General features: G+C 57.2%; 320 protein-coding genes, 3 tRNA genes, 1 other RNA gene, 1 pseudogene and 1 riboswitch (2 of these 326 running past the window's edge). Of the genes and pseudogenes, 207 read left to right on the plus strand and 118 right to left on the minus strand.

Features of this window, described 5'->3' with window-relative positions; all coding sequences use genetic code 11:
• Positions 1-61, minus strand: the 5' portion of a protein-coding gene (locus P4G45_RS00220) for a hypothetical protein (protein WP_348267686.1). The gene continues 659 nt to the left of window position 1, outside the view; 61 of the gene's 720 nt are visible here — the first part of the coding sequence; the start codon lies at positions 59-61; the stop codon falls past the left edge of the window.
• Between the two features lie 567 nt (positions 62-628).
• Here P4G45_RS00220 and P4G45_RS00225 point away from each other — a divergent pair.
• The 19 genes from P4G45_RS00225 to purK all read left to right on the plus strand — a co-directional run bounded on the left by P4G45_RS00225 (position 629) and on the right by purK (position 21,060).
• Positions 629-1,258, plus strand: coding sequence for a hypothetical protein (locus tag P4G45_RS00225; RefSeq protein ID WP_348267687.1), 630 nt, complete (start codon positions 629-631; stop codon positions 1,256-1,258).
• 144 nt (positions 1,259-1,402) lie between these two features.
• Positions 1,403-1,630 (plus strand): hypothetical protein, encoded by a 228-nt coding sequence (locus P4G45_RS00230; RefSeq protein WP_348267688.1) that lies wholly within the window; start codon positions 1,403-1,405, stop codon positions 1,628-1,630.
• 123 nt (positions 1,631-1,753) lie between these two features.
• The gene (locus P4G45_RS00235) at positions 1,754-2,359 is read left to right on the plus strand and encodes a hypothetical protein (RefSeq protein WP_348267689.1); all 606 of its coding nucleotides are present in this window, start codon (positions 1,754-1,756) and stop codon (positions 2,357-2,359) included.
• Positions 2,360-2,432: 73 nt separating this feature from the next.
• Positions 2,433-2,819 carry a hypothetical protein gene (locus P4G45_RS00240; RefSeq protein WP_348267690.1) on the plus strand — a complete coding sequence of 129 codons (387 nt, stop codon included), beginning with the start codon at positions 2,433-2,435 and terminating at the stop codon, positions 2,817-2,819.
• A 141-nt stretch (positions 2,820-2,960) separates the two neighbouring features.
• Positions 2,961-3,368: a hypothetical protein gene (locus P4G45_RS00245; RefSeq protein ID WP_348267691.1), complete on the plus strand. Its 408-nt coding sequence runs from the start codon at positions 2,961-2,963 to the stop codon at positions 3,366-3,368.
• Positions 3,369-3,465: 97 nt separating this feature from the next.
• Positions 3,466-4,437 carry a hypothetical protein gene (locus tag P4G45_RS00250; protein WP_348267692.1) on the plus strand — a complete coding sequence of 324 codons (972 nt, stop codon included), beginning with the start codon at positions 3,466-3,468 and terminating at the stop codon, positions 4,435-4,437.
• Positions 4,438-4,520: 83 nt separating this feature from the next.
• Complete coding sequence (locus P4G45_RS00255; protein WP_348267693.1) at positions 4,521-5,144, plus strand: hypothetical protein; 624 nt, start codon at positions 4,521-4,523, stop codon at positions 5,142-5,144.
• Between the two features lie 4 nt (positions 5,145-5,148).
• Complete coding sequence (locus P4G45_RS00260) at positions 5,149-5,580, plus strand: hypothetical protein (RefSeq protein WP_348267694.1); 432 nt, start codon at positions 5,149-5,151, stop codon at positions 5,578-5,580.
• A gap of 39 nt (positions 5,581-5,619) precedes the next feature.
• Complete coding sequence (locus P4G45_RS00265; RefSeq protein ID WP_348267695.1) at positions 5,620-6,114, plus strand: hypothetical protein; 495 nt, start codon at positions 5,620-5,622, stop codon at positions 6,112-6,114.
• On the plus strand, positions 6,111-7,076 hold the full coding sequence (locus P4G45_RS00270) for a hypothetical protein (RefSeq protein WP_348267696.1): 966 nt from the start codon (positions 6,111-6,113) through the stop codon (positions 7,074-7,076). Before P4G45_RS00265 ends, P4G45_RS00270 begins: the two co-directional genes overlap by 4 nt.
• A 162-nt stretch (positions 7,077-7,238) precedes the next feature.
• A complete protein-coding gene (locus P4G45_RS00275; protein ID WP_348267697.1) occupies positions 7,239-11,780 on the plus strand; it encodes an SGNH/GDSL hydrolase family protein in 4,542 nt (1,513 codons plus the stop codon).
• A 71-nt stretch (positions 11,781-11,851) separates the two neighbouring features.
• Positions 11,852-13,330 (plus strand): terminase, encoded by a 1,479-nt coding sequence (locus tag P4G45_RS00280; protein WP_348267698.1) that lies wholly within the window; start codon positions 11,852-11,854, stop codon positions 13,328-13,330.
• A 223-nt stretch (positions 13,331-13,553) separates the two neighbouring features.
• Complete coding sequence (locus P4G45_RS00285) at positions 13,554-14,420, plus strand: HipA family kinase (protein WP_348267699.1); 867 nt, start codon at positions 13,554-13,556, stop codon at positions 14,418-14,420.
• A 44-nt stretch (positions 14,421-14,464) separates the two neighbouring features.
• Entirely contained in the window at positions 14,465-15,313 is an 849-nt protein-coding gene (locus P4G45_RS00290; protein ID WP_348267700.1) for a DUF3037 domain-containing protein, read from the plus strand.
• Positions 15,314-15,416: 103 nt separating this feature from the next.
• A complete protein-coding gene (locus P4G45_RS00295; protein ID WP_348267701.1) occupies positions 15,417-16,655 on the plus strand; it encodes a phage portal protein in 1,239 nt (412 codons plus the stop codon).
• On the plus strand, positions 16,652-18,970 hold the full coding sequence (locus tag P4G45_RS00300) for a hypothetical protein (protein WP_348267702.1): 2,319 nt from the start codon (positions 16,652-16,654) through the stop codon (positions 18,968-18,970). Before P4G45_RS00295 ends, P4G45_RS00300 begins: the two co-directional genes overlap by 4 nt.
• A 6-nt stretch (positions 18,971-18,976) precedes the next feature.
• A complete protein-coding gene (locus tag P4G45_RS00305) occupies positions 18,977-19,195 on the plus strand; it encodes a hypothetical protein (RefSeq protein ID WP_348267703.1) in 219 nt (72 codons plus the stop codon).
• A gap of 165 nt (positions 19,196-19,360) precedes the next feature.
• Positions 19,361-19,867: a 5-(carboxyamino)imidazole ribonucleotide mutase gene (gene purE, locus P4G45_RS00310; protein WP_348267704.1), complete on the plus strand. Its 507-nt coding sequence runs from the start codon at positions 19,361-19,363 to the stop codon at positions 19,865-19,867.
• A complete protein-coding gene (purK, locus tag P4G45_RS00315) occupies positions 19,864-21,060 on the plus strand; it encodes a 5-(carboxyamino)imidazole ribonucleotide synthase (RefSeq protein ID WP_348267705.1) in 1,197 nt (398 codons plus the stop codon). Before purE ends, purK begins: the two co-directional genes overlap by 4 nt.
• 80 nt (positions 21,061-21,140) lie before the next feature.
• Here purK and P4G45_RS00320 read toward each other — a convergent pair whose 3' ends face one another.
• The 7 genes from P4G45_RS00320 to hemB all read right to left on the minus strand — a co-directional run bounded on the left by P4G45_RS00320 (position 21,141) and on the right by hemB (position 28,780).
• Positions 21,141-21,521, minus strand: coding sequence for a hypothetical protein (locus P4G45_RS00320; RefSeq protein WP_348267706.1), 381 nt, complete (start codon positions 21,519-21,521; stop codon positions 21,141-21,143).
• Positions 21,522-21,655: 134 nt separating this feature from the next.
• Complete coding sequence (gene sucB, locus P4G45_RS00325) at positions 21,656-23,281, minus strand: 2-oxoglutarate dehydrogenase, E2 component, dihydrolipoamide succinyltransferase (RefSeq protein ID WP_348267707.1); 1,626 nt, start codon at positions 23,279-23,281, stop codon at positions 21,656-21,658.
• Between the two features lie 170 nt (positions 23,282-23,451).
• Positions 23,452-24,453 (minus strand): alpha/beta hydrolase, encoded by a 1,002-nt coding sequence (locus P4G45_RS00330; protein ID WP_348267708.1) that lies wholly within the window; start codon positions 24,451-24,453, stop codon positions 23,452-23,454.
• 79 nt (positions 24,454-24,532) lie between these two features.
• Positions 24,533-25,279, minus strand: coding sequence for a lipoyl(octanoyl) transferase LipB (lipB, locus tag P4G45_RS00335; protein ID WP_348267709.1), 747 nt, complete (start codon positions 25,277-25,279; stop codon positions 24,533-24,535).
• 74 nt (positions 25,280-25,353) lie between these two features.
• Positions 25,354-26,772, minus strand: coding sequence for a dihydrolipoyl dehydrogenase (lpdA, locus tag P4G45_RS00340; protein WP_348267710.1), 1,419 nt, complete (start codon positions 26,770-26,772; stop codon positions 25,354-25,356).
• 200 nt (positions 26,773-26,972) lie between these two features.
• On the minus strand, positions 26,973-27,473 hold the full coding sequence (locus P4G45_RS00345) for a lysozyme (RefSeq protein WP_348267711.1): 501 nt from the start codon (positions 27,471-27,473) through the stop codon (positions 26,973-26,975).
• Between the two features lie 317 nt (positions 27,474-27,790).
• Complete coding sequence (hemB, locus tag P4G45_RS00350; RefSeq protein WP_348267712.1) at positions 27,791-28,780, minus strand: porphobilinogen synthase; 990 nt, start codon at positions 28,778-28,780, stop codon at positions 27,791-27,793.
• A gap of 137 nt (positions 28,781-28,917) precedes the next feature.
• Between hemB and P4G45_RS00355 the strand changes: the two genes are divergently transcribed.
• Both P4G45_RS00355 and P4G45_RS00360 read left to right on the plus strand, forming a co-directional pair.
• On the plus strand, positions 28,918-29,397 hold the full coding sequence (locus P4G45_RS00355) for a rhodanese-like domain-containing protein (RefSeq protein WP_348267713.1): 480 nt from the start codon (positions 28,918-28,920) through the stop codon (positions 29,395-29,397).
• Between the two features lie 2 nt (positions 29,398-29,399).
• Entirely contained in the window at positions 29,400-29,939 is a 540-nt protein-coding gene (locus P4G45_RS00360; protein WP_348267714.1) for a TlpA disulfide reductase family protein, read from the plus strand.
• 17 nt (positions 29,940-29,956) lie between these two features.
• On the opposite strand, the gene P4G45_RS00365 is transcribed toward P4G45_RS00360, so the two are convergent.
• Positions 29,957-30,511: a zinc ribbon domain-containing protein gene (locus tag P4G45_RS00365; RefSeq protein WP_348267715.1), complete on the minus strand. Its 555-nt coding sequence runs from the start codon at positions 30,509-30,511 to the stop codon at positions 29,957-29,959.
• A 140-nt stretch (positions 30,512-30,651) separates the two neighbouring features.
• Between P4G45_RS00365 and P4G45_RS00370 the strand changes: the two genes are divergently transcribed.
• From P4G45_RS00370 to P4G45_RS00380, 3 genes are all read left to right on the plus strand, one after another.
• On the plus strand, positions 30,652-33,123 hold the full coding sequence (locus tag P4G45_RS00370; protein WP_348269282.1) for an endonuclease MutS2: 2,472 nt from the start codon (positions 30,652-30,654) through the stop codon (positions 33,121-33,123).
• Positions 33,124-33,214: 91 nt separating this feature from the next.
• Entirely contained in the window at positions 33,215-33,736 is a 522-nt protein-coding gene (locus P4G45_RS00375; protein WP_348267716.1) for a DUF4126 family protein, read from the plus strand.
• Between the two features lie 196 nt (positions 33,737-33,932).
• Positions 33,933-34,130, plus strand: coding sequence for a Thivi_2564 family membrane protein (locus P4G45_RS00380; RefSeq protein ID WP_348267717.1), 198 nt, complete (start codon positions 33,933-33,935; stop codon positions 34,128-34,130).
• A 23-nt stretch (positions 34,131-34,153) separates the two neighbouring features.
• Here the strand turns inward: P4G45_RS00380 and P4G45_RS00385 are convergent, their stop codons facing one another.
• The 3 genes from P4G45_RS00385 to panB all read right to left on the minus strand — a co-directional run bounded on the left by P4G45_RS00385 (position 34,154) and on the right by panB (position 37,588).
• Positions 34,154-35,476: a GGDEF domain-containing protein gene (locus P4G45_RS00385; protein ID WP_348267718.1), complete on the minus strand. Its 1,323-nt coding sequence runs from the start codon at positions 35,474-35,476 to the stop codon at positions 34,154-34,156.
• 369 nt (positions 35,477-35,845) lie between these two features.
• A complete protein-coding gene (panC, locus tag P4G45_RS00390) occupies positions 35,846-36,679 on the minus strand; it encodes a pantoate--beta-alanine ligase (protein ID WP_348267719.1) in 834 nt (277 codons plus the stop codon).
• Between the two features lie 6 nt (positions 36,680-36,685).
• Positions 36,686-37,588: a 3-methyl-2-oxobutanoate hydroxymethyltransferase gene (panB, locus tag P4G45_RS00395; RefSeq protein ID WP_348267720.1), complete on the minus strand. Its 903-nt coding sequence runs from the start codon at positions 37,586-37,588 to the stop codon at positions 36,686-36,688.
• A gap of 170 nt (positions 37,589-37,758) precedes the next feature.
• Here panB and P4G45_RS00400 point away from each other — a divergent pair, with 170 nt between their 5' ends.
• Entirely contained in the window at positions 37,759-38,307 is a 549-nt protein-coding gene (locus P4G45_RS00400; RefSeq protein ID WP_348267721.1) for an isoprenylcysteine carboxylmethyltransferase family protein, read from the plus strand.
• On the opposite strand, the gene coaBC is transcribed toward P4G45_RS00400, so the two are convergent.
• Positions 38,297-39,544 carry a bifunctional phosphopantothenoylcysteine decarboxylase/phosphopantothenate--cysteine ligase CoaBC gene (coaBC, locus tag P4G45_RS00405; RefSeq protein ID WP_348267722.1) on the minus strand — a complete coding sequence of 416 codons (1,248 nt, stop codon included), beginning with the start codon at positions 39,542-39,544 and terminating at the stop codon, positions 38,297-38,299. The two genes, P4G45_RS00400 and coaBC, sit on opposite strands and share 11 nt — an antisense overlap.
• 237 nt (positions 39,545-39,781) lie before the next feature.
• Here coaBC and P4G45_RS00410 point away from each other — a divergent pair, with 237 nt between their 5' ends.
• Both P4G45_RS00410 and P4G45_RS00415 read left to right on the plus strand, forming a co-directional pair.
• Positions 39,782-42,202, plus strand: coding sequence for a TonB-dependent receptor (locus P4G45_RS00410; RefSeq protein WP_348267723.1), 2,421 nt, complete (start codon positions 39,782-39,784; stop codon positions 42,200-42,202).
• Between the two features lie 269 nt (positions 42,203-42,471).
• A complete protein-coding gene (locus tag P4G45_RS00415) occupies positions 42,472-45,846 on the plus strand; it encodes a carboxypeptidase-like regulatory domain-containing protein (RefSeq protein ID WP_348267724.1) in 3,375 nt (1,124 codons plus the stop codon).
• 172 nt (positions 45,847-46,018) lie between these two features.
• Here P4G45_RS00415 and P4G45_RS00420 read toward each other — a convergent pair whose 3' ends face one another.
• Together P4G45_RS00420 and P4G45_RS00425 are read right to left on the minus strand one after the other, a co-directional pair.
• Positions 46,019-47,293, minus strand: coding sequence for a carboxymuconolactone decarboxylase family protein (locus P4G45_RS00420; RefSeq protein WP_348267725.1), 1,275 nt, complete (start codon positions 47,291-47,293; stop codon positions 46,019-46,021).
• Between the two features lie 12 nt (positions 47,294-47,305).
• Positions 47,306-48,073, minus strand: coding sequence for a glucose 1-dehydrogenase (locus P4G45_RS00425; protein WP_348267726.1), 768 nt, complete (start codon positions 48,071-48,073; stop codon positions 47,306-47,308).
• Positions 48,074-48,197: 124 nt separating this feature from the next.
• On the opposite strand from P4G45_RS00425, the gene P4G45_RS00430 reads away from it, so the two are divergent.
• The gene (locus tag P4G45_RS00430; RefSeq protein ID WP_348267727.1) at positions 48,198-49,085 is read left to right on the plus strand and encodes a LysR family transcriptional regulator; all 888 of its coding nucleotides are present in this window, start codon (positions 48,198-48,200) and stop codon (positions 49,083-49,085) included.
• A gap of 120 nt (positions 49,086-49,205) precedes the next feature.
• Positions 49,206-49,802: a Holliday junction branch migration protein RuvA gene (gene ruvA, locus P4G45_RS00435; RefSeq protein WP_348267728.1), complete on the plus strand. Its 597-nt coding sequence runs from the start codon at positions 49,206-49,208 to the stop codon at positions 49,800-49,802.
• Between the two features lie 44 nt (positions 49,803-49,846).
• On the opposite strand, the gene P4G45_RS00440 is transcribed toward ruvA, so the two are convergent.
• Together P4G45_RS00440 and rnpB are read right to left on the minus strand one after the other, a co-directional pair.
• Positions 49,847-50,638: a hypothetical protein gene (locus tag P4G45_RS00440; protein ID WP_348267729.1), complete on the minus strand. Its 792-nt coding sequence runs from the start codon at positions 50,636-50,638 to the stop codon at positions 49,847-49,849.
• Between the two features lie 193 nt (positions 50,639-50,831).
• Positions 50,832-51,270, minus strand: an RNA gene (gene rnpB / locus P4G45_RS00445) — RNase P RNA component class A.
• 124 nt (positions 51,271-51,394) lie between these two features.
• Here rnpB and P4G45_RS00450 point away from each other — a divergent pair.
• The 3 genes from P4G45_RS00450 to hpnI are packed head-to-tail and all read left to right on the plus strand — an operon-like array spanning position 51,395 to position 55,114.
• A complete protein-coding gene (locus P4G45_RS00450) occupies positions 51,395-52,618 on the plus strand; it encodes an ABC transporter permease (RefSeq protein WP_348267730.1) in 1,224 nt (407 codons plus the stop codon).
• A 40-nt stretch (positions 52,619-52,658) separates the two neighbouring features.
• Positions 52,659-53,912, plus strand: coding sequence for an ABC transporter permease (locus P4G45_RS00455; protein WP_348267731.1), 1,254 nt, complete (start codon positions 52,659-52,661; stop codon positions 53,910-53,912).
• 41 nt (positions 53,913-53,953) lie between these two features.
• On the plus strand, positions 53,954-55,114 hold the full coding sequence (gene hpnI / locus P4G45_RS00460; RefSeq protein WP_348267732.1) for a bacteriohopanetetrol glucosamine biosynthesis glycosyltransferase HpnI: 1,161 nt from the start codon (positions 53,954-53,956) through the stop codon (positions 55,112-55,114).
• Here hpnI and P4G45_RS00465 read toward each other — a convergent pair.
• A complete protein-coding gene (locus tag P4G45_RS00465; RefSeq protein ID WP_348267733.1) occupies positions 55,111-57,033 on the minus strand; it encodes a phospholipid carrier-dependent glycosyltransferase in 1,923 nt (640 codons plus the stop codon). The two genes, hpnI and P4G45_RS00465, sit on opposite strands and share 4 nt — an antisense overlap.
• Positions 57,034-57,129: 96 nt before the next feature.
• On the opposite strand from P4G45_RS00465, the gene P4G45_RS00470 reads away from it, so the two are divergent.
• Entirely contained in the window at positions 57,130-58,215 is a 1,086-nt protein-coding gene (locus P4G45_RS00470; protein WP_348267734.1) for a Rieske 2Fe-2S domain-containing protein, read from the plus strand.
• A gap of 34 nt (positions 58,216-58,249) precedes the next feature.
• On the opposite strand, the gene P4G45_RS00475 is transcribed toward P4G45_RS00470, so the two are convergent.
• From P4G45_RS00475 to P4G45_RS00485, 3 genes are all read right to left on the minus strand, one after another.
• Positions 58,250-59,566 (minus strand): hypothetical protein, encoded by a 1,317-nt coding sequence (locus tag P4G45_RS00475; protein ID WP_348267735.1) that lies wholly within the window; start codon positions 59,564-59,566, stop codon positions 58,250-58,252.
• Positions 59,567-59,583: 17 nt separating this feature from the next.
• Positions 59,584-62,130 carry a DUF3536 domain-containing protein gene (locus tag P4G45_RS00480; protein WP_348267736.1) on the minus strand — a complete coding sequence of 849 codons (2,547 nt, stop codon included), beginning with the start codon at positions 62,128-62,130 and terminating at the stop codon, positions 59,584-59,586.
• A gap of 79 nt (positions 62,131-62,209) precedes the next feature.
• Positions 62,210-62,920, minus strand: a complete 711-nt coding sequence (locus tag P4G45_RS00485; RefSeq protein WP_348269196.1) for a DNA-3-methyladenine glycosylase — start codon at positions 62,918-62,920, stop codon at positions 62,210-62,212.
• A gap of 460 nt (positions 62,921-63,380) precedes the next feature.
• Here P4G45_RS00485 and P4G45_RS00490 point away from each other — a divergent pair, with 460 nt between their 5' ends.
• The 15 genes from P4G45_RS00490 (at position 63,381) to P4G45_RS00560 (ending at position 84,044) form a co-directional block, all read left to right on the plus strand.
• Positions 63,381-64,304: a cytochrome c3 family protein gene (locus P4G45_RS00490; RefSeq protein ID WP_348267737.1), complete on the plus strand. Its 924-nt coding sequence runs from the start codon at positions 63,381-63,383 to the stop codon at positions 64,302-64,304.
• A gap of 44 nt (positions 64,305-64,348) precedes the next feature.
• Complete coding sequence (locus tag P4G45_RS00495; RefSeq protein WP_348267738.1) at positions 64,349-67,522, plus strand: TAT-variant-translocated molybdopterin oxidoreductase; 3,174 nt, start codon at positions 64,349-64,351, stop codon at positions 67,520-67,522.
• Between the two features lie 2 nt (positions 67,523-67,524).
• The gene (gene nrfD, locus P4G45_RS00500) at positions 67,525-68,979 is read left to right on the plus strand and encodes an NrfD/PsrC family molybdoenzyme membrane anchor subunit (RefSeq protein ID WP_348267739.1); all 1,455 of its coding nucleotides are present in this window, start codon (positions 67,525-67,527) and stop codon (positions 68,977-68,979) included.
• On the plus strand, positions 68,979-69,521 hold the full coding sequence (locus tag P4G45_RS00505; RefSeq protein WP_348267740.1) for a DUF3341 domain-containing protein: 543 nt from the start codon (positions 68,979-68,981) through the stop codon (positions 69,519-69,521). The genes nrfD and P4G45_RS00505 overlap by 1 nt, the downstream gene beginning before the upstream one ends.
• Positions 69,522-69,564: 43 nt before the next feature.
• A complete protein-coding gene (locus P4G45_RS00510) occupies positions 69,565-70,326 on the plus strand; it encodes a cytochrome c (protein WP_348267741.1) in 762 nt (253 codons plus the stop codon).
• 33 nt (positions 70,327-70,359) lie between these two features.
• A complete protein-coding gene (locus tag P4G45_RS00515; RefSeq protein WP_348267742.1) occupies positions 70,360-71,706 on the plus strand; it encodes a hypothetical protein in 1,347 nt (448 codons plus the stop codon).
• Positions 71,696-72,379, plus strand: coding sequence for a hypothetical protein (locus P4G45_RS00520; RefSeq protein ID WP_348267743.1), 684 nt, complete (start codon positions 71,696-71,698; stop codon positions 72,377-72,379). The genes P4G45_RS00515 and P4G45_RS00520 overlap by 11 nt, the downstream gene beginning before the upstream one ends.
• Positions 72,380-72,434: 55 nt before the next feature.
• The gene (locus tag P4G45_RS00525) at positions 72,435-73,337 is read left to right on the plus strand and encodes an SCO family protein (protein WP_348267744.1); all 903 of its coding nucleotides are present in this window, start codon (positions 72,435-72,437) and stop codon (positions 73,335-73,337) included.
• Positions 73,338-73,346: 9 nt separating this feature from the next.
• Positions 73,347-74,390 (plus strand): cytochrome c oxidase subunit II, encoded by a 1,044-nt coding sequence (gene coxB / locus P4G45_RS00530; RefSeq protein ID WP_348267745.1) that lies wholly within the window; start codon positions 73,347-73,349, stop codon positions 74,388-74,390.
• Positions 74,387-76,060, plus strand: a complete 1,674-nt coding sequence (locus tag P4G45_RS00535) for a cbb3-type cytochrome c oxidase subunit I (RefSeq protein WP_348267746.1) — start codon at positions 74,387-74,389, stop codon at positions 76,058-76,060. The genes coxB and P4G45_RS00535 overlap by 4 nt, the downstream gene beginning before the upstream one ends.
• A 1-nt stretch (position 76,061) precedes the next feature.
• A complete protein-coding gene (locus tag P4G45_RS00540; RefSeq protein ID WP_373694171.1) occupies positions 76,062-76,814 on the plus strand; it encodes a cytochrome c oxidase subunit 3 family protein in 753 nt (250 codons plus the stop codon).
• Positions 76,815-76,869: 55 nt separating this feature from the next.
• On the plus strand, positions 76,870-77,205 hold the full coding sequence (locus P4G45_RS00545; RefSeq protein WP_348267748.1) for a cytochrome C oxidase subunit IV family protein: 336 nt from the start codon (positions 76,870-76,872) through the stop codon (positions 77,203-77,205).
• An 88-nt stretch (positions 77,206-77,293) separates the two neighbouring features.
• Positions 77,294-78,736 (plus strand): deoxyribodipyrimidine photo-lyase, encoded by a 1,443-nt coding sequence (locus P4G45_RS00550; protein ID WP_348267749.1) that lies wholly within the window; start codon positions 77,294-77,296, stop codon positions 78,734-78,736.
• A gap of 173 nt (positions 78,737-78,909) precedes the next feature.
• Positions 78,910-83,478 (plus strand): choice-of-anchor D domain-containing protein, encoded by a 4,569-nt coding sequence (locus P4G45_RS00555; RefSeq protein WP_348267750.1) that lies wholly within the window; start codon positions 78,910-78,912, stop codon positions 83,476-83,478.
• 92 nt (positions 83,479-83,570) lie between these two features.
• Positions 83,571-84,044, plus strand: coding sequence for a c-type cytochrome (locus P4G45_RS00560; RefSeq protein WP_348267751.1), 474 nt, complete (start codon positions 83,571-83,573; stop codon positions 84,042-84,044).
• A 99-nt stretch (positions 84,045-84,143) separates the two neighbouring features.
• Here the strand turns inward: P4G45_RS00560 and P4G45_RS00565 are convergent, their stop codons facing one another.
• Positions 84,144-85,319 carry an NAD(P)/FAD-dependent oxidoreductase gene (locus P4G45_RS00565; protein ID WP_348267752.1) on the minus strand — a complete coding sequence of 392 codons (1,176 nt, stop codon included), beginning with the start codon at positions 85,317-85,319 and terminating at the stop codon, positions 84,144-84,146.
• A 124-nt stretch (positions 85,320-85,443) separates the two neighbouring features.
• On the opposite strand from P4G45_RS00565, the gene P4G45_RS00570 reads away from it, so the two are divergent.
• Both P4G45_RS00570 and P4G45_RS00575 read left to right on the plus strand, forming a co-directional pair.
• A complete protein-coding gene (locus P4G45_RS00570; protein WP_348267753.1) occupies positions 85,444-86,727 on the plus strand; it encodes a class I SAM-dependent rRNA methyltransferase in 1,284 nt (427 codons plus the stop codon).
• An 81-nt stretch (positions 86,728-86,808) separates the two neighbouring features.
• On the plus strand, positions 86,809-87,357 hold the full coding sequence (locus tag P4G45_RS00575; RefSeq protein ID WP_348267754.1) for a DUF6580 family putative transport protein: 549 nt from the start codon (positions 86,809-86,811) through the stop codon (positions 87,355-87,357).
• Between the two features lie 92 nt (positions 87,358-87,449).
• On the opposite strand, the gene P4G45_RS00580 is transcribed toward P4G45_RS00575, so the two are convergent.
• Together P4G45_RS00580 and P4G45_RS00585 are read right to left on the minus strand one after the other, a co-directional pair.
• Positions 87,450-88,106: a VTT domain-containing protein gene (locus P4G45_RS00580; protein WP_348267755.1), complete on the minus strand. Its 657-nt coding sequence runs from the start codon at positions 88,104-88,106 to the stop codon at positions 87,450-87,452.
• 39 nt (positions 88,107-88,145) lie between these two features.
• On the minus strand, positions 88,146-88,658 hold the full coding sequence (locus P4G45_RS00585) for a MogA/MoaB family molybdenum cofactor biosynthesis protein (protein WP_348267756.1): 513 nt from the start codon (positions 88,656-88,658) through the stop codon (positions 88,146-88,148).
• 155 nt (positions 88,659-88,813) lie between these two features.
• Between P4G45_RS00585 and P4G45_RS00590 the strand changes: the two genes are divergently transcribed.
• The 4 genes from P4G45_RS00590 (at position 88,814) to agaR (ending at position 93,952) form a co-directional block, all read left to right on the plus strand.
• A complete protein-coding gene (locus P4G45_RS00590; protein WP_348267757.1) occupies positions 88,814-89,827 on the plus strand; it encodes a TonB C-terminal domain-containing protein in 1,014 nt (337 codons plus the stop codon).
• A 161-nt stretch (positions 89,828-89,988) separates the two neighbouring features.
• Positions 89,989-90,933 (plus strand): tRNA (adenosine(37)-N6)-dimethylallyltransferase MiaA, encoded by a 945-nt coding sequence (miaA, locus tag P4G45_RS00595; protein WP_348267758.1) that lies wholly within the window; start codon positions 89,989-89,991, stop codon positions 90,931-90,933.
• 191 nt (positions 90,934-91,124) lie between these two features.
• Positions 91,125-92,954 (plus strand): MFS transporter, encoded by a 1,830-nt coding sequence (locus P4G45_RS00600; RefSeq protein ID WP_348267759.1) that lies wholly within the window; start codon positions 91,125-91,127, stop codon positions 92,952-92,954.
• 176 nt (positions 92,955-93,130) lie between these two features.
• Positions 93,131-93,952 (plus strand): transcriptional repressor AgaR, encoded by an 822-nt coding sequence (gene agaR, locus P4G45_RS00605; RefSeq protein WP_348267760.1) that lies wholly within the window; start codon positions 93,131-93,133, stop codon positions 93,950-93,952.
• Between the two features lie 14 nt (positions 93,953-93,966).
• Here agaR and P4G45_RS00610 read toward each other — a convergent pair whose 3' ends face one another.
• Positions 93,967-95,736: a chloride channel protein gene (locus P4G45_RS00610; RefSeq protein WP_348267761.1), complete on the minus strand. Its 1,770-nt coding sequence runs from the start codon at positions 95,734-95,736 to the stop codon at positions 93,967-93,969.
• 6 nt (positions 95,737-95,742) lie between these two features.
• Entirely contained in the window at positions 95,743-96,921 is a 1,179-nt protein-coding gene (locus P4G45_RS00615) for a tetratricopeptide repeat protein (protein WP_348267762.1), read from the minus strand.
• A gap of 664 nt (positions 96,922-97,585) precedes the next feature.
• On the opposite strand from P4G45_RS00615, the gene P4G45_RS00620 reads away from it, so the two are divergent.
• From P4G45_RS00620 to P4G45_RS00650, 7 genes are all read left to right on the plus strand, one after another.
• On the plus strand, positions 97,586-99,256 hold the full coding sequence (locus P4G45_RS00620; RefSeq protein ID WP_348267763.1) for a hypothetical protein: 1,671 nt from the start codon (positions 97,586-97,588) through the stop codon (positions 99,254-99,256).
• Positions 99,257-99,329: 73 nt separating this feature from the next.
• Positions 99,330-99,743 carry a hypothetical protein gene (locus P4G45_RS00625; protein WP_348267764.1) on the plus strand — a complete coding sequence of 138 codons (414 nt, stop codon included), beginning with the start codon at positions 99,330-99,332 and terminating at the stop codon, positions 99,741-99,743.
• The gene (locus P4G45_RS00630) at positions 99,743-100,435 is read left to right on the plus strand and encodes a cysteine peptidase family C39 domain-containing protein (protein WP_348267765.1); all 693 of its coding nucleotides are present in this window, start codon (positions 99,743-99,745) and stop codon (positions 100,433-100,435) included. The genes P4G45_RS00625 and P4G45_RS00630 overlap by 1 nt, the downstream gene beginning before the upstream one ends.
• A 12-nt stretch (positions 100,436-100,447) precedes the next feature.
• Positions 100,448-101,734, plus strand: a complete 1,287-nt coding sequence (locus tag P4G45_RS00635; protein ID WP_348267766.1) for a transporter — start codon at positions 100,448-100,450, stop codon at positions 101,732-101,734.
• Positions 101,735-102,060: 326 nt separating this feature from the next.
• Entirely contained in the window at positions 102,061-103,887 is a 1,827-nt protein-coding gene (locus tag P4G45_RS00640) for an ABC transporter ATP-binding protein (RefSeq protein WP_348267767.1), read from the plus strand.
• A gap of 89 nt (positions 103,888-103,976) precedes the next feature.
• Positions 103,977-108,470 (plus strand): glucoamylase family protein, encoded by a 4,494-nt coding sequence (locus P4G45_RS00645; RefSeq protein ID WP_348267768.1) that lies wholly within the window; start codon positions 103,977-103,979, stop codon positions 108,468-108,470.
• Between the two features lie 82 nt (positions 108,471-108,552).
• Positions 108,553-109,854 carry a DUF2264 domain-containing protein gene (locus P4G45_RS00650; RefSeq protein WP_348267769.1) on the plus strand — a complete coding sequence of 434 codons (1,302 nt, stop codon included), beginning with the start codon at positions 108,553-108,555 and terminating at the stop codon, positions 109,852-109,854.
• A gap of 7 nt (positions 109,855-109,861) precedes the next feature.
• Here P4G45_RS00650 and tdh read toward each other — a convergent pair whose 3' ends face one another.
• Both tdh and P4G45_RS00660 read right to left on the minus strand, forming a co-directional pair.
• A complete protein-coding gene (tdh, locus tag P4G45_RS00655) occupies positions 109,862-110,899 on the minus strand; it encodes an L-threonine 3-dehydrogenase (protein ID WP_348267770.1) in 1,038 nt (345 codons plus the stop codon).
• Between the two features lie 92 nt (positions 110,900-110,991).
• Positions 110,992-112,164, minus strand: a complete 1,173-nt coding sequence (locus tag P4G45_RS00660; protein ID WP_348267771.1) for a hypothetical protein — start codon at positions 112,162-112,164, stop codon at positions 110,992-110,994.
• Positions 112,165-112,650: 486 nt separating this feature from the next.
• A riboswitch (cobalamin riboswitch) is annotated at positions 112,651-112,853 on the plus strand.
• Between the two features lie 99 nt (positions 112,854-112,952).
• Between P4G45_RS00660 and P4G45_RS00665 the strand changes: the two genes are divergently transcribed.
• Positions 112,953-115,346: a ribonucleoside-diphosphate reductase subunit alpha gene (locus P4G45_RS00665; RefSeq protein WP_348267772.1), complete on the plus strand. Its 2,394-nt coding sequence runs from the start codon at positions 112,953-112,955 to the stop codon at positions 115,344-115,346.
• 15 nt (positions 115,347-115,361) lie between these two features.
• Complete coding sequence (locus P4G45_RS00670) at positions 115,362-116,381, plus strand: ribonucleotide-diphosphate reductase subunit beta (RefSeq protein WP_348267773.1); 1,020 nt, start codon at positions 115,362-115,364, stop codon at positions 116,379-116,381.
• A gap of 16 nt (positions 116,382-116,397) precedes the next feature.
• Here P4G45_RS00670 and P4G45_RS00675 read toward each other — a convergent pair whose 3' ends face one another.
• The 5 genes from P4G45_RS00675 to P4G45_RS00695 form a co-directional block, all read right to left on the minus strand.
• Positions 116,398-117,930: an efflux transporter outer membrane subunit gene (locus tag P4G45_RS00675; RefSeq protein WP_348267774.1), complete on the minus strand. Its 1,533-nt coding sequence runs from the start codon at positions 117,928-117,930 to the stop codon at positions 116,398-116,400.
• A 23-nt stretch (positions 117,931-117,953) separates the two neighbouring features.
• Complete coding sequence (locus P4G45_RS00680) at positions 117,954-121,073, minus strand: efflux RND transporter permease subunit (RefSeq protein WP_348267775.1); 3,120 nt, start codon at positions 121,071-121,073, stop codon at positions 117,954-117,956.
• A complete protein-coding gene (locus tag P4G45_RS00685; protein ID WP_348267776.1) occupies positions 121,070-124,387 on the minus strand; it encodes an efflux RND transporter permease subunit in 3,318 nt (1,105 codons plus the stop codon). Before P4G45_RS00685 ends, P4G45_RS00680 begins: the two co-directional genes overlap by 4 nt.
• Entirely contained in the window at positions 124,384-125,649 is a 1,266-nt protein-coding gene (locus P4G45_RS00690; RefSeq protein WP_348267777.1) for an efflux RND transporter periplasmic adaptor subunit, read from the minus strand. Before P4G45_RS00690 ends, P4G45_RS00685 begins: the two co-directional genes overlap by 4 nt.
• 259 nt (positions 125,650-125,908) lie before the next feature.
• Positions 125,909-128,080 (minus strand): elongation factor G, encoded by a 2,172-nt coding sequence (locus P4G45_RS00695; protein ID WP_348267778.1) that lies wholly within the window; start codon positions 128,078-128,080, stop codon positions 125,909-125,911.
• Positions 128,081-128,630: 550 nt separating this feature from the next.
• Between P4G45_RS00695 and P4G45_RS00700 the strand changes: the two genes are divergently transcribed.
• The 3 genes from P4G45_RS00700 (at position 128,631) to P4G45_RS00710 (ending at position 137,595) form a co-directional block, all read left to right on the plus strand.
• Complete coding sequence (locus tag P4G45_RS00700) at positions 128,631-131,969, plus strand: glycoside hydrolase family 38 C-terminal domain-containing protein (protein ID WP_348267779.1); 3,339 nt, start codon at positions 128,631-128,633, stop codon at positions 131,967-131,969.
• 381 nt (positions 131,970-132,350) lie between these two features.
• Complete coding sequence (locus P4G45_RS00705) at positions 132,351-135,902, plus strand: TonB-dependent receptor domain-containing protein (RefSeq protein ID WP_348267780.1); 3,552 nt, start codon at positions 132,351-132,353, stop codon at positions 135,900-135,902.
• A gap of 64 nt (positions 135,903-135,966) precedes the next feature.
• Positions 135,967-137,595 (plus strand): glycosyl hydrolase family 39, encoded by a 1,629-nt coding sequence (locus P4G45_RS00710; protein ID WP_348267781.1) that lies wholly within the window; start codon positions 135,967-135,969, stop codon positions 137,593-137,595.
• Positions 137,596-137,625: 30 nt separating this feature from the next.
• Here the strand turns inward: P4G45_RS00710 and P4G45_RS00715 are convergent, their stop codons facing one another.
• The 4 genes from P4G45_RS00715 to P4G45_RS00730 form a co-directional block, all read right to left on the minus strand.
• Entirely contained in the window at positions 137,626-138,774 is a 1,149-nt protein-coding gene (locus tag P4G45_RS00715) for a VWA domain-containing protein (protein ID WP_348267782.1), read from the minus strand.
• 138 nt (positions 138,775-138,912) lie between these two features.
• Positions 138,913-141,021 carry an NAD-dependent DNA ligase LigA gene (gene ligA, locus P4G45_RS00720; protein ID WP_348269197.1) on the minus strand — a complete coding sequence of 703 codons (2,109 nt, stop codon included), beginning with the start codon at positions 141,019-141,021 and terminating at the stop codon, positions 138,913-138,915.
• Positions 141,022-141,091: 70 nt separating this feature from the next.
• Positions 141,092-141,895, minus strand: coding sequence for a hypothetical protein (locus tag P4G45_RS00725; protein WP_348267783.1), 804 nt, complete (start codon positions 141,893-141,895; stop codon positions 141,092-141,094).
• A gap of 150 nt (positions 141,896-142,045) precedes the next feature.
• Positions 142,046-143,263: a glycine C-acetyltransferase gene (locus P4G45_RS00730; RefSeq protein WP_348267784.1), complete on the minus strand. Its 1,218-nt coding sequence runs from the start codon at positions 143,261-143,263 to the stop codon at positions 142,046-142,048.
• A gap of 134 nt (positions 143,264-143,397) precedes the next feature.
• On the opposite strand from P4G45_RS00730, the gene P4G45_RS00735 reads away from it, so the two are divergent.
• The 3 genes from P4G45_RS00735 to P4G45_RS00745 all read left to right on the plus strand — a co-directional run bounded on the left by P4G45_RS00735 (position 143,398) and on the right by P4G45_RS00745 (position 146,616).
• Positions 143,398-144,300 (plus strand): hypothetical protein, encoded by a 903-nt coding sequence (locus P4G45_RS00735; protein WP_348267785.1) that lies wholly within the window; start codon positions 143,398-143,400, stop codon positions 144,298-144,300.
• Between the two features lie 173 nt (positions 144,301-144,473).
• A complete protein-coding gene (locus P4G45_RS00740; RefSeq protein WP_348267786.1) occupies positions 144,474-145,268 on the plus strand; it encodes a hypothetical protein in 795 nt (264 codons plus the stop codon).
• Positions 145,261-146,616 (plus strand): hypothetical protein, encoded by a 1,356-nt coding sequence (locus tag P4G45_RS00745; RefSeq protein ID WP_348267787.1) that lies wholly within the window; start codon positions 145,261-145,263, stop codon positions 146,614-146,616. Before P4G45_RS00740 ends, P4G45_RS00745 begins: the two co-directional genes overlap by 8 nt.
• Here P4G45_RS00745 and P4G45_RS00750 read toward each other — a convergent pair.
• Entirely contained in the window at positions 146,610-150,026 is a 3,417-nt protein-coding gene (locus tag P4G45_RS00750; RefSeq protein ID WP_348267788.1) for a TonB-dependent receptor, read from the minus strand. The genes P4G45_RS00745 and P4G45_RS00750 overlap by 7 nt on opposite strands.
• A gap of 239 nt (positions 150,027-150,265) precedes the next feature.
• On the opposite strand from P4G45_RS00750, the gene P4G45_RS00755 reads away from it, so the two are divergent.
• A complete protein-coding gene (locus P4G45_RS00755; RefSeq protein WP_348267789.1) occupies positions 150,266-152,008 on the plus strand; it encodes a tetratricopeptide repeat protein in 1,743 nt (580 codons plus the stop codon).
• 21 nt (positions 152,009-152,029) lie between these two features.
• On the opposite strand, the gene P4G45_RS00760 is transcribed toward P4G45_RS00755, so the two are convergent.
• From P4G45_RS00760 to P4G45_RS00770, 3 genes are all read right to left on the minus strand, one after another.
• Positions 152,030-153,811 (minus strand): CRTAC1 family protein, encoded by a 1,782-nt coding sequence (locus tag P4G45_RS00760; protein WP_348267790.1) that lies wholly within the window; start codon positions 153,809-153,811, stop codon positions 152,030-152,032.
• Positions 153,812-153,901: 90 nt separating this feature from the next.
• The gene (locus P4G45_RS00765; RefSeq protein ID WP_348267791.1) at positions 153,902-155,929 is read right to left on the minus strand and encodes a tetratricopeptide repeat protein; all 2,028 of its coding nucleotides are present in this window, start codon (positions 155,927-155,929) and stop codon (positions 153,902-153,904) included.
• A 153-nt stretch (positions 155,930-156,082) separates the two neighbouring features.
• Positions 156,083-159,715, minus strand: a complete 3,633-nt coding sequence (locus tag P4G45_RS00770; protein ID WP_348267792.1) for an FG-GAP-like repeat-containing protein — start codon at positions 159,713-159,715, stop codon at positions 156,083-156,085.
• Between the two features lie 524 nt (positions 159,716-160,239).
• On the opposite strand from P4G45_RS00770, the gene P4G45_RS00775 reads away from it, so the two are divergent.
• The 4 genes from P4G45_RS00775 to P4G45_RS00790 all read left to right on the plus strand — a co-directional run bounded on the left by P4G45_RS00775 (position 160,240) and on the right by P4G45_RS00790 (position 168,062).
• Positions 160,240-164,043, plus strand: a complete 3,804-nt coding sequence (locus P4G45_RS00775) for a carboxypeptidase-like regulatory domain-containing protein (protein ID WP_348267793.1) — start codon at positions 160,240-160,242, stop codon at positions 164,041-164,043.
• Between the two features lie 104 nt (positions 164,044-164,147).
• Entirely contained in the window at positions 164,148-165,563 is a 1,416-nt protein-coding gene (locus P4G45_RS00780; protein WP_348267794.1) for a tetratricopeptide repeat protein, read from the plus strand.
• 232 nt (positions 165,564-165,795) lie between these two features.
• Positions 165,796-166,851, plus strand: coding sequence for a hypothetical protein (locus P4G45_RS00785; RefSeq protein WP_348267795.1), 1,056 nt, complete (start codon positions 165,796-165,798; stop codon positions 166,849-166,851).
• A gap of 2 nt (positions 166,852-166,853) precedes the next feature.
• Positions 166,854-168,062 carry a hypothetical protein gene (locus tag P4G45_RS00790; protein ID WP_348267796.1) on the plus strand — a complete coding sequence of 403 codons (1,209 nt, stop codon included), beginning with the start codon at positions 166,854-166,856 and terminating at the stop codon, positions 168,060-168,062.
• Between the two features lie 44 nt (positions 168,063-168,106).
• On the opposite strand, the gene P4G45_RS00795 is transcribed toward P4G45_RS00790, so the two are convergent.
• Positions 168,107-168,838 (minus strand): SDR family oxidoreductase, encoded by a 732-nt coding sequence (locus P4G45_RS00795; protein WP_348267797.1) that lies wholly within the window; start codon positions 168,836-168,838, stop codon positions 168,107-168,109.
• Between the two features lie 41 nt (positions 168,839-168,879).
• Here P4G45_RS00795 and P4G45_RS00800 point away from each other — a divergent pair, with 41 nt between their 5' ends.
• The gene (locus tag P4G45_RS00800) at positions 168,880-169,683 is read left to right on the plus strand and encodes an ATP-binding cassette domain-containing protein (RefSeq protein ID WP_348267798.1); all 804 of its coding nucleotides are present in this window, start codon (positions 168,880-168,882) and stop codon (positions 169,681-169,683) included.
• A 93-nt stretch (positions 169,684-169,776) separates the two neighbouring features.
• Entirely contained in the window at positions 169,777-170,166 is a 390-nt protein-coding gene (locus P4G45_RS00805; RefSeq protein WP_348267799.1) for a hypothetical protein, read from the plus strand.
• Between the two features lie 121 nt (positions 170,167-170,287).
• Here P4G45_RS00805 and P4G45_RS00810 read toward each other — a convergent pair whose 3' ends face one another.
• Positions 170,288-171,202: a hypothetical protein gene (locus tag P4G45_RS00810; RefSeq protein WP_348267800.1), complete on the minus strand. Its 915-nt coding sequence runs from the start codon at positions 171,200-171,202 to the stop codon at positions 170,288-170,290.
• Between the two features lie 170 nt (positions 171,203-171,372).
• Here P4G45_RS00810 and P4G45_RS00815 point away from each other — a divergent pair, with 170 nt between their 5' ends.
• The 6 genes from P4G45_RS00815 to P4G45_RS00840 all read left to right on the plus strand — a co-directional run bounded on the left by P4G45_RS00815 (position 171,373) and on the right by P4G45_RS00840 (position 182,768).
• Positions 171,373-172,647, plus strand: a complete 1,275-nt coding sequence (locus tag P4G45_RS00815) for a HAMP domain-containing sensor histidine kinase (RefSeq protein ID WP_348267801.1) — start codon at positions 171,373-171,375, stop codon at positions 172,645-172,647.
• A gap of 118 nt (positions 172,648-172,765) precedes the next feature.
• Positions 172,766-175,012 carry a S9 family peptidase gene (locus tag P4G45_RS00820; RefSeq protein ID WP_348267802.1) on the plus strand — a complete coding sequence of 749 codons (2,247 nt, stop codon included), beginning with the start codon at positions 172,766-172,768 and terminating at the stop codon, positions 175,010-175,012.
• A 656-nt stretch (positions 175,013-175,668) separates the two neighbouring features.
• A complete protein-coding gene (locus P4G45_RS00825) occupies positions 175,669-177,096 on the plus strand; it encodes an ATPase domain-containing protein (RefSeq protein ID WP_373694130.1) in 1,428 nt (475 codons plus the stop codon).
• A gap of 15 nt (positions 177,097-177,111) precedes the next feature.
• Positions 177,112-178,674, plus strand: a complete 1,563-nt coding sequence (locus P4G45_RS00830) for an ATP-binding protein (RefSeq protein ID WP_348267804.1) — start codon at positions 177,112-177,114, stop codon at positions 178,672-178,674.
• Between the two features lie 124 nt (positions 178,675-178,798).
• Positions 178,799-180,016, plus strand: a complete 1,218-nt coding sequence (gene glgA, locus P4G45_RS00835; RefSeq protein WP_348267805.1) for a glycogen synthase — start codon at positions 178,799-178,801, stop codon at positions 180,014-180,016.
• A 190-nt stretch (positions 180,017-180,206) separates the two neighbouring features.
• Entirely contained in the window at positions 180,207-182,768 is a 2,562-nt protein-coding gene (locus tag P4G45_RS00840) for a glycoside hydrolase family 2 TIM barrel-domain containing protein (RefSeq protein ID WP_348267806.1), read from the plus strand.
• Between the two features lie 98 nt (positions 182,769-182,866).
• Here the strand turns inward: P4G45_RS00840 and P4G45_RS00845 are convergent, their stop codons facing one another.
• On the minus strand, positions 182,867-183,811 hold the full coding sequence (locus tag P4G45_RS00845; RefSeq protein ID WP_373694132.1) for a LacI family DNA-binding transcriptional regulator: 945 nt from the start codon (positions 183,809-183,811) through the stop codon (positions 182,867-182,869).
• Positions 183,812-184,262: 451 nt separating this feature from the next.
• Here P4G45_RS00845 and P4G45_RS00850 point away from each other — a divergent pair, with 451 nt between their 5' ends.
• Positions 184,263-187,763 carry a carboxypeptidase regulatory-like domain-containing protein gene (locus tag P4G45_RS00850; RefSeq protein ID WP_348267808.1) on the plus strand — a complete coding sequence of 1,167 codons (3,501 nt, stop codon included), beginning with the start codon at positions 184,263-184,265 and terminating at the stop codon, positions 187,761-187,763.
• 108 nt (positions 187,764-187,871) lie between these two features.
• Positions 187,872-189,383, plus strand: a complete 1,512-nt coding sequence (locus P4G45_RS00855) for a glycosyl hydrolase family 39 (RefSeq protein WP_348267809.1) — start codon at positions 187,872-187,874, stop codon at positions 189,381-189,383.
• A 64-nt stretch (positions 189,384-189,447) separates the two neighbouring features.
• Here P4G45_RS00855 and P4G45_RS00860 read toward each other — a convergent pair whose 3' ends face one another.
• From P4G45_RS00860 to P4G45_RS00870, 3 genes are all read right to left on the minus strand, one after another.
• Positions 189,448-189,831 (minus strand): hypothetical protein, encoded by a 384-nt coding sequence (locus P4G45_RS00860; RefSeq protein WP_348267810.1) that lies wholly within the window; start codon positions 189,829-189,831, stop codon positions 189,448-189,450.
• A gap of 274 nt (positions 189,832-190,105) precedes the next feature.
• Positions 190,106-190,381: a glycosyltransferase gene (locus P4G45_RS00865; protein ID WP_348267811.1), complete on the minus strand. Its 276-nt coding sequence runs from the start codon at positions 190,379-190,381 to the stop codon at positions 190,106-190,108.
• Positions 190,382-190,896: 515 nt separating this feature from the next.
• The gene (locus P4G45_RS00870) at positions 190,897-192,504 is read right to left on the minus strand and encodes an alpha-amylase family glycosyl hydrolase (RefSeq protein ID WP_348267812.1); all 1,608 of its coding nucleotides are present in this window, start codon (positions 192,502-192,504) and stop codon (positions 190,897-190,899) included.
• A 49-nt stretch (positions 192,505-192,553) separates the two neighbouring features.
• On the opposite strand from P4G45_RS00870, the gene P4G45_RS00875 reads away from it, so the two are divergent.
• On the plus strand, positions 192,554-194,224 hold the full coding sequence (locus tag P4G45_RS00875) for an alpha-amylase family protein (protein WP_348267813.1): 1,671 nt from the start codon (positions 192,554-192,556) through the stop codon (positions 194,222-194,224).
• A 311-nt stretch (positions 194,225-194,535) separates the two neighbouring features.
• Here P4G45_RS00875 and P4G45_RS00880 read toward each other — a convergent pair whose 3' ends face one another.
• Positions 194,536-195,600, minus strand: a complete 1,065-nt coding sequence (locus tag P4G45_RS00880) for an aldose epimerase family protein (RefSeq protein ID WP_348267814.1) — start codon at positions 195,598-195,600, stop codon at positions 194,536-194,538.
• A 589-nt stretch (positions 195,601-196,189) separates the two neighbouring features.
• Here P4G45_RS00880 and P4G45_RS00885 point away from each other — a divergent pair.
• The 4 genes from P4G45_RS00885 to P4G45_RS00900 all read left to right on the plus strand — a co-directional run bounded on the left by P4G45_RS00885 (position 196,190) and on the right by P4G45_RS00900 (position 206,777).
• Positions 196,190-199,618, plus strand: coding sequence for a carboxypeptidase regulatory-like domain-containing protein (locus tag P4G45_RS00885; RefSeq protein ID WP_348267815.1), 3,429 nt, complete (start codon positions 196,190-196,192; stop codon positions 199,616-199,618).
• 169 nt (positions 199,619-199,787) lie between these two features.
• Positions 199,788-203,186, plus strand: a complete 3,399-nt coding sequence (locus P4G45_RS00890; RefSeq protein ID WP_348267816.1) for a DUF5107 domain-containing protein — start codon at positions 199,788-199,790, stop codon at positions 203,184-203,186.
• Positions 203,187-203,188: 2 nt separating this feature from the next.
• Positions 203,189-204,625, plus strand: coding sequence for a sugar porter family MFS transporter (locus P4G45_RS00895; RefSeq protein ID WP_348267817.1), 1,437 nt, complete (start codon positions 203,189-203,191; stop codon positions 204,623-204,625).
• A gap of 139 nt (positions 204,626-204,764) precedes the next feature.
• Positions 204,765-206,777, plus strand: coding sequence for a glycoside hydrolase family 97 protein (locus P4G45_RS00900; protein WP_348267818.1), 2,013 nt, complete (start codon positions 204,765-204,767; stop codon positions 206,775-206,777).
• A 21-nt stretch (positions 206,778-206,798) separates the two neighbouring features.
• Here the strand turns inward: P4G45_RS00900 and P4G45_RS00905 are convergent, their stop codons facing one another.
• The gene (locus tag P4G45_RS00905) at positions 206,799-207,902 is read right to left on the minus strand and encodes a LacI family DNA-binding transcriptional regulator (protein ID WP_348267819.1); all 1,104 of its coding nucleotides are present in this window, start codon (positions 207,900-207,902) and stop codon (positions 206,799-206,801) included.
• Positions 207,903-208,222: 320 nt separating this feature from the next.
• Between P4G45_RS00905 and P4G45_RS00910 the strand changes: the two genes are divergently transcribed.
• The gene (locus P4G45_RS00910; RefSeq protein WP_348267820.1) at positions 208,223-209,788 is read left to right on the plus strand and encodes a putative Ig domain-containing protein; all 1,566 of its coding nucleotides are present in this window, start codon (positions 208,223-208,225) and stop codon (positions 209,786-209,788) included.
• Between the two features lie 308 nt (positions 209,789-210,096).
• Here P4G45_RS00910 and P4G45_RS00915 read toward each other — a convergent pair whose 3' ends face one another.
• Both P4G45_RS00915 and P4G45_RS00920 read right to left on the minus strand, forming a co-directional pair.
• On the minus strand, positions 210,097-212,007 hold the full coding sequence (locus P4G45_RS00915) for a beta-galactosidase (protein WP_373694134.1): 1,911 nt from the start codon (positions 212,005-212,007) through the stop codon (positions 210,097-210,099).
• A gap of 305 nt (positions 212,008-212,312) precedes the next feature.
• Complete coding sequence (locus P4G45_RS00920) at positions 212,313-212,753, minus strand: sulfatase/phosphatase domain-containing protein (protein ID WP_348267822.1); 441 nt, start codon at positions 212,751-212,753, stop codon at positions 212,313-212,315.
• Positions 212,754-212,869: 116 nt separating this feature from the next.
• Between P4G45_RS00920 and P4G45_RS00925 the strand changes: the two genes are divergently transcribed.
• On the plus strand, positions 212,870-213,358 hold the full coding sequence (locus P4G45_RS00925; RefSeq protein WP_348267823.1) for a CDP-archaeol synthase: 489 nt from the start codon (positions 212,870-212,872) through the stop codon (positions 213,356-213,358).
• Here P4G45_RS00925 and P4G45_RS00930 read toward each other — a convergent pair.
• The 3 genes from P4G45_RS00930 to P4G45_RS00940 all read right to left on the minus strand — a co-directional run bounded on the left by P4G45_RS00930 (position 213,355) and on the right by P4G45_RS00940 (position 216,210).
• On the minus strand, positions 213,355-214,305 hold the full coding sequence (locus P4G45_RS00930) for a metallophosphoesterase (protein WP_348267824.1): 951 nt from the start codon (positions 214,303-214,305) through the stop codon (positions 213,355-213,357). The genes P4G45_RS00925 and P4G45_RS00930 overlap by 4 nt on opposite strands.
• A 179-nt stretch (positions 214,306-214,484) precedes the next feature.
• Entirely contained in the window at positions 214,485-215,237 is a 753-nt protein-coding gene (locus tag P4G45_RS00935) for an FkbM family methyltransferase (RefSeq protein ID WP_348267825.1), read from the minus strand.
• A gap of 220 nt (positions 215,238-215,457) precedes the next feature.
• Entirely contained in the window at positions 215,458-216,210 is a 753-nt protein-coding gene (locus P4G45_RS00940) for an FkbM family methyltransferase (RefSeq protein ID WP_348267826.1), read from the minus strand.
• Positions 216,211-216,527: 317 nt separating this feature from the next.
• Here P4G45_RS00940 and P4G45_RS00945 point away from each other — a divergent pair, with 317 nt between their 5' ends.
• Genes P4G45_RS00945 through P4G45_RS00955 form a run of 3 tightly spaced genes read left to right on the plus strand, consistent with a single transcriptional unit; the run spans position 216,528 to position 229,531 of the window.
• Positions 216,528-218,288 (plus strand): carbamoyltransferase C-terminal domain-containing protein, encoded by a 1,761-nt coding sequence (locus P4G45_RS00945; protein WP_348267827.1) that lies wholly within the window; start codon positions 216,528-216,530, stop codon positions 218,286-218,288.
• Positions 218,266-220,140 (plus strand): non-ribosomal peptide synthetase, encoded by a 1,875-nt coding sequence (locus P4G45_RS00950; protein WP_348267828.1) that lies wholly within the window; start codon positions 218,266-218,268, stop codon positions 220,138-220,140. The genes P4G45_RS00945 and P4G45_RS00950 overlap by 23 nt, the downstream gene beginning before the upstream one ends.
• 7 nt (positions 220,141-220,147) lie before the next feature.
• Positions 220,148-229,531 (plus strand): non-ribosomal peptide synthetase/type I polyketide synthase, encoded by a 9,384-nt coding sequence (locus P4G45_RS00955; protein WP_348267829.1) that lies wholly within the window; start codon positions 220,148-220,150, stop codon positions 229,529-229,531.
• Here the strand turns inward: P4G45_RS00955 and P4G45_RS00960 are convergent.
• Positions 229,437-230,240: a 4'-phosphopantetheinyl transferase superfamily protein gene (locus P4G45_RS00960; RefSeq protein WP_348267830.1), complete on the minus strand. Its 804-nt coding sequence runs from the start codon at positions 230,238-230,240 to the stop codon at positions 229,437-229,439. The two genes, P4G45_RS00955 and P4G45_RS00960, sit on opposite strands and share 95 nt — an antisense overlap.
• 120 nt (positions 230,241-230,360) lie before the next feature.
• Between P4G45_RS00960 and P4G45_RS16905 the strand changes: the two genes are divergently transcribed.
• From P4G45_RS16905 to P4G45_RS00980, 5 genes are all read left to right on the plus strand, one after another.
• Positions 230,361-230,468, plus strand: coding sequence for a terminase small subunit (locus P4G45_RS16905; protein WP_373694135.1), 108 nt, complete (start codon positions 230,361-230,363; stop codon positions 230,466-230,468).
• Positions 230,469-230,733: 265 nt separating this feature from the next.
• A complete protein-coding gene (locus tag P4G45_RS00965) occupies positions 230,734-231,075 on the plus strand; it encodes a CU044_2847 family protein (protein ID WP_348267831.1) in 342 nt (113 codons plus the stop codon).
• Between the two features lie 448 nt (positions 231,076-231,523).
• On the plus strand, positions 231,524-233,500 hold the full coding sequence (locus P4G45_RS00970; protein ID WP_348267832.1) for a CHAT domain-containing protein: 1,977 nt from the start codon (positions 231,524-231,526) through the stop codon (positions 233,498-233,500).
• Positions 233,497-234,267 (plus strand): N-acetylmuramoyl-L-alanine amidase, encoded by a 771-nt coding sequence (locus tag P4G45_RS00975; protein WP_348267833.1) that lies wholly within the window; start codon positions 233,497-233,499, stop codon positions 234,265-234,267. Before P4G45_RS00970 ends, P4G45_RS00975 begins: the two co-directional genes overlap by 4 nt.
• A 241-nt stretch (positions 234,268-234,508) precedes the next feature.
• On the plus strand, positions 234,509-235,747 hold the full coding sequence (locus tag P4G45_RS00980; RefSeq protein WP_348267834.1) for a hypothetical protein: 1,239 nt from the start codon (positions 234,509-234,511) through the stop codon (positions 235,745-235,747).
• 289 nt (positions 235,748-236,036) lie between these two features.
• Here the strand turns inward: P4G45_RS00980 and P4G45_RS00985 are convergent, their stop codons facing one another.
• Positions 236,037-237,026, minus strand: coding sequence for a hypothetical protein (locus P4G45_RS00985; RefSeq protein WP_348267835.1), 990 nt, complete (start codon positions 237,024-237,026; stop codon positions 236,037-236,039).
• 336 nt (positions 237,027-237,362) lie between these two features.
• Between P4G45_RS00985 and P4G45_RS00990 the strand changes: the two genes are divergently transcribed.
• The 8 genes from P4G45_RS00990 (at position 237,363) to P4G45_RS01025 (ending at position 253,024) form a co-directional block, all read left to right on the plus strand.
• Positions 237,363-238,367 carry a LacI family DNA-binding transcriptional regulator gene (locus P4G45_RS00990; protein WP_348267836.1) on the plus strand — a complete coding sequence of 335 codons (1,005 nt, stop codon included), beginning with the start codon at positions 237,363-237,365 and terminating at the stop codon, positions 238,365-238,367.
• Positions 238,368-238,528: 161 nt separating this feature from the next.
• The gene (locus P4G45_RS00995) at positions 238,529-239,485 is read left to right on the plus strand and encodes a carbohydrate kinase family protein (protein ID WP_348267837.1); all 957 of its coding nucleotides are present in this window, start codon (positions 238,529-238,531) and stop codon (positions 239,483-239,485) included.
• A gap of 407 nt (positions 239,486-239,892) precedes the next feature.
• On the plus strand, positions 239,893-243,177 hold the full coding sequence (locus P4G45_RS01000; RefSeq protein ID WP_348267838.1) for a TonB-dependent receptor domain-containing protein: 3,285 nt from the start codon (positions 239,893-239,895) through the stop codon (positions 243,175-243,177).
• Positions 243,178-243,247: 70 nt separating this feature from the next.
• Positions 243,248-246,061: a PIG-L family deacetylase gene (locus tag P4G45_RS01005; RefSeq protein ID WP_348267839.1), complete on the plus strand. Its 2,814-nt coding sequence runs from the start codon at positions 243,248-243,250 to the stop codon at positions 246,059-246,061.
• A 106-nt stretch (positions 246,062-246,167) separates the two neighbouring features.
• Positions 246,168-247,535, plus strand: a complete 1,368-nt coding sequence (locus P4G45_RS01010) for an APC family permease (protein WP_348267840.1) — start codon at positions 246,168-246,170, stop codon at positions 247,533-247,535.
• Positions 247,516-248,448: a carbohydrate kinase family protein gene (locus P4G45_RS01015; protein ID WP_348267841.1), complete on the plus strand. Its 933-nt coding sequence runs from the start codon at positions 247,516-247,518 to the stop codon at positions 248,446-248,448. The genes P4G45_RS01010 and P4G45_RS01015 overlap by 20 nt, the downstream gene beginning before the upstream one ends.
• On the plus strand, positions 248,426-249,793 hold the full coding sequence (locus P4G45_RS01020) for a hypothetical protein (protein WP_348267842.1): 1,368 nt from the start codon (positions 248,426-248,428) through the stop codon (positions 249,791-249,793). Before P4G45_RS01015 ends, P4G45_RS01020 begins: the two co-directional genes overlap by 23 nt.
• Before the next feature lie 402 nt (positions 249,794-250,195).
• The gene (locus tag P4G45_RS01025) at positions 250,196-253,024 is read left to right on the plus strand and encodes a PIG-L family deacetylase (RefSeq protein WP_348267843.1); all 2,829 of its coding nucleotides are present in this window, start codon (positions 250,196-250,198) and stop codon (positions 253,022-253,024) included.
• Between the two features lie 233 nt (positions 253,025-253,257).
• Here P4G45_RS01025 and P4G45_RS01030 read toward each other — a convergent pair whose 3' ends face one another.
• Positions 253,258-256,554: a TonB-dependent receptor gene (locus P4G45_RS01030; protein WP_348267844.1), complete on the minus strand. Its 3,297-nt coding sequence runs from the start codon at positions 256,552-256,554 to the stop codon at positions 253,258-253,260.
• Between the two features lie 868 nt (positions 256,555-257,422).
• Here P4G45_RS01030 and P4G45_RS16910 point away from each other — a divergent pair.
• The 6 genes and pseudogenes from P4G45_RS16910 to P4G45_RS16915 form a co-directional block, all read left to right on the plus strand.
• Positions 257,423-257,977 (plus strand): annotated as a pseudogene (locus P4G45_RS16910) (alpha-amylase family glycosyl hydrolase); the annotation flags it as partial.
• Positions 257,978-258,065: 88 nt separating this feature from the next.
• Entirely contained in the window at positions 258,066-259,160 is a 1,095-nt protein-coding gene (locus tag P4G45_RS01040; protein WP_348267846.1) for an alpha-amylase family glycosyl hydrolase, read from the plus strand.
• A 563-nt stretch (positions 259,161-259,723) separates the two neighbouring features.
• Positions 259,724-260,806 carry a LacI family DNA-binding transcriptional regulator gene (locus P4G45_RS01045; protein ID WP_348267847.1) on the plus strand — a complete coding sequence of 361 codons (1,083 nt, stop codon included), beginning with the start codon at positions 259,724-259,726 and terminating at the stop codon, positions 260,804-260,806.
• Between the two features lie 309 nt (positions 260,807-261,115).
• On the plus strand, positions 261,116-264,604 hold the full coding sequence (locus P4G45_RS01050) for a TonB-dependent receptor (RefSeq protein WP_348267848.1): 3,489 nt from the start codon (positions 261,116-261,118) through the stop codon (positions 264,602-264,604).
• Positions 264,605-264,665: 61 nt separating this feature from the next.
• Positions 264,666-266,144, plus strand: coding sequence for a sulfatase-like hydrolase/transferase (locus tag P4G45_RS01055; RefSeq protein WP_348267849.1), 1,479 nt, complete (start codon positions 264,666-264,668; stop codon positions 266,142-266,144).
• A 190-nt stretch (positions 266,145-266,334) separates the two neighbouring features.
• Positions 266,335-266,511 (plus strand): tyrosine-type recombinase/integrase, encoded by a 177-nt coding sequence (locus P4G45_RS16915; protein ID WP_373694173.1) that lies wholly within the window; start codon positions 266,335-266,337, stop codon positions 266,509-266,511.
• A gap of 134 nt (positions 266,512-266,645) precedes the next feature.
• Here P4G45_RS16915 and P4G45_RS01065 read toward each other — a convergent pair.
• Positions 266,646-266,720, minus strand: a tRNA-Phe gene (locus P4G45_RS01065).
• A gap of 208 nt (positions 266,721-266,928) precedes the next feature.
• On the opposite strand from P4G45_RS01065, the gene P4G45_RS01070 reads away from it, so the two are divergent.
• On the plus strand, positions 266,929-268,599 hold the full coding sequence (locus tag P4G45_RS01070; RefSeq protein WP_348267851.1) for an adenosine deaminase: 1,671 nt from the start codon (positions 266,929-266,931) through the stop codon (positions 268,597-268,599).
• 3 nt (positions 268,600-268,602) lie between these two features.
• On the opposite strand, the gene P4G45_RS01075 is transcribed toward P4G45_RS01070, so the two are convergent.
• On the minus strand, positions 268,603-270,963 hold the full coding sequence (locus tag P4G45_RS01075; RefSeq protein ID WP_348267852.1) for a TIM-barrel domain-containing protein: 2,361 nt from the start codon (positions 270,961-270,963) through the stop codon (positions 268,603-268,605).
• 239 nt (positions 270,964-271,202) lie between these two features.
• Between P4G45_RS01075 and P4G45_RS01080 the strand changes: the two genes are divergently transcribed.
• From P4G45_RS01080 to P4G45_RS01100, 5 genes are all read left to right on the plus strand, one after another.
• On the plus strand, positions 271,203-272,114 hold the full coding sequence (locus tag P4G45_RS01080; protein WP_348267853.1) for an alpha/beta hydrolase: 912 nt from the start codon (positions 271,203-271,205) through the stop codon (positions 272,112-272,114).
• 111 nt (positions 272,115-272,225) lie between these two features.
• Positions 272,226-272,519 carry a hypothetical protein gene (locus P4G45_RS01085; RefSeq protein ID WP_348267854.1) on the plus strand — a complete coding sequence of 98 codons (294 nt, stop codon included), beginning with the start codon at positions 272,226-272,228 and terminating at the stop codon, positions 272,517-272,519.
• A gap of 3 nt (positions 272,520-272,522) precedes the next feature.
• A complete protein-coding gene (locus tag P4G45_RS01090) occupies positions 272,523-273,905 on the plus strand; it encodes an aminotransferase class I/II-fold pyridoxal phosphate-dependent enzyme (protein ID WP_348267855.1) in 1,383 nt (460 codons plus the stop codon).
• 172 nt (positions 273,906-274,077) lie between these two features.
• Complete coding sequence (gene glgP, locus P4G45_RS01095; RefSeq protein ID WP_348267856.1) at positions 274,078-275,880, plus strand: alpha-glucan family phosphorylase; 1,803 nt, start codon at positions 274,078-274,080, stop codon at positions 275,878-275,880.
• Between the two features lie 349 nt (positions 275,881-276,229).
• Positions 276,230-279,799, plus strand: a complete 3,570-nt coding sequence (locus P4G45_RS01100) for a carboxypeptidase-like regulatory domain-containing protein (protein ID WP_348267857.1) — start codon at positions 276,230-276,232, stop codon at positions 279,797-279,799.
• A gap of 65 nt (positions 279,800-279,864) precedes the next feature.
• Here the strand turns inward: P4G45_RS01100 and P4G45_RS01105 are convergent, their stop codons facing one another.
• Entirely contained in the window at positions 279,865-281,034 is a 1,170-nt protein-coding gene (locus P4G45_RS01105; protein WP_348267858.1) for an ROK family protein, read from the minus strand.
• Positions 281,035-281,344: 310 nt separating this feature from the next.
• Between P4G45_RS01105 and P4G45_RS01110 the strand changes: the two genes are divergently transcribed.
• The 3 genes from P4G45_RS01110 (at position 281,345) to P4G45_RS01120 (ending at position 287,168) form a co-directional block, all read left to right on the plus strand.
• Complete coding sequence (locus tag P4G45_RS01110) at positions 281,345-284,611, plus strand: TonB-dependent receptor (protein WP_348267859.1); 3,267 nt, start codon at positions 281,345-281,347, stop codon at positions 284,609-284,611.
• A 227-nt stretch (positions 284,612-284,838) separates the two neighbouring features.
• Entirely contained in the window at positions 284,839-286,323 is a 1,485-nt protein-coding gene (locus P4G45_RS01115; RefSeq protein WP_348267860.1) for a UbiA family prenyltransferase, read from the plus strand.
• A complete protein-coding gene (locus P4G45_RS01120; RefSeq protein WP_348267861.1) occupies positions 286,320-287,168 on the plus strand; it encodes a hypothetical protein in 849 nt (282 codons plus the stop codon). Before P4G45_RS01115 ends, P4G45_RS01120 begins: the two co-directional genes overlap by 4 nt.
• A 1-nt stretch (position 287,169) precedes the next feature.
• Here the strand turns inward: P4G45_RS01120 and P4G45_RS01125 are convergent, their stop codons facing one another.
• Both P4G45_RS01125 and hscA read right to left on the minus strand, forming a co-directional pair.
• Positions 287,170-287,607: a 2Fe-2S iron-sulfur cluster-binding protein gene (locus P4G45_RS01125; RefSeq protein ID WP_348267862.1), complete on the minus strand. Its 438-nt coding sequence runs from the start codon at positions 287,605-287,607 to the stop codon at positions 287,170-287,172.
• A 2-nt stretch (positions 287,608-287,609) separates the two neighbouring features.
• Complete coding sequence (gene hscA, locus P4G45_RS01130; protein ID WP_348267863.1) at positions 287,610-289,631, minus strand: Fe-S protein assembly chaperone HscA; 2,022 nt, start codon at positions 289,629-289,631, stop codon at positions 287,610-287,612.
• 144 nt (positions 289,632-289,775) lie between these two features.
• On the opposite strand from hscA, the gene P4G45_RS01135 reads away from it, so the two are divergent.
• Positions 289,776-290,255, plus strand: a complete 480-nt coding sequence (locus P4G45_RS01135) for a DinB family protein (protein WP_348267864.1) — start codon at positions 289,776-289,778, stop codon at positions 290,253-290,255.
• Here P4G45_RS01135 and hscB read toward each other — a convergent pair.
• The gene (gene hscB / locus P4G45_RS01140) at positions 290,252-290,872 is read right to left on the minus strand and encodes a Fe-S protein assembly co-chaperone HscB (RefSeq protein WP_348267865.1); all 621 of its coding nucleotides are present in this window, start codon (positions 290,870-290,872) and stop codon (positions 290,252-290,254) included. The genes P4G45_RS01135 and hscB overlap by 4 nt on opposite strands.
• A gap of 50 nt (positions 290,873-290,922) precedes the next feature.
• On the opposite strand from hscB, the gene P4G45_RS01145 reads away from it, so the two are divergent.
• Positions 290,923-291,657 carry a DUF6624 domain-containing protein gene (locus P4G45_RS01145; RefSeq protein WP_348267866.1) on the plus strand — a complete coding sequence of 245 codons (735 nt, stop codon included), beginning with the start codon at positions 290,923-290,925 and terminating at the stop codon, positions 291,655-291,657.
• Here P4G45_RS01145 and P4G45_RS01150 read toward each other — a convergent pair.
• From P4G45_RS01150 to P4G45_RS01165, 4 genes are all read right to left on the minus strand, one after another.
• Complete coding sequence (locus P4G45_RS01150; protein WP_348269198.1) at positions 291,654-292,148, minus strand: iron-sulfur cluster assembly accessory protein; 495 nt, start codon at positions 292,146-292,148, stop codon at positions 291,654-291,656. The two genes, P4G45_RS01145 and P4G45_RS01150, sit on opposite strands and share 4 nt — an antisense overlap.
• Positions 292,149-292,270: 122 nt before the next feature.
• Positions 292,271-292,690: a Fe-S cluster assembly scaffold IscU gene (gene iscU / locus P4G45_RS01155; RefSeq protein WP_348267867.1), complete on the minus strand. Its 420-nt coding sequence runs from the start codon at positions 292,688-292,690 to the stop codon at positions 292,271-292,273.
• 61 nt (positions 292,691-292,751) lie between these two features.
• Complete coding sequence (locus P4G45_RS01160) at positions 292,752-294,005, minus strand: IscS subfamily cysteine desulfurase (RefSeq protein ID WP_348269199.1); 1,254 nt, start codon at positions 294,003-294,005, stop codon at positions 292,752-292,754.
• Between the two features lie 82 nt (positions 294,006-294,087).
• Positions 294,088-294,555, minus strand: a complete 468-nt coding sequence (locus P4G45_RS01165) for an Rrf2 family transcriptional regulator (RefSeq protein WP_348267868.1) — start codon at positions 294,553-294,555, stop codon at positions 294,088-294,090.
• A 196-nt stretch (positions 294,556-294,751) separates the two neighbouring features.
• Between P4G45_RS01165 and P4G45_RS01170 the strand changes: the two genes are divergently transcribed.
• Complete coding sequence (locus P4G45_RS01170; RefSeq protein WP_348267869.1) at positions 294,752-294,916, plus strand: hypothetical protein; 165 nt, start codon at positions 294,752-294,754, stop codon at positions 294,914-294,916.
• On the opposite strand, the gene P4G45_RS01175 is transcribed toward P4G45_RS01170, so the two are convergent.
• The 5 genes from P4G45_RS01175 to P4G45_RS01195 all read right to left on the minus strand — a co-directional run bounded on the left by P4G45_RS01175 (position 294,913) and on the right by P4G45_RS01195 (position 301,708).
• Positions 294,913-295,485, minus strand: a complete 573-nt coding sequence (locus P4G45_RS01175; protein WP_348267870.1) for a CDP-alcohol phosphatidyltransferase family protein — start codon at positions 295,483-295,485, stop codon at positions 294,913-294,915. The genes P4G45_RS01170 and P4G45_RS01175 overlap by 4 nt on opposite strands.
• Before the next feature lie 193 nt (positions 295,486-295,678).
• Positions 295,679-297,727, minus strand: coding sequence for a beta-L-arabinofuranosidase domain-containing protein (locus tag P4G45_RS01180; RefSeq protein ID WP_348267871.1), 2,049 nt, complete (start codon positions 297,725-297,727; stop codon positions 295,679-295,681).
• A gap of 159 nt (positions 297,728-297,886) precedes the next feature.
• Complete coding sequence (locus P4G45_RS01185) at positions 297,887-298,537, minus strand: response regulator transcription factor (protein WP_348267872.1); 651 nt, start codon at positions 298,535-298,537, stop codon at positions 297,887-297,889.
• Positions 298,509-300,698, minus strand: a complete 2,190-nt coding sequence (locus P4G45_RS01190; protein WP_348267873.1) for a sensor histidine kinase — start codon at positions 300,696-300,698, stop codon at positions 298,509-298,511. The genes P4G45_RS01185 and P4G45_RS01190 overlap by 29 nt, the downstream gene beginning before the upstream one ends.
• A complete protein-coding gene (locus P4G45_RS01195) occupies positions 300,695-301,708 on the minus strand; it encodes a substrate-binding domain-containing protein (protein WP_348267874.1) in 1,014 nt (337 codons plus the stop codon). The genes P4G45_RS01190 and P4G45_RS01195 overlap by 4 nt, the downstream gene beginning before the upstream one ends.
• 587 nt (positions 301,709-302,295) lie before the next feature.
• Between P4G45_RS01195 and P4G45_RS01200 the strand changes: the two genes are divergently transcribed.
• From P4G45_RS01200 to P4G45_RS01215, 4 genes are all read left to right on the plus strand, one after another.
• Entirely contained in the window at positions 302,296-305,535 is a 3,240-nt protein-coding gene (locus P4G45_RS01200; RefSeq protein WP_373695289.1) for a carboxypeptidase regulatory-like domain-containing protein, read from the plus strand.
• A 498-nt stretch (positions 305,536-306,033) separates the two neighbouring features.
• Positions 306,034-308,583: a hypothetical protein gene (locus P4G45_RS01205; protein ID WP_348267875.1), complete on the plus strand. Its 2,550-nt coding sequence runs from the start codon at positions 306,034-306,036 to the stop codon at positions 308,581-308,583.
• A 1,059-nt stretch (positions 308,584-309,642) separates the two neighbouring features.
• Positions 309,643-314,718, plus strand: coding sequence for an Ig-like domain repeat protein (locus tag P4G45_RS01210; protein WP_348267876.1), 5,076 nt, complete (start codon positions 309,643-309,645; stop codon positions 314,716-314,718).
• A gap of 192 nt (positions 314,719-314,910) precedes the next feature.
• Positions 314,911-315,495 carry a hypothetical protein gene (locus tag P4G45_RS01215; RefSeq protein ID WP_348267877.1) on the plus strand — a complete coding sequence of 195 codons (585 nt, stop codon included), beginning with the start codon at positions 314,911-314,913 and terminating at the stop codon, positions 315,493-315,495.
• 43 nt (positions 315,496-315,538) lie between these two features.
• Here P4G45_RS01215 and P4G45_RS01220 read toward each other — a convergent pair whose 3' ends face one another.
• The 3 genes from P4G45_RS01220 to P4G45_RS01230 form a co-directional block, all read right to left on the minus strand.
• Entirely contained in the window at positions 315,539-317,836 is a 2,298-nt protein-coding gene (locus tag P4G45_RS01220) for a tetratricopeptide repeat protein (RefSeq protein WP_348267878.1), read from the minus strand.
• 112 nt (positions 317,837-317,948) lie between these two features.
• Positions 317,949-318,626, minus strand: coding sequence for an exosortase C-terminal domain/associated protein EpsI (locus P4G45_RS01225; RefSeq protein WP_348267879.1), 678 nt, complete (start codon positions 318,624-318,626; stop codon positions 317,949-317,951).
• Entirely contained in the window at positions 318,623-319,576 is a 954-nt protein-coding gene (locus P4G45_RS01230; protein WP_348267880.1) for an exosortase/archaeosortase family protein, read from the minus strand. The genes P4G45_RS01225 and P4G45_RS01230 overlap by 4 nt, the downstream gene beginning before the upstream one ends.
• A 323-nt stretch (positions 319,577-319,899) precedes the next feature.
• Here P4G45_RS01230 and P4G45_RS01235 point away from each other — a divergent pair, with 323 nt between their 5' ends.
• From P4G45_RS01235 to P4G45_RS01260, 6 genes are all read left to right on the plus strand, one after another.
• Positions 319,900-320,790, plus strand: a complete 891-nt coding sequence (locus P4G45_RS01235; protein WP_348267881.1) for a polysaccharide biosynthesis/export family protein — start codon at positions 319,900-319,902, stop codon at positions 320,788-320,790.
• A 38-nt stretch (positions 320,791-320,828) separates the two neighbouring features.
• Positions 320,829-322,142 (plus strand): hypothetical protein, encoded by a 1,314-nt coding sequence (locus P4G45_RS01240; protein ID WP_348267882.1) that lies wholly within the window; start codon positions 320,829-320,831, stop codon positions 322,140-322,142.
• Between the two features lie 9 nt (positions 322,143-322,151).
• A complete protein-coding gene (locus P4G45_RS01245) occupies positions 322,152-323,681 on the plus strand; it encodes a Wzz/FepE/Etk N-terminal domain-containing protein (RefSeq protein ID WP_348267883.1) in 1,530 nt (509 codons plus the stop codon).
• Between the two features lie 2 nt (positions 323,682-323,683).
• Positions 323,684-324,619, plus strand: coding sequence for an AAA family ATPase (locus P4G45_RS01250; protein WP_348267884.1), 936 nt, complete (start codon positions 323,684-323,686; stop codon positions 324,617-324,619).
• Entirely contained in the window at positions 324,616-325,584 is a 969-nt protein-coding gene (locus tag P4G45_RS01255) for a CpsD/CapB family tyrosine-protein kinase (RefSeq protein ID WP_348267885.1), read from the plus strand. Before P4G45_RS01250 ends, P4G45_RS01255 begins: the two co-directional genes overlap by 4 nt.
• A gap of 245 nt (positions 325,585-325,829) precedes the next feature.
• The gene (locus tag P4G45_RS01260) at positions 325,830-327,206 is read left to right on the plus strand and encodes a TIGR03013 family XrtA/PEP-CTERM system glycosyltransferase (RefSeq protein WP_348267886.1); all 1,377 of its coding nucleotides are present in this window, start codon (positions 325,830-325,832) and stop codon (positions 327,204-327,206) included.
• A gap of 48 nt (positions 327,207-327,254) precedes the next feature.
• Here P4G45_RS01260 and P4G45_RS01265 read toward each other — a convergent pair whose 3' ends face one another.
• Positions 327,255-328,346: a sigma-54 dependent transcriptional regulator gene (locus P4G45_RS01265; protein WP_348267887.1), complete on the minus strand. Its 1,092-nt coding sequence runs from the start codon at positions 328,344-328,346 to the stop codon at positions 327,255-327,257.
• Positions 328,347-328,856: 510 nt separating this feature from the next.
• Here P4G45_RS01265 and P4G45_RS01270 point away from each other — a divergent pair.
• From P4G45_RS01270 to P4G45_RS01280, 3 genes are read left to right on the plus strand one after another with little or no spacing between them, the layout of a single operon-like run.
• Entirely contained in the window at positions 328,857-330,284 is a 1,428-nt protein-coding gene (locus tag P4G45_RS01270) for a sigma-54 dependent transcriptional regulator (protein WP_348267888.1), read from the plus strand.
• On the plus strand, positions 330,284-330,784 hold the full coding sequence (locus tag P4G45_RS01275) for a hypothetical protein (protein ID WP_348267889.1): 501 nt from the start codon (positions 330,284-330,286) through the stop codon (positions 330,782-330,784). The genes P4G45_RS01270 and P4G45_RS01275 overlap by 1 nt, the downstream gene beginning before the upstream one ends.
• Before the next feature lie 58 nt (positions 330,785-330,842).
• A complete protein-coding gene (locus P4G45_RS01280) occupies positions 330,843-331,670 on the plus strand; it encodes a VCBS repeat-containing protein (RefSeq protein WP_348267890.1) in 828 nt (275 codons plus the stop codon).
• Here the strand turns inward: P4G45_RS01280 and P4G45_RS01285 are convergent.
• Positions 331,667-332,950 (minus strand): glycoside hydrolase family 99-like domain-containing protein, encoded by a 1,284-nt coding sequence (locus tag P4G45_RS01285; protein WP_348267891.1) that lies wholly within the window; start codon positions 332,948-332,950, stop codon positions 331,667-331,669. The genes P4G45_RS01280 and P4G45_RS01285 overlap by 4 nt on opposite strands.
• Positions 332,951-333,279: 329 nt before the next feature.
• Here P4G45_RS01285 and P4G45_RS01290 point away from each other — a divergent pair, with 329 nt between their 5' ends.
• From P4G45_RS01290 to P4G45_RS01325, 8 genes are all read left to right on the plus strand, one after another.
• On the plus strand, positions 333,280-336,174 hold the full coding sequence (locus P4G45_RS01290; RefSeq protein ID WP_348267892.1) for a glycoside hydrolase family 38 C-terminal domain-containing protein: 2,895 nt from the start codon (positions 333,280-333,282) through the stop codon (positions 336,172-336,174).
• A 59-nt stretch (positions 336,175-336,233) separates the two neighbouring features.
• Entirely contained in the window at positions 336,234-338,333 is a 2,100-nt protein-coding gene (locus P4G45_RS01295; protein ID WP_348267893.1) for a DUF5054 domain-containing protein, read from the plus strand.
• 236 nt (positions 338,334-338,569) lie between these two features.
• On the plus strand, positions 338,570-339,481 hold the full coding sequence (locus tag P4G45_RS01300; protein ID WP_348267894.1) for a tetratricopeptide repeat protein: 912 nt from the start codon (positions 338,570-338,572) through the stop codon (positions 339,479-339,481).
• 73 nt (positions 339,482-339,554) lie between these two features.
• Positions 339,555-340,715, plus strand: a complete 1,161-nt coding sequence (locus P4G45_RS01305; protein ID WP_348267895.1) for an acyl-CoA dehydrogenase — start codon at positions 339,555-339,557, stop codon at positions 340,713-340,715.
• Between the two features lie 69 nt (positions 340,716-340,784).
• A complete protein-coding gene (locus P4G45_RS01310) occupies positions 340,785-342,026 on the plus strand; it encodes an MFS transporter (RefSeq protein WP_348267896.1) in 1,242 nt (413 codons plus the stop codon).
• Between the two features lie 109 nt (positions 342,027-342,135).
• The gene (locus tag P4G45_RS01315; protein WP_348267897.1) at positions 342,136-343,656 is read left to right on the plus strand and encodes a sialate O-acetylesterase; all 1,521 of its coding nucleotides are present in this window, start codon (positions 342,136-342,138) and stop codon (positions 343,654-343,656) included.
• Between the two features lie 260 nt (positions 343,657-343,916).
• A complete protein-coding gene (locus P4G45_RS01320; protein ID WP_348267898.1) occupies positions 343,917-347,444 on the plus strand; it encodes a carboxypeptidase regulatory-like domain-containing protein in 3,528 nt (1,175 codons plus the stop codon).
• Positions 347,445-347,694: 250 nt separating this feature from the next.
• Positions 347,695-348,033, plus strand: a complete 339-nt coding sequence (locus P4G45_RS01325; RefSeq protein ID WP_373695305.1) for an alkaline phosphatase family protein — start codon at positions 347,695-347,697, stop codon at positions 348,031-348,033.
• Between the two features lie 90 nt (positions 348,034-348,123).
• Here the strand turns inward: P4G45_RS01325 and P4G45_RS01330 are convergent, their stop codons facing one another.
• The 3 genes from P4G45_RS01330 to P4G45_RS01340 form a co-directional block, all read right to left on the minus strand.
• Positions 348,124-348,915 (minus strand): c-type cytochrome, encoded by a 792-nt coding sequence (locus P4G45_RS01330; protein WP_348267899.1) that lies wholly within the window; start codon positions 348,913-348,915, stop codon positions 348,124-348,126.
• Positions 348,916-349,086: 171 nt separating this feature from the next.
• Positions 349,087-350,313 (minus strand): PQQ-dependent sugar dehydrogenase, encoded by a 1,227-nt coding sequence (locus P4G45_RS01335; protein ID WP_348267900.1) that lies wholly within the window; start codon positions 350,311-350,313, stop codon positions 349,087-349,089.
• A 219-nt stretch (positions 350,314-350,532) separates the two neighbouring features.
• On the minus strand, positions 350,533-351,315 hold the full coding sequence (locus P4G45_RS01340) for an AraC family transcriptional regulator (RefSeq protein WP_348267901.1): 783 nt from the start codon (positions 351,313-351,315) through the stop codon (positions 350,533-350,535).
• 406 nt (positions 351,316-351,721) lie between these two features.
• Between P4G45_RS01340 and P4G45_RS01345 the strand changes: the two genes are divergently transcribed.
• The 5 genes from P4G45_RS01345 (at position 351,722) to P4G45_RS01360 (ending at position 358,238) form a co-directional block, all read left to right on the plus strand.
• Complete coding sequence (locus P4G45_RS01345; protein WP_348267902.1) at positions 351,722-353,026, plus strand: TolC family protein; 1,305 nt, start codon at positions 351,722-351,724, stop codon at positions 353,024-353,026.
• Positions 353,027-353,106: 80 nt separating this feature from the next.
• Positions 353,107-353,328 carry a YtcA family lipoprotein gene (locus tag P4G45_RS16920; protein WP_373694175.1) on the plus strand — a complete coding sequence of 74 codons (222 nt, stop codon included), beginning with the start codon at positions 353,107-353,109 and terminating at the stop codon, positions 353,326-353,328.
• 14 nt (positions 353,329-353,342) lie between these two features.
• Complete coding sequence (locus P4G45_RS01350) at positions 353,343-354,581, plus strand: biotin/lipoyl-binding protein (RefSeq protein WP_348267903.1); 1,239 nt, start codon at positions 353,343-353,345, stop codon at positions 354,579-354,581.
• Positions 354,559-356,706, plus strand: coding sequence for an FUSC family protein (locus tag P4G45_RS01355; protein ID WP_348267904.1), 2,148 nt, complete (start codon positions 354,559-354,561; stop codon positions 356,704-356,706). The genes P4G45_RS01350 and P4G45_RS01355 overlap by 23 nt, the downstream gene beginning before the upstream one ends.
• A 338-nt stretch (positions 356,707-357,044) precedes the next feature.
• Complete coding sequence (locus P4G45_RS01360; protein WP_348267905.1) at positions 357,045-358,238, plus strand: tyrosine-type recombinase/integrase; 1,194 nt, start codon at positions 357,045-357,047, stop codon at positions 358,236-358,238.
• On the opposite strand, the gene P4G45_RS01365 is transcribed toward P4G45_RS01360, so the two are convergent.
• The 4 genes from P4G45_RS01365 to P4G45_RS01375 all read right to left on the minus strand — a co-directional run bounded on the left by P4G45_RS01365 (position 358,231) and on the right by P4G45_RS01375 (position 360,038).
• Complete coding sequence (locus P4G45_RS01365) at positions 358,231-358,521, minus strand: helix-turn-helix domain-containing protein (protein ID WP_348267906.1); 291 nt, start codon at positions 358,519-358,521, stop codon at positions 358,231-358,233. The two genes, P4G45_RS01360 and P4G45_RS01365, sit on opposite strands and share 8 nt — an antisense overlap.
• A gap of 22 nt (positions 358,522-358,543) precedes the next feature.
• On the minus strand, positions 358,544-359,242 hold the full coding sequence (locus P4G45_RS16925; protein ID WP_373695290.1) for a protein rep: 699 nt from the start codon (positions 359,240-359,242) through the stop codon (positions 358,544-358,546).
• A 176-nt stretch (positions 359,243-359,418) separates the two neighbouring features.
• A complete protein-coding gene (locus tag P4G45_RS16930) occupies positions 359,419-359,607 on the minus strand; it encodes an excisionase family DNA-binding protein (RefSeq protein WP_373695291.1) in 189 nt (62 codons plus the stop codon).
• Between the two features lie 290 nt (positions 359,608-359,897).
• Positions 359,898-360,038: a hypothetical protein gene (locus P4G45_RS01375; protein ID WP_348267908.1), complete on the minus strand. Its 141-nt coding sequence runs from the start codon at positions 360,036-360,038 to the stop codon at positions 359,898-359,900.
• A 488-nt stretch (positions 360,039-360,526) separates the two neighbouring features.
• Here P4G45_RS01375 and P4G45_RS01380 point away from each other — a divergent pair, with 488 nt between their 5' ends.
• Positions 360,527-361,093 carry a recombinase family protein gene (locus tag P4G45_RS01380; RefSeq protein WP_348267909.1) on the plus strand — a complete coding sequence of 189 codons (567 nt, stop codon included), beginning with the start codon at positions 360,527-360,529 and terminating at the stop codon, positions 361,091-361,093.
• 73 nt (positions 361,094-361,166) lie between these two features.
• Here the strand turns inward: P4G45_RS01380 and P4G45_RS01385 are convergent, their stop codons facing one another.
• From P4G45_RS01385 to P4G45_RS01400, 4 genes are all read right to left on the minus strand, one after another.
• Positions 361,167-361,688, minus strand: a complete 522-nt coding sequence (locus tag P4G45_RS01385) for a hypothetical protein (RefSeq protein ID WP_348267910.1) — start codon at positions 361,686-361,688, stop codon at positions 361,167-361,169.
• The gene (locus P4G45_RS01390) at positions 361,689-362,078 is read right to left on the minus strand and encodes a hypothetical protein (RefSeq protein WP_348267911.1); all 390 of its coding nucleotides are present in this window, start codon (positions 362,076-362,078) and stop codon (positions 361,689-361,691) included. It lies immediately after the preceding gene.
• A 667-nt stretch (positions 362,079-362,745) separates the two neighbouring features.
• Positions 362,746-364,281, minus strand: coding sequence for a P-loop ATPase, Sll1717 family (locus P4G45_RS01395; protein WP_348267912.1), 1,536 nt, complete (start codon positions 364,279-364,281; stop codon positions 362,746-362,748).
• A 316-nt stretch (positions 364,282-364,597) separates the two neighbouring features.
• Positions 364,598-364,690 (minus strand) — tRNA-Ser (locus tag P4G45_RS01400).
• Between the two features lie 302 nt (positions 364,691-364,992).
• Here P4G45_RS01400 and P4G45_RS01405 point away from each other — a divergent pair.
• The gene (locus tag P4G45_RS01405) at positions 364,993-366,180 is read left to right on the plus strand and encodes a glycoside hydrolase family 27 protein (RefSeq protein ID WP_348267913.1); all 1,188 of its coding nucleotides are present in this window, start codon (positions 364,993-364,995) and stop codon (positions 366,178-366,180) included.
• A gap of 159 nt (positions 366,181-366,339) precedes the next feature.
• On the opposite strand, the gene P4G45_RS01410 is transcribed toward P4G45_RS01405, so the two are convergent.
• Positions 366,340-367,200: a sugar phosphate isomerase/epimerase gene (locus P4G45_RS01410; RefSeq protein ID WP_348267914.1), complete on the minus strand. Its 861-nt coding sequence runs from the start codon at positions 367,198-367,200 to the stop codon at positions 366,340-366,342.
• Between the two features lie 185 nt (positions 367,201-367,385).
• Here P4G45_RS01410 and P4G45_RS01415 point away from each other — a divergent pair, with 185 nt between their 5' ends.
• The 4 genes from P4G45_RS01415 to P4G45_RS01430 all read left to right on the plus strand — a co-directional run bounded on the left by P4G45_RS01415 (position 367,386) and on the right by P4G45_RS01430 (position 374,097).
• Complete coding sequence (locus P4G45_RS01415) at positions 367,386-370,700, plus strand: carboxypeptidase regulatory-like domain-containing protein (RefSeq protein ID WP_348267915.1); 3,315 nt, start codon at positions 367,386-367,388, stop codon at positions 370,698-370,700.
• Positions 370,701-370,845: 145 nt separating this feature from the next.
• On the plus strand, positions 370,846-371,811 hold the full coding sequence (locus P4G45_RS01420; protein ID WP_348267916.1) for a sugar phosphate isomerase/epimerase family protein: 966 nt from the start codon (positions 370,846-370,848) through the stop codon (positions 371,809-371,811).
• A 267-nt stretch (positions 371,812-372,078) separates the two neighbouring features.
• Positions 372,079-373,233 carry an ROK family transcriptional regulator gene (locus tag P4G45_RS01425; protein ID WP_348267917.1) on the plus strand — a complete coding sequence of 385 codons (1,155 nt, stop codon included), beginning with the start codon at positions 372,079-372,081 and terminating at the stop codon, positions 373,231-373,233.
• Positions 373,234-373,290: 57 nt separating this feature from the next.
• Positions 373,291-374,097, plus strand: coding sequence for an MIP/aquaporin family protein (locus tag P4G45_RS01430; protein ID WP_348267918.1), 807 nt, complete (start codon positions 373,291-373,293; stop codon positions 374,095-374,097).
• A 45-nt stretch (positions 374,098-374,142) separates the two neighbouring features.
• Here the strand turns inward: P4G45_RS01430 and P4G45_RS01435 are convergent, their stop codons facing one another.
• The 4 genes from P4G45_RS01435 to P4G45_RS01450 all read right to left on the minus strand — a co-directional run bounded on the left by P4G45_RS01435 (position 374,143) and on the right by P4G45_RS01450 (position 381,590).
• Positions 374,143-375,711 (minus strand): glycerol-3-phosphate dehydrogenase/oxidase, encoded by a 1,569-nt coding sequence (locus P4G45_RS01435; protein ID WP_348267919.1) that lies wholly within the window; start codon positions 375,709-375,711, stop codon positions 374,143-374,145.
• Positions 375,708-377,207: a glycerol kinase GlpK gene (gene glpK / locus P4G45_RS01440; RefSeq protein ID WP_348267920.1), complete on the minus strand. Its 1,500-nt coding sequence runs from the start codon at positions 377,205-377,207 to the stop codon at positions 375,708-375,710. The genes P4G45_RS01435 and glpK overlap by 4 nt, the downstream gene beginning before the upstream one ends.
• Positions 377,208-377,431: 224 nt before the next feature.
• Entirely contained in the window at positions 377,432-380,083 is a 2,652-nt protein-coding gene (locus P4G45_RS01445; protein WP_348267921.1) for a glycoside hydrolase family 3 C-terminal domain-containing protein, read from the minus strand.
• 94 nt (positions 380,084-380,177) lie between these two features.
• Positions 380,178-381,590, minus strand: coding sequence for an APC family permease (locus P4G45_RS01450; RefSeq protein ID WP_348267922.1), 1,413 nt, complete (start codon positions 381,588-381,590; stop codon positions 380,178-380,180).
• A 54-nt stretch (positions 381,591-381,644) separates the two neighbouring features.
• On the opposite strand from P4G45_RS01450, the gene P4G45_RS01455 reads away from it, so the two are divergent.
• Both P4G45_RS01455 and P4G45_RS01460 read left to right on the plus strand, forming a co-directional pair.
• On the plus strand, positions 381,645-382,772 hold the full coding sequence (locus tag P4G45_RS01455; RefSeq protein ID WP_348267923.1) for an SIS domain-containing protein: 1,128 nt from the start codon (positions 381,645-381,647) through the stop codon (positions 382,770-382,772).
• 544 nt (positions 382,773-383,316) lie between these two features.
• Positions 383,317-384,597: a glycoside hydrolase family 28 protein gene (locus P4G45_RS01460; RefSeq protein WP_348267924.1), complete on the plus strand. Its 1,281-nt coding sequence runs from the start codon at positions 383,317-383,319 to the stop codon at positions 384,595-384,597.
• Here the strand turns inward: P4G45_RS01460 and P4G45_RS01465 are convergent, their stop codons facing one another.
• From P4G45_RS01465 to trxB, 3 genes are read right to left on the minus strand one after another with little or no spacing between them, the layout of a single operon-like run.
• The gene (locus tag P4G45_RS01465) at positions 384,598-384,912 is read right to left on the minus strand and encodes a DUF167 domain-containing protein (protein ID WP_348267925.1); all 315 of its coding nucleotides are present in this window, start codon (positions 384,910-384,912) and stop codon (positions 384,598-384,600) included.
• Positions 384,909-385,601 (minus strand): YggS family pyridoxal phosphate-dependent enzyme, encoded by a 693-nt coding sequence (locus P4G45_RS01470; RefSeq protein WP_348267926.1) that lies wholly within the window; start codon positions 385,599-385,601, stop codon positions 384,909-384,911. The genes P4G45_RS01465 and P4G45_RS01470 overlap by 4 nt, the downstream gene beginning before the upstream one ends.
• 9 nt (positions 385,602-385,610) lie before the next feature.
• Positions 385,611-386,564 (minus strand): thioredoxin-disulfide reductase, encoded by a 954-nt coding sequence (trxB, locus tag P4G45_RS01475; protein ID WP_348267927.1) that lies wholly within the window; start codon positions 386,562-386,564, stop codon positions 385,611-385,613.
• Positions 386,565-386,636: 72 nt separating this feature from the next.
• On the opposite strand from trxB, the gene P4G45_RS01480 reads away from it, so the two are divergent.
• The 4 genes from P4G45_RS01480 (at position 386,637) to P4G45_RS01495 (ending at position 392,119) form a co-directional block, all read left to right on the plus strand.
• Positions 386,637-386,837: an allantoinase gene (locus P4G45_RS01480; RefSeq protein WP_348267928.1), complete on the plus strand. Its 201-nt coding sequence runs from the start codon at positions 386,637-386,639 to the stop codon at positions 386,835-386,837.
• Between the two features lie 173 nt (positions 386,838-387,010).
• Complete coding sequence (locus tag P4G45_RS01485; RefSeq protein WP_348267929.1) at positions 387,011-387,745, plus strand: hypothetical protein; 735 nt, start codon at positions 387,011-387,013, stop codon at positions 387,743-387,745.
• Positions 387,735-390,650, plus strand: a complete 2,916-nt coding sequence (locus P4G45_RS01490) for an IPT/TIG domain-containing protein (protein WP_348267930.1) — start codon at positions 387,735-387,737, stop codon at positions 390,648-390,650. The genes P4G45_RS01485 and P4G45_RS01490 overlap by 11 nt, the downstream gene beginning before the upstream one ends.
• A gap of 86 nt (positions 390,651-390,736) precedes the next feature.
• Positions 390,737-392,119, plus strand: coding sequence for an NAD(P)/FAD-dependent oxidoreductase (locus tag P4G45_RS01495; RefSeq protein ID WP_348267931.1), 1,383 nt, complete (start codon positions 390,737-390,739; stop codon positions 392,117-392,119).
• Between the two features lie 19 nt (positions 392,120-392,138).
• Here P4G45_RS01495 and P4G45_RS01500 read toward each other — a convergent pair whose 3' ends face one another.
• Complete coding sequence (locus P4G45_RS01500) at positions 392,139-393,056, minus strand: MBL fold metallo-hydrolase (protein WP_348267932.1); 918 nt, start codon at positions 393,054-393,056, stop codon at positions 392,139-392,141.
• Between the two features lie 217 nt (positions 393,057-393,273).
• On the opposite strand from P4G45_RS01500, the gene P4G45_RS01505 reads away from it, so the two are divergent.
• The 3 genes from P4G45_RS01505 to P4G45_RS01515 all read left to right on the plus strand — a co-directional run bounded on the left by P4G45_RS01505 (position 393,274) and on the right by P4G45_RS01515 (position 396,199).
• Positions 393,274-394,248 carry a YihY/virulence factor BrkB family protein gene (locus P4G45_RS01505; protein WP_348267933.1) on the plus strand — a complete coding sequence of 325 codons (975 nt, stop codon included), beginning with the start codon at positions 393,274-393,276 and terminating at the stop codon, positions 394,246-394,248.
• A 69-nt stretch (positions 394,249-394,317) separates the two neighbouring features.
• Complete coding sequence (locus P4G45_RS01510; RefSeq protein WP_348267934.1) at positions 394,318-395,766, plus strand: sodium:solute symporter family protein; 1,449 nt, start codon at positions 394,318-394,320, stop codon at positions 395,764-395,766.
• Between the two features lie 97 nt (positions 395,767-395,863).
• Positions 395,864-396,199, plus strand: a complete 336-nt coding sequence (locus P4G45_RS01515) for a hypothetical protein (RefSeq protein WP_348267935.1) — start codon at positions 395,864-395,866, stop codon at positions 396,197-396,199.
• 140 nt (positions 396,200-396,339) lie between these two features.
• Here P4G45_RS01515 and P4G45_RS01520 read toward each other — a convergent pair whose 3' ends face one another.
• The 3 genes from P4G45_RS01520 to P4G45_RS01530 all read right to left on the minus strand — a co-directional run bounded on the left by P4G45_RS01520 (position 396,340) and on the right by P4G45_RS01530 (position 400,303).
• The gene (locus P4G45_RS01520; protein ID WP_348267936.1) at positions 396,340-397,311 is read right to left on the minus strand and encodes a 2-hydroxyacid dehydrogenase; all 972 of its coding nucleotides are present in this window, start codon (positions 397,309-397,311) and stop codon (positions 396,340-396,342) included.
• 130 nt (positions 397,312-397,441) lie between these two features.
• A complete protein-coding gene (locus P4G45_RS01525) occupies positions 397,442-399,121 on the minus strand; it encodes an alpha-L-fucosidase (RefSeq protein ID WP_348267937.1) in 1,680 nt (559 codons plus the stop codon).
• 54 nt (positions 399,122-399,175) lie between these two features.
• A complete protein-coding gene (locus P4G45_RS01530) occupies positions 399,176-400,303 on the minus strand; it encodes a hypothetical protein (RefSeq protein WP_348267938.1) in 1,128 nt (375 codons plus the stop codon).
• Between the two features lie 386 nt (positions 400,304-400,689).
• On the opposite strand from P4G45_RS01530, the gene P4G45_RS01535 reads away from it, so the two are divergent.
• The gene (locus tag P4G45_RS01535) at positions 400,690-404,073 is read left to right on the plus strand and encodes a carboxypeptidase regulatory-like domain-containing protein (RefSeq protein WP_348267939.1); all 3,384 of its coding nucleotides are present in this window, start codon (positions 400,690-400,692) and stop codon (positions 404,071-404,073) included.
• Positions 404,074-404,225: 152 nt separating this feature from the next.
• Here the strand turns inward: P4G45_RS01535 and P4G45_RS01540 are convergent.
• Positions 404,226-404,301 (minus strand) — tRNA-Ala (locus P4G45_RS01540).
• Between the two features lie 170 nt (positions 404,302-404,471).
• On the opposite strand from P4G45_RS01540, the gene P4G45_RS01545 reads away from it, so the two are divergent.
• The 5 genes from P4G45_RS01545 (at position 404,472) to lepB (ending at position 409,694) form a co-directional block, all read left to right on the plus strand.
• Positions 404,472-405,173 carry a sigma-70 family RNA polymerase sigma factor gene (locus P4G45_RS01545; RefSeq protein WP_348267940.1) on the plus strand — a complete coding sequence of 234 codons (702 nt, stop codon included), beginning with the start codon at positions 404,472-404,474 and terminating at the stop codon, positions 405,171-405,173.
• Positions 405,170-405,850, plus strand: coding sequence for an anti-sigma factor (locus P4G45_RS01550; RefSeq protein ID WP_348267941.1), 681 nt, complete (start codon positions 405,170-405,172; stop codon positions 405,848-405,850). The genes P4G45_RS01545 and P4G45_RS01550 overlap by 4 nt, the downstream gene beginning before the upstream one ends.
• A gap of 153 nt (positions 405,851-406,003) precedes the next feature.
• Positions 406,004-407,758 carry a hypothetical protein gene (locus P4G45_RS01555; RefSeq protein WP_348267942.1) on the plus strand — a complete coding sequence of 585 codons (1,755 nt, stop codon included), beginning with the start codon at positions 406,004-406,006 and terminating at the stop codon, positions 407,756-407,758.
• Between the two features lie 269 nt (positions 407,759-408,027).
• Positions 408,028-408,864: a ribonuclease III gene (gene rnc / locus P4G45_RS01560; protein WP_348267943.1), complete on the plus strand. Its 837-nt coding sequence runs from the start codon at positions 408,028-408,030 to the stop codon at positions 408,862-408,864.
• Positions 408,861-409,694, plus strand: a complete 834-nt coding sequence (gene lepB / locus P4G45_RS01565) for a signal peptidase I (RefSeq protein ID WP_348267944.1) — start codon at positions 408,861-408,863, stop codon at positions 409,692-409,694. The genes rnc and lepB overlap by 4 nt, the downstream gene beginning before the upstream one ends.
• 140 nt (positions 409,695-409,834) lie before the next feature.
• Here lepB and P4G45_RS01570 read toward each other — a convergent pair whose 3' ends face one another.
• A complete protein-coding gene (locus tag P4G45_RS01570; RefSeq protein WP_348267945.1) occupies positions 409,835-410,566 on the minus strand; it encodes a DUF5995 family protein in 732 nt (243 codons plus the stop codon).
• A 229-nt stretch (positions 410,567-410,795) separates the two neighbouring features.
• Between P4G45_RS01570 and P4G45_RS01575 the strand changes: the two genes are divergently transcribed.
• Both P4G45_RS01575 and P4G45_RS01580 read left to right on the plus strand, forming a co-directional pair.
• Positions 410,796-412,067, plus strand: a complete 1,272-nt coding sequence (locus tag P4G45_RS01575) for an alpha-amylase family glycosyl hydrolase (RefSeq protein WP_348267946.1) — start codon at positions 410,796-410,798, stop codon at positions 412,065-412,067.
• 204 nt (positions 412,068-412,271) lie between these two features.
• A complete protein-coding gene (locus P4G45_RS01580) occupies positions 412,272-412,931 on the plus strand; it encodes a hypothetical protein (RefSeq protein ID WP_348267947.1) in 660 nt (219 codons plus the stop codon).
• Positions 412,932-412,949: 18 nt separating this feature from the next.
• Here P4G45_RS01580 and P4G45_RS01585 read toward each other — a convergent pair whose 3' ends face one another.
• Positions 412,950-414,020: a glycoside hydrolase family 43 protein gene (locus P4G45_RS01585; RefSeq protein ID WP_348267948.1), complete on the minus strand. Its 1,071-nt coding sequence runs from the start codon at positions 414,018-414,020 to the stop codon at positions 412,950-412,952.
• 113 nt (positions 414,021-414,133) lie between these two features.
• Here P4G45_RS01585 and P4G45_RS01590 point away from each other — a divergent pair, with 113 nt between their 5' ends.
• Positions 414,134-416,584, plus strand: a complete 2,451-nt coding sequence (locus tag P4G45_RS01590; RefSeq protein WP_348267949.1) for a bifunctional (p)ppGpp synthetase/guanosine-3',5'-bis(diphosphate) 3'-pyrophosphohydrolase — start codon at positions 414,134-414,136, stop codon at positions 416,582-416,584.
• Positions 416,585-416,602: 18 nt separating this feature from the next.
• Here P4G45_RS01590 and P4G45_RS01595 read toward each other — a convergent pair whose 3' ends face one another.
• Together P4G45_RS01595 and P4G45_RS01600 are read right to left on the minus strand one after the other, a co-directional pair.
• A complete protein-coding gene (locus tag P4G45_RS01595; RefSeq protein WP_348267950.1) occupies positions 416,603-416,941 on the minus strand; it encodes a hypothetical protein in 339 nt (112 codons plus the stop codon).
• Positions 416,942-417,048: 107 nt separating this feature from the next.
• Complete coding sequence (locus tag P4G45_RS01600) at positions 417,049-419,574, minus strand: glycoside hydrolase family 95 protein (RefSeq protein WP_348267951.1); 2,526 nt, start codon at positions 419,572-419,574, stop codon at positions 417,049-417,051.
• Between the two features lie 372 nt (positions 419,575-419,946).
• Between P4G45_RS01600 and trpB the strand changes: the two genes are divergently transcribed.
• From trpB to P4G45_RS01630, 6 genes are all read left to right on the plus strand, one after another.
• Positions 419,947-421,194: a tryptophan synthase subunit beta gene (trpB, locus tag P4G45_RS01605; protein WP_348267952.1), complete on the plus strand. Its 1,248-nt coding sequence runs from the start codon at positions 419,947-419,949 to the stop codon at positions 421,192-421,194.
• Entirely contained in the window at positions 421,178-421,939 is a 762-nt protein-coding gene (trpA, locus tag P4G45_RS01610) for a tryptophan synthase subunit alpha (protein ID WP_348267953.1), read from the plus strand. Before trpB ends, trpA begins: the two co-directional genes overlap by 17 nt.
• A gap of 130 nt (positions 421,940-422,069) precedes the next feature.
• On the plus strand, positions 422,070-422,333 hold the full coding sequence (pheA, locus tag P4G45_RS01615) for a chorismate mutase (RefSeq protein WP_348267954.1): 264 nt from the start codon (positions 422,070-422,072) through the stop codon (positions 422,331-422,333).
• 73 nt (positions 422,334-422,406) lie between these two features.
• Positions 422,407-423,426, plus strand: a complete 1,020-nt coding sequence (gene aroF / locus P4G45_RS01620; RefSeq protein WP_348267955.1) for a 3-deoxy-7-phosphoheptulonate synthase — start codon at positions 422,407-422,409, stop codon at positions 423,424-423,426.
• Positions 423,427-423,428: 2 nt separating this feature from the next.
• Positions 423,429-424,298 carry a prephenate dehydrogenase/arogenate dehydrogenase family protein gene (locus P4G45_RS01625; RefSeq protein WP_348267956.1) on the plus strand — a complete coding sequence of 290 codons (870 nt, stop codon included), beginning with the start codon at positions 423,429-423,431 and terminating at the stop codon, positions 424,296-424,298.
• Positions 424,299-424,349: 51 nt separating this feature from the next.
• Positions 424,350-425,582, plus strand: coding sequence for a threonine ammonia-lyase (locus P4G45_RS01630; protein WP_348267957.1), 1,233 nt, complete (start codon positions 424,350-424,352; stop codon positions 425,580-425,582).
• Between the two features lie 130 nt (positions 425,583-425,712).
• Here the strand turns inward: P4G45_RS01630 and P4G45_RS01635 are convergent, their stop codons facing one another.
• Positions 425,713-427,035, minus strand: a complete 1,323-nt coding sequence (locus P4G45_RS01635) for a divalent metal cation transporter (protein WP_348269202.1) — start codon at positions 427,033-427,035, stop codon at positions 425,713-425,715.
• 140 nt (positions 427,036-427,175) lie between these two features.
• On the opposite strand from P4G45_RS01635, the gene P4G45_RS01640 reads away from it, so the two are divergent.
• Positions 427,176-427,985, plus strand: a complete 810-nt coding sequence (locus P4G45_RS01640) for a CHAD domain-containing protein (protein WP_348267959.1) — start codon at positions 427,176-427,178, stop codon at positions 427,983-427,985.
• Between the two features lie 114 nt (positions 427,986-428,099).
• Here P4G45_RS01640 and P4G45_RS01645 read toward each other — a convergent pair whose 3' ends face one another.
• Positions 428,100-428,519, minus strand: a complete 420-nt coding sequence (locus P4G45_RS01645) for a c-type cytochrome domain-containing protein (protein WP_348267960.1) — start codon at positions 428,517-428,519, stop codon at positions 428,100-428,102.
• 117 nt (positions 428,520-428,636) lie between these two features.
• On the opposite strand from P4G45_RS01645, the gene P4G45_RS01650 reads away from it, so the two are divergent.
• On the plus strand, positions 428,637-429,779 hold the full coding sequence (locus P4G45_RS01650; RefSeq protein WP_348267961.1) for a DUF5715 family protein: 1,143 nt from the start codon (positions 428,637-428,639) through the stop codon (positions 429,777-429,779).
• A gap of 96 nt (positions 429,780-429,875) precedes the next feature.
• Here P4G45_RS01650 and P4G45_RS01655 read toward each other — a convergent pair whose 3' ends face one another.
• The 4 genes from P4G45_RS01655 to P4G45_RS01670 all read right to left on the minus strand — a co-directional run bounded on the left by P4G45_RS01655 (position 429,876) and on the right by P4G45_RS01670 (position 435,508).
• Complete coding sequence (locus P4G45_RS01655; RefSeq protein ID WP_348267962.1) at positions 429,876-430,877, minus strand: Gfo/Idh/MocA family oxidoreductase; 1,002 nt, start codon at positions 430,875-430,877, stop codon at positions 429,876-429,878.
• Positions 430,878-430,886: 9 nt separating this feature from the next.
• Positions 430,887-431,984 (minus strand): SurA N-terminal domain-containing protein, encoded by a 1,098-nt coding sequence (locus tag P4G45_RS01660; RefSeq protein ID WP_348267963.1) that lies wholly within the window; start codon positions 431,982-431,984, stop codon positions 430,887-430,889.
• 23 nt (positions 431,985-432,007) lie between these two features.
• On the minus strand, positions 432,008-432,988 hold the full coding sequence (locus P4G45_RS01665) for a thioredoxin domain-containing protein (RefSeq protein ID WP_348267964.1): 981 nt from the start codon (positions 432,986-432,988) through the stop codon (positions 432,008-432,010).
• Positions 432,989-433,057: 69 nt separating this feature from the next.
• A complete protein-coding gene (locus P4G45_RS01670; protein WP_348267965.1) occupies positions 433,058-435,508 on the minus strand; it encodes an LPS assembly protein LptD in 2,451 nt (816 codons plus the stop codon).
• A 216-nt stretch (positions 435,509-435,724) separates the two neighbouring features.
• On the opposite strand from P4G45_RS01670, the gene P4G45_RS01675 reads away from it, so the two are divergent.
• The 4 genes from P4G45_RS01675 to rpmA all read left to right on the plus strand — a co-directional run bounded on the left by P4G45_RS01675 (position 435,725) and on the right by rpmA (position 439,209).
• The gene (locus P4G45_RS01675) at positions 435,725-437,080 is read left to right on the plus strand and encodes an RDD family protein (protein ID WP_348267966.1); all 1,356 of its coding nucleotides are present in this window, start codon (positions 435,725-435,727) and stop codon (positions 437,078-437,080) included.
• 117 nt (positions 437,081-437,197) lie between these two features.
• Positions 437,198-438,076, plus strand: coding sequence for a TIM barrel protein (locus tag P4G45_RS01680; RefSeq protein ID WP_348267967.1), 879 nt, complete (start codon positions 437,198-437,200; stop codon positions 438,074-438,076).
• Positions 438,077-438,536: 460 nt separating this feature from the next.
• On the plus strand, positions 438,537-438,869 hold the full coding sequence (gene rplU / locus P4G45_RS01685) for a 50S ribosomal protein L21 (RefSeq protein WP_348267968.1): 333 nt from the start codon (positions 438,537-438,539) through the stop codon (positions 438,867-438,869).
• A 73-nt stretch (positions 438,870-438,942) separates the two neighbouring features.
• Positions 438,943-439,209, plus strand: a complete 267-nt coding sequence (gene rpmA, locus P4G45_RS01690; protein WP_121470553.1) for a 50S ribosomal protein L27 — start codon at positions 438,943-438,945, stop codon at positions 439,207-439,209.
• Positions 439,210-439,267: 58 nt separating this feature from the next.
• Here the strand turns inward: rpmA and P4G45_RS01695 are convergent, their stop codons facing one another.
• The 3 genes from P4G45_RS01695 to rpsU all read right to left on the minus strand — a co-directional run bounded on the left by P4G45_RS01695 (position 439,268) and on the right by rpsU (position 441,068).
• Positions 439,268-440,140 (minus strand): MBL fold metallo-hydrolase, encoded by an 873-nt coding sequence (locus P4G45_RS01695; RefSeq protein ID WP_348267969.1) that lies wholly within the window; start codon positions 440,138-440,140, stop codon positions 439,268-439,270.
• 46 nt (positions 440,141-440,186) lie between these two features.
• A complete protein-coding gene (locus tag P4G45_RS01700; RefSeq protein ID WP_348267970.1) occupies positions 440,187-440,582 on the minus strand; it encodes a zinc-ribbon domain containing protein in 396 nt (131 codons plus the stop codon).
• A 288-nt stretch (positions 440,583-440,870) separates the two neighbouring features.
• Positions 440,871-441,068: a 30S ribosomal protein S21 gene (gene rpsU, locus P4G45_RS01705; RefSeq protein ID WP_014267628.1), complete on the minus strand. Its 198-nt coding sequence runs from the start codon at positions 441,066-441,068 to the stop codon at positions 440,871-440,873.
• A 192-nt stretch (positions 441,069-441,260) separates the two neighbouring features.
• On the opposite strand from rpsU, the gene iscX reads away from it, so the two are divergent.
• From iscX to P4G45_RS01720, 3 genes are read left to right on the plus strand one after another with little or no spacing between them, the layout of a single operon-like run.
• Positions 441,261-441,476 (plus strand): Fe-S cluster assembly protein IscX, encoded by a 216-nt coding sequence (gene iscX / locus P4G45_RS01710; protein WP_348267971.1) that lies wholly within the window; start codon positions 441,261-441,263, stop codon positions 441,474-441,476.
• A gap of 14 nt (positions 441,477-441,490) precedes the next feature.
• On the plus strand, positions 441,491-442,411 hold the full coding sequence (gene lipA, locus P4G45_RS01715) for a lipoyl synthase (RefSeq protein WP_348267972.1): 921 nt from the start codon (positions 441,491-441,493) through the stop codon (positions 442,409-442,411).
• A gap of 40 nt (positions 442,412-442,451) precedes the next feature.
• Positions 442,452-442,730 (plus strand): hypothetical protein, encoded by a 279-nt coding sequence (locus P4G45_RS01720; protein ID WP_348267973.1) that lies wholly within the window; start codon positions 442,452-442,454, stop codon positions 442,728-442,730.
• Positions 442,731-442,763: 33 nt separating this feature from the next.
• Here P4G45_RS01720 and P4G45_RS01725 read toward each other — a convergent pair whose 3' ends face one another.
• A complete protein-coding gene (locus P4G45_RS01725) occupies positions 442,764-444,962 on the minus strand; it encodes a glycosyl hydrolase (RefSeq protein WP_348267974.1) in 2,199 nt (732 codons plus the stop codon).
• 249 nt (positions 444,963-445,211) lie between these two features.
• Between P4G45_RS01725 and P4G45_RS01730 the strand changes: the two genes are divergently transcribed.
• On the plus strand, positions 445,212-445,889 hold the full coding sequence (locus P4G45_RS01730; RefSeq protein ID WP_348267975.1) for a DUF4339 domain-containing protein: 678 nt from the start codon (positions 445,212-445,214) through the stop codon (positions 445,887-445,889).
• Positions 445,886-446,287 carry a DUF2752 domain-containing protein gene (locus P4G45_RS01735; protein ID WP_348267976.1) on the plus strand — a complete coding sequence of 134 codons (402 nt, stop codon included), beginning with the start codon at positions 445,886-445,888 and terminating at the stop codon, positions 446,285-446,287. Before P4G45_RS01730 ends, P4G45_RS01735 begins: the two co-directional genes overlap by 4 nt.
• A gap of 66 nt (positions 446,288-446,353) precedes the next feature.
• Here the strand turns inward: P4G45_RS01735 and P4G45_RS01740 are convergent, their stop codons facing one another.
• On the minus strand, positions 446,354-446,896 hold the full coding sequence (locus tag P4G45_RS01740) for a polymer-forming cytoskeletal protein (protein ID WP_348267977.1): 543 nt from the start codon (positions 446,894-446,896) through the stop codon (positions 446,354-446,356).
• Between the two features lie 300 nt (positions 446,897-447,196).
• Here P4G45_RS01740 and P4G45_RS01745 point away from each other — a divergent pair, with 300 nt between their 5' ends.
• The 3 genes from P4G45_RS01745 (at position 447,197) to P4G45_RS01755 (ending at position 448,935) form a co-directional block, all read left to right on the plus strand.
• Positions 447,197-447,943 (plus strand): hypothetical protein, encoded by a 747-nt coding sequence (locus tag P4G45_RS01745; protein ID WP_348267978.1) that lies wholly within the window; start codon positions 447,197-447,199, stop codon positions 447,941-447,943.
• 101 nt (positions 447,944-448,044) lie between these two features.
• Positions 448,045-448,239 (plus strand): YqaE/Pmp3 family membrane protein, encoded by a 195-nt coding sequence (locus P4G45_RS01750; RefSeq protein WP_348267979.1) that lies wholly within the window; start codon positions 448,045-448,047, stop codon positions 448,237-448,239.
• Between the two features lie 24 nt (positions 448,240-448,263).
• Complete coding sequence (locus P4G45_RS01755; RefSeq protein WP_348267980.1) at positions 448,264-448,935, plus strand: YdeI/OmpD-associated family protein; 672 nt, start codon at positions 448,264-448,266, stop codon at positions 448,933-448,935.
• A 19-nt stretch (positions 448,936-448,954) separates the two neighbouring features.
• Here the strand turns inward: P4G45_RS01755 and P4G45_RS01760 are convergent, their stop codons facing one another.
• On the minus strand, positions 448,955-449,395 hold the full coding sequence (locus tag P4G45_RS01760; RefSeq protein ID WP_348267981.1) for a CBS domain-containing protein: 441 nt from the start codon (positions 449,393-449,395) through the stop codon (positions 448,955-448,957).
• A 105-nt stretch (positions 449,396-449,500) separates the two neighbouring features.
• On the opposite strand from P4G45_RS01760, the gene P4G45_RS01765 reads away from it, so the two are divergent.
• The 5 genes from P4G45_RS01765 to typA all read left to right on the plus strand — a co-directional run bounded on the left by P4G45_RS01765 (position 449,501) and on the right by typA (position 453,478).
• On the plus strand, positions 449,501-450,088 hold the full coding sequence (locus P4G45_RS01765; RefSeq protein WP_348267982.1) for a formylmethanofuran dehydrogenase subunit E family protein: 588 nt from the start codon (positions 449,501-449,503) through the stop codon (positions 450,086-450,088).
• A gap of 84 nt (positions 450,089-450,172) precedes the next feature.
• A complete protein-coding gene (locus P4G45_RS01770; RefSeq protein WP_348267983.1) occupies positions 450,173-450,727 on the plus strand; it encodes an inorganic diphosphatase in 555 nt (184 codons plus the stop codon).
• A gap of 24 nt (positions 450,728-450,751) precedes the next feature.
• The gene (locus P4G45_RS01775; protein ID WP_348267984.1) at positions 450,752-451,093 is read left to right on the plus strand and encodes a hypothetical protein; all 342 of its coding nucleotides are present in this window, start codon (positions 450,752-450,754) and stop codon (positions 451,091-451,093) included.
• A gap of 9 nt (positions 451,094-451,102) precedes the next feature.
• Positions 451,103-451,522 carry a DUF3147 family protein gene (locus tag P4G45_RS01780; RefSeq protein ID WP_348267985.1) on the plus strand — a complete coding sequence of 140 codons (420 nt, stop codon included), beginning with the start codon at positions 451,103-451,105 and terminating at the stop codon, positions 451,520-451,522.
• 123 nt (positions 451,523-451,645) lie between these two features.
• Positions 451,646-453,478 (plus strand): translational GTPase TypA, encoded by a 1,833-nt coding sequence (typA, locus tag P4G45_RS01785; RefSeq protein WP_348267986.1) that lies wholly within the window; start codon positions 451,646-451,648, stop codon positions 453,476-453,478.
• Positions 453,479-453,547: 69 nt separating this feature from the next.
• Here typA and P4G45_RS01790 read toward each other — a convergent pair whose 3' ends face one another.
• A complete protein-coding gene (locus P4G45_RS01790; RefSeq protein WP_348267987.1) occupies positions 453,548-454,162 on the minus strand; it encodes a superoxide dismutase in 615 nt (204 codons plus the stop codon).
• A gap of 197 nt (positions 454,163-454,359) precedes the next feature.
• Here P4G45_RS01790 and P4G45_RS01795 point away from each other — a divergent pair, with 197 nt between their 5' ends.
• The 7 genes from P4G45_RS01795 to gnd all read left to right on the plus strand — a co-directional run.
• Positions 454,360-456,828, plus strand: coding sequence for a glycoside hydrolase family 15 protein (locus P4G45_RS01795; RefSeq protein ID WP_348267988.1), 2,469 nt, complete (start codon positions 454,360-454,362; stop codon positions 456,826-456,828).
• Between the two features lie 112 nt (positions 456,829-456,940).
• Positions 456,941-458,944 (plus strand): transketolase, encoded by a 2,004-nt coding sequence (tkt, locus tag P4G45_RS01800; RefSeq protein ID WP_348267989.1) that lies wholly within the window; start codon positions 456,941-456,943, stop codon positions 458,942-458,944.
• 71 nt (positions 458,945-459,015) lie between these two features.
• A complete protein-coding gene (locus P4G45_RS01805) occupies positions 459,016-459,147 on the plus strand; it encodes a hypothetical protein (protein ID WP_348267990.1) in 132 nt (43 codons plus the stop codon).
• A gap of 110 nt (positions 459,148-459,257) precedes the next feature.
• Positions 459,258-459,740, plus strand: a complete 483-nt coding sequence (gene rpiB / locus P4G45_RS01810) for a ribose 5-phosphate isomerase B (RefSeq protein WP_348267991.1) — start codon at positions 459,258-459,260, stop codon at positions 459,738-459,740.
• Between the two features lie 79 nt (positions 459,741-459,819).
• On the plus strand, positions 459,820-460,674 hold the full coding sequence (locus tag P4G45_RS01815; RefSeq protein WP_348267992.1) for an oxidoreductase: 855 nt from the start codon (positions 459,820-459,822) through the stop codon (positions 460,672-460,674).
• Positions 460,671-461,297, plus strand: a complete 627-nt coding sequence (locus tag P4G45_RS01820; protein ID WP_348267993.1) for an HAD family phosphatase — start codon at positions 460,671-460,673, stop codon at positions 461,295-461,297. The genes P4G45_RS01815 and P4G45_RS01820 overlap by 4 nt, the downstream gene beginning before the upstream one ends.
• An 18-nt stretch (positions 461,298-461,315) precedes the next feature.
• Positions 461,316-461,373, plus strand: the 5' portion of a protein-coding gene (gene gnd, locus P4G45_RS01825; RefSeq protein WP_348267994.1) for a phosphogluconate dehydrogenase (NAD(+)-dependent, decarboxylating). Its footprint extends 848 nt past the window's final position; only the first 58 of its 906 coding nucleotides appear in the window; the start codon lies at positions 461,316-461,318; its stop codon lies off the right edge, out of view.

A 461,373-nucleotide genomic window follows, 5' to 3' on the forward strand; every position in this document is an offset into this window, starting at 1 on the left:
CGCGTTCGATGCGGCGTTGAAGTTCGATGCGGAGGAGTTCGTGCAAATCTTGAAAATTCATAAAGGTAAGGACTCCTCGATCTCTGCTTTATATCTTTTAGCATGACGAAGATTAGGCGAAAACTTCGTTTTATGCAATACGTTTGAAACATAAACTGCTACTTTCATGGGATTTCCCAGCTTGAAAATATGAGGAAATATTTCGATTGACAGAGTGTTTGTCTAAAGCTATAAACTTGAAACTTTCCAAATTGAAGTTGCAAGGATACCCCGGATGCCTGGTCAAAACAGGCTGAAGACGGTGTCTGCATTTGGGCCGAAGGGTGGACGAACATGTGAGGGTGCGTTTTGATTTTTTCCAAGGTACTACACCGCGGAAGACCAAGGACAGATAAGCGTTTCAGCCTGATTTAGCGGGGCCATCAGAGCTTCGCGAACTGGCGGCAACCGCTTCATAGCAGCTCGAGTGGGCCCTTTCGACCATTGAAAAACAGAAGGCCCGCCGGGGGAGAACCACGCTTCGAAAGGGAAACAAAATGAAAGACTTGCGCTTGGTTATCAAAGTATGTGAGGGCTGGGGGGGGCTTTGGCTTCGCACGGAATCATCGGATGGTGTCTATTGTGAGGGATGCGTACGCCACCTCTCCCGGTTTCCACCGCCGCGGGGAAGACACGCGGGCGGAAGAAAGCCGCGATTGGCACGGGTTTCGCGCTGCTCCGCAACAGCGGCAGCAGGCACCAATGGAGGTGCCCGATGAGCGCGGCCCTGGTAGTGCTCCCGATGGTCTGGGCGACGGCCCAGGTCGATGAAGCGGCCAAGAAGGGGATGGAGCGGAAGGCGGTGACCCGATCGCTGGCGTTCTATCGAAAGTACACCGAGGCCCTGCTGCGGCGGTACGCACATATGGCGATGGAAACGGGTAGGGTGCCGTCCCTCCTGGGAAGGGAGCTGTTTCGCGGCAAGGTAACCAACTACGTCGTCCGCGGCTTCGATGACGTCGTAATCTTCGTCCACGACGTGGAGCAATGCCTCCAGCGACTGGACGACGAAGAGCAGCAAATGATCGAGCGGATCGCCGTGCAGGAGTACACACTGGAGGAGGCGGCAGGCTTGATGTGCCTTCCTCTCTGGACCGTGAACCGGAGATATGGTGACGCTCTGGATATAGTGACGAGGATGTTCCTGGACCGGAAGATGCTTGAACCCGCGATTTGCTGTCAAGAGGCGCAAACCGTGGATATCTCGCTATATAACTGATTCAATTGTAGATAATAATTTTCCCAAAACTGCAAAACAGTTTCACCGCACTTGCTATTCTGGATAGGTAAGTGAGAACTGTGACGGGAGAGCGCCTGAGGGCTGCTCTCCCGTTTTGTTTTGGGGGGAACTTTGGGGGACAAGATGGAGCGGAAGAGAGTGGCTGGACGGTTTGTGGCGGAAGACAAAGGTGGAGTTGCCAGGAAGCGAGCGGCAACTCCTCGGGCAAAGGAAGGGAGCGTTCAGCAGGAGACAGTTTTGGTTAAGCCGGAGGGGCTCGGCCCCAAGAACGCTTCGCAGGCCCCGAAGCAGCGAAACAAAGGCCTGCTCGGCTCGCTGCTCGAGCGACTGAAGAAGTCACCGAAGACCTAAGGGCTGGGCTGGAGGTGCGGCGATTAGGAATTGGTTTTGCGTAAGGGCACGGCTTCAGCCGTGCCATAACTGTCTGGTCGTTCGTGGGGCTTTAGCCCCGAGGGCAGGTTTGGAGGAGGTGGCATGGAAGATGGGTTGGGACTTCATCGGAAGAGTACCGGCATTGCTTGCAGAACTGGCCTGACGCAGGGTTCGGCGGGAATGGAACTGCGAGCGATGGCGGTGGAGTTTCCGGTGGTGCATGGGCATCCGAACCGGCTGCCGTTTGAAGGCGTGCTGACGCTGGTGGACGTGGCCAGCGACAAGGCGCCCAGTGGAGCACGTGGGCATCGCGTGATCTTGACGCGAGCGGCGGCGGAGGCAGCCTTGCCCAGTCTGCTCGGCATGGCGGTCGACTACAAAGCCGGTTGGGATGGGCACGATGCGCGGCAGAAGTGCGGCATTATTACTGCCGCCGAGGTGGATGGCAAACGGCTGACCGTTGCGGGTTATCTGTTTGCCAGGGATTTTCCGGAGATGGAATCGAAGATCCAGATCGAGGGAACGATGGGAATGAGTTATGAACTTGCGGATGCGCATGTAGCAGATATGCGGTCGCAGGTCTGGACTTTGACTCGCGCCACCTTTACCGGGGCGGCGATTCTGCTGCGGGAGAAGGCCGCTTACCGGAGCACAAGTTTCCGCGTGAAGCGGCCAGTCGTTGCGCGGCGAGCGGGGTTGGCTCGTTAGTTGGGGGCCGGGGTGCCCACGTTCGATGTTGCGGACGTGGGGCACCCTGATTTTGTTTGAAAAAGGAGATGCGATGAGTTTTTTGGCTGTGCTCGAAGAGGTTGGCAAGGACTTTGAGAAGGGATTGATCTGGGCCGTAAAGTATGCGGTCCCGGTGGAGAAGCTGGTGGGCCTTCTGTTTCCACAGGCTGCTCCGGCAGTGGCTGCGGTTGCCGATGCAACCACATTGATACAAGGCGCAGTGCTGCTGGTCGAACAGAAGTATGCCGCCAGCGGTGCTCAGCACGGAACGGGAGCGCAGAAGCTGGCCGAGGTCATGGCACTGGCTGGATCAGCGGTAACGTCGCTGTTGCAGCAGGCCGGCATCCTGGCGACCACCGGATATGTGGAGAGCCTGGTCTCGGCCGTGGTCGGCGTGTTGAACGTCCAGGCTATGCCGGCGGCCAAGACTGCCGCTTGATGCTTTACACCGATCTGCGCGATTTACACCGACCAAAACAGGTGGTGGAAAAATCGATCTTCCAATGTTCATTGGCGTAATCGGTGTTAAGTAGTTCCTGCCTTACTCGTAACACAACTAAAGATTGAGGAGCGTATGGAGATGGAATTGAAAGACGAGTTGGGAGTGACCGTGGAGCGGCTCGCCGCTGCGGCTGGTTTGCTGGAGCAGGCGGTGGAGCGATTGGCGCAGCGCCAGAGCGACTCCGAGGAATCGATTGGACGCATCGTCGCCACAGTCGAGGCCCAGCGCGAGACAGAGCTTGAGGCGAAGCTCGCGGCTGCCGAGGCCGAGATCGCCGAGCTGCGGGCCGCGGCCGCTTCTGCAACTCATACAGTTACAAATGGACGGAAGACCCTGCCCATTGCCATGGCGAACCTGCTGGCAAAACAGGGCGTGACTGTCGATTCGATGGAGGCTGGCGCACTGGATGCTGCCCTTGTCAGTTTGAGCATGGAACAGCGCATCGCGGTGAAAGCTCAATTGATGCGGGCTGGCCTGCTGGGCTAGAGCAAAGACTTCGCCCGCAAATTTCGTGCGACGAACATCGATAGAACAACGGCGCGGCTTCGGCTGCGCCGTTCTTATTTGAAAGGGAGATTTGAGAATGAACGCAAAGTTTACTGAGATTCATGCAGCAGCCGACTACCTTGGACCTGGCGCGATTGAAGTTCCGATGTATCAGTCGGAGATCACCGACCTGGTGCAGCGACGCGGCGTCTTCGGTCGAAGGATCAAGCAGGTTCCTGCTACCGGACATCCATCGCGGTTCTTTGAAGAGACGTCGATTCCCTCGCCCACGGCGGCTTCAGGATTTGTCGACCCTCGCAACATTGTCGCGCCGCTGGTTAATCCCACGCGGCTTGAGCGCAGCGTTCCGCTGAAGGCCCTTGTCGCGCAGATCAACTACAACTTGTTCGACATCGAGCTTGGCCAGCAGCAGAGCCAGTTTGCCTATCTGCAAGCCAAGGACCTCGCCGATACCGTCGACGGCGTTCTTCGCACGCATGATGTCGCGCTGTGGAACGGCAACGATACGAGCCTGAGTGCGCCTACGACTGCGCAGTATTTCGGCGCGGCTGCGCAGATCGCCGCCGGCGGCAATACCACTACCATCGGCACGTCGCAGAGCATCGTCGATGGCTTCAAGTCCACGATCGCGCAGATGGTTTCGAACAGCTCCTACGGTGTTCGGCCGACCGCCATCTATGCCAATCCGGTGCTGCTCGACCTCATCGATCGCGAGATGAAGTCCGAGTTCAACGTTGTCCTCAATACGAAGGAGATCGCTGCCGGACTTTCCGTCAAGACTCTCTCGACACAGGCCGGCGACATTCCACTCATTCCCGAGTGGACGTTGAGCTACACCGGCACTCCTGGTAGCGGATCGGCTGTGCTGCCTGCTTACATCGTTACGGAAGACCTCATCGAGTATCACTGGCTGAGCGATCCCAATCCGCGCATCTTCCAGCTCGGCGTTCCGGGCTCGCTGGCCTCGCAGTATGTCGTTGTGAAGTTCGGCGGCCTTGTAGTGAAGGGCGCGAACTACGCCCACTATCAGGTGCTGGTCGACCGCTAGGACAGAAATCAGGGACTCGCAGGTAACTTGCAGGGGCCGGTGCATTTGTGTCGGTCCCTGTTTCTTTTTCGAGGGAGGTGGATGTGGGTTATTTATTGCCGGCGGAGTATGTGCAGTACGGGTTGACGGCGGAGACGACGGACAATTGGGTGACGATGGCGTCTGCGCTGATGGAAGCGTATTGCCGCCGTCCTAGCCTGATGGTGACGCAGTATGTGGAGCGGGTGCGGCTGACGGCAGGTGCGCAGACGGCGCGCCTGAGCTATCGTCCACTGGCTGCGGCGGCGGGTGCAACTTCGGCGCTGGTAGGCGTTAACGTGCGCTACGGACGGCCCCGACGAGGTGAGTTGCCGGATCCCTATCGCGAGCAGATTGCCTGGGCGTTCAGCGTGCCGGGAAGTTGGAATGCGTTAGACGTGGCCAGCGTGGATGTGAACGAGACGACGGCGGAGTTGACGTTCCCGATTAACTTTCTTGGGCTGAACTACAACGAAGTCGAGGTGACGTATACGTCGGGGCTCGTGACCATTCCGGATGCGGTGAAGGTGGCCTGCGTGCAGATTGTGAAGAATGCACAGGCGACTCCGGCGATGAATGTGAAGTCAAGCCGGATAGACACGATGCAGATGCAGTACTTCAGTGGGTCGTTGATCGATGCCCAGGTGCAGTTACTGCTGCGGCCTTATGTAGCCGAAAGGCTCGGGTGACGCGATGGCTGATCTGATAAGCAACCCGGATGCGGCGCTGCGGTTTGCGGAGACGTTGCTTCGCGGAGTGGGCGGCCGGTCTGTCGTGCTTCGCATGCCGGCTACGGCAAGCGCGGGTGATGTGACCGAGCAGTTGGGGCTGGCGGTGCCCCAGTTTCAGGATGTGGAACTTGCTCCCGTAGTCTTCCGTTCAGCGCGGGCGCGTGTCGTGGAGGGCAAGGCCGCGAGATGGGAGTTGCTGGTCTCTGGCTGCGCGGTGCAGGCGCTGACAGGGTCGTTGGGATTTGGCGCGGCGGAGTCGATGTTTGCTGCGGCGTTTGGCGTGTTGATCGATGGCGTGCTGATGACGGTGGAATCGGCCACGGCGGCGGAGGTAGAAGGCGCGGCTTATCTGTACCGGCTCGTATTGCACGCTCCCGTTGCGCAGGCGGTTTAGTCCGATTGACGAAATTGTATCGAGAAAGGTTACAGATTAATGCAGAACGCAAAAGATACGTTTTATACCACGCTGCGCGACCGGCTGGCGGCGGTAAACCCGGCGCGCACGATAGTCGTGAGAGGCGTGACCCGGCCGGCGGTGCTGGTCGAGGAGAACGAGCTGCCTTCTGATGCTGTGCCGGTCGATGCGTTTCGGCTGCGCTGGGTGGGGCTGAAAGCAGATCCGAATGGCGCGCAGCCGCTGGTGACGATGAGCTGCGAGATCCGCTACGCGACCGATGGGAACTCTGGCAATGGCGGCATGGATCGCGGGCGTCTGTTGGCTGGGATGGATGCGGAGCTCGCCTCGGCCGTGAGCGAACATCCTCGAAGTGCGGTGAAGATGAGTTATTCCGCTGCGCCGCCTGTGGCCATGGGTACGAATGTGTTCTGGGGTGACGTCGCATTCAGCGCGGCTGCAACGACAGGTGAGCGGCTGGAGCGGGTGGCTACGGTGGAAGTTTTTTGCTACCAGGAAGCGGGTGAGCTGTGAGTGGATTGGTTGATGCAGTAGCTCCGGTGACGCGGAGGGTAAGGGCATATTTTGCTCCGGTGAACCGCGCAGCAGGCGTGCCCGCGATCTTTGACGCGGCGCAGATGGGCAGCTTTGAACTGGACGTTCCAACAGCTCCGTGGGTGGATCTGGGATGGTGTTCGGGGTTCGCTCGGAAGTGCGCAACCAAGGTTGCGCCGCTGCGAACAGGCGCTCCGGCGGTGGTTCAGACACAGGTCCGGACAGAGCTCGAGGCCACCGTTTCGCTCGAGTTTGAGAGCTGGGGGAAGTTGCAGATGGCTCTCGCCGCTGGGTCGCAGCAGATGAATCTATTGGTGACGGCGGCAGGCGCGGCGGCCAATGGAAGTGGTGGCACCGCTGCTGCTCCGGTCCCGCTCGTTGCCGGATCTACAGCGGCTTCGCTGAATGTCGGCACGGCGTCTGGTTCTTTTAACGTCGGTGATTTGGTAGTTGTCGATGTGGACTATGCGGGGCAGGTTGGCTTTGTGGGCAGCGGAGTGAGCGCGGCATATGTCGCTTCGGCAACTGCGGTTAATGGAGATGTGAATTATGTGCGGCGCGTTTCGCTGAATGTTGCGCGAGTGATCGCGATTGCGAGCGGTGCGTTGCAGCTTGGCACGCCGCTGCTGGCGGGGGCTCCGGCAGCGGGTATGCAGGTGAGCAAGCTGGTTGGGTTTGTCGATCGCGAGGGCGGCGGATGGTTTCAGGAGTGGTCTGCGCTGTTTGTCCTGGAGGGAGAGCAGGGCGACCGGGTGATCTATCACTATCCGCGGTTGCAGGCGATGCAGGGATCTGCGGAGTCCATGGTGGCATTGGCAGCGCCGCTGGAGCGAGTAAGGCTGGCGGGGGCATTTCGCGCGCTGCCGGTGAAGGATGCTAACGACGGCGAGACGGTGGTTTGTTTCCGGAGCTATCTGCCGGGAGCGATGCGAGCGGTTTAGACAAAGGATTAGTATCGATCAAAAACGAGAGCCGATCGCGATGGGCACGGCGAAGCGCGGATCAGGAACAGACAACGGCACGAACGAATTACAGAGGTCTCTCGACAGCGCCCTTTGGGCCTTCGTCGAGATGACGTGTCTGTCAGGATGAGGAGGACGGGGATGGTTTGGAAGCTTAGACGATGGACGTTGGTGGGGATGCTGCTGGCGGTGATGACTGTGAGTGCAGCCGCGCAGATTGCTACCACTTCGGTTACAGATACAGTTTACCGTGCGGATGGAACGGCGGCCACAGGCACAGTGCTTGTGAGTTGGCAGGCGTTTACGACTGCGTTGGGACAATCGGTGCCGAGTGGAAGCGCGTCTGCGACGATTGCAAGCGGTGGTGTGATGAGCATTGCGCTGGTTCCCAATGCCGGAGCTACGCCGATGGGGAGTTACTACACGGCGGTGTATCACCTGGATGACGGGACGGTGAGCCGTGAGTTCTGGGTGGTTCCGGCTAGCCAGACGCCGGTGCAGGTCAGCGCGATCAAAAATTCCGTGTTGCCGACTTCGGTGGCGATGCAGACCGTGAGCAAGAGCTACGTGGACACGGCGATTGCAACTGCGGTAGCGGGACATCCGCTGGATAGCACCAATCCGTATGTTTTGAAGAGCGGAGATACGATGGCGGGTCCGCTGGTGCTGCCCGGCGATCCCGTAACGGCTACGCAGGCCGCCGACAAGCATTATGTGGATGCGAGTATCGCCGGAGTTGCAGGTGGACTGGGGCAGAAGGTCTCGGAGTTGCCAGCCGGGTCGCAGATCATCTCTCAGCCCGTCGGCACAAATCTGGATGTTAACAAACTGAATGGCGTGGTCTATGCCAGCCAGTATGTGAACGGACAGGGAAACAACGGCATCGCAAATTCGCTGGCCAGTTCGGACTGTGCGAACGGCTGCGATATCAATATCGAACCGAGCTATGCTTCCACTGAAAACTACACGCCTTCAACATGGAACAGCAGTATCGGTGGCGGGACACATATTGGGGACCAAAGGAACGGTGCGCGACGAGATAGCTATTTCAATCCGGTAAACATGTTGGGGCCTGGCCTCGATGCGGGGCAGGTGCTGGATGTTCAATCGACACGGAGCGCGGCAAGCGTCTTTCAAAACGAACGAGCTGAAGAGCCCAGCTCCTTTGGACTGATGATTTCCCACGAGGGCCTTACTGGCGGGTCGAACCTGTTTCCAGCATCGATTGAGAGCACACCCTATTTCAAGAGCAATTACGCGGCACTGTCGGTGACGGGAACATACAACACGATGGGGCAGCATGTTCTTGCGCCGAAGCAGATCAACTGTTTCGGCGTTGGAGATTGCCTGATCGGCTCGCAATTTATTTTGGCTTCGGGCGGCTTTCGCGATGAGGCGGATGAGGGAGCGCACCCGATGGACCTGCAGATACAGGAAGATACGCGGGTGTTTCAGGGCACATGCAGCTCGGGTTGCACGACGGGATCGACGACGGTTGCGGTGGCAGTGACCTCTTCGCCGGGCACGCAGGGAGAAGGACGATACCTGATCGACAAGAATCCGGCGGATGTCATGACGGCGGGATCTCTGACGAGCGGAACTCCGACAGTGGCGGGGACGCCGGGAGCCACGGCGAGCTTTAGCGGAACGAACTTTCCGGTGAGCGTCTTCTTTGAGACGGCGCAAATGATTCCATCGCAGGCGAACAACGTCGCTCCGGGAACGGTGACCGTAACGCTGGCGACGAGCGGCGTAGTTGCGGGTTTTGCGACGAATACGTCGGTGGCCCCCAGTCAGAGCGGCGTGGCCTGTGTCGTGGACCAGCCGTTCAGCACCGCTCCCCACAACTACGAGATGGGGAACTACACGGTGATCGATGGCACACATCTGCAGATGACACTGAACAAACCGCACCGCGCCGGGGCGACGATTGCGATGGGCGGGCTATGCGGCTATGGGCTGGAGCAGACGGTGGATACGGCCAATGGTATTCGACAGGTGTTCCCTGTGATTGGGTCCTACTCGCCGACTGGCCTCTATTATGCCGGTGGGTTGACGACGATTGTAGGCATCAGCGGCCTCACCAGCGGTTTTTTGAATCTGAGCGCCTCGATTGCCTCGATCACGCGCAACAACAATGTAGTAACGGTAACGACGGCGGGAAATCTGCCGGTCGATGTGAATAAGCTGACGCTGACGGTCTCCGGAGTGGCGGACTCGAGCTACAACGGCAGTTTCCCGGTGACAACGACCGGAGCGAACACGTTGACCTATGCCAATGCAGGCGCAAACAGCACCAGCACCGGAGGCACGGTGGCTATACTGACTGGCGGCTATGCCCTCTATCCCATGGCGGAGGTGCTGGGCGTATTCGATGCAGCGACCAAGACGATAGACGGACAACTGACATTGGCGCCGAACACGGTGCCCTGGGCGGTGAACGATCCGGTAGAAGAGCCGCATTACTACCAGGAGAAGGTAGCTGCCGACGCTACCTATGTGGGGCAGACGATGCCGCGACCGCTACTCAGTCAGGAAGCCGGGATTCAATATCAGTTGGGGGCCGGGCCCGGATTGTCGGGTTGGTCGATCAGCAATATGGTGCCGGTCTCGAACTACCTGGGCAACGGAGGAACCCATACGATGCCTTTTGCGGCCTATCTAGCGAAGGGCATCTGGCAGACGACCATGGATGCACAGGCTGGGGACAGCAGCGTATTCGCAATCCACTGCAACTCGCATGGCTGCGGAAGGTGGAACTCGATCTACAACCTGTTTCAACTGGACAGCGCTGCCAGCGTCGACACCATCAGCTTTCAGCCGTTGACCAGCGCGTTGACGATGACGCTGCGCGGGACGAGCTATGGATTCACGCCACAGGCATTGACCGCGGGAACCGTGAATGCGACGACCGTGAATGCAACGACGCTGAATGGAACCGTAAATGCGATGCAGGTAAGCGGAACCCTCGGTGCTTCACAGTTGCCGGTATTCGGAGCCTCCGGTAGCGGGCACGCGGCGGGCGCGGTGCCTGACCCTGGCGCTGCGGCAGGGTCGACGCGCTATCTGCGGGAGGATGGAACCTGGGCGGCTGTGAGCGGGGCCAACAGCGGCATGGCTGGCCAGCTCTCGGCCAATCTGCTCGCGCGCTATGCGCTGACCGATGGCAGCGGAGCGCCACAGGATACAAGTGGCAACGGCAACAACGCAACGCTTCCGGGCGGAACGGCGAACCCGGCGTGGACGTCGCAGGGAATCTCCTGCAATGGCACTTCGCAGTACTTCGGCGCGACTGGCACCAAGACAGCAAGGACGTTCGTATGGGCATCGACGTTGACTCCGCAGCTCAATGCGGCTCTCCCGGCAGGGGCGCAGTTTGTCTCGGCGTTTGGTGTGCCGGACCTGAGTGTTGTGTTTGGCGGCAGCTACTATGGGCATCATCCGGCAGTAGCCCATGCCGGAACCTACGGCGATATGAGTAACGACACGCTGCAGGGCACGCACACCTTTGCCCTGACGTTGGGAACGAATAGTTCTACGGACCCCAATGTGTTCTATATCGACGGCATGCCGACTACTTATATCTCCTCTCGTGCGGCGGCTGCGGCACTGGCCACCGCAGACTACCAGGTATGCGGAATGAATTCCGGGTACTCCACTTATTTCGGCGGAAATTTTTATTACTTTGAAGCGTTCTCCGACGAGAAGACACCAACGCAGATTCAGCAGGAGACCGCCGCGGTGACGCAGGTGGTCAAGAGTCGCGGGGTTGCGTACAACACCGTTCCCAGCGCCGCGACCAAGGATCTGTATATCGCCGTGGGCGATTCGCTGACGAACGGTGAAGGGGTCAATCCTTCAAGCCAGTACATCGCGCCAACGGACTCGTTCGACGTGCTGAACTATGGGCTGGGTAACTCCGATAGCGATGACCTGTTCGAGCTGTTCGATGCCCGGGAGGCGCCGCTGTACCGGCACAACGCGGGCAGGAACGTGATCCGGCTGTGGGTGGGAACCAACGATGTGAGTACGCGAGGCAGAACGCCGCAACAGGCGCTCGACGGCATTCGCGCGTATTGCAGAAAGGCGAAGGCAGTAGGATTTCAGACCATCGTCTCGGACATGATTAGCCGGACGGGTAACGACAACAATATGCTGGCGCTGGATACATTGCTGACAACGCAGGATACAGGATGCGACCTGATGCTCGACCTGGCATCGGATGCACGCATTGGAGCGGTGGGCGCGAATACAAACGCGTCTTACTTCCAGAGCGATAACACTCATCTGAACCAGGCTGGCCAACAGAACATCGTTGCACCGGCGGAGACGCGGGCAATCAACCTGCTGTCCCATCTGAAGGGAACGCAGACCAGCCCAACGGTGACGGCGGCAATCTACACGATGGCGGACTATGACCTGTATCTTCCGGTAAGTCCTGCGGCGAACTCTGTCGCGGTAACGCTGCCGGACTGCAACTACTTTACCGGCATGACGCACTCGATCAAGAACGTACAGACGACGGGCGCTAATGCGGTTACGGTGGTTCCGGCAGTAGGCCAGTTGGTCGACGGGTCAGGATCTGCCGTGGCAATTGCGAACGGAGCGACGCTGGTTCTGCGGCCGGTGGTGCTGAATCGTACGACTGCGGGGTGCAGTTGGCTGAAGGTCAGCAATAACTAAGTTACGAGACGCGGCTTCATGCGAGGCCGCGTCTCGCTTTGTCTGGGGGGACAAATGTGGAGATGGGTGGGATGACCGAGGAGCAGTGGAGCGTAGAGGATTTGCTGAAGTATGGCAGGGAGATGAACGAGCAGCCTGAGAAGATATTTGAAATCGCGGGGAAGCTACTGAAGGTGCGGGACCGGGAGGGGGTGGAGCGGCCGCTGTTGCCGAATGCAGTGCAGGAGGAGTTTGAGCGCAATCGTGGGCAGCGGAATATCGTGTTGAAGGCGCGGCAGATGGGCATCACAACCTGGGTGGCGGCGCGCTTCTTTTTGAAGACGATCACTACTCGCGGCGTGATGACGGTACAGGTGGCGCATACCCAGGGAGCGGCGGAGGGGATCTTCCGCATGGTGCAGCGTTTCTGGGAGTGTCTGCCGGAGAAGCTGCGCGAGGGGCCGCTGAAGCGCAGCAGGGCGAACTCGGGGCAGATGCGCTTTGCCGCGCTGGACAGCGAGTTTCGCGTGTTGAGCGCGGGCGATGAGGGCGCGGGGCGCGGCCTGACCATGCAGAACCTGCATTGCAGCGAGGTGAGCCGATGGCCCCGCGCGGCAGGGGAGACGCTGGCGGGGCTGCGCGCGGCGCTCGCTCCGGGCGGCGAGCTGGTGATGGAGTCCACGCCCAACGGAGCTTATGGCTGCTTCTATGAAGAGTGGGGGCGGGCGGGTTCGAACGGCGTGGTGCGGCATTTCTTTCCCTGGTGGCTGGAGAAGGATTATGTATCTTCTGCGGTTACAGAATTTACCGAGGAAGAGCAGGCGCTGATGCTGGCGCATGAGTTGACGCCGGAGCAGATCGGCTTTCGGCGCGGACTGGAGGCGAACTATCACGGACTGCGTTCGCAGGAGTTCGCGGAAGATTCAGAGACCTGCTTCAAGGCCACGGGCGATTGCTGCTTTGAGGCTCCGGCGGTGGAGGCGCGGCTGGCCCAGCTGGACGAGCCGACGGAGATGCGACACAACGGAGCGTTGCAGGTGTGGCTGCCTGCAATACCGGGCAGGAAATATCTGGTGGCGGCCGATCCGGCGGGGGGCGGCATGGACGGTGACTTCGCCGTGGTGCAGGTCATCGATATGGAGTCGGGCATGCAGTGCGCAGAGTTGCAGCAGCGGCTGGCTCCGCTGGACCTGGCAAAGGCAGCAGCCAAGCTGGCCCGGGAGTACAACGGTGCGATGATCGCGGTGGAGCGCAACAATCATGGCCATGCAGTGCTCGCCTTTCTAAGTACGGTAGAGCACTATGCCTATGTGTATGGCCAGGGTGGCGACGCGGGATGGCTTACCTCGGCGGGCAGCAAGCCGGGCATGGTCAGCCGGATGGGTGCGCTGCTGGTGGAGTCGCCGTTGATGTTCTCCAGCAGGAGATTGCTGGCGGAGTGTCGTACCTATATCTCGCTGCCCGGAGGCGGGACCGGCGCAGCCAACGGAGCGCATGACGATTGCGTGATGGCGATGGCGATCGCGCAGGCGGTACGCGCTGAAATGATTGTGAAGATGAAGAAGAGATAGTGTCCTGCCGGACGGGCCTCCTGCGCGGAGGGCGGTCACTTCGTGACTTGTATACCTTTTCTGGGCGAGGAAAAGGTACGGGGCCTCCCGTTGGTCGGCAACGATACTTGATCCCGACCAACGGGAGGGCCACCCGAAGGCGTACACGAGTCACGAAGTGACCGCGCAGCGGGCCCTGTCCGGCAGGACACGGGGTTTATCCTGTTGCCCAGGGGTAAACGGCTTGGCGGTTCTGGCGGTGCAGGCGATTCGAAGGATGCGGGGCGGGGCGCAGAGCCAGTTGATGCTGGGGGCCGACGGCAAGCTGTGGGTGGTGAAGTTTCAGAACAATCCGCAGCACCTGCGCGTGCTGGCGAATGAGCTGATTGCTACTCGTCTGGCGGCGGCGGTGGGCCTGACCGTCCCTGTGAGTGATGTCGTTGAAGTAACGGAATGGCTGGTGGCGAACACGCTCGACATGCAGGTGGAGCTGGGACACAGCGTCCGCTATAAATATGTTGCCGGGTTGCAGTTTGGGTCGCAGTTCGTGGGCGGCCTGATGCCGGGGCAGGTGGTGGACTATCTGCCCGAGCAGCAGTTGGATGAGGTGAGGAACCTGGCGGAGTTTGCCGGAATGCTCTGCATCGATAAGTGGGCGGGCAACTGCAATGGGCGGCAGGCAGTGTTTGAACGCAAGCCGCGAGAACGGAAGTATCGAGCAACGTTTATCGATCAGGGCTTCTGCTTCAACGCGGGCGAGTGGACGTTTCCCGATTCACCGCTGCGTGGCGTCTATCAGCGCAACAAGGTGTATGCGCGGGTGACCGGCTGGGAGAGCTTTGAGCCGTGGCTGAGCTGTGTGGAGGCGATGGACGCAGGCGTGCTGTGGGAGATTGCGGAGGCGGTTCCTCCGGAGTGGTACGGCGGAGATACGGCTGTGATCGAGCGGTTGATGGAGCAGATGCTGACGCGGCGGTCGCGGGTGCGAGAGTTGATTGCGTCATTTCGGGATTCGAATCGGGAGCCGTTCCCAATGTGGGATACAGGGAAGCGGATTGTTGTGCCGAGGCAGTTCGCGGAGATGAGTGGAGCGGGTAAGTTTGTGATGTAGTGGATTGGTTGATGGATTGCTAATGGTTTAAAGAGGAGACGGTCTTGAAGGAACGGTTGCCGTGCGAGTTCTTCCTGATCCGGTATGTGCCGGATGTGGTGAAGGGCGAGTTTACGAACATCGGGGTTGTGCTGCGAGAGGCCGGAGACGTTGCGTCCGATGCAGCGAAGCCCGAGCACGCGGTGGTACGTTTTACGCGGGACTGGAGCCGCGTGCGGTGCATGGATGCGGATGCCGACATCGGCCTGCTGGAGGCGTTGGAGGGTGAGATCGCGGAGCGGTTGCGAATGAGCGCAACCGATCCGAAGCCGGTGCTGGCTTTGCTGGAAGACACGCTTTCGAATTCGGTGCAGATCTCGCCGCCGCGGGCTTCGCTGGCCGAGAGTATGGCAGCGGAGATGGAACAGTTGATGCGCATGTATGTCGAGCCGCTGAAGATTAAGGTTGAGCGTCGTCGAACGGGGCGCGCAGCCATCGCCGGAGCGATGCGGACGGAGTTTGAGCGCGCCAGGGTTTGGGCCCTGATGCGGAAGCGAATTGCGGCTTCGCTCTATACGCGGCCCGGCGATCCGATGAAGATCGACTGCGGCTATCGACCGAATGGTGTGATTCGAATGTTTCAGGCTGTGTCGCTCGAAGGCGATGTGGAGGCGGCCAAGGGGTTGGCTTATTCGGCTCCGCAGTTGCGCGAGGGCGTGCTTCGGGTGGAGAGCGCAAAGCTGGAGTTGACGGCGGTGGTCGAGCCTTTGCGGTCGGTGTCGGATATTGAGGACGAGGCGATGGAGCGGTACCGGTTCGGCGTCGAGGCGATGGAGCGACAGGAGATTCGCGTGGTGACGGTAAGCGATCTGGCGCGGGTGGCGGAGACGGCGCGGGTGGAGTTGCGGGTTTGAGTTTAGAGGAGAGTTAGAAGTTAAGCGCTGAGTTTTGATTTGAGGCATGGCCCCTGGGCTGTGCCTTTTCTTTTTGCACGGATACGAAAGAGAGAGGTGAGGCATGGGAGTTCGGACGATGGTGAAGGATGTGTGGCAGAAGCTGGCGGGCGTTGAAGCAGCAACAGGCACGGCGGTTGGGGAACGGAAGACGACGATGCTGCCTTCGATCTTTACGCCCTACAACCAGGCCGGGCGGACGGGGCAGAGTGCGTTGCCGAAGCCTACACCGGCGAACCTGCGGAAGTTTGCCGAGACGCCGGTGGTGCGGCGGGCGATCAACGTGGTGAAGGACAAGATCGCCAGCATGGACTGGCAGATTCGCGTGCGCAGGGGCTATGACGCTGCGAGCGTAGCGGACGCAAGCGCGCGACTGAATGCGCTGCGGCTCTGTCTCGAGGAGCCGAATGCTTCGGACAGTTTTCGCGTGTTGTGGGAGCAGGTGCTGGAGGACCTGCTGGTCGGCGGATTTGGCGCGGTGGAGATGGAGGCTACGGGCGATGCGCTGCGGCCATTTCATCTCTGGGCGGTGGATGGGGCGACGATCCAGATCGACAGCAAGTGGGATGGCGATCCCGCAAAGCCGCGATACGCGCAGGCGACGGGGCAGTTGGGACGCGAGGGGTTGGTCCCTCTGCTGGATGATGAGCTGATGTACGTGCGGCTGAATCCGCGCACGCATACTCCGTTTGGGCTGGGGCGGCTGGAGGTCGCATTCGAGACGGTGAATCAGTTCCTGAGCGCGAACCGTTATGCGGGGCGACTCGCGTCGAACTCTGTCGTGCAGTATGCGCTGTGGCTCAATGAGGCTACGCCCGAGCAGCATGACCGCCTGATTCGCTGGTGGCAGGACGAGATCGAAGGTACGGGCCGCGTGCCTTTGCTGAGTTGCGAGCAGAAGCCCGAGGTGCTGCGGTTTGCCGGTGGAACCGATGCCGACCTGCGGCTGGCATGGCAGGAGATGCTGATTCGGCTGATTGCGAATGCGTTCGAGATACCTCCGATGCTGTTGGGATTGCAGGAGGGCCTCAACCGCTCGACTGCTGGCGAGCTGGCGGACGAGGCGTTCCAGAGCGCGATTGTGCCGGTGGCGAAGCTGCTGGCCGAGCACATCACACGCGACATCTTTGCGAAGAAGCTGGGCTGGCGCGAGTTCGAGTTCTGCTTCAACGATCTCGAGAGCAGGGACGAGACCGAAGAGCTGCAGATACAGACGGCACTGCTGCATGCGGGTGTGCTGACGGTGGATGAGGTGCGGCAGATGCGCGGACTGGCTCCGCTTACAACCGGGGAGGCGCAGTGAAGATCACGATCGATAATCTCGATGGCATGGGCGCGGTGGATTACAGCGGCACCGTGTGTGCGGACAGCCCGCTGAAGATCGAGCGCGTGCTGAACGCCCCTTCGCGGTGCAGCGGGATGCTCGATATCAGCGCCGAGGCGCTGGCTGCACCTGCACGACGCGGGCGCGTGGTGGTGACGTCGGATAACGGAACGATTCTGTTTACGGGCTATGTGGCGACGGAACCGGAACGCGTCTATGCCGGCGTGGCGACGATAGGGCCGGTGTATCGCTATGCGTTCAGCGCGATCAGCGACGAGTGGCTGCTGGACAAGCAGGCGACTCCGTTGAGCGGAGCCGGATTTGCGCTGCCGGGAGGGCAGGTGCTGACCACGCTAACCAACCGTGTCGACTGCGGCTTGTTCACGACCTCAGGTGTAGAGGGCGGCGCAAAGGTTGGCGTCTTTGAGCCGATGCAGACCGAGACCTGGTCGGGGAATGCAGGCCGCGTTGCGGACGCGATCTATGCGGCGTATCGCGTGCTGAATGGCGCGGTGACGATGCAGCCTGCGGGCGCGGTGACTCATGCTTTGAGCGATGGCGATGGGACATTGCAGATTGCAGCTTTGAAGACATCGGCAGTGAAGGAGCTGGCCAATGACGTGACCGTGAGCGGCGAGATGGAGCCCGCGGCGTACATCACCGAGGCCTTCGCGGGAGACGGCGCGACGACTGTGTTTCAGTTGGCGCAGACGCCGTTTCGTCCAAAGAAATCGGCCAACTCTTCGCGGCTGTTATCGGACAGCTTCAACGAAGGCGCATTTAATTCGCGAGTGTGGCAGCTCACCGATCCGGGCGCACACCTTGGATTTGGCGCATCGGGGCTGGCGATGACGGGAGGCAACGGATTCGATGGGCAGACGACCCTGACCGCTATCGACGGGGTGGAGATGGGCGGATCGCTGGTGATTGAGGCAGGAAATCTGCAACTTGGTGGGGCCAGCACCGGCGTGGTGTGCGGGCTTTACGGTGGCGCGACGCTGAGCGCGAACTGCCTCGCGGGTTACAACGTGAGACAGAGCGACGGCGCAACGGTCGTCGTGCCGTTGGTGAATGGGGCAGAGGCGGGTACGGTGTTTACGCTGCTGAGCGGACACACCTATACGCTGCGCATTCGGTTGCATTGTGTCGAGGCACAGCGGGTCTTGCAGGCGTACTACGCAATGGTGGATGGCGCGGTGCAGCAGTTCGGCGGCGGCGTGGTCGCGGCTCCCATGAGTGTTGTGTTTGAGCTGCAGGACCTGGGCGCGTCTTCGAATACACCAGCGACGTTGTTGTACGACGGTGCAGTGGCGACTTCGACGGCGAGTTGCAGCTTTGTTGCGGTGAACAGCGTGCAATTGTTTGGGTCCATGGGCTACTGCAGAGTGACGCAGACGGGATCGGCGTGGGTGACGAGCACGCTTCCCAGTGGAACAAGAGTGACCCGGTTGATTGGCGTGGCGGGGGAGGGTGTGGATTGCACGGTATCTGCAACTGGCAAAGTTACATTTATGGCGGGTCGCATTCCGGTTGCAGGAGAAATTGTAACTGTAACGTATCGTGGACAGCAGAGAGCAGTGGCGCGGCTGGAGAATGCTGCGAGCATTGCGGCGGAGGCGGCGGGCGGAGCGCCAGGTACGGCGCAGTGGCTTGGTAAAGTTACCTCGCCGGCGGCGCGCAGCTCGATGGACTGCGAGAACGCCGCGCTGGCGGTGCTTAGCTTTTCGGCCAGCCGCGCTGCGGCGATTGCGGGAACGTATGAGGCGGGGAATCCTGCGGATATCTGGCCGGGTGACGTTCTCGCCATTGCGAGCGGTGGCGAAACCATGAATGTCATCGTCCGCCGTGTGGAGGTCGCTAATGAATCCGCGTGGCCGGAGATGTTGACCTATCGCATCGCCTTTGCGAATGACTGGGCCGAGGGGCTGGGGCTGAAACTGTCGGAGGCGATTGCGGCGGATGCTCTGCTGCCGCAGACGGCGCTGACTACTGTCGGCAACGTGCTTGCGAACCTGCAACAGTTACAAATTGTGAGTGCTACCGGCACCACGCTGCAGTTGGATGCTGGCATGGCTCCTCCTGCGGGCGGTGGCTTGGAGGTACGACGGCGCGACTGGGACTTTGGGCCAGGCGTCGATCAGGATCTGGTGCTGCGCAGTCCGGTGCGGAATTTTTCGATTCCGCGCGAGGCACAGATAGAGCGGTACTACGTGCGGATGTACGACGGTTCGACGCCGCCGCTATATTCGCGATTTTCGAGTGCAGTGTTTACGGATTTACCGGTGGGATCATAAGGGGGCATGATGACAGAGTTTGAAGGACAGGTGCTGGCCGACCTGAGTGTTTTGAAGAGCCAGATGCAGCAGGTGATGGGGATAGGCCAACCGGGACGCTTGACGCAACTGGAAGAACGCGTGGAGCGGCATGAACGCAGCATGCAGAGGATGAAGGGTTTGTTTACCGCTGCCGGTGGCCTGGTGACGATGGTTCAGGTCGCGGTGGATTATTTTCGTCGCTGAGAAAGGTTTAACAACCGACCACGGATTACACGGATAAAGACGGATTTTAAATACTGAAAGAGAAAATCGGTGTTAAGTTTTTGATCCGTGTAGGTCCGCGAAATCCGTGGTCGGTTGTTTTGACCTGTCGGTGTTAAGTCGTTCGAAAACGTATAATCGTGGTCTATGAATGCCGAGCCGCTGATAGGAATTGTGATGGGGAGCCGCAATGATTATGCGGTGATGAAGGGCGCCGTCGAGGTGCTGAAGGAGTTCGGCGTGCCGCACGAGGTGCGTGTGGTTTCGGCGCATCGCACGCCGGAGCTGCTGTTTGAATACGCCGATGCGGCGATGGGACGCGGTCTGCGGGCGATCATCGCGGGCGCGGGTGGCGCGGCGCACCTGCCGGGAATGCTGGCGGCAAAGACCGTGGTTCCCGTGCTGGGCGTGCCGATTGCCGCGACGGCGTTGCAGGGGATGGACTCGCTATTGAGCATCGTTCAGATGCCGAAGGGAGTTCCCGTGGCGACGCTGGCGATTGGAGCGGCGGGCGCGGCAAATGCAGGACTTCTGGCGATTGCCATGCTGGCTACAACCGATCCGACGTTACGGTTGAAGTTGGTGGAGTGGCGTGCGGCACGACGAGACGAGGTACTGGGGCAGGTGGTTGGGGAAGATGAGGCCGGCGCGTGAGCTTGTCTAAATCCAAAAACAAAATACAGACAGCAAAGCCGATTCTTCCTGGCGCGACGATTGGGATCTTTGGTGGCGGGCAACTTGGGCGCATGACGGCCATGGCGGCGCGCGCGATGGGATATCGCATTCTTGTGCTCGATCCGGACCCGGCTTGTCCGGCACGGTTTGTGGTGGATGGATGCATCGAGGCGGGGTGGGACGATTCGCGCGAGGCGGCGAACCTGGCTCGTGGATGCGATGTGGTGACGCTCGAGATTGAACAGATTGCGGCGGCAAGCATGGAGGCTGCGGCAAACTTTGCTCCGGTACGTCCGAGCGGCGCGATGCTGGCGATCATTCAGAACAGGATTGAGCAGAAGGACTGGCTGCGGCGCAACGGGTTTCCCCTGGGAGAGTATCGCGCGGTGCAGTCGATCGATGAGTTGCGCAGCGCGATTGCCGAGCTTGGCGGCAGATGTTTTTGCAAGAGCGCGACTGGCGGCTACGATGGGCGCGGACAGGGCAAGGTTGGGTTTGCCGCGGGAGCTTCGTTTGAAGATGAAGTACGCGGCGCGTGGGCGGCTTTGGGAGAAGGCCCGGGCGTGGCGGAGAAGGCGATTGAATTGGATCGCGAGATCTCGGTGATGGTGGCGCGTGCTCCCAATGGCGAGGTGAAGGTCTTTTCGCCGGCGTTGAACCACCACGAGGATCAGATACTTGCGTGGAGCGTGATGCCTGCTCCGCTACCCGAGGCGATGGAGACCGAGGCGCGCAAGATCGCCGAAGAGATCGCGGACACGTTTCAGCTTGAGGGCGTGCTGGCGGTCGAGATGTTCTGCACGAAGGACGGGCGGCTGCTGGTGAATGAGCTGGCTCCGCGACCGCATAACAGCTACCACGCCAGCGAGCGGGCCTGTGTGACCAGCCAGTTCGAACAACTGGTGCGTGCGGTCTGCGATTTGCCGCTGGGCGATGTGGAGATCGTGCAGCCTGCCGCGATTGTGAACCTGCTGGGCGAGGTCTGGCTGAACGAGGATGGTACGGCGCGGGAGCCGAAGTTTGATGAGGCGCTGGCGGTGCCGGGGGTAAGGCTGCATCTGTATGAGAAACATCGTCCGCGCAAGGGGCGGAAGATGGGGCACCTTTCGGCTGTGGGCATGACGGCGGAAGAGGCGGTGGAACTGGTGTTGAAGGCTAAGGCGCTGCTGTAGCAACCAACGCATTTACAACTAATCTTCAACCCGACTCTAAACCGGAACAAACAGTAGCCGGTCTTACGTTGCTGAGAGCATCAGCCAAAATAGAGAAGACCACTTGTGACCACGTGATACGCGAAAAGACAGAATGCTAATACGCCAGCTAGGCACAGAACGGTGTTGACTTGTGCAGCCGGATTTTCCTTTGCTTTGATCAGAAAGGAGATAAAGGTGAAGGCCAGAACAATGGTCGAGAAGAAGAGCCAGACTAAATCTGCCCTAAAGCCGCACAGTCGAAGCCAACCAAAAAGCCGATCAGCTACACCGATCTTCTGCTCGCTTCCTTCGAACAAGATGACCAACTTAGAGCCACGAGTAATAGATTGAACGTCACCGTGAGGCGAAGCAGTACATCCATCTTTTTGGTAAAGCTCGAATATGATTGCCTTTGATGCTCGCTCATGGCCATGGGGCATAGTTTGCTACGTTGTCGTTGTGAAATCGGATAGTCCCATTGGCCATTCCGGCTAATCGAGCACCCGAATATTTGTAGTTCCATAAACAAGGCAGGCTCTCTGATGAGAGCCTGCCTTGTTTTGCTTATTTTTCTTTACCCGATGTCTTCGGACCAGTTTTCGAGGTAGGCCTTGAAGTCGGACATGAATTTGCCGGCGTCGGCTCCGTCGACGATGCGGTGGTCGAAGCCCAGCGTGAAGCGCTGGATCGAGCGGATGGCGATGACGTCGTTGCCGTCCTTGTCGGTGAGCACTTCGGCTTCCTTGTTCAAGCCGCCGATGCCGAGGATGGCGCTCTGCGGTTGGTTGATGATCGGCGTGCCGAACTGTTCTCCGAAGATGCCGGAGTTGGTCAGCGTGAAGGTGCCGCCGGAGATCTCGTCCGGGGCGAGCTTCTTGTTGCGTGCGCGATCGGCCACATCGACGATGCCACGAGCGATGCCGAGGAAGTTCTTCTCCTCAGTCTGCTTGAGGACGGGGACGATGAGACCCCAGTCCAGCGCGACCGCGATGCCGATGTTGATGTTCTTGTTGTAGAGGATGGCGTCGCCCTGGAGGAACGCATTGACGACGGGGTGCTTACGCAGCGCCACGATGGCAGCGCGGGTGATGAAGGGCATGTAGGTCAGCTTGACGCCGTTGCGCTGCTCGTACTTGCTCTTTTCCTTCTCACGCAGCTTGACGATGCGGGTCATGTCCACCTTGAAGACGGTGTGGACGTGCGGGCTGGTGCGTTTGGATTCGACCATGCGCTGGGCGATGATGGAGCGCATCTTCGACATGGGGACGAGTTCGCCGGGCTGCGGTGTTGGAGCAGCCGGTTTGGCTGCAGCGGCCGGTGCAGGTGCTGCAGGTGCAGCGGCGGCGGGCTTCGCGCCTCCCTCGAGGTGGCCGAGGATGTCGGTCTTGGTGATGCGGCCTTCAGAGCCGGTGCCCGGAATCTGCCTGAGATCAACGTTGTTGTCCTTGGCGATCTTGCGCACTAGCGGTGAGGAGCGGACACGCTCGCCTTCGGCGGCCGAGGGCGCGGGAGCTGCGGCAGGCGCGGCTTTTGTCGCAGCGGGAGCAGCAGCGGCGGGTGCCGCAGCCGGTGCCGCCTTGCCGGCAGCCCCGCCGATGACGGCGACGACGGTGTTGATGGTGACGGTCTTGCCTTCCTCGACCTTGATCTCGGAGAGGGTTCCGGCGACGGGCGAGGGAATCTCGGCGTCTACCTTGTCGGTGGAGATTTCGAAGATGGGCTCGTCGCGCTGGACGGTGTCGCCGACCTTCTTGAGCCACTTGGTGATGGTGCCCTCGGTGATGGACTCGCCCATCTGCGGCATCAGGACTTCGGTGCCCGGCCCGGCGGCAGACTCAGCAGCAGCGGCTGGCGGATTGCCCTGGGTTGCCGCAGGAGTTTCGGCGGCGGCGGGGGTAACAGTGTCCGCGGCGGGAGCGGCGGCGGTTTCGGCCTTTGCTGGCGCAGCGGCAGATGCGGAGCCATTCTCCGTGATGGTGGCGACGATGGTGTTGATGGTGACGGTCTTACCTTCCTCGACTTTGATCTCGGAGAGGGTTCCGGCGACGGGCGAGGGGATCTCGGCGTCGACCTTATCGGTTGAAATTTCAAAGAGCGGCTCGTCGCGCTGGATGGTGTCGCCGGGCTTCTTGAGCCACTTGGTGATGGTGCCTTCGGTGATGGATTCGCCCATCTGGGGCATAACTACGTCAGTCGGCATGAAGGATCCTTATGGTGATACCTGGCGCTGGTTATATTGCCGCGCAACTTTGGATTATAAGACGGTGTGTTGGAAACTGGCATGTTTAGCCGATAATCGGTGCCGGTGCGGTCACAAAGTGCAGGGCTGTTTTCCAAGGTGCTGTCTCAAACTCCAGTCCTCTCGGAGCACTACTCCGGAATCATCCCGATCGTTCCCAGCCATGTCTCCACCAACTCGGGCCATCTTGTCGCTGGAAGCTTCGTGCGCCGCAGGCCGAAGGCGTGGCCGCCGTGCGCGTAGAGATGCATCTCCACGGGGACCCTGGCATTTTTCAGCGCAATGTAGTAACTCAGCGAGTCGTCTACGTTGTCCACGTGGTCGTCCTCGTTCTGCAGCAGGAACGTAGGCGGCGTCTGGCTGGTGACAGGAATCTCCGGATTCAGCGAGAGATCTTTATCCGCGTTCGGAGGATGAGGAACGATAAACTTTTTGGTGCCTTGCGTGGCATCCCACTCAGCCGCGGAGAGCGACAGATGGCCCGGATAGATAGGGACGGCAAAGTCTGGGCGGCAGCTTTCTTTGTCGGCAGCATCGACAACGGGGTACAAACGCTTCGCGTAGTGCGTGCTGATCGCTGCCGCCAGATGGCCTCCCGCCGAAAAACCGAGCACACCAATCTTGTGCGGATCGATATGCCACTCCGCGGCGTGAAAGCGCACCAGCCCCAACGTTCTCTGCGCATCTTCGAGCGCCATCGGCGATTCCGGATACGGCCCCGATTTCGGATACTCGCCCACATCCGTCACGCGGTACTTCAGCAGCACGCACGTGATTCCCCTGGGAGTCAGCCAGTCGCAGATCTCCGAGCCTTCAAGGTCGATGGCGAGGATCTGATAGCCGCCGCCGGGAAATACGACCACCGCGGCGCCGGTATTCTTTCCCGTTGGCGAGTAGACGGTCATCGTAGGCTGCGAGACATTTTCGACCGCAAGCCACGGCCTGCCGGCGACCAGCTCCTTCGTGGCCAGCTCTGTAGTCTCGGGCCCCTTGGCTGGCTGCGCATCAGGCGGCGTTCCCGGCCAGATCGGTATTTGTACATGGCCCGGCGTGGGCTGCCAGGTGGTGGTCTGCGCGTTCAGAGCGGCGAACGGGAACATCATGCAAAGGGAAAGGAGAAGAGGCTTCGTCACAGTCTCCACAGAGTAATGGTGACGTTGGCTGTGAATTGGGAGTATCTGCAGGGAGTACATGCAACGGCAATGGCAGTTTTTAAACAGATTCGCGTGCGGTCGCACCTGCTGAATGAAGCAGCTCGTCGAGCGATTCGCACCAGAGCATCTGCCGCTCGAAGATACGGCCAAAGTTGCGGGCGGTGGAGTTGAGCGCGCTCTCCATGGTTGGCTGATGGTTGCTGTCGGCTTCCAGTTCGAGGCTGGTGACCTGGCGGTCGGTGATGCCGCAGGGGACGATCCACTCGAAGTCGCGGAGGTCGGTGGTGACGTTGAGCGCGAAGCCGTGCGAGGTGACGCCCTGCGAGACGTGGACGCCGATGGCGGCGATCTTCTTCTCCTGAATGCTGCCGCCTGCGATCGTCCAGACGCCGGTGCGTTTGGGGATGCGCTGTGTCATGACGCCGAAGTCGCCGCAGGTGCGGATGAGGACTTCTTCTAACAGGCGGACGTAGTCGACAGGGCCGAGATGCGGGCCCTTCTTGCCGGGGAGGTCGCCGCGCAGGTCGATGATGGGGTAGCCGACGAGTTGGCCGGGGCCGTGGTAGGTGACGTCGCCGCCGCGGTTGATCTCGTGCAGCTCGATGCCGCGCTGAACCAGGAACTCGTCGGAGGCGAGGATGTTGGAGCGGCTGGCATTGCGCCCTAAGGTGAGGACGGGAGGGTGTTCGAGCAGGAGAAGCGTGTCGCCGATAAGGTTCTGCTTGCGGGCGGCGATGACCTGCTGCTGGAGGGCTAGGCCGTCAGCATAGGGAATGCGGCCGAGATGGAGGAGGTGGATGAACATTGAAACAATACTGCGAGTTAGAAGACACAGCCCGATCTCGCGACCGGGCTGGTGTCTCCTTTATTTTGCGCGATCTAAACGTTGATGGCCATGCCCTCGACGCTGCTGAAAGCATCGAGCAGGCTTTCGGACAGCGTTGGGTGGGCGTGGATGGTGAACATCATCTCTTCGACCGTGGCTTCAAGCTCGAGCGCGGTGACGCACTCGGCGATCAGCTCCGTGGCGTTGGGCCCGATGATGTGGACGCCGAGGATCTCGCCGTACTTCGCATCGGAGACGACCTTGATGAAGCCATCGTGCGAGTCGAGGATCGTCGCCTTGGAGTTGCCGACGAAGGGGAACTTGCCGACCTTGACCTGGTAGCCCGCTTCCTTCGCCTTCGCCTCGGTGAGGCCGACGCTGCCGATCTGCGGGTCGCAGTAGGTGCAGCCGGGGACGCGGGCGCGGTTGACGGCGCGAGCGTATCTGCCCGCCAGCTTTGCCGCGACGACGAGGCCAGCCATCGCGCCGACGTGCGCGAGCTGAGGCAGACCGGCGACGATGTCGCCGATGGCGTAGACGCCGGGCTCGGTCGTCTCCATCCACTCGTTGGTGAGGATGAAGCCTCGGTCGGGGGTGATTTTGGTCTTGTCGAGGCCGACGTCAGAGGTGCGCGGTGCACGGCCTACGGCTACGAGCACCTTCTCCGCCTGCTTGGACTGGGCCTTGCCGTTTGCATCGGTCCACGAGATCAGAGCGCCATCCTTGTTCTTCTCGATCTTGGTGTCTTTCACCGACACGTGCATATCGATGCCGCGTTTCTTGAAGAGGCGCAGAAGCTCCTTGCTTACGTCTTCATCTTCCGCCGGGACCACTCGCGGCAGCATCTCGAGGACGGTGACATCCGTGCCGAAGCTCTTGAAGATGGAGGCGAACTCGACGCCGACCGCGCCTGAGCCGATGACGACGAGCGACTTCGGCAGCTTATCGATGGAGAGGACTTCGATGTTGGTCAGAATGGTCGAGTCGGCCTTGTAGCCGGGCAGCATACGGGCGTCGGAGCCGGTGGCGAGCACGACCTTCTTTGCCTTGACCGTCTCTTTTTTGCCAGCCTTGTCGACTTCGATGGAGAACACGCCCTCTTTTGCGGGGCCGGTGAGACGACCGTAGCCATTAACGACGGTGATCTTGTTCTTCTTCATCAGGAAGTCGAGGCCCTTGGTGTGTTTGGTGATGATCTCGTTCTTGCGCGCGAGCAGGTTCTTCCAGTTGAGCTTGGGCTGGCTTACGCCGTCGATGCCGTACTGCTCGGCGTGCTTCAGGTGGTCCCAGACCTCGGCGGAGAAGAGCATCGCCTTGGTGGGGATGCAGCCGACGTGCAGGCAGGTCCCGCCAAGCTTGTCGGTCGACTCAACCACGGCGGCCTTCAATCCATACTGCGCGGCGCGGATGGCGCAGGTATAGCCTGCCGGTCCGCCGCCAATCACTACCAGGTCATAAATCGTCTCTGCCAAGGGTTTTGCTCCATTTCCTGTTCTTTGCCAAACAATTTATCTTACCTCTGCCCCTTGCTGTGGCACGTCAATCGAGCCATTTTGCGGGCGAATATCGCAATCAGTGGGGGATCAGGCAAGACTCACAGGAATTAGATGCTGCACGGAAACGGTGGACTCGAGCGGCGGCAAACAGGGCTGCCTTTAGCTTCAGCGATCCTTTAGGCTGACAGGAAGATCGCCATCTCAGCTTGTCGCCGGACGAGAAGACCGGGCACAACCGCTGCGCCCGCGTGGTCCCACAACAGGAACTGCTGCGCCGCCAGTTCGAACTCGCCTGCGTTGACGTGGCGAAGCAGCGTTGAATCGATCAGCCTGCTGCAACCGAGGTTGAAGACGAAATCGACGAGTGCGTCGAAGTGGCACTGGCGGATGTCGGTGGTCACGGCACGATGGACGCAGGCTGCGGCGCGGGTAATATCGCTCCGCAGCAGGGTATCGGCCTGGGCGATGGTGATGGTGAGGCCTTGGTGGACATCTGGCCCGGTGTGACCGTAGCCGATGGTCCAGATGCCGGACTGGTCCTGATAGGCGGCGAGGCGCAGACCTTCGAATTGTTTGGTGAGCGCGTAACCTTTGTCGCCATAGCTGAATGCAGAAGCTGGCGCTTCGCCGGATCGAGGGTGAATGGTGGGCTCTAATTCGGATTGTTGTGGCTGCATTGATGCTCCTTTCAGGTATTCCCCGTGGTATCCGTGTGTAAAACGCATGTTTTCAATAAGATGAGGGGGTATTTGCGGATAAAGTATTCAGACAACCGGGATTTATAAATTCTTTGTCTTAACGAGTCAGGCCCAGCGTCTCCGCTGGGCCTGTGATTTTTCTCTAACTGTTCTCTAGTTTAAAGAATTGGGTATAACTAATTTGCAGTTTTTCGGAAAATATTTTTGGCGGTAAAGCCGTTTATTTTGTTCAGCTTGGATGTTTGAGGCGCGTGGAGAGGGGCTTGACAGCCGAAATGCTCCTGAACATGGCGGGGTCAGCCCAGAAGGCGGGCGACGTCCTTGGCGAAGTAGGTGACGATGAAGTCGGCCCCGGCGCGGCGGATGGAGAGCAGCGACTCCATCATGGCGCGTTCGGGTTCGAGCCATCCGCGCTGGAACGCCGCCTGCATCATGGAGTATTCGCCGGAGACCTGGTAGGCGCCCAGGGGCAGGTCGCAGCGTTCGCGGGCTGCTCGGATTACATCGAGGTAGGGCATGGCGGGCTTCATCAGCAGCATGTCCGCGCCTTCGGCGATGTCCTGATCGATCTCGCGCATGGCCTCGCGCAGGTTGGCTCCGTCCATCTGGTAGCTGCGCCGGTCGCCGAACTGGGGAGCGGAGTCGGCAGCCTCGCGGAAGGGGCCGTAGAAGGCCGAGGCAAACTTCGAGGCGTAGCTGAGGACGGGCGTCTGCTGGTGGCCGCTCGTATCGAGGGCCTTGCGGATGGCGGCGACGCGTCCGTCCATCATGTCGCTGGGGGCGACGATGTCGGCACCGGCGTCGGCCAGCGAGGCTGCTGTTTTGGCGATGAGGGTTACGCTGGAGTCGTTCTCGATCTCATAGTGCTCGCCGTCGCGGGCGATGATGCCGCAGTGGCCGTGCGACATGTACTCGCAGAGGCAGACGTCGGCGATCTGGAGCAGCGAATCGAGTTTGCGGTTCGATTTGAAGGCGCGCAGCGCGGTCTGGACGATGCCGTTGGCGACCCATGCTCCGGTTGCCTGCTCATCCTTCTGTTCCGGCAGGCCGAAGAGCAGGAGGCCGCCGATGCCGAGCGCGGCGCAGGTCTCCGCCTCTTTGATTGCCTCGTCGATGGAGAGGTTGAAGCAGCCGGGCATGGAACTGATCTCTTTGCGGACGCCCTCGCCGGGGCAGAGGAAGAGCGGATAGATGAGCGCGGCGGGATGGAGATGGGTCTCGCGGACGAGCGACCGGATCGCTTCGGTGCGGCGCAGGCGGCGCAGACGCGTGGCGGGGAAATTCATATGAATAGTTTACGGCGAGTGCTGTTCGGCGCAGGAGGGCCGTTTGCTGAAGTGTGCGCGGAGATGAAAGGATTGCGGAGCCGACGCTCGTCTCTCGTCGACCGCCGACTAGTCAGAAGAGAAGAAGGGGATGTTCCATGAGGATTCGTTCGAATCGATTTGCAACTGCTTTGTGCGTGGCGATTTTACTTTGCTCGGCGTCGTGGGTGGCCTACGCGCAGTCCGGCAGGGCGTCTGGGATTCCGGCGGCGGATCTTATACAGCCTTCGGAACTTGCGCAGACGCTGAAGTCTCCGACCGAAGAGAAGCCTCTTGTTCTGCAGGTAGGCTCCCACATTTTGTTTGCGGAGGCACATATTCCGGGAGCGGAGTATGCGGGCGCTGCCGCGCAGGAAGAGGGGCTGCGGGCTCTGAAGGATCGGGCGAGCAAGCTGGACCGAGCCAGGTTCGTGGTGATCTATTGCGGATGCTGCCCCTGGAGCAAGTGCCCGAACATCTGGCCGGCTTACCAGCAGATGAAGGCTCTCGGCTTCACTCACCTGAAGGTCTTGTACGTGGCCGATAACTTTGGAACCGATTGGGTAGACAAGGGTTACCCGGTCGCAAAGGGACGATAGGCATGGCTGCTGCTGATTTGGGTATGACCTGCCGGAGATGGATCGCGGGTTGTCTTGTATTGACGGGCGTCCTTGCAGGCGCGGCGCGATTGTCGCCGGTGGAGGCGCAAGCGCAGGCTCTGACGGCACAGAAGGCTGCGCCTTCCTTTATACGCACGGATTTGAATGGAGAGAGAGTCGAGCTTTCTGCGTATCGGGGTAAGGTGGTGCTGCTGAACTTCTGGGCAACGTGGTGTGCGCCGTGTCTGGCTGAGATGCCGGTCTTCGCCGCTTGGCAGAGGCAGTACGGCGGCCGAGGTTTGCAGGTGATTGGGGTGTCGATGGATGACGATGCTGCACCCGTGCGCAGGCTCTACCAGAAGTACAGGTTGAACTACCCGGTGGTGATGGGAGATGAGAACTTGGGGGAGCTTTACGGCGGCGTTCTCGGTTTGCCGGTGTCGTACCTGATCGACAGTAAGGGAAAGATCGTTAAAAGGTACGAGGGGAGCGTCGATTTGAAGCAGTTCGAGGGTAGGCTTCAGCGACTCTTACCAAAATAGAGGATCGCCAACAGATTTCAGGTACGGTCGGCGATGGCTTCGTACTCCATTCCCGACTCTGCCGGGGCCAGCACCCAGAGTGTGTAGATGCCCAGCGCCGTGCCGATGGGGAACTTCAACAGGGCAAGGATGGCGACGACGATTCCGAGTACACGTCCCCAGGGCTTGCGCCGGAGCAGGCTGAAGCCGACGAGGAAGGCCAGGAACGCGGTCACGACCGAAACCACGGCGATGAGCGGTAATAGAGCGACCATCCAGGGAGCACCGTGGAAGGGGCCGCCCCAACCCCAGTCGCCAAAGCTTCGGAATGTTATGACTCGCATAATGAAGATCCCGATCAGCCCGGTGATGATCCGGTAGCCTCCGAAGGCGCACCACAGAATGCCGAGCATCTGCAGGTTTCGCTGGACACGCGGCGCGCGCGTTGCATACACAGGGGGATACGGCGGGGGATAGGCCGGGGGAATGGGCGGCGGCGGGACCGGAGCAGCAGCAACTACGACTGGAGCGCCGCATTGGGGGCAGAAGCGGACCTCCGCCGTGACCTGGTTACCACATGTCTGACAGATCATTCGACACCTCCGGGTGGAGTCCGCGATCTTCTACAACATCTGGTACGCGCGCCGGACCATGCCGGTTCCATGCGCGGCTACGATACTCCTTTTTGAAAATAGATACGATAGTAAATGTGACCGTTTTTCCTCTGCTGACCATGCCCCTGCTTCCCAATGTTCCCTCGCCACTGCCTGAGTCGAGCGCCGCCGCGCTGGAGTGGCCGCGTCTGCGCGACGCCGTTGCGGGCCGAACATTTTCGGCGCTGGGGCGGGCGTGGGTGCTGGCGCTCGAGCCTTCCGCCGATCTTAGCTGGATCGACCGGCAACAGCAGCGGACAGAAGAGATGCGGAAGATGCTCTCGGGCGGTGGCAGCTTCGACTTCCATGGGCTATTCGACCCTACGGGGCTGCTCGACCAGGCGCGCATCGAGGGGGCAGCGCTGGAGGCGATGGAGATCAGCAGCCTGCTCAACGTCGTCGAACGGGTTGCGGCATGGCGTAATGTGATCGATCCGCCAGCCAGTGGCGCGCGGTACAACTGGCCGGGGATCGTCGCGCTCTCGGAGCCGCTGCTGGGTTATGACTTCGCGCCGCTGCTGCGGTTGCTGCGCGGCAAGATCGAGCCTGACGGCTCGTTGAGTGATGATGCGTCGCCGGAGCTGCGCCGGATTCGCCGGGCCATGGAGCGGCAGCATCGCGCCATCGAAGAGAGCCTGCGCCGGTCGCTGCGCTCGCTGACCGAGGGCGGAAGCACGCAGGACGACCTCATCACCATTCGCGGCGACCGCTTCGTGATTCCAGTAAAGGCAGAGTTCAAGCGCAAGGTGCCGGGCGTGGTGCATGGGTCGTCTTCGTCGGGGCAGACGGTGTTTGTGGAGCCGCTGGAGACGATCGAGCAGAACAATGAACTTGTCCGTCTGCTCGATGAAGAACAGGCGGAGATTCACCGCATCCTGGTTGCGATGACAAGGGCGCTTGGCGAGAATGCCGCCGCGATTCATACGGGCACGTGCATCCTTGCCGAGGTGGAGGCGCATGTTGCGCGGGCGCGGTTCGCCATTGACCTCAACTGCGTTCGGCCTGTGTTTACAGAGGAGTTGTCGCTTACCGCTGCGCGACATCCCTTGCTCGAGCTGCGCATGAAGGCCGCTGCGCGGGAAGAGGGAAGTGAGGCGGATAGTCCTGTGCCGCTGACGATTATCCTTCCCCCGGCGACGAAGCAACTCATCATCAGCGGCCCGAACACCGGCGGCAAGACGGTCTCGCTGAAGACGCTGGGATTGCTGGCGCTGATGGCGCAGGCCGGGATTCCGGTCCCGGCGGAGGAGGCGAAGCTGCCGCTGTTCACCAGTGTCTATGCGGACATTGGCGATGCGCAGTCGATCGAGCGCAATCTTTCGAGCTTCTCCGCGCACGTCGTCAATCTCGACCGCATCTCGCGCGAGGCGACGGCGTCGTCGCTGGTTCTGCTCGATGAACTGGGTTCGGCCACTGATCCGGAAGAGGGAGCGGCGCTGGCCGTGGCTGTGGCCTCGCATTTTCTCGCGGCGAATGTCTGGTGCTGTATCACTACGCACCTTACGTCGCTGAAGGTCTACGCAGCCAACCATGCGGGAGTGCTCAACGCGGCGGTGGGCTTCGACCAGGAGACACTGACGCCGACGTATGAGCTTCGGCTGGGGGTGCCGGGGGCGTCTGCCGGTCTGAATATCGCTGCGCGGCTTGGGCTTTCGCCGGAGATTATCACAGCGGCGCGGGCGCAGATGACCACGCAGACCGCGGATATTGGAGCGTTTCTCGACCAGCTTCACGACCAGCTCACCGCGGCTATCGCTGAGCGCGAGACGCTTCGCCAGAGGGAGCGCGAGCTGTCCCGCGAGAAGGCGCGCGTGGAGGTGGAGGGGCGGGTCGAGCAGAAGGCGCGTACGAAGGAGCTTGAAGTAAAGCTCAATTCGCTGATCGAGGATTTTGCCTATCAGCTCCGCGAGACGGTCAAGGCCATCGACGACAAGACCGTCGCGCAGAAGATTGCGCGTGACTCCGCGGCTCGAATTGCGCGCTTGCGCCGCGAGTTTTCTGAGCAGTTCAACTCGACTGTCGTCGCTCACAATACCGGGGCGGACAAGAACGATCCCGCCGCGCAGCCGCATTTGCCGAAAGGCATCAAGGTCGGGGATCTGGTCAAGCTAAAGTCGTTGGGCAGGCAGGCGCGAGTCGATCGGGTGGTTGATGCGAAGACGTTTGAGGTCTCCATTGGCCCGATGAAGATGCGGGCCGGTATCGACGACATCGCCGGAGTGGAATCGGTGAAGGTCGTCACGCCGCTCGAAGCTGCGCGCAAGAGGGGCAACATCACTGTCTCCACCAATAGCGATCCGGACTATATGTCATCGGAGATTAATGTGATTGGCCGCACCGCCGACGAGGCGCATGATGAGGTTGAGCGCTTTCTCGATCGCGCCTTCCTGGCTGGGCTGCCGCGCATTCGTATCGTCCACGGAACCGGCATGGGGGTCCTGCGCCGCACGCTGCGAGAGTATCTGCGCGGCCATCCCCATGTCACTACTGTCACCGAACCCGCGCAGAATGAGGGAGGTCAGGGCGCGACTGTAGTGGAGCTGAGGCAGTAATGATTCTGCAGCCGGCATAAACTGCAACTGGGCTATTTCAGATACCTTCGAGTCTTGATTCTCCGGTGAGAGGGAGAACGTTGTACTCTTGGTGTCGCAAGGCGCGACGGGCGAGGGGACAGCGATGGCGATGGCGGTGATGGCGTGGATTTTGGCGATCCCTATGCTTGGGGCGGCGACGGGGATGCGGACGTTCACTCCGATGGCGGTGATCTGCTGGTTTGCCTATGCCGGGAATCTGCCCGTGGACGAGACATGGGCGTCCTGGGTCGCGAAGCTGGTGACCGCGATTGTGTTTACCGTGCTTGCAGTAGGCGAGCTGGTGGGCGATAAGCTGCCGCAGACACCGGACCGAACCTCGATGTTGCCGCTACTGGCGAGACTGATCTTTGGCGGACTGGTGGGCGCGATTATCGCAGGGAGCTTGAATGGACCGGCGACGGAAGGAGCGATTCTGGGGATCGGTGGAGCGCTGGTGGGCGCGTTTGGGGGGTATCTTGTTCGCCGTGCCATTGTGGAGTGGTCAGGCGGCAAGGATTGGCCGGTTGCGGTCGCCGAGGACTTTGTTGCGGTGGGATTCGCCGTGATTGCGCTGGGGATTGTGACCGGGTGAGGTAGGATGACAGCGTAAGGTGACACTTGTAAGTGCGCAAACGAACGTTGCGTTTTGGCGGTGTCCCATGTCCCAGAATCGGGACATGAGGCAGCCGGGTTCGGATGTTTTTGAATTTATTGGTACATCCGGAGTACGGCCTGTATATTTCTGGCATCTCAGATCGAGAAGATATTTAGAAAGAGGACGAAGCCCTATGTTTACGCCCACGCTTATCAGCATTATTGTGACCCTGATTGTGATTGGTCTGCTGTTGTATTTGATCGGGTTGATTCCGATGGATGGAACCATTAAGCAGATCATCCGCGTGGTTGTGATCATCGCCGTGATTGTGTGGTTGCTGCAATCGTTTGGGCTGCTTGGGCCGATCGGGCACGGGCACTTGATGCGGTAGTTTCGCGGCGGCTATCCGGCTGTTTATCCCCAGAGAACCTTGCGTGCCGTGGCGCGAAGGGTCGATTCGCTTTGAGCTCCAATTCTGCTTCCTACGAGTTCTTCGTGCTTTCGACTGCCGTCGGATCGGCTGACCTCGCCCGCGCAGACGCGGTTGCGGCCAGTTCGCTTGGCCTCATAGAGGGCCTTGTCGGCCGCTTCGAGCAGATCTTCGATGCAGAACGGGTCGCCGGGCAGACAGGTTGCGACGCCGCAGCTTACGGTGGTGGGGAGCACGGTGGATGAGTCGGCGGATTCGACGGCGGGCGAACCTGCGACCTCGACGAGCTTGCGGATGCGCTCGGCGACGATCAGCGCCGAACGCTGTGAGGTCTGGGGGAGCAGGACGACAAACTCTTCCCCGCCAAAGCGGGCCGCGAAGTCGTCCTTGCCGCGCAAGGACTGCTGCAGGAGCGATGCGACGCGAGTCAGCACTTTGTCGCCGTAGAGGTGGCCGCGAAGGTCGTTGACCGCCTTGAAGCGGTCGATATCGATGACGATGGCGGAGAGCAGGGTGCCGTCGGCCATGGTCTGCTGCCAGAGGGTCCCGCAATAGAGCTCGAACGAGTGACGATTGGCGAGGCCGGTGAGATTGTCGCGGTTGGAGATGCGATGCAGTTCGGCGTTGACGTAGGCAAGCTCTTCACTCTGCATCTCATTGCGCAGCAGCATGAGATAAACCAGGCGAAGATGCCGGCCGAAGCTGAAGTTCGCAACCAGGGAGATGGTGACGGAGAAACCGGTCAGCATGATACCCAGCGTCTGCTCCACCGGGCTGAGGAAACGATCGAAATGGATAAAGATGAGGTCGGCGCCGAACATTACTGCCGAGGTGGAGAGCGCATAGGTAAACGGCAGGCGCATCACCAGGTTTGCAAACAGGATGACAATGATCAGGGCGGCCTGCGCATAGGCTGAGGAGGCCGGGCTCTTGTCCATCGCTATATAGAGCTGGGAGAGCCCGGCGAGGCCGATCACCGCTGCGACGCTGGCTTCGCGGTAAACTTTTCCCGGATTCCACCGCATACTGGCGTTGACCAGAAGCGCCAGCGGGGTGATGATGCCCGCCCGCAGAATGATCGCACTCCATGAGTTGCCGTCGCCGATGCAATAGTCGATGACGGCAAAGAGATCGAACAACACGATGGCGATGAGGCCCTGATACCAGAGGTGGGTGGCGCGCTGCCCGGCGATGTTCTGTTCGAAGCGCTCTTCGAGCAGGGGCGGCAGCTTCGGCCACTTCAATTTCACGCCAGAGAGCCGCTCGATTTCCTGGGTGACCTGGTTGTGAATTGAATTGGACTCCATAAAATCGCTGTCCTTCACGCTGTAGAACCGAGCTGGGTACGTGCCGCAGCCTCTTCTGTCATCCTGTTGAACTAAATGGGTTGATTACCGGTTATAGTTTCATTGCAATAGCCTGATAAGTCTGTCACAGTCGGAGAACGAAATTATTTCAGTCTTCTGCAACTTTAGGGCTATTTCTTTCAAATTGCTACCTAATAAGATGCCTGAGAAAAGAAAACCAACCTCCCGAAAAGCCGCTATCGATTTTATATGTAAAAACATGAAGCGAGCTTGAGTTCCCGCCATAGGCAAACGATTGTGTTGGGGTTCCGATGTACTCTTCCCCTTCGGGGCGCTCCGAGGCGGGATGACATCGGTGAAGTGCCTCCGTCAGCCCGCGAGAAAATTATCGATCAGGCGGGTTTGGCCGACCCAGGCAGCGATGGCGACCAGGGTTCCCGGTTCCACGATATCGACCGGGAGAAGCGTCTGCGCATCGACGGCTGCGAGATAGTCGACCTTTACGGTGGCCAATTCCTGGGTTGCCTGCCGTATCAGTTCCTCACTCCGGCGTTGGCCGGTGGCAATAATTTGCTGGATATGGCGCAGGGCACGGGGCAGGGCGAGGGCTTGGACCCGTTCGGCGGGGCTGAGATAGCGATTGCGGCTGCTCAGGGCGAGGCCGTCGGCGTCGCGGACGATGGGACAGCCGATCACTTCGATGTCGAAGTTCAGGTCGCGGACCATCTGCCGCAGCACGGCGAGTTGAGCGGCATCCTTCTGGCCGAAGTAGGCGCGGTGAGGCTGGGCGATATGGAACAATTTGGCGACGACGGTGGCTACGCCGGTGAAGTGACCGGGGCGCGAGGCTCCGTCGAGGCGGTCGCCGATGCCGTCTACGGTGATTTTGGTGACTGCACCGGGGGGGTACATCTCCGCGGCGGTGGGGGCAAAGAGCAAGGCGACTCCCTCAGCGGCGAGCTGTCGGCAGTCGTCGTCGAAGGTGCGAGGATACTTTGCAAGATCTTCATTGGGTCCGAACTGGAGGGGGTTGACGAAGATGGAAGCGGCGACCGCGGCGCACTCCGACCGTGCCCGGCGGACGAGCGAAAGGTGTCCTTCGTGAAGCGCGCCCATCGTTGGCACAAAGCCCAGCGGGGCGTTATCTGTGCGCAGGCTGCGGCATAGCTGCTGCATTTCACTTGCGGTTTGGACAATCTTCATGGGTTGTCAGCCAGCCTTCTCGGTTAGGGCTGCCATGCGATCGCGCATCTCCTGGGAGAGATGGTAGCTCTCCGCGTCGGAGGGAAACTGGTGGGTTTCGACGTCGCGCTTGTAGTTGCCGAGGGCCTCGCGCATTATGCCGGAGACGTCGGCGTAGCGGCGGACGAATTTGGCGGGGGCAGAGAAGGTCATGGTCATCATGTCGTGAAGGACGAGGACCTGACCGTCGCAGTCGGGGCCGGCACCAATGCCGATGGTGGGGACGTGCAGCTCGTCGGTGACGATCTTGGCCAGCTCGCGGGGAACGCCTTCGAGCACGATGGCGAAGCATCCGGCATCTTCAAGCGCAAGCGCGTCGGCGCGCATCTCCTCGATGGCGGCCAGGGTTTTGCCCTGCACTTTATAGCCGCCCATGCGGTGGACGCTTTGCGGCGTGAGGCCGATATGGCCCATGACCGGGACCTGAGCGCCGACGATGCGGCGCACCAGATCGACCCGCTCGCGTCCGCCTTCGATCTTTACGGCTTCTGCTCCGGCCTCTTTGACGAAGCGCAGAGCGTTGGCAACGCCCTCGCTTTCGTCGATCTGGTAGCTGCCGAAGGGCATATCGGCGACTAAAAGGGCGCGGCGGACGGCACGGCGAACGCCGCGAGTGTAGAGCAGCATCTCGTCCATGGTGATGGCCAGCGTGTTCTCGTGGCCTTGCATGACCATGGCGAGCGAGTCGCCGACGAGGATGACGTCGAGGCCGACTTCGTCGACGAGGCGAGCGCTGGCGTAGTCGTAGGCTGTGACGACGGTGATGGGCTCGTGGGCCAGCTTTTTATCGAGAAGAGAGGGAACTGTGACTTTTGCGGCGGGGTTGCCGGGGCGGTCTGCGCTCGCGGCGCGAAACGTTGTCAAACTCATTGCAAATCTCCAGTGCAGCTCCGCCGCGTGCTGCATAATTGCAGCTTTGGCTGGATACCGCCTGTCGCCAGCTAATCTCTGGCAGCACTTTAAGCCTACGCGTCACGGACTTCCACTGGCAAGCCGCCCCGCAAGCGGCCCAGCTAGTTTTCCAGGCCTACAATCGTGCCATGCCGATCTACGGATATCTCATCGTTGCCGTCGGATGGCTGGTGTGGTTCATCCCGTTTCCGCTGAATGGGTGGAACCGAAACCCTCCGCAGAGAAGGGATCGACGTGCGCGCTGGGGTGTTCTGCTTCAGGTGTTGTCCTACCTGCTTCTATCGCTGGGGCATTTCTGGACGAGATCACCTGCTATGTGGCAGAGTGGGCTCGCAATTGTCCTGTTCGGGTTTGCGGCTCTCTTGTCGTGGACCAGCACACGCGCATTGGGGCGGCATCTGCGTTTTGAGGCCGCGCTCAGTCCGGACCATGTACTGGTGCGTTCTGGTCCTTATCGTCTGCTTCGACACCCCATCTATACGTCGATGTTCTGTTTGCTGCTGGGAACCGGTTTCATGGTTGGGTCGCCGCTTCTTCTCGGCCTCGCAATCGTGATCTTCCTGATCGGCACGGAGATTCGTGTGCACGTCGAAGACAGTCTGCTGGCGTCCCGCTTCGGTGACCAGTTTCGCAACTATCAGCACGGCGTTTCGGCTTACATTCCCCTCATCCGATAGCTGTGGGCTTTAAAGCCCAACTGCGCAGCCGCCGGACCTCGTCGAGAATTTGCCCGGCCATCTCGCTCTTGCTCATCGCGGGGATCTCTACCGCTCTCTCTCGCGTCAGAAAGGTCCCTGCGTTTCTTGAGGAATCAAATCCCAACGCGCTTGACGAGACGTCGTTGACCACCACGGCGTCCACGCCTTTGCGCTCGAGCTTCGCGCGGCCATTTGCGAGGATGTCGCTGGTTTCGGCGGCGAAGCCGATGACCAGTGTTGCAGGATTTCTCTGCGCCGCTATTTCGCGCAGGATGTCCTGCGTTGGCTCCAGTTCGATTGTGCGGGGGCCTTCGCGCTTTAATTTTTGCGTGGCGGCCTGCTTCACGGTGTAGTCGCTGACCGCTGCGGCCATGATCACAATGGTGGCCTCATTCAGCCGCTCCAGTACCGCCGCTCGCATCTCTGCGGCAGAGGATACGCAGACAACCTCGCAGCCTGCCGGGACGGGAATGGTGGTTGACGCGCAGATAAGGATGACGCGTGCGCCGCGTCGTTGTGCGGCCTCGGCGATGGCAAAGCCCATGCGTCCGCTGGAGCGGTTGCCGATGAAGCGTACGGGGTCGATGGCCTCGCGGGTTCCACCTGCGGTAATCAGAACCGTCTCGCTGGTGAAGTCGGTGCCCGAAGCCAGAGTTTGTTGTACGGCTGCGAGGATGGTTGCGCCGTCGGCCAGGCGGCCGCCGCCGACCATGCCGCAGGCGAGATAGCCGCTACCGGGTTCGACGATTTTTACGCCGCGAGCGCGGAGCGTCTCTATATTGGCGCGGGTCGCGGGGTGGTTCCACATGTTGACGTTCATGGCTGGCGCGACGATGACCGGGGCCTCCGTCGCCAGATACATGGTCGAGAGAAAATCGTCGGCGAGGCCGTGGGCGAATTTGGCCAGAACGTGCGCTGTCGCCGGAGCGACGATCAAGGCGCGGGTCGTCTGCGCTTCGTTGATGTGCTCGATGCCGGACGCGGCTTCTTCGTCTTCCGCGCCGATAACAGCGTCCTCACTCCAGAGGCTGGTGATGACTTTGTGGCCGGTGATGGCGCTAAAGGTCAGCGGGCGGATGAACTCCTCGGCGGAGCGGGTCATGACGACGTGAGGATCGAAGGCTGCGTCCTGAAGAAGCCGGACCAGTTCGACGGACTTATAAGCGGCGATCCCTCCGCAGACGGCTACCGTAACCTTCAGGCGCTCGGCACACATATGCATTCACTCCAAAAGCCGATGGTCTCACAATCGCGGCAGCGCGTGCATACCGCTTAAGAAAGTAACGCGGCGGCAACACCACGTTCACTCTCTCGTCATGTGCTGCTTTGACACTCGAACCTGTTCATCGCTCCCGTTGCCACTTCTCCACTGTTCGCACAGTCTGTATCCAATGCGAGCACGATTACCGGGACCATTCTTGATCCTCGGGGCAATGTCCTTCCCAACGCTACGGTGTTGGCAAAGAGTGATTCGAGCAGCTTGACGCGCAAGGCCAGCGCGGACTCCACCGGTCATTTTTCCATCAGCGGCCTGCCTGCCGGTGCCTACACGGTTTCGGTGTCAGCTCCCGGATTCTCCGTCGCGGTCCAGCAGGGGGTTCAACTCGCTGCCGGTCAGCCGAAGAACCTCTCGTTTTCGCTGAGTCTGGGCAATTTTTCGCAGCAGGTTACGGTCGATGCTGGCGGCTCCGCCTCGATCGCGGCGCAACGGGCTCCTATGGATGCGCCGCTCGATGAGCGCTCGGCGCGCACTGAAGTGAACACCACGTTCATCCAGAACTACACGGCCCCAACCGCCGACTACGGCGAACTCGTCGCTCTGGTGCCGGGCACAGAGACCACCAACTCGAACGGTGTTGGCCTTGGCCAGAGCACTACCACGTTCCGTGGCTTCACCGACGGCAGCTATGATATCGACTTCGATGGCATTCCCTTCTACGACACGAACACTCCGAGCCATCACTCCTGGGCATTCTTCCCCTCACAGTGGATCGGCGGCGTGGACTTCGACCGCAGCCCGGGTACGGCTTCGACGATCGGACCCACGCCATTCGGCGGTTCGATTCATCTTCTGTCTAACCAGATGCCTTCGGAACGCAACCTCCGCGGCGGTTTTTCCTACGGCTCCTTCAACACCGTTCTCTTCGACGGCAGCTTCAACTCGGGAGACTTTGGCGGGGAGAGCAATAAGTCGAACCTCTTCGTCGATGTTCATCACATGTCTTCCGATGGCTACCAGACCTTCAACTATCAGACGCGCAACGCCGGATCGTTGAAGTATCAGTACAAGCTCTCCGACAAGACTGTCCTTACCGGCTTTACCGGCGTCATCTGGCTGGACGCCAACTCGCCGAACCTCTCTTCTACGCGCGCGCAGATTCTTGCCAAGGGCGATAACTATCTGCTGCAAAATACGGACAACACGCAGGCGACCTTCTACAAGTACAACCGCTACCATGTGCCTACTGATTTCGAGTATGTCGGCGTCAACTCGCAACTGGGCCGAAGCTGGAGCCTCGACTTCAAGCCTTATACGTACAACTACGACAACTCCCAGTTCTATGCGAAGCAGCCCAAGGGCGGCGCTCCGATCAACCCAACCGTCTGCGGCACGCCGGTGAAGAAGATCAGCCCCTGTGCGGTTGATAAGTACAACAGCTATCGCAAGTATGGCGAGACGCTTGCCCTGAGCCAGACCTCCAGCCGCGGCATCTTCCGCACCGGCCTCTGGTATGAGCGGGCGGCGACCAACCGCCACCAGTTTCCTTCGAACCCCTTTACTTTGAAGGACGACACGCTGCCTAATTTCAGCGAGAAGTTCCGGACGAACTCCTACCAGCCTTATGCCGAATATCAGTTGATGGCCACCCACAAGCTGAGTATCACGGCCGGCCTCAAGTTCGCCTTCTACACCATGGCCCTCGACCAGTTCGCCGACAATGGCGGCAAGATCGGCAGCGTCAACCCAATTACGGGCAAGCCCTTTACCGTCGTCAGCAACTCGGTCAACTATCACTCCTGGCTGCCGTCGCTCGACGCCAACTACCGGTTGAAGCCCAACTGGTCGGTGTACGCGCAGGCATCGACGGGAAGCGTCGTTCCGCCGAGCAGCGTCTACGATACGGCGGGCGCGCTGGTCGGTACACCACCCAAGCCACAGACCTCAACGACCTACCAGACGGGTACGGTGCTGAAGCTCAAGCGCGTCACGTTTGATGCGGACTTCTATCACACACGTTTTCAGAACGGCTACTCCTCCGCGACCAATAACGACCCCAACTCGCCGCTGTTCGGCGAATCCATCCAGTACATCTCGCCCAGTTCGATCACGTTGGGCGGTGAGTTCGAGAGCAGCATCTACCTCGGCAGCGGACTCAGCTTGTATCTGAATGCGACACGGGGCAAGGCGACTTATGTCGGCACGCTCACCGCTTACAGTCCTAATGGGAGCAGCAGCAATCCGCTTGTGGTCAAGGCGCCGTCGGACCTTTGGGTGGCGGAAGCGCCGACCGATACGGAGGCAGAGGGTCTTACTTATCAGGAGAGGGGATGGAACGTCGGTGTCTTCAACAAGCGCATCGGCTCCAAGTGGGAGGACAACGGCGCGTATCACAATCAACTCCGCGACGATCCTTACAACGTCTCCAATGCCTTCATCAACTACACCATTCGGGGCGGCTCGCACTTCGATCAGACCAAGATCAGGCTGAGCATCAACAACCTGATGGGCTCTCACAACGTTACGAGCGTCAGTCCGGGAGGAGCACTGGTGGCTGCGCCGCTGGTCGTAAATGGACTGACCTATGCGAATCCATTCATCGGAGCGACGACGTCATCGCCTGGATTTACCGGGGGGCGAAACCTTTGCCGATAATCCCAATCTGCTTCCGGGGCGCAGCATTATGCTTTCGGTGACGTTTGGACTTTCGCCGGGCCGCTAGAGACTACTTTGTACAATCCGCATACCGGCCCACCCTTCGCAGTTCATCGCGAAGGGTGGGCTTTCGCACGTGGACTTGTAAGTTCTTCCGTAGGTGGACTACCTTCCGGTCTGACCACCTCATTGACTTTCCAAAACGGGGTCCTGTAAGGTTATTTGCACGAAAGAAACTATTCATCCATTGGAATAGCCCTGAGGCACTCATGTCACTTCGTCGCCGCTCCTTCTCCTCTTTCCTCGTTCTTTCTTTTCTTGCATTCTCTTGCGCGTTCAGCCCGCTCCTGAAGGCCCAGCTCTCCACCACGGCCACTATTACTGGCACCGTTACCGATGAGACTGGCGCAGTTATTCCGGACGCTACGGTTACCATCACCGATCTCGGCACCAAGGCCGTCACGGTGCGCCAATCGAACAGCGATGGAAACTTCACGGTTCCGGGGTTGCCCGTCAGCAACTATTCGGTCTCCATCGTGAAAGACGGCTTCCAGACGTATTCGGTCACCGGGATTGCCTTGCACCCGGCGGTCACTGCAACGATTAACGGCATCCTGAAGACTGGTACGACCAGTACGTCGGTCACGGTTTCTGCGGATGCCGTCCAGGTGGAGACGGCTACTATCGACCACTCAGCTTCGGTGGATGCTGCTCAGGTGAACACGCTGCCGCTCAATGGCCGCAACTATCAGAGCCTCTCGAGCCTGATGCCCGGGGTGCAGAATACCTCGGCCGGCTCCGCCCTTACTACCGGGGGCCGCTCCACCAGCAATACGCTGTCCGTCAACGGCCTCGCCCAGTCCCGCACTTTCTATGCGCTCGACGGTGTGTGGAACGAGAACACGGGCAACATGGCACAGACCTCCGTCGTGCCCAACCCCGATTCGCTCGATGAAGTCCGCGTGCTTCAGAACAACTACAGCGCCAAATATTCACTAATGGGTTCGTCGGTAGTGCTACTGCAGACCAAGAGCGGCACCAGCAGTTTCCACGGGACAGCCTGGGAATTTCTTCGCAATGATGCCCTCAACTCGAAGCCCTACTTCGCCAAATCTGTGTTGCCTTATAAGCAGAACATCTTCGGCTACACGATCGGCGGCCCTCTGTTCATTCCGAAGATCTACAACACCAACAAGCAGAAGACATTTTTCTTCTGGAGCCAGCAGTTCGTCATCCTTCATCAGGTTCCATCGAACCTGACAGGAACGACTCCAACGGCCAACCAGCGCGCGGGCATCTTCAATTCGCCTATCGTCGACCCAAACACAGGCCTGCTCGTCCCCAAGAACGGACACGGTCAGTATGTGATTCCATCCTCGGAGATCAACGGGAACTCCACTGCATTCCTCAATGCGCTTTATCCGCTGCCCAACTTCTCCAACGGCACCAGCACCAACTACATCAATCCCAAGGGACAGATCACCAATCAGCGTGACGACGAGATCAAGATCAACCATAATTTCAACTCCCGGTTCCAACTGCTTGGCGAGTACTTCGACGAGTACCAGTCCTTTGCCCAGAACTCACTAAGCGGTTCCAACGGAACCTCTGTCTTCGATACGAACTCCGAGACCGACCTTACCCACAACAAGCTTGCTCAGGTCTCTCTCACCTCCATCATTACGCCCAACATGGTGAACACGACCAGCATCGCCATGAACATCTTCGATCTCGACCTGAACCTCGAAGGCACGGCGTATACCAACCAGGTCCCGGGCTTCCAGACCACGCTTCCTTACAGTGGCTTCCTCTCCAACCGTCTCCCGCTGGTCAGCTTCAGCGGTGGTATTGGTTCTGAAGGCATCGCCGCCTCCCGGCCCCTCACCCACGCGGCGGGGCTCGACGATACCGTCGGTGACGACTGGAGCTATCTGCACGGTCGCCATTATCTCCAGGCCGGCTTCACCCTCGTCTTCAATACCAAGCGTCAGAACGTCGGCAGCGCCACTAATGGCCAGTTCACCTTCTCGGGTAACTTCACCAAACCCGGGTCTGGAGCGGTCACACAGGACGATGCTCTCGCCGACTTCCTTTTTGGCCGCGCTACGACCTTCACCCAGACGAGCAACCAGCCTCGGCTGGCCATCCACGGCGCGGAATTCTCTCCTTACTTCGAAGACCGCTTCAAGATGACCAAGGACCTCACCCTAACCGCCGGCGTCCGCGTCTACCACGCGCCGCTGCCCTATGGGCCGCCGCAGTCTGAGACCAACTTCGTTCCCTCGGTCTTCGATCCCATCAAGGCGCCGATCGTCAACAGCAATGGCACCATCACTCCGACCACGAACTATAGCGCCCTCAACGGTCTTGTCCTCAATGGCGCGAACGGCATTCCGAACAACTTCTCCAACCAGCATGTCTGGTACGTTGGGCCGGTCGCGGGTTTCGCCTGGGATGTCTTCGGCAATGGCAAGACCTCCATTCGCGGCGGCTACGGCATCACCTATACCCGCATCTTTACCAATCAGGACTGCTCCTTCGCCTGCGGAACCAATCCCCCCGCTATTACCTCTGCCAACCTGCAAAATCCGCAGTTTCCAAATCCTGTGGGCACCGGCAGCGCGAAGGCTGCGACGATCGCTTCGCTGAGTGCGGCCAACCAGAACGTCCAGTCGACCTCGGTGCAAAGCTTCAGCCTCTCGCTCGAACACGAGATTGCGCACAACTGGATCGGCTCGGCCACCTACGCGGGCAGCATCGCCCGCCACCTTGTGGGGCAGTCGAATATCAACCTTGCACCGGCCTATAGCGACGCGACCGGCAACTACGACTTCAATCCAGCGATCAATACTGGTGCTGCTTCGGCGTATGCTCCTCAGACAAACGGCACGGCACTGACCAACAGCCCCTTTCAGGGCTACGCGGCCATCAACTCTTACGAGACGCAGCAGAGTCAGAACTGGAACGCGCTTGAGTTGAGCGTGCGCCACCCGGTTACAACGAATCTTTTCCTGACGGTGGCTTACACCTACTCCAAGGACCTGACCGATCAGAGCAGCCAGCCCGGCAGCGCCCTGACTACGGTCGATCCGTACCACCCGTCGCGCTACTACGGCAATGCGGAGGGTCTCAACTTTCCTCACTCGCTGGCCATCACGGCTATCTACAACCTGCCCTGGTTGCAGGACTCCAAGGGGGTCAAGCGGTTTGCATTTGCCGGATGGAAGCTGTCCGATATCACGACGCTGCGCAGCGGGACCTCGGCTACGCCCTTCTTGAGCATCTCGAAGCAGGGCAATGGCCTTCGTCCGGACCGTGTTCCCGGAGTCTCCATTCATGGACCGAAGACACAGAAGGAGTGGTTCAATACCGCGGCCTTTGTGGCACCTAAGGCCGGCTTTTACGGAAACGCCGCCACCGGTTCCATTCAGGGGCCCGGCCTGATCGACTTCGATATGGCGCTGTACAAGGACTTCCACATCAACGAATCGAACTTCTTCGAGTTCCGTGGAGAGGCCTTCAACGTCTTGAACCACACCAACTTCACCACGATCAACACCACCTATGGCAACGCGAGCTATGGCAATGCGACTGCTGCCGCCGATCCTCGCATCCTCGAGGTTGCCCTCCGCTACCACTTCTAACCGCGCAACATCCAAACCTGAGGCTCCCATGTTCCCGCTTCCGGGACATGGGAGCCTGTCACGAAACTCAGATTTTCCGGTTTTCTGGGCGCGTGGCTGATCAGTGACGATAAGCCGACTTATGAGGAGCGTCACGGGCGCGAGCGATTCCGGGACTCGCCCCGCGCAAAGTTCACCTTGCGTACTGCTCCTCAGACACAGCCTCGAGCCAGTCCACAGGCTTGCCATCTACGGTTTCGGTAATCGCGATATGCGTCATGCCCACCTGGACGGACGCTCCATGCCAATGCTTTTCACCGGGTTCGAAAAAGACAACGTCTCCCGGCCGGACTTCCTGAATCGACTCTCCATCCTTCTGAACCCAGCCCAGCCCTTGCGTGATCACGATGGTCTGACCTGCCGGATGCGTGTGCCAACGAGTGCGTGCGCCCGGCTCGAACGTCACGACACCGCCATTGGAGTGCCGTCCACCATCCGCCGGAAAAAGCGAATCGACGCGAACGTTACCTGTGAACCAGTCCTTCGGTCCAGCCATGGAAGGGATGGTGCCTGCCCGAGTAATCTTCATTGTGCTGTCTCCCGACTGCTTTGTTGTATGTCCGTCGCCCGCCTTAGCGACCTCTGGCACGTTGTTCTTTCGCTTCTCGAAAACATCTTTCGCTACGGGCAGGGCAGACATCGCACAGGGCCAGCCCGCATAGAAGACGATGTGATGCATCACTTCTGACGCCTCCGCCTCCGTCAAGCCATTGTCCATTGCCCGATTGAGATGAAACGGCATCTGTGCCGTCTGCCCATTCGCAATCAGCGCACTCACCGTGACGAGACTGCGGTCTCGAGGCGCCAGAGCAGGACGCAGCCAGAGGTCGCGAAACAGCACATCCGTCGTCGCCTGTACAAGCCCGGGAGAAACCGTGCCAAAGTTGCCAGCAACCTGTGTCGCTCTCTGCTTCTCCGTCTCTTCATTGATCGGCAGTAGGTTACCCTTGGCCGCTGGAAGTTCCTCCGTTCCAATGCCACGCTCGCGGAAGATGTCTTTGGCTACCGCAACGGCTGCCATCGCATTCCCCCATCCAGCATAGAAAGCCAGATGGGTGATGATCTCAGACAGCTCTGCCGGTTGAACACCGTTCTCCAGCGCCAGCCCAAAGTGAAACCTGAACTCCATCGACTGGATGCGGGCAATAAGCGCTGCTACCGTGACCACGCTTCGGTCCCGCCGCGAAAGTCCCGGACGCATCCACAGTCCACCGAGCAGTGTCACCTTCGTGTAGTGCTCCAGCGCGGGAGACACTGCGCGCACATCGAAGTACGTCAACGCTCCCGTCGCCGCATCCGGCTTCTTCGATTCCTTCATATCCTTCTCCTCTGCCGGGGCGTGTACTCCTCGCAGGCATGTCGCCGCCAGAGCAGCCGAACCCGTATGGATGAAAGTCCGTCGTTCCATCGGAGACCTCGACTAGCGCATCACGTATCCACCATCAACAGAGATGGACTGTCCCGTCACATAGCTCGCCATATCGCTGCACAACCAGAGAACAGCGTCGGCAATCTCCTCAGCGCGTCCCAGCCGCTTCATTGGCACAAACGTTTGCAGCATCTTGTCCAGCTCCGGTCCTTGCCCCTCGGCAATCATCTTGTCCGACATGGGCGTCTGGATCATGCCCGGGCAAACGTCGTTCACACGAATGCCGCGCGTCGCGTACTCGAGAGCCGCGCTCTTCGTGAATCCAATTACTCCGTGCTTGGCTGCATGATACGTGCCACGCTGATTTCCACCAATGAGTCCGCCAAGAGAAGAGCAGTTCACGATCGCACCGCTGCCTTGCTCGCGCATAACCTGCAGTTCAAACTTCATGCAGCTCCACACGCCCCGCAGATTCACGCTCATCACGCGGTCATAGTCGTCGCGCGGTGAATCTGCCGTCTCTGCCAGCACGTTCTGGATACCCGCGTTGTTGTAGGCCGCGTCCAACCGCCCAAATTCGGCGACCGTCTTCTTCACCATGGCCTCTACCTGCGCGTCGTCCGAAACGTCGCACGTAACGGCGAGGGTCTTGTAGCCTTCATCCGAAAGGCCGTTGGCCGCTGCCTGAACTTCCTTCTCGTTCCAGTCCGCCAGCACCACCGCAGCCCCGGCCTTTGCAAAAGCGCTGGCGGTAGCCAGTCCCAGTCCGGAAGCGGCTCCCGTAACGAGCGCCACCTTGTTCTCAAACGAAATCTGCATAATTTTTCACCTCTTCGTGAGCTTGAACGCTCATGGAACAATTCATGTGCTACAAAAAGTATGATGAGCGCGACTCTTCGAAAATGCATTTGCGGTGGCAAACCGTTATGCATATGATTCATGAATGGCCAAAAACGATTTGGCGGAGTTATCTGCCTTCGCTACCGTCGCAGAAGAGAGAAGCTTCACGCGGGCTGCGGCGAAGCTCGGTCTGTCTCAATCGGCACTTAGCCACGCCATCGGCAGCCTTGAGAAGCGAATGGGCGTTCAGCTGCTCGCGCGAACCACGCGGAGCGTTTCAGCCACGGCTGCGGGAGCAGCCCTCCTCAGGGAACTTGCTCCCGCCCTCGAACGCATCGGCTCTGCCGTCGCGGAAACCATGCAGCAGAGGGATCGTCCGGCAGGCCGCATTCGCCTCATCCTTCCCAGGACGGCGATTGAGATGGTGCTGCTGCCTAAGCTCGCGAGTTTCGCCCGTACCTATCCGGAGATCGTCCTCGAAGTAACGTCCTCAAACGACCCCGTCGATATCATCGCCGGAGGCTTCGACGCTGGAGTGCAGCTAGGTGAGTTCATCCAGCGAGACATGATTGCCGTACCAGTCACAGGAGAGATGCGGCTCGCCGTCGTCGGCTCGCCCGCTTACTTCGAGTCAAACCCCATCCCAAGAACGCCACAGGATCTCAGGGATCACTCCTGCATCGGCTTTCGTTTCAGCAACGGTTTGTATCGGTGGGAATTTGAGAAAGGACGCAAGGCGCTCACGGTAAGCCCCGATGGTCCGGCATCGTTTGACGATCCTGATCTGGTGATCCGAACCGTACTCGACGGTGTAGGTATCGGTACGGCCATGGAAAGCACGCTCGAACGTTTGCTTGCGCGCGGCAAACTGATTCAAGTGCTCAAGGACTGGTGTCCTTCCTTTCCGGGATATTTCCTCTACTACCCCAGCCGAAGAAACCAGCCGGCCGCCCTCGCGGCGCTAATTGGAGCGTTTCGGGTTTCTGGCTGAGATCGATGGCGTGATGGATTGGCTAACGAGGATTAGTAACGAGAAACGCCGATATCGGTAGTAGTAATACAGCTCCCCCAGCCAGCCCTCAGAACCCCCACCAGATACAATCAGCGAAGCATGATTGCCCATCTCCGAGGCCGCCTCCTCTTCAAGACTCCCAACCAGGCCGTCATCGACTGTGCCGGTGTAGGCTACGAAGTCACGATCTCCGTTGCCACCTTTACGAGCCTTCCCGCGGACGGTGCGGAGGCCTCGCTGCACATCTATACTCATGTGCGCGAAGACCAGATTGCGCTCTTCGGCTTTGCGGAGACGCAGGAGAAGCGGCTGTTCGAGAAGCTGCTGACGATCAGCGGGATTGGGCCGAAGCTGGCGATTACTGTCCTGAGTGGGATTGCTTCGGACCGCCTGGTTGCGGCTATTCGCTCCGGCGACTATGCCACGCTGACACGCATTCCCGGAATAGGCAAGAAGACCGCGGAGCGGGTTGTTCTCGAATTGAAGGACAAGCTCGACGACATGGCGGTGCCGGTGGCTTCGTCTACAGGCACACACCACGGCCCGGTCGGCGACGATGCTCTTTCGGCGCTGGTGAATCTCGGTTATCCGCGGCCTATTGCGCAAAGGGCGATCGAGACCGCGATAGCGAAGGACGCTGCCGCAGGGCAGGAGTTTGAGACGCTCTTCCGCGCTGCGATGGCGGCGATTCGGTAAGGCTTATGGTTTCGGCTATGACCGCGTGCTATTACCAGTTCGAGCTAACTACGATTCCTTTCGTAGACATTTCGGAGGAATGGCTTAAAACTGACAATAAGGTCATCCACAAGATTGATCAGGTCATGCAAGCTTGGGAGTAACGCGTTCGCGTTAGTAACCTGCGGCTGGCTGAGCGCTTCCTTAATTTCGAGTTGGACATCCTTCTCCACCTGTGTTTCGACTCCGGCGAAGAGTGGATTGTCGGCTTTCACCAGATAGGCGCCGTCGAACCAGTCTCCAGTGAACAAGAAGTCGTGTGCCAAGGTAAAAAGGGTACGGTGCTTGTCGATATTGTCGAGTTCATGGATTCGCCAGAGCTCATCATTTCCACCTTTGTATGGTTTGCACCGATCAATCGCCTCGACCGCTTCCGGAAGCATTCCCTTTACTCTTTTAGGCTTGTCGGCTTCGTATTGCTTGAGAGTCTCTGCGATAGGAAACGCGATTTGACGCATCTCTGCGTCCGTGAGCGGAAGCACCGGGGCACATTCCATGCCAACAGCAACGAGGTGATATGCGAGGTGATCAAGCGCAGTCCGAAGGTTGTGGACGACATCTCCAGCCATTGTGACAATATTGAATGGCAATTTAGGAACTGATTGAATTTTGTTGGGATGCAGGAGAGCTATGGGGTGGGGCGCGATACCCGTGTCCGGATCGGGAGTGAGAATTGCTACGTGATCGAGGGCGAGAATATCGGTTGCGAGATTACGCAAATGCTTTTTGGCTCCTTCAACCTTAACCTGAACCAAGATAAGGCGGTCAGTGGACTCTAGTTTGTCGGAGCTGCTCACGCCTCCAAACGTAGCACCATCTTTGACGAGAGGGGATAATTACCGTTCTGGTGGTCAAAGGAAAGGAAAATACAGGGGGCTCTCTCCCCTGCGCTCGGGATGACGTGAGTTTGGGTGGAGAATGAACCGATGATGTTTATCAAGTCATAGAGTGGATTGGCCCCGGCGTCGTTTGGACGGCCGGGGCCATGAGGTTTGCAGGCGGCCCGTAAGCCGAATTTTGTTTTAGACGATCATTCCTCTACGCGACGCATTACTGCGGCGCTTTAGCAACCTACCCGCAAGTTTCGGCTCCGGCTCTCGCCGGTCTCTCCGCCTGGGCGCATCGGGCCGATACGCTCTCGCCGCCTGAAGAGGAGCGGCGAAATCCCTGCCTATTTGGTCTTGCTCCGTGTGGGGTTTACCCTGCCGCGTCCATTACTGGCCACGCGGTGCGCTCTTACCGCACCTTTTCACCCTTACCTTCCCCGCTTTCGCGAGGCGGGCGGTATGTTCTCTGTTGCACTTGCCGTCCAGCCGCCTTGAAGCGGCCGTCCCGGACGTTATCCGGCACACTGCCCTGCGGAGTTCGGACTTTCCTCCCCCGCTCAACGCCTTGCGGCCCGAGCGGCAGCGATCATCCAGCCGCCTGCTCCCCAAGTGTATCGCAGTAGCGGCGAACCAACTGCTATTTCACTGCGTATAAGACCCTACGTACGCTCTCGCTTTGCTCCCGCCGGGCTGGTAGTCTCAATCGAAGCCTGGGAACTGAAATCGATGGAATTTAAAGAGGCCGTTAAAATCGCGTTGCAGTCACTGTGGGCGAACAAGCTCCGGTCGATCCTGACGCTGCTGGGCGTCGTCATCGGCGTAGCCAGCGTTATCGCCGTGGTCACGCTGGTCAACGGCGCGAACACCTATGTCACCACCAAGTTTGCAAGTTATGGGGCGGACGTCTTCACGGTGTCGAAGATGCCGCAGATCATTACCAGTTCCGAGGATTACGAGCGTTATCAGCGGCGAAAGAACGTCCTTTACTCGGACTTTGTCTACGTGAAGGAGAACTGCAAACGCTGCGTTGGCATTGGCGCACAACAAGCGTCCACAGGCACGATCGTGCGAGGCACGCAGTCAGTGACGGACACGCAGATCCGCGGCTATACCTGGCAGATGCCCCAGTTGCAGAACCTCAATATCGAGCAGGGCCGGGGCTTCACCGAAGCGGACGAAGAGCACGCCTCCCACGTTGCCATCATTGGGACGGATATTCAGGACCATCTTTTTGCCGGCGTTGACCCGCTCGGGCAGGAGCTGCGCGTGGACGGGACGCCGTACACCATCATCGGCATCACCGAGAAGCAGGGCAGCACCTTCGGACAAAGCCAGGACAACTTCGTCGGGGTGCCGCTGACGGCGTATCAGAGGAATTATGGCACCCAGAAAACGCTCACCATCTATATCAAGGCAGGGTCGGCGGGTCCCATACTTGATGACGCTGCTGACGAGGTACGCGTGCTGATGCGGTCGCAGCGGCACGATCTGCCGGGAGCTCCGGATTCGTTCGAGCTGGATACGAATAACACTCTGGTCGGATTTTTCAGCACGATTACAAAATCATTCGGCGCTGTTGCCGGAGGCATCGCACTGATCTCGCTGGTGGTTGGCGGTATCGTGATTATGAACATCATGCTGGTGAGCGTCACCGAGCGGACGCGCGAGATCGGCATACGGAAGGCATTGGGTGCGCGGCCGAAGGACATACTGATGCAGTTTCTGATCGAGTCCGGAACGATGGCGCTGGTTGGCGGCGCCTTCGGGGTCCTCGGCGGCATTATTGTGGCGCAGGTGATTACGATCGTGGCTGGATTCCCTTCCACCGTGGCGTTCTGGAGCGTGCTTGCGGGCTTGTTTATGGCGACATCGACGGGCATCTTCTTCGGCGTGTATCCGGCGCGGAAGGCGGCGCAACTGGATCCGATTGTGGCTTTGCGGGCAGATTAGGGAGCTTTGGGACCAGGGGAAATAGGAAGGCAGCGGCTTTATGCAGATTGGTGATGTTAAAGAGACGGTCGTAATGGCGCTGGATACGCTGCGAACGAACAAGCTGCGCAGCGGGTTAACGATTCTTGGAATCGTGATCGGCGTGATGACGGTGATTATCATCTCCTCGGTTGTGAATGGGCTGAACAGCAGGGTCGAAGACCTGGTGAAGTCGCTGGGGTCAAACGTTCTGTTTGTCTTTCGCTTTCCCGTATTCGGCCAGCGGCCCACGACTGAGATGCTGACGCGCAAACAGTTGACGTACGACGACGCGATGGCGATGCGCGATCTGCCGCATGTCGTTGCGGTCTCGCCTGCGTTGCAGTACACCGACAACACGGCGCCGGGACGCGCCGGAGTCACGGCGATCAAGGGCGGCGGCAAGAGTATGCAGGGCACCATTCTCGAAGGCGATACCCCAGCGCAGAAGGACGTGAGCGAACTGGATCTGCGCGAGGGACGGTTCTTCAACGAAGGTGACCAGGAGCGCGCCGCCGAGGTGACCGTGCTGGGCAGCGATACGGCGGACGGACTTTTTCCCGGCCAGAGCGCTGTAGGAAAAGAGATCCAGGCCGCCGGAATGGTCTTCACCGTCGTCGGCGTTCTGGAGAAGCAGAAGCAGGCCTTTGGTGGAGGAAAGAACCCGCAGGACAACCATGCCTACTTCCCGATTACGACGTTCCACTACATGCATCCGGAGCAGCTGGATTACTGGATCACGCTGAAGTACGACGACCCGAAGTACCGCTCGCTGGTGGAAGATGAACTGACCGAACTTCTGCGGCGGCGGCGGAAAGTCGCCAACGCTGCGCCGGACAACTTCGCAATTTTCGGCACCGACTCGCTGACGCGGCTGTGGAACAACATTACGAGCGGCCTTTTCCTGCTGCTGGTTGCGCTCTCGAGCGTGGCGCTGCTGGTGGGTGGCGTGGGCGTGATGAACATCATGCTGGTGAGCGTGACCGAGCGGACGCGCGAGATTGGCATACGCAAGGCAATTGGAGCGACGAAGCAAACCATCCTGACGCAGTTCACGCTGGAAGCGATGACGCTGTGCGCGGTTGGCGGCATTATCGGTCTCTGCGCCGGGAGCGCCGTCGCGGTGGGAGTGTCCTTTCTGTTTCCGGCGGCGCTGTCGAGCCTGTGGATGGTGGTGGCATTTTTGAGTTCCTGCGGGATCGGATTGGTGTTCGGCATCTATCCGGCATGGAAGGCCGCGAACCTCAATCCAATTGAAGCGCTGCGGTATGAGTAGACTGCTCCCTTAGCCCTGTACCGGTTGGTTAGACTAACAGGATGGCCTTAGCGATTGAAGCGATCACTGCGCTTTTGACTTTGTGTGGATTGGCGTATCTGCTGCTGGCATTGTGGGGAACGCGAGACTTCGCGCACTACTGGAGGCGGCGTCTGAAGGACACGGGCTTTGCTCCCGATGTCAGCATCCTCAAACCAGTGAAGGGCATCGATCCGCATATGTATGACGGGCTGGTGAGCCATTGCCGCCAGCAGTATGCAGGCAACTTCGAAATTTTATTCGGCGTCGGCAGCATGGACGATCCTGCCATGGGCGAGATCGAGCGCTTGCAGAGGGCGTTTCCTGACTGCATCATCCGCGTGGTGGAGTGCCGCGAGCGGCTGGGGACCTCCGGCAAGGTAAGCAATCTGGTGCAGATGCTGCGCGAGGCTCGGTATGAGCACGTGTTGATTAATGACAGCGACATTTATGTCTCTCCGTTGTATCTCGCCCGCGTGATGGCTTGTTTCGCGGATGCTTCGGTTGGCCTGGTGACGGCACCGTACATTGGCCGCACGGAGAGCGGCGGTGGGCGAACGCTGTGGTCGCGGTTGGAGGCGCTGGGCATCTCAACCGATTTTTTGCCCGGCGTACTGACGGCGCGCAAGCTGGAGCATGGCATCCGCTTCGGTCTGGGCTCGACGCTGGCTACAAGTAAGAGTGTGCTGGCGAAGGCTGGAGGGCTGGAGCCGCTGACTGAATATCTCGCCGACGACTACGAGATGGGCGCACGCATCGCCGCCGCAGGCTATCGTGTGGAGCTGTGCGCTGAGGTGGTGGAGACGACAGTCCCGGCGTATCGCTTTCGCGGCTTCTGCGATCATCAGCTGCGCTGGGCGCGGTCGACGCGCGACTCGCGCAAGCTGGGATACGTCGGGTTGGGGATTACCTTCGCGTTGCCGTGGGCGGTAATGACGTGCATTGCGAGCGGATTCGCGCTTTGGAGCTTTTCGCTGCTCAGCGTGGTGGTGCTGGCGCGGGTTGCGGTCGCGCTTTCCGTCGGCGTCGGAATTCTGCGCGATGGACAGGTGCTGCGTGATCTATGGCTGCTGCCCCTGCGGGATTTCTTCGGCCTCGGCTTCTGGGCGTGGAGCTTTGCGGGAGATACGGTCGTGTGGCGAGGCGAGCGGTTCCATCTGCGTGATGGGCGGATTGCGCGCTAAAAAGGATTCGGCTGATTACTCAGGATCTCTTTTCCACCGCTCTGCGCGATGAAGAACGCTTTGCCGGGGAGCTTAGGTACGGGTTGGTCTAGATCCTGCCACAGAAAGATGCGGCGGACGCCAAGCCATTTGAGGCTAAGCGAGGCGTCGGTCTCAAAGATATGCGGAGCATCAGGGAAGAAGGAGCCGTACCAGAGGTTGGAGCTGCGGCCATTGAGGATGTGGATGGGCTGGGCATCGGCGGCCGGGCGGTGGAGGTAGAAGCCGAGGGTGCTGCCGCTCTCGTACTCGCCGTCGATGACGATGAGATCATCGGGCTTCAACTCCGGCGCGATAGCCATCGCCAGTTTGTAGGAGGTCAGCACTGGAGAGAATATTTGCAGACCAAGATGTGCTGCTAATAGAAAACCGAAGGCACCGCCAGCCAGCCAGAGGTTCGCGGCGTGGGGCTTGTAGTTGCGGCGAAGCAGCCAGTTGAGGAGTGTTCCTGCAAAGAGCGCGATGGCAGTGATGATCAGCGGTGTGCGGAAGGCTCCCATCGCTCGCGTGTCGAGATCGAGGAAGTGCCCGAAGGAAAGCGCGTAGTCGCCTGGGTTCTGTTTCAGCATGGCAGCGAGGTCGGTATTGGGGGCGGGTGGCTGCGAGTGCAGGATAAAGAACCCCGCCGCCAGTGCGGCAATTGAGCCCAGCACGAGAAGGACGATGGAGATGCGCTGTCCCGCAACGACGAGACGGTTGGGGACGGTGAAGGCCTCTGCCTCATCTGCTTCATCCGCCAGCCATGCGGCGATCAGCAGCGCAAGCGCGGGCAGCGCGGGCAGCACATAGTACTCCTGCCGAGTGGAGAAGCTGAAAAAGACCATGGGAACCGCCGCCCAGATTCCCAGAAGCAGGCGCGTACTCTGCGCTGCATCGAGCAGTTGGCGGCGCAGAGATTTCAGCCAGGGAACAGTGGCGACGGCCTTGAAGAGGTAGGCGCTCCACGGCATCAGCCATACGAGCAGCAGTCCCCAGAACAGCGCCAGCGGAACCGTGTCGTAGTCGCGCGGGACGCGGAGGTTGAGATAGCGCAGCACCTGTTCGTTGACGAAGTAGAACCACAGCCAGCCGTGGACGTTGCCCTCGGTTGGGCCGGGAACGGACCAGTGGCCATGAACGAAGGCGAGGTGGCCGGGATGGCCCTGCGTAGGATTCGCGAGGGCTATGAGGATGTGCCATGGCGCGGCGATGACGAGGAAGACGATGAGGCTGGAGGCGGGAAAGAACTGGCGGAGGCGGAGGAGCGTTCCGCGGAGGCCGCGGGTGAGCAGCAGGTGCGCGAGGACGATGAGAAGGGGGAAGACGATACCGATCAGTCCCTTGGTCAGGACGTTGAGCGCGCAGCAGGCTGCGAAGCTCCAGCATAAGAGTCGGCTGGGACGTTCTTGTGCTTCGGTCTTCCAGTAGCAGAGCATCGCGAGTGTCAGCCACAGGCACACTGCGACGTCGGGGATGGTGATGCGCGTGAAGATGAAGATGCCGAAGCTGGAGAGCAGGATGAGGGCGGCGTACAACCCGGCGCGGGTCGAGCCAAAGGCACGCCGTCCAAACGCCTCCATCGCCAGCACGAGTGCCAGCACGGTAAAGGCCAGCGGCAGGCGCGCCGTTGCGGTGTGCACGCCGAAGACCTTGAAGCTTGCGGCGATGCTCCAGTAGAGCAGCGGAGCTTTTTCCAGATAGCGGATGCCGTTGGCGTAGAGCGTGACCCAATCGTGGCGGACGAGCATCTCGCGGGCTACTTCGGAGTGGACCGAGTCGGCATCGTCGAGCAGGGGAGGGGTGAGCAGGGTGAAGCTGGCGTAGAAGAAGAACCAGAGCGCGACCAGGATAAGTCGATTGCGGCGTGGAGAGGCTGAGGCTGGCGCAGTGTCGGTGAGCACGTAATTAGTGTATTTGCTCTGGCGAGCGAAGGGCTTAACGTCAATTCGAACCGATAGTTGAATTGAACTGATTTGTCGTAGACTCAGGCTGACTGCATGATGAATGATCTGGTTCAACCTGGGAGCATGGTGTCGCCGCCGACCGAGCTTATCTTCGGCGACTGGTATCCCGCGCTGCGCGCTACTGAATTGCGCAAGGGCGGGAAGAAGACCGCGATTCTGCTGGGCATCCCTCTGCTGCTGGGCCGCAAGAACGATGGCAGCATCTTTGCCATGCGCGACCTGTGTCCGCATCGCGGGATTCCGCTTTCAGCGGGGTGGTTCGACGGCGAGACTGTGCAATGCAAATATCATGGCTGGCGTTTCGAGCCATGCAGCGGGCAGTGCGCGGAGATTCCGTCGCTGACCGGGCACGACACGCTGGATGCGACGAAGATCTTTGCCAGTTCCTTTCCCTGCACAGAGCGCGACGGATACGCGTGGGTTTATATCCCGCAGGCAGGAACAGGGCGCGTCGGCGATGCGCTGCCCGCTGTACCCGAGGTGCCGAAGTTTTCCGAGCAGTATCGCAGTGCTCACCTGACGGCCGATCTGCCATGCAATGTCGATCACGGCATCATCGGGCTGATGGACCCGGCGCACGGGCCATTTGTGCATCAGGCGTGGTGGTGGCGCAGCCGGGCGAGCATTCACGAAAAAGAGAAACACTTCGAACCGATTCCACAAGGGTTTCGGATGTCGGCCCATGCTCCGTCTGGCAACAGCGCGCCCTACAAGCTGCTGGGGGTGTACGGAGAGCCGATTACGACGACGATCGATTTCGTGCTGCCGAATCGGCGGTACGAGACGATCCGCTGCGGTGACAAATGGTTCTCCAGCTTGACCACGGTGACGCCGGTGACGGCTTCGACATGCAGGATTGACGTGGCTGCGGCGTGGAATATTTTTTACAACATTCCATTTGTAACTTCCATCGCTACGTTCTTTGGAGCGCGCTTTGTGCGGCAGGATCAGGAGACGATGATTCAGCAGGCCGAGGGACTGCGCTTCAATCCGGCGTTGATGCTGATCGACGATGCCGATAAGCCGGCGAAGTGGTACTTCGCTTTGAAGCAGGCGCGGTTGAAAGGTACGGGGGAGCATCCTCTCGCTGGGCCGGTCACGCTGCGCTGGAGAAGTTAGGCGTGTCTATGCGAACTTGCCTAGCTGCTCGCGACTAGCTCTTCGGATGAATGGAATAGATCACTCCATTGACGTCGTCGGTCACTAAGAAGGAATCGGGACCGGTTTGAAAGATGCCGCAGGGGCGGCCCGTTACCTTCCCTTTGACGAGGAAGCCGAGCAGGAAATTTTCCGGATGGCGCGATGCGGGTGTGAAGCGAACGACGCGGTAGCCGGTGCCGATGTGCGGTTTTCCAGCGCCGTGCAGGGCTACGAGAAAAGTATTGTTCAGGAGGCGGTTGGAATCATCGAAGAACGCCAGTCCCAACGGGCTGGAGTGGGCGATGAAGGTGGTGTAGGCAGCGGGAACGTGAGTGCAGTCGAATTGCGGCGGCGTTGGGCCGACCGGTGGAAAGACATTCTTATTCAAATCGGGGTGCGAGACGACCGGGTCTTCGTGAACGATGCCGTGTTCGAAGTAGCAGGTGGGCCAGCCGTAGTTGCTGTTAGCTGGCACGGGATGACGATTCGAATCAAGCTCGAAGAACGTGTCTTCAGGCGCTTGATCGCCTAGATGGTCGTCACCCATGTTGGTGGCGAAGAGAGCGCCATCGTCGATAGAAGGCACAAAGGCCATGTCGACGGCGTTGCGCAATCCCTGCGCAATAATCTGCTGGTTCCTGCCATCAGGGTCCATGACCGAGAGTGAAGCGCGAATCGGCTCCTTCTCGCGGCACGCATTGCAACTGCTGCCGACGGTGACGTACAGCCGAGTCTGCCCATGCAGTCTGGCGAATGCGACCGTGCGTGTGAGATGCCATCCACCGTACTTATAGTTGAGACCGTAGTCGGGATAGTGCGCGAGCACTTCCGGCGGCCCTGTGGGAGCGTTGTCGCCAGCCTTGTATTTATAGCGAAGCAGGCGGTCCGTCAGCGCGGTATAAAGCCACGATTGACCGGATGGATCGGTATAGAAGGCAACGTTATTTGGGTTGCGAAGATCCTTCAGGTAGGTGATGCGCGTCGAAAAGGTGTGGGTCGTGGGATTCAAGCCGCCAAGGATGTAAATGGTTCCCTGGGTGTTGTCGGCCAGCGAGTACATGTCGGTCGCGAAGACACGGTTGTCGGGAGACTTCGCCATGAAGCGGACGCGGCGCATGCCCTGTGCGGCGACGCCGATATCGAAGGCAGCAGGCAGCGAGAGGGTCATGTTCTTGCCGCTCGCGAGGTGAAGCGTGTGCGGCTTTAGGGCGGTCTGCGCATTAGCTGCGAGGCTTGTGGCTAACGCGACTAGAAAAAACGTGCGGAGTTTCGACATGTGGTGATCGTAGCGGATGGAGCGTACCTGCAAAAACGTGCTGTTCGCACTCATTCTCAACCTCAACGCAGCTAGAAGGCGCTCACGCCGGCTTCGACGACAAGTTGATCGACGCAGATGTTCATGGCTTCGCCGAGCTGCTTGAACCCCTCTTTCCATTCTTCAGTCCAGTAGGTCTTGTCGCTGCGGCGGAGGAGGTCGTTCCAGATGTTTTGCGCCTGCCAGAAGTTCACCTCGAACGGCAGCTTGCGCAGGGAGTTTGCGATGGCGACGGCGTTGGAGATGGCGCCCGTGGCTGAGAAGTTGCCGAAGGCTTCGGCCTCAAGCCGGATCATGGCTCGCTTCATCCGCTGTCCTGCGGCGAAGCCGAGCAGATGGGGATCAAGGTCGATCTGGTCGGTCTCGGCGCGATTGAGCAGGCGCTCGATCTCGATGGGGTCGAAGGGTTCGGCTTCGATGGCACGGCGCAAGCTGGCATTGATGGCAAAGCTCGAGGCGAGTGCAAGCGCGGGAGGCGCGGCAATGCCGGCCTCGGTGAGAAAGTGCAACAGGGAAGCGTGATCCTCGTAGATCTTGCGCAGCGAATCTTCCATCTCGGAGAGGGTGCGATTGAGGATGGTGTTGAGGATGCGGTGCTGCTCGTCGGCAAATAGAGAGGTGAGCGAATATGAGGTGTTGCCAAAGAAATGGTCGATGAGGCGGATGACCTCGGGAAGATTGGCGCGGCGCATGGCGTTGCCGATCTCCGACGAGAAGGTGGTGAAAGCGTCCAGTTGATCGGGCTCCTCGGGAGCGTAAGGCTTGATGGCGGCGGAGAGGTTCTGATCGCCGAGATGGAGGACGGCGAAGCAGATGTTCTCGTTCTCTTCGGTGATGCGGGAGCGGACCCGGGCGCGGCCGAGCGCGACGCGGCCGCGCCCCGAATTGAAGATCTCGTGGCTGTTGCGATGCACATCGAAACAAAAGAGTTCGCCGTCCTCGGGATAGGAGCGAAAGATGGAGCTGATCGCGTAGTGCGCGCCGACCTCTTCGAGACCGATGCGCATGTCGGTGACGTAGCGGCGATAGACCTCGGCGCCGTTTTGCATCTCCGGGACATTGCTCTTTGCCTTCTCCAGAATGTTGAGAAATCCGGCTTCGAGGGCAACGCCGGCCTTTCCGAAGAGCTTGGCGGCGAGTTGGAGGACGCGGCCTGCGTAGGCGATGATCTGCACCGTCTCGATGCCGGAGATCTCGTCGAAAAACCAACCGCAGCTGGTGTACATGAGCTGGGTGTGGCGCTCGAGCTCGAGCAACTCAAGCACATCAATGCGCTCGGCGGAGGAAAGTTCACGTGCAGCTTGGGCGAAGAAAAAGTTGGCCGTCGAAGCCCGCGATCGATCGTTGATGACGTGGATGTAAGCGTCGCGTGCGGCCCAGAGATCCTTGAGCAGAGGCCGAGCAAATTCTTCAGCGAGAGGAGCGACGGCATCGCGCAGGTAGTCGAGCGCCTCACGTAGCGGGGCGCGCCACTCCTGGTTCCAGCCGGGCTTGCCGCCGTTGCAGCCGCAGTTGGAACGCCAGCGCTCGACGCCGTGAATACAGCTCCAGGAGGTGTTCTCCTCGACTTCCGCCTCCCACGTGGGAGGGAATTTTTCGAGGAACTCACCATAATTGGTCAGCTTGGCCTGCTTTTCGTCCTCGATCCAGTGCATGGCGTAGGAGAGCGCCATCTCGCCGTGTTTGTGGTGATGGCCGTAGCTTTCGCCATCGGTGGCGATGTGCGAGAGTTGGGCAACTTCAATGTCGGGGGAGCCGGGACGAAACTCTTCCATCAGCCGTCGTCCAAAGTCTTCGCCGCTGTTGAGGATGCCTTCAAAGGCGACAGCGCGGGAGTTGGGGCCGTCGTAGAAGAAGACGGCGATGCTCCGGCCTTCGTCGAGCTTGACGGTGTAGGGATGGCGGGGGTCGACGGTGGCATCTGGCGTTCGCAGCCAGGAGTCGCCGTTGTCTACATCGACGTGACGGCGCACCCGGGCGCATTGGTGCGGCGCGAGGATGGTGAACTTGATACCCTCCTGTGCCATCAGGTCGAGCACGCTGCGGTTGACGGCGGTTTCAGCCAGCCACATGCCTTCGGGCCTGCGCCCAAAGCGCTTGGCGAAGTCGGCAATGCCCCAGCGGATCTGCGTGAGCGCGTCGCGCCGATTGGCCAGCGGCATAATCATGTGGTTGTAGACCTGCGCGAGGGCGGAGCCGTGTCCGCTGTAGCGAATGGCGCTGGTTCGGTCCGCATCGAGAATCATGCGGTAGGTGCGCGGCGCGCTGTCCTGCAGCCAACTGAGCAAGGTGGGGCCGAAGTTGAAGCTCATCCGCGCATAGTTGTTCATGATGCGGATGATCTCGTTCTGCTTATTGGTGATGCGTGATGCACCGTTGGGCGCGTAGCACTCTGAGGTGATGCGATCGTTCCAGTCGTGATACGGAGCGGCAGAGTCCTGGACCTCGATGCTCTCCAGCCAGGGATTTTCGCGCGGCGGCTGATAGAAGTGTCCGTGAACACAGACGAAACGGGTGCCGACCTCGGCCACAGGCGGTGCGGGGAGAGCGGCTTTGATTAATGTTCTGGACTTGGCCATAGATGATTTGATGATAGGCAGAGCTGTCGGAATATGAAAATCTTGAAAGCCTGTGCGATGGGGCCGATGCGGGTAGGATTCACGGAAGCGGCGTGAGTTTGCCTGCTGCCAGATCGCAGGCCCGCCACAGATACCAACTGGCCACCGAGGACCAAGGCTTCCAGCGCTCGCCGCGGCGGCGCATTACGTCGGCTTTGGGGAGATCGGCAGGCGTGACTTTGTCGGCTGGCTTGAGCCCCTGAAAGGTAAGCGCGAAGCCCTTGCGTACCCCATAGTCGTCAACCGGCAAAACATCAGGACGGCCAAGGCGGAAGATCAGCAGCATTTCGACTGTCCAGCGGCCAATCCCGCGAACCTGGGTGAGGTGCTCGATGATGGCTTCGTCGGACATGCGGCGGATGCGCGCGAGCGTGGGCACGGTGCCGTCGATCGTCTTTGCGGCGAGATCGCGCAGGGCGAGGCTCTTGTTGTGCGAGAGGCCGGCCGCGCGCAGTTGTTCGTTGGGGCAGTCGAGCAGATGCTCGGCGGCGGGATGCTCCACACCGCAGACGGGCCCGAAGCTTTCGAGCAGACGGCGATGGATGGTCGCGGCGGCTTTGCCATGCAACTGCTGGTAGATGATGCTCTCGACCAACGCCTCAAAAGGGGACTGCGTGCTGGACAAGCGCAGCGTGAACGGGCCTGCGCGTTCGATGAGGCGGCCCAGTTTGGGATCGGCGGCAGCGAGTTCTTTGCAGGCGAGTGCGGAGTCGTAACGAGGCGGGCGCGGACGATTGAGTGGACGCGGCATACGTTGACGGTATCGCAGGCGTCGCAGAAAGTCTCGGGACGCCATTCGGACCGGCTTCTCAATCTCGGACTCATTTGGTTGGAATTTACAAGGACAACACCGTTCCGGCAGGGTAGATATTGTGGTTCGACGGGTCGATGCGACTGTCATGCACGAGATGTTGTGCAGAGTCTCTGCGAAGTTATTTATGTGATATTTCGATAATCGGATTTCGCGTGTAAAAAAAAGTCTGAGAGCGCCGGGGAGTGGTTCCAAGAAGTGTTTTCGCGCTGGTATACTCGGGTTTCTTAACTAAAGCATTTTTTTTGGGGACTCTACTCATCGCGGAAGCCCCAGCCGCCGACCCTGTATGGCCATCGGCAAAATCGCATTCAGTAATAGCAGGCAGTAGCAGGTAAGGAATCGAGGGGCAACCTCTCGACCTCGAATCAGGTAAAGCAAAGGAAGCAGGAACGCACTCATGGCGCAAGTTTTTGACCGCAGTTCGAACGCGCTGGCTCGTTTGAGCCTGGTGTTGACGGGCATTATTGTCATCGCGCTCGGCGTCACTCTGAACGAGCTGCAGCGCTCGCCGTGGGTGACGCGGCAGGGTCAGCGGCCGGACCAGCCGATACCGTTCAGCCACAAGCACCACGTCGAGGGCCTTGGGCTCCAGTGTCAGTACTGTCATACGTCGGTGGAGAAGTCGAGCTACGCCGGAATCCCCCCGACCAAGACCTGTATTAACTGCCACTCCGAGATCTGGACCAATGCGGAACTGCTCGAGCCAGTGCGGCAGAGCTGGGCGACGGGCGCTTCGATCCAGTGGATTCGCGTGCACGATCTTCCTGACTACGTTTATTTCAACCATGAAGTTCATGTAAATAAAGGTATTGGCTGCGCGAGTTGCCATGGCCGCGTCGATGAAATGCCTTTGATGTATCAGCAAAATACGTTGCAGATGGAGTGGTGTCTGAACTGCCATCGCAACCCGGCCAGCAATCTGCGGCCTACCAGCGAGATCTACAACATGGCGTGGGCTGGCCCATCGACGGACAAGCCGGTGTGGTGCACCAGTACGGTAAAAGACGGCCCAACGTCCCAGGATGTGAGCTGCACGACGACCGATCCGAGCAACAATGGCAATCCTGAGCTTGCGATGATGCAGCTAGAGCCAGTGCATCCAGCGGGACAAGCCAGGCCGCAATCCGGAACCAACCTGCAGCCGCATCCGGTACAGGGTGGCGAAGGTCAGACGGTGGGCAGTCCGCTTCCGTTGCAACTGGCGATGCCGGCAAGCTATCAGAAGTTCACCAGCCAGATGGAGCTGGGCAAATATCTAACCGCTCAGTACCACATCCGCGCGCCTGAACAACTCTCGAGCTGCGAGACGTGCCACCGATGAAGACGACCGGGATCAAAACGACTGGGATTGGAACAGAGCAGACGATGGCTGAGACAAAAGCACCTGTAGGAGCACAACCCGTAGTAGTCACCCAGATTGCGCCGGCGAAGCTGACGCTCGCCGAGGTCCACGCCAAGCTGGACGGCAAGACCGGGCGGCGTTTCTGGAAGAATCTCGACGAACTAGCGGAGACCCCGGCGTTTCATGAGTTAATGGCGGAGGAGTTTCCCCGTCAGTCCGGAGCTGCCGAGTGGGTGGATGCTGTCAGCCGCCGCGGCTTCCTCAAAGTCATGGGCGCGTCGCTGGCGCTGGCCGGACTCGCCGGTTGCACCAAACAGCCCGACGAGCCTATCTATCCTTACGTCAAGCAGCCGGAAGACCTTGTTCTCGGCAAGCCGATGTACTTTGCCACCGCGCACCCCTTTCCTACGGGCGCGATTCCTGTACTGATCAAGTCCGATGCCTTCCGGCCCATCAAGGTGGATGGCAACCCGGAACACCCGATGTCGAAGGGCAAGTCGGATGCGTTTACGCAGGCGACGCTGCTCGACCTCTACGATCCGGACCGCTCGCAGCATGTTCTCAATCGCGGCCAGAACTCTTCCTGGGGCAGCTTTCAGCAAGCATTTTCCTCTGGGATCAAGAAGACCAGCGGCGGCCAGGGCGTCTACTTTCTGAGTGAGACCATCACTTCGCCGACACTGGCGACGCAGTGGAAACAGGTTCAGCAGGCCTATCCCTCCGCAAAATTGGTCCAGTGGGAGCCGGTAAACTCCGATGCTTCACGCGCGGCCTCGAAGGCAGCCTTCGGCAGCTATACCGATGCGCAGTACAAGCTCGAAGAGGCGGACCTCATCCTCTCGCTTGATGCGGACTTCCTCGGTGGCATCGCTCATCCGGGCTTCCTGCCAATGGCGGCGGCTTACGCCGAGCGGCACCGCTACGAAGCGGGCAAGCCGATGAACCGGATGTACGTCGTCGAGACCATGCCGACGGTTACCGGCTTCAAGGCTGAGCACAGATTGGCGCTGAAGCCCAGCGATATCGCGGCTTTCGCGCAGGGCCTGGTGCATGGGGCAGCTCCGCAGGGTCTGAACCCCGATCAGCAGAAGTTCTTTACCGCGCTGTTGGCTGACCTGCAAAAGAGCAGCGGCAAGTGCGTCGTCATTCCGGGTGAGCAGGCGGCCCCGGCGGTTCACGCCGCAGCGTACGCGCTCAACGCTTCACTGGGCGCCGTGGGTAAGACTGTCGTCTACACCGAGACGGTGAATCCGATTCCGTCCGAGCAGGTTGCCGACCTCAAGGCGCTGGTCGCCGATATGAACGCGGGCAAGGTCCAGTGGCTGGTCATGCTGGGCGTCAATCCTGTCTACTCGGCCCCGGCAGACCTCAACTTCCTCGACGCCTTCAATAAGGTGCCGAATACGGTGCATCTTGGCAATCACGTGGACGAGACCGGCGCGATTTCGGTCTGGCACATCAACAAGTCGCATTATCTTGAGAGCTGGTCGGATGCGCGGGCATATGACGGAACTATCTCAATCATTCAGCCAATGATCGCTCCGATGTACGGCGGCAGGTCGGCGCATGATGTGTTCCAGACTGTGCTGGCCGATCCGCAGTTGTCGGCTTATGACGTAGTCGCAGCCAACGCGAAGACCTACATCAAGGGCGACTTCGCTACGAGCTGGCGCAAGGCGCTCCACGATGGCTGGGTCGAAGGAACTGCATTTACGCCGAAGTCAGGTAGCCCGGCAGGGAACGCTCTCGCATTTGCGCCTGCACCGGCATCTGCGAGCGGCTACGAGATCTCCTTCCGGCCTGATCCGTCGCTCTATGACGGGCGCTATGCCAACGTTGGCTGGCTACAGGAGCTTCCCAAGCAGGTCACGAACCTGAGCTGGGACAACGCTGCGCTTATGAGCATGGGTACGATGGCAGATCTCAAGGTCGAAGAGACTGACCTGATTGAAATTGATCTGAACGGCCGTAAAGTCACCGCGCCGGTACTGATGGCCCCGGGTCATCCCGACAGCGCGATCACAGTCCACCTTGGATTTGGACGCCGCGCCGAGGCCGGCCGCGTCGGAGCGGGCGTCGGGTTCGATGCCTATCAGCTTCGCGTCGCCGATGCTCCTTACTATCAGGGCGGCGGAACGGCGAAGAAGGTGGGCAGCGACTACGATCTTTGCGTCACCAAGGTCCACAACATCGAGCATCGCGGCAGCTTTGCGCAGCACGATCTCGACAAGAAGATCTTCGATACCGAAGGAACCTACTCGCTGGCCGGGCACGAAGCGATGGAACGCTCCATCATCCGCTACGCCACGGTCGCCGAAGTGGAAAAGAATCCCGATTTTGCGCATGACGAGATGGGCAGGGACTCGAGCGGCACGCTGATCGGCAAGGTCGGATACTCGCCGCAGGGCGAAAAGCCGGGCCGGGACGAGACCTTCTTCCCGGACACCTGGCACTACGACAAGAAGGATCCTGCGACCCTGAAGGTGCAAAACGCGTGGGGCATGGCTATCGATCTGAATAGCTGTATCGGCTGCAATGCCTGCATCGTCAGTTGCTATGCCGAAAACAATATCGCCGTTGTGGGCCGCGAGCAGGTAAAGATCGGCCGCAACATGCAGTGGCTGCGCATCGATACCTACTTCGAAGGCGACCTGCATGCACCCAAGGCACACTTTCAGCCGATGGCCTGCCAGCACTGCGAGAACGCCGGTTGCGAACAGGTTTGCCCGGTGGGAGCGACGGTCCACACGCCGGAAGGCCTCAACACCATGGTCTACAACCGTTGCGTGGGCACCCGCTACTGCTCGAACAACTGCGCGTACAAGGTTCGCCGCTTCAACTTCCTGCTTTACTCGGATTACGACACCGAGAGCCTGAAGTTCATGCGCAATCCTGATGTCACGGTTCGTTCGCGCGGCGTCATGGAAAAGTGCAGCTACTGCATCCAGCGCATTGAGGCAGCCAAGATCAAGGCCGATATTGAAAATCGCGAGATCGCCGACGGCGACATCGTAACGGCGTGCCAGCAGGCCTGCCCGACCGATGCCATCGTCTTCGGCAATATCAACGACAAGGCCAGCAAAGTAGCGAAGCGCAAGGCTGAAGAGCGCGATTACCAGGTCCTTGCAGACTTGAATTACCGTCCACGCACAACCTATACGGCTGGCGTCATTAACCCGAATCCGGAGCTTGCATAGCGATGGCAACCAAAGGACCAATCTACGATCCGACCCGGGACCCAGTTGTTGACCCGATGATCGACCCGCGTACCGGCGAGTACGCGGTCATCGCACCGGGCCACAACTTCAAGTCGGTCACGCAGAAGATCGCGGACATCGTACTGACCTCGAACACGCCGCTGGGCTGGTTCTTCGGCCTCGTGGTGGCTGGTGGTATCGCGACCGGCGTTGTGATCGGCATTACCTGGCTCTTCCTGAAGGGCGTCGGCATCTGGGGCGTCACCATTCCAGGCGCCTGGGGCTTCGCCATCATCAACTTCGTCTGGTGGATCGGTATCGGGCACGCCGGTACGTTGATCTCGGCGATTCTGCTGCTCTTCAAGCAGACCTGGCGCAACTCGATCAACCGGTTCGCCGAGGCGATGACCATCTTCGCCGTCTGCTGCGCGGGTATCTTCCCGCTCATCCACGTTGGTCGTCCATGGCTGGCGTACTGGCTGTTCCCTTATCCCAACACGATGAATGTCTGGCCGCAGTTCCGTTCGCCGCTGGCCTGGGACGTCTTCGCGGTTTCGACCTACGCGACCATCTCCATCGTCTTCTGGTACGTCGGCATGATCCCTGACTTTGGTACCCTTCGGGATCGCGCGACTATGCCCTTTGCCAAGTACATGTACGGCATGTTGTCGCTGGGCTGGCGCGGTTCGACCCGCCACTGGATTCGCTATGAGTCGGCATCGCTGCTGCTTGCGGGCCTTTCAACGCCGCTCGTGCTCTCGGTGCACACGGTCATCAGCTTCGACTTCGCGGTCGCGGCCTTGGCTGGCTGGCACACGACGATCTTCCCACCCTACTTCGTCGCCGGCGCCATCTACTCCGGCTTCGCCATGGTCATCACGCTGGCGATTCCGATCCGCAAGTTCTACCACCTAGAAGATCTGGTGACGCTGCGCCATCTCGACAATATGGCGAAGGTCATGCTGGGGACGGGCGGCATCGTTGCCTACGGCTACGCCATGGAAGTCTTCATGTCGTGGTACTCGGCCAGCCACTGGGAGTTCTTCATGATGTGGAACCGTATGTTCGGGCCGATGGGCTGGGCATACTGGATCCTGATCCTGACCAACATCGCCATTCCCCTGACGACCCTGTGGTCGCGCAAGCTGCGGGTGAATGTGACGTATCTGTTCATCCTGTCCTTTGTCGTCAACATCGGCATGTGGTTCGAGCGCTTCGTCATCGTTGTGACCAGCCTCTACCGCGAATATCTCCCGTCCAGCTGGGGAACCTACAAAGCGACCTTCTGGGACTACATCATCTTCATCGGAACCTGGGGAATGTTCACCTTCCTCTTCCTTGGATTCGTACGCTTCCTGCCGATGATTCCGATGTCCGAGATCCGGATGATGCTTCCGCAGACCAAGGTGCGCCGCGGCGGGGCCGATGCTGAGACCGTAGTGGAGGAGTCACTCTAATGCCACCCAGAGAAGGAATTTACGGCTTGCTCGCCGAGTTCAACACCCCGAGTGAACTGGTGCATGCGACGGAGCAGGCTCGCAAGGCGGGCTATCGCCGGATGGAGTGCTACACGCCCTATCCCGTCGAAGAAGCAGCGGTCGCGCTGCACTTCCACAAGACCCGTGTTCCCCTGGTCTGCCTGCTTGGCGGCATCATGGGCGTTACCACAGCGTTTCTGATGGAGACATGGATCGCGGTCTGGGCCTATCCGCTCAATATCGCAGGCCGCCCGCTCTTCTCGTGGCCGGCGTTCATCATTCCAGCCTACGAGTGGACGATCCTGTTCTCTGGTCTGTCAGCCGCGTTTGGCATGGTAATGCTGAACGGCATGCCGCAGCTCTATCATCCTGTCTTCAACGCCCCGAACTTCCGGAATGGCGCCACGACAGACAAGTTCTTCTTATGCCTTGAGGCTGCGGACCCGAAGTTCTCGATCACCGAGACCCGGACCTTCCTTGAGCAGTTCCCCGCGATCTCCGTGGTGGAGGTGGACCATTAATACCCGAATCACAAGCTTTCCCCGCCTAGCTCCCCGGTTTGCCATGGCTGCCGCGACGTCGCTCCTGTTGATCTCCGGGCTCGGCTGCCGCCAGGACATGCACGACGAACCGAAGTTCTTCCCTCAGCGGGGCACTGACTTTTACGCCGACGGCCGCTCTGTGCGTCCGCAGGTGGCCAACACGGTAGCTCGCAACCAGCTCCACGCCGACACCTACTTCTACACCGGCTTCATCAATGGCAAGGAGGGCGACGGTATGCCCTTTCCCGTCACGATGAAGGTGCTCGAGCGCGGACAGGAGCGTTACAACGTCTATTGCACTCCCTGCCATTCGCGCGTTGGCAACGGCATGGGCATGATCGTCGATCGCGGCTACGCCCATGCAGGTGACTACCACACCGCGCGCCTTGAAACCGCGCCGCTGGGCCACTTCTTCAACGTCATGACCAACGGCTACGGTGCGATGCCGGACTATTCGGCGCAGATCACACCAATCGATCGCTGGGCCATCGTGGCTTACATCAAGGCGCTCCAGTTGAGCCAGAAGGCGACCCAGGCAGACGTGCCCGCAGGGGCTCAGGTCCAGCCGCTATCGAGCATTGCGGAGAAAGAGGGCCTACCCGCGAATTTTGCCGACCAATGGACTCTGCCGCCGACGGCAGTTCGCGGTACGCCGGACGACCAGCCCTACGTTCTTCCCGCGACACCGCCCAATGCAGCATCGGGTTCAGGAGCGCCTGTGGCGTCCCATACTCCAAAATCACCGGCTGCCGCGCCTGCCGGAAAAACCGCAGCAAAGCAGTAACCTCGGAAGCTTCCGAACGAAGGCTTGAAACGCATGTCATTTGGACACGAACATAACGGAGAAGCCGGCGGGCACGACGCCCTCGCTCATCATCACGGCCCGCGTCCGCTTCCTGAATCGTTTGTCACACCGGAGATTGTCACCGTGTGGCGGACCCGTCTGCTGATCGTCGCTGTGGTCGCAACGCTGGTCTCCGTGCTCTTTGCCTTCACGCACGAAGGCCGCAACCACCTGCTGCGCGCGTACCTGATGGGCTTCATGACCTGCTTCGGCTTCGCCGGCGGCGGCCTGGTTGTGCTGATGCTGCAGCATGTGACCGGTGGCAAGTGGGGACTTTTGCTGCGCCGTCCGCTCGAGGCCATGAGCCGAACGCTCTGGCTGGTCGCGCTGATGTTCGTGCCTATCGCTATCTTCATGAAGCACCTGTACCAGTGGGCGGCGTATCCCAATCCTGCTGCCGTGGCGAACGCCCTGGCGAACCACTGGGTCACGCTCGAACAGGCGATGACCATCAATGACAAGCACGCCATGCTGAACCCGGTGAGCGTGATTGTCCAGACCATCATCATCTTTGGCGTCCTTCTGCTGCTCACCTACTTCATCAATAAATGGTCGCTGCAGTGCGATGCCGATCCTATGCGCGGCACTCAGGCCAGCTACGATCGCTGGCGGACCAAGTTTGAAAACCTCTGCGGCATCGGCATCTTCATCTACGTTGTCCTGCTGACCTGTGGTTCCATCGACTGGATCAAGTCGCTGGACGTCACCTGGTACTCCTCGATCTACGGCCTGCAATTCCTCGTCGGCCAGGGGTATGCGGTTCTCGCGCTGGGCGTGCTGACCGTGATTCTGCTCTCGAAGTTCCAGCCGATGAAGACCCTGCTGCGGATGACCGAACAGCACGATCTGGGCAAGCTCATGCTCGCCTTCGTCATGCTGAACATCTATCTCTGCTTCGCCGAGTTCCTCATCATCTGGTCCGGCAACATCCCGGACGAGATTCCCTGGTACCTGCATCGCATCAACGGCGGCTGGTGGACCATCTGCACGCTCGACTTTGTTGCCCACTGGCTGATTCCGTTCTGCCTGCTGCTGTCGCGTGACCTGAAGCGCAACAAGCGGAAGATGATCTGGCTCGCCTCCTGGATGATCTTTGCCCGTTGCGTCGACATGTTCTGGCTGATTGAACCAAACTTCAAGGATGCCGCCGGTAATCTGCACATCGTTGGAAACATTGGAATTCTGGCTTACATTACGGTGCCGATCGCGGTCCTGGCAGTCTGGGGAGCCTATTACCTGACTGAGCTGAAAGCCCGTCCCATCATGAACCTGAACGATCCGCATCTGGAAGAGCTGTTGGAGCCCGAACATGCCCACTAACGAACACGATCTGAAGCAACACGGCGAACCGGACCAGAAGGGGCGCAGCACCGAGTCCCCCGGCTATGAGACGACCGACGTCAACGTCAATGGCGTTGTGGTCTTCTTGGCCGGCCTTGGCGGCTTCCTCGTCGTCTTCTTTGTCTTCTGTTTTGTCATGGGCAAAGTCATCAACAGCGCCATCCAGAAGGCGGATGGTCCCACGACCAAGTGGAACCACACGTCGGACTTCGCCGGTGCGGCCTTGAATGGCGGCAAGCGGGAGGACCTGGCCAGCGACCCTGAGATGGAGCAGAAGCAGCTCCAGCAGTTGACGGCGACCTTTCCGTCTCCTCGCCTCGATATTGACGATGGGGAGCAATCCACCGCCGACCTTCACGCACGCGAGGATTTGTTGCTCGACTATTACAGCACGGTTCCCGGAGAGGGCAGCAACATTCGGATTCCCATCACTCGCGCCATGGAGTTGATCGCCCAACGGGGGCTTCCGGTCAATACGCAGACGGCAGCTACAACCACCCTGATGGCGGGGGATGACAAGCCGGAGATCCAGGCGCCTCTGACCACCGGGTTCGCCCGTACGGGTTACGAACTTGACACCATTGAAGCTCGCGCCGAAAAGATGAGCTATGGCAAGGCCGAAAGCGAAGCCAAGGCCGAGCACGCCCACTAACCAAGATCGAAGATCGAACGATAACCGAACCGGGAATACCATAGAAGAAGACGGCATGATGAACAGGCGGACAATACGAGGCGGTTGGCAGGCGGCGGTTCTTGGCTGCGTCCTGCTGCTCTGTGCGCCTCTGTTCAGTCAGGTCTCTGGCTACGGCGATAAGCAGGAGGGTCAGAACGTCGGCGATGAGTTGCCGCAGGTGCTCCAGAAGGTCGGCATCGCCCAGCATCTGAACCAGCCGCTTCCGCTCGACGCGCAGTTCGTCGACGATACGGGCAAGACCGTCCGGCTCGGCGATTACTTCGGCAAGAAGCCCGCGATTCTTTCGCTCGTCTACTACAACTGCCCGATGCTCTGCTCGGAAGAGCTCGACGGACTGACCAGCGCGCTGATGATGGTGCATCTGACGCCCGGCAAAGACTTCAACGTTGTGGTCATCAGCATCGATCCCAGCGAAACGCCACAGATCGCAGCGAAAAAGAAGGCCCTCTACGTCAAGCGCTATGGACGCCCGGGCACAGCAGATGGATGGCACTTCCTCACCGGCGAGCGGCCTGCAATTGACGAAGTAAGCAAGGCTGTCGGCTTCGGCTACGTTCGCGTTCCCGGGCCGGATGGAAAGCTCACCCAGTTTGCCCATGCCAGCTCCATCCAGATCGTCACGACCGACGGCAAGCTCGCCCAATACTATCTTGGCGTCGAGTATTCGCCCAAGGACATCCTCCTGGGGCTGGTCGAGGCCTCCGGCAACAAAATTGGTTCGCCTGTCGCGAACATCCTGACCTACTGCTATCACTACGACCCGGAACGCAACAAGCATTCGCTTATCGTCGCCCGCGTGGTGCAATTGGGCGGCATGGTCACGGTGGCATGGCTGGGTGGTTTCATGTTCTTGATGTTCCGCAGAGATTTGCGGCTTTCGCGCGACCACGACCTGACTAAGAAAGAGAATGGATAAAGGGTAACGATGCATATCAGTCCAGTCCTGTGGCAATTTCTGGTGAAGTGGCTCAACGCTTCCGCGCTCTTCCCGCGCGAGGCATCGACCATCGCGCCCTACGCCGACGCGCTCTACTTCTTCCTGCTGCTGATTACAGTGGTCGGCCTTACCTTGGTCGGTACGCTCATCTTTGGCTTTGCCATCCGCTACCGCAAGGAAAAGCATCCCGTGGCCATCCAGGTTGAGGGCTCGACTTTGCTCGAAGCGACGTGGACCATCATTCCGCTCGCGCTGTTTCTCATCTGCTTCGTTTGGGGAGCGCTGCTCTACTTCCGTATCTACAATCCACCAACCAACTCCATGAATATCTATGTTGTCGGCAAGCAATGGATGTGGAAAGCGGAACACGAGGGCGGTCAGCACGAGATCAATGCGCTGCACGTTCCCGTAGGCAAGCCCGTCCAGTTGACGATGATTTCGCAGGACGTATTCCACAGCTTCTCCGTTCCCGACTTCCGCATCAAGCGCGAAGTCATCCCGGGCCGCTACTCGACGGTATGGTTTCAGGCGACCACTCCCGGCAGCTATCACATCTTCTGCACGCAGTACTGCGGCACCAACCACTCCCAGATGATCGGCGAAGTCACCGCGATGACTCCCGATGACTATCAGAAGTGGCTGCAAGCATCTACCAGCGGCATGTCCCTTGCGCAGAATGGCGAACGGCTCTTTGCCAGCATGGGCTGCAATGCCTGCCACACCGGCGCCGCCGCCGCGCGCGGGCCGAATCTCGCAGGGGTCTATGGATCGAAGCTCCAACTCACCAACGGTTCCGAGGTGTTGGTCAACGACGCCTACCTGCGCGATGCCATCCTCAATCCGTCGGAGCACGTCACTGCCGGATACGCGCCGATCATGCCCACCTATCAGGGCCAGGTCAGCGAGGACGGCCTGATCGATCTCGTCGAATACATCAAGGGACTACAAAGTAACTACAGAATCCAGCAAACCCTGGTCACGACGGAGTCTGACCAGGCGGCGCCGACAACGCCAGCAGGGGTGAAACCATGAGCGCAACCAGTTCGACAATTGTTAACCTGCCCGATCAGAAGACGGCAACTCTACCGAAGCGGAACTACCTTAATAATGAGGATGGTTTGCTGAGCTGGTTGTTCACCGGCGACCATAAGCGTATCGCGATTCTTTATCTGATCTCGATCACGTTCTTCTTCTTCATCGGCGGAGCATTCGCCGGCCTCATCCGCCTGGAACTTCTGACGCCACAGCCCGATCTTGTCGCCTCCGACACCTATAACAAGTTCTTCTCGATGCATGGCATCATCATGGTCTTCCTTTTCCTGGTACCTTCCGTGCCGGCGACCCTGGGGAACTTCCTGATGCCCATCATGATCGGAGCCAAGGATCTCGCCTTTCCCAAGGTCAACCTGTTGAGCTGGTATCTCTACTGGGTCGGCGGCCTCTTCACCTTGGCGGCACTTGTCCTTGGCGGCGTCGACACCGGCTGGACTTTCACCACCCCGCTCTCGACTCACTATCTGAACACGCACGTCGTCACTGCGGCGGTCGGCATCTTCATCATCGGGTTCTCGTCGATCTTTACCGGGCTTAATTTCATCGTCACCATCCACCGTATGCGCGCTCCGGGCATGACGTGGTTCCGCTTGCCGCTCTTCGTCTGGTCGAACTATGCCGCCTCGCTGCTCATGGTGCTCGGCACGCCGGTTCTCGCCATTACGCTGGTTCTCGTTGCCCTCGAGCGTACCATCGGCATCGGCGTCTTTGATCCCACCAAGGGTGGCGATCCGTTGCTCTTCCAGCATCTCTTCTGGTTCTACTCGCACCCTGCCGTCTACATCATGATTCTTCCCGGCATGGGGGTTATTTCTGAGGTCATCAGCACCTTCAGCAGAAAACGTGTGTTCGGATACACCGCGGTCGCCTTCTCATCCGTGGCTATCGCGCTCTTCGGCTTCTTCGTCTGGGCGCACCACATGTTCATCATGGGTGTCTCCAACTACTCCGCGCTGGTCTTCTCACTTTTGACCATGCTGGTGGCCGTCCCTTCCGCCATCAAGATCTTCAACTGGGCCTTCACCTTGCAGAAGGGGTCGATCACCTTTGAGACGCCGATGCTCTACGCCTTCGGCTTCATGGGGCTGTTTACCATCGGCGGTATGACCGGCGTCTTCCTCGGCGCGCTGGGCATGGACATCCATCTCACCGAGACCTACTTCATCGTGGCGCACTTCCACTTCGTCATGGTCGGCGGAATGCTCATGGCCTTCCTCTCCGGCATCCACTTCTGGTGGCCGAAGATGACCGGCCGCATGTATCCCGAGTCGCTCTCGAAGCTCGCCGCGGTTACTACCTTTATCGGCTTCAACCTTACCTTCCTTCCGCAGTTCATCCTTGGATACCTCGGGATGCCGCGTCGCTATCATGCTTATCCGCCGGAGTTCCAGGTGCTCAATGTCCTGTCGACCGCGGGTGCTACCGTACTCGGCGTCGGCTATATGCTCCCTCTGCTGTATCTCGGATGGTCGCTGAAGTACGGTGCGATCGCCGGCAATAACCCCTGGCAGGCGACTGGCCTCGAATGGCAGATTCAATCCCCGCCGCTGACCGAAAACTTTATCGAGGTTCCTGTCGTCGATCATGAGGCCTATGATTACGAGTGGCTCGCCCACAAGACGGAACAAGAGGTGACTACCGTTGGATAATGTGATCGTAGCTACGCGTCCCCACACCCACGAGACGGCCCAGCCGGAGGAGCACGCCCACGTCGCTCTGCCCCAGCACCGCCATCACTTCGAGACGCAGGAGCAACAGCGCGAAGCAGCAACCTTCGGCATGTGGCTCTTCCTGCTGACCGAAATCATGTTCTTCGGCGGCCTCTTCTTCTCCTATCTGCTCTACCGCAACTGGTACTACGATGCGTTCGTCGCCGCGTCGAATCAGTTGAGCGTCCCGCTCGGAGGCACCAACACCGCGGTCCTCATCACCTCGGGTTTCTGTATGGCGATTGCCGTATGGGCGGCCGAGGTCAAAAAGAAGGGCCTGCTCGTTGTCACATTGATTCTCACCATGCTCTTCGGGTGCATCTTCATCGGCATCAAGTACGACGAGTACCACGAGAAGTGGGAGAAGCACCACATACCCGGTGAGCACTTCGACGTCGCCGAATTCGTCAATCCCCACGCTTACGGCCTCAAGGAAGCACCCCTCGCTCCGGACGCCGCAAAGAAGACGCAGATCTTCTTTTCGCTCTACTTTGCCATGACCGGCCTGCACGCGCTGCACATGATCATCGGCCTTGGCATACTTGTCTGGCTCACGCTTCGAGCCCATCGAGGTGACTTCACGGCGGGGTATGTGGCTCCCATAGAAAATTTTGCCTTATATTGGCACTTCGTCGACATAGTATGGCTGTTCCTGTTCCCCTTGCTCTATCTCATTAACCGACACCCCGTTTAAACGGAAGCCCCGCAGCCATCTTCGCTGACTGGCAAACGACTGGCAGGAGATAAGAATGACCGAGTTTCATGACGCATCCAATGTAACCAATCCGGAACACGCCGATCACCATATCGTTTCGCCGTTGACGTACACCATCGTGTTCGTCACGCTGCTGATCTTCACCGGCCTCACCGTGCTGGCGGCATATATCGATCTCGGCATCTTCAACCCTGTCGTCGCGCTGGCCATCGCAACCATCAAGGCGGTCATCGTCATTCTGTTCTTCATGCACGTCAAATACCAGTCGAAGCTCATCAAGATGACGGTTGCAGCTGGATTCTTCACCTTTTTTGCGCTCATCACCATGACCATGAGCGACTACATCAGCCGTGCCTGGGGCCTCTGGTAACCAAAACTGCTTTCATGAAAGTGCGGCCTCCGGGCCGCATTTTTTATTCCCATGAATTTGTTCCGCAGGCTCCGGCTACACTTCACCTATGGCATTCAGTCGCTCCACTCTTGCCGCAGAGCTTCACGCTCTGGCAGCAGATCCTCGCGTGACCGTAAGGCACGAGGGCATCCCCGACCCAAAGGGAAAGTGCGTCGTCTACTGGATGCAGCGCGCACAACGCGGCATCGACAATCACGCCGTAGATATCGCGGCGCAAGCAGCAAACCTGCTTGGACTGCCGCTGGTGGTCTACTTCGCCGCCATCGCCAACTTCCCTCATGCCAACCTGCGTCACTATACGTTCCTCAATCAGGGCCTGCCCGATATTGAAGCAGACCTCGCCTCGCGCAACATCGCCTTCGTCCTGCGCTGCGCGCCGCACGAATCCCACGAGCAATTCCTCGCTGATGTTAACGCCGCTCTACTTATCGGAGATGAGAACCCAATGCGCGAGCCTGAGCGTTGGCGCAAACACCTCGCCGCTCGTATCAGCATTCCTTTCTGGACCGTCGACAGCGATGTCATCGTTCCATCAAAGCTCATCGAAAAGGCGCAGTACGGCGCCTACACGCTTCGCCCCCGTCTCAATCGGCTGCTGCCTGACTTCCTTCACCCCTACGAAAACACACACGCGCAACATACGTGGAAGCGCCCGCGAAACTTTCACTCCGACTCCGTTCATGACGACATTACGCTGGGTTGGAAACATCTCGATCGCACCGTCCTCCCTGTCGATGCCTGGCAGGGGGGTACCCACGCCGCGCTCAAACGCCTCAAACTCTTCACTACCCGTATGCTCGATAACTACGAAGCCCAGCGTAACCATCCGGAGACGGATGGCACCTCCTGCCTTTCGCCTTATCTCCACTTCGGCCACATCGGTCCACTCACCATCGCGCTGGCCGTCAATGACGAGGTAAAAAAGCGTCCGAATCTGAAATCGGCCCGCGACAGCTACTTCAACGAGCTGATCACCTGGCGCGAACTGGCAGTCAACTTCGTCCGCTACACGCTTGACTACGATTCCCCCGACTGCGCCGAGCCTTGGGCAAAGACTACCATCGCCGAACACGCCCGCGACGAACGCGAGTACCTTTACGATCTCGCCCAGCTCGAAGGCGCACAAACTCACGACGATCTCTGGAACGCGGCGCAGCTCCAGATGCTTCATTACGGATGGATGCACAACCACATGCGCATGTACTGGGCAAAGAAGATCCTGGAGTGGACTCCCGACATCCCCACCGCCATGAAGCATGCGATTTATCTCAACGACAAATATTTCCTCGATGGCCGCGACCCCAACGGCTACGCTGGCGTGGCCTGGGCCATCCTTGGCAAATTCGACCGCGCCTGGAATGAACGCCCCATCTTCGGCAAGATCCGCTACATGTCCGGCGCATCCACCGGGAGAAAGTTCAACTCAAAGAGGTACATCGCGCAGAACTACAACTATCAGGAGATTGCCCCCGCGTTTCGCTTGCGATAAATTTGCGTGCATCAGCACATTCAAAGAGGTGGGAGCCACGCAGAGCAGCACATGAGATCCCTCTTATCCCGTTGCGGAATCATTAGAGAATCTTCATCCCATCCAGCGTTGACTTACGCTGTGACAGCTTGCAGCATCGGAAGCAGCGACCTTCATCTTCCCGAAGCAATGCCATGGGTCTAAGCGCAAATTCTCATTCCGCGTACCGGCGCAGCCCGCTCCCCGCCCGCGCGCTGCTGTTTCTTGTGCTCGGTACCGCTATTCTTCCAGCCGCGCCGACAGTCGCGCAGTTCATGCCGTCACCCGCAAAGCCTTCCGCATACGCACTCCGCGCCAGAAGTTTTCTTAAGGGCCGCACGCTCTCGCCGCCCATCGCAGGCGCGCAGTCGATAATGGCTGCCCGTGAACAGCACATCGCGCTGATCACCGGAAGCTCGTTGTTGCCGCGCATCAGAGACCTCAATGCGGTATGGCAGCCTCTGGGTCCGAACCAGGTTGCAAGCCTGGCCTACGGAAACGTCACCGGGCGCGTCACCGCCATCGCGATCGATCCGGCGGACACGTCCGGCAACACCGTGTACCTCGGAACTACCGGAGGGGGCATTTGGAAGTCGACCAATGCGGCGGGGCCATCCGCCAGCGTCAGCTTCACGCCACTTACGGATACTCTCCCTGTCTTCAGCGCCAACGCCGGGACTGCGGTGATCCCCTCGCTCAGCATCGGCGCAATCAGTGTGCAATCCGGGGTCGTCCTCGCCGGAACTGGCGACCCCAACGATGCCACCGACTCCTTCTACGGCAGCGGCATCCTCCGCTCCATCGATGGCGGTCTCACCTGGACGATCGTCCAGCAATCGCAGGACGGCGCAGCCGGCGATCACTCCTTCACCGGCCTCGGCTTCGCTGGTTTTGCGTGGAGCAGCACCTCACCAGACACTGTGGTCGCAGCCGTATCTCAAGCCGCCGAAGGTAATGTCGTCAACGCAGTCGACACGACCTACAGCATCATGGGACTCTACTATTCGACCGATGCCGGAGCGACCTGGCAGATGGCCACCATCATGGACAGCGGCCAGTTCGTGCAGCGTCCGCTGCCCGGAGATTCGGGCGGCAACAACGCCGCGACGTCAGTGGTGTGGAACCCCATCCGCCAGCGGTTTTACGCTGCGATTCGCTACCACGGCTACTATGAGTCGCCCGACGGCGCTACCTGGACTCGTCTGGCCAATCAACCCGGCGCCAGCCTCAGCCTTACCGCCTGCCCAAGCAACGCCGGTGGCGTCGGCAGCACGTCTTGTCCCATCTTCCGTGGCGCGCTCGCAGTGCAGCCGGTTACAGGGGATACCTTCGCCCTCACCGTGGACGGCAGCAATGTCGATCAAGGCCTGTGGCAAGATGTGTGCGGCCTTACTGGCACAAGCTGCACCAGCAACACCGTCACCTTTGCGAAGCAACTTCCGTCCGCACCACTCGAAACAGGCAACGGAAATGCAGTCATCCCGCAAGCGGATTACAACCTCGCCTTAGCAGCCATGCCCTCCGGAGCAGATACCCTCCTCTTCGCCGGAACCGTTGATCTCTACCGCTGCTCGCTCACCGGCGGATGCAGCTTGCGCAACACTACCAATGCCATCAACGGATGCGCTGCTCCCGCCATGGTCGCGCCCGCGCAGCACGCCATCGCCACGGTCGCCAACTCCACTGTTCTCTATCTCGGCAACGACGGCGGCCTCTGGCGCTCCACCGATGGGGTCAATCAGCAGGCCACGCCGTGCTCCTCTGACGACGCTACCCACTTCCAGAACCTCAACGGCGGCCTGGGCTCGCTCGCCGAAGTCACCAGCTTCGCGCAACACCCCAGCGATCCGGCCACACTGCTCGTCGGTCTTGGCGCAAACGGGACCGCCGCCACTTCAACAGCCTCCACGTCCCTGCAATCCCCGCCCTGGGCCCAACTCGCCACTGGCGAAGGCGGTACCGTCGCCATCGACCAGACCAACCCTGAACTCTGGTATCTCTCCAACGGCGCCGGTGTCAGCATCCATCAATGCACCAGTGGCGCCAGTTGTACCCCTGCGGACTTCACCGGAATCCCAACCATCGGCCCCACTCAGACTGCACAGGACGCCTCGCTCATCGACGCTCCGTGGCTACTCGACCCCGCCCTTCCGTCCAACATCCTCATTGGGACTTGCCGCGTCTGGCGCGGCCCCGCCGACAGCGGAGCGGCGTGGTCTTCCGCGAATACCATCAGCAAACTCCTCAGCGGCTCGCAAAACTCCGCATGCAACGCTTCTAATCCAGTCCTCCGCTCGCTGGCTGCTGCGGGTCCGGTCAGCAGCGGTACAGCCGCGCAGAATGCAGGCTCCAAAGTCCTCTACGCAGGCATGGCGGGAAAACTCGATGGCGGCGGCACCTCCGGCGGCCATCTCTTCTCCACCAGCAGCGCCGACATGGCCGACGGCGCCACCGCATGGACCGACCTCACCTCATCCCCTGTGACCAACGACCTCACGCCATTCAATCCCGGCGGCTTCGACATCTCTTCCCTGGCCGCCGACTCCCACGACCCCACCGGCAAAACCCTCTATGCCACCGTCATGGGCTTCGCAGGCAATGGCAGCAATGCTCCGCACCTCTACCGTTCCATCGACGGAGGCGCGAGCTGGAGCAACATTAGCAACAATCTCCCCAACGCCCCCGCCAACAGCGTTATCGTCGATCCGAACGACGCCAATACCGTCTATGTCGCACTCGACACCGGTGTCTACGTCACCACGCAGGTTGCCGCCTGCGCCAGCCCCCTCAACAACTGCTGGAGCATCTATGGCACCAGCCTGCCTAACTCGCCAGTCATCCAGCTTGCCGCCGCCCCGGCCATGCCTACGGGCGATGGCCGCATCGGCGAACTCCGCGCCGCCACCTATGGGCGAGGCCTTTGGCAGATCCCTCTGCTCACCGCCCTCAACCCAGCCGAGCCAGCCATCGCTCTCAGTCCCGCATCCCTCACCTTCAGCGATCAGGCAGTAGCCACCGCCAGCTCGCCGCAAACCATCACGGTGACCAACTCCGGCAGCGCCCCACTCGTCATCACCGAGATCTCGACGACCGGCGACTTCGCCACCGACGACACCAACGACACCTGCGCTGCCGCTCCCATCGCCGCCGGCCAGACATGCACCGTTCAGGTCCGCTTCCTGCCCACTGCCACCGGAAGCCGCAGCGGCTTCCTCATCGTCTACGGCAATGTTCCCGGCGGACAAGCCACGGCAACCCTCGGCGGAACTGGCACGCCACCCGCAACGGTCGTCCTTAACCCCATTGACATTACTTTTCCCCCGACCAACATCAACGCCACCAGCCTCGCGCAAAACATCACCATCTCCAACACCGGCGGAACCACGACAACGCTGCAAACCCCCACCGTCAGCGGAGCCGGTTTTGTAATCTCCGCCAACACCTGCACCTCTACCCTCAAAGCCGACACCGGCTGCACCGTCGCCATCACCTTCACCCCGACCGCCTCCGGAGCGTACACCGGAAGCTTCAGCATCACCGACGGTGTGGGCACCCAGACCGCCTCGCTCTCCGGTATGGGGACTACTCCTGCCACCGACGCCCTCTCTTCCAACACCCTCACGTTCGCCACCCAGCAACTCACGACGGTAAGCGCTCCGCAACAAATCACTCTCACCAACTCCGGCGATGTAGCCCTCACGCTCATCTCCGCGCAGATACCCGGCAGCGACTTCACCGTCGCCAACGCCTGCGGAAACTCGCTCAATCCGCACTCCACCTGCGCCATCGACGTGGCCTTCCAACCGCAGAGCATCGGCCCTGTCACCGCTCAGCTCACCATTGCAGACCAGTACCGTACTCAGACCGTAGCTCTCAGCGGCACCGGCGTTGCACCTCCCGGCGTCTCGCTCTCGCCGCTCTATAATCTTGCTTTTCCAAGCACTGGCGTCGGCCAAACCTCTGCACCGCAGACGGTCACTCTCACCAACAATGGCGGCCTCCCTCTAGCTCTTTCAAGTACCGCCCTCAGCGGCGACTTCAGCATCCTTCCCGGCAGTGATACCTGCGGCACCACGCTCCCCGTGGCTAATGCCTGCACCCTCCAGCTGGTCTTCGCTCCCACCGCAGGCGGCGCGCGTACTGGCACCCTCACCATCACCGACAGCGCTCCCCGTTCCCCTCAGGTCCTCCAGCTCACCGGCAACGCTGTGGACTTTGCCCTTACTCCCGACGGCGATACCACCGTCACCATCGCCAGCGGGCAGAATGCTGTGTTCCCCCTCCTCTTCACCTCCGCGACTGCACAGCCCACCACCTTTACGTGTGCCGGGACACCGCTCAACGCCACCTGCAACATCACGCCTTCCGTCGTCTCCGTCTCCGGCGCTACTACCGTCTCCGTCACTTTGCTTACAGGCACGCTTACGGCCTCGTTGGTTCCACCCGGCCAAAATATGGCTTTGTGGCTGGCGGCGCTTCTGCCCCTCGGCCTCCTCACGCTGCGCCGGGGCTGCCTTTCCCGGCTCGCATGCGCGCTTCTGCTCTGCGCACTGATCTTCTTTCCCACGGGCTGCGGAACAGGTCGTCAGCTGCCGTCCTCCGGCTCTACGGGCACATCGCCTGGTCAGACTCCTGTGACTCCCGCCGGGACTTATCCCATCGTGGTCTCAGCCACCAGCAATGGCCTTACCCACACCATCAGCCTCACCCTCATCGTTCGATGAATTCAAATTGAGATTTCAATCCACATCGCGCGGAAACTTCTGTAGGATTCGAAACGTAGACAACGCATCACTTATCTCAAGAGGCCAGCCACATGCTTCATGGAAAGCATCTCTCCCGCGTACTGATTGCAGCATCGCTCCTCTTTCCTTCCGTCAGCCTCTTGGCGCAGACTGCCCCGCCGGCTGCGCCGCCGTCGGAGGCACACCACGAGATGCCCAAGCCGACTAACCTGAAGGTGCTGCCGAAGAACATCTCCAGCAAGGATCTGATGGCGACCATGCATCAGTTCACCGGCAGTCTCGGCGTGCATTGCAACTTCTGCCACGTGGAAGACAAGACCACCCACCACCTCATCTTCGCCTCCGATGCCAAGCCGGAAAAGAAATCCGCCCGCGTCATGATGCGCATGACGCAGACCATCAACGGCAAGTATCTCGCCCAGCTTCCGGACCACGGCTCCATGCAGAAGGTGGGCTGCGGCACCTGCCACCGGGGCAAATCCACCCCCACCGAATTCGTCCCTCCTCCGGAGCAGCACGGCCCCCCACCCGCACCAGCAAAATAACTGGTAACGAATAACAATCAGGGCATCCCCATGTTCCAGAAGCCGGACATGGGGTGCGAGCTACCCTCAAGATTTTAAAAGGGTGTAGCGAAGGCGTCCCTACACCGCCCGTCCGGCACTGACCCCCGAAGCCCACGCCCACTGAAAGTTATATCCACCCAGCCATCCGGTCACATCCACCACCTCACCGATGAAATAAAGCCCCGGAACCTTCCGGCTCTCCATCTTCTTCGCATCCAGCTCTGCCGTATCCACGCCGCCGGCCGTAACCTCGGCCTTGGCATAGCCCTCGGTCCCGGCAGGCATCACCCGCCACGCATGAACCTCTCGCTCCATCGCTTCCAGAGAAGCATTCGTCCATCCAGCAGGCTCATGCAAAGCCACCCACCGCTCCGCCAAACGTCCCGGCAATATTGTTCGCAGAGCCATCACAGCCGCGCCCGCATCTCGCCTGGCGTTCCTGGCCAGCAATGGAGCGAACACCTCCACCCCCGGAGCAAGATCGATCTCCACCACCTCGCCCGCCCGCCAATAAGAAGACACCTGCAAGATCGCCGGTCCACTCAACCCGCGATGCGTCACCAGCATCTTCTCGCGAAAGCTGCCGCGTCGCCGCTTCACTCCCGCTGCCGCCACCACTTCAGCCGACAGCCCGGTCAGATCGCACCAGCGCGCCGCATCCTCTCCTCCAAACACCAGCGGAACCAGCGCCGGACGGCACTCCACTACGCGTAGCCCAAACTGCCGCGCCACGTCATACCCAAAACCTGTGGCCCCCATCTTCGGAATCGACAACCCACCCGTAGCGACCACCACAGCCTCCGCTCTGAGCTCACCTGCCGAAGTCTCCACTACAAACTTGCCGTCTCGCTTAACAGAAGCCACCCGCGCTCCTGTCAGCACACGAACGCCTGCCTCGGCACACTCCCGCTCCAGCATGGTCACGACGTCCATCGCGGAGCGGTCGCAGAATAGCTGCCCCAGCGTCTTCTCGTGATAGCGAATGCCATGCTTCTCCACCAACGCAATGATGTCAGCGGGTGTAAACCGAGCCAGAGCCGACTTGGCAAAGTGCGGGTTCTCCGAAAGAAAGTTCTCCGCCCGGCAATGAATGTTGGTGAAGTTGCACCGCCCTCCACCCGAGATCAGGATCTTTTTTCCCACGCGCTCGGCATGGTCGAGCAGGACAACGCGCCGTCCTCGCCGCCCGGCTTCGATGGCGCACATTAACCCAGCCGCACCTGCACCCAGCACTACAACATCTACCTCTTGCACACGCACTCCCATCACTCTCTAGTCTCGCATCCCGAAGATCCGGGTGCCCGATCTCTCGATTCCGGGCTATGCCGCAAAACCTCCAGGCAGTCACGTCAGAGCCACCCCATGCGACCATAGAGTCATGCCGAAGCCCGCCACAGAATTGCGTCCTCTGAAAACCGCAGCCCCCCAACCCCACGGCCCGGCAGCCGCCGTCACCCGTCGGGCAGCAGACCGTCTCCGCGCGGGCCATCTCTGGGTCTACCGCTCCGATGTCGAATCCCTGATTCCACCCCTCGGCACCAACGAAGTCGCCCCCGGCGCACTGGTTACCATCACCGACAGCCGCGGCATCCCGCTCGGCACAGCCCTTTACAGCGCGGCCTCTCAGATCACCCTTCGGCTCGTCTCACCTGAGGCCGCACTCTCCCGCCCTGCCTACCTCGATCAGCTTCGCGAGCGTCTCAATGCCGCCCTCACCCTCCGCGAAGAACTGGCGCCCGATTCGCCAGAGAACAACGCCTCCCGCCTCATCTTCTCCGAAGCCGACAATCTTCCTGGCATCATCGCAGACCGCTACAACGACCTCGTCATCCTCCAGCTACTCACCCAGGGCACCGCACAGGACGACGTCCGCCAGCTCCTCACCGAGATCATCCGCGAGCGCCTTCAACCCGCCACCATCATCGAGCGCCCCGATCCCAAGGTCCGCGAGCTCGAGCAACTTGCCCCGCCCTCACCCGAGCCGCTGCACACCAACACCCCCGGCACGCCAACGCTCACCACCGTCTTCACGATCAATGGTTTAAAGCTCCACTACGACGCCACCTCCGGCCAGAAGACCGGAGCCTTCCTCGACCAGCGCCTCAACTACGCCGCCGCGGCCCGCCACGCTCGTGGCCGCGCTCTCGATGTTTGCACCTACCAGGGAGGCTTCGCCCTGCATATGGCCCAGCGCTGCGATCAGGTTACCGGCATCGACGCCAGCCGCGCCGCACTCCAGGTCGCCGACCGCAACCTCGAACTCAACCCTGACCTGCAAGCCAAAGTCGAATGGATCGAAGCCGACGCCTTCGAGTTTCTCCGCGAATACGAAGCCGCGGGAGAGAAGTACGACACCATCGTCCTCGACCCACCGGCCTTCGCCAAATCCAAACGTGCCGCCGAGAGCGCCCTGCGCGGCTACAAGGAGCTGAATCTCCGGGCGATGAAGATGCTGAACCCCGGCGGAACCCTCGTCACCTGCTCCTGCTCTCACCACGTACCGCTCGAAGAGTTCACCGCCGTGGTAGCCTCGGCCGCCTCCGACGCTGGCCGCCGCGTCCAGATCCTTGAAATCCGAGGTGCCGCCCCCGACCACCCGGCCATCCTCACCCTGCCCGAGACCACCTATCTGAAGTGCCTCATCTGCCGGGTCGCGGATTAGGCCAATCCAAATCCTTGACCCTGCCACGCCGAAAGCTGACAATCGAATTCACACGCTTTTTCTGAAACAAGAGGTATTACCATGGTCGCCTATCTCGTTCTTCTCTTCGCTGTCTTCAGCCGCTTCCTGCCGCATATCTTCAGCACCACCGCCATCGGGTTCACTGCGGTCGGCGGAGGTCTGCTGTACTTCGGCGCGCGTCGCAGCCGCTGGCAGACCATCATCGCTGTCCTCGCTCTGATGGGCGCGGACTACTATCTCACCGTCTTCGCCTATGGATACGCCTTTCACACCAGCGCCTATCTCATCACCTGGGTCTGGTACGCGGCCATCTGCCTGCTCGGCCACCAGATGCTCAGCGGCAAGCCGTCTGCCCTTCGCGTAGCTGGAGGCGTCATGGCGTCGGCAACGTCGTTCTTCATCCTCAGCAACTTCGCCGTCTGGATGGGCAGCTTCATGTATCCGCACACCGTAGCCGGTCTCAGCGCCTGCTATATTGCGGCCATTCCGTTCTACGCCAACGACGTCATCTCCACCGCGATTACCGCCGGTGCTCTCTTTGGCCTTCCCGCACTGGCCTCCAGCGTCGTCGAGACTATGCGCGAAGCTCAGGGCAACCACATCGCCTAAAAACCCTATCCGTCAAAAAAGGGGCTGCGAATCTCGCAGCCCCTTTTCATTTTGGAGGAGTCTTCATCTGTTTAGAGAGTCGAAGAAATGCGCTACGCCGACGGTTCATCCTCCACCGGAAACCGAGTCCCTCGCCGCTTGCTGAACAGCTTACGGACGATATAGGCCACCAGCAGCGCGGCCAGTATCCCAACCACGCCAAGCACATAGCCGAGGTGCTCGTGCACGGCTCCGCCCAGGGTCTTCAGGATCGCAGGACCATAGACGATCGTAACCACCGCTTCCAGCAGAAACCGCAGGAACTTACCAGAAAAAACCGCGCCAAAGTACCAGAGCGGCTTCATCTCAAACACGCCCGCCGCAAACTCAATCACTTTCACAGGCATGGGAGGAGGCATCATCGCAGGAACCATGATTGCCAGAAATTCCTGCCGCTCAAAACGGTCGCGCAATGCCTCATAGCGCTGCCGGTTGATCCGTTTCAGCAGGAAAAGCTCTCCACCTGCGCGCCCAAAATAGTAGGGAACCAGGCTTCCGATGGCCGACCCGGCAGCCGCCATCACACAGTAAATAAGGAACTTGGCGTGGTCATGCGCAACATAATCGATGACCAGGGCATCGATCGGCACCGGAACCGACGATGTATCCACGATGGCAAGCGCACCCAGGCCCCAAACTCCCAACGGCTTCAGCAGCACGAGCAGAGCGGTATTCAGTTTATGAAAGAGAGAAACCGGAGAGATTTTCACGAGGAAACCTTATTTTACCCTCTATTTAGCTCGGAAATTCTAACCTGCATTTAGCCCGGAATGCTCCGTCTTTCCCGCCAGCAGATCCAGCGCATGAGGCAGCAGCGGAAGCACCGCGCGAAGCGAACTTTCCGCTCCCGCCGGGCTTCCCGGCAGATTCACAACCAGAGTCTCTCCGGTTACCCCACAGACCGCACGGCTAAGCGCTGCAAATGGAGTATGTTGCAAGCCCTCGGCACGCATGCGCTCGGCCAGCCCATCCACGATCCGCTCGCACACCAGCCGAGTGGCGTCCGGGGTCACATCCCGGGGGGCCAGCCCTGTACCTCCAGTGGTGACGATCAACTGTGCATTTCGCGCATAATGCCGCAAAGCCGTAATGATTGCGTCTATATCGTCCGGCAAAATTCGCAGCAACACGCCTTCCAGTCCGGCAGTTTTCAGCATTCGGGCGACGGCTGGCCCGGATACATCCGTCTGCTCTCCCTTGGAGCAGCGATCGCTGACAGTAATGACAACCGCACGGGTATCGGCAGAAAATCTTTGATTCACCCACACAGTTTACGGCCCGGACACTGCGCAACCCAACCCTCTCTCGCTATAAAGATGAGAAAATAAAAGGAACTAGGCAAACCAGGGTCATTCTCTGGTCAATCATCGCTGACGGGGCAACTTTCGTCCCCCGCAGCCGTCTGAACACATAATCAATGCCACCTGTAGAAACACCACCCAACTCCGTGCCGCCATCCCCACCCGCCAAGGTGCGCACCGGACGTTACGGCGAACTCGAAGAGCACGAACTCATCCACCTGCTCGACTCTCTCGATGACGAGCGCTCTCGCGCGCGCTTTCGCGAATCCGTCTACATCTCCCTGATCTTTTATCTTGCCTTCGCCTGGTTCCTCTTCTATGGCCCTCGCATTCTGTTCCATCAACCCCGGGTTATTAATCCGATGGATGTCCTCAGGGAACGGGACAAGAACATTACCTACCTGAACACGCCGAAGGACATCTCGAAGGAGCTTTCGCACCGGCAGACCAAGGCCCCCAGGCCAACGCTCGACAAGAAGACGTTGCAGCAGCTTCAATCCATGGAGAAGGCCCGAGTTCCGGCACCCGCACCGCCCGCTCCAACTCCTCAGCCACCTGCGCAGCAGCCCGCGCCGCAGCAGGCGAAGCAGACCCCGCCGCCGCAACCGCTGCCTCAGCAGGAGCAGGCGATTGTCGACGCGCCGAAACCCGCGCCCACGAAGCCGAACTTTGGCAATCCCAATCAGACAGCCGGCGACACCATCCGCAGCGCAGCGCAGGCAGCGGCACAAAATCGTGGCAACGGCGGAGACTTCGGCACAGGCGTTCCGGTGGCCCATCAGGGACTTAACACCGGCGTCGACGTTCTCTCCGACACCATGGGCGTCAACTTCGACCCCTACCTCAAGCGAATCATCTACGAGATCTATCACACCTGGCTTCCGCTGATTCCCGAGGAAGCACGCCCCCCGCTCAATAAGCAGGGAGAGACTCTCATTCGCTTCACCATCCTGCCCGATGGTCGCATCGGCGCCATGACTCTCGACGGATCGACCCACGACCAGGCCATCGACCGCGCGGCCTGGGGTTCCATCACCGGTGTGGGCCAGTTTCCTGCGTTGCCCAAGGAGTTTCACGGCCCGAACCTCGAACTCCGCATCCACTATCTCGTCAACAAGAACCCCGAGTAGGAACGGATGCCCGCAAGGATCTCGAAGCAGAAGTCAGTCCAGCCACGGCACCACGAACGCCGCCGTCAGCTCAGAGGCTTGCTTCTGATTGCGGGCGCAGTGCTGCTCTTCAGCCTGCTTCGCGCACATCACGTTTTCAACCCCGGATGGTGGCGACTGTGGTGACGAATCCGCTTATCGTTCTGGTTGGCCCCACCGCCAGCGGCAAGACCTCCCTCGCCCTGCGCCTCGCCGAAGAATTCAACGGTGAGATTGTCAGCTGCGATTCGGTCGCGGTCTATCGCGGGATGGAGATTGGCACAGCTAAGCCATCGCAGGAAGAACGCTCCCTCATCCAGCATCACATGATCGACGTCGCGTGGCCCGACGAAGCCTGCACTGCCGGCGACTATAGCCGCCAAGCCCGCGAGGCACTCAGCGGCATAACGGAGCGAGGGCATCTGCCCATTGTTGCCGGGGGAACGGGGCTCTATCTCCGTGCACTGATCGATGGACTCTTTCCTTCACCTCCCACCAATCCGGATTGGCGCGAGCATCTTCGCCATCGCGCCGAAACTCACGGTGCGGCTTATCTTCACCGTATTCTTACGCGTCTAGACGCTACCGCCGCCGCAGCCATCCACACCAATGACGTGCCCAAGGTCATCCGTGCGATCGAGGTTTCGTTGGCGGCAAAACAGCCGCTTACTCAGCAATGGCAGAAGGGACGCGATGAGCTGACCGGCTACCGGATACTTCGTCTCGGCCTCGATCCGCCGCGGCCACTTCTTTACGAACGCATCAATCAGCGTGCTGCAGCGATGTTCGACCGCGGACTCATCGAGGAGACAGAACGTCTCATCGAGCGTTACGGTCGCGACTGCCGCCCGCTCACCTCTCTGGGCTATGCCGAGGCGGCAGCCGTTCTGCGAGGCGAACTCACCCGCGAGCAAGCAGTCGTCCAGGCACAGCAGGGCCACCGCAACTACGCCAAGCGCCAGGCTACATGGTTTCGCCGCGAGGCTGGCATTCATTGGCTCAAAGGCGTTGGCGGTGACCCAGGCATCACAGAGCAGGCCCGGCAGCTAGTCGCGCAACACCTGAACGCAAACAACCCCTCAAGCTAGACGAGAGTGCTTTTTTCGTTCCGCGGCGAACGGAGGAATCTGCGGTTTGGGTGCCTCTACGTCTCGGGAACAAGGCTCTGAATCTCGAGCCGGCTGTGCGTTTGCCTCAACAAAGATGTAAATCGAAACAGCCCCACCACCGAATCATGGCATGATCGATAGTCAGAGTCAGATCGAGGGTTTGGAGAATCATGCCAAGTTACGTTCCCAGCAAAACCGCCGCTACTACAGTCCCTGATATGCACGCCGGATATAGCCGCTTTCTGCTGCTGGTCGCGGGGCTTGGCGGCCTCCTGTATGGAGTCGATGTAGGAATCATCGGGGGAGCGCTGCCTTATCTCGAAGCCACCTCCGGGCTCAACGCGGGACAACTATCGATCATCGTGGCGGCGGTATTGCTGGGCAGCGTCTTCTCGACGCTGTTTGCCGGAATTCTGGCTGACTGGATGGGACGTCGCCCTCTCATGATCCTGAGCGGAGTGGCATTTGTCCTCAGCATTCCAGTCATCGCTCTCTCACATGGCTACGGCCCGCTCTTTTTGGGACGTCTGCTGCAGGGTATCAGCGGCGGATTCATCGGCATGGTCGTCCCTCTTTACCTTGCGGAGTGCCTCTCGGCCTCCAATCGCGGCAGGGGAACCGGCGTCTTCCAATGGATGCTCACGCTCGGCATCGTCGCTGCGGCGCTCATCGGCATCTACTACAGCTATCGCGTCGAAGCGGTCGCACGGGCGTCAAGCGCAGCCGCGCTCTTTGCCTTCAAAGACCAGGCGTGGCGGCACATCTTCTGGGTCTCTCTGCCGCCCGGAGTCCTTTTTGTTCTGGGCAGTATCTTCGTGACGGAATCGCCCCGCTGGCTCTTTCGCCAGGGCAGGCATGAAGCCGCAAAAGCCGCGCTGTTACGTTCCCGCTCGGAGGAACAAGCCAACATTGAAATGCAGGAGATGCAGGCAGTCGCCGCGACGAACACGCCAACATTCGAAGGAAAGAAGGCGGGCGGCTCATTGCTGCAGCGCAAATACGTCGTTCCTTTTGTGCTGGCCTGCGTCATTCTTTTCTGCAATACGGCCACCGGCATCAACTCCATCATTGGATACAACACCGGCATCCTGCTGCAAAGCGGCCTCTCCGATCTATCGGCGCACTGGGGCTATGTCATCTTCACCATGGTCAACTTCATTATGACTATGATCGGCATGTCGCTGGTCGATAAGTTGGGACGAAAGGTCCTCTTTATCGTCGGAACCGGCGGCATTATTCTGTCGCTCACCAGCGTAGGCCTCCTGTTCATGAAATCGGAGAAGGTCAGCATCGATCGCAGCAGCGCCGTTCAGGCGATGGTGAGATCCGACCAGACACTTTCCTTTAAATTCACGCCAGATCAAGCTCAGCAGCTTCTCTCCACAGAAGTCCCATCAAACCAGGCGGTAGACAGTCATCGCGCATCTCTGGTCGTGGTCTACTCTTGCGGCGACTTCACCTCGGCCACAAATTTCGTTCGTTCCGACGACGTAGCCGCTCCCCTGACGATCTCTCGTAGCGACTGTCTTCCGCAGAACAAGTTCGACGCCTTCCTCAAAAATCCCTTCGCCAGCCTCGACGCCGCCCGCTCCGCACCCCTCAAAATCGATCACGCGCTGATCGGCAGCGTCCCCGAGAAGAGCCACGGATGGCTCGTTGCCTTGTGCCTTTATCTCTTCATGGCCTGCTATGCCGTCGGTCCCGGTGTCTGCGTCTGGCTGGCTCTCACCGAGTTGATGCCAACCCGCATCCGTTCCAATGGCATGAGTATCGCCCTGGTGATCAACCAGCTCGTCTCGACGATCCTCGCCGGAATCTTCCTTCCTTTTGTAAGTAAATATGGATACTCGACGATGTTCTTTGTCTTCGCCGGGTTTACCGTGATCTATATCCTGACCACCGCTATCTTCCTACCGGAGACTAAGGGGAAGACCCTGGAAGAGATCGAAGAGCACTTCAAGACAAGAGGAGAGAAGGCTGCTCCACTGCCTTCTCTCTAACCCGTCGGTTCCCAAAGACCGTCACAATTGCCGCTTCGCAGTGTGCTGCCCGTCACCCTGCGCCGAAAGCCTCTTCTGATATAAAAGGAACGTCCCGGGCCAATCGCATCGAATCAACCCAGGTAGCCGCCTGTCAACGAAGACGAAACTGACCACAAGAGATGAAGAATCCAAACATGAAAAAACGGAACCAGACACCCAGTGCACACTCCGCCCCGAGCATTGAGCCCAGCAAGATGCTGATCGGCGAGCGGCGGCAGCACATCTTGTCGCTCATTCACCGCGACGGACGCGTTCTGGTTTCGGAACTCTCTGAATCGCTCGGCATCTCGCCGATCACCATCCGCAAAGACCTCGACTACCTGGAGGCCCACGGCGTCGTGCAACGCACCCACGGCGGCGCTCTATCACCTCAAGGCAGCACCATGACAGACCCTTCCTTGAAGGAAAAGGAACATCGCCAGATCAAGGAAAAGCAACGGATCGCCGCTGCCGCCATCAAGCTGGTAAAAAACGGACAGTGTGTTCTTCTGGACTCAGGAACGACGGTTACGACAATCGCACGCGCCCTTCGCGAGTTTTCCAACCTGACGATTGTCACGAACGCAGTTAATATAGCTGCTGAATTGAGCGATACCAACTTCGAAATCATTCTTACCGGCGGGACTCTACGTAAGAACTCCTTCTCGCTCGTCGGCCCAATGGCGGAAGACATGTTGGGGCAGATACGCGCCGATATCCTCTTTCTGGCTGTCGATGGCTTCGACCCGAAGATCGGCATCACTACACCTAATGTTCTGGAGTCGCGAGTCAATCGCGCGATGGTCAAGGCCTCACGAAAAGTCGTCGCCGTCTGTGATTCCACGAAGTTCAGCCGTTCCAGCATGGCGTTGATCGTGCCGCCTACGGCAATCCATACCGTCATTACCGACGATCAGATCTCCGATGCAGACGCCGATGCACTCCGAAGCGCCGGTATCGAACTCATCATCGTGTAACGATGGCCCCTCAGCTATCGCCCCTGATATCGCTTCAGTACGTCCGCCATGGACACTGTGCCCTCCAGCGCTCCACGCATGGCTCGATTGGTGATCGGCAGCAAGGGCCACCGCTTGAAGTGAGGCAGCGTGCTGGCAAGCGGAAGATCGGGAAATAATACCGGCGTCCGCTCCTTGCCAAGTCGCTCTTCAAGCGAAAGAGCGGGATCGTCCTCGCCTGCCTTCGCAAACAATTCTTGCAGTTCATCATGCTTCGCAGCGTACCAGAGACCGTCACCGCAATGCACGAGCACCACTGAGGCGTCTTCCATGCCGCTGTATTGCGCTACGGCTTTCATCGCATCGGCAACCGTCTCCGAGCCTTGCAGAATTGGAACGATGACAGGCTGTATCGCATCTTCGATATGCAGCTCGCTCTCCTCGCGCTGCTCCTCCATCGAAGGCAGGTCGAGGCCATCCTGATGGGTCAACATCTCAAAGATAGGGACAGGCTGCAAGCTACGTGAAATGACATACGCAATGGTATTGGCAAGGATCACGGGAACAATGATCGAGTAGTTCCCACTGACCTCCAGCACCATGAAGACCGAGGTCAAAGGGGCGCGCAAAAACGCAGCGAAGAGCACCCCCATGCCCACCAGAGCGTAGGACGCAAGCGATCCGGTGAGATGTAGTTGCGGAAAGTAAAGCTTCTCAAACGCACCAATGGCTGCTCCCAGCATTGCTCCAATAAACAGCGTGGGTGCGAACATGCCGCCCGGTGTTCCACTGGAGAACGACAGCGTCGTCGCAATAATTTTGAAGAGCGCCAGCAACAGCAGCATCTTCCAGGCGAACTGGGCGTGCATGGCCTGATCGATGACCTCATAACCCGCGCCCATGACCTGCGGCAGGCCAAAATATCCGATTCCACCCACGAGCAACCCCGCCAGTCCAGGCTGCAACATCTGAGCCCACGCCGGTTGTCGACGCAGACGAGGCCGTAGATAGCCAAGTGCCTTGGAAAAGATCAGCGCCGCAACACCGCCGAAGACGCCCAGTACCGCGTACGCGAGCAACTCACGCGAGTCGAATGTGACCGTTGGGATACGGAACATCGGCTCCGCTCCCCAGAACGAGCGTGCCACGACGACGCTTGACACCGCCGACAGAACGATGGAGCCAAGCACCGCCGCGTTCCATTGTCCGATGACCTCTTCGATGACGAACAGGATCGCCGAGATTGGCGCATTGAAAGCCGCGGCAAGGCCTGCAGCCGCGCCAATAGGAGCGAAGAGCCGCAGACGCTCGCGAGACAGTCCCATCCGTCGGCTGATTAAGGATGCGACACCGGCGCCGATCTGCAGCGACGGATCCTCTGGCCCGAGAGAGTGTCCGCTGCCGATAGCAAGTGCAGAGAGCATAAACTTGCCTATCACAGTGCGAAACGAGATGTAGCCGTTGTTGATATAAAGAGCGGCCTTGGTCTGGTTGACACCGCTGCCGCGAACCTGCGGGAAGACATACCGCGTCAGCACAGCGATGAGTAGGCCAATGACGGCAGGGATGATGAGAAGTCGTGGCTGGTGCGAATTTGGCGCGGAGCCGAGCAAAAGCACCTGAAGCCAGTCGATGGCCATGCGAAACGAGACCACCAGAAGGCCCGAGATGATGCCAATGAAGATTGAGAGCAGCAGAAAAAGCCGCTCTTCGCGAGCAGGCGCAATTTCAGCCTTGTCGGCGAGCGAGGACGTGGATACTTCTTTCAATCCCGGTTCCTTCTCCATGAGATGTTCCTGTGTCATCGCTTCCTATCGGTCCGCCACTTCCGGAGATTTCGCAACCAGCAGAAGAAGTGCATCGTCGCCGGTGGGCGGGCCGCAAAATTGATTGGTTTGTAGTTCCGTGTCGAAGAGCAGCTGCACGGCGGTATCCTGCTGCGCCAGACTCCGCAACAGCACGGACCGCGTCATCGTCGCGTTAGCGCTTACCCACCGCGATTTGAGCTGCTGTAACAAAGGAGGCAGCTCGCCTGCCGCATCGAACTGGGCGACGCAACCGTCAAAACGCTTCTTTGCGATGACGCTATCCTTAAGGATGCGAGCCACTCGTTCCGCAGGCCGCAGCTTCTCGGAGGGTCTGAGCTCAAGAATCCGCTTCGAATTCTCAAGCATGGCGGCAAGGTCGGCCGAAAGATTCTCTTCCTTCTCGCGGGGAGAGGCTTTCGCTTCAGCTGCGCGCTCCAGTAGCGAGTGCGCGACCTCAAAATCTCCCAGGCTGTATGCTGCTCGCCCGGCGCCTTCCAGAGCGGCCTGGTTCTTGGGATCGTGTTGAAGCGATTTCTTGTAATAGATAAACCCGTCTGCGGCATCGCCGGTCTGCATCAGCAGGTCGGCCAGCGTGCTATTAAGAGCGGGATCGCTCGGGGAATTTCCCGCGGCTATCAGCAGCTCGATGCGCGCAGCGTTGAAATCATGCTGCTCGATCAAATAGCGCGCCAGCTCCAGCCGTACCATGCGTCTACGCACCACGCCATCGCCTTCCCAGGTTCCGTAGATCGACGCTCTGTAATATTTGATGGCAGTCGGCGCATCCTTCTTTTTAGCCGACAGGCGGGCCAGTTCCAAGTTGATAAAGCCATCACCCGGCTGCGTCAGCCACAGATTCATGAAGTAATTGGATGCTTCCTCCGTGTGACCAGCCTCAGCCAGCGCCCTTGCAAGCAGCAGCTCATAGGAGCGCGTTCCCGGCGCATACGACAGCGCCGTCCGCAGAGCCACCATCGCCTGCTCAGGCTTCCCGGCATCCAGTGCTGCTTCACCCCGGCCCGACCAGCGGACAGCTAGATCTGCCCGATGCGAAGTAAACGAACGAAACAAGAACAGCGTCACCAAGAAGAGTACGGCCGTCAGAAGCGTAAGCACCAAAAACGTTAGCGAATCGCGAAGCAACAGTCGTCGCTTCGCGAGCGAAACTTCAGTTCTACTCATAACCCGGTGGCAATCCTGATTCGCATGTCGATAATACGCCTCATATTGAGTTTATGACCTTCCAGCCTTTTCCGCGCGTGTCGGTCATCTCACCCATCCTTAGAAGACCCAGACGGCGAGAAATGGCCGAAAGAGCATCGGTTAGAGGGGAAAGCGGATACCTCAAGGCAAATCTCTTCTAATTAAACCTGCAAAATGGTGCAACATGCGACGGTCCAGCAGTCGGAATCACTTGGCGAATCACATAAAACGATTGGAATTCCAATTGCACTAGAAGGCACGCCGCTCATTGGCTGGAACTGATTTTTCCGAAGTTCATAGCGCGCGTCATGGTTCTAGCGCTCGCTAAGGCCCCTGTTTTATGAATTCGCTGCGCAACAGGTCGCAGCTCAGATTTCGATACGTACAAATGCAGTTACGAGGCTCCGCACGAATTGGGTTGAAAGGCGCGATTGACGTCTGTCTTTCCGCGCATGTGGTTCTGAGTTCGGCTTGATTATTTTTTGATCAGCCCGATTTGCCTCATTCGTTATGAATACGCCGTTTTGCGACGGTTCTCCTCTTCGCGAGGAGCGTGCTTAAACTCGCGTTAAACCGGCCACGCGCAATCGCTGTCGATTGCGTAAACGATCTCGCTCGTCTCAACATGCCCATGGAGGCAGCAATGAACAAACTTATTTGCACCCTGATCACCGCTTCAGTTTTCACTGCCGGTGTCGCATTCGGCCAGGCGAAACCTCAGCCAATTACCGATAACCAGATGGATAATGTCACTGCTGGTCAGACCAACACAAGTGGCTCGGCCGGGTCCGTCGCGGCAAACAACTCCTCCGTCACAACCACCGATAACAGCAGCGTTAGCCTCTCGGGCAGCGCACTGAATGGCGCAAAGGGCGTCAACGTTGTCAGCGCCTCCGGCAGTTCCGTGGCCGACGGCGTCAACGTATACGACGGCAGCCTGACGACAGACGCTCCAAACTCCGGCGCAACCGTCACCCAGGCCAACTCCATCGACCAGTCGCAGACAACCGGAGCTACGCTCTCCGGCTACAAGCGCGGTCAAAACAGCCAGTATGATGATATGAAGTCTTCGGACGTCACCAAGAGCAGCACGAGTTCGTCAAGTCTCAACGGCAGCCTCAATCATTCCGCCACAGACAGCACAGCGTCCACTGAAAGCAACGCCGCTGCCAATAGCTCCACCTACGCCACAGCCGCCAGCAAGAGCGCATCCGACAGCGCCAGCGCCAGCAAGAGCGCTTCCGCCACGGACATGTCGTCTGCGTCGAACAGTGCTAATAAGAGCGATGCAACCACCGATGCCTCCGCATCAACCACCGCAAACATTGCGAGCAATGTGAAGTCTGCTGCTGCAAATAACAGCGCTTCCGCAAGCAAGGGTAGCACCAGCAATTCCACTGCGAGCAACAGCGCCAGCAACGCGGCTTCGGCAAATGCAGCCAAATCCGCAAACTCCGCCAGCAACGTGACCTCGTCCAGCACCGACGCAAGCACGGCCAACGCCACCAAGAACGGCGCCAGCCAGAGCGCTGCCTCGACGTGGGACAACGGCCAGGGACCCACCGAGAACGATGGATCCAATAACTCTGCCGCGGCCAATCACCAGAACAGCTCCGCATCCACCGCAAACTCCTCGACGAACAAGGGTAATGCGGCCAACGATGCCAGCGCGTCCAACAGCGCGTCGGCAAACAACGCCAGCAAGAATGCTGCCAGCATGGATGCAAGCACCAACAACAGCGCGAGTCAGTCGGCTGCGGCCAACAACTCGAGCTCGAACGTAGCATCCACTGCCAACACTGCCAAGAACGCCAACGCGACGACTAACTCGGCGTCCTCCAGCGCCGCGCAGTCTGCGAAGTCGTCCAGCAGCAACAGCGCTTCACAGAATGCATCGGCCTCCAACAGCGCAAGCAACAGCAGCACCAACACTGCGCATAACTCCTCCTCGAACCACAGCACCAGCTCGTCTCACAACACCACAACCAACACGGCAATTACGCTGGCGACAACAGATTCAAGCTCCAGCAACAGCAGCGCCGTCAAGAGCGATCACGTCGTCAATAACATCGAAGGCGCGGTCAGCTTCGACTCCGCCGCTGCGCAGAACATCGCTGTAGACGGCTCCTCTGTCTCTTCAACCACAACGTCCAGCATCGACCTGTCAGGTTCCGCCCAGCAGAATGTTGCGGCGATCAACCTCGTCAACGCGGCTGGCAGCATGGTGGCCAATGGCGTCAACATCGCCCGTACGACCAACATGAACTCCACCCCAACCCTGAACCAAGTCAACAGCATCTCGCAGAGTCACTAAGCAGCGAAAGGGCTGGGCAGTTCACTCCATGGACTGCCCGGCCCGCGCTGTCCGCAAGCGATAAGGAGGATTTATGCATCGCAATTTAGTGATCGCGGGCCTGGTGCTGCTGACGCAGATGGGCATCTCTCAGACCAACAAAAAACCGAAGCCGGCACCGGTTGCAATGAGCGACAGCACGCTCGACCGCGTCACCGCCTCCGGCATCTCCGCCACCGCCACCAATGGAGTCGTGAACTTCCAGGGCGAAACACCAACACCGAACGGCCTGGTCTCAAGCGCAGGTTCACTTGCAGTCCAGACCGTCGCCAACAGCGGCACGACGATCGGCAGTCTCAGTATCAATGGCAACGCGCAGCAGAACCTGAGTTCGCTGATCAACATCAACGCAGTCAACTCCAAGATCAATGTCCTGCTCAACCTGAACATCAACATCAACTCGACGGTCGGCACCATCACTCAGGCCAATCTCAACGGAAAGCACTGATGAAACTGCCACGCCCATTCCTGCGTTCGGTCTTCGCGATTGTGGTCGTGATTCTTGCCCTGCCGCTTGTCCCTGCCAACGCTCAGGTCTCCATTAACCTGCCCGAGACACAGGGAGCGAAGCCGGTTCGCACGTTGAAGGAGTTGCGTGATGAAGGCGTCGTCCGCCAGCGCTGGGATATGAGTTGCGGCGCGGCGGCCCTCAGTACCATCCTCACCTACGACTTCAGCGATAACACTCCTGAGGCCGCAATCGTCGTTTGGATACTGCATCGCGTCGATCCCGTCCGTGTCCGTGCACGCGGCGGTTTTTCTCTGCTCGAATTGAAGCACTTCGCCCAGGCGCGCGGCTACAACGCCGAAGGATTCAGCGGTATGTCGCTCGCGGACCTCGCTGCTGAAAAATCCTGGGTCATCACACCCATCCACGTCAAGACTGTAGACCACTTCGTTGTCGTCAAGGGCATCGTCGGCGACCGCGTTATAATTGCCGATCCTGGCTTCGGCAACGTCACGATGGCGACCGGGCGCTTCATGAAGATCTGGAAGAACGGAATCGTATTTGTTATCCAGCCACCCGACCCGAGAATGCTGGCTCCAAAGAGTGTCTCCGCCGCATCCCGTGTCGTGCCGGACGAGACTCTCATCTCCCGCGGCATCGGAGTTGCGATCCCGGCCAACGCTTTGTATTAGGGGAGTTATGTCATGTTGCGACGGACTTTATGGGTCTCGATCCTCTGCTTCTCTGCCGCCGCCTCTCTTTCGGCGCAGACGGCGCAGACTTCGACTGTAGCTGCCAATCCTCCGGCACAGCGCCACTCCCTGACCGGTGCTCCGGCCCGGGAGCCGCTCGATCCCCGCATTGAGCAGGCCCTGCGTGAGCGCGATGCCATCATTCGCAATCTGCTCGAACGGGTGCAGCAGTTGGAAGACCGTCTCAATGTCGTGAACACTTCAGCAAGCGCAGGCGCCCACGTCACCCGCATCGCCGAGACTACCGCTCCTGCTCCCGCGCCCAGCAGAGTAGAGGCCGTTGTAAACAACGCCACCTATGACGAGACCGAACGCCGCGCTACCGAGGCTCTCGACCAGGCGCTGGTTGTTCGCGGTGGTCTGCTTCTGCCTCCCGGCACCCTCGAAATCGACAACACGATCTCTTACTTCAGCGCATCTTCTGACCATGTGGCCATCGACGGCTTCGCGTTGCTGCCCATCCTCGTCGTCGGCGACATCACCTCGCAACGAGTCCGCGAGGACTTCCTTCTGCCTACATTTACAACCCGGCTGGGTCTTCCCAACCGGTTTCAGATGGACTTCACGGTTCCTTACGGATATGTGCTGAACCGTACCGTCGATGCCCTCGGCAAGGAAACCACCATGAGCCAGTTCGGGCTTGGGGACATTCAGGCAGGCATCTCCCGCCAGTTGACCTTCGAGCGTGGGCACGTACCTGACCTGCTCGCCAATATCCGCTTCAAGTCCGTGACCGGAGCAAACTCTTACAGCCTCACCAGCAATCAGACGAATCTTGGCTCCGGCTTCTATGCCGTCCAGGGAAACCTGACTGCCGCCAAATCGAGCGACCCCGTTGTCTTCTTCGGCAATATATCCTTCACCGATAACCTTGCAGCCCGACATACGCTTCCGTCCAACGATCCGAACAACCCGGGCGGCACTATGGTAGGACACATTCGGCCGGGAAACTCCTATGGCTTCCAGTTGGGTTCCATTCTCGCTCTCAACCCGGACACTTCCATGACACTGGGTTGGGATCAGCGCTTCACGCGTTCCGCCAAATTAAATGGATCCATGTGGCCCGGCTCGTACCTTGTAGAAGGCACGCTCCGACTGGGGACTTCGTATGTGTATGCTCCGGGCAGGATCCTTGACCTGAGCTTCGGCGTTGGTCTGACGCCCGACACGCCGAACCTGCAATTCTCGGTAGGGCTGCCGTTCAGGCTATCGCTGTGGAAGCCGAGGATGGTTCGCTAACCCACCTTCATCTTCCCCTTCTCGTCAGGTCTTCTGAACTGTGCTCGAAGCGAGGATTAGGCGCGCAAGCGACACAAAAAGAAAGCTTTACTGGAGCAAGGTCGATCGGCAATCGCCGAGGATAAAAGGTCGGGTGCCCATCCATCGCAACTTTACTGCGATGGATGAGGATGTAATCCTTCGCTCAGTCAACTTTGGCATTTGCCTGTTCCCCAGCCGTTCGCGGGCGCGGGCTCCTGTAACCTCCGTCTGACCAACGCGTCCCTACTCTTCGGCATCACATCAGACTATGCTCGTCGAAGAGGACGAGCCCCTGATAGAGCCCTATGAGCGAAGCCCCAACCACTAAAAAAGTGGAAAGCCCTTGGCGCGACCGTCTGAGCGCGCTGCGCAATCTGCCACCAGTCCTGCGTATCTTGTGGGATTCGGGCCCGGCTGTGGTTACATGGGGGTTGATTCTGCGCGGCATCGTGGCGGTGCTTCCCATCGCCATTGCAAAAGTTGCTGCTCTCATCCTTCAGGACATTGCGGACGTCCTGCGCGGCAGGCCGCTCCCGCACAATTTCTGGATTCTGGTGGGGACCGAGGTCGGCCTGAACGTCGTCTTCGGTCTCATCACCCACGCGATCGACTACTCCGATTCGCTGCTGGCCAATCGCTACACCCAATACGTCAGCGTCAAGGTGATGGAGCAGGCATCGCGTCTGGACCTGACGACCTACGAGAACCCTGTCTTCTACGACCGCCTGGAGCGGGCGCGGGTGCAGGCCACCGACCGGCTCGGCATGATTCAGCAGATGGGCCGGTTGATCCAGCAGGTGATTACAACGCTTAGCTTTACAGTCGCGCTGGCATGGGCTTCTCCGTGGCTGGTGCTGCTGCTTGCGCTGGGCGTGCTGCCGTCGTTCCTCGGAGAGACGCATTTTGCCTTTCTCGGATATGCCAAAAATTTTCGTCAGACTCCGGCGAAGCGGCAGATGGACTACCTCCGCCAGGTTGCTGGAAGTCGCGAAGGAGCGAAGGAGGTTAAGCTCTTTGGCCTGCACCGGTTCTTCACTGACAAGTTTGAAAGGCTTGCCCATCAGATCTATGTCGAGGATGTCGAGCTATCCCGCTCGAAGCTGATCGTCGGTGGAATGCTCGGCGTCATCGGAACGCTGGGCTACTACGGCGCTTATATCTATGTCATCTGGCGCACGCTGGGCGGCGCGTACAACATCGGGAAGTTCACCTTCCTCACGACGTCCATTCAGCAGGCCAGTTCCAACCTGCAGCAGGTCTTCTCGACCGTCTCGGGCATCGCAGATCAAGCCCTCTTTCTTACCGATCTGATCGCTTTCTTCGAGATGGAGCCGACGGTGAAATCGAAGCCCGACGGCCACAAGATGCCTGTCCCGATCCGGAGCGGATTTGAATTTCGCAACGTCTCCTTTACCTATCCGGGGACTAATCGCACCGTCCTGCATAACTTCAACTTCACGCTATCGCCCGGCGAACGGATCGCGCTGATCGGCGAGAACGGCCAGGGAAAGACGACCGTGGTGAAGCTGATTACGCGCCTCTACGATCCGACCGAAGGCGAGATTCTGCTCGACGGCATCGACCTGCGTGACTACGCGCTCGACGACCTGCATCGGCACATCGGGGTGATCTTTCAGGACTTCATGCGTTTCGAGATGACGGCGCGGGAGAACATTGCCGTTGGCCGTGTCGACCAGCCGCACAGCGAGAGCGATCTTGAAGACGCCGCGCACAAGAGTCTGGCCGATGAAGTGGTGAAAAAACTCTCCGGCGGCTACGACCAGATTCTGGGTCGTCGCTTCGAGGGTGGCGTGGAGCTATCGGGCGGCGAATGGCAGAAGATCGCGCTGGCCCGCGCCTATCTGCGCGACGCACAGCTTCTTATATTGGACGAGCCGACGGCTGCGCTCGATGCGCGCAGCGAGTTGGAGGTCTTTGAGCGTTTTGCCGAACTGACCCTGGGCAAGATGGCGCTGCTCATCTCGCACCGTTTCTCCACCGTTCGCATGGCGGACAGAATTGTGGTCCTCTCCGGTGGACGCCTGATCGAAGAAGGAAATCACGAACAACTGATGCATGCAGGCGGTCTGTACTCTGAAATGTTTGAAATGCAGGCTGCAAGCTACCGGTAGACGCGGCCTTGAATCTGTCGTTTTGTCATTAGAACCTCTGTTCCCGCAAGACGTTGCTGGAACAGTTTGCACGGCCATAAGGAAAGTCCATGTCTCAGCTCCCAACCGATCACACCTCCGAGAGTCTTCCGCCAACGGCGCCTGTGTCCGACCTGGTGACAGAGGGCCTGCCCGAGAAGCCGACGATCTCCGACGAGGAATTGCGGCACCATGCGGACATGCTGATTCGGCATCTGGAGATTGTCGCCCGTGGAACCGGCAACGACGACTTTGAAGCACGCCTGACCAGGCTGACAACCCGGCTCAAGGAACGCCTGGCCATCTGCCGCGAACAGACCTCCAGCAGTCAATTGACGCCGCAGCTTGAACTGCTCGAAAGCACGCGCATGCTCAAAGCTGCGATTGCCGGTACCGAGAGCGCGAAAGATGGTTTTGCCAAGGTACCCCATGTGCGGCTTCCATCGGGAGAAGTGCTGCCGCAGGTCGTCTTTCTCGCAGAGGGATATCTCTCCGTAGCGCGAATATGGTCACCTGAGTCGCTTGCGATTTATGTGAAGCAATTCCAGCGGCGCGATGCTCTGCTGCTGGAGGAGATCGGCCTTCTGCCGCAGGCCCTGAAGCTGGCCCAACTGGAGTTCATCCTCGACCGGGCAGATGAGGCCTTTTCAGCTGGGGAGCTTCCGGGCATCGAGGATTCCCCGTTCTCCGTGCCGCTGCATGGCCTGCGGCGATTGGATCAGGCCGAGTGGCGTCCCTTGCTCGAACCGCTGATCGCATTCGATGCCATCCTCCGCCAAGACCCCGCCGGCGCGTTCGCGAACATGGAAGATGAGACGCGCAGCATGTACTACCAGCGCGTCGCCGAGATGGCAAGCCACGCCAACTTCAACGAAGTCGAGACGGCGCAGGCTGCGCTCGATCTTGCGCGCGAGTCGGCTGGCGTGCCCCACGCGGACGCTCGCCTCGCTCTTCGCCAATCGCACGTTGGCTACTATCTTTTGGCCGAAGGCGTGCCGCAGCTGCACTATCGCATTGGGTATCATCCGCCGCCGATAGAGCGGCTGCGCGGCATGATGCGCCACTGGAATGAGGAGTTTTATATCCTCGGTACGTTCACCTTGTCGGTGATGCTGATTACCGCGATTATCCTTCCGCTGGTTCCTCATCATGATTACTGGGCCGTGATTGGTGCGCTTCTTTTTGCATTGGTGCCGGTGACGCAGGGTGCAGTCGACCTGATCAATGGCAGCATCACGGCGCTGCTGAAGGCGGAGCCGCTGCCGAAGCTCGATTTTTCAAAGGGCGTTCCGGCGGAGATGACGGCGCTGGTGATTGTGCCCACGCTTCTGATGAGCGAGAAGCAGGTCACGGAATTGTTTGAAGAGCTGGAGGCGCGCTATCTCGCAAATCAAGATCCGAATATTCACTTCGGATTGCTCACTGACCTGCCGGATACAACGACACGCCCACCGGAAGAGGACGACAGCCCGCTCGTCCATCTAGCACTTCGAATGGTCGATGAGCTGAATGCAAAATATGCGACGCAGGACGGAGGCTCTTTTTTCCTGCTGCATCGGCATCGTGTCTTCAACGCTCGCCAGGGCGTGTGGATGGGATGGGAGCGCAAGCGCGGAAAGCTGCTCGATCTCAACAAGCTGCTGGTCCATTCGTTGGATACTTTTCCCGTCAAGGCCGGTCCTCTTCAACTTCTGGATCGGGTGCGCTACGTCATCACCCTGGACTCGGACACGCAACTGCCGCGTGGCTCGGCGGCGCGGCTGACAGGAACGATCGCGCACCCGCTCAATCAAGCAATCATCGATCCGCGCCTGCGCATTGTCACGGCGGGCTATGGAATTTTGCAGCCGCGTGTCGGTGTCAGTGTTGGCTCGGCTTCGCGTTCGCGGATGGCAGCACTTTATTCAGGCGAAACAGGCTTCGACATTTACACACGCGCGGTATCGGATGCCTATCAGGACCTCTTTGGCGAAGGCATCTTCACCGGCAAGGGAATCTACGAGGTCTCCGTGCTGCATGAGTTGCTGGAGCACCGTTTTCCACGCAATGCACTCCTCTCGCACGACCTCATCGAAGGCGCTTACGTGCGCGCCGGGCTGGCTACGGATATCGAGGTGATCGACGATTATCCGTCGCACTATTCGGCGCACACTCGCCGCAAACATCGCTGGCTACGCGGGGACTGGCAGATCATGCGCTGGCTCTTCAATTCGGTGCCCGACGAGACTGGCCGGTCCGTCGTGAACCCCATCAGCACGATCTCGCGTTGGAAGATCCTCGACAATCTTCGGCGCAGCCTGATCGAGCCGGTCACCTTTCTTCTGTTCATCTTTGGATGGTTCTTCCTTCCCGGCGGCCCGGTCTACTGGACCATCGCTACGCTGATCGTCCTTCTGCTCCCAGGTTTGGTGCAGCTAGGTTTCAACATCAGCAGGGCATTGTTCAGTGCGAGCCTCGTCGCGGCAAAGGAGACGTTCTCTACCTTCGCCGCATCGCTCGGCATCACGATTCTCAATCTCATCTTCCTCCCCCATCACATGCTGCTCTCGCTGGATGCCATTGTGCGGTCGTTGAATCGAACGCTGATCTCTGGCAAAAACCTGCTCGATTGGGAGACGGCGGCACAAGCAGAGAGTGGAACATCGAAAAGTTCGCTCGACCGCTATCTGAACCTTTCGCCGATAATTGCCCTGCTGATTGCGGCCGCGTTGGCGTGGAGACATCCTCATGCGCTGCTGGCGGCAGCGCCGGTGCTGGTGTTGTGGGCGCTGGCTCCGGTTGCCGTGTTCTGGCTCGATTCGCCTCCGCGACGTGTGGAAGGCCCGCTGTCGACGGTGGACCGATCGTTTCTGAAGCGTCAGGCGTTGCATATATGGCGCTACTTCTCGGAGTTTGGCGGCGAGCAGAACCATTGGTTGATTCCCGACAATGTAGAGGAGCAAGGCACACGCCAGGCACTTACGCTTTCACCGACCAACCTCGGAATGCTGCTCAACGCGCGTCAGGCGGCGTATGAATTCGGATTTATTACGCTGCCGGAATTTGCTGCTCAAACACTGGGAACGCTCGGGACTTATGACCGGCTCGAAAAACAGCGAGGTCATATCTACAACTGGTATGACATCGGACGGCTGGAGCCAATTGCACCGAAGATTGTCTCGGCGGTCGATAGCGGCAACCTCGCCGCCTCGTTTTACACGCTGCATACTGGAGCGCTTGATCTGCTGAAGCGCCCCATATTGAATCCCAATACCTTTGCCGCTCTGGAAGACATGCTGCACGGAAGAGATGAAGCGGGCCACAGCAGGCAGCGCGGCAAGCAGTCATCCTCTGAAGGATCACAGACGATGCAGACGCTGGTTCGCCAGCTTATGGAAAATTCGCTGCCTTCGCCAAATGTCGAAGGCGAAGCGGAAGACTGGCTGATGGAAGAGGCTTCGCGCCGACAGCGGGCATTAGCATTGTTCATCGAGGAATATACGCCGTGGCTGCTGCCTCGCTTTGTTCCTTTGTTTGAATACTTCGGGCTCGCGGCATCAGAGAAACCGGCGGACCTCAAGAACAAGCAGGAGAGCCAGATTCCCACGCTGCAACAGGCGACACAATACGTGTCGGTACTGGAACGACGCATCGTGGATACTCCAGTCACTCATGCGGAGGGATCAAGTTTGAGGGCCCTCGCTACGGAGTTGCGCTCAATGCTTCCTTCGGCGCGAGAGAGGCTGTCACGGCTTCAGGCAGAGATAGCCGATATCGCCGTGCGGGCCGAACAATGCGCCGAGGCCATGCAGTTCGGCTTTCTGCTGGTTGAATCGCGGCAGCTTCTGTCCATCGGCTACGACGGCACTACGGGCGAGCTTCATTCCGCCTGCTATGACCTGCTTGCGTCGGAGGCCCGCATCGCGTCGCTGCTTGCCATCGCCAAGGGAGACATACCGCAGCAGGCATGGTTCCGGTTGAGCCGCTCGCACGTTCTGGTCAACGGCCGCGCAGCGTTGCTCTCGTGGACTGGCACCATGTTTGAGTACATGATGCCCGCGCTTTGGATGCGGACATTTCCCGATACACTGATCGCGCGTTCTCTGCATAATGCCGTGCGCATTCAGCGCGACCATGTGCGCGATATTCCGTGGGGTATCTCGGAGTCGGGTTTCGCCGAGACCGATGACTCAGGCCGCTACCGGTATCAGGCGTGGGGCGTTCCCGCACTGGCGCTGAAGTACGGCGCGGAAGATGGTCCGGTCATCTCTCCCTATTCCACCTATCTTGCGCTGCCGCTTCTGCGCAACGATGCGCTGGCGAATCTTCGTCGCATGGTCGCGATGAATTGGACGGGAGCCTATGGCCTCTACGAGGCCGCCGACTTCACCCAGGGCAAGCAGCCGCGCCTGGTGCGCTCCTGGATGGCCCATCATCAGGGCATGTCACTGCTTGCACTGACCAATCTGCTGCACGACAACATTGTTCAACGGTGGTTTCATGCAAATCCGCGGGTGCGTGCCACGGAGCTCTTACTGCATGAGAAGCCGTTGAGCAACGACATGCTGAACTCACTTAAGAAATAAATCGAAGGCAAAGGAACGGCGGGTTGACGTTCGATGAGAACACACCCTATGGTTGCTTCTGGGGAAAACCCAGAGGGAATTCATGCATCAGCAGAAAATTAAAACGCGACGGAAATTTCTGTTTAACACCATGGCCGCTGGAGCCGCGACCTTGCTCGCAAGCAACGGCAGCGCACAGACAGGCGATGCGAATGCAGCCTCTGCTTCGATAGCGTCTGCTGGAACTGCAAAAGAGGATCGGATGACCTGGCTTGCGATGTTGGAACAGGTCTCGGAGCCTGTTCTCCACGCTCTGAATGAACGCCGGTTGCGCGCAACCATGCCTGTTGAAGCGGCGGCGGGTCTGGCGGCGGAGCGTGCGATTGGCTCACCTCTGGAGGCCCTTGGCCGCCTTCTCGCCGGGCTGGCTCCGTGGCTTGAACTGGAACCATCCGCGCAGGAGTCGGCGCACGAGACGGCTTTGCGCAAACGATACCGGGGTTGGGCGCTCGCCGCCATTACATCCGCCGTCGATCCAGCTTCGCCCGATTTCATGCGTTTTGGCGCATCATCGCAGACCGTGGTCGATTCTTCCTTTCTTGCGTTGGCGCTACTTCGTGCGCCGCGCCAGCTTGTGCAGCCGCTGGATCCGTCGACACGACAGAGATTGGTGCAGGCGCTCACGTCAGAGCGCATCGTGCTGCCGGGATACAACAACTGGCTGCTCTTTGCTGCACTCAACGAGGCTGCCCTGAAGATGCTGGGAACCGATTGGGACCGCGTTCGCGTCGACTACGCCTTGCGCAAACATACGGAGTGGTATGTCGGCGACGGCACCTATGGCGACGGCCCGCACTATCACGCGGACTACTACGACAGTTTCGTCATCCACCCCTATCTATTGCAGCTCATCGAGACAGTGGGAGATGCCGAACCGGCGTGGAAAAATATGCTGCCAGAGATCCACGCGCGGGCGCAGAGGTACGCGGCTATTCAGGAGCGGGTGATCAGTCCGCAGGGCGAGTATCCCATCGTAGGACGCTCCATTACATATCGGTGCGGAGCCTTTCATTTGCTGGCCGATTGCAGCCTTCGCCACATGCTGCCCGAGGTTGTTCTTCCGCAACAGGTGCGCTGCGCTCTGACTGCGGTTCAGCGCCGGACTCTTGGTGTCCCTGGCACATTTTCTGCTGCAGGATGGCTGCGGATCGGGCTTGCGGGACATCAGCCATCGCTCGGCGAGACTTATATTTCTACTGGAAGCCTTTACCTGGCCAGTGCTGCGTGGCTGCCGCTTGGCTTGCCTCCTGCCGATCCATTCTGGTCAGCGCCTGCGGCACCATGGACGCAGCAGAAGGCCTGGTCGGGCGTGGATATCCCGGTCGATCATGCTCATGATGTGTAAAGCCGCATCAGGAGATAAGGCTGGTCCAATCCAGAATCACCTTGCCCGTCATCCCCGACATCATGGCCTGAAAGCCCTGCTCGAAGTCGGAGTAAGAATAGCGATGCGTGATGATCGGTGTGATATCCACACCTGATTCGATGAGGACACTCATCTTGTACCAGGTCTCATACATCTCGCGTCCATAGATTCCTTTGATCGTGAGCATGTTGAAGACGACCTGCCTGAGATCAAGCGGCATCTCCTGCGAGGGTATGCCGAGAATCGCAATCTTGCCGCCGTGACTCATGTTTGAGATCATCTCGCGAAGAGCAGCAGCGTTGCCGGACATCTCGAGGCCCACATCGAAGCCTTCCTGAAGGCCAAGCTGCTTCTGCACCTCGGCTATTGGCGTCTCCATTGGATTGACGGCAAGCGTAGCGCCCATCTTTCGCGCCAGTTCGAGGCGATACGGATTGGGATCGGTGATGACCACATGTCGCGCACCGGCATGGCGGACAACCGGGATACACATGATGCCGATAGGACCTGCGCCGGTGATGAGAACATCTTCAGCGAGCACATCGAAGGAGAGCGCCGTATGGACGGCGTTGCCGAAGGGATCGAAGATGGCGGCGACTTCCTGATTGATGTCGGGGTGATGTCGCCAGATATTCGTCATGGGCAGAGCGATGAACTCCGCGAAGGCTCCGGGGCGGTTCACGCCGACTCCGGAGGTGGCGGCGCAGAGATGCCTTCTGCCTGCAAGACAATTTCTGCATCGCCCGCAGACGACGTGGCCTTCGCCGCTGACGATGTCGCCGGGATTAAAGTCGTTCACGTTGGAGCCGACCTCGACGATCTCGCCGACGAACTCGTGGCCGATGGTCATGGGCACAGGAATGGTACGCTGGGCCCACTCGTCCCAGTTGTAGATATGAACGTCGGTTCCGCAGATTCCGGTGTAGCGAACACGGATGAGAACATCGTTGATGCCAATGGCTGGCTCAGGAACATCCTGCAACCACAGGCCGGATTTTGCGTGCGCTTTGACGAGTGCCTTCATTTGATCTCCATCACCAGTGGAACACTTTCTTCGATAGGACGCATCTTTAGATGGGCTTGCAATGGGTCAGTTTTCGAATTGCCGTACCCGATTCAGTGCAAAGGCTCGAATTCGTTTACCCAATGGAAATGCCTCTGAAGGAGCGGGTAGGTTCGGGGCAAGAACACCCGCTTAAGCGTAACCGTTCCCATCTGAGCCGCAGTCGGCCCCTTCGGGATCAGTAGCAGGTCGCTAGCATCGCTCTGATCCACAACGAAGATCATGAAGCCGCCCGCTTCATACAGCACACGTAGGACATGTGTCTTGCTGTCGTATACGGAACGCGATCGCCACATCGTTCCCCGCGCATCCTGCAGCATCATGTCCGAATTTGGATCGAAGAACACCGTTGTGATCGCCTGACCGTCACCACCTTTAATTCCGCTTTGCCCTTGTATCCGCCATTCTCCAGTGAACATCGAAGGATCACGCAAAGCCTCGAGCTTCATACGATATACGGTCCAGGTTCCCCAGGCATAACTACTGCAAGCCACCAGCACGAGGAGCACTTCGGCAAGGAGCGCTGCCCGGCGCGCGCGTGCGGTCCGGGGTTGCGGAGCCCACTGTGGTCGTTGCGGCACGGCATCGCGGCTGAAGAAGAACGAGCCAAGCCACTTCGCCTCGGGGATTAACAGCACAAGAGACATCACGACCAGCGTGAAAGACCAGAGCTTCACAGGTACATCAAAGACTGTGTCCAGCAGCGCGATGTTTGCCGTTACACCCAGCGCAAGCAGGGCGCCGGGAAAGGCAGTGCGCCGGAACAGCAGCAACACGGCCGTCAGCACTTCCACCCAGCCCAGCAACATTTCAAAGGCCGGGTGCAGACCATACAGACTCCAGAAGAGGAGGGTCGGCGAAGCATTCCCGACCGGTTCATTCAGCAACGCCAGTGGAGGCGAAGGGAACTGCAATGGAAATATCTTGATGAAGGCGTAGGGCAGCAGTGCTAATCCCAGCGTCACGCTTAACCCCAGCCGAAACCACAACAGAAGGTCCGCATACTGTACTCGCTTTCGATCAAAAACGCTCCACGCGGCCGCAGCAATTGCGCTCGTAAGCAGGATCAACAGCATTGCAACCCACGCCAATGCTCTATCGCCAGTTGCATCGTGTACTGTTGCTGCTCGCCCGGTCAGGTGGAAAAGATGCACACCTAACCAGATGGTCAGGTCATCGATGGGCGTGCGCAGCCATTCGCCAGCGGAGCGCCCAACAACAGGCACAGCTCCAAACAGTACCCCATGACTTTCAAAAAGGGATGTCAGCACAAGCAGACAGAATGCAAAGCGAAACAGTACTCGCTGCTGGAAACTCCACGTCGGCCATGCAGTCTGCTTTGTGTTGGTTGTCTCAGGGTAGTCAGCGGATGGAGTTTGTTTCAGACGATTTCTCCGAGGCGAGCTTGACGACTCTGCAAATCTTACGCCAGTCAAACAGACGGTGCTAGAGAGCCACAGACTACGATGAAGGACGCGGCTACAGCGGGCGAGGATAAGTCCTCACAAGTCGGTTTGTGGGAAGGTGTCTTATTCTCGAGTGACGGTTCAACTGATACGTTATCCGACACATGCCGGGCTTTCGTAGTAAATTCCAAACGCAGGCGTCGTTAGCAGAGTTATAAGGCCGAATGGGAGCCGATTAGCAAGAGGAATTTGGATTTACACAGCAACCCCTACATATCGCGGTTGACGTGAAATATAGCGCTTGATATAGTCGCTTTACTTCACGGTACCCAATTGCAAGATTGGGTTTAATAGGGAATCCGGTGAGAATCCGGAACTGCCCCGCAGCGGTAAGCAGGAACGAACATCCCGTAAAAAAGCACTGGTCTGGTCTTCAATGACAGGCTGGGAAGCTGGGATCAGTAGGCGGCCTGCAAGTCCGAAGACCTGCCGCGAGATGTGCCGATATGGCGCAAATTTCACGCACCTCCGAGGGGAGGATGGGGTGATCGGCGTTTGTCTCGGCGGTCCTTCCATCTGTGTCTTCCCGGAGCGAAAGGACCCTCCCCATGGCTACTCTACAGACGACGCTCTCCGACCTCGATCCTCAATTTCCTGCTGCTGATGTTGTTCCTCAGATGCAGGTCCGCAAGCGCAGTGGCGCGTTGGAGCCGGTGGACGTCAATAAGATTGTCCGGGCGGTGGAGCGGTGCTGCCATGGACTTCCGCATGTCGATCCGATACGGGTGGCAAGTAAAACCATCGGCGGATTGTTCGATGGGGCTTCGACGCGTGAGCTCGATTCCATTTCGATTCAGACTGCGGCGGCACTGATTGCCGAGGAGCCGGAGTACTCGAAGCTGGCTGCGCGGCTCTTGCTGGTGACCATCTCGAAGGAAGTGAGCGGGCAGAATATTTATTCGTTCTCGCAGTCCATTGAGGTGGGCCATCGCGAGGGTGTGATCTCGAAGGACGCGGCGGAGTTTGTGGGCGCTAATGTGCGGAAGTTGAACAGCGCTATTGATGATCGCTTTTCGGACCGCTTCGAATACTTTGGACTGCGAACGGTGTATGACCGCTACCTGCTACGGCATCCGATCACACGGCAGGTGATTGAGACGCCGCAGCATTTCTTCATGCGGGTTTCAGCGGGACTCTCAGTGCGGGTGAACGAGGCGATTGAGTTCTACAAGCTGCTGGCTTCGCATGACTATATGCCGAGCTCACCGACCCTGTTCAACAGTGGGACGAAGCACTCGCAGATGTCGTCCTGCTATCTGCTGGATTCGCCGGCAGACTCGCTGGACGCGATCTATGACACGTATAAGCAGGTCGCACTGCTGTCGAAGTTCTCGGGCGGCATCGGACTTGCATTTCATCGCGTGCGCGCGGAGGGCTCGCTGATTCGAGCGACGAACGGCATCTCGAACGGCATTGTGCCGTGGCTGCGGACACTGGATTCTTCGGTGGCTGCGGTGAATCAGGGCGGCAAGCGCAAGGGCGCGTGCTGCGTATATCTGGAGCCGTGGCATGCGGACGTCGAATCGTTTCTGGAGATGCGCGACAACACTGGCGATGCCGCGCGGCGGACGTACAACCTGAATCTCGCGAACTGGATTCCGGACCTGTTCATGCGCCGCTCTGATGAGGACGGCATGTGGTCGCTGTTCGATCCGAAGGATGTTCCACATCTGATGGACCTCTATGGCGAAGAGTTCGACAAAGCCTATGTGGAAGCTGAGGAAAAACAGCTTTATCGGCGGCAGGTGAAGGCCCGCGATCTCTACGCGCGCATGATGCGTACGCTGGCCGAGACCGGCAATGGATGGATGGTCTTCAAGGATGCCTGCAACATCAAGTGCAACCAGACGGGTGCCGCGGGTAATGTCGTTCATCTCTCGAATCTCTGCACGGAGATTACGGAGGTGACATCTTCAGAGGAGACGGCGGTGTGCAATCTTGGCTCGGTGAATCTTGCGCGTCATCTGACTGATGGTGCGTTCGATTTTGAGAAGCTCGCGGCGACAGTGCGCCATGCAGTGCCGATGCTCGATCGCGTCATCGACATCAACTACTATCCCGTGACACAGGCCGCCGTGGCGAATAGCCGCTGGAGGCCAGTGGGGCTTGGCGTGATGGGGTTGCAGGATGTGTTCTTTCAACTGCGCATTCCCTTCGATTCGCCGGAGGCGCGGATGCTCTCGGCGAAGATTCAGGAGGAGATTTATTTTCATGCGCTGAGCGCCTCGTGCGATCTGGCAGAGCAGCATGGGCCTCACGCCGCATTCCATGAGACGCGGGCGGCGAAGGGCAAGTTCCAATTTGAGTTATGGGACGTCATGCCGGCGGAGAAAGAGCGGTGGGAGCTGTTGCGCGAGCGGATGAAGACAGTTGGGCTGCGCAACTCGCTGCTGATTGCCATTGCGCCTACGGCGACGATTGCTTCCATTGTTGGATGCTACGAGTGCATCGAACCGCAGATCTCCAACATCTTCAAGCGTGAGACGCTCTCGGGCGAGTTCATGCAGATCAACAAATACCTCGTGACCGAGTTGCAGCAGCTCGGGCTATGGTCGGAAGAGGTTCGCTCGCGGATCAAGATGGCCGAGGGCTCGATTCAGAAGATTGCTGAGATTCCCGAGGAGTTGAAGCTGATCTATCGCACTGTATGGGAGATGCCAATGCGAGCGCTGATCGATATGGCGGCGGAGCGAGGCGCTTACATCGACCAGAGCCAATCGCTGAATCTCTTTGCGGAGTCGCCGAACATTGGGCGGCTGAGCTCGATGTATATGTATGCGTGGAAGCGCGGCATCAAGACGACATACTATCTGCGTTCCCGGCCGGCCACGAAGATTGCAAAGACTACGGTTGCCGTTGGTAACCGCGTGGACCTACAAGCGACGGCGAGCGCAATAAGCTGCTCGCTCGATAACCCCGAGTCCTGTGAGGCTTGCCAGTAAAGGCGAAAAATAACTATGTCAACGAAAGCACCCAGTTCCATTCTCGATCCCGGCTTGTCACTTACGCTGCGGCCAATGCAGTATCCGATCTTCTTTGAGATGTTCAAGGATGGAATAAAAAATACGTGGACAGTGGAAGAGGTCGACTTTTCGACTGATCTTGTCGACCTGCGTTCGCGACTAACTCCCGCGGAGATTCATCTGATTCAGCGGCTTGTTGCGTTCTTTGCGACGGGAGATTCGATTGTTTCCAACAACCTTGTCCTGAATCTTTACAAGCACATCAACTCACCGGAGGCGCGGCTGTATCTGTCGCGACAACTGTACGAAGAGGCCGTGCATGTTCAGTTTTATCTCACGTTGCTGGACAACTATGTTCCCGACCCGGACGCGCGGGCGGCTGCATTTGCGGCTGTCGAGAACATTCCTTCAATCACGAAGAAGGCGCAGTTCTGCATGCGATGGATGGATTCGATCCAGAAGCTAGACGAGCTGCGCACGCCGGAGGAGCAGAAGCAGTTTGTGCTCAACCTGATATGTTTTGCCGGATGCATCGAAGGCCTGTTCTTCTTTGCGGCGTTTGCTTATGTGTATTTTCTGCGGTCCCGTGGATTGCTCAATGGACTCGCCGCGGGAACGAACTGGGTATTTCGTGATGAGAGCTGTCATCTGGAGTTTGCGTTCGAAGTAGTGAACGTCGTGCGGACTCAGCACCCGGAGCTGTTTGATGCGGCGCTGGAGGCAGACGTGGTGATAATGATGAAGGATGCGGTGGAGTGCGAGTTGCAGTTTGCCGAAGACTTGCTATCCGGCGGCGTTGCGGGTCTGTCGGTGCGCGAGATGCGGCAGTATCTGGAGTATGTGGCGGACTCCCGCGTCGTGCGGTTGGGGATGAAGCCGATCTTCGGTTCGAAGAATCCGTTCGCGTTTATGGAGCTGCAGGACGTGCAGGAGCTGGCAAACTTCTTCGAGCGCCGGGTCTCTGCGTATCAGGTTGCGGTCGCCGGTGAAGTCGCCTTCCACGATGACTTCTAGTTTGCAGCAGACACCGCTATCTCTGGATAGCGGTGTCTGCAGGGCTGGGCTTTGCGGAGACCTGGGACGGCGTGGGGAGCTGTGTTCTGTCCCATCCTCCACCGAGCGCCTGGATCAATTGCACTGAGGAGGTCATTGCCTGAGTGCGCAGTGTGGTCAGTGTCTGCTGATCGTTGAGCAACGTGGTCTGCGCTGTGACCACGTTGATATAGGGATCGATGCCAGTCTGGTATTTTGCGGTTTCGAGCGTGACGAATTGTTCGGCGGACTGCTCGGCTTCCTGCTGCTTGAGAATTTGTTGCGAGAGGATGCGGACAGAGGCGAGGGAGTCTTCGACCTGCTGGAAGGCAGTGAGAACAGTCTCGCGATAGGTGGCCACATCGGCGTTGTAAGTGGCCGTGTATTGCTGGACGGTGGCGCGGCGCAGTCCGGCATCGTAGAGGGTCTCGGAGAGCGATGGGCCAATCGACCAGAAGCGGCTGGGCCAATCGAAGAAATGTTTGAAGGTTGAGCTTTCAAAGCCGCCAGAGGCACTGAGGACAAGGTTGGGATAGAAGGCGGCGTCGGCGATGCCGATCTGCGCGTTGGCCGAAGCCATAGCGCGCTCGGAGGCAGCGATGTCGGGGCGGCGTTCGAGAAGTTGCGACGGCATACCAATTGGGATGGCGGGCGGTTTGGTTTTGAGCGCTTTGATGGTGACAGAAAAGCTGGATGGGTTTGCGCCGATGAGGACTGCGATGGCGTGCTCATACTGCGCGCGAAGGACGCCAATGTTGACAGCCAGGGATTCGGCATTCTGGAGGGTGTTTTGCGCTTCGACTACAAGGAGCTGGTCTCCGATTCCCGTCTCGTAGCGAGCGCGGTTGTAGTCCAGTGCCTTTTGGTCGGCTGCGATGGTGGCTGTATAGAGCTCTTGCAGAGCGTCCTGACCGCGGAGCTGGAAGAAGAAGAGCGCGAGGTTGGCCTGCTCGGTGAGGCGCTCGTTCTCGAGGTCGGCGGCGCTCAGTTGTGCCTGGAACTGATATTCGCTGACGGTGTTGCGGATGCGGCCCCAGAGATCAGGTTCCCAGGAGACGTCGAAGGGCAGAGAGGTGAGGGTGCTTTGCGATCCGGCGTTTACGGAGGAGCCGTTTGTTCCTGTAGAGTTCTTCAGATTGGCCGAGGAGCGGGAACGCTGGTAGGACGGCCCGAGACTCGCGGTGGGGAAGAGTTGCGCATGGGCCTCGCGGACGATGGCGCGAGCTGCCATGAAATTCTGAAAGTAGACTTTGATGTTCTGGTTGTTGATGTTGAGCTGGTCTTCGAGCGCGTTTAGTTCGGGATCGTTGTAGATCTCCCACCATTTGCCGTGGAGCATGGCATCCTGCGGCTCCGCGACCTTCCAGCCATCGGTGTCCTTGAACTGAGTTGGTGACTCTTTATAGGAGATCGGCGGGGCCTGCGCTGTGGCCGGGGGTGTGTGGTATTTCGGGCCGACGCGACAGCCGGTAAGAAGCACAGCTGCTGCGATGGCGGGATAGATGGCGGCTTTGAATCGAAGAGTAGTCATAGTTTTAGACCGTAATGCTCGTACTAATCTGTTGCAGGGGTTGGGCTGGCCGCAGGGTGAAAGGCGCCATGTTTTCTGCCCTGGATGCGAAGACGAATGCGATCGAGAGTGAGATAGACAACGGGTGTGGTGTAGAGCGTGAGGAGCTGGCTCACCAGCAGGCCTCCTACGATCGTGATGCCAAGTGGGCGGCGAAGCTCGGAGCCCATGCCGGTCCCAAAGGCCAGAGGGATAGCTCCGAACATAGCGGCGGTCGTAGTCATCAGGATGGGGCGGAATCGCAGCATACAGGCTTCAAAGATAGCTTCCTCAGGATTCATTCCTTGTTCGCGTTCGGCCTGGAGGGCAAAGTCGATCATCATGATGGCGTTCTTTTTAACGATGCCGATCAGCAAGACGATGCCGATGATGGAGATGACGTTGAGGTCCTCGTGGAAGAGGAGAAGAGCGAGCATCGCGCCGACGCTGGCCGAGGGCAGCGTCGAGAGAATGGTGATGGGATGCACGAGGCTTTCATAAAGGATGCCGAGTACGATGTAGACCGCGAAGATGGCGGTCAGGACGAGCATCGGCTCACTGCCGAGAGAATCCTGATAGGCCTGCAGCGTACCGGCGAAGAAGCCGTGGACGGTGGAGGGAATCCCCATTCGCTCCTGCATCTGGTCGATAGCGAGCGTCGCGTCGCTGAGCGAGACGCCGGGCGCGAGATTGAACGAGATGGTGTTTGAAGGGAAGAGGCCGGTGTGGGGCAGATCCAGGGGAATGGTGTCCGCGTGGTACGTAGCCATCGTGGTAATGGGTGCGTTGGCGGTTGCTGTCAGGTTGGTGCTTCGGCCAGAACGCAGGTAGATATTTTTGAGGCCTTCGGGGCTTTGCCAGTATTGTGGGGCGACCTCAAGGACGACGTAGTACTGGTTGAGCTGCGTGTAGATAACAGAGACTTCAGATTGACCGAAGGCGCTGTAGAGAGACGAGTCAAGGGACTGAGCAGTCTGGCCTAAACTTGCAGCCTTGACGCGATCGTAGTGCACCAGGATATCCAGGCCGCCGTTCTGCTGATCGCTGTTGACGTCCTGCAAGCCAGGCAGGTGTTTCATCTGGGCAAGGACGAGCGGGCCCCATTTTGCCAGGTCGGCGATGTTGTCCGCCTGCAGGGTGTACTGGTAGAGTGCCGCGCTGGAGCGCCCGCCGATGCGAAGATCTTGTGAGGCCTGGAGAAAAGTCGAAGCTCCGGTAAGTTTATTCAGCTTGGGGCGAAGGCGATTGATCACTTCGGGAGCGCCAATCTTGCGAACGTCGAGCGGCTTGAGCGTGATGTAGACGAAGCCGGTGTTGCCGCCGCCGGTGAATGCGATCACGGTCTGCACGGCAGGGTCTTTCATCACGACATCTTCTACCTGCTTTGTGGCGGAGTCCATCGCAGGAAAAGATGCGTCCTGCGGGCCCTGGATTCCTCCGGCGATTGCGCCGGTATCCTGCTGAGGGAAGAAGCCCTTGGGGATTTTGATGACGATGGCAACGTTGAGAAGGATGGTCAGGAAGAGGACCGTCAGGGTGAGGCCGGGATTTTCCAGGACCCAGTGGAGGCTGCGGCGATAGAGCGACAGCACCCACTCGAAGAACCGCTCATTGGCCAGGTAGAGGCGGCCATGCTTTTGTTTGTGCTCGTCTTTGAGGATGTACGCGCACATGGTAGGCGTAGTGGTGAGAGAGATGACCATCGAAACGAGGATGGCAGTAGAGAGAGTGATGGCAAATTCACGAAAGAGGCGGCCAACGATTCCGCCCATGAGAATCAGCGGAATGAATACCGCGATGAGCGAGAAGCTGATGGACATCACGGTGAAGCCGATCTCCTGGGCACCCTTCAAGGTGGCGGCAAAAGCACCCATTCCGGCTTCAAGATGGCGGGTGATGTTCTCCATGACGACAATGGCGTCGTCGACGACGAAGCCGGTAGAGATGGTGAGTGCCATCAGCGACAGGTTGTCGATGCTGTAACCGCAGAGATACATGACTGCCAGCGTGCCGATGAGAGAGACGGGGACGGCAACAGCGGGGATCAGCGTGGAACGGACATTGCGAAGAAAGACGAAGACGACCAGGATGACGAGAACAATCGAAAGCATCAGCGTCCACTCAACATCGTGGACCGAAGCCCGGATGGTCGTGGTGCGGTCGAGCATGACGGTGATATCGATCCCCTGTGGAATCGAAGCCTTCATGGAAGGAATCGATTCCAGGATTCGATCGTTAGTGTCGATGATATTTGCGCCGGGCTGGCGGTGGATGATGATGTTGATGGCGCGTTTGCCGTTGAGGTATCCGCCGTTACGGATGTTCTCCACGGAGTCGATGACGTCCGCGACGTCGGACAGATGGATGGCTGCACCATTCTTATAGCCGACGATGAGGGGCTTGTAATCCGCGGCCTTCGAGATCTGATCATTGGCCAGAATGTCCGCGGTGATATTGCCGTCGGTGATCTGACCTTTAGCAAGAGCGGAGTTCTGTAAGCTGAGCTGCGACTGAAGATTCGCCATGGTGAGGCCATAGCTTGCAAGCTTGGTGGGGTTGACCTCGACGCGAACGGAAGGAAGCGCTCCGCCGCCAACATTGACCTGACCGACGCCCTCGATCTGGGACAGCTTCTGTTGAAGGACTGTCGAGGCCTCATCGTAGACTTTGCCCGGATCGTACTTATCGGACGTAAGAGTCAGGATCATGATCGCGGCGTCCGCCGGGTTAACCTTGCGATAGGTGGGATTTCCCGGAAGGTTGGCAGGGAGATACGTCCGGGCCGCGTTAATGGCCGCCTGGACATCGCGTGCGGCCCCGTCGATATTACGGCTCAAGTCGAACTGGATGGTGATCTGTGTCGAGCCGAGACTACTTGAAGAGGTCATCTCGGTGACACCGGCGATATGGCCGAACTGCCGTTCGAGCGGTGTGGCCACGGACGAGGCCATGATCTCCGCGCTGGCTCCCGGGAGACCTGCGTTGACGGAAATGGTAGGAAAATCAACCTGAGGCAGGGGCGATACAGGAAGTACAGTGAACGCAATTCCACCGACGACCGCAATAGCGATAGTAAGCAGAGTCGTGGCCACAGGCCGGTGGATGAAGGGAGCTGAAATGTTCATGGCTGCCCTGCGGATTGCGGCTCTCTGTCCGGATGCGGGCTTCCCCGCTTGCTGGAGAGACGAGTCGCGATGCCATCGAAGAAGATATAGATGACAGGGGTGGTGTAGAGAGTAAGCACCTGGCTGAGAATCAGGCCGCCCACCATGGCGATGCCGAGCGGCTTGCGCAGCTCAGAGCCTTCGCCTGAGCCGAAGGCGAGCGGGACACCAGCCAGCAGCGCCGCCATCGTGGTCATCATGATCGGGCGGAAGCGGAGTAGGCACGCCTCGTAGATGGCCTCGGTGGCATTTTTGCCGCGCTCCCGCTCGGCTTCGAGGGCGAAGTCCACCATCATGATGCCGTTCTTCTCAACAATACCTATCAGTAGAACCAGTCCTATGATCGCGACGATGCTGAGGGACTGATGAAAGATGATGAGCGCGAGAAACGCGCCAACGCCGGCAGAGGGAAGTGTGGAAAGAATAGTGATGGGATGGATAAAGCTCTCGTAGAGGACGCCAAGCACAATGTACACGGTGACGAGCGCGGCGAGAATGAGCAGTGGTTCATTCGATAGCGAGTTGCGGAAGGACGCGGCTGTTCCCTGGAAATCTGCCTGAAGGCTCGCCGGCATGTGCATGTCTTTCTGCACTTTGGTAATGGAATCGATGGCGCCGCCCAGTGAGCCGTTCGGAGCAAGATTAAAGGAGACGGTGATTGCCGGAAACTGTCCCTGATGGGTGATGGAGAGCGGTTCTGTCGTGCGCTCGAAGTGCGAGAAGGCGCTGAAAGGGACGGCGTTGCTGGTTGCGGAGCTGGTGCCTCCGGCAAACCCCGCGCCCTGACTGATGGCGTCTGCGCTCGATGTGAGCGGACTGGGAGGTGGAGCGAGCGTGTTTGATGAAGGGGTGTAGAGCGCGGAGGTAGTCAGCGCGTTTGATCCTGCCGACGTAGATCCGCGGCCTGATGCCGACGAGCCACCGGCACCGCTAGTTCCAGCAGCGGCGTTGGACTGGATATATAGATGACTGAGCATATTGGGGTCGAGCTGGAACTGCGGCTGGGCCTCAAGGATGACGTGATACTGATTGAGCTGCGTGTACATCGTGTTGATCTGACGCTGGCCAAAGGCATCGTAGAGCGTGTTGTCGATCGTGGTGGGAGCGATGCCGAGGCGGGATGCGGTGGCACGGTCGATGACGAGATCGATGGCCAGGCCTCCCGTTTGCTGGTCCGTGGCGACGTCTTCAATCTGCGGCAACTGCTTCAGCTTATTGACGAATTTGGCTGTCCACTCGTTCAACTCGTTTTGGTCGGGGTCTTCGAGTGTGTACTGATATTGCGTGCGGCTGACACGGTCATCGACGGTGATGTTCTGCACCGGCTGCATGTAGAGCTCGATGCCCTGCACCTGGTTGAGCTTCGTCTGTAACCGTCGGATGACATCCGAGGCGCTCAGGCTTCGCTGAGACAGTGGCTTAAGGTTGATCGACATTCTGCCGCTGTTAATGGTGGTATTGGTTCCGTCAGCACCAATAAATGACGAGACGCTTTGAACCGCCGGGTCCTCAAGAATGACCTTCGCAAGCGCCTTCTGCTTGGTCGCCATCGATTGAGAGCCAATGGTCGGCGCGGCCTGCGAGATGGCCTGGATAACGCCGGTATCCTGAACCGGAAAAAAGCCTTTGGGTATGATGATGTAAAGCAAGACCGTAAACACGAGCGTTCCAAGAGCTACAAGCAGCGTGGTGGTCCGATAGCGAAGAACGACCTCGAGCGTACGCCCGTAAAAGGCGATCATGCTCTCGAAGACGCGTTCGGAAGACTTGAAGAAGCGGCCCTGTTCCTCGGGCGGAGTGTGCTTGAGGATGCGTGATGCCATCATCGGCGTAAGCGTTAGCGAGACCACCGCGGAGATGATAATGGTGACGGCGAGGGTGACGGCGAACTCTCGGAAGAGACGGCCAACGATGTCTCCCATGAACAGCAGCGGGATCAAGACAGCGATGAGCGACACCGTCAAAGACATGATGGTGAAGCCAATCTGCTCGGCACCCTTGAATGCCGCTTCCATCGGTGAGTCGCCCGCTTCGAGATAACGAGAGATATTTTCGATCATGACGATGGCATCATCCACGACGAAGCCGGTGGAGATGGTGAGCGCCATGAGTGATAAGTTGTCGAGACTGTAGCCCAATGCGTACATGACCGCAAAGGTTCCGACCAGGGACAAAGGCACGGCGACGCTGGGGATAATGGTGGCATAGAGATTCCTCAAAAAGAGGAAAATGACCATCACTACAAGGGCGATGGTAAGTAGCAGCTCAAACTCTACGTCCTTGACGGAGGCCTGGATGCCTGTCGTCAGATCGGTGAGCGTAGTGATCTGGATGCCCGTAGGGAGATCTGCCTGCAGTTGCGGCAAGATCTTCTTGATGCTCTTGACCACGCTGATCGTATTGCCGCCGGGCTGCCGCTGAATGTTGACGATGACAGCCGGTGTCTGGTTCATCCACGCGGCCTGAACGCTGTTTTCAACGCCATCCACAATGGTGGCTACGTCGGTGAGCATCACTGGCGCGCCGTTGCGATAGGCGACGACGACCTTCTTATAGTCGCCGCTGGTGACAAGCTGGTCGTTAGCGTCGATCTGATAGTCCTGACGCGGACCATCGAAGTTTCCCTTGGCGGCGTTGACGCTGGCTTGTGAAACGGCGGTGCGGAGGGCCTCAAGATCGATGCCGTAGGAAGACAGTGCCGAGGGATTGACCTGGATGCGCACTGCGGGCTTCTGGCCGCCGCTGATGCTGACCAGGCCGACCCCGCTGAGTTGCGAGATCTTCGGCGCAAAGCGGGTGTCGATAAGGTCCTCGACCTGCGAGAGCGGCAGCGTCTTCGAGGTGATAGCAAGCGTCAGGATCGGCGCATCTGCGGGATTCGTTTTGTTGTAGATAGGCGGTGAAGGCAGGTTGGCCGGAAGAAAACTTTGCGACGCATTGATGCCTGACTGCACCTCCTCTTCCGCAACGTCGATGTCGAGATCGAGACTGAACTGGAGAACGATGACAGAGTTGCCTCCGGAGCTGCTGGAGGTCATCTGGCTGAGGCCCTGTAGCTGGCCGAATTGTCGTTCGAGCGGTGCAGTAACTGTAGTGGCTACGACTTCAGGACTCGCTCCGGGATAAAAAGTGACGACCTGAATCGTGGGGTAGTTCACTTCGGGCAGGGCGGAGACAGGCAACTGCGTGTAACCAACGATACCCACCAACATAATTGCCGCCATAAGCAGCGACGTTGCAACGGGGCGAAGAATAAACGGGCGTGAGGGACTCAAGGAGCTTCACTCCCGGTGGTGGTGCTGGCGGCGACAGGCGGTTTATGCGAAATGGTGACCTTGGAGTTCTCCTGCAGCTTTTCGAAGCTGCTGTCGGCAACGACGTCACCAGGGCTAATCCCTTCGACCTGGGTGGTGTTTTCGTCCGTCACGCCCGGCTTCACTGTGCGAACATGGGCCGTATTGTCTTGAATAATGTAGACAAAAGCCTGCTGCCCATTATGTTGAATGGCGGAGGAGGGAAGCAGGGTTACACCGTGGAGAGTGTTTACCAATAACCGCGTGTTGACGAACTCGTTGGGAAAGAGAATGCCGTCTTTATTATCGAAAGAGGCGCGCGCCTTGACGGTTCCGGTGGTTGTGTCAATCTGGTTATCGAGAGTAAGCAGCGTGCCGGTGGCAATTTTATTCAGAGAGGTTCGGTCGAAGACATAGACAGGAAGCTTTGTTCGCTGGCGAAGACGAGGCTGGACCTGGCCGAGATTGTCTTCGGCAATCGTGAAGATGGCGGTAATGGGCTGTATCTGGGTGATGACCGCGAGCGTGGTCCCGCCTGAAGACTGCACGACGTTGCCCGGATCAACCAGCCGCAGACCGATCCTGCCGGTGAAGGGCGCAGTAATGTGGCAGTAATCAACCTGGACCTGGTCGAACTGCACCGCGCCCTGGTCGTTTTTAACAGTCCCTTCGTCCTGAAGAACGATTTTTCCCTGATCGTCGAGTGTCTGCTTCGGAATCGCATTACGGTTCCAAGCGTCTTGATAGCGGGTCAGGTCCATCTTTGCCTGGGCGAGGATATTTTCATCCCTCTGCAGAATGCCCTGTGCCTGCAGCAGTGTGGCACGGTAAGTGCGTGAGTCGATGTCAATCAAAGGAGCGCCCTGCCGGACGATCTGTCCCTCTTGGTAATGTACGGCTGTAACGATTCCGTTTACCTGGCTGGTGATCGATGCCATATGAACCGGCGTGATGGTGCCGATCGCGTCGAGGTAAACGCCAATGTCGCCCTTCTGCGCCGTAGCAGTGGTGATAGTGGCCGTTCCACCCGCGCCGCGGCGCGAGGGCTGCTTCGCCGGGTCGTTAGAACGACGCATAATCAGGAAGAATCCTATCGCAAAGATCAAAAGGATAACGACCCAAACGATAATCCGGACGGTCTTGTGGTGCTTCTCGTGCTTCTGGTGCTTCTGGTGATCCGGAGCAGGAGCCGGGAGTTGGTGGTCCGGGCTGATAGTGGGGTGTTCCTGTGAATCGGGTGACAATGTGTCTCCTGGCCAGACGGGAAGGTTCGGGCTGAATGCTGCCAGTCCGTTTACATATTGACGCTTAAGTACCCCTGTCTGGACTCAGCCGGGGCAAAAGCATTTTGTTTTCTCAGAAACAGAATAAACGAGGCTTGTTACCGCCTAATAATGTCCAACTCTAAACTTCTGCTCATTTCTAACCAATTCAAGATACATACGTCGCAGATTGGACTTTATACACCGCGGTGCTGAGGATACGAAAGCAGTCTGATCTTCGCTACCCTTCTGCCTCGTCATGCACCGGTTTCTTCGCCGTGGCCAGGATTTTCTCGGCTACGGGCTGAGGGACCACGTCGTAGTGGTCCATCTCCATATGAAAGCTGCCGCGGCCCTGGGTAATGGAGGTGAGCGTCGTCCCATAGGTAAGCATCTCAGCCATTGGGACTTCGGCGCGCACGATGGTTCCCGCCCCGCCACTGTCCATGCCCTGCACCCGACCGCGCCGGCTGTTCAGATCACCGATGAGTGCGCCGGCGAAGTCGTCCGGTGCCTCGATCTCGACATGCATCACCGGCTCCAGAAGGACGGGTTTTGCCAGCTCCATGCACTTGCGGAATGCGGCATGAGCGGCCAGCTTGAACGACATCTCGCTGGAGTCGACGTCGTGATAGCTGCCATCGAAGAGCGACACTTTGAAATCGACCACAGGGTAGCCGGCAAGATAGCCGCGGGCCGCCGACTCGTTGATCCCCTTTTCCACCGCAGGTATGTACTGCCGTGGAATCGCCCCGCCGAAGATATCGTTGACAAAGACGATGCCGCTGCCGCGTGGAAGCGGCTCCATGCGGATCTTGCAGTCGCCAAACTGGCCGTGGCCGCCGGTCTGTTTCTTGTGGCGGCCCTGCGCCTCCGCCCGTGCTCGGATGGTCTCGCGGTAAGGAACCTTCGGGGCCTTGAGCGTTACCTCGGTATGGTAGCGGCGCTTCAGCTTGAATACGATGGCCTCGATATGGGGCTGACCCGCCCCCGCGACCAGGAACTCGTTCGTCTGCGGATCGCGGAAGAATCGCACCATCTGGTCTTCTTCCATCAGTTTGTGCAAAGCCGGAGCGAGTTTGTCCTCGTCCGCCCGGCTCTTCGGTTCAATGGCGTAGGTCATCGCGGGCTCTGGCATGGACACCGGCTCGATGAAAATCTCGTGCGCCTTGTCGCCCAACGTGTCCCCGGTGAGGGTAACCCGCAGCTTGGCGACCGCCCCGAGATCGCCCGCATGCAACTCCGGTACTTCGATCGCCTTCCGTCCCTGCATGATGGAGAGGTGGGCCAGCCGTTCGGGTTCCTGCCGGGTAAAATTCTGTACCGTGGCGTCTGTCTTCACCATGCCACTGACGACCTTGAAGAACGAGATCCTGCCTGCGAAAGGATCGGTCATCGTCTTATAGACGTAGAGGGCCGCGGGCTCCGTATCGTCGACGCGCCGCATGACAATCTCCTCCTGAACGTCCTCAGGCAGAGTCGCCGCCTCCCCATTGCCCGCGTTGGAGTTACCGGCGTTCGAGTTGCGGATCCCCCCGGCGGCCACGGGCTCGCGCTCGATTGGGGCCGGAGCATAGACCTTCAGGAAATCAAGAAGATGGTCCGTCCCCACATTTCTCAGGCCACTCACATAAAGCACGGGAAAGATCCGATCTTCACGGATAGCCTCATGCAGGGCAGCGATGAGGTGATGCTCGGGGATAGTGCCTTCGTGGAAGAACTCTTCCATCAGTTCGTCCTTGCCTTCGGCGACAAGCTCGACCAGGGCTTCATGCGCGACCTTCGCATCCCCGGCGACGGATTCGGGAATCTTGCCTGCTTCGCCGTGGCCATCGCCATCCGGTTGATAAAGATATGCCTTCATCGTCACCAGGTCTACGACACCGTGGAAGCCGTGCTGATCGACAATCGGCAACTGCACCGGCACCACCTGACGTCCCCACTTCTGCTGCAGAAGTTCGATCATATGCTGCCGCCCGATCCTGCTATCGACTTTAGGATGGTCCACCTGGTTCATGACGATGATGCGAGGCAAGTTGACCTCGGCCGCATACCTCCAGACACGATCGGTCACAGCCTCCGCTCCGATCTGGGCATTGACCACGATGAGCGCAGCTTCGACGGGCAGCATGGCCGCGCGCGCCTCGTGAACGAACATATGAAAACCGGGGGTGTCGATCAGGTTGATCTTCACGCCGCCCCACTCGGCGAAGGCCAGTGCATTGGCCATGGTTGTCCGACGCGCCACGTCTTCTTCGTCATACGCGGTCACGGCAGAGCCATCTTCCACACGCCCCTTGACTGGCGTCATCTTTGCTGCATGCAGCAAAGATGAGATGAGGGTTGTCTTGCCACTATGGGAGTGCCCTACGACGGCGACGTTGCGGATATCATTTCCCGAATAAACCTTCATCTGGAGATCCCTCCTGAACCTGATGGACCGTCAATACACTACACTCCAGCGGCAAACCGCGGCCGGATTCAGCCCCACTGAAGGGCCTGCTTCCGAGGAAATGGGATGCTATCACAGCCGGAAATGATCTATTGTTTACCTCCTGAGTCCGAAATTGAACTAAACTTTCGCTGTCCCATAAAACCGGAATTTTCAGCTTCGTAAGCGATAACGCGAGAGAGCAGTAAAACCTTCATTTGACAGACGAATATCAGAGCAAGTAAACATGAGGGGTTGTGATAGCGCAATCATATCTAGCTTTCAAAACCAATTAGGACGATCGGCTTGCCAGAACGTTCAAAGGAACGGCGATGCAGAGAGGCAATCGATGCATCGTTCCGGCGCCCTCACTCGCATCTCGTTCTCCCTCCGTTTGTGCATCAACTTCGGAGCAGTGAGGACAAATGCGAAGGTAGCAATCGAAAACAGAGGCAGCGCGCCGCTGTCTCATACGAACTGGTATCAGCTCAGCAGTTGCACGTTTATTTATTAAGTAAGTAAGGAGTTGTACATGACCTCTTTTTCGCGCCTTCATGCTGTAAGCAACTGCGCTGGAGTCTTGCTGACTTCGGCGTTATTGCTTACGCCGTTCGGCCCTTCCGCCAGTGCTCAGCATCGAAGGCATGGCTCGGAAATTCCGGCAACGCTCTCTCCACAGTCGCAACAGGTGGTCGAACGCCTCGGCGCCTTTGACAACCTGCCCGCGGATTCATGGCGGTCCCACGTCGGCAACGTCGCCCATGGCGAAGCAGTCGACCTGGACGATAGCAGCTGGCCCGTTGTAAAGCCCGGAACCGAGGCGACCAAAGACGCTGTCTGGTACCGCCAACTCGTCGAGATCCCTAAGACGCTGAACGGCTACGACCTTACCGGAGCCCGCATCTGGTTCAAGTTCAATGCTCGCGGCGACCGTTCGATGCCGCAGATCATCTACTTCAACGGCCGCCGTGTCGCTCTCGGCGACGATCTCGAGCCTATTGTTCTGTTCGATAACGCGAAACCTGGCGAAAAGATCCTTGTCGCGGTCAAACTCCTGCCCACGGTCAGCGTGAAGAGATTCGGCGGGGCGGCGATGAAGATCGATTTTGCTTCCACAAGGCCGAATCCAGAGGATCTGCGCGACGAGTTTATCTCTACCGCTTTGCTCGTTCCCTCGCTCTCGAAAGACGCCACCAAGGATTTTGCCACACTCCAGCATGCCATCACTTCAGTCGATCTGGGGGCGCTTGATTCGGGCAACCAGAAGAAGTTCGACGCATCCCTGACGGAAGCGAAGAACGAGATCGAACCGCTCAAGCCGATGCTCCAGCAGGCCACCTTTCATCTCACCGGCAACTCTCACATCGATGCGGCCTGGCTGTGGCCCCGCACTGAGACCGTGGATGTGGTGAAGCGGACCTTCGGCTCGGCATTGCAGTTAATGAACGAGTATCCGAACTACACCTACACTCAGTCGGCCGCGCAGTACAACGAGTGGATGGCCGAGAAGTATCCTGAGATGAACGAAGAGATCAAGAAGCGCATCAAGGAAGGCCGATGGGAGGTCGTCGGCGGCATGTGGGTTGAGCCTGACCTGAATATGCCCGACGGCGAGTCGCAGGTGCGCTCCATCCTGCTCGGCAAGCGCTGGTTCCAGAAAGAGTATGGCGTCGATGTTCGCATCGGCTGGAATCCCGATTCTTTCGGTTACAACTGGCAGCTTCCGCAGATCTACAAGCGCTCCGGTATCGACTACTTCGTCACCCAGAAGATGACCTGGAACGATACCAACCAGCTTCCGCTCAAGCTCTTCTGGTGGGAGGCGCCGGACGGAAGCAAGGTACTGACCTACTTCCCCGAGGGCTATGGCAACACCGATCTCGGCCCGGTGAGACTCTCCAAAGATCTCGTGCAGGCACGGAAGCGTTCCCCCGGTCTCGACGAGATGATGGACTTGTATGGAGTCGGTGATCATGGCGGCGGCGCAACCCGTTCGGTGCTTGATCAGGGCGACCATTGGGCGGAGTCGGACAAGATTGTGCCGAACATGAAGTATGGTCTCGCGCAGCCCTTCTTCACCCATGTCGAGCAGGAGATTGGCGGCGATTCCCCGACGTGGGACTACAAGTCCATCGCCAAGGGATATACCTACCCAACGCCCGAGGAAGGCAAGATCCACATCCCGACTTGGAAGGATGAGCTGTATCTCGAGTATCACCGCGGCGTCTTTACCACCCAGGCGAATCACAAACGCAACATGCGTGATAGCGAAGAATGGACGCTGAACGCAGAGAAGTATGCGTCACTGGCATGGCTCAATGGCGACTCCTATCCTAACGCACGGTTTACCGACGCGTGGGAGAAGATCACCTTCAACCAGTTCCACGATCTTGCCGCGGGCTCCGGAATCGGCATCATCTACAAGGATGCGCAGAAGGACTACGACCAGGTTCGCTGGGAGACAAATGAAGTCTCGACCAAGGCACTCCATACGCTCTCGGCTGAGGTAGACACGCACACCGTCAGCGGCGTCCCTGTATTTGTCTTCAATCCACTTGCGTGGAAGCGTTCCGGCCTCGCCGAAGTAGATGTCCAGTTGCCAGCAGCATCGGCCCATGGCGTCTCCGTTCTGGACGCAAACAATCGTGTCCTGCCTTCGAAGGTGTTGTCGAGCGACTCGAAGACAAACTCCTACAAACTGCTGATCGATGCGAAGGACGTTCCTTCCATGGGTTACGAGGTGTTGCACGTTGTGCCGGAAACGAGGCCTTTCGTCAGCGACCTGAAAGCCAGCGGAACGACGCTGGAGAATGCGGCGCTTCGCGTCGTTGTCGATCCTTCGAATGGCTGCATTACGAGCCTGTTCGATAAGAAGTCAAACTTCGAGACGATTGCGAAGGGCGGCTGCGGCAACCAGCTTCAGACCTTCAAGGACACCCCCAAGGAATACGACGCGTGGAACATCGATCCAGGCACGCTCGACCACAACACTCCCATCGATCAGGTGGACTCCGTCCAGCTCATTGAGAAGGGACCGATGCGCGCAACGATCCGCGTGACGCGCACCTGGCAGAGTTCGAAGTTCGTCCAGGACATCACGCTCTATGCCGGTGCGGACACAGTCGTTGTTGGCAACGATATCGACTGGCACGAGACGCACGTATTGTTGAAGGCGGCGTTCCCACTCGCAGCATCCGGGCCAGAGGCGACGTACGAAATTCCCTACGGCACAATCCAACGGGCAACCACGCGCAACAATAGCTGGGAGAAGGCGCGCTTCGAAGTGCCGGCCATACGCTGGGCTGATCTGGGCGATGAGCAGCATGGCTTCAGCCTGATCAACGCAACCAAGTATGGATATGACGGACAGGACAACGTGCTGCGGCTCTCGCTGCTGCGCTCTCCTGTGTCGCCGGATCCTGATGCCGATCGTGGTCCACACCACTTCAGCTACGAGCTTTATCCTCATGCCGGAACGTGGAAGAACGCGCGGACCGAGCGTGCAGGATACGAGTTCAACTACAAACTGCGTGCCAGCCAGGTCGAGTCGCACACGGGCAGTCTGCCTCGCGAGCATTCGTACATTTCGGTAACGCCGGAGAATGTTGTTCTGACCGCCGTCAAGAAGGCGGAAGATGACAACGGACTTATCTTCCGTGTGTTCGAGTGGGCGGGTAAACAGTCCGATGTGGTCTTCACCTTACCCAGGGGCGCGACCTCGGCGACAGAGACCAACTTGATGGAGAAGCCAGTCGGCTCTCCGTTGAGTATCTCTGGAGATAAGGTCACAGTGCCAATCCATCCTTACGAAATCCTCTCCATCCGCGCGGACTATCCTCATGAAAGCGCGGAGGCGAAGAACGAAAAATAGGTAGATCGAGTAGTAATAGAAACAGTGATGCCGCAGAGTGACTCTGCGGCATCACTGTTTAAGGGTGCTTCTATCTGTAACCCCGGCTGGTATCAATAACAACGAGTCATCAACGTCAGGGCGGCCAATAATCTTTGCCGGGACAAACCCTGTCAGTCCTTCCGCATCACATCGCTTGTCGGTCTGTGTTCGACTTTCGGCGCTCCCACTGCCGCTAATGCCCTAATCATTTCGAAGCCGCCGGCGTACTTTGTTCTTAAGGAGACCCGGAGGCGCATAAACACAAGTTCAAAGAATAAGCGGCTCATTCCCGAACAGGCATCACCCTGTCGGCAAAGAATGGCCGAGACAAAGACGCAGCGACTTTTTCGGAGGCAGTTCATGAACACCAGATATTCCAGCTTCTTTCTTCGCCTCACGCTCATCGCATTTGTCCTGTACCTGGCCAGACCAGCGTACGGACAATTCAATGCCAGCCTCTCCGGAACGGTGCAGGATTCGACAGGCGCCATCATTCCCAATGCGACCGTGACGTTGACTGAGCCTGCCACCCATCAAACGCTGAAGGCGACGACCAGCAGCGATGGCGTTTACCACTTCAATGAACTGCCTCCGGCACATTACACTCTGGCGGTCACGGCCAGCGGCTTCAAGGCGTCTACATTCGCCGATGTCGCACTTTCGGCAGAGACACCGCGGAATTTGAACGTGACCCTCAGCACCGGCGATGTCTCGGAGACGGTGACCGTCAATGCCAATGAGGTCTCCGCACTCCAAAGCGCAGACGCAAGCATCGGTAGCACAATCTCTAACGAAGCGATCCAGCGTCTGCCAGTCATCGGCGGAAACCCGTATGAGCTGCTGCGGACCTCTCCCGGCATTACCGGAGACGGCGCGCGCGCCGGCAACGGCAACGCCGTCTATCTGCCGAACGGTGCCGGCCCAGGAGGATCGTCGCGCGGCATCTTCCAGACCGAAAACCAGACACAGATTTCAGCGAATGGCCAGCCAGTAGCGGCTAACACCTATAGCGTCGATGGCGTTACCGTAGATTCCCTCACACATGGCGGCGCTGCAGTAGTCACTCCCAATCAGGAAGCCATCGGCCAGATTACGGTTCTTTCGACCTCATACGATGCCGCCGACGGCCGCAACTCGGGCGCTCAGATCAAAGTTGTGACCAAGAGTGGAACCAACGATCTGCATGGTTCACTCTACTTCCTATACGACGAGCCCGGCCTTAACGCCTTCGCCAAGTATGGTGGCCCCGACGGTCAACTGCCGCTTCGCGTTGAGACGAAACAACGCACCTACGATGCCTCTCTCGGCGGCCCCATGATCAAAGACAAACTATTCGGATTCGCTTCCTACTCCGGATTCGGCCTGGGTGCGAATACCACAATCTCACAGTATATTGAAACTCCCGAATACAGATCGCTCGTCGCAGCCCAGCGCCCCGGAGGCATCACCACCACCATCGTTACCTCCCCCGGCGTTACCCCGCGCATCGTCAACCTTCTTTCCATGGATTGCTCTGCCTACGCCAACAATCCCGGTCTTTATACGCCCGTCAATGGGGTGCCCCAGACTGCGTCCGGAGGCCCTTACTGCAAACCAGCGGGCAGTGGAGTCGATATCGGCTCTCCCACGGCAGGTGGAGCGTCCCAACTGGGCATGTACACGCCATCCGCGGCGACCAACCCTGCTACCTACATCGGCGGCGGCCTGGATGGCATACCCGATATAGAGTATGCGCAGCTTCTGGTGCCCAATCATTCTCGGGGAAATCAGTTCAACGGTCGGGTCGACTGGTACGCAACGGCGAAGGACCAATTCGCCGGCAGCTTCTATCTCACCAAGCTCGACAGCTACGGCACCAGCGGCGCGGCCGATTCACGCCCGCAGTCCGATGTCCCTTTCAAGCCTCTCAATACCGCCGTCACCCTTATCTATATCCACACGTTTTCGCCAAGCTGGCTGAATGAGCTACGCGGCAATGGCACCCGTTTCGCCGAAAACGCCCTTCGCGACGGCGCGGGCACGATCAACTACGGCATACCCTACATCAATGTCCAGGGCATGCCCTTCTCCAACACGCTCAACTTCGGGGTCCAGCAAGGTAGCACCAATCCTGCGATCTTTGCCGAAAATACCTACGAGGTTCGCGATCAGGTCACCCATACCTTTGGCTCCCATACGCTGCGGATCGGAGGCGAGGTCCGTTTCGAGCAAGACAATGACAAGCTGGCCGGAACCACGCGCCCTGTCTATGCCATGCAGGGCCTTTGGAACTTTGCCAACGATGCGCCCATCTTCGAGAGCATCACGGCAAGCACAGTAACGGGGGGACCGCCCGACACCCAGCTCTACCTTCGCTCGAAGGACATCGCGCTCTACGCCCAGCACGACTGGAAGGTAACGCCGACTCTCACTCTCAACACCGGCTTTCGTTATGAGATTTACACACCGCTTAGCAACAAGACCGGCAACATCAGCAAGCCCGTACTCGGTCCGGCCGGCTCCGAACTCTCCGGTATGACGCTTGTTCCCACGCACGATCTCTACAACACAGACTACGGTCACTACGCGCCGAAGGTCGGTTTTGCGTGGACCCCGTCCATCTATAACGGCAACGTTGTCCTGCGTGGCGGCTTCGCCGTCGCCTACAACCATCTCGATGCCGGCCTGTTCAACACGCAGGCCATCGACAACGCTCCCGGAGCCGCGACCTTCAACGTCTGCTGCGGCCAGGACACCAGTCCTTTCGCCGCCGGTCAGATCAAGTACTCCCTCGGCACCAGCATCTCCCCCGACAGCTATCCTGCAAACCCGGCATTCGCGGGCGGAGTCAACGCCAACGGCTTCCCTAAAAACGGCTCCCAGATCGAGTTGTATGGCGTCTCCGGCCGCATCCGGAATCCAGTTAGCTATCTCTATTCGCTTGAGACACAAACTCAATTGCCCTCGAAGATCGTCCTGACCGTCGGCTACGGAGGCAGCCTTGCCCGGCACAACCCCCGCCTGGTCAACCAGAACTTCCTTTATAACAACACCGGTTCTCCGACCTATGCCGCTTACTTTGCCTCGACCGACTCCGTGCAGGCTTACAACTCCCTGAACGTCCGCGTCGCCCGCACCTTGAGCCATGGCTTCCAGATCGAAGGCAACTATACCTTCTCCAAGAATATGGACCAGGTCTCGAACGGAGACGGCGCCAACTCCAACGCCAACCAGACCAATCCGGCGAACAACAAGTCGGAGTATGGCCCTTCCGACTACGACACGCGCAACCGATTTACCATCTCGGCCCTCTATACGACGCCCAAAGTGCACTCCAGCAACTTCCTCGTCAAAGCTGTCGCGAACGGCTGGCAGGCAAACACCATCATCACTGCTCACTCAGGCTTCCCCTGGACGCCCGTAACCTACAACCTGCAATCGAATATCGTTCCCAATGCAGCCACGGTTTCGCCCACTCGCCCAATCGGCATCCTGTACGGCGCCGGTCCGATCGGTCGTAGCTGTTCGAATGGCGCCTTCGTCAGCGGCTCTAACTTCCCGGATAGGACCATCGCCGGCGGAGCCTCCGGCACGGCAGGTGGTCAGAATTACTTCGATACCACCGCGCCCACCCCGCCCCCGGGACAAAACTACGTCTACACCCCCGGCATCGGCCGCAACAGCTTTACTGGCCCCTGCTATCGGGACGTCGACATCAGTCTCGCCAAAGAAGTGCAGTTTGAAGCTCTCAGCCACACCGCAACCCTGCGCTTCCAGGCGAATATGTTCAACGCCTTCAACCTGCTCAACCTGACTCCTATCAAGAACGGCAACTCCGACCCCGCAGCCAATATTCAGAACGCGGACTTTGGCAAAGCGTCGAGCGCCGATGCTGGACGCCAGATTGAGTTCCTCATGCGACTAAACTTCTAATTTGGGATACATGAAAGGCGGAGCCCATCCGCTCCGCCTTTCAACTAAACATCTGGAGCGCTCGATGAACTTATTTTCACGCCACCTACCGTCTGTGGGCTCAGCAGTCCTCCTCTCTTTCTGCATGGGGCTCCAATCTCCAGCCCAGGCCCCCAGCGCATCGAAGATAGAGACCATCAGCGTCAATACGAAAGCGCCCACCACTCCCTTCCCCCACTTCTGGGAACAGACCTTCGGCTCTGGCCGCGCCATCCTCTCGCTTCGTCAGGACTATCGCGAAGACCTCCGCACCGTAAAGCAAGCCACCGACTTCAAATCGGTTCGCTTCCACGGCATTTTCATGGATGACGTCGGTCTCTACGACCCCGACCGCAAGCCCATCAAGTTTGCCCAGATGACGAACGCCGAAGCGGCCCCCGAGGCATCGGATGCAGGAATCTACAACTTCTCTTACATCGACCATATCTACGATGGCCTTCTGGCCAATGGTGTCCGTCCTTTCGTCGAACTCAGCTTCATGCCGAAGAAGATGGCCTCCGACCCCAACGCGCTGCACGCCTTCTGGTACAAACAGAACGTCTCCCCGCCAAAGGACTATAAGCTCTGGGACGACATGATCACCGCCTTCGCCCAACATCTCGTCGACCGTTACGGCATTGACGAAGTAGCGCAGTGGGATTTCGAGGTCTGGAACGAGCCCAACATCGACTTCTGGGGCGGCAACCCGAAACAGCCCACCTACTTCGAGCTATACGATCACACCGCTCGCGCTATCAAGAAGGTCAACAGCCGCCTCCGCGTTGGCGGCCCCTCAACCGCGCAAGCCGCATGGGTCGCCGCATTCCTCGATCACTGCAAGCAGAACAATATCCCCGTCGATTTCGTCAGCACCCACGTCTACGGCAACGACACCGCAAAGAACGTCCTCGGCACCGACGAGAACATTCCCCGCGACCGCATGGTCTGCCGCGCCGTCAAGATGGTGCACAACGAAATCACCGCCTCGCCCTACCCCAAAATCCCGCTCATCATGAGCGAGTACAACGCCAGCTACGCCAACGAGCCCGACGTAACCGACAGCATCTACATGGGGCCCTGGCTGGCCACCACCATCAGCCAGTGCGACGGTCTTACCCAGTCCATGAGCTACTGGTCTTTCTCCGATGTCTTTGAAGAGCAGGGCGTCGTGCGCACACCGTTCTACGGCGGCTTCGGTCTTCTTGCTGAAGACGACATCCCCAAGCCCGCGCTTAACGCCTTTGCCATGCTTCACCATTTGGGCGACCGCCGTATTAAGCTTGACTCCGACTCCGCCCTCGCCACCCGCAGCGCGGACGGTTCCATCGCAGTCGCGCTTTGGAACTATGCGGCACCCTACGGCACTGGTGCGGCCTACACCCCTCCACCAGCGACCGCCGCCCCATCTAAAACCTTTATTCTCAAGCTGGAAGGCGCAGCCTCGACTGCACCTATAGAAATCTGGCGACTCGACGCCGACCACGGCAACGTGCTCAAGACCTACGACGCAATGGGGCGCCCCGCGTTCCCCAGCCGCGATCAAATCGCCAAACTCCGCGAAGCAGGCAAGCCCTCGCCGCCGGAAGCTTCATCACTCAAAAACGGCAGCCTCACTATCGCCATCCCACCGCAAGGCCTTGTCCTCGTCAAACTTGGCGGCAAGGCAACCGATTAAAGAGATAGTTGCACAGGGAGCAGGGAGAATCTACTTGCCGGTGTAATAACCATCTCGAGTCTGGATAAACACGTTCTTGTCCTTGGGAGCCGTCAACTCGATTTCGTGATATCCATCTGAGGCAGTCTCTTTGTCTGGAGTGAAACCAAGTCGGTACTGTGCGCGAAGTTCCTCGGCGATCTGCTTATAGATATCTGCAACGGTCTGCTTCTTACTGAACTCAAATACGCGCCCACCAGTCTCGCTTGTCATTCGCTCCAGAATCTTCTTACCATCGACGCGGGTTTCGCCACCACGTCCACCGCCCGGATAGCCACCGCCCCCGTTTCGTCCACCGCCTCCGCCAGGGTAACCTCCGCCCCCACCCGGATAGCCGCCGCCTGGAAATCCGATGCCTCCGCCGCGCCTGCCGCCTCCGCCGGGAAACCCGCCGCGGTTGTCTTGGCTTCGTTGCTGTTCTCCCTTGAAGTAGATCGCGTAAAGAATGGTGTCGGCCCGCTGCGCTGCCTCGATCGCGCTTGTCAGGCTTTCCTTGCTTCCTCGATCCACGCCATCGGTCAAGAGCACCAGAGCCTTTCGCCCTTGCTGCTTTGCCATCAGTTCGTCGGAAGCAAGGAAAACCGCATCGTAAAGCGTTGTTCCCCCTCGGGCGGACCTCCGCTGGTTGTTGTCCGCGCTATCCGTGTCGCTCGAATCTCGGCTGCCAGAGGTGTCCACCTCAAGCTCCTTGAGCGCAGCCTGCAACTTCGGTTTCGAAGCAGTCAGGTCCTGCAACAGCTCCGTCTGATGCGCGAACTGAATGACAAACGCCCGATCCTTATCGGATGCCAGCATCCCATCCAGAAAAGCACCGCTTGCCGTTCGCTCCTCATCGAGCATATTGGCGACAGAACGGCTGGTGTCGACCAGCAACCCCAGCGTCAGCGGCAGGTTGGTGTCCTTGTCGAAGTAGCGGATCGTCTGCGGATGCCCGTCCACCTGTAAGGAAAAATCCTCTTTGGCGAGAGTCTGGACCAGCGCGTTTTTCTTGTCGCGCACGACCACCGGCAGATTGACCAGCCGCGCATCCACCTCGATGGTGGGGGTCTTCGCAGACGCTTCCGGTGCGGGATTCGTCCCCTGCGCCCCAGCGCCCACGCCAGCGAGCGCCAGCCCTAATCCAGTTGAAACAGCCAGCATCCGCAAAAAGCAGCCCTGCGTTCTCATGGAGCTATAGACACTCAGTCCTCACGAATGTTTCGAGCCAATGCTGCCGAGGTGAAAAACTTTGTCGAATATGCGGGGAAGGTTATGGAGCCTCTTTCTCAGGCGCACTCTTTAGCCATCCACCAGCGCCAGCAACCCGGCTTCATCGATCACCGAAACCCCCAGCGAATTGGCCTTATCCAGCTTCGATCCGGCCTCTTCTCCGGCAACCACATAGCTGGTCTTCTTGCTGACACTACCTGAAACCTTCCCCCCGGCCGATTCGATCTTCTCCTTCGCCGCCTCCCGCGTAAGATTCGGCAGCGTCCCCGTCAACACAAACGTCAGCCCTTCCAGCGTCGAAGTCTTAACCCGCTTCTCAGCCGTAAGCCTGAGGCCCAATGACTCCAGGTCACGCACCAACTGCAGATTCTTCTCCACCGCAAAGAACTCCACAATTGCCTGCGCCACCTTTGGTCCCACCTCATTCACAGCCTCCAACTCCTCCGCCGAGGCGTTCATTAACGCATCCATCGAACCGAAGTGCTCTGCCAGAAGCTGCGCCGTCCTCTCTCCTACAAACCGTATTCCCAGCCCCAGCAGCACTCGTGCCAGCCCTGCGCTCTTCGATTGCTCAATCTGAGCCAGCAGCGCATCCGCCGTCTTCTCCCCAACGCGCTCCAGCCCCAATAGCTTCTCGCGCTTCAACCGGTACAGATCGCCAATCGTATGGATAAGCGGTTTACGAATCTCGACCGGCGCACCCTCATCCGTCACCGCTTCGTCCACTCCGCCACCCAACTCCGCACTTTGGCCCAGCAGCTGCGCCACCATCGCATCTCCCAGACCTTCGATATTCATCACACCCCGTGCTGCCCAATGCAGCAACTCCTCTCGCACCCGTGCCGGACATGAGTTGTTCACGCACCGCCAGTCAACCTCACCCACCACTTTCTTCAGATCGCTTCCGCACACCGGACACTTCTCCGGAAACACAATCTCTTTAGTCCCGCGAGGATGCACCGCGTCATCCACCACCATAACGATCTTCGGAATCACATCCCCGCCGCGCTCCACCTGTACAAAGTCGCCGATACGAACGCCCAGCCGGGCAATCTCATCCGCATTGTGCAGCGTCGCCCGCGTCACCGTCGTCCCGCCAATCGACACTGGCGCCAACGCCGCTACGGGAGTCACCTTGCCTGTCCGACCCACCTGAAACAACACATCCTCAAGCTGCGTAATCCCCGCACGCGCAGCGAACTTATAAGCAATCGCCCATCGAGGAGCCTTGCCCGTAAACCCCAGCCGCCGCTGCTGCGCCGTGGCGTCCACCTTAATCACCACGCCATCGATCTCATAGCCCAGCGTGTCGCGTAGCGGCTCCGCATCGGCGATAAACTTCACCACCGCATCGATGTCATTCACCGTCTTCGCATACTGATTTACCCTGAAGCCCGACGCCCGTAGCGACTCCAGCGTATCCGACTGCGACTCCAACAGCATCTCGCCATCCCGCAACAAAAAGTATGCGTAGAAATCCAGCCGCCGCTGCGCCACAATGTTCGGCTCCAGCGTGCGGATCGTCCCAGCCGCTGCGTTCCTCGGATTTGCCGCTGGCGCCAACCCCTGTGCCTCGCGCTCTTCATTCATCTTCACGAACGCCGACTGGGGCAGCACTACCTCGCCCCGCACCTCAAACGTCTGCGGCAACCCCGCCGCCTTCAGCTTCGCCACCGAAATACTTAGGGGCACCGATCGAATCGTGCGTACATTGCTGGTGACGTCCTCGCCAATCGAGCCATCCCCGCGCGTAAGCCCCCGCACCAGATGCGCCGCACCAGATGCACCCGCTGCATAATGCAAGGCCAGCGAAAGTCCATCCAGCTTCAGCTCGCACACATACCGCACCGTCTCCGAGCTTGGCAGCGCCTCGCGCACCCGCAGGTCCCATGCCCGCAGCTCCTCTTCGTTATATGCATTGTCCAGCGACAACATCGGCCGCGAGTGCGGTGTCTTTACAAACCCCTCACGCGGCTTGCCACCCACACGCTGCGTCGGCGAGTCCGCCGTGATCAGATCCGGATGCTCGGCCTCCAGCTTCTTCAGCCGATTCATTAGCGCGTCATACTGCGCGTCAGTCAGCTTCGGCGCATCCAGAACATAATAAAGATACTCATGTTGACGAAGCTCATCACGCAACGCCTGAATCTGTTGATCGGGAGTAAGAGCAGCCGCCATAGTCAGGATTATAAAGAGCGCCAGAAAACGCTCGTCGGGCATGCCGTGGCTTCATCTGATGTCGCAGTATTTAGTGGGTGTGGAAGACTTTCTTGTTGATGTCCGGCCAGAACTCTTTGAAGGTGTAATTTGCTGAGTCGATGATGCAGCTGGTGAGCCACTTCTGGCCGACTTTGGTCCAGGTGCGGTACTGGGTCGGGTAGTAGAGCGTGGACGCTCCTGACGCGGCTCCTGATCCGATGATCTCGGAATAGTTGAAGGTGTTGTCACCGTCGTCTTTGCGCGTGATGAGGACGCGAGTGGCAGCATAGAAGGCGCGTCTGCGGAAGCCGCCGTGGCCCAAAGTGTAGAAGCGGTTGTCCTGGTGGAAGAGAGCAGGACCAACACCGCCCACCATGAAGTTTTCGCTGGCCGTATCGGCGAGGGTGTGCCAGTAGTATCTGCTATAACCTGCGACACCCTGGTGCCACTCGGGATAGGACTTGTCGTTCATGGCTTCACCGGCCTGGATGGCGGCGATGAGGAGGGAGGAGTAATCGAAGGTGTCCTTGCCGGCATTGATGAACTTCTGCCCCGCGGTTTGCGGAGGAAGTTTGACATCGGCGGATACGGAACGAAAGTTTGGCATGACGCCAAGGATGCGCTTGGTTTGTTGGGTGCCATTCGGGCTGACGGCGTCGGGATTGGTGGTCGTCAGCGGTGGCTGGGTCGATGTGATTCGATCAGACTGCTGATCGAGGGGCGTGCCCGGCGCGTCGGGTAGTGCGGAGTTGCTGGCGGAGTCTGTCGATGAGCTGGCAGCGATGAGTTGCTGGGCTGGAACCTGAGCAATGAAGAGGGCTAGATACAGAGCAGCGACACACGTCGGCGCCAATTTTCGAGAGTGTCGTAAGTTAAAGGGCATTGTCATATCAGACGCGATTTCGGAGAAATAGACTCGCGGCTGCGGATTTATTATGGGATGTTATTGATTCAGAGGGGATTAGGTTTTCGGATAAGGCGGCCCTTCCGGTTCATCACTGGGTCATGGGTTGAGGATGTTCATCTTCTTTGCCGTGTCGGTGAGGATCTCGAGCGCCTGATCGACCTGCCCGCGGGTGTGCTCGCTGGTCATAATGGTGCGGATCCGGGCCTTGCCTTCGGGAACGGTGGGGAAGGCTATACCCGTGGCCATGAGGCCAGCGTCGAAGAGAGCGCGGCTGAAGTCCATCGTCTGTCGGCCATCGCCGACGATGATGGGAGTGATCGGCGTTTCGCTGGCGGGCGTTGTGCGGCCCCCGGTGTCGAAGCCCGCGGCAGTAAGTTGCTGCTTGAAGTAGTTGGTATTGTCCCAGAGACGCTGAATGCGTTCAGGTTCGGCCTCAAGCAGATCGAACGCCGCGATGCAGGTAGCCGCGACAGACGGTGGATGCGAGGTGGAAAAGAGAAAAGGACGGGCGCGGTGGTAGAGGTAGTCGATGAGATCGCGGCTGCCGCAGACATACCCGCCGAGCGATCCAATGGCTTTGGAGAGTGTCCCTACCTGCACATCGACGCGCTGCGTACAGTGAAAGTGATCGACGCTGCCGCGCCCGTTGCGGCCGAGCACGCCTGAGGCGTGGGCATCATCGACCATCATGATGGCTCCGTATTTGTCGGCGAGGTCGCAGAGCTTGTCTACGGGGCCGATGTCGCCGTCCATCGAAAACACGCCGTCAGTGATGAGAAGTTTGTGACCCGGCTCGTGCTGAATCTCTTTGAGGAGTTCTTCGGCGTGGGCGACATCCTTGTGGCGGAAGACCTTGATCTTCGCACGCGAAAGACGAGCGCCATCGATGATGCTGGCATGGTTCAGTTCATCGGAGAGGATGAAGTCGTCTTTGCCGAGGATGGACGAGACGGTGCCCGCATTGGCGGTGAACCCCGATTGAAAGACGACACAGGCTTCGACCCCTTTGAAGGCGGCGATCTTCTCTTCAAGCTCCATATGGATGCGCATCGTCCCTGCGATAGTGCGCACTGCCCCCGAGCCGACGCCGTATTTCTGCGTGGCGGCGATGGCCGCTTCACGCAGCTTTGGATGATTGCAGAGACCGAGGTAGTTGTTGGAAGCGAGGTTGATGACCCGCTTACCGTCATAGGTGCAGACCGCAGCCTGCTCGTCCTCGAGAATACGAAGTTTGAAGTAAGTCCCGCGCTGTTTCAAGTCGTCGAGCTGGGCAGTGAGGTGCGCGAGCTGTGGTCGGCGGATTATGTCGCTCATTGGCTCCATCGTAAACCCTCTGGCTGCAAAACGGTCAGGTGGAGAAAACGATCATCTTTGCAAGGTCTGAGGGCATTGGAGATCGTTTTGCACGAAGTACCTGTAAGATTCTGATACAAGGATGAGGGCCAAGAATGAATTCTGGAAAGTTTTTGAAGTGTACGGGATCTCTAGCGTTGGCGCTGACATTGCTGGCGGGATGCAAGTCCAAAGAAGATGCGGCGATTGATGCTGCGAAGAAGCAGGCTGCAGCCACGGGTCAAGCGCAGCAAGTGGTATCGGTCGACAAGAATGGGAATACAACCACGGTGACGGTACAACCCCCGGCACCGGGACAGACTGCGGAGGCCGTCACGACGACGACCACTCCGGCTGCTGGCGCACCGGGCAATACTTCTACCGTGGCTTCCGAGCCTGCTATAGCGCCGGGACAACCTGCAATCGCGGGACAGAACGGGGCAGCTGCGCAGCCTGTAGCAGCCGTGCCTGGCGGCCCTCCGGTAGTTCAGCCGGCTCAACCCGCCGAGGTGAGCGTTCTCGCAGGGACAAACCTGACCGTACGCATCAATCAGCGCATCAGCGTGAAGACGAACCGCGCCGGTGACCGGTTCGACGGCGAGATGGCTGAGCCTGTCGTCGGAGACAACAACCGGGTGGTGCTTCCAAAGGGAACACCTGTCAACGGCATAATTGAGGCCTCACACCGGCGAGGCCACTTCAAGGGTGCGTCCATTCTGGAACTGCGGCTGACTTCGCTGACGCTCAATGGCAATGAGTACCGTCTGGATACGCGAGATCTCACGCGAACCAAAAAGGGCAAGGGCAAGCGGTCGGCGGCGTTTATCGGCGGCGGCAGCGGGCTTGGAATGCTGATTGGCGGCGTGGCCACTGGTGGCACCGGGCTGCTGATCGGTGGGCTGGCTGGCGCAGGCGCGGGTACCGCCGTAGCGGGACTGACGGGTAACCGGGACATCGAGATTCCAGCGGAGTCGATTGTTCACTTCAAGTTGGCAAACGATCTTGTCGTTCGACCTTAAGTTTGCAGTGCTTAAAAACCAAAGACCCGTCCCCATGGGAGGGGTCTTTGCTCGTTCTGTGATTGCTTCAAGCTGGATAGCTTTGAATTTTAAAGGGAGTAAAGGGAGTGTGGATGGGAAATCGATTGTTGTATCCACAGGGACAAGACGGCGCAGGCGGGGTAGCAGTCCAAATGTATGAAGTTACATACGCAGCAGATGGCACGCATTCTTCGTCTCCCGTCGAATTGTTTGTTCACTTTGCCAACAGTGTTCTTCTAATCGTCTTCCTGCTCGTCGGTGGCGTCGCATTCGCCAGCAATTCGCAATCGCGGGCCACGCTCTATCCAATTCCGGCAGAGGTAAGCTCGTCGCACTTCCGCGTACGCATCGATGGACAAAGCACGGACGTACTACACGCGGCCAGCGGCTACTATCTCCTCAACTTCAATACGGACAGGCCTGTCACCGTCTCGGTGACCGCAAGCGATCCTCACTATTGGGATGCAGGAGTCGAAATCCAGCCCATGCGTTTTGGCCTTCGGCCTGTACGGCATGGCGCCACGATCACCTTCCCCATGAGCGCTGATTCCAAGCTCATGATCACTCGGCCTGGCGACCACTTTGCGGATGGCGATATTCTTTTCCTCTTCGCCAATCCACCCGATCATTCCGGTATCACTTCAAAAACGCCGGGCGTCCGTTATTACGGTCCTGGTGTGCATCGCGAAAATATCGACGCACATTCCGGAGACACGATCTACCTCGCCGGCGGCGCAGTCGTCTTCGGTTCGCTCAATATCTGGCGAGTGCACGATGTTCATGTCCTGGGTAATGGCGTGATCATCTATGACGGCCCGCAAAATCCGCACGACGACGAAGGCTGGATGCACAAGACGAACTGGCATGTGGTCGTGATGGATAACGCCCACAACATTGAGATAGATCTGTATTACACGCAGCCGGAGTTGGCAGATACAAATGCGTGACTCCCGCAAGATTGGCTTCTATAACATCAAGGTGATCGGCGGGAATCCAAATGACGCCAATCAGGATGGAGTGGATTGGCTGGGTGGAGGCGACACGACGATACGCAACAGTTTCTTCCGGGCCTCGGACGATGACTTTGCAATGGAGGGAAACTGGGACGGCTACGATCTTGCGCTGATGCGCATCCCTGGTCACAATGTCAGTAATATAACGATCGAAAATACGATCGTGTCTACCAGCATCTCCAACACCATACGCGCTGCGTGGCCGGAAAAGACATTTAATAGCGCGCACTTTCATATGAGCGATATGGATGTCCTGCAGACGGGCTCCGGCAGTTGCAAAGTGCCATTCGCCTTCTTTGAACTATGGGCCGACCCGGACGGAAAGGGTTCGCACCGCGACTACACCTTCAAGAACATCCGTCTCGAAGACTGGTACTCTCTCTTTCAGATTCGCCAGCCTGGGCCTAGCGTTCGTGATATTAGCTTCGAAGATATCTGGGCAATGGATGGCCCCGGAATGGTTCCCTCTGAAGTTAAGGGAGACGTCTCCGGGGTGCGATTGCGCGGTGCACCGTTGCAGGGATATCTTGACGCCGTGCCGAACGTCGCGGATGGCGCTGCGCAGCCCGAAGTGAGTCCTTCTGCGATCACCGCCCACTTCACCTATACACGTAGCTTTCTGAAGCCCAGGCAGCGGATTGTCTTCACGGCGGACGAACCCGCACGCGAGGGCCGCAGCTTCGAATGGCTCTTTGGAGATGGCTCGCGCGGAGAAGGCCGCGAGGTTCATCATGCCTTCCCGGACGCAAAGGGCACGTTGCTGGATGGCACTGGCCGGTTCCGCGTTCTGCTGCATATTGTGGATGCTCAGGGTGAGCAGGCCTGGGGCAGCCAATCTCTCGTCATCTCGAACGCGTCGAACGACTCGCATGCAGCGCAGGCGGAAGGTAATTCGCCAGTTGGAACCACCGCCGGAACGTCTGACGGGAAAGTGTTCGAGCGGCTTCTCCACATACCTGCGAACGGAGGCTATACCTTCACGCTTCTCACCAGCACGGATGCAACAATCGCCATCGACGGTCTCGAACCTCATCACTCCCCAAAACCACGTGCCCAGGTCTGCGGTTCAACAGGCGATGCTGTGCAACCAGTGCGGGTGAGCGCGGTCCTTACTGCCGGCGAGCATCGTATTCGGATCGAGCGCCAACCTGGAATTGAAAATGCAGAGACGTTGCCTGGCGCTCCTGCAGACCAACCTGTTCTGTTGTGGGAGGGGCCGGGAATCGATCGCCAGCCAATCCCGCAGACCTCCTATACGCAGGCTACTGCTTCGGGTCAATAGATAAGCTTCAAAGAAAATTGAATCTGGCGCGAATTGCCCGCGGTCTTACTGATGATGCCGAACCCGGCACCCTCAAGTGTGTTGGCGGGAAGCCCCATCGTCACGATGTTGAAGAGGTTGAAGAACTCCGAACGAAATTGTAAATTTACCAGTTCTGCTCCACTCTTTCGCTTGCCGAAAGGTGTGTCCTTGATGAAGGCGAAGTCGTAGTTGTAAAAGGCTGGGCCGCGAAACGTATTTCTTCCAAGAGTTCCGAATCGGCCTTTGTTCGGGCCAGTGCCGCCAGGTAGATTGATCGGGATCGAGAAGAAAGAAGCATTGTTCGCGCCCCTTCCAAAGTAGTCTTCGCGGATTTTTCTTGCTGTAGAAAGGTGAGGTTTTGAGATCTGGTCCGGGCGGTCAGCACCGTAAGAACCAGCACCTGTCTGCTGGACACCGGAGTAGACGGTGAACGGAGAGCCGCTCGTGATCGTCGAGATGCCCAGAACCTGCCATCCGGCGGTTACCTTGCGATTGACTTTGTCGAGGCCAATCCAATTTTCGGTATGGAGATCCTGAACTGCGCTCAACGTAAAAGCCTGCCCAACATCAAACGTCGCGGGGCCCTTTTCAGGATGGGTGTCGAAGGGATCTTGCGAGTAGGCTTGAGCCACAGCGCCGGTTGCTCCCAACCCGCCGGAGACTGAGCTTGTGTCGTCGATCGCCTTGCCCCAGGTATAGCTGGCCTGAAGGCTGGGGCCTCCATGCCCCACCGTTCCAGAGAGGGAAGCCTGCAGCGCGTGATACGTCGAGTGGGCCGTCGCCGTAATGATGCTTTCGAGGCCGAATCCGCCGATAACGTTGCCCGAAGAGTCGAACTGCGTGTAGGGGGCGAAGCCAGAAGCTGCGCCGGGATAGGCGTTCGGAAAACTTGTTCGCGGCAGCTTTACTCCCGCCGTTCCGACGTAGTTCAGATCGGCGGTCAGACCTCCGTAGCTCCTCTCCAGGCCAGCGGTCCAGGTGTATAACGTTCCATTGCCAAAGGACCGGTCAATTCCGCCGAGCGCGAGTGGGCTGACGACATGGCTTGGCGTAAGCGCCGCTACATCCTTCTGGTAACGATCAACATCCATGACCGTGTTGGGAGCCACTTCCTTTGTATTGCCGCTCGCGAAGATGTCTACGCCCGCTGGTGTATAAGCACGAGGTAACTGCGCAGGAGTAATTTGGAAGCCAAATGGAACGGGTGCTCCCTTTGCCGCCGTCAGTCTGGGGTAGACGACAAACGGCGTGGATCCGGTAAGGTAGTTGTCCTGCCAGAGGTTTGGCGGAATGACAGTCACGGCGCCGCCCGCATGAAATTGCAACTGCTGTGATTCGCGCCATGTCAGCTGTACTCGCGGTCCCCAGCCGTCAAGGTTTGTTTTGTACCTCGGCTGCGGGTTGACAACAAATTTTTGCGCGTCGCCCACGTTTAAGAAGCTCGATGTTCGCTTCGCACGCTCTGAGATCGGTGTATAGATCTCCCAACGGACTCCATAGTCGAGGACAAAGTGATCATTCAGCTTCCAGCTATCCTGCGCGTAAATAGTTCCCGTGTTTCGGCTGACTGCTGCTGCTCCAATATGTTCTCCGTTAGAGAAATAGCTCGGTGCAACCGCAACCGTGTAGACAAAGGGGCTTCCCGAAAGCAGCCCGGTTAACGTATCCGGCAATGGATCGCCGGCGTGGATATCATGGGTTCCGCTCTGCGAGGATATATCGGCTCGCGCATATGCGGTGCCGCCGCCGAAATCATATTCGCCGTTCGGGCTGGTGCCGAAGTACGAGCTGTCCCGGTTCAAACGAACCTCGCCGCCAAATTTAAAGGAATGGCGTGGTGTGGTTACAGTGAAGTTCTGCTGTCCCTGAAATAAATTGCCAAACGAGGTCACGACGGATCCCGCGGCAGAATTGAAAGCCTCGAAAGATCCGTCACTGAATTTCAGCCCTGGATCAGTTCGGTTTGGGGTAGGGAACGAGGGTGTACTCCGCGTAATGCTCAGGGATGATTCCATTGTGAAACGTGGCGATACTGTGCGGGTGAAATTCGCGACTACATTTCTCTGTCTGTCGATGTATTGAATGCCAAACGAAGGATCAATCGCGGTCTGGTCAGGATTGGTGGTGGGCCCGGTCAGATTGTTGAGGTTGAATCTGATGAAGAGGTGATTTTTTTCGGAGAGATTGTGGTCCAGTCGAATGGAGAATTGGTCCGCGTTAGTGACTACCTTGGATGAAGTCGCATAGGTGTGCACCCCATACGAACCGGTCGGAAGATTAGGCAACGGGTATCGTGCCAGAACCTTGGCGATGCCAGGGTCCACAGGCACGATTAGCGTATCTCCGGGAAAGGCCGTCGTGTCTCTCCCCATGCGCTCTTCTGCCGTGGGTACGGGGAAGACCTGGGTGGTTCCAAGTACCTGTCGAAAGCCCTGATATTGCCCAAAATAGTATGTCCTGCCGCGCCCATCGTAGATACCGGGTATGCGTATGGGGCCGCCATTTGTAAATCCGAACTCGTTCCGGCGAAACGGCGGAATCCGCTCGGGATGTTCAGCCGAAGCGTGATCGAAGTAGTTGCGAGCATCGAACGCGGAGTTTCTGACAAACTCGAATACCGACCCATGAAATCCGCTGCTACCCGATCGGGTAATGATGTTGGTGAAACCGGCTGCGCCTCGGCCAATCTCTGCGGGCATCCATCCCGAACTGGACCGAATCTCCTGCACTGCATCGACGTTGAAGTTAGAGAAAGTCGAGCCGCCCATCTCGGGATCGCTGATGTCGGCGCCGTCCATTGCGAACACGGCCTCCACGCCGCGCTGACCATTGATGGCAAACTGCTGGGTGAAATTGGTGGCGCCGTTCGTATCCGTCATGGTTCCGGCGGCCAGCAGCAACAACTGGCTGAAGTCGCGCTTGTTCAGCGGAAGCTCGCTCACCGCCTGACTTGAAAGCGCCTCGCCGCCAGTCGCCGTATGCTGCTCGCTCAGCGAACTTACGGCGAGACTCTTCTGGTCCGAGAGCGTAAGAACAACCTCCGGTGCCGCATCGGAAATGTTGATGGGTCGAGCGTATTCAACGGTGTGATCATTCACCTCAACGGAAAGCTGGTAGGACCCAGTGGCTACTCCCTCCAGCAAAAAGTGTCCATCGCCGCCGGTGGCCGCCTCGATCTTTCGATCCTTTCCTTTCAAGTGGACGACTGCCCCAGCCATGGACGCGCCTGCTTTGTTACGCAGGATCCCTTGCCAGACGGAAGGTGTTAGATTTTGGGCCGAGACTTGCGTCGAAGATAAAAGAACGGCGACCACCGCCACCGCCAGGTTCTTGGCGAGCCGTTGAATCGAGAGCGGCGCTGCCAGACGTTCTATACCTGCAATGTTCACAAAAGGGGTCCCTCATCTCGTTTTGGAGAAGAATGTAGTTGCTCTATATTACTTACCGTCTACCCGTCGTAACCAGTTCCCATCGAAGTTGATCATCGGATGGTCGTCTTGACGAACCGCCCTAATCATCATGCGGACTATCGTATTGCTACTGCGATGACTTACATCGGTCTTACAATTGAGTTCCTCCAGCACGGGCCCGACGGGGTGCCTGCAAAGGTATAGTTGCAGTCAGTAATATGAATAGCCAATCGCCCAAAATTCTTCGTTTCGTCTCCCTCGCAGCTTCGTATCTGCTCGACGCTTGCGCGGTGCGCTCATCGAAAGCTCCGGCGGATGGGAGATTAGGCGGCATGTTGCCCGCTGTCCTGGCTCTTATGATTGTGCTGCTTCCGGCGGCGTTCGCGCAGAAAGCATCCCTGAACCGAGGAGCGACCATACAGGGTACCGTCTCCAGCTCCGATGGAAAACCCGTGAGCGACGCTGTTATCCGTCTCGAAAGGAAGGGCTCCGCCAATCCTGTGGAGACAAAAAGCAACGCAGCCGGTGCCTTTGAGTTTTCGGCTCTCTCAGTTGGAAGCTATCAGCTCATCGCAGAAAAATCAGGGTTCTATAGTCATTCCGCCGACGTCACCGCATCATCAGAAAGCGATCTGGAAAAGGTTGATTTCGTTCTTCAAGTATCAGCCTTGACTGCAAACTCCCGCTCCGCTCCAGGACCACAGACCATGCAGTTCGCCGATAAGCCTAACTTTACGGTCGCGGGAGTGACGGATTGGACCGCCGTGGGGGGGCATGGTTCGGATTCCACCTTGCGGACCAGCGAATCTCTCGCCAATGAGACTGCTACGCTGAAGCCGCAAAGCAGCGACCCCGGCGCAGCGAACGCTTTGGCCACCCGCGATGAGAGAGAGGCAGAGAGCAGGCTGAGTTCCTCACTTGCCAGCGCGCCCGGCAGCTTCGATGCCAACCATCGACTTGGCGAGCTTTATCTCCATGCGGGCAAATATGGGGACGCTATCCCGCTGCTGGAGAGTGCCTACCGGATTGATCCCGAAAATGATCAGAATCGGTACGACCTGGCGTTGGCCTGCGAAGGAACTGGCGACCTCTCGAAGGCCCAGAGACGTATTCAGGAATTATTGGCAAAGCGGGAGAGCGCTAATTTGCATCGGCTGATGGGTGAAGTGGATGAGAAGCTGGGCGATCCATTATCGGCTGTCCACGAATATGAGCAGGCGGTGAAGCTCAGTCCTAGTGAGCAGAATTACTTCGGGTGGGGTTCTGAACTCCTCCTGCATCGCGCCGTATGGCAGGCGCAGGAGGTCTTTCGCAAGGGTGTAGAGGCATACCCAAAATCCGCCAGAATGCAGACGGCGCTAGGCACAGCGCTCTTTGCCGGTGCTCGCTATGATGAAGCCGCCCTTCATCTGTGTGCGGCGTCAGATCTGAATCCAGAGGACCCCAGCCCCTACATCTTCATGGGGAAGGTCCAGATCGCCGCGCCCAACACCCTGGCCTGTGTCCAGCCAAAACTGGCGCGCTTCGTCCAGCAACAGCCTGGAAGTTCTATCGCTAACTACCTATACGCCATGTCCCTCCTGAAGCATGAGGAGCAGTCGCCGGACAAACAGGCGGTGCAACAGGCGCAGGTTCTCCTGACGAAGGCAGTAACGCTCGACCCGAAGTGCAGTGAGGCCTACCTGCAACTGGGAATCCTCGCGGCATCGCAACGCAACTTCGATCAAGCTATCGGCTTTTACAGCAAAGCGATCGAAGCGGATCCTCAATTGGCCGACGCCCATTATCGTCTGGGCGTCGCTTATGACCGGACCGGCCAGACAGCAAAGGCCAAACAGGAATTACAGCTTCATGACCAGATCAAGCGACAACAGGCCCAAGCGACCGAACGGCAACGGCGAGAGATTAAACAGTTTCTTATCGTCCAGCAGGGAGAACCTGCCAGTTCAGTAGCAAAGTAAAGAGTTCCGTCGACTCATCCGCTATGTCAATTTCGGCTTATAAGAAGCGGTGATTCCAGTGCCTTCGCGAATCGTGAGTATCTGGTTGGCTTTGACCTGCGGAAAGTGTTCCACTTTCTGCGTCGTAGGCCACTTCACCTCGATGAGGTCCACGATGTCATTCTTTCCAATGCCGAAGTGAAGCCTTAGATCGTTTTGCGACATCACACTGGTCCCGCCGTGCACCTCGTCCATCTGGATATGCTTGCCAGTGATAACCCTCACGCGTGCCCCGATCGCTGTGCGATTGCACTTGGTCCCCACCAGCTTGATCTTGATCCAGTTCTGCTTATTGCCTCCGTCATTGCGAAGAAGCGAAGGTAGATCGTTCAGGTTCAGTACCAGCACATCCATGTTGCCGTTGTTGTTGTAGTCTCCGAACGCCGCGCCACGACTGGAGAAGCGCTCGCTGATGCCTGGGCCCATCTCCGCGGAGACATCCTGGAAGGTGCCATTGCCGCGATTTTTATAGACCAGCCGAGGATTCTTGAATGTCTCGCCGAAGTTGTAGCGATCGACCTCTGGATAAACGTGTCCGTTGATCTGAATGATGTCCTGCCAGCCGTCATTGTCATAGTCAATGAAGCCGCACCCCCACGCCACGTAACGATTATTTACTCCGATGCCTGAAGGAGAGGTCACGTCGGTGAAGGTGCCATCGCCGTTGTTGTGGTAGAGGTTGCAGGTGTCGTCCACAAAGTTGGTCTTGAAGATGTCGAACCATCCGTCGCAATCATAGTCGGCCACCGCGACGCCCATACCGGCCTGCTCGTGTCCGTCGTCGTTGTAAGCGCAACCAGCCATGACGGCGATATCGGTGAACGTGCCGTCGTGGTTGTTCTTGAACAGAATGCTCGCCTCGGAATCCACAGCAACATAGATATCTGGCCAGCCATCATTGTCGAAGTCATAAGACACCGGTGTAATTGAGTATCGCGGACCAGGCTTCAGAATCCCTGATCGCTCGGAGACATCGGTAAAGGTCCCGTCGCCATTGTTGTGATACAGAATATTGGTGTCGGCCGGAAGGCCTCGCGGCCCACACATGATCGGAACGCCCTTCCATTGGCAATAATTCGTCTCGCTTTCAGAGGGAATATTGTTAAGGTCGAGCTTGAGGTAGTTGCAAACGAACAGATCGAGATAACCATCACGGTCATAGTCAAGAAAAGTACAACCTGCTCCCCAGCGCCCCTTCTCCTGATAGAGCCCCGCTTTGCGAGTTACATCGGTAAAGGTGCCATTTCCATTGTTATGGAACAGCATGTTGTGTCCCAGAAAGCAGCAGAATAGATCGTCCCATCCATCGTTGTTGTAGTCGCCCACGCAGACGCCGGTCTGCCACCCCGTAATTCCGAGCCCAGATCCCTCTGTAACATCGGTAAACGTGCCGTCGCGATTGTTCTTATACAGATGCGAGATCGGAGCCTTCCCGGGCGGCCAGGTCGCATCAAGCCGGTTGCCATTGGTCAGATAGATGTCCAGCCAGCCATCATTGTCGTAGTCGAAGAAAGCGATGCCGCTCCCTTTCGTCTCAATGATTGAGCGTTTATGCTCGATGCCGCCCCATACGTTGGGGACGTTGAGCCCAGCTTGCTGGGCCACATCCAAAAATTGAACCTGAGAGACCGCCGAATTTGAAGCCGCTGCTTCCACGGTTAAGGGATGCTTCCATCGCCAAAGCGGAGTCGTAAGTGCGTCGGTCAGTGCACTGCCAAGCAGGAAGAGGGAAGACCCGATGAAGCGGCGTCGCGGAAAGATCATAGATGGGTGCAATTATAGCGAGAGCTTCGTCACCCACATGGTGCGGAGATCTAACCCGTAAGCCAATCATCTCTGCTTCCAATCGAGTATTCACATCGTCTTGTCGGCAAGAAAAAGCGCAAGTTGGAGCAATTGCGCCCTCTTCGCATTCGACAACGGCTCGTCGCCGATTGGAGGGGCTTCCGGGGTCCGCGCCAGCACTGCTTCGATCCGGTTTATGTCCAGACCACCTCTTGCATTGCTGTTCTTGAAGCGGTCTAACACTTCTTTAGCTTTGGCGATCTGACCGGTCTGGTAGTAGAAGACTCCCAGCGTTGAATAGCTTCCTGGCCACTCGGGCAGCATCTCTACGGCGCGCTCTAACTGACGTGTTGCGGTCGCCGTATTGCCTTCCAATGCGGAAGTCAGTCCTAAACCCCAGATAATCTTTCCTGATCCCGGAATCCGCGCCTGCCCCTTCAGCAGAGTCTCCTTCGCTTCTGAAATGTTGTTCTCGTGCAACTCAAGAAGCGCCAGAGAAAGATAATCCTGATCGTTGTCAGGGTTTCGTGCGATAGCGTCGCGATATATCTCCTCCGCTCGTGCGTTATCGCCCTGATGAGCGTAAATGTCACCCAATAGCGCAAGGTAGGATTCATCCTTACGGCCTTCCTCTGAGACCTGCATGGCAGCGTCTAATGCTTCGGAGTAGCGTCCTCTGCGGAAGTAAGCGTCTGCGAGATCGAAGCTTACGTCGTCGGCTCCCGGCTTTACTTGCAATGCCGCCTGGAAATGCTGGATGGCATCGTCATACAAGCCATACTGTGCCAGCAAGACCCCGTCTCCCGTCAAAGTTCTGGAGTCTCCCGGCCGTTCCTGTTCAAGCCGAGCAATCGTGTTCCTGGCGTCGTCAACCTTACCCGCCTTCAGATATGCCTCAGCAAGGGCATACAAAAGCTCAGGTTGATCGGGATGCAGTTTGATCTGCTCACCCAGCGCAGCCAGATCTTGTTGTACTTGTGCGCGAGGATCAAGTTTCGCGCGATTATCAAGGTAATCGAAGAGATGATCGTAAGGATGAGCAGCGATGGAAGCGTCTTTGGAAAGGGCCTGAAACTGCGCCAGGTCCTGTTCTGCCGCTGCCATCTGGTGCAGGCTCTTCTCCACCATTGCCAGTTTGTAGTATCCGGCCGATGGATTGCTGCTCACTCTCACATATCTCTTCAGCAACTCGGCTGCTTCGGAGAATCTCTTGCTTTCGATGAGAATGTTCGCCAACTCCAGCAGTGCATCGGGATAGTCCGGATTAGACCGGAGCACTCTCAGGAATATGGCTTCTGCGCCCGTTGAGTCTCCTTGTAATTTTGCGATATTACCGAGTTGGAACTGGCAGAAATTATTGTGCGGCTCCAGCTTAAGACCATGCTGGAAGTCCTGTTTAGCCTCGTCAAATCTTCCCAGATGCGCATGCGAAAGGCCCAGAAATGAGTAGGTCCGCGCCGAGGGCTCAATCTCGATCACCTTCTCGAACTCTTCAATGGATTTGTTGATCTTGCCGGATCTGAAGTAGCTCTCACCCAGAGCTTCACGGAGATCGGTGCGTGCGGGAGCAATCTGCACTGCCTTCTCCAGCAGCGGCATCGCATCCTCATAATATTTTTGCGACATACTAATCCGGGCCATGAGATAAAGGATGTCCGGGTTCTCAGGCGCCAACTTATTTGCCCGGACCAGCAGATCCAGGGCATCAAGTGGTCGTGACTCATTCGTGTAGACCTGTGCCAGCAGGTATTCAGTCTCCGGAGACGCGGGCTTTAATTTGAGTGCACGGCTCAGTGCGAGTTCCGCATTCCGGTTATCGTAGTTTCCGAGCGCCGCTTGGCCCAGGTCAAAAAGTATCTCGAAAGTTCCCGGCTGCAAGGCGTCGGCTTTTTCCAGTTCAAGTTGCGCCGCCTTATATTGCTTCTCCGAAGCGAGTAAGACGCCAAGTGAGAGATGCAGTTGGACATCGTCCTTCTTCTCTGCTGATAGTTGGGCCGCTAGCCGCAGCGCCTTCGCTGTACGCTTGCTTTGCAGATCTTCCCGGATTTGAATCAGCGACTTCTCCGGTTGCAGGGTTGAAGACGCCTTAGGTGGCATTTGGATCGCGCCAGCAACGGAAGCCGAAAGAATCAAAAGCAGAACGAAAATGCCGCTCCTACCTGATGCCGCCATGACCACTCCGGTCTAACTTCGAAAATAAGGCGCGAATATCAACTCTTCTACCTTGGTTAAAATAATCCCGCGACGCGGTCATCGTAATACTTCCAGTGCCTGTCTCGCTTCCGGATTCTGGGGTTGCACGCGGAGAAGCTCCTGCAAAATCTCTCTGGCCTTTTCTCTATCGCTGCGCATTGCATACAGGCGAGCCAGATTTAGATAAGCCTGATCATTGTTGGGCGCAAGTTTGATCCCAGTCTTGAATTGTTCCTCTGCGTTCTCGTAATTCTGAAGTCGCACGAAGATGATGCCAAGGTTGTTCAGGGCTTCGGGATATCCCGGACGAAGCTCAATCGCTTTTTGCAGATAACCTGCCGCAGCTTGCAGTTGGTTCTGCTGTGCATTAAGCATCCCAAGACTGTAGCTAACTTCGGGATCATCAGGTTGGATTTTAAGTGCGTGGCTTAGGCACTCTTCTGCCTTTTCAAAGGCTCCCTGCCGCCGGTAGACGTTCCCCAGATTGAGCAGCGCAATCTCGTAGTCAGGCCGTAACAGGAGCGCCTGCTGAAAGTTCTTGATGGCATCCGCAGGATGTCCCTCCTGCGCGGACATCATCCCTAGGTTGCTCCATGCCTCCGGATAGTTAGGACGAAGCTTCAACGCCTGCTCCAGATAGGGTCGCGCCTGTTCAAAATTATTCCTGCGCAGGTTGAGTGTGCCCAGGTTGTAATACCCCTCAGGATCGTTCGGTTTGGAAGCAATCACTTGTTGAAAAGATTCGGCCGCCTGATCGAGATACCCATGCTGAAATAGCGCCACCCCATACGTAAAGTCGTTGCGTTGGAATGAGCCCTGGAAGAGCTCGCCTTTCAATGGAATGGCACGCTGCCTCCGCTCGGCTGCCGTCTTCGGAGCAGCCCTCATATCCGCCAACACGCGCGTGGGATCGATGGGCCCCTGGTACACCTTCACGATCATGCCCTCCCCGTCGAGCAGAAAAGACGTAGGAATGGCAAGGTCCCTGCGGCGGTCAAACAGATATCGATAGATGATGTTGTAGATCCCGGCCACTTCTTCTGTCGCAAAGACCACAGGAAAGGACAGCTTCTCCTCTGCTGCCATCGATCGCGCAGTTGGGGTGCCCGTTGCGTCGTCGATGTTCACCGCAACAATCTCCAGAGGCGCAGCCACGAAGGCCGCTCGGTGTTGCTGAAGACCGCGTAGTTGCTCGCGGCAGAGTGGCGCTATCGTCGCCCAAAAATTGAGTAGAACGAAGCTCCCTCGGAACTGCCGAAGCTCCCGCGTGTTGCCTGCAAGATCAGGCAATGAAAATTCCGGGGCCTTCAGTGGAGTAATCAGCCACGTCTCGACCTGAGAAGGTAATTGCGCCAGCGTCGGCGGCGGCTCCGCTTTCGCATAGGCCTGAGGCGCCGCAATAAAGGCTTTGGCTGCGAACGAAGGATTGTCTTCTTCAATCTCGATGCGATGATTGACCGGCAGCGATTCAAATTGCTGAACAAGTCCGCTCGGCCAGCGGACCTTCGCTCTCAGCGTTCCCTGCGGCCTTCCGACTCCAAAGAACACTTCCTTGGAGTGTTGCGCAAGAAATCCCGACCCTGCCTGCAGATACTTTGTCTGGGTAATGGTGCCTGTCTCGACGGTAATTGCAGCTCCGATGGCATCGCGGTTGCTTTTATGTCCTCGTAGCCGGAAGGCGATTGAGTCGCCTAGCTCCTTCATCGCATTGTGCAAGACCCGTAGCTGGGGAGCGTTGCGGTTCTTGAGGATGACCTCCAGCCTCCCGTCATGGTCTATATCGGCCAGCGCAAAGGAGCGGCTGTCCTCAAGAAAATCCAGACCTACTATGCCAGAAACCTCGGAGAAAGTGCCATCGCGATTGTTCGCAAACACGACATTTCTTTCGTATGCGTTCCATGAACTGTCCGCCCGGATCAATTCATTAATGGCATTCCATCCACGCTCGTAAGCCAGCGAAGGCGTCGCATCCTCGGGAGATTTTGCCACGACCTGCCGCCAGAAAAAGCTTGCAATATCGTTCCGGTCGATTGCGGAGATATAGCCGTTCGTGACATAGAGGTCCGAGTAGCCATCGTGATCGAAGTCCCAGAAATCCGCCGACCACGACCATCGCCCCATCGCCACGCCAACCTGCTGTCCCACGTTTTTGAACGTCCCATCGCCTTCGTTTTGATAAAGAGCATTCCCTCGTGCATGACGCTGGTACAGCGCGCGGATGCTTTGCGGCGTCCCCTGATGAAACTGCCCTTGGTCCGAAACCCTCTGACCGGCAGCTTCCCACATGCTCGTGATGTAGATGTCCTGGTGCCCGTCGTTATCGAAATCGGACCAACACGCGCTCATTCCCGCGCCCACATCTTCAATGTGCGACTCCTTCGAGGCGACGGTAAACGTCCCATCACCGTTATTGCGGTAGAGCTGAGAACTTCCGAAGTCGTTGGCGATGCAAAGATCGGGGTGACCGTTGGAGTTCGAATCCCCCCAGGCACATGCAAAGCTATACCGGTCGTTGTCTGCGTTCAAGCCTGCCGCTTCGGTTGTCTCTACAAATTGTCCATTTCCTTCGTTGTGGAGTAGACAGTTTGGCGGGCCATTGCGCGCATCGTAGTAGGGAACAGGGTAGTGATACTGGTCCAGCCCCAGATAGTACATGTAGGTGCAGAAGAAAATGTCGAGGCGTCCGTCGCCGTCGTAGTCAGCTACCGCTGCGTGGGTGAACGTTCCCTGAGGAGGACGGGCAAACTTGAAGGCGTTGCGCTTGAGCGAAAACGTTCCGTCTCCTTGATTCAAGAACAGTAGAGGACCGCTGCCGCAAACCACCAGAAGGTCCTGGCGTCCTCGGTTATCGAAGTCCGCAAACAAAGCACACGCCGTATTGTCGAGCGCACCCACCCCAGCCTTATCCGTGACATCTTCAAACGTCCCGTCGCCTCGATTGCGATAAAGACGGTTGGGCAATCCTGCAGGCTGGCAGACGTAGAAATCATCGAATCCGTCATTGTCGTAATCGCCTATCGCGACACCATTGTTTCCATAAATGTCGATGCCACAGGCACCATCCAGAATCGTTCGCCAATGATCGGCCCCGTGAAGCATCTGGCTTTTGTACGATTCGGCATCGCCGAGAGCCTGGGCGGTCACGTCCAGAAATCCGGTTCCGGCTCCGACGCTCAGTATTTCCTCGGTCGCTTCCCACTTCTGCACCTTCCAGCCATCCGGTTCAATGCGCGACCATTCGGTCCGCCAAGACCCGACCCGCTCTTCGCGTCGAGCATCTCTACGGATTGCAACGATGTCATATCGAATTTGCAGTTGCATCGTAAGGGGGACGCTGGTAATCTCATCGATTTCATAAATCTCGAACTCCGCCGTCTCGACCTTTGAGGCCTCCCCGAGCCAGGTCTGGAACTCCTTTAGAAATCGCGTAGGTTCGGAAGGTCCTGCAGCCCCGAACTGCCTCTTCGTCACGTCGATCCCGTACCCCGAGCGCAGCGAGATTTCCTTGACGGGGCTGAGCGATGAAGCCTCGATCGTGGAGGAAAGCAACTTCAGCGTGCCTGAAAGGTCGTGAACGGACGCCTTCAGAGATCGGCTCCATTCCTGGAGTAGCGTATCGACCTCGAAGGCGTACTTCTCAGTGGCGTACTCATCTGAACCGGGAGCTACCAGGCGAAGGATGTCTGCCAAAGAAGATTTCGTCGGATAGTGAGGCTTGAAACGGACATCCGTGAAAGGGAAAGCGGATTGCCGCTCTGAGGCGACGCGGGAAGAGCCAAGCAGAAACGATGACCCAAAAAACGGGGCCGGACGGAGAAGCAGCGGAGCAAAGCCTACGCTCTTGAGTAGGGTTCTTCGGGAGAGCAACGGTTTTTCTTTGTTTTGATCGGACATGATTCTCAGGGGGCCCCGAAGCAGGCAAGATGCCCGCAGAATATCACCCGCTCCAATCCCCCCGTATTCCATCAACCTGCTGCAAAGCTCTCGCGCAAGATGACTCGCGCTGTTCGTTCGGATTACCTCAAACTATTGGTTGAAATCGATTCAAACATTTTAGTTGACAGGAATTGGCATTACGTACTAATGTTTGCAGTCACACAACCTGTAACCGCTTACAAGTAGCGAAACACCAGGGCCCCTTTTCCGCGACGACCAGATAACTAAAAAGAAAATGCAATGGACCGAAATAAGTGACGAATTTGGAGGACATTAGGATGGCTTCTGACCGCAACACCCTCAAATGGCTAAGGAAATATGGCTCGATAGCACTCGCGTGCTTTTGCTTTCTCCTGGTCTCGACAAACTACGCAGCAGCCCAGGTAGATGAAGGCTCCATTACCGGAACCGTGACCGACACCACCGGCGCTGTCGTGCCAGACGCCACCGTTACCCTCGTAAATACGGATGTGGGTCTAAACCTCAAGAGCACGACGAACAATAACGGTACATACTCCTTTTCTCCCATCAGAATCGGTCACTACTCCGTTACCGTCACCGCTCAGGGTTTTGCGAAGACAACCCAGCAGAACATTACGGTAAACGTTGCGCAAAGCCTGCAAGTAAACGTTCAACTCAAGTTGGGCGCCGCGACCGAGACCGTCGAAGTGACCACTGCCCCGCCAACTCTTCAGACCGATGGCGCGTCCGTCGGCCAGGTGATTACCGAGAAGAGTGTCAATGACCTTCCGCTCAATGGCCGCAACTTTACCTTCCTCGCGCAGCTGGGAGCCGGCACGCAAACGCCACAGGCCGATACGCGCGGTAACGCGGCCTCAGGAGCCTTCTCGGCCAATGGTCTGCGCCCTGCTCAGAACAACTACCTGCTCGATGGTATTGACAATAACTCCAACGCAGTAGACTTCTTGAACGGTACCAATTTCATTGTTCTCCCCCCAGTGGATGCTATTGCGGAATTCAAAGTTCAGACTGCGGACTTCAGCGCTGAGCTGGGGCGTTCCGCCGGCGCTGTCCTCAACGCAACCATCAAGTCTGGTACTAACAGCTTTCATGGTGCCGCGTGGGAATTTTTCCGCAACGACAAGCTCGATGCCGCCGACTGGTTTGAAGATAACGCCGGAATCAAAAAGGGCGTCTTGCGGCAAAACCAATTCGGAGCCTCTATCGGCGGCCCGATCATCAAGAACAAAGTCTTCTTCTTCGGCGACTATGAGGGTCTCCGCCGAGTCCAGGGAACAGTTTCAACCGGCACCGTACCAACCACAGCCGAAGTGAGCAGTGGCTTCCAAAACCTCTCCGACATGATCACTTCGCAGTCCAGCGCCGCTGCCCAGGTCGATAGTCTTGGCCGTTCGATTCCAAAGGGTACGATCCTCGATCCAGCAACGACTCGTGCCGTTACCGCAGGCCAGGTGGATCCGGTCTCTGGTATCTCTGCACCAAAGACAGGCTATGTTCGCGATCCCTTTGGAACTTGCCCTGCCAGCACAACGACCTTCACCCTTGCCACCTGCGGCCTGAATCAACTTCCACAAGGTCGGCTGGATCCCGTAGCGCTCAAGCTGTTGAGCCTCTACCCGGCACCGACCAGCAGCTCCTTCTCGTCGAACTACGCCACCAGTCCCCACCTCTTCGAACATCGCAACGCATTTGATACTCGTGTCGACGTCAACCCGACCCAGAAGGACCAGGTCTTCTTTCGCTTCAGCTACGTGGACGATCCTCAATATATCCCGGGTATCTTCGGTGGTGTCGCGGACGGCGGTGGATTCCAGCAGGGGCTCCAGACTGCCAAGTCGAATCAGTCTGCCTTTGGATATACTCACGTCTTCACGCCAGAGACGATTAATGTGTTGCGTGTCGGATTCAACCACCTTCACACCACCCGCTTTGGTCCTGTAGGCAATCAGAGTGGCATCCCGGCACAGTACGGGATCCAAGGTATTCCTCAATTCGCTGAAAACGGCGGTCTTCCCTCCATCGCCATCAATGGGCTGTCAACCCTTGGCAGCAACGCTTTCCTGCCGTCCGATGAGATCAGCCAGACTCTTCAGATTACGGACGACTTGACCAAGATCTGGAAGTCGCACACTTTCAAAGGTGGCGTCGAATCCCAGCATGTAAAATTTTCGACCTTACAGCCGGCGTATTCTCGTGGCAACTTTGACTACAACGGCCAGTACACCGATATTCCGCAGCAAAATAACGGCGGAACTGGACGTGCACAATTCCTGCTCACTCCGACAGCATCGACTGTCCCCAATGGAGTGAACTTCTCCGGTGGCTCCGACTCAATCAACGCCTCCAACATCAACAAGACCTATGATGCGAAGATCTACTTCGCTTCGTACTTCCAGGACGATTGGAAGGTCAACTCCAAGTTGACACTCAATCTGGGGCTGCGTTGGGACTACTTCGGGCCGATCGACGAGACCAACGGCGGCCAAGCCAACTTTGCGCAGTCAGGTCCACCAAATGGAGTTCCGACCTACCTCATTCCGGCCTCCGGAAAGGACAATCGGAGCCTGTCCACCAGCTTTACCACCTTGCTGGCGAAGGATGGAATCCAACTGGAACAAACGGACAGATACGGCCAGGGATTGGTAAAGATGCAGAAGACCAACTTTGCGCCGCGTGTCGGCTTCGCCTACCAGATCACCCCAAGGTTTGTCGCACGCGGCGGCTTTGGCTTCTTCTACAACGCATTTGAAAACCAGGGATACGGTCCGAATATTGGTGAAAACTATCCATTCGTCTTCAACTTCACCTACACACCGCAGACGGCTGGTACTAATCCCGGACTGCAAACTGTTTCTCCCATCAGCTACAACACTCCGTGGGCGGGCTGCCCCACCGCGGGTCCAGGTTCAACTGCAACCATGGGCGCCGGTCTCTCCTGCGTGCAATTCACGCCGACGGCTGTGAATGCTCAAGGTTTGGGTCTGCAAGGTCTTCAATTTCAATACCAAACCCCTCGTACATTGAGCACGAATTTCACGCTGCAATACTCGCTAACGCCTTCCTTGTCCGTACAGGCAGCCTATGTCTTTACTCAGGGCAAATATCTCCAAGCCGGAATTGGCCAGAATAATGTCACCGCAATCCTGCCCCAAGGTACAAGCACTACAAATCTTGCACATCCAGGGGCTGGCGGTACCATTCCGTTCCCTGACTTCTCATCCGGTTCCAGCTATCAGGCCACCATCGGGCAAAGTGATTACAACGGACTGCAAACCAAGATCGAACAACAATTCTCGAATGGTCTCACCTTCCTCTTCGCCTACACCTACTCCAAGACACTTTCGGATGCAGGTGACCTGCTGAATGGCGGAAGCGTAGGCGGGTATCGCGCACCCTCCGTTCCTGGTCTTGGCCCGATGTTTGACTGGGGTCTGGCTGACTTCGATATCCGCCAGGTACTGCACTTCAGCGGCGGATATGAACTTCCAGTCGGCAAAAACAAGCGCTTCCTCGGAACATCGAGCAAGGCAGTCGATGCTGTCATTGGAGGATGGTCGGCAAACTGGATCGCCACGCTTCAGGGTGGCCAGCCTATCACTCTCAGCTGTCCTACCGGTACAACGGCGGGAACGAACTGCAACGATGTCCGTGTTGCGGGCCAGAGCCAGAAGCTGGGTCTCCATACCGACTCGCAAGGAAAGCTTAACTGGTTCGGCAATGTCAAGGCATTTCAGCAGCCCTGCCAGCTAGGCCCCAACGGTCCAATTCCAGACTCGCCCGCTGGTTGCATCCCTTCTACCGGCAGCGCGGTTCTTGGTTTCGCCGGACCAAACACGTTCGGTCCTGGATTCCATCGTCTGGACTTCTCGTTGTTCAAGGCAATCCAGATCAACGACAGGTTCTCCATGCAATTCCGGACTGAGTTCTTCAACATCCTCAACCATCCGAACTTCAACGCACCGAACTTCGGTGGGAACGGAGTTGTGGCCATCTCCGGTTCCGGCAACTTTACCAACGCCAACTTCGGCGAAATTGGGTCTACACGTGATGCTCCCTACGATCCGCGACAGATTCAGTTCGCCCTCAAGCTGTACTACTAAGGCAGGATGAAAACACCCCGGAGAGGCATTCCCGCGAGGGAACCTTTTCGGGGTTTATTATTTGGTGGAGCGCTTTGCTCACGCGGCGATCATGGAGGCGGATTGTGAGCAGAAAGGCCTGGTGCCGACGGGCGATACTTTGTCCGATGTTGGTCTGGGCAACATTCGCGGCAGCGGAAGACAATCCGCAGCAGAAGCTGGATCGCCAGTTTCAGTCTGCTGTGGCGCATTACGACGCCGGACAGTTGCCAGAGGCGGCCGCCGAACTAGAAGATCTATTGCCGCACGTATCAAACAACTTTGAAGCTCAGGAACTCCTCGGCCTGATTTACGCCTCGATGTCCGACGATGCAAAAGCCATCGTCCACTTGGAAGCAGCGGTTCGGTTGAAGCCGAATTCGGCCCCTGCGAGGACAAATCTGGCAGCCAGCCTGTCCCGTTCTGGAAGCCCACAGTTAGCTGGGGAGCAACTCCAAAAAGCGCTCACTCTGGCGCCCCATGAGTACACGACAAATCACAATTTAGGTGAGTTCTATATCAAGTCTGGAAAGATCTCAGAAGCGCGCCCATTGCTCGCACGGGCGCAGCGAATTGATCCTTCCTCCTACGACAATGGCTACGACCTCGCAACTGCCGACCTGCTCACCGGACAGCTCGCTGAGGCACGGGAGCTTGTCCAAAGCCTCCTGCAAAAAAAGAATACCGGCGAGCTTCATAATCTTCTGGCCCAGATCGAGGAGAAAGATGGTCAATTCGTGGCGGCGGCGAATGAGTTCGAGACCGCCGCTCATATGGATCCCAGCGAAGACAATCTGTTTGACTGGGCAAGCGAGCTTCTTTTGCACCGGACCTACGAGCCGGCAATCGAAGTGTTCCGGTCGGCTGCCCAGCGCTATCCGAATTCGCCACGCCTGATGATCGGACTTGGCATGTCGCTCTACGCGCGAGGGCTATATGAGGATGCAGTGAAAGCCTTACTCACGGCTGCCGATCTCAATCCCTCCGACCCCAGGTGCTACCTGTTTCTATCCAAGTCGTATGACAGTTCTCCGAGCCAGGCTGACGAGGTCATCCAGCGGTTCCGACGTTACGCTGCGCTTGAGCCCAACAATGCGTTGGCGCAGTATTATTACGCGATGAGTTTGTGGAAGGGGAAACGCGCTGAAGGCTCCGGCCTGAACTTCCAAGAGGTGGAGTCGCTGCTAAAGAAGTCGATAGCGCTCAACGGCTCCATCCCCGAAGCCCACATGCAGTTGGGCAATCTGTACGCCGACCAGCGTCAGTTTGAGAAGTCGATTCCGGAGTATGTCCGTGCGCTCGAACTGAATCCAAATCTTCCCGACGCCCATTACCGCCTGGGAACAGACTATGTTCACATTGGGCAAAAAGATCGCGCCCAGACCGAGTTCGCCGTTTACCAGAAGCTCCGGGCACAACACATGGCCGAAGTTGACAAGGAGCGCGCAGAGGTAAAGCAGTTTGTTTATTCCTCAAAGCCTGCGCCTTCCGCTAAGCCTTGATTTCAAAAGGCGTTCGTGGGAAGAGACTGATCAGGTTCCAGCAGGTGTTTGAAATGAAGCCGAAGATGAGCAACAGGGAGATTTGATGGGCCAATCCTTATTCCGCAGATCATCGATGCCGCAAGCCCCGGACATGAGGACGCTCAGTTCACAGGAAATTGCCCGCCATCTTGGTCGCACCAGACGTGATTTCCTGCGCGATGCGGCTGGGTTGACTCTTGGAGCATCGCTAATGGGCGCAAGCCCTTTTGTGCATGCGGCGACTGTGGCCAAGAAACGGAAAGTCATCGTCATCACCTTTGGCGGGGGCGCCCGCGATCAGGAGACCTTCGCGCCAGAGGGTCAGATTAATATTCCGCACATGCTCGGCGAACTCATTCCGCAGTCGAGTTTCTTCACGCAGGTTACAAACCATGGGATTCTCGGGCATTACGTGGCAACCGCCAGTCTGGCGACCGGGGTCTACGAAACTCTCAATAACTTCTCCGCCGTGCCGCCAGAACACCCTACGGTCTTCGAGTACTTTCGCAAAGACCTCAGACGACCCGTCTCGGATGCATGGGTCGTTGCACCGAGCAACGGTTTCAACCGGATTGGCGAGAGCGATTGCCGTTCTTACGGACCGGGGCTAGGAGCCAGAGTCATCTTGCCAAAGCATCTGCTGAGTGCGGCAACCTCCGGCTCGAACGTGGATTATGGCCACCTGCTGCATGACAACTACGAAACTCCTCTCTACGCGCCGCAGATTGGAGGCGGTGAGTTCGAACTGCAGCAACTCGATACGATCTTGAAGCTTTCCGTCGATGACTTCAAAGCGCATGCAACGATGCTGGCGAGCCCTGACGAACTATCGGTATACATTGCCAGGCGGCTGATGCGGCAGGAATCGCCGAGTCTTCTATGGATCACCATGCACGATATCGATGTAGCGCATTCCGGCGCCTATTCCCTCTACGTCGATGCAATCCGTCGTACAGACCGGCTCTGTGCCGAACTCTGGAAAGCCGTGCAGGAGGAGCCGGAATACGCCGGAAACACGACACTTCTCATCCTGCCCGATTTTGGACGAGACTCCGACCAGGACTCTGGCGGCAATGGATTTCAACATCACCGTACAGGCGACGCGGCTTCTCGCACCACATGGATGATGGCCCTCGGTGCAGGCGTCCGCCCCGGCGTGGTATACGACAACCCAGTGCAGTCCATCGATCTGGTCCCTAGTATCGGTGCCATCATGGGATTCTCCGCTGCACAAGCGCAAGGCAAGCCAATAAAGGAACTTCTGTAGTTATGCTGCCACGAAATCTCCAAGCCGATCAGTTCGCCGGGTATCCTCCCCAGGCAAGGAAACTGGCTGTGGCCAGCTTGGCGGCATTTCAACAGCTTCCACTTAGCTTTCTAGCTGCGCTGTTGCGCGAAGTCATCGAATACGACTTCAAGTTCCCCGCCGAGCGAGCTGAGATTGATAAGGAACTCGCCAACATCAGGTCTCTTTCCTCCGCGCAGATCGCAGAGTGGTTTCATCCGTTCTTCATGCTGTCCCTTTCGTCAAGTCTGGAGCGATTCGACTGGGTTAATCGTCCCGCTCAGTTTATGGAACAGGAATCGGCATATCTCTGGGCCACTCACCAGCTCGATGCCTTCAGCCGGGCTGCGATGGACTATGGAGATCGCCTGCGGTCTGCGCTTCCCATCGAGCCGCTTCCGATGCGCAGACTCGGAGTTGCAGTGATCGGACAGGGTGTCGCTTCCTATGATGCTCCGCTATTTCGCAATCTCCGCGCACAAGGCGCCTACTTTAGTCAGATCAAGCCGGACGACGGCCTCGATCTCCTTCTTGCCGGGGTGGAAGCGCGGGCGAAATCGCATCCCATCGCCTATGGCCATTGGTACGTAGACGGAGGAGCCGCAGCGCGACAAACCCCATCGCTCACAAACGTAAACTACCAGGCTCTGGAACCCGTGCGTGCCAATCTGCTCAAGTACATGCAGGCCGAGATTGCACGTCCTGGCATGGGGCCTGAGGAGTTGCGCTCCAACTTGGCGCGGTTGTTACCTGCCGATCTGGGTATGGACAAGGCCGGGGACACGGTCCTCGATCGCTTTCAGGTAAAGTTGTTCACCGAAGGCTCCGGCACCCAGATCTTCAGCACGACATTCGCCCAGTGGACAGCTCGCGAGGCACTGCGGCGAGCCCAGCCACTCACTCTCTTGGTACGTTTCGCCCCCCGGCAAAGGCAGAGGCCGATGAATGAATTACTCTCCAGCCCCAATGCGAATCCTGAGTTAGACCTCGCCGGCTCCCTTGTCGATGCGGATATGGCGGCCTACTATCAGTGGATTAATCAGCAGCGGTTAGCGGGAGCAGAGCAATCATCCTTCCTCGTATGGTTTGAGGGCCATAGCCAAGCACTGGTGATCTCTCCCTCGTTGCCCCGGGGGGTTCAGTCGGACTCGGCCATGGATCTTAAGGGGCTGTTTTCACTGGCTACAAGCTGAAATCGAGCGGTGCCACGAAATCCGGTGAATAGTCTAGGCGGTGTTCAACCCATGTGGCGGACGGTCATCTGCGGGATGCGGACATTTGGCGGCTGGAGGCACGCGAAGACAATAGCTTCGGCGACTTCCTGAGGCTCCATCATGTGAGAGCTGCGAATGTACTCTTCGGTGCGGCCGCGTCCCAGTCCGAACTCGGATTTGACGCCTCCCGGGCAGATCGAACCCACCTTGATGCCGTGCTTGCGGAGTTCGGCGTCAAGCGATTGTGCGAAGCCTATCTGCGCAAACTTGCTGGCGCAGTAGACTGCCTCGCCGCCGATTCCTTGCAGCCCGGCTACTGACGAGATGAAAAGAATGGTCCCACTTTTCTGCTCAATGAACAGCGGAGCGGCGAAACGCGAGAAGAGGAAGCCGGACTTCATATTGGCGTCCATCAGGGAGTCATATTCTTCAACGGAGGTGTCTATGAGGTTTTTGTAGTTTCCTGCGCCGGCGTTGTTGATGACGATGTCCAGATGGCCGAAGTTAGCGATGGCAAGCGCAATAGACTGGCTGGCGGTGTTCTCTTCGGCCGCGTCTCCGGCATAGAAGACAGCCTTCGTGCCAAGAGCCTCGATCTCCGCGCAGAGCTGGCGAAGGCGCTCTTCGCGACGAGCGGTGACGACAAGATTGGCCCCTTGATGGGCAAGGGCGATTGCTGTCGCCCAGCCTATGCCGGCACTGGCTCCGGTAACAAGTGCGGTTTTACCTGCGAGGGGTGCGGTAGATGCTGTCATCTGCCAGTCATGCTCCTGAATTTCGATGCTACCATCCGGCTATGTCAACAGATGCGATAGCGACCGATCCGGGACTGCTGGTGGAGGCACGCGGTTTGGTGAAGGAGTATGCGCGCGGCGGCGATACCGTGCGGGTCGTTGATGACGTTTCGTTTGCCATTCGCCGGGGCGAGACCATGGGGCTCGTAGGAGAATCCGGCTCGGGCAAGAGCACCGTAGCGCGGATGCTGCTTCGTTTGATCGAGCCCACGGCAGGAGTGGTCCGGTACGATGGCGTCGAGTTGCTCGCAATCGGCTCGCGCGACATGCGAGGGATGCGTCGCCGGATGCAAATTGTCTTTCAGGACCCCTACGCCGCGCTGAATCCGCGCATGAAGGTGCGCGAGATTCTGGCTGAGCCATTTGCGATTCACGGGGAGCAACATTCGGCAACCAAAGACCATCTGGAGGTAATGTTGCGCGAAGTAGGGCTTGACGCCTCGGCGCTGGAACGTTATCCGCATGAGTTCAGCGGCGGCCAGCGGCAACGGATCAACATTGCGCGTGCGCTGGCGCTGCGTCCGGAGTTTTTGGTGCTCGATGAGCCGGTGAGTGCGCTGGATGTCTCGGTCGGGGCACAGGTAGTGAACCTCCTACGGGAACTTCAGCGAAAGTATGGCCTGACTTATTTATTCATCTCGCACTCAATGCCCCTGGTGCGCTATCTCTGCGACCGTGTCGCTGTGATGCAGCGTGGCCGGGTGGTGGAATATGGCGATTGCGAAAAAGTCTGCGAAGCTCCGCGAGATGAGTACACACGAGGCCTGATTGCGGCGACGCCGGAGATGCCAGTCTTCTCAGACTAGATGAATCGATGGGAATTTTTCCAAATTGCAGGAGTTTGTCCCGTCGACGAATGTGACCGGCAGTATGATAACTTCAGCGGCAGGAGAGCTCAGATGGCGTACAGCGAGAGTTATACATGCGATGTGTGCGGCAAGCAGAAAGCCGGAAGCGAGAGCTGGTGGCTGGCGTGGGTAGATTGCTTTCAGGGAGAGAGTCCTGCCCAGGACCAACCGCTGATTAAGTTAACGCGGTGGCAGCCGCAGTATGCTCACTCTGCCGGGGTGAAGCATCTGTGCGGAGCGCTGTGCGCGGGCACGATGATGGACCGATGGATGTCGGAACAGCATGAGAACCCCGAAGTGCACTGCGATTCCGTCTCCGTGCATCACATGCCTGAGCCGGTGAAAGAGATTTCGCGTAAGGCGGTGGGTTTTTCCTCTGCTGTGGCGAAGACTCCGCTGCCCATCGAGATAAAGGCGGTGCACCCCAGAAACGACGAATAATTCGATAGATTCAGAGGTCTCGTCATTGATCATCGGAGGGCAAAGCCGTCCGTGGTTCCGCTCGAGGATTCGCGTTTTGGCAAAGCCACAGAGAAGAACGTAGAACGGCGGCCGGGAACTCCTATTTGGACGGCGCTGGAGACGGTGGCTGTTGATTCTTGTCCTCAGGGACCTTGTTGTCGGTAATGTCCTGGCCGTTGTAGATGATGCGGCTGGTGGCGTGGAACTGTTTGTAGTCGGTATATTTGACGACGGTGCGCAGATGAACGTCCTGGGATAGATAGCCGTTGCCACCATCGAAGTGCAGCGTCCCTTCGGCTTTGGTGTAGGTGGGGAACCAGTATTTTCCATCAACCTGTTGATAATAGGTGGTGTAGGGCGGGGAGAGATCTTCGTGGCCCTTGCGCTTGTCATCGGGGACGGATCTGCCGTTGACGAGGACGATCTGGAAGTCCTGCTGATCTACCCAGACCTTACCTTGGAAGTAGCGTTTTCCTTTTTCGAGGACCTTGGGCTTGGCGTCGAAGACGTAGGTATCGATCTCGTCGATGTGCTGGCGGCCAAGGTAGGTGATGTCGTACTGCGGCAGATCTGCGGTAGTGAGCACGAAGGGTAGTCGGTGCTCGATGTCCTGAAAGTCGGCGGGCGACATCATCACTCGTTCGAGCGTGTTCTGGGGAGCAAAGACGACGTGTTCGTCGCGTTTGCCGTTGCTGTCAAAGAGGATATCGGTGACCTGCATGTATTCGCCGTCCGGCTTGTTGGTGTCGTCGGAAATGGTGTCCACTTTTACGGTCTGCCGGAAGGTGTAATTCTGGCGTGCTACATCGAAGACTGATTCGCGAGCGGCGAATTTGGTGATGATTTGCTGCGGGGTAAGGTCCTTAGGCGGGCTGGGATCGAGCGGGCCAAAGCCGGCGGGTTCCTGCGCCATGGCTGCGCGTGGAGCTGTGGCTGTGGCCACGACGAAGAATCCCACTGCTAATAGGGACAGAAGAAGCTCGGCTGAGGCGCGAATGCGGGAAAGCAGCGGCATTTTGCGAAATCTCCAAAAAAATGGGTGGGCAACGGTGCATCCACCTCACTTATCTAAAGAATAGACGCGAAAAGTGAGGGTTGGTGATGTTGGGCTGGCTAAGTAACATGTGGGCTCTTCATTGGGAATGCGTTGTTGGAGGCCTGAGCCTGGCGGGATCAGTGTTGTTGATGGGGCACGAACGCCGTCTTCATGCAATGGAGCGGCGGCGGGACCGAAGGATTCGCGACGAGTTCGAGGCCTATGCTCGTCTCGACACCGGGCATGGAGGGGATTTCCGCGAGTTGGCGAAACGGGTGTGCCGACTGGTGGCAGGAAAGAGTGCATTTCAGCGAGTGGCAATGATGGCGCAGGACGCCACCGGGGGGATGTATGTGGCGAGCAGCGTGGGGATGGAAGAGATTACCGTCCGGGCGCTTCAGGCCTGGGCCGAGCGCGTGAGGGACGAGAGCGCAGAAGAGGGTGCGACGTCAGACGGAGCTGGCATTCGAGTGGGGGAAAAGAGCTTTGCGGTCGTTCTCGGAAAGGACTCCGCAGATGTAGGGTGCGGCCGGGCGATCATAATTCCAATTCAATCCTCCACGGGAAAGCTGCTCGGCGCGCTGGCGGTATGCGCGGATAGGCTGATGAGTCTGCGGCGCGAAACGGTGAAGGAGGCGATTCCGCCGCTGGAAGCGCTGGCAGTGAAGTTGGGCCGCGCCATTGAGAATGCCGAAGTTGTCAAGCAACTCAGACAGGCAGAGAAGTTGGCTAGCTATAGTCTTCTGGTTACCGGAGTGGCTCATGCATTGAACAATCCGTTGACGTGCGTGCTGCAGTCTGCGGAACGGATTGCCAACACCGCTAAGGAAACAAGAGTGCGGGCGGCTGCGGAGACGATCGTGCACGAGGCCCGACGAATGCAGCAGACCATACAGGATATGGCAAACTTCGAGCGATACGGTGCGCGGATGGATGAGTCGGTCGAGATCGCAGGGTTAGTGCGCGAACTGGTGTCCGATTGCCAGAAGAAACTGGAGGATCGGGGCGTTCTGCTGGTGGTGGACGCAGACGACGATGTATCGGCGGTGCGGGGAAATGGATATTCCCTGCGGCTGGTCTTGGAGCACCTGCTGACCAATGCGGCGCAGGCCATAGCGCGTAGTGGCGACGATGACCGGGAGCGCGAGATACGAATTTCGGTGAATCATGGCGAAGGTTCGGTGCAGATGATGGTGAGCGATACCGGCCCGGGTTTCAAGCAGCCGGAGCGGTTGTTTGAACCGTTCCAACCCGGCGGAGGGGCCGGCATGGGGCTCGCCATCTGCTATGGAATTGTGCGGGAACATGGCGGCGAGATCAGCGCGTTCAATCTCCATCCGTATGGGGCCTCCGTGGTGGTGGAGCTGCCTTTGGAAGAGAATCTATCCCACAATTTCTCCGGCGAGGCACAAGAGGTCGCTTAGGCCCGAATCTCAGAAAATGTTGTGTCATTGCTGTCGATGACGTGATGAAATGTCTGCTGAACCTGGTGTGTGGCAAGCCATCTTTTCGGATTTTACGGGGACGGGGTAGACTGACGCGATGAGGATGCTTGCCGGGTTTGTTGTGGGACTGGTGCTGGGTAGTGTGGCTTTCGGACAGGGAATTGGGTTGGCTTCGACCGAGGCCGGAGTAATGGAATCAGGAGTGGCCTCCACGGGCCGCCCGATGACGTTTGCCGACCTGCAGCGAATGAAGCGAATTAACGACCCTCAGATCTCGTCGAGCGGAAAGTGGATTATGTTTTCGGCAGTGGATGTCGATCTGGAGGCGAATACAAAGATAAGTCATCTATGGGTCGTGCCGCTAAAGAAAGAATCGGATGCTGCCTCGCGGCCTTCAGAAAGGCAACTGAGCTTTTGGAAGGAGGGCGAGACCGATGGACGGTTTTCGCCGGACGGGAGGCAGGTTGCGTTTGTAGCGACAGATACCGGGAGCGGCTTGTCGCAGATCTTTGTCGCCCCTTGGGATGAGACGACGGGCACGATGGGGACGCCGAAGCGGCTGACCGAAGGAAGCACTGGAGCCGATGGGCCAGTATGGTCGCCGGATTCGCAGCGGATTCTGTTTGTGTCGCGCGTTTATCCGGAGTGCAGCGACGAGGAGTCGTGGGTGCAGGAGGATGCCTGTGACAAACGTAAGGACGATGCAGCGGCGAAGAATCCGGTAAAGGCGATGATATTTACCAAGCTGCTTTACCGGCATTGGGACCACTACATCGGCGACAAGCGCAGTCATGTGCTCGTGGTGAACGTGACGGACGGTAATACGGTGCGTGATCTGACACCGCGCCGCGAGATCGGGGATGCGGAGGCTCCGGTCTTTTCGCTGGGTGGCCCGGTAGATTATGCGTGGGCCCCGGACTCGAAGGAGATTGCGTATGTGACGAATCTCGATGCGGTTCCGGCAGCGAGCACCAATAATGATGTGATCACACTGCGATTGGATGATCCCGAGGCGAGGGCAGTGAAGATTTCTACCTCGCCGGGGAGCGACGATGCGCCTGCTTACTCACCCGATGGAAGGTACATCGCGTTCCGGTCTCAGGCGCGCGCCGGGTTTGAGAGTGATCAGTTCCGGCTGATGCTGTTTGACCGCCAGGCGAAGACGATCAAGGATATGCTGCCGAAGTTCGATAACTGGGTAGACGAGTTTGTATGGGCGCCGAACGCGAAGACGATCTACTTTACCAGCGGCGAGATGGGCGAGGAGAACATCCTATCCACGCAGGTTGATCTACCGGAAGCGACAGCCGTGGCGAACAAGGCGGAGTATGGCGGGTTGCAGGTTGCTCCGGACGGCAAGACAATCGTTGCCACGGTGATGACGGTGAGATATCCGGCGGCGGTTGGCTCGATTGCCCTGAACGCCTCCGGCGGCGGCGGCGCGCCCGTGGTGCGGCTCTCGCATATGAACGATGGCCTGCTTCGCCAACTCGACCTGCCGAAGATGGAGAGCTTTATCTTTCCCGGTGCTGGAAATACCGCAGTGCAGGGATTCCTCATTCGACCGCCGCACTTCGATGCTGCAAGGAGGTATCCTCTGAAGTTCCTGATGCATGGCGGCCCGCAGACGGCGTGGGGCGATTCGTGGAGCTATCGCTGGAATGCAGAGCTGCTTGCAGCGGATGGTTACGTGGTCGTGATGATTAATCGTCGCGGGTCGACAGGATATGGGCAGAAGTTTGTCGATGAGGTGAGCGGAGACTGGGGCGGGAAGGCCTATGTCGATCTTATGAAGGGGCTCGACTATGCAGAGAAGCAGTATCCCTTTATCGACAAGACGCGGGAGTGCGCGCTGGGCGCGAGCTACGGCGGATTCATGGCCGACTGGGTGCTGACGCATACCGACCGTTTCAAGTGCATTGTGACCCACGACGGCATGTATAACCCGCAGAGCGCCTATGGGACGACCGAGGAGCTTTGGTTCAACGAGTGGGAGTTCAAGCGGCCGGGCACAGCCGGGCCGGGGCAGCCCTGGAAGTATGCGGCGGGACCGATGGCGGACGATCCTTTCAGAAAGTGGTCGCCGATGCTGTCGATTCAGAATGCGAAGACGCCTACGCTGATCATTCATTCGCAGAGGGATTACCGTCTTGATGTCTCAGAGGGCTTTCAGCTCTTCACGGCTTTGCAGCGGCTCGACGTGCCGAGCAAGATGCTCTACTTCCCCGACGAGGGGCATTGGGTTCAGAAGCCGCAGAACTCAAAGCTCTGGTACGAGACGGTGAATGACTGGTGCGATCAGTGGACTCACAGCGGAAGGTATGCGTCTGGACTGAATCATTAGCGGTCTGCTCGAATACCATTGACCTCCAGTTTGCCGGGAACTCTTCCGCATAGCGTAATCCAACGGTGAGCATGCTCGATGTCCTACCGAGGCTTGTGTTGTTTGAGAAACGTATCGCGGAGATCGAAGTCGCGGTAAGCCTTTGTGGCTTCCGAGCGCAAGGTGGCTAAGGCGCCTGTGATATTCCTCATGGCGGCGGCGCGCAAGGGGCATTCGCCTTTCAGATAGATGCTAGGAAGCCCGCATTGCCATAAGGTCGAGATTGGTTTCTCCCGCAATCGTGATATCGGATGATCTTTGTTGTCCGCCTGGGGCTTCGCAGGATCATCTGAAAGACCTCTGCTGTGTTGTGCGCTTGAAGATAAGCGTCAAGACGCGACTTCGGCAGGGGGGACCGCCTTGTCGGTCGGACATTATGATCGACAGGTTTCTAAACCACATCATTGATGTCATTGACAGATAACAATGAAACGATCAGGAGGGCAGGTTGTACGGAGAGATCTTTAAGCCCTTTTGAGCATCTTATTATTCGTTGTTCTGTCTTGCCGTCAGCAAGCAGCGAATCTTTCGAAGGGGGGAACGTCGAGTTGGAGCTAACTGAATCTTCCATCGCAAGTCATGGAAAATCGTCCCGAATTGATACCGGAATATTCGGATTGAACGACATTTTGAGCGGCGGGTTGCCAGGAGGGCAGATGTATCTGCTCGAAGGAGATCCGGGGACCGGAAAGACGACGCTTGCGATGCAGTTCATCATCGCGGGTGTAAATCGGGGGGAGCGCGCATTGTATGTAACCCTTTCCGAGTCGAAGGATGAACTGGAGGGGTCGGCACTCTCTCACGGATGGGACATCGCGCAGTTGCCGATCGCAGAATTTATTCCCGCCGAGGCCAGCCTTTCCCCCGAACAGCAGTACACAGTCTTCCATCCGAGCGAGGTGGAGCTGGCAGGCACAATTCAGAAGCTTACCCAGCTCATCGATGATGTAAAGCCAGAACGGTTGGTCATCGATTCACTCTCTGAGCTTCGCTTGCTTGCGGCGGACACCATGCGTTATCGAAGACAGCTTTTGGCCCTGAAACACTTCTTCGCCGGACGGGACACAACTGTACTCCTACTTGACGACAGGACAGCCGAGGGCAGCGACATGCAGTTGCAGAGCATCGCCCATGGCGTGATCCGTCTCGAGAAAATACGAAGAACTTATGGCGTGACCCGGCGACGTATTGAGGTCATTAAGCTGCGCGGAAGCGCATATCGCGAGGGATTTCATGATTACACTATTGAAAAAGGAGGTCTTAACATCTACCCCCGCCTGGTCGCGAACGAACACTCCACCACCTTTGCGGGGGAAAGGATAGAGAGTGATTTGCCGGCATTGAATCAGATGTTCGGTGGCGGCATCAACCGAGGTTCGTCAACGCTTCTCCTCGGCCCGTCGGGTAGCGGAAAGTCAACTTTGGCTATGGCCTTTGCGTATGCCGCTGCCAAAAGAGGAGACCGCGCGATTGTCTATGCCTTCGATGAGATCCTACGAACCGCGCAAGATCGCGCCGAATCTCTTGGAATGCCAGTACGAACGGAGATTTCCCGAGGAACGTTGGCTATGTCCCAGATCGATCCTGCCGAACTTTCCCCCGGCGAGTTTGCCTGGCAAATTCGCCGTGACGTTGAAGAGAAAGATACCCGTATAGTCGTCATCGACAGTCTAAACGGCTTTTTGATGGCGATGCCTGGAGAAAACGATCTCAACCTTCACCTCCATGAGCTTCTTGCCTTTCTTAATCAGAAGGGAGTCGTAACGTTCATCATTTATACGCAGCACGGCCTCGTCGGCACCATGCTGACGGAAGTGGATGTAAGTTATCTCGCCGACACCGTGATGCTCCTTCGGTACTTTGAGGCAGAAGGCTCGATCCGGCAGGTCCTGTCCGTGGTGAAGCAGCGGGTAGGTGCGCACGAGCGGACCCTCCGCGAACTCAGCATGGGTAAAGAAGGCATCGTCATCGGCAAACAACTTACGGATTTCCAGGGCATACTAACTGGGGTTCCTAGTTTTGCGATTGGTCAAATGAAGAAGTAGCGCGAGGGCCGAACTATGAGTATGGTCGTGCGCGTTATGGCTCCAATTGGACGCGATGCTGAACTGATCACCGGGGTATTGCAACAGAGCGGACTCGCTGCCGAGGTCTGTACCGACCCGCTGTCTCTGCTGGGGGAAGATCCGATAGGTCCACTTCTAATTGCAGAAGAAGCCCTCAGTATGGAAACAATTCGCATCCTCGGCGAATGGATGCGAAGTCAGCCAACGTGGTCCGACCTGCCCGTGCTTATTCTGACTGGCAATGGACGGGAGACATCAAAGACGCATCTGCTCGAATTTCAGTGCCTTCCGCTCGGCGCTCCTGTTCTATTGGAGCGACCGATTCGAACGGCCACGCTCGTCAGTAGCGTGCGGGCAGCTCTGCGGGCCAGGCAACGCCAATATGAGATCCGAGATTCCCTGCGTGCGCGTGACGCGGCGCTTGCCGAACTAAAACGAGAGCGGGAAACCCTGCAGGTTGTGCTGGATAACTCAATCGTTGGGGTATTGATTGGCAAGAAAGATGATGGCATCACCTACGCCAATCAGGCAATTCTTCGCTTGCTCGGCTACACCGCCGACGAAGTGGCGGCAGGCAAACTCGGCTGGAACGATATCAATACGGCTGAATATGCTGAAGCCGATCGCCAGGCCGAAGAGCAGATGCGAATCTTCGGGACGGCAGATTCCTATCACAAAGAACTACGAGCAAGAGACGGGAGACTGATTCCATTTCTCGTGGGAGCGACGATCATCCCGTCGCAAGAGTCCCAAGGTGATCTTTCGCAGACCATTGCTGTATTTTTAACCGATATGTCGCGCCAGAAGCAGGCTGAATCGGCCCTCATACAGAGTGAGAAGCTTGCTGCAGTCGGCCGTCTTGCCGCTTCCATCTCACATGAAATCAATAATCCCTTGGAAGCTGTCACGAACATTCTTTATATCGTGGAGGGCAATGTCAAAGACGAGGAGGCACAACGCTACATCGCAACAGCCCAGGCAGAACTCCAACGAGTCAGCCAGATCGTCACACACACGCTGCGATTTCATCGCCAGGCGACGAGCCCGAGAGCCCTTACGGCCGAAGAACTCCTTGAGCCGACAATAGGCTTGCATCACGGCAGACTGGTCAATTCAAACATCGACGTGCAGGTGTATCACTGCGGCTCGCGAGCGGTGGTTTGCTATGAGGGTGACATACGGCAGGTACTGAACAACCTCATTGGAAACGCCATCGACTCGATGAAGACCGGCGGACGACTTTTGATTCGGACAAGGGATGCCCACCTCTGGAACGGCAATACGTCAGGCGTCCGCATAACGATTGCGGACACGGGGCATGGAATGACCCAAGAGGTGCGTGAACGAATCTTCGAGCCGTTTTACACCACGAAGGGAATTAACGGTACCGGGTTGGGGCTTTGGATCTCAAGTGGCATCGTCGACAAACACCGCGGGCTTATACAAGTACATTCCACGCTTACGAAAAGTGGAGGAACGGTATTCAGTCTCTTCCTCCCGGATGAGTTCCGGAGGGAAGAGAGGGTTCAGGAACAGGCTCAACTCCTTGAGCAGTAGTTCAAGCGGCTATACGCTCTGCTTCTGCTTATGAGGTCTAATTCGAACGATTGACCCGCACTTTCGTTGTGAAGTCAATCATTAGCACGTTAGACTCCATCTATAAGATTCACGGAGGTTGCCCTTGCGAGTTGGCCTGATGACACGCGAATACCCGCCGTACGTTTATGGCGGAGCTGGAGTTCACGTCGAATACCTGAGCCGGGAGTTGGCCAAGACGATCGATGTCGAGGTCCACTGTTGGGGCGATCAATTGTTTGATCAGGGAAATCTGCATGTCCGGGGCGCCAAGCCCTGGTCTCATATCGCCGACGGCACTCAGGAGAAATACAAGACGGCGCTTGAAACTCTGAGCCTCAATCTCGCGCAGATGAAGCCTTTGGCGGCCATCGACATTGTGCACACGCATACCTGGTATGTGTCCATGGCCGGATTTCTCGCCAAGAAGCTTTTTGACATTCCCTTCGTGCTGACGACTCACAGCCTCGAACCGCTCCGTGCCTGGAAGGCAGAGCAGCTCGGCAGTGGCTATGCCATGAGCTCATGGATGGAACGGACGGCAATCCTCGATGCCGACGCGATCATCGCGGTCTCTCGTGGCACCAGAGAAGATATTCTCCGCGCATACCCCGAGGTCCAACCCGAACGTGTACACGTCATTTACAACGGCATCGATTTGGACGAATATCAGAAAACCCTGGACACCACAGCACTCGTCAAGTACGGCGTGAACCCATCTTTGCCCTATGTCTTGTTTGTTGGTCGAATAACTCGGCAAAAGGGCGTCACTCATCTCGTCGATGCGATTCGTTATCTGCCGCCTGACACTCAGGTTGTCCTGTGCGCGGGAGCACCCGACACTCCTGAGATCGCAACCGAGATGCGTGAGAAAGTAGAGGAGGAGAGCGTCCTCAATCCGCGTATCATCTGGATCGAAAAGATGGTAACGAAGCCTGAAGCGATCCAACTCTACAGCAACGCCAGCGTTTTCTGCTGTCCATCCATATATGAGCCTTTCGGCATCATCAACCTGGAAGCGATGGCATGCGGTGCTCCAGTAGTCGCGAGCGCGACGGGGGGCATCTTAGAAGTCGTGGTCGATGGAGTGACTGGTCATCTGGTTCCGTTCGAACAGGATCCTGCTACGACTTTCGCATCCAATCCTGATAAGTTTGCGCGTGACCTCGCAGAGAAGATCTCCGACCTCCTTGAAAATCCGATCAAAGCAAGTCAATTTGGAGAGGCTGGCCGCCAGCGTGTGGAAAAGACCTTCGGCTGGTCTGCAATTGCCGATCAGACCATTGAGCTTTACCGCAATCTCATCCGATCCCGCCAGACCTAACCTGCCATTGAAACGGGCCGCCACCAGGCGGCCCTTGTTACGCTCGTTTCCCAGTCGTATATCATGACTGTCTTCTTGCCGTCGGTATTGGGGCGCAGCGCCCATTGGCTTCGCTCGGTGCTCGAGTAGGGGAGGAATATAGACATCCCATCGCGCATGCAATTCGTTGCAGCACAGAAAGAGGAATCCTATGCAAAGAACGCTCCGTCAGATGACTGTCGCCCTGATGGCGGCTCTTCCGATGTTCGGTGCCTCCGGCTTGGCTGCTCAACCGGGCGCCGCACGGCAACAGCTGAATGCTGACGCGAATTGGAAGTTCTCTCTGGGAGATCCCGCCGACGCTCAGGCTCAGTCCTTCGATGACTCGACTTGGCGGACAGTGGACTTGCCGCACGATTGGAGCATTGAAGGGGTTCCCGACGAGAAGAATTTAACGGGTTCGGGTGGAGGATACTTTCCCGCCGGCGTGGGATGGTACCGGAGGACGTTCACTGCGCCTTCGGATTGGAAAGGAAAGCGCGTCAGCGTCGTGTTCGATGGCGTCGCCAGCAATGCCACGGTCTATTTGAACGGCAAGAAGCTTGGGGTGCATCCCTACGCTTATACGAGCTTCCGCTTTGATCTGACACCGGGACTCGACTTCTCGAAATCGAATGTCCTTGCCGTCCGCGTGGACAACTCAGAGCAGCCAAGCAGCCGCTGGTATACCGGGGCGGGCATATACCGGCACGTGCGGATCACTGTCACTGAGCGGGTCCATGTGTCCCCATGGGGCGTATTCATCAGCACGCCGGAGGCGTCAACTTCCGGCGCGAAGGTCGCGATACGCACCCAGGTACAAAATGATTCCACCGATCCGGCCGAAGTGTCGGTGAGCACGACCCTGCTGTCGGCACAAGGGAAATCCGTTGGCAAGGAGCGATCGGCGCTAAGCGTGGGCGCGGGAGCACATGAGGAAATGTCCCAGCAAATTGCGCTGCCCCATCCAGAACTTTGGTCCCCGGAGACTCCTGCTCTCTATCGTGCCGTGACCGAGATCGTTCAGGGTGGCAAAGTGATAGATCGGGTGGAAACGAACTTTGGCGTGCGAACTCTTGCCTGGTCGGTCGACAAGGGCCTCGTGCTCAACGGCAAGTCGATCAAGCTCACGGGTGGAAGCGTTCACCATGACGACGGCCCCCTCGGAGCTGCGGCATTCGACCGGGCCGAGCAACGGAAGGTAGAGCTCCTGAAGGCCGCCGGATTTAACGCGGTGCGTACTGCGCACAATCCACCCTCACCAGCCTTTCTGGACGCATGCGATCGGTTGGGGCTGCTTGTTCTCGATGAGCCATTCGATGTCTGGACCAAGAGCAAAGCCAAATACGACTATGCACGTTTCTTCAAAGATTGGTGGCAGCAGGATGTGGACTCCATGGTGCTCCGCGATCGTAATCATCCATCCATCATCCTCTGGGGCATTGGCAACGAGATTCCCGAGGCGTGGACGAGCGAGGGTGCACCAATTGCCAAGCAACTAGCTGCACGGGTCCGTTCGCTCGATAGCACAAGGCCCTTGACCGAAGCATTCCCCGGCGCTACCTATACGCCAAGCACGGATGCAGTGATGGCGCAGCTCGACATCGTCGGCTACAACTACAACCTCGAAGCAAACCACGCTAAAGATCATCAGCGGGTTCCCAACCGCATCATGGTAACCACGGAGTCCCTGCCTGCAGCAGAATTCAGCGAATGGAAACTGGTGCATGAGCAGCCCTACATCGTCGGCGAATTCGTCTGGACCGCCATGGACTACCTCGGCGAATCTGGTATCGGAAGCTGGTCTGCTGAGACACCCGAACAGGCAGCGCAGGCAGATAAAGTTGCGGGCTTTCTGAATCAGGCCATGTCCAATATGGGTGCCGACGGAAAGAACCCCTTCGAAACGCTGGCCACGCCGGATGGCAAGCCAAATCCGATGATGAGTCTGATGTTTCCGGGCTTCCCATGGCATGCGGCCAGTGCTGGCGATCTGGATCTGACGGGATATCGCAAACCGCAGTCCTACTACCGTGACATTCTGTGGAACGGCGGCGACCGGGTCTTCGCAACCGTACGCGTGCCTGAACCGGATGGCAAGAAAATCGTCGCCATCGGCTGGAGTGTCTACCCTACACTGCCGAGCTGGACCTGGCCCGGCCTTGAAGGGAAGGACATGCAGGTTGAGGTCTATGCCGGCACCGAAAAGGTGCGCTTGTATCTCAACGACAAGCTCATCGGCGAGATGCCTACAACTGTGGAACAGCAGCGGAAGGCGTTGTTCACTGTTGCCTATGCACCCGGGACTCTGAAGGCCGTCGGCGTCAATGGCAACAGCGAGGTCGCCACCAGTCTGTTGCAAACAGCAGGAGATTCGGCAAAGCTTCGTCTCACGGCAGATCGCACCATTTTGCAGGCAGATGGCGGCGATCTCGCTTACGTCACGGTGGAAGCAATCGATGCACAGGGCCGAGTTCAACCCAATGCGACTTCGGAGGTGAAGTTCAGCCTCAGCGGGCCGGGATCGATCCTTGCTGTTGGCAATGGGGATGGGAGAAGTAAAGAGTCATACCAGGGCGACCACAGATCACTCTTCCATGGACGTGCGCTCGTCGTAGTCCGTGCTTCCGGGACTCCCGGATCAATCCGTCTGCTCGCAACAGCACCAGATTTGGGGGAGAGTCAGGTGACGATTCGATCCGAATCGGAGAGTCCGAAGGCCACATTGCAATAACGGCAACGCTTCGCATCATGCGGATCCCGAACACCTTCTGGAAAGGGAAAACGCTGCGCAGGAAACTGAAGCCAGCATGGCGGAGGCTCTTTCAGAGCTCAGATAGGTCTGGCTGCAGTCGAGTTGCGGATGACGAGTTCCGGCTCCACTGTGATGATGTCGGATTTAGAAACTGCAGACTCGTTTTTGACGCGTTGCAGGAGGTGCTCCACGGCGAGCGTCCCCATCGTCTGCAGTGGTTGGCGAATCGTGGTGAGAGGCGGATTCTGGAAAGCTGCGCTCGGGATGTCGTCGAAGCCCACTACAGAAATATCCTCGGGGACGCGGAGGCCAGCTTCGCGGATGGCGCGGATGGCACCGATAGCTGAGATATCGTTGAAGGCGAAGATGGCAGTGAACTGTATTCCGGCCCGTAGCAGGGCCTGAGCGGCGATGTATCCGGGTTCGCTCGTGAAGCTGTCGCTTTCAAGCTGCATGACAAGTTTTTGATTGATCTGAAGTGACAGACCCTCCGCAGTGTCGAGAATCGCCTCCCAGCGCGTTATTGTGTCGGAGCTAAAGCTTTGCCCTTTGATGATGGCGATTTGGCGATGACCAAGATCGAAGAGATGACCGAGAGCGAGGGTTGCCGCGCGGCGATGATTCAGGACGATATTGGCGACGCCAGAGACATTCTGGTGGCTGGAGATGGTGACTACCGGAATTCTGAAGGACTCACTCCATCGGGTGTCGACGGCAATGATGCCTTCGACTGCCCGGGCCATGAGAAGGCGAGGGTACTCACGAAGAAGCTCTTCGCGGTGCATGTGACTAACGACGAAGAAAAAGTACCCTTCGCGGACGAGTGAGTTCTCGATTCCGTTGAGCACGGTTGAAGAATAGCCTTCGCCAATCTCCGGAACGATGACGCCGATCGTGTAGCTGCGTTGTTTCCGCAGTGATTTGGCCATCATATTGGGCTGATAGTTGAGCTTTTCCGCCGCGCTAAAGATCCGTTCCTGTGTGCTCGTCGGAATCGAGCTGGCGTCATGCGTGCGATTCATAACTCGAGATACTGTGGAGGGGGAGAGGCCAAGGTATTTTGCGAGATCGCCGAGATTAGCTTGCGGCTTTGTCACTTCCGTCCTCTGTTTCTCAACAGGACGCACATTTCCTTGGCGGGGCATACCGAAAAGTATAGCGTGCGCTAAAGTGGTCTGCCGCCAACTGATGGCCTTTCGGCAGTCGATAGGCCCTTTGACATCGCTCTTGCCGTTGGAGGCATCATACGGAAAGAGCGGGCGAACGGAGGCGGCTTAGAGCGTAGAAGAGCGCCTTTACGGTGTACTCTTATCCCGCCTTTTAGTTGACACTGTGGTGATCACAGTGGTAAAAATCATCCGTCATTTTACGCAATCGATTGTGTAACTTGTAAACGGATCGTTATCGATTGATAAGGCTCTCGCAGCAACAAAGGGCCGCAACAATATTTACAAAGTTTCATTGGGAGGCAGTATGAGTTTGAATGCATTGTTTAATCGGCGGTATCTGCTGAGAGCCGCCCTTGCGATGATGGTGGCCCTCGTCGCACCGCTCGCCCACGCACAATTTCGCGCATCCATCCAGGGTACGGTCACGGACCCACAGGGCGAGGTCATTCCGGGAGCGACGCTGACCTTGACCGATACAGACACGAACCGTGTCTTGACGGCGACCTCGAACGCCAGTGGCGTTTATAACTTCAATGCTCTGCCTCCTGACCACTTCACGTTGGCGGCGGACGCGACAGGCTTTAAACATCAGGTGATCAACGGAGTCCGGATCATTCCGGAACAGGCCAATGCAGTGAACGTGCGGATGGATCTGGGCGAGGCGACGACCAGTGTTACGGTCTCCGGCGAGACTGTGCCCGCGCTGGACACAGAGACGGCTTCTATCAACGGGTCGGTGGACAGTAACCAGATCGAGCATCTGCCATCGTCGGGGCGCGATGTCTTCACGCTCATCCAACTGGCTCCCGGTGTCTTCGGCGACCAGTCTCAATCGGCCGGTGGCGGAGTGAATAACCTGCCCGGCACACAAGGACCCGGTGGCAGCGGCAGTGGCATCTTCCAAACCGAGAACGGCCCCCAGGCCAATGCGAACGGCGGTCAGTATGAGACCAATGGCATCAGTGTTGACGGCATCAGCACGGTAAGCGCCGTATGGGGTGGAACATCGGTCATCACCCCCAATGAAGATTCTGTCGGCAACGTTAAGGTCGTCTCCAACGGCTACGATGCGGAGAATGGCCGCTTCAGCGGCGCACAGATCCAGGTTACGTCGAAGACAGGCACCAATCAGTTTCATGGCAGCCTATTCTTCCGTGCCAACCGCCCCGGTCTTAACGCCTATCAGCGGTACAACGGCGCGGGATCCCTCAAGCCCATCACGCCGGGGGAGACCCCTGCACAACGAGGCCTACAGCGGGACGAACTGCGCTCCAATCAGTTCGGGGGCAGCATCGGCGGCCCCATACTGCACGACAAGCTATTTGCCTTCTTCGCCTACGAGACGCAGCGCGACCACTCATCATCCACCGGCACCGGCTGGTATGAGACGGCGGACTTCCGGGCACTCGCTCCATCTGGCAGCATTGCCTCGAAGTTTCTTTCGTTTCCGGGAGCCGGCGTCGCCCAGTCCGGTCTGATCAACCAGACCTGCGCAGACATTGGTCTTATTGAAAACGTGAACTGCCGCACGATCGCCGGCCAGGGGCTGAATCTTGGATCACCTCTGAAGCAGGCGCTGGGAACGCAGGATCTTTCCTGGCAGAGCACCAGCAACCCAGGCATCGGTGGAGGCCTGGCCAACGTCGCCGATATCGCAGACTACACGACGGTGAATCCGAGGACCAGCACACAGGTGCAGTACAACGGACGCCTTGACGCGGACATCACTAAAAAGGATCACGCTGCCTTCGCTATCTATTGGGTTCCGGTGAGCACTACAAACTACAACGGGAGCGTCCGTCCTTATAACCTGTATCACCACGCACAGATCAACGATGCGTTCTCGGTGATCTACAATCACACCTTCTCGCCAACGCTACTCAACGAGGCCCGCGCCAATGCTGCAGGCTGGCGCTGGAACGAGATCAGCACCAACCCGCAGGCTCCCTTTGGGCTGCCCAGCGCGCAGGTCGATGGACTTGGCAATCTCTCGGGCAGTGGCGCACTCTCTTCCTTTGGTGCCCCTGGGCCAAGCGATTTCGACCAGTGGACCTATAGTTACAAGGACGTCGCGACGAAGGTCGAGGGAAACCACACCGTCAAATTCGGCGGTGAGCTTACCCGGCTCTACTATCTCAATAATCCAACCTATGCTGTTCGCCCCAGCTATAACTTCTACAACATCTGGGACTTCCTCAACGATGCTCCGCATACCGAGAGCGGGAGTTTCGATCCATTTACAGGCACTCCGTCCACCAACCGCCAAGACACCCGCGAAGACCTATACGGCTTCTTTGTTCAGGACGACTGGAAGGCGCGTCAAAACCTGACCATCAACCTCGGTATGCGTTACGGCTACTATGGCCCGTTCTCGGCGAAGGGAGGCAACCTGAACACCGTTGTTCTGGGCACAGGACCAACCACATTTACAGGCCTGAGCGTTCGCCGCGGCGGCAATCTTTACAACGCGCAGAAGGGCAACTTCGGTCCTCAGATCGGATTCGCCTGGAGCCCTGACTACTTTCATGGTAAGTTCGTGCTTCGCGGCGGCTACGGGCTGAACTACAACCAGGAAGAGATCGCCATCACCGGCAATTCGGGCAATAACCCTCCGAATGTCATCAATCCTAACTTCGCGAGTGCGAGTCCGGCGAACATCAATCCCGGCATTATCTATGCCATTCCAGCAGACTCGCACTCACTGTTTGGATATCCGGCAAACCCGAACGTCATCTCAAAGTTCAATTCTGCCAACTTGCCGGTAGGCGGCAATGCCAGCCTCACGGCGTTCCCGGCAAACATGCCCACGATCCAGTCGCACCATTACTCTCTGGATACACAGCTTGACCTTGGGCACCAGTTCGTAGCTTCGGTGGGCTACCAGGGCAGTTCCACGCACCACATCATCGTTCAGCAAAACCAGTATGTGACCGCTTTTGCCCAGGGACTGGCTTTCAATCCACTTGTCACCAGCGTCGATTACTACGGCAATACCGGAAATTCAAGTAACAATGCCCTGCTTGTCGGGTTGAAGCACCAGATGGCGCATAACTTCATGTTCGATGCGGAGTTCAACTACTCAAAGACCATGGATGACGGATCGGGGCCGTACTTCGAGGATCCATATCCATACCTTCCTGGCGCTGCACGTGGCCGCTCGGACTTCAACTTCGGCAAAGCGCTGAAGATATACGGATTGTGGCAGCCGGTCCTGTTCCACGGCAATCACGCTTTCCTCGAAAAAACATTTGGCGGCTGGTCTCTCAGCGGTATCTTCAACCTCCACACCGGCTTTCCCTTCACTCCCATCTACAACGCAGGCGGAAATCTTTACTACGCCAGCAGCGGTTATAGTCAGCTGCGTCCCGCCGCCTACTACGGAGGGATCAAGCACAACACCGGCAACGATGCGTTCGAGAACGGCAAGCCGAATGTGAACGCCCCGCTCGCCGGAGCGAACCAGCCATACTTCGGGGTACCTATCGCGCCCGTTGCGGGGGGTGGATCTTCACTGGCAACTGCGTTAGGTCTGCCACAAAGGCCCGGCGTGTCCAGAAACTCGTTCGATGGTCCCGGCTATAAGGATCTCGATGCAACCCTTACCAAGTCCTTCGGGCTGCCGAATGCTCCGATCTTGGGCGAGAACGCCAGGTTCGAGATTCGGGCAGATGCTTTCAACCTCTTCAACAATATCAACCTCAACTCGAGCACTGTCGTTACTGACATCACAGCTTCCAACTTCGGCCAGGCAACTGCGGGTCTTGCGGGCCGAATCATCAACCTGCAGGCGCGTTTCAGCTTCTAACCAACTCAAGGGCGTGCGACCAGTTCACTCACATGGCTGGTCGCACCCTTCACTAATCCAGGGGATAGCTGGCGAGCCGGTGTTCGCTCTTTTCTCAGAGGTTCATCTATGAAGCACCTGCGCTCTTTTTTGTCTCTAGCTGTCGCTGTTCTCACCTTGGGTAGCCACAGCATGTTTGCTCAGCCTCCGGCTGAGACTGTTACCATCGATTCCCAAGCCTCCGCACATCCATTTCCGCACTTCTGGGAGGAGATGTTTGGATCGGGACGCGCGATTCTTACGCTGCGGGAGAGTTACCGCGATGACTTACGTGCCGTCAGGAAGGTGACCGACTTTCGCTACGTGCGTTTCCATGCGATTTTGCATGATGAGGTTGGCGTCTATAACGAAGATGAACACGGCAACCCTGTGTACAACTTCGCCTACGTCGACCAGATCTATGACGGTCTGTTGAAGAACGGTGTAAGGCCGGTAGTTGAGATCAGCTTTATGCCGAAGAAGCTGGCCTTCAATCCTGATGCGCTTCATCCGTTCTGGTACAAGCAGAATGTTTCCCCACCGAAGAGCATGGAGAAGTGGGACGGTCTGATGACCCACTTTGCACAGCATCTGGTGAATCGGTATGGGATTGATGAGGTATCGAAGTGGTACTTCGAAGTATGGAATGAACCGAACATCGATTTCTGGGACGGGATTCCGCGACAGAAGAGCTACTTTGAGTTGTACGACCACACCGCTCGCGATCTGAAGGCGGTGAGTCCACGGTTACAGGTCGGAGGGCCAGCGACGGCTGCGGCTTCGTGGGTGGATGATTTTCTGAGACATGCCGCTACGGACCATGTACCCGTGGATTTTGTCTCGACGCACGGGTATGCGGACGATACAGTGGAGAACCTTCTCGGGACGGACGAGAAGATTCCGATGGACGATCGCGTTTGCCGGGCGGTGGAGAAGGTACGGAAGCAGATAGATGCGTCCTCGATGCCAAACCTGCCGCTGTTCTGGACGGAGTGGAACGTACAGGGTATGGACGAGTCGCGGGATACCACGTTCGTTGGCCCAGCACTGGCAAATACAGTTCGTGAGTGCGATCGCAAGGTGAACATGATGTCGTTCTGGACGTTCTCCGATGTGTTCGAGGAGGGCGGCCCCATCTCGCGGCCATTTGAGGGGCACTTTGGTCTGCGGGCGAAGGGAGGCATCAACAAGCCGAGCTACTACGACTTCGCCCTGCTGCATGAGTTAGGGGAGCAACGCCTGGCAAATCCGTCGAAGGACATGCTTGTGACGAAACTGGCGGATGGCACTCTGGCGGTGGCGATATGGAACCTTGTCGATCCAGGGGAGAAGGGCGACGCTCGGACGATGCGGATGGAGTTTCGCAATATAGCCCAGGACGCCGAGGTGTCGATTCAGCGAGTGGATAACGAGCATGGCAATGTGTTGCCGAAATATGCGGCGATGGGAAAGCCGCTCGATCCGACGGAGGCGCAGGTAGAACAATTGAACCGAGAGACCGCGTTGGGACAGCCAGAGCAAATGAGGCTGAAGAACGGCCGCCTTGATCTGCGGCTTGAACCCGACGCAATGGTACTGGTGAAGGTCAAACCGCAGCCCTAGATTTACAGATTGGCGCTATAGAAAATGTCAATATGGTGCGGCCTTCAGCCTTAGCCACGATTCTTCAATTGATTGACACGATGGTGACGTTTCCTTTCCTGCGAAGAATGTTCACGCCTACGGAATCGGAGTATCGTTCGAAGGCTAGATCAACCTCACCATTCCCAACTTTCAGATTCCGAACCTCCACACGTTTGAGAAACTCCGGAAGCATCATGTGATGAAGTCGAATCTCCGAGTTTGTCGCATCAATCGAAAGACCGAGGCACGACTGTAGCGCCATGAATACTGCACCTGCCGCCCATGCCTGCGGAGCACAAGCCACTGGATACAAGGTGGGTGCCTTACCGAGCTGACGTCCAAAGCCGCAGATTAGCTCTGGTAAGCGGTGCAGATCTGTGAAGAGCGAAAGGTCGAGGAGACCTCCGAGGATTCGCAGTGCAAGCATCTTGTCCTGGCTGTTCCTGCAGCCATAGGCAATCAAGGCATTGTCATGAGGCCAGACCGTCCATTGAGATAGGACATCGGGTTATACCGTGCTTCGCCGGTTGCGATGGTGCGAACGCCCCACCCGGAAAAGAACTCGGAGGAAGCATTCTTTTCGCGCTTTACTGGATGGACCATTGCGGAGACTCCGACGGAGACGGGTTCATTGAATCACATCCGTTTGATTGAGATAGTTGCACAGGAAGCGATTATCTGCATTTCCCGGTGACACGCCGTCAGCGATTTACAGCACTCACGACGCACGGACGGCTTGATATCCCGGATATCCATCCGTCTTCCGGGAATTTCCAGAAATGAATCTTCTTTCTCTCTAGCCGGAGGGCACGCTCACAGATGGGACGCAGGCTGGCCTTTGTCATCGAGTCCGCACTTGCAAAGAGTGTAACCTCATGTCCCTGGCGCACCAACTCTTCGGTGAGATAGGACACAACGCGTTCCGTCCCGCCGTACAGTTTTGGTGGAACGCATTCATACAGAGGCGCTACTCGCATATTCACTCCTCCTCAGGTAAACCTCGTTCTCACAAACTAGGCCCCTATGCGAACGCCGTATTCGGAAACTGTCCATTACCCTCGAAGCTCCTCGGGTCTAAAGGACGGCGAGAAGAGGGCCACGGAGTTAGCCAGAACCAGAAACGTCTCTCGCTGAACATGCACACCAAACGAAGGGTCGTGTATTGGTTGCGCTAGGAATACGATACCGGGGGCAGATCTGAATGTGTGATGATACCTCGGGGAGGGCGCTCGGGCGTACTGCTGAAAGCCAGGCTTCAATGTTAGAGCGATAGGGGAGAATGGTAATCGGCAGTTTTTCAAGGCATGAACAATAAACTTGCCGTTCGACGAATCCGTGGATATACGAGGATCGTGGGCTGACCTGGCGATGCTATTCAATCTCGTATGTACGAGATCGAAACTTCCATCCTCCTCGGATGCCAAGCGTGAGCTAGTGGTACATCACTTGTCCCGGATGTCAGCATCCCCGTTCGGTGACGAGAAACCCGCTTCTAGGACATGTCGGCACCCTCGCTGCCAGGCGGCACATCGCGAATCAGTGTCTTAAGACAGATGATTAGTCCCTCAGAAGCTCTCATGTCGATTGAACCGATCACTTCTTGCCCCACTCGGTCAAGGTACGTCGATGCGAGGACAGTTCCCCTTTCCACCGTCATTGTCTCGGGGGCCGAACCGATGTTCAGCAACACCACAATGCGCTGCTTATCATCTATGCGCTGATAGCTCAGCACGTTCTTCTCGACAGTAACCGACTGCAGCGCACCACTCACTAACGTCAGATTGCTGCGCCGCAGATTGATTAGATTGCGATAAAGCTGCAGCATTGAAGCAGGATCATGCTCTAGTGCTGCGACGTTTATTGCTTCATGATCGCCGATAGGAAGCCAAGGGCGGCCCGTAGTAAATCCAGCCGAGGGAGTGCCGTTCCACGGCATCGGAGTTCGTTCTGGGTCGCGGCCCAAACCGAGTCCCGGTTCGTTCTTCTCCGCAGGGTCTTGCACCCGCTCCGGAGGAATCGGCACGTTTGTCATCCCTATTTCCTCACCGTAGTACATCGTTAGTGTTCCGGGAAGAGTGAAAAGCAACATGGCCGCAACAGGTGCCTGGGAAGTTCCAACCCTGGTCGCGATGCGTGCATTATCATGATTTCCCAAAACCCAATTGGGCCATGCGCCCTTCGGGAGAGCGGTGTGGTAATCAGAGATAACCTGCTTCACTGCTTCAGCGGTCCATGCGCATTGCAGCAGGTGGAAGTTGAATGGCAGGTTCGCGCCTTTGAGGTCCCTTCCGTAGTACGACATCAACTGTTCCACGGGTAAGTAGATCTCTCCGATCAGAACGCGCTGTGGAAACTCATCGACCACCGCCCGCATCCTGGCCACAAGGTCGTGAACCTCGGGTCGGTCTGAGTTGTACATCGGTAAGAGGCGGTGACTGGAGGGCTGGCCTAAGCGATAACCGGGGTTTGGCGGGTTATCGCGAAATTGATCGTCCTTGATCATCAGCCACATGACGTCCACGCGAAAACCATCCACGCCTCGTCGCAGCCAGAACCTCAAGACATCAAACATAGCGGCCTGCACGGCAGGGTTGCGCCAGTTAAGGTCGGGCTGTTGCTTGAGGAATGAATGGTAGTAGTACTGTCCGGTTGTTTCGTCCCATTCCCAGCCGGAGCCACCGAAGTTGCTTAGCCAATTATTCGGTTTATCGCGCCATAGGTACCAATCTCGCTTCGGATTCTCGCGAGAGGACCGGCTCTCCAGAAACCATGGGTGCTGATTGGAGGTGTGATTCGGCACAAAATCGAGAATCATCTTCAGACCGCGGCGATGAGCCTCCGCGAGCAGGCGATCAAAGTCCTCCATTGTGCCGAAGATGGGATCTATCCCACAATAATCGGCGACGTCGTATCCGAAATCCGCCATGGGTGATGGATAGATCGGCGATATCCAGATCGCATTGATGCCAAGCTGCACCAGGTAGTCGAGCCGCTGCAGGATCCCGTTCAGGTCACCAATGCCATCGCCGTCGCTATCTTGAAAAGAACGGGGGTAGATTTCGTATATGATTCCGTGCTGCCACCAGGTCAACTCTTGCATCTCACCAAACACTCCTGAAGATTTATTTTTCTAACGGAAGGTTGCTTGCATGATCAATGACCTTTGGTACAAGAACGCGGTCATCTACTGTCTGTCTGTCGCTACTTATATGGATGCAAACGGCGACGGTGTTGGTGACTTTACGGGCCTGATGCGTCGCCTGGATTATCTGCAAGGAATGGGTGTAACGGCAATATGGCTGATGCCGTTTCAGCCGTCTCCCTGCAAAGACGACGGCTATGACGTGGCAGACTACTACGGTGTTGATCCTCGATACGGCACACTGGGTGATTTTGTGGAATTTGCAGAAGGCTGCAAGCAGCGTGGGATGCGCGTTCTCATCGACCTGGTTGTGAATCATACTTCGAACGAGCATCCATGGTTTCAAGAGGCTTGCCGCGATCCGCAATCGAAGTACCGAAATTGGTATGTGTGGTCTAACAAGAAACCAAAGAATGCGGCTTCAGGAGTGGTGTTCCCTGGAGTGCAGAAGTCCACATGGAACTACGAGAAGACCGCGAAGGCGTATTATTTCCACCGCTTTTATGACTTTCAGCCGGATCTTAACACTGCTAATCCAGAGGTGCAGGCAGAGATCCTGAAGATCATGGGCTTCTGGTTGCAGTTGGGTGTCTCGGGCTTTCGCATGGATGCGGTTCCCTTTGTCATCGCCCAAAAGGGCGCCGGTCTCAAAAAGCCCGGCGAACAATACGACATGTTGAGGACGTTCAGTGAATTCCTTACATGGCGGAAAGGCGACGCAATCATTCTTGCGGAGGCGAACGTCCTGCCTGACACAGATCTAAAATACTTTGGCGATTCCGGGGAACGGCTGCAAATGATGTTTAATTTCGCCGTCAATCAACATCTCTTCTTTGCGCTGGCCAGCAGCGACTCGAGACCGCTGGTCAACGCGATGCAGACTACAAAGCCCCGTCCCGCAACTGCACAATGGGGACAGTTTCTGCGCAACAACGACGAACTCGACCTTGGCCGCCTTAGTGACAAACAGCGCGAGACTGTCTTCGCGGCGTTTGGTCCGGACAAGGATATGCAGCTTTATCAACGCGGGATACGGCGACGACTCCCACCCATGTTGCAGGGAGATCGCCGACGGCTGGAGCTCGCTTACAGTTTGATGATGACCCTGCCAGGTACTCCGGTAATTCGCTATGGCGATGAGATCGGAATGGGCGACGATCTTCGCCTACAGGAACGAAACGGCGCTCGCACGCCAATGCAGTGGTCGACCGAGCCGAATGCAGGCTTTACGGCAAGTGATAAGCCCATTCTGCCGGTGATCAGCGAAGGCCCCTACGGCTTTCAGCATGTCAATGTCGCAGCTCAGCGACGCGAGCCAAACTCACTTCTGAACTGGATGGAGCGCATCATTCGCATGCGTAAAGAGGTGCCCGAGATTGGCTGGGGAGATTTTTCATTCATCCCTACGAAGACACCTCAGGTTTTAGCTATGCGTTATGTCTGGCGCAACAATTCGGTGCTATGTATGCATAACTTGAGCGGTGAGCCCCAGGAGGTTCAGTTTTCGCTGCGCGCGGAAGACGAAAAAAAATGCACGCTTGTAAACCTCCTGTCGGAAGACCATAGCTACCCTGAGAAGAATGGTAAGCACTCCATCTTGTTTGAGCCTTATGGCTACCGGTGGTTTCGTATTTGCGGTTTGGATTATTTACTCAAGCGTTCGGAAACTCAGAATTGAGTTGAGATGGAATCCCTCCGGGACATCCATCATCGAGTCATCTTTACTACTACTAGCGTATAAGGACTGATCAGCTGCCAAAATCCCTTTCGCCACGGATTGGAGACGCGATATGGCGAAAAGAAAAAAGAAACAATCTGCGAGAACAATAATGACCTTGAGTTAAAGAGTATTCGGCTGGCATTGGCGATCACGATGCTGATTTCGGCCGGATGCGCAGTAGCGATCACGACTTTGAGGCCATCCAGCCTGGAACCTATGAAGTTACCGCGGTAAGACGAGGTTCTTAAGCCAGCAGTTAGCAACGCCGCTCATCTGGTGGTCATCACGGAAAATTCATACAAGGTCTCGCTCTGGTAGGTCTCACCTGGCCTCAACAGCGTCGACGGAAAGCTGCAATGGTGTGGACTATCAGGAAATCGCTGCGTCTCCAGACAGAAGCCCGAGTCCGCAACATATGGCCTTCCTGAGGCACTTAAATGCGAGCCGTCCAAAAAGCCTGCGGTGTAAAGATGAATCCCAGCCTCAGTCGTTTGCACTGTCAGCACTCTACCTGAGAGTGGATCGCGCACGGTTGCCGCAAACCTGAGCATGCCAGGCTCCCCCTGTACCACGTAGGTATGGTTGTAGCCCCGATTCAGAAGCAACTGGGCGTGTGGCTCGCGGATTCTTTCGCCAATCGCTCTTTCTGTTATGAAGTCGAATGGCGTCCCTTCTACATTTGCTAAGTCACCGACCGGAATGTATCTCTCATCTAACGGCAGGTATCGAGTCGCGCCTAGTCGAAGCAGATGGCCCAAGATTACCCCGTTCCCCTCTCCAGCCAGATTGAAGTACGCATGATTGGTCAGATTCACGACCGTGGCTTGATCGGCGCTGCATTCGTAGCCAAGACGCAGTGACGATTCTTCAAGGGTATAGGTTATCGTAGCTGTCAGGTTTCCTGGAAAGCCCTGATCGCCATCGGGGCTTTCCAGAGTCATAGCGACCCCATTTTGTTCCACGATCCGGGCGCTCCAAATGCGGGCATCGAAGCCGTCCTTTCCCCCATGTAGCGTAGTGTCGTACCCTTCATTTGCAGATAATGGATGTTTCACGCCGTCAATACAGACGGACGCTCCGGCGATGCGGTTGGCGTACCTCCCACATACGGCGCCGAAGTATGCTTTGTTTGGCGCCAGATAATCCGCCAACTCACCTCCCCCCAGAACCACATTCTCCAGCCTCCCCCCTACATCCGGCGTCCGAAGAGCGAGAATGGCAGCTCCGAAGGTCATTAGTGAGACTTCGAGCCATTCGTTCTTCAATATGAATCGATAAACTCGTTCCCCTGAGGGTAGAACGCCGAACAAATCCTGCTGCAGAGAGGTGGGCATGGCGAAGATCAATCCTTCCTACGCGTCATCATAGAGCACTTCGGGATTATTCCCAGTGTTAGTGGCGTTGATTGGCCATGGCATATCGGAGGGGACGGTATCGTCCGATGGAACTCCAAATGACAAGCGATCGAGAAATCGAGTACCTGACAGAGGAATTGCTCCGTGACTTTCTTGGCGAGCGTGTGCACCGTGTAGGCGTCTGACGGTTTTGGAGTGCGGCACGACCGAAATACGTGCGACGTACACGTACTATTTGATTGCCCGATTCCTAATAAATATTAGGTATTAAAAAATTGCATTGACATACGTTACCGCGAACTCATAAGGTGTCCGCGTGTGCTAATCTCTGCATCCCGAAGCACCCTGGAAGGTGCCCGAGCGTGGAGATTGAAGACTGCAAATGCAGAGAGTTCCAATGCGGGGTGGCGTCGAACGCCCCTTAGCGAGGGGCCGCTGCACAGATTCATGAACTTAGGGGGAAGGCCATATGAAACTCTTGAATAAGAAAGTAAAGCAACAGCGGAGGTGGACTCAACTGTTCGCGTTCGTTTCGCTCTTTTTAATTGCCGTAGGATCATCGAATCTCATGGCGCAGGTTGATCAGGGCGCTGTTACGGGCGTTGTCACCGACAGCACGGGTGCAGCCATCGCCAATGCGAAGGTAATCCTCAACGCTACGGACACAGGGTTGGCGCTGGAGCGAGAGACGAACGGCAACGGCATCTATACCTTCTCGCCAGTAAAAATCGGCAAGTATAGCGTGAGCGCGACGGCCCCAGGGTTTACTACTACAACTCGTGAGAACCTGGTGGTGGATATCCAGGCTCGTATCAGTGTCAACCTCACGCTGAAGCTAGGTTCTGTTTCCGATACGGTAACGGTCTCGACAGCGCCTCCGTTACTTGAGACGCAGACGGGTGCTGTCGGCCAAGTGGTCACCGCGAAGGAGATCAATGATACGCCGCTGAATGGACGGAACTGGGTTTACATCGCACAGCTCACAGCCGGTGTGGCACCTCCATTTGGAGGAACGCGCGGCTCGGGGAAAGGCGACTTCGTAGCAAACGGACAACGCGCCGAGCAGAACAACTTCATCCTCGATGGCGTGGACAACAATACGAACCTGGTGGATTTTTTGAACGGATCGACCTATGTGCAACGCCCTCCGCCGGATGCTTTGGCCGAATTCAACTTGCAGACTAGCAATTACAGTGCGGAGTTTGGACACTCTGCGGGCGCCGTGATGAATGCCAGCATCAAGTCGGGAACGAACAACATTCACGGTGATATTTGGGAGTACTTCCGCAGCGATAAACTCAACGCGAAGAACTGGAATGCCCTCACGATTCCCGAGTTTCATCAGAATCAGTTTGGAGCGACGCTCGGATTTCCTGTGTGGAAAGACAAGCTTTTCTACTTCGGCGATATTGAGGTTAACCGCGTTGTGGTCGGCAATACCGGGACCTATACTGTGCCAACAGCACTGATGCGTCAGGGCAACTTTTCGGAATTGCTAAACCCGACACTCACGGGCCAGAATCAGGCCGTTGTGCTCTATCAGCCAGGAACTGGCGGCACGGCGCTCCTCGCCTGCAATGGTCAGCAGAATGTCTTCTGTGCCAGTCAGATAAACGCCGTGGCGAAAAACATTCTGAATCTATATCCCATGCCCAACGCGAACGGCAACAAAACCTATAACAACTACATTATCAACACCAATAAGAACGACAATACGGTCCAGTGGGACCAGCGTATGGATTACAACATCGCCCACAAAGACCAGCTCTATGGCCGGTTCAGTTACGTTCATGAGATCGTTCTGAACACACTGCCGCTCGGTCCAGTTCTGGACGGCAGCCCATATGGAGGAGAGCATGATACGAATCTCGCAGAGAATGGCATGTTCAGCGAGACGCACACATTCGGCCCAACGACCGTCAATGAGTTCCGCTTCGGTTACAACTGGGGTCAGTTCAGCTTTCTGCAGCCCAACGCAACGAACTATACGCTTGCGGCTTCCCTGGGGCTCGGCAACGTTCCAGCATCGCCGTACGAAGGTGGACTTCCGCAAGGTAACGTGAGCAATCTAAGCACGTGGGGTTCGCAAGGAACATCGACCGAATCGCAGAATGTGTATCAGATACTCGATAACCTGACTAAGACGATGGGTAACCACTCGCTAAAAATGGGGGTGGCGCTGGAAAACATCCGGTTCTATTACACCTATGCACAAAACCCTCGCGGATCTTATACCTTTAGCGGCAATTACACGAGCCTTCCTGGAACGAGCTACACCGGCTACGGTGTTGCAGACTTTCTGGCAGACCAGATGAAGACAGCCTACCTGACGAATGCACCTGGTGTTCACGATCAAAACTGGTATGACTCTGGTTACGTGCAGGATGACTGGCGTGTGACGTCCAAGCTGGCTTTAAATCTAGGTGTGCGCTACGACTGGTATGAGCCGTATCGCGAATCCCGAGACAGACAATCTAACTTTGTTGTGACGGGAAGCGAGCCCGGACACGGTACTGCTCTCTATCAGCTCCCGAGTTCGGCACAGAAGTACGCACTGAGCGCGCCGTTCCTGGCATTGCTTGCCAAGGACAACGTGGCAGTACAGTACGTCAACAACGCGCGGCTGGTGAGCTCTCAGTACACCAACTTCGCTCCTCGAGTGGGCTTCTCTTATTCGCTCGATCCGAAGACTGTGATCCGCGGTGGTTTCGGCATCTTCTACGGCGGCTTGCAGAGCGAGGGAAATACTAACTTGGGCACAAACTACCCGTTCTCGCTGACTTACTCCGTTCCTACTCCGACCTGCGCCGTAGGCAATTGCCCCGCAATTCCTTACACGCTGGAGAGTGGATTGCCGGTACTGACGACCTCAAGTTCTCCATCGCAGCCAGGCTTCCACGCCTCGGACCTGAATATGAAGACTCCGTATACGGAGAATTACAGCCTGTCGTTCCAGCGAGCGCTAACGTCGAACCTGGTGGCGTCGATCGCATACGTTGGGAACGAGTCCCGTCACCTGTCAACTTACTGGGCTCCGAACTCTTCTCAGGTCTTGCTTCGTAGTGGTGTGAGTACCTTGCCATACCAAGCTTTCCCAGACCTTGGGGGAACTGGCCAGATCCAATATACCGGCTTCAGCGATTACAACTCACTCCAGGCGAAATTGGAAAAGCGGTTCTCGCGTGGCTTGACTTTTCTGACCACCTATACCTGGGCTCATGCAATGGACGACTCAAGCTCCGCTGGCGGCCTATCAAGCGGAATCGGGGTGCGTTCGTATTTCCTGCTGGGCATTCCATCGGAATATACGAACTCCACATATGACGTCCGCAACCGTTACACGTTGAACGGCAACTATGAGTTGCCGTTCGGACAGGGCCGAGCGCATTTGAACAGTTCACGCTTGCTCGACGTAGTTATTGGCGGATGGTCCGCCAGCGCGACCTTTGCGGCACAGTCGGGAACCCCGTTTTCGGTAGGTCCAAGTAACAGTACCGCAGCTGGAGGAAGCGCCCGTGCCGTCCGCATACGTGATCCCTTTTCTCCCGGTGGGTCGGGGGCAAACTGCTCCGCTTCGGTCCGCACACGTACCCACTATTACAACCCGTGCGCCTTTACGGATCCACTGCCCGGCAATTTAATCTGCCCGGTTGGTACCCGTGTGGGCACGGTAGTGGCAGGAGTAGCTTGCACGTATGCCGGTCCTATCGCAGACCCGAAAACTGCGCTCGCCTTCCTTGGAGGCAAGCAAAATCAGGTTTATGGTCCAGGTTACTGGCGTGCGGATATGTCGCTCTTCAAGAATTTCATTACCGTCCGAGAACAGTACCTGCAATTTCGTGTGGACGGCTTCAACGTGTTCAATCATCCGACATGGGCTAACCCGTCGACCGCGAATACGAGCGCGTCGGCCGGTCTGATCACCTCACCGAAGACGTTTCAGGCCAACACGCCGGATGCGCGCTTCCTGCAACTCTCCGCGAAATATATTTTCTAGCGGAGACTTAGGCAGAGCCGATGCAGGGCGGATTAATCCGCCCTGCACTTTATATTTCGTGCCGACCGACGGAGAAATTATCACTCTGCGACCATAATGGAGACGATAGGCCACTATGCTGATGGCGTAATGGTTACTGTAGGAGTAGTACAAGAGGCATGAGTAAATCATGATGACAGGTAGTACGGAAACTCAAAAAGACAGCGAGTCGGCCAAGCTTACGCTGCCCACAGCGCCACCCTCTGAGACTGAAGCAGTCAAAGCATGGAATGAGCCAGTCGTGCTGCGCACCTATAATCCCGCTCCCCCTGATCCGAATCCTTTGTTTCTCGAAAAGCGCGTTTACCAAGGGAGCAGTGGCCGCGTGTATCCACTGCCTGTGATTGATCGAATCGAAACAGAGGCGATAGACCAGGAGTGGGAGGCGGTTCATCTGGAGAATCAATATCTGCGGTTGATGGTACTTCCGCAGATCGGTGGTCGCATCCATGTCGGCGTGGACAAGCGTAACGGTTACGACTTCTTCTATCGGCAGAACGTCATTAAACCTGCACTTGTTGGTCTTGCGGGGCCGTGGATTTCGGGAGGCGTTGAGTTCAACTGGCCACAGCACCACCGGCCTGCGACTTACATGCCGGTCGAGGTGGAAATAGAAAGATCGGCAGACGGTTCTATAACCATCTGGTGCAGTGACCATGACCCGATGACGCGCATGAAAGGGATGCACGGCATCCGTCTGCGTCCGGGACGGGCGTATGTCGAAGTTCGCGTGCGCCTGTACAACCGGACTACCGATACGCAGACGTTCCTATGGTGGGCGAATGTAGCTACGCATGTGCACGAAAAATATCAATCGTTTTTCCCGAAGGATGTCCGTGTCGTGGCCGACCATGCGAAACGTGCCACCACGCAGTTCCCGCTCAGCCAGGGGACTTATTATGGTGTGAATTATGGAGAACGCGCGAAGCACGGAGTTCCCACAGAAGAAATGCCGTCCTGTTTCGTCCCAGATGGAAGCTACGAACCGAACGACCTTAGCTGGTATTCAAATATTCCGGTTCCGACAAGCTATATGATCGCGGGTTCACGCGGCGATTTTGCCGGCGGGTATGATCACAAACGCGCCGCCGGGCTGGTGCACTTTTCGAATCATCATATTGCTCCGGGGAAAAAACAGTGGACGTGGGGCAACCACAACTTTGGATATGCGTGGGATCGTAGCCTGACTGATGCGGATGGACCGTACGTGGAGTTAATGGCAGGCGCGTATACCGACAATCAACCGGACTTCTCGTTCCTTGCGCCCGGAGAGACGAAAACGTTCAGCCAGTACTGGTATCCGATCCGCGAGATAGGCGTTCCGGACCTGGCAAATCTCGATGCCGCGCTGCATGTCGAAAAAACGCCGGCAGGTATTCTGCTTCACCTCGAAGTGACGAGCGAGTTGCGCAATCTGTGCCTGCGGGTCCGCGAAGCTAGCAAAGAGATCGATCGCTGGGAGGGTGACCTGTCTCCTGCGGAACCGCTACATCATGCCGTTGCGAAGCTGTGCGATCCATATGATCTGGAAGTAATTTTGGAACGTGATGGAGAGGTGCTGCTGCGTTATGCGCCGGCTGAAATTGAACCTGCAGAAGATCCTGTTGTGGCCACGGAGCCTCCGCTTCCCGACGCTGTGTCCAGCAGCGATGAGTTATTCCTGATAGGTTTGCATCTCGAACAATACCGGCATCCGACGCGTTCTCCGGATGCGTACTGGAGAGAGGCTCTGTGCCGCGATGCAGGTGATAGTAGGGCTAATCACGCCATGGGCCGATGGCATATGCGGCGCGGCGAGTTTGAACTGGCAGAAAAGTACCTTCGCAATGCCATCGCGCGTCTGACCGAACGAAATCCAAATCCGTACGATGGCGAACCGCACTACAACCTCGGCCTTACACTCTGCTACCAGGGGCAGATGTCCAAGTCGTATGACGCTTTCTACAAATCGACGTGGAATGCAGCGTGGCGTGGACCGGCCTACCACCGGCTTGCCGAAATTGACTGTTCACGACAGCAGTGGAATCTTGCACTGGATCATATTGAATGTTCTCTACGTGCTGAAGCCGACAACTTGAATGCACGAAATTTGAAGACGATCTTGCTGCAGAAGTTGGGTCGAGAGGTAGAGGCTAGGGAGATACTGCGGGAGACGCGTAAGCTCGACCCGCTCGATATTTTCAGTCGCTGGCTACTATCGCGGCACAATCCGGAGGATCCGCAACAACGGCTCGATCTCGCTTTTGACCTTGAGCGCTGTGGTCTGTTAGAGGAAGCGGTTGAGTTGATGACTGCACCGCACCTCGAGAAGATTGATGGAACCGAGCCTCTGCTCCATTATGCGGCAGCACATTTCCTGCAAAAGCTGAAGCGTCCACAAGAGGCCGCGGAACAATATCGCAAAGCTGCGGCTGCGCCCTCGCAATACGTATTTCCTAGCAGATTGGAGGAAATGCTGTTGCTGCAGGAAGCAACGGAGCGGAACCCGTCTGATTCGCGAGCGGCCTATTTCCTGGGCAATTTGCTCTATGATCGCCGACGCCATGCTGAAGCCATGGCGCAATGGAGCCGCGCGGCAGAACTCGATCCCCAGTTCCCGACTGTGTGGCGCAATCTGGGGTTTGGCTATTTCAATGCGATGCACAACCCGAGTTCGGCAGTGCATGCGTTCGAGCGTGCGCGCGCATTGGCACCCCAGGATGCTCGGATTCTGTACGAGTACGATCAGCTATTGAAGCGGACTGGAGCGGGTCTGAAGCAGCGACTCAAGATGCTTCAGCAGAATGCGGCTCTCGTAAAGAAGCGTGACGATCTGTCCGTAGAATTGGCATCTTTGCTGAACAGTGTGGGTGAGCCTGGAATTGCTCTGGGTATACTGCTGGACCGGCACTTCCAGCCTTGGGAGGGAGGCGAAGGACAGGTTCTGACGCAGTATGTGAGAGCGCATCTGCTGATAGCCCAACGAGCTTTGCAACAGGGAGACTTCAGGGGTGCACTGGAGCAGCTAAAGCAGGCAGAGGCACCCCCCACAACGCTAAGTGAGGCGAAGCATCTGCTGATGAACATGAGCATGGTGGATTACTTTGCGGGTGTTGCCGAAGCAGGCGTGGGAAATACGCACGCTGCCGCAGAACGGTGGGAGCGCGCAGCGAAGTCTCAGGGTGATTTCCAACACATGCAGGTGCAAGATGTCTCCGAGAACACCTTTTGGAGTGCCATGGCATTGACACGGTTGGCACGCGAGGACGAAGCAAAAATGCTTTTTGCAAAGATTGCAGAGCATGGGCGGCAGTTGATATTGGAAGAGCCGAAGATCGACTATTTTGCCACTTCGCTGCCCGCAATGTTGCTGTTCGAAGAAGACCTTAGGCGGGGGCAGAAGTTGCGAGCACAGTTTTTGCAGGCGCAAGCGTTGATTGGATCGAACGGAGCCATGCGTGAAGAAGGCTTGAAGGTTCTGGAAGAGATTCTCTACGAAGACAACAGCAATACGGGAGCAATTGATCTGTTTAAGCTTTTTGGAAGGTAATCATGCAGGCAACATCACTCCAATTCGCGCATACGGACTCAGGCATACCTGCACGGAGAGGGTATGTATGGTGGATTGCGGCCGTCGCTGCGCTGGGTGGTCTTTTATTCGGCTATGACTGGGTCGTTATCGGAGGAGCGCGGCAGTTCTACGAGGTGTATTTTCACCTTACGTCGGATGCACTGGTGGGCTGGGCGAACAGTTGTGCACTGCTCGGCTGTCTGGTTGGGTCACTCGCTGCCGGCACTTTGGCAGAGCGATGGGGCCGCCGCCCGCTCCTGCTGGCTGCCGCCATTTTGTTCGGTGTATCCTCTGCGTTCACCGGTTGGTCACACATCTTTTCCACCTTTATTTTCTGGCGGATCGCGGGCGGAATAGCCATCGGAGTGAGCTCCAACGTTTCGCCGCTCTATATCGCGGAGATCAGCCCAGCCGCGATCCGCGGGAAGCTGGTTGCGTTGAATCAATTTGCAATCGTCGTCGGAATTTTGATTGCACAGATTGCGAACTGGCTCATCGCTCGCCCGATCCCAGCGGGAGATACCGGGGCGCAGATAATGCAGTCGTGGAATGTACAGTATGGTTGGCGCTGGATGTTCTTCGCAATAGTGTTGCCCGCTTTGATCTTTACGGTTACGTCTTTCTTCCTTCCCGAGAGCCCGCGCTGGCTGCTTGCTCGCGGAAGGGACGTGGAGGCGCAACGCATCTTGCAGAGGGTCGGCGGTGAGAACTATGCATCAATAGAGATCGCGACCATAGAAACATCGTTGCACGAAGACTCCGCGGTAAGGGCATCCTGGACTGAGCTATTGCGTCCGGGTCTGCGTAGAGTGGTACTCCTGGGTATGGGACTGGCGGTGCTGCAACAGTGGACCGGCATCAATATTCTGTTCAATTATGCGGCGGAGGTCTACCGCAGCGCCGGTTACGGTTCAAACGATATCTTCCTGAATATCGTAATTACGGGTTCGATCAACCTGCTATTTACTGTGCTCGCAATGTTCCTTGTGGAAACAATAGGAAGGCGAAAGCTGATGCTGGCGGGTTGCATCGGAATTGCAGCTTCCCACTTGCTGTGCGCTCTTGCATACCGTCGCGCGTGGCCGGGACCCGTGGTATTGACGCTTACGCTTAGTGCGATCGCTTGTTATGCCGTGACGCTGGCGCCGGTCACGTGGGTTCTAATTGCCGAGATATTTCCCAATCGTGTCCGTTCGCATGGAGTCTCTGCTGCCGTGAGCACATTATGGCTGGCGTCATTCGCTCTCACGTACACGTTCCCGCTCCTGAACCACGCTTTCGGTACGGGAGGGGTGTTTGTAACCTATGGCGTCATCTGTGTGATTGGATTCGTGATGGTGTATTTCGGTGTAGCGGAGACTAAGGGCCGTACGCTGGAGCAGATCGAGTTGTCCGTTGCAGAGCGCCGCACGGGCTGAGAAAGTTTATCTTGACAATCTTTTCCTTCAAGGGCTAGTGTGATCACCGGTAACGTACACAATAGGCTTTTCAGCATTACCTTCCATTATGACGCAAGTCCAAATATGCTCTTCCAATCATTTCTGAGGTTCAATTTTCATGATCAATCGCATCTGCTGTTCCTTTGCTCTTGTAGGCTTGGCGATTGCCTTTCCGATAGCCGGCATCTCACAGGCCACGACTCCAAGCGTGAGTTCCCCTGATGGACAATTGGTGATGAGCTTTTCTGTTCAGCCTTCGGCTTCCTTGGGTGAGGACGGCAGTGGGCGGCTGATGTACTCGGTCACGTTCCATGGCAAACCGGTGATTGATAAGTCGGCGCTGGGCCTCGATCTGGATGACAAGACGCCGCTTGGTATGAACGTGACCATCACAGGCAGCAAGGCCGACAGCGGCGTTGACGATTATTCGCTGGCGTTCACCAAAGTGAGCCATGTACACGATACCTACAACAGCCTCGCGGTAACGGTGAATGAAGCAGGTTCTCAGGGTGGGCGTTCGATGATCGTGGAGGCACGAGCCTATAACAGTGGCATTGCCTTTCGCTACGTGCTGCCGAAGCAGGCTGCGATACCAAGCCTACATGTTAGCGGCGAGGACACCGAGTTTCGCTTTACGCAGGACGACACAGCCTGGGTGCTCGCTTTGCCGGGTTATCGTTCCAGCTATGAGAGCGAGTATGTACGCTACAACTTATCCTCGTTGAGCAACCAGGGAGGCATTTCAAGCAAGTTTCTGATCGGGATGCCCGTATTACTGCAGCAGCCGGGGGGTGCGTGGATGTCTCTGATGGAAGCTGATCTGGAAGGGAACAGCTCGGCATACGTGACCAACCCCACGGGCAGTTGGGCGGGTCATATGTTCAGTGTTAAGTTGTCGCCTCGTGAAGACGATCCTGCATATGCGGTAATCGGTGATTTACCGCACCACTCGGCGTGGCGGGTCCTCGGTGTGGCGGATGAGCCGGGACGCCTGGTGGAGGCCAACCTGCAAACTGACCTGAGTCCGCCAAATCGCGTGCAGGACACAAGTTGGATCCATCCGGGGAAGGCATCGTGGAACTGGTGGGTCGATAACGTCAACAAAGATGGCAACTCCGGAAATAAATACTTCACTACCGACACGATGAAGGAATACGTGGATTTTGCAGCCGCAGCAGGGTTCCCCTATTTCTTTCTGGATGCGGGATGGGCGGCGCGCGATATAACGCAGATGAATGGCCGTGTCGACATACCGGCGTTAGTACAGTATGCAGCTAAGAAGAACGTGAAGGTATGGATATGGCTGTACTCGGAATCGGTGATGCGCCAGATGAAAGAAGCTTTCCCCGTATACGAGAAGTGGGGCGTTGCTGGGCTCAAAATCGACTTTGTTAACCGCGACGATCAGGATGGTATCCAGTTTTTCTATGACGTGGCCCGCTATGGCGCGGAGCATCATCTGATGATCGACTTCCATGGATGCCACACGCCGTGGGGGCTGATGCGAGCTTATCCGAACGTGATGAGTTACGAAGGCGTACTTGGCTTGGAAAACAACAAGATGGGCCGCCGAGATAGCCCAGTAGACAGGTCAGTCTTTCCGTTCACGCGGCTGCTGGCAGGACCGATGGACTACACGCCCGGGGCCTTCGATAACGCCACCGAAGCAGGGTTTGTGGCTCGCAACGCCGCTCCGATGGCGATGGGAACACGGGCCCAGCAACTGGCGCTGTATGTGGTGTATGAGAACCCAATTCCGATGGTCTCGGATAGCCCGCAGAATTATAAGGGACAGGCGGCATTTCAGTTTCTGAAGGATGTGCCGACAACATGGGACGAGACGCATGTTCTGAGCGGAGCGCCCGGTGAGTTTGCCACTATTGCGCGTAGGCATGGGAACGAGTGGTACTTAGGTAGCATGACGAACTGGGACGCCCGGACGTTGCAGGTCCCCCTGCAGTTTCTAGGAGCAGGCAGCTACGTGGCAGAGATCTATGAGGATGGTCCGGATGCGGCCACTCAGCCAAAGCATGTCACCATTCGCAAAGAAAATGTAACCGCAAAGACGACAATGACTCTGCGCCTTGCTCCCGGAGGTGGTGCGGCCATCCGTTTCGTGCCAAAGAAGTAGCGCCGCGGTCGGGTGTCAGCTTCAACCTTCCCGCCGCGGTCGCAGTTCCGATTCGATGTCTTCCTGGCGTTCGGGGATATCGCCGCTAAAGAGCGACAGATTGCTGCGGAAGACAATATGGGGCGCCAGCCGAATAAAAGGCTGGCGCTTATCATCTCGCAGCAGATAGGCAAGCAACTGTTCAAAGGCAAGCTTTCCTTGCGTAAAGGGGCGTTGATGCAGGGTCGCAAGAACTTTTCCAAGTTCAATTAGGGGAACTAGCTCGTGATACAAATCGGTCGTAACAATGGAGACCTTGCCGAGCATGCCAAGCTCATCGAGGGCCTGCAATACTGGCATACTATTCGCTGTACTCAAGTAAAGCCCTTCCGGGCGATTGCGCGCTTGCATGAGTTGCCGTGCCTGACGATACGCATCCTTGGGTCTCTCATGGCTCTCCAACGCCGGCAGCAGAGAAAGATGCGGAGCTTGAACTGCAAGCGTGGCGGCAAAGCCGCGCAGCTTTTCGGCGTGGTCCATCATAGAGAGCTCTCCGGAGAAGACAGCCACATTGCCTCTCTTGCCAAGCCGGAGCGCGAGCAATTCGGCCGCCATCGACCCGCTGACATACGAATGCGCGGCTATGGAACCTATTCGGTCGCTGTTCGGAGCATCGCTACTGACGCACATCATGGCGGTGCCGGCTCTCGTAAGCTTCCGGATGATGGGATCGAAGCGCCGCATATTTCCAGGAAGGAATATGATGCCGTCGTAGTGACGCTGCACCGCGTGCGCAAATGCTTCTTCTTCTCCAACCCCCGCTCGCGGATACTCATGGAACTCGAGCGAAACCTGCGTGCTGATGGGGGCGGCCGCGGCAGTGCGAATTCCGGCACGCAAAGGATCGAAAAAGTAGGAGATCTCTTTGGGAAGGACTGCTGCGATCGAGATGCGACGATTGAGCTTCAGCGCCTGTGCAGCGAGGTTGGGGCGATAACCCAGCTCCGCTGCCCGTTGCAGGACGCGAGCCTTGGTGTGTTCGCTAACTCCGGAGCGGTTGTGCAGCGCACGATCGACGGTCCCAATCGATACCTTGAGCGCTCGCGCTATATCTTTGATCCCGACTTGGTCGGAGGTGTCGTGCATGCCTGATCCCAGCTTCCAGATGCGTTGTTAGCGGCAAACTCCAAAATTATCTCACGCGTGTTAAACACAAGGTGAACTGTGGCAGAAAGGCTAAAAGCCTGACGACAAAGAGGGAGTCTATGCCGCGTTGCGCCGGATCGTTTGCAGTACTCGGTAGGCCACCTGAGAAAAGGCGCCCCGAGCCGGAGGACGCGAGCAGTTTTGGTATTTGCACTGCAGATTAGTTCGCGGCGGTTATGTTGTAGACGTCACGTGACGAAATAGTGGTTCACGAAGTCGGCGCTCATGCGTATTACTTGATTGCCTGGAGAAAATAAAAAATGGGATGCAAACTAAATCGCCGTTCGCGCTCTTTTTCGCTCATTCTACTCTGGATGGCCTGTCAGTCGTTGTCTGCGTTCGGCCACGCATTGCCAGAGGTTCGTACGCCCAAAGCACCTGCAACTCCACGCATTAACGGCCCGGTAGTTTACGGTACGAGAGCCGGACACCCATTTCTCTATCGCATCCCTTGTACAGGTATACGTCCGATGCGCTTCTCGGTAAAAGGACTTCCGGCATCGCTTAAAGTGGATCAGGAATCCGGGATTATTTCTGGGCTTTCTCCAAAGAAGCAGGGCAATTACATCTTGAGCGTAAAAGCAACAAACAAGCTAGGCACAACATCTCGGAAGTTCACTGTTGTAGTCGGCGACAAGCTTGGTCTTACTCCGCAGATGGGTTGGAACGACTGGTACACGCATTATGCCCATCCTACGGATGGCAACATTCGCGCAGCAGCGGATGCAATGATTTCCTCTGGTATGGCTGATTATGGCTATCAATACATCGATATTGATGACGCATGGGCGCGGAAACCTGGATCCGACGTTCCGGAATTGATGGGACCGCCTCGTGATAAGAACGGTTCTATCCTTTCTAACAATCGTTTCCCGGATATGAAAGCACTTACAGACTTCATCCACTCTCGTGGGTTGAAAGCTGGTATTTATTCTTCGCCCGGGCCTCTTACCTGTGCAAGGTTTGATGGGTCGTATGGTCATGAAGAAGCGGACGCTCAACGTGTGTCGCAGTGGGGATTCGACCTGCTCAAATATGATATGTGCAGTTACAGAACTGTTATGAAAGACCGGAGTTTGCCGGAACTTCAAAAGCCATATATTAAGATGGGTAGCCTGGTCCACAACTTGGATCGGGACGTCGTTTTCAATATGTGCCAATATGGCATGGGAGATGTCTGGAAGTGGGGAGCTGCGGTTGGCGGATCATCATGGCGCACGACCGGCGATCTTGGGTTAGCTAAGAACGACTCTTTGCCAGGGTTCTATTCTGTCGGTTTTGCAAATGCTGCTTTAGATAAGTACGCCGGGCCGGGAGGATGGAATGACCCAGACTACATCCTGATTGGAACCGTGGGAGACGCTAATAAACAGGGCCTGTCACCACAGCCAACACGTCTGACGCCCGAGGAACAATATAGCTACATGTCGATGTGGTCGCTCATGGCATCGCCGCTTTTCTTTTCTGGTGACATGACGAAGTTAGATAAATTTACGTTGGGTGTGCTGGATAACTCGGAAGTCATTGATATAGATCAGGACTCTCTAGGTAAGCAAGCAAAAATTTTCCGGCATACACGCCAGGAATTTATTCTCGTTAAGCCGTTGGCCGATGGCTCTCTGGCTGTAGGTCTCTTCAATGTTGGCTCCGTCCCGCTCAGGATGTCCGTGGGCTGGAAAGATCTTGGTCTGGAGGGAAGTGCGCAAGTTCGTGATGTCTGGCGCCAAAAGAGTCTTGGTTCCTTTGCAAATAGCTTTAGTTCACAAGTGGCAGTCCATGACGTGGTGCTGATAAGAATTAAACCAAGAAAAATTACAAAGAAGTAAATTGGGATTCTACCGAGCAATGTTTGCCGTCCATTGCTTTGATCTAGCAGCTTCCGTTAATAGCATTTCGCGAGGCTGCCATCCCTTAGTCGCTTATCATTTCGGCTTGCCCCGAGCAGAAGCAGGTTACAAGTAGCCGCCGCACGCGGTGATCTCCGTCAACTTCAGACTCGCCAAAACGTCCTATGTAGTCTGCTTTAGCTCGGCAAAAATGAGCCACCGAAGCCGCTGCGGTCGCTATCAGATGCATAGGACAAACGGGATATGCCTGCGTGGCTTTCGGCCAAGTCATGGAACTACTACTACTTCTACCGCGTCACATCCTTCGCTTGGACGAGCACTGCCACTCCGTACACTGGAAGTTTGACGGAATGCACTCTCTGATCTGTCAACGCGTCTTTCATCATGTTAGGCAGAACAACTGTCTGTGCAGCGTGCGATAGATTCTCGACAATAAATACTTTCCTATCGGCAGCGACACGGCGATAGACCTCTACTCCGTCGGGGACGGCGAAGTCGTCTGGCTTGAGGCTGCTTTCAGTGAGCATCCACTGTACAGCACGCTTCATGCCGGCATCGCCGAACCAGGCACCAATGTAGGTGAACGAGCCGGTGCCGATCTTGCGGGTAACGGCTGCCGGCTCGCCGTCAAGCCAGGAGTGGGGTGCTTGATAGCGCATCAGCACCTTAACATCACTTGCCTGTGGGCGAAGCTGCTCGGCGAAGAGTTCCCCTTTGGATTCGCCCCATTCGCCAGAGATCGCAACGGGGTTCTTGAGAGAGGTGAACTGTTCTACGCGAGCGCCGAGGAGCTGCGTGAGGGGCCCGGGTTGTCGCTGCGGCCAGCGAGAATTATTTTCGTCTTTCATCGCGGAGCGTTGTCCGAAAACCAGGTGTCCGCCTCCCTTGACATAGCGTGTAAGGTTGTCGGCTTCAGCCTGTGTGAGAACTTCGAGGCCGGGGGCGATGACGAGCTTGTACTTCGAGAGATCGCGGTCAGGAGGAACGATATCAATGGTGTAGCCCAGCTCATGAAGCGGAGTGTAGTAGCTCATGAGACTGTTGATTGCATCGTAGGCAGGATTCATCTTCTGCCAGTTAATGTCCCATCTGCTGGGATAGGAGTGCAGGATGGCAACGCTTGCCTCCGGGGACGTTCCCTGGATAGCCGAACCGGCTTTTTCGAACTCTCTGCCTATCTGGGAGTACTCTGTGTAGATCGGATCCGGCTCGCCGTCCACATCCACCAGGGCGCCATGATTTGCTTCGCCGCCATTGAGGGCGTCGCGCCACTGCCAGTAGCTGACGAGGTCGGCGCCGTGGCCGATGTCGGCCCATATGGCAGTGCGCATGGCACCTTTGTCGAGCTGGATGCTGGCGTCGCCGCCGCCACGAGGGCCAGCAGTGGTTTCCATGACCCAGTAGTTTTGGCCCTTGAGACCGCGCATGAGATCATGCGGCGCGCCGTTCTTGATGGGATCGAAGCTCCCTTCCACCTGAGGATTGTCCCAGCCGATGATATCCAGATCCTGGCCGACGGTGTAGTGGTCATACAGGTCATACCAGCCCATCATGTTGGTCGTGATCTTCTGGCGGGGCTCTGCGTACTTGCGGATGGCGTCGATCTGGACTTTTTGGTAGTCACGAAGCGATTCGCTGATGAAGCGCTTAGAGTCGAGCCAAAGGCCGGGGTTGTTGTCGCCGGTTCCGTTGACGAGGGGAATCTCGTTGAACGCAGAGTACGTTTGATTGTCGTATGCGGTGGTCCAGGCTTGATTCAACTTGTCGATAGTGCCGTAACGATGCTCGAGCCATGCGTGGAATTGCGCCTGCGTAGCTGGATCGTACGATTGATTGGAGTATTCGTTGTCGATCTGCCAGCCAATGACATAGGGATTGTGGCCAAAGCGCTTGGAGAGTCGCTCATCCATTTCGCGGGCGAATTGACGATAACGGTTGCTGTTCGAGTTGTCGTGATTGCGGGTCGATCCCGTGTATTGCTTTCCGTTTGCTTCGGTGACGAGGATATCGGGGTACTTGGTGGCCATCCAGACGGGTGGTCCGGCGGTGGGCGTGCCGACAATGACATAGATGCCGTGCTGTCCGGCGAGATTGATGGCACGTTCAAGCCAGTCGAGGTCGTATTTACCTTCCTGCGGTTCGAGAGCAGTCCAGGCGAACTCCGCTACACGCACGACATGCATGTGGGCCTTCTGCATTAGATCCAGATCCGCGTTCCAGCGCGACTCCGGCCATTGCTCTGGATACCACGCCGCACCTAATAGCAGAGGCGGAGGTTCTATTGATGGCTTTTGCGCAGCTGCACAAATAGAACCGATACCGAAAGTCATTCCAATAAAGACTGCGAATAGGGAGGCAAACAAAGATGGCTTGACGGAAGATGCCATAACAGGCATTAGGTAAATCACCTCAAAAAGTAAGTTTAATGAGATTACCTCGATCGCAGTCGTTCTTGCTATGGCAAGATGCTGAATTGCCAGCACCGGATGCATTGTCGTGCAACTTATGCGTAATAGTGAATCGGCGTAATTGTCGGTTCTGGTTCACCAGCAGCGATGAGGTACTTCAGCAACTCCGCGCGGAGATGGTTTGTAATTTCCTTGTACTCAGCGCGCCCGATGAGGTTCAACGTCTCGGCTGGATCGCCAGCAATGGAATAAAGTGCGAAGTCTTGATAGTGCGTACTGTATTCGGCTTCGCCTCGCTGTACGGTTGGATCAAATGCACAATAGCACCAGTCGCTGGTACGAATACCACAGATCGATTGGCTTATCTGGAAATACGCTGTCGAAGTCCATGTCTTGCGAGTCTTCTGATCCTGCGCCAAGGCCTTCAGCGGCTTGCCGCGCATGCTTTCGACCGGCTTAATACCGGCACCATCCAGCAGGGTCGGTGTCAGATCCAACAGGGAGACAACCTCATTGATCGTAGTGGGCTCTTGCATAGCAGTCCTAATTCAGACGAAGGCTTTCTCATCTAAAGGCTTTCCCCCACGAGCAAGTCTGTTGGTTGTGGCCAGAACCACCTTAAGGGCAGGCAGGAAATGTAAGATCACTGCGTATGCATCCCAAGTTGATTATTCAACTACTGGCGCTGTTGGGGTTGGCCAACGGTATGCCTGTCATTATGAATAAGCTGATGGGCAAGCGCTGGTCGTATCCCATGGATGGCGGGGCCAGGTTTGTTGATGGGCAGCCCCTCTTTGGCGCCTCGAAGACCGTGCGGGGAACTCTTGTCGCAGTGCTGGCAACGGCGGCCGGCGCGCCGCTAGTTGGACTGACATGGAAGATCGGAGTTGCAGCAGGAACAGCCGCAATGGCAGGGGATCTCTTCTCCAGCTTCTTGAAGCGTCGCATGCGTTTGCATGTGGGGGATAGGGCCACCGGCCTCGATCAGATTCCAGAGTCTCTATTTCCACTCCTGGCGTGCCACCTCAGGTTGCCCTTGACCGCGCTGGATATCGCAGCGGTCATTGTAGCCTTTCTTCTGGGCGAAGTGCTTTTGTCGCTGCTGTTCTACCGGCTCCACCTTCGTGAGCGCCCTTATTAGGCAGATATTGAATTTTTCTTGCGCAGGTGGTGAAGGGTGATCTCCGGAAGACAGTTGAAGCGCACGGGGGCGATCGACGATCCAACTCCAACCGAGGTGTAGCCTGTCATATCACCGTATCTCCAAGATCCGGCTCCCATCCGTCGGGGCAGGACCGAATCCAGAGTGATGGGAATGGAACCCGGCAGGCATATTTGTCCGCCATGGGTATGTCCGCTCAGCATGACCCGAAAACCCGCATGTGCAGCCTGCCGGTAGACCTCCGGCGTATGCGAAAGGAGAATGGAAATCTCATCGCGCGGAATAGAGGAGGCTGCTTTTTGAATATTGTCCGCGCGATAGTAGTGGGCATCATCAATGCCAGCCAAATAAATTCGCTGGTCTCGGCGCACGAGCGTCACCGATTCATTAAGAAGCATTCGAATTCCCATCGCTTCGATTTCGGGGACCATCCTGATCGTGTCGTGATTGCCAAGTACCGCGTAAACCGGCATCGGGAGGTGTTTGCGCACGCTCGCTAGTCCCTCCAGAGCCGCGTCGAATGGGCCGAACGTTTGACCCCGGAAGTCGCCGGTCATGACACAGATGTCGTACGCCACGTTAGGAAGAATCTCTATCAGGCGCTGAATGGGCCCCGGATTCATGTCCGCGTGTAAATCGGTGATGTGAAGCATCGTATAGCCGTCAAACAGTGTGGGAATGCCTGCCAGCTCAATGACGTTGTGCCGTACCTGTATGCGTTCTGTGTTCTTGTTGCCACGCCAGTAGAGCCCCGTCAGCTTGAGCGCAAATTGAAGAATGGAGTGCGTCGAGTACCAGTTCTCGGGATGAAAAAAATTAATACCGTGGCCGAGTATGTCCTCGTGATCTTTTTCGAGTCCGAGTCGCTGCTGGGCATGCACTCTTCCCAGGCGCTGTTCCAACTTTTTAACGATATCTTGCTGCATGGAGGGTTCTCCCTTCCACTACAGAAGTGCGTATTCAGCCCGTGGATAGTTGGCGGCCTGACGCTCACGGGACCATTCGGTATGACGAGCTCAGAAGCTACATGCAATTTGTCTTGCCACAAAATCTGATTCGGGCGCTTCCTGAAATAGAGAGGTCTGAACCTCGTCAGCAGTAGAGGTCACCTTAGCGGGGGCAGGCAGAAAAGAGCATTCGATGTGGAGAACATTTCGCCTGCGGCGCTGATGTAACCGTTATAGGAAGCGACGAATTGGAATCCAAATGGGCCCAGCAGGTCCTCGAACGGCATCAACGCACCGCCAAATACACCTTCTTTAGGCAGAAGGTCAAAGAACTCAACCAGGACGAACTTCACGGCACGCTTTTGCAGCATCCGACCGCTGCCTTGAAGAACGACTAAGTCGAAACCTTCCACGTCGGTTTTGATCAAGTCGATGTTGTCGATGGAGTGCTCCGAGCAAAATGTATCCAGGGTAGTTTCCTGTACACGAATGCTGCGCCCATGTTTGTTGAATCGCGTGGAATGAGGGTTGTTCGGCGTCAGACTGTTGGCTTTGAACCTATCGTACTCGATCATCTCCACTTCGCCGATCTCGGTCCCCAGAGCAACATTGAATCCCTGAAAGCGGGAGTTTCCGCCGACCTTGGCCATAAGGGATGCAAACGTTGATGGATGCGGTTCAAAGCCCAGGACGCGGGCCTTCGGAAACGCGTTGAGTGCCTCCAGCGTCGACTCGCCCTCACTGGCTCCCACGTCAAAAACCGTGCTGACCGGGTACTTCCACTCAGCCGCCAGCCGCTTCACGTCTGCGAATGGGTAGCTGCCAAAGCGCGACGTTGACACCAGAACCAGACCCTGGCGATCCAGGACCCACTTGATTGACCCGACAACTTGCGACCTGAAGAAACCCATCTCATCTCCTTAGGACACTCAAAGTCTTCCATCCCCCAGCCAGGCCCAGTGTCCCACCACGCCGTAGGCAGGATCTCACTTTTTAGCACAGAACCCATTGAATCGGAATTTCCTTTTATGGCACCGATTCGCTCGAATTTTACTGATCGCTTCGTGGTCAGGCGCTTTTACTTCTTCTGGTCTTACGTTTCCATTTGTCGCTTCAAATTCTTATTCGAGGTCACCTGCGCGGGGGCAGGCAGAAAAGAGCTTTAAATACGGGGAACATTTCGCCTCCGGTGCTGATGTAATCGTTATAGGTGGCCACGAATCGGAATCCAAAAGGACCCAGCAGGTCCTCGCATGGCATCAATGCACCGCCAGATACGCCATCTCTCGGCAGAAGGTAATTGAACTCAACCAGGACGAACTTTACTGCACGCTTTTGCAGCATCACACTGGTGCCTTGAAGAACGGCCAAGTCTAGACCTTCCGCCTCGATCTTCAGCAAATCGATGTTGTCGATTGAGTGCTCCGAGCAAAATGTATCCAAGGTAGTTTCCTGTACACGGATACTGCGTCCACGTGTTTTGAATCGCGTGGAATACGGGTTGTTCGGCGTCAGGCTGTTAGTCGTGGAATCATCGTACTCGATCATCTCCACTTCGCCGACATCGGTCCCCAGTGCAACATTGAATCCCTGAAAGCGGGAGTTTCTGCCGACTTTGGTTATAAGCTTTGCAAACGTGGCTGGATGTGGCTCAAAGCCAAGGACGCGGGCCTTGGGAAACTTTTTGAGCGCCTCCTGCGTCGACTCGCCCTCGTTGGCTCCCACGTCAAAAATTGTGCTGACCGGGTACTTCCACTCAGCCGCCAGCCGCTTCACGTCTGCGAATGGGTAGCTGCCAAAGCGCGACGTTGACACCAGAACCAGACCCTGGCGATCCAGGACCCACTTGATTGACCCGACAACTTGCGACCTGAAGAAACCCATCTCATCTCCTTAGGACACTCAAAGTCTTCCATCCCCCAGCCAGGCCCAGTGCCCCACCACGCCGTCCATCGGAATCTTCCCGTTCAGCACCGGTTCCCTCGAAGGGCAGGAGCACGCGATGTCAATCTCGCGTGATAAGCGTGGAGTTAACAAAGCGTTTTCGTAGTTGACAAAAACAAGGACAAGTAGTGAGATTAGCACCTCCAAGTATCTCCAAGGGAGATTGCTCTGGTCTGATCTCTCGGTAAGTGCGAAGACCTACGGTGAGCCCCGCTGAATTAGGGGTGCCTCGCTCTCTAGCTGCGAAGGGGGTTGGCGTGAAGATCATCGGGATCAGCGGGCTGGAGAACTCGGTTCCATTCAAGCAGGCTAATTGGCCTGGCTTGGAAGAGCGCGAGTATCGGATTGCACAGGGGATGGATGCGGCGGCCGCGCTGGTGGTTGACGGCCGATTGGTTGCTGCTGCAGAGGAAGAGCGCTTCAGTGGGAAGAAGCACACCGGGGATTTCCCAATCCACGCCATCCGATTTTGTCTGGCTGAGGGCGGGATGTCGATCGACGATATCGACGAGATTGCCCACGGATTCGACTACTCTCCGTATCGTGACCTCTATTCGAGAGATGAAGTATCGGCCAGCCTCTACAACCAGGTGTTCTCCAGAGAAGCGTTGCTGGCGCAGGTGCGCCGGGACCTGCCCGGATTTCTGGAAGAAAAAGTGTGCTCGGTCGGTCATCATCTGGCGCATGCTGCCAGCGCGGCTTATACATCGGGCTGGGGCGAGTGCCTGGTGGTCGTAAACGATGCGATGGGCGAAATCGAAAGCCTCAGCGTCTACGATTTTCATGACGGAGAATTCGAGAAGATCCGCACGGTGGGAGCCAATGACTCGATCGGCATCCTATATTCCCTTGTAACTCTGCATCTGGGCTTCGACTTCAATTCAGATGAATACAAGATCATGGGTTTGGCTCCTTACGGCGACCCTGCTCGATTCCGGCCATTCTTTGAGCAGACCGTGCAACTTCGCGACGACGGTTCCATTCGGATTCCGATTCTAAAGTTGAACCGATCCCGTGAGGAGCGGGAAAACTATACAGCCACGCGCGCATATCTCGACGAGCACTTAGTCCCGCGTAGACTGCCAGTCGACCCTGTTTCAGCTATCCATCAGGATGTGGCTGCGGCTCTTCAAGAGTGCCTCGACAGAGTGGTCCTCCACGTCTGCGGCTACTTCGCGGCGCAGACGGGCTTGCGCCGAATTGCGCTGGCCGGAGGGGTAGCCCTCAACTGCACGGCCAATGGCAAACTGATGAGTTCGGGGCTGTTCGATGAAGTCTACGTGCAGCCCGTGGCCGGAGACGACGGCACCGCTCTGGGAGCCGCGCTCTATCGCACGTCGCTTGCCGGAGATGTTCCCAACCGCCGCCTGCCAGCTCCGCTCTTTGGACCCCGCTACTCAATGAGCGATATTGAAGCCGCGCTTCACCGTTTTGGCGACAGGATCGAATGGCAGTACTTAGATTCCCTTGAAGCCACCTGTGCGTCCGCGGCACGACTCATTGCCGATGGACGTGTCATCGCATGGTATCGCGGCCGGATGGAGTACGGTCCGAGGGCACTGGGCAATCGCAGCATTCTCGCCGATCCTGGGCACCCCGAAATGCGTGACCGGATCAACGCCATGGTCAAGAAGCGCGAAGCCTTCCGTCCTTTTGCTCCCGCCTGCTCCGTGGAAGAAGCGCACCGCTGGTTCGATGTGGCTGTGGATGAGGAACATCCTTACATGATCAGCGTGGTCGATGTTCGTCCCGAGGCCCAGGCTTTACTTCCTGCCATAACCCACGTCAACGGTTCCGCTCGTCTGCAGACCGTATCTGCGAACGACAATCCTGATTTTCATGCGTTGCTTCTGGCTGTCGGAGAGACCACAGGCCGCCAGATGGTGCTGAACACCAGCTTTAATGTCAAAGGGCAACCTATCGTGAATACGCCCGACGAAGCTATCGAGACATTTCTCGGAACTGGCATAGAGTTCCTATTCCTGGAGAACTGCAATGTTACCCGTTCAGATGCTTGAGTGGAATCGAACCGAAGTCGATTATCCGCGCGATAGCACCATTGCTGAACAATTTGAACAGCAGGTTGCCAAATCTCCGGACGCAATTGCCATTGTTGCAAACGACATTCAGTTGAGTTATCGCGAATTGGACGAACGTTCCAATCGCATTGCCCGGCATCTGCAAACCCTCGGCGTGAAACCAGACACACTTGTTGGCGTTGCAATGGGACGGTCGGAGACTCTCGTTGTCTGTCTGTTAGCCATTCTGAAAGCCGGCGGGGCATATGTCCCTTTGGACCCCACCCACCCCAAAGAGCGCCTCTGCCTGGTCATCAACGATTCGGAAATGGAGATTCTCCTCACTACATCCGAGATGCGTGAGCGGCTTCCATTGGACGCGGGCGGAGTTACTGTGCTCGATGTCGAGAACTCCGCCGCTGCTTTCGAAAGCACTGACACAGTCGAAACGAACGCCGCCAGCCATAATCTTGCCTACGTGATCTACACCTCTGGTTCCACCGGGAAGCCTAAGGGGGTAATGGTCGAGAACCGGAATGTGGTCAACTTCTTTTCCGCCATGGACCGTGCGATCGGTTGTGCCCCCGGAGTCTGGCTCGCCGTCACCAGTTTCTCTTTCGATATCTCCGTGTTGGAGCTATTGTGGACCTTGACCCGCGGGTTCAAGGTGGTTGTCCATGGCGACGAGGGAACAGCCACAATTGCTGATGAGATCACGCGCCACGAAGTTACACATCTGCAAATGACTCCATCACTTGCGCGCATGTTGACGCTGGATGCGCGTGCGTTCATCGCACTCGGCTTGCTCAAGCAGGTGCTGTTGGGAGGAGAGACCGTGCCTGCTTCCCTCATTCACCATATTCGCCAGATCTTCAGCGGTGAGATCCATAACATGTATGGACCGACAGAGACCACCATCTGGTCCACAACCTATCGCGTGGAAGAGCCGGGAAGGACGGTCTCAATCGGCCGCCCCATCTCCAACACCCAAATTTATTTGCTGGACGCGGAATTGCAGCCTGTTCCCGTGGGTGAAATTGGAGAACTCTTCATTGGCGGAGACGGCGTAGCCCGCGGCTATTGGAACCGGCCCGATCTTACCGCCGAGCGCTTCCTCACTATCCCTTCACTCTCACCGAATCGCATCTACCGCACCGGCGACATTGCGCGCTTTCTGCCGGACGGGAACATCGAGTTTCTCGGTCGCGCCGACTACCAGGTCAAGCTTCGCGGCCACCGCATAGAACCCGGCGAGATTGAAGCCATCCTGGAGCAGTGCGGTGTTGTTAGGCAGGCTGTGGTCGTAGTTCGGGAAGACAAGGAGGGCGACAAGCGCCTGGTCGCCTATCTGGTGATCAAGGAAACTGAAGTGGAGGTGGCCGGCATGCTGCGCAGCATGCTCGCGTCAAAGCTTCCGGATTACATGATTCCTTCAGCCTTCGTCTTTCTTCCCGAGTTGCCTCTCACGGATAACGGAAAAATCGATCGCAAAGCCCTGCTCAAACTGCCGCCTCCGAACGTCACTCTTAGCGCAGACGCAGGTCCGCGCGAAAACGAATCCGGACAACAAGCAAACAACGAAATCGAGCGTATCGTAGCTGCCGCGTGGCAAGATGCATTGGGAATTACCAGTGTCGGCATGAACGATAACTTCTTCGACCTCGGTGCTCACTCCCTCACGGTCGCTGAAGTAAAGGCAAAGCTGCAAGAGGCATTGGGCCGCGAAATTTCACTCCTTGACCTATTCCAGTTTTCTACAGTAAGTACGCTTGCTGGACACCTTGCCGGAACTCAATGGCGCCTCCAGGTCTCAGACCGCGCACAGCGCCGCAGGTTGGCTCGGCAGCCCTGAAAGGGAAATGATGAAGCCCTCCAAGGTCGCAATCGTTGGCATGGCAGGACGCTTTCCCGGCGCCCGTAATATCTCGGAGTTCTGGCGAAACCTACGCGACGGAGTCGAGTCCATCCGCTCCTACTCCGATGCTGAACTGCTCGCCGCCGGCGTGACTCCTGAAGAGTTGGCTAGTCCGGACTATGTCAAGAGGGCCTCGGTGCTTGACGATGTTCCTATGTTCGATGCATCCTTCTTTGGCCTGAGCCCAAGAGACGCTTCGATAATGGACCCGCAGCACCGGAACTTCCTCGAGTGTGCGTGGGAGGCTCTTGAAGATGCTGGTCATCCTCCCCAACACTTCGACGGTTCGATTGGCGTATTTGCCGGGTCGGGCATGAACACTTACCTCATCCATAACTTGCTGGCCAATCGCCGCCTGCTTGAAAGCAGCGGCTTATTCCAACTCAAACAGACCGGCAACGACAAGGATGTTCTGGCCACGCGCGTCTCCTACCAGTTGGACCTGCGTGGACCCAGCATTAATGTGCAGACTGCGTGCTCCACTTCTCTTGTCGCGGTTCATCTTGCCTGTCAAAGCCTTCTCAATTGCGAGTGCGATCTGGTCTTGGCCGGCGGGGTTACCATCGAAATCCCCCATGGTCGGGGCTATATCTATCGCGATGGAGAGATTCTTTCCCGCGATGGCCACTGCCGTTCCTTCGATGCAAGCTCGAGCGGAACTGTCTTCGGAAGTGGCCTGGGGATTGTCGTACTGCGGCGCCTTGAGGACGCACTCCAGGATTGCGACCACATCCGGGCCGTTATTCTCGGATCGGCGATTAACAATGATGGCGCGCGCAAGGTGGGGTATTTGGCCCCAAGCGTTGAAGGCCAGGCCGCCGTCATTGCGGAAGCTCTGGATTTTGCTGGCATCAGCGCCGACGATATCTCCTATGTCGAGACCCACGGGACCGGCACGGTCGTCGGCGATCCCATAGAAGTGAGAGCCCTGACGCAAGCGTTTCGCAAGTCAACCGTCCGCAGCGGCTTATGCGGTATCGGGTCACTCAAAACCAACGTAGGCCATCTGGATGCAGCCGCAGGTGTCGCAGGCCTGATGAAGACTGTCCTCGCCCTCGAGCACCGCCAAATACCTGCCAGCCTGCATTTTCAGAATCTAAATCCCCACGTCGAGTTGAATGGAAGTCCATTTTTCGTTAACAGCCAGCTCTCGGATTGGCCGTCCAACGGATCTCCCAGGCGCGCGTGTGTGACGTCGTTGGGAATCGGTGGTACCAACGCCCACGTTGTGCTCGAAGAGGCTCCGCGGCCGCTTGAATCGCAACAGACCAAGCACTATCAACTGCTGGTTGTTTCCGCCAAGACAGACAGCGCTGTTGAGAGTGGGTTCACCAACCTCGCCACTCATCTACACACACATCCTGAGTTGCGTTTGGCAGACGTGGCCTTCACCTGCCAGGTTGGCAAGCATGCGTTTCCCCATCGCCGGGCATTGGTTGTCGAAGACACGCGAGAGGCAATAAGTGCGCTTGCAGAGGGAGAGCGCAAATACTTTGCCTCTGGTCTCTCCGCAAACGCCGCGCCCTCTGTCGTCTTCATGTTCTCTGGGCAAGGTTCCCAGTACGTCAATATGGGCCGCAATCTCTATGAGAACGAGCCGGTCTTTCGTGAAACGCTCGACCTCTGCGCCCAACAACTCATACAGCCTCTCGGGCTCGATCTGCGTCAGGCGCTGTATCCATCGGAAGAGGAGAGAGACACCGCTGCCGAAAGGCTGAATCAGACCTGGCTCACCCAGCCTGCCCTCTTCTCAATCGAATACGCCCTTGCACATTGGTGGAAGTCACTTGGCGTTGAGCCTGAAGCAATGTTGGGCCACAGTATAGGTGAATACGTGGCCGCATGTCTCGCCGGCGTCTTCTCGCTCGAAGATGCACTCGCAATTGCTGCCTACCGCGGTCGTCTGATGTACGAGCTTCCATCTGGCTCGATGCTCGCTGTTCCTCTTGCCCACAGAGACCTTCATCTCACCGGCACTCTTTCTTTAGCCGCAATCAACAACCCAGGTCTCTGTGTGGTCTCCGGGGCAACTCCTGAAATCGCGGCCCTGGAAGAGAGTCTCGCAAAGCAGTCTGTCTCTTGCCGCCGCCTGTTGACCTCGCATGCATTCCACTCCGGAATGATGGATCCTATCCTCGGCGCGTTCGAAGAGCGGCTCCAAAGCGTAGAGCTAAAGCCTCCGAGCATCCCTTATCTCTCTAACGTTAGCGGAACCTGGATTAAGTCTGAAGAAGCTACCGATCCAGGTTATTGGGCGCGCCACCTGCGCCAGACAGTTCGCTTCTCCGACTGCCTGGCTGAGCTCTTTCGCAAGCCGGATCGAGTTTTAATTGAGGCTGGCCCCGGCAATGCGCTCACGGCTTTGGCTCGCCAGCAGGGCGGGGCAACGGCAAAAGCATTTCAGTCCCTGCCACATCCACGGGAAACGACTACCGACCTTCGCTGCGCGCTTCACACGCTTGGTCAGGTCTGGGTTTCGGGTGTAAGCGTCGATTGGACGCAACTGCATCCGTCCGGTTCCGTTCATCGCGTTCCGTTACCGACCTACCCTTTTGAGCACAAGAAGTTTTGGATTGAACCGGATAGAGTGCAGTTCGCGGAGACACCTCCCCACGCGTCACGTCTGGACGACGGCAAAGACTTGTCGTTCTATCGTCGCGCCTGGAGAGCCGCTCCTGCAACTCCTGCATCGACTAGCCCAGCTGGTGTCTGGATTGTTTTCAATGACTCCTTGGGCCTCGGTGATGAAGTCGCCGCGAAGCTCAGAGCAGAGAAGCAGGATGTAATTCTGGTCGCTCCGGGTTCAAGGTATGAACGATCCCAGAAAGATAAATACACGATCAGGCCAGGTGTTCGCGACGACTATGACGCCCTGATCGCCGACAGCATCAAAAGTGGATATTCACTCAGAAAAATTCTCCACCTCTGGTCCGTGGAGGGTGCAGAGCCGCCGCTGGCAGAAACCATGGATCGTAGCTTCTATAGTCCACTCTATCTCGCTCAGGCGCTGGCCAATCAAGACATCGCAGACATCGACATCGCTCTGGTCTCAAACAAAATGCAACAAGTCTCTGAGGAGCCGGTCCGCAATCCAGCTCGCGCGGTGTTACTTGGCCCGGCACGAGTTGTCCCCAAAGAGCTTCCTGGAATCACTTGCTGCAGCATCGATGTGGGTCTTGAAAATGGCAACGCTACCGAGTGCGCCGCCCAGCTAATATCCGAGATGGCCTCCATCCGCGACAATGCAACTGTTGCGTTTCGCGGCAGTGAGCGATTTATTGAAACGCTTGATACCTTAAATCTGCCCGCTGCCGCTGAACGCCGCCGCTTGCAACCGCGAGGCGTGTACCTCATCACTGGTGGATTGGGCGGTATAGGGTTGGTTGTCGCCGAGCATATGGCGCGCGAATTCAACGCTCGGCTCGTTCTGGTGACCCGTTCCCTGCCGCCGCTTGAAGCGGAGTGGGAAGCCGCTCTGACCGACCCCCAGCAGACCGAGGTTAACAAGCAGAGGATTCGAAAGCTGCTTGAGATTCGAGGCATCGCGGGTGGACTGCTGGTTGTTCAAGGGGATGTCACGAATCTCGATCAGATGCGTGATGTCGTTACCTTGGCTCGACAGCGTTATGGAAAAATCGACGGTGTCTTTCATGCCGCGGGAGTTCTCGACGATGGTCCGTTGATGCTGAAGACCGCGCAAAGCGCAGCCAGGGTAATCGATCCAAAGGTGCGTGGAACGTTAGTTTTGGAAGAGGCCCTCCGCGATACACCGTTGAGCTGCTTTGTCCTGTTCTCCTCTATTAGCTCTATCTTTCCTCCAGCGGGCCAGGTGGACTATGCTGCCGCCAATGCCTTTCTCGATGCTTTCGGGCTGAGCCGCAATGATCCTGTAACTGTCATTAACTGGGGCGCCTGGCGCGAGGTTGGGATGGGTGCGCGCTCCGCCTCACCGCATCCTTTGCTAAAAGAATGCTTGCTGGCAACGGCCGAGGAGATTGTGTACTCGAGCCATTTCTCACAACCGCAGCAGTGGTTGCTCTCTGAACATAGATTGAAGACGGGCAAGGCGCTTTTCCCAGGAACGGGATATCTGGAAATGGCTGCCGCGGCGTTCGCGCGTGGTTCGATCCATAGCCCGATCGAATTTCAGGATGTGTTCTTCCTCGCTCCGCTGACATTCGACGCTTCTGAATCGGGAGAGGTACGTGTCCAGCTTAAGCGCGAACAAGAAGCCGGGGCGGAGAACAGCGGCTTCCGCTTCTCCGTATTTGCGCGTCGTGGCGAGTGGATCGAACATTCCACCGGTCGCATTGAACCATGTCCGGTGCGCCCAGCATCGAAGATCGATAGCGCCGCCATAGCGGCACGGTGCCACGAACGTGAAGTCGTGTTCGATGAACAGCACCGCACCAAGCAAGAGCGTTACGTCGATTTCGGCCCTCGCTGGCACTGTCTCAAGCGGCTGTGCATCGGCAGGTACGAGGGCCTTGCGGAGTTAGCGTTGGATAACAGCGTCTCTGCCGATTCTTCCGCGTATCACATGCATCCTGCCCTGCTCGATCTGGCAACAGGGTGCTCACTCTACCTGACTGACGGCTACGAGTCCTCCGACGACCTTTACTTTCCGTTTTCCTATAAAAAGCTCTGCGTCTACTGCACATTGCCAATCAGATTCTTCAGCCACATCCGCCCCCGTCGGGAGAACGTGCTTCACGGCGAGGTTGAAACGTTTGATATTACGCTCTTCGATCAACAGAGCCAGGTGTTGGCGGAGATCGAAGGCTTTGCCATGCGCCGCATCGCCGATCCCACAAAATCCCCGGAGGAGAGTACGCCAGTACGCAATGCTGCTCTCCCGGGCGGAGACCAGTCAATTGAATCCTTCCATCTTTCTGGAATATCGCCACTCGACGGCGCACGAGCTTTGACGAGCATTCTTTTGGCCAGGACTCCGCTCGCGGTGGTTGCCGTCTCCCGGCCTCTCGAAGATCTTGTCAATCGCAAAGTAACTCCATCGCCACTGGTAATTGACGCTGTGTCCAGTGCCGGACCGACAAGTGAAGGCGTAGAGGGCACTCTGGCTAACTGGTGGCAAGACCTGCTTGGCGTGGAGCGGGTAGGACTGGATGACGACTTTTTCGGTCTGGGAGGGCATTCCTTGATCGGCGTCCGCCTTCTTGCCAAGATAAAAAGGGCCTATCAGGTGGACCTCGAACTTGCTGTCCTGTTTGAAGCGCGAACAGTACGCCAGCTCGCCGAGGCGATTCGCAAAGCACAACAGCCGGACACCACGGAACAAGGCGCCTTGTCTCAGAACCGCATGGTACCGATTGCGCATAGTACAGCCGAGGCTCCAGTACCGTCTTTCGGACAAGAGCGTTTATGGCTCCTCGAACAAATCGAAGGCGGCACAGCGCAATACAACATTAGCTTCAGTCTGAGTTTGGAGGGAACTCTGGATCTTGCCGCACTCAAGAGTGCCTTGAGTGCCGTGGTCCAGCGCCATGAACCACTTCGTACGCGCTTCATCCATGCGGAGGGTCAGCTCCAGCTTAAGATTCCCGCGGAGCTTGAAGTCTTGCTGCCTGTCACCGATTTGAGTGGCATAGAGCAGGACAGGCGAGAGGAATTGCTTTCGGCAGCGCTGCATGCGGAGGCGAACCGGCCCATTGTTCTCGATCGCGATCCAGTGATTCGGGCAGCTTTATACCGCATGGACGAATGCGAGCACGCGCTGCAATTGACTGTTCATCATATAGCGTCGGATGGGTGGTCAATGGGAGTTCTATTTCGCGATTTTTCCGCCTTCTACAATGCCGGGTTTACTGGCGCGGTCGCCCAGCTTCCTGATCTTCCGATTGCATATTCCGACTACGCACGTTGGCAGCGAGAGCAATTCGCCGGGCCTGAAGGGGAACGCCTGATCTCGTACTGGAAGGAGCAGGTGAAGGGAAGCTCATTTGCGCTGCAACTGCCAACGGATCATCCTCGCCCGGCACTGCAAACATTTTGTGGCACTGCCCGGCAATACTGGCTGTCCACCGAACTGACGACGGCAATCCGTGAGTTTTGCCTTCGGGAGACCGTGACGCCGTTTATGGTGGCGCTTGCTGCGCTCTATGCGGTGCTTGCCCGCTATTCCGGCCAGAACGACATCTTGATTGGCTCACCGATTGCAGCGCGGTCTCGAATCGAGACCCAAGATCTGGTTGGCTTCTTTACAAATACAGTCATCCTGCGCGGCAAACTCGATGGCGATCCGGCCTTCCACGAACTGGTGCAACGGGTTCGGCAGACTGCTCTGGAAGCCTATGCCCATCAGGATTTGCCCCTCGAATTACTGATCGACAAGATTAGGCCGGAACAGGATCGGAGTAGATCGGCGCTGTTTCAGGTCATGTTGATCTTCCAGAACTGGGTGTTACCTAAGCTGGAGTTACATGGGCTGGAAGGATCGGCACAGGTGGTCCGAACTGACAACTCGAAGTTCGACTTCACGATCGAGCTGCGTTCGGTCGGAGAGGCGATCGAGGGAGTGATCGAGTACAACACCGATCTATTCGACGCCGACACCATAGATCGGCTATGGGGACACCTGGCCGGCTATCTTCACAGGGCAATTGCAGCGCCCGAACAGAGAGCGGGAACGATCTCGCTGCTGACATCCCGGGAACGGCACGTGCTGGCGGAGTGGAATGCAACGGAGCGGGCGTATCCGCGAGAAACATCGCTGGCGGAGTTGGTTGAAGCGCAAGTGGAGCGGACGCCGCGCGCGATCGCCGTGGTTTTCGGAGAGCAACGGCTCACCTACCGGGAGTTGAACGAGCGGGCCAACCAACTAGCCCACGAGTTATGCAAACATGGTGCGGGCAAGGATCAGCTGGTGGGGCTGTTTGTCGAACGCTCGATCGAAATGGTGGTGGCACTGTTGGCGATCGTGAAGACGGGATCAGCGTACCTGCCGCTGGATCCATTGCTGCCAGCCGAACGGCTCAGGCACATGTTGGAAGACAGTGGCGTTCGGGTGGTGGTAACAGAGCAGAGCCTGCGTGGGAAACTGCCGGCGTTTGGCGGCGTGGCAATCTTGCTGGAAGACGCAGACTGGCAGGAGAACCGCCGCGATAATCTTGCGGCAACAGTCGGACCCGAAGATCTGGCATATTTGATCTACACGTCGGGCTCGACAGGAAAGAGCAAAGGGGTGGAAGTCCCACGGGGGGCGCTAACGAATTTCTTATGGTCGATGCGCGAGTGGCTTCAGTTGAGCGAACGCGACCGGCTCTTGGCGGTGACTACGATCTCGTTCGATATTGCGGGCTTGGAACTGTGGCTGCCGCTGCTGATCGGGGCACAGATTGTGATAGCAAGCCGCGAGGAAGCGGCAGATGGCAATGCGTTACGCGGTTTGCTGGATCGACACAGTATCACCGTCATGCAGGCTACTCCTGTGACCTGGCAACTTCTGTTCGATTCAGGCTGGAGCGGCAAGCCAGATCTGCAGACGGTATGTGGAGGCGAAGCTATGCCGCGGGAACTGGCGGCGCAACTGGTGCCCGTGGTGGAAAGGGTATGGAATCTCTATGGACCGACAGAAACTACGATCTGGTCGACCGGGTACCGCGTGACCGATGGGCAGGAGCCGGTTCTGATCGGTCGCCCCTTGGCGAACACCAATTGCTATATTTTGAACGAACAGGGACAGCAGGTGCCGGTTGGAGTTACAGGAGAGTTGTACATTGGCGGCGACGGGCTTGCGCGCGGATACCGCAACCTCCCAGAGCTGACTGCGGAAAAGTTTGTAGCCGACCCGTTCCGTACGGGCGAGGCCCGGATGTACCGCACCGGGGACCTTGCGCGTTATCGGGCAGATGGCAACATTGAGTGCCTGGGGCGGATCGATTATCAGGTCAAGATTCGCGGCTATCGCATCGAACTCGGTGAGATCGAGGCGGCGCTAAAGGACCAGCCGGAGATCAAGCAGGCTGTAGTCATCGCACGTGAGGATAGGCCGGGAGACAAGCGGCTGGTGGCCTATATGGTGTCTTCAGCCAGCCCTCTGCCGACGACGTTCGAGTTGAGCATGCGGCTGAAACGACAGCTTCCGGATTACATGGTCCCGACGGCCTACGTGTTTCTCGATCAGGTTCCGATCTCAACCAACGGCAAAATCGATCGCAAGGCTCTCCCGTCCCCCGCGGAGAAACAGACGTTACACGCGGATACCTACATTGCTCCCCGAAGCGACCTTGAGAAGATGCTTGCCGGAATATGGGCCGAGATCTTAGAGGTGGAACAGGTAGGACTGGATGACGATTTTTTTGGCTTGGGAGGACACTCCTTGGTTGGCGTACGCCTTTTGGCCAAGATCAAAAAGACTTATCAGGTGAATCTCGAACTTGCTGTCCTTTTTGAAGCGCGCACAGTACGCCAGCTCGCCGAGGTAATTCGTAAGTCGAAACAGCCGGCCAGTGCGGAATATACTCTGGTGCCCATTCAGCCCAATGGTTCCCGTATCCCCTTCTTCTGCGTTCATGGTGTTGGAGGAGGCGTGCTTAATTATCAGGCAATAGCGAAAGCTCTCGATCCCGACCAGCCCTTTTATGCGTTTCGCTCACTACTTCTAACTCGGGAGGATATTCAGGAAACTTCGGTAGAAGAGCTGGCTTCCACTTACATCAAGGAGATGCGGTCTCTTTTGCCGCAAGGGCCTTATCTGATCGGAGGCGGGTCCTTTGGAGGAATTGTTGCCTTTGAGATGGCACAACAGCTTTATGCGCAAGGTGCAGAGCCTGCGTTGCTCGTCTTGTTCGACACCTCCGCTCCAGGGAGCGTCCAGCGCGTAGGGACCACCGAGAAGCTTCGTGGCTTCGGGCAGAGACTTCGAGCTCAAGGTGTCCCTTATCTTGTTCGAAAAGTGGCAATGAAGGGCGATCACTGGCGGCAGCAGGTTGTTAAACGGGGTCGAGATGTAGCCTGTGCCTGTCACCGTCTGGCGGGTTCGGACCTTCCCGTTCGCCTTCGCTACTATCAAGTGCAAGAAGCTCATTCGCGAACCATGGCGCGTTACAAGATACAGAGATACCCAGGGAAAATCACGCTCATGCGAGCAGTAGGCCGCGGTTACATGGGTATGGAGCTTTTGGGCACACGCGAGGACCCCTTGCTCGGCTGGGGAGCCCTTGCGGGTGGTGGACTGGAAATTCATGACGTACCAGGCGAACACGGAAACGTGCTTAATGAGCCTCATGTCCGGACTGTTGCTGGAGAGCTCGAGACGGTGCTACCGAGTTCTGAAACCACCGTTCCCCGCCCACAGCCAGTCTCGTAGGAGGCGCCAGCAAAGGCCGTACCTCCCAAACCTGCAAATCGGGAACAGCCGCTCCCTCGGTCATCAATGCTATGCGGTGATTGGCGTGTTCTATCAGACAAAACCGCCAGCGCGATCCAGGCTCAGTACCCAGACATGGGTCGAGTTCTAGGCGGACTCCTTCGACACCGCCAAAGAGGAAAGAGAACTTATTCAAAGGCAGCGACAGGCCCACACCTCTCGCCTTGACATAGGCCTCCTTCAGCGTCCATACCGACAAGGCCCGGTCCAATTTCTCACGACCGCTCAGGGCTTCAAGTTGGGCCAGTTCGAAGGGGGAAAGCATCTCAGCGGCATACTCGGTAACCTTTTCGGCGTCCTGAATAGGCTCTGCGTCCACTCCCACCTCAGCCCCTTGAGCAATCAAACAAACCACTAGGCCGAGGGAATTGGACAAATTAAAGCGCAGGCCGCAATCCGGGTTGACGCTGGGTTTGCCATAAGGATTCGTTTGAAAGCGCCAGGCTTCAGGGGCCAACGGGTGATAGTGGGAGAGCGCGGTGCGCACCAAGGCGCGGGTAGTCAGATATTCGCGCCGATGACAGTCAAACCGAAAAGTCTGCCATTGGGCACGCTCGTCTTCACTGAGCAGTGACGCGCACGCTTGGGTGACTGCTTCGGTCAAATCCTGTGGGTGTGCGTACCACAGGTGGAGTGTCTTTTTGTCCATATCAGTGAGAACGGGCCTGCCGACATCAGCTAGCGTCCTTACAAAATATAGTTGATGCGGGGGGAAAGTTTAGGCCAATTGATACCGCCGGCGAGACTCACTGACAAACAAGAACGATTCATGGCCGAGTACCTGGTGGATCTGAGTGCCATTCAGGCAGCAATGCGTGCTGGTTACAGCGCTGACACCGCCTCACAGATTGGCTATATCCATATCATCTCAAACTGAAAATTCTTGCCGTCTGCAAGAACTCCACCACCCTTGCGGGTACTTATATCTAAGAGTCAGAAACCAACCTTGTATTCAGCTGGGCCAGTTGTGCCCATTTGATAAGGCGGCTCCAGCATCTCGAAGCGACGAAGAATCGATTCGAGAGAAATAAAGGACTTGCTTAGTTGTGGCGCAGATAATAACGCGATTCTCTTGCTGATAGCCTAACGAGTGGTACTCTCAATTCCATCTTCTTCAGGAGCGATCGACGTCGGGAGGTACGATGTCCGTTTTGGCAAGGTTCACTTTGAGCGATGGCGGTTTCGTTTTGGCGGAGGTGGACGACTCGAGTCCCTCGACCAAGACAATGCGAGGAGGACCCGCAGGCACAGGGTTGTTCGTCGAGTCTACCGAGACCTTTCAAACAGCTATTGGCCAGGTGAAAAATGCGGCCGAAGCAATGGTCGATGGGCTCCGTTCGCTAGTCAAGCCTGCCGATGAATTGACACTAGAGTTCGGCGTGAAGCTAACCGCAGAGGCTGGAGCTGTGATCGCGAAAGCTTCCACTGATGCCCACTTTACTGTCACGCTGAAATGGAAGAGCGATGACAGCGTTAAGTCTTAGTTACAGTGATTTCTATCTACTCACTTGGGCTGAAGTAGGACAAGTATGTCGTCAAACGTAGCAAGTCCAGTGCATATCAGCTCGGTCGGCAATTCTTCTCTCCCTCTAAGGAATGGGGCTGACACCCTTCATTGACGTCGCTTATACTGTCTGTTCTTAGCGAATCTGTGTGGTGATCTTTGCGACGGGCCTTTTTCCAGTTCAGGGAGGCAAAGATGTTCCGTCCGAGAAGATTCGAAGGCCTCGGTGTCAGCTTCAATATCGTTGGAATCGACCGACAACTCCACGGTCTACCGCGAAGCATGCGCGGCGCGGCCTCCTGCGAAACGCTCATCAGGACCGCAAACCACACCATTGAGTCTGACGAGGACATAGTCCGGTCCTCCGCCGAGTCCAATTTCGAGATCCGCTACAAATCAGCCAAGCCTTGAACGCAAAGGAGTACCCAATGGCTAGAATCTACGACGATTTTGAACTCCTGATTCAGGCCTCTGGCGAACACTTCGTCGTCCAGATCCTCAACTCCCCCACCGGACAGGCGACCAGCGAGTTCGACCATCCCTTCACTCAGGTTGAGCTCAGTAACTTCTACAGTCGAATCGGCCAGTCCCATCGCAGCATGCGTCGCCTCGACGCACCCGATTTGCAGGCCGCGAAACAATTCGGCGACAAGCTGTTCAAAGCAGCATTCACAGGCGAAGTCCTCAGTCAACTCCGTTCCAGCATCAATGTAAGCCACGGCCGCAACCATGGTCTCCGTCTCCGCCTCCGCCTCAAAGGTGCTCCTGCCCTCGCCGAACTCCCTTGGGAGTTCCTCTATGACCTGGAGCAGAACCAGTTTCTCGCTACCTCCTCCATGACCCCAGTCGTCCGCTTCCTCGATCTCCCCCACACCGTCTCCCCGATGCGCGTCCGCCTCCCTTTGCGCGTGCTCGTGATTTTAGCCGGGCCTAGAAACCTGCCCTGTCTTGATGCCGAGGGCGAGTGGGATCGCCTGAAACTCTCTCTTGCGAATCTCGAAAAGAACGGCGTCCTGGTCCTCGAGCGCATGCCCACCGCCACCCTCGAAGCACTCCGCAAACGCGCCCGCGGCGACCCGTTTCACATCCTCCACTTCGTCGGACACGGCGGCTTCGACACCAACGTAGGCGACGGTGTCCTCCACTTCGAAGACCTCAAAGCCATGTCACACCCCGTCTCTGGCCAACTCCTCGGCAGCATCCTTCGCGATCACGATTCACTTCGCCTCGCAGTCCTTAACGCCTGCGAAGGCGCTCGCCAATCCAACGAAGATCCCTTCTCGGGCGTCGCCCAGAGCCTCTGCCAGCAGGGCCTTCCCGCCATCATAGCTATGCAGTTCGAGATCAGCGACGACGCGGCCAAAGCCTTCGCCGAAGAGTTCTACGGAGCCATTGCCGACGGTTATCCAGTCGATGCTGCTGTCTCCGAAGGCAGAAAAGCTCTCTACACCGGCTCCTTCGGTCAGGAGTGGGCAACGCCTGTTCTCTACATGCGCTCACCCAATGGTGTTCTCTTCGATATCCAGCGCAGGTCCAAAAGTACGCCCGGGAAGGCCCCGGCTCCTGATCCTTCCACCGAGCCAGTTCACACCCAACCCGTCCTCAACCAACCGGTCATCAGCCAGCCCACCCTTATCCCCGGTCCACTACCCCCACCCTTCGTTCCACCACCACCTCCGCCTCTGCCTCAGAAGTCACCCGAACAGCTCGCCGTAGAGGCCGCAGCCGAAGTTCAACGGCGTGTAGACCTAGAGCGCCCTCGCCCCCAGCCGCCGCCTCCAGCCCCCACGCCCATCAGGGTCGGTCCTACGCCACCCCCGCACTCCAATCGCAAACTCTTCATCGGCCTCGGCCTCGGCCTCGGCGTCGTTGGCGTTGTCATCGCTGGGATTCTGATTGCCAACATCCCCAAGCCCACTCCACAACCCGAGCCAGAACGAACACCTGCAACCGAACCAGCAACCAATCGCGCCACAGTTGTCACTCCCCCATCGGCCACGACCATCACCCACTCGACAGTCCCCGACCAATCCACTACCGCCATCGGCCGTTGGATCGAGCAGTTCGTCAGCGCATCCGAAGGTCCTTCCACGCAAACCTTAAGAGCGTTTTACGGCGATACCGTTTCACCTTACTTCGCTAAGGACAGCGCCAGCTGGGCAGACATTCAGAGCGACAAAGAAGCGTACTTCGACCGCTTCCCTCAAATCCGCTACGCCATCGTCGGCGAGCCTCAGCACAGCACCCTGGATAATGGAGACCATGTCGTCGACTACACCCTTGCTTACTCCGAAGTGCGCAAGGACGGCAAGGCCTTCACCGGACGCTCCCACTATCGGATGACCCTCCGTGAGATCGACGGTTCCCTGAAGATCATTGGCATCGAAGAAAGGAAGGTTCAGTGAGACCTCACCTCCTGCTGATCGCTGCCATCCTACTTCTCCTCGCCAGGCCCACCGTCGCTCAGCATGAAGTCGAGCGCTGTAACCTTGCCATCGACATCGGGCACACCGAGACCACTCAAGGCTCAACTAGTGCACGCGGAGTCGGCGAGTACCTCTTCAACCGCACTATGGCCAACCTCCTCCTCGACAAACTCCACCGAGACGACCGCGTCGACGCCTTCATCATCGACGGCAACGACATGACTCTCCAGCAGCGAACCCAGTTCGCCGCTGACCACCACGCAACGGTCTTCTTCTCCCTCCATCACGACTCCGTTCAGCCGCGGTACCTCTCCACCTGGACCTACCAGGGCAAAGAACACCATTACAGCGCTAAGTTCCACGGCTTCTCTCTCTTCATCTCCGAGAAAAATCCCTATCCGAAACAGAGCCTTGCACTCGCACAATCACTCGGCACTCAACTCCTCGCCGCCGGATTCACCCCGACCCTCCATCACGCCGAAAAGATTCCCGGAGAAAGCCGTCCGCTACTCGACCCCCACAGAGGCATCTATGCATTCGACGACCTCATCGTACTCAAAACAGCGTCCATGCCCGCCGTGCTTCTAGAATGTGGTGTCATCGTCAACCGCAGCGAAGAACTCCATCTTACGGATCCCAAAAAACGCGCTCGCATGATTCAGGCTGTCGCCACGGCCATCGAACGCACATGTCCGCGAATTTCATTGGAGGATCACACCCCGACCACTTCCCGAGACGTGCATTAGTCTTCCCCTGGCCAGTCGGAGCGAATGGGAGACCCAGAGTCGGGCGGGCGATGATGAGGATGCAGAAAGGCTGGGTTAGAGGGCGGATTTCGTACAGAATGGAATGCGCTTGATCACAGCGGGATTTCGCGTGACTATGGGGCCCTGAAAGACAAGATGTCCTTGCGAGATGTTTGACTCGGCCGGACAGAGGTGCTGCGTGAGATGGCTCTCGACAAAACTGCTAAGGATGCTTGGGTTGTTGAGTATTCTGCTTGGTCTGCTATGGGTTCTTTTCCAGGCCGGAGCGGATGGGAAGCTCCTTGCTGGGTGTTCGCTGGTGGGAGCTGGCGTCCTGTTAATTACGGAGGCCTATTCACGAAGGGATCGGAAGATTCAACAACGGTTGTCGTACGACGACCACGACCGGCAGCTTCGTCAGGAGTGGGAAGCCCACCAAGGGCAGCGAGAATGGGTACGGGATGCTGTACTGGTTGGTCTGCTCGCGGTGACGGTGCTCGGCGGGTTGTGGGTGGCGGGGATCCGGTCGGGAGCGGGCAGAAACCAAGTGGTGATGGGCGGGGAGCCGAAGGGCTTGTCATTGCACTTGGGGCCGGAGCTCGAGAAGGCGATGATAGATGCTTTGAAGAGAACGCAGGGACAGGGCGGAGTGGGTGCAGGGGGGACGGCCAACGCTGGGGGAGGCAGGGGGTTCTCGTGGGAGACGGTGATGCTGGCGGCGATTGCGGCGGGGCTGCTGGGTTGGACGGTGAAGAAGCGGCCTTCAGCAGCGCCGGTGGTGGGCGCGGCGGAGCTGGCGTTGACGGCGATTAAGAATGCGGAGAAGCTGTCGCGGCTGGACCGGTGGATGTTCTGGGTGGCGATGGTGGCATTTCTAGGAGTGGCGCTGGTGTTCTTGGTGGTGGGTCTGGTGCGGATGCGTGCAGGGAATGAGGGCAGGGCAGATCGAGATGAAGGGGGAGAAGAGAAGAAGCTTGATTCGCCACTGATGATCGGGTTTTCGGCGCTGGTGCTGGGATGGGCGGTGGTGATGGTGGCGTACCACGCCGCCGCAGAGCCGCCGAAGCCTAGGGAGGCAAAGAAGGAGGAGGTAAGTGTGCTGTCCGTGAAGCGGCTTGCCCCGGTGCCGGTGTTTATGCGCGGGAATGCGGACCCTAGGACAGCGAAGGCGTATCGGGAGCTGAAGGACAGTTTTGTTGCCTCACGGCGAGAGGGGGACATGCTACTGTTGCTTGGATCGGCGGACTGTATCGAGATTCATAAGAGTGCGAAGGACAACGCAGAGCTGGCGACGAAGCGTGCGGCAAATGTGAAGACTCAACTGCTTGTCGATCGTGCCGCGAAGGAAGGAGAGATTGAAATCGACTCCCTGCCGCAGTACAGGCGATGCGGGGAGATGGAGGAGTTGCGGGCGGTGTTTCCATTCTTGGTGCATGCGGAGAGCGGGGGGCAGAAATTGATGGTTGAGAAGGGGCGATAGGGCTGAAGTGCCCCAGTGACAGACCAAATGCAAGTGGACTTGTTCCGACTGCCATGATGTTGTTAGAGCAGATGAAGTCCGCCTCCGCCGCATCTCTATTGTGGATTGCGCATTATCTCGTCGGTGTAAACCTCGCCATTTAGATCAGGATCCCCTTTCAACGGCGATACATGGGTTCGACTCGCGTCGGGGACGCATCAGGCAGATAGAAGATGCGTTCAGGTAAATGGAAGGTAGTCTTGCGCCGGTCGATACCAATCAATCGAACGGGACGACTCATGATCGCCTATCACCCGGTGGGGCCGGGTGCCAGATTGAACAGTTGCAACCGGAATTTGAGGGCGCCGCTGATGTTGGATAAGCCCGCGGTGACGCCGGAACCGAGGGAAATATAACTACCGGCAAAGGTCTTGATCCAAACGGTCATGTCGCCGTTGTCAATGAGGACGAACTTTTCGGAGTCCCCAATGGCGTCGACGGGGGTGTCTGTACGAAACTCTGATCCCGGCGCGCCGCCGTCAATCGCAGTGAGAACTGTGCCGTTGGCGGTCTGCAGGGCATAGGTGCCGTCCGGCTGCTTAAGCAGCGTCCACGAGATCTCGTTGATCTCGCCCTCCTCGGTGAGCCAGACCGCCCCTGGGCCGGGGTCGCCGCCGCCGCCGAACGCGAAGAGCCACCCGCGCAGAGCCTGTTCGTCAGAGCGGTTGCCGCCCCAGATCTGGATGCCATAGGTCGATCCGGTGCCGAAGCTGCCGGCGCGGTACGGGAGAAAGGTTTCCCATGACTTCGCTACGGTCGCGTCGGTGTGAATCGTGTCACCGCTGTTATGGCCACCGCCTCCGACTGCAGTCAGAAAAAACCCTCTGCTGGTCTTCAGCCCGAAACCGCTGAAGTCGTTGTTTGCGTCGAACAGCCGGGTTGGCGCGAAGAGCTCCCAGCTGGCGACCACCGTCGCGTCGGTGTGAATCGTATCGGTAGTCCGTCCACCAGCGGCCACGGCCGTGACGAAGTGGCCGTTGAGAGTTTGGATCCCGTAAAACCCGAAGTCGCTCGTGGACCACAGCCGGAACATTTCCCATGAACGCGGAACGGTTGCGTCGGTGTGGATCACGTCTGTTGTCCGTCCCCCACCGGATACGGCCGTGAGGAACGTCTCGTTGAGCTCCGTCATGAAGGCGAATTGGCCATCCAGCTCCTGCAAGCCACCCACAGGAATCAACGGCTCAGTGCTCGACATCGAGAGGGAAGCGGATTCATCAGCGCGATCTGGAATCTGCATCGTTGCACCTCATTCGAAGCTGTCCGAACGGAACAAACGCTAGCAAAGGTGACCATCGATGTCAATAACCTTCAGCCCCACTTGGGCTACACGCGTATCCGCAGTGCACTGAACGCAAAGCCGAAGACAGGGAAGTGGATAGCGATTCTTCCTGCTCGTCTCTTCTCAAGGAATAAGCCCCCACCTTGGCTGAAAGTGACCCAAATTGACTCAAATCCGAATTCCAATTGTCCTCTTAACTATTCATTCAAGCCAGCAGGACACGGCAAGGGTGGGTCCATTTGAGGAGTGTAAAATCGTAGCGGCCAGGCTATAGGCCGAGGAGAACTGACAGGCATGACTGTTCGCTTGAAGGACATCGCAAGCGACCTGAATCTTTCAAAGATGACGATATCGAGAGTCCTGCGGGGACAGACCGATGTAAGCGCAGCTACCAAGGCAAGAGTGCTCCAGCGGATGAAGGAGCTGAACTACAGACCTAATATTGCGGCCCGCAGCTTACGCAGCGGCAACACCTTCAGCATCGGGCTGGTCATTCCATCGCTGTCTGACCCATTTTTTACAGAAGTTGCTAGAGGCCTTGTCCAGACGGTGCGAGCGGCGGGCTATGGGCTTCTCATTTCTTCGTCTGAAGAAGACCCAGAGATAGAGCGATTTGAGATTGGGCTCCAGCTTTCTAGACAGGTAGACGCTCTGCTTGTTGCTTCCGTTCAGGAATCCACAGAATTCTTCGATGATTTGGGTCAGCAACACGTCCCTATGGTCTTCATCGGTCGTAAGCCCCCGTCCTTTGGGGCTCATTTCGTAGGCGTCCGTGATCAGGATATTGGATACGTTGCGGCAGCCCATCTTATCCAGACCGGATGCCACAAAGTCGCATACCTACGAGGGCCTCGCACCGCCGCTGCCGACCTTAGATATTCGGGCTATCGTGCGGCCCTGAACGATTTCAATATTCCCTTCAGGCCGGCCCTCGTAATCGAGGCTTGTGAGGCGGATCGTCACGAATATCGCCGAGGAGTCGAAGCGATGTGCCGATTGCTCACAGAAAAGGTTCGCCCCGACGGGGTCATGTGTTTCAGCGATCTGTTGGCCATTGGCGTCATTGATGCAGCACTCAATAAGAATTTGAAAGTGCCTGAAGACATCGCAATTGTTGGCTGCGGCAATCAGCCACTGATTCAATCCATGAAAGTTTCTTTGTCGAGCGTCGACCTTGCCGGATTGGAAGTGGGACAGAGGGCCGCCAAGCTTGTTTTGCGTATACTCTCATCGGAGAAAGTCGCTTCCAACAGAAGCTTGTACGTTTCTCCACGAATTGTCGTACGTGATTCGAGCTAAACCAGCGAAGACGGACTGCTGAAGATACGTCCTTGTTGACAAGGAGCGGCTGTCCCTCTATCGTTAGCCAAATTCCAATTGGTTATATCTGGGAAGAGCTGCTGGTCTTCATGATGTTCGAACCTGTCCGTCGGCCGACCCCAAGCTAGGTCGCGATACTTTTGAAGAGAAAGACTGCAAAGACCTTCGATCTCGTAGTTTTTGGAGAGTTCTTCTCCGATCTCATCTTCTATGGAGTTCCGGATCGACCTCGTCTGGGCGAAGAACTTAAGACTGACCACTTTTTGATAGCGCCCGGCGGCGGACTCGCAACTACGGCACTTGCGGCGAACAAGCTGGGTACCTCAACTGGCATCTTGACCAGGGTTGGTGCCGACGCGTCCACTCTGCCCACCTGGACCGGAATCCTCGATCAGGGGTTGGACGTGGGCGCCTGTGAGGTGCGAAAGGATTTCGCGACCGCTCTGACTGCCAGTATCGCCTACAAGGCAGATCGGATGATGGTGACGCATGAGCCGATCAATCGAAATCTTGAGGACCTTCTCGACAAGGTCGCGGTGCAGCGCAAACTCAAGCGCGCGCGTCACGTGCATTTGGCCTGCGCTCTTCATCGGCCGCGAAAGTGGATACCAATTCTGAAGGCACTTCGCGCGGAGGGCATAACCGTCTCAGCCGACTTTGGATGGAACCCCGACATCTCCATCACTGAACTTATGTCGATCATCAAGCACTGTGAATTCATCTTTCCGAATGCGCATGAGGCGTGCACCATCACCGGTACCAAAAGCCCTCTGCGGGCGCTTGAAAAGCTTAGCGAGTGGGTACCCGTTCCCGTCGTGACGCTGGGCGCGAAGGGCTCCATGTTGATGGCCGAGGGAAGGTTTTACAAGCAGCCTGCCCTGTCCGTTACGATCGTTGATGCTACGGGCGCGGGCGATGCTTTCAATGGCGGCTTCCTGCATGAATTTTTGCGCGGCTCTCAGTGGGACGATTGCCTGCGCGCTGGCAATATCTGCGGGGGGCTGGCAACCATGGCGCCCGGCGGTTCTCAAGGGCTTCCTTCGTATTTGGAGTTTGCAAGGCACATGCGTGCCTTCAAGGCACGCGAAAAGAAATAATATTTAGCGGCAAGTGGTCCCCTCCTTCAAGGTGATCCTCAATAGATCGGCGGGCCATGTTTAATAAACGCAAGCATAGCCTCTAAATTGCAAAAAAATAAATTAATACAAGTTTCTTGACAACATGCCTCCCGCCTGTTATTTCCTTGTAGGCATAGTTTCGTTACCGGTAACGGAAGAATTTGCAATCTCTACGGAATGCAGGGATTGCCGAGTCAAAGGCTGCCTTTTTCCCGCGTGGCGATAATAGCCTGCTCCACGAAAACGCTGGTACTACCTCGCGCCATAGTCGAACACACAAAGGAGTGTCTGAAATGGAGATCGTCAGATCTGAAGATAATTTCGTAAAGCAGATAAAGCGCCATCTTATTTGCAGCACCATTCTGTTTGGAGCGCTCATATCCGTCATGTGCATTTCTTCTGTGGCATGGGCGCAGATCGATACCGGCGCGATTACAGGGACGTTGCGCGATGACCAGGGCGCTGTTCTCCCGGGAGCTGCGGTAACCATCCGCAATGTTGCTACGGGTGTCGCCACAAAAACCACGACGAATGCCGACGGAACCTATCAGGTATTGGCGCTTATCCCTGGCATATACTCTGTGGAAGCGGTGGCGCAAGGATTCGGCTCGACAAAAAATCCATCTGTCGATATCCACGTTCAGACTCGTGCCCAGGTTGATTTCACCTTGCATGTGGGTGCCGTGCAAGAGCAGATCGAGGTGCATGAGAGCGGGGTCCAGCTCCAAACACAGTCTGCCGATGTCGGCGATGTTATTGGTTCCAATCAGATCGACAATCTCCCGTTGAACAGCCGCCGCTATGCGGATCTGGCGCTCCTGTCTCCGGGCATCTTCAAGAACCCATCCGTTGCAAACCCGGCCCCGGATCGCTTTAGCTCGAATGGAAATTCTGAGACGCAAAATTACTTTGCACTCGACGGAGTAGACAACAACTCGGGATCGACCAATCTTCAGGAAGGTTCCGTGCAGAATGTGCAGCCTCCTCCGGACGCGATCCAGGAGTTCCGGCTTCAGACGCGCACCTACTCGACAGAATTCGGTACTTCTGCCGGTGCCGTGGTCAACGCTTCGATCAAGAGTGGGACCAATCAGTTTCATGGAAACGTATGGGAGTATGCGCGCAACAGCATCTTCGATTCGAACACTTTTCTCAACAGACAGAATGGTATCGGTAAGGGGAGCTTCAGCCAGAACCAGTTTGGTGGAACACTGGGCGGTCCGATTCTGCACGATCGCATGTTCTTTTTCGGAGATTACCAAGGTCTGCGCAGCAGCAAGCAGGTGACGAAGCTATCGGTTGTCCCATCCCATAACATGAAGAGCGGTGATTTCAGCGAACTCGATCCCGCCGCATATCCGTTTCTCAGCAAGGCGACCGGACAGACAGGCTGCCTCAACGCGACGACGAGGATCATCGCTCCAAGCTGCCTCGATCCGGTTGCAATGAAGTTGGCGGCTCTCTTCCCAGACCCCAACGTCCCTGGTCAGACAATATGGACGGGCAATCCTAACTATCAGTTTGTGTATCAATCGCCGACGCAGATCAACTCTGCCGATGTCAGGATCGACCACAAGCTCACCGAAAAAGATGCGCTCTTTGGCCGCTATAGCTATATGAAGCAGCACCGGCAGGACCCCCCATGGACGAAAGACCCGATTGCCGGCAATGGGGGCTTTGCCACCGATTACAACATCCGCAATCAGGGGCTGGCGCTGGGGTGGACGCGCATCCTCTCCGCGTCCGCTGTGAATCAGGCGCGGTTTGGCTTCTCGCGCGATAATGCAGTGAGCGGCCCCATCGGGCTTACGCTCGGCAAATCGAATGCCACGGACTATGGCTTGACGGGCATCCCCGCCTCCCCCTATACCGCAGGCATCCCGCCCATATATATCTCCGGTCTCGTAACGCTTGGCGTGGATCGTTACCGTCCCCAGTTCCAGGTGGCGCAGGTATTTCAATTCATTGATACCTTCACCAAGCTGCAGGGCAACCATAGTCTGCTCTTCGGCTACGAGTATCACCGCAATACGGACAACTTCCTCGACCTGCAGGCACCCCAGGGATATATCCAATCCACTGGAATTTACTCGAACAAGTCCGGCTTCGGCTTTGCGGATTTTCTCATGGGGGATGTTGCTTCGACGATCTACAACACGCCTCTTGCAGTTCACAACTTTCTTCCCGGGCATTCGTTTTTCGCTCAGGACACCTGGCGCATAGTAAATCGGCTGACGGTAACCTATGGTGCGCGTTACGAGCTGTTCGCACCGTGGATGAACCGCACGAATTCGGTTTCGAACTTCTCTCCCGCTAATGGCGGCTCAATGGTCCCGTCAACGCCTAACGCGAAGGGCTGGGCTGATCGCTCCCTGATCAACCCGGACAAAAACAACATTGCTCCACGTATAGGTTTCAGCTACCAGGCGTCCGATAAGGTGGTCTTTCGCGGCGGATATGGCGTGTTCTACCAGTTCATCAACCGCATCGGTTCCGAGTCCATGCTTGCCCTCAATTTACCTTTTCTCAAGCAGATCTTTACATCTCAATCGAATGGCAGCGTGGATCCCGTCTTCTTTTTGAAGAACGGGTTTCCGGGAAAAACCTATGCAGCAGCCTCCGTACCGCTCTATCTACAGAAAGCCAATTGGCAAGACCCCAACCAGCGTACCAGCTATATTCAGCAGGCCAGCTTTGGACCGCAGTTCCAGATGAGTCCCACGACGGTCCTGGAAATGAACTGGATCGGAAACTGGGGCCATAAGATGAATCGTCTGCGCAATGCGAATCAGGGCGTTGTCACTGGCTACGCATCGCCAACTGCAGCTCTCGTCCAGTTTCCGTATGCAAACCTGAACACGGCCACCTCAACCATTGCGGGCGCGGGTCAGCACGCCTTCCTGGAGTACGCGACCAACGATGGCAACACCAGCTACAACGCGCTGGAGGTCAGCGCGCGCCGCCGTCTGGCGAATCGTCTCGGTTATCAGATCAGCTATACCTGGTCGCATGCTTTCGCGGACTTTACAGACAATCTCACTGGAGGCTCGACTCCCCAAAATGCCTACGACTACGCGCATGAAAAGAGCAACTCGCCCTTTGACCAGAGGCATCGCTTCGTTGCCAGCGGGCAATGGTCGGTGCCGATCGGCAAGGGAGGCTGGGTTCTGAACCGCGACTCCGTGGCTGCCAGTCTGCTCGGCGGATGGCAGCTCAACACGATCATTACCCTGCAAACCGGAACTACATTCAGCGTGGGTGCAGCCGACAACAGCCAGACCGGTGGCAGCCATGCATCCTATGCAAATTGCGTCGGCAATCCATTTGCCGGGACAACAAGTGATCGTAACCAGGTCAGCGATCGCAACTCAACGGAGCGCTTCATCAGCGCCAGCGGGTTCGCGCAACCGGGAGTAGGTACATTCGGAAGCTGCCGCCCGCGTATGTTTTACGGACCTGGTTCTCGGAATGTTGACCTGAGTGTCTTCAAGCAATTTTCTCTTGGCGACGTGCGCAAGATTGAGTTGCGCTTCGAAGGCTTCAACGCCTTCAACCATGCCAACTTCGGCAATCCGTCCGCCTCCGTGTCCAATACGGCCACCTTCGGCAAAATCACCTCCGTCGTGAACGACCCGCGCGAAATTCAACTCGCAGGCAAGTTCTACTTTTAGGCAATCCAGCTAGCTTCAAGTCATCTCAGTGGTCCTGTGAGAGCAGGCCGCTGAGGAGAATGGATGAGATATGTCCTTCCGATCCAAAGGTGCCCTGTCTGTGGCTCTGATGTCTGCGCTTCTCCCCAGCTTATGCATTGGAGAGAACGTCCCCCTCACAAAAACCGTGGTTGATGCGCGTCCCATCCCAATGGATCGCGGAGCTGCCGAAACCTGGAAGATGCTCAAAAAGCTGCATACCCGCGCAAGCATCCTTATGATCGTCGCTCATCCCGACGACGAGGATGGAGCGACTCTCGCCTACGAAAGCCGTGGACTCGGTGTACGCACGAATTTGATGACGTTAAACCGGGGCGAGGGTGGCGCGAATGTCATGTCCTCAGATTTGTGGGATGCTCTCGGCCTGGTTCGTACCGAGGAGTTGCTCCAGGCAGACCGATACTACGGTCTGGATGGGCAATACTTCTCGACGGTCGCAGACTACGGTTTTTCCAAATCGCTTAAGGAGGCTCTTGGTCAGTGGGGCCACGACCGTGTGCTGCGCGACGCGGTGCGCGTCGTCAGAACAGTTCGTCCACTGATCGTCTGCTCTGTCTTCGTCGGTGGGCCGACCGATGGCCACGGAAACCATGCAACGGCTGGTCTGATGGCGCAGGAGGTCTTCAAAGCCGCGGGTGACCCGAAGATGTTTCCCGAGCAGATCAAGGAAGGGCTCCTTCCCTGGACCCCGGTGAAGACGTATGCGCGCACTCCGTTCTTTCGTACCTCTGAAAAGGGGGCGTACGACTACGCCAACCACCGGTGGACTCCTCTAGGGGTGACGAATCACGTCACCGGTAAGTGGGAGCCAGGTCAGGTATCCACGACTGTCACCATTCCATCCGGAACCTTCGACACTCCGCTTGGGCTGACCTATCCGCAGATTTCGCGTGAGGGGCTGGGGTTTCAGAAATCGCAGAACGGCGGAGCGGATATTCCCTTTCCCGGCCCACAGGTCTCGAACTACCATCGCTTCGGTTCGCACATCGCTGCCAAAGACAAGGAGAATAGCTTCTTCGATGGAATCGACATTTCACTGACGGGGATCGCGGATCTCGCTGGAAACGAGCCGCCAACCTTTCTGAAGACCGGCTTGAAGCAGATTAACGATGCGGTGGAAAGTGCGATTGCCGGCTTTGCCGCGCAGGACCCTTCAGCAATTGCAGGGACCCTCGCCAACGGTCTCAAAGCAACCAACAGTCTAGTAGCCGAAGTCGAAAAGAGCACTCTCGCCCAGGAAGAAAAATACAACATACTGCATGAGCTAACAACGAAACAGCAGCAGTTCAACACCGCGCTTCTCGCGTCTCTGAGCCTTTCCGTCGAGGCAGATGTCGTGCCTCCTCCCTCTAGCGACGGGATCCCAGCCGAGTTCCGAGGTACTCAAAGAACGTTTCAGATGGCAACCCCAGGCAAGAATTTCAATGTTCGAGTGCATCTCTTCGATGGCGGCAAGCTTCCTGTCGAAGTTCAGTCCGTGGAGTTGAACGCCACTTCCGGAAAATCCTGGAACGCCTCCTCTGGGTCTGCCGCACCCAGGACAATCGAGCCCGGGAATGTCTCCGATGTGCGCTTCACCGCCAAAGTCCCTGATGATGAACCTTACACACGTCCCTACTTCACGCGTCCGGGGATGGAGCAGTCCTACTACGACATCGCCGATAATTCATCGTGGGGCATGGCGCTGTCGCCCTATCCCTTGCATGCGACGGTGCGCTTCAGCTTCGACGGCTTGACACTGGAATCTTCCCGGGTCGTCCAGGTGATCAGCAAGGTTGACGGCCCCGGAACCCTGCGTTACCCCATGCCGGTCGGTCCTCCTGTCTCCGTTGCAATCAGCCCTAGCGCGGGTGTGATCCCCCTGGACGAGAAGTCTTTTTCAGTAAGCGTGCGCTTGCACAACAATGTAGAGGGCCACGCAGATGAAACCGTTCACCTCGTCCTTCCCGATGGATGGACATCAACTCCCCAGTCGATGCCCGTGAACTTTACCCAGATGGGAGAAGAGCAGGCAGTAACCTTCACCATTCGTCCCGGGAATGTCTCCCAAAAACCGTATGAAATTACGGCGGTTGCTGACTACGCCGGCAAGTCATACAAAGAGGGCTACGTCACCGTCGGTTATACCGGGCTCCGACCGTATTTTCTATACAGCCCGGCCGCTTACAAAGCGACTGGCACCGATGTAAAGATGGCGCCATCTCAGAACATCGGCTACATCGAAGGCAGCGGTGACGATGTGCCAGCTTCGCTCAAGGCTCTCGGTGTTAATGTCTCGTTCCTTTCTGCGCAGGATCTTGCCAGTGCCGACCTGAGCAAATATAACTCCATCCTTGTCGGCGTTCGTGCCTACGCTGTTCGGCCAGACCTGGTTGCGAACAACAATCGTCTCCTGAACTATGTCAAGAATGGTGGCGTCGTCATGGTGCAATACAATACGCCCGAGTTTGACCATAACTATGGCCCTTATCCCTACGTCATGACAAACGATCCTGAAGAGGTGACAGATGAGAAATCGGTTGTCACTATCCTCGATCCCAACAACCCGTTGTTTACTTGGCCCAACAAAATTACTTCAAAGGATTTCGACGGATGGATTGAAGAGCGCGGCTCGAAGTTCCTCTCCTCCTGGGATAGCAAATATGAGCCCTTGCTGGAGACGCACGATGAGGGGCAGTCACCTCAGAAAGGCGGCCTCGTCTACGCGCGATATGGGAAGGGAGCTTATATCTACAATGCCTATGCCTTCTATCGTCAGCTTCCGCTCGGCGTACCGGGCGCATATCGCATCTTTGCAAACATGCTGAGCCTGCCGAAGAATCCGCAATTTCTCTCCGGAAAATAATTCAACATCCAAGAACGCCTGGTTGAAAACAGCTTCACATTGCGACGGAGCTTCATTATTCAATCGTTCACTTTAACTTGATAGCTCTGTCACTATCGCGGATTTCATGCAAACTCAAATCGCTCGTGCCGGAGAACAACTCGATCGCGGTATAGGTTTACCCGGCGCCATGTCAGCCAACATCCTTAACATGGTTGGCATCGGTCCCTTCCTTACTATTCCCCTCGCCCTGGCGGCCATGGGCGGCCCGCAGGCAATGCTCGGCTGGATAATGGGGGCAATCCTCTGCCTATGCGATGGCATGGTGTGGGCCGAGCTTGGTTCTACGTTGCCTCACTCCGGAGGCCCCTACCACTACCTTCTGCAGGCCTTTGGCCCAACCCGATGGGGACGCCTCATCAGCTTCCTCTTCCTCTGGCAGGCCCTCCTGATCGGTCCCCTCTCTATTGCCTCCGGGGCCGTCGGCTTTGGGGAATACGCAAATTTTGTTGTCCCCCATCTCCGGCACCATGATCTGGTACTACTCGCGATGGCGCTCTGTTTAGTCAACACTTGGATTCTCTACCGAAACATCCGCTCGATCGGGACCCTCTCCGTTGTCATCACGACGGCAGTGCTTGGCACCTGCGCATGGATCGTCATCAGCGGCATCTTCCACTTCAACAGTGCAATCGCCTTTAGCTTTCCTCCGCATGCTTTTCAACCCTCGCGGGCGTTCTGGTTTGGGCTCGGCTCATCTACGCTGATTGCCGTCTATGACTATGGCGGTTACAACAACGTTTGCATGTTAGGAGGAGAGGTACGAAACCCACGAAAGACTATTCCTCGCGCCGTCATTTACTCCATCATTCTCGTTGCTGTCCTCTATCTCGCAATGAACCTGTCCATTCTTGGAACGGTGCCATGGCAGCAGGGCCAGCATTCCCGGGCTATTGTCGCGGATTATATGCAGATGCTTTACGGCCGTTCGGGAGGCGTTGTTGTTGCGGTCCTCATTCTCGTCGCGAGCTGGGGGTCGGCCCTTGCCATTCTTCTGGGCTTCTCCCGCGTCCCCTATACCGCAGCGGTAGACGGACAATTTTTCAAGCCCTTCGCTCGTCTCCATCCGAAAGGAAGGTTTCCATCAACCTCTCTTCTCGTAATGGGGGGCCTCTCGGCACTTGCCTGCATCTTTTCACTTTCCGACTTAATCTCAGTCCTTATCGTGGTTCAAACGATGTTTCAATTTATCGCGCAATGTATGGGTGTGGTCCTTCTCCGCCGCAAGACGCGCTTGTCGACAGATATTTATCGAATGCCTCTGTATCCATTGCCGGCAATCGTCGCTCTGGTCGGCTGGCTGTATATCGTCCTGAGCAGCAAAGTCACGCACATCGCAATCGGGCTCGCCATGGCCGCTGTGGGCGCAGCCGTCTATCTGCTGGAGGCGAGACGAAAACAGGAGTGGCCGTTCTATGAACAGCATGAAGTGTGACGTCGCAGTCGTAGGCGAGATTTATATCGATCATATCTTTACCGGTTTCACGGCATGGCCGCAGCCGGGCGAAGAAGTGTTTACGAACGAGTACAAGCGCGAAATCGGCGGTGGGGCTGTTAACACCGCCTGTGCGCTCGCCCGACTCGGGCGCAAGGTCAGTCTCGTAGGAGGCATTGGCATCTCCGACGCCGAATGGTTTGAGGCGCGTCTTCTCGAATTCGGAGTTTCGACCGAAGGGCTTGCCCGTTCGGATGGTGAGACGGGAGTCACGGTCAGCGTTTCGATGAGAAACGACCGCTCCTTCTTCAGCTACCACGGTGAGAACGACAAGTTGGCAGGTCGGCTTCAGTCGAAATCGGTCATCGATGTTCTCGTGTCTGCACGGCATGTGCACTTCGCCCTTCCGCTAGAACACACCGTAGCGATGCACCTTCTGCCGATATTGAAAGCCGCCGGCTGTACGACATCGCTCGATGTGGGATTTCAACCGGCGTGGTTGCGATCTCCGGCCAGTCTGGAGATCTGCCGCGCTGTGGACCATCTCCTGCCAAACGAAAAAGAGGCATCCCTGTTGTGCGGCGGAGACATCGCCAGCTACCTTTCCTTCGCGGAGGACAATGGATTGGCCCAGGCCGTAGTCAAGCTCGGTTCTCGCGGAGCGGCTATGCTGGAGAACGGACGCCGCTATGAAGTAGCGCCCCCCGTCGTGGATGTGGTCGATACAACAGGAGCAGGCGATGCATTTGACGCTGGCTTTATCGACGCCCTCCTCGACGGAGTGGGCCCCGAAGACTGTCTACGCCGTGCCTGCATCTGCGGAGGTCTCTCAACGCGGCGCGCCGGATCTCTAAGTGCACTCCCCACACACCAGGAAATCGAGAATATCTATGAGCAAATTTATACGTCGTAAAATCGCATTCATCGGCGGCGGCGGCGTTCGTACACCGTTGGTCATCTTTGGCGTCAACGAAGCGGCAGAAGCCATCGGCGCGGAAGAACTCGTGCTCTTCGATCCCGACGCGGACCGTGTCCGCATCATGACGGAACTAGGCCGTGCCATCGTCGCCCGCGAAGGTGGCACGCTCCGGGTCAGGCAGGCCACTTCGATTGAGGATGCCGTCGAGGGCGCCAGCTTCGTGATGAACAGCATTCGCGTCGGAGGCATTCAGGCGCGCGCCCACGACGAGCGCACTTCAATCGACCATGGCTATCCCGGTCAGGAGACCACCGGCCCGGGCGGTGTCGCCATGGCCCTCCGCACTGTCTCCACTGCGGTCGAACAGGCAAAGATTGTGGAGCGCCTCGCCCCCCGGGCATGGCTCATCAACTTCACTAATCCCGCCGGCCTTATTACCCAGGCGATAAAACACAATACTGGCGCCCGGGTTGTCGGTATCTGCGACACTCCCACCGAGATGCTCCACCGTATCCACACAGCGCTGGGCGCCACTCCGGACGAGGTGCGATGTGACTATGTCGGGCTCAACCATCTCGGATGGATTCGCCGCATCGTGCTTCGTGGAGAAGATATCACCAGCCGATTGCTTGCCGACGACTCCTTCCTCAGTCAACTTTACTCAGTGCCGCTTTTTGAGCACGAACTCATCAGGGCGTTAAAGCTCATTCCCACTGAATACCTCTTCTTCTACTACTCGCGCTGCCGGGCGCTGGAGAACCAACGCAAGCAGGGAAGCACACGCGGCGCGGAGGTCGAACAGCTCAACAACAAGTTGCTTAGCAGGCTCTCTCAGCTTCTACAAAGTGGGGATTCTACAGCTGCAATCGCCACTTATGTCGATTACCTCAACAACCGCTCTGCCTCTTACATGAAGCTGGAAGGAAATGGCGGCTCAGCTCTCGACTTAGCGGAGTACAGCAACGAAGATCCGTTCCTCGCGGCAACGGGATATCATCGAATTGCCCTTGACGTCATGAATGCGCTCTGCGGTACGCAGCCACAACGCATCATCGTCAACACCCAGAATATGGGAGCCATCGCGGAGATTGAAGATACAGATATCGTCGAGACCTCCTGCCAGATAGGCGAGGACGCTATCACCCCGGAGCCCGCTGGAAAACTGCCAGAAGCCGTTCGTGGCCTTGTCCTTGCCGTCAAAGCCTACGAGCGGGCGGCAATCGAGGCTGCTCTCACTGGCTCCGTTTCCATGGCACGCAAAGCTATGCTTCTCTACCCCGCTATCGGCGAATGGGAGCCATCGAAAGAGCTTCTCAACCAATTGATTGTCCATTGTTAGCAGCGTGATAACAAATAATGGATTCCGCAATGAGTCGAGTGTCCGGGCTCTTTTGTACGATTTCTCGTAAGAGCCTGGACCAAAAAGCGGAGACGTGGCGAGTTCACTTGAGAACTGACGTTCTCTTGAATCGTTAGAGCGATGCTATTGCTGATCGAACTGCATTTAGAGCGTTTTCAACGCGTTCAATCATGCCGTAAATGATCTGCGCGAGATTCAACTTGCCGGAGAGTTTTATTTCTAACAGGCTGTCCGAAATGCAGCTGCCACATAGAAACAAGGCGCCTTAAGAGAGGGTTGATCATGTTCTTGGGTTTAAGAACCTTACTAAAAGCCGCAATAGTATTCAGCATTCTGTCGGGCGCCTGTTTCGCCCAGTCAGCGCAAAATGGGGAGTCGGAGGTGAGCCCTGAGCGTGGGATGGTTGGCGAGGCAGCGACAGTGGACGCAGCGCCGCTTCCTATCGATCGCGGGGCTGCGGCTTTGTGGCAGTCTCTACGCAAGCTGCACACGCGCGCTAGCCTGTTGATGGTTACGGCACATCCGGACGATGAGGACGGAGGAATGCTCACGTATGAATCGCGTGGCGAAGGAGCACGGGTAACTCTGCTCACGCTGAATCGTGGTGAAAGCGGAGCCAACGTGATGTCGCCGGATCTCTTCGACGCGCTCGGTCTGGTGCGGACAGAGGAATTATTAGTGGCCGATCGGTACTACGATGTGGACCAATTCTGGACGAGTGTTATCAACGACGGGTTCTCCAAAACCAGGGAGGAGTCGATGAACCACTGGTCGCACGACCGGGTGCTTGCCGATGCTGTACGAGTCGTACGTATGACCCGGCCCTTGGTAGTTACCTCGGTCTTCATAGGTGGACCGAGCGATGGACATGGCAACCACCAGGTGGCTGGAGAGATGGCACAGGAGGTATTTCGTTATGCTGGCGATCCAAAGATGTTCCCGGACCAAATCCGGGCCGGCTTGCATCCATGGTCGCCGCTGAAGGATTATGCGGAGGTCCCGCGCGCCCGTGTCACAGAAAAGGGTGTCTACGATTATGCTACCCACCATTGGGCTCCGCTACGCGTGTACGACTATATCCATGACCAATGGCGACCGTGGCCAATCGATGCGAACGTCATCGTGCCCACAGGGAAGCAAGAGCCCCTGCTGGGCATCTCCTACGCGCAGCTTTCCCGTGAAGGGCTGGGTTTCCAGAGATCACAGAATGGCGGATCAAGCATTCCAGCATCGGGGGAGATGTTCAGTAAGTATCATCGGTTCGCTTCCGTCCATGCCGCAGAAGACAAAGAGGGTTCGTTCTTCGATGGCATCGATACATCTCTGATGGGAATTGCAAGCCTGGTCAAGACAAATGATGCGGCTTTCCTGCGCCAGCAACTGGTAAAGATCAATGAACTGGTTGAGCAAGCGATGAGAGAGTTTGACCCCCGCCATCCCGAGAAGACGGCGCCGCTGCTGGCCTCAGGGTTGAAGGCTACTGTCGCGCTCATCGCGGAGGTACGCGCGAGCAATCTTTCCGACGATGAGAAATACGATGTGAACCACGAGCTACGCGTGAAAGAGATGCAATTCGAGAAAGGTCTGGCTCAATCATTTGAGCTATCGATTCTGCCCACGATCGCGCCGGACCACAGAGCTGACCAAAGCATTGCCGGGCCCAGCGGGACGCCCGAATCATTCGTGATGGCCATTCCCGGGCAGCAGTTTGCTGTTAATGTCCATATCGACAATCCCAGTTCTGTTCCGGTGACGTTAGCGAAGGTGGAGTTGTCCACCCGCGAGGACGAGCATTGGAGCGTAACTCCGAGCGATACGGGTTCCTCTACTCTGTCGGATAACAAGCCGATCAATCAGCGTTTCCAGGTAAGCGCGCCTCAGAATGCATCTTTTACGCGTCCGTATTTCAGCCGCAAGGACGTGGAACAGCCCTACTATGACATTAATGACCAGCGGTTTATGAGCCAGCCTTTCGCTCCATATCCGTTAGCTGCCTGGGCCACGTTTCGCTATCATAATGTGATCTTTCACGTGGGCAGTGTCGTGCAATCGGTGAAGCGCATCACCGGACAGGGAACTGTGATGGAGCCACTGGTGACAGGTCCGGCAATCTCGGTCTCGGTGAACTCCTCTAAAGGAGTTTTGCCACTAACGGCGCGATCCTTTCCCCTTGAGGCCAACATCCATAGCAATGTGAAAGGGCCGGCCAAAGGAACTGTGCGGCTGGAGTTACCTGCCGGATGGATAAGCTCGCCGGCAGTGGCTGAGTTCTCCACCAATAAAGATGGAGACGACCGATTGGTGCTATTCAACGTCACACCGTCGCACATTCGCGAGGAGCCTTACGACGTGACCGTTGTGGCTGACTACAACCGTCGCCGCTATCGAGAGGGTTATCGGACGGTAGGTTATCCTGGCCTCCGTCCTTATAACCTGTACCGGCCTTCGACCTATCGCATCACCGGCGTTGATGTGAAGTGCGCTCCCGGTTTGAATGTGGGTTACATCATGGGCAGCGGCGATACAGTGCCGCAGGCTCTTGAGAATCTCGGCGTCAACGTGACGTTTCTGACTGCTCCTGACCTGGCAAGTGGCAACCTTAGCAGGTACGACGTGATTCTGCTGGGGGTGCGCACTTATGCGGTGCGGGATGATCTGAAGGCCAACAACAGTAGGCTGCTGGATTACGTGAAAAATGGCGGAGTGGTGGTGGTGCAATACAACACTCCCGAGTTCGACAAGAACTATGGGCCGTATCCGTACACCATGACAAGTGATCCTGAAGAGGTGACAGATGAAGCCTCGAAGGTAGATATCCTGGCACCGGATAATCCGGTGTTTCAATGGCCCAACAAGATTGGAGCCAAGGACTTTGAAGGCTGGGTAGCCGAACGGGGATCGAAATTTCTGAGCCAATGGGATTTGCACTATCAGCCGCTCCTCGAAACTCACGATCCGGGTCAGAATCCGCAAAGAGGAGGCTTGCTCTACGCTCGTTATGGCAAAGGCATATATATCTATAACGCATATGCTTTCTACCGCCAGCTACCAGAAGGGGTGCCCGGCGCATTTCGAATTTTTGCGAATCTCGTTTCCTTGCCGAAAAATCCGCAAATCAACTCTTCGATGGGCAGCACAAACACGGATGAGGCACATCGGTTGGTATACCTTCCGCCACACCTTCACCCCACTGCTGAAGGCCTACGGTAAGGATGTCAAAGTAGGTTTGCTCAAAGAGGGGCCAAATGAAAGCGAGCTCTTATTGGGCGACCGAGATGTTGTGGTAACCAAAAGTACATCTAGGAGTGGTTTGAACAATCTGTGTGATGGATGAGGTGAGTTGTATTCCATGTCGGCGGAACGGCCCGGCTGTCAGATTCACGTAAGGAAACGGCTGGATACTGCGCCAAGACGCAGCATCCAGCCTCAGTGGTTGAGACTTGTTAATAGGAGAGGCGCAGTGCGAGTTGCATTACTCGAGGGTCACCTGAAAGCGAGGTGATCTGACCCGCTGCTCCGCTGGAGAAGTTGTTGTTGGGTTGACCGAAGAGAGGTGTATTGCTCACGTTGAAGACCTCCCAACGAAACTCCAGATTGGCTGTTTCGTGAATGGGGAACTCTCGCAGGAGAGCAGCATCGAAGACATTCGTGTGCGGACCCCGGAGCGTGTTCCTACCGCTGTTGCCAATGACGCCGGGGGCAGGGAGGGAATACGCATTTGTGGCGTTCGGGGCATGAGCGACGCACTGTGGATTCTGTGCAGCGTAGAACCAGCAGTCCGTATTTTGAACGAGCGTGGGTTTGCCAATTACATTCAAGGTAGCGGTAGCTGCACCGTATGGATCCAGCGCGGCAGCGAGCCCTCCACCGCCATTGACCGTAAAGGGATGGCCGCTGTAATAGGTGTAGACGCCGGAGGTACGGAAGCCGCCCACGATAGAACTGAGGAGTCCGTGGTTAGCAAAGGCCTTCCCCTTGCCGAATGGCAACTCATAGACATAGTTGACCGAGATGCGATGCGGGATATCGAAGTCGCTGAGGCCGTACCAGGAGGCGTAGTTTCTGCCGTTGGGTGGTGCTCCCGAGTTACTCTCAAGCTCCTCCGGCGTGTTATCCAGGCTGCGGGAGTAAGTGTAAGCAGTACGGAAGCTGAAACCATTGCTGAAGCGCCGGGATAGGGTCGCCTCAAGGTCGTTATAATTTCCGAATCCGATTGAGTTGGTGTATTCGATGTAGCCGAAGTTAGTGAAAGGAACCTTGCTGGGAGCGCCCGGGGTTGCAATGCTGGGCTGATTAAGATCGCTGATGACGTCGAGATGGGTGGACTTGGTGCCGACGTAATTAACCTCGGCGGTAAGATTGCCGGGAAGCTCACGCTGGAAACCCACACTCCACTGCTGCACGTTCGGAGCTGGTGCGTTGGGGTTCATGGTGCGTAAATGGTAGGCCTGAAGCTGCGACAGGTTGATTGTCGACGGATCCAGGAAGTTTGAAGGAAACCCATCCTGAGCAATCAGAGCTGGAGTCGTTGAGTTTGATGCAACTGCCGGCGCTTTGTTGATAAGGAAGGGTGGGTTCAGCGAAAGCTGGTTCTCGCTGCCGAAGCGCTCAAACATCGCATAGTAGTAACCATATCCGGCTCGAATGACAGTCTTCGTATCCGGAGAATAGGACACGCCAAAGCGGGGGCCGAAGTTCTTGTAGTTGGGATTGACCAGCGCGCGGTCCTTAAGAGAGCCGCTCTTGGCAAAGACTAATCCGCCGGCGCCTCCATTAGCGGTAGGGTCGAAGTTGGCCTGCTGGTTTTTCCCTTCCAGAGCGGGGGTGGCGAAGTCGTAGCGGAGTCCAAGATTGACAGTGAGCTTGGGCACTACCTTCCAATCGTCTTGAACGAAGCCGGAGATCATCCACAACCGCTGGTCGACGAAATGGACGTTCGTCAACTGCGTAGATTGCGCGAGACCGAGCAGGCCGTCGGCGTAAGAGAGTCCGGGCGTAAGGCACTGGTTGTTCGCACCACCGCGCTGGCAACTAAAGATGCCGGTGAAGCCAAGGTCGCCGCGAGTACCGGGCTCATCTTGAAAGATGTTGCGCATGGGAGCATATACCGTGCCGCCCAGCTTGAGCGAATGTTTGCCCAGCGCCAGGGAGATCGTGTCGACCCACTGGATCTGCTGGGGCGTCTGGGATTTGGGCAGAAAGTCCGGCGAGCCGATGAAGGTGAAGTTGGCGAACTGCGTCAGTGGGACGCCACCGGCAACGGCTGGGTTGTTGGGGATGCCGGGAACGAACTCGTCCGCAGCGTTCAAGCCGAAGGGGTCCTGTTCCGCAACGGACTTATTACGAATGAAGCCAAGATGAAACTCGTTAAGAACGTTGGGGGAGAAGATGTGGGTCCAGCCGAGGACTGCGCTGTGCGAGTTAATCTTCTGGCGGCCGAATGCAGAAGTCGAGGTGCCATCGCCAATGCCGCCGTAGTTACCGGGGATAAAGCGAGAGCGGTTGATATAGCTGTAGCGGACAAAAAGGTTATCGGAGCAGGAGGCAGTCCAGTCAACCCGGCCGTCATAACTGTCATTGTTGTCGCTCAGGCCGGCATTGCGGAAGTAATTGTTGAGCTGACCCGGCAGGTTGGGCTGCGGAAAGAGTGCAATGATGCCCTGCATCGCCTTGTCGAGCCGGTCGGCTGGAATCTGATTGTTGGGGAAGGGCTGGTTGGTGCGAGGGTCGAAGATTGTGGGATACTTCACGCCAAGTAAAGCTGCCGTCGCGGGACTGAAGTCGCCGATCCGTTCATTCGGCAAAGGCACCGTCGAGGTGCGGGAGACGCCTTGCTTGATGCGTGTGCCTTCGTAGTTAAAGAACGCAAACAGACGATCATGGACGATGGGGCCGCTGATGCTTCCGCCGAACTGGTGCTGATTGTTTTGCGCCTTTCGGACTTTGCTACGCTTCGTGAAGTAGTCTGTCGCATCGAAGAAATCGTTGCGGAGATATTCGAAGGCAAGAAGATGAAAGCGGTTGCTGCCTCCCATCGTGTTGACAGAAAGAGCTGCGCCGGGAGCTCGGCCATACTCGGCCGAGTAAGGATTGGTCACGATAGTGAACTGCTGGATGGTGTCTACGGAGGGATGTGCGGCCTGCGTGCTTAACTCTTGAACGTTCTCGGAGATGGTGTTGTTATCGATGCCATCGAGGATGAAATCGTTCTGAAGTGAGTGAATGCCGTGGACGTTGAAGCTGCCGGTTCGTCCAGCGCTGGTAGCGCCGCTCTGCTGAGTGAAGCGGCTGATCTGCACCCCAGGAACCGTTCGAAGAAGGTCGTCCCAGTTGCGCTGATAAAGCGGTGTCTGCTGGATAACCTCGCTTGTGATCACCGTGCTGATGGAGGCATCGTCCGGGGAAAGAGTGCTGCCTGCGGCGTTCACCGTAACCTCTTCCTGAGAAGTGCCAAGTTTAAGTGTGAAGTCGCGGCGGCTCTTCTGGGCGGCATTTAATTGGACATCCTCACTCATGCCTGCGAAGCCCGTCGCATTAATGGAGACGGTATAAAGGCCGATTGGGAGCGACGGGAAGCTGTAGTAGCCCGCGCCGTCCGTCTCGCCTGTGCGGTTAAGCCCGGTCGCTTTATTAGTGACGGTGACATTGACGTGCGGGACATCGGCTCCACTGGGATCGACAATCAGGCCAGTGAGGCTAGAGGTATTGATCTGAGCATTTGCGGTGATCAGGGTGGCCAAAATGCACGTTAAGACCAAAAATAGGCGATGACAGAAGGACTGAGTTTTCATTGTGTAGCCTCGGGGAAATTAGGGAGTTCCGGCATCTCCCAGGAAATGAATCTTCCGCTTCTGAGCGGATCGCTGCCGGATAAGTCAACGGTAACTTCGCCACTTTAGTGCGCAGTCAATGCCGCATGAACGGGAGGTGAAAACGAACCGATACGACACCCAACATCCACTGTTCAATGTAAGGAGACCGTTGGAATGACGAGGTGTCGTACTTACAGTGCCCAGAAGTCGTCTATCGACCAATGTGAGAAAGATAAAAGAAGAGAGTTAGTGCTGAGAGTGGACGGAACTGATCGGAAATCTCTAGGCGCGATAAATTCCTGCGATATCGAGAAACCGCCAATGTACTTTCTTTGCGTTATCATACAAACGTTGAAGACTCTATCCGGCCTCGACACCGCGCATAACTACCCTCAGTTCACCAATCCATGCTCCAGCCACAAAGACGGAAATTTTGGATGATCAACCTACCGGCCAGCACTCTGAGCGTGAGCTTCCGACTGCCTGCGCTTCACCTTTTACCCCACGCGTCATTCCTAATCGGGGCTGCTCTGTGAGCAGCGCCATTCTTTTCGCGGTCTGGGCAAATCGTCATTCCCTAAACGGAACATAATCGCTCGGTCGGGTTTTTCCGTCTCCAGAAATGCCCCGTTGGCAAGGACAGTCACTCATGGTGAATATGAAGACCCGGTGGAATACTCTCTGCGGCGCGGCTCTGCTCTGCATCGCTTCTTATGGCTTCGGACAAGCTGATCGCGGCAAACCCGTCATTCAGAGCATCGACCCGCCGGACTGGTTCGTACAGCTTCCTGACCCAATGCTGTTAATCCACGGAACAGGCCTGGCCGGCGCGAAGTTTTCAGTCCAGGCCCACGGTGTCCGCTTCGACCACGCCCAGGCCTCATCCAATGGGCACTGGGCCTTCGTCTGGCTCAAGACCTCCACCGCCCCGCCGCAAGTCATCGAGATCACGGCTACAAATGCGCAGGGCAATGCATCGCGTGCGTATGCCCTTCACCCGCGAACGGAGGCCCCTGCAGCTCATGCTGGCTTTTCGCCTAAAGACGTCATCTATCTGGTAATGACGGACCGTTTCGCCGACGGCAACCTGGCTAACGATCAGCCTGGATACGACCGCGCCGCCAGTCGCGGATGGCACGGGGGCGACTTCGCCGGCATCGAGCAGCATCTCGATTATCTGCAGGAGCTCGGTGTCACGGCTCTCTGGACCACGCCGGTCTACGACAACGGACTGATGCCGCAGTCGTACCACGGCTACGCGGCGGTCAATCTGTACGATGTAGATCATCACTTCGGCACTCTGGAAGAGTACCGGCATCTCGCCGCCGCGCTGCATGCCCGTGGCATGAAGCTGATCATCGACCTGGTTCCCAATCACATCGGGGTGCAACACCCCTTGGGTCAAAGATCCTCCCACCCCCGACTGGTTCCATGGAACGTTGGCAAATCACAAGCGATCAGCCGGCAACTTCAACGACCTCGTCAACCCCCATGCCACGCCCGCCAGCTCCCGCGACTTGACCGAGGGTTGGTTCACCGACGAGATGCCGGACATGAATCAGGAGAATCCGCTCGTCTCCAAATATCTGATACAGAACGCGCTCTGGTGGGTCGAGACCGCACATCTCGACGCCATCCGCATCGATACGTTTCCTTACGTAGGCCGCGCCTTCTGGCACGACTTCGACGCCGCGCTTCACCATGCCTATCCCAACCTGACGACAGTTGGTGAGATCTTCCACCGCGACCCGACCATAACCTCATTCTTCGCCGGCGGGCGCGAACATGCAGGAATCGACACCGGCTTGGACACGCCGTTCGACTTCCCTGTCTACTTTGCCGTCCGGGATGTCCTCGCCGGCAACAAACCCATGACCGATCTTGCCGCCACTCTGCGGCAGGATTCCCTTTACCCGCACCCGGAACACCTGGTTCAGTTCTTTGGCAATCACGACACGACCCGCTTCCTGACCGCTGCCGGAGGATCGCTTCCGCGACTCAAAGAGGCGCTCGGCCTCCTTGCGACGCTGCGGGGTACGCCCGAACTCTATAGCGGAGACGAGATCGCAATGGAAGGTGGGGGAGACCCGGACAACCGTCGCGATTTTCCCGGTGGATTCCCGCCAACGGGACCGAATGGGCAATCGTCAGCCTTTACCGCCTCTGGGCGGACGCATGACCAGCAAGAGACCTTCGTATGGACGGCAGCGCTGTTTTCTGTACGCAAGTCACACACAGCGCTTCAAGGTGGGGCACAGCAGGATCTATTCGTTGATGACTCCAGCTTCGTCTATATTCGAACGAACTCTTTGAAAGGGTGTAGTTCGGCCCACGACAAAGATGCGGTTGTCGCCGTCGTCAACAAGAAGGCGGAACCCCGTATTTTGCTCATACGAAGTGCCGATACTGCGTTGGCTGGGTGCAATCAGTTCGAGCCTCTCGCCCCGGCGAACCTTGCGACAGCAAGGAGTGAGGGCGGCTCTGTATCCATTTCGATCCCGGGAGAGTCGTTCGCGATGTTCAGCGTTCGCTAAGAACCTTTATCACGACGGGCAGAGATGTCCGATGCAGAATTGGCGGAGGTGGCCTAATGCAGACCATTCTTCGCATCTTTAAACAGGCGACAGTTGAGCACACTTGGGAGATGGCCACCATGGCGGTAGTGTTGCAGGAGTATGGCAACTAGTGTTCTTCCTCATCGCCAACAATCCAGTTCGCTTTCGTCCCATGATCATTCCTATGATTGCCGAGAAGCTAGCCTCTTTCGCGTCGATCTTCAATATTTGGCTCGGATAGACATTACGTCTTCGAAATTCTTGAATTAACTTGAGTCCGCTAGACGTATGTTCCCAAGTCAATGATCTGAGAAGCAGACGAGCTGATGCGGTTCGAAACATCTTGACATATTGTGAACGGATTAGTTCACCGTCAGGCTGAACCATCGCACTGAAGACCCTGCTTCCTTCAACCATCAATACTATCGATATAGACCTCACGCCATCCTCAAACAAAAAACCTATCCAGAGCAAGCATCAATGTCACCAATCTTTTGAGACGTCCCGGCGTATGCTATTCATGACAAAGCCACTATCTATAGATGACCTCAAAAATAAAAAACAACACTGAAAAGCCAACTTCCGGCATTCGGGCGATTGCTGAGGAGTTAGGAATCTCCATTGCAACTGTAGACCGCGCACTTCACGACCGTGGGCGAATCAGCGAAAAGACTCGCGCTCGTGTACTGCAAGTGGCGGAGCAATTGAACTACCACCCAAACCGGGCTGCGCGTGACCTGAGGCTAAACCGGCGCTTTCGGGTTTCCATCAATTTCCCGACGGGGATTCCTCCATTTTTCGATGCCCTACGATCCGGCATAGAGGAGGGTGCATTACCGTTTAGTTCAACACTGGACATTGAGTTCCATAGTTATAGCTTGCCGTATGATCACGCGCGGAACAGCATCCAGTCTGCTCTTGACGCATCGGTTGATGGAATCATTGCTGTTCCGCCGAATACCTTCCAGATGGCAGAGTTGGTCAGGAAGGCAAATATGAAAGGTATTCCCATCGTCTGTATTTCGACCGACGTCCCGGAATCGGGACGGCTCACTGCTATCACTGCTTATCCGTTCAATTGCGGCGCCATGGCGGCTGAAGCGCTTTTCAGTCATATGAATAAACGAGGTTCAGTCGGAGTTCTTACAGGAAATCTCGAATATCTCAATCACGCGGAAAAGGTGCGAGGATTTCGAACTATGCTTTCTCAGCTTTCGCCAGCCTTCTCCGTGGCGGCTGTCATTGAGGCGCACGATGATCCCCATGAGGCATATCAGGGAGTACGCAGGCTCCTGCAAAGCACGCCCAAGATGGCCGGGTTGTACATCAGTACAGCGAACTCTATCTCCGCGCTAACAGCCCTGCGTGAGGCTGGTCGACTGGATAGCGTCGCCGTTGTAACGACAGATCTTATTCCGGAGCTTGTTCCTTACCTCCGAGAAGGCATCGTTAAGGCGACGATCTATCAGTGTCCCGAAACGCAGGGAAGCCTTGCGATTCGGACCCTATATTGGTATTTATCCGAAGGAATGAGACCGCTCCATTTCATTGGCGTGATTCCTCAACTCATCATCAGAAGCAATCTCGACCTCTATATAAGCACCAATAAATATATTGCTCGTTAAACCGCCAACCCCGATCGCCTAACAGATTAAATTCAGAGTAGCGTCTCAACGCCGCTTCTTTTCAACCTTAACCTGCCACGGCATGCAGCGAAACGTAGGAAAAGGAAATAAAACATTGACAATGAAGTTTTGTTTGCGGTAACGTCCCCTCATCGCAAAAGACTACTGAAGTGTATCCGTTTTCATAAGAAATGGAGCAGCGATTCGGCTACGTTTCACGTTGAACACGAATCAAACGATCGCCATTTAGAAGGGACTATGAACGTGCCAATAAGGAATGCATCGAATAGAGTCATCCACATCTGTCTAATGTTGCTGCTTGCGGTTCTCTGCGGGGCTGCGTTGTTAGCACCGGCGCCAATTTTCGGACAGATGGATCAGGGGACCATTACAGGTGTAGTGCAGGACGCCTCCGGTGCGGTCATTTCTCAATCCAACGTTACGCTCACCAGCATTGATAGCGGACTCGTATTGAAGGAAACAACGGACGCAAACGGCGTCTACACTTTCTCTCCCATCAAAATTGGGAATTACACCATAAGCGCGAACTCAGCGGGCTTTTCGGTCACGACACAAGAGCACATTCATCTTGACGTGCAGGCCAGATTGAATATTGTGCTCATATTAAAACCGGGCGCTGTGACGGACACTGTCACCGTAAGTACTGCTCCGCCACTGTTACAGACGCAATCGGGCTCCGTCGGACAAGTGATGAGCACCGAAGTTATTAATAACATCCCGTTGAACGGGCGTAACGCAGTTTATGTAGCGCAATTGGCGGCAGGTGTGGTGCAAGGTGTAGGAGGAAGAGGCGTAGGCACTGGGGACTTCTCCGCCAACGGACAGAGGCCTACACAAAACAACTTTATTTTGGATGGTATCGACAATAACACCGCGGTCCCCGACTTTTTAAGCGGATCGAGTTTCGTTGTGAATCCCCCACCGGATGCTCTCGCTGAATTCAATATCCAAACCAATAGCTATAGCGCAGAGTTGGGCCACTCGGCGGGCGCGGTGATGAATACAAGCGTAAAGTCGGGAACAAACCAAATCCATGGAAGTCTATGGGAGTACATCCGCAACACAGCATTTGACGCGAAAGATTTCAATGCGAAGACCATTCCTGCGTATCACGAGAACCAATTCGGGGCTACGCTGGGTGCCCCAATCCTCAAAAACCGGCTGTTCTTTTTCGGCTATGCCGAGGCGAACCGTATTGTCTTTGGACAAACATTTACCCAATCTGTTCCTACTCCACTTATGCGAATGGGAAATTTCTCGGAGCTGCTGAAGCCCTCACTCACTTCGCAGGGAGCCGCTGTCACGCTCTATCAACCTGGCAGCGCCGGAACGCAACTGCTTACATGCAATGGCCAGCAGAACGTAATCTGCCCAAGCAACATTAATCAAGTTGCGCTCAATCTTTTGAAGCTCTATCCGCTGCCAAATACAAACGGTGCAAATTTATATAACAACTATGTGGACAACACAAACGCCGTAGCGAATAGCTGGCAATGGGGCACGCGTCTGGACTGGAATATAAGTCCAAAAGATCAAACATTCGTCAGGTTTAGTTATTTGAATGCGCCGAGCAACTATCCGGCACCGCTCGGTCCTATTCTTGACGGAGGTGCGTACGGTGCAGATGGGAAAGTGATCAATCAGGCTGATAACCTGGCCTTCAGTGAAACCCATCTGTTTTCCCCAACGCTGATTAATGAAGTTCGTTTTGGTTATAACTACGGCAACTTCGGTTTCCAGCAAGCAGCATTCAATACGCCCGATCTTGCCGCTTCTCTGGGACTGGGAGGTATTCCCAGCGGAGGACCGCTGGGCGGGGGATTGCCGCTTGTAACACTATCGGGAATAACGGGTTTTGGACAGCCCGGCTACTATCCAAACCATAAGAGTGAAGACGTATACGAAATTCTCGATAACGTGACGAAGATTCTCGGAAATCATTCGCTCAAGGCCGGCATCCTTTTACAGAGTGTCCGCTTTCCCTTCTTCTCTCCACCCAATGCTCGCGGCACCTACACCTTTGGCGGATTCTTTACCTCTAATCCCGGAAAGGCCAATACCGGCTTTGGGGTCGCAGATTTTCTTGAGAACGAGATGACTTCGGCATCGGTACCTGCCTACCAGCATCTTGATTTTTCGCATTGGACGCGTGGAGCCTATATACAAGACGATTGGCGTGTGACGAATAAGCTCACTCTAAATATGGGCGTTCGATATGACTACTATCAGCCACTGAAGGAAGTGGCTGGGAAGTTCGCGAACTTTTATATGCAGGCCGTCGGGCCGGCAAGCGGACAGGCGACTCTGACTTATACCAAAACTCAGGAAAATGCGCTTCTATCTCCAGTGTTTTTGAATCTGCTTGCCGCTAATCATGTAGCGGTGAACTATACGGGAAATAGTTCGCTGGTCAATGGGCAGGATTTAAATTTCTCGCCTCGGTTCGGCTTTGCTTACAGCATGGATGACAAAACAGTGGTTCATGGAGGCTTCGGTATCTTTTTCGGAGGGATAGAAAATACAGGTGGCCCGGAGACCCTGCAAAATTATCCGTTCCAGTTCACATCAAACTTTCCTCGTGCCGGTACCTGCACAGCAGGAAATTGCGCAACGAACGGTATCAAGCTTGAGACTGGCTTCTCTTCCTATCTTTCCGGCGGCCTCATTAATATGATTTCAACACCTTCATTTGCAGGCTCGCAGCCGAATATCAAGAATCCTTATACCGAGTCATACAATCTCTCCGTTCAGAGAGCGATCACAAATGATCTGGTAGCCACACTGGCGTATGTCGGTGATGTCAGCCGCCATTTGGTCGTCAATGTGAACACGAATTCGGCAGCCGCGCTCATTGATCCGCGATTGAATACGCAGACGGTTCAACCCTTTCCTGCTTTTGGCAGCGTTGCGACAAATGAGTATGCCGGTGTTTCCAGCTACAACTCGTTGCAGGCGAAGGTAGAGAAACGTTACGAAAATGGTCTTAGCTTTCTAACGACCTATACCTGGGCGCATTCGCTGGACGATGCAAGTCAACCGCTGGGAGGGATAGGGTATCGAGGAATCAATCTCATCGGAATTGGAGGCGACTACACAAACTCGCAGGCTGATGCAAGGCATCGGTTGACGTTCAATGGGTATTATCAACTGCCATTTGGTAGAGGGAAAAAGTTCTTGTCACGCGGAGGCATCGTGAACGCCCTTGTCGGAGGTTGGGCATCGGACGTGCAATTTACGGCGCAAACAGGATTTCCTTTCAGTGTTAGCACGAACCTTGGCAGCGCTGGACCAAATGGGGGAAGCGCCAACGCAATTCTGGTCCGCAATCCATTTGCTGCGGGAGGAAACCCCGATCCCAGCAATCCTTCGATTACCTGTGCATCGGTCACGCGGACCAGGGCGCACTGGTATAACCCCTGCGCGTTTGCAAACCCGGTGCTGGCCTTCCCCAATGCCCAAGTGGCAGGTAGCCCAGTAAGCACAACACGAATCACTGGGCTTGCCGCGCTGCCGTATCTGGGGGGACGATTCAATACAATCCACGGCCCTGGCTATGAGCGTGTCAATACCTCGCTATTCAAGCGGCTGCCGACCTTCCGTGAACAGTATTTCGAGCTGCGCGCAGATATCTTCAACGTGTTAAATACTCCAGCTTACGGAAACCCAAGCACGACCAGCAATGCCACGACTGGCGGCCAAATTACAGCGTCACAAACATTCCAGAGTTTCACTCCGGATGCGCGCTTCATTCAACTCTCCGCTAAATATGTTTTTTAGTTAGCGGGCAGTTTGAATGCTGGATCAACAGAAAATTTGAAGAATCTAAGGGATGGTGAGAATGAGTGAACAAGCAAAAGTGAGTTCATTTGCCACGCGCCGCGATTTCCTCCGTAACGCTGCTCTGGCCTCAGGTGCGGTAGCAACTGTTGCTTCAAATACCGCGACGGCAGATGTTCTAAACACGGCAGCTGGTCGGCAGCCAAATGTTCTGATGATCTGTGCTGATCAATTTCGTGCCGACTTTATAGGTGCGAGCCACGAAAATCCTTCGGCAAAGACGCCGCACATCGACGCTCTGGCCAAACGTGGTGCGAACTTCAAGCAATGCATGTCGAATCAGCCACTCTGCTCGCCTTCACGAGCTTCCTTCATGACGAGTCGGTATGCAACTGAGACTGCTGTTTGGAAACTCGGCATCGAACTTGATCACTCCCTGCCGACTATCGCGTCGGAATTTCGGAAGAATGGCTACACGTCAAATTTCATCGGAAAGTGGCATGTCTCGCAGACGGACATGGCAGATGGGAAAAAACAGATGGGATGGATTCCACCAGGTCCATCGCGCGGCGGGTTCGACGATCTCTGGGAAGGCGCGAATGTACTCGAATTGGTCTCTCATCCCTATGAGGGTAATTACTGGGATGACAGTGGTAAAAACATCGGCTTTAAGGACGTGTACCGCGTTGACTTCATCACGAATCGAGGTGTGAAGCTGATCGAACAAAAACACGACAAACCCTGGTTCCTTTTTCTTTCGCAACTCGAGCCGCACCATCAGAATGACGTCGACGAGTTTGTTCCGCCCAAGCGGTACGAAGACAAGTATATCGATCCGTATATTCCCGAGGATTTGCGAAATTTACCGGGAAACTGGCGCTCGCGAATTCCGGGCTATTATGGCTGCGTTCAGGCGATCGACGATTGCGTCGGCACCTTGGTTGCTGCGCTCGAGAGAACCGGGCAACTTGATAACACCATTATTCTTTTTTTCTCTGATCACGGCTGTACATTCCGCACTCGGCTCGGTGAATACAAGCGCTCGCCCCACGAGTCGTCAATTCGCGTACCCTTTGTCATTGCAGGCCCGGGCTTTGACCAGTCGGCCACAATCAATGAGGTAGTCTCACTGCTCGATCTCACGCCGACCCTGCTAGATGGTGCCGGCATCAAGCCAGTCACAAGCATGCGCGGCAAGCCGTTGAAGGAATTGCTCCACGATCCGAAGGCTCGCAATGCCTGGGATTCAACAGTATATTTCCAGATCAGCCAATCGATCTGCGGAAGGGGTATTCGCACCAGTGACTGGTGCTACTGTGCTTTTGATCCCACAGTGCAGCATGGCGAAGCGGAATACAGCAAACACTATCAAGACTTTGCGCTTTACTCCATCGCCGGAGATCCAGCTGAAACGCTGAATCTCATTGGACGTCCGGAGTACAAAGAGATTGCAAACGAGCTGCGCGCGGAACTGCTTAAACGCATCATCGCGGCCGGTGAGCCGGAGGCGACCATTACGCCAATTCACTACTACGCATAGGTAATATGCATAGGTAATATTACGAAGCAATCCCAATGGCCGCCGACGTCAGCCAAGGCCGATGACGAGCTGTCCCGCGCCGCTTCGACGCCCGACGAGACCAGACGAAGTTCATTGACACTGAGAACCCGCAACGAGCTGTCGCCAGCGACTGGAGGGAAGTTTTGAGGCCCTGCTCGAAAGAGCGAAGATTCACGACTTCTGGTTCCCTGATCTGCGTCACACCTTTGCGTCCTGGTACATGATGAACGGCGGTGATCTTTACGAACTGGCGAAACTGCTTGGTCATGCCAATATCAAAATGACCGAAAGGTATGCAAAGCTGGACGCGCGCATATCACCAAGACCGGCAATACGGCCAAGGTGATATGGAGCATGTTAGATAAGAAGAAGCCCGAGCAGGAAGAGGGCGACCAGACCGACATCGCTTGAGCGATGGTCGGGTATTGGTCGTGCGACTAAATCTTCAACTCTTTGGTTTTCGCTAAGTTCTTTAGAATGTGGTGGCCAGAGACGGGATCGAACCGCCGACGCCGGCCTTTTCAGGGCCGCGCTCTACCACTGAGCTATCTGGCCTTGGCATCTAACGCCTCAATCGGGGATCGCCAAGAACGCCCGTGCGTAGAATCTACATCTGCCAGCCCAGCCTTTTCAGGGGAGCCCACTCGCTGGCAGGAAGCCGGCGACGCAAACGCATTTTCAGTATAGCAACCTCAGGCCATACCGCCAACTTGCCTCCCTCGCGCTATCCTTTTTCATCCTTCAATGCCAAAGGAAATCCTCTATGCTGCCTCGCATCCAAAGCTTCGTTCCTGCCATTCTGTTCTGCCTGGTCACAGCCGCCGCTCAGGCTGCCACCCCCAAAACCTCCACCGCACGACAAGAGCAGCGAGCTACCCTGGCATTCAACACCGCGAAGAAAAATCCCTTGCAACTCCGCGCCTTTCTCGTTCGAATGCCCAAAGGCGCCGACCTGCACATGCATCTCAGCGGAGCTATCTTCGCCGAAACATTTCTTAAGGACGCCGCCGCCGACCTCCTCTGCGTCAACCCGAACACTCTCAGCTTCACCAAAAACGTCGGCACCACCCGCAGCCTCGCCCCGCAGCCCGTCTGCAGCAACGGCGATGTCCGCGCCGAAAGCGTCTTCGCCGACCAGCATCTTTACGACGCCCTCGTCGACTCCTTCTCCATGCGTAGCTTCATTCCCAGCGCCGGCATCAGCGCCCACGACCACTTCTTCAGCACCTTCGACCGCTTCGGCGGCATCCACAAATCTCATACCGGCGAATGGCTCAACGAAGTCGCCACCCGAGCCGCCGCGCAAAACGAGCAGTACCTCGAAATCATGGAGACGCCCACCTTCTCGAACGCCGCGAAGCTCGGCTACGCATTAGGCTGGCCTACTGGAACCAGCCTACTGGTCGGAACGACCGGGCAAAAGGAAGTCACCCCCGAACAGCTAGCGAAACTTCGCGATGCATTGCTTGCTGGCGGCCTGCGCGACGAAGTCGCCACCGACCGGAAGGAGCTAGCCGATGCCGAGGCGAAGCGCAGCGCAATTGAAAACTGTCCCACCATGCCACAACAGACGAATGTATCGATTCCATCTGGAGACTCGATTGGCGAAGGACACAGTACCTCCTGTTCCGTCAAAATCCGTTTCATCTATCAGGTCCTTCGCGCCTTCCCGCCACAGCAGGTCTTCGCGCAAACTCTCCTCGGCTTCGAACTAGCGTCACAAGACCCCGACGTCGTCGGCATCAACTTCGTCCAGCCCGAAGACGCCTTCTACTCCATGTCCGAGTACCACCGCCAGATGCAGATGCTTGACTATCTCCACACCATCTACCCCCGCGTCCACATCACCCTCCACGCCGGAGAACTCGCCCCCGGCCTCGTTCCACCCGCTGGCCTCCGCTTCCACATCCGCGAGGCCGTCGAACTCGGTCACGCCGAACGCATCGGCCACGGCGCTGACATCATGTACGAAGATAATCCCAAAGCATTATTAAACGAGATGGCCGACCATCACATTATGGTCGAGATCAACCTCACCTCGAACGACGTCATCCTCGGCATCGACCCGGCCCACCACCCACTGCCGATCTACCTCGCCGCCCACGTTCCCGTCGCTGTCTCCACTGACGACGAAGGCGTCTCTCGCATCGACCTCACCAACGAATACATACGCGCTGCCCGCGACTTTAACCTCAGCTACGCCGATCTAAAGAACATGGCTCGCACCTCACTCGAACATAGCTTCCTCCCCGGCCCAAGCCTATGGCGGCAACCCGACAGCTTTACCCGCACCAACCCAGCCTGCGGCGCCCAGCCGTTAGGAGCAGAAAAGCCAACCACCAAATGCCAGGCGTTTCTCCAATCCAGCGAAAAGGCCGCCGAGCAATGGAAACTCGAACACCGCTACCAGCTATTCGAGTCCACCTTGCCATAGCAACTATCTTCGAATAGAAATAGCGGCCCCCGAATAGCGAACCGTCTTATCAGGCCGCGAAACCAGCGCCTCTCCCGCACCATGATCGTGACCGACCCAGACAATCTTAAAAGCCCGCTCCTTCGGCATCCCCGGATACTCCCCCTCACGCGCTCCAATCGTTAGCGTCTTCGCCGCTTCATCCCAGCGAATCGGAATGACGCTATGCATCCCCTTCTGGTAGTCATAATTATTCCCTTCATCGTTATAGAGATTGAAGCTGCCATCCGCACCCGTATATACGCGCAGCTCCATCGGACCATCCGGAGCTTCATCGGCATACTCAATCTCCGGCCCCATCGGCACAATCGACCCGGCCCGCACATAAAGCGGAATCCGATCCAGCGGAGCCTCCGCCTCGATCCACCCTCGTCCGGCAACAGTATCGCCAGTCCAGAAGTCATACCAGACCGGCGAATCCGGCAGATAGACATCGCGGTGCGTAGCGCCCTCTCGCATCACAGGATTCACCATCAGTGCAGGCCCGAACATGAACTGGTCGCCGATGTTCCATGTCTTCTCATCCCCACGCCAATCCATCACCAGCGGTCGCTGAATCGTGTAGTCCTCATTCGTCACCCGCCAGGCCACCGAGTAGATATACGGCATCAGCCGATAGCGCAGCTTGTCATACTTCAGCAGAATCGGTTCAACCTTGTCATACGTCCACATCTCGTTATGGTCGCGATGGCCATGCGTGCGAAACACAGGGCAGAACGCGCCAAACTCGAACCACCGCGCATAAAGCTGCTGATACGCAGGGTCATTCGCAGGCCGCGCAAACGGCTGAAAGTAGCCGCCAATGTCCGTCGTCCAATAAGGATTCCCCGACAGCGCAAAGTTCAGCCCTGCCGGCACCTGTCGCCGCAGATTCATATAGGTGCTGTAGATATCGCCCGACCACGTCGTCGCGCCATTCCTCTGCTGCCCCAGAAACGCCGACCGTGTCAGCAGAAACACGCGCTTCTTATCAGTCGTCTCCTTCCAGTGCTCCTGCACGCCACCCGTATGCACCAGCGGAAAGAGATTGGTATACCGCGCCCCACTGCCAATGGAGAGTTTCTTATCGCGAAGAATTGCATCGCCTGAATGCGGCCACGACTCCTCCGGCTCCGCGCTATCCAGCCAGAACGCATCCCACCCCATATCGAACAACTTACCCGCAAGGTTATTCCAATAAAAATCCCGAGCCTTGGGATTGGTCGCGTCATAAACATGTGCATCATAGATATCAAAGTGCTGCGCTGAAAGCTTCTTGAAGTTCTCCGAGTCAGGATCGAACAACCCCCACACGGAAAGCATCGCGTGGAAGTGCTCATCATGCAGCGTCTTCAACTCGCCGCGCACATCGGGAAAATTTTTGTTGAAGACCGGATCGCCTTCCTTCTGCCACCAGAACCAGTCCTGCACAATCCCGTCGATAGGGATATGCTCCGCCCGATACCGCTTAGCGACATCCAGCACCTCCTGCTGCGAGACATACCTGTCCTTTGATTGAAAGAACCCATAAGCCCACTTGGGAAACAGAGGAGTATGTCCCGTCAAACTGCGGTACTGATGAATCACCTGGTCAAGCTCCGGCCCATAGATGAAGTAATAGTCCACCGCATCTCCGGCCAGCGTGCTGAATGACAGCTCGGTTGGGAAGCGGTTATCGAAGTAACTCATCGAAGCCGTATTCCACATCACCGCATAGCCCTTGCTGGAAACCAGCAGCGGAATCGCTACATCGGTATTGTTCTGTCCAAGTTCAATCGTCGCCCCGCGATAGTTGAACATCCCATTCTGATGTTGTCCCAGCCCATACAGCGCTTCGGTAAAATCAGGGGCAAACCGATCGGTCACATGGTAGGTCGTCTCTCCGTTGACCTCGGCCTTCTCGTAAGTTCGCGGCTCGTTGTTACCCTCGCGCAGCAGCGATTTTCCTTGCGAATCTTTATAGGTCAGGTTCCCATTCTTCAGCGAAAATTCCACCTTCAACGCAGCAGTCGTAAGGCTCGCGCTCTTGCTATCCTGCGCAAAATGAAATGCTGAGCCAGGACACGACTTACTCGCATCCAGCATCCACGGTTCTACCGGCGAACTTGCGGCAGGGTCGCCCGGCCCTGCAATCACATGGATCACCTCGCCGTCACACACCGTAACATGCAGCGTTTCGCCGCCAATCTTTGCCGCAAAGCCGTGGGCCGTCTGTTCAACAGAAATCGCAGGAGAGACACGCGCTTGCCCCACCAGGGAACCCGAAAGGAGCAGCAGGGAACTGCAAAGAGCAATCGAAATATATCGGGCCGTCCGCCCGTTCGCTGAACAAATAATTGGCGACATCTTCCTCCTCACATCCAACGCGCCTTCCATTATGTACGACATCTCTTCCAACCCCCTGTCATCCTTCGTGCGGAGGATTTGATGTTGTCGTTGCCCGTAGTCCATCGCTAGCCACAACCTCACGTCATCTCGACCGAAGCGAAGGGGAGTGGAGAGACCCCTGTATTTCGTCTTTGCGATTTACCGCATCCGTCGCAAAACATCCGCCTCAGTTCACTAAAAGGCATTACCATGTTTCCGTGCGCACATCCCTGTTCCTCACCCTTGCTCTACTGGCCTCCGCGCCCTTCGCCTCGGCGCAAAAAGTAACTCTCCCTCTCTGGCCCAACGGAGCACCGGAGCCGTACCAGGGCAATGCACCAGAGACCGACATCACCAAACCCACCGACGCGCTCATAGCTGGCAAGCCGCTGATGCATCTCACCAACGTCAGCAAGCCAACCCTCACCGTCTATCCGCCCACTCACGTCGCGAACACTGGTGCCGCAGTCCTCGTCTTTCCTGGCGGAGGTTACAGCATCCTCGCCTACGATCTTGAAGGTACGGAGGTCTGCACCTGGCTCAACTCGATCGGGGTGACTTGTGTTTTAGTGAAGTACCGTGTCCCGTTTAAAACGCACTACCCCGCAAACGCCGCCGATCTTGAAGACGCACAACAGGCCATGCGCATCACCCGATCTCACGCAGCGGAGTGGCACATCGACCCTAACCGCGTCGGCGTCCTCGGCTTCTCCGCTGGTGCTCATCTAGCCGTAGTCCTCAGCAATCACGCCGATTACAAGCGTCCCGGCGAACCAGCGAACGAGCCCAACGCCCGCCCTGACTTTGCCCTCATCATCTATCCCGGCTATCTGACCGATGCACCAGCCCTCGACAAACTCGCGCAAGGCATCGACCCGACTTCAAACACGCCGCCAACTTTCCTGCTTCAGGCTGAAGACGATCCTGTTCACGAAGAGAACTCCCTGATCTACTTCCAGGCATTAAAAGAGGCGAAGGTTCCCGCCGAGCTGCATATCTTCGCCCAGGGCGGCCATGGCTATGGCCTCCGCCCCACCGACCTGCCGATCACCCACTGGCCCACCCTCGCCGAAACCTGGTTGCACACCATTCACATCCTCGGAGGTCCAGCCGCATCGCCGAATCCATAAACGGCATGATCGGTAAATCCCTTGCTTTGAATGGGCGGGACTTTGGTCGGCGGCGCCATGATCTTTATAGCGACCTGATACATCCGCGCTAAACTCATCACGAGAGAAACTATGAAAAAGCTACTGTCCACCGTTCTTCAGTTCGTCATGTTCCTTCTCGTCTATGCCATTGGTTCGCTGTTTCCGCCCTTCCACATTCAGCGCATCCTCATCGCCACGCCAACCTACAGCCGCATCTTCATCATGGATGGCCTCCTCATCGCGCTGGCACTCTACATCCTCATCGTTCTGGGCGAAACCCTGATGAAGCGCCGCTGCCAGATCACATGGACGACCATCGCCTTCGTTCTCGCCATGGTTTTTGGCTACCTCATGAAGTTCGGCTTTATCACCCACGAGTTCTAGCGTATGGCTGAACCCTCAAACAAATTCTTCCAACTCCTCGCTCAAGCCCAGCACCGCCTCGACGAGTCCTTCGCGCACCTTCCCTCCTCTCCCGCGCCGCCACTGGACGAAGCTGCTGTCACCATCCTCAATGAAGTGGCAGTCAAGCTCCACGACAACTATCCCTACGCCCATCCGCTCTACGCCGGGCAGATGCTCAAGCCGCCGCACCCCATCGCCCGCGCCGCGTATACGCTGGCCATGTCGGTCAATCCCAACAATCACGCCCTCGACGGTGGCCGCGCCAGCTCCGCCATGGAGATTGAAGCGGTCGCCGCCATCGCCAAGATGTTCGGCTGGCCCGAACACCTCGGCCACCTCACCGGCGGAGGAACCTTCGCCAACCTCGAAGCCCTCTGGGTTGCAGGACACCTCGCTCCCGGCAAATCCATCGCCGCCTCCGATCAGGCTCACTACACTCACAGCCGCATCTCCAGCGTCCTCGGCCTGCCCTTCACCGAGATCCCATCCGACAACACCGGGCGCATGGATCTACTTGCACTCGAGGCTCTTCTCCAAACTCAGAACATCGGAACAGTCGTTGTCACCCTCGGCACCACCGCCATCGGAGCGGTCGATCCCCTCGATGAGATCCTGAAGCTTCGGCAGCGCTACAACTTCCGCATCCACGTAGACGCCGCTTACGGAGGCTACTTCACCCTCGCTAGCAACCTCTCCCCCCAGACCCGAGCAGCCTACGACGCCATCCCTCAAGCCGACTCCATCGTCATCGACCCGCACAAACACGGCCTCCAGCCCTACGGCTGTGGCTGCATCCTCTTCCGCGACCCCTCAGTGGGTCGCCTCTACAAACACGACTCCCCCTACACCTACTTCTCGTCCAAGGACCTTCACCTCGGCGAGATCTCTCTCGAGTGCTCCCGCGCCGGGGCCTCCGCCGTAGCCCTCTGGGCCACCCAGCAGCTACTCCCCTACAGCCCCGGCGGTACCTTCGCCCAGAACCTCGAATCCAGCCACCAGGCTGCCCTCGAACTCCATCGCCGCCTCACCTCCAGCCCCCATTTCATTACACCGACCGCGCGTCCAGAACTGGATATCGTATTTTGGGCAGTAAATTCCGCGAATTCTCAACTTTCTTCTGCCCTCGCCCAGCAAATTTTCGACGAAGCCGCCAGACACGATCTTCACCTTGCCCTGGCAACCGTTCCCATCCGCCTGTTCCCCTCCGGCACCTGGCCTCAAGCTGAACAAACGGAAACAATTACCTGCCTCCGTTCCGTGCTTATGAAGCCCGAGCATCTCGCCTGGATCGAGCAGATCTGGCAACGTCTTACCGCCGCCGCAAGCGCGTCGATAGCTGTCAATACCCCGTGGGAACTATGTTGAATGCTATTTTCCCCGTTGCTTCTTTGGTAAAATAACCAAGACTTGAGTTACCGCCTTAAGTGAGCGGGTTGAACGTCGTGTTTTCTCAGCGACTCCGCCGATAACTGCGTCACCCCCGGCACCCGGCAATGACCACACGAGTGGCAGCCCGGATGAGAAAAGGAAGTACCACTTGAGCCTCTCCAACGCGCTCAGCACCACGACCGCCGCACTCAATCTCCCTTCCCGCACCATCGCGTATTTCTCTATGGAAATCGCTCTTGCCCCGGCCGTACCCACCTACTCCGGTGGTCTCGGCATGCTGGCTGGCGACACCCTCCGTTCCGCAGCCGATACCTGCCGCCCGATGGTGGCAATCTCGCTGGTGCACCGCCGCGGCTACTTTCGCCAGTGCCTCGACGATGTAGGGCAGCAGACCGAAGCAGATGTCCCCTGGTCGCCCGAAGCCACTCTTCCCAGCGCCAATGAGATCATCACTCTCACAGTGCAGGGGCGGCCTTTGCTGGTCCGCGCCTGGCGCTTCGACGTCGTCGGCGTCACCGGTCACATCATTCCTGTCTTCCTTCTCGACACCGACATCGAAGGCAACGATGAGTGGGACCGTCACCTCACCGACCATCTTTACGGCGGCGATACCTACTATCGCCTCTGCCAGGAGACCGTTCTCGGCCTCGGCGGCGTCGCTCTCCTCCACGCCCTCGGCTGCAAGCCCCATGTTTATCACATGAACGAGGGCCACGCCGCCCTCCTCAGCATTGGCCTCCTCGAAGAACACCTCGCTGGAAATTCCCTTCGTGACGCGCAGGAGATCGACCTTGAGGCAGTGCGCCGCCAATGCGTCTTCACCACTCACACTCCCGTTCCCGCCGGTCACGACCAGTTCGGCCTCGATCAGATGTACCAGGTCCTCGGTCACGATCGCGCCACTGCCCTCGAGCACTTTGGCTGCCTCCACAACGGCCTCATGAACATGACCTACATCGCCCTGCGTTTCTCGCGTTACGTCAACGGAGTCGCGATGCAGCACGGCAAGGTCTCGCAGCTCATGTTCCCCAACTACAAGGTTCACTCGATCACCAATGGAGTTCACGCCGCCACCTGGGTCTCTCCCGCCTTTCAGGAACTGCTCGACGCCGAGATTACGAACTGGCGCACCGATAATCAGTATTTCCGCTCCGTGTACGGCATCGAACCAGCCCAGATTGCTGCCTGTCATCTCAAGGGCAAGCAGCACCTCTTCGAAGTTCTGGCCAAACGCACCGGCCATCATTTCAATCCTTCGGTTCTTACCCTCGGCTTCGCCCGTCGCGTAGCGACTTACAAGCGTGCCAGCCTCCTGCTCGAAGACGCCACCCGCCTCGTGGCCATCGCCGAGAAGATCGGCGGGCTCCAGATCCTCTATGCCGGCAAGGCCCATCCAGCTGACAACGCCGGCAAGGGGCTCATCCGTGATGTCTTCGCCGCAGCGGCTCATCTCAACTCGAGCGCTCTCAAGATCCACTATCTCGAAAACTACGACTGGGAATTAGGCGCTCTGCTCACCCAGGGCGTAGACGTCTGGGTCAACACCCCGCGACGGCCTTATGAAGCTTCGGGAACCTCCGGAATGAAAGCCGCGCTCAACGGAGTTCCGTCGCTCTCCGTGCTCGACGGCTGGTGGATCGAAGGCTGCGCCGAAAACGTCACCGGCTGGGCCATCGACGACGCTGAAACAGAAACTGCCGAGGCTACCTGTCTCTACGACAAGCTCGAGAAGCACATCGCCCCCATGTACGCGAATCCCGCCGCCTGGGCGCGGATGCAGCAACACTGCATCGCCATCAATGGAAGCTTCTTCAATACCCACCGCATGTTGGCGCAGTACTTCCGCAACGCCTACTTTCCCTTTACAACCACGGACAACGCCACGTCACCAAGTTCACCCGTCAACGAGCCAGCCGTAGGAGCGCTGCTCAACGAGCCCGCTCTGGCCTAACCACTGGCTGGTTCTTGGGTCTCCTTCAGGTAGGACAGGGTTACTATTGATGTTCCACGTGGAACATCAATAGCCGATCTATGCTAAAATCCGCGATTCCATTTTATGAAAGCGCAGTCCTCCCAAAAATCCAACGTCCAAGTTCGAGTCTGACGCGAGATAGTCGGTCGAGGCAACCATCACGGAAATCGCAGGTGGGTAAGGCATCTCACTCTCAGACCTAAAATCTCCTATCGGAATTATTTCTTGACGAGTGTTCTTCGTTTCAGCTATGGTTTCGTGGTCAGACCAAAGACAATTTCTGATCAAAAAACAGGTCGCATTTTTGAAACAGCCTCGGAGGCTCATTGTGAGCAAACGTTTCACCCGGTACTTCGCTTCAGCCGCTTTCGCCCTTAGCGTTCTTCTCCTCCCGGCCATGCTTCACGCCCAGCTGAGCGGCAAAGGAACCATTCAGGGGACGGTCACCGATCCCAGCGGTGCCATCGTTCCCGGCGCGACCGTCAAGATTGTTCACAACAGTACCCACACCGAGCATGATCAGCAGACCACCGGTTCCGGCTTCTACTCCGTGGCTTCGCTCGACCCCGGCGTCTACACCGTCACCGTTACGGCCCCCGGCTTTCAGGCCTACAGCCAGGAGAACGTGAACCTCGACGCCCTTCAGGTCTTCGGCCTCAACGTCAAGCTTCAGGTCGGCGCCACCGACACCACTATCACGGTGAGCACGGCCCCCGCGCCGCTCGATACGACCAACGCCACGCTCGGCACCACTATAGAGAATGAGACCTACGAGGCTTTGCCCCTGAACATGGGCGGCGCTCCCCGCGATCCCACGGCGTTCGTCTATCTGACCCCCGGCGTCGTCTCCGACGGGCACTCCGGCCAATTTAACGGCGGTCAGAGCTACCATAACGAAACCTACATCGAGGGTCTTGCAATTACCGACCCTGCGATTCAGGGAAACTCACAAGCCATCAATCGCGGCGTCTCCGTCGATGCCGTTGATCAGTTCCAAGTTCAGACCTCGAGCACCTCAGCCGCTTATCAGGGACAGGGGCTGCAGAACTATACCCTCAAGTCCGGCACCAACCAGTTCCACGGTCGCGCCTTCGAGTACTTCCGCAATACCGTTCTTGACACCTGGGGCTGGAGCTCCAAAAACGTCATCAACCCCGCCACTGGCACCGCGACCAAGCCGGTCGAGCGTCAGAACGAGTACGGCGGCACCCTCGGCGGACCCATCCTCAAGAACAAGCTCTTCTTCTTCGGCTCCTACGATGGCCAGCGCTATCTCAAGGGTTCCAATCCCTCCGCCGTTACCGTTCCGACCGATGCCGAGCGCACTGGCGACTTCTCCGCCGCCGCTCCCATCTATGATCCTCTGACTACCGTCTGCAACCATGGCGTCTGCACCCGTCAGCAGTTCAGCTACAACGGAAAACTCAATGTCATCGATCCTGCCCGCTTCTCCAAGGTGGCGCAGTTCTATCAGAAGTTCATTCCGGCGGCGACCGACAAGACTGCTCAGGTCAACAACTACCTCGGCGGTTTCAACACCGGTTTCAACTATTCCAAATACAGCATCAAGTTGGACTACGATCTCTCGCAGAAGAACCGCCTGACTCTGCTCTATACCTATGGCAACCGCGCGGCGAACCCCGGTTGCTGTGACAGCAGCGGTCTGCCTCAGCCCTTCACCGCCACCGTCGGCAATAGCCAGTTCAACATGCTGGGTTTGATTGAAGACACGTACACCATCAACGATCACCTGGTTAACCAGCTCAAGTACGGCGTCAGCCGTGGCGGCGGCGTCTCGCTCAACCCCGGCGAAGCTCCGCAGTATGCAGCTTCCGCCTCTGGTCTCGCGAACCTGCCCACGGGCCAGGCCTCCGACGCTGCTCCCCGCTTTGGTTTCAGCGGCAACATCGCCCCCGCTTCGCTGGGCGGTACGGCCAACTCCAACAACCAGGGCAATTCTGAATACGGCACCTCGTATGTCCTGCTCGACTCCATGCAGTATGTTCGCGGCAGACATTCCATGAGTTGGGGCGGCCAGTATCAGTGGCTCAACGACAACGACACGTCACTCACCGGCGGCACGTATCTCAACCTCAACTTCAGCAGCAATGAGACCGCGATGTTCAAGCCGGGAACGAGCACCCTCAACACGGCGACCGGCGCTCCGTATGCCAGCTTCATCCTGGGCGCGGTGGACGGCGGCAGCATCTCGGACTCCCGTCAGGTCATTACGACTGGCGCCCGCTACTACACCTTCTCGCCCTTCTTCGAAGACGACATCAAGGTCAACCAGCGGCTCACCGTTAATCTCGGTCTGCGCTGGGACCTCTACTCTCCCTTCCGCGAGGTTCACAACAAGCTCTCGTTCCTCGATGCGACCCGCATCAACCCCATCACCGGAACCCCCGGCGCACTCAGCTTCGCCGGCAACGGACCCGATGGTTGCAACTGCTCGACTCCAGTGCGCACCTGGTATAAGAACTTTGGTCCGCACATCGGCTTCGCCTATAGCGTCACACCAAAGACAGTGGTTCGTGGCGGCTCCGATATTGCGTATACCCATGCTGGCGGCGTTGGTGGCCGTGGCGGCGGACGTCAGGGAACAGGCCAACTCGGCTTCTCCGGCGGCCTTTCCATCGCTTCGCCCGACAGCGGCATCACACCCGGCCTTTATCTCAACGCGGCCAATAACTATGCCCTGCCGTCCTATGCTGCTGCGACACCGAATGCAGCCTTCGGCACCGGCTACACCACAACGCCCGGCTATACCGGTTCGCCCAATGGCGTGAGCTACGCCGATCCATATCTCAGCCGCCGCGCTCCTTACTACGAGAACTTCAACTTCGGCATTCAGCAGCAGGTCTTGACTCAGACCGTCCTCAGCGTCAACTACTCCGGCTCCAACGGCCACTTCCTCGGCACTGGAATTGGACATGGCATTTACTCCAACCAGCTTGATCCGCAATACCTGTTCCTCGGCAGCCTGCTCACTGCTCCTGCCACGACTGCTAACATCGCTGCGGCGAAGGCAAAGATGCCTTCCTTCAAGCTGCCCTACGCTAACTTTTCTCCATCGGCCTCCATCGGTCAGGCGTTGCGCCCGTTCGCGCAATACAACGGATTCTCCGACGTCTGGGGAGACATGGGCAACTCCAACTACAGCTCGCTTCAGGTGACCCTGAATCAGAAGCCACGCCGTGGTCTCAGCTACACCATCAACTACACCTACTCCAAGATGTATGACGATACCGGCACCGGACGCACGGCTTATGGCAACAATGCCTATGTTGAGCGCTCCCTTTCCACCACCGACCAGCCCAGCAACGTCTCTGCGTACGCCGTCTGGGAAGAACCCTTCGGTCACGGCAATGGGAATCGCTTCGTCAATGCGCTCATCAAGGACTATGCCATCTCCGGCATCTACCGCTATACCTCGGGCTATCCCTTGGCAATCACGGCGTCGGGCTGCAACCTGCCTTTCTCTGGCACCTGCATGCCTAACCTCAATCCCAACTTTCACGGCCCCATCCGTATCAACGATGGCTATGGCCACAACACCTATAAGGATGCTCTGGCTACGCCGTTTATCGACTACCGGGCATTCTCTGTACCGTCTGCCTACACCATAGGCAACGCTCCCCGCACCTATGCCTACGCTCTGCGTGGACCGGGCGGAGACGATACGGACATGAGTCTTCGCAGGGCATTCAATCTCTACGAGCGGCTCAAGTTCACCTTCCAGGCAGACGTCTTCAATGTCACCAACAACGTCCGCTTCGCCGACCCTAACGTTGTCTTCGATAGCAACGGCGGCACAACCAAGCAAACCTTCGGTAAGATCACCGGCACTGCGAACTCCTCTCGGGACATCCAGTTCTCGGGCCGCATCGACTTCTAATGCGGAGGCTGGACGTATAGGCCCTTCCATCCAGATGGAAGGGCCTATCTGTTTAAACTTCGCTGCTAGCGAACAGCCTGCTCCAGCAGAAATTTATGGGCCGCCACACTTGCCGCTCCTCGGGCCAGAAAACTCGGCTCGACATGGTGGAAGAGAACTCGAGTCGAAGACAGGAATCGCGGAAGGATGTTGTTCTCGATTGTCTGCCGGGTGGTTACGGTAAACAATCCGCTATCGAAGCCGGCGATGTCTTCAAAAAGTACAAGCTCCGGATTGTTTACCTGGATGACGCTGGCGATGGCAAGTCCAAGCGCCTCTCCTGCCGATCGTAGGATGGCGATCGCGTGCCGGTTGCCTTTGGTTGCCAGAACTTCGATGTCTTTGACGCTGGTTGCCGGTAACTGGGCGGCCCTTGCCTTCGCAAGAAGTGACTCACTGGCAGCGACGGTATTCAAGCAGCCTCGCTTGCCGCAGGGACATAACTCCCCGCCAGGGACGATCGTAATGTGAGAGATTTCGCCCGCTCCGCCATCGTGCCCTCGATAGAGCCGACCACGGATGTAATGTGCGCAACCCACACGCGCGCCGAGCGTGACAACGCTGAAATTTTTGGACTCCCGCGCCTTTCCGAAGAGCTTCTCCGCAATCGCAGCGGCGTTGGCATCGTTATCCACGTAGGTCGGAATGCCGGTCGCCTGCCCGACGATATCGGCGATGGGAACATTGTGCCAGCCGAGCGCGGAAGAGTGAATGCAGACGCCTTTGTCGTGAGCGACCACGCCGGACAGAGCGATGCCCAGGCCGAAAATCTGTTTCGTGGGTTTCTTCTCCGATCCAATCAGGTGCCGGATGCCGTGGCGAATGGACTCGGCGACCTCTTCCGGGCTGCTTTTTCCTGGTATCTCGCATTGGCTGACGACATCCCCAAGAAGATTCGTCAGCACCATCAGAGACGGCGTCTCCGCGATGTCAACGCCTACAAAATATCCGCGCTCTGCGTTCACGGATAGCAGCGTCGATGGCCTCCCCTTGCCCGGGTTATTTCGTACCACGGCGGCTTCATGCAGAATGCCCGCCTGAAGCAAGGCTTCGCTGATTTCAGTCAACGCGGAACGGCCAAGTCTCGTCTGGTCCGCGAGGACAGAGCGAGACATTGGCCCAGATTGGAGCAGGGCTTCAATCACTGCCAGTCTGGAGGAAGCCGTGCCATAGATCTTTCTGCTGTTGTCGCTCAATTCATTTCTTCCTCAGTCTTAGGCAATGTTTTATCAGGCATCCTGCCCGCATTCATTTATTTTATAGACCATATTAAATAGCCAACTTTAGTTGCAAAAGGTCTTGACATCCCAATTTCATTGGCCGATAACTAATTCACGTTTCCGGATCAAATAGATTCTTTCCACGATGGCGAGCTTGCAAACAGCGGCTGCGTGAGAGAGGGCGAACTTCGGAAAGCTGTTTTCTGTAAGGTCTGTTTGCTTTAGTGCAAATCAAGGATCCCGTAGTGATCAGGCACAGCAAGACCATTTAATCGGAGGCAAGCCCATGAAAACGCGAATTTATTTATGCAGTCTGTTGGCGTTCGTTCTCAGTTGCTCCATGGCATTGGGCCAGACGATCACGGGATCGATCACCGGGACGATCACCGATCCGAGCGGGGCGGCGGTTAACAGCGCGAAGGTGACGGCGATCAACGTCAATACCGGCGTCCAGACGCCCGCGACGACGAATGCGGATGGTATCTATACCATTCACTTTCTCCAGATCGGTCATTACAAGATCTCTGTAGAGGCCCAGGGCTTCGCGCCCACGACCGCCGGTCCTTTTGCCCTGGAAGTCTCCCAGGAAGCCAAGGTCGACGTGCATCTCACGGTCGGGACGGTGAATGAAAGCGTCATCGTGAGCAGCGCCGCGCCGATTCTCGATACGCAAAATGCGACCACTGGCGACACCATTACGGCCGCCGCGGCGACGGAACTTCCCCTGCAGGGGCGAAACTTCTCCTCTCTCACCACACTGGTAGCAGGAGCTGTCGCGCCCAACCCCTCGGCTCAGAACATGGTCGGCCGCAGCGGGTATAACGGCGGCTTCTTTATCAACGGCAACCGTGAGCAGTCCAACAATTACACGCTCGACGGCGCCGACATCAATGAAGCCATCGACAACTACATCGGCTACAGCCCCAATGTGGACGCTATCGGTGAGCTGCATATCATCAGCGGCAACGCCACAGCCGAGTATGGCAATGCGAATGGCGGCCAGGTGGTTATGGTCACCAAGAGCGGCACCAACCAGTTCCACGGCGGCGCCTACTGGTTCTTGGAAAACACCAACCTCAACGCCAATAGCTGGGCCAATAAACACACGCCGAACCCATCGACGATCGGCCCTGTTCCCGCCCTCAATCGAAGCATCTTCGGTGGCACCCTGGGCGGTCCCCTTGTCCGCAACCGTCTTTTTTTCTTCGTCGACTATCAGGGGGCGCGCCAGCACGCCAGCACCTCCGAGTTGCGCTCCGTTCCCACACTGGCTATGCGCGCGGGGTACGCTCCCGTCCTCGGCCATAACGTTACGATCAGCAACCCTGTCGCGATTTTTCTATTTGCCCACCCCGAACTTTACCCGGACCCTAACGTTGGGAGTAGCAGCGCCAACGGCATCACGAACGACTATCGCGGCACTTATGCCAACGCTACCCATAACGACCAGGGCGACGTCAAGATCGATGCCAAACTTACCACCAGCGACAGTGTGTCGGGCCGTTTCAGCATGGGCCGTGAACATGACGGTTACGGCAAGGTCTCCATTCCAACCGATATTCCAACCAACAACTCCGATCCGTACACCGGCTTCATCGTCAACTGGACACACGTCTTCTCGGCAAGCCTCGTGAATGAGGCGCGTGCCGGTGTCGGTCGCACTCGTTATATCGCGACGCCCACCGATCTTAGCGGTCAGTTCGGAATTACGGGTAACCAGAAGTTGGGCATTCCCGGCACACAGATTGTGCCCGGCATATCAACCTTCGACCTAACCGCCGCCTCCATCGATCCCATCGGAACTACGGCTCAGGCAAAAGGCAATGGGGCTTATGCAGGTATCGATTCTGACAGTATCGTCAACGCCTTTACTTACGGTGACAATCTAAGCTGGCAACGCGGCCGCCATGCTCTGAAATTCGGCGCACAAGCGCTGCGCTATCAGGAGAACCGCTACTACTCCGGAAACGACGGCTCCCTCGGCTGGTTCCAATATACCGGCGCAGCCACCGGCGACGCATGGGCCGACTTCCTGGAGGACAAGGCCTTCGGCTTCGGCCAGGGCGCCGTCACCGGACGCTGGGGACAGCGGCAGTGGCGCGACGCTCTTTTCGTGCAGGACGACTTCAAAGCCAGCGATAGCCTCACCTTGAACATTGGTCTCCGATGGGAGTGGGACCAACCGATGTATGAGGTCAACAACAAGCAAGTCAACATTAACATCACCACCGGCGCGATTCAGGACGCGGGCCAGAACGGTAACAGTCGCGCTCTCTATAACGACTTCTGGGGCGGCTTTATGCCGCGTGTCGGCTTCGCCTACTCTCCCAGCAGGCTCAACGGCAGGTTCGTTGTCCGCGGTGGATACGGCATCACCAACTTCCTCGAAGGCACGGGTGCCAACCTGCGTCTTACCCTTAACCCTCCCTTCTTTGTCGATTCCTCCCAGCAGTCCGACCTCATCACCTTCTTCCGGACCGGGAATGGCTTTCCCCGTCCGGCCAATGCCTCGCAGCTCGCCGGTAACGTTCGCGCATGGGATCCCAACCTGAAGCCCGCTCTGATTCAGCAGTACAACCTCACGACTGAATATCAGGTCAACAACAGTACCTCTCTCGTCGTCGCCTATCTTGGCCAGGACGGAAACCATCTCGTCGATCCGCGCGAGGCCAATCAAAAGCATTGCCCTACCTGCCCGTTGCCCGTCACAAGCCTCTCTCCCGCGCTCTCGCAGATCGGGCGCGTCAGCTATACCGAGTCCAAGTCGATGATGAACTACAACGCGCTTCAGATCACCGGTCGTCATCGCCTTACCCGTGGACTTGAGTTCCTCACCAACTACACCTGGAGCAAGTCCCTCACCAACAATCTCGGCTACTACGGAGCAGGCGGCGGGTCGGGCTCTTCGCAGAGTGCCTACTGGCAGGACTCCTACAACGGTGGCACAGATTACGGGCCGGCCTTCTTCGACGCGACCCACATCTTTTCCTTCTCGGGCTACTATGACCTGCCCATCGGTCGCGGCAAGCAGTTCGGAGCCAACATGAACCGCGTTGTTGACCTCGCCGTCGGCGGGTGGAAACTGGCTGCTATCACCAGCCTCCACACCGGCATGCCTGTCACGATGATGTCCGCGGAGCACTATGGAGTGAACCAGCGCACTGACCGAGCCAACCACTATCGCAAACTCATCATCAAGAACCGATCCGTCGCCAATTGGTTCGGCACCGACCCATCCGCTGTTCCCTGCGTCAGCGGCGTTGACAACGGCATCTGCGCCTATGGTGAAGAGTCATCCACGGGTCTCGGTACCGCAGGCGTCGGGACAGAGCGGGCACCGGGCTACCACGATCTGGATGCGGCACTCAGCAAAGCCTTTAACATCACTGAGAGCAAGCATCTCGATTTCCGTGCCGACTTCTTCAACGTCCTCAACACCACCAGCCTGGCTCCCCCGAGCCGCAACGTGTCCCCGGGGAACTCGTTCGGGCAGATTAACTCAACCGTCTCGACCGAGCGGCAGATTCAACTTGCCCTGAAGCTCGTCTTCTAAGCCGAGGGCACTCTAACCCAATAGCCGAACCCCTCTTCCTTGTGACAAGAAAGAGGGGTTTTCGCGTCGGGATTATCTGGCAGGTTTTGTCGCTCAAAAAGCCGCTCAATGAGCGTCCCGATGTCCTGTAAACAAACAAAATCCCGTTCGTTAATGAATTTCAGTCGTCAGCACCCGTATAAAGGAGAGTGACACTACCAAACGCCGTATCCAACGAAGGATCCTCCTTGTCCCTCCCCGCTTCCGGTCCCGCCTCGCTCCCAGCGCTCTGCGTTGATCTCGACGGAACCCTGGTCAAATCCGACACGCTTTACGATTCTGCGCTGGTCCTCGCGCGTCATCATCCCGCTGCGCTTCTCCAGCTTCCGCGCTGGCTGGCAAGGGGCAAAGCGGCGCTCAAGCGCCATATCACCGCTGAAGTTCAGCTTGATGTCGCTCATCTCCCTTACAATCGCGAACTTCTGCAGTATCTCGAGCAGCAGCACACTACTGGCCGCCCAATCTACCTCACCACCGCGGCCGACTCTGTTCTTGCAGACCGCATCGCCGCCCACCTCAATCTCTTCACGGACGTCCTGGCCTCCGATGGAACTCTCAATCTCGCAGGACCAAATAAGCTGGCCGCCTTCAGGCAAACCTTCGGCGACCATTTCTCCTATATCGGCAATGCGCTTCCGGACCTCACGCTGCTCCAGAATTGCAAGGAGCCGATGGTCGCCAACCCGACGGCTGGCCTGAGTGCAGCGCTCCGCCGCTCCGGTATCGTTCCTGTCCGTACCTTCACAGAACGTGTCTCCCCACTCCGCGCATGGCCAAAGGCCATTCGTATCCACCAGTGGGCGAAGAACACCCTGATTTTTCTGCCACTTCTTCTTGCCCACGCGTGGAATCCTGCTCTATTGACCGCAGCATTCGTTGCTTTCCTGAGCTTCGGCCTCTGCGCGTCGGCGACATATATCATCAACGACCTACTGGATTTAGAGGTGGATCGTCAACATCCACGCAAACGTCGCCGGCCCTTCGCGTCGGGGGATCTATCCGCAATCAGCGGCGTCGCCGTGGTCTTTCTTTTCCTGGTAGCTTCTGTCTGTCTCGCAATCCTTGTGCCGCACGTTATCAGCGCCATCTCGCCTTCGCTGACACTCGCCCGTCCCTATTATTTTCTAGGGTGGCTGGCCATCTATGCTGTCACCACACTGGCCTATTCGCTACGCTTTAAGCGCGCTGTGATGGTCGATGTCATCGTCCTTTCCGGGCTTTACACGATTCGCATTCTCGCCGGGTCAGCGGCGACGGGAGTGGCCGTCTCCACCTGGCTAGCGAGCTTCAGCATCTTCTTCTTTCTGTCGCTGGCGTTTGTCAAACGCTTTGCAGAGCTCGAAAATCTGCGCGAGCGCGGTGGCTCAACCGCAGGGGGGCGTGGTTACCATGTCTCTGATATTGAGCAGCTTCGCAGCTTCGGTTCGGCCAGCGGATATGTCTCCGTGGCTGTTCTTACGCTCTACATCTCGAACCTGAACGCCGCCGAGCTCTACCATCACACCAATCGGCTTTGGCTGCTTGTGCCGGTTCTATTGCTTTGGATAAGCCTTCTGTGGCTGCGGGCCTCAAGAGGCGAACTCGATGAAGATCCCGTCGTCTATGCGATTACAGATCGTCGCAGCCTTCTTTTGGGAGTAGCTGTCGTCGCGGTCGTTCTTTTGGCGCTGTGAAAACCGGCGGGCATCTCACGTCTTCCATGCTTCGCCGCGAACTCAGCGTACGCAGCTACAATCTGGCTCGCACTCAGAAGCTGCTGCACGATGTTTCTCCCGGCGCAAACTCTGTGGTTATCTTCGGGCGTGATGAGCAGGGACGGCACGGCAACTTTCACCCTGACTCGTATACCCAGATCTGCGTCAACCCGGCATGGGCTCGTCGCCTTAACAAGGTTCACACTGCGTCCCGCCGCTCCCGCGCTCGCAAAGATTGGCAATGGATGGAGCTTGACTCCGCCAACAGCTCCGACGCCTTGCTGATGAACATCTTCTGCCATCCCGGAGTCTTCAGCGAAGGCATACTCAATCTCCGCGTAGCCAATCTCCTCAACGTCGATCCGGCCACACAACCCTGCTTCGGCATCACCCCCGGAGTTCCGCTCCGCAACGGCCACCTCGACCGTTCTGAGATCGATCTTCATTTGGGCAATCTCTTCGTCGAGGCCAAACTGACCGAGACCAGCTTTCAGAATGCTCGGCCACGTCTCATCGAACGTTATCGCGATTTCGAAACCGTCTTCGACGTTACGCGCCTGCCTTGGACAGCCGACGGCATCGTGCAGGGATACCAACTCATCCGCAACGTGCTCGCGGCTTTTGCGAGCGATATGTCTTTCTGCGTCCTCTCGGACGCTCGCCGACAGGACCTCATCGAAGTCTGGTACTCGGTTCTGTCGGCAGTCCACTACCCCAGCTTTGCGTGGCGCTTGAAGCTGCTTACATGGCAGGAACTAGCCGCAGCTCTCCCCACAGAACTGCAGCAATTCCTTGAAATCAAGTACGGGATCGTCGTGGCCTGAACTACTCGCTGCCCGGTCCGTGCCGGGGTTTGCCTTCCTGCACGTAATTGCGGTTCCACTTGGGGATTTCCACTACATACGTTCCAGGCTTTTCAATGACAGCCTGGCATCCCAGCCGCGAGTTCAACTGAATATCCGCCGCCGTCTCCATGCGGTCGAGCTCGAGATCTTCCGCCTCACTCACGCCCTGCATCCCTTCCTTCACCCACAAGTGACAGGTCGTACAGGCGCAGACTCCGCCGCAGGCGTGGTCCAGAAAGATGTCGTAGTTCTCGGCAACATCCAGAAACGACATCGGCTGACCGTGTCCCTCATACGGCAGCGAGTCAAATGGAAATTCCACCGTCCGTCCTTCGGGCTCAAATGTAACCCGGACCATCCCTTCGCCTGCAGGCTTCGACAAATCCACGACTTCATTACTCTTCTTGTTCTCAGACATACTTAATCTTCCGTCGACTCTCCGGCCGTAGCCTCATTGTTTATTGAATCTTCAATCTCAGCAGTCTCTGCATCAACTTCGGCCTTCGAATCGAGCATCTGCGCCTTGGCAAACGGATGCGGAGCGGTTGGCCCCTCGCCCATGCTTTCCCCTGCCGCGCTCATCGTCTTGCCCTTCATCGCGCCAGAGACGGCGGAGTCCATCATCACTTCCGCAAACCGCCGCGTCGCCTTATCCAGCCGCTCAATTGCCTGCCGAATAATCTTGTAATCTCCACCCCTCACCGAGGCCTTCACCTCATTGATGGCTTCTTCAATCTTCTCAATCTCATCGGAGGTCAACTTCTGCCAGGCTTCATGGTTTTTGCCCTTTTCTACCGCAGCCAGAATTGTCTCCGCCTCATTCTTCGCTTCGATCACCTGTCGTTCCATGATGTCCTCCTCGGCGAAATCGAAAGACGCCAGAATCATCGACTCTACCTGCTCGTCTGTCAGGCCATACGTCGGCTTCACCTCAACCTCGGCCTCTTTGCCGCTTCGTTGCTCGCGTGCGCTGACATGCAAAATTCCATTCGCATCGATCAGAAATTTCACCTCGATGCGCGGCAGCCCCGCCACCATCGGCGGAATACCTTTCAGGTCGAAGCGGGCCAGCGACCGGCAATCCTTCGCCAACTCGCGCTCTCCCTGCACGACATGGATCGCCACATTCGTCTGCCCATCGACGCCGGTTGTAAAGTGCTCCGTCGCGCTTGCCGGAATCGTCGAGTTTCGCTGAATGATCTTCGCCACCACACCGCCCAGCGCTTCAATTCCCAGCGAAAGTGGAGTCACATCGAGCAGCAGCAGATCCTCCGTCTTGGCCGATCCGCCAGCCAGGATCTGCGCCTGCACTGCAGCACCCAGTGCTACGACTTCATCAGGATTCAGCTCAGTATGCGGCTTCTTCCCGCGCGCACTCAGGCCAAACAACTCGTCGACCAAGCGTCGCACCGCAGGAATTCGGGTAGACCCGCCGACCAGTACGACTTCGTCAATTTGGTCGATCGACAACCCCGCATCTTTCAAAGCCTGCCTGCAAGGGCCAGCCGTTCGACCGATGACGGCCCCGGCTAATTCCTCAAACTGGGCACGCGTAATCTGGCGCAGGTATCTCTTTGGCTCATTACCATCGACCGCGGGCAGCAGCACATTGAGCATCGCCGTCTCTACCACCGAAAGCTGAATCTTCGCTTCAATCACGGCTTTGCGAATCTCCTGCACGGCCTCGCCATTGCCGCGCACATCTTCGCCCAGATCGCCGGCAATATCATCGAGCGCAATTGCAATCAGCAGATTGTCGATATCGTCGCCGCCAAGGTGGGTGTCGCCGCCGGTGGCGATCACCTCAAAGATTCCCTCATGCAGCTTCAGGATGGAGATGTCGAACGTGCCGCCGCCAAAGTCGTACACGGCGATCAAGCCGTCTTTATTCTTGTTCAACCCATAGGCCAGTGCCGCCGCCGTAGGCTCGTTCACCAGCCGCAGGACCTCGAGTCCGGCAATCCGTCCGGCATCCTTCGTGGCCTGCCGCTGAGCGTCATTGAAGTAGGCGGGAACCGTAATCACGGCCTTCGTCACCGGGCCGCCAAAGAACCGCTCTGCGTTCTTCTTCAATTGCATCAGCACATAAGCGGATATCTCCGGTGGCGTCAGCATCAGACCGCCCACGCTCAGCCGTAACACTTCGCCTGGCTGCAACCCTTCCGCCAGTTTGAAGGGAAACAGCTTCAACTCATCCTGCACGTCGGTGAGATCGCGCCCCATCAGCCGCTTGGCCGAATACACTGCGCTTGCCGAATCCGCCAGCAAAGTTCCACGAGCAGCATTTCCGACCACCACCCCATCATCGGTCCACGCGACGACGGACGGCACCAGCCGTTCGCCATCTTCGCCTGGAATCACGACCGGCGTCTCTCCCTGCATAAACGCCACCAGCGAATTTGTCGTTCCAAGATCGATCCCTACAACCCGCTCATCAGCCATAACCAACAAACCCTCTATAGTTCCAATGCCTTATCTCTATTGTCCTACAAACCGCAACGCCACTGCGGCGCATGTAGTTAGATGCCATCCGCTCCTGCATTTTTCACTAAGTATCCGTCGCCGTGCCGTGATACCGTTTTCTCCATGGAACTCAACCCTTACGAGAAATTCCTGGCTGGCCAGGAACCCATTCCCGTCCTCACGTCCACGGCCGACCGCCTCTATGCACTCACCGCACCGCTCTCCGGCGTGCAGATCGACCAGGCCCCCGCAACGGGAAAATGGAGCATCCGCGAGATTGCTGCTCACCTCGCCGACTGCGAGATCGTCTTCAGCTTTCGCCTGCGCCAGACCCTCAGCCAGAAGCACGCCCTCATTCGCCCTTTCGACCAGGAGGCATGGGCTACGCGCTATGCGGCCTATGACCTCGATACCGCGCTCAGCCTCTTCAAAGCCGCTCGCAACTGGAATCTCCGGCTCTTAACCACCGTCACAGAAGAGGACCGTCACCGCCCAACGACACATCCGGAACGCGGCACGATGACCTTCTGGACCATCGTCGAAACCATGGCTGGTCACGATATCAATCATCTTCAGCAGATAGAACGACTCGCAGCAGTCTAGACCGGCTGTTCCAAAGCCTCGTTGACATCGCGCACCAGATTGCGCAGATAGCTGCGCTTGTTCAACAGCGTCACCATCGCATCCCTGGCCGCAGCCTTTCCTGCCTCATCGCCCGAATCGACGGCGGCATCCCATCGTGCCCACAGGCTCTCCAACTGCGCCTGCGCTTCCACCATCTTCGCATCGAATGCATCCTTGGCCGTCATCAGGTCGCGCCGCAGCTCCGGCTCATCCTCGCCCATCTGTTTGGCGGCACGCATCTCCTGAAGCTGCATGTTCAGCTCGAAGACCTCTTCGAGCAACTCCGGCGGGACGATCTGCTTTTTCTGTTCGCCGGTCGCCCTCGCCGCATCAGTGGCAGCCTTCGACTGCTCCTCCAGCTCGACGCCCTCGAGCTTCAGCAGGTATTGTGTCCGCAGAATCGGATCTTTCAATGTCCGGTAACCGTCGTTCAGCAGCGACGACTGCGCCAGGGCGGCCTCCTGCTCCGCCGTCGGCTTCGAGGCGAACCGGTCCGGGTGCAACTTGCGCGAAAGCGTGTAAAACTGCTTCTCCAGCGACGCTGTATCAATCTGCAACTTGGATGGCAAATCAAAAACTTCAAAGTAGTTCGACATAAACAGACGTATCTCCAGCCCTCGCGTGAGGACACATTTAGAATACGGCAATGCCCCGAAAGTCCTTTCTCGTTTTTACCGCCGCTATTTTTGTAGCACTTCCGTCATCACTGCCTGCACAAAGCACGGCGAGAGCTGCTACCGCCGAAACCCAGTCCTCTGCGAACTGGGAATCTGCCATCAAAGCACGGCGGCAACAGCTCATTCAGCAAAATGGGCAGGGCACTGATACAACACTGCGTAGCCAATTGCTCGCCATGCGCGACAAAGATCAGGCAGTACGCGGATTTTCCAGTGGTAGATCTGCATCCGGTATGACACCCGACATGCTGGCGAAGCTCCCATCCACTGATGCCGAACTTACGCTTGAACTCAAACAGATTGTGGACCAGAAGGGCTGGCCGACTATCTCGCTGGTCGGCATCGAAGCCTCGAACGCTGCCATGCTGATACTCACTCATACCGCCGACCACGCCTGGCAGGCAAAGCTCCTGCCGCAGCTCGAACAACTCGCAGACGCGCGCAGGATTGACGCCTCCATGCTCGCTCTCGTCATCGATAAGGAACTGGTATCGGAAGGGAAGTTACAGCGCTACGGCACACAGTTCAAATTTGTAAACGGGGAGATGGCGATGTATGGAGTGGAAGACCCGGGGGGCCTCGATCAGCTACGTGCAAGGGCGTTGCTGCCGCCGATGAAGGTCTACAAAGAAACGCTGGCGCAGATCTACCACTTGAAAGCGGGCAACGCCATCGTGAGCGCTACCTCTCCCGCTCGAAACTAAGCGGTAAAACTTGACCCACACCCGCAACTCTTGGTCGAGTTCGGATTGATGAAGTTGAAGCCCTGCCGCATCAGTGTCTCTTCAAAATCCAGCACCATGCCATGCAGGTAGATAAAGCTCTTCGGGTCGACAAAGAGCCGAATTGGCGCGCCATTTGTCGGATCACCAGCCGTCTCTATGCCCGCACCGAATGCATATACGCGGTCCCGTTCGCGAGGCTGCGAATCGAATCGGATGTTGTAGCTTAAGCCCGAACAACCGCCACCCTGAATCCCCACACGCAAACCACCCTGCTCCGGTGATACGTTCTCCTTCGCCATCGCAATGCGAATCCGTTTCAGTGCCTTCTCAGTAATCTGGATGCCCTTCTGCGCGGGCTCCTGGCCCTCTGCGGTCAGCACAGTCATCCCGGCTAGCGGGTCTTTTGACTGGCCCGCCGGAGCCGCATGTGCTTCCCTGCTGGTCTCGGTCTGTAAACTCACCATCGCCATCATTCACGTCCTTAACTGAACGACCACGGATTTAACACGGATTAAACGGACAGGAACAAAGCGTCTTGGGCTTTGAAATCCGTGTTCATCCGCACTGATCCGCGGTCGTCTACCGGTTTAGATTAGTGGGCTGCAACCGCCGCGGTCGCTGTCTCAGCAACGTTGTTCTTCTTCTTCCAGTCGCCAATCGCCGCACGGATCGCGTCTTCCGCGAGCACCGAGCAGTGGATCTTCACCGGAGGAAGCGCAAGTTCCTTCACGATGTCGGTATTCGTAATCGTGAGCGCCTCCGCAACCGTCTTGCCCTTAACCCACTCTGTAGCAAGCGAGGATGAGGCAATCGCCGAACCGCAGCCGAACGTCTTGAACTTCGCGTCCTCGATAACCTGGGTCTCGGGGTTCACGCGAATCTGCAGACGCATCACGTCACCACACTCAGGCGCGCCGACAAGGCCGGTACCAACTTCGTCCGAACCCTTGTCCATCTGTCCAACGTTCCGCGGATTGTTGTAGTGATCAATTACCTTATCGCTGTATGCCATGTCATTCTCCTTCTTGCCTGTTTCAATCTCTGTTCGAATCTCTGTTCATGAGCGCTGCGTCTTAGTGCGCCGCCCATTCAATCTTGCTAAGGTCAATGCCTTCCTTCACCATCTCGTACAGCGGAGAAAGCTCGCGCAGTTTCGAAACCACGTCGATCACCTTGTCCGAAACGTAATCCACTTCCGCCTTGGTATTGAAACGTCCAAGCCCAAACCGGATCGAGCTGTGCGCCACATCGTCGCCCAGTCCCAAAGCCTTCAATACATATGATGGCTCCAGCGTCGCCGAGGTGCACGCCGAACCTGAAGAAACCGCGACGTCGTTGATACCCATCAGCAGGCTCTCGCCCTCCACATGTACAAAGCTCATATTGAGATTGCCCGGCAGATGATGCTCCATATTGCCGTTCACGTGGATGTAATCGAGTGCTTTCTCGAACTTGGCCCTGAGATAGTCGCGAAGCTCCGCCTCGCGCTTGGCCTCGGCTTCCATCTCATTGCTGCAAATCTCACAGGCTGCGCCCAAGCCAACAATGCCGGGAACATTCAGCGTGCCAGAACGCATTCCGCGCTCATGGCCTCCGCCGTTAATCTGCTCGGAGATCTGCACGCGTGGGTTGCGGCGGCGAACGTAGAGCGCGCCTACGCCCTTTGGCCCGTAGATCTTGTGCCCGGAGAGCGACAGGACATCGATGTTATCGGCAATCACGTTGACCGGCACCTTGCCCACAGCCTGCACCGCATCCGTGTGGAAGATCACACCCTTTTCATGGCAGAGCTTGCCGATCTCGGCGATGGGTTGAATCACGCCAATCTCGTTGTTCGCATACATGATCGAAACCAGGATGGTCTTATCGTCCATCGCACGCTTCAGGTCTTCGATATCGATCAATCCATCGGCCTGCACAGGCAGGTAGGTCACACGGAAGCCCTGCTTCTCAAGCTTCTTGCAGGTATCAAGAATCGCCTTGTGCTCAGTCACCTGGGTGATGATGTGGTTGCCGCGTTCGCGGTACATCTCGGCGATGCCTTTGAGCGCAAGATTGTTCGACTCAGTCGCGCCGCTGGTGAAGATGATCTCCTTAGCGGTCGCACCGATCAGCTTGGCAATCTGCTCGCGCGCCTTGTCCACAGCCTGCTCAGCTTCCCAGCCGAACGAGTGATTGCGGCTCGCCGCATTGCCGAACTTCGGTCCGAAGTAAGGCATCATCGCCTCGAGAACCCGAGGATCAAGCGGAGTCGTCGCATGGTTGTCCATGTAGATGGGCAGATGTACGCCTGCCGGAAGCGGGGTCGCGGACTCTGTAATGATCATCCCGTTATTGCTCATATCGTTGCTCATGCTGTTGCTCCTGATCTCTGTTCTTGCTTTCTGTTTCGTGTAGCTTGATCGTGTTCTAAACCGCGATACTCACCAATCCGCCACCCACCAAAGCGCCTGTTCCGGGATGCTCCGCATCCGAAGCTTCAATCAGGTCGGCGATGGATATCGCGCTCAACAATTCCTTGATACTGTCGTTTACCTTGCGTAGTGGTTCTTTGATGGTGCAATGTCCCGCAAGGTCGCACGATCCGTGAATCGTAATGCAGCTTGTAATGAACAGCGGCCCATCAATCGCCCTGATCACCTCGAAGGCGGAAATCTCCTTCGCATCACGTACAAGCGCATATCCTCCATTGGTTCCGGCGTGAGAGACAAGCAACTCGGCCTTAGCCAGAGTCTGTAATATCTTTGCCAGCAGTTGCGGAGGAATGTGATAAGCCTCGGCAATGTCCTTGGCGCTGTGTGCGCTGCCGTCGGCCTGCTCGGCCAGATACTTCAGGGCCATCAGACCATAATCCGCTTTTTTGGTCAGACGAAGCATCGAAAACCCTGCTCTCAGACAGGAATCGGCGGAATACCGACAATTCCAGTCCTAGATAGTGTACGTCCGGAGAGACTGTCATGCAACCTTCTTTAACTATCCAAATTATCGGCTGAAGCCGTGAAAATTCACACGAAACTACCTTGACAAGCCGCTTCGAGACGGGCAGAATCCATACCATTCACTCCTTTCATTCATGACCCCAAAGTGCAAACATCCCATCGTTAAGATTGTCGCCCGCGAGGACGATGCCGAGTTCGTCGAGTGCCAGAGCTGTGGCGAAGTATTTGATTCTGCTGAATTTACCGATATCGCCATCGAAGAGGCAGACGCCGCTGAAGAGATTCCAGCAGACGACTAGACCGCAGTAGGCTGCTGGCCGTTCATTCGACGGATCACAATCCACGCATACTGCGCTGCCGAGAGCGGTGCCATCACTGCGATGGTCTCCAACAAGCCGTCGCGCATTGCCGTGATGTGATGCCAGGCAAAAACTTTCTGACAGAGTACTGATAACAAAGCAATTATCTGCATGAAAGTATTCAGCTTGCCGAACAGGCTGGGACGGAAATCCCGCAACGAGCCGGTCGCAAACAGTAGTGTGGCGATCAGCAGAATCCCCAGATCACGGCTGAACACCAGGACGGTGACATAGCGTGGCATCAGGCTGACGTGTGTAAATACTACAAACAAGGTACTTAGCAGCAATTTGTCGGCGATAGGGTCAAGATATTGTCCGAGCGTCGTCCGCTGGCTCAACCAGCGCGCCAGCAAGCCATCCAGCGCGTCGCTGATGCCGGCTAGAATAAATAGGGCTAACGCGCCCAGGTAGTGGGCGTCCAGTATCTCTATGATTAGAAATGGAATAATGAACAAACGCATCAGCGTAAGCAGATTCGGTGCGGCGCGAAATTGCTTAAGAAAGGGCACGGTGCGTCTGTCAATCTTAGCCTAAGTCGAGCTACATGTTGCCCTAGCTGTCCCCTCTCCAATCTCACGCTCACCGATACGCGGCCCGGTTTCCGTGGTCGGAGCTTTTTGCCCGTGGATCTGCCGGTTGTGTCGCTCCCGTCATTTAGTTAAAGGACATTTGCAAGAGCGTGACTGCTGCTTCCCATATCGATCACGTTCTTTTGGCTTGGGGGAATGCAGTGATTCGCAGCTTTGCCGCGGCATACGGGACAAGTGTTATCTGCTCTTCGGGCTGATTGCTGTTGACCGGACTCTGCGGGACAGGCTCAGCCACCCCATCGACCGCAAGCCATTCGTGCAATCTGTGCGCCTTCACCTGCAACTTCACCGGTGTACCCTTCAGGCTGAAGGGTGATGCGCCGACAGGTTGCTCCTCCACGGGAAGCCTGCCTGCATCTTCCTTGTCGACAGCGAGGGCATAGTTCCAGGAGGTAGAAGGGAAGACCTGCCAGTCTGCGGTCATTCCGCGATCACGCAATTTCACCCAGCTTTCGCCAATTGGGTAAGAAAAGACCAGCGGGCCGCGTTCGAGTGAGGCGGAGTCCTTGTATCCGGACAACAACCTGGGCGCCAGAGGGAAGTTTAGCTCGACGACATCTCCAGATTTCCAGGTACGTTCGATTCGCGCAAAGGCAGCAACGGCAGGGGTGGCCTGGGCCTCTCCGTTGATGTGGATCGTCGCGCCGTCGGCCCATGCGGGAATGCGGAGCCGCAACGGAAACTTCACGGATGCCGATGGATTTATCGTGATACGCACCGTCCCACGAAATGGATATTCAGTCTCTTCGACGATATGAACTGCTATACCGTTTACCATCGTCCGGACTTCGGAGGGCGAGTATGCAGCCGCGACGAGGCCGCCATCGTGCGATGCCATCCAAAGGCTTGCAGCGAACTTTGGCCAGCCTTGATGGAAGTTCGCCGTGCAGCAGCCGAAGTTAGGCTCAAGTCCGTAGAGGTTTGATTCGGGGCCGTCGGTCGTCCATGGCTTGTGGTGCAGACTGCACTCGACCTGGTTGGGTTCCTGGTTGTACTGATGCGCCCACATATCGTCGGTGAACGTCCCTGGCAGGGCGTTGAAGGCAATGCGCTCCAAGCGGTCGCCGAGCGATGCATCGCCAAGGATGACCAGCGACTGCTCAAGCGAAAACATGGTCTCAACGACGGTGCAGAGCTCGGAGCCCTGCGATGGATTGAGCCCAGCGAAGTGTTCATCGCAGGAGAACATGCCGTTGGGGAGACCATGATATTTGTCGAGCTCGGCGAGCATCTGGTGTACTGCCTGTCGGTCGGTTTCGTCATTGGAGATGACCGACCAGACTGGAGAGGCTTTGATTGCCTGACCATTGTTGACGCCGTGAGTCGCCAGGGCGACGTCTTTCAGGCCACCGCCTTCATTGAGTTTGATGAACTCTGGTGTGATCCGCTCGGTATATTTGAAGTCGGCGAAATCTGCCTTCCAATTGAAGCCTTGCTGATGAAGGAGGCGGGCGAGATCGAGCAGCTTGGGATCGCCGGTGCGGTTGTAGAGCCAGATGACAACGAGAGCGTTGTCCTGCCAGCGAAACTTGCCCCAGTCGCGTAGAGGCCGTGTGGGCAGCGTCTTCAATTGATAAGCAAAGTAGCGCGTGAGCAATGGAATGACACGTGGATCGCCGGTAGCCTCCTCATATTGCATCAGTGCTTTCAGCATCACCATGCGCGGCCACCAATCGTCATTACTGGGAGGGCCGATCATGCCGTTGGCGGCCTGGTGCGTCAGTGTCCACTCGATGTACTTCTGCGCCTTCGCTTTGAGATTTGCGTCATCGAGCAGATACGCGAGCGGAAGGAGCCCGTCGACGAAGTATGGACCACGTTCCCACGCTTCCCCTGTGCCGCCTAGCCATGCGCTGTTGCTGCCTACATCGGCCCACGTTTCGTCGAGGTGTCCGCCGAGGCCGCTGGCTTGAATCTGCAACTGGCTTCGCAGCCAGCCCATTGGGCGAACAGCGCCAAGCGGAAGGGTATAAAAAGCATTCGGCGCGAGTGGCGCACGGTTTCTGATTGCAGCGTTAGAGGGTGCAGCGATTGGAATAGACGGGGCTTTCGAGAGCGCATGAGCAGCGCGGCCAGTGACCGGAAGAGAAGCCAGGGCTGCGGCTCCTGCTTGTTTAAGAAAGCGCCGGCGGCTGGCGAATGCTGAAGAAACCGTTTTCATTTTCTGAAACTCCCGTGCCCAACTCTGCACGTCGAAAGGTGACTTCAACGTTATATTGATCGCGATTGCGATTTCGCAGACGCGTTGGTGACAGAATTAGTGTCACTTGTTCCAGGCGTCGAGGTCTATAGGTCAAATGAGCTACTTACTTCAGTGCCACTAATCGTCAACGGTAATAATGCCTCGCTGGATGGCTGTGGTGGCGGCTTCGGTGCGGTCCGAAACCTCGAGCTTTTCGATGATGCTGTTGACATGATTTCGCACGGTGTAATCACTGATGCCGAGAGCGTGACCGATCTGCTTGTTGGTGGGGCCTTTGGCAAGCATCTTTAGAATTTCTAGCTCGCGAGCGGTTAGTTCTGTGCGCATCATGCGTTCGGCGAGACGCTGAGCGATCTGCCGTGGGATGTAGCGCTTGCCCGCGTTCACAGCGCGAATCGCTTCCAGCATCTCCTTAAATGGTGTGTCCTTCAGCAGATATCCCTGGGCTCCGGCCTGCACGGCGCGGTAGATGTCCTCGTCGGTCTCATAGCTGGTGAGAATGATGGCACGTACGTGTGAGCCACTCTTTTTTGCGGCGACGAGCATGTCGATGCCATTGAGCCCAGGCATGCGAAGGTCAAGGAGCACAACATCCGGATCATCGCGCTGGATCATCGCGAGTGCCTCTTCGCCGCTGGATGCGGAGCCGATGACTTGCAGCTCAGCCTGAGTGCCTAACATGCTGGTAAGGCCTGCACGAACGACCGGATGATCGTCGACGATGAGAATGCGGATGGGGTTAGCGAGCGGATTTGTCGTGTTTGTCATATTTGCTATTGGCCTGGTAAGTCTTTAAATATTTCCATAGAAACTGTGGCCACGAGAGAAATGTGATGCGCGGAGGAAGCATCGCGTCTACACGAACCTGCGTGCCTTCTTCCGGTGCACTCACTATCTCAAATTTTGCAGAGATACTGGCAGCGCGCTTGCGCATTCCGCGTACACCGAAGCCCGACAGACTGCCGCTTTGAGCAAACCCGAGGCCGTCGTCGGCGATCAGCATGGTGACAATATTTTTCTCGTAGTGAAGAGAGATTTTGATGGTGACCGGATGCGCGTGACGCACCGCGTTGGCGATGGCTTCCTGCCCGATCCGGTAAAGCGTGTCTGTAATGCGCAAAGGCAGGTTGCGAATATCTCCGCTGCTGGAAGCCAGAACCTGTACGGAACCGCCTTCGACCATGCGCCGCGCACAAACCTCAAGCGCGGAGAGGAGGTCGCCTGATTCGAGCGATTCAGGACGCAGCGTAGCAATACTGCGGCGTGCTTCTTCGTGGCTGTGGCGAACGAGATCGGTAGCGAGATTGAGCTGCTGATGGGCCGTGGGCAGTTCTTCCGGGATGCCGCTCCTGATTGCCTCAAGCTGAAAGCCAATGCCGGCAAAACTCTGTGCCAGCGTGTCGTGCATCTCATGGGCAAGGCGCTCACGCTCCTCCAGAACCGCGCGAAGCCGCCAATGCTCAACCCGCGTGTAAAAGTAATTTGTAAAGAGTGCAAGTACGAGAATGCCGAACGCGAGAGTGATCAGATGCCCCGCGCTGAACCACGGCGGCTCGGCCAGTACATCCACATCTTCGGGCGAGCGCAGCAGGAGGACGAAAGGCGTGAGGTTATGGGTAAAGGCGGGATCGACGACACAGACACCGCGCAGGCGAAGCAGACTATTCGGCTTGAGCTTGGCAAAGAGATAGTCTCCGCGCCCGCGATTCAGGATGGCGCGAAACGATTGTGAACCGGCGTCGAAGTCGAACAGCAGCGTGTTGCCGGGACCGTATGCCTTCTTGCGCAGCCGGCCCTCCACCTCGATAAAAGTTGCATTGAACGCTCCGGTGGCAGCCTGTGACGCGGAGACCGTAACGGCAGGCATCGGCGTCCCCTCCCACAATGCGTGGACAGTTGCATGTTCAAGACTTGAAGTGAAGTCGGTTGTACGAATCTGTCCCGTAACTTCTACTTGATCTCCAACTTTTAGCGATGGCGATATAGGCTCGGGAACGGAGACTCCGCCGGTGGAGTCCTGCACAAATAACAGAGGGGCGGTAAGGATGACGCTTCCGCGAATAGTCGCCGTATTGAGGCCGGCGAAGGACGCGAGACGAAGGCTACTGATTGATTGAGTGTTTGAGCTCGAGTGAAAAGTATATGCATCGCCGCGCGGGGCAGGTGCAGAGAAGCCAAGAATGCCAGATTCTTCGCCCGGAGAGCCCTGCTCGGAGGCGCTTCCGGTTATCTTCGCGGGGCCTGTTATGGCGAGAATATCTTTCTGCGAGGCGGCACGAATGACAACGTTGCGCCAGATGCCGCCCGACACGTAGGAACGCAGACCAGCGCGGCCCGAGGGGATGCAATGTGTATCCGTCACCTTGGCGAATGTGGGTTGCGTATCTGGTGAGATAACGGCAGAGGCCACGATCTGGCAACCATAAGCCAGTAACTTCAGGTGATACCACTGCAATGCCTTCACTTGGCCGTGGCCGGGAGCGAGTTTGACGGTCGCCTCCATCCATCCATGCCCGGCACGGCCGAGGACCAGTGCATTGTCGAGACTGCGCAGACCTGCATAGTAGCCGGTATAGGCATCCACTCCCTGCTCCTCGTCGCTGGAGCGGATAATGAGCCCGGCGTCACCGCCGCCGCTCAGAAGCATAACGTCGGCCTCAATCAGATAGTTGCGCCAGTAATGGGAGCCGGTAAGCAATTTGGCTCCGCGCTCGTCCGAGTCGTTGCGCATCGAGCCTTTCACGATCTCCCATGTGCCTCCAAATGCCTTCCATTCATCGGCTCTGCTTTGGGCGAATGAATCGTGATACGGAAGTCCTCGACTGGGGCTGCGCAGGTAAGCGCGCAAACCAAAGCCGGCGAGCGCCAACAGCGCGCAGACCAGCGCAGCGGATCCCACCCATCGACGATTTTGAAGAGGACGACTCATGGCGTATGACTCAAGTTCCAGCCAGGGTTCCAATCCATCGTGGTCATATGGCGTACTGCTTCACTGTTAGCGTTGGCACGCGTAACCAGGATCGGCTCCAGAGTAATAAGGGCTGGCGCGGATTTTCCACTGAGTCTCGCGTGGATGAGCTTTACTGCAAGATTGCCCATCTTACGAGTATTCTGCACGACAACAGAATCCAGACTTGGCGAAGTGAACGAAAGGTCCTCTGGATCAAAACTGATGACCTTCGCTTTGAACTTTTCCGGATTGTTGTCGATAGTCGACATGGCTCCGCGCGCCGACGGCCACATCAGGGTGACGATCGCATCCAGATCTGGATGGGCATCGAGCGCCTCTTCCGCTACCTCCTGCTCGTGCGGCACATTGAAAGATCCCGTATGCGTTTCGACTATATGTATCTCTGGATTGTTTTGAGCCAGGAAATGCTCGAAGCTCTGAGCACGCACCATGATTCCTGCTATATCTGGATTGATGCCAAGGATGGCAATCGTGCCCCGGCCATGCAGCAGTTGCGCAACTCGTCGCGCTGCAATGCGGCCTCCTTCTTCCTCGTCGTTCAAGATGTAAGAGAGCTTGTCTCCCGCAGGAACAGGGATAGAGGAGCTGACAATCACAATAGGGAGTCCCCGCGCCAAAGCGCGTCGAACCGGTGTAATCAGGGCCAGCGACTGGTTGGGGGTAAGCACCAAACCCTGATAGTTTCCGGCAACTACATGTTCGATGAGCGCAATCTGCCCTGCTATGTCATCTTCGCGCGTGGGCGCATTCCAGTAGATTTGCGCGCCGAAGCCTTCAGACGCATCCTGAGCGCCGCGATGTTCGGGTTCCCACAGCAGACTTCCAGAAGTGCGTGGAATTACGGCGATGGTTACTGACTTCCGGTTATGACAACCGACAGAAAACAAGAGTGAAAGCATAGCCAACGAAGTCAAGCTGGAGCGGAAGCAGATGCATGGATGACCAAGGTTGAAGGAAGAAAGTTTCATGAAGGCGCGGGCTGAGTTTACGCTGTGCTACTTACAACCATCAAGGCATCGACCTCATATAGGTCATATGACCCATAAGAAACTAGCCAATCCAACCCATGCGGATGCCAATCTTCAGGGCGTACTGTTTTGTGACTCCTCGATGGGCTTCTTTTCATGTTACGAAAGGAAGTGAGGATTGCCAGATTCCATACGTGTCGACAAGATCTTTTGTATTTAGCTGGTTCAAATAATTTTATGGATCACAGTTTTTAGCAACGAATGCGTTTGTTATGTAAGCGGTTTCATCGCAGGCTCCCGAGTTCTTTGTTTCGCAGGGCTATACCGTCGGCGATAAAGCAATGGACAGTGCACGCAGCGAATCAGTGGCCATTTTTTTCAAACTTTCTGGAGGCATTATGAACGATTCTTCGCCAATAGCCATGAAACTTTCCTACCTGCGGAAGTTATCAGCGGCAGGGATAAAGCATTTCGCAAGACTATTTACCAGCGTCGTATTCTGCGTTGCTTTATTGACATCCGCGACATGCTGGGCGCAATTTAGCGGCAGCCTGCAAGGATCGGTTCAGGACCCAACCGGGGCTGCAGTGCCATCCGCGATTGTGACTCTGACCAACGTGGATACCAATGTCAGCCAAAAGGCCACCGCCGATGCTTCGGGCGTGTATCGTTTCGCTAGTCTCGCGCCAGGGAATTATCAGGTTTCTGCCGCCGCTACGGGATTTGCCGGTTCAAAAACGGCACTGACTCTAAGCACAAATGAGACGCGCAACGTTCCTATCGTATTGTCGGTGGGGCAGATCAGTTCAACCGTGCAGGTCACCACGCAGCAACCATTGCTCGATACTGCGGACAGCCGTAACCAACTTACGATTGATAAAGCAGCTCTCGATAATCTGCCGTTGGCAGCTCGCAACCCGCTGGCGCTAGTTACTCTCGCCCCAGGCGTGACCGGACTCGGCGCCGGGACTTCCACTAACTTCAACCCGGAAAACTCAGTTGATGCCAGCGCCAACGGTCGAGGCGCGAACGGTAATCTCTATGTGGTCGACGGTCTGGATGTGACCAGCAGCATCCGTCCCGGCGTCGTGAACCTGACGCCAAACGCAGATTCGGTTGCAGAGGCGAATGTGCAGACCAACACCTATACGGTTGATTTTGGACGAGCTAGTTCTATTCAGACTGTTATTACGACACGCTCCGGAACGGATGCTTACCATGGATTCGCGAGCGAGTACTATACCTACCAAGGTCTTGCTGCGCGCGGAGAATATGGAGTGCCCGCGGGTACGCGTGTAGCGCCCTATCATACGAATAATCTTTCATTTGGCGTTGGCGGCCCTGTTATCCCGCATCACAAATTCTTCTTCTTTGCCGGCTATGAGCCGTATCTATCGCTCACCTCCAATGGGGCTTCTAAACAAACCTATGAAGATCCTGCATTTGTTTCTTTTGCCAATGAAGTACAGCCGAACAGTCCTGAAGTGCAACTCATCAATAAGTACAAGCCGACCAATGTGATTTTCAGTAATGTGCAGCAGACGGCAGAACAGGCATTCGGCAAGCAAGATCTCGCAGCCAATACGGGATGCGGAACGCCTTCGACCGATAACATTCCTTGCAGCACTCCGGTCTTCGATCAAGGCAACTTCAATTCGAGTAGTTACAACAACTCAAAACAATACAACGTCCGTCTCGATAAATATTTCGATAAAGACCGTGTTTATGGCCTGTTTTACCGCGATACGATCAGCACCGGTGGTCCGGCAATTCGTCCTGCCTTCGCGACAACTAACAACTATTACACCTTCTCCATCCAGGGTAACGAGACGCATACTTTCTCGCCCAACACGCTGAATGAGGCATTTGTTGGATACAACCGCATCGAAGGTTTTGCGCCATCGGGCGGTAACTTTACCGTCCCCGTTGTGAATGTGACTGGATTGGGGGTGGGCTTCGGCTCTGGATTTGCGTTAGGTGATTACATTCAACATAGCTACCACTGGCGCGATGTGCTGACTCACATCCATGGCTCGCACTCGTTCAAATTCGGATATGAGGGCTGGCATGGAGACGATGTGGCCTTGTTTGCCGCGGCGTATGCTCAGCCTTCTTTCCAGTTCAACAGCCTCATCGATCTCATCAACAACAATCCATACTCCGAGGGTAACCTCTCCTACGATCCAGTCACTGGCAAGCCCAAGGCCAACAACTATGGTTATTCGCAGACGACTGCGGGCGCATTCGCCGAAGATACCTGGAAGGTATCTCACAGCCTTACCGTCAACTACGGTATTCGCTACGATAACTTTGGCAATGCCTATCCCTCGCTGGCGGGAACAGGGCTGTCGAACTTCCAACTGGGATCAGGCTCAACCTTTCAGCAGCGGGTCGCCAATGGTGTGATGACGGCGCAGAGTCATGTATTTGCAAAGGATATGAACTACGTGTTCAGCCCGCGCGGAGGCTTCGCCTATGCTCCTGGAGAGAGCGGCAAGTGGCTCGTTCACGGCGGTATTGGCTTGTTTCATGATTACTTCACGCTGGGCAACTCCGAGAATGGACTGAGTGCAAATCCGCCGGGATTCGTGAGACCTACGTTCTTCAACAATGGATCCACTGCTGCACCTGTCTTTGGTTACGGCACGCAGAATAGCTATCCATTCGGCTACCAGTATCCGGCGTTCCAAGGGCAGCCGCTCGATTCGAAGGGCGGAATTGCCGGTTCGCAAATAGGCGTCGGCGGCGTAGACGGAAATCTCAAGAGCCCCTTCACGATTAACTATTCGCTTGCGATCGATAGGCAGATCTCACCAGATTTCGTTGTGAGTCTCGGCTATGTTGGATCACACTCGGGAAATTTGATTGCTGCGGGCGGCAACACGGGAAACACTTCATACGGAAATGATGTGAATGCCTATGCCGGCGATCTCATTCAACACATAAAATGCACCGAGAGCAGCACCAAGAATACCTGCAGCGGCACGCAAACCCGTCTCAATACGAGCTTCGGAAATATTAACTATGCCTTCAACTCTGCCGTAGGAAACTACAACGGCCTTATCGTCTCAGCGCGAGGACGTTTTGCTCGGCGTGGTTTTCTCACCACATCCTATACGCATGGTCACTCGCTGGACGACTGGCAGAACTATCCAGTTGGCTACCCTACAAACCAGTTCTATGCAAACTCGCCGTATGATGTGCGCGACCGACTCTCAGTTGGCATCTCTTATGAACTTCCAGGCTCACAGTTGGGCAACGGCCTGGAGAGGCGGGTATTGGGCGGCTGGACGGTGTCCGGTCTCTCCGTCTTACAGTCAGGGACGCCATTCACAGTCTTCACGGGGGCGGCGTTTGCTGCACAGCTCATCAATCCCGCGCTTCCGGCTACCGCAGGCAATCTAGCCTTCGCTCCTGGAAGCGGCGACTTCAACGCCGATGGCAATAACAACGACTATCCCAGCATCACCTCATATAAGCAGAGCCATAATAGGAAGGACTATCACACTGGTCGCGGAGTGCTCGCCGCATGTCCGGCCGGAGTCGTCCCTTGCGGCAACTTCACTCTTCCTGCAATCGGCACGGAGGGCAATGAGATGCCTAACCAATTCCGGAATCCCGGCTATGCTGACGTAGACTTCACGTTGAAAAAAGTGACACCGATCACGGAGCGAATCAATCTTGAGATTCGCCTCGATACGTTCAACCTCTTCAACCGCGTGAACTATCAAGGTGTCGACACTAACCTCCAGGACGGAAACTTCGCCCAGAGCACGGGCACCAATCCTGCAAGAAATATGCTGCTGGGTGGCCGTCTCAACTTCTAAACGATGGCCGCACCCTCTATCCAGCGGGTGCGGCTATCTTCATTATCAGCATCATCAGGGGGGCGGTTGCAGGCGAAGCTGTTCCCGACGACGCGCTGGTGCAATATCTCCTGGGAGAACAATCATCTCAAAGCACCGAAAATGCTAAGGACTCAACTCTGGTGCCCGGCATCGCGGCGGCAAAGCGGGGCAACCGAGCCCGATCCGGATCACCCGGCCACTTACGATACAACAGGCGGAGCTTGCACCGGCATAGGATCCGAACGGTCAAGGTGCGCTCTATCAGGAGATTATGGCGCGGCGTCGATCAGGCGATACGACCAAGATTGAAGCTCTGACCGAGGCTGACGACATCTCGCAAGGAGAATGGGCGAAGGCAGCAAGATGCCGATCGTTATCGATTACAGGACGAGATCAGCTACTGATGGATGCCGCTCATGCACCTGAGACAGGTTCAACGTACGACACCCTAATAAGACATCTGGAGAGAGCATGTCCATGATTGAACGACGATCTTTTTTGAAGTTGCTCGCGGCCGCAGGCCTCACGTCCACGCTGGATCCAACTCTTCTCCATGCGGAGGCAGCGCATCTGTCCGGGCGGAAGGGCGCTTACGCGCCGGAAAATATCGTCAATGAGTATTACGAATTTTTGCCGGGTGAACGAGCCGCGCTTGCAACCGCGCCGTCACTTAAAAAAGCTAATTCGATGGGTGTGCAACTGCGGACTGGGGCAAGCAGTCACACACTCTCCGTCGGTGAGACCGTAGATGGGTGGCGACTCCTTGCCGTAGTCGACATGAATGGCACAACCACCGCTGTCTTTGAAAAGCATGTCACTCATCGCGGAGCAATCGCCTTCGTCACCGCCGAGGAGGGAACAATTGGGATGATCCCCACGGGCATCGGAGATCTGGCGAAGATACGACCCCGGCAGATCACGGCGCCTGCTGATGTGCAGTTGAGGCGTCGGGCCCGTTATGTCCCAGGCGCTGACGTACCGGGCGAGTACATCCTGAACTCCAACGATGACCCCTGCTACGAAAATGTTGCGGCTCTGGGCCCGGAGTTCATTGGCTGGACGCTTGTTGCTAACGAACAGAGCGGTCCTATGCGTTCGCTCTTCCTCGAACCGGATGGCACCTCTCGCGAATTGAACAACGATCCTCCGCAGGCATCATGGGCTCCGGATGAATTGAGCTCCATCTTCGATCCAAAGGATTTCTTTCCTAACGACAATGTCTACCTTTGGAAGTACGAGAAGGGCTTCAGCAAGCGAACACTGGTTGGCGGCTTCTGCCCGGCAGCAGATATAGGAGTGTGGAATGAGCAGCACCAATGCGGCTACGAGGCGATGGTACTGCTTCCTGAAGGCGTTGACGCAAGACCTATCGCGCGTGTCAGGATCATGATCCCCGAAGATCAGATCACGCCCGAGATGCACATTTATCGCGATGCGCAGAACCGTGCTTTTATAGATCGATACGCAAATGGAAGCGCGCACTCCTTTTTTAGTGCGCTAGCAGGCATCTGGAATCGTTGGAACACTTTCTTCGAGGAGTCGATGCCGGTGACGATCCCTGACGAGTGGCTGCGCGATAGCGCAAGGGCTGGAATCATGTTGTCGCGATGCAGCTACAGGGGGCTTGAGCCAACCTACCAGATTGGAGAGGGTGCCTACACGAAGATTCCAGAGCGAAGCCATGCTCTGTTTCCCGTTGCGCAGTACGAGTTCATCTGGGCGCAGCAGCTATGGAATCTGACCGCATCGAGCGACGAATACTTCCAGTTTTACCTCGACAAGTATGTGCTGCCCGATGGCAACTTTCTCTACAACGTGCAGGACCAGGTGGAAGCGCCGCTCAACGTCGGATTATTTCTCGCGAACTCGGCACGAGGATATTTCTACAGACGTGATCTCAAGGTGTTTTTAGAGCGACTGCCTATATTACGAAGAATGACCGACTATGTTCTTCACCGGTATGAGTATTCCAAACAGAGATATGCTCCCAACGATCCGCACTACGGCCTGATCTGGGGATCTCCGGAGGCGGACCTCGGCGACCCGTTAAATGATTATCCCAATTCGCATCCGTTCTACTATCAGAACGCCGCCGGTGTGTGGCGAGGCATGCACGACCATGCACTCGCGCTTACGGCTGCGGCTGTTGTCGATCCCACGCTCGCTACCGAAGCTACGCGCTTTACGGCAATTGCGGCAGAGATGAGAACAAACATTCAGCGGTCGCTCGCGACGACACTGGCCGCGATGAGCCCGGCGATGAAGACCGCGGAAATCACCCCGTTTACTCCTGAAGATACCAATCGCGATCCGAAGCATCTCTTGAGCTACGAGAACCACCGCTTCATGCAGGACTGGTTCCTCGCTGACTGGGGCGACCAGGCGCTGGACCTTGGGCATCTGAAGCATCGATCCATCGCGGGGATGGAGCTGGTGGGCCTGCACATTGATGGAGGGGAGCAGCGAACGTCCAACTTCATGGAGCACGGAACACTTGCCGTCAAAATCCGTCAGGACGACTACCGTTCCTTCCTGCTCACCCTTTATGGTCTTGTCTGTTATACAGCCGACTCTGGCAATCGCTACTCTCCTGAGGACGCCCTGATTCCCAGAGGCTATGCGGGTGAGGGCAACAAATACGGGTGGTCTGCTGTAGTGAACTCGGTGCTGCAACCTGCGCTCGGACTCCGGTGGCTGCTTTGTTATGAAGAGAGTGATGCGGACGTCTGCCATTTGCAGAAGGCCGCTCCGAAACACTGGTTCAGGGAAGGAGAACGGATCGCAGTCGAACGCTGTCCAACGCGTTTCGGTACCGTCGGCTGGAAGACGGAATCTCTTGCCAACCGTCAATGGCGCGTGACACTCAATCTGCCGGAGAAATTTGACTGCACTCTTAAAATCCATATCCACCCCTCAGATGGGCAGGCAATTACAACGGCCTCGGTGGGGCAGGTTGAGAAAAACTGTGTCACGCTTGGCAGCGGCATCTTGGCCAGCCAGCGCACGGTGGAGATCAGGATTGGATGATTGGTTCCAGCTGCTGAAGGCGACGCGGTTCTCAATTGCAGGGATAATCTTGTGCAGCCGATTGAAAGGTGGGCTGCCTCCACTGCGCTCGAAGCGGAACTTCGGATGGTATAACCAGCGGCGGGTGAGAGGTTACGGTACTCAAACTGGCTAAGCAGATCAACATGCGACTGGAGTGACATCTTCGTTGTAATCGTCCGGAGATGCCTCGCTGGTCAGCATTTGGCCAATGCACTGGCTGTCTTGCCGGGCGAGATGCGTGGCAATTATTGACAGAATTGATCATCTTGAGCAGGTTTCTATCGTCCACGCCCGATCTCTAAATTCCACGTCAACTTATTCGGTAAGCAGGAAAGTATCGGCTCTTCTTCACACCCGTCCTCCCGTTCGATTTCCGAGGACTCCAGCTCCGATTTGCGAGACATTTCCCGAAGCAGGTCACGGTCATTGCGATACCACTCCAAAAAACCAAGGTAATTTAAATAATTTGCGTCCATCAAATCACTTTGTGGTAAAACGTTGCGATAGCAAACAGGGCTGTTCTTTCGTAGCTTGGTGCAGAGTGTTAAGACGCCTCATTATTTTCACCCAGACATGATATAAGAAAAATAGCTCACCAATAGAAGCTGTTTTCGACCTTCTGCTTATGCGGGACGTGCCGTCTTCTTCTCTGGTTTAGCCACAATTCAAGTGGCCGATTATTTATCTGCTGGTTCTAACGTTTAGGGTTCTGTTCATCGATCTATTCAACCAGTCGGGCCAAATAATTAGGACTATTTCTTCACTTCAAGCCTGGATTCATCTTTACCTCGGCTATAGCGGCTCCTTGTGATCCGGATCTGCGCTATCGGTCTCATCTCCATTAGTGTTTCAGTTTGACCATGAGTTCTCGTTAGCGATAGCCCGGAAGTTGTATACGGACAGCGACCCTTTGGTAATACGCAATGTGGCGTGTAGCTATTACGTTAGTTACAGCTCCACTCAGCTCAGCAACACATAACCATAACCGTGACGTAACGTTTACGTTCAGAGTAAACACGGACTCGGAGAGAGAGCAGCATGAAAAATTTTCTTCTTTTTATCCTCCTATTTTTGACACCCCTTGCTTATGCGAAAAAAATCACAGGTCTTGCGCTGAACTATCAAGCCGCAACATTGCAGACTGGTAGTAGCTTCCAGTTTTCCGCGACCTGCACATACGCTGATGATTCGACAGATGACTGCAGTGCGGCAGGCGGCGTCACATGGAGTACAAGCAGAACCTCAGCACTCACGGTTAGCAATACTGGTCTTGCGACCTGGGTTACTGGTCCGGCCGCAGGCGTGTACGACTATGGTTATGTGATCGTCACCGCGGGCACGTTGAACGATCGTGCGACTGTCTATGGACAGCATATCGGCGATACCTGGTATCAATATCCAACACCGGACTATCGTAATTACTCCACCCTTAATGTTGTGATCGGGTCCACGGTTACCATTGGTTCGGGTGTTGAAGTCAACCGTACGGATACCAGTGTCACAGGGGAGCCCTTTCAGAATTCATGTAACTGGTCAAGCTCGGATCCGACAAAAGCCACGGTCGACCGGCACGGGCAGGTGACGGCTCTGGCTGCAGGGATCGTGACAATCACTTGCGGAAGAGAAGGGAATGGAGTCTTCGGCGACAGTTCGATGAATGGCTGGCAGGCGCCAGGAAATATTATTACGCTGAATGTAGTTACCGGTGGAACGGGAAATCAAACTTGGTATGTGCGGCCGGATGGCGGCTCTATTTATAACGCCTCCACCAGTCCTGCCGGGTTGTGCGATGGACAGTCAAATCTACCAGCAATAGGAGCTAAGGCACATCATTGCGCAGTCGACAATCTGCGCGACCTCTGGGCGGATGGTGTGAACCCCTATCAGGAGCAATGGGTCATATCTGGAGGGGACACCGTTATTGTGGCGCCCACTGCCGCTGGAGTTGGGTACAACATGAACCTCGACGCGGCCAGCCCATACCAGAACACAAACCCGGGACCGTCCTTCACGCCTATCAACTGTAATGGTGACCCAAATTGCACGATGCCTCCGATTCCTTCTGGAACAGCAGGCAACCATACGAAAATTCTCGGAGCTAACTACGCTAATTGCCATTCCGATTCGGCGAAAACGCAGCTGAACGTATCGTATGCTGGGTTTGCGGGAATCAATGTGGCTGATTCTCAATTTGTAGATGTCGCTTGTTTTGAAATAACAGATAAAGCACAGTGCGCTGTCGACGGCGTTTTCAACAATGCCTGCAACAACGACGGTAGCAACTGGGGAAAGTACGGAATCAGCTCCACCGCCTTAGCCAGTCAAGTAAATTTTAGCGATATCTTTATTCATGGCGTCGCCCAGGAGGCATGGATAGGCGCGACCGGTGTTGGCGTTGTTCTGGACCACGTCCATATCAAGGGTGTTCCTTTTGGAGGGATTGATATGGATGATGCCCCTTGGGGGTCGTCGAACATATCAGTAGCTGGTGGCCTGACGATGAACTATTCGACCACCGAATTTGTAGGATGCGTAGAAGAATATCCGGTAGTTCATAACTATCCTTACATCGAGTGCCGCGACCAAAACACGGGCGCTTATGGTGACGGATTAGGTACTGGCAGCACGGTAGGCGCCTGGAGTTTTGACCACGATCTATGGTTTGCAAATTTCCAGGATGGCCTGGACCTTCTTCATTCAGGAATGCAAACGCTTAGCGTTACAAACTCACAAAGCATAGCGAACGATGGGCAATCCTATAAGATCGGTTCCGCCGATACAGTCGTGTTCAGAAACAACCTCTCCATAGTAAATTGTGCCCGTATAGGCTCTGTGTTTGGTGATGAGCCGGCAAGTGCGATCGTCCCCGGAGTAAATCTCTGTCGAGCGGCAGGCGATGGATTGGTATTTCACTTCACGGATCTCGGATCATATACAGTTCAGAGCAATACCTTCATCGGATATAACGCAACTCCATTCGACCTTATTTGCGAGGATGCGTGGGACTTTTGCTCTGGAGCTAGCTCCGTGTTCCAGGATAATGTCGTACTAGGCTACACAAACCCTGCTTACAATCAAGGAATTGCGCCAGGGCTGTTTTACACGGAAACTGGGCATGGACAGGTATATCCGGCAAACTATGGATGGTCGGTTCGAGATCATAATCTCTACTACGGAATTCGTCCTGAATGGTGCCCACTTCCGTTGCAGATTGGCGAGACCTGCAATACTGCAAGCCCCTCATTTACAGGACAGCCCAGCTCGCCCATATCGGCAGATTCGCAACTGGATAATTTCGACTTCACGCCGTCAACGTCCAGTCCGCTGGTCGGTAAGGGACTGACTATTCCTGGTTTACTCACCGATATTTTCGGCCTTCCCCGTTCACACCCCCCATCCATTGGTGCTGTAGATGCAAGCGATGGAACAAATGGGCCCGCACCGAATGCGTCACAGGTAGCGTTAGCCGTCAACCCCAACACCATAAATGTGAGCCAGGTAGTTGTGATGACCGCGACAACGACTGCGGTTGATGGTGTAGTTCCCACTGGTACCATTTCATTTTTGAACGGATCATCTCCTCTTGGAACTGCTACCCTCGATACCTCCGGTGTAGCCACTCTCTCACTCTCGTCGCTTGCAGCAGGCACGTATGCTGTGACCGCCTCATACTCTGGAGATACGAGTTATGCCGCTGCGGTATCGAGTGCGGTAGCCTTAACAGTTAATTCGTCAACGACACCTCCTCCTATAACGACGACACCTCCTCCTGTAACAACCACTCCTCCTCCTGTAACAACCACTCCTCCACCCATAACAACGACACCTCCCCCAGTAACTGCCACGCCCGCAGACCTCTCAATCCAAATCGGCCAACCCACCTATGGATTCAATGTTATTCCGGGTTCAACTCGTCGTATCTTTGCTACAGTTACGAATGGAACAACGAACCAAGTCGTCTGGTCGGTCAAATCGGGTTCAGCGCAGATCTCTTCAACGTCTGGGTCATGGATCGATGTAACCGCTCCGACGGCAGGATCTTCCTGTTCCTATACGGGAACCAGCGCCAGTTATGGCGTTAAGTCCGCGACCGAGTTCACCATTGAAGCTGCTTCAGCGGATGACAAAACTAAGACGACATCAGCTACTTTCAATGTATGCAAGCCTGCCGTAGAAGTTTCCGTTGTTCCGTTCTATCGTGCACTCTATTCGAACCAGCCGGCCGACGTGCAGAGTCTCGTGCTCGGTTCCACGAACCAAAACGTTCACTGGGCAATTACGTCGCAGCCCAGCGGGGGAGACGGTAAACTCACCGATTCAACTTCTCGCGATACTCTCTTTACAGGGACTGTTCCAGGACGCTATCAACTTACGGCGACAAGCGTAGCAAACACTGGAGTAAGTGCGACCGCGATCATGTATGTGACTGGTCATGAAATACCGTATCGCGTCACTCCTAATCAAACCGAGCCAGTAGATTGCACCGTAGATCCATCAATGCTGGGTACCGTATATGAAGTCGGCCCCTCGCAGGCATTCAAAACCATCGCCTCCGTGCCGTTTTCAACAATGGCCCCTGGATCGACAGTGCGGTTGCATAACGAAGATACGACCGGTTTGCACCCGACCGTGTACCACGAGTATCTAGAAATATCTCAGCCAGCCACGGCAGCGCAGCCATTCCGTATGTGTGGTGTTCCAGATGCTATAGGAGATCTACCCATCATCGATGGGGCGAACGCAACAGGGCAGCCGGGTACGAGCAATGACCCAACTGGTTATGGGCTTTTGACGATTCATAACTCCAACTCTTTTGCGTACTGGCCAAAATTCGTCGCTGCGCAATACGTAGTCATAGAGGGCATCCAATTTCGCAACGCAAAGCCCGGCTACAGCTACGGATCAAAGCAAAAGTGGCAGAATTCCGCGGCATGTATTCATATCCGCGAAGTGCAGAACGCTGCTTTTGTGGGAAATGATATTGGAAACTGCGGCAATGGTGTGTTGAGTGACTTCAACAGCAATGGCGGTTGGGGGTCATCCGATCTGAACATACTGTGGGAAGGCAATCACATCCATAACAGCGGAATTAGCGGCTCAAATCTCGATCATCAAATGTATTTGCAGTCGTGGGGAAATATTGTCCAGTTGAACCGCATCGATAACTATACGAAGGGAGCGCTGGGCGCGAACATCAAATCCCGCGGTCTTCAGGATATCTTTCGTTATAACTATCTAGGCGATGGAGCACAACGTGAGATGGATCTCGTCGACGTAAAGGATGCGCCTGCTTACATGTCCTTTGCGGGATTTCTGAGTGGAGGAGCTAACTCTTTCCATGCTTTGTATCGTAATGACAGCTATCCCGCCAACCAGATTGCCGCAGAGCAAGAAGCGTGGAACTCGCATTACGTCTATGGAAACATCTATGAAAACAGTACATCTGCAGCCCCAATCCACTTCTCGATGGACACAAGCGGAGGGGAACTCGCGCGAAAGGGCTCTCTTTACTGGTATAACAATACGTTTTACGAAAAGGGATGCTCTAACTGCTCCGCTAACTTGTGGACCCTGTTCGACACGACTGGAGGAAATAGCACCTACTATCCCCAGGCTGAGTTTCCGACCGTTCAGGCCTATAACAACATTATTTGGATGGACAGTACGACTAACCCAGATTTCGAGTGGAACAACTACTCCGCGTTCATCGGAATGGGTGGCGGAAATACGCTGCCGTCAAACTGGGGAAGCGATTTAATGACCGGAGGTGCAGGCTCTGGCTGGAATAACACTTCAACGACTGACGCATACCAAAATAGTCAGCTTCTGGATCTGCACGTGACCGGCTTCGATACGAGTGACATAGCAACTACTGGTTCTATTCCCTTCGACCAGAACTCGTGGGCTCTCGCTAACCAGATTGCTGTGACCCAGTCAGTGCCATCGGCGGTCTGCGAGATGCCGACGAGATTCGCCTATCTCCCCAATCTTGGCTATGCTGTCCCTCGTTTATCCACTCCGAACGTTGGCGCAACCGATACGGTTGCGGAGACAGCAGCTCTCATCAATCAGACTTCAGGAAGCGGTCAGTACAACACATCAAATTGTCATTGATTGAAACAGAGATCAACCAGGAATTGTGGCCCCTCAAATTAGGCGGTGATCTGAGGGCGTGATCCGGGGCTCATGTAACCGCGCAGGTCGTTTCGGCGAACCCCGATACGACCTGCGCCTGCCAAGCCAGCACGCTTCATGACAATGTTTCGGTAGACTCATAGAGTACGTTTGCTTTGAGGGTACTTATTCATGAAATTCCGGTTATTTGCTTTAGTCGTCGGTTTATCTTTGACGACCGTTGCGGCCCAAGCTCAGTTTGGCCTCTATCTCAACCCCATCGCAACCCACGTGAGCAATGCGCAGGCCGATACGGGCCCTTTCGCTTTTCTCGGCGAAAACGCCACCTCCAGAATGTTCTACGGCGTGGATATGGGAGGCTACTATAACTTCTATCAGCAGGGCAAAACCGAGGTTGGCGTGGATATCCGTGATTCCATAGTGCACGGCAATAGCGCGTCGCTTAACAGCTTCCTTGTCGGAATCCGTGTCGCTGCCAAACCATTTAGCCGTCCGCTCAAGCCTTATCTTCAGGCCTCGGTCGGCGTCGGCACCACCCGTCCCCCCACTAGCATCGTACGAGTTAACAGGGCCCAGTATGGGATTTTCGGGGGCGCCGATTACTCACTCAATCGTCATGTAGATTTCCGCATCTTCGAAGTAGGTTTCAACTCTCTTGTGACCGCCAGCAGTTCCACGATCGGCGGTAGCAGCAGCAACTTTCCTGCTTCCCGGTTGCTGAGCGTCAGCACTGGATTTGTCTTTCGCTTCCGCTGAGTTGCCCCGCGTAAAACATCTTCCTGACCATGGCTGAGCCTTATCAACCGATAAGGCTCAGTTCTTTTTCTGCATCCTTTGCCGTCTGAGTATTCGGAGCGAGGGCGGCGGCCTTCTTCAGATGCAGCGAAGCGTTGGCTTTATCGGAGAGTTTGCTGTAGATCATGCCCAGGTGATATTGGACTGAGGCGTTGTCCGGAAAAGTCTTCAGCGTATCTTCCAATAGATCCCGTGCCGAATCGTAATTTCCTTTCTGGTAATTGACCCATGCCAATGTGTCGGCCGTATCGGCTGAATTCGGCAATTCGCGGCGTGCAGTCTGTGCCAGCGACAAGGCCACATCAAGGTTGCCTCCTGTCTCCGTCATCAGGTAGGCCAGGTTGTTTGAGGCGACAGCCTGATCAGGCTCAATCGAGAGTGCCTTTTTATAAGAGGCGCTGGCGCCATCACGATCTCCCTGTGCTTCCTGCAGGGTGCCCAATATGGTGAAAGCCTGGGCATCGTTGGGGTGGTCTTTCGTCCACTGTTGCCACGTAGCAATTGCATGTGCCGTGTCGCCGACGCCAACCTGCGCACGGGCGTAGGCCATCACAGCTGCCTGGTCTTTCGGGTTGATCTGCATTGCCTTCTGGGCCGATGTGAGCGAGCCGTGGGCGTCGCCCGTCTGCATCTGGAGGCTTGCAAGCAGGTCATACATCTCGCTGTTTTGTGGAGCCTTGGCAATCTGCTCCTGTACCCGGCTCAGCGCTTTTGCCGGCTGCTTTTCAAACAAATCGGTAGAAACCAGCAGACTCAAGGCGCGTGAAGAGTTCGGGTTGTACTGAAGCGACTCTTCCAGCAGACTCTGCGCCTCAGGAATCTTCTTCTGGACCAGGCGAAGCTGAGCCATCTCCAGATAAGCGCTGGGATTCTTGGGATCGATTTTGATGGCCTGCTTGAAGTCGGCCTCCGCCTTGTCCCATAGCTTCTGGCTCGCCTCGGCCATCCCACGCCACAGGTAGGGAATTGCCGACTGGGGAGCGATGGCGATGGCTGCCTCTGCTACCTGTGCCAACGTGGTGTAATCGTGAAGCTGCATGGAAACCTGTGCCAAGCCGCTCTGCGCCTCCAGGTTCCTCGGATTGATACGCGAAGCATCCCGGAAGCTCTCTTGGGCAACATTGGTGTCTCCCTTGGCCAGGGCAGCACGGCCCAGCCAAAGCTTGACCTGCAGGTTCTCCGGATTGGCCTTTGCAGCCTTTTGCAGCACTCCGAATGCCTCGTCCGTCTTGCCATCGTCGAGCAGGACCATGCTCTTCAATACAGCGACTTCCGGAAGATTGCTGTCCGTTTTGCTGAGTTCATCTGAAATCTGCCGCACCTTCGCAATGTCGTGTTTCGCCAGCAAAATTTGTGCATAGGCGAGCTTCAGGGGAGCACTCTTCGGATGCTTCGAAACCAGATCGGCATAGGCTGCGGCGCCCTTGTCGTACTGGTTGGTGCGTATATAGTACGAAGCCAGCAGATCGGCGCCGGTACTGTTGTCGTTGAGCTCGTCGGTCGCCTGGTGAAGGGTATCTTCTACCTTCGCGGTATCGTTGCGGCGGATATAGAAGTTGGCCAGACTGGCGCGCGCGATGATGTTCTTTGGATCGGCGGTGATGGCATTCTTCAGCTGATCCTCCGCTCCCTGCAGGTCATTCTTCTTTTCGAGTAACGCTGCCAGCACGAGATGTGCATTTACGTTCTTGCCGTCAAGCGATACGGCCTTGCGAAGTTGCTCTTCGGCGGAGCTACCGGTTGCCGGATCGGAGGCTTCCAGCAATCCAAGCGAGGCGTGGAAGGCCGCGCGGTTCGGGTCGATGGCCAGGGCTTGATTGATTTGCTTAAGCGCCTCGGCGCGGTCTCCCTTCGTCGCCGCCACGGCGGAGAGTAAAGCGTATGCATCGGCATTATTGTTTTGTATTGCGAGGACAGCGTTTGCCTGGTCGACGGCCTTGTCCATCTGATGGCCCGCCAGCAGCAGGTTGCCCAAGTCGATGCGCGCCTGTAGATTGTTGGGCTGCAGATCCACCGTTCGCAGCAGTTCCGTGTATCCCTGCATCATGGCGCCTTGCTTCAGGTAGACCTTGGATAGTTCGTAGTGCGCCTCCCCAAAGTTGTGGTCCACCTTTAGCGCGTTCGAGAATTGGATCGAAGCTTCCTTCAGTTTTCCCTGGTCTTCATAGCGCTTTCCACTATCCAGATAGCGGTGTTTCAACTTGTTGGGATCGCGTTTGCAGCCCATATTGAGACCTAATGTGAGAGCCAGACCCAGAACTACCAAAACCCGATATGCCGCCGGAGTGAGTGATGTCTTCATTACGCTTCCTCGATCCTTCTTCAAAACAAACTTTTGACTCGTAGTGTGTTATCTATGCCATTGGTGGCATGAAACACACATCCTGTATCAAGCAATCTTTGTTCCACTGCCTCTAGTTCGGTATAAACCGGGGCAGCATGGGCGCCAGCAGGCCGGTAAAGCGAACGGCGCGCCCGCGTGCATCCGCTACGGTCTCTGTTGGTGAAATCTGGGTGATGACGCGTACCAGGGCGCCATCGGTACGATCCATGCGGATAGCGTCGGCGACCATATAAGCCCTCGCTACATATTCATTTGGGATGCTTCGCCCATGTGCCTGGTACCAGTAGATAACGAACTGTCTCGTCTCTCCATTGCTTATCTGGTATTCCCCCACCCTGAAGCTCTTGCCAGTAGCGTCCGTGATCGTGGTGTAGCGATGGGAATCAAATGTCCAACCCGCTCCCGGCAGGCAATTCTGCGGCGAGTGAATGGACTGGCCGGTGCGTTGTGTCGGGAAGTAGCCGATAAAGAGTCCGATCGGCAGGTTGGCGTCCACCGGATCCGATGTCTGGCTTACGTTCATGGGTTGCGAACTGGTATAAACCCGATTGAGAAAGTCCCCCTTGCCCAGCACCGCGAGCACGTCGTCACCAATGGGCAGATCTTGCCCGGTCCACTGGCCGATCGTCTCCGGCATTCGGCTCAACGGTTCGCTGGCGGGGACGCGATCGGTATCGCCGCGGCTATGCAGGATCAATGCGGTTACGACAAGCAGAAGAACAACTGTCCAAAATCGGGGAGATTTCATGCTTTTTTTCCAGTCGCCGGCAAAATAAGCTCCATCACCCGATGAACGAGGTAAAGGCAGCAGAGAGAGATGACAAACATCACCCAGCCGGAAAACTCGTGAAAGAACCCAAGTGCCTTGTCCGGGTCCCAATATTGCACACACAGGCCAGTGCCGACGATGCGGACAACATTGGCTGCGACCGCGATGGGGATACTGGCAAGAGCCAGAATGGTCCGGCGCGATGTAGTGCGTTCAAGGAAATATCCATAGAAAATTGCCAGTGCAAACAGGCTCATCAACGAGCGGATACCGCTGCAGGCCTCAGCGACCTCTAGCTTCATCACCGGTAGTTGGATGACATTGCCTTCCTGGAGCACCGGAACGCCGAGCATTGGCAGAATGTCGCTGGCGATCCGCGACGCCAGGAGCTGCAGGGGAAACGTTATGTGGTTGAAGATGATGGCGGGAATAGGAATGGCAAGGATCAGGACGAGCAGGGGAAACCGCAGTTCGCGCAGCATCTTCCCACCAAAGAACGTCCATATCAAGCCCCCCATCAGAAAGATGAAGGACATACGGGTGGTAAAGAGCTCAACCCCGTAGACTCCGAGGATCAGGAGAATGATTGCAAAGACGATGAGGGATACTCCACTCCACGTCGGCCGAACAGGAGTGGCACTGAGGCTCTCTCTCTTGTCCCATATAAGGTATCCGGCAAAAAGCGGCACCAGGAACCCATGAGAATAGTCCGGGATCGTATACCAGTCGTAGATCAGTTTGCCTGCAATGCGGTAATAGATCACAACCAGCAGGGCAGAGATGATCGCGTACGGCAGCCAACCGTATCTGCGGGGTTCGCCAGCGCTCTCTAAGCGGACAGACCCACTGTCCTGCCGGTTTGCAAGCAGCTCAGGGGAGTGAGATTCGGCTTGGGCGCTGCCTGTCATTCGTAGGACGTTATACTTCACAGATCTCCTGTATGCAATTTACATGCCGTTGCGATGCGGTCCTATCTTTTCTGAAATGGACGTCTATCGTCTCCAAAGTGGAAGGTAACCGGTCACGTTATGGAAAAAAAGTTCCTATAGCTGTCGCTGATTTGCATGCACGTATGATGGATGTATCTTGTGATTCTCCTCCTTTTTGGATTATCGACCATAAATAAATTGAGCGATATGCCGCCTATCGACGGAACAAGCAAAATATTGCAGCTTTTTGGCCGAACTTGCTCCAATCCTCCTGTTTGGCATCCTTCGTGCATCTGAACAAGGGTACTTACCAAAGGATTCCCATGATTGTAGGCTTCACGAAAAAAAGCAGACAGTTCGCATGCCGGGCGGCTAGCAACAACAGCCATTCTCGCACCACGGTTCATTGCTGGGCCGGGTCAACTTCTGGAAAAGCCATCGATTCTACGCCGCTTGCACGGTATCCCTTATCGGGCCGCTACCGGATAATCGAGACAAAAACGCTGAAAAAGGAAGCAGATGAGGCAGAATGGAATAAGCCCGTTTCCGGCCTGAAGAGGGGAAGTTATCCAATGAAGTGGTCTCTAGTCATGTTCATCGCGATGTTGTTTGCGGTTCCCACTGCCGGAGTTGCACAGCAGGCGGAAGCCTCTGGGCCTGCAGCCGCTCAGAGCTCCGCACCATCTGTTGCTGACGCATCGCAGGCAATCGCTAAAGCGGACAAGTCGGATACAGCGCATTATGTGATCGGCGCTGAGGACACGCTCCAGATCACCGTCTGGAAGGAACCCACCCTTTCGGGTACGGTTCCGGTCCGGCCCGACGGCAGAATCTCGCTCGTTTTGCTGGGCGACCTCCCTGCTGCGGGAATGACACCCATGCAACTTGCCGCCGACATCGCACAGCGACTCAAGAAGTACATCCAGGATCCCAGCGTTTCGGTTGTTGTGCTTGCGGTCAACAGCCAGCGTATCTTCATCATCGGAGAAGTGGGACATGTTGGCGCAGTCTCCATGACGGCAGGAATGACTCCTTTGCAGGCAATTGCCGCTGCAGGTGGTTTAAGTCCCTTTGCGCACGCCAAAAGTATCTACATTCTGCGCGGCACAGGAGCTGCCCAGAAGAAAATTCCATTCAACTATAAAAAGGCGCTGAAAGGCGACGATAAACAGGACGTTTCTCTCGAACCTGGCGACACGATTGTGGTCCCATGAGCAACGAACCCATGAGAAGTTTACCCATAGCCCGATCTATGAAGATTTGTCTTGCCGTCCTGGCCTTCGCCGCGGTCACTGCCACAGCGGCCTCCGCTCAGGCCGCGCCTGCCGGTTCCATGTCGCCCACCGTCGGCCCAGGTCTTCCAGCGATCGACGGGCTCTTCCATTACGCCTTAAGCGGCGCGGAGCAAGTGGAGACCGGATATAGCGGCTCGGGTACCGGGTACTCGACTAGTCTCTCCGGCGATGCTTCTTACAGTTCCAAAAGTGAAGCTCGGCCATTCAGCATGGTCTATGCCGGTGGTGTTCTTTTAGGAAACCAGTATGGACGCAGTGCGACGACTTTTCAGAACTTCGCCGTCTCTCAAGGCCTGGTGACGGGGAATTGGCTCTTCGATGTCTCCGATTCGGTCAGCTATCTGCCTGAATCGCCGACCACCGGGCTCTCCGGTATTCCCGGTTTAGGCGATCTCGGCTCGCAACCCCTCCAGGGACCATCGACCGGCCCTGCTGGCGGCATTCTGACAAATAATTCCACCAGTATCAGCAACGGGCTCACCGGCAGCGTCGAACGTCGACTCACCAGCCTGACCTCGATCAGCGGCAATGGGTCGTGGACGATTCTTCGCTTCCCTGACCAGGGCGGCCTGGATAACACGCAATACTTGGGAGAGGTTGGTCTTAACCACCGGATTGACGCACGGGATACGGTCAGCGGTAATGTGAGTTATTCCACGTTCAGCTACGGATCAGGCATCAATCTCACAGTCCAAACGCGCGGTATCAACGGGGTATTCCAACGCGTATTAAGCCGGACGCTCAATGTGACCGTCTCCGCTGGTCCCCAGTGGATATCCAGCTCGAATAGCGCTTTGATCCCTTCCCGGGTAACTGTGGCGACCGACGCCAGCCTCGTCTACAGTAAACAATTTACAAATGCAGGCTTCAGTTATGTACGAGGAGTCAACGGAGGCTCCGGCGTCCAGCCAGGCGCATTGTCCGACACCTTCACTGGATCGGTGGCCAGATCATATGGCCGCGACTGGATGGCCTCTCTCACCGCAGACTACACTCGCACTTCGGGCTTGTTGCAGCCGTCGGCACTTGTAGCCGCTCCTGGCCTCGGGCTCGCGCTTCCCTACGCGGGAGGCTCGGGCAATACCGCCTACGGTGGCGTCCAGGTTTCGCGCAGACTAGGCAATTCGTTTTCCGGCTTCGCCAGCTATAACCTTCAACATCAATCTATCGACAGCTCGCTGGCCTCGCAAAATGCCTTCAGCGGTCTTATTCAGACGTTTGGAATCGGGATCACCTACTCTCCCCGCTCTACTCGCCTCGGTCAGTTTTAAGGAGTCATCATGCTTGGCCATCGCGTACTGAATCTCGAAGACTACGCCACCATTCTCAAACGGAGATGGTGGATCATCGCCATTCCGACGCTCATTTTGCCGATCGTCGCTTACGGAATCAGCCATTTCGTGCAACCCCGCTACGTCTCGCAAACGCTTGTTCTTGTCGAGCAGCAGAAGGTTCCCGACAGTTACGTTAAGCCGGTTGTTACCGAAGACCTGAGCGCTCGACTCGCCACGATGAAGGAGCAGATCCTGAGCCGCTCCCGTCTGGAGCCCATCATTGAGCGCTTCAATCTTTATGGGACCACCAAGATGTCCATGGACGACCGCATTGATGCGGTTCGAAAGAACATCGAGATCAAGCCGATCCAATCGACGATCCCCGGAGCGGGCGGCTTGCCGGGCTTCTTCATCTCTTACCAGGCCAGCGAGGCGCGCACCGCCCAGCTCGTCTGCGGCGAAATCACTTCGCTCTTCGTCAACGAAAGCATCAGCGACCGCACCGCCTCCGCCGAGGGGACCACTGCCTTCCTGCAGGCACAGCTTGCCGATGCGAAGCGCAATCTCGACGATCAGGATGCCAAACTAGCCCGCTTCCAGGAACAGAACTCCGGAAGGCTTCCCGACGAACAGGGCGCCAACTTGAATATGTTGAACAGTTTGAACACCCAGTTGGACGCTGCAACGCAGGCGCTGGCGCGGCTTGAGCAGGATAAGAGCTACGAAGAGGCGATGCTTGCCCAGCAGAGTGCCCAGGGTTCCACGTCCGCTGGAGGGACCGTAGCTCCGCAGACCCAACAAGCTGAATTAGATGGGCTTCTTAGCCAGGAAGCTGATCTGACCTCCCGCTACACCGACGATTATCCTGATGTAGTTACTGTCCGCCGCAAGATCAAGGAACTCCGCGCGCAGATGGCGAAAGCTCCCGAGCCATCTACTGCCCCGGCCTCCTCTGCTCCGAGCCGTCACGATTCCCTGAGCGTACAGCAGCTTCGCGCACAGCTTCGTGCGCTGGACCAGGCAATCACCCAGAAAAAGCACGATCAGGCCGAACTTCAGGTCCAGATCCGCGGCTACCAGGGACGGATTCAGTCCACCCCGGCTGTGCAGGAGCAGTTCAAAAATATCACTCGCGATTACCAGACCGCGCAACAGTTCTATGATGATCTCCTCGGCAAGATGAACCAGTCGAAGATGGCAACCGATCTCGAGAAGCGTCAGCAGGGAGAGAACTTCAAGGTCATGGACGAGCCCAACCTTCCCGAAGCGCCGACGTCTCCGAACCGTCTGGTCTTCGCGACTGTGGGTTTTGCTGCAGGCATCGCGCTTGGCCTGTTGATCGTGGCCCTCATTGAATATCGCGACACCGCAGTGCGCAGCGAACGCGATATCTGGGCGTTCACTAAGCTACCTACCCTGGCCGTCATCGGGTTCGCTGGCGACGAGCAGCCTGCGCCCTCTAAACATATTTGGCCATTTCGTCGTCGACCAGACATCCCAGCGGATACCAAGCCGCTGATGAACGCAGGCGGGTAAGCATGTATAAAAGCTTTTACAAACTGCAAAGCAGCCCGTTCGGGACCAGCCCGGACCCGCGGTTCCTCTACATGATGCCGCACACCCGTGAGGCGCTGGCCTGCCTGGAGTATGGCATCTCTGCTCGCAAGGGGTTCACTGTTCTCACTGGCGAGGTAGGCACCGGAAAGACGACCCTACTGCGTTGTGCCCTGAGTTCCTTCAGTACCCGACGCGTATGTACGTCCTTCGTCTTCAACCCTCGACTCGAAACATTGGACTTTCTGGAGTTCGTACTTACCGACTTCGGCATCGTTCCGGCGTCCCGGACCAAGTCCGGCATGCTCTTGCAGCTCAATCGCTGGCTGATCGAGCGGTTTCGCATGGAAGAAACCTGCGTCGTCGTCGTTGATGAGGCGCAGAACCTCTCCTGGGAGTTGCTTGAGGAGATTCGCCTCCTTACCAACCTGGAGACCTCGTCAGAGAAGCTTCTGCAGATCGTGCTCTCCGGCCAGCCCGAGCTCGAGGAGAAGCTTCGTCATCCGAGCGTGCGTCAGCTTCGCCAGCGCGTCTCGCTTTGGTGCCGCACCCAATCGCTTACCGACGCCCAGACCCATTCCTATGTGGCCGAGCGTCTTCGCATAGCCGGTGCCTCCTGGCCGATATTTTCCGATCAGGCGCTCAATCTAGTCCATCGCTTCAGCCGCGGCATTCCCCGCATCATCAACCTGCTCTGCGAGCACTCGCTCATTTTGGGCTATGTGGAGCAGATGCGCGAGATTACTCCGGCCATCGTGGAAAACGTAGCAATTGAACTGGAACTCGAGACCCAGCCATTTCTTATCTCCTCCGCAGCAATGGGTGGCGGAGGCATGTCGTCGCCGCGCTCCATATCCGACGAGGCCCCTAGCTTCGGCACAGTTTTTAATGGTGATCCCACGGGAAGGCAAGACCGATGAGCCGCATTTACGAAGCACTCCAGAAAGCAGAATCCGAGCGTAAGCTGGACCAACACGAGCCACGAGCCTCCGAGCAGCAGATTGATTTGGAGCCTCTCACGCAGACCGCTGTCGCAGAGGCGGAATATGAGTCGCCCGTCGCCGCACCACCGGCAGCGGAGCGTTCCTCCAGATATGTTGCTCCGGTTGCCACCGCTCCTGCCGTAGCCAACGGCACGCTCGATCTAAGCAAGATCGTCCGACGGCCCTGGAGCCCGTCGTTCTCCCAGCTTCCTGCTCTCCTGCAACGCGGACCAGCCGTTGAGCAGTTCCGCAGCCTGCGCTCGCGGATCTTCGAACTGCGCGACGTCAGCCCGCTTAAGTCGATCCTGATCAGCAGCGGCATGCCACAGGAAGGCAAGAGCTTTGTCTCCGTGAATCTCGCCCTTAGCCTGGCGCGCCATAAGAACAGCAAGGTGCTCTTGATCGATGGTGATATGCGTCGCTACACCACGCACCAGCTCCTTGGCTGCGAGTCCCAACCGGGATTGGCCGACTATCTCGGAGGCAAGGTCGGAATAGTGGAGATCATGCAGCGGGCTGAGGATATGCCGGTCACGGATGCCACAAAGCAGCAGCCCACGTTGCCCAACCTTACCTTTATCGCCGGAGGCAACGGTGGAGACAAGGCAGCAGATCTCTCGGGCAGCCCGCGATTCGGCGATCTGATCCGCCAGGCCTCCCCTTATTTTGATTGGATCATCGTCGACTCTTCGCCCGTCCTCCCCGTTTCGGATGCTGTCAACCTCGCTCGGTCCTGTGATGGCGTTCTTCTGGTTGCCCGCGGCGGAGTCACGAAATTTCCGATCGCTCAACGTGCGCAGAGCGAGCTGAAAGCCTCGAAGATTCTCGGCTTTGTGCTCAACGCCGTTCACGAAGCTCCCTTGATCGGAAGCTATTATGGATACGACGCGAAGAGTGAATAAGAACATGCTTAGAAATTAGAGACGAAAGATGTCTTGTATTGTTTGTATTACGGCATCATCCTGTCACTGGGCACAGCCGCGCAGGGACAGGCAGTGATACATTGCCGTCGCCATTCTTTGCTGTACTCCCGAACGCAGTGAACGCTCCCCCCGTTTCTTTTCACTCGTTATCTGGGAAGGTGATTGATATCGCCCGCTGTATTTCATGATTTTTTGACAGGTTTCAAGAGAGAGCAATCGACGTAATGATCCGGTTATTCAACGTCTACTATCCAACGCGCACCATCGTTCTACTGTTGTGCGAAGCGCTGATTATCGGCGGTTCCTTTCTGCTGGCGACCGTGCTGATCGCCGGGCCTGACAGTTACCTCATTCTTAATTTTGAATACGGCTGGGTTAAGATTGTCAGCCTAATAATCCTTACCCTCCTGATTTCCTACTACTTCGATCTGTATGAGCCGCAGCGCATCTCCGAGCACTGGGAGATCTACTTTCGCCTCCTTCTAGTCCTGGGTTTCCTGTCCTTCCTGCTCTCAGGTGTGATCTATCTCTATCCCGGCGCGGACATAGCTCACTCCGTCCTGCTGCTGGGCCTCATATTCCTTACCGGGTCGCTGGTGGCGTGGCGCAGGGCTTACGAGTGGCTCATCGGCAGGGAGGCTTTCCGCGAGAGAGTCTACATCCTCGGCAACGGTGAACGCGCCCAGATGGTCGCCCAACTCCTCCGCACCCGCAAAGATGCAGGCATGGAGGTCGTTGGATGCGATGGCTTCGCCGCAAGTGCGCAAGACCAAAATCAGGTATTTGCTGCGGCTCTTAGCGATGTCGATGGCAGCAAGCATCACATTGACCGTGTAATTGTTGCCCTAGAGGACCGACGCGGTTCGCTGCCTCTCCGCGAGATGCTCAAGCTCCGCTTCAACGGCGTAATCATTGAAGAATCAGGTGCTTTGCTGGAGCGGTTGACCGGCAAGCTATATCTCGACGGTCTTCGTCCCAGCAACTTCATCTATAGCGAAGGCTTCCGCGTAAAGCCGTCGCAGCAGATCGCCCGTCGCCTCGTCTCTACTTTGACGGCAGCCTTGGGGCTGCTTCTGTTTCTACCGTTCTTTCCTTTTGTCGTTCTGATGGTTCGCCTATCGTCCCCCGGCCCCATCTTCTTCCGCCAGACCCGGGTGGGCATGAACGGTCGCAACTTCTCCGTCTACAAATTTCGAACCATGCGAACAGACGCCGAAGCAGCCGGCGCCAAGTGGGCCACGAAAAACGATCCTCGAGTCACAAGAGTCGGCATGTTTATGCGCAAGACAAGGCTCGACGAGGTTCCTCAGCTTTGGAATGTATTGCGCGGCGACATGGGCTTCGTTGGTCCTCGCCCTGAGCGGCCTGAGTTCGTTCCCTGGCTCTCCGAGCAGATTCCCTACTTCGATCTGCGCCACATGATTCGTCCGGGTCTCACAGGATGGGCCCAAGTTCGCTACGGCTACGGAGCCACCCTCGCCCAAAGCCGCGAAAAACTGGAGTTTGACCTTTATTACATCAAACACATGTCTCTCGGGCTCGATCTTCTCATCATGTTCGAAACAGTTAAGACCATTATCCGTCGCCAGGGAGCGCAATAGGACAGGATCGTCAAAACCCCGTTGACTGGGACTGTCCTATGGAAAATTTTAGTAAATCCTGCCTCGCGATGATAGCGCCGGTTTCAGCGTTCTTTCAGATGTCTTTTTGACCAGCCCTGGAATCCGCAACGGTCGCGGTGGAACCTCAGGCATGCCTACCTCGCTCAACTTGTAAAGCAGCGACCGATAGCTGATTTGAAGCCACTTAGCCGTCTTTTGCCGGTTCCAGCTATTCTCCTGCAGCACTTTCAAAATGATCTGGCGCTCGAGATCCTGTGTAGCTTTTTTCGTAATGTCCTTCAGGGACACCGGTTCGCTCAGATCAATTTCCGTCGTAATGCCACTCCGCGGCGTCTCCGGCATCAACTCTGCAACCAGTGCATCTTCGCTACCTATAAGGACGTAGCTCCGGATCAGGTTCTCCAACTGCCGGATGTTGCCCGGCCAATGGTAGTTCTGCATCAACCGTACAGCGCTCTTGGAGAGTAACTCCGGTGCATGGTGGAAAACTTTTGCATAGTGGTCAATAAAATAATCGATCAGAATTGGAAGATCCGCGATTCGCTGCCTCAGCGGCGGAAGATTAATAGTTACCGCGTTGATTCTAAAGAGAAAATCAAGTCGGAACGTCCCATCCTCCACCTGATTACGGAGGTCGCAGTTTGCGGCGGATACCAGCCGGGTAGTAATCGTGCGAGGATCATGGCCACCCACGCGAGTAAAGGTTCCGTCTTGCAATACCTGCAATAACTTGGCTTGTACGGCCAGGTCGAGACTTCCCACCTCGTCGAGGAACAGAGTTCCCAGGTGCGCCTGCTCCACTCTGCCCTGTTTGGTCGACATGGCACCGGTAAAGGCACCCTTTTCATATCCGAACAGCTCGGTCTCCAGCAGAGAATGCGGTATGGCTGGACAACTCACCTTGACGAGAGATCCGCTGGCCCGCTTGGAAAGAGCATGGAGCAGGCGGACGCAGACCTCTTTGCCTGTTCCACTTTCCCCTTGAATGAGAACGGGCACGTCAGTCTCCGCAACCCGTTCTAACTTGTTCCGGACCGCCTGCATCGCTGCGGTCTTCCCAAAGATGATATCGAGAGGCGGGAGATTGAGTGCAGCAACGGATTCCGATTGGTGAATCAAGATTATTTTCCTATCAAGGTGCAGGGGCACAGTAAAAGCAATACTCTATCTGTTGCACGTCGATAACCAATCAGATAGTAGCAAGAGAGCTGAATTCGTTTTTGGCTTCAAAGGGAGAGCCGCGAAAAATATTACGGTCGAAGCGAGTCTGTAATCCTGTATTTATCAACCTTTCTACAGTCACAGGGAAAATGTTTACCAAAGTAATCTGCAAAAAAATGGTATTTTCTTATCTGCTGCAACGATCGTTGCATAGTAAGCTAGACCTGTCCGGGAAGGGGAAAGGGAAAACCTTTATCCCTTTTCTCGGCAAACTTGTTAACATTTTTTTCTTTGGCAGTCCTTTTAGCACGATCTAAAATTCCTTCATCTAAGTTTCCAGTGTTCCTGAGGGCCTGCTTGGACGAATAGATCGAAGGCCCAGTTTGGACTCAAATAGTGAAGGCTTGAGTTCTCGAGTATCGCAAGTTTTGGGTCCGTTGACCCAAAACGGCGAAAAGAGGTTTTTGTATGTCAGCTTCGCTGTCTTATCCGGTCTCTGCCTCGAAGTCCATTGCGAAATCGCGGGCCCAGATTCTTATCCTGGAGCCAGACCTGGCGGTTCTTGACTATCTCCGATCAACTCTCAGAGGGAAATACGCGCTTAACCTGTTCTCTGAAGAACAGACCCTGCTCGACCGACTCGATCAGCACGACGATCCTGATCTTTTGTTGCTCGCATTGCATAGCAATCGTGATCCCATTCCCCTCCTGACCCAGGTTCGTTGCACAAAGCCGCATCTTCCTGTGATTGTGCTTTCGGGCTCGTCTGAGTTGCGTGACATTGAAACGGTCATCAGGCTCGGAGTCCGCGCTATCGTGATGAAGCCGTTCGTTGGCTGCGATGTGGAAGCAACCATCGAAGAGCATCTTGCCTCTGCGGACAAGAAGACGTCCGCGGACACGCCTCGCGAAATTCCTCTCAATGAGACGCATTCCTTTGTCCGCTCCAGCAAACGTATGCGCGATCTGGAGTCCCAGGCAGCGCTTGTCGCCCGGGCAGATATCCCTCTGCTCATTCTGGGGGAAAGCGGCACGGGTAAAGAGATACTTGCGTTGTACACGCATATGATGTCGGCCCGCAGCCAGCATATTTTTTTGAAGGTCAATTGTGCGGCGGTTCCTGCCGAGCTTCTCGAAAGCGAACTGTTCGGTTATGAGCAAGGGGCGTTTACTGGTGCAATCAAGACCAAGCCCGGCAAGTTTGAGGTCTGCACCGGAGGAACAATTTTTCTGGATGAAATCGGAGAGATGCCGGCCATCCTGCAAGCCAAGTTATTGCAGGTCCTGCAGGACGGAACTTTTTCGCGTCTGGGTAGTCGTGCTCCCATGAAGGTTGATGTGCGCGTAATTGCGGCAACGAATATCAACATGAAAGAAGCAATGGCACAGAAGACGTTTCGCGAGGATTTGTACTATCGCTTGAATGGCTTCACGTTGAATATTCCGCCGCTGCGCGAACGCCGGGAGGAGATTCCTGTACTTGCTGAGTACTTTATGCGAAAGGGAGCGAAGCGATATGGCCGTGACGAGCTCTCATTTTCCCCGAAGCTGATGAACGCCCTGACTGAGCACGTCTGGCCGGGTAACTTGCGCGAGTTGGAAAATGTCGTGAACCGCTATCTCGTCCTGGGAGACGAACGGGCCATTCTGGAAGAGCTTTCTCCCTCAAACGGCACTCAAAGCACTTCCAGTCCGGTTGCGGAGACGCCTGGCAGTGCAGGGCTCAAGGCGCTTGTCCGAGGGTTAAAGGGCGATGCAGAAGCAACAGCGATTGCACGGGTACTCGAGGGCACGGGATGGAACCGGAAGGCTGCGGCAAGCGATCTTCAAATCAGTTATAAGGCGTTGCTCTACAAGATCAAGCAATACGATCTCTCGCCGCGGAGTCAAGCTTAGTGGCACACCTTGAAGATGGTGAAGCGGGCAATATACATAGGATCGTCGTCCGATATGAAGATCGTGCGGTGCGTGGGTTCGCGGATATAACTGATCTGGGGTCGGTTGAGGAGCTTCTGCATGGTACGCAGGAGTCTCCTTTGGAGTCCATTCGTTTGCGTTTATTGGACTCTCAGGTAGTCCAGGAGGTGCCCACCAAGGACGCCAAGGCGGTTTTTTTCGTCAAGACGTTTGAAGGGGATCTCAAACACCGTGCACTGCATTTTCATGGGCACGCTCCTGTGCTGGACGGGCTTTGGGTACGGGTGTACTTCCATGACAGCGAGATGATCGAAGGGATTGTTAGCAATAACTCCGATTTTGTCCTCCAGGACGGGTTCTTTTTAATGCCCACCGATCCGAATGGCAATAACAAGCTGGTTTATGTGCTCAAGGGCAAGCTTAAAGATTTTCACGTATTGGGCTTACGGAACCCGTCCAAGAGCCTCCATAAAGCTTGACGCGGAGAGGTGACAGTGTTCCGGTCCGCGAGTTAGTCTTTCTTCAGGAAGGAACTCGATGATCCGGAGCCGCATCCGACCGAACCCGACGACCTGCCTTCTTGTAACCGCCCTTGCGGTTGCTGTATTTTCTCCAATCCCCACATGGGCAGCCGGGCCTGGTACTTTGCCCACAGTCGCATCGGCGGCCAGCCCTTCGACCAGCGCCGCGGCATCCGATTCCGACGATACACCGGATCAAGCGTCACATCTGCTGGTGATGGCTGACTTTAACCGCGACGGTACCGCCGATATTGCGCGGGCTGTATTGCCTGCGGGAGATGAGTCCGGGCCAGCTTTGCTGACGGTATCGCTGGGCCAGGCAGATGGCACCTACAAGCAGGTGTTCTCTCGAACAGTGCTGGGACACGCCCCCCGGTATATCGTTGCCGGTGATTTTAACCAGGACGGATTTCCAGACGTGATCGTAGGAGACGATGACGGTGAACTGATGCTGTTTGCTGGAGATGGCACAGGCAATCTGGTTGCTGCCGGTGATATCGCCCACCTCAGCTCGGTCGTGTCGATTGTCGTTGCTGACTTCAACCACGATGGCATCCTGGACGTGGCCGTCACTGACTGGCGCGCGAGTTCGGTGACCGTGTTTCTTGGCGCTGGCAAAGGTCTATTCCGGAAAGAATGGTCCGTTCCTTTGCGAATGCCGGGCACTTCCCCACACCTCGCCGCAGCGGACTTTAATGGAGACGGAATTCCGGACCTGGCAGTGGTGTACGACGATGATGAAGGGGCCACTTTCGATGTCCTGCTTGGCAACGGCAAAGGCGACTTTACGCTTTCTCCAGGGCTGAGTTTGACCAGAGACCCGAACTCACATTGCGTGACCTAGTCCTTAACAGCGCGGCGCAGTGCTTCGAGATAGCTGTAGCCCCAGTACGTATCGGGAAGCAACACGCCGTCCTCGGTCCATTCGTTCCATGCGTTGAGATAGATCAGCTTCTGGTGTGGACTGGAAGCGACAAAATGCCTTGCAGCACGGACCAGCCGTTCGAACTGATCGGGACTGCGATTCGTCGCAACGCAGGAGAACTCACCGAAGCGCGGGCTGTCGTCCCATCCGACCGAGCAGGTGGGATGAAACGGAACCTGGGATTCCTTTCGCAGCTCCGGCCAGGATGCGACTGCCTCCGCGGCTCCGGTTCCGTAGGGAATGCGTGATCCGGGAGGCTTGGAACCATAGGTCCAGCCGAAGGTGCCGTACTGCACAGCGCTGTCGAAGCCAAGATCATGCAGACGGCCCTGATATTTACTGAAACCGTTACAAACCTGGAGATGAAGCTTGGGGAAGCCCAGTTTGTGCGCGCGTTCGCGCACCACGGCCAGCGACCGTCGCAGGCCATCTTCGCCTAATTGCTCGACCACCTTGCCGGCATCGAAGATTCCGAACACCGGAGCCCCATTGAAGGTGAGATAGTTCGACTGGCTGAAATAGTGCTCGGCGCAGTAGTTGCACACCCGCTCAAAATCTTGAATCGAATGTCGCTGAGGAGTAAGGATGGCGGCATCGTCCGGAGAACGCGCGGGGTAGACATTTTTCCAGTCGTGATTGGCCCACATAATGGCGAACTTCAGCTTGTCGCGATTAGGAGCCTTCAGGAGTCCACGTTCCAGCTGCTCCTGATAAAACTGCAGTCCATCGTGCCAGTACCAGTCAATCATCCATGCGTCGACGCCATAGGTAGAGGCGAGATCGATCTCTCTCGCGGCCCATGCTGGATCCGACTCATCGTAATAGCCCCACAGAGGAAAATGCGGCATCGTGTGACCGGGAAAGAGGGCGCGGGAGTTGCGCAGCGTATCGAACTCTGTCCATCCCTTGCCGAAGTGCTCTTCCATATAGGGCGACGGGTGCCAACTAGGGAAGTTGAAGGCGATGACGGTGACATCACGCGGCGCGCTCAGTTCCTTCGTTCCTAGTACCTGATGAAGACGCTCCGGGCTGAAGTAGGCCGCGGTTGCTGCGTCTCCGATCAACCCGGTCGGCGTCGAAGGGAGTTGGCTCGTTGCGGAGGTTTTGCTATCGGTGGCTTGTGCGAGGGAGCTGGCAGGCCGAAATGCGCCAGCTATTCCAGCTTGTACCGCGGAGGTGAGAAGTTTGCGTCGATTCAAGCCATTTTCTCCCTGCCAGGCGGGGAATACTGTATCGCCCCGGCCCAACCACTATATGCAAGTTGGGCTGGAGTGGAAAATCTTCGCCAGGGAAAGGAAAGAAGCTGCACATAGCTGTGTTTGCCCCCATCGCAATCGACTCCACTTGTACTGGCGACAGGAGAAAGCTTCCATCCATCCACCCTTCGTCCGTCTTGTAGCGAGACTTTGCTGACGATGTCGTACTCAAGAAATTCAGCTGATTCGGGCGCCATGGATTGCCGCTCCTTATCCTGTATCTTGTGTTACTTGAGAGGTTTGCAAAAAAACGAAGCGGGGAGTATCTCAGGATGAAGCGAAGGGATGTATTGAAGGGTCTTTCGATTGTGGCCGGTGGCGCGTTGTGTACGACACCTGCCTTGTCAGCGTTTGCTTTTGGAGAGGACAAGGCGCAGGCTCCGCCGCCACTGGCGCTTCCAATTCGCGGATTGGTGAGGAAGAATGGCAAGCTGATGCAGCCAATCCAGATCTCCATACGGCATTCCGGTGGGGACGCTGCCGCGGTGACGACGCTCGATGGCGCGGAGATCGACAGGAGGGCGCTGACCTCAGGACAGAACACATTTAATGTGCTGATTGCACCGGTGACGGAGGCACGCGATGGCTCGATCGTCGTGAAGGTGGGGGAAAGCGGCAGTTCGGCGTCGGTCAAGCTGCAACCAGTCCGCAAGGTGCTGATCTACGTGCTGCCGCACTCGCACCATGATCTTGGATACACGGATCTTCAGGCGAATGTGGAAGAGAAGCAGATGCAGAACATCACGCTGGGCATGGAAATGGCCAGGAAGACGGCAAGCTATCCCGAGGGGTCGCGGTTTGTGTGGAACCTCGAAGTGCTGTGGGGTGCGGACCTGTATATGCGACGACGGTCACAGGCGGAGAAGGATGCATTAATCGCAGCGGTGAAAAATGGCTGGGTGGCCATCAACGGGATGTATGCGAATGAGTTGACGGGGTTGTGTCGGCCAGAGGAGTTGATGCAACTGTTCCGCTATGGGACGGAGCTGGGGAAGACCTGCGGCGTACGTGTGGACTCGGCGATGATCAGCGATGTGCCGGGATATACGTGGGGCACGGTGACCGCGATGGCGCAGGCGGGGATACGGTACTTCTCAGCCGCGCCGAATTTCTTCGACCGTATTGGCAGCCTGATGGCGGAGTGGCAGGACAAGCCGTTCTGGGCGGTGTCGCCTTCGGGCAAAGAGAAGGTGCTGGTATGGATTCCGTGGACGGGATATGCGATGTCGCACGTGATGAAGCTGAGTCCCGAGTTTGTGGGTAAGTATCAGGACCGTCTGGATACAGCGGGATTCAAGTATGACATCTCGTATATTCGCTGGTCGGGTCACGGAGATAATGCGGTGCCCGATCCTGAGTTGAGCGAGTTTATTAAAGGATGGAACGAAGAATACGAGTGGCCCAAGTTTCACATCTCTTCAACGAGCGAGGCGTTCTCCGCATTCGAGAAGCGGCATGGAACGGAGATTCCGGAGATGCATGGAGACTTGACCCCGTATTGGGAGGATGGCGCGGGGTCGTCGGCACTGGAGACGAAGCTGAATCGCGTGGCGGCGGACAGGCTGACGCAGGCTGAGGCGCTGGGAGCGATGTTTTCGCCGACCGCCCTGAGCACGGCCAAGGTGAATGAGGCGTGGCGGAACATCCTGCTGTACTCCGAGCACACGTGGGGAGCGTGGTGCAGTGTCTCGGACTCGGAGAGCGACTTTACCAAGAAGCAGTGGGATGTGAAACGGCAGTTCGCGGTGGATGCGGAGAGTATGTCGAAGGCGTTGCTCGCTGAGACCCTGCAGGCAGCGGGAGCTGGTACGGATGCCTCGGTGATCGATGTGCATAATTCGACTTCGTGGCCGCGGAGTGAGCTGGTAGTGCTCTCGGCTGCGATGTCCGCCGCAGGCGACCATGTGAAGACTGAACGTGGTGCTTCGGTGCCGTCTCAGCGGTTGTCTACGGGCGAGCTGGCGTTTTTGGCACATGATGTTCCGGCGTTTGGGAGTGCGCGTTTTCGTCTCTCGGGCGCGAAGGCATTGGCTCCGGCGAAACATGCGATGTTCCAAGACGGCGTACTCGATAACGGGATCGTTCGAGTGAAGCTCGATCCGGCAAGCGGAAATCTGGTCGAGCTATCGCAGCATGGGAGGGCTGAGAATCTGGTCGATAGCAGCCAGGGACAGGCGGCCAATGAGTATCTCTTCCTCGAAGGAAGCGATGTGACCAAGGTGCAGCAGAGCGGGACGGCAACGATCCATGTCGAAGAGGCGGGGCCATTGGTGGCCTCGGTGCGGATCGAGTCGGCTGCGCCGGGATGCAAGAGCCTGGTGCGCAGGGTTCGACTTGTCGCCGGGGAGGATCACGTCGAGCTCACAAATATTGTCGACAAGAAGCGAGCTCCATTGAATCCTCATCCCGGCAAGGGCGGCCCCGGCGATGACTTTGCGCAGCGCGAGGCCAAGGAGAGCGTACAGTTCGCGTTTCCATTTGCGGTGCGCGATGGGGCCATGCGGATGGACATTCCGCTGGGGGTGATGCGCCCTGAGATCGATCAGCTTCCCGGAGCGTGCAGGAACTGGTTGCCAGTGGGGCGTTGGATCGACGTGTCGAATGCCGAGCATGGCGTGACCTGGGTGACACTGGATGCTCCGCTGGTGGAGGTAGGTGAGATTTCGGCGAATATGCTGGGATCGCAGCGCGACCCGAAGTTGTGGCGCAAATACATTGCGCCCACGCAAACGTTTTACTCGTGGGCGATGAATAACCACTGGGGCACGAACTATCGCGCGTATCAGGAGGGCGTGGTGGAGTTTCGCTATGCGCTGCGGCCTCACGCGGGATACGACGCGGCGGCTGCGGGTCGTTTTGCAATTGGCTTGTCACAGCCGCTGGTGACGACGGTGGCGAGTGCTGCCGCGGTGAAGCCCGCATTGTTGCGGATCGAGCCGGAGGATGTGCTCGCGCTGGCGCTCAAGACCAGCGAGGATGGCGAGAGCACCGTCATCCGGCTGTTAGGGGCATCAGGCGAAGAAAGGCAGGCGAAGTTGACGTGGGCCGCGCCGCAACAGCCGCAGCTTTGGCTGAGTGATTTGAGCGAGCAACGAGTGAAGCGCATCGACGGCGAGGTAACGGTGGCGGGTTGGGACCTTGTGACTCTGCGCGCCGATCACGCTTGATCCCTGCTCCCGCTTCGGCAAGAAGATGATTTGATGAGCACACAAAATATGGAGGGGTAATGAAGCGTCGAGAGTTTCTCAGGTCCGCAGCATTGACGGCTGCGGCTTCAGCCGCGCTTTCACCATGGCAGAGGGCTGCTATAGCGCAGCAGGGTACGCCAGAGCCAGCCGTTCAGGAGGACGTGAAGCGGGTAGTGGCGGTATTCAAGTGTCATCTCGATATCGGCTTCACGGATACGCAGGCGAACGTGATGCAGAAGTATTTCAAACAGTACTATCCGCAGGCGATGGCGATCGCGGCGCAACGAAGGCAGGCAGGGCAGGACCGGTATGTGTGGACGACCGGATCGTGGTTGCTCTACGAGTATCTGGAACAGGCGAGCAGCGACGAGCGGCGGCGTATGGAACAGGCCGTCGCTCAGGGAGACGTTGCATGGCATTCGCTGCCGTTCAGTTGGCAGACGGAGATGCTCGACCGCTCGATGATCGAGGGCTGCCTAGGACTTTCGACGACACTCGATCAACGGTTCGGACACAAAACGATCGCAGGCAAGATGACGGATGTCCCGTGTCATTCGCGGGGGATCGTCGCTCCTCTGGCGGCGGGTGGGGTCCGGCTGCTGGACATTGGAGTGAATCCAGCGAGCACGCCGCCGGAGGTTCCAGATGTCTTCCTGTGGAGGGAGCCGCAGGGTTCAGAGATTGCGGTGCTCTATCACAAGCACGATTACGGGAGCATCGTGCGGGTGCCGAATTCAGATCTGGCGGTGTCGGTGCAGGTGCGGAGCGACAACTCGGGGCCGCACACGATGAAGGAGATCGATGGAATATACGCTGGGCTGCGGCGGCAATTTCCCAATGCGAAGATCGTTGCGGGCAGTCTGAGCGACGTTGCGACCGAGATGGAAGCGACGCGCGCGAACCTGCCAGTCGTGACGGAAGAGATTGGCGACACCTGGATCTACGGAGCGCCGAGCGATCCGCCGAAGATCGCGCGGTATCGTGAGATGGCACGGCTACGCGGCGAGTGGCTTGCGGGCAAACGGATGAATGTGGGGGACGCGACCGATCGTCAACTGCTGCGGCGGCTGGCGCTGGCGGTTGAGCATACCTGGGGCACGGACACCAAGCGGTACATCGACCACGATCATTACTCGCCGAAGGAGCTGGCGGCGTACATCCATACGCCGGGCTACCAGACGATGGAGCGGAGCTGGCAGGAGAAGCGCGACGACATCGATGCGGGCATTGCAAATTTGCCGGAGGGGCTGCAAGACGAGGCGAAGAAGCGGCTGGAGACACTGCGTGTGAAAGCGCCAGACCACTCTGCAATGCAGGCGCAGGATGCGAAGAGGGAGATTCACACGAAGCACTTTGACCTGATGCTCGACCCGGAGACGGGATGCATTCAGAGGCTGGTGAACAAGCGGACGGGGCGGTCATGGGCGTCGAAGAAGAATCCACTGGCACTGTTCACCTATCAGACGCTTTCGCAGACGGATTACACTGCGTTTCTTGCAACGTATGTGCGGAGCAAGGAGTGGTGGGCGCCGCAGGACTTTGGCAAGCCGAATATTGAGCGTTTTCAGGCTGAGTCGCGCGAGTGGCATCCTGTGCTCAAGCGAATGTGGACGGCGGAACATCCAGAGCATCATCGCGTGTTGGCGGAACTTGCCGTGGACGATGCGGCGGCGGAGCAGCGCGGGCTGGTGGCGTGGCCGGCATCGATGTATCTGGAGCTGGTCTTTCCTAATGCCGAGCCTGTGATGCAGCTTACGTTTTATGCAATGGCCAAGGCCCCGAACCGTATGCCGGAGTCAATGTGGCTTACGTTCATGCCCGAGACGGTGGTCGAGCCGAAGTGGAGCTTTGAGAAGGTGAACCAGGAGGTACTGCCCGGCGATGTGGTGCGAGGCGGCGGCCGTAGGATGCACGCAGTAACGTCGAAGTTTACCTGCGCCGACGGCAAGGACCGGCTGACGATCACGACGCTCGATGCGCCGGTGGTGGCGCTGGGATCGAGGTCGCCGCTGAACTTCAGCAGGGAACTGCCCGACCTGCGGCAGGGCGTGCATGTAAATCTTTTCAACAATGCGTGGGGCACGAACTACCCGCAGTGGGCTGGAGGGGACTGGATGTATCGCTTCATGCTGTCGTAATGAGGTCGAGATAGAAACCTGCACTATTTTTCCCACGTCCTAAAATCCGGACAAGGAGACCTATGGTTTGGGGGGATCGGGCCGTTCATGGCCTCGGAACCCGATTTGGTACGCGATATCCACTGTTATTTAGTGGACCAGGAAGAAAGAAGCTTGATTGGTGCGGGTTTGGACGGCATACTGCAACAAGAGTTTTGCTGGATCGAACTTTCGGACGGGACAACAGAGACACTGACGTGACCCGATACTGCCGTCAAGACGTTTTACGAATCCTGCACTTGCATGCTCGCCAATTGGTGGCGTGGGAGCGAGCGGGACTGATTTCTCCCACTGAACATTACAGTTTTGAAGAGCTGGGCAGGCTGCGGACGCTGCGCGATCTGCAGGCTACGACGCGCATCTCGGCCAAGAGCATACGCGCTTCGGTGGATGCGATGCAGCGCGTGGGCGGCATGCGCAATCCGTTAATGGAGGCCAGCGCGGTAAGACGTGGGTCGCGGCTGGCGTTTCGGTATGGAGGCGCGCTGGTCGATCCACTGACCCAGCAGCTTGCCTTCGATTTTGCGACGACCACTGGACGGCAGTTGAGCGTAGTACGGGCGGGGGGGCACGATCCGGGCCGGCAAGCTGCTGAGGTGCAGGAGATGTTTCTCCGGGCGGTGAAGCTCGAAGAGAACCCGACGACGATTCCGGCAGCGATGGAGATCTACGAAGAGATCCTGGCGATTCGGCCGGAACATGCTCCGGCGCTCATTAATCTGGGAACGATTCATTACAATCTGCGGGAGTATGAGGCGGCGGAAGGTCTTTACCGGCGGGCGACGCTGGCCGACCCCGATTATGCGCTGGCGTTCTTCGATCTGGGCAACGTGCTGGACGAGATGCAGCAGTTGGAAGGGGCGACCGCGGCTTATCAGAAGGCTGTTGCGCTGGTCCCACAATATGCGGATGCGCACTACAATCTGGCGCTTGCCTATGAGCGGCAGGGGCAGCGGCGGCGGGCACTGCGGCACTGGTTAATGTATGTACGACTGGACCCCACGGGGCCTTGGTCGAGCCATGCAAAGGATCAGGCGCGGAAGATCCTGAATGCGGAGAAGTTGTCGATTGTGAGCCGGGGTGGCCGGTTGGTGAAGGTGGCTGGGTAGAGTCGTAACGTGGTGGGGTTCTTCGAGCCAACGCACATTTGGGTGGGCGTAACCTCTTTAACGAGGTGAATGAATGGGTGAGCAGTGTAGGGGTGCAGCTCCGCTGACGCAGTTGGACGAAGATGAGCGCATGTTTCGCGACACCGTGCGGCGGTTTGCCATAGAGCAGATCAGGCCTCTGGTGCGAGTGATGGATGAGGCCCAGCAGATGGATGCGGGAATCGTTCGGCAACTGTTTGGGCTGGGGTTGATGGGGATTGCTGTTCCCGAAGAGTATGGCGGGGCGGGTGGGAGTTTTTTTGAGGCGATCCTCGCGGTGGAGGAGCTTTCGGCTGTTGACCCAGCGGTTGGGGTGCTGGTCGATGTGCAGAATACGCTTTGCGTAAATGCGCTGGTCCGGTGGGCGACGGAGGAACAGAAGCGTCAGTGGCTTCCCCGGCTGGCGGCGGACACGGTGGGGGCTTATGCGTTGAGCGAGGCAGGCTCGGGGTCGGACGCGTTTGCATTGCAGACTCGGGCCGTACGGCGTGGGGATGACTATGTGCTTAACGGGCAGAAGCTGTGGATTACGAACGCTAAGGAAGCGGGGCTGTTTATCGTCTTCGCAACGGTCGATCCTGTGGCTGGATATAAGGGGATTACGGCGTTTGTAGTGGAGAAAGGCGCGGCCGGATTCACGCTCGGCAAGAAGGAAGACAAGCTTGGGATTCGGGCATCGAGCACGTGTGAGCTGGTCTTTCGGGATTGTGTTGTGCCTGCGAATCAGGTGCTCGGCGAGGTTGGCCGGGGCTACAAGATCGCCATCGAGACACTGAATGAGGGGCGGATTGGCATCGGCGCGCAGATGCTGGGGCTGGCAACCGGGGCATGGGGTTACGCGGCGCAGTGGGCCAGAGAACGGAAACAGTTTGGCAAGGCGCTGGTGGAGTTTCAGGCAATGCAGTTTCAGTTGGCGGAGATGGCGACTGAGATCGAAGCGGCGCGTTTGATGGTCTACAACGCCGCCCGGCTAAAGGATGCAGGTGCGGACTTTTTAAAAGAGGCTGCCATGTGCAAGTACTTTGCTTCGCAGGTGGCGGAGCGGGTGGCGAGTCTGGCGGTGGAGGTCTTCGGCGGGTCCGGATTTGTTAAGGACTATCCGGTGGAGAAGCTCTATCGCGATGCAAAGATCGGGAAGATTTATGAAGGAACCTCATTTATGCAGCTGGCCACGATTGCGAAGTTACTGCTTTAACTGCGTTCCCCGTAAAGCGCAATTTTAAGAGGTCGATCGTTTTACACTAGTGGTCAGGCCTCTTAAAACATGACAAAGACTTCCAGTGCAGCATCCCGCGCGCCGCTGCCCTTTCTTGGGCTGGCGTGTGCCGTGGGCGTTTCCACCATGTATTACAACCAGCCGCTGTTGCTTGAGATGGGGCACACCTATGGGGCGACTGCAGGGCGCACCGGGTTTGTCGCGGTGGCCACGCAGGTCGGCTATGCGATGGGGCTGCTGTTTTTCGTTCCCCTCGGCGATCTGCTGGAGCGGCGCGCACTGATGATGCGGATGTTTGCTGCGGTTGCGGTGGCGCTGGTGCTGGTCGCGTTGGCGCCGAGTTTGAGCTGGCTGATTGCCGGCAGCGTTTTGATTGGGATGTTTGCTTCGGTGACGCACGTGGTATTACCGATTGCCCCGGACCTGGTATCGGATGAGCAGCGGGGGCGTGCGATCGGCATTGTGATGACCGGGCTTCTGCTGGGCATCCTGCTGGCGCGGACGTTCGCCGGTTGGGTCAGCAACGTTACTGGGTGGCGTTATGTGTTTGTTATTGCGGCGGTGATGAATGCGGCGTTTGTGCCTCTATTGTGGCGGGTGATGCCGAAGCTGCCGCCGAAGCAGAAGCTGAGGTATAGGGATGCGATGAAGTCGCTGTGGACGCTGTATCGGACACAACCATTGCTGCGAGAGTCGAGTGAGCTGGGAGCGCTGGTGTTTGCTTCGTTCAGTTGCTTTTGGACGACGCTTGCATTTCTCCTGTACAGCCACTACGGGATGGGGGCTGGGATTGCCGGAACGTTTGGCATCGTGGGCGCGGCAGGTGCGATGGTCGCTCCGATTGCAGGACGGATGTCGGACAAGCATGGCTCGCGGTGGGTGGTTTCAGTGGGGATGTCGCTGCTGGCGGTTTCGTACCTGCTCCTCTGGGGCGAGGAGAGTGCGCGGATTTCGACGACGCTGCATATGATGGCGCTGGTGGTTGGTGTAGTGGTGCTGGATATGGGCGCGCAGATGACCCAGGTGGCAAATCAGACCCGGATCTTTGGGCTGGATGCGTCGGCGCGGAGTCGATTGAATACCGTATATATGACGGTCTATTTCACCGGCGCAGCGGTCGGGTCGGCGCTGGCGACGCTGGCATGGGTGCATTGGAAGTGGAATGGGGTGAGCGTGCTGGCGCTGGGACTTATCGGACTGGCCTTCGTTCGTCACGCGATGGGCGACAAGGGCGGGAATGGGTTGGAACATCGTCCTCTGACGATCGAAGACGAACTGATGGAAGCCTGAGTGCCTAGCGAAGGCGCTCGCATGGAAGACGGCGGCAGAGGAATGGTATCGTCATCGGGATGTTGATGAGACCCATTGTTTCGTTGCGAAACAAAAAAGGATCGACCTGATGCTGACTCAGAGGCTGAGATTTATTGGGGCTGGTGTACTTTTTCTTCTTCCCTTCGCGACGAGCGCGGCCGCGGAGATTCGTCTACCGCACCTCTTCAGCGACCATACCGTGCTACAGCGCGAGGCTCCCATCCATATATGGGGATGGTCGCAGCCGGAGGAGAAGGTTACGGTCCGGTTTCATGCGCAGACACGGTCTGCGGAGGCGAATGCGGAGGGCGAGTGGAGCTTGTGGCTGATGCCGGAGCAGGCAGGTGGACCGTATACGCTGACAGCGCAGGGCAGTTCAGGCGGTGTGGACTCCGCAGTCACTTTTTCGGACATCCTTGTAGGCGACGTGTGGGTGGCATCGGGCCAGTCGAATATGGAGTTTCCCCTGAAAGGTTTTGGGGGAAATACTGTGCTGAAGAACGGCGCACAGGAGATCGCTCAGGCCACCGTGCCGCAGGTGAGGCTCTTGCGAATCGAGCATAAGAGCTCGGATATCCCGGTGGAGGATGTCGATGGTACGTGGACGCTGTGCACCCCGGAGACGGCGGCGAATTTCTCCGCCGTCGCTTACTTCTTTGGCAGGGAGATTAGCCAGAAGGAGCATGTTCCGATTGGCCTGATCGATGCAACATGGGGCGGGACGCCGGTGGCGTCGTGGATCAGCCTGGATGGGATTGGTGCGGATGCCTCCTTAATGCCGCTCTTTGCAACGCGGGCGCGCTTCGCTGATGAACAGAGTAGCGTTCCAAGAGTGGAGGCTGCGGAGAAGCGGGAGGATGCGGCGGCGTTGGGTGCCCATCACGCATTGCCAAAGCATCCCTGGCACCCGGATGAGACCTCGTGGGTGCCTGCGGCATTGTTCAACGGGATGATTTCTCCGATGACACCGTATTCCATCAAAGGCGTGATCTGGTATCAGGGCGAGTCTGACAGCGCGCCGGCGACCGGGCCGATCTATGCGAAATCTTTTTCGACGATGATCGGTGACTGGCGCAGCCATTGGCACGAGGGGAACTTTCCGTTTCTTTTCGTCCAGATCTCGAGCTACAATTCGCCCGGCGAGTTGTGGGGAATCGTTCGCGACCAGCAAAGACGCACATTGGCGGTGAGCAATACAGCGATGGCAGTCTCGCTTGACGTAGGTACTCCCGATAACGTGCATCCGCCGGACAAGCAGACGGTAGGCGCGCGACTGGCGGTGGCGGCGCGGGGTCTCGTCTATGGAGAAGCTGTGGATTACTCGGGTCCATTGTTCCGCCAGGCCACGCGAGATGGCTCAGGGATACGCGTGTGGTTCGACCACGCTGCCGGATTGCGAAGTAAGGGCGGCCCGCTAACCGGGTTCGAGATTGCCGGGGCAGACAAGCAGTTTGTCCCCGCTGCGGCGGTGATTCAAGGCTCGTCCGTTGAGGTGACAAGTAGCGCGGTAAAGAACCCGGAATATGTGCGTTATGGATGGGAAAACGTCACGGCTGCAAATCTCTACAACCGCGCCGAGCTGCCAGCCTCGACGTTTACGTCTGAATAATAGTGACAGGTTTTCATCGCGGACTATGAGTCGTGTGTGTGGCCTCATTTGTCATACCTCTTGATATAGATCCACTTGCACCCGTGCGTCTGAAAATATTTCCCCCAAAACCGACTTTTGCGGTTTATATTGTTAGCGCTATCAGACTGCACTCCGGGTTGTGCTGGAATTCCTTCCTGCCCGGTCTTATTAAACAAATTTGAATGTTATTTTTGGGAGGTCCTTTGATAAATCGATTTAGGGTGGCAATAGCTTGTCTTGTGGTAGCGCTAACCTATACGCTGCCTGCCTCAGCACAGGAGTATCGCGGCACGATTCAAGGAAACGTGACCGATGCTCAGGGATATGTAGTTGGAGGCGCTGCGGTCGACGCGAAGAGCGAGCAACAGGACTACAAGATCACCTCGAATGCAAAGGGTTATTTCGTGATTCCTTTCGTACAGCCCGGGACCTATACGGTTACGGTGAAGGCAAAGGGATTTCGGACCGAGGTACGGCCGGGATTGATTCTCGACGTGGCACAGAAGATCAACCTTAACGTGGGTCTGACAGCCGGTGGCGTGTCAGACACGGTCACGGTATCGACGAACCCGATCCAGCTGGCGACGACAGATGCTTCTGGCGGAACGGTGATGGATCCGGAAAAGGTGCAGAACCTGCCTCTGAACGGCAGGCAGGTGTATATGCTGTTGTCCTTGACGCCGGGCGTACGATTTACGCAAAACCAGTTTGGCGCGGGCGGCTACTCGGGAACGCGTGGATGGGACACGTCGAATTCGTACTCGATCTCTGGGCAGCCGGGAATTACAAACCAATTTATGTTGAATGGCGCGCCGATCTCGGTGCAGGGCGGCGGACCGGCAGGAACCTGGAACATTTCGCCGAGTATCGACGCAGTGCAGGAGTTCAAAGTGATGACGATCACCTTCGACGCGCAGTATGGGCGTGTGGGCGGTGGCGCGATGAACACGATCCTGAAAAACGGGACGCCTCATTTTCATGGCACGTTATTCGACTACTGGCGGAATTCGCTGTTCGATGCAAATACCTACCAGTTGAATCAGCAGCAGGCAGCCAAGCCGTTTCACAACGAGCATGACTTTGGAGGGACCGTCGGCGGCCCCTTCCTGAAGCACAATGCCTTCTTCTTTTTCAGCTATGAAGGCTATCGCCAGGTGCTGCCGGCAGGCGTCGTCACTACTGTGCCTACAGCGGATATGCTGCCGGATGCCAGCGGAAATGTAAACCTGACAAACTATCTTGCTGCAGTCAACAAGACAGCGATTTACGATCCAAACACAACGACCTGCGTGGTTCCCTCGGGGAACGGTGGTTGCAAGACATATGGCCGAACGGCTTTCCCCAACAATACGATTCCGGCTTCGCGGATCAGTCCCATCGGCTTGAATATCCTCAAGTTGTTTCCTGCGCCGAACAGGCCTGGATATCAGAACAACTATGTCTTCAACGGAAAAGACAGATACAAGTACAACATGCCGATTGCGCGGGTGGACTACAACTTTACAGACCGGACGCGGCTGTATGGCATCTTCGCGTGGTGGGCAGGGCATGAGTACCGGAACTCAAACGGGTTCGCAGGGCCAGCTATTAAGGGCAATATCGACAACTACCGCTCGAGCATAACGCAGGTGCTTGACCTTACGCATACGTTTTCGAACACGCTGGTCTCGGACGTGCGAGCTTCGTTCAACCGCTACTATACGCTTGCTCCGGATGGAGCGTTGTCGGCAGGCGAGGCGAAGCTTTCGGCGGCCGACCTGGGGTTGAATATGCCGCAGTTGCCGACAACGAAGCATGACTACGCGCCGGAGATCAATATCGGCGACGGCTACCCGGGGATCATTGGAAACCAGGGCGATCCAACGATGTTCGAGTCGTACGACCTGGGACCGTCGATTACGCAGACGCTTGGACGGCACACGCTGCACTATGGTGGTGAGTTCTCGCTGTATCACGACGTTTCAGGCGGAAAAGGGCAGGCGAACGGAAACTTCGGGTTTGGCACGGGATTCACGCAGAATAATCCATTCAAGGGCAACAAGGACGGTTCTGCCATCGCCGAGACGCTGATGGGATATGCAAATGGCGGCAGCGTTCACTATGGGATCTCTCCCTATGAGTCGTACAAGTACTATGGATTCTTCGTGCAGGATGACTGGAAGGTGAATGACAAGTTCGCCATCAATGCGGGTCTTCGATGGGACGACGAACTATCGCCAACGGAGCGGCATAATCGACTGTTAGCGGGTGTTTGTCTGACTTGCGCCAATCCGATCTCAAGCCAGATCACCTATCCGGCGGGCAATACGCTGCCCAACGGGGCGACGATGGTCAATCCCATTCTTGGTGCAGTGCAGTTTGCCAGCGATAAACTCCCGGCGTATGACGAACACAGCGCTTACTGGCAACCGAAGCTCGGACTTTCGTTCACCCCGAACCGTTTCATCGTCTTCCATGGGGGATATACCATCTCGAAGGCGTATGGAATCGAACTGGGAGGAGCCTCGGCGTGGGCCCAGGACACAAGCTATAATGCCTCCCCGGATGGCGGTCTGCATCCGGCGACGGACTTCCGCAACGGCACACCGTTCCCGAATGGATATATCGTGCCTCCAGGCAGCTCGCAGGGCGCGGAGACGCTGGTTGGTTCGGGTTTCGGAATCGATCAGCGCAATCGCAAGGTGCCCATCGTGCAGCAATATACTCTTGGGTTCGAGGTGCAGATGCCATTTGGAATCGTGGGTAATCTCGCATATCTCGGAGTGCATACCACCCGGCTTCGCGCGTCCAGGCAGATCAATGGTATAAGTGCAGCCGACTTTGCCAAGGGCCATGCCGACCCGAACTATCTGGACCAGCAGGTGACGAACCCGTTTTATGGGGTGCTGCCAAAGACCGTCTCGCTGGGTCAGAATCCCACCATTCAGGCAAAGTACTTGATGGTGCCGTATCCGCAGTTCGACGGCAACCTGTACATCTACACCGATGCCAGCGGCTACAGCCACTACAACGCCATGCTGGCGAAGATGGAAAAGCGCTTCTCTCATGGGCGCGCTTTCAGCAACGGATTGAGCTTCCTGGGATCGTTTACCTGGTCGCGCCTAATGTCGGCGACTGGCCTTCTGAACAACAGCGGTGCGGGTCTGGTCGATGCCAAACCCTATTACGCGGTCGATGGCAACGATCGTCCGTGGGACTTTGCATTCAGTGGGCTGTACGGTCTGCCAATCGGACGGGGCGGCTCGTTCCTGTCTAACGCGCATGGTGTGCTGGGAGAGGTGGTCAACGGCTGGCAACTGGATTGGATATTCCAGAACAGCGGTGGTACGCCCGTCGGCTTCCCCAACAACGATATCTACACCTGCGGGCAATACAATCTGCGGCCGGCACAACGGTCGTATAAGAGCTACCTCAACAATAGTCAGAGCCAATGCTTCACGACGTTCCCGGAATATACGGCGGTAACGCAGTTGCCGAGGACGACGAAGTTGCGGAATCCATATGCGCAGCAGACGTCGTTTGGACTGGAGAAGAAATTCTCTATCACGGAAGGTACAAAGCTGCAGTTCAAGGCGGAGGCCTTCAACGCTACAAACACGGTAATCTTTGGCGGACCAAACACCGGCTCGCCAGAGCAGGCGCCCTCACGCAATACGAGTGTGGCAGATCCAAACCAGCCAGGAGCGTGGTCGGGCTATGGGACCGTCGGCTCGACGCAACAGAACTTTCCGCGACAGATGCAGTTTTCGCTGAAGCTTCTTTTCTAAGGGCACTAACTTGGGGAACACGGGGGCAGCATCTTTTATAGATGCTGCCCCTGCTGCTTTTGAGCAGGAAGAATATAGTTTCAAGCGAGGAGCCTCACAGTTCCAGGTTCTCAGAGGTGAGATGCGCGACTGATAACCTTTGGCGGGATCAGTAGGGTGAGAGCCGCGGGAACAACTTCAATTCTAGTTTCCGACTGATTTTCTGGCAGATGCGATTCTTGGACCTATCGGTCTGGGTTTTCGTGTGCCGATGCTTCTGATCTCACCGTTCAGCAGAGGTGGGCTTGTCTCCTCGGATCTCTTCGATCACACTTCTGTGCTGCGGTTTCTCGAAACGCGTTTCGGCGCCGAAGTTCCCAATCTGAGCGCGTGGCGTCGTGCAACCGTCGGTGATCTCACGAGCGCATTCAACTTCGGAAAACCCGATCAGTCGATTCCTGCTCTGCCGGCTACGCAGCCCGCAATTTCGCAAACCATTAACGGATGTCTCGCGAGCCTTGCCAGCACCACGCCGTATCCAATTCCCAACCCGCAGATCATTCCGACACAGGAAACCGGAACGGCCGCTCGACCAAGTGGTCTGTGCTAGCAGCGAACGACATCGCAGAGCGGTTGTGTTGCTTAGCCCTTTGAAACCCAGCAAATGCTGGCCGACCTTAATCGATGTCCCAATGCCACGTCACTTCTGGACGCTTCCATCCACAGATGGAAGTGAACCGAGGTAGCGTACCAGATCATTCAGGTCGTCTCCCGTAATTCTTCCTTCATAGGAAGGCATGGGATTGGTATCGATGATTGTGAACTGGCTGAGTTCTGGCTTGGAATAGGTGGTTACTTTTCCTGACGTATCGATCACTTGCACGTTGTGATCGTCCTGGCTCAGAATCCGGCCAGTAAGCGTCTTTCCATCAGCAGTGGTCAGTCGAACGAGGTCGTTGCTGGGGTCGAGCGTTGGCTTTGGGCTGACGATAGCCGCTCGGATTTCGTCAGGTGTGTGCCGCGCTCCTACACTGTTCAATGCCGGGCCGGTATACCCCCCTTGTTCTTGTATGCGATGACATGCGAGACAGTCGTTCTGGGTAATTAAGCTCTTCGCTTGTTCGATCTCTGAGGAGTTCAGCGCCGCTGCTGCACCTAAGGTTGAGGGAGGGATCGTAGATGGTGCTGCCGTAGCGGGGGCGGCTTTATCCAGGGCAAAATTTGTGGATAGGTAGAGGTAGACGTTGTCTATATCTTGCTTTGTGCCATCCGCACCACGGGCAGCCATGTCGTCGACGCTTTTTCTCCACTCTGCCTGGGTCTTTCTAGCATTGGTAACCATATCCGCGCGATGACAGGCAGTGCAGTTGTGTATGAACTCTGCCTTACCCTTGCCGTCGGGCAGATTCTGGCCAAAGGCTGCATTGGATATGCAAAGCCCGCAAAATAACGCACACATCGCCCCAAACACTAATTTGAATTTTTGGTCCATATCGTCGTCGCTTTTTCAGTTTTACAGGATGTGGAGTCGAGTGGGTCTTTCGCTTATCGACTTCGACTCGCCTTGGTGTGGATGTTCCGGTCCGCCGTCTGGATAGAACGGTGGACCGGAATATTGAGCTGGTTTACACGCATTTCTCTTGGTTGCAGAAAAAGAACGTGCTTATTTCGACTTCGGCGTCAGGTGGAAGAGGCGACCTGCCTTTGCATCCTCGATCATCCACAGCGAGCCATCAGGAGCTTCCTCGACGTCGCGGACCCGGTGAGCCATATCCCATCGCTCGGCAGGTTTCGCTCCTCCCTTGCCGTCGAACGTGATGCGGGTGATCGATTTCGATCCCAGCCCGCTGGCAAGAGCCGAGCCGTTCCACTGCGAGAAGTCGGAGCCTTTGTAGAACATGAGGTTGCCCGGTGCGATGACTGGGGTCCAATAGATAACAGGCTTCGTGAGGTCAGGGCGCGTGTCCGGATTGGGAATGGGCACGCCGTTATAGTTGGGGGCGTAGCAGACCAGCGGCCAGCCATAGTTTTTGCCGGGTTCGATCAGGTTCAACTCATCGCCGCCCTTGGGGCCATGTTCAAGCTCCCACAGCCGGCCATCCGGCGCAAAGGCCAGACCATAGGGAGTACGGTGTCCCATGCTCCAGGTCTCCGATGGCGTCAGGTTAGGGCCGGGGAAGGTATACGTTCTCACGACAGGGGCGGTTTTTGCGGCTTCCGTATCAGACGGTGGGTCGATGACGGGCACAGTGGGCGCGCCGATTTTGCCTGCCCCTGGATTGCCCGGGGCCGGTTTGCCATCGAGCGTCAGGCGCAGGATCTTGCCAAGAGGCTGGTTGGGGTCCTGGGCTGGTGTCATACGCTGCCGATCGCCAGAGGAGAGGAAGAGATACTTGCCGTTCGGAGAAAAGGCGACGGCTGCGCCGAACTGTCCGCCCTCACCCCTCTCGCCGTCGCGCCAGATCACCTTGAGCCCCTCGAGGCTCGCCGCATCCTTGCTGATCTTCAACTTGGCCCGCGCAAGCGCCAGGCTCGAACCTCCGTCACCCGGCTCTGAATAGGTGAGGTAGACATTGTGGTCCTTCTTATAGTGCGGGGAGAGATAGACGCCCAGCATCCCACCCTGACCTCTCCAGAGAACGGCTGGCACGCCCGTAACGGGCGTCTTTGCTCCTTGCTGGGTGACCAACTGCAAACCGCCGGTCTTCTCGGTAATAAGCATTCGCCCGTCAGGTAGGAAAGCAATCTTCCAAGGCAGGTTCAAAGTTGTTACCTGGACCATGTTGAATGGCAGGCTAGCCTCAGGCTTCTGTTCACCTGCGTTGATCTGCGCAGATGCGCCGCTCGCGGTCATGACTAAGAAAAGTCCCGCGATCGCTAAATGCTTCATCTCGTTCTCCCGTTATCGATAGAGTGATCCGACATCAAAAATCTTCTTTACGCCAATGCTTGTCGCCGCAAATACTTCTTCCAGAGTATCGCGTGTAGCAGATGTAGGATCGACGACGGCCATGTCTGAATAGTTTCCGAAAGGTCTCTGTCGGCGCGCTGTCAGGACGGAAGCTATGGTCCACTCCGAAAGCTGATCGTCTATTCGATGCAGTTTGTACTATGCGGTACGCAGATGTTCGCTCGAATGTGGAAGATATTGTCCGGGCGTCACACCCATAATGCGTTTAAAGTGGCGCGTGAAGTGGCTTTGATCGACAAAACCCGTGGCTGTGGCGACTTCCGCAATGCTATGCCCCAGTTGTAAGAGGTGCCGTCCCGCCTCAATGCGGATTTGATTGAGGTACGCATGCGGTGGAAGACCGACTGCACTTCGGAACGAGCGGAGGAGATGATACGGACTCAACTGCGCAATCTTTGCGAGGTCATCCAGACTGATATCGCACCCGTAGTTGGCGTCCATGTAATCTCGCACTCGTTTGATCTTCGCTTTCTCAAAGGCGGAGGTTTGTGGGCGTTGGACATTAGAAGTATGTCGCTCGAGCAGGCGCGCAAAAATCTCCAGGCTGGAAGATTCCACCTCGAGACTGCTGCTGTTAGTTTCGAACTTTCGATGCAGGCGGAGTAGCCATTCTGAGAGCGAAGCATCCTGAACAAAAGGCTTTGAAAAGTGAAAGGCGTCCCTTGAAAACGCCTTCGATTGCTTATCGAAGAACGAATCCTCGAAGTAAAATACTCGAAAACCCCACGCATCCGGACTGGTGGGGCGCGGCGCGTGTACCTCGCCAGCATTGAGAAGCAAGACCGTACCCGTGGGCAGAACATGGTCCTCTTTTCTGCAATAGGAGGCCATGGAGCCCCTTTCCACGATGCCTATTGCAGGAACAGAGTGAAAGTGGCGGGCAAACTCATACGTTTTATAGGTTCCGTGAAAAAGTTCCACTCCCTCGAGAGAGCGGTGCCGCCAAATCCGCGCGCTCTCGTTCCGGCCCAGTTCTCTTTCTGAGTGATCTTCCTTGACGCGAGAAGCATCCTGCAAAATCACCTGAGAAGGCGTTTGAGCCGCCGATATCTCGTGAAACGCATGATTTTCCTCGGAATGCATACCTTAACTTTAGCAGGGGCCAATCCAGGATGAGCAATTTTGTACAAGATCTGGATAGCGACACACAGGCATTCTTAAAGATATGACTTCGGTGCCTGTTTTTGAGTTCCTTTACCGGACCTCCTGGCGGTGTAAATTTCAAATTCTGCTGGCTTCATTGCTGATTTCCGGCCCAATATGGGCCCAAAGAGCTCCGAAAGAGCCTGACACACCTTGGCTACCCAACAGCTCCCGCATTGCAGTCGTGGGCGTTGCTCCTCATGAAGTGGAGCTGAACTCGCAGGAGCCATACTCCCTCGGTCAACTGATCGACATCGCGGAGTCCAATAATCCATCGACCCGAGCAGCGTGGGACCGCGCAAAAGTCGCCGCAGCGTCGGTTGGTGTGGCGAAGAGTGAGCTGTATCCAACCATTATCGCCAGCGCCTCCGGGAGGACCTTTCTCAACCCTCCACTTCTCTACCGTACCTTCGTATTGCAGGACATCGGAGCATTCGAGACCGCTCTCAACCTGAACTACACACTCGTAGACTTTGGAGCACGCCGTTCCGAGATCACGGCCACGCAGGCGCGCCTTCTCGCTGCAAACCTCAACTTCAACAATGAACATCTGGTTCTGGTGCAGCAGGTAAGTCTGGCCTACTACAACCTCTTGAATGCGATTGGATTGAGAGAAGCCGCGGCTGTCACGCTGAATGATGCCCAGGCTGTCGAAGACGCCGCTCAGGACCGCAAAAATAACGGCCTCGCGACGCTGCCCGATCTACTTGAGGCAAAAGCCGCAACAGCAAAGGCCAACTACGATCTTCAAAGCGCAATTGGCGCAGAGCAGGCAGCCTTCGGCGATCTCGCTACAATCCTTACCGCGACGCCGGTAAAGCCTTTCAAGGTGCAACCTCTCGCGGAGCTAACTATCCCGGATGCATTGGACCAGTCCGTCGAGGACGCCATTCACACTGCCTATCAGCAACGGCCTGATCTGCTGGCGGACATCGCACGGGTCAAGGCCGCCAACGCTGAAGTAAAGCACGCGCGCTCGGCCTATTATCCGCAGCTCGACTTCGATGGCGAAAAGGGATGGCTCCGCGCGTGGGGCGAGCAGGAGAAATTACCCGGCACCTACGGCAAAACCTACACCTATGATGCTCGCCTGAGCCTGAAGTGGACGGTCTTCGACGGCTTTCGGCGCGAGAGCCGCATCGCGCAAGCGAAGGCGGAAAGAACCGCCGCAGAAGAAGAAGTCCACGAGCGCGAAGACCACATCGCCGACCATGTGTGGAGCGACTATGCAAACGCAGAGACCGCGCTGCAGCAGCGAAAGGCCGCAACATCTCTTCTTGCGGCCTCCTCGGAGTCGTACTCCGCAGCCGTCGACTCCTACAAAGACGGCGTCCGCAATATCCTCGATGTCCTTTCGGCAGAGAGAGAACTGGCTCGCGCCCGCGCCGTCGATGTTACTGCCCGCACGCAAGTATTGGAATCCTTCACCAACCTCTCCTTTAGAACTGGAGATCTTCTGATCAACCATCCGAAAGGAAAAAACCCATGATCGATCGACCGGCTCGGAACGGCGCAGGAAGGCTACGCTGCTCCAACATCTTGCCAGTCATAGCAACGGTAATGCTCACTATGAGCTTAACCGGGTGCTCCAACTCCCCCTCCTTTGACATCCTGGGGTCGTACTTTCCTTCATGGATCGTCTGTTGCGCCGTCGCGGCAGCTCTTACGCTTGCTCTACATTCTCTCTTCACTAAGTTGAAGATCGTTCGCGAACTGTGGCCGCTTCCTTTGGTCTACACCGCGCTCTTCTCTTTTCTCAGTTGCACTTTGTGGCTCATCTTTTTCAACTAACGAGGACTTCTCTTTTGACTGAATCCGGGCAACAAACGCGATACACCACGCGAGGCAGATTCATCAGCGTAGGAATTATTCTCGGAGCGCTCATTACGGGCGTGTTTGTTCTTCATGAAGCTACGGTCTATCCGAGAACAGACGATGCCGAGGTCGTCGCAAACTTCATCGGCATGGCGCCTTTGGTCGAAGGGCCGGTGATGCAACTTCCCGTGCGCGATAACGACTTCGTGAAGAAGGGGAGTCTTCTTTACAAGATCGATGACCGCCCCTATCTTTATGCCCTTCAGAATGCGCTCGCCGCGCAGGCACAGCTTGAAGGCGACATTGAAAATGAGTCTCGGCGCATTGCGGCCCAGGTGAGCAATGTCGATGTGGCTCACGCCGGCACCGAGAACGCACGGGCCAACGAGACAAGATCAGATGATGAAATCCAAGCCAGTGAAGCAGCCATCTCTCAGGCCGCAGCCGCGCTGAAGCAAGCCCAGGCCGATGCCGATTATGCGACCAGTAACCTTCATCGCATTGAGCCACTTCTCGCAAAACAGTTCGTAACCCCCGACGATGTGCATCGTGCACGTTCGTTGGCAGAGGCAAAGACGGCGGCTGTCGATCAGGCGTCCTCACAACTCTCCGTCGCAAAGGCAAAGCTCTTGGCGGCAACGGCGCAGAAGCAGCAGGCGATCGCACAGATGTCCCAGAGCCAGGCGCAGGTGACAGAATCGTCGCACGCGGTCTCCGTCCTCGCACCACTCCTTGCCCAACGCGGAAGCCGTGCAGCCGCCGTTCGGCTGGCTCAATACAACTACGAGCAATGCAGCGTCGTCGCTCCCTTCGATGCCCGCGTCACGAACCTAACCATCTCCGAAGGGGAATATGCAAAGGTCGGGCAGCAGCTCTTCACCCTCATCGATACCCGCGAGTGGTGGGCACTCGCCAACTTCCGCGAGAGCCAGCTCATCCATGTACAGCCCGGAACCCCCGTCGATGTGTATCTCATGTCCGACACGAGGACACGGCTCCATGGAGTCGTAGAAAGCATAGGATACGGCGTCACGCCCGATCCTGACGTGGTGGGCAAGATCGGACTCGGTCTTCCGGATGTGCAACGTACCTTGAATTGGGTGCGCCTCGCTTCCCGTTATCCAGTGCGCATCAGGATACTCAGTCCGCCTGCCTCACTTCTACGGGTAGGACAGGTTGCGGTCGTCGTTATGCGTCCCCGAGGCGATGAGCGAAATGCCGGTCATTGAACGCAGTTCCAATGAATCCGCGCTTGACCGTGTCTTCAGCCTGCTCCAAACGGAGCTGACTCCATATCCGGGTCGGTTCTCGCTGGTCGCACGCATTGTTCTCGCCTGCACCTCCGTCATGGCGTTGGTGATGGTCTTTCGTATTCCAGGCGCAGCGCTTGGCGCTTACTATCCACTGCTGCTCTCGCGAGACAGTCCTCGTGCAACTCTCAAGTCCGCGAAGATGACCGCTGGCATCTGCATTCTGGGTACAACCGAGGTCATCCTCGGGGCGATGCTTTTCGCCGCATCGCCTTTCATGCACTTTCTCTGGGTTGCCGCGAATCTTTTTGCCGTCTTCTATCTCATCAGCAGCTTGCAGGTCTACGATGCAGCGCTCGCTCTGGGCTTGCTCATCGCGAACGCTATCGCTACCTGGGACCAACCGATGTCAGCTGATATGAAGGTGAAGCAAACTCTCTTTACCCTTCTTTCCATCCTCATCGGCTGTGCGATTTCGGTTGCGATCGAGTTCCTGTTTGCGCGCACGCACTCTGCGGACCGCATCCTTTCAGCAATTGAACTACGGCTGAGCGTATCGCAAAGATTGCTGCACAGCTATGCGGAAGACTGCGAGATCGATCCCGCCCTGGCCGTCGAAATCCATCGATACGGTATGCGTGGAACAGGAGACCTTCGTGACCTGTTGTCGCACTCAAGCTATGAAGACGACTACAAGGAACATCTCGCCGCTGTGCTCGCACTCTCCAACCGGCTCACGGAATTGATGGATGTACTTTACCGGTCCCCGCTTCCGTTTACCGTCGCTGACCGCGGCTGGTGCGCAACCATAGCCGACAACCTCTCCGCAATTAACGCAAGCCTTTTACAGGAAGAATCTCCTGTCTGGATCGATCTTCCTGTCGACGCCACACTGTCCCATCCCATACTGGTGGAGATCGAGCGCACCGTAGACCTCATTACGCAAAGCTTCAGCAGTGACGACCGCGCTGTACACTCCCACCTCCCTGAGCCCGGCGAAAGCAGGCAACCCCATCTATTTGCTGGCGACTTCTTTAAGAACAATGCGCACCTCAGGTTTGCGCTCCGGGGCGGTTTCAGCGCCATGGCGTGTTATCTCGTCTACATGAGCGTCGGTTGGACCGGCCTTAACGCATCCATCGCAACTTGCATGCTCACCGCTCTGACCAACACCGGCGCCGCACGCCATAAGCAACTGATGCGTTTCGCGGGTGTCATTATCGGCGCGTGTGTTCTGGGTTTTGGAATCCAGGCACTCATCCTGCCGCAGGTAGACTCGCTCTTCGCATTCGCCCTGGTGTTTGCTTCTGTCATTACTATCGGTGCCTGGATCGGCACCTCCGGTCCGCGCATTGCCTACTGTGGCTTCCAGATCATCCTTGCCTATGATCTGGTCAATCTCAATCGCTTTGGGATCAGTACTTCGCTCGTTCCTGCACGCGACGTTGTACTCGGAATTGCTCTCGGCATCGCCGCCATGTGGCTCATCTTCGACCATCTGTGGGCTACGTCTGCCACGGATACGGTCCAGTCGCTTTTTCTCTCATCGCTTCAACGCATCGGCGGGCTCGACGAACGCAGCACTCCAGGAAACCAAGCCTCAACTTTTCAGGAATTTCTCAAAGAATCCCGCGCGATCAATCGAGATTTCGATAGACTGCGCGCACTTCTCGATCTCTCTGTATTCGAGCCTTTTCCAAGGACAGAAGAAGAAATCTACATAGACCGCTGCGTGAAGACGCTGATGCCGCAGCTCCGCGCGTTTCTGTTGCTCAAGGCGGGCTTTCTTCATCATCAATCAATTGCGGCAAATGAGGATCAGTCCGACTTAGCATTAGAAGTACAGCACCAGGTCTCCGCCACAATTGATTCCATCGTCCAGACAGTTAGCGAGTACGGGCAGAGAAGAGCCTCCCCTGATACAGAAGCCGAACGCTTTCTCTTGTCCAGAATCAAGCGGGAGATTGACAACCCTGAGGTAGAGTTCAAAGACGACAAGACCATGGTGTTGCGCCTCTCACTCTCGTTGCTTAATCTTGTATATTCGCTTCGCCTTAGCATCCCAAACGCGTCAGATGGCGCTCCTCTATCACAGGCACAGTAACCTTGTTCGTCCTCGCTTTTCTTTGAGAGACGCCAGGCGTGATTTCTAAAATTTGCGATGAGTCTGATGTGGAGACGGATCGTTTGTGACTCATCTGGATTACTAGCTGTCGGCGGGGCAGGCGTTGCGGTATTCTTTGCCGCGCTAAGGCGCATTACACGCACGTAGCGCATAAACCAAGGATCGACCTGAGTCGCTTCTATGAGTATTTTCAGGGACTTGCAGAAGTTTCTGGCGGAGAGTGGGGGATTCTCCTGATAGTCCGATTTTTCTGAGCAACTTTTGACATACCTTGTGTTTAGTCCTACAAATGCCATCGAACGGCACAAAGGGAGAGTATGGGACACAAGAAAGCTGTTGCGCTGATGTGGTACTGCCGGACAGAAAAAGGGTGGCGTCGATTTCCTGTTGTGATGGGTGGAAACAACAGGGTCAAGCATGGGTGGGTGAAGGTCGCCGGGGTGCTGACTCAGTACCCGGAGGGGCGCTACGAGATACGGCTCTATGAGAACCGGAAGAAGGTCTACAAGCGCGCCGGGGATAATGCGGCTGATGCGATGGCAGCGAGAGATAGAGAGGAGCATCTAGTCTCTGCTAAACAGTTAGCTGGAGCGGCTGGCGTCAAGATTATCGAGGAGCCGGGGCGCGTTTACCTGCGGAGAGCTGCGCTCAAGTTCGAGGAGGATGCCAAGGAACGGAAGGCGATGGAGGCGGCAGAGATAAACCGCCATGTGACAGCGGAGTTCCTAGCGGTAACTGGTCTGACGTATGCCGACGAGGTAACGCGAGAGCACATCTTCAAATACCATCGTGCCCTTAGGGCTAGGGGATTGAGTGATCGAACGCTGGCCAATAAGCATAGGCGTTTAGGTAGCTTTTTCAAGTTCTGCAAAATCGATAAGTCCATCATGCCAGCAACGCCGAAGTATGACTCCAAGCTGCCGGATACATACTCGAAAGATGAGAACGGCAAAATCCTAGCGGCTGCTGAGGAGTACATGAAACTGGTTATCGAGCTTGGTCTCAAATGTGGCTTGCGCGATCAAGAGATGATGCACCTCGAATGGAATGACATTCACTGGGACGATTCCATCTTGCGAGTTACTAGCAAGCCTCACTGGGGCTTCAAAATCAAAGACAGTGAGGAAAGGGATATACCCATCCCATCGGACTTGCTACGGCACCTTAGAGCGCGAAGAAAGACGCATCCTGATGACCGTCTCGTTCTGCCAACTGGAGGTGGTAAGCCTAATGGCAAGCTGCTGCGGACGTTGAAGAGATTGGCGAAGAGAGCAGGGCTAAATTGCGGGGCATGTGCCGGGTGCAAAGGGGCGCTGGGCGAGTGCCAGGAATGGACGCTCCACAAACTCAGACGCAGTTACTGCACAACCCTTCTGCAATCTGGGCTAGACCTTCGCACAGTTCAGGCGTACATGGGACACGCTGACCTAGCAAGTACCATGCGGTATCTGAGACCAGCAACGGCGAAGGAATCCCAGAAGGCAGTCAATAGGATCAAGTGGGCTAGTTGATGGCTCTCTTCTCTAGCCATAGGGCGGTGGCTTCTGGGTCGAACCTGATGGCTCCGCCCATGCGATAGCAAGGTATCCTGCCACTCTTGGCGAGCTTGTAGATGTGCTTCCTGCTGATGGAGAGCACCTCGGCGAGTTCGTCCGCATTCCAGAAGCAGCCTTTGTTGCGGACAATGTCGATGACGCTGGTGAGAGTTCTGGCTGATGTGGTTACTACGCCCGGAACAAAGGAAGCAGTGGCCAGCAATGGCATGGTTCCGGGCGCGGTTTGTGGTTCGATCATGCGGTGATTGTTCTCCTGTTGGTTAGGCGGCTAGATGGCCGCGTTGGATTACTTTATGCAAGCCTTTGGTGGCTTGTATGGTGGCGATTGTCCGGGCGGTTCTCCCTGCCACCCACTCATGGAAGGGTGACTTCGATAGGTAGGAGCAAGCGGCGGCGAGGTCACGTACTGGCTTGACGTGCGTTCCTGTCTCCCTTGGGCGAAGGTCTGGAGGTAGTGAGTGTAACCACTGGGTCTCCCACTGGTCTGGTGAGATAAATCTCCTGCCTCCAGATGGCGAGTCAATGAGGGCGTGAGCATGTGGGTGATAGTCCTCTGACCATTTCTCAAAGGAGGTTTCGAGATGACATGCATAGTGTGCAGTTTCTAGTTTCGAGAACGTTTTGCGAGTGGAAGCCATGATTTCTTTACAGGCGGCTCTTAGAGCGGCCAAGGGTACATCCCTAACCGCGAATGTGGCGAAGCATAGGCGATGGCGTGGAAGCCCCATAGAGGCTTGTAAAACCGCCCGATAAAAGGAGTGTCCGCCCGAATGAAGGCAGTATGGGCAATAGATGGAACGGCACAGTGACCTGTACCTGCAATTCGATATCTTGAATATCTCTTGTGAATAGGTGGATGGATCGTTGGAGAGATGAGCAAGGATGGATTGCCTAATTGGTTCCAATCGGTCTGGATAGTTTGGATAAGTAGACCGATTGGGGTTTACTGGTCGAGACATTGTTACTTCCGGTTTATGGTGGGTGGTGAATGGTTCAAGTTACAGATAGACAAGCAGATAGGTGGTTGTCGGTGGGGTGAAAAAGGAGTGGCAAAGTTCTCTACTAAGTAATATAGGTAGCGGGATTTCCTACTTTCATAGCAAGCAATGACACGAGTAGAGACACGAATCCCCGGTCACAAACAAAACCGGGGAGTGTCGATACGAGCGAATCTCAAAAGTTCATCACGATGGATAAGAGTGCGCCGACCTACTCGGGTTACGGAAACCCTCTCATTGAAAATCAGATGGGTGAGCGAACGCTCGGAAATGCTGAGAAGACGGGCGGCTTCGCGGCGGCTGTAAAGCAAACGATCTATGGTCATATCTAAAATCTCCTACCCCTAGGATTAGCTAAGGGGTGTGTATACGCCATCGGCGCTATCGATTTTCTCATGAATTTTTCAAAAGTCAAGCAAAAAATATGGCTAGGATTTTCGACGAAGTAGGCGGCTCCTGCGCTTGGCAAAACGATTGACGACCTTCCGTTGGAGCACCACCAGGGCGGCGGCATCTCTAACAACTTGACGTGCTCGGCGCAGATCCTCAACGCGCTCCGCGAGGGTTGCCCGTTCTGCCCATAACTGCTCAAGGGTGTCTTCTGTTCTCTGATCGATCATCGGCTGATTACTCCGCTGCCGCCCGCGTCCTGCTGGGTGGCCTTGATGATGCGTTGCTGAGAGAGTTTGAGGTTGGCAGCGATGCTGCGGCCAATGGCCGTCTTCTTGATGGTTGGAACTTTTACTTTCTTAGTCATGATGTCCTTGGTGATTTAGAGGAGTGGTAGCGGCGTGGTGGGTGTGGTGGGGTTATACGGGGCTTGGGGAGGGCGATTTTGGGGCATATGGAGAGATCCTTGTAGCTGGTGTAGACAATGCTAAAAACGCAGCAAAAATGCGCGGTACCGACGCGGCTTTAGAAGAATCTGACCGCGCCCTACCATGCCATGACTCGGTCTAACTAGCTGAGGTAGCTAGGCTTAGGGGTGGTATGCGGACACAATTCAGGTGGCCTAGACTGCGTCTGAAGCAAAAGGCGCGTAAACATTGACGATTTCAGCCTTCCGTCTATCCGACGCGGTCCGGGCGAGTCAGAGTAACGACGATAGTGTGTCTATCTGGAGTACACTCATGCGAGACACATGCAAAGGGTTGGAAATGTGTCTTTCTAGGGTTAGAAAATAAACTGATTGACAGATTCCAGATTGCATCTTAGATTCATTCAAGACACACGGAGGTGTCAGTGATGGCAAAGGGACACATTGTTGGATATGTCAGGGTTAGTTCGGTAGACCAGAACACGGAACGGCAACTGGACGGCATGACGCTGGACAAGACGTTCTCAGACAAGGCAAGCGGCAAGGACACAAAGCGACCGCAACTAGAACGGGCGCTGGAGTTCTTGCGCGAAGGTGACACTCTGGTCGTGCACAGCATGGACAGATTGGCTAGAAACCTAGACGATCTGCGCAAAATCGTGCTGACGCTGACGAAGAAGGGTGTCAAGGTCCAGTTCGTCAAGGAGTCGCTTACCTTCACCGGCGAGGATTCGCCTATGGCCAATCTGCTGCTATCTGTGATGGGGGCGTTCGCGCAGTTCGAGCGCGAACTAATCAAGGAACGTCAGCGCGAAGGTATCGCCATAGCCAAGGCCAAGGGCGACGTATACAAGGGACGCAAACCAGCCTTAGATGCGGCGCGTGCTACCCTGCTGGTGCAACGAGCGAAGGCTGGTGAGAACAAAGCGGCCTTAGCGCGTGAGTTCGGTATCTCGCGGGCGGCTCTGTATGTGTACCTGAAAGACGCGGCCTAGGAATGACTAGGCTAGTGACGGCGTAGTTACGTTGTTCGCTACGCCGTCACAAACATCGCCCTAGGCGCTATGCCTAACGTTTTTTGGAGCGAGGGCGAATGGCTTTGATCTTGTCTAGAGCCTTGTGGTTTACATAGCCCTTGTGGGGCTGGTCGCTGACCGCGTTGGGCAGTTCTACGAAGGCATTCGGATTTTCCTTGTAGCGCCTTGTCTTCTCACTCAGTGGCAGCTTCATGAAGTCTTGGCGGGTCTTGACCTCGTTCGTTTCCACTGGTTTCGTGGCCAGTTTCTCGAAAGCATCAGCGCCGTGAGTGGTGATGTATGAGATCTTCTCGCGCGTGGTCATCTGATCTTTGGTGACGGTGCGTGGTGCAGATCTGCCGTCAATCAATTGACGATTATGTAGGCCGAATCTCAAAAAACATTCGTCCAGGGGGAGTACCTCCGCGTCATATTTTGCATAGAGCTGGCCATCTTCGGGATTGGCTACGATGTCACGATCTTGCTTGAAGGTGGCGAGCGCGGCGGCTCTGTCGTGGAACGTGAGAGTGGACTTGTCGAAGGCTTCGTTCAATTTCTCTGCGGTGATTTCCATTTATTTCTTTCCTTTTTTTCTAGTCGATGTAGGCTTGCCAGTGCGCATCAAGCGCCCGTTCGATCCGGCGGTTAGCTGCTGCTTGGCGACGGCCTGTGGCTGCTTGTTCTGTCGTTCGAGTCGGGCTTGCAGCCGTTGCTGCCTCATCTCGCGTGGAGTCAATGGCCGCAGTATGCCGGGACTTGGGTTGTGTCTGACTACGCCCCTTGGAAGTGTGATCTTGCATGGTGGTTTGTCTTGTCCATTCTCTAGTGCAATGATCCGACGGTTGACGGCGGCCAGTTCGTCAGATGTTTCCTTGAGACGGGCGAAGATGATTGCAAATACCTCGCTATCGGCGGTGATTGGTTTGAGGACAGGGATATCTGCCTCATCGGTTGATGGGTTCATTTACTTCTAGTTTTCCTTGTGATTGTTTATTTATGGCGGCGGGTTTGCACGCACAAACTTGGTGTCGACAATGCCGCCGACGGAGCACACGCCACCGAAGGAAAGACGGTGCTAGGTGCGTCGACATCGGCGGGTTGTCGATGGAGTAGGGCGGTAGAAAATCTCTATACTCTTATTATACATACGTGTCAAGTAAATAGCAAGCATTACTAGGTACTTATAGGTAGGATACAGCGTACAATGCAGCTAAACTGCCTAGCATTTACAAGGGATTTACGTTTTCCACAACTTATTTCATTACATTTAACTTTCTTGCTTTTGGTACGATAATCGCACATTCTCGGATCAAATGAACCTGAAAACTACCTCTAGGAACCTAGCCGTACCGTAACGCATGACTAGGTTCTATGCATACTTATTGGCTTTATAGAGGTAGACAGTTCAAAGTCGCTACTTTGGTGCGTGCAAAACCTAGGATTGGGCTACTAGTCGGTACGGGGTCTGACGGCGTCTGAGATTTAGAGGGGCACAGTGTGCATGACCTAGGGTTGTGGAGACTGGATATTGTGCGGACGTGACCTAAGACGCTAAGAGTCTTTTTACCCGCAGAGAGATGGGTTATAAGAAGCATCGAGCCATTGTGGGTAAGCAATGAAGCATAATCCATCTAATCGGATTCTGCATTGTCTGCTTCATCGCCTGATTGGTCTTCTGCTCCCGTCATCGCAAACGCTTTTCCCTGTTTGATTTCAAGTCCTTCCCTATACAGACTTGGTACTTTGAAATTTGAACCGATCTCCTCGAGAAAGCCTGCGTGTTGTAACGGTCTCACCGTGCTGCGAATGTCGGCCACGGGGACCAACAGCATCTCTGAAAGAGACTGGGCGTTGTGTTCTGCTCTTCCCCCTCGAAAGAGTTCAATCGTTTCGGCCAATTCCGGCGACTCGGCTAGAAGGGTATCTTCTACCCTTTGCTGACTGAGCTGCTTCTGAGCCTTCCTGACCGAGTCCGCCTGAATCAAGGGCTCCCCGGGGGTGACGTCTCTGGCGCTTCGCTGCTCATCTCTCAATTGGGTTTGGCGGGCCTTCTCGACAAGATCTAGAAGATTTCTCGGCGGTTTGATGTTGTTGCCGTCCCTAATACGAGTCATCATCCAATTCCAGGTATTCGGTTTGCGAGATCCCGGATCAATTTGTCCGGGGAAGATCTTATAGAACACCTCTATGTCGGTCTCACTTCCAGTGAGTGATAGGGCTTCACTGAATTGTGTGGATTCCCTCACACGAGCCGCCAGCAACGCAAGAAGATCCTCTTCGTCCCAAACGATTTCAATCTTTTGCGCGTTGATATGTGTAAGATTCACAAAGCCGCCGCTAATAACTTTCCTGAAGAGGTCTTTCCTGACGAACAGCTTGAGCTTAATGTGGGGGAAGTCCTGAATGTCTAGGTAGCTTCGCAATAAAGCTCGGAGTGCTGGTATCTCTATGTTTTCAAAGCCTTGAAACGCCTCATCCAAGCGATCAAAAGCTATCCACACCGTGATATTGGCTGTGCCCAAAGCTTTGTCTAAGGTCTTGAGCGCAGCCTCGTAGGGGATTTCGTTCGGATCGATCACAGGAGATGTCTTCTTTTCATCTTTCTCGAACTCAAGCTTGGGCTTCACAATGGGCATCCCCGTCTCGGACAGAGAAACCTCAACCTCCGCACTACTCGGCCTCAGCAACCTAGACACGGCTCCTACGATTCTGGAAAACACTGTTTCAGCGGAATCGTCGTAGCTTCGAAGACCTGCGACTGTCAACATATCTTGAAGCTCATCCATCTCTTCAGTGGTGTTCTCGTCGTATAGCTGAAGGAGCCAATTTGCCACGAGAGAGAAGATATACGTTTTCCAAATAGCTCGATACTGTCCTTCCGTGAGTGTCTGAATATGAACAAGCTTCTGAAAGACAGGATTGCCCGTGACGTTGAATCCAGTAATTATCTCGGTGTGAGCTAGTTCAGGAATCTTTGCATATCTCTGCTTAAGGGTCCGATAAAGCGCAGTTTTGCCTGTACCTTTATCGCCCGCGATAATGTCGACGGTATCAGTCGTCAGACTCCGGAATATCTCAGTGTCTACAAAATAGCGGTCTAAACCTTCATCGAACTCAGCCACTGATTTCCCGAGGTTTAACTCACCTAGCACAGTGCTAACCTTCACGTACCCTCCCCGTAATGCACTCACACCTTATCATTACGTTGGGGTGAGGGCGGAATCGACGATGGCGGTTGGGAGCTGGAATGTAGTACTGGGTTGGTTCTCTCGGCTTAAGGGTCAGCACAGCGACACAGTTGGCAGCCCTAGAACCGGGTGCTGCACGGGTGTTTGTCGAGAGAAAGACCTTAGTCCCACATAGTCCGCTTAGTCCTACAAAACCGGGGAGGCTGGGGAGTCGGGGCGAATGAGGCGACTATAGGACTAAATCTTGCCACCATTTTTCAACAATTTAGCTGTTTTACTGAATTTATTGCAGGACTGGCGGAGAGTGGGGGATTCGAACCCCCGATAGAGTTTTTGACCCTATAACGGTTTAGCAAACCGCCGCCTTCAGCCACTCGGCCAACTCTCCGTCTCTTGTTGCGATTGTGCTTCGGCTCTTGTGATTATAACTTGCTGGCGGAGGTATATGCTCTCGCGTATCCAAATTTATATGCCGCAACGAAAGAGAGCGGATTAAAGTCAGGACACCTATCCTGCCGGAAAGAGGCTCGCTTCCTTGAGTTTGATCTGATTCGTGACATAGGTATACGGAAAGTTATTTCCATTGTTGAAATAGCGAATTGCCTTCCTTCTTGAGTTGACGTATAAGACTCACTGTCCTCGCGGCTGCTTTTTAGCAGACCGAACCCCCCTTCAGGAGTCTTTCTTTCAATGACGCTCTCTAGAACACGTCTTACATGCATTGTTCTGGCATCGCTCTTGTTCTTTATCCCAGGGTTTGCTCCTGCACAGCAAGACGGCCTCGCCGCGCGGCCCCCGATGGGGTGGAACAGTTGGAACCATTTTCACCGCAACGTGGATGACGCGACGATCCGCGCTCAGGCAGAGGCGATGGTCTCAACCGGTATGCGGGATGCCGGTTACATCTACATCAACATCGACGATACCTGGCAAGGAACGCGCGACGCGAAGGGCAATATTCAGCCCAACAGCAAGTTCCCCGATATGAAGGCGCTCGCTGACTTCGTTCATAGTAAAGGTTTGAAGCTCGGCATTTACTCTTCGCCCGGGACAACGACCTGCGCTAAGTTCGAGGGCAGCTATGGCCACGAACTGCAGGATGCCCGGACCTACGCCGCGTGGGGGATCGATTATTTGAAATACGATCTGTGCGGGCTGCGCGACCAGATGAAAGCTGCACCGACACCCGAGACCGCCAACAAAATCATGGTGGACTCTTATATCAAAATGCGTGACGCGCTGCGCAGTACCGGGCGACCCATCGTGTACAGCCTTTGCCAATATGGCAACGATGCCGTCTGGCGATGGGGTACGACCGTCGGTGGCAATCTCTGGCGCACCACCGGCGACATCAACGACCACTACGCCCGCATGGCGGAGATTGGTTTCGGCCAAGCTGGACTGTCACGCTTTGCCGGTCCTGGCCATTGGAACGACCCTGACATGCTGGAGGTTGGAAACGGAGGCATGACGGCGGAGGAGTATCGACAGCACATGGCACTCTGGGCGATTCTTGCCGCGCCGCTACTGGCGGGTAATGACCTGACAACGATGACTCCAGAGACCATTGCGATTCTGACCAATCGCGATGTCATTGCTGTCGATCAGGATGCAGCCGGAAAGCAGGGCGACCGCGTAAGTGCCGAAGGCCCCATCGAAATCTGGACGAAGCCTTTGGCTGACGGCTCGAAGGCAGTTGGCGTCTTTAACCGGCATCCTTCTGCAATGACGACGCAAGTTGACTTCGCCAGGCTTGGATTTAGCGGACCAGTCAAGGCCAAAGATCTTTGGCTCTCCAAGGATCTTGGCACCATCAGCGCGCCTTACGCGGTTACAGTGCCCGGGCATGGCGTTCTTTTTCTCCGCGTCTCTCAGTAGAAGAGAAAGCGTGTGCGGTCGGAAGGTCTCAACCCAAGGCTCCGACCGCATACGGCACAAAGTAGCAAGCACGCACTATTGTGTGTCTATATCGATTTAGCTGCTCTGATGCGCCACAATGCTTTAAGAATCGCCGACGTTTAGTGGCTGCAGGGCAACCTAGCCCTTATAACCCATACCCGCAAGCACTCCGCGCATATAAGCGAAGCTTTTGATGACTCCCGGCATTGGATCGTCCCCGTTGATCTCATACTCCAGATCGACGTCCCCTGGATAATGCATATCAATCAGGGCTTGGAATATCTGACGTATGGGCATCAATCCATCGCCCACCGCAACCTGGCTTTCCTTTTCGGTGCTGTTGGCGAGGTCTTTCATGTGGATGTCGAACAGTCGCGGCCCAACTTTACGAATCGCCGAAACTACGTCTGTTCCTGTCCGCATGGTGTGGCCCACGTCAATACAGCAGCCTATGCGATGGTCCATATTCTTCACCGCGTCCAGCACGGTCAGCGGCGATGGCCATTCTTTATCTTCGGGGCCATGGTTATGGATGCCGACCCGGATGTTGTATTCCTTCACAAATTTTTCCATCCTTGGTAGCACCTGGTGCGTCGGCGCGCCAACGATTAGAGACACGCCCGCAGCCTTCGCATACTCAAACTTCGCGCGGACATCATCGTCAGTGTCTTCCTTGAAGTAGACCGTGCCAACTGCTGTGAGAGTCATTCCCGCGGCCCTGTACTCTGCTGCCCTCGTGGCCACCTGGTCAGCCGGAGTCATGGGAAGATGAGTGTCTTTCAAATTCAAATAAGGAGTTTTGAGTTGCTTCATGAAGTCGATCAGGTGCGCCTGGTCGAATTTTCTGAAGGTGTAGCTGGCAATTCCCAACCGTATCGGCAGGGAAGACGCTGGCTTAGTCTCGCCCGCGAAGGCGAATGCAGAGTTGGAAAGAAGGGCTGAGGCGCTTAGCGCCGCGCCTCCACGAAACAGGTTGCGACGGGTCATGGAAAGGCTCATGTTGGGCATCCTACCTCCGCATATGCAAGCTAGTCCAGCATCATCTCGAGCAGAATCAGGCGGATGGTTAGGCCCAGATTATTTCTGTTGCTATTGGTGGGTCCTACCTGATAGTGTTTCGTTCGTTCTTCAAACAATAATTTTTTACCGGCGCGTACATCGCCCGGTCATTTGCCGGAGGCTTCGTGAATCGCAATAAAATTCTCAACTGTATCGCCATTCTTCTATTCTTGAGTTCCTCAATTTTCGTTTTCGGTCAGGCCGTGAATGCAAATTTGCTGGGAACGGTCACGGACCAGACCAAAGCTTCGGTTCCCGGCGCAACGGTGACAATAACCGAGGTCAAGAGCGGCGCCAGCAAAACGACGCAGACCAATGCCAGTGGTAATTATGACTTCGAGGCCATTCAGCCTGGGACTTATGAGGTTACCGCAGCAGAGCAGGGTTTCAAGCAAGCTAAGACCGAGAATGTCTCTGTCGTGGTAAACACCAGCGTCCGTGTTGACCTGACACTTGCTCTCGGCTCCGCGACAGAGAGTGTGACTGTCAGCGCAGCGCCTGATGTCTTGAAGACCGATCGCGCAGACGTTGGGATCGATATTTCCTCAAAGCAGGCAGAAGACCTTCCCCTCGGGACGAATCGCAACTTTCAGGGATTGCTTGCTCTGGTTCCGGGAGCCACGAAGCCCCACTTTCAGCATTCGACCTTCTTCAATGCTGCTGCCTCACTTTCGACCGAGGTCAATGGCCAGTCGCGCCTTGCCAACAACACCGAAATCGAAGGCGTGGATGACAATGAGCGCTCGGGTCTTCTTCAGGTGCTTATCCCGCCCAGCGAAGCGATCCAAAGCGTAAGCGTATCGACCGCGAACTATCAGGCGGAATTTGGACGCGTCGGTGGAGCGGTGACGGATGTCATCCTGAAGTCCGGCACGAACGACTTTCATGGCGCGGCCTATGAGTTCAATCGCGTCAGCGCTTTGGCTGCCGAAAACTACTTTCAGAGCGGTCCGAATCCGGTAAGCACATATAACTACTATGGCGGGAATGTTGGCGGTCCGATCATCCACGATAAGTTATTTATCTTCGGGGATTTTTTGCATGTCAGCGATCACCAGGGGCAGTTCAACACGCTGACCGTACCCACTGCAGCTAATCGTGCCGGTGATTTCAGTGCTTCACCGAATAAAATCTACGATCCAATGACAGGAAATGCGGACGGAACAAACCGCAGCCAATTTAGCTATCAGGGCCGGGCGAACGTTATCGATCCTGCAAGAATCAGTCCTATCGCAAACAAGATTCTGGCGCTCGTTCCGCTCCCGAATGTGCCTGGAGCCGGAACCACAAATAACTATACTGGCGTGACTCACTACACTCGAGATACAAACTCCTTTGACGTCAAGGGCGACGAGAATCTTCGCGGCGAAGATCACTTGTCGATCCGATATAGCTATCAAAAGGTGAACCAGGTCCAGTCAGCTCTATTTGGTATGGCAGGCGGGCCCGCCCAGGGAGCCACCAACGCACGTGGCACTCAGGCCGCATACAACACGGCTGCCAACTATACCCATGTTTTTTCGCCCGCATTGCTGGCAGAGCTCAGACTGGGGTTGAATCATTACAGGAACACCGCCAGGAATCTTGATTATGGAACCAGTGCCTCAGCTGCCGTCGGCATTCCGGGAGTAAACGTTGATGCTGCTACGAGCGGTCTCGCCAGTATCGATATCGGGGGATACTCCAGCCCTATCGTTGGCACCAGCGCTTCGTATCCCTGGGATCGGGGAGAAACAAACATCGACGTCGTAAACAATTGGACTAAAGTCCAGGGAAACCATGGACTCAAGTTTGGAGCGGAGGTACGCCGGGTTCGTGACGACTTGATTCAGGGACAGGTCTTCGGTCAAAGAGGCAACTTCCAATATCGTGATGGCCAGACGGCGTTGAAGAATGGTCCCAAAACCGGTCAGGCAAATGATCTCGCCAGCTTCTTGATAGATGATCCCAATCAGGTGGGCAGAGATGTAGGTGTTAAGGATGCGTCCTGGAGAGAGACACAGGTCTTCGCTTACGCACAAGACACATGGCAGGCCAGCTCCAAACTCACTTTGAACTATGGACTTCGTTGGGAGCTGTATGTTCCCCCTACGCCGCGCCAAGCCGGAGATTATTCGAACTACGATCCTTCGACGAACTCGCTCATCATCGCGGGTATCGGGAAGAATCCGATGAACCTGGGCATGAAGACTCGGTATACGTACTTTGCTCCTCGCCTTGGCTTTGCCTATCGGATGAATGACAAAACCGTAGTCCGGGGCGGATATGGAATGAGTTATGAGTCCTATCCGGACAATCTCAATACCTATGCCACAAACTATCCACTCAAGCAGAACAACGCGTTTCAGTCTTTGAGCAGTTACACGCAGGCAGTGGAACCAAACGGCACTCCTGCCTCCATGGCCGCAGGTTTTCCTGCTCCCCTGCTTGCCGCCATACCTGCAAATGGCATCATCACCAACGCGCCTCAGCAGGCATACAACGTTATTAATTTGAACTGGAAGGCGCCATATGTCGAATCCTGGAACGCCGCAGTACAGCGTGCGCTGCCATCGGGATTCGTATTGGATGTCGCGTATGTCGGCAACGTAGGTGTGGGCCAGGCGCAAAACTACAACCTTAACGCAGGTCTCGTTGCCGGTGCCGGTGCTAAGGGACAGCCAGAGTATGCTCCGTTTGGCAGAACCGCATCAAGCACCGTCTTTAAGCAAACAGGCTCGAACTACAACTCCCTTCAGGTAAAGCTGGAGCATCGCTACACCAACGGCCTCTCTGCTACCAGTGCTTACACCTACCAGAAGGGGCTTGGTTTTGTAAGTTCTAATGGATCGGGAGTGGGTGGCACCAACTTCTACATAGACTTCTCCCGTAACTATTCGAGACTGGCGAATGACCGAACACATACCTTCGTGCAAAGTGCCATCTATGAATTTCCCTTCGGAAGAGGAAAGAAATGGCTGAATAGCGGGGTTGCAAGCTGGATCGCAGGAGGATGGCAAGTGAGCGGTGTCCTGTCGCTCGAAACGGGAACACCTTTCACGGTCACCGCCAGCAGTGCCAGCTTGAATGCTCCGAGCAACACTCAGGTAGCAAATATCAATGGTTCTTTCCACAAGCTCAAGGGAATCGGTACCAGCAATGCATGGTTTGATACCTCGGTATTCAGTCAGCCGACTACTGCGGCATACGGAGACACGGGGCAGAATGCCTATGTTGGACCAGGGTTCTTCAATCTCGATGCGTCTGCCTTCCGTAAATTCCCCATTACGGAGCGAGTGAATCTGGAACTTCGTGGAGAAGCCTTCAGCATTACCAACACACCGCAGTTTGGCAATCCGAGCAACAGCATTACAAACGCCGACTTCGGTCATATCGATGGCTCCAATGGCGGAGCCACCGGTAATCGTGTAATCGAGTTGGCTGGCAAGGTAACGTTTTAGCAATTGTTTCGAGTGCAGCGTCCTTGCCGCATCGGCGCTTGGTAGTTGAGGACAACGGGCCATCTCCGTACGAGATGGCCCCACTCTCCAGCCTAAGCAAACCAATTGATTTGAACCGAGTCAGAAGAATAGAGGGGAATTCAACATGGAAGGTTTTTCACGACGTAATTTTATCGCCGGTGCAGGAGCTGCCGCGGCTGCTGCTTGCGCTGCGAAGCCGCTCTTTGCCATGGTGCCCAAATCGCCATTCAAAATCTCTGTTATCAGCGATGAAATATCGCCCGACTTTGACCATGCCTGTTCGGTCATCTCCAAGGATTTCGGTCTGCAGTGGGTCGAGATTCGCAGCATGTGGGGAAAGGGCCTGCACGATCTCTCCGACGATCAACTCGCTGAGGCGCAGAAGATCCTTGCGAAATACAATCTCGGCGTAACCGACATGGCCAGCCCGCTCTTCAAGGTCGGTTGGCCAGGTGCACCACAGTCTAAATTCGGCTCGAAGCATGACTTTGGTTCTAACGATAATTTTAAGCAGCAGGACGACCTGCTCACCAAATACATCGCACTTGCAAAGCGTTTTAAGACCGACAAGATCCGCTGCTTCGATTTCTGGCGTCTGGATGATGTAAAGCCTTATCGCGCCGCCATCGACAACAAGCTCCAGGAGACTGCGGAGGTCTGCGGCAAGCATGGCGTTCTCCTGGTGCTGGAAAATGAGATGGAATGCAATACCGCAAGCGGACCCGAGGCGGCCCGCGCCCTCGCGGCTGTGCCCTCTCGCCATTTCGGTCTCAATTGGGACCCAGGCAATGCGGTGATGCTCGGCGAACTCGATGCCTTCCCCAAGGGATGGGATCTGTTGCCGAAGCACCGGATACTTCACTGCCACGTTAAGAATGCCATCAAAGGACCCGATGGCAAGATCGTATGGTCGCCGGTCGACAAGGGGTTCATCGATTGGGCCGCGCAATTCCGCGCACTCAAGAACAGTGGCTATCGCGGAGCTGTCAGCCTTGAAACCCATTGGCATGGCGCTCCCACTCACGAGGAATCCACCCGCATCAGTTGGGCAGGCATGAAGAAGGAGCTCCAGGATTCAGGAACTCTGTAAATGAGTCATTGATCTGTATCAATTCTCCACGCCGCAATGAACGTCTCGAATGGCGGTTCATTGCGGCGCATTACTCTATATATGGCGGGACTTTGGTCTTCCCGCAAGCCTCTGAAACGAAGCTGCATTAATTCGCCCGTCTCTCTATGTAGCAATCCCGAATTCCGATGGTATAAAGGCTACACACTAAATTCGTTGACGAATCACTGTGAATGAACAGATCGCCGGCTGACGAGAGCGGCATATCTGGGCGGAATAAATCCAACTATGCAGCACTTTATCTTTGACGGTAAACAGACCGCCTCCAATAAAACTCCCCGGCAAATCAACCGGAACCTGCTCTTTAATTTCATTCGCACGCGACCGTCGGTCTCTCGTGCTGATCTTGCCCGCCTCTCCGGCCTCCAGCGAAGCACCGTCTCTCTCATCGTCGAAGAGCTAATCACAGATCGCTGGATATTGGAGGGCGCAACAGGCCGTCTTCCCCGTGGCCGCCGTCCCACACTCATTCAGCTCAATGATCAGCGCGCCGTCATAGCCCTCGACATTCATCCTGCCCAGACTACCGTTGCCGTCGCGGATCTTGGCGGCAGGATCATCGCTCAGAACGTCATCGTGCTTCCGGCCGATGCCGGTAGGGCCCTCTCTGCGATCGTCTCCGGCATCCGCAAGCTCATCGCCGCACACAAAGAGAAATCCTTCGACGGCATTGGTATTTGCCTGCCGGGCCGCACCGACCTCCAACTCCAAAAGCTCATCTTCGCGCCGAACCTCAACTGGCCGGTCCTTAGTATCAAATCCCGCATCCAGCGGGCCACTAACCTCCGTGTCGAGATGGACAACGTAGCCAACGCCTGTGCCCTCTCCGAGGTTTGGTTCGGCGATAGCGACGGTCATGATCTCGTCGTCGTCAATGTCTCTGAAGGAATTGGCACCGGAATCTTCGCCAACGGCCAGCTTCTACGCGGCAACAACGGCATGGCGGGGGAGTTTGGTCACGTCCAGATTGATCCCGACGGTCCACTCTGCGCCTGCGGTAACCACGGTTGCTGGGAGACGCTCGCCTCCAACCGCGCCGCCATTCGCTACTACAACGACCTCTCCCCCTCCGCTCCCGCCACCGGCTTTGATCATGTGCTCAAACTAGCCCAGGGCGGAAATAAAAAGGCGATCAGCGCGCTTGAAAAGACCGCGGTTCAGATAGGGAGAGGGCTCCGCATGATCGCCTCCGCGCTCGCCCCCAAGGAAATTGTTGTTGTAGGAGATATCACTGGAGTCTGGCATAGCTTCGGTCCTATCGTCGAAGCGGAGATGCGAAAGCATTCGCTCTCGAAATCCCCCATCCTTCGCCCCGCCTACGACGGTAACGCCGCTCGCCTCCGTAGCGCGGTTGCACTTGTTCTAAGCGAAGGTACGGTCTAAGCAATAAGTAAATAGTCGATGATTGATTGCTACGATCTTGAAGAAGAGGACCAGTAGATGAAGCGACAATATGTCGGAGAACTGATTGCAGAGGCGATAGCAGTCTTCATCATTATTGCGTTCGGCGACTCCGTTGCCGGCATGTATACCCTCTATTCCCCCAGTCCCTATCAGAATGCCTACTGGGGCGTGTGCATTGCGTGGGGGCTGGCAGTCACCATCGCAATCTATGCGACGGGATCGGTCTCCGGCACGCACGCAAATCCGGCAGTCACACTCGCGCTGGCTCTCTACAGGAAATTCTCGTGGGCCAAGGTGATCCCCTACTGCATTGCCCAGGTGGTGGGAGGAGTGCTGGGAGCTTCCCTCGTTTATGTCCTCTATTCCCCCGTCATCGATCATTTCAACCAGATCTCGCACCTTACCCGTGCCGCTGGAGGCGCTGCCGGTGTTTTCTTCACTCATCCCGGTTTGGCGATTACACCCATGCACGCCTTCAGCGATGAGATCATCCTCACCGCATTTTTGATCTTTGGCATCTTTGCCATCACCGAAAGCTATAACGAGATGGCGCCCGGCGCGAACTCTGGCGCGCTCATCATCGGCCTGCTCGTCGCTCTGATCGGCGCATCCATGGGATATCTCGAAGCATGGGCACTCAATCCCGCGCGCGACTTTGGACCAAGGCTCTTTTGCTTCGTGACCGGCTGGGGTAGTTCTGCTTTCCCGTCACCAGAAAACTATTGGTGGGTGCCCGTTGTCGGCCCGCTTATCGGTGGCGTAGTTGGCGGCGGTGTCTATCAGTATCTGGTTCGGCCCTATCTTCCCGCCCATGTTCGCGCATTGAGCGGAGAATCAAAATAACCCAGGCATGAAATCCATCGGTAATCGACATTCCGTTATGCAGACTTAGTCTTCCCGGTAGATATACCCTTTTGCCAAATCTAAAAACTGTTGCAAATCTCTCTCTCGCCACGCGTCGCTTCTGCCTAATTCCTTAGCCAGCAGAGCCGAGACAACGGGGGCCGCTTCCATTGCCGCCCGCGCATCCAGAAAGAGCGCCCGCGTCCGCCGCGCAAGCACGTCCTCCACTGTCCGAGCCATCTCAAATCGTGCCCCCCAAACCACCTCACGCAGCCGGTAGGGAAGCCGCGGATGCAGAAGCCCATCCAGCGCTGCATCGTTCTCCGCCAGGCTTTGAAGCAACGGCAGGTCGGCGCCATAGACCCGCTCCGCCTCCGCCATACCACCCGATCTATCCGTCCATCCATGCAGCTTCAGGTCCGGGGTCCGCGAAGTTGTCTTTGCAAGTCCGGCAACTTCAGCAGCTTGGTTGATCGTGTCCTCACCCATGCGTCGATAGGTGGTCCATTTGCCGCCCGTCACCGTCACCAGCCCGGACTTCGAAACCAGAATTGTATGGTCGCGCGAGAGCTTCGACGTCTTGCCGCCGCCTTTGCGTACAAGCGGCCGCAGCCCCGACCACATGCTGCGAATCTCTCCGGTCTCCGGCCTGCGCCCGAAATAACGGGCAATATGCTCAAGCAAAAACGTCCTCTCCGAGGCCATCGAGCGCGGCTCTACGGAAGCTGCAGCTACCGGCACATCCGTCGTACCCACAATCGTCGATTCATGCCACGGTATAGCGAACAGCACTCGCCCATCCGCCGTCTTTGGAATCATCAATGCTACGTTACCGGGCAAAAAGGAGTGAGGCAGGACAAAATGTGTCCCCTGGCTCACGGCCAGCAGCGACTCGGCCGCCACCCCGTCCATGGCCAAAATCTCTTCCGTAAAGACGCCGCTGGCATTGACGACAACCTTTGCCTGCAAATCGAACCGGACATCTTCCTCGCACTCGCGTGCCTGAATTCCAACGATCTTGCCGCCTTGCTTCAACAGCCCAGTCGCCTCGACATAATTGATCGCCGTACCACCCAGATCTTCAAACGTTCGCAACAGGGAGATCGCATACCGCGCATCGTCGAACTGTCCATCGTGATACAGAATGCCGCCGCGAAGCCCCGCATCGGCGATCCCCGGCAGCATCTCCACCGTCCGCTTCCGCGAAAGCAGCTTCGACGGTCCCAGCGAAAGCCGTCCCGACATCCGCTCATAAACCTTCAGGCCAAATCCATAGTAGGGAAGCGAGAAGTAGTCGAACGCCGGCACCACGAACTGCAGATTGTGGACAAGGTGCGGCGCATTCCGCAGCATGTGCCCGCGCTCCCGCAGGGCATCCATCACCAGCGTGATATTCAGTTGCTCGAGATACCGCACCCCGCCATGCACCAGCTTCGTGCTGCGGCTCGAGGTTCCCTTGGCAAAATCGAACCGCTCCACCAGTACCGTGCGATAGCCTCGCGAAGCAGCCTCGACCGCCGCGCCCAGTCCGCTGGCGCCACCGCCAATGACCACCACGTCCCACGGCTCACTCTGTTCTCCGAGCCGTCGTAATATCTCAGATCTCTCGCTCAATCCTGTGTCTCCCCAGCCCAATCGCGGGCACGGTCCAATGCCCTGTGCCACGTGGCCTTCACCTTGCGTCTCGCCTCGGCATCGATCTGCGGTTTGAACACGCGGTCTATCTGCCATTGCCGCGCAATCGTCTCCTTGTCCGGCCAATATCCCACCGCAAGCCCTGCGAGATAAGCCGCGCCCAGCACGGTCGCCTCCGCATTCTTCGGACGGACCACGTCAATTCCCAGCACATCCGCCTGAATCTGCATCAGCAGATTATTCGCTGAAGCTCCGCCATCTACCCGCAACTGTGCCAGCGGCAGGCCCGAGTCCGTCTGCATTGCCTCCAGAACATCCATCGCCTGCAACGCAATCCCTTCCAGCGCCGCCCTTGCGATATGCGCTCGCGAAGTCCCTCGCGTCATTCCCAGCATCGCGCCCCGAGCATATTGGTCCCAGTGCGGTGCGCCCAATCCCGCGAACGCCGGCACCAGCACCACCCCATTCGTGCTTGGAACCGAAGCGGCCAGCTCCTCTATCTCCGCCGAAGTGCGAATCATCTGCAACTCGTCTCGCAGCCACTGCACTACCGCGCCCGCCATCAACATGCTGCCTTCGAGCGCATACTCCACCGTGTCGCCAATCTTCCACGCAATCGTCGTCAGCAATTTATTTTGCGAGGTCACGGGCTTTGTGCCGGTATTCATCAGCATGAAGCTCCCTGTGCCGAACGTGCACTTCGCCATCCCGGGCTCGCTGCACATCTGTCCAAACAGTGCCGCCTGCTGGTCTCCCGCAATTCCGGCAATGGAGATCCCGTCTAAAATTCCCTTCGTCGTTCCGCAATGGCCACTCGAAGCAACTACCTCCGGCAGCACAGCCCGAGGAATATCCAGCAGCTTTAAAAGTTCCTCATCCCACTCCAGCGTATGGATGTTGAAGAGCATCGTGCGCGAAGCATTCGTCGCATCCGTAACGTGCCTTTCGCCCTGCGTCAGCTTCCATATCAACCAGCTATCGACCGTGCCGAAGGCCAGCTTCCCGGCTATCGCCCGGTCCCGCGCACCGGGCACGTTATTCAGCAGCCAATTCAATTTGCTTCCGGAAAAATAAGCATCCGGCAAGAGGCCTGTCTTGGCCTGAATCATCTCGGAATTGCCGTGGCTCCGCAGCGTATCGCAGAACTCCGCAGTCCGTCTGTCCTGCCACACAATCGCGTTATAGACCGGTTCACCGGTCTCGCGGTCCCACAGCACCGTCGTCTCGCGCTGGTTCGTAATCCCAATGGCCGCAATATCACGTTCCGTCAGGTCCGCCGCCGCCAGCGTCTCAGTCGCCACGCCGCTCTGCGAAGACCAAATCTCGGTAGGCGAGTGCTCCACCCATCCCGGCTTGGGAAAGATCTGCTTGAACGGCCGCTGCCGAATGGACACCACATTGCCCGCGCCGTCGATCACCATCGCCCGCGAACTCGTCGTCCCCTGATCGAGCGCCAGAATGTATTGCTTCCCCATGGCTCAGTACCTCAACCGGCGACGTGGTTACCGGTAACTTCCAAAGATTTTCGCAACCACTCCAACCGCTACGGCCTTCAGTAGAGGATTCTACCCGCAACTTACATGAATGCAGAATAACTATCTACCACGAACTTTTCCTTATAATATCGACCGACAAAAAGGCCCCCGCCGCATTGAAATCATGCGAGACAGGGGCCTCGATACATCGCAGGAAACCCCCCTTACCGAGGCAGTGCCTTCGAGCCGACAATGGTGAACTGCTTGGTTACTCCGCCTTCGTCCGCGTCCGGCTGAGCTCCACCAACGAAGATGGAATACTCTCCAGCCTCGATGCTGCGCTTTCCATCCGCCGCCACCGTGCTCAGGCTGCGAGGATCGATCACCACATGCACATGCTGCCGCGCATGGCCATCCAGTGGAGTCCGCACAAACCCCACCAGCGAATGAATCGGAGCGGTGGCCGAAGCCGGGGCCTTCAGGTAAATCTCCGAAACCGCATCTCCCTTCGCCGAGCCGGTATTCTCCACCTCGGCATCCAGCGTCAACGGTTCGCCCGCCGTCAGCTTCTCCGCCGACAGCTTCACATCGTTCCACTTGAACTTCGAGTAGCTAAGTCCATACCCAAAGCCCCAAAGCGTGCTCCCAGTAAAGTAGCGGTAAGTCCGCTTCGCCATCGAATAGTCATCGAACGGTGGAAGCTCCTTCGTCCCTGCATAGAATGTAATCGGCAACCGTCCCGCAGGATTGTTATCACCCGCCAGCGTATTGGCAATCGCAGCGCCGCCTTCTTCGCCTGGATACCACGCCTCCAGAACCGCAGCCGCATTGTCCTTCGCCCACTTCACGGCCAGCGCGCTGCCATTCATCAGCACTACGACCACAGGCTTGCCCGTCGCAGCCACTGCCTCCAGCATTTCCTTCTGCACGGCTGGCAGTTCAATCTCAGTGCGGTCGCCCCCATCAAAGCCCTCGACATGCACCGGCATCTCTTCGCCCTCAAGATTCGGCGAAAGCCCAACAAACGCGACCACAATGTCAGCCTGCTTCGCTATCTTCACTGCCTCTGCACGTTCAGCTTCGACAGGCGGCTTCCACTCGAGCGAAAGCCCCGCGTCAAACAAAGACGCATGATGCGAGTACTCAATCCGCAGATCATGTGCCTGCCCATCGCTCAGGTCCAGCACAAACGGCTCCCCCCTTCGCGAATGTTTCTTCCCCTGTGCCTGTTCTTCGGTGACCTGCTTGCCATCGAGAAAGACCCGCGCTCCCTTCGCATCCCTGCGAAAGCTGAACTCATACTTGCCCGGCACCGGAGGCGTGATCGTCCCCGTCCAGCGCACGCCAAACTCCGTCGCCTTCACCTCAGGCACAGGAGCGGCCGCGTTCCAGTCAAAGTCCACCTGCTGGTCCACTCGCGTAACCATAGGCTTGCCCGTCAGCTCGATATTGTCGAAGTACTCTCCCTTCAGCCCAAACGCTGCGCTCCCCTTCGCCGGATGCAGTAAAGTCCGCGGCACGGGCACCATCAGCTCCGAAACATAAGGCGACCCCTGTGCGTAAAGAATCCTCGCCCGCCCGGCAAACTTCGCTTCCATCCCACTCAGCGGCAATATCGGATGCGACGGAATCGCGTTATAGTTCCCCTCGATGGCCGCCAGCGCAGCCGCATTCGGCCCAATCACCGCAATCGTCTTCACGTCTTTCTTCAGCGGCAGAATGCCATCGTTCTTCAGCAGCACCATCGACTTCTCCGCCACCACTCGCGCCAACTCGCGATGCGCCACCGAGTCATCTTCAGAAAAAGGTATCCGCGCATAAGCCACCTTCGCCGCTGGATCAAACAGTCCCAGCTCGAACCGTGCCGTAAACAACCGCTTCACCGACTGATCGATCTCTGCCTCCGAGATCAGTCCATCCTTCACCGCTTTGGTCAGGCTGGCATACTCATCGCCGCAACTTGTATCCGTCCCCGCCTTCACCGAGACCGCCGCAGCATGTTCCATATCCGGAGCAAATTTATGTCCCTCGGCAACGTCCCCAATCGCACCACAGTCCGACGTCACATACCCCTTGAAGCCCCAGGTCTTGCGCAGCATATCCGAAAGCAGAAACGTATTCGCGCAAGCGGGCTCGCCATCAATCGCGTTATAGGCGCACATCACGCTCCCCGCTTTGGCCTCCTTCACTGTCGCACGAAACGCCGGCAAATAGGTGTCTTCAAGATCATGCGGTGAGACATCGATATTCGCCGTATGCCGCGTGCTCTCCGGCCCCGAGTGAACAACATAGTGCTTCGGCGTGGCAATCGTCTTGTAGTAGTGCGGATCGTCTCCTTGCAGCCCTTCGACAAACGCCACCCCCAGCCGCGAAGTCAGAAAAGGATCTTCGCCATAAGTCTCCTGCCCGCGCCCCCAGCGCGGATCGCGAAAGATATTGATGTTCGGCGACCAGATATCCAACCCGAAATAGATGCTGTGATTGTCGTGCCGCAGCGCCTCCGCATTCTTGGCGCGAGCCTCGGTAGAAATCGTCGTAGCCACCTGATGCATCAGTGGAATGTCCCACGTCGCCGCCAGCCCAATCGCCTGCGGAAACACCGTCGCATAGCCCGACCGCGCAATTCCATGCAGCCCTTCGCTCCACCAGTCATACTCCGGCACATCCAGCCGCGGAATCGCTACGGCATGATTCTGCATCTGCGAGACCTTCTCCGCCAGCGTCATCTTGCCCACCAGGTCATCCACGCGCTGAGCCACTGGCAGCGAAGAGTCCATATACACCGGCTTCGCCTGCGCCACTCCCGCAGGCGTCCACAACATTACCGACACAGTTGCAACTAAGCCCGCATATAGAGGCAGCATCTTTCGCGACATAGGTTCCACACCAGCTTTCGAGGGGATAAAATCCACCTTGCCAATTTAGCTGGTCGCAATGATGAAAAGCAATAAAATTGCGAATACTAAATCGTTAAACCTTTGCTCTTGCAGCCCGCCCCGCAAAAAAACGCACTCCATAAACCAACGCCCCCGCAAGCAAAATCAAACCCGCCGTCCGCATCTCTCGTGCAAAGTTAGGCCGCGAAAACAAAATGAACACAAATCCACCCAGCGCCAGCAAAACCGGCAGCGGATAAAGCGGCATCCTGAACCCCCGCAGCTTCCGCTCGCGCCGATGCTCTGGCAGCAACACTGCCAACCCCTGCAGCAGAAACTGAAACAGAATCCGAACCACCACCAGCGTCGTAATCACCTCCTGCAATCGAAAGATGCAGCAGGCCATCGTCATCGCACCCAGCGTCAGCAGAGAGTGCTGCGGAATCCGGTGCTTCTCATGCACCGCCCCAAACCATGCCGGAAAGTTCCCATCCCGCGCCGCCGCAAATGGAATCCGCGAATACCCCAGCAGCAAAGCCAGCACAGAAGCCAGCGCTGCCACCGCGATCAACACCACCACCACGCCTGCGGCGGTATGCCCATACAGCCGCTCCATAAACACGGCCATCGTAAACATCCGCGCATGGCTGTCCGTATCGGCGGCCAGCTCTCGCCACGGCAGCACGCCCAGCACACTCACATTCATCAGCAGATAAAGCGTGGCTACAATCGCAATCGCTCCCAGCACCGCTCGCGGAATCGTCCGTTGCGGATCACGCACCTCTCCTGCCACAAAGCACACGTTGTAATAACCCCAGTAGTCATAGGCCGAGATCAGCATCCCCGCTCCCAGCCCCACAAAGAAAGCGCCATTCAGATGGAACGCGCCCGCAGGAAAATCAAACGCCCGATGCGCATCGAAGTGCAGAAACCCGGCCACAATAATCAGCACCAGCGTCAGCACCACCACCAGTCCCAGCCAGCGCACAATCCTGTCGATCTTCACAATGCTGCGATACAGCACCACCACCGCAACCGAGCACGCCGCCATCGCAATCAGCGTCTGCCCACTCAGTACAATCGGAACCCCCAGCCACCGCGCCGAAAAAAAAGCATGCCCCGCATTCGGCGCAAAGAACGAAACATACTGCGAAAACCCAATGCACCCCGAAGCAATCGAAAGCGGAGCACTGAACAGCAACTGCCACGCATAAAGAAACGAGAACGCGCGCCCCCATCCGCGCTCGCCATAAAGATGTTTCAGATACGCATACGATCCCCCGGCCTCCGGATAAGCCGTACCCAACTCACTCCAGACCAACCCATCGCACAGCGACAGCAGCGCCCCCAGCACCCATCCCAGCATCGCCTGCGGCCCGCCCATCACACCCACAATCAGCGGCAGCGTTATAAACGGGCCCACCCCCACCATGTCGATCACGTTCAGTCCCAGCGCCGAACTGGTCGACAGTCCGCGCTGCAACTCCAACGGTTTTGAATGAACCACTCTCTCCACAGCACTCATTTATAACTAGAAGATACAGAAGGGGTGTGCCCAACCATGCTTCCGCAAAACAAAACCTTCCCCCACGCCATGCTCCGCGAGATCTTCGAGCAGCCCAACGCCATCGCCGACACCCTTACCGCCTACACCGAAGACAACTGCCTCCGCGAGGACACCTTCCGCACCGCGCTCCAGGCCCTCGTCGGCAAAGAGAGTCTGCTCATCTCCGCCAGCGGCTCTAGCCGTCACGCCGGTCTCGTCGGCGAAATCCTCTTCGAAGACCTCGCCGGAATCCCCGTCGACGTCGAGTACGCCAGCGAGTACATCTATCGCTCCACCCACACCCTCAAAAATCCCTGCTTCCTCGCCATCTCGCAGTCCGGCGAGACCGCCGACACCTCCGAGGCTCTCCGCGAAGCCATCGCCCGCGGCACCTCCACCATCGCCATCACCAACAAGCCCGAATCGACCATGGCAAAACTGGCAAGCTGCTCTCTGCCCACCATGGCCGGTATCGAACGCGCCGTCCCCGCCACCAAGAGCTTCACCACGCAGCTTACGGTGATCTCGCTCCTCTCCCTCTTCGCCGCCCGCATCCGTGGCCGCATGACCCGCGCCGTCGTCGAATCCCACCTCGAAGAGATACAAGCCGTTCCCGCCGCCATGCAGGCTATTCTCCCGCAATGGGAGTCGCAGCTCGCCGACCTCTCCCCCCAGATCCAGTCAGCCGAATCCTTTCTCTTCCTCGGCCGCGGCGTCCACTACCCTATCGCCCGCGAAGGTGCGCTCAAGCTCAAGGAGTCCTCTTACATCCAGGCCGAGGGCTACCCCACCGGCGAGCTCAAGCACGGCCCCAACGCCCTCATCGACTCCAATACCCCGCTCGTCGTCCTCGCTACCAGCGACCCCCGCGCGCCCGACTCTCTCCTGCGCTACGAAAAGACCGTCAACCTCCTTCGCGACATGCGTAAGCAGGGCGCCGTCGTCCTCTCCATCGTCAACCAGGGCGACACCCGCATCGCCGAACTCAGCACTCACACCATCACCATCCCCCCCTGCGCCGAGTACATCGCCCCCCTTTACGAAGTCGTCCCGCTGCAACTGCTCGCCTACTTCATGGCCATAGGCCGCAACATCGACGTAGACAATCCCCGCAACCTGGTCAAAGCCGTAGTACAGGAATAAAGCTCCTGACCAGGCTGCTGAAGAACTCAATATTTTGCTCTTTTGTTGCCATTCCCGTAGGGAATCTGTGTTTCTCCTCGGCTCGCACAACTACGCCTGTAGGGAAAATGCTCTAGTTCCGCCGTAAGCGGTTTTCAGTACTTCCCTGTAGCCGTTGACGAAAAAATGCTGTCAAGCCGCCCCGTGCCCAAAAACGAGGCAAAATTCTCTCAAATGATACAAAATAAACAACTTCCACCGCTTAAAATAAATTACCCCAACCTGCAAATCAGTTCTGCCCAAATGGCTACAATTAAAGCAGCAGAAAAGCAGGGAAAGAGCCGGTATCGGCCTAACTCCTTTCGATAGAAGACTTTGCCTGTAAGCAATTTGGAATCAAGACTTTAGCTTTGTACCTTAAGTTTCAAGTTGTTGAATCTAAATACTTTGCGATTAAGGTACGGGGGAGGGGGGTACCCCAGATAAGAAAACAGATCACCGCAAGCGTGGTAAGACCAATTGCAGGTAGTATTCCGAAGAGCGCAATGCGCGCATCGGAGAAGGCATGAAAATCGGCGGCATTCGGTTTGTGGCAGTCACAGCAGCAGGGCTGATGGCAGGCATCGCCCTCCCCGCAATGGCAGCGCCCAGAGTCTGCGACGCCCGCACCTACGGCGCCAAGGCAGATGGAACGACGAAGGACACTCAGGCCATACAGTCAGCGATTGACGACTGCGCGAAGGCGGGCGGCGGTACCGTCAAGCTCTCCGGCGGAACCTTCCTCTCCGCTCCCATCGTCCTCAAAAACCACATCACCCTCGACATCGCCAAGGGCTCAACGCTGCTGGGCTCCCCTGACCACGCCGACTACCCTGCAAAGACGGAGTTCCGCGGTCCCGGCTACCAGTCTCTCGTCGGCGCAACCAACGCAGAAGACATCGCCATCACCGGCGGCGGCACCATCGACGGCAACGGAGCTAGTTGGTGGGCCCTGGCACGAACCCAGAAGAACGCCGGCGTCCTCGGCAGCGAAAACTCCCGCCCCCGAGGCGTAGTCTTCGACCACTGCAAACACATCCGCATCGAAGGCGTCACCGTTCAAAACTCGCCCTACTGGCAGATCGTTCCCTACTACACCTACGATGTCGTCATCCGCAATGTGCGCATCCTCGCGCCGCAGCACTCACCGAACACCGATGCCATCGATCCCTTCAGCTCCAGCAACGTCGTCATCGACCACGTCTACGCCGACGTAGGTGACGACAACATCGCCATCAAGAGCGGAATGATCAACTCTCCCGGCCCCGACGCGCCAAGCACGAACATCACCATCACCGACTGCGACTTCATGCATGGTCACGGCCTTTCCATCGGCAGCGAGATCGCTGGCGGTGCACAGAACATTCACGCCGAACGCATCCACTTCAACGGCACCGATCAAGGCATCCGCATCAAAGCCAACCGCGACCGTGGCAACGACGTCAGCAACATCTCCTTCAAGGACATCACGATGGAGAACGTGAAGACCTCGATCCTCATCAGCGAGTACTACCCCAAGGCGCTTCCTCAAGGTGAAGTTGCGGCGGAGCCCGTCCAGCGCCTCACGCCCCACTTTCACAACATCACCATCGAGAACGTCAAGTCAGTCAACAGCGCCTGGGCAGGCGTCGTCATCGGCTTGCCGGAGGCTCCCGTAAAGGACCTCGTCATGAAAAACATCGACATTCAAGCGAAAAAAGGAATGGCGATCGCATACGCAACCGTAACCGGAAGCAACGTAAAGATCACAGCATCAGAAGGGCAGGGAATCACCATCGCTCCCACCGCGAAAGTGACCTTCAAGTAGTCAGCAAAGTTCAATGGGAAAGAGCGCGGCCTGAACCTCAGCCGCGCTTTTTCCTGTGATGCGAAGCAGTTTCATTCGGCTCGTCACGCCGGAAAGAATGGCGATGCGCGCTCGCGGAACTCGCAGCAAATCCGCAATGAACTCAATCAAAGCCTCGTTGGCGCGCCCATCCACCGGCGGCGTAGTCAGCGAGATCTTCACCGCGCCAGCATGGATACCCGCAACGTCGTTTTTCCGGGCACCGGGGCGAACACGCACGGAGAGCGTGCAGCCGTCGCCAACATCCTGCACGAAAGGTGAGAATTCTTCGCTCATGCCGGATACACCCGCTTGCCGAAGAGTGCGGTTCCCACGCGGACACAGGTGCTGCCCTCTTCAATCGCAACAACAAAGTCGTTCGACATCCCCATGGACAATTGAGTAAGTGCTGGATGCATCTTCCGCGACTCATCGCGAAGCCTCCGCAGCTCGCGAAAATAAGGCCGCGCCGTTTCGGCGTCTTCGGACCATGGAGGAACAGTCATCAGCCCGACCACTTCAATCGAGGCAAGCACTTCCATCGCAGCCAGCAACTCCGGCAACTCTTCCGGAGCCAGCCCATGCTTCGACTCTTCGTGGCTCAGCTTCACCTCAACCAGCACTGGCATCTTCTTGTTCAGTGCGGTACAAGCACTACTGAGCCGCTGCGCGATCTTGAGCGAGTCGACCGTATCCACGGCATCAAAAAGCTCTGCTGCACGGTTCGTCTTGTTCGATTGCAGCGGCCCGATGAGATGGAAGCTGGCATCGCTGAGTCCAGCCAGATGCTGCGATTTCTCCTGAAACTCCTGCACGCGGTTCTCGCCAAAGAGCCGCTGACCTGCGGCGTAGGCCTCCAGAATGACCTCTACCGGATGAACCTTGCTTACGGCCATCAAAGCGACTTCGCTCTCTGAACGACTGCTTCGGCGGCACGCTTCAGCGATCTGGTCGTGCAGGTGGGCGAGATTATCGGCGATTGACATGGTTCTGTCTTATCTGCCGTGCTCTTCCAGATACTTTTCTACTTCGAGCGCGGCCATGCAGCCTGACCCCGCGGCGGTAATGGCTTGTCGATAGCGGCGGTCCTGAATGTCGCCGCAGGCATACACTCCGGGCAGCGGCTCTCCGTTCAGCGTCGGGAAGACGTTATTCTGCGTCAGGATGTAGCCGTCCTCGTCGAGGTCGAGCATTCCCTTGAAAGCGGATGCATTGGGAATGTGTCCGATGCCAAGAAACATGGCTGAGACGTGCAGAATGAACTCGTCGCCGGTGACGCGGTTCTTCAACCGCAATCCTTTTACGTCCTTTTCTTCAACGCCCAGCACCTCTTCGACCGTTGTGCTGGAGAGGAACTCGATGTTTGGATGAGCGACCGCGCGCTCGAGCATGATCTTTGAGGCGCGAAAGTGCTCGCTGCGATTGATCAGCGTGACCTTCGACGCAAACCGCGTCAAAAACAGCGCCTCTTCCATGGCCGAGTCGCCGCCACCGATGACAGCGATCTCCTTGCCCGAGAAGAAGAAGCCGTCGCAGGTGGCGCAGGAGCTGACACCGTGGCCGATCAGGGCCTGCTCCGACGGCAGGTTCAGCCAGCGGGCGCTTGCGCCGGAGGCGATGATGAGCGTCCGAGTATGGATGATCTCGTTTCCGAGGTTCAGCTCAAAAGGGTGCTTGGTCAGATCGACTGAGGCAAGATGCGCCATGCGCAGCTCTGCGCCGAAGCGGACCGCCTGCTTCTTCATGTTTTCAATCAGCTCGGGGCCTTGAATGCCATCAGGCCAGCCGGGGAAGTTCTCGACCAGCGTGGTGATGGACAACTGGCCGCCAGGCTCGTGGCCTTCGAGGACCAGAGGCTTGAGGTTTGAGCGGGCGGCATAGATGGCGGCGGTCAGTCCGGAGCAGCCGGAACCGAGGATGACGGTATCGCGAGTATTGTTTTCAGGCATATTAACTCTCTTAGTGTAAATGCGCGATTGAGGAAAAGGATGCAAGCCGCATTTAGTGACACAATTGAGGCTATGGCAAATCTCACATTGGTCTACGGAATGAGGCTGCTGCCCGCGGATGAAATAACGGCAGTGGGCGATGCACCCGTCACGCTGCAGAATGGCAACGAAGCGCATGTGACCATGCATGTGCTGGAGGGCAGCCGAGAGCAGATCGAAGCCCAACTCCGCATGAGCATTGACGCTTTCTTCGATTTTTATCCTGAAATCTAGACATCTTTTGCTTCCCGCCCACACCTAATCTCTTACTCTCAACAGGTGAGGCCCAGCGTTGGAGCTGGGCCTTTGCGTTTCCGCGCCACTCTGCTTCGCTTGTCTCGAAACAGGTCACTCGAGTCACGTTACCTGCCTTCTGCCGAAAAAGAAGCAGAGGAGGGTAACGCCAGATGGTCAGAAATCTGCGGATATTTCGGGGGTGGCTCGCCTTTTCGGCGGCCGCATTGCTGATGGGGCTTGCTCATGCACAGACTTCTTCCTCTGGGAGCTCCAACGGCGCTGCGATGCCGCAGAATGTGGAAGATGTCCTTCATCAGATGTCGGATCGGGCCGATATTATCTTCTTAGGCCAGGTCGCCGCGATCCGTCCCAGTGACGACGATGGCATGGCCGCCGGGTTTGTCGAGATCGATTTCAATGTGGAGCAGCCGATTCGCGGTTGCGCTGGCGGATCCTATGTCCTGCGAGAGTGGGCCGGATTGTGGTCTGGCGATGCGCGCCGCTATCAGATAGGACAGCGGAGGCTTATGATGCTGCATGCGCCCGGAGCCAGCGGCATGAGTTCGCCTGTCGGAGGCATGGATGGGGCCATTCCTATTCGCGGCGTAGCCGACGCCTCGCAACTTGCTATGGCTGCCGGAGATCCTCCTGTTCCTGTGGCCGACCTTCGCTGGCTTGGCGCAAAGGTGGCGCATCCCACGTCTTATGTGCTGCAACCGACCCTGTCGCCTGCGCCCTTGAACATGGAGCGACAGACGGCCTCGGCGGCCACCTTGATTGTGAATCCAACCCTGTCGATTGACGACACCTCAGCCCGTGCTTCGACTCCCGCTCAGCAGGCTTCGGTCGATGCCCTGGTCAAATTACTGACCTCCTGGAAAAAGGCGACGGACGATGTTCGCTGATCTCCCAACGTTGCGACGAGGATTCGCATTTGCCCTCTACTGGCTGGCCGCAGGCGCAATAGCCTTTGCGGGAGGTCCACGCTGGGTGACCGGGCCACCGTATTTCAGTACCGCTGGCATTCCAGTCGTCTGGTACACAAATCAGCCGCTTTATTTCACCGATCAGGGCGACCTGAGTTCGTACGTCAACCACGCTGCGGCGGATGCAATCGTAGCGGCGGCGGCAAATGTTTGGAACGTGCCGACCTCAAGCCTGGTGCTGGGCTATGGAGGTTCACTCGACGAAGATGTCAGCGGAGCAAATGTCTATCCGGGGCCAAATGGGCTGGTATTTCCGGCGGACGTACAAAGCAGCAACTACCAGGCCAAGCAGATTGCCGTGATCTACGACACTGACGGGTCGGTGACGGACATGCTTCTGGGCAGCGGAGCGAGCGACCCCTCCGGTTGCCGCCAGAACGCCGTGACGGAAAGCGTCGACTCCATCGTTCCGGCTGGGTACATCCAACACGCGCTGCTGATTCTGAATGGACGCTGCACGGGTCCGGCCCCGGAACAGCAGTTACAGATGCAGTACCAGCTGATGCGTGCCTTTGGGCGTGTCCTTGGACTTGGCTGGTCGCAGGTGAACGACGACGTCTTTACCGGAAGTCCACAGCCGACCTATCAGGAGGCGCTGAACTGGCCGATCATGCACCCGATCGACATCATCTGCGGGCCCTATACCTATCAATGCCTGCCGCAGCCGTTCACGCTGCGGCCAGACGATCTGTCTGCGCTTGGGATGCTGTATTTTATTCCCCAGAACCAGGCGCCTCCGGGCAAGACAGACACACTGTACCTGGCGCATCAGATCTCGGGAACCGTGGTCTTCCCCACCGGCCAGGGGATGCAGGGCGTGAACGTAGTCGTACGGCGGTGGCATCAATATCGGACTGCCGCAGAATCCTGGCAGACGGTCTCGGCTGTATCAGGCGCTCTATTTAAGGGAGCAGCCGGCAATCCAGTGACCAGCGCTTCGGCGTCCGCGGCGGGCAGCAGTGGTACTTCGAACCTGGCCTATGAGGGGTTCTATGAAGCGTTCCGGATTCCCATGTTCGATGGCAACTGGGACAGCGACATTCTGGACACCGAACCGATCAACCCGCTGTATACGGGTGAGTACGCAGTCGGACCCTATATTGCCAGCCAAGTACAACCCTCGGGCGCAAATTTCGAGCTTTTTACAGACATTATGAGGAGTTATCAGGTGGCTGCGCGGGTGGTCTTGGTCCCGGCCAGCGCGGCTAACAGTTGCAACACCTCAGCGGACGGTACCGAGGCGGCGCCAGCTGCCATTGCCACGCAAGGCTGGTGGACGGGAACGCTCTGCGCCTACGGGCACGCTGGATGGTCCTCGCTGAATGTGAAAGCGAATCGCAGCCTTACGATCGAAGTCACCGCGCAGGATGAAAAGGGGTTCGCTACAACAGCGAAGGCCATGCCGGTGATCGGGGTATGGAATGCGACGGATCCGCTGAAGTCGCTGCCAACCGTGGCATCGGCGCCCACTGCGTTTAATGGCTCAGCTTATGCAGCGACGGCGTTGACGGTGCAGAGTTCGCAGCCGAGTCAATTACGAATTTCGATTGCAGATCAGCGTGGAGATGGCCGCCCTGACTTCGCCTATCAGTCGCGTGTGCTGTATGCAGACAGCGTCAGCCCAGCGAGTGTTAGCGCGGAGGGAGGAGTGGTCACGATTGCGGGGATGGGGTTTCGCGCGGGAAATGTGGTGACGGTTGACGGTGTTGCGGCCACGGTGACGAGCTGGACGGCGACCTCGATTGTGGCCACCGTCCCGTCGGCCCGAGCGCTTGGTTTCAGTGTCGCGGCTACAGCGGATCTGACCGTTACCGACCCATCGACCAGAGGCACGACGACGATGACGGGCGCGCTGAACTATGCCGCTCCGCAGCCCTCGTTGAACCTTGTGACGGCGCCGTCAGGCACAGTGTTTGCCGGCGATACGGCCTCTGTCGCATTCGCGGTGAGAACGTTAGGCGCCGACGGAGTTAGTCCCATTGCGAATCAGTCTGTCAGTTTCACGGCGAACGGCGGTGCCGTTAAGTTTGGTGCCTGCGGAGAATCTGCTTGTACCGTAACGACGGATGCAACGGGCTTGGCCTCGACAACTGTAACTGCGCTCGAAGCGGGATCGATTACGATCTCGGCGGCCAGTTCCATGGGAACGCAGGCTGCCTCGTTTACTGTATTGACGCGGGTTCAGACAGTGACTCCTGTTTTGCCCGTGCTATATATCGCGGCCAATGCAACTGTTCCCTGGACGTCTCAGGTGGATGTAAGCGACAACTCTGCTTCGACGGCGGGGGTCCTTGTGAACTGGCAGTCAACGGCAGGAGCGATATTTTTTTCTCCGGCACAATCGAACGCAGATTCGCAGGGGATGGCTGAGACTCAGGCGACGGTTGGCCCGCTGGCCGCTGGGGGACAGGCGACGGCGTCGGCCTGTGCTTGGACAAACGTATGTGCAGCATTCGCGGCGCAGGCCGTGGACCCGGCGGACTGGCGCATCGAGGTCGTCAGCGGAGCAGGGCAGTCGATTGGGTATGATGGCGTGCTCGCGCCGATCGTGCTGCGGGTGACGGATACAACGGGCGATCCGATAGCCGGCGCTGTGGTCGAAATTCACCAGAGCCTGGATGCGTGGCAGGGGCCGTGTCCCGCTCGGGGACGCTGCCCGGTGCCACCAAGTCAGAGCGCGCAAATATCTTCGGCGGTATCCGATATCAATGGCCTGATAACGCTCGTTCCGTTGCAGCTTGCCGGAGTCGCGGAGGTTACAGATCTTGTTGCAGCTACAGGGACACAGGGATTCGTCTCTCTTTCATTACAGAAACAACCCTGAACCTGAGCTAGACTATTTTGCTGGGGAAAGAGCCGGATAGGTACAGTTCGCATCAAATAGATAGATAAAGTGGAGGAGCGCAAACGATGGCAGTAGGTACATCCGGAGGCGGTGTCGAACGCAAGCGTGTCGTTATTATTGGCGGCGGATTCGCCGGACTGAATGCAGCGCTGGATCTTGCTAAGCTGCCACTCGACATTTCTCTTATTGACCGTAGAAACCACCATACCTTTCAGCCGCTGCTTTATCAGGTGGCGCTTGCGGTGCTTTCTCCCGCCGACATTGCTCAGCCGATTCGCTCCATCTTGCGCAACTATCCTAATGTTGAGGTGCTGATGGACGAGGCTGTGGCCTTCCATCTCGACGAGCAAAGAGTGGAACTGAAGACGGGGGCTGAGCTTGAGTATGACTATCTCATCGTGGCTACCGGTTCCACGCACTCGTACTTTGGCCACGACGATTGGGCGAAGCTCGCTCCCGGCTTGAAGACTGTGGAAGATGCGACCGAGATTCGCCGCCGGGTTCTGCTCGCTTTTGAGCTGGCCGAACGGCAGATGCAGGAGACGGGCAGCCATCCTCCGCTGAACTTTGTCATCATCGGCGGCGGTCCTACGGGAGTGGAACTCGCAGGGGCGATCAGCGACATTGCGAAGCTCTATATGTCGAACAACTTTCGACACATCGATCCTTCAGAGGCAAAGGTGATGATCCTCGAAGGCGGCCCGAAGATTCTGGGTATGTATCCCGACGACCTGCAGGCGAAGGCGCGGGAACAACTCAATGCGCTTGGCGTAAAGCTGCGCGTGAATGCGCATGTCTCCGACGTGCAGCCCGGCTACGTGATGGTTGGCGATGAACGTATCGACGCGGTCGTCACGCTTTGGGCGGCAGGTGTGCAGGCTTCGCCTCTGGGCAAGTTGCTGGGCTTTGCGACGGATAAAAAAGGATGCGTAGTGGTGGATGAGCATCTCAATCCACCGGGGCATCCGGAGATCTTTATCTGCGGCGATCTTGCTCATTTTGAGCAAAATGGCAAGCAGGTTCCCGGTGTCGCGCAACCCGCCATGCAGATGGGTAAGTACGCAGCGAAGCGTATCTCACGTTTGGTCGCCGCGGAGCTGGGAAGCGATGGGACGGGAAGGAATGAGCCATTCCACTACTTCGACAAAGGCGACATGGCGACCATTGGACGCAAGGCTGCCGTGGCGAATATCCAATGGCCATTCAAAGCCCACTGGAGCGGCTTTCCTGCCTGGATGACGTGGCTCGTCGTCCATATCTTCTTTTTGATTGGTTTTAGAAACCGTCTCTCAGTGTTTCGCCAATGGGCCTGGACTTATGTCACCTTCAAGGACAGCGCTCGCCTGATTATCGGATCGCAGGAGCTGCCGGGATGGAACTCTGAGGATAACCAGCCGGTTGCCGTCGCCGCTGCGATGGCTCTCGATCTTGGTTCACCGAAGACGTGATTTGGCAAGGCTGGCGAAATTAAATGCTCTGCTGCTGAGTTTTCAGGATTGGCCTTCGACTGGTCTCCTGCTGAGCGACGCGCATGGTTTCGCCCTCTTCGAGCACTTTCACCTTGCTGCTGATTCCCAGGCGTGTGGCCTCAGCCAGCAGGCGTTGCACAGGCTCATCCATCGGTTCCCGCCCCAGATTGAACGTGCCGAAGTGCATCGGCACCATCCACTTCGCGCCCACTTCGACAAAGCCCCGCACAGCTTCTTCCGGGCTGGTGTGGACGGCGCGATAACTATCTGGGAAGTAGGCCCCGATAGGCAGCAGAGCCACTTGTGGATGAAGCCGCTTTCCAATCTCCTCGAAGCCTGAAAAATAAGCCGTGTCGCCGGAGTGATAGACCGAATACCCCACGCCCTCGACTACATATCCACCATAGCCACGATGGATATCGTTGAACATGCGCGCGCCCCAATGTTTGCAGGGAGTAAGCGTGACGGTCAGGCCGCGGACCTCAAGCTTTTCCCACCACTTCATTCCGTGCACTCTCGAAAAGCCGAGGCCGGATACGAGATCTTCCACTCCCCAGGGAACGACGACATCGGGAGCCTTTTTCCCGAGCATCTGCGCGCTGCGCACGACGCGCCGCAGCGAAGCAATGTTCAGGTGGTCCATGTGAGCGTGCGTCAGCAAAACTACATCGATGGCGGGCATCTCATTGACTAGAAGGCCCGCTCGCCTCTGTCGGCGCAGCAGGATCAGACGCTTGACGAAGACCGGATCGATCAGCACGGAGCGGCCGCCCACCTGAAGCAGAAATGAAGAGTGGCCGATGAAAGTCACCCCCAGTTCGTCTGGCCCGACAATCTCGGTGGGGCGAGGCTCACCCGCTATCGGCTGCGCATGGCTCTCCTGCACTAACCGCCAGAGTTGCTTGAGCTTCGTCACCACAAAGGGTTGCCCTCTCCACCTCTTAAACATTGGTCCTCTTTCCCCTAGATGCGCGCGGATGTAATTACTTTGCCTTGGGGAAGGGCACTCTCGCTCCTTCGATTGCAAGCTGGCTACCCGATACCACATCAATGCGCATCTATCTCATGGGACGAGCATATCAACCCCGAGTCAACCAAGGATTGCCGCTATCTCTGCTGACCACAAGCCCGCCGTGCCTCTCGATCCCCGCCAGCAGCGGATTTGGGATTATGTGTCCCATTCTCCCCTGCACTCACTCTGGGATCTGCAAGGGATTTCTCTCCGGGTCGTTGCGGTGCGCACCTGGAAGAACTTTCTCAGCGACAATCTCCTTGGCCGGGCTGCCGAACTTGGCTTCTACTTTCTATTCGCGCTTTTTCCTACGCTGTTCTGTGCCAGTTCTCTGCTTGGGCTGGCCGCGCGCTCCGCCTCGAGCGTCTATGACAGGTTGCTCCATTACCTGGCCTTCGTCATTCCTCACGCTGCAATGGGGATGGTAATTGCGACCTTCAATGAGACGACTGCGGCTGCTACCAGCGGCAAGCTGACCTTTGGAATTGTTGCCGCTCTCTGGTCTGCCTCGGTTGGCTTCTCGGCGATTCAGGACAGCATGAACACGGTTTACAAGGTCCCCGAGACACGCTCCTATTTTCACGCCCGTATCTCAGCCATCGGAGTCACGATCGTTCTGGCTATTCTGGTTTCGGTTACGCTGTCGTCGATGCTTGCCAGCGACTTTTTCGCCCGTGTCGCCCGCGACCGCATCTATCACCATTTTCTCGCCAGCGTTGTGGTTGTGGTGATCCGCTCTCTCGGTTGGATCGTCGTAACCGTCCTGATTACGCTTTTCTTTGCCATCATCTACTATTGGGCCCCCGATGTGAAAAAGAACTGTTGGCGCTGGCTCACTCCGGGGAGCGCCATCGGTATCGTCGTGTGGATTCTTGCCTCTGTAGGCTTCCGCGTTTATCTGCACTTCTTCAATAACTTCTCTGTTACGTATGGCTCACTGGGAGCGGTCATCATTTTATTGACATGGTTCTACATCACCGGACTGACGCTTCTGCTGGGCGCTGAGATCAACAGCCAGATTGAAGCGGCTGCTGCTGAAAAACGCCTCCTTGCCGAGCATCCTTCCACATTGCCCACGGTCACTCCTGCAGTGTGATTGGACGGTCTGTTGCTATCCACCTAGCCCCCCGATAAATAATCCACAAGATAAAATCGCACAACGACCATGAATCTCTACGCCACCGTTCTGGCTTTTATCGTTCTCACTCTGCTTGTTGTCTCGCTGGCCAGCCTTCGCAACGTTAAGACCAAGGCTGATTACCTTGTCGCCGGTCGATCTCTGCCTGCGTTTGTGCTGATCTTCACCCTTCTCTGTAGTTGGATCGGTTCGGGTTCTTTGCTGGGCGGGGCGGAGAATGCCTACCGGCATGGTTTTGCCGCACTATGGCAGGCTGGGGGCGGATGGGCAGGCTTGTTGCTTATCTACTTCATCGCACCGCGCGCACGCAAGTTCGCCAAATTCACCATCCCTGACCTGCTGGAAGCACGTTATAACGAGACCGCTCGGGTACTCGGCGTTATCGCCATCCTGTTTACTTATACTGCGGTCACCAGCTATCAGTTCGTTGGCGGTGGCGACATCCTACACCTCATCTTTCCCGACTTCATTACGCCTGTCCTTGGTCAATACATCATCGCCGCGTTCGTCATCGTCTTTACCGCCATTGCGGGTATGGCGTCGGTTGCTTATATGGACGTGGCCATCGGCCTGCTCGCAACTTTCACACTGATCGTTGCCCTGCCTACGCTTACGCATCGCGCTGGTGGCTGGTCCGCTGTTCATGCTGCTCTGCCTGCCACGCATTTTCAAGTACTTGGCGATCTGAGCTTTGCGCAGGCGATGGAACTCTTTCTGCCGACCTGCCTGTTGCTGCTCGGCAACCAGTCCATGTATCAGAAATTCTTTTCGGCGAAGTCGGAAAAAGCGGCGACTCGCGCTGTGATTGGATGGATCATCGGCACGGTCATTCTTGAGACGGTGATTGTGGCGATCGCCGTCGTCGGCTCTGCGCTGTTTCCTGGCGGGGAGGTTCATGATCGTCCCCGCGAGATTCTTGCCTATTGTGGTCTTCATGGTTTTGCCGGGTCACGGGTGCTGGAGATCCTTGGATCGCTCCTGGTTGGAGCGATCTTCGCCAAAATTATATCTACGGCTAATAATTGGCTGTTCTCTCCTGCTACGAACCTTATTAATGACATCTTCCTGCGCTACATTTCGCCCCAGGCCTCCAACAAGCGAACACTGGCCGTTAGCCGCCTGATGGTGGTGTTTCTGGGACTGTGGGCGCTCTATCAATCTCTCCACGTCCAGTCAGTTCTGAAGAAATCTCTCTATGCTTATACGATCTACGCGGCGGCGCTGACTCCTGTCATTCTTGCCACCTTTTTCTGGAAACGGGCAACGGCGAGCGCCGCTGTGGCCAGTATTGCGGTTGGAACCGTGGTCACTGTCACCTGGGACACTGCCTTCATTCATACCCATATCCCGACGGCCCTTGCTCAGAGAGATGCGATTTTCCCGGCGCTTTTGGCTTCGCTCATCGCTCTTGTTGCTGTCAGCCTGCTGACGCCGCCCCCGACTTCGGCCCAGCTCCAGCCGTTTGCCGAATCCTGATTCGCGTCCAGCGAACTAATTCCCGCATTCAGATTTTCACACTAACCTTATCGACTGCGATGCATCCAACTCCCTACATCACCCAGGAGGAACACCGATGGCCCGCGCGAAAGAGCATAGCAATTCCGACGACGACTTCATCAAGGTAGGACCTGATGCAACCGCTACCTTCGATAACTCAGCCAGCAACCCAACCGAACATGCCAGCAGTGAGAATCTGAATGCCGTTGAAACCGAAGATGACGATCTCGAAGACGAAGATCTCGACGAGGACGACGATGATGAAGACGAAGACTATGAGGAAGAGGAAGACGAGGAAGAAAGTGATGACGACGTAATAGAAGGTGATGAAGAAGATGATGATGACGATGACGAAGAGGATGAGGATCTAGCGACAAGCCCCCGGGCCTCCAGTGTCTACCGTAAGGCGTAGATGCTGGTTTGCGTTGAAGGAACGCTTGTCTTCCTCAACAATAAGCTAGAGCCCCAAAGGTCCATGGATGTAGTTTTGTCACTTCATAACGAAGCGGAGGAATCGGCTGTTAGGGCGCCCGTACGCCATCGAGGACGCTGCTAATAGCCGGCACCGGTTACGACGTTTTCCAAAGGTTTACCCGCGATGTACCGCCTGACCTGCTCCGCTCCAAAGCGGAAGGCGCGGTGGATAAACTCCGGCGTCGAGCCGCCGACGTGCGGCGTGATCAGACAATTTGGTGCGAGCCATAGCGGGTGCCCGGCAGGGAGTGGCTCAGGGTCGGTGACATCGAGGGCAGCACGAATCCGGTGCTGGGTCAGTGCTTCCACCAACGCCTCGGTTGCGACCACAGGCCCTCGGGCTGCGTTTACCAGCAGAGCTCCGCGCTTCATCAGGCCAAGCTCCGGCACCCCGATCAAACCGCGTGTGTCGTCGGTCAACGGCACGATGAGAATCACAACGTCTGCTTCGGGGAGCAGCTTTCGCAAGTCAGCGACAGCGTGAACCTCGGGGATGGGACGAGCGCTTCGTGCTACGCGGACAATATTCACCCCGAATGGATAGAGCCGCGCTTCGATCGCTGCTCCGATCGAACCGTAACCGACGATCAGTACCGTCTTGCCGGCAAGGTCGTCGCCCAGAACTCGATACTGCCCGACCTGTGCTCCACCCTCATTCAGAAATCCGTCTGCCACAGATGCCTGACCCTTCCACTCCTGACGCAACTGCATGTCGCGGTAGAGCGGAAACCGCTTCAGAGAAGACAGGATCGCAGTCAAAACCCACTCCGAGGCCGAGATATCGTGTATGCCCCTGCCATCGCATAATACGACGTTTTTGGGGAGCCAAGGCGTAATCCAATCGACGCCAGCCATCATCGATTGCACTACTTTCACTCCCCGTAGATGCGAGAATGCCTCCGCGGCATCGCGTCGCTGAAAGGGAAGAATCCAGAAATCTACTTCAACAGCACTGGTTGGATTGCGGGGAATTCGTACGATTCTTGCGTCCTGCGGAAAATCGTTAAGCAACTCATCGGAGAGACTTTCATCAACGCCAACACGGACCATACAGAAATAATATGCATCTTTCGAAAGATCTGCTCAGGAATGTCTCTCGTCTTGCACTGTCTTTTGGCTCGGGGGAATGCCAGTGATTCGCACCATTTCGTAGCCACGCAATTTTATTCAGCCGTGCGATTTAATGATTAGCGACAGAGGAGCAGCGGGTATGAAGGCGGAACACGTAGGCAGTGTCGGCCGGGAGGTTGGCGGGGACGGAGGACGGCAGGGTCAGGTGGAGTCCGTCGAGCTCCTCGGAGTAGGCGATCGACAGAGATGTGCCGAGGAGATCGACGGCGCAGACAGGGGCCGCGAGGTAGGGATTTCCGCGAAACAGGGTGTGTAGCGTGAGGGTGCCTCCAGTGGGCCAACCCAGGGCGGTGGCATAGAGAATAGGACCGGTGCGAGAGTGCCCGGAGGTGGTGTAACGGATGTCGTGCGGGGTATAGACCTGAATATCACTGTTCAATTCTGTAGGGTTTTTGGGGGCTTTGGTGGGGCCTTCGCCGAATACGGTGAAGGGACGTGTGCCGTAGACGGCCTCGCCGTTGATGCGGAGCCAGTCGCCTATGCCGAGCAAGACGGTACGGGCTTCTTCGGGTATGGTGCCGTCTGATTTGGGACCGACGTTAAGGAGTAGGTTCCCATTCTTGCTAACCGTATCCATGAGTTGGTGGATGAGAGATTTGGCGGTGCGATACTCATCGTTCTCTACATATCCCCATGAATGGATGGAGACGGAAGTGTCGGTTTGCCAGGGAAGGAGGCGGAGGGTATCGAGCTTGCCGCGCTCAATGTCCAAAGTGGCGACGTTGGCGGGCATGGATTCTTCTTTGTAGGTGAGAACGGGCTGCTGGTGCCGCATCGCGGAACGATCATAGTAGTAAGCGGCGAACTGCTGCAGAGCCGGTTTGCAGGCGGGCTGACCTATCCACCAGTCGAAGTACATGAAGTCCGGGTGATACTTGTCTACGATTTCCGTAGAGCGGGCGAGCCAGTTGTCGAGCCACGCCTGATCAGGAGGAAGCCAGCGCTCCAGGTGATCTGGGTCGGGCTCTTTTCCATCGTAGGTGACGCCTTCGGGACCCGGGAGATCCATCGCGGCGGCCGGCCCATAGAGTTTGGCGGTTGCCGGAGTTTCGTCGCGGACATCGGAGGGGAAGGAACGGCCACGTCCATACCACCACCAGTGCTCGGCGGTGTGGGAAGAGACGCCGAAGCGCAGGCCTCTGGCGCGGGTCGCGGTGGCGAGTTCGCCGACGACATCGCGGTGAGGGCCCATGCGGGCGGCATTCCAGGGGGTCATGTCGGAGGCGTACATGGCGAACCCGTCGCAGTGCTCGCCGACGGGAACCACGTAGCGGGCGCCAGCGCGAACGAAGAGGTCGACCCATGCGTTAGCGTCGAAGTGCTCGGCGCGAAACATGGGAATGAAGTCCTTGTAGCCGAAGGTGGTTTGTGGACCGTAGGTGGCGATGTGGTGCTCGAACGCCTCATTGCCCGGGACGTACATGTTGCGGGAGTACCACTCGCTTCCGAACGCCGGAACGGAGTAGACGCCCCAGTGGAGGAAGATGCCAAATTTAGCGTCACGAAACCAGTTCGGGGTTCGATAGGAGGCGAGGGAGGCCCAGTTCGCCTGAAAGGGGGGCTGCGTGTGGCTGGCTGCTGGCTGGGCGGCAGTGAGGGCCCGGACTTTGGCTACTTGGCGACCGATGTTCGCGGCGGAGTTCTGCGGGGGAGGGGGTGGCGCGGAGGACTGTGCCTGGAGCGAGAGGGCGAAGACGAGGACGACGGGAAGGAACGCAGTCGATTTCACGGCGACACAATAGCAGAAGACGGGTTCGTTTGATAGCGAGAATTGAGCTAGCGGCTACCAGGGTTTTGAACGGGCCACCGCGATGCCGCGAACCTCGTTGGGATACTTGCCTGAGACCGCGCAATAGAAGTGGTAGAGAACGCCTCCGTCATAAATTACGGACGGCTTGTGGGCGAAGGTCTCGTCGATGGTGCCCGGCGCTCCGGTGTCGATGAGAATCTCCGGAACCTTGGTGAAGTGGAACGGATCGCGGCCGAGAGCGAGCATCTCACAGGCGCGACCGGGGCTTTGATAGCCGAACCCAAAGTAAAACATCGCATACTGATTGCCATTCTTGACGACATAGGGATTGGAAGCGAAGCGGCTGTCGCGGGAGTCGGGGACGGCGGGAATTTTGCCGTGGAGCGGATTGGATACAGGGTAAGTAGCGGTGCCTCGAGCCCCGTTGGTGAGGATGGGATTGAGAGGGTAACGGGTCCAATGCTTCAGGTCGGTGCTGGTGGCGACACCAGTTTGCTCGTGCCAGCCTCCGCCTTCTGATTTGGGAAGAGTGTCAGTCTTGGCGTTGTAGTAGAGGTAGTAGGTTCCGTTGTCCAGCATCAGGTCGGGACGGTACAGGCCGCCGTGCTCCCATGCTGCTCCGTCTTGTGGAGTGAGGATGGGATCGGTGAGGGTCCAGTGGAGGAGATCGGGGCTGGTGGCGAGACCTATCACTGCTGCTCCTGCTTCGTAGCCAGCGGAAGGATAGGCGTTCCATGCGCCCAGATATTGACCATTTACCTTGAGGGCTTCACCCGTGCCGTGCAGATTTTTGTCGCGGAGGATGGAACTGAGAGCGAGGTTGTATTTCGTGTATTGCGAGGCTGGGTTGCGAGGGCCTACCAGAGCGGTGCGGGTCCAGTGGAGGAGATCGGGGCTGCTGGCGAGTCCAGTCTGGTAGCCGGTGCCGTCGAACCCGATGTAGAGCATGTAGAACCGTCCGTCGGCGCGGAAGACGATGGGGTCGTCAACGGCGAGGCTATCGAATGCCTGCTTATTGCCGGCGGCTTTGAGAACAAGGTTGGGGTACTTGTACGGCGTACGGTAAGGAGCGATTGGATCTTGGGCTGCAGCTAGTGCAAAGGATGGAGTGGCGAGGGTGACAGCGGCGGTTTGGAGGAATCGGCGGCGGGTATGGGTCATCGTAGAGGCTCCGAAGTGAGGATGGCGATACCCTGCCTGGGAAGATCAATTTGATTCGACTTGGCGGAAAGAACGTTGCATAGCCGCTAGCAGGTGACGTCCGTGAGTTCGTTACCGTGGTTGATGAGGATTGTAGACGGTACGGGTTGTGTTGGATCGGCGCCAGACGCCTGGGAAAGAAGAGTCAATCTAAAGGTGGAACATTACAACCTCCCTGGGGCCGAAGACAGTGGGCTCGGTCGATGGATAAACTTGAGCGATTCTCACCAGACCTAGTTGCAGTCGCGTTCGGACGCGATCAGGCGCTTGAACGCCAGATTTGGCCAGGAACTGACACCATCACACACATAAGGTGACGGGCAGGCAAAGCATCTTCAGGAGACACCATGAGACGCGGTCGTTCATTTCCCATCCTCTTTCTCGTTGCCCTATTTATTTCCGTATCCTTTGCAGGGGCGCAGTCGAACTACGCTTCCCTCAGTGGGGTCGTGATGGACCCGCAGCATCTTGTAATACCTCACGCGAAGGTGACGGTGACGGCAGTAAAGACAGGGGCAGAGCGCGTGGTTGTGGCCAACCCGCAGGGGGTTTATGAGGCTGATGGGCTGCTGCCGGGGGCTTATCTGGTGCAGGCAGAGAGCCAGGGGTTTGCCGTGGCCCGGCGATCGCTTCAACTGGAAGTGGGCCAGCAGGCGACGTTGGATGTGGCGCTGACGGTGGGGCCGGACAGCCAGACTGTGACAGCGGTGGCCGCAGCGGAACTGCTGAAGACTGCCGACGCAAGCGTAGGCGAGGTGGTGGACCAGCGGGCGGTGGCCCAGTTGCCGCTGAACGGGCGGATGCTGGTCGACCTGATGCTGACGGTCCCGGGGGCGCATGTAAGTCATGGGGCGCAGACGGGAGACATGAATCCGCTGTACTGGCGGCCGGGGGAGCGGTCAGCGATCAGCGTAGGTGGTAACCGTCCGAACGCGAATTATTTTCTGCTCGACGGCGCAACCAATACCGATCCTACGTTTAACACGCAGAACTTCAGCGCATCGCCGGATGCGGTGCAGGAGTTTCAGGTGGAGATTGGCAGCTACTCGGCTGAGATGGGCGGGGCGGGGGGCGGACAGGTGAACATTGTGACGCGGTCGGGCGGGTCGCGGCTGCATGCGACAGCGTATGAGTTTCTGCGCAACGGAGCGATCGACGCCCACTCGTTCAACGACATGGGAGGGACGAACCACCTGGTGCAGAACAACTTTGGCGGATCGCTGAGCGGGCCGGTTCTGCCGGGGAAGAAGACGTTCTTTTTCGTGAACTATGAAGCGCTGCGGCATGTTGAGGCAGACACGATGACGATGACAGTGCCGACCCCGCAGGAGTCGGGCGGCGACTTCAGCATGAGCGGGGTGACGGTCTACGATCCAGCGACGACCGTGGCCAATCCACACTACAACCCGGCGCTTCCTGTGAGCCCGCAGAACCCACAGTTCACGCGGCAGCCGTTTCCGAACAATAAGATTCCCGCGAGCCGATTGAGCTCAGTTGCGGTGACGATGCTGACCAAATATGTGCCGCAGCCGAATCTAATGATGGGCATGACGGCTGGGATGACCATGATGGGGCAACCGACCGTGGTAGGCGCCGGTAATGACTCCAACAACTATCTGGATGTGCGGAACGAGGTTCACGACACCGACCAGGGGACGGTGCGGTTGGATCGCCAGTTCAATGCGAGCAATACCGGGTTTGCGCGGTACAGCGCTGGCGGAGAACATGGATTCATGCCGGAGAACATGCCGGGGTTCGGGTATGTGCACGACAATCTCTCGCAGCAGGGAATGGGATCGTATAGCCACATCTTTACGCCGTCGCTGCTGAACGTGGCGACTGTTGCGGTGTCGCGGCTGAGCATGAACCATACAACCGAGAGCGCGAACAAGAACGACATTACGGGCGAGCTGGGAATTGCCGGGGTCGGGTTTGGTGGGCCCGCGGCGTGGGGAGCGCCGTACTTCGCGGTGCAGGGATATTCGCCCATCGGCGACAGCTTTTCGGCGACGCCGATGCACTCGTGGGACACGCTCGTGGAGGGACGCGACACGCTGACATGGCTTCTCGGACGGCACAGCCTGAAGTTTGGCGGGGTCTACCAGCGGTTCATCTGGCCGATGTGGGGCTTCTTTCAGAATCGCGGGTACTACCAGTTCACGAATGGCTTTACGACGGATATTGGAGCAAACGATGGCACCGGATCGGCGCTGGCGAGTTTTCTGCTGGGACTGCCCGCGGTTCGTCAACGGCAGGCGGGAATTCCGCAGATGAATCTGAGCCAGTGGTACGCCGATGGATATGTGCAGGACACCTTCCGATTGACGACGAGCACGGTTCTCGACTACGGCGTCCGTTATGAGTACATGACCGCGCTGATCGATCGGAGATACACCAACAGCAACCTGACCTTCGCCCCCAATGGAACGCCCAGTGTGTTTATTGGTGGACAGAATGGAATGCCGAAGGGGCTGATGTATCCCAATCGGACGGACTTCGCGCCGCGGCTTGGGATCTCGCAGAGTATTCCCGGCCGGGGACTGGTTCTTCATGCGGCGTATGGAATCTTCTATACGCCGGTGGACATGAACACGTGGTGCAATCAGCGGCATAATGTGCCCTACACCTTCCCGGAGACGAACCAGAGCGACAACTTTACTCCCTCAATCAACGGCTTCAATTTTGCCCCGGCGGTGCTGGGAAAGACCGTAGTCAGCTTTACCGCGATGGAGACGCATCCGTCCCCGCAGTACATCCAGCAGTGGAGCGCGTCGGCGGAGCAGAGCCTGGGCACGAGCACAATGATTGAGATCGGCTATCTCGGTTCGGAGGGATTGCATCTGCAGCGTTCGCATCTGATCAATAACGCGCTGCCGGGACCGGGGGCGATTCAGCCGCGGCGGCCCTTCAAGCAGATCAGCTTCGTTCCAAATTCGGTGATGCCGTCAAACGTTACAGTAGCGAGTACGACCTTTGGCGTGAGCACGATCAACCTGCTCGAAAATTCAGCGCAGAGCTGGTATGACGCGGGCTATGTGAATGTGCGACGGCGGGCAGCGAAGGGGCTGAGTTTCCTGGCGAACTATACGTGGTCGAAGAGCTTGTCAAATGCTCCGGATTTCCGCTCTCCGATGTTCGAGGCGGCGATTCCACAGAACAATAACGATCTGGCGGCAGAGAAGGGACCCGCGTGCGATGTAAGGAATCGCCTTGCTCTCAGCGCGGTCTATGACGTCCCAACATGGGAACGCAGCCGGTTGACGCGCACATTGACATCGGACTGGCGCACTTCGACGATCTTTCAGGCGCAGAGCGGATTTCCGCTGACGATCTCTGTGTTTGGTGACACCGCGAATGCGGGAACGGCGCTCGGAGAGAATCCCATACGGGCCAATGTTACTGGCACGCCGGTCTTTGGGCCGGGGACGAGAAATGCGACGCACTGGTTCAATCCAGCGGCTTTTGCGGCTCCGACTGCTTATACCTTCGGGAATGTGGGGCGTAACTCCGTCGTTGGGCCGGGTCTGGAGACGATGGATTTGAGCGTGGTGCGAAGCTTCGCGCTGCTAGAGTCAATGCGGCTGGAAACCAGGGGCGAGTTCTTCAACACGTTGAACCATACGAACCTGGGGACTCCGAATCGGTTCGTGAATACGGCCGGATTTGGATCAATCACCGAGGTGACGACGCCGGGGCGAGAGATTCAACTGAGTGCACGAATTTCGTTCTGACGGTGGCCGCCGACGGGTTCAGGGCCGTGCCGGTCTGTCCTGGTCCCGTCGGCCAAGCCGGAGGCGCAAAGCCGTCTGGATCGCTCAAGGAATGTCGGAGAAAGTGCTGCGAATCGCGTCTTTCTGCGAATCCGCTAAGTTGTTGGGTTTGTTGGTGGACCTGATCGGGATCGAACCGATGACCTCTTCCATGCCATGGAAGCGCGCTCCCAGCTGCGCCACAGGCCCACTCTCAGGAAGGACTCTCTCTATTCTGGAGGACTCGGCGACATTCGTCAACGTCTCCGGGAACTTATCCTCTATCTATTGGTGTCTAAACATATAGAGTCAGCACTTACTTACTCGATTTGTAATTTGCCAGTCGTTTCGCAAAAGTCGTACTGTAGAGGACACCCGATATGCAGGCGGGCATCGTGATGGGACATTTAGCGAGCGTAATAGGCGTCAGCACTGAAGATGCTGCCCTTGTAGCCGACCTCAAAGCCGGCTCCGAGGACGCGTTCGCCATTCTCATCGCCCAGTACCATCAGCCTCTTTATTCGCTAATCGCGCGCAGCATCAACGACCCGGCCGACGCCGCCGACATTACGCAGGAAGTCTTTATCAAGGTCTTCCGCAGCATTCGCGGCTTCCATGGGGATGCGAGCCTCCGCACCTGGCTCTATCGCATCGCCTTGCACGAGGCCTCCAATCAGCGACGCTGGTGGTCGCGGCATAAAAAACAGGAAGTGACGATCGACTCGCCGTACGACGAGGAAGAAGCTGGTGGCAGCGGCGTCTGCCTCAGCGCCACGCTGGCCGACGACGGCAATTCTCCCTTCGATAATGTAGCTCAAAACGAAGTCCGCGAGCGCGTCGAAGCCGCTCTGCGGCAGATACCCGAGGCTTTCCGCACGGTTGTGGTCCTGCGCGAGATCGAAGGCTTTGCTTACGAAGAGATCGCCGAAATCCTCAACGTCAATCTGGGCACAGTAAAGTCGCGGCTCACCCGTGGCCGTTCAGCCCTGCGCGCTCTGATCATCGCGGAGCAGGCTCCTTCACTAAATAATTCTGCGACTTCCTTTGCCAGGCACTCATCCGAAGAGATGGTGACGCAATGACCTCAAGCTGCGACAGTATTCGGCTCTCGTTCTCGCCCTATCTTGACGGCGCGATCTCCGGCCGTCAGATGCAGGAGATCGCCCGTCACCTCGAGTCCTGCGGCGACTGCAAGCGTGAATTCGACGGACTACGCTCTATGCAGCAGACGCTGGCTATCCTTGGCCCTGCCAAGGCTCCTGCTGACCTCGGCATGAAGCTCCGCCTCGCCATCTCGCACGAACGCGCAGCGATGAAATCGAGTTGGAAGGACGCCTTCAGCCTCAAGTGGGAGAATACCGTTCGACCGCTGCTCGTGCAGGTCTCGGCCGGTTTCGCCGGATCTGTCGTGCTCGTCGGAGGCATTATGCTTCTGCTGGGCATGGTCGCCGCCCCGGAGCCAGTCATGGCGAACGACGAGCCCCTTGGCGCCATCACCGTTCCTCACTACCTGTATACGGCGGTAAATCCACACGCCATTACCACCAACCACGGCGCGCCTATCGTTGTTGAGGCTTATGTCAACGATCAGGGCCGCGTCTATGACTACAACATCGTGTCCGGCCCGGTGGATGCAGGGGTCAAAAATCAGGTGATCGATCAGCTTGTGATGAGCGTCTTCCAGCCGGCCAGCGTCTTTGGCTCTCCGGTTCGGGGCATGGTTGTGCTCACCTTCTCCGGTGTATCCGTCCGCGGATAGCCACCGCCAATCCCTCAACGAAGCCATATCCCGGCGCAAGGGTTGCAACCAGCCTGTTGCTCCCCTAAACTCCATGGGAGCGTCGAATTTATCGTGTCTTTTCTAATCACACCCTTTTTCTCCCCATCCTCGTCCCGGCAACCAGCTTCGTGGTTGAAGTTCCTGAGAGCCGCTGCCATCGTTGGCGTCAGCTTTGCTATGGTTACCGCAGCGCGGGCGCAATCCTCCTCCAGCAGCAGTAGCAGCACACCGGACCACGCCGCGCAGGAGTCTACCAGCGCTCCTCCCCGCATCGCCCAGCCCGAGGCTGGTGGCGCCGCCGTCACCCTTGAGACCAGCGAACCGCTCTTCGACATCGCCGTCGGGCTCAACGCCTGCGGCTATGATGCCGACCTCGCGGCCTCCAGTCCGGTTCGCCTGGCCATCCGCGACGAGATCAACGCCGAACTCAGCACCTCAGCCGACGCCCGGAACAGCCGCGACGCTCTCTGCACCTATGTTCGCGAGCACACACTCAACGACAGTGGACTTAACCTGGCGCAGTACATCTCGCTTTCGCTCTACCTCTCTCCGCCGCCGGAACTCACTCCCACCGTCGATCAGACGCAGCTTCCTCCCGACTCCACTCAGGTCGTCAATGTATTGCCCCTGCTGCGGAAGTTCGTCACCGACGTTCATCTCCATGCCATCTGGATCGAGCATCGTCCTCAGTACGAAGCTCTGCTCAAGATCGTCCACGATCCGCTCACCCGCATGGTGCTCAACACGGACATCTATCTCCACGTTCCCGTCAGCAGCTACGATGGCCGTCGCTTCCTCGTTCTGCTGGAGCCCATGCTAGCGCCTTCGGCGACGAATGCGCGCATCTACGGCAGCGACTACATTGTCGTCGCGTCCCCCGCCGCTGAGCCTCTCGGCGCCGTCCACATGGACGAGATCCGCCACACCTATCTTCATTACGAGATCGAGCCTCTGGTCTACTCCCACGGGACCGCCATCAAGCGCCTCATTCCGCTCCTGAAGTCGGTGCAGGATGCTCCGCTCGACTTCGCCTACAAGTCCGACATCTCGGCCCTGTTGACCGAGTGCCTTATCAAGGCCGTCGAAATTCATACCATGGACACGGGCATCGTCAAACCTACACGTCCCGAGGCCAACGCTCCCCGCGCCGCCTTCGGAAGGTACAGCGATGCCATGGGCGTCTACGATCGCCACGCCGAGACCGTCCGCCGTCAACAGGTCGATCTCGCCATGCGTCAGGGATGGGTTCTCGTCGATTATTTCTACGGAAAACTCGGCCAGATGGAAAAGGACGGCGTGGGCCTTAAGGATGACATCGGAGAGATGGTCTACGGCATGGATGTCGATCGTGAGGCACACCACGACAAGCAGATTGAGTTTCTGGCGCAGGGGACGCATGATGTAGTCACCCGCACGTCTCGGCAGCTCACCGGCTTGGAACTGGCCGAGATGAAGCTCCTCAAGGGCGATGTGGACGGAGCCTCTGCCATCGCAAAGTCCGTCCTTAAGGACCCTCAGGGCGACCATGCTCAGGCCCACTATGTTCTCGCTCGCGTCGATCTTATGCAGCGCCAGCCCGGCGCGGCGATCAGCGATTTTCAGGAGACCCTGAAGCTGTCAAAAGATCCGCGCACCCTGGCCTGGTCTCACATCTATCTGGGCCGTCTCTATGACGTGATGCCCGACCGCGAAAAGGCCTTGGCCGAGTACCACGCCGCCCTCACCGTTCGCGATAGCCAGCCCGACACCAAGATCGCCGCCGAAAGTGGCCTCAAGCAGCCTTTTGCTGCTCCCGGCCAGCAACATCAGGAACCGGACGAAGACGCCCCACTCGATCCAAGCGGAAAAGCGGAAAAAGACTCTTACCGCCCCCCACCCACCAAGTAATAACTAAAGCCGACGCCAGGAACCGGCACTTCAGTTTTTGGGTGCCCCGTCCTTCGCAGCCTCACCGCGAAGGGTGGGAGTAACCTCTCACCCCGTCAGCTCTTGCAGTCCCGCATCTAACCTCATGTAATTCTAAGTTCCTTCATCTCAATCATTTCAACCTTTGGCCACTACTTTGGGCGTACACTCTTCCAACCTCTAGCTACTGTTGAAATTAGTAGGCATCCACTAACTCCAGTACAGTAAAGACAGGGGTTTGCAGGGAAGACATGACGACGCGCCGCAAAAAGACTGCACGGACACCCTCGGTTCAAGTGGCGTCGAACCTGTTCGACCATCACTTCAAGCAACCCGATCTGCTCATCTGGGCCCTTACCCATCGTTCGCTCGCCTACGAGACCAATCCAGAGACCTCGCCCGATCCCAGCTCCGACAACGAGCAGCTTGAGTTCCTCGGCGACGCTATTCTCGGCCTAGCCGTGGCCGAATCTCTCTTCCGCCGCTTTCCCCGCTCACGTGAGGGCGAGCTTACACGACTCCGCGCTTCCCTCGTCAGCCGCCGCCATCTCGGCGAAGTGGCCACCCGCATCGACCTCGGCGACCTTCTTAGGCTGGGCCGCGGCGAAGAGCAGAGCGGCGGTCGCCAGAAGTCTGCCCTCCTCGCCAACGCCATTGAAGCGGTCATTGCTGCTCTTTATCTCGACGGTGGTCTCGATGCCGCCCGCGCCTTCATCGAAAAGCACATCATCGAGCCAGCGCTGCCCGACCTCAACCTAGCGCTCAAGGCCGGTGACACTTTCAGCGGAGCCATTGGCGACCACAAATCCGCACTGCAGGAGTACCTGCAGGCCATGGGGGCAGGTCAGCCCCAGTACGTCCTCACCGCGCAGAGCGGTCCCGATCACCAAAAGCGCTTTCGCGTTGAAGTCCGCATCGAAGATAATGAGGGTACCTCGGTCGCGCTTGCCGAGTCAGAAGGCACTACCAAGAAACAGGCGCAACAAGAGGCCGCCCGCATCGCCTTTGAACGACTCCTCTCCGAAAAGCGCTCCAGCGCAGACGGCATCGGGAGAGCAGAAAAGGATGGCGCCGAGGTACAGAAGTGACTGAATCAGCCATCGATTCGAACCCGCTGCACGGCGCGGACGCTCCCCTCTCCCCCGCACCCCACTCACACCATTTACATCTCCCTCACCATGCCAACGAGGGCATCCTGCCCTCGATTCAGTCGCTGCTTGCCATCATGGTGATCGCAATCTTCATCATCACCTTCTGCATTCAGCCCTTCCGCATCCCCTCCGGCTCCATGGAGCCCTCGCTTCTGGTCGGCGACTTCCTTCTCGTCAACAAGCAGATCACCACTCCCGGTGTCTCAGACTGGCTCTTTCCCACGCCGCGCATTCACCGGGGGGAGATTGTTGTCTTCCACTATCCCATCAACCCCACCATGCATCTGGTTAAGCGGGTCATCGGCCTCCCCGGTGATCGCATCAAGCTCCGCGACGGCCGCGTCTACATTAACGGCCAAGCCCTCTCCGAGCCTTACGCGATGTACCTCCCCAGCGCCCCCGATGGCTACCGCGACAACTTTCCCCGCCTGCAAAGCGCCGACCCTGCCGTCGATTCGCGCTGGTGGATCAAGATGCACAGACTTATTGACGACGGCGAACTTACGATCCCGTCCGGCGACTACTTCGTCCTTGGCGATAACCGCAACGACAGCGAAGACAGCCGCTACTGGGGCTTCGTCCCCCGCGCGGCCATCGTCGGTGAACCCATCCTCATCTACTTCTCGCTACAGCAACACTCATTCAGCCAGGAGCTAGCCTTCGCCCCACTCTCCAACGCAGCGGTACTTCACCGCCATCGCACCAGCGCCGTCGACGCGCTCGCCGACTTCGCACGTTGGGGCCGAACGCTGCAGATAGTCAAATAGCCAATCAGTCTTTCTCAAAAGCCTGTCCGGAAACTATAAACACGTCATCTCAGCCGAAGCAGCGGACAGCCCCGTATTTCGCCTTCGCTGGGCGAAGGAACCTATCTCATTGGTGAAAAGGATCAGTCCCGGAAACCACATCAAACACACTGCAAGATAGCTCGCCCCACCACGCCAGTCATCTGGTCCTGCGCGGCGAGGGCCGCCGTCAAAGCAGCCCCATTCAGCCCTCTCAAATAATCCGCAAAATCCCAGGCCAGGTCCCGAGCCCGGCAAATGTTCCAAAAGGCCAGGACTCGCCCAATCTTCCCTGTATCCTGCGCTGCCAGTCCCAGAAGTCCCACCGCCAGCATCTTCAATGCAGCGGGCATTGCCTGATCGAGCAGCCCATTCACCGCCTCATAGTCCACATGCTGCGGACTTCCATATACCGGCACAACATTCATCTCTCGGTCCGTATCCAGCAGGGCAAGCGCGAGATCGTGGTTGATATGCGCATTCATCCCCGCCAACGCAAACAGGATGCGGTCGATCCTCGCCTCATACCGGGACTCCATCAGCGCGCTCCATGAACTGGCTGTATCGCCCGCCCCATTCAGAAACCCGGCGATTGCCCTCAAGTAGAACCCCGCAAATACCACATCCAGCCGCAGCAGCCACTCGGCAGCCTTCCATCCGCCTGCCGGAGGACTCATATCCACCTCTTTTGTCACCATCATGTATAGCCGGTTAAACCACTTCAACCCATCGCCGTCGGCCAGTAGTTCGTCGATCTGTTGCATCTTCATCAACACGTCGTCGATCGTCGCCGGCGCAGTACCACTCACAATCGCATACAACGGCTGGTCTCGCGGATCAACAGCGATACTCACAGTCGCCCTCCTCTTTTACTTTTACGCGAAAAGTATAGTCACAATGTCCATACGAAATATCCTGCCGTGGATGTAGAGCAGAATGCCCATTGGTGTAGAGTTTGGGTTTCCTTTTTGTTGTGATTCCGCAGCGAAGCGGAGGAATCTGAGGTTCGGAGTACCTATACCCCATCGGGACGCCGTTCATCCGGTTCGCAGTCACGGGGAAAATGCTCTAGCATTCTCTAACATGCCGATTACCCGAACCAAAGCCCTTCTGGCCCTCTGCCTCGCCTGCATTGTCATCGTCTTCGCCTCTGTACCCTCCTCCGCCCAGATGCTCGCCCGCCCCGGCTGGGCAGGCTTCGGCCAGAAGTCCGAGGCCTGGTGGAAGCATTCGATCATCTACGAGATCGATCCCCACGGCTTCACCCCCGAAGGGCTCCATGGCATCGCCCAGCGTCTCGACTACATACACTCCCTCGGCGCCGACGCCATCCTCCTCACCCACATCGCCCCTGACGCCACCCATCCCCAGTCCCTAGATCCCGCCATCGGCACCCTCGACGACCTGGACACTCTCAGTCGCGAAGCCAGCACCCGCAACATGCGCATCCTGCTCGATTTAGGAACACCGCCTGCCGGGACAGATCTCAACAGCCTCGCCCGTCTCTGGCTCAACCGCGGTCTCGCCGGATTCCGTATCGCCGACCCGCAGCAAGCCGACCAGCTCCGCAAGATCACTGGCTCCTACATCGGCGAGCGTATCGTCATTGGCGACCTCAACCCTGCCGCTAATGCTCATCAACAACCCCAGCTCCTCCTCGATTCCAGCCTCACCAAACTGAACCAGCTCAACGCCGCCACGCTTCGCCCTGCGATCGAAGCCATCCAGTCCAACTCAAGCTCGCTCCTCCTCGCCACTGACGGCCCCGATGTTACCCGCAGCGCGGCCCGCTTCGGTGATGGCCAGCATAACCTCGACATCGCCAAGGTCTTCGCCGCCATCCTCCTCACCAACCGCGCCTCTTCACTCCTCTACTACGGTCAGGAGATTGGCCTCGCCTCCTCGACCCCTATGCAATGGGGCACACCCGTATCGCCAGCACCCGCACACCCCAGAAGACTCGCCGCACCCGCGAACGATCCCATCAGCGTAGCGGCGCAGGAAGCAGATAACTCTTCACTCCTGAACTGGTACCGCCAACTCAGTGCTCTCCATCACAGCAACCAGACCCTCAGCTCGGCACCCAGCATCATGCTCGATCATGACGCCCAAAATATTCTGGCCTGGGTACGCAAGCCTGAAGGAGCATCGCTGAGAGATCCAGCCGTCATCGTCGTCTGCAACTTGACCGCACAGTCGGTCCACGTCTCGCTCAAGGACGACATGCAGAAGCTTCACCTGAAGGGTAACTTCCTCCGTACCATTCTCCGATCCGACAGCGGAATGGGCCCCATGAGTCTCGACTCCATGACGATCCCCCCCTTCGCCGTCTATATCGGCCAGCTTCGCTATTAGCGAGCGAGCCACTCAAAGCGGAGCAGACGCGTACGGTAATTGTCACCGCGGGCCGACTGTCGAAGCTTCTAATTGCAACGCGGCTCACGCAATGGACTGAGATGGGCCAAAATCGCATCAAATTCAGATACCTATCTCGTTTCCCGAAGTGATCTGGCGGAGAACGGGACCTTAACCGAGGGCTTTTCCGTGAAAATAAACGTGATGCGCCATCTTCTTCCGACCGCTCTTCTCATCATTCTCTGCAGACCGTGCGTTGCATTGGGGGCGCAAGCGCCTGCGGCCGCACCGCCAGCGACGGAGCAAACGCAGAATACTCCATCTGCGATCATGCAACCGGCGCTCGCCACGGTGGGTCAGACGATCGGCATGCTGCGGCCGGACAAATGGAAGACCTCGGACGCGATACGCGAGCAGACTTTAGCGAACATCGAATCCATTCATCGCGACCTGGAGATGACGCTGCCGCAACTGCTTGCCGCCGCCGATGGCGCGCCCGATTCTGTCTCGCAAGTATGGCCTGCCTATCGCAACATCGAGGCGCTCTACGATGTGCTGCTTCGTGTCGCCGAGGCAGGCAATCTCACCGCTTCCAGCCAGCAAAACGCCGCACTCGAACGAGCTAGGGCCGCGCTTGAGGAGGGCCGGCGCACTCTCGGCGATCGGTTGACGTCTGCTGCTCTCGCGCAGGAACAACAGGTGCGCACCTTGCAGGCTGCAGTTCGTGCTGTGCCGCCTCCCCCTGCACCTGTGGCCTGCCCGCCTCCGCCGCCTGTGAAGAAGCACAAGGCCCGCAAGAAAGTTGTGAAGAAGCCCGCTCCGGCTCCTGCCAATGCGCCCAGTAGTGTGCCTGCTTCGCACTAGACCGATCGAGCCTCCCTATCAGCGTGAGGGCTTGCGGATTGCCGTGTCGGTCGAAAGCGGCTTGCCGAAGTTCGGTGTGCCGTCGGCATTCCAGGTGAAGGGCTGTATTCGCGGCGAGCGCTTGCCGCCACAGCCCTCATTGGTTGCCGGATTCGCGTGGTAGATAATCCAGTCTTCCTTACCGTCGAGCGACTTGAAGAAGCCGTTGTGGCCTGGGCCAAAGACACCGGCATCGCGATCCTGTTTGAAGAAGGGATGGTCGAACTTTGACCAGGATGCTGGATCGAGCAGATTAGCACTGGACTTCGCCTGCGCTACTCCCAGTTCGTAGTAGTCCGTCCAGCAGGCGGAGCCGGAGTAGACGAGGAAGATGTCCTGCCCATGCTGCAGGATCTCCGGACCTTCGTTCACGCTGACATGCGGCATGGCGGGCCGCTGAAGCAGATCTCCGACGCGCTCCCAGGGGTATTGAGGATAGGAAAGTTGGACTCGCTTCGAGTCGACGGTCCAGGGGTTCTTCAGGTGCGCGAGATAGATACGCTGCTCGCCGTCGGTGTCACCCTCCCAGCCGGACCAGACAAGGTACTTTTGGCCTTTGTTCTCGAAGACGGAGGCGTCGATGGCCCATTTGTCCGTCGCATCGGCCACCTTGCCTTTAAAAGTCCAGTTGCCGTCGAGGGGATCGGCCGACGGGTTTTCGACAACATAGATACGGTGCGATTCATTCTGCCCGGCGTCGGCGGCGAAGTAGATGTACCACTTGCCGTCGATAAAGTGCAGTTCCGGTGCCCAGATGTCGTGGGAGTAGGGGCCTGTTGCGGGCGGCGTCCACACCACTTTCTTCTCCGCATGGGCGAGGTCGGTGATATCGCGGGTCTTCCAGACCGTCAGGTTTCGGCCTGTGGTGTTCATGTAGTAATAGAAGCCGTTCCGGGTGACGACCCACGGGTCGGGGCCGGTCGGGAGCAGAGGGTTGTGAAATGTTGCGGTCTGGCTGGAGTTCTGAGCGGTAGCTGGCGTCGTGAACGTCGGCAGAGCAAGCGCGGTGAGTAGAACCAATCCTGAAATTACTCTCGAAAAATGTTTCATGGTCGGCCTTGGCGAAGTCTGAATTCGAAGCAGCATGCGTTTTTGCTGTCCACAGCATCATCTCATCTGGCTTAATGTGGCTCCAGGCTTGACGGCACATCCTATAATGTCCTATGGTCAGCGCAAATCCGGCCTCTTCGGAGGCTGACCCGCAATCGCGGTCGCAGAACGAATCCAAGGATAGCTCGGAGATACCGAACACCGATACAGGAATGGAGCTAAAAGCTGCTCTTCCCGTTACGGACGTAGCGGATACTCCGGCTGCGGCTTTGCGGGCGGATGACCGGGCAGAGCCGTCGGGCTCACCAGAATCTTCAGCCTCGCACCTGGGGGGCGTCTCCTCCGGAGAGATTGAAACAGTGGATGAGAAGTTTCTCAGGCTGCTGGCTACCGTGCATGAGAACCGTCCCGGCGACGACCTCGACATTATTCGCAAGGCTTGGGCGTTCTCCCTGCAACAGCACGAGGGGCAGAAGCGGGCTTCGGGCGAGCCGTACATTATCCATCCGCTGGAAGTCGGACAGGTACTGGCAGAGTTGAAGATGGATTCGACCGCCATAGCGGCGGGCCTGTTGCATGACGCAGTCGAAGATACGGACGTCACCTCGATTGAACTGGGTAAGCGCTTCGGCGACCAGGTTGCGCATATCGTCGAAGGCGTCACCAAGCTGGACAAGATCAAGTTCGCCAATCGTGAAGACCATCAAGCGGAGAACATCCGCAAGATGCTGCTGGCGATGGTGACGGACGTTCGCGTAGTCATCATCAAACTGGCCGACCGGCTGCACAATATGCGGACGCTCGAGCACTTGAAGCCCGAGAGGCAGCAAAAGATCGCGCGCGAGACGCTGGATATTTATGCTCCGCTGGCCCACCGTTTGGGAATGGGAAAGCTGCGCGGAGAGCTTGAGGATCTGGCTTTCCGGTATACCGATCCTTACGCATATGAGCAGGTGTCGACTGAAGTGAATGCGCTGCGTGGGGCGGGCGAAGAGTTTCTGCATAAGATCGGGACGGAGCTCGAAGAAAAGCTGCGTGAGCACCACATTCAGGGACGCGTGGAATGGCGCATCAAGCGGCTGTATTCAATTCAGCAGAAGCTGGAGTCGCAGAAGATCCCGGTGGACCAGGTCTATGATCTGCTGGCGGTCCGGGTGATCTGTCAAACGGTGCAGGATTGCTATGCAGTGTTGGGGCTGCTGCACAGTGCATGGCGCCCGGTGCCGGGACGCATCAAGGACTTCATCGCCATGCCGCGGCCGAATCTTTATCAGTCGCTGCATACGACGCTGATCGCTCCGGGCGGACATCAGTTCGAGGTGCAGATTCGTACGGAGGATATGCATCGAGTCGCCGAGGAGGGAATTGCCGCGCACTGGAAGTACAAGGCCTCCGACAACGTCACCTCCAAGGACGAGCAGCGCCTGGCGTGGATGCGGCAGTTGATGGAGTGGCAGCGCGAGATGCCCGACCCCAACGAGTTCATGTCGACGCTCAAGATCGACCTGTATCCGGAGGAGGTCTACACCTTTACGCCGAAGGGTAAAGTCGTCGTGCTGCCCAAGGACGCCAGCCCCGTGGATTTCGCTTACGCGATCCACACCGAGGTCGGCAATACAACGGTGGGCGCGAAGGTGAATGGGCGCATCGTTCCGCTGCGGACGCGGCTGCGCAACGGCGACATCGTTGAGATTTCGACGCAGACAGGACACGCTCCAAGCCGCGACTGGCTGAGCTTTACCAAGAGTTCGCGGGCACGCAACAAGATCAAGCACTGGCTGAATGAGCAGCAGAGGGTGCGGGCGATCGAGATCGGCAGAAAGCTGCTGGACCGCGAGGGGAGGAAGTACAAGCTCTCGCTGGGTAAGTTCCACGAGGCGGATTACGACAAGGTGGCCGCCGAATATGGGCTGGGGACTCAGGCCGAACTGCTGGCGGGTGTGGGCTTTGGCAAGTTTTCTGCGCGGCAGGTGCTGAACAAACTGGAACCGGGATCGACCATGGCCGCGGAGCCGGCACAGCCTGAGGGTGCCGTCGGGCATGCGATTGGACAGATGTCCGACGCCGTGAAGAAGGTATTCTTCGGCAAAGGTTCGGACTCGCTGCAGGTGGAAGGGCAGGACGATCTGCTGGTCTACCGCGCTCGTTGTTGTAACCCGATTCGTGGTGAAGAGATCATCGGCTATGTCACGCGGGGCAAAGGCGTGGCGGTCCATGCCCGCAGTTGTCCGAACGTGCAGAATTTGCTGTATGAATCGGACCGGCGAATTCAGGTGGAGTGGGCGCCTTCGCCGATAGAGGCAGGAACAACCAAAGCACAGACATATCCTGTAAAGCTGACGGTGCTTTGTGACGATCGTCCCGGTCTGTTGAAAGAATTCACAGCGATCATTGCCGACGACGGAACCAACATCCGCAGCGTGGATACAAAACCTACTCCCGAAGGCACGATGGTGGTGGACTTCGTTGTGGAGACAGTGGATGTACGGCACCTGAATAAGCTGGTGCAAAATCTGCGCAAGGTTCCGGGAGTACGGGACGTTCATCGGGTGCAGAAGATTTGATCTTGATGCGAACTGCGACTAACGCTCCTGGCGTTCACGCTTTTCAATTCCTTTCTTTTCGCGAACTTTATTAGCTACTGCGCCTCCGCCTGCGCCAACTGCGCCGCCAATGAGTGCGCCTTTTCCTCCGCCGAGCAGCGCTCCGGCTACGGCGCCGCCAGCCGCTGAACCGACGACGATCTTCGCGCCGGTGTGGTGTCGATGATCATGGGCGGTCTGGGCCCGTTTGGCACGCTCATGACGTCGGGCCTGAGTCTCCTGCGAAAGACCTGAGACGGACAAAGATAAAACACCGATAAGCGTAAGGAAACCGATCCTCTTCTTAAAGCTGGAACTGATTGGATCTTTTAGTGTCATGGTTTCTCCGTTTCTGAGAACTAGGATGCAACAGACGCGAGCGGAGACCGGACAAGCGGTAGAAAGATAGGCCATCGTGAGACGGATTGGCTTGTTTGAAATTAGATTCATGCCAAATGCGGTGTGAACCTCAAGCGGTAGCTGCGGCCTGCTTCAAGTCGGACCTGTTGGCTCCCGTCGGTCTGCTGGGTAAGGGGTATAGTCTTCGCGCCGCTCTTGATTGACGCAATGGTTTGTCCCTTGGGTGCGCGCAGGCGGTGCTCTCCGGCAAAGTCGGGGCGAATCGTGCACTCCTGCGCCTTTCCTCCAGCCCAGGCAAGATCGATCTCCAGCCCACCTCGGGCGCGCAGACCTTTTACGGAGCCCTCGGGCCACGGTGAGGGCAGCGCAGGCAGCAGGTCAACGCTGCTGTCGTGGCTTTGCAGCAGCAGTTCTGCGATGGCGGCCGTCGTGCCGAAGTTGCCGTCGATCTGGAAGATGGGGGCGGGTTTGGAGGGGTGGGTGTCGAAGAGGTTGAGGTTGGTACTGTGCTGCATGAGCATGGAGAGCGACTCCCATGCTTTGTCGCCATCGCCGAGACGGGTCCAGAAGGCGATAGCCCAGGCCCGGCTCCATCCGGTATAGGCGCCGCCGTTGGCTAGTCGGCGCTCGAGCGAGACGCGTGCTGCGCGGGCGAGCTCCGGCGTGCTCCGAGGGGTGATCTGGTTGCCCGGGTAGAGCGGATACAACTGCGACATGTGACGCTGGCCGGGGGTGGCTTCATCGAAGTCGACCGACCACTCCTGCAACTGGCCGTACTTGCCGATCTGATAAGGAATAAGGCGCTTGCTGGCCGCGTCGAGCTTTGCGGCGAAGCTGACATCGATGCCGAGCTCTTTCGATGCCGCGATGCAATTGGCGAAGAGTTCGCGGATGAGCGCCATGTCCATGGTGCAGCCGGCGCTGGTCATCGCTGGTTTGCCGTCGGGCGCCATGAAGTTGTTCTCGGTCGACTCCGAAGGACAGGTGGTGAGGTGGCCTTTGCCGTCCTCGATCAGCCAGGCGAGGCAGAACTCCGCAGAGCCTTTCATCAGAGGATAGGCGCGGTTGCGAAGGAATTCGCGGTTGCGCGTGAAGAGATAGTGTTCGTAGAGATGTTCGCAGAGCCAGGGGCCGCTCATGCCCCAGTTTGCCCAGGTGGCCGCGCCGACGCCTTCGCCGACAGGATTGGACGCTCGCCAGAGATCGATGTTGTGGTGGGAGACCCATCCGGTGAGGCCGTAGGTTTCTTTGGCTGTCCTTGCTCCAGTCTTGCTGAGGCCGTCGATCAGGTCGAAGAGCGGACCGGCGCACTCGCTGAGATTGCAGGTCTCGGCGGGCCAGTAGTTCATCTGGATATTGATGTTGGAGGTCCAGTTCGAACTCCAGGGCGGCGTGATCTCCGAGTTCCAGATGCCTTGCAGGTTGGCTGGTTGCGTACCTGGCCGCGAGCTGCTGATGAGAAGATAACGGCCATATTGGAAGTAGAGCGCGAGCAGCGATGGATCAGGCGAAGCGGCGAAGTTGTTGAGTCGCTGGTCTGTCGGTTGCGACTTGCGCGGTGATCCGATCTCGAGCGAGACGCGACGAAACAATCGGCGATGATCCTCGACGTGGTGCGCCCGTATAGCCGCGAATGACTTGTTGGCAGCCGCGTCGAGTTGACGCTTTGCGTTGGCTGTGACCTCTTCCTGTGGCGTGTCCGGCTTGAATTGAAAGCCACGATAACCGGTCGCCGCAGTCAGCAGAATCGTGAACGAGGTTGCGTTCGTGATGGTGATACGGTCCGCATCTGCCTTGGCTGTGCCGCCCTGCACTTGAAGCTGCAAGGCCGAGGCGAAGTACATACCTGCGCCGGGGTCATCCGAAAGCGTGACAGGTTTTTCGCTGTGAGGATGGCCAGCTCCGGCGATGTGAGCTGCCGCTTTGCCGGTAAGCAAGACACGATTGCCGGGGAGAGCGGTGACTGCTTTCTGGAGCGGGCCATCGAGCGAGATGGTGCCGTTGAGCTGATGGGCCTTGCTCGCGGTGACGCGCAGAATGAGCACCTGGTCGGGCGCGGAGACAAACGCTTCGCGCTGAAAGCGGACGCCGCTAACTTCGTAGGAGGTGGTTGCGCAGGCCGTATCGAGATCGAGCTGGCGGCGATAGTTTGTTGCAGAGCCGCTATGAGCGAGATCGACTCTGAGGTTGCCCAGCGGTTGATAGGCTTCGGCGAATAGCCCCTGCATCTTCTGGCAGATCTTGTCGGCGAGGTGATAATCCTTCTGTTCGAGCACCGCGCGGCGTACGGCGGCGAGATGGTTTTTCGCGTCGAGGTTATTGCCGTCGCGTGGCTGGCCGGACCATAAGGTGTCCTCGTTGAACTGGAGGAGCTCCTTGCTGAAGTCGCCGTCTTCGCCGCCGCCGTAGACCATGGCGCCGAGGCGTCCGTTGCCGATGGGCAACGCGTCGACCCATTGGGCAGCGGGTTTTTCATACCACAGCGTCAGGTCGCTGGGCTCGGAAGAGGCTGATTTCAAGGATTCGGCGAACCCCAGCCGTTTCGAGAGAGACAGATCTCCGAGGACCGCGGAGGTTGTTCCGAGAAAACTGCGACGGGTAAATCTGCTCATAGGTAAAAACCTTTTCCTGGCAGTGAATTTGATCCATCCACTTTAGCTGACCTATGCCGGTTCTGGCTTTACGGCGCGCAAAGTGTTGCGGTGAGCATGGAAATCCATCGAATCGCTCGGTCGAAATCGAGGCGAAATCTTCGGTGAGCTTGCCGACGGGACCGACTCCATGTATCTTGGAAAGCAAGATGACTTCTCTCTCCAGCCGATTTTGGTTTACCTTCCGCTACTGGCACACGGTAGCGGCATCGGCGGAGTAGCTTCATCTGAGAGATTGCTGAGTTTCAGTTGATTCGATATCCACACGAGCCGCGACCACATGAGTCGCGGCTTTTTTCGTGCAGAGCTAAGGTTTAGGGATCAGGAGAGACGATGAGTACCAGTGATGTTGTAAATTCGCCAAGTGCGGCTGTCGCGGGACGGTTTGGAATCTATGGTGGGCGCTATGTTCCGGAGACGCTGATGGCGGCGCTCGAAGAGTTGGAAGTCGCCTATGCGCAGGCAAAAGACGACCCGGCTTTTCAAGCTGAGCTGAGCGACCTGCTGCATCACTACTGCGGCCGTCCTACTCCTCTTTATTTTGCGAAGCGACTGTCCGAGCAGCTTGGCGGGGCGAAGATCTATCTCAAGCGCGAAGACCTGCTGCATACCGGAGCTCACAAGATCAATAACGCGCTGGGACAGGGTCTGCTGGCTCGCCGGATGGGGAAGCAGCGCATTATCGCCGAGACCGGGGCAGGGCAACATGGGGTAGCCACGGCTACGGTTTGCGCTCTGTTTGGCCTGGAATGTGTGATCTACATGGGCGAAGAGGACATGCGCCGGCAGGAACTGAATGTCTACCGGATGCGGCTGCTGGGCGCTGAAGTTCGCGGGGTTTCGGCTGGTTCGGCGACGCTGAAGGACGCCATCTCAGAGGCGATGCGCGACTGGGTGACCAATGTTCGCACGACCTATTACATTCTGGGCAGCGCACTCGGAGCGCATCCTTACCCCACCATGGTGCGTGATTTCCATCGCGTCATCAGCCTCGAGGCCAAGGCGCAGATGCTGGAGCAGGAGGGCAAGCTGCCCACGGCGATTGTCGCCTGCGTCGGCGGTGGGTCGAATGCGATTGGCGCTTTCTATGAGTTTCTGCCGGACGCGAATGTCCAGTTGATCGGCGTCGAGGCGGGTGGACGCGGCACGGCGCTGGGGCAACATGCTGCCCGGTTCCAAAAGATCGGCGGCGGTGTCCCCGGCGTTTTGCAGGGAACGTATAGCTACGTTTTGCAGGATGATGCCGGGCAGATCTCACTGACGCACAGTGTAAGCGCCGGTCTGGACTATGCCAGCGTTGGCCCGGAACACGCCATGCTGCACGACTCCGGGCGAGCGAGCTATGTCTCCTGCTCGGACGATGCCGCACTGAAGGCCACGGTGACGCTGGCGCGGACCGAGGGAATTCTTCCGGCGCTCGAGAGCGCTCATGCTGTGGCCGAGGCGATCCGCCTGGCTCCCACGATGGCGAAGACGGATGTGCTGATGGTGAACCTCTCCGGCAGAGGCGACAAAGACATGGGAATTCTGGCACGTGAACTGGATTTGAAGGGAGCAGGGGCGAATGCCGATCGAGTTTAGAAAGAAACCGGGGATCGTTGCTTATCTGACGGCGGGCGATCCTGACCTGGCGACAACGCGGGACATTGCGCTGGCAGCGATTGATAACGGCGCGGACGTGATCGAGTTAGGCGTGCCGTTCAGCGATCCGCTGGCCGATGGCCCGGTGATTCAGCGCGCCAGCGAGCGGTCGGTAGCTCAGGGAACGACGCTGACCGATGTGCTTGGCATCGCGAAGGAGTTACGTGCAGCGCGTCCGGCTTGTGGGCTGGTGTTGTTCTCTTATCTGAACCCCGTGGTGCGAATGGGCATGAAGACGTTCTGCGCGAAAGCCGCCGAGGCAGGCGCAGATGGCGTTCTGCTGACTGACATGATTGTCGAGGAAGGCGGGGAGTATCTGGAGGCAATGCATGTTCACAAGCTGGCTCCGATATTTCTTGCCGCACCCACCAGTCCGGATGCGCGGCTGAAGGCGATTGCGGCTGCTTCGCAGGGATTTGTTTATGCGATCTCGCGGGTAGGAATTACGGGCACGCAACAAAACGTCGCGGGTGATGCCGCAGAGCTGGTGTCTCGCCTGCGAAAGTTTACGAAACTGCCGATTGCCGTGGGTTTCGGCATCTCGAACGCAGAGCACGTGAAGGCAGTGGGTGAGTTTGCGGACGCCGCGATTATCGGCAGCGCATTGGTTGCGTTGATCGAGAAGAGCGATCCGGCTGAGGCTCCTGCGGCCGTAGGGCGGTTTATCGCGGGGTTACGGGGATGAGAGCTGCCGATACAGATAAGGCATGCGCCGGCGCACACGTTTATCATTGTGTGTACAACAATTTTCCGCAGCGAGCGACGTCAGGGAAGGCAAAACCTGGGTGTGTACCGCTGCAACGTGAGGCTGATGCATGGATATCTCCGATTGGCGGCAAAAGATCGACGAACTGGATGAGCAGATCGTTCGCCTCATCAGTCAACGCGCTGAGGCCGCAAAGGCAATCGGCGAACTCAAGCGCATATCCGACCTTCCGGTCTATGAGCCGCATCGCGAGCAGGACGTGTTCAACCATGTCCGCGCCGCGAACCCGGGGCCATTGGCAGATACCGAGATTCAGCATGTGTATGAGCGCATTATCGACGTGATGCGGACCTTGCAGCGGCGGGATTCGTAGACAGCCCGATTTAGATCGAATTTAGTTACATAAAAATCAATTCAGTCAGATAAAAGAGAGCGAAACAAAAACAATGATCGTAGCGATGCAGGACCATGCAACCGAAGAACACATACAGCGCGTGATCGAGCGGATGGTTGAGCTCGGATTCAATGTTCACCGCACGACAGGCGCGGTACAGACAATTCTGGCCGGCGTAGGAACGCCGGAGCACTTTGAGGTCGCAGAGTTCAAGGTGCTGCCCGGTGTGCACGATGCATACCGTATCTCGTCGCCCTACAAGCTGGCAGGCCGCAGCTTCCGTCCCGAGGGCACGCAGGTCAAGTTCCCCAACGGCGTGGTCATCGGCGGCAACGAAGTCGTCATAATGGCGGGCCCCTGTTCGGTCGAGTCGCGGGAGCAGATTCTGCTTAGCGCGAAGCAGGTAGCGGCAGCGGGCGCAAAGTTTCTGCGCGGTGGAGCATACAAGCCCCGCAGCTCGCCGTATAGCTTCCAGGGTATGGGCGTCGAAGGCCTGAAGCTGCTCCGCGAGGTCGCCGATGAGACTGGTCTTCTGGTCATCACCGAGGTTATGGAGATCTCGCAGATCGAAGTCATGCTGCCCTACGTCGATTGCTTCCAGATCGGCGCGCGCAACATGCAGAACTTCAACCTGCTCCGCGAGCTTGGCCACATCCGCAAGCCCTGCCTGCTGAAGCGCGGCATCGCAGCAACCATTGAAGAGGTCCTGCTCAGCGCGGAGTACATCCTCTCCGGCGGCAACTACGATCTCATCTTGTGCGAGCGCGGCATTCGCACCTACGAGACCTACACCCGCAACACGATGGACATCTCGGCAATCCCGGTACTCAAGAAGCTGACCCACCTGCCGGTCTTCGGCGATCCCTCGCACGGCGTCGGCATCCGCGACCTGGTGCCGCCGATGGCGTTGGCCAGTGTTGCTGCCGGAGCCGACGGTCTGCTGATGGAGATGCATCCGAATCCGGACAAGGCAATGAGCGACGGTGCACAAAGCCTCTATCCTGAGCAGTTGGAGAAGCTCGTGGCACAGTTGCGCCAGCTCGCGCCGATTGTCGGGCGGAAGATCGCCTAGCCATGCCTGCTGGAACAATGGAACGCGTTCTCATCATCGGAACGGGGCTGATCGGTGCTTCGACCGGGTTGGCCCTGCGATCGGCAGGGTTTGCCGGTCGTATCGATGGCTGGGACGTAAGTTCGCTGGAGCGGACGGCGGCGGCGCAGATGGGTGCCATCGACGCTGCCGCCGCCAGCGCCGAAGAGGCGCTGGCGGCGGCGAGCAAGGCAGATGTGATCGTGCTCGCTGTGCCTGTATTGGCGATCAAAGACTGGATGCAGCGTCTTGCGCCCGTGGTCGGTAGCGGACAGTTAATCACGGACGTAGGCAGCACAAAGCTGGAGATTACCGAACTCGGAAGGTCGCTGTTCTCGGCGGCCGATACGGCGGCATTTCTGCCCGGGCATCCGATGGCAGGCAAGGAATCCGGTGGCGCCATGCTGGCCGAGGCCCGGCTCTTCAACGGCGCGATGTGGCTTTTTACCCCGTCCACGTCTGAGTCATCGCCGATGGAAAAAGAGTGGCGCGACTGGGTCGGTTTCTTCGGCGCGCGCACGCTCGATATGGATGCGGCGCGGCATGACGAGTTATGCGCCTGGGTCAGTCACCTGCCCCAGATGTTATCGACCGCATTGGCTGCGTTGCTCGAAGACAAGTTTGGCGATGCTCCCGAGATTGGGGCCATCGGCGCCCGTGCTCTCCGCGAGACGACGCGGCTCGGGGCCAGTCCCTACAGTATGTGGCGCGACGTGGCCATGACTAATACCGGCCCCATCGCCGATACCTTATTCGCCCTCGAGCAGCGGCTGGCGCATGTCCGCGAGAACCTGCGCACACCCGAACTTCGCGACGAGTTTGCGTTGGCAAACCGGTTCCGCCAGCGACGGTAAGGCCGGCAAAGCTGTGCTTGGCCATTGCCCTTCGGGTAACATCGGTACAGAGTGAACAAAGCCATCAACAATCTGAGCATCCGCCTAGCCGACGTGCAAGCGGCGCGCGAGCGCCTGCGTGGATCGATCTACTATTCGCCCTGTCCCCATTCGCAGATGCTTTCTGCGCTGACAGGCCAGCAGATCTATCTCAAGCTCGAAAACCTGCAGATGACGGGCTCCTTCAAAGAGCGTGGCGCGCTCAACCGTATTGCCACGCTGACGACCGAGCAGAGATCTCGCGGCGTCATCGCCGCCAGCGCGGGTAATCACGCGCAGGGCGTAGCCTACCACGCCACCAAGCGGGGAATCTGCAGCATCATCGTGATGCCTCTGGCCACGCCGCTGGTCAAGGTGACGGCGACGCGCAACTTCGGCGCCCAGGTCGTGCTGCATGGAGCCAACTACGACGAGGCCTGCGAAGAAGCGACGCGCATCTGTGCCGTGGAGGGAATGACCTTCATCCATCCCTTCGACGATCCCATCGTTATGGCCGGGCAGGGAACCATCGGATTGGAACTGTTGGAGCAGGTGCCTGAACTGCAAGCCGTGGTGGTCCCCATCGGCGGCGGCGGTCTGATCGGCGGCATCGCCTGCGCCATCAAAGAGTCGCGGCCTGACATCCGCATCATCGGTGTGCAGACCTCGCGTCTGCCTTCCATGGCCGAAGCCGTCCGGCAGCATCACCCGGTGACGCTCGATTCGGCAACCACGATCGCCGACGGCATCGCCGTTCGTCGCGCCGGAGAGATTACCTTTCCTGTTGTAGAGCGTTATGTCGACGAGATCGTCACCGTCGACGAGGACGAGATCGCCTCCGCAATCCTGGTGCTGCTTGAGCGGGAAAAGACCTTGGCCGAAGGCGCGGGAGCAACGGCGCTGGCTGCCTTGATTCAGAAGAAGACGACACTCAAGTCTGAGCACACGGCAGTAATGGTCTGCGGCGGCAACATCGATGTAACCCTGCTCTCGCGGATCATCGAGCGCGGTCTGGTGCAGGATGGCCGCCTGATCCGGCTGCGGATTCATCTGCTGGACAAGCCGGGAGCATTGGCCGAGCTAACCCGCCTGATTGCCGATCACCGCGCCAACATTGTGGATACGCTGCACAACCGAGCCTATTACGGAGTCAACCTTGGAGATACCGTGATCGACATCACCATGGAGACGCGTGGCCGCGAACAGGTCTCGGAGTTGCTGGCCGCCCTCACTGCCGGGGGCTATAAACATAGCCGCGTCCTTTAGGCACCTCTGATTAAGCCTTCGTTTGAAGCGGCTGGACTTCAGCCCCTCCGTAAATCGAGCTGAATCAACGCGGCTTTCGCCGCTGAGCAGGCTTGAACCATTAATCGAGTCTTCCTTGAAGGCCGCTGCCTCATCGAGCGGCATGTTGAAACACCAGCGTATACAACAGCGCAACTGCGGATAGGCCCATCACCCCGAAGGTTACCCAGACAAAGGTCCGCGACAGCGCTCCGCCCCGGTGGTCTCCCAATATCTCCGGATTGCCATTGATCTTCGCGATCAGAAAAAGCAGAGGCACTGCGGCAATCCCATTAAAGACAGCCGTGAAGACCAGCGCCTTCATCGGATCGATGCCCACAAAATTAAGCAGTAACCCGATCAGCATCGACAGAATGATGATTCCGTAGAACCCCCGCGCCTTCTTGAACTTCCTCGAAAGCCCTTCCTTCCAGCCGAATGCCTCCGCCAGCGCATAAGCAGCCGAGCCTGCCAGCACCGGGATCGCCAGCAGTCCCAGGCCAATCACACCAACGGCGAACAGGTCTTTTGCCACCTGCCCCGAGTTGGGAAAGGACTGCACCAGCGGTTCTAATGCCTTGGCGGCGTCGGCAGCGGTGTTGATCGTCGTCGTTCCGTGTTTGAACAGCACTGTCGCCGTCGTGATGATAATGAACCACTGAGCAAGCTCCGCCGATGCCATGCCCACTAGCGTATCGATCCTCATGTCGCGGATGAATCTTCGCGGAAGCCGAGGTTTGCCATCTTTGTCTGTATGCATCCCCACCGCACGCTGTTCTTCCACCTCTTCTGAAGCCTGCCAGAAGAACATGTAGGGCGAAATCGATGTTCCAAAGACCCCGGTAATAATGAAGAAGAAGGCAAATGAGAGTTCGATATGCGGCACCACGGTCGCGTACAAAATCTGCTTCCATGGCTGTTTCACAATAAGCGCCGTCGCCGGATACGAGAACAGCGCAAGTGCGAGCCACTTCAACCAATTCGCATAAGTCTTGTAAGTAACCAAGACTTCCGATACCACGAGGACCAGCGTCGCTGAAACTGCGAACAACCAGAACGGGAGGTTCACAACCAGTTGGGCCGCTGCCGCTACCGCGCCAATATCGGCGCCGATGTTGATGGTATTGGCCACAGCCACAAGCACCACCACGCCGATCAATATCTTGCGCGAATAATGGTCCTTGATAACGCCGGCAAGCCCCTTGCCCTTTACTGCGCCGATGCGCCCGCACGCCTCCTGAACGGCGAGCAAAAGCGGTATCTGGTAAAGCGCTGTCCATAGCTGGCCAAACCCGAACTGTGCTCCCGTCTGCGAATAAGTGGCAATGCCGGATGGATCGTCGTCGGCTGCGCCCGTGATAATGCCGGGGCCAAGAATCTTGAAAAACCCGAGGACCTTCTTCTTTAAAGAGCTTTTCGGCTCTTGCTCCACCATCTGGACCACGGTTTATCGGTTCCTTTTCATAGAAGTGGCATAAGTCTATCTCACCTGCAACGTAACTCAGGCCATCCAACCCTATGGCCAAATTAGTAATCCAAGAGCGCACCCAGTTCATTTACAGGCATACTACCCACATGGCAGTTCGCGCCGCCCATCCCGTGCGCACCTTGCGCGATCTGGTCGCAACTCTTGAAGCCGCGATCACTCTGGTCCGCACCAATGCCAAATCCAAACCCGTCCATGACCTTCGCACCACGACCCGCCGCATCGAAGCCCAGCTCGAACTTCTAGCGCTTCTGCCCGATCTTCCCGAGCACCGCAAGCCAGCAAAGAAGGCTCGCAAACTTCTTCGTAAACTTCGCCGTGCCGCCGGGCGTGTCCGCGACCTCGATGTCCAGCGCGGTCTCATCCGATCCAAATCAGACGAAGCCCACAAGCTCCGCAGCCTTTTCAAGCAGCAGCGCGGCCAAGCGGTGGAAAGGCTTCTCGATATAGTTCACAAGCATCAGTCCAAACTCGACCGCCATCTCAAAGCGCTGCTCGAAATGCTGACCTCCGCCCAATCCCTTGCCATCCCTGCCGAGCACTTGATCCAACTCACCCTGGACTGGTACGCTCACCAAACTTCGGCTCCGATACACCGGAACCATCGCCAACTCCATGACATTCGCAAAGCCGCTAAACTCGCCCGCTACATCATCGAGTCAGCCGGTTCTGCCTCTACCCGCCACCTCGCCCTCACCTTCGAGTCACTTCAGAAATCCGGCGGCGATTGGCACGACTGGCACACCCTCTCGCGCATCGCGCGCCGCGAGCTGAGTTCCTCATCGTCGCTTACGCAATCCTTCACCCACCGCCGCGAAAAATCGTTGGCAGAGTATCAGAGTCAACTCAAAGCTCTACCCAGAAATCTCGCTCCCTCTAATCCCCGGAATATTGCTTGACGCTTCCGCGACTGCAAACGACACGTCATCTCGGCCAAGGTGTGGATGTTCCCGCCGCAGTGGAGAGCCCTGCATTTGTCGTCTGAGGAGAAGAGTCAATCTCTGAAAACTGATTTACCGTTGAGCCGCATCTTCCGGCATGATCGCTCCGGCTTTTACCCACTGCTCCACTGTCGCTACATCCGCATTCGAAATCCTGGGCAACTTCGGCGGCATCGGCATGGGATCATTCGTCGGCCCCTCATGCCGGATCAGTCTTACCAGCAGGCTCTTCGCCGGATCACCAGGAACCACAACCGGGCCTGTATGGCCGCCCTTCAGAATTCCTGCCCGCGTAGCCAGATTTAACCCACCGCGATGGTTCATTCCTCCATGACACCGGTAGCAATGTTCCTTGAAAATCGGCTGCACGCTCGTCGTATAAAACTGGGGAGTCGCCGCCGTGTCCGGTGCTGCCTGTACCGTCCCTGTCCGCAATCCCCAGCCCAGCAAAGCCATCCCCACTACAATCCAGCCCACCAGCAACTTCCGCATCCATCCCCCTGTTTACCGACTAGTATACGGAACCCATCTGATTACTTACACTAGCTATAGATAGTCTCTAAGGTAGGAATTGCTCTGGCGTTCCGCGCCTCTCAAAACATGATGCGGTTGAACGCTCCACTTACGGCCCTGCTGGCGCTTGCAGTCTTGTTTCTCATCCCTGCCACGCTGCTCGCGAAACCCCCGCACCACCGTGCGCGCAAGACGACCAGCGTCCGCAAGCAGACCCGCACCAAGGCGAAGGCAGAACATCGCCACGCCTCCACAGCCAGGGTCTCTCGCGTCCACTCCAGCACCACACGAAAACATCTGACAAAGAGAGCCAGCACCCACCGTCGCGCCGCCTCGCCCCGCGTACTCGAAGTGTCCGATCAGTCACCCAGAAAGGCTACGGCAGACGACTTCCTGAAAGCTGCCTCTGTGAAATCGCAGCCCGAGGAGACTCCTGTAGCTCATCACACCGAAAGCGCCGCAGTGGTCTCCCACTCCCGCCGCTCGTCCCGCAGAAGCCGCTCTGTCGCTAAGTCCGTTTCCGTCGTCAGCGTCATCCGCCCGGCGCCGGAGAAACCCCAGTTGAAGAGCATTGCAGACGAGGCCGCTGCTCCGTCCGTTCTCCCTGCGCTCTACAACAAACGCGGGCGCCTCATCATCCCCCGACCTCTGAAGGGCTCCCACGAGATCCTCCTGCATCAGAACGAAGTCGCCGACCGCGAGGGACTCGACCGCATTCAGAACGACGCGGACCTCCTCGATATGAGAAACAAGCGGATGTTGGTTCCAATACCGACAAGTTACGCATTGCAGGTGGATGACCGTCTGCCCGCCGATCGTCGTTACACCCGCCCGTGGACCTCGGAGTTCCTCAGCAGCATGGCGCGGGCTCACTACGCTCACTTTCACTCCCCGCTACAGGTGAACTCTGCTGTCCGTACCGTCGAGTTTCAGCAGCATCTGATACATATCAATGGCAACGCCGCTCCGGCTGGAGGCGATACCGCCTCGCCCCATCTCACCGGACAGGCCGTCGATATAGCAAAGCACGGCCTGTCACGTACTGAAGTAGCTTGGATGCGCGGCTACCTTTTGCCGCTGATTCAGGAAGGCAAGATCGATGTCGAAGAAGAGTTTCAGCAGTCCTGCTTCCACATCAGCGTCTATAAGAAATATCTGCCGCCCGCAGACGTGCCGAGGCGCGATCTAGACACTCATCGCAGTGGCGAAGCCAGCGCACTGGCAACGGCCATTCGCTAGTTCATCTTCCTTGTAGATTCACATCGAAACCGAGTCCCCCATCCTTCGCGGCATTACCGCGAAGGATGGGGAGTAGATTCTTCATCCACGTGCGCTCTAAATCGTCTGGCGCAACCCAGTGTGCCAGCTCTTATAAGCCGCATCCAATGCGCGCATATTACGCACGCCATCCTCACCCGATGCGGCAAACGTACCCGTTCCCCGAAAAGCCTGCGCAAAGCTGTCCAGCATCCGCGTGTACCCATCGCCATTTTCGAGAGTAACGGTCTCGACCAGCTCCCCAGCCCTTCGCAGCTCCAACTGCACAGGACGATCCACCGTCAACCCGTTTTCGGCAACCAGCACGCCATCGCTGCCGGTAATCTCGACCAGAGTGCGGTATGGCGCACGTGCACTCACCGACACATGGGCATACACGCCGCCGGTCATCTCCAGTTGCAGCGATGCAACCGCCTCCACCTTGCCCGACGACTCATCCCGCCGCGCCAGCGTGCTCACACTCACCACGTCTTCACCCAGCACATAGCGAAGCGCATCGATGCAGTGCACACCCACATCCGCAATGGGCCCACCGCAAGCCAGCGTCGGATCGGTGATCCACTTCCGCGGGGCATTCCCTGCTGGGTACGCATACTCCGCATGCGCCATCTGCGGCTGTCCAATGCGGCCCGCCTCAATCTGATCACGCATCCAAGCCAGACTGTGGTTGAAGCGAAAGTTCTGCCCCACGCCAAAGAGCAGGCCCGCAGCCTTGGCTGCTTCAGCCATCTCCTGCGCCTCGGCAGTATTCATCGAGAGCGGCTTTTCGCACAAGACTGCCTTGCCATGCCGCAGAGCCAGCAAAACATCGTCCTTGTGCATCGCATCCGGCGATGTAATAAAAACCACGTCAACCTCGGGCGAAGCGCACAACTCCTCTCGTGTTGCGAAGCAACGAGCGATGTTGTGCGTGGCACACTCCTTCGCCGCCGCCTCCTGATCGCGTCGCCACATTCCCATCAGGGTCGTCTCTTGAGACCGTAAAAAAGCAGGCAACAGGCGCCGCACCGCATGGTGCCCAAAGCCAAGAATCGCAAAACGTACGGGAGCATGTGTCATAGTTTGAGTTTAGTGTGCGTCGTTTTTGAAGATCTGTTCGGCAAAGAAGTTCTCGACCTTGGCCTGATCGCGCAACATCTCGAAATAAGCGTTCTTCAGCAACTGCGACCGTCCTTCATGGAGCTGCTGGCGGATCTGCTGCTGCACGCTGGGGTCTTTCAATTCCCGCTGGCCCGCAGGCTCAATGGCGATCAGCTTGTAGACGGCATACCCCGCCGGCTTTTTGCTCTGCGCATCCAGCAGCGGAAGAATGTCGGTAACGTGGCCCGGCTTCAGCTTCATCACAGCGTTAAAGACCGCGGGGTCCGCCTTCATCTGGTCCGCCGTAACAAAACCCATATCGCCGCCATTTGGAGCCGTCTCCGGCTGTTCGGAGAAGTTCATCGCCAGCGTTCCGAAGTCTTCGCCGCTATCCAGCCTGTTCTTCAGCGCCTGAATCTTCTTCTTGGCTTCTATGTCCGAGGTCGCCTTGCTGTTCTGCAGATTCACCGGCTGTGCCGACGGCACGCTCGTCACCAGGATCTGTGCCAGATGGTATTCCGTCTGGATCAGGTTGTACTCGGACTTGTGCTGGTTGAAGTAGTTGGCGACGTCCGCGTCGGTCACCGTGATCTTGGAGTTGATCTCTTTATTGAGCAGCTTATTCTGCGTCAGCGATCGGCGAAGATCGTGCTTCACCTCATCCAGCGTTGTATTGCTGGCCTTCAACTGCTGATTGAACTGTTCATCGGTGTACCGGGCCTTCATCTCAGCCAGCTTCGCGTCGACCTCTTCATTGGTCGCCGTCAGGTTCATCTTGGCGGCGCGTTGCTGCACGATCTCTTCGTCGATCAGCGCGCGCAGCACATTCAGCCGCAGAGAATTGGCCTGGTCCTCCGATGGCGGCTGCTGTTGCTGTTGGCCCAACTGCTGTTCATAGGCCTTGTCCATCTCGGCCTTCATGATGGCATGGCCATTCACCGTCGCCACCACATCGGCTTGATGCTCGGTCTTGCAACCCGCCACCGGAAACAGTGCGGCAGCCATCAGCAGTGCAACAGGAATTGAAATCTGGCGCTGCAAGCGTCCAGACAAAACAGCATGGGTATCGGTCAGCAATCTCTTCACGTATCAATTCTCCTGCATCGAAGCTAGTTTCCGGGCTTGGTCGCCGGCGAAGTCGGGGTTGCCTGGACAGGTTCATCCGGCGGAGGTGGTGGCGGAGTCTGGCCTGCCGCTATCAGCGCATTGTCAATGATCTTATACACATACTTCATCGGAACCGCACCCACGACCCTCTCGCCATTGACGAAGAGCGCTGGTGTTGAATCGACTCCCAGCTCCTCGCCCAGCTTCATTGAGGCCTGGACCGCAGTCTCATCCTGCTTGGCGATGCACGCGTCCAGCGTGTCGGCATTCACCTTCTGCCGCGTTCCTTCAGCCTTGGTTAGCGAATCGAGCATCTCATTCGCCTTGGCGACGCTTCTCTCGGTGCCGCCTATCTCCGCAGCATGCGCGTGGACGTAATCCACCAGATTCCAGTAGCCCTTCGGACTCTGCGCCGCCAGACAATCCACGTCAATCGCCGCGTGCATCGCCCACGGATGCTGGCTTAGCGGAAAATCTTTATAAACGATGCGGATCTGGTTCTTATAGTGCTCCGTCAGGGCTGGGAACAGTTGCTCATGCATCTTCGCGCAATACGGGCACTCGAGATCGTCGAATCCCACAACCAGCACCGGAGCACTCTCCGGGCCTCCTCGTGCAGGGCGACCCTCATCGCTTACCAATTTTTTGGGGTCGCTGCTGATATCGAACTTGCTGAACTGCGCCAGTGTCTTGCCGTCGTCCGACAGGAGAAACATTACCGGCTTGCTCGTCTTTCCCTCGGATGAAAACGTGACCGCAATCGCATCGTACCCGGGAACTTCGCTCTTCGTCCGCGGCCCCACCGCGATGTCGTACTCCGGCGGAACGCCCGAACGCGACCGGATCAAAACCTGCACTCGCCGTGTCAACTCGGGAGAGAGCTTCACTCCGCTTGTCGTGGCTGGAACCTGTGCGTGGCAGCCAAGGGCCGCCAGGGTAAGGGCAAAGACAAGAATCCGGAAGGGTCGAACAGCAGTCAGCACCCCTTGATTATCTCAGACTCTTTCACGCAGAGGCTATTTGCCTGCATCGCATTCCGCGCCGTGCCCGGCTCAAAAAAGCCGTTCCGCCCGTCGCAGATTTCCCGCAGTCCCTATATTTGCCAGCGTGAAGTTGAACCGGTACGCATTCTCGTTTCGCACCGAACCCAGCTCATACTTCCGATACTCAACGCTCAAACCGCAGCAGTCCCAGTTGTACGAGGTCTGCAGCGCCCCATACTGCACCGACCCAAGGTTCAGATCCAGCCCCACATTTGCCGCAACGCCCAACCCCACCTTGGTCGGCGATCCATAGCCCGCCAGCAACCGCAATTGACTGAAGTTCGAGACTTGCGAAGACGTTCCCTGCGTGTAGGACCGCCCCGGAGCATTCAGCCTCGCATAGCTCAATCCGGCAAATGCGTTGCCCTCATGCAGATCAACCAGCACGTTATTGGACGTGAACTTCTTCGCTCCCGTATCCAGGTCGAAGTCCCACTCCACGTCCATCTTCGCCGAGGTCCTTACCCTCAGTCGCGAAACCAGCGGCGAGATCTCTCTCGCCTCGGTCAAAAACGCAATCCCTGAAAGATTTAACGTCGTATCAAAGATATTTCGTCGACCATTTACCACGGCACCGCCAAAGTTCTTATCCAGAAAATACTTCTGCGTAAGCCGCCAACTGATCCACTCCCGCGCGCCGCACTCGTTCGACACCGTGTCGGGATCGTCGGTCTCGGTATCTTTCTCCTTCTCCTTGCACGGCGTAGCCTTCCCTTTGGTCGGGCGCAAAAATAACCGCTGCGTCACGCCATATTGCAACTCATTCGTGTTGCTGACGATGTCCACATCATCGAAACGCAACACCTTCAAAAAATTATCGACCCCGCTGACATAGCGATACTTGAACTCCGGCTCGATCGTATGCCGCACGTCGTGGCCAAACACTCTCTCTACAAACTTCGAGTTGAACGTCCGCTCAATCACCGGCGCTCTCACGTCTACCTGGGCCTCCACATCGCTCCGGTTCAGCCCGCCCCGATGCTCCACGGACGGCCTCTGCCCAACCGCCGGTTGCTTCAAGCTGCGGCTGTAAATCGTCTCCCGGACCGCCAGAGAAGGCAGCAGCTTCCACTCCCCCAGCCGTAACGGATAAGTGATTTCGGGATGCAAATCGAACCGCTCCGTGACGCCGCCGCTCACAAAGTTCGGCTGTACCCGCTTCAGCCCGGCTGCCGAACTCTCAAAGTTCCACAGCGCGCCGCTCCTGCCCAGCGCATGGTCGGTCGAAGCCATCTCCACGGCAGGCGCATGAAAGATTCGGACCTCCTGTGCAGGGACTGCCGGTGTAGTCGGCGTCGCCGGCACCGCGACCCGCTTTAGCCCCTGATATCGGTCCGCGCGCACGTCCGACGCAAACCCATCCGTCTCATGCACGCCATACGCAAATGAAAGAATATCGGTCGAAACCGCCTGGTTGAAGTTCTCCGTAAACGCCTCGCGGTAAGGGTACGAGCTCAGATACTCGACATTCCCTACCATTCGCGTCTGCGCAGAAAAATCATGCCTCCCCGCGAACGTCGCATCCTGCCCACCCTGATTTACAATCTGTCCGCCGCTCTCATAGCCGCGGTCGATCAGCCCGCTGTAACGCGCCGTGACAAAGTCATTCTCCCGGCCGCGATAGTGAAACATCGCTGACTGCGACCAGCCTCTGCTCGAAAAATACTCCGCGCCCACCGTCAGGTCCGTGCTCCGGTTGATCGCGAAGTAAATCTGCTCCCCCAGGATCAAACCCTTCGTCGAAGATTCCCCGATCACCGGAATCATGAAGCCGCTCTGCCGCCCCTCCGTATTCACCGGATGCGTCACATACGGCATATAAAGCAGGGGAAGATTGAACAGGTGGAAGACGCTGTTATGCGCGCTGGCCATCTCTCCGTTCACCTCGAACTTCCCTGCATAGAGCAGCCAGTCCGGATGCTCCAGTTGGCACGAAGTTACCGTTCCGCCATATACCTCGTACTCCTGCGGCCCTTTTTTCACCACAACACGGCCCGTAAACAGGAAGGGATGCCCATTCGCATACACCATCTTGTGTCCCGAGTTCTTCAACCCCACCGACCCGGCCACATCATAGAACCGCCCCGTCTGCTTGTTCAGGTTGATCGTTCCATGGCTCGCCGAAATTACCTCATGATTCGCGCCGCCCGTGGTCTTCAGATGTCCGGTGATCTCCAACTCGCCCGTCGCGCTGTCGTATTCGATATGGTCGGCCTCGACCCTTCGATCGCCATAGGTAATCACTACATTGCCATCCAGCACATACCGGTCGCCCGTCTTCGATTGCGTGTCCGACTCCATCACCACGGGCGCCGTTTTCTCCACCTCGGGAACGACCACGGCCTCGGGATATCGCACGGCTGTAATGGCATCGGGGGGCGCATCCGGAACGGCCACCGCCGGGGTTGCCTCACTCGTCACCTCTTGCGCGCGAAGCTGTGGATGACTTGCCGCAATCATCGTGATAGTTATCAAGAGGTAAATGGTTTTCAGGGCGCGGTAACCGACAGATTTGTCGGGGAAATTATCAATAAGCTTAAGCGACGGCAGAATACGCCAGAGCAGTCGGCTTCGCTTATTGGCCCTCATCTCTCGTTCGCTGGTTTCGAAACTTGTTGGACGCACCACTCTCTGAGGCTAAACGATTTCACGGAAGCGGGTTTAGGTTTGAGCACAATGAGCTCTGCACAGCTTGACATACAGCCACTGGACGAAGCCGCCCCGGAACTCGAGGCAACCGGTACGCCTTTTGCCCTCAAGCAGCAGGTGGCCGAACGTCTCGCTGCTCACCGCGCCCGCCACACCCAGCAATCCGCCGCACCCGCATCGCCCGCAGCCCACCCCACCGCGGCAAAACCCCGCGCCGCCCGCATCGCCGCCGCTGTAGCCGAGCGCTACGCCCACTCCCAAAGCTACCGTGCCTTCCTCGCCGCCGAGGCCGAACGCGCAATTCAAGAGGCCCACGCCGCCGCCGAAGTCGCTGCCCGCAGCGCCCAGGCCATCGCCGATGCGCAAAATGAACTGCTCGCCGAACTCGACCAATGGGAACTCACGGCCCCAACTCCGGCCTTAGGGCCGATGGCCGTTATCGAGAACAATGTTGCACCCGAGCCTCCAACGCAGGTTTCCAGTGCCGGCCTCACCGTCCGACTCTACGAAGACAGCACTCACTCCATCCCTGAGCCCTTCATTGGCCGCTACCAGCATCATCATCAAAGCCCCTTCGAGGAGATCGAAGAAGACGAGCGCCTCGCTCTCGAAGATGAGATCGCCTTCCGCCAGTCGCCCACATTTGAAGACCCGATAGCTCCGGTAGAGATTCCCGCCAACCTCATCGAGTTTCCCCGCCAGCTTGTCGCCCCTCGCCGCGCCCGTCCCCGCATCGCCGAGGGTCCCCTCCGCGACGAAGCCGAACATCCTCATGACCCTACGCAACTGCGCATCTTCGAGGTCGAGCCGACCCAGTTCTCCACCGCACCCGCAGCCGAGTCCGCCGAATCCATCATCCCCGAGTGGTCCTCCATCCTGCTCAGCGCTCGTCCTGCGTCCACCTATGCCGAGACGGAGAGCGCCAATCTCCCTTTCAACCCTGTCGTTCCCATTCACACCGCATCGCTCAGTCTCCGCCTGATGGCGGCTCTCGTCGACGGCTGCATCCTCCTCGCTGCCTTCCTCAGCTTCGCCGCGGTCTTCGCCCTAACCCTCGACAAGCTGTCCGGAGCGCCAGTCATCGGCACCATCACCCTTCAGACCGCCGCCATCGGCACCGCAGGCGTCCTGGCAATTCTGGCGCTTCTCTACCAGGCCGTCTTTTTCACCTTCTCCGAGGCCACCCCGGGAATGCGTTACGCCCGTATCGCCTTCTGCACCCTCAACGACGAAAACCCCACCCGTGCCGCCATGCGCCGCCGCATCTTCGCCGCAGTCCTTTCTGCCTGCCCTCTGGGCATCGGCTTCCTCTGGGCATGGCTCGACGACGACGGCTTAGGCTGGCATGACCGCATCTCCCGGATCTACCAGCGCAGCTACTAGCCCAAACAACCCATAAACCGAGTGCCTCATGTCCTGCTTTTGGAACATGGGCTTTGTGCTATCCAAGCGGCGGTCCGGTAAACTCCTCCCAACCGCCTATCAGGTCTCAGGAGCGTTATGAACCGTCGTAAGTTCGGCAAATTGATTGCCGCAACCGCATTGCAGGGAACTCTCCTTCGCGCGGAAGCCCAAATAGCGGCACCCTCGGCGTCGGCACCCAGATTTTCCTGCGAGATTGGCATGCTGAAGCTCCCCTCCTTCGATCGTTGCATCGAAGTAGTCGCCGAGGCGGGTTATCAAGGGGTAGAGCTGACTGGCTATTTCCAGGAGTGGACGCCAGAGGAGCAACGCCGCCTCATGGCGAAGATGCGTTCGTTGGGCGTGATGATCGACATGTTGAGCGGTCTTCAGGCCAGCTTTGCCATTCCCAACCAGGCGGAGGAGTTTGTGACAAAAGTGCGGGAACATTGCCATGTTGCCAACGGGCTGGGGTGTCCGCAGATCAACATCAAATCCGGCAAACGGCTCGAAGGTGTGGCTCCGGAGGCGCAGATGGCGGCCGCTGTAGACAACCTCAAACGGGCTTCCGACGTTGCCGCCGAGAACGGGATCAATATTGTGATCGAACCAATCGATCTGATCGAAAATCCCACGATTTTCCTTACATCGGTGCAGGAAGGATTCGAGATCGTGCGCGCAGTCAACAGCCCCAACGTCAAGGTGCTGTACGACTTCTACCATGAGCAACGAGCCGGGGGAAACCTGATCGAAAAACTCGAAAAAAACATCGAGTGGGTCGGTCTGGTCCACATCGCCGACGTTCCTGGACGGCATGAGCCGGGAACGGGCGAGATCGACTACACAAATATCTACCGCGCCCTGGGAAGGTTGCACTATAACCGCTTCATCGGGATGGAGTACAGCCCAACCACCGATCCCGTCGCCTCGCTTCGCAAGTCGAGAATGGAAGCACAGCAAGCGATGGCCTCGGTTTAGAGCAGAATGCCCGTTAGTGTAGAGTTTTTTCCTGCTCTGCCAAAGGCCGGAGTGCAGTCCAAAGACACAACGCCAGACCTATTGCCTTTGCTTCTCGCCCGCATACCTACAGACATTCAAAAACATTAGCAAAGCGCTTGGCAACAATCTGCATGCGCAACCTTCTCTAACTTGATTGAATCGTAAGGATTTACGTGACGGGCCTGCCCGTGGGAACGAAGGGGTTTCAGAAAGCGAACGTCATCCCCGTTGACCCTCCCCAAAGAACGCGATACACTTCTTAAGTTTGGCGCTGTAACTCGTGTGTCTCGATTCTGGGTTACAGGGACGACCGGCTTGAGTCTGCAATATTGCGACGATTCAGCCAGTTGGCTTGATGCAGTGCTCCTGTATTCGCCCCATGCAGCACAATCTATGTGAAGAAGCGCCAGCGTTCCAACGCACGCTTGAGGTTTTAGCTATGTACGCAGTCATCCGCACAGGCGGCAAGCAGTACCGGGTTGCCCCAGGCGACAAATTGAAGATTGAAACCACCGCCCACGAAAACGGCACCGTAGAATTTTCCGACATCGTCGCAATCAGCGGCGAAGCAGGGAAGTTCGAGTCCGAGCTGTCTGGAGCGAAGGTTCTCGCCTCCGTCCTCGGCGAAGGCCGTGGCGACAAGATCCTCGTCTTCAAGCTAAAGCGCAAGAAGCAGTACAAGAAGATGCAGGGCCACCGCCAGAATTTCGTGGAAGTCAAAATCAACGAGATTCAGTTCAACGGTAAAAGCTTCAAAGAAGAAGCAAAATAAGCAGCTCACCCAGTTGCTCACAGTTCAGATTTCATGCGCGAATGCCTGAGGGCCGCGCGAAAGAGGCAATGCAATGGCACATAAAAAAGGCTTAGGCTCTTCTAAAAACGGCCGCGACTCAAACGCACAACGGCTCGGCGTTAAGCGCTTCGGCGGCGAAACCGTCACTGGCGGCTCCATCCTCGTCCGCCAGCGTGGAACACCGCTCAAGCCCGGCGCAAACGTAGGCCGCGGTAAGGACGACACCCTCTTTGCCAAGATCGACGGCGTGGTCCGCTTTCAGGACCGCGGCCAGATCGGTCGTTTCGTATCGGTCGATCCTATCGCCGTCTCGGCATAGCAATTCGGCAGCAATAGAAAGCCCTGCTTTGGCAGGGCTTTTCCGCGTTCCTCCGACATTATTCTGTCGCAACGACCACCGGCTTGCCCTTCTCATTCAGCCCGATCCGCGCCATCGGCGTCCGATGGTCATGCGTAAACAGGACCAGCCACTTCTCCGGGATCGCCCGCTGATAGAACCGCTTCCGCTGGACGATAGTCTCCAGCGGATCGAGGTCGTAGCCCATCACCCAGGTAATATCCAGGTGGGCGCTGGTTGGGATCAGGTCTGAGATGTAGCACGCATGCCCTGTCCCCGACTCGATGTGGACACCCATCATCTGCGCGGTGTGGCCCGGAAAAAGTTCAACGCGAACCCCCGGACAGATCAGCATGTCGTGGCCATCGATTAGCGTCATCTGTCCAGACTCGATAAGCGGGTCGTAATTCGGCGAAAGATAGCTCACACGGTCACGCTCCAGTTGAAGGTGTCCATGTTCCACCTCGCCACGATGCGCAAAATACCGCGCGTTCGGAAACGTCGGCGTCACCGAGCCATCTGCCTGAAGAGTCGTGTTCCAGCCGCAATGGTCGAAGTGAAGATGGGTATTGACGACAAAGTCCACTTCTTCGACCGTGATTCCAGCCGCCGCGAGTGAAGCAGGTAGAAGCTCCTGGTTTTCATAGATCTCGCGCAGCTTCGCCGGCTGTTTGTTGCCGATCCCTGTCTCGATCACGACCGTATGTTTACCAGTCCGCACGACGACAGTGTTCAGCCCAAGCTGAATGCAGTTCCGCTCATCAGCAGCAACCCGTTTCTGCCAGAGCATCTTGGGCACAACGCCAAACATAGCCCCGCCGTCGAGTTTGTACGTTCCATCCGTGCAAACCGTCAGCTCAAAGTCGCCAACCTGCGTTCGCGCCCGTACCAGATCAACATCAGCCGTCTGCATAAATGTCCTCTCATTCCATCGTAATGGGAGGAACGGCTGTTTGCAGTTAGGCAGACGGAGCGGAAGTCCCGGGGTCCGCGTTGGCGGGTCGCGCCTCAGAGGCTGCAGCAATAAGATCCGCAGTCATTGCCGAGGCAGGCTGCTTACGCTGAAAACATTGACGACAAAGCACAGGCCGCCCTTGTGTCGGCTTGAAAGGAACAGTTGTCTCCACGCCACACTCTGAGCATTGAGTGCGTGTTTCGGTACGTGCCAGTACGGCCGAAGAAGGACTTGCGCCTGGGCGCAAGGACGCGACACCCGCCCGCTTGAATTTGCAGGGTTTACAGCGCTTGGGGTCGTTCTTGAATTGTTTGTCGAAGAAGAAGAGTTGTTCGCCGGCGGTGAAGATGAATTCACCACCACAATCTGCGCATGTCAAAAGTCTATCTACGAATTCCATAGCCGCTTCTCCCGTCTTGCGGAAAAAGGGTGAATACCCGTAGGCAGGGGTTATTGCGAGGCCAACGGGCGCTCAACCTTGTTCATAATCTTTCCTTGCAGGATGTATAGGGGCCCGTGCTTCGAGTTTTGAACGAATTGATGTTTTCCGGTCACGGTGAGCCGCTGCGCAGGTTCTCTCTGCCGGAGTACCAGTCCAATGGCGGGAGTCCATCTTCTGGTGGTTGTGGTTTCAGGTGGCCGTCCGCAGCTTGAGAGTTGGGACGGCCTGACCTAGTTTAGGGAGCGATTAATCCTGCTCCTTGCGGACCTTCTTGCGATTGCGCTTGCGTGCGAGCGCTTCTTTTACGCGCTTCTTTTCACCTGGTTTCAGATAAAAGGAGTGACGCTTGACTTCCTTGATAATGTCTTCGGTCTGCACCTTGCGCTTAAAGCGGCGCAGAGCATTTTCAAGGGGTTCGCCTTCTTGTACTCGAACCTCTGCCAAGAAAAATACACCTCCAAACAGTCCCGGATTGGGAAATATATCCCGGGTGGGATACATATATATACCAGAATACCCTAATTTGGAAATTTATTTATAGAGAGGTTGAGAACCTTATATGGCGGACAGATCGAATATTGATTCGTAGTGAGACCATATAGCAGCCCCGTAAAATGGAAACAGGAGATAGAGACCATGGCTCGTGAGATTGAATGGACAGATTCGGAAGAGATTGGAATTCAATTGCAGGAGAAGTTTCCGGATACCGATCCTTATACTGTTCGGTTTACCGACCTGCACCGCTATGTGACCGAGCTGCCCGGGTTTGCCGGAGACCCGGCAAAGTCGAATGAGGGCATTCTGGAGGCCATTCAGAAGGCCTGGCACGAGGAGTATGAGGACGCGAAGTAGATACAATGGAAGGGATGACTCCAACTGCTGAGCTGGTGCAGATTGATTTGTCGCCGCGGAAGCCAGCACGGAAGCCAGAATGGCTGAAGGCCAAGGCCCCCGTGGGCGAAACCTTTCATGCGCTGAAAAAGATGGCGCGTGAGCTGAATCTGCACACGGTCTGTGAGAGCGCGCAGTGCCCGAATATTGGCGAGTGTTGGAACCAGAAGGCCGCTACCTTCATGATGTTGGGAAACCTGTGCACACGGCGGTGCGGGTTTTGCGCTGTGCCCAAGGGCAAGCCGGAGCCCATTGATTTCGACGAGCCCCGCCGGGTGGCTTATGCGGTAGCGCAGTTGGGCCTCGCTCATGCCGTAATTACCAGCGTGAATCGGGATGACGACAACATAGGCGCTGCGCGGGCGTTTGTGAAGGTGATCGAAGAGATCCGGTTGCAGGCTGTGGGGTGCAGGGTCGAGGTGCTGACCCCGGACTTTCAAGGGGTCGAAGAGGCGCTGCGGCTGGTAGTCGCGGCCAGGCCGGAGATTCTGAACCACAATATCGAGACTGTTCCGCGTCTGTATCGCGTGGCCAAGAGCGGTGGCCGGTATGAGCGCTCCCTGGGCTTTCTGGAGAAGGCCAAGGCGATTGCAGCCGAGACGGGCGAAACCCTTGTGACCAAGACAGGCATCATCGTCGGCATGGGTGAAGAGATGCACGAGTTGCTGGCTGTATTCCGCGATCTGGCCGACCGCAAGGTGGATATTCTCACGATTGGACAATACCTGCGGCCTTCGCGGGATCATCTGGTGATGTCCCGGTACTACACGCCGGAGGAGTTCGCATTCCTGAAGCATGAGGCGTTGGGGATGGGCTTTCGGCATGTGGAAAGCGGGCCGCTGGTGCGGTCGAGCTACCACGCGCACGAGCAGGCGCAGAGTACCGGGTTAGCATAGGCGATCGGCGCGATGACGAATACTTGCCAACGGAGGATAAATGCCTCCCTTCTCTGAAGTGACGCGGGTTGAAGCCGCGATTAAAAACAAGAGTGCCAAAGATCTGGAATGGGCTGTGTGGTATTGCCGAATGCGGCAGGCAATCCCTTCTGCGCGTCCCGCAGACCTGAAGTATTGGGGCGGGATGGAGGAGAAGGTTCAGGCGGCGATGGCAAAGCCGATTGAAGCGAAACAGTATCCAGCGCGGAAGAAGAAGCCGATCCGGGGACTGGGATCAGGGCCGATGGGCCCGGATTCCAAGGACGTAGCTGAAGAATGAGACTCCATCTCAAAAGATGGAGTTTTTCGCAGCTTATCGCACCATCAACACCCGGGTCTCATAGGGCTTCAGCTTCAACTGCACTGACATTGTGCCTTCGCCGCGCGTAGAAGCCACTGACGAAACCGCACCGGTCGAAGGGTCCCATTCCTCCACCAGTTGCCCGTCGTTGCGAAAGGTGACGGAGTCGGAGGTCGGCGTCAGGCCCTCATTGAAGAAAAGGTAGACATCCGAGTCCTTCAGACGACGCTTCATGCATCGCAACGACGCGTCCGGTGAATTCAACCACAAATCAGGTTCACTCACCGCAGCCTTTACCGCCTGCAGAATCGCTGGAGCGACTATCTGCGGAGCCGGAGGAGCAGATGGAGGATAGGCTGGCGGAGTTGGCGTTGCAGACAATTGTGCTGAAGTCTCCACCGATGCCCAGGAGAAGTCGGCAGCGGTAGTTGCCCGCGCATCGAGGATTGTTCGTCCTGAGATCAGCCCCGGTGTTCGGCCTAGAAACAGCACCTTACCGCCGTCCGCCGCGAAAGCCCGCAGCCGGCCCAGCGCCGCCTTTGAGAGCACCGCGGCACCCGGCAGAATCACCGTGCGGTACTGGTTGCCGCTCATCGTGTCGAGTGTCCCGTGGCCAGCCTTCAGATCCGTTGCGAGTGCGTCCTCGTTCACGATGTCGAAGTCGATCTGGTGCTCCGAGAGCAGCCGTTCGGTCGAAACGAAGGCAGCGTCAGAAGCGGCATCACCCAGCCACATCGAACTGGAAGGGATGAAGAGCGCCACGGAAGCTGCCGGCTCGCCCATCGACAGCAGATAGCTCATGCGCCGCACGTACGTCAGCAGCGACGGATAAGCCGGGTCCTTCATGTATCCCGACAGCGGATGTCCGCCCGTGCTGGCAGGGAAGTACATCGTCTCCACGAGGTTCACGCCACGCACAAACTGCTCGTTCAAGATGTAACGAGCCATGGTCACGTCGGGGGCGGGGCGGTAGGCCGCGAAGCTCTCCGTAAACGCGCGCGGATGTCCGTACACATGGGCCGCCGATGCAGCCAGCCGTGGGAAGTCTGAGACCGTATCCGTCCAGATCTGATGCCAGATTGTATCGATGCCCGGCACCTCCACGTACTTCATATCGCGCATGAACTCGCCTTCACTACGCGTCAACTGCATCTCCATCTCTTCGTGGTTCAAATGCACCTGATACTCCAGGTGGTTCTCCGCGCACCACTCTCCCTGCGGCTTGAAGAAGCCATAGCGAAACATCTGTGAGAACACGTCATAGTAGTCGGCCTTCGCACGCTTCTGCTTTTCCGTCATCGCCGCGCCTTTCGGCAACAGAAACGTCGCGACATAGGGCCGAATGTCATACCCCTTCAACTGCTCAAACTGCGTGAAGAACTTCGGTGTCCAGGGTAGTCCAGCGATGGAGTAGTCGGGCTCGTCTCCTCGGAATCCCATAATTGTCTTGCCGAACTCATCGCCGACGGCCTTCTTGTACTGTTCATGCGTGAATTCGAGATATTGCTGCGTAGCTGCCGGGTCCATGTAGTCTTCGAGCGACTGCGAGCCATCTTTCTTGCGCTCAGGATTCGTATCCGACCGCGTCGGCGAGGTTCTGAACTGATGCTCAACCACCATCACCGTCCAATTGCCCGCAGGTGCAGTCCAGGCAATGGTGCCATTTGCAAAGGGAACAGTTACGGTTGCGCCGTCGGCTGAATTGATCGCCGTGACCGCAACCGTATCCGGCCCTACCGCCAGTTTCACCACATCGCCGCCACGGGCGGGAATCCTCTGCGCGACCTCCAGGGCCTGCATTCGCAGCGCTGGTTTCAGTTGCGTAAACTTGCCGCCGGCAAATCCGCTCGGATACCCGGCGTCATCCACAATCCACACCCGCATGTCGCGCGTCTTCGCTTCCTGCACGAACATGCGGAAGAACTTGAAGTACTTCGGCGACAGATAGGCGAACGGCATCCCGAACCCGGCCTGCACCGTCACTGCGCGATAGCCTAGCGACTTCATCGTATCCAGATCGCGCTTGATCACCGTCTGGTCCACCGCGCCATTGAGTCCGTAGTACGGCTCCGGCCCGTACTCGGATGGCGGATTGACCCACGCCTGCTGCACGCGGGCCGCTGTGGGCATCTGTATCTTCTGCCAGGGCTGTTGGGCCAGTGCGCCCATCGAAACAAAAGAAGCCAGTGCACCTACAAACATCTTCTTCATGAACTGTTCCTGTCTTTTCATTCCCGAGGGCAGAGGCATCCACTGCCAAAATTTGATAAAACCCGCCCAGCAAAATTTATACAGTGTTGGGGTGATAGCTGGAAACTATTTCATTTGCGGAATTCTCTCGCGGACGTGCTCATTCAAGAAGGCATTATGGGGAAGTCGTATTGTGCGGAAGCGCACTCCGTGTTTTCATCTCACTACGCATCCGTGCGCAACATGAGTCACCGACAGGAGCGCTCCGCTATGCAATATCAGGTGTCACGCAATGGCCAGATGTACGGCCCCTATACTCTCGAAGATCTTCAGCGTTACGTGGCCTCCGGGCACATACTGTATACCGACCTTGCTAAAGGCGAGGACATGTCGGAGTGGCTGCCGGTCTCACAGATTCTCGGTGCAACGTCCCCCGGTGCTGCACCGGCGTATGCGGCGCCCACGGCCTACGCGCAGCCACCTGCCAGCGCGTATCCCGATGCCCCGGATCTCAACTGGGCGCTCGAACTTCTGCTCGGTTTTCTTACCTGCGCTCTCTTTGTCATTGCGTGGAACCTGGTCATCGCCTCGTGGGCCAAGCGAGTTCAGCCTACCAGCAAAGCGCTGACGTACTACATCATTGCCACCGTGCTGATCGTGCTCAACTTCGGCGGCTCCTACGGCGGAGTACTCGCGGCCATGCACCATCAACCGCACCACCAGAGCATCTTCGGTGGCTTCATCGCTATTGCCACCTGGGTCATTCGGCTGATCGCCCGATTTACGCTGCGCGACACGCTCGAGCAGCACTACAACGGCCCTGAGCCTCTCGGCCTGCGCCTCAGCGCCGTCATGACGTTCTTCTTCGGCGGCATTTATTTCCAGTACAAACTCAACCGCATTAACGAGATTAAGGAAACTCTGCGTTACCGGAACGCAGGACGATGACTGCCAACGGTCGTAGCCGTATCGCAGATACATTGCGTGCGGCTACGCCTCTGGTCATCATCGCATTGGCCTCAGTGATTCTTCTGCGTTTCCCGCCTGAGCAATATTCGTTCTATCCCCAGTGCCCCATTTATCGCTACCTTCATATTGAGTGTCCCGGCTGCGGAACCACCCGCGCTCTCGCCGCACTTCTCCATGGCCACATTCTTGAAGCTTTTCGTCTCAACGCGCTCATCACGTCCCTCATGCCGCCAGCAGCAATCTACGCTGTTCTCTGCTACTGCCGTTTCCTTCAGGGCAAAACCTTGCGCCTGCCGCATCTGCCCTCGGCAGCGGTCTATGCAGCTCTGGCTGTTGCCGCGGCCTTTATGGTCGTCCGCAATCTACCGCATATCTAGATTGAGTAGCAGACGCAAAACAGCCCCGGCAAACGCCGAGGCCGCTTTGACAAATCACGGAAGAGTTTAAGCGTTTGCTGTTACAGGCTCTTGGGTGGATACAGGGCTTGTCGCCGTGCCGCCCTTCAGGTCTGTACCGCCTGGCTTGCGGATGTCGATGCCGCCCTTGAAGAACGCGCCATCCTCGATTGAAATTCGGGCTGCAATTACGTCGCCCGTAAGCGAACCTTCACTGCGAATGTCCACGCGATCGCTCGCCTGGCAGTTACCGCGTACTTTGCCGAGGACCACAACTTCGCGGGCAACGATGTTTGCAGCGACCTGTCCATTGCGGCCGACGGTCACGCGATTGCCCGGCAGATTGATGGCTCCTTCGACCTTGCCGTCGATGTACAGCGACTCAGAACCAGACAACTCTCCTTTGACAATGAGGGACTTGCCAATCGTCGCCTGCTCGCCCGTCGGCACCGCCGAAGCGGGGGTCGCGCTGCCTACACTCGCCTGCCGCGTTGGGCTGGCCTCGTAATTATTCGGGCTCGTCGCCGGCGCTGGACGTACTGGTTCGGGAGTTGAAGGGTTGGGGCTTCCAGGCTGATTCGGTTTCCACATATGTCTCTCTATCCTTTCGTACTGCTTAAATATTCCCGCCGCGGGCTATCGAACGCGCTACCACGACGGCAGCACGCATTCATTCCACGATACTACTCTGGAATTCCATTGCATAACGTGGCCATCCACAATGAAATCCACAGTTTTTGCGCCCTTTTCAGTGTTCCGGGAGGTTCTTCCCGGCTTCTCGCTACTTTCTTCCGGACATCTGCCCATTTATTCCACTCCCCAAAAGTGTTATCTGCTTTCTGATCCCAAGGGCGTGGAAAACCGCGCCAGCTAAATTAGCATGGCAACACTTTGAAATTATCCATTTTTCGATGGTTGTCGCTCGCAGACCTGATTCTGGGTTTTTCTTGTCGGCGTAGATATCTCCTTACCCTTTTTCTGGCGTTGTTCACGCTTCAGACGGCACAGCTTCTCGCCGCGCCCAAGGTTCACACGGTCACCCTCGGTCCCAATCGGCGCGTCCCCTACGTGCCCGCCGACGCCACACCCGAAACCAAGTCCGACGAATCATCTACCCTGCGCGTTCGTGCTCTGTACGTAGACGACCGCCAGAAGGAGTGGACGACCGGCGAGATTCACGACGTCACCGATCGCACCTTTACTGTCCGCCGCGCCCTGCGTCTCAACGATGCCCTCCCCACCGACTCCGCTCCTCACTGGGTCTGGGAGCCCGGTCCCTGGCTGATGGCCGACCGCACCACCGGCCACATCACAGCCCTGCATCTGCCGGATTTTGACTCCGCTGTCTCGAACGTGGTGTGGTTTCGCGACTACGCCGCCTATTGTGGCGTCTCGGCCACAGCAAAGGGAGGCCTGTTCGCCATCGTCGCGCAACTGGGAGCCCGCCGCGCCGTGGTTCAGAAACAGATCGGAAAATGGCCTCAAACCAATCACTTCATCCCGGTCTGCCAGCCCGCCAAATGGCAGCGCCTCCCGATGCGGGTAACCATCCAGCCCACCAGCGGCGAAGCTACCACCTACGACGTGCTCGGGTCTTCCTCCCTGATTGAAGAGGGTGACAACGCCGACGAGAACTAGTCGAGAACTAAACGTCTAACAAATGCGTATCTCTCGGCGGTAACATTGCTGTAGCTCCGCCTCTGCCGCAGGAGGAGCAGAACCAGACGAAAGGCCTGCCCGTGAGACTTGTCATTGCATTCTTCTTCCCCTGGTTGACCTTCTTTACGATTGGCCGCCCGCTCGCTGGAGTCATCTGCCTGCTCCTCCAGATCACTGTACTCGGCTGGATTCCGGCCACGATCTGGGCGGTCTACGCGCTCAGTCAGTACAAGACCGATCAGAAGATCCATCGGGCACTCAGCCGGCAATATTAAATTCCTGCGGAGCGGCACAGTCCTATGAGCGCAAGCAAGAAGTTTCGCGGTCTGCTCGAGCCTTACAGCAAGCTCAACTGGACGATCGTCAAGCTGCCCTTCGATGCGACGAAAGCATGGAGGACGCGCAACCGACTTCGCGTCAAAGGCACCATCAACGGCTTCGCCTTCCGCACCTCGCTCTTTGGCTCCGCGCAGGACGGCTACTTCTTGCTGGTCAATAAACAGATGCAGAAAGGCGCAGACACAGGGGTTGGCAACATGGCCGAGATCGCCCTCGAGCCTGACTTAGAAGAGCGCGCCACGACTGCGCCGCCCGAGTTAGCCCGCTTCCTCAAACAACACGCTGCACTCAAAAAGTGGTATGAGCAGTTAAGCCCCTCTGCCCACGCCGATATCGCCCGTCTCATCAGCGGCCCCAAAAGCCCCGAAGCCCGCCTCCACCGCGCCGAACAGACAGCCGAGCGCATGATGCTGGCCATGGAAGGTGAACGCGAACTTCCACCCATCCTGCAGATGCAGTTCACGCGCTACCCCCAGGCGCGCGCAGGATGGGATGCAATGACGCCCGTCCAGCGGCGCGGCCATCTGCTTGGCATCTTCTACTATCAAAGCCCTGAGTCCCGCGAAAAACGTGCTCGCAAGGCCGTGGACGAAGCCCTCGCTGTATCGCGAGCCCAAGTACGTCAGGCTTAGGTAAATCCTTGAGTGCGCTTTACTGCGAGATATAAGCCTCAAGATGCCGGATCCTCTCCTCCTGCTCCGAGATCACGCAGTTCACCAGATCGCCGATCGAGATCATCCCCACCACCGCGCCGCCATGCACCACCGGAAGATGCCGGATGCGATGGTCCGTAACCATGCGCATGCAATCTCCGACGGTATGCTGCAAAGACACCGAGATTACCGGGCTGGTCATAATTTCTGCGACAGCCGTTTCCTTCGAAGACCTCTCCTGCAAGATCACCTTTCGCGCATAATCGCGCTCCGAGATGATGCCGACCAACGCTCCGTTGTCCATCACCAGCAGCGCGCCCACGCCTTTCTCCGCCATCAACACGATGGCCTCATACACGGAAGCGTCCGGCCTCGTGGACCAGACCTCCCCTGCCTTCTGCTTCAGCACAGCGCCAATGGTCGTCCTTAATTCACTCATAGGCAGCCTCGGGCCTCGGATAATACCCCTGCTGCCATGATGTATGCAAGATGGTGCTCTTTACTGCCTTTTGCCGATCAGGGCCGGCCCGCCTATCATTACTGTATGCAGACCTTTGAGGTCCTTCTCCGCGAGGCCGAAGTTGCTCATGGCCATCTCTGCGCCGGACAAATCCTCGGCGTCCGCATGGCCATGCTCGGCTGCAAGCGGTTGGGCATCGACGATCCAAAGGGTGCCGACCGCAAACGTCTCGTCACCTTCGTCGAGATCGACCGCTGTGCTACGGACGCCATTGGGGTCGTTACGGGTTGCCGACTCGGCAAGCGCGCCCTCAAGTTTCGCGACTGGGGCAAGATGGCCGCCACCTTTCTCGATCTTCAGACTGATGGAGCGATCCGCATCGCCGCACTTGAATCTTCAAAACAGCGAGCCCGCGACCTCTATCCGCAGATCGAAGACAAGAATCGGCAGCAGATGCTCGCCTACCACGACCTTCCCGACGAAGAGCTCTTCTCCGAGCAACTGGTCCACGTCCCGATGCATGCCCGTGAACTTCCTGGGTACAAATCCGCTCGCATTGCCTGTGCCCTTTGCGGGGAAGGCATCAACTACGACCGGCAGATCGAACGTGACGGACAGGTTCTCTGCCAGGGATGCGCCCATCCCGAAGCTCGCTACTATCAGCTCTTATAGCGCAGGCCAATCAAGCAACCTTTCCTCTCCGCATCCCCTCTTCTTTAAACAGTATTTACATTCTGTTCATATTGGGGAGGGAACGTGAGTAAACACAGTTCTACTGCGAAAGCACTTTCCGACCCGACTCAGCTTAGGGCAATCGACAAAAAGGACGGACTTCTTCAGGTCATCATCGAAACCCCCAAGAACAGCCGTAACAAGTATGCGTTCGATGTGGAACAGCGAATCTTCTCGCTTAAAAGTGTTCTCCCCGCTGGTATGGCGTTTCCTTATGACTTTGGCTTTCTTCCATCCACGCTTGCCGGAGATGGCGATCCGATCGATGTCCTTGTTCTGATGGACGAACCGGCTTTTCCCGGCTGTCTGCTTCGCGCCCGCCTCATCGGCGTGATCGAAGGGGAACAGCTCGATGGGAAAAAGCGCATCCGCAACGACCGGCTCGTCGCCATTGCCGAAGCCAACCACTCCTACACGAATGTTAAGCGCCTCAAAGATCTCCCTCTCCAATTCGTGAAAGAGCTCGAGATCTTCTTCGTCAATTACCACCAGCTCGAAGGCAAGCAATACAAACTGCTGGGCTGCAAAGGCTCCGCCGCTGCCCAGACACTGATCAAACAGGCACAGAAAGCCGCCTGATATGTGGCATGTCCGGCCCTGCCTATGACCGACCTCCTTCTCCGCTTCCTCTTCGGCGGCATCATTATCAGCGCCTTCGCTGCTTTAGGCGACATCTTCCGGCCCAAATCTTTCGCCGGTCTCTTCGGGGCAGCGCCCTCCCTCGCGCTCGCAACTCTTGGTCTCACCATTGCTCATAGCGGGCGGACGTACGCTGCGATCGAAGCTCGTTCCATGATTCTGGGGGCCATTGCTTTTTTCGTTTACGCATCGGCTGCAAGTTTTGTACTGATGCGTTATAAACCACCGGCGGTCGCGGTTACGTTTGCTCTTCTTCCGGTGTGGCTGGGAACGGCTGTCGCTCTGTGGGCAATCCTGCTGAAGTAATAAATTTCCATGAAAATCGAAGCCGACCTCTCCGCTCTCAAGACCGTCAAGCCGCATGAATATGCAGTCCGTTTTTTCTTTGGCGGTCTGGTAACGGTGCTTGCCGGTCTCATCGCAAAACATTACGGCCCTGTCGTCGGGGGCCTCTTTCTTGCTTTTCCGGCCATCTTTCCGGCGAGTGCCACGCTGATTGAAAAACATGAGAAGCAGAAGAAGCAACGGGCCGGTCTTGACGGTACCCGCCGGGGCAGGGAAGCGGCTTCCGTAGATGCTGCAGGAGCGTCGCTTGGTGCCATCGGATTGATCGCTTTTGCGGTCATTCTGTGGCGATACCTGCCCTCTCCTCCGGCGTGGCTGGTGCTGGTCATCGGGGCGATTGCGTGGCTGGCCCTCTCCATCCTGCTTTGGGTGCTCCGCAAGCTCTTTTGACCGGACTTTGACCTGGACATCTCGGCCTGGTGCCCTTTTCGCCCTCCACTGCGGTAAACTAATAGTGACCCGCATTTCTACCCTTCGCCCATCCCCAGGCGCACAGACAGGACATACAAAGCAGTGAGCACCTCTACCGCAGTTGCCGTTAAGCCCATCTTCAATATCGCCATCATTGCCCACGTCGACCATGGCAAGACCACCCTCGTCGATGCCATGCTTCGCCAGTCCGGCACCTTCCGCTCCAACGAAGCCGTCACCGACCGCGTCATGGACTCGAACGATCTTGAAAGAGAGCGCGGCATTACCATTCTTGCCAAGAACACCGCTCTCTACTATCACGACAACAAGATCAACATCGTCGATACACCAGGCCACGCCGACTTCGGCGGAGAAGTCGAACGCGCTCTCAAGATGGTCGACGGCGTCGTCCTTCTCGTCGATGCTTCCGAAGGCCCCCTGCCGCAGACGCGCTACGTGCTCTCCAAAGCCCTCGAAGCCGGTCTTACCCCGATGGTCGTCATCAACAAGATCGACCGCCCCGACGCCCGCCCCCAGGAAGTTTTGAACGAGGTCTACGACCTTTTCATCGACCTCGATGCCGACGAGTCCGTACTCGACTTTCCCGTGCTCTACACCAACGGCAAGCTTGGCACCGCGACCACCGATCCCGCCATCCCGGGTACCGACCTTCAGCCCCTCTTCGAACAGATCATCAAGACGATTCCCGTCTCCAAGGGCGATCCCGAAGGCACTCTTCAGATCCTCGTCACTAACCTCGACTACTCCGACTACCTCGGTCGCCTCGCCATCGCGCGAGTCTTCAATGGCACCATGCGCACCGGCCAGGAATACAGCGTCGCGAAGATCGACGGTACGTTCACAAAGCACAAGATCACCAAGCTCTTCAGCTTCTCCGGCCTCAAGCGCACCGACATCGAAGAGACCCAGGTAGGCGATATCGTCGCCATTGCCGGCATCCCGGGTATCTTCATCGGTGAGTCCTTCTGCGATGTCGAAAACCCGCAGCCGCTGCCGCAGATCATCATCGATGAGCCGACGATCGCCATCCAGTTCAACGTCAACAACTCGCCTTTTGCTGGCCGTGAAGGCAAGTTCGTTACCTCGCGCAACCTCCGCGACCGACTCGAAAAAGAACTGCTCACCAACGTCTCCCTCAAAATGCAGGACACCGGTTCGCCGGACTCCTTCAAGGTGCTGGGTCGCGGTGAACTTCAACTCGGAATCCTTATCGAGATGATGCGTCGCGAGGGCTTCGAGCTCATGGCCAGCCGCCCTGAGATCGTCACTAAGCGCATTGACGACCAAGTGATGGAACCGGTTGAGCAGCTTTCCATCGACGTGCCGGAGAGCTTTGTCGGCACCGTCATTGAACGCCTCGGACCCAGAAAAGGTGAGATGACCAAGATGGTCAATCACGGCTCGGGTCGTGTGCGCATGGAATTCCGCATCCCTTCGCGCGGCCTCATCGGACTCCGGTCTGAAATGCTAACGGAGACCCGTGGAACCATCATCATGAACTCCATTCTTGATGGGTACATCGCCTACCAGGGCGAGATTCCGCAGCGTCAGTCCGGCGCGCTGATCTCCGACCGGCAGGGAAGCACCACGGCCTACGCTCTCGAAGGATTGCAGGACCGCGGCATCCTCTTCGTCGGCGATGGCGTGGAGGTCTACGAGGGAATGATCGTCGGCGAGCACAGCCGCGACAACGACCTCGACGTCAACTGCGTGCGCGAGAAGAAGCTCTCGAACATGCGCGCCTCTGGTTCGGACGACGCCGTCCGTCTCGTTCCATTCAAGAACCTCACCCTCGAACAGTGCATCGAGTTCATCGCCGACGATGAACTCGTAGAGGTCACTCCCAAGTCACTCCGCATGCGCAAGAAGGTCCTGCAGGCAAATCGTCGCCCACGCAAGAGCTCTGGCGAGTAAACATCTCGGTCTACCAGACAAAAGAAATGGCTTCCCGAGGGAAGCCATTTCTTTTGCAATCAAACGAGCTTACTTCTGCTTAGCTGTCTCAAAGCGCTTGTTCACTTCGTCCCAGTTCACCGTGTTCCACCACGCGGCGAGGTAGTCCGGGCGCTTGTTTTGGTACTTAAGATAGTAGGCGTGCTCCCAGACATCATTGCCCAGAATCGGGTAGTGCCCCTGAGAAAGGGGGCTGTCCTGGTTCGGTGTGGTGACAACCTTCAGTTTGCCGCCATCGAAGACCAGCCAACCCCATCCCGATCCGAACTGCTTCGCCGTCGTTTCGTTGAACTGCTTCTTGAAGTCCTCGAATGAGCCAAAGTCCGCCTTGATCTGAGCAGCGATCGCGCCGGTCGGTTCACCGCCGCCCTTTGGCTTCATGATCTGCCAGAACATGGTGTGATTGACGTGTCCGCCGCCGTTGTTTCTCACGACAGTGCGTACATCTTCGGGAACGCTGGCGAGGTCCTTCAGTAACTCCTCAGGAGTCTTCTTGCCCAACTCCGGGTGCTTTTCTACCGCGCCATTCAGGTTCGTCACATATGCCTGATGATGCTTGTCATGGTGCAGCTTCATCGTCGCTTCGTCGATGTATGGCTCAAGCGCCGCATAGTCATAGGGCAAAGGGGGTAGTTCGTAGGCCACGGTTGTTCTCCTGTCGCTCTTGTTTCGGCCAGGCTCGGTCACACACTGGCGGGTTCATAGTGTTTGGATGCCGTCGGGACAGCTTACGATGCCATCGGCGATCCACTCGACCCTCGAATCATATCGCATACACTCCATTCATCTTCCATTCACCACTGCGCGTCACCATTACCCAGGTTTTAGAGTCTAATAATGCAATGAGCGATCTCGCCGCCGCCTACCGCTGGCTCGACGATCAGGGAGCTGCATTTGGTTCTCCCGGTCTCGAGCCTCGCTGGACCTCTAGCCAAAAGGCTGCCGTCTCCACTGCCTATTCGGCCGCCAGCCGTATCTGGTTCACCGTCTCCCACGGCATTCTCAACGAGATTTACTATCCCACCATCGATCGCCCGCAGACCCGCGACATGGAGCTGATCTTCACCGACGGCGAGACCTTCTGTCACGAAGAGAAGCGCGACTTCGACTACAAGCTGGACTATGTTCACCCCAACGCTCCTGCCATCCGCGTTGTCGCTCCGGATCCTACGGCCCGCTACACCGTTACCAAGGAGTTCATCAGCGAGCCTCACCGCCCCGCCGTCCTGATGCATGTCAAGATCACGGGCGACGAGCAGATCCTCGCTCGCCTCAAGTGCTACGCCCTGCTTGCTCCCCATCTCAATGGCGGGGGAGCGGGCAACTCCGGACGATCCGTCGAAGTGGCGGGCCAGCGCTGTCTGCTTGCCTGGAAGGGCAATCTCTCGCTCGCCATGGGCGTCAGTTGCGGATTCACGCGGTCTTCCTGCGGCTATGTTGGTGCCAGCGACGGCTATCAGGACCTCGCTACCGACATGACGATGGACTGGGAGTTCGGCCAGGCCCTCGAGGGCAACATCGCCATCATGGGAGAGATCGACGTCACGTGTAGTCGGGAATTTACCGTTGCGATTGGATTAGGCGACGGCCATCACGCAGCGCTGGCCTGCATGATGCAGACGCTCGCTACTCCCTATGAATCTCATCGCGAGCGGTTCATCGAGCAATGGATGCGCGTCGACTCGCCCAAGCTGATTGCTGCTTCTTCAACCGATGACGGTAGACTCGCCAATATCAGCCACAACGTCATTCTTACCCACGAAGACAAGACCTATTCGGGAGCTTTCATCGCCTCCGCCTCTATCCCATGGGGAGCTTCCAAGGGTGACTCTGATCTCGGCGGCTACCATCTCGTGTGGACGCGCGACATGGTTCAGTCGGCGACCGCCCTGCTTGCCTGCGGAGACACCGAGACCGCTCTCCGTGCCTTGGTCTATCTTGCCTGCACGCAGCGCACCGACGGCAGCTTCGCCCAGAACTTCTGGATCGACGGAGTGCCGTACTGGTCTGGCATTCAGCTTGACGAGGTGGCCTTTCCCATCATCCTCGCGTGGCGCTTGTGGAAGCTCGATGGTCTTGGTAACTTCGATATCTTTCCTCTGGTCGAACGTGCCGCCGCTTTCCTGGTCTGCTACGCCCCGGTGACGCAGCAGGAACGCTGGGAGGAGACTGCAGGCTACTCTCCCTCCACCCTTGCAGCGGTGATCTCCGGTCTTATCTGCGCAGCCGATATCGCCCGCGCCAGAGAGTCGGACGAACTCGCTTCATTTTTCGAAAGTTATGCCGATTGGATCGAAGCACATCTCGACGAGTGGACGACCACAACCGAGGGCGTCCTCGATCCCAAGATTAAGTGTCACTACATGCGGATACGACCACCAGCTCCCGGCGAGCCCTTCTACAACGATCAGATCGCGCCCGGTCACATCCATATTGCGAATCGAGGGTCTGACGAAAAGCAGGTCTTCGAGGCCCGCGAGATCATCGATGCGGGTTTTCTGGAATTGGTGCGCTATGGCATCCGCCGCGCAGAGGACCCGCTCATCGTCGACTCACTCAAAGTGGTCGACGCTGTTCTCAAGATCGAAACACCCTTTGGCCCCTGCTGGCGCCGCTACAATCACGACGGCTACGGGCAGAGGAAGGACGGCGGACCCTATGAGGGCTGGGGACAGGGCCGCGCATGGCCACTGCTCACCGGCGAACGAGCACATTACGAGCTTGCCGCCGGACGCACCGTCGCGCCGCTGATCTCGGCATTCGAGAAGTTCAGCTCAAGCGGAGGTATGCTTCCCGAACAGATCTGGGATCGCGCCGATCTCCCGTCTGAAGGCATGTACTTCGGCAAGTCCGCCGGGTCCGCCCAGCCGCTAGTCTGGGCGCATTCGGAGTACATCAAGCTGCTCCGTTCCGCCACCGACGGCCATATCTTCGACCGCATCTCCGCCGTCGAAGAGCGCTACGCGGTCCCCCCTGCAAAACGTTCTTTCACCAGCCAGATCGAGATCTTCCAGGCCGCCCGACCTGTCTCGTCCATTCCGGGGGGACTTACACTCAGGATTGTGGATAAAGGCCGTTTCCGGGTTGTTTATACCTTCGACAACTGGGTCACGGTCCAGCATCTGGACTCCCATAGCCTGGGTCCCATTGGCTACTACGCCGATATTCCTACGGAAGCCGGGCAGATAGGAAAGATCATCTTCACGCTTTGCTGGCCTAACTACGGCCAGGAGCCTAACCAGCCCGACCGATGGCTAGGAAAAAACCTCGAAGTTTCGATTATGGCGCTGACTTCTACCGACAAATCTTGATGATGCGCCTAGGCCCCGCCCGGCTTGCTACACTGTTATTGAACGACCAAAAATCATTGCACAGCAGATTCGCCGCCCCGCGCCGCGTCTCTACCAACAAAAAAGGAAAAGAATGAGCGACCAGCAGTCAGACAAGCAACATGCGTTAGATCAGCTCTCCATCAACGCCCTCCGCTTCCTCGCCGTCGACGCCGTTGAAAAAGCCAAATCCGGCCACCCCGGCGCCCCTCTCGGCTGCGCCCCCATCGCCTATCTGCTCTACCACAAGATTATGAAGCACGATCCCGCGGATCCCATGTGGATCGACCGCGACCGCTTCATCCTCTCGAACGGCCACGCCTCGGCCCTGCTTTACGGTTCGCTCCACCTCTCCGGCTACGACCTGCCCATGGCGCAGCTCGAGCAGTTCCGCCAGTGGGGCTCCCATACCCCCGGCCATCCGGAGTACGGCGAGGCCCCAGGCGTTGAAGTCACGACCGGGCCGCTGGGCCAGGGCTTCGGCATGGCCGTCGGCATCGCCACGGCTGAGAAGCACCTCGCAGCTGTCTACAATCGCGACGGTCACAAGGTCATTAACCATCACACCTATGTCCTCTGCGGCGACGGCGACCTGATGGAAGGCATCTCGCATGAGACAGCATCGCTGGCCGGAACGCTGAACCTCGGCAAGCTGATCGTCCTTTACGACGACAACCTCATCTCCCTCGATGGGCCGACCGAACTCAGCTATACCGAGGACGTCACACAGCGCTTCGAGGCTTATCACTGGCACGTTCAGATGGTTCACGACGGCAATGACCTCGTTGCCCTTGAAGCCGCCATCGCCGCCGCCAAGGCGGAGACCACTCGCCCCTCGCTCATCCGCGTTCGCACCGTCATCGGCTACGGCAGCCCCAAGGCCGGCACCAGCAAGGTCCACGGCGAAGCGCTCGGCGGAGAGGCTGTCAAGGAGACCAAGAAGAACCTTGGCTGGCCCGAAGACAAGACCTTCTACGTTCCCGAAGAGGCCCGCGCCAACTGGGACACCATCAAGCCTCGCGGTAAGAAGGCGCACGAAGCCTGGAATGCCGACTTCAAGGAATACAAGACGGCTTATCCCGAACCGGCTGCAGAGTTCGAGCGCGTCATCAAGGCCGAACTGGCCAAGGATTGGCAGAAGAAGATCCCTGTCTTCCCGACCGACAAGCCGGTTGCCACGCGTAACGCCGGTCAGGTTGTTATGAACGCGATTGCGGGCGTCGTTCCCGAGCTCTTCGGGGGTGCGGCTGACCTCACCGCTTCGACCAAGACTATCTTCAAGGACTCGCCCAGCTTTCATGTTGATCCCAAGGGGCGGAACGTCTTCTTTGGCGTTCGCGAGTTTGGTATGTGTGCCATGGTCAATGGCATGGCGGCTCACGGCGGTCTGATACCCTTCGGCTCGACCTTCTTCGTGTTCTCCGACTACTGCCGCCCAGCCCTGCGGCTGGCTGCGCTCATGTCCGTTCATTCTCTCTTCGTCTTCACCCACGACTCAGTTGGTCTCGGCGAAGACGGCCCCACGCACCAGCCGGTCGAACATTTGATGGCTCTCCGTGCTATCCCTCAGTTCACCGACTTCCGCCCCGCGGATGCAAACGAGACCGCTGCCTGCTGGCAGCTTGCTCTCGAGCGCAAGAGTGCCAGCTTCATGGCTCTCTCCCGCCAGGACCTTCCCGTTCTCGACAACGAGAAGTACAAGGTGCACGAAGGCGTAAAGAAGGGTGCTTACGCGCTCGATAACTCGGGGAAGGACATTATCCTGATCGCCACCGGCTCCGAGGTCGCGCTTGTTCTGAAGGCTGCCGAAGAGTTGAAGTCACAGGGTATCAACGCCTCGGTTGTCTCCATGCCCAGCTTCAAGATCTACGACGAGCAGTCGGACGAATACAAGGCGAGCCTGCTGCCGGAGAACACTCCGAAGCTGGCCGTCGAAGCCGGAGCCACCATGGGCTGGTACAAGTACGTCGGTCACAATGGAGCTGTCATCGGTCTGGATCGTTTCGGCGCATCCGCCCCGGGTCCCATCGCGCTCGATAAGCTGGGTTTCAATGTTGCCAATGTCGTCGAACACGCAAAGAAGCTGGTCAAGAAGTAAGGAAGCGAAGGCGGGGCCATCAGGCTCCGCCTTCGCCACATAAGCAAGTCGGAGCATCTTCGGAGAAGGTTATGGTCAACAGCGAACGCGAAATGGTGCGTCGAAAGGAAGAGTCACCTAAAGAGGAGCGCTTTACCTCTTTGCAGCCGACCTACGAAGACAGTGTGCCTCCTGAAGATGACTGGGAACTGGAGCAGGATTAAAAGCGCTTCCCGCCCGCTGTTTTTACTCGAACGCAGTTTTTTTGTTTTTGCCAGTTCTGTGGCCGACCTTCTTCACCACCCATCACGAAAACCAGAGGTAGTTCCAACCCATGAAAATCGCCATTGCCTCCGACCACGCCGGCTTTCCTCTGAAAGAAGAAGTCCGCGATTACGTTCGCAAACTTGGCCACGAGGTTGAAGACCTCGGCGCCTACAACACCGAGCCCTCGGATTATCCCGATTTCGCACTCCTTGTCGGCAAAGCCCTGATCGCTGGCACGGTGGAGCGCGGCATCCTTATCTGCGGCTCAGGCGTTGGTGTCTGCGTTGCGGCCAACAAGATGCCTGGCGTTCGCGCAGGCATGTGTCACGACACCTATTCCGCTCATCAGGGTGTAGAGCACGACGAGATGAATGTCCTCGTCCTTGGCGCGCGCATCATCGGCTCTGCCCTCGCTTACGAGTGCGTCGATGCTTATCTCAAAGCAAACTTCATCGCTTCCGAACCCCGCTTCGTTCGTCGCCTCAACAAAGTTAAGGCAATCGAAAAGACCTACATGCCCGACGCCGCAGGAACTACGCTCGCTTCATAATCCGGCTGAATTTCACGTTGGCTCGACGTAACTTCGCGGCGTGTCGAGCCGAAAGCTGCCGCAAAAGCATCTGAAATACATGGCAAACGTCACTACATCCCGCACGTGGTTCATCACCGGAGCCTCTACCGGCTTCGGCCGCATCCTCGCTGAAGAGGTACTCAAAGCCGGCGGCAAGGTAATCGCCACCGCTCGCAAGCTCGATAAAATTGCGGATCTCGAAGAGAAGTATCCCGGCAGAGCCAGAGCGTTTGCGCTTGACGTCACCGATCCGGCGCAAATTCTTTCCATCGTCGCCCAGGCCCTCACCGGCTTCAGCCCCGTCGATGTTCTCGTCAACAACGCAGGGTATGGTCTCGCGGGAGGAATCGAAGAGGCTACCGAAGATGAGTTCATGCCCGTCTTCGAGACCAACGTCTTTGGCCTGATGCGCGTCACTCGGGCGTTCCTTCCGCACTTTCGCAATCAGCGCAGCGGAAACATCGTGAATCTTTCCTCTATTGGAGGTCTTATCGGCTCCCCTGGCTGGGGCTATTACAACGCCAGCAAGTTTGCCGTTGAAGGCTTCTCCGAGGCGCTTGCCGGCGAACTCGCTCCTCTCGGCGTCCACGTCACCATCGTCGAGCCCGGCCCTTTCCGCACCGATTTTCTTGGCCGCTCCGGTGTCGAAGCCAAAGAGCGTATTGCTGACTACGACGCCACGGCAGGCAAGACCCGTCAATACTTCCACGAACAGGCAGGCAAGCAGAAGGGCGATCCCCTCCGCGCCGTCCAGGCCATCATCCAAGCGGTTGAGTCTCCGCAACCACCCCTGCATCTCGTCCTCGGGGCGCTCGCTCTCCAGCGCATGAGGGGCAAACTCGATCAGTGGAAGAGTGAGCTTGACACCTGGCAATCCACCACTCTCGGCGCGGACTTTCCGGAGGGCAAGTGAGCCTCACTCCCATAGAGACGATCTTCTGGGACATTGGGGGAGTTCTGCTCACGAATGGCTGGGACAGGAAGCAGCGAACTCGCGTCCTCACCGCTCTTGGCGTCAACCTCGATGCCTATGAAGCGGTTCACGATGAAGTCAACTACTACTGGGAGCGCGGCCTTATGACAGCCCAGGACTTCTTCCAGCGGACGGTCATCGAAACCAACCCCGATCTTAACCTGACCTTCGAGCAACTCTGGCCTCTCGTCTGCAGCGAAAGCAAAGTCCTCCATCAGGAGAGCTTCGAGATCCTCGCTACGCTCAAGAGCTCCGGCCAATATCGTCTCGCCACCATCAATAACGAGTCGAAGGAACTGAACGCTTATCGTCTCGACACCTTCCAGCTCCGCCAGTATTTCAGCTACTTCATCTGCTCCGGCTACGTTCACGAGATGAAGCCACTGCCAGACATCTACCGTGCGGCCATCGACATCTCCGGTCTCCCCGCCGAGACAGCTCTTTTCATCGACGACAAGCTAGAGAATTGCGAGGCAGCTCGCGCCTTTGGCATGAACGCCGTTCACTTTGAATCACCCGCGCAACTTCGCGCTTCACTTACTCACCGCGGCATCGCCGTTTAGCAACGAAAGGAACTACTCATGGAACTAGGAATTATCGGACTCGGCAAAATGGGCTTCAACATGGCGGAGCGTCTCC

Origin of the sequence: Edaphobacter paludis, assembly GCF_039993895.1 — a bacterium.
Lineage (GTDB): Bacteria > Acidobacteriota > Terriglobia > Terriglobales > Acidobacteriaceae > Edaphobacter > Edaphobacter paludis.

Excerpts from the sequence above, each read along its gene's own strand:
- P4G45_RS01385 (WP_348267910.1), bottom strand. The coding sequence starts at position 361,688 with ATGGAAATCACCGCAGAGAAATTGAACGAAGCCTTCGACAAGTCCACT.
- P4G45_RS00225 (WP_348267687.1), top strand. The coding sequence starts at position 629 with ATGCGTACGCCACCTCTCCCGGTTTCCACCGCCGCGGGGAAGACACGC.
- P4G45_RS00970 (WP_348267832.1), top strand. The coding sequence starts at position 231,524 with ATGGCTAGAATCTACGACGATTTTGAACTCCTGATTCAGGCCTCTGGC.
- P4G45_RS01360 (WP_348267905.1), top strand. The coding sequence starts at position 357,045 with ATGGGACACAAGAAAGCTGTTGCGCTGATGTGGTACTGCCGGACAGAA.
- P4G45_RS01460 (WP_348267924.1), top strand. The coding sequence starts at position 383,317 with ATGAAAATCGGCGGCATTCGGTTTGTGGCAGTCACAGCAGCAGGGCTG.
- purE (WP_348267704.1), top strand. The coding sequence starts at position 19,361 with ATGAATGCCGAGCCGCTGATAGGAATTGTGATGGGGAGCCGCAATGAT.
- P4G45_RS01675 (WP_348267966.1), top strand. The coding sequence starts at position 435,725 with ATGAGCTCTGCACAGCTTGACATACAGCCACTGGACGAAGCCGCCCCG.
- P4G45_RS00245 (WP_348267691.1), top strand. The coding sequence starts at position 2,961 with ATGGAATTGAAAGACGAGTTGGGAGTGACCGTGGAGCGGCTCGCCGCT.
- P4G45_RS01580 (WP_348267947.1), top strand. The coding sequence starts at position 412,272 with ATGCGCCATCTTCTTCCGACCGCTCTTCTCATCATTCTCTGCAGACCG.
- nrfD (WP_348267739.1), top strand. The coding sequence starts at position 67,525 with ATGGCAACCAAAGGACCAATCTACGATCCGACCCGGGACCCAGTTGTT.
- P4G45_RS01000 (WP_348267838.1), top strand. The coding sequence starts at position 239,893 with ATGTGCATTTCTTCTGTGGCATGGGCGCAGATCGATACCGGCGCGATT.
- P4G45_RS01365 (WP_348267906.1), bottom strand. The coding sequence starts at position 358,521 with ATGATCGAACCACAAACCGCGCCCGGAACCATGCCATTGCTGGCCACT.
- P4G45_RS01550 (WP_348267941.1), top strand. The coding sequence starts at position 405,170 with ATGACCTCAAGCTGCGACAGTATTCGGCTCTCGTTCTCGCCCTATCTT.
- P4G45_RS00520 (WP_348267743.1), top strand. The coding sequence starts at position 71,696 with ATGCCCACTAACGAACACGATCTGAAGCAACACGGCGAACCGGACCAG.
- P4G45_RS16930 (WP_373695291.1), bottom strand. The coding sequence starts at position 359,607 with ATGACCATAGATCGTTTGCTTTACAGCCGCCGCGAAGCCGCCCGTCTT.
- P4G45_RS00950 (WP_348267828.1), top strand. The coding sequence starts at position 218,266 with ATGTTACCCGTTCAGATGCTTGAGTGGAATCGAACCGAAGTCGATTAT.
- P4G45_RS01640 (WP_348267959.1), top strand. The coding sequence starts at position 427,176 with ATGGCAGTTCGCGCCGCCCATCCCGTGCGCACCTTGCGCGATCTGGTC.
- P4G45_RS00695 (WP_348267778.1), bottom strand. The coding sequence starts at position 128,080 with ATGAAGGTTTATTCGGGAAATGATATCCGCAACGTCGCCGTCGTAGGG.
- hemB (WP_348267712.1), bottom strand. The coding sequence starts at position 28,780 with ATGAATTTCCCCGCCACGCGTCTGCGCCGCCTGCGCCGCACCGAAGCG.
- P4G45_RS01170 (WP_348267869.1), top strand. The coding sequence starts at position 294,752 with ATGACCCCAAAGTGCAAACATCCCATCGTTAAGATTGTCGCCCGCGAG.
- P4G45_RS01765 (WP_348267982.1), top strand. The coding sequence starts at position 449,501 with ATGCAGACCTTTGAGGTCCTTCTCCGCGAGGCCGAAGTTGCTCATGGC.
- P4G45_RS00635 (WP_348267766.1), top strand. The coding sequence starts at position 100,448 with ATGTTGCGACGGACTTTATGGGTCTCGATCCTCTGCTTCTCTGCCGCC.
- P4G45_RS01740 (WP_348267977.1), bottom strand. The coding sequence starts at position 446,896 with ATGTGGAAACCGAATCAGCCTGGAAGCCCCAACCCTTCAACTCCCGAA.
- P4G45_RS00615 (WP_348267762.1), bottom strand. The coding sequence starts at position 96,921 with ATGAGTAGAACTGAAGTTTCGCTCGCGAAGCGACGACTGTTGCTTCGC.
- pheA (WP_348267954.1), top strand. The coding sequence starts at position 422,070 with ATGGATATCTCCGATTGGCGGCAAAAGATCGACGAACTGGATGAGCAG.
- P4G45_RS01270 (WP_348267888.1), top strand. The coding sequence starts at position 328,857 with ATGTCAGCTTCGCTGTCTTATCCGGTCTCTGCCTCGAAGTCCATTGCG.
- P4G45_RS01455 (WP_348267923.1), top strand. The coding sequence starts at position 381,645 with ATGCTTCCGCAAAACAAAACCTTCCCCCACGCCATGCTCCGCGAGATC.
- P4G45_RS00885 (WP_348267815.1), top strand. The coding sequence starts at position 196,190 with ATGGCGCAGGTTGATCAGGGCGCTGTTACGGGCGTTGTCACCGACAGC.
- P4G45_RS00620 (WP_348267763.1), top strand. The coding sequence starts at position 97,586 with ATGAACAAACTTATTTGCACCCTGATCACCGCTTCAGTTTTCACTGCC.
- P4G45_RS00865 (WP_348267811.1), bottom strand. The coding sequence starts at position 190,381 with ATGCGAGTAGCGCCTCTGTATGAATGCGTTCCACCAAAACTGTACGGC.
- P4G45_RS01210 (WP_348267876.1), top strand. The coding sequence starts at position 309,643 with ATGAAAAATTTTCTTCTTTTTATCCTCCTATTTTTGACACCCCTTGCT.
- P4G45_RS00610 (WP_348267761.1), bottom strand. The coding sequence starts at position 95,736 with ATGACACAGGAACATCTCATGGAGAAGGAACCGGGATTGAAAGAAGTA.
- P4G45_RS01480 (WP_348267928.1), top strand. The coding sequence starts at position 386,637 with ATGGCAAATCTCACATTGGTCTACGGAATGAGGCTGCTGCCCGCGGAT.
- P4G45_RS00940 (WP_348267826.1), bottom strand. The coding sequence starts at position 216,210 with ATGGGTTTCTTCAGGTCGCAAGTTGTCGGGTCAATCAAGTGGGTCCTG.
- P4G45_RS01520 (WP_348267936.1), bottom strand. The coding sequence starts at position 397,311 with ATGGTCCGTGTTGGCGTTGATGAAAGTCTCTCCGATGAGTTGCTTAAC.
- P4G45_RS00370 (WP_348269282.1), top strand. The coding sequence starts at position 30,652 with ATGCCCCTGCTTCCCAATGTTCCCTCGCCACTGCCTGAGTCGAGCGCC.
- P4G45_RS00820 (WP_348267802.1), top strand. The coding sequence starts at position 172,766 with ATGAGGATGCTTGCCGGGTTTGTTGTGGGACTGGTGCTGGGTAGTGTG.
- P4G45_RS00355 (WP_348267713.1), top strand. The coding sequence starts at position 28,918 with ATGAGGATTCGTTCGAATCGATTTGCAACTGCTTTGTGCGTGGCGATT.
- P4G45_RS00765 (WP_348267791.1), bottom strand. The coding sequence starts at position 155,929 with ATGCCACCTAAGGCGTCTTCAACCCTGCAACCGGAGAAGTCGCTGATT.
- P4G45_RS01150 (WP_348269198.1), bottom strand. The coding sequence starts at position 292,148 with ATGGCGATGGTGAGTTTACAGACCGAGACCAGCAGGGAAGCACATGCG.
- P4G45_RS01235 (WP_348267881.1), top strand. The coding sequence starts at position 319,900 with ATGATTGTAGGCTTCACGAAAAAAAGCAGACAGTTCGCATGCCGGGCG.
- P4G45_RS01225 (WP_348267879.1), bottom strand. The coding sequence starts at position 318,626 with ATGAAATCTCCCCGATTTTGGACAGTTGTTCTTCTGCTTGTCGTAACC.
- trpA (WP_348267953.1), top strand. The coding sequence starts at position 421,178 with ATGCCGATCGAGTTTAGAAAGAAACCGGGGATCGTTGCTTATCTGACG.
- rnc (WP_348267943.1), top strand. The coding sequence starts at position 408,028 with ATGACGACGCGCCGCAAAAAGACTGCACGGACACCCTCGGTTCAAGTG.
- P4G45_RS01110 (WP_348267859.1), top strand. The coding sequence starts at position 281,345 with ATGAAAACGCGAATTTATTTATGCAGTCTGTTGGCGTTCGTTCTCAGT.
- P4G45_RS01465 (WP_348267925.1), bottom strand. The coding sequence starts at position 384,912 with ATGAGCGAAGAATTCTCACCTTTCGTGCAGGATGTTGGCGACGGCTGC.
- panB (WP_348267720.1), bottom strand. The coding sequence starts at position 37,588 with ATGAGTTTGACAACGTTTCGCGCCGCGAGCGCAGACCGCCCCGGCAAC.
- P4G45_RS01485 (WP_348267929.1), top strand. The coding sequence starts at position 387,011 with ATGGTCAGAAATCTGCGGATATTTCGGGGGTGGCTCGCCTTTTCGGCG.
- P4G45_RS00735 (WP_348267785.1), top strand. The coding sequence starts at position 143,398 with ATGAATTCTGGAAAGTTTTTGAAGTGTACGGGATCTCTAGCGTTGGCG.
- P4G45_RS01020 (WP_348267842.1), top strand. The coding sequence starts at position 248,426 with ATGAGCAAATTTATACGTCGTAAAATCGCATTCATCGGCGGCGGCGGC.
- P4G45_RS00915 (WP_373694134.1), bottom strand. The coding sequence starts at position 212,007 with ATGCAGAAGGCCCACATGCATGTCGTGCGTGTAGCGGAGTTCGCCTGG.
- P4G45_RS00415 (WP_348267724.1), top strand. The coding sequence starts at position 42,472 with ATGTCACTTCGTCGCCGCTCCTTCTCCTCTTTCCTCGTTCTTTCTTTT.
- P4G45_RS01575 (WP_348267946.1), top strand. The coding sequence starts at position 410,796 with ATGCCGATTACCCGAACCAAAGCCCTTCTGGCCCTCTGCCTCGCCTGC.
- P4G45_RS00400 (WP_348267721.1), top strand. The coding sequence starts at position 37,759 with ATGCCGATCTACGGATATCTCATCGTTGCCGTCGGATGGCTGGTGTGG.
- P4G45_RS01760 (WP_348267981.1), bottom strand. The coding sequence starts at position 449,395 with ATGAGTGAATTAAGGACGACCATTGGCGCTGTGCTGAAGCAGAAGGCA.
- P4G45_RS00385 (WP_348267718.1), bottom strand. The coding sequence starts at position 35,476 with ATGGAGTCCAATTCAATTCACAACCAGGTCACCCAGGAAATCGAGCGG.
- P4G45_RS00345 (WP_348267711.1), bottom strand. The coding sequence starts at position 27,473 with ATGCAGCCACAACAATCCGAATTAGAGCCCACCATTCACCCTCGATCC.
- P4G45_RS00905 (WP_348267819.1), bottom strand. The coding sequence starts at position 207,902 with ATGCACGACACCTCCGACCAAGTCGGGATCAAAGATATAGCGCGAGCG.
- P4G45_RS00740 (WP_348267786.1), top strand. The coding sequence starts at position 144,474 with ATGTATGAAGTTACATACGCAGCAGATGGCACGCATTCTTCGTCTCCC.
- P4G45_RS01645 (WP_348267960.1), bottom strand. The coding sequence starts at position 428,519 with ATGCGGAAGTTGCTGGTGGGCTGGATTGTAGTGGGGATGGCTTTGCTG.
- sucB (WP_348267707.1), bottom strand. The coding sequence starts at position 23,281 with ATGCCGACTGACGTAGTTATGCCCCAGATGGGCGAATCCATCACCGAA.
- P4G45_RS00250 (WP_348267692.1), top strand. The coding sequence starts at position 3,466 with ATGAACGCAAAGTTTACTGAGATTCATGCAGCAGCCGACTACCTTGGA.
- rpiB (WP_348267991.1), top strand. The coding sequence starts at position 459,258 with ATGAAAATCGCCATTGCCTCCGACCACGCCGGCTTTCCTCTGAAAGAA.
- trpB (WP_348267952.1), top strand. The coding sequence starts at position 419,947 with ATGAGTACCAGTGATGTTGTAAATTCGCCAAGTGCGGCTGTCGCGGGA.
- P4G45_RS01595 (WP_348267950.1), bottom strand. The coding sequence starts at position 416,941 with ATGACACTAAAAGATCCAATCAGTTCCAGCTTTAAGAAGAGGATCGGT.
- P4G45_RS01390 (WP_348267911.1), bottom strand. The coding sequence starts at position 362,078 with ATGAACCCATCAACCGATGAGGCAGATATCCCTGTCCTCAAACCAATC.
- P4G45_RS01635 (WP_348269202.1), bottom strand. The coding sequence starts at position 427,035 with ATGGTGGAGCAAGAGCCGAAAAGCTCTTTAAAGAAGAAGGTCCTCGGG.
- P4G45_RS00560 (WP_348267751.1), top strand. The coding sequence starts at position 83,571 with ATGCTTCATGGAAAGCATCTCTCCCGCGTACTGATTGCAGCATCGCTC.
- hscA (WP_348267863.1), bottom strand. The coding sequence starts at position 289,631 with ATGGCTGATGAGCGGGTTGTAGGGATCGATCTTGGAACGACAAATTCG.
- P4G45_RS01515 (WP_348267935.1), top strand. The coding sequence starts at position 395,864 with ATGGCCCGCGCGAAAGAGCATAGCAATTCCGACGACGACTTCATCAAG.
- P4G45_RS01190 (WP_348267873.1), bottom strand. The coding sequence starts at position 300,698 with ATGAGTCGTCCTCTTCAAAATCGTCGATGGGTGGGATCCGCTGCGCTG.
- lipA (WP_348267972.1), top strand. The coding sequence starts at position 441,491 with ATGACTCCAACTGCTGAGCTGGTGCAGATTGATTTGTCGCCGCGGAAG.
- P4G45_RS00785 (WP_348267795.1), top strand. The coding sequence starts at position 165,796 with ATGGGCGCAAGCCCTTTTGTGCATGCGGCGACTGTGGCCAAGAAACGG.
- P4G45_RS00965 (WP_348267831.1), top strand. The coding sequence starts at position 230,734 with ATGTCCGTTTTGGCAAGGTTCACTTTGAGCGATGGCGGTTTCGTTTTG.
- P4G45_RS00730 (WP_348267784.1), bottom strand. The coding sequence starts at position 143,263 with ATGAGCGACATAATCCGCCGACCACAGCTCGCGCACCTCACTGCCCAG.
- P4G45_RS01135 (WP_348267864.1), top strand. The coding sequence starts at position 289,776 with ATGGAACTCAACCCTTACGAGAAATTCCTGGCTGGCCAGGAACCCATT.
- P4G45_RS00670 (WP_348267773.1), top strand. The coding sequence starts at position 115,362 with ATGTCAACGAAAGCACCCAGTTCCATTCTCGATCCCGGCTTGTCACTT.
- P4G45_RS01530 (WP_348267938.1), bottom strand. The coding sequence starts at position 400,303 with ATGACCCATACCCGCCGCCGATTCCTCCAAACCGCCGCTGTCACCCTC.
- P4G45_RS00805 (WP_348267799.1), top strand. The coding sequence starts at position 169,777 with ATGGCGTACAGCGAGAGTTATACATGCGATGTGTGCGGCAAGCAGAAA.
- P4G45_RS00895 (WP_348267817.1), top strand. The coding sequence starts at position 203,189 with ATGCAGGCAACATCACTCCAATTCGCGCATACGGACTCAGGCATACCT.
- P4G45_RS00800 (WP_348267798.1), top strand. The coding sequence starts at position 168,880 with ATGTCAACAGATGCGATAGCGACCGATCCGGGACTGCTGGTGGAGGCA.
- P4G45_RS01355 (WP_348267904.1), top strand. The coding sequence starts at position 354,559 with ATGAGCGAAATGCCGGTCATTGAACGCAGTTCCAATGAATCCGCGCTT.
- P4G45_RS01725 (WP_348267974.1), bottom strand. The coding sequence starts at position 444,962 with ATGAAGAAGATGTTTGTAGGTGCACTGGCTTCTTTTGTTTCGATGGGC.
- P4G45_RS00910 (WP_348267820.1), top strand. The coding sequence starts at position 208,223 with ATGGGATGCAAACTAAATCGCCGTTCGCGCTCTTTTTCGCTCATTCTA.
- P4G45_RS00705 (WP_348267780.1), top strand. The coding sequence starts at position 132,351 with ATGAACACCAGATATTCCAGCTTCTTTCTTCGCCTCACGCTCATCGCA.
- P4G45_RS16905 (WP_373694135.1), top strand. The coding sequence starts at position 230,361 with ATGGCCGAGTACCTGGTGGATCTGAGTGCCATTCAGGCAGCAATGCGT.
- P4G45_RS00890 (WP_348267816.1), top strand. The coding sequence starts at position 199,788 with ATGATGACAGGTAGTACGGAAACTCAAAAAGACAGCGAGTCGGCCAAG.
- P4G45_RS00845 (WP_373694132.1), bottom strand. The coding sequence starts at position 183,811 with ATGAATCGCACGCATGACGCCAGCTCGATTCCGACGAGCACACAGGAA.
- P4G45_RS01490 (WP_348267930.1), top strand. The coding sequence starts at position 387,735 with ATGTTCGCTGATCTCCCAACGTTGCGACGAGGATTCGCATTTGCCCTC.
- P4G45_RS01075 (WP_348267852.1), bottom strand. The coding sequence starts at position 270,963 with ATGTCGCCAATTATTTGTTCAGCGAACGGGCGGACGGCCCGATATATT.
- P4G45_RS00280 (WP_348267698.1), top strand. The coding sequence starts at position 11,852 with ATGACCGAGGAGCAGTGGAGCGTAGAGGATTTGCTGAAGTATGGCAGG.
- tkt (WP_348267989.1), top strand. The coding sequence starts at position 456,941 with ATGAGCGACCAGCAGTCAGACAAGCAACATGCGTTAGATCAGCTCTCC.
- P4G45_RS01730 (WP_348267975.1), top strand. The coding sequence starts at position 445,212 with ATGCAATATCAGGTGTCACGCAATGGCCAGATGTACGGCCCCTATACT.
- aroF (WP_348267955.1), top strand. The coding sequence starts at position 422,407 with ATGATCGTAGCGATGCAGGACCATGCAACCGAAGAACACATACAGCGC.
- P4G45_RS01205 (WP_348267875.1), top strand. The coding sequence starts at position 306,034 with ATGATTGAACGACGATCTTTTTTGAAGTTGCTCGCGGCCGCAGGCCTC.
- P4G45_RS00990 (WP_348267836.1), top strand. The coding sequence starts at position 237,363 with ATGACTGTTCGCTTGAAGGACATCGCAAGCGACCTGAATCTTTCAAAG.
- P4G45_RS00550 (WP_348267749.1), top strand. The coding sequence starts at position 77,294 with ATGGCATTCAGTCGCTCCACTCTTGCCGCAGAGCTTCACGCTCTGGCA.
- panC (WP_348267719.1), bottom strand. The coding sequence starts at position 36,679 with ATGAAGATTGTCCAAACCGCAAGTGAAATGCAGCAGCTATGCCGCAGC.
- P4G45_RS01670 (WP_348267965.1), bottom strand. The coding sequence starts at position 435,508 with ATGATTGCGGCAAGTCATCCACAGCTTCGCGCGCAAGAGGTGACGAGT.
- P4G45_RS01085 (WP_348267854.1), top strand. The coding sequence starts at position 272,226 with ATGAAAAAGCTACTGTCCACCGTTCTTCAGTTCGTCATGTTCCTTCTC.
- P4G45_RS01250 (WP_348267884.1), top strand. The coding sequence starts at position 323,684 with ATGTATAAAAGCTTTTACAAACTGCAAAGCAGCCCGTTCGGGACCAGC.
- P4G45_RS01165 (WP_348267868.1), bottom strand. The coding sequence starts at position 294,555 with ATGCTTCGTCTGACCAAAAAAGCGGATTATGGTCTGATGGCCCTGAAG.
- P4G45_RS00700 (WP_348267779.1), top strand. The coding sequence starts at position 128,631 with ATGACCTCTTTTTCGCGCCTTCATGCTGTAAGCAACTGCGCTGGAGTC.
- P4G45_RS00875 (WP_348267813.1), top strand. The coding sequence starts at position 192,554 with ATGATCAATGACCTTTGGTACAAGAACGCGGTCATCTACTGTCTGTCT.
- P4G45_RS00930 (WP_348267824.1), bottom strand. The coding sequence starts at position 214,305 with ATGCAGCAAGATATCGTTAAAAAGTTGGAACAGCGCCTGGGAAGAGTG.
- P4G45_RS00665 (WP_348267772.1), top strand. The coding sequence starts at position 112,953 with ATGGCTACTCTACAGACGACGCTCTCCGACCTCGATCCTCAATTTCCT.
- hpnI (WP_348267732.1), top strand. The coding sequence starts at position 53,954 with ATGGCCTTAGCGATTGAAGCGATCACTGCGCTTTTGACTTTGTGTGGA.
- P4G45_RS00485 (WP_348269196.1), bottom strand. The coding sequence starts at position 62,920 with ATGCCGCGTCCACTCAATCGTCCGCGCCCGCCTCGTTACGACTCCGCA.
- P4G45_RS01815 (WP_348267992.1), top strand. The coding sequence starts at position 459,820 with ATGGCAAACGTCACTACATCCCGCACGTGGTTCATCACCGGAGCCTCT.
- P4G45_RS01145 (WP_348267866.1), top strand. The coding sequence starts at position 290,923 with ATGCCCCGAAAGTCCTTTCTCGTTTTTACCGCCGCTATTTTTGTAGCA.
- P4G45_RS01700 (WP_348267970.1), bottom strand. The coding sequence starts at position 440,582 with ATGGAATTCGTAGATAGACTTTTGACATGCGCAGATTGTGGTGGTGAA.
- P4G45_RS00900 (WP_348267818.1), top strand. The coding sequence starts at position 204,765 with ATGATCAATCGCATCTGCTGTTCCTTTGCTCTTGTAGGCTTGGCGATT.
- P4G45_RS01160 (WP_348269199.1), bottom strand. The coding sequence starts at position 294,005 with ATGATCATTACAGAGTCCGCGACCCCGCTTCCGGCAGGCGTACATCTG.
- P4G45_RS00640 (WP_348267767.1), top strand. The coding sequence starts at position 102,061 with ATGAGCGAAGCCCCAACCACTAAAAAAGTGGAAAGCCCTTGGCGCGAC.
- P4G45_RS01585 (WP_348267948.1), bottom strand. The coding sequence starts at position 414,020 with ATGAAACATTTTTCGAGAGTAATTTCAGGATTGGTTCTACTCACCGCG.
- P4G45_RS00555 (WP_348267750.1), top strand. The coding sequence starts at position 78,910 with ATGGGTCTAAGCGCAAATTCTCATTCCGCGTACCGGCGCAGCCCGCTC.
- tdh (WP_348267770.1), bottom strand. The coding sequence starts at position 110,899 with ATGAAGGCACTCGTCAAAGCGCACGCAAAATCCGGCCTGTGGTTGCAG.
- P4G45_RS01310 (WP_348267896.1), top strand. The coding sequence starts at position 340,785 with ATGACAAAGACTTCCAGTGCAGCATCCCGCGCGCCGCTGCCCTTTCTT.
- P4G45_RS16920 (WP_373694175.1), top strand. The coding sequence starts at position 353,107 with ATGAGCTTAACCGGGTGCTCCAACTCCCCCTCCTTTGACATCCTGGGG.
- P4G45_RS00470 (WP_348267734.1), top strand. The coding sequence starts at position 57,130 with ATGATGAATGATCTGGTTCAACCTGGGAGCATGGTGTCGCCGCCGACC.
- P4G45_RS00955 (WP_348267829.1), top strand. The coding sequence starts at position 220,148 with ATGATGAAGCCCTCCAAGGTCGCAATCGTTGGCATGGCAGGACGCTTT.
- P4G45_RS00575 (WP_348267754.1), top strand. The coding sequence starts at position 86,809 with ATGGTCGCCTATCTCGTTCTTCTCTTCGCTGTCTTCAGCCGCTTCCTG.
- P4G45_RS01070 (WP_348267851.1), top strand. The coding sequence starts at position 266,929 with ATGCTGCCTCGCATCCAAAGCTTCGTTCCTGCCATTCTGTTCTGCCTG.
- agaR (WP_348267760.1), top strand. The coding sequence starts at position 93,131 with ATGAAAAAACGGAACCAGACACCCAGTGCACACTCCGCCCCGAGCATT.
- P4G45_RS01215 (WP_348267877.1), top strand. The coding sequence starts at position 314,911 with ATGAAATTCCGGTTATTTGCTTTAGTCGTCGGTTTATCTTTGACGACC.
- P4G45_RS00960 (WP_348267830.1), bottom strand. The coding sequence starts at position 230,240 with ATGGACAAAAAGACACTCCACCTGTGGTACGCACACCCACAGGATTTG.
- P4G45_RS00545 (WP_348267748.1), top strand. The coding sequence starts at position 76,870 with ATGACCGAGTTTCATGACGCATCCAATGTAACCAATCCGGAACACGCC.
- P4G45_RS00625 (WP_348267764.1), top strand. The coding sequence starts at position 99,330 with ATGCATCGCAATTTAGTGATCGCGGGCCTGGTGCTGCTGACGCAGATG.
- P4G45_RS00295 (WP_348267701.1), top strand. The coding sequence starts at position 15,417 with ATGGGAGTTCGGACGATGGTGAAGGATGTGTGGCAGAAGCTGGCGGGC.
- P4G45_RS00380 (WP_348267717.1), top strand. The coding sequence starts at position 33,933 with ATGTTTACGCCCACGCTTATCAGCATTATTGTGACCCTGATTGTGATT.
- P4G45_RS00510 (WP_348267741.1), top strand. The coding sequence starts at position 69,565 with ATGGCTGCCGCGACGTCGCTCCTGTTGATCTCCGGGCTCGGCTGCCGC.
- P4G45_RS01655 (WP_348267962.1), bottom strand. The coding sequence starts at position 430,877 with ATGACACATGCTCCCGTACGTTTTGCGATTCTTGGCTTTGGGCACCAT.
- ligA (WP_348269197.1), bottom strand. The coding sequence starts at position 141,021 with ATGGCGGCTGCTCTTACTCCCGATCAACAGATTCAGGCGTTGCGTGAT.
- P4G45_RS00790 (WP_348267796.1), top strand. The coding sequence starts at position 166,854 with ATGCTGCCACGAAATCTCCAAGCCGATCAGTTCGCCGGGTATCCTCCC.
- P4G45_RS00505 (WP_348267740.1), top strand. The coding sequence starts at position 68,979 with ATGCCACCCAGAGAAGGAATTTACGGCTTGCTCGCCGAGTTCAACACC.
- P4G45_RS00305 (WP_348267703.1), top strand. The coding sequence starts at position 18,977 with ATGATGACAGAGTTTGAAGGACAGGTGCTGGCCGACCTGAGTGTTTTG.
- P4G45_RS00860 (WP_348267810.1), bottom strand. The coding sequence starts at position 189,831 with ATGCTTGCACTGCGAATCCTCGGAGGTCTCCTCGACCTTTCGCTCTTC.
- P4G45_RS01240 (WP_348267882.1), top strand. The coding sequence starts at position 320,829 with ATGAAGATTTGTCTTGCCGTCCTGGCCTTCGCCGCGGTCACTGCCACA.
- iscX (WP_348267971.1), top strand. The coding sequence starts at position 441,261 with ATGGCTCGTGAGATTGAATGGACAGATTCGGAAGAGATTGGAATTCAA.
- P4G45_RS00525 (WP_348267744.1), top strand. The coding sequence starts at position 72,435 with ATGATGAACAGGCGGACAATACGAGGCGGTTGGCAGGCGGCGGTTCTT.
- P4G45_RS16925 (WP_373695290.1), bottom strand. The coding sequence starts at position 359,242 with ATGTCTCGACCAGTAAACCCCAATCGGTCTACTTATCCAAACTATCCA.
- P4G45_RS00360 (WP_348267714.1), top strand. The coding sequence starts at position 29,400 with ATGGCTGCTGCTGATTTGGGTATGACCTGCCGGAGATGGATCGCGGGT.
- P4G45_RS00650 (WP_348267769.1), top strand. The coding sequence starts at position 108,553 with ATGCATCAGCAGAAAATTAAAACGCGACGGAAATTTCTGTTTAACACC.
- P4G45_RS00535 (WP_348267746.1), top strand. The coding sequence starts at position 74,387 with ATGAGCGCAACCAGTTCGACAATTGTTAACCTGCCCGATCAGAAGACG.
- P4G45_RS01045 (WP_348267847.1), top strand. The coding sequence starts at position 259,724 with ATGACCTCAAAAATAAAAAACAACACTGAAAAGCCAACTTCCGGCATT.
- P4G45_RS01445 (WP_348267921.1), bottom strand. The coding sequence starts at position 380,083 with ATGTCGCGAAAGATGCTGCCTCTATATGCGGGCTTAGTTGCAACTGTG.
- P4G45_RS00795 (WP_348267797.1), bottom strand. The coding sequence starts at position 168,838 with ATGACAGCATCTACCGCACCCCTCGCAGGTAAAACCGCACTTGTTACC.
- P4G45_RS00320 (WP_348267706.1), bottom strand. The coding sequence starts at position 21,521 with ATGCCCCATGGCCATGAGCGAGCATCAAAGGCAATCATATTCGAGCTT.
- P4G45_RS01185 (WP_348267872.1), bottom strand. The coding sequence starts at position 298,537 with ATGACAAACACGACAAATCCGCTCGCTAACCCCATCCGCATTCTCATC.
- P4G45_RS01050 (WP_348267848.1), top strand. The coding sequence starts at position 261,116 with ATGTTGCTGCTTGCGGTTCTCTGCGGGGCTGCGTTGTTAGCACCGGCG.
- P4G45_RS01305 (WP_348267895.1), top strand. The coding sequence starts at position 339,555 with ATGGGTGAGCAGTGTAGGGGTGCAGCTCCGCTGACGCAGTTGGACGAA.
- P4G45_RS01255 (WP_348267885.1), top strand. The coding sequence starts at position 324,616 with ATGAGCCGCATTTACGAAGCACTCCAGAAAGCAGAATCCGAGCGTAAG.
- P4G45_RS01425 (WP_348267917.1), top strand. The coding sequence starts at position 372,079 with ATGCAGCACTTTATCTTTGACGGTAAACAGACCGCCTCCAATAAAACT.
- P4G45_RS00675 (WP_348267774.1), bottom strand. The coding sequence starts at position 117,930 with ATGACTACTCTTCGATTCAAAGCCGCCATCTATCCCGCCATCGCAGCA.
- P4G45_RS01180 (WP_348267871.1), bottom strand. The coding sequence starts at position 297,727 with ATGAAAACGGTTTCTTCAGCATTCGCCAGCCGCCGGCGCTTTCTTAAA.
- P4G45_RS01590 (WP_348267949.1), top strand. The coding sequence starts at position 414,134 with ATGGTCAGCGCAAATCCGGCCTCTTCGGAGGCTGACCCGCAATCGCGG.
- P4G45_RS01410 (WP_348267914.1), bottom strand. The coding sequence starts at position 367,200 with ATGAGCCTTTCCATGACCCGTCGCAACCTGTTTCGTGGAGGCGCGGCG.
- P4G45_RS01295 (WP_348267893.1), top strand. The coding sequence starts at position 336,234 with ATGAAGCGTCGAGAGTTTCTCAGGTCCGCAGCATTGACGGCTGCGGCT.
- P4G45_RS01315 (WP_348267897.1), top strand. The coding sequence starts at position 342,136 with ATGCTGACTCAGAGGCTGAGATTTATTGGGGCTGGTGTACTTTTTCTT.
- P4G45_RS01495 (WP_348267931.1), top strand. The coding sequence starts at position 390,737 with ATGGCAGTAGGTACATCCGGAGGCGGTGTCGAACGCAAGCGTGTCGTT.
- P4G45_RS01795 (WP_348267988.1), top strand. The coding sequence starts at position 454,360 with ATGAGCGATCTCGCCGCCGCCTACCGCTGGCTCGACGATCAGGGAGCT.
- P4G45_RS01325 (WP_373695305.1), top strand. The coding sequence starts at position 347,695 with ATGCTTCTGATCTCACCGTTCAGCAGAGGTGGGCTTGTCTCCTCGGAT.
- P4G45_RS00630 (WP_348267765.1), top strand. The coding sequence starts at position 99,743 with ATGAAACTGCCACGCCCATTCCTGCGTTCGGTCTTCGCGATTGTGGTC.
- P4G45_RS00490 (WP_348267737.1), top strand. The coding sequence starts at position 63,381 with ATGGCGCAAGTTTTTGACCGCAGTTCGAACGCGCTGGCTCGTTTGAGC.
- P4G45_RS01535 (WP_348267939.1), top strand. The coding sequence starts at position 400,690 with ATGAGACGCGGTCGTTCATTTCCCATCCTCTTTCTCGTTGCCCTATTT.
- hscB (WP_348267865.1), bottom strand. The coding sequence starts at position 290,872 with ATGTCGAACTACTTTGAAGTTTTTGATTTGCCATCCAAGTTGCAGATT.
- P4G45_RS00430 (WP_348267727.1), top strand. The coding sequence starts at position 48,198 with ATGGCCAAAAACGATTTGGCGGAGTTATCTGCCTTCGCTACCGTCGCA.
- coxB (WP_348267745.1), top strand. The coding sequence starts at position 73,347 with ATGCATATCAGTCCAGTCCTGTGGCAATTTCTGGTGAAGTGGCTCAAC.
- P4G45_RS00570 (WP_348267753.1), top strand. The coding sequence starts at position 85,444 with ATGCCGAAGCCCGCCACAGAATTGCGTCCTCTGAAAACCGCAGCCCCC.
- P4G45_RS01470 (WP_348267926.1), bottom strand. The coding sequence starts at position 385,601 with ATGTCAATCGCCGATAATCTCGCCCACCTGCACGACCAGATCGCTGAA.
- P4G45_RS01010 (WP_348267840.1), top strand. The coding sequence starts at position 246,168 with ATGCAAACTCAAATCGCTCGTGCCGGAGAACAACTCGATCGCGGTATA.
- P4G45_RS00755 (WP_348267789.1), top strand. The coding sequence starts at position 150,266 with ATGAATAGCCAATCGCCCAAAATTCTTCGTTTCGTCTCCCTCGCAGCT.
- P4G45_RS00475 (WP_348267735.1), bottom strand. The coding sequence starts at position 59,566 with ATGAGTGCGAACAGCACGTTTTTGCAGGTACGCTCCATCCGCTACGAT.
- P4G45_RS01695 (WP_348267969.1), bottom strand. The coding sequence starts at position 440,140 with ATGCAGACGGCTGATGTTGATCTGGTACGGGCGCGAACGCAGGTTGGC.
- P4G45_RS01420 (WP_348267916.1), top strand. The coding sequence starts at position 370,846 with ATGGAAGGTTTTTCACGACGTAATTTTATCGCCGGTGCAGGAGCTGCC.
- P4G45_RS00455 (WP_348267731.1), top strand. The coding sequence starts at position 52,659 with ATGCAGATTGGTGATGTTAAAGAGACGGTCGTAATGGCGCTGGATACG.
- P4G45_RS00265 (WP_348267695.1), top strand. The coding sequence starts at position 5,620 with ATGCAGAACGCAAAAGATACGTTTTATACCACGCTGCGCGACCGGCTG.
- P4G45_RS00495 (WP_348267738.1), top strand. The coding sequence starts at position 64,349 with ATGGCTGAGACAAAAGCACCTGTAGGAGCACAACCCGTAGTAGTCACC.
- P4G45_RS00450 (WP_348267730.1), top strand. The coding sequence starts at position 51,395 with ATGGAATTTAAAGAGGCCGTTAAAATCGCGTTGCAGTCACTGTGGGCG.
- trxB (WP_348267927.1), bottom strand. The coding sequence starts at position 386,564 with ATGCCTGAAAACAATACTCGCGATACCGTCATCCTCGGTTCCGGCTGC.
- rpmA (WP_121470553.1), top strand. The coding sequence starts at position 438,943 with ATGGCACATAAAAAAGGCTTAGGCTCTTCTAAAAACGGCCGCGACTCA.
- coaBC (WP_348267722.1), bottom strand. The coding sequence starts at position 39,544 with ATGTGTGCCGAGCGCCTGAAGGTTACGGTAGCCGTCTGCGGAGGGATC.
- P4G45_RS01510 (WP_348267934.1), top strand. The coding sequence starts at position 394,318 with ATGAATCTCTACGCCACCGTTCTGGCTTTTATCGTTCTCACTCTGCTT.
- P4G45_RS01195 (WP_348267874.1), bottom strand. The coding sequence starts at position 301,708 with ATGAAACTTTCTTCCTTCAACCTTGGTCATCCATGCATCTGCTTCCGC.
- P4G45_RS01260 (WP_348267886.1), top strand. The coding sequence starts at position 325,830 with ATGATCCGGTTATTCAACGTCTACTATCCAACGCGCACCATCGTTCTA.
- P4G45_RS00275 (WP_348267697.1), top strand. The coding sequence starts at position 7,239 with ATGGTTTGGAAGCTTAGACGATGGACGTTGGTGGGGATGCTGCTGGCG.
- P4G45_RS00680 (WP_348267775.1), bottom strand. The coding sequence starts at position 121,073 with ATGAACATTTCAGCTCCCTTCATCCACCGGCCTGTGGCCACGACTCTG.
- P4G45_RS01625 (WP_348267956.1), top strand. The coding sequence starts at position 423,429 with ATGCCTGCTGGAACAATGGAACGCGTTCTCATCATCGGAACGGGGCTG.
- P4G45_RS00515 (WP_348267742.1), top strand. The coding sequence starts at position 70,360 with ATGTCATTTGGACACGAACATAACGGAGAAGCCGGCGGGCACGACGCC.
- P4G45_RS01280 (WP_348267890.1), top strand. The coding sequence starts at position 330,843 with ATGATCCGGAGCCGCATCCGACCGAACCCGACGACCTGCCTTCTTGTA.
- P4G45_RS01335 (WP_348267900.1), bottom strand. The coding sequence starts at position 350,313 with ATGAAGCATTTAGCGATCGCGGGACTTTTCTTAGTCATGACCGCGAGC.
- P4G45_RS00855 (WP_348267809.1), top strand. The coding sequence starts at position 187,872 with ATGAAGCACCTGCGCTCTTTTTTGTCTCTAGCTGTCGCTGTTCTCACC.
- P4G45_RS01405 (WP_348267913.1), top strand. The coding sequence starts at position 364,993 with ATGACGCTCTCTAGAACACGTCTTACATGCATTGTTCTGGCATCGCTC.
- P4G45_RS01125 (WP_348267862.1), bottom strand. The coding sequence starts at position 287,607 with ATGTCTGAGAACAAGAAGAGTAATGAAGTCGTGGATTTGTCGAAGCCT.
- P4G45_RS00935 (WP_348267825.1), bottom strand. The coding sequence starts at position 215,237 with ATGGGTTTCTTCAGGTCGCAAGTTGTCGGGTCAATCAAGTGGGTCCTG.
- P4G45_RS01330 (WP_348267899.1), bottom strand. The coding sequence starts at position 348,915 with ATGGACCAAAAATTCAAATTAGTGTTTGGGGCGATGTGTGCGTTATTT.
- P4G45_RS01005 (WP_348267839.1), top strand. The coding sequence starts at position 243,248 with ATGTCCTTCCGATCCAAAGGTGCCCTGTCTGTGGCTCTGATGTCTGCG.
- P4G45_RS01290 (WP_348267892.1), top strand. The coding sequence starts at position 333,280 with ATGAAGCGAAGGGATGTATTGAAGGGTCTTTCGATTGTGGCCGGTGGC.
- P4G45_RS00745 (WP_348267787.1), top strand. The coding sequence starts at position 145,261 with ATGCGTGACTCCCGCAAGATTGGCTTCTATAACATCAAGGTGATCGGC.
- P4G45_RS00775 (WP_348267793.1), top strand. The coding sequence starts at position 160,240 with ATGGCTTCTGACCGCAACACCCTCAAATGGCTAAGGAAATATGGCTCG.
- P4G45_RS00425 (WP_348267726.1), bottom strand. The coding sequence starts at position 48,073 with ATGCAGATTTCGTTTGAGAACAAGGTGGCGCTCGTTACGGGAGCCGCT.
- glpK (WP_348267920.1), bottom strand. The coding sequence starts at position 377,207 with ATGGGGAAGCAATACATTCTGGCGCTCGATCAGGGGACGACGAGTTCG.
- P4G45_RS01775 (WP_348267984.1), top strand. The coding sequence starts at position 450,752 with ATGACCGACCTCCTTCTCCGCTTCCTCTTCGGCGGCATCATTATCAGC.
- P4G45_RS00240 (WP_348267690.1), top strand. The coding sequence starts at position 2,433 with ATGAGTTTTTTGGCTGTGCTCGAAGAGGTTGGCAAGGACTTTGAGAAG.
- P4G45_RS00645 (WP_348267768.1), top strand. The coding sequence starts at position 103,977 with ATGTCTCAGCTCCCAACCGATCACACCTCCGAGAGTCTTCCGCCAACG.
- P4G45_RS01055 (WP_348267849.1), top strand. The coding sequence starts at position 264,666 with ATGAGTGAACAAGCAAAAGTGAGTTCATTTGCCACGCGCCGCGATTTC.
- P4G45_RS00420 (WP_348267725.1), bottom strand. The coding sequence starts at position 47,293 with ATGGAACGACGGACTTTCATCCATACGGGTTCGGCTGCTCTGGCGGCG.
- P4G45_RS01245 (WP_348267883.1), top strand. The coding sequence starts at position 322,152 with ATGCTTGGCCATCGCGTACTGAATCTCGAAGACTACGCCACCATTCTC.
- lipB (WP_348267709.1), bottom strand. The coding sequence starts at position 25,279 with ATGTTCATCCACCTCCTCCATCTCGGCCGCATTCCCTATGCTGACGGC.
- P4G45_RS00815 (WP_348267801.1), top strand. The coding sequence starts at position 171,373 with ATGGGGCACGAACGCCGTCTTCATGCAATGGAGCGGCGGCGGGACCGA.
- P4G45_RS01545 (WP_348267940.1), top strand. The coding sequence starts at position 404,472 with ATGCAGGCGGGCATCGTGATGGGACATTTAGCGAGCGTAATAGGCGTC.
- P4G45_RS00600 (WP_348267759.1), top strand. The coding sequence starts at position 91,125 with ATGCCAAGTTACGTTCCCAGCAAAACCGCCGCTACTACAGTCCCTGAT.
- iscU (WP_348267867.1), bottom strand. The coding sequence starts at position 292,690 with ATGGCATACAGCGATAAGGTAATTGATCACTACAACAATCCGCGGAAC.
- P4G45_RS01090 (WP_348267855.1), top strand. The coding sequence starts at position 272,523 with ATGGCTGAACCCTCAAACAAATTCTTCCAACTCCTCGCTCAAGCCCAG.
- P4G45_RS00235 (WP_348267689.1), top strand. The coding sequence starts at position 1,754 with ATGGAAGATGGGTTGGGACTTCATCGGAAGAGTACCGGCATTGCTTGC.
- P4G45_RS01755 (WP_348267980.1), top strand. The coding sequence starts at position 448,264 with ATGAGCGCAAGCAAGAAGTTTCGCGGTCTGCTCGAGCCTTACAGCAAG.
- P4G45_RS00985 (WP_348267835.1), bottom strand. The coding sequence starts at position 237,026 with ATGCAGATTCCAGATCGCGCTGATGAATCCGCTTCCCTCTCGATGTCG.
- P4G45_RS00925 (WP_348267823.1), top strand. The coding sequence starts at position 212,870 with ATGCATCCCAAGTTGATTATTCAACTACTGGCGCTGTTGGGGTTGGCC.
- P4G45_RS00260 (WP_348267694.1), top strand. The coding sequence starts at position 5,149 with ATGGCTGATCTGATAAGCAACCCGGATGCGGCGCTGCGGTTTGCGGAG.
- P4G45_RS01430 (WP_348267918.1), top strand. The coding sequence starts at position 373,291 with ATGAAGCGACAATATGTCGGAGAACTGATTGCAGAGGCGATAGCAGTC.
- P4G45_RS01380 (WP_348267909.1), top strand. The coding sequence starts at position 360,527 with ATGGCAAAGGGACACATTGTTGGATATGTCAGGGTTAGTTCGGTAGAC.
- P4G45_RS01780 (WP_348267985.1), top strand. The coding sequence starts at position 451,103 with ATGAAAATCGAAGCCGACCTCTCCGCTCTCAAGACCGTCAAGCCGCAT.
- P4G45_RS00760 (WP_348267790.1), bottom strand. The coding sequence starts at position 153,811 with ATGATCTTTCCGCGACGCCGCTTCATCGGGTCTTCCCTCTTCCTGCTT.
- P4G45_RS00480 (WP_348267736.1), bottom strand. The coding sequence starts at position 62,130 with ATGGCCAAGTCCAGAACATTAATCAAAGCCGCTCTCCCCGCACCGCCT.
- P4G45_RS00850 (WP_348267808.1), top strand. The coding sequence starts at position 184,263 with ATGAGTTTGAATGCATTGTTTAATCGGCGGTATCTGCTGAGAGCCGCC.
- P4G45_RS01600 (WP_348267951.1), bottom strand. The coding sequence starts at position 419,574 with ATGAGCAGATTTACCCGTCGCAGTTTTCTCGGAACAACCTCCGCGGTC.
- ruvA (WP_348267728.1), top strand. The coding sequence starts at position 49,206 with ATGATTGCCCATCTCCGAGGCCGCCTCCTCTTCAAGACTCCCAACCAG.
- P4G45_RS01805 (WP_348267990.1), top strand. The coding sequence starts at position 459,016 with ATGGTCAACAGCGAACGCGAAATGGTGCGTCGAAAGGAAGAGTCACCT.
- P4G45_RS00920 (WP_348267822.1), bottom strand. The coding sequence starts at position 212,753 with ATGCAAGAGCCCACTACGATCAATGAGGTTGTCTCCCTGTTGGATCTG.
- P4G45_RS00840 (WP_348267806.1), top strand. The coding sequence starts at position 180,207 with ATGCAAAGAACGCTCCGTCAGATGACTGTCGCCCTGATGGCGGCTCTT.
- P4G45_RS00365 (WP_348267715.1), bottom strand. The coding sequence starts at position 30,511 with ATGATCTGTCAGACATGTGGTAACCAGGTCACGGCGGAGGTCCGCTTC.
- P4G45_RS00230 (WP_348267688.1), top strand. The coding sequence starts at position 1,403 with ATGGAGCGGAAGAGAGTGGCTGGACGGTTTGTGGCGGAAGACAAAGGT.
- P4G45_RS01720 (WP_348267973.1), top strand. The coding sequence starts at position 442,452 with ATGCCTCCCTTCTCTGAAGTGACGCGGGTTGAAGCCGCGATTAAAAAC.
- P4G45_RS00830 (WP_348267804.1), top strand. The coding sequence starts at position 177,112 with ATGAGTATGGTCGTGCGCGTTATGGCTCCAATTGGACGCGATGCTGAA.
- P4G45_RS01680 (WP_348267967.1), top strand. The coding sequence starts at position 437,198 with ATGAACCGTCGTAAGTTCGGCAAATTGATTGCCGCAACCGCATTGCAG.
- P4G45_RS01015 (WP_348267841.1), top strand. The coding sequence starts at position 247,516 with ATGAACAGCATGAAGTGTGACGTCGCAGTCGTAGGCGAGATTTATATC.
- P4G45_RS01375 (WP_348267908.1), bottom strand. The coding sequence starts at position 360,038 with ATGACTAAGAAAGTAAAAGTTCCAACCATCAAGAAGACGGCCATTGGC.
- P4G45_RS00870 (WP_348267812.1), bottom strand. The coding sequence starts at position 192,504 with ATGCAAGAGTTGACCTGGTGGCAGCACGGAATCATATACGAAATCTAC.
- P4G45_RS00590 (WP_348267757.1), top strand. The coding sequence starts at position 88,814 with ATGCCACCTGTAGAAACACCACCCAACTCCGTGCCGCCATCCCCACCC.
- rplU (WP_348267968.1), top strand. The coding sequence starts at position 438,537 with ATGTACGCAGTCATCCGCACAGGCGGCAAGCAGTACCGGGTTGCCCCA.
- P4G45_RS00810 (WP_348267800.1), bottom strand. The coding sequence starts at position 171,202 with ATGCCGCTGCTTTCCCGCATTCGCGCCTCAGCCGAGCTTCTTCTGTCC.
- P4G45_RS01735 (WP_348267976.1), top strand. The coding sequence starts at position 445,886 with ATGACTGCCAACGGTCGTAGCCGTATCGCAGATACATTGCGTGCGGCT.
- P4G45_RS00715 (WP_348267782.1), bottom strand. The coding sequence starts at position 138,774 with ATGCTGGCTGTTTCAACTGGATTAGGGCTGGCGCTCGCTGGCGTGGGC.
- P4G45_RS00880 (WP_348267814.1), bottom strand. The coding sequence starts at position 195,600 with ATGCCCACCTCTCTGCAGCAGGATTTGTTCGGCGTTCTACCCTCAGGG.
- P4G45_RS01220 (WP_348267878.1), bottom strand. The coding sequence starts at position 317,836 with ATGAAGACATCACTCACTCCGGCGGCATATCGGGTTTTGGTAGTTCTG.
- P4G45_RS00710 (WP_348267781.1), top strand. The coding sequence starts at position 135,967 with ATGAACTTATTTTCACGCCACCTACCGTCTGTGGGCTCAGCAGTCCTC.